General features: G+C 58.0%; 405 protein-coding genes and 22 pseudogenes (2 of these 427 cut by a window edge). 216 read left to right on the top strand and 211 right to left on the bottom strand.

The window, feature by feature from the left end; genetic code table 11:
- Together K5K95_RS21455 and K5K95_RS21450 are read right to left on the bottom strand one after the other, a co-directional pair.
- A protein-coding gene (locus K5K95_RS21455) for a succinylglutamate desuccinylase/aspartoacylase family protein (RefSeq protein WP_222585991.1) crosses the window boundary here: on the bottom strand, positions 1–166 show its 5' end (the start). It extends 947 nt beyond the left edge of the window; only the first 166 of its 1113 coding nucleotides appear in the window; its start codon is at positions 164–166; its stop codon lies beyond the left edge, outside the window.
- Between the two features lie 200 nt (positions 167–366).
- The gene (locus K5K95_RS21450) at positions 367–1146 is read right to left on the bottom strand and encodes an ABC transporter substrate-binding protein (protein ID WP_208667786.1); all 780 of its coding nucleotides are present in this window, start codon (positions 1144–1146) and stop codon (positions 367–369) included.
- 248 nt (positions 1147–1394) lie between these two features.
- Here K5K95_RS21450 and K5K95_RS21445 point away from each other — a divergent pair, with 248 nt between their 5' ends.
- On the top strand, positions 1395–2045 hold the full coding sequence (locus K5K95_RS21445; protein ID WP_222585990.1) for a type 1 glutamine amidotransferase: 651 nt from the start codon (positions 1395–1397) through the stop codon (positions 2043–2045).
- Here K5K95_RS21445 and K5K95_RS21440 read toward each other — a convergent pair whose 3' ends face one another.
- Positions 2046–2480 (bottom strand): rhodanese-like domain-containing protein, encoded by a 435-nt coding sequence (locus tag K5K95_RS21440; RefSeq protein ID WP_222585989.1) that lies wholly within the window; start codon positions 2478–2480, stop codon positions 2046–2048. It lies immediately after the preceding gene.
- 101 nt (positions 2481–2581) lie between these two features.
- On the opposite strand from K5K95_RS21440, the gene ftrA reads away from it, so the two are divergent.
- Positions 2582–3556 carry a transcriptional regulator FtrA gene (ftrA, locus tag K5K95_RS21435; protein WP_222585988.1) on the top strand — a complete coding sequence of 325 codons (975 nt, stop codon included), beginning with the start codon at positions 2582–2584 and terminating at the stop codon, positions 3554–3556.
- Between the two features lie 115 nt (positions 3557–3671).
- On the opposite strand, the gene cobF is transcribed toward ftrA, so the two are convergent.
- Together cobF and K5K95_RS21425 are read right to left on the bottom strand one after the other, a co-directional pair.
- The gene (cobF, locus tag K5K95_RS21430; RefSeq protein ID WP_222585987.1) at positions 3672–4427 is read right to left on the bottom strand and encodes a precorrin-6A synthase (deacetylating); all 756 of its coding nucleotides are present in this window, start codon (positions 4425–4427) and stop codon (positions 3672–3674) included.
- Positions 4427–4999, bottom strand: coding sequence for a histidine phosphatase family protein (locus K5K95_RS21425; RefSeq protein ID WP_222585986.1), 573 nt, complete (start codon positions 4997–4999; stop codon positions 4427–4429). The genes cobF and K5K95_RS21425 overlap by 1 nt, the downstream gene beginning before the upstream one ends.
- Before the next feature lie 341 nt (positions 5000–5340).
- Between K5K95_RS21425 and K5K95_RS21420 the strand changes: the two genes are divergently transcribed.
- From K5K95_RS21420 to K5K95_RS21370, 11 genes are all read left to right on the top strand, one after another.
- On the top strand, positions 5341–6195 hold the full coding sequence (locus K5K95_RS21420) for a MurR/RpiR family transcriptional regulator (RefSeq protein ID WP_222585985.1): 855 nt from the start codon (positions 5341–5343) through the stop codon (positions 6193–6195).
- A gap of 2 nt (positions 6196–6197) precedes the next feature.
- Positions 6198–6842, top strand: coding sequence for an isochorismatase family cysteine hydrolase (locus K5K95_RS21415; protein WP_222585984.1), 645 nt, complete (start codon positions 6198–6200; stop codon positions 6840–6842).
- Positions 6839–8170 (top strand): glutamine synthetase family protein, encoded by a 1332-nt coding sequence (locus K5K95_RS21410; protein ID WP_222585983.1) that lies wholly within the window; start codon positions 6839–6841, stop codon positions 8168–8170. The genes K5K95_RS21415 and K5K95_RS21410 overlap by 4 nt, the downstream gene beginning before the upstream one ends.
- On the top strand, positions 8154–8906 hold the full coding sequence (locus tag K5K95_RS21405; RefSeq protein WP_222585982.1) for an N-formylglutamate amidohydrolase: 753 nt from the start codon (positions 8154–8156) through the stop codon (positions 8904–8906). Before K5K95_RS21410 ends, K5K95_RS21405 begins: the two co-directional genes overlap by 17 nt.
- A gap of 57 nt (positions 8907–8963) precedes the next feature.
- Entirely contained in the window at positions 8964–10313 is a 1350-nt protein-coding gene (locus K5K95_RS21400) for an APC family permease (protein WP_222585981.1), read from the top strand.
- Positions 10314–10432: 119 nt separating this feature from the next.
- Entirely contained in the window at positions 10433–11449 is a 1017-nt protein-coding gene (locus K5K95_RS21395) for an arginine N-succinyltransferase (RefSeq protein WP_222585980.1), read from the top strand.
- A gap of 61 nt (positions 11450–11510) precedes the next feature.
- Positions 11511–12545 (top strand): arginine N-succinyltransferase, encoded by a 1035-nt coding sequence (astA, locus tag K5K95_RS21390; protein ID WP_222585979.1) that lies wholly within the window; start codon positions 11511–11513, stop codon positions 12543–12545.
- 363 nt (positions 12546–12908) lie between these two features.
- Complete coding sequence (locus tag K5K95_RS21385; protein WP_261398031.1) at positions 12909–13772, top strand: hypothetical protein; 864 nt, start codon at positions 12909–12911, stop codon at positions 13770–13772.
- Complete coding sequence (locus K5K95_RS21380; RefSeq protein ID WP_222585978.1) at positions 13769–14407, top strand: transposase; 639 nt, start codon at positions 13769–13771, stop codon at positions 14405–14407. Before K5K95_RS21385 ends, K5K95_RS21380 begins: the two co-directional genes overlap by 4 nt.
- Positions 14408–14444: 37 nt before the next feature.
- The gene (locus tag K5K95_RS21375) at positions 14445–14621 is read left to right on the top strand and encodes a hypothetical protein (protein WP_222585977.1); all 177 of its coding nucleotides are present in this window, start codon (positions 14445–14447) and stop codon (positions 14619–14621) included.
- Between the two features lie 208 nt (positions 14622–14829).
- Positions 14830–15699 carry an oxaloacetate decarboxylase gene (locus K5K95_RS21370; protein WP_222585976.1) on the top strand — a complete coding sequence of 290 codons (870 nt, stop codon included), beginning with the start codon at positions 14830–14832 and terminating at the stop codon, positions 15697–15699.
- A gap of 152 nt (positions 15700–15851) precedes the next feature.
- Here the strand turns inward: K5K95_RS21370 and K5K95_RS21365 are convergent, their stop codons facing one another.
- The 3 genes from K5K95_RS21365 to K5K95_RS21355 form a co-directional block, all read right to left on the bottom strand.
- Positions 15852–16154, bottom strand: coding sequence for a hypothetical protein (locus K5K95_RS21365; RefSeq protein ID WP_208667773.1), 303 nt, complete (start codon positions 16152–16154; stop codon positions 15852–15854).
- Between the two features lie 324 nt (positions 16155–16478).
- Positions 16479–17720 (bottom strand): M20/M25/M40 family metallo-hydrolase, encoded by a 1242-nt coding sequence (locus K5K95_RS21360; RefSeq protein WP_222585975.1) that lies wholly within the window; start codon positions 17718–17720, stop codon positions 16479–16481.
- A gap of 216 nt (positions 17721–17936) precedes the next feature.
- Positions 17937–19010 (bottom strand): diguanylate cyclase, encoded by a 1074-nt coding sequence (locus tag K5K95_RS21355; RefSeq protein ID WP_222585974.1) that lies wholly within the window; start codon positions 19008–19010, stop codon positions 17937–17939.
- Positions 19011–19190: 180 nt separating this feature from the next.
- On the opposite strand from K5K95_RS21355, the gene K5K95_RS21350 reads away from it, so the two are divergent.
- The 3 genes from K5K95_RS21350 to K5K95_RS21340 all read left to right on the top strand — a co-directional run bounded on the left by K5K95_RS21350 (position 19191) and on the right by K5K95_RS21340 (position 23136).
- Positions 19191–20645: a flavin-containing monooxygenase gene (locus K5K95_RS21350; RefSeq protein WP_222585973.1), complete on the top strand. Its 1455-nt coding sequence runs from the start codon at positions 19191–19193 to the stop codon at positions 20643–20645.
- A 22-nt stretch (positions 20646–20667) separates the two neighbouring features.
- Entirely contained in the window at positions 20668–21615 is a 948-nt protein-coding gene (locus K5K95_RS21345) for an alpha/beta fold hydrolase (protein ID WP_222585972.1), read from the top strand.
- 144 nt (positions 21616–21759) lie between these two features.
- A complete protein-coding gene (locus tag K5K95_RS21340) occupies positions 21760–23136 on the top strand; it encodes a VOC family protein (RefSeq protein ID WP_222585971.1) in 1377 nt (458 codons plus the stop codon).
- Positions 23137–23238: 102 nt separating this feature from the next.
- On the opposite strand, the gene K5K95_RS21335 is transcribed toward K5K95_RS21340, so the two are convergent.
- Positions 23239–23916, bottom strand: a complete 678-nt coding sequence (locus K5K95_RS21335) for a type 1 glutamine amidotransferase domain-containing protein (protein WP_222585970.1) — start codon at positions 23914–23916, stop codon at positions 23239–23241.
- 416 nt (positions 23917–24332) lie between these two features.
- On the opposite strand from K5K95_RS21335, the gene K5K95_RS21330 reads away from it, so the two are divergent.
- The 13 genes from K5K95_RS21330 to K5K95_RS21270 all read left to right on the top strand — a co-directional run bounded on the left by K5K95_RS21330 (position 24333) and on the right by K5K95_RS21270 (position 38048).
- On the top strand, positions 24333–24848 hold the full coding sequence (locus K5K95_RS21330; protein WP_007948242.1) for an Hcp family type VI secretion system effector: 516 nt from the start codon (positions 24333–24335) through the stop codon (positions 24846–24848).
- A gap of 134 nt (positions 24849–24982) precedes the next feature.
- On the top strand, positions 24983–27025 hold the full coding sequence (gene tssI / locus K5K95_RS21325) for a type VI secretion system tip protein TssI/VgrG (RefSeq protein WP_222585969.1): 2043 nt from the start codon (positions 24983–24985) through the stop codon (positions 27023–27025).
- Positions 27015–27758: a DUF4123 domain-containing protein gene (locus tag K5K95_RS21320; RefSeq protein ID WP_222585968.1), complete on the top strand. Its 744-nt coding sequence runs from the start codon at positions 27015–27017 to the stop codon at positions 27756–27758. Before tssI ends, K5K95_RS21320 begins: the two co-directional genes overlap by 11 nt.
- Positions 27755–32530: an RHS repeat-associated core domain-containing protein gene (locus K5K95_RS21315; protein ID WP_222585967.1), complete on the top strand. Its 4776-nt coding sequence runs from the start codon at positions 27755–27757 to the stop codon at positions 32528–32530. Before K5K95_RS21320 ends, K5K95_RS21315 begins: the two co-directional genes overlap by 4 nt.
- Positions 32531–32532: 2 nt before the next feature.
- Positions 32533–33174 (top strand): hypothetical protein, encoded by a 642-nt coding sequence (locus K5K95_RS21310; RefSeq protein WP_222585966.1) that lies wholly within the window; start codon positions 32533–32535, stop codon positions 33172–33174.
- Positions 33175–33331: 157 nt separating this feature from the next.
- The gene (locus tag K5K95_RS33660) at positions 33332–33754 is read left to right on the top strand and encodes an Imm50 family immunity protein (protein WP_222585965.1); all 423 of its coding nucleotides are present in this window, start codon (positions 33332–33334) and stop codon (positions 33752–33754) included.
- Between the two features lie 245 nt (positions 33755–33999).
- Positions 34000–34299: a hypothetical protein gene (locus tag K5K95_RS21300; protein ID WP_222585964.1), complete on the top strand. Its 300-nt coding sequence runs from the start codon at positions 34000–34002 to the stop codon at positions 34297–34299.
- Positions 34300–34681: 382 nt separating this feature from the next.
- Positions 34682–34972, top strand: a complete 291-nt coding sequence (locus tag K5K95_RS21295) for a hypothetical protein (protein WP_222585963.1) — start codon at positions 34682–34684, stop codon at positions 34970–34972.
- A gap of 234 nt (positions 34973–35206) precedes the next feature.
- Positions 35207–35710, top strand: a complete 504-nt coding sequence (locus tag K5K95_RS21290) for a DUF2247 family protein (RefSeq protein WP_222585962.1) — start codon at positions 35207–35209, stop codon at positions 35708–35710.
- A 56-nt stretch (positions 35711–35766) separates the two neighbouring features.
- Entirely contained in the window at positions 35767–36117 is a 351-nt protein-coding gene (locus tag K5K95_RS21285) for a hypothetical protein (RefSeq protein WP_222585961.1), read from the top strand.
- Between the two features lie 37 nt (positions 36118–36154).
- Positions 36155–36580, top strand: a complete 426-nt coding sequence (locus K5K95_RS21280; protein ID WP_222585960.1) for a hypothetical protein — start codon at positions 36155–36157, stop codon at positions 36578–36580.
- A gap of 121 nt (positions 36581–36701) precedes the next feature.
- Complete coding sequence (locus K5K95_RS33205) at positions 36702–37466, top strand: hypothetical protein (RefSeq protein WP_261398029.1); 765 nt, start codon at positions 36702–36704, stop codon at positions 37464–37466.
- 276 nt (positions 37467–37742) lie between these two features.
- On the top strand, positions 37743–38048 hold the full coding sequence (locus tag K5K95_RS21270) for a hypothetical protein (protein ID WP_222585959.1): 306 nt from the start codon (positions 37743–37745) through the stop codon (positions 38046–38048).
- Between the two features lie 85 nt (positions 38049–38133).
- Here the strand turns inward: K5K95_RS21270 and K5K95_RS21265 are convergent, their stop codons facing one another.
- From K5K95_RS21265 to K5K95_RS21230, 8 genes are all read right to left on the bottom strand, one after another.
- Positions 38134–38475, bottom strand: a complete 342-nt coding sequence (locus K5K95_RS21265; RefSeq protein WP_222585958.1) for a hypothetical protein — start codon at positions 38473–38475, stop codon at positions 38134–38136.
- A 69-nt stretch (positions 38476–38544) separates the two neighbouring features.
- Positions 38545–39123 (bottom strand): hypothetical protein, encoded by a 579-nt coding sequence (locus K5K95_RS21260; protein ID WP_222585957.1) that lies wholly within the window; start codon positions 39121–39123, stop codon positions 38545–38547.
- Between the two features lie 86 nt (positions 39124–39209).
- Positions 39210–39377: a hypothetical protein gene (locus tag K5K95_RS21255; protein ID WP_222585956.1), complete on the bottom strand. Its 168-nt coding sequence runs from the start codon at positions 39375–39377 to the stop codon at positions 39210–39212.
- 11 nt (positions 39378–39388) lie between these two features.
- Entirely contained in the window at positions 39389–39631 is a 243-nt protein-coding gene (locus tag K5K95_RS21250) for a hypothetical protein (protein WP_222585955.1), read from the bottom strand.
- A 62-nt stretch (positions 39632–39693) separates the two neighbouring features.
- Entirely contained in the window at positions 39694–40773 is a 1080-nt protein-coding gene (locus K5K95_RS21245; protein ID WP_222585954.1) for a lipocalin-like domain-containing protein, read from the bottom strand.
- Entirely contained in the window at positions 40763–43234 is a 2472-nt protein-coding gene (locus K5K95_RS21240) for an ABC transporter permease (RefSeq protein ID WP_222590385.1), read from the bottom strand. Before K5K95_RS21240 ends, K5K95_RS21245 begins: the two co-directional genes overlap by 11 nt.
- A 1-nt stretch (position 43235) precedes the next feature.
- Positions 43236–43904, bottom strand: a complete 669-nt coding sequence (locus K5K95_RS21235) for an ABC transporter ATP-binding protein (protein WP_222585953.1) — start codon at positions 43902–43904, stop codon at positions 43236–43238.
- 83 nt (positions 43905–43987) lie between these two features.
- Positions 43988–45685 (bottom strand): sulfatase-like hydrolase/transferase, encoded by a 1698-nt coding sequence (locus K5K95_RS21230; protein WP_222585952.1) that lies wholly within the window; start codon positions 45683–45685, stop codon positions 43988–43990.
- Positions 45686–46073: 388 nt separating this feature from the next.
- On the opposite strand from K5K95_RS21230, the pseudogene K5K95_RS21225 reads away from it, so the two are divergent.
- From K5K95_RS21225 to K5K95_RS21145, 17 genes and pseudogenes are all read left to right on the top strand, one after another.
- Positions 46074–46271: pseudogene (locus K5K95_RS21225) on the top strand (UDP-glucose 6-dehydrogenase); the annotation flags it as partial.
- An 80-nt stretch (positions 46272–46351) separates the two neighbouring features.
- Positions 46352–47410 (top strand): NAD-dependent epimerase, encoded by a 1059-nt coding sequence (locus tag K5K95_RS21220; RefSeq protein ID WP_222585950.1) that lies wholly within the window; start codon positions 46352–46354, stop codon positions 47408–47410.
- The gene (locus K5K95_RS21215; protein ID WP_222585949.1) at positions 47407–48153 is read left to right on the top strand and encodes a sugar transferase; all 747 of its coding nucleotides are present in this window, start codon (positions 47407–47409) and stop codon (positions 48151–48153) included. The genes K5K95_RS21220 and K5K95_RS21215 overlap by 4 nt, the downstream gene beginning before the upstream one ends.
- The gene (locus K5K95_RS21210; RefSeq protein ID WP_090182736.1) at positions 48154–48801 is read left to right on the top strand and encodes a CpsD/CapB family tyrosine-protein kinase; all 648 of its coding nucleotides are present in this window, start codon (positions 48154–48156) and stop codon (positions 48799–48801) included.
- A 21-nt stretch (positions 48802–48822) separates the two neighbouring features.
- Positions 48823–49851 carry a polysaccharide biosynthesis/export family protein gene (locus K5K95_RS21205; protein WP_222585948.1) on the top strand — a complete coding sequence of 343 codons (1029 nt, stop codon included), beginning with the start codon at positions 48823–48825 and terminating at the stop codon, positions 49849–49851.
- Positions 49852–49868: 17 nt separating this feature from the next.
- On the top strand, positions 49869–51461 hold the full coding sequence (locus tag K5K95_RS21200) for a GumC family protein (protein WP_222585947.1): 1593 nt from the start codon (positions 49869–49871) through the stop codon (positions 51459–51461).
- Positions 51458–52546 carry a glycosyltransferase family 4 protein gene (locus tag K5K95_RS21195; protein ID WP_222585946.1) on the top strand — a complete coding sequence of 363 codons (1089 nt, stop codon included), beginning with the start codon at positions 51458–51460 and terminating at the stop codon, positions 52544–52546. The genes K5K95_RS21200 and K5K95_RS21195 overlap by 4 nt, the downstream gene beginning before the upstream one ends.
- Positions 52543–53910 (top strand): O-antigen ligase family protein, encoded by a 1368-nt coding sequence (locus K5K95_RS21190; protein ID WP_222585945.1) that lies wholly within the window; start codon positions 52543–52545, stop codon positions 53908–53910. The genes K5K95_RS21195 and K5K95_RS21190 overlap by 4 nt, the downstream gene beginning before the upstream one ends.
- Positions 53907–54875 (top strand): glycosyltransferase family 2 protein, encoded by a 969-nt coding sequence (locus K5K95_RS21185; RefSeq protein ID WP_222585944.1) that lies wholly within the window; start codon positions 53907–53909, stop codon positions 54873–54875. The genes K5K95_RS21190 and K5K95_RS21185 overlap by 4 nt, the downstream gene beginning before the upstream one ends.
- Complete coding sequence (locus tag K5K95_RS21180; protein ID WP_222585943.1) at positions 54868–56004, top strand: glycosyltransferase; 1137 nt, start codon at positions 54868–54870, stop codon at positions 56002–56004. Before K5K95_RS21185 ends, K5K95_RS21180 begins: the two co-directional genes overlap by 8 nt.
- Before the next feature lie 12 nt (positions 56005–56016).
- Entirely contained in the window at positions 56017–57018 is a 1002-nt protein-coding gene (locus K5K95_RS21175; RefSeq protein WP_222585942.1) for a polysaccharide deacetylase family protein, read from the top strand.
- A complete protein-coding gene (locus tag K5K95_RS21170; RefSeq protein WP_222585941.1) occupies positions 57015–58319 on the top strand; it encodes a lipopolysaccharide biosynthesis protein in 1305 nt (434 codons plus the stop codon). Before K5K95_RS21175 ends, K5K95_RS21170 begins: the two co-directional genes overlap by 4 nt.
- On the top strand, positions 58316–60235 hold the full coding sequence (locus tag K5K95_RS21165) for a hypothetical protein (protein WP_222585940.1): 1920 nt from the start codon (positions 58316–58318) through the stop codon (positions 60233–60235). The genes K5K95_RS21170 and K5K95_RS21165 overlap by 4 nt, the downstream gene beginning before the upstream one ends.
- Positions 60236–60321: 86 nt before the next feature.
- Complete coding sequence (locus K5K95_RS21160) at positions 60322–61011, top strand: N-acetyltransferase (protein WP_222585939.1); 690 nt, start codon at positions 60322–60324, stop codon at positions 61009–61011.
- Between the two features lie 4 nt (positions 61012–61015).
- Positions 61016–62236, top strand: coding sequence for a GNAT family N-acetyltransferase (locus tag K5K95_RS21155; protein ID WP_222585938.1), 1221 nt, complete (start codon positions 61016–61018; stop codon positions 62234–62236).
- Entirely contained in the window at positions 62208–62999 is a 792-nt protein-coding gene (locus K5K95_RS21150; RefSeq protein ID WP_222585937.1) for a ChbG/HpnK family deacetylase, read from the top strand. The genes K5K95_RS21155 and K5K95_RS21150 overlap by 29 nt, the downstream gene beginning before the upstream one ends.
- A 115-nt stretch (positions 63000–63114) precedes the next feature.
- The gene (locus tag K5K95_RS21145; RefSeq protein ID WP_222585936.1) at positions 63115–63807 is read left to right on the top strand and encodes a GNAT family N-acetyltransferase; all 693 of its coding nucleotides are present in this window, start codon (positions 63115–63117) and stop codon (positions 63805–63807) included.
- 1668 nt (positions 63808–65475) lie between these two features.
- On the opposite strand, the gene K5K95_RS21140 is transcribed toward K5K95_RS21145, so the two are convergent.
- On the bottom strand, positions 65476–66285 hold the full coding sequence (locus K5K95_RS21140; protein WP_222585935.1) for a class I SAM-dependent methyltransferase: 810 nt from the start codon (positions 66283–66285) through the stop codon (positions 65476–65478).
- A gap of 181 nt (positions 66286–66466) precedes the next feature.
- Between K5K95_RS21140 and K5K95_RS21135 the strand changes: the two genes are divergently transcribed.
- A complete protein-coding gene (locus K5K95_RS21135; protein ID WP_222585934.1) occupies positions 66467–66853 on the top strand; it encodes a hypothetical protein in 387 nt (128 codons plus the stop codon).
- A 1-nt stretch (position 66854) separates the two neighbouring features.
- Here K5K95_RS21135 and K5K95_RS21130 read toward each other — a convergent pair whose 3' ends face one another.
- The 5 genes from K5K95_RS21130 to K5K95_RS21110 all read right to left on the bottom strand — a co-directional run bounded on the left by K5K95_RS21130 (position 66855) and on the right by K5K95_RS21110 (position 75316).
- A complete protein-coding gene (locus tag K5K95_RS21130; protein WP_222585933.1) occupies positions 66855–68282 on the bottom strand; it encodes a sigma-54-dependent transcriptional regulator in 1428 nt (475 codons plus the stop codon).
- Positions 68251–69744, bottom strand: coding sequence for a sensor histidine kinase (locus K5K95_RS21125; RefSeq protein WP_222585932.1), 1494 nt, complete (start codon positions 69742–69744; stop codon positions 68251–68253). The genes K5K95_RS21130 and K5K95_RS21125 overlap by 32 nt, the downstream gene beginning before the upstream one ends.
- Positions 69745–69846: 102 nt before the next feature.
- Positions 69847–70878: an SCO family protein gene (locus K5K95_RS21120; RefSeq protein ID WP_222585931.1), complete on the bottom strand. Its 1032-nt coding sequence runs from the start codon at positions 70876–70878 to the stop codon at positions 69847–69849.
- Complete coding sequence (locus K5K95_RS21115) at positions 70875–73682, bottom strand: multicopper oxidase domain-containing protein (RefSeq protein WP_222585930.1); 2808 nt, start codon at positions 73680–73682, stop codon at positions 70875–70877. Before K5K95_RS21115 ends, K5K95_RS21120 begins: the two co-directional genes overlap by 4 nt.
- A gap of 185 nt (positions 73683–73867) precedes the next feature.
- Positions 73868–75316 (bottom strand): ATP-binding protein, encoded by a 1449-nt coding sequence (locus tag K5K95_RS21110; RefSeq protein ID WP_222585929.1) that lies wholly within the window; start codon positions 75314–75316, stop codon positions 73868–73870.
- Positions 75317–75607: 291 nt separating this feature from the next.
- Here K5K95_RS21110 and K5K95_RS21105 point away from each other — a divergent pair, with 291 nt between their 5' ends.
- From K5K95_RS21105 to K5K95_RS21090, 4 genes are read left to right on the top strand one after another with little or no spacing between them, the layout of a single operon-like run.
- A complete protein-coding gene (locus K5K95_RS21105; protein WP_222585928.1) occupies positions 75608–76954 on the top strand; it encodes a hypothetical protein in 1347 nt (448 codons plus the stop codon).
- 35 nt (positions 76955–76989) lie between these two features.
- A complete protein-coding gene (locus tag K5K95_RS21100) occupies positions 76990–79233 on the top strand; it encodes an Ig-like domain-containing protein (RefSeq protein WP_222585927.1) in 2244 nt (747 codons plus the stop codon).
- A gap of 59 nt (positions 79234–79292) precedes the next feature.
- Positions 79293–79754: a curlin gene (locus K5K95_RS21095; protein ID WP_222585926.1), complete on the top strand. Its 462-nt coding sequence runs from the start codon at positions 79293–79295 to the stop codon at positions 79752–79754.
- Between the two features lie 27 nt (positions 79755–79781).
- The gene (locus tag K5K95_RS21090; protein WP_222585925.1) at positions 79782–81230 is read left to right on the top strand and encodes a curlin; all 1449 of its coding nucleotides are present in this window, start codon (positions 79782–79784) and stop codon (positions 81228–81230) included.
- A gap of 184 nt (positions 81231–81414) precedes the next feature.
- Here K5K95_RS21090 and K5K95_RS21085 read toward each other — a convergent pair whose 3' ends face one another.
- Positions 81415–81774, bottom strand: a complete 360-nt coding sequence (locus K5K95_RS21085; protein ID WP_222585924.1) for a DUF6124 family protein — start codon at positions 81772–81774, stop codon at positions 81415–81417.
- 1775 nt (positions 81775–83549) lie between these two features.
- Between K5K95_RS21085 and K5K95_RS21080 the strand changes: the two genes are divergently transcribed.
- Positions 83550–84653, top strand: coding sequence for an IS110 family transposase (locus K5K95_RS21080; RefSeq protein WP_222585923.1), 1104 nt, complete (start codon positions 83550–83552; stop codon positions 84651–84653).
- A 409-nt stretch (positions 84654–85062) separates the two neighbouring features.
- Here K5K95_RS21080 and K5K95_RS21075 read toward each other — a convergent pair whose 3' ends face one another.
- From K5K95_RS21075 to K5K95_RS20980, 20 genes are all read right to left on the bottom strand, one after another.
- Positions 85063–85929 (bottom strand): CsgG/HfaB family protein, encoded by an 867-nt coding sequence (locus K5K95_RS21075; RefSeq protein WP_222585922.1) that lies wholly within the window; start codon positions 85927–85929, stop codon positions 85063–85065.
- 31 nt (positions 85930–85960) lie between these two features.
- Positions 85961–86380, bottom strand: a complete 420-nt coding sequence (locus K5K95_RS21070) for a curli assembly protein CsgF (protein WP_222585921.1) — start codon at positions 86378–86380, stop codon at positions 85961–85963.
- Complete coding sequence (gene csgE / locus K5K95_RS21065; RefSeq protein ID WP_222585920.1) at positions 86377–86769, bottom strand: curli production assembly/transport protein CsgE; 393 nt, start codon at positions 86767–86769, stop codon at positions 86377–86379. Before csgE ends, K5K95_RS21070 begins: the two co-directional genes overlap by 4 nt.
- Entirely contained in the window at positions 86766–87305 is a 540-nt protein-coding gene (locus K5K95_RS21060) for a type II secretion system GspH family protein (RefSeq protein WP_222585919.1), read from the bottom strand. Before K5K95_RS21060 ends, csgE begins: the two co-directional genes overlap by 4 nt.
- Positions 87280–87654: a type II secretion system protein gene (locus tag K5K95_RS21055; protein WP_090182691.1), complete on the bottom strand. Its 375-nt coding sequence runs from the start codon at positions 87652–87654 to the stop codon at positions 87280–87282. The genes K5K95_RS21060 and K5K95_RS21055 overlap by 26 nt, the downstream gene beginning before the upstream one ends.
- Before the next feature lie 3 nt (positions 87655–87657).
- Positions 87658–88131, bottom strand: coding sequence for a type II secretion system protein (locus K5K95_RS21050; RefSeq protein ID WP_222585918.1), 474 nt, complete (start codon positions 88129–88131; stop codon positions 87658–87660).
- Between the two features lie 2 nt (positions 88132–88133).
- Complete coding sequence (locus K5K95_RS21045; protein ID WP_222585917.1) at positions 88134–89969, bottom strand: secretin N-terminal domain-containing protein; 1836 nt, start codon at positions 89967–89969, stop codon at positions 88134–88136.
- Positions 89966–90484: a hypothetical protein gene (locus tag K5K95_RS21040; protein ID WP_222585916.1), complete on the bottom strand. Its 519-nt coding sequence runs from the start codon at positions 90482–90484 to the stop codon at positions 89966–89968. Before K5K95_RS21040 ends, K5K95_RS21045 begins: the two co-directional genes overlap by 4 nt.
- Positions 90484–91032, bottom strand: coding sequence for a type II secretion system protein M (locus K5K95_RS21035; protein ID WP_222585915.1), 549 nt, complete (start codon positions 91030–91032; stop codon positions 90484–90486). The genes K5K95_RS21040 and K5K95_RS21035 overlap by 1 nt, the downstream gene beginning before the upstream one ends.
- On the bottom strand, positions 91019–91564 hold the full coding sequence (locus K5K95_RS21030; protein WP_222585914.1) for a PilN domain-containing protein: 546 nt from the start codon (positions 91562–91564) through the stop codon (positions 91019–91021). Before K5K95_RS21030 ends, K5K95_RS21035 begins: the two co-directional genes overlap by 14 nt.
- A gap of 1 nt (position 91565) precedes the next feature.
- Positions 91566–92369 carry a hypothetical protein gene (locus tag K5K95_RS21025; RefSeq protein ID WP_222585913.1) on the bottom strand — a complete coding sequence of 268 codons (804 nt, stop codon included), beginning with the start codon at positions 92367–92369 and terminating at the stop codon, positions 91566–91568.
- The gene (locus K5K95_RS21020; RefSeq protein WP_222585912.1) at positions 92350–94056 is read right to left on the bottom strand and encodes a GspE/PulE family protein; all 1707 of its coding nucleotides are present in this window, start codon (positions 94054–94056) and stop codon (positions 92350–92352) included. Before K5K95_RS21020 ends, K5K95_RS21025 begins: the two co-directional genes overlap by 20 nt.
- Positions 94057–94140: 84 nt before the next feature.
- Positions 94141–94674: a response regulator gene (locus K5K95_RS21015; RefSeq protein WP_222585911.1), complete on the bottom strand. Its 534-nt coding sequence runs from the start codon at positions 94672–94674 to the stop codon at positions 94141–94143.
- Between the two features lie 219 nt (positions 94675–94893).
- Complete coding sequence (locus K5K95_RS21010; protein WP_222585910.1) at positions 94894–95847, bottom strand: peptidylprolyl isomerase; 954 nt, start codon at positions 95845–95847, stop codon at positions 94894–94896.
- 14 nt (positions 95848–95861) lie between these two features.
- The gene (locus K5K95_RS21005) at positions 95862–97412 is read right to left on the bottom strand and encodes an ABC transporter substrate-binding protein (RefSeq protein ID WP_222585909.1); all 1551 of its coding nucleotides are present in this window, start codon (positions 97410–97412) and stop codon (positions 95862–95864) included.
- Positions 97413–97421: 9 nt separating this feature from the next.
- The gene (locus K5K95_RS21000) at positions 97422–98042 is read right to left on the bottom strand and encodes an SCO family protein (RefSeq protein ID WP_222585908.1); all 621 of its coding nucleotides are present in this window, start codon (positions 98040–98042) and stop codon (positions 97422–97424) included.
- The gene (locus tag K5K95_RS20995) at positions 98039–98695 is read right to left on the bottom strand and encodes an SCO family protein (protein ID WP_222585907.1); all 657 of its coding nucleotides are present in this window, start codon (positions 98693–98695) and stop codon (positions 98039–98041) included. The genes K5K95_RS21000 and K5K95_RS20995 overlap by 4 nt, the downstream gene beginning before the upstream one ends.
- 13 nt (positions 98696–98708) lie before the next feature.
- On the bottom strand, positions 98709–100661 hold the full coding sequence (locus K5K95_RS20990) for a cytochrome D1 domain-containing protein (RefSeq protein WP_222585906.1): 1953 nt from the start codon (positions 100659–100661) through the stop codon (positions 98709–98711).
- 71 nt (positions 100662–100732) lie between these two features.
- A complete protein-coding gene (gene mnxG / locus K5K95_RS20985; protein WP_222585905.1) occupies positions 100733–106549 on the bottom strand; it encodes a manganese-oxidizing multicopper oxidase MnxG in 5817 nt (1938 codons plus the stop codon).
- Between the two features lie 203 nt (positions 106550–106752).
- On the bottom strand, positions 106753–107361 hold the full coding sequence (locus K5K95_RS20980) for a lytic transglycosylase domain-containing protein (protein ID WP_222585904.1): 609 nt from the start codon (positions 107359–107361) through the stop codon (positions 106753–106755).
- Positions 107362–107556: 195 nt separating this feature from the next.
- Here K5K95_RS20980 and gspG point away from each other — a divergent pair, with 195 nt between their 5' ends.
- The 3 genes from gspG to K5K95_RS20965 all read left to right on the top strand — a co-directional run bounded on the left by gspG (position 107557) and on the right by K5K95_RS20965 (position 109997).
- A complete protein-coding gene (gene gspG, locus K5K95_RS20975) occupies positions 107557–107991 on the top strand; it encodes a type II secretion system major pseudopilin GspG (RefSeq protein ID WP_222585903.1) in 435 nt (144 codons plus the stop codon).
- A gap of 14 nt (positions 107992–108005) precedes the next feature.
- Positions 108006–109193 carry a type II secretion system F family protein gene (locus tag K5K95_RS20970; protein ID WP_222585902.1) on the top strand — a complete coding sequence of 396 codons (1188 nt, stop codon included), beginning with the start codon at positions 108006–108008 and terminating at the stop codon, positions 109191–109193.
- Between the two features lie 150 nt (positions 109194–109343).
- Positions 109344–109997: a hypothetical protein gene (locus K5K95_RS20965; RefSeq protein WP_222585901.1), complete on the top strand. Its 654-nt coding sequence runs from the start codon at positions 109344–109346 to the stop codon at positions 109995–109997.
- Positions 109998–110137: 140 nt separating this feature from the next.
- On the opposite strand, the gene K5K95_RS20960 is transcribed toward K5K95_RS20965, so the two are convergent.
- Entirely contained in the window at positions 110138–111034 is an 897-nt protein-coding gene (locus tag K5K95_RS20960) for a LysR family transcriptional regulator (RefSeq protein WP_222585900.1), read from the bottom strand.
- Positions 111035–111196: 162 nt separating this feature from the next.
- On the opposite strand from K5K95_RS20960, the gene K5K95_RS20955 reads away from it, so the two are divergent.
- A complete protein-coding gene (locus K5K95_RS20955) occupies positions 111197–112216 on the top strand; it encodes an alpha/beta hydrolase (protein WP_222585899.1) in 1020 nt (339 codons plus the stop codon).
- A gap of 67 nt (positions 112217–112283) precedes the next feature.
- A complete protein-coding gene (locus tag K5K95_RS20950) occupies positions 112284–113720 on the top strand; it encodes a mechanosensitive ion channel family protein (protein ID WP_222585898.1) in 1437 nt (478 codons plus the stop codon).
- 911 nt (positions 113721–114631) lie between these two features.
- Here the strand turns inward: K5K95_RS20950 and ycaC are convergent.
- From ycaC to K5K95_RS20915, 7 genes are all read right to left on the bottom strand, one after another.
- The gene (ycaC, locus tag K5K95_RS20945; protein ID WP_222585897.1) at positions 114632–115258 is read right to left on the bottom strand and encodes an isochorismate family cysteine hydrolase YcaC; all 627 of its coding nucleotides are present in this window, start codon (positions 115256–115258) and stop codon (positions 114632–114634) included.
- A gap of 70 nt (positions 115259–115328) precedes the next feature.
- The gene (locus K5K95_RS20940) at positions 115329–117167 is read right to left on the bottom strand and encodes an amidohydrolase (protein ID WP_222585896.1); all 1839 of its coding nucleotides are present in this window, start codon (positions 117165–117167) and stop codon (positions 115329–115331) included.
- Positions 117164–117757 (bottom strand): antibiotic biosynthesis monooxygenase, encoded by a 594-nt coding sequence (locus K5K95_RS20935; protein WP_222585895.1) that lies wholly within the window; start codon positions 117755–117757, stop codon positions 117164–117166. Before K5K95_RS20935 ends, K5K95_RS20940 begins: the two co-directional genes overlap by 4 nt.
- The gene (locus tag K5K95_RS20930; RefSeq protein WP_222585894.1) at positions 117750–118166 is read right to left on the bottom strand and encodes a DoxX family protein; all 417 of its coding nucleotides are present in this window, start codon (positions 118164–118166) and stop codon (positions 117750–117752) included. Before K5K95_RS20930 ends, K5K95_RS20935 begins: the two co-directional genes overlap by 8 nt.
- Before the next feature lie 273 nt (positions 118167–118439).
- Positions 118440–119816, bottom strand: a complete 1377-nt coding sequence (locus tag K5K95_RS20925) for a hypothetical protein (RefSeq protein ID WP_222585893.1) — start codon at positions 119814–119816, stop codon at positions 118440–118442.
- A gap of 1367 nt (positions 119817–121183) precedes the next feature.
- A complete protein-coding gene (locus tag K5K95_RS20920; protein WP_222585892.1) occupies positions 121184–122104 on the bottom strand; it encodes a LysR family transcriptional regulator in 921 nt (306 codons plus the stop codon).
- Between the two features lie 35 nt (positions 122105–122139).
- Positions 122140–123126 (bottom strand): MBL fold metallo-hydrolase, encoded by a 987-nt coding sequence (locus K5K95_RS20915; protein WP_222585891.1) that lies wholly within the window; start codon positions 123124–123126, stop codon positions 122140–122142.
- A gap of 206 nt (positions 123127–123332) precedes the next feature.
- On the opposite strand from K5K95_RS20915, the gene K5K95_RS20910 reads away from it, so the two are divergent.
- Positions 123333–123770 (top strand): helix-turn-helix domain-containing protein, encoded by a 438-nt coding sequence (locus tag K5K95_RS20910; protein ID WP_222585890.1) that lies wholly within the window; start codon positions 123333–123335, stop codon positions 123768–123770.
- Positions 123771–123828: 58 nt separating this feature from the next.
- On the opposite strand, the gene K5K95_RS20905 is transcribed toward K5K95_RS20910, so the two are convergent.
- The 3 genes from K5K95_RS20905 to K5K95_RS20895 form a co-directional block, all read right to left on the bottom strand.
- On the bottom strand, positions 123829–125271 hold the full coding sequence (locus K5K95_RS20905) for a catalase (RefSeq protein ID WP_222585889.1): 1443 nt from the start codon (positions 125269–125271) through the stop codon (positions 123829–123831).
- Positions 125272–125346: 75 nt separating this feature from the next.
- A complete protein-coding gene (locus tag K5K95_RS20900) occupies positions 125347–126171 on the bottom strand; it encodes an alpha/beta fold hydrolase (RefSeq protein ID WP_222585888.1) in 825 nt (274 codons plus the stop codon).
- A gap of 32 nt (positions 126172–126203) precedes the next feature.
- Positions 126204–126779, bottom strand: coding sequence for a flavodoxin family protein (locus tag K5K95_RS20895; RefSeq protein ID WP_090182636.1), 576 nt, complete (start codon positions 126777–126779; stop codon positions 126204–126206).
- Positions 126780–127123: 344 nt separating this feature from the next.
- Here K5K95_RS20895 and K5K95_RS20890 point away from each other — a divergent pair, with 344 nt between their 5' ends.
- The gene (locus K5K95_RS20890) at positions 127124–129961 is read left to right on the top strand and encodes an ATP-binding protein (RefSeq protein WP_222585887.1); all 2838 of its coding nucleotides are present in this window, start codon (positions 127124–127126) and stop codon (positions 129959–129961) included.
- Here K5K95_RS20890 and K5K95_RS20885 read toward each other — a convergent pair.
- Complete coding sequence (locus K5K95_RS20885) at positions 129926–131410, bottom strand: ATP-binding protein (protein ID WP_222585886.1); 1485 nt, start codon at positions 131408–131410, stop codon at positions 129926–129928. The genes K5K95_RS20890 and K5K95_RS20885 overlap by 36 nt on opposite strands.
- 184 nt (positions 131411–131594) lie before the next feature.
- Positions 131595–132545 carry a GlxA family transcriptional regulator gene (locus tag K5K95_RS20880; protein ID WP_222585885.1) on the bottom strand — a complete coding sequence of 317 codons (951 nt, stop codon included), beginning with the start codon at positions 132543–132545 and terminating at the stop codon, positions 131595–131597.
- A 346-nt stretch (positions 132546–132891) separates the two neighbouring features.
- Between K5K95_RS20880 and K5K95_RS20875 the strand changes: the two genes are divergently transcribed.
- Entirely contained in the window at positions 132892–133614 is a 723-nt protein-coding gene (locus tag K5K95_RS20875; protein ID WP_222585884.1) for a pirin family protein, read from the top strand.
- 71 nt (positions 133615–133685) lie between these two features.
- Here the strand turns inward: K5K95_RS20875 and K5K95_RS20870 are convergent, their stop codons facing one another.
- Complete coding sequence (locus K5K95_RS20870; RefSeq protein ID WP_222585883.1) at positions 133686–134561, bottom strand: LysR family transcriptional regulator; 876 nt, start codon at positions 134559–134561, stop codon at positions 133686–133688.
- Between the two features lie 113 nt (positions 134562–134674).
- Between K5K95_RS20870 and K5K95_RS20865 the strand changes: the two genes are divergently transcribed.
- Positions 134675–135892, top strand: a complete 1218-nt coding sequence (locus K5K95_RS20865; RefSeq protein ID WP_222585882.1) for a YbfB/YjiJ family MFS transporter — start codon at positions 134675–134677, stop codon at positions 135890–135892.
- 136 nt (positions 135893–136028) lie between these two features.
- Positions 136029–137027, top strand: coding sequence for an NAD(P)H-quinone oxidoreductase (locus K5K95_RS20860; RefSeq protein ID WP_222585881.1), 999 nt, complete (start codon positions 136029–136031; stop codon positions 137025–137027).
- Here K5K95_RS20860 and deoC read toward each other — a convergent pair whose 3' ends face one another.
- Positions 137028–137711 (bottom strand): deoxyribose-phosphate aldolase, encoded by a 684-nt coding sequence (gene deoC, locus K5K95_RS20855; RefSeq protein ID WP_222585880.1) that lies wholly within the window; start codon positions 137709–137711, stop codon positions 137028–137030. It abuts the gene before it with no gap.
- Positions 137712–137832: 121 nt separating this feature from the next.
- Between deoC and deoR the strand changes: the two genes are divergently transcribed.
- Entirely contained in the window at positions 137833–138603 is a 771-nt protein-coding gene (deoR, locus tag K5K95_RS20850) for a DNA-binding transcriptional repressor DeoR (RefSeq protein WP_222585879.1), read from the top strand.
- On the opposite strand, the gene K5K95_RS20845 is transcribed toward deoR, so the two are convergent.
- The 3 genes from K5K95_RS20845 to rbsK are packed head-to-tail and all read right to left on the bottom strand — an operon-like array spanning position 138596 to position 141953.
- The gene (locus K5K95_RS20845) at positions 138596–139654 is read right to left on the bottom strand and encodes an aldose 1-epimerase family protein (RefSeq protein WP_222585878.1); all 1059 of its coding nucleotides are present in this window, start codon (positions 139652–139654) and stop codon (positions 138596–138598) included. The genes deoR and K5K95_RS20845 overlap by 8 nt on opposite strands.
- Positions 139651–140982, bottom strand: a complete 1332-nt coding sequence (gene fucP / locus K5K95_RS20840) for an L-fucose:H+ symporter permease (protein ID WP_222585877.1) — start codon at positions 140980–140982, stop codon at positions 139651–139653. Before fucP ends, K5K95_RS20845 begins: the two co-directional genes overlap by 4 nt.
- A gap of 44 nt (positions 140983–141026) precedes the next feature.
- Entirely contained in the window at positions 141027–141953 is a 927-nt protein-coding gene (gene rbsK, locus K5K95_RS20835; protein WP_222585876.1) for a ribokinase, read from the bottom strand.
- 414 nt (positions 141954–142367) lie between these two features.
- Here rbsK and K5K95_RS20830 point away from each other — a divergent pair, with 414 nt between their 5' ends.
- Positions 142368–143321 (top strand): alpha/beta hydrolase, encoded by a 954-nt coding sequence (locus K5K95_RS20830; protein ID WP_222585875.1) that lies wholly within the window; start codon positions 142368–142370, stop codon positions 143319–143321.
- Here K5K95_RS20830 and K5K95_RS20825 read toward each other — a convergent pair.
- Positions 143293–145107: an ABC transporter ATP-binding protein gene (locus K5K95_RS20825; protein WP_222585874.1), complete on the bottom strand. Its 1815-nt coding sequence runs from the start codon at positions 145105–145107 to the stop codon at positions 143293–143295. The genes K5K95_RS20830 and K5K95_RS20825 overlap by 29 nt on opposite strands.
- 458 nt (positions 145108–145565) lie before the next feature.
- Positions 145566–146585, bottom strand: coding sequence for an AraC family transcriptional regulator (locus K5K95_RS20820; RefSeq protein ID WP_222585873.1), 1020 nt, complete (start codon positions 146583–146585; stop codon positions 145566–145568).
- Positions 146586–146751: 166 nt separating this feature from the next.
- Between K5K95_RS20820 and K5K95_RS20815 the strand changes: the two genes are divergently transcribed.
- The 6 genes from K5K95_RS20815 to K5K95_RS20790 all read left to right on the top strand — a co-directional run bounded on the left by K5K95_RS20815 (position 146752) and on the right by K5K95_RS20790 (position 151338).
- A complete protein-coding gene (locus tag K5K95_RS20815; RefSeq protein ID WP_222585872.1) occupies positions 146752–147603 on the top strand; it encodes a 3-hydroxybutyryl-CoA dehydrogenase in 852 nt (283 codons plus the stop codon).
- Positions 147590–148195, top strand: a complete 606-nt coding sequence (locus K5K95_RS20810; protein ID WP_222585871.1) for a TetR/AcrR family transcriptional regulator — start codon at positions 147590–147592, stop codon at positions 148193–148195. Before K5K95_RS20815 ends, K5K95_RS20810 begins: the two co-directional genes overlap by 14 nt.
- A gap of 330 nt (positions 148196–148525) precedes the next feature.
- Positions 148526–149317 (top strand): HipA family kinase, encoded by a 792-nt coding sequence (locus K5K95_RS20805; RefSeq protein WP_222585870.1) that lies wholly within the window; start codon positions 148526–148528, stop codon positions 149315–149317.
- 4 nt (positions 149318–149321) lie between these two features.
- Positions 149322–150206: a hypothetical protein gene (locus tag K5K95_RS20800; protein WP_222585869.1), complete on the top strand. Its 885-nt coding sequence runs from the start codon at positions 149322–149324 to the stop codon at positions 150204–150206.
- A gap of 168 nt (positions 150207–150374) precedes the next feature.
- Positions 150375–150788, top strand: a complete 414-nt coding sequence (locus K5K95_RS20795; protein ID WP_222585868.1) for a VOC family protein — start codon at positions 150375–150377, stop codon at positions 150786–150788.
- 121 nt (positions 150789–150909) lie between these two features.
- Positions 150910–151338, top strand: a complete 429-nt coding sequence (locus K5K95_RS20790) for a hypothetical protein (RefSeq protein ID WP_222585867.1) — start codon at positions 150910–150912, stop codon at positions 151336–151338.
- Between the two features lie 9 nt (positions 151339–151347).
- On the opposite strand, the gene K5K95_RS20785 is transcribed toward K5K95_RS20790, so the two are convergent.
- The 11 genes from K5K95_RS20785 to K5K95_RS20735 all read right to left on the bottom strand — a co-directional run bounded on the left by K5K95_RS20785 (position 151348) and on the right by K5K95_RS20735 (position 163381).
- Positions 151348–152574: an RtcB family protein gene (locus K5K95_RS20785; protein WP_222585866.1), complete on the bottom strand. Its 1227-nt coding sequence runs from the start codon at positions 152572–152574 to the stop codon at positions 151348–151350.
- Between the two features lie 51 nt (positions 152575–152625).
- Entirely contained in the window at positions 152626–155370 is a 2745-nt protein-coding gene (gene metC / locus K5K95_RS20780; RefSeq protein WP_222585865.1) for a cystathionine beta-lyase, read from the bottom strand.
- A 23-nt stretch (positions 155371–155393) separates the two neighbouring features.
- Positions 155394–156050, bottom strand: a complete 657-nt coding sequence (locus tag K5K95_RS20775; protein ID WP_222585864.1) for a glutathione S-transferase N-terminal domain-containing protein — start codon at positions 156048–156050, stop codon at positions 155394–155396.
- The gene (locus K5K95_RS20770; RefSeq protein WP_222585863.1) at positions 156047–156643 is read right to left on the bottom strand and encodes a cysteine dioxygenase; all 597 of its coding nucleotides are present in this window, start codon (positions 156641–156643) and stop codon (positions 156047–156049) included. Before K5K95_RS20770 ends, K5K95_RS20775 begins: the two co-directional genes overlap by 4 nt.
- A 17-nt stretch (positions 156644–156660) precedes the next feature.
- A complete protein-coding gene (locus K5K95_RS20765; protein ID WP_222585862.1) occupies positions 156661–157497 on the bottom strand; it encodes an amino acid ABC transporter ATP-binding protein in 837 nt (278 codons plus the stop codon).
- The gene (locus tag K5K95_RS20760; RefSeq protein WP_222585861.1) at positions 157484–158272 is read right to left on the bottom strand and encodes an amino acid ABC transporter permease; all 789 of its coding nucleotides are present in this window, start codon (positions 158270–158272) and stop codon (positions 157484–157486) included. Before K5K95_RS20760 ends, K5K95_RS20765 begins: the two co-directional genes overlap by 14 nt.
- A complete protein-coding gene (locus K5K95_RS20755) occupies positions 158262–158996 on the bottom strand; it encodes an amino acid ABC transporter permease (protein WP_222585860.1) in 735 nt (244 codons plus the stop codon). Before K5K95_RS20755 ends, K5K95_RS20760 begins: the two co-directional genes overlap by 11 nt.
- Entirely contained in the window at positions 158993–160204 is a 1212-nt protein-coding gene (locus K5K95_RS20750; RefSeq protein WP_222585859.1) for an aminotransferase class I/II-fold pyridoxal phosphate-dependent enzyme, read from the bottom strand. The genes K5K95_RS20755 and K5K95_RS20750 overlap by 4 nt, the downstream gene beginning before the upstream one ends.
- Entirely contained in the window at positions 160201–161625 is a 1425-nt protein-coding gene (locus tag K5K95_RS20745) for an FAD-binding oxidoreductase (protein ID WP_222585858.1), read from the bottom strand. Before K5K95_RS20745 ends, K5K95_RS20750 begins: the two co-directional genes overlap by 4 nt.
- Complete coding sequence (locus K5K95_RS20740; RefSeq protein WP_222585857.1) at positions 161622–162467, bottom strand: transporter substrate-binding domain-containing protein; 846 nt, start codon at positions 162465–162467, stop codon at positions 161622–161624. Before K5K95_RS20740 ends, K5K95_RS20745 begins: the two co-directional genes overlap by 4 nt.
- A 71-nt stretch (positions 162468–162538) precedes the next feature.
- The gene (locus K5K95_RS20735; RefSeq protein WP_222585856.1) at positions 162539–163381 is read right to left on the bottom strand and encodes a transporter substrate-binding domain-containing protein; all 843 of its coding nucleotides are present in this window, start codon (positions 163379–163381) and stop codon (positions 162539–162541) included.
- Positions 163382–163634: 253 nt separating this feature from the next.
- Here K5K95_RS20735 and K5K95_RS20730 point away from each other — a divergent pair, with 253 nt between their 5' ends.
- Positions 163635–164495 (top strand): LysR substrate-binding domain-containing protein, encoded by an 861-nt coding sequence (locus K5K95_RS20730; RefSeq protein ID WP_222585855.1) that lies wholly within the window; start codon positions 163635–163637, stop codon positions 164493–164495.
- A 226-nt stretch (positions 164496–164721) separates the two neighbouring features.
- Here the strand turns inward: K5K95_RS20730 and K5K95_RS20725 are convergent, their stop codons facing one another.
- From K5K95_RS20725 to K5K95_RS20695, 7 genes are all read right to left on the bottom strand, one after another.
- Complete coding sequence (locus K5K95_RS20725) at positions 164722–164937, bottom strand: molybdopterin-binding protein (RefSeq protein WP_027921432.1); 216 nt, start codon at positions 164935–164937, stop codon at positions 164722–164724.
- Between the two features lie 107 nt (positions 164938–165044).
- Positions 165045–165830 (bottom strand): ABC transporter ATP-binding protein, encoded by a 786-nt coding sequence (locus K5K95_RS20720; protein WP_222585854.1) that lies wholly within the window; start codon positions 165828–165830, stop codon positions 165045–165047.
- 6 nt (positions 165831–165836) lie between these two features.
- Positions 165837–167168: an ABC transporter substrate-binding protein gene (locus K5K95_RS20715; protein ID WP_222585853.1), complete on the bottom strand. Its 1332-nt coding sequence runs from the start codon at positions 167166–167168 to the stop codon at positions 165837–165839.
- Between the two features lie 52 nt (positions 167169–167220).
- On the bottom strand, positions 167221–168288 hold the full coding sequence (locus tag K5K95_RS20710) for a branched-chain amino acid ABC transporter permease (RefSeq protein WP_222585852.1): 1068 nt from the start codon (positions 168286–168288) through the stop codon (positions 167221–167223).
- 21 nt (positions 168289–168309) lie between these two features.
- Positions 168310–169191 (bottom strand): branched-chain amino acid ABC transporter permease, encoded by an 882-nt coding sequence (locus K5K95_RS20705; protein WP_222585851.1) that lies wholly within the window; start codon positions 169189–169191, stop codon positions 168310–168312.
- A gap of 2 nt (positions 169192–169193) precedes the next feature.
- The gene (locus tag K5K95_RS20700) at positions 169194–169994 is read right to left on the bottom strand and encodes an ABC transporter ATP-binding protein (protein WP_222585850.1); all 801 of its coding nucleotides are present in this window, start codon (positions 169992–169994) and stop codon (positions 169194–169196) included.
- Positions 169995–170003: 9 nt separating this feature from the next.
- On the bottom strand, positions 170004–171095 hold the full coding sequence (locus tag K5K95_RS20695) for an AMP-binding protein (RefSeq protein WP_222585849.1): 1092 nt from the start codon (positions 171093–171095) through the stop codon (positions 170004–170006).
- 284 nt (positions 171096–171379) lie between these two features.
- On the opposite strand from K5K95_RS20695, the gene K5K95_RS20690 reads away from it, so the two are divergent.
- Positions 171380–171541, top strand: coding sequence for a hypothetical protein (locus tag K5K95_RS20690; RefSeq protein WP_222585848.1), 162 nt, complete (start codon positions 171380–171382; stop codon positions 171539–171541).
- On the top strand, positions 171538–172185 hold the full coding sequence (locus tag K5K95_RS20685) for a helix-turn-helix domain-containing protein (RefSeq protein ID WP_261398027.1): 648 nt from the start codon (positions 171538–171540) through the stop codon (positions 172183–172185). Before K5K95_RS20690 ends, K5K95_RS20685 begins: the two co-directional genes overlap by 4 nt.
- A gap of 185 nt (positions 172186–172370) precedes the next feature.
- Here the strand turns inward: K5K95_RS20685 and K5K95_RS33200 are convergent, their stop codons facing one another.
- The 4 genes from K5K95_RS33200 to K5K95_RS20665 all read right to left on the bottom strand — a co-directional run bounded on the left by K5K95_RS33200 (position 172371) and on the right by K5K95_RS20665 (position 177902).
- Positions 172371–172880, bottom strand: a complete 510-nt coding sequence (locus K5K95_RS33200; protein WP_261398026.1) for a hypothetical protein — start codon at positions 172878–172880, stop codon at positions 172371–172373.
- A 301-nt stretch (positions 172881–173181) separates the two neighbouring features.
- Positions 173182–174627: a hypothetical protein gene (locus K5K95_RS20675; RefSeq protein WP_222585847.1), complete on the bottom strand. Its 1446-nt coding sequence runs from the start codon at positions 174625–174627 to the stop codon at positions 173182–173184.
- Positions 174628–174631: 4 nt separating this feature from the next.
- A complete protein-coding gene (locus K5K95_RS20670) occupies positions 174632–176593 on the bottom strand; it encodes a hypothetical protein (protein WP_222585846.1) in 1962 nt (653 codons plus the stop codon).
- Between the two features lie 97 nt (positions 176594–176690).
- Positions 176691–177902 (bottom strand): patatin-like phospholipase family protein, encoded by a 1212-nt coding sequence (locus K5K95_RS20665; RefSeq protein WP_222585845.1) that lies wholly within the window; start codon positions 177900–177902, stop codon positions 176691–176693.
- Between the two features lie 384 nt (positions 177903–178286).
- On the opposite strand from K5K95_RS20665, the gene K5K95_RS33195 reads away from it, so the two are divergent.
- The 4 genes from K5K95_RS33195 to K5K95_RS20650 all read left to right on the top strand — a co-directional run bounded on the left by K5K95_RS33195 (position 178287) and on the right by K5K95_RS20650 (position 181750).
- Entirely contained in the window at positions 178287–178493 is a 207-nt protein-coding gene (locus K5K95_RS33195) for a hypothetical protein (RefSeq protein WP_261398025.1), read from the top strand.
- 142 nt (positions 178494–178635) lie between these two features.
- Positions 178636–179340 carry a metallophosphoesterase gene (locus tag K5K95_RS20660; RefSeq protein ID WP_222585844.1) on the top strand — a complete coding sequence of 235 codons (705 nt, stop codon included), beginning with the start codon at positions 178636–178638 and terminating at the stop codon, positions 179338–179340.
- A 194-nt stretch (positions 179341–179534) separates the two neighbouring features.
- On the top strand, positions 179535–180725 hold the full coding sequence (locus K5K95_RS20655) for a serine hydrolase domain-containing protein (protein WP_222585843.1): 1191 nt from the start codon (positions 179535–179537) through the stop codon (positions 180723–180725).
- A gap of 140 nt (positions 180726–180865) precedes the next feature.
- Positions 180866–181750, top strand: a complete 885-nt coding sequence (locus K5K95_RS20650) for a transporter (RefSeq protein WP_222585842.1) — start codon at positions 180866–180868, stop codon at positions 181748–181750.
- 80 nt (positions 181751–181830) lie between these two features.
- Here the strand turns inward: K5K95_RS20650 and K5K95_RS20645 are convergent, their stop codons facing one another.
- Both K5K95_RS20645 and K5K95_RS20640 read right to left on the bottom strand, forming a co-directional pair.
- Complete coding sequence (locus K5K95_RS20645; protein ID WP_222585841.1) at positions 181831–182859, bottom strand: AraC family transcriptional regulator; 1029 nt, start codon at positions 182857–182859, stop codon at positions 181831–181833.
- A gap of 67 nt (positions 182860–182926) precedes the next feature.
- Positions 182927–183877 carry a LysR family transcriptional regulator gene (locus K5K95_RS20640; protein ID WP_222590383.1) on the bottom strand — a complete coding sequence of 317 codons (951 nt, stop codon included), beginning with the start codon at positions 183875–183877 and terminating at the stop codon, positions 182927–182929.
- A gap of 395 nt (positions 183878–184272) precedes the next feature.
- Here K5K95_RS20640 and K5K95_RS20635 point away from each other — a divergent pair, with 395 nt between their 5' ends.
- The 11 genes from K5K95_RS20635 to K5K95_RS20585 all read left to right on the top strand — a co-directional run bounded on the left by K5K95_RS20635 (position 184273) and on the right by K5K95_RS20585 (position 197490).
- Positions 184273–184602: a DUF485 domain-containing protein gene (locus tag K5K95_RS20635; protein WP_222585840.1), complete on the top strand. Its 330-nt coding sequence runs from the start codon at positions 184273–184275 to the stop codon at positions 184600–184602.
- On the top strand, positions 184599–186248 hold the full coding sequence (locus K5K95_RS20630; RefSeq protein ID WP_222585839.1) for a cation acetate symporter: 1650 nt from the start codon (positions 184599–184601) through the stop codon (positions 186246–186248). The genes K5K95_RS20635 and K5K95_RS20630 overlap by 4 nt, the downstream gene beginning before the upstream one ends.
- A gap of 184 nt (positions 186249–186432) precedes the next feature.
- Positions 186433–187683 (top strand): OprD family porin, encoded by a 1251-nt coding sequence (locus tag K5K95_RS20625; protein ID WP_222585838.1) that lies wholly within the window; start codon positions 186433–186435, stop codon positions 187681–187683.
- 351 nt (positions 187684–188034) lie between these two features.
- Positions 188035–189738, top strand: a complete 1704-nt coding sequence (locus K5K95_RS20620) for an AMP-binding protein (RefSeq protein ID WP_222585837.1) — start codon at positions 188035–188037, stop codon at positions 189736–189738.
- Positions 189739–189840: 102 nt separating this feature from the next.
- The gene (locus tag K5K95_RS20615) at positions 189841–191349 is read left to right on the top strand and encodes a CoA-acylating methylmalonate-semialdehyde dehydrogenase (protein ID WP_222585836.1); all 1509 of its coding nucleotides are present in this window, start codon (positions 189841–189843) and stop codon (positions 191347–191349) included.
- 109 nt (positions 191350–191458) lie between these two features.
- Positions 191459–192349, top strand: coding sequence for a 3-hydroxyisobutyrate dehydrogenase (gene mmsB, locus K5K95_RS20610; RefSeq protein WP_222585835.1), 891 nt, complete (start codon positions 191459–191461; stop codon positions 192347–192349).
- 2 nt (positions 192350–192351) lie between these two features.
- Positions 192352–193440 (top strand): enoyl-CoA hydratase/isomerase family protein, encoded by a 1089-nt coding sequence (locus K5K95_RS20605; protein ID WP_222585834.1) that lies wholly within the window; start codon positions 192352–192354, stop codon positions 193438–193440.
- Positions 193441–193457: 17 nt separating this feature from the next.
- Positions 193458–194609: an acyl-CoA dehydrogenase family protein gene (locus K5K95_RS20600; protein ID WP_222585833.1), complete on the top strand. Its 1152-nt coding sequence runs from the start codon at positions 193458–193460 to the stop codon at positions 194607–194609.
- Positions 194610–194672: 63 nt separating this feature from the next.
- Positions 194673–196301 (top strand): methyl-accepting chemotaxis protein, encoded by a 1629-nt coding sequence (locus tag K5K95_RS20595; RefSeq protein ID WP_222585832.1) that lies wholly within the window; start codon positions 194673–194675, stop codon positions 196299–196301.
- Between the two features lie 31 nt (positions 196302–196332).
- Positions 196333–196995, top strand: coding sequence for a TetR/AcrR family transcriptional regulator (locus K5K95_RS20590; protein ID WP_222585831.1), 663 nt, complete (start codon positions 196333–196335; stop codon positions 196993–196995).
- 210 nt (positions 196996–197205) lie between these two features.
- Entirely contained in the window at positions 197206–197490 is a 285-nt protein-coding gene (locus K5K95_RS20585) for a hypothetical protein (protein WP_222585830.1), read from the top strand.
- Positions 197491–197587: 97 nt separating this feature from the next.
- Here K5K95_RS20585 and K5K95_RS20580 read toward each other — a convergent pair whose 3' ends face one another.
- On the bottom strand, positions 197588–197806 hold the full coding sequence (locus tag K5K95_RS20580) for a hypothetical protein (protein ID WP_222585829.1): 219 nt from the start codon (positions 197804–197806) through the stop codon (positions 197588–197590).
- Between the two features lie 263 nt (positions 197807–198069).
- On the opposite strand from K5K95_RS20580, the gene K5K95_RS20575 reads away from it, so the two are divergent.
- Positions 198070–198783 carry an SOS response-associated peptidase family protein gene (locus K5K95_RS20575; protein ID WP_222585828.1) on the top strand — a complete coding sequence of 238 codons (714 nt, stop codon included), beginning with the start codon at positions 198070–198072 and terminating at the stop codon, positions 198781–198783.
- Between the two features lie 46 nt (positions 198784–198829).
- Here K5K95_RS20575 and K5K95_RS20570 read toward each other — a convergent pair whose 3' ends face one another.
- The 3 genes from K5K95_RS20570 to K5K95_RS20560 all read right to left on the bottom strand — a co-directional run bounded on the left by K5K95_RS20570 (position 198830) and on the right by K5K95_RS20560 (position 200713).
- Positions 198830–199030 (bottom strand): hypothetical protein, encoded by a 201-nt coding sequence (locus K5K95_RS20570; protein ID WP_222585827.1) that lies wholly within the window; start codon positions 199028–199030, stop codon positions 198830–198832.
- A gap of 104 nt (positions 199031–199134) precedes the next feature.
- Positions 199135–199614 (bottom strand): sn-glycerol-3-phosphate transporter, encoded by a 480-nt coding sequence (locus K5K95_RS20565; RefSeq protein ID WP_222585826.1) that lies wholly within the window; start codon positions 199612–199614, stop codon positions 199135–199137.
- Between the two features lie 166 nt (positions 199615–199780).
- Positions 199781–200713, bottom strand: coding sequence for a helix-turn-helix transcriptional regulator (locus K5K95_RS20560; protein WP_222585825.1), 933 nt, complete (start codon positions 200711–200713; stop codon positions 199781–199783).
- 584 nt (positions 200714–201297) lie between these two features.
- On the opposite strand from K5K95_RS20560, the gene K5K95_RS20555 reads away from it, so the two are divergent.
- The 4 genes from K5K95_RS20555 to K5K95_RS20540 all read left to right on the top strand — a co-directional run bounded on the left by K5K95_RS20555 (position 201298) and on the right by K5K95_RS20540 (position 205231).
- Positions 201298–202647 (top strand): MFS transporter, encoded by a 1350-nt coding sequence (locus tag K5K95_RS20555; protein ID WP_222585824.1) that lies wholly within the window; start codon positions 201298–201300, stop codon positions 202645–202647.
- Between the two features lie 97 nt (positions 202648–202744).
- Positions 202745–203437: a fumarylacetoacetate hydrolase family protein gene (locus K5K95_RS20550; protein ID WP_222585823.1), complete on the top strand. Its 693-nt coding sequence runs from the start codon at positions 202745–202747 to the stop codon at positions 203435–203437.
- Between the two features lie 45 nt (positions 203438–203482).
- Complete coding sequence (locus K5K95_RS20545) at positions 203483–204241, top strand: SDR family oxidoreductase (protein WP_222585822.1); 759 nt, start codon at positions 203483–203485, stop codon at positions 204239–204241.
- 33 nt (positions 204242–204274) lie between these two features.
- Positions 204275–205231, top strand: coding sequence for a 2-hydroxyacid dehydrogenase (locus K5K95_RS20540; RefSeq protein WP_222585821.1), 957 nt, complete (start codon positions 204275–204277; stop codon positions 205229–205231).
- A 1438-nt stretch (positions 205232–206669) separates the two neighbouring features.
- Here the strand turns inward: K5K95_RS20540 and K5K95_RS20535 are convergent.
- From K5K95_RS20535 to K5K95_RS20510, 6 genes are all read right to left on the bottom strand, one after another.
- Positions 206670–207050 carry a heme-binding protein gene (locus K5K95_RS20535; protein WP_222585820.1) on the bottom strand — a complete coding sequence of 127 codons (381 nt, stop codon included), beginning with the start codon at positions 207048–207050 and terminating at the stop codon, positions 206670–206672.
- Positions 207051–207117: 67 nt separating this feature from the next.
- Positions 207118–207900, bottom strand: coding sequence for an ABC transporter substrate-binding protein (locus K5K95_RS20530; RefSeq protein ID WP_222585819.1), 783 nt, complete (start codon positions 207898–207900; stop codon positions 207118–207120).
- Positions 207901–208058: 158 nt separating this feature from the next.
- Complete coding sequence (locus tag K5K95_RS20525; RefSeq protein ID WP_222585818.1) at positions 208059–208412, bottom strand: RidA family protein; 354 nt, start codon at positions 208410–208412, stop codon at positions 208059–208061.
- On the bottom strand, positions 208409–209809 hold the full coding sequence (locus K5K95_RS20520; RefSeq protein ID WP_222585817.1) for an FAD/NAD(P)-binding oxidoreductase: 1401 nt from the start codon (positions 209807–209809) through the stop codon (positions 208409–208411). Before K5K95_RS20520 ends, K5K95_RS20525 begins: the two co-directional genes overlap by 4 nt.
- On the bottom strand, positions 209802–210140 hold the full coding sequence (locus K5K95_RS20515; protein ID WP_222585816.1) for a (2Fe-2S)-binding protein: 339 nt from the start codon (positions 210138–210140) through the stop codon (positions 209802–209804). Before K5K95_RS20515 ends, K5K95_RS20520 begins: the two co-directional genes overlap by 8 nt.
- Entirely contained in the window at positions 210130–211254 is a 1125-nt protein-coding gene (locus K5K95_RS20510) for an NAD(P)/FAD-dependent oxidoreductase (protein WP_222585815.1), read from the bottom strand. The genes K5K95_RS20515 and K5K95_RS20510 overlap by 11 nt, the downstream gene beginning before the upstream one ends.
- A gap of 168 nt (positions 211255–211422) precedes the next feature.
- Between K5K95_RS20510 and K5K95_RS20505 the strand changes: the two genes are divergently transcribed.
- The 3 genes from K5K95_RS20505 to K5K95_RS20495 all read left to right on the top strand — a co-directional run bounded on the left by K5K95_RS20505 (position 211423) and on the right by K5K95_RS20495 (position 213679).
- Positions 211423–212328 (top strand): LysR substrate-binding domain-containing protein, encoded by a 906-nt coding sequence (locus tag K5K95_RS20505; RefSeq protein WP_222585814.1) that lies wholly within the window; start codon positions 211423–211425, stop codon positions 212326–212328.
- Between the two features lie 237 nt (positions 212329–212565).
- Positions 212566–213318, top strand: coding sequence for an SPOR domain-containing protein (locus tag K5K95_RS20500; protein ID WP_261398024.1), 753 nt, complete (start codon positions 212566–212568; stop codon positions 213316–213318).
- A gap of 70 nt (positions 213319–213388) precedes the next feature.
- Positions 213389–213679: a DUF6388 family protein gene (locus K5K95_RS20495; protein ID WP_222585812.1), complete on the top strand. Its 291-nt coding sequence runs from the start codon at positions 213389–213391 to the stop codon at positions 213677–213679.
- A gap of 104 nt (positions 213680–213783) precedes the next feature.
- On the opposite strand, the gene K5K95_RS20490 is transcribed toward K5K95_RS20495, so the two are convergent.
- A complete protein-coding gene (locus K5K95_RS20490) occupies positions 213784–214638 on the bottom strand; it encodes a helix-turn-helix transcriptional regulator (RefSeq protein ID WP_222585811.1) in 855 nt (284 codons plus the stop codon).
- 195 nt (positions 214639–214833) lie between these two features.
- Complete coding sequence (locus K5K95_RS20485) at positions 214834–215805, bottom strand: XdhC family protein (RefSeq protein ID WP_222585810.1); 972 nt, start codon at positions 215803–215805, stop codon at positions 214834–214836.
- Between the two features lie 90 nt (positions 215806–215895).
- Here K5K95_RS20485 and K5K95_RS20480 point away from each other — a divergent pair, with 90 nt between their 5' ends.
- Positions 215896–216681 (top strand): alpha/beta fold hydrolase, encoded by a 786-nt coding sequence (locus K5K95_RS20480; protein ID WP_222585809.1) that lies wholly within the window; start codon positions 215896–215898, stop codon positions 216679–216681.
- Here K5K95_RS20480 and K5K95_RS20475 read toward each other — a convergent pair.
- From K5K95_RS20475 to K5K95_RS20440, 8 genes are all read right to left on the bottom strand, one after another.
- Entirely contained in the window at positions 216674–218026 is a 1353-nt protein-coding gene (locus K5K95_RS20475) for an MFS transporter (protein ID WP_222585808.1), read from the bottom strand. The two genes, K5K95_RS20480 and K5K95_RS20475, sit on opposite strands and share 8 nt — an antisense overlap.
- 185 nt (positions 218027–218211) lie before the next feature.
- Positions 218212–219015 carry an enoyl-CoA hydratase/isomerase family protein gene (locus tag K5K95_RS20470; protein ID WP_222585807.1) on the bottom strand — a complete coding sequence of 268 codons (804 nt, stop codon included), beginning with the start codon at positions 219013–219015 and terminating at the stop codon, positions 218212–218214.
- Between the two features lie 19 nt (positions 219016–219034).
- A complete protein-coding gene (locus K5K95_RS20465; protein ID WP_222585806.1) occupies positions 219035–220573 on the bottom strand; it encodes an AMP-binding protein in 1539 nt (512 codons plus the stop codon).
- A gap of 5 nt (positions 220574–220578) precedes the next feature.
- Entirely contained in the window at positions 220579–221079 is a 501-nt protein-coding gene (locus K5K95_RS20460) for a (2Fe-2S)-binding protein (protein WP_008060977.1), read from the bottom strand.
- A gap of 2 nt (positions 221080–221081) precedes the next feature.
- On the bottom strand, positions 221082–221888 hold the full coding sequence (locus tag K5K95_RS20455; RefSeq protein WP_222585805.1) for an FAD binding domain-containing protein: 807 nt from the start codon (positions 221886–221888) through the stop codon (positions 221082–221084).
- Complete coding sequence (locus K5K95_RS20450; protein WP_222585804.1) at positions 221885–224884, bottom strand: xanthine dehydrogenase family protein molybdopterin-binding subunit; 3000 nt, start codon at positions 224882–224884, stop codon at positions 221885–221887. Before K5K95_RS20450 ends, K5K95_RS20455 begins: the two co-directional genes overlap by 4 nt.
- 163 nt (positions 224885–225047) lie before the next feature.
- Positions 225048–227261 carry a putative bifunctional diguanylate cyclase/phosphodiesterase gene (locus tag K5K95_RS20445; RefSeq protein WP_222585803.1) on the bottom strand — a complete coding sequence of 738 codons (2214 nt, stop codon included), beginning with the start codon at positions 227259–227261 and terminating at the stop codon, positions 225048–225050.
- A 297-nt stretch (positions 227262–227558) separates the two neighbouring features.
- A complete protein-coding gene (locus K5K95_RS20440; protein ID WP_222585802.1) occupies positions 227559–228482 on the bottom strand; it encodes a LysR family transcriptional regulator in 924 nt (307 codons plus the stop codon).
- Between the two features lie 203 nt (positions 228483–228685).
- On the opposite strand from K5K95_RS20440, the gene K5K95_RS20435 reads away from it, so the two are divergent.
- Positions 228686–229525 carry a pirin family protein gene (locus K5K95_RS20435; protein ID WP_222585801.1) on the top strand — a complete coding sequence of 280 codons (840 nt, stop codon included), beginning with the start codon at positions 228686–228688 and terminating at the stop codon, positions 229523–229525.
- Between the two features lie 74 nt (positions 229526–229599).
- Positions 229600–230676 (top strand): alkene reductase, encoded by a 1077-nt coding sequence (locus K5K95_RS20430; RefSeq protein WP_222585800.1) that lies wholly within the window; start codon positions 229600–229602, stop codon positions 230674–230676.
- Positions 230677–230701: 25 nt separating this feature from the next.
- Here K5K95_RS20430 and K5K95_RS20425 read toward each other — a convergent pair whose 3' ends face one another.
- Positions 230702–231565, bottom strand: a complete 864-nt coding sequence (locus K5K95_RS20425; RefSeq protein ID WP_222585799.1) for an aldo/keto reductase family oxidoreductase — start codon at positions 231563–231565, stop codon at positions 230702–230704.
- 100 nt (positions 231566–231665) lie between these two features.
- Between K5K95_RS20425 and K5K95_RS20420 the strand changes: the two genes are divergently transcribed.
- The gene (locus K5K95_RS20420) at positions 231666–232568 is read left to right on the top strand and encodes a LysR family transcriptional regulator (protein ID WP_222585798.1); all 903 of its coding nucleotides are present in this window, start codon (positions 231666–231668) and stop codon (positions 232566–232568) included.
- 40 nt (positions 232569–232608) lie between these two features.
- Here K5K95_RS20420 and K5K95_RS20415 read toward each other — a convergent pair whose 3' ends face one another.
- The 5 genes from K5K95_RS20415 to K5K95_RS20395 form a co-directional block, all read right to left on the bottom strand.
- Complete coding sequence (locus tag K5K95_RS20415; protein ID WP_222585797.1) at positions 232609–233508, bottom strand: LysR family transcriptional regulator; 900 nt, start codon at positions 233506–233508, stop codon at positions 232609–232611.
- Between the two features lie 75 nt (positions 233509–233583).
- The gene (locus tag K5K95_RS20410; RefSeq protein ID WP_261398022.1) at positions 233584–234717 is read right to left on the bottom strand and encodes an FAD binding domain-containing protein; all 1134 of its coding nucleotides are present in this window, start codon (positions 234715–234717) and stop codon (positions 233584–233586) included.
- Positions 234718–234795: 78 nt separating this feature from the next.
- Positions 234796–235908 carry an alkene reductase gene (locus tag K5K95_RS20405; RefSeq protein ID WP_222585795.1) on the bottom strand — a complete coding sequence of 371 codons (1113 nt, stop codon included), beginning with the start codon at positions 235906–235908 and terminating at the stop codon, positions 234796–234798.
- Between the two features lie 37 nt (positions 235909–235945).
- Positions 235946–236590: a DsbA family oxidoreductase gene (locus K5K95_RS20400; RefSeq protein ID WP_222585794.1), complete on the bottom strand. Its 645-nt coding sequence runs from the start codon at positions 236588–236590 to the stop codon at positions 235946–235948.
- A gap of 111 nt (positions 236591–236701) precedes the next feature.
- A complete protein-coding gene (locus tag K5K95_RS20395; protein ID WP_222585793.1) occupies positions 236702–237619 on the bottom strand; it encodes a LysR family transcriptional regulator in 918 nt (305 codons plus the stop codon).
- Positions 237620–237863: 244 nt separating this feature from the next.
- Here K5K95_RS20395 and K5K95_RS20390 point away from each other — a divergent pair, with 244 nt between their 5' ends.
- The 3 genes from K5K95_RS20390 to K5K95_RS20380 are packed head-to-tail and all read left to right on the top strand — an operon-like array spanning position 237864 to position 241851.
- Positions 237864–239138: a c-type cytochrome gene (locus K5K95_RS20390; RefSeq protein ID WP_222585792.1), complete on the top strand. Its 1275-nt coding sequence runs from the start codon at positions 237864–237866 to the stop codon at positions 239136–239138.
- A 50-nt stretch (positions 239139–239188) separates the two neighbouring features.
- Positions 239189–239599 (top strand): (2Fe-2S)-binding protein, encoded by a 411-nt coding sequence (locus tag K5K95_RS20385; protein WP_261398185.1) that lies wholly within the window; start codon positions 239189–239191, stop codon positions 239597–239599.
- On the top strand, positions 239596–241851 hold the full coding sequence (locus K5K95_RS20380) for a xanthine dehydrogenase family protein molybdopterin-binding subunit (protein WP_222585790.1): 2256 nt from the start codon (positions 239596–239598) through the stop codon (positions 241849–241851). Before K5K95_RS20385 ends, K5K95_RS20380 begins: the two co-directional genes overlap by 4 nt.
- Here K5K95_RS20380 and K5K95_RS20375 read toward each other — a convergent pair.
- Positions 241846–242745 carry an SDR family NAD(P)-dependent oxidoreductase gene (locus tag K5K95_RS20375; RefSeq protein WP_222585789.1) on the bottom strand — a complete coding sequence of 300 codons (900 nt, stop codon included), beginning with the start codon at positions 242743–242745 and terminating at the stop codon, positions 241846–241848. The two genes, K5K95_RS20380 and K5K95_RS20375, sit on opposite strands and share 6 nt — an antisense overlap.
- A 123-nt stretch (positions 242746–242868) precedes the next feature.
- Between K5K95_RS20375 and K5K95_RS20370 the strand changes: the two genes are divergently transcribed.
- A complete protein-coding gene (locus K5K95_RS20370; protein ID WP_222585788.1) occupies positions 242869–243342 on the top strand; it encodes a MarR family winged helix-turn-helix transcriptional regulator in 474 nt (157 codons plus the stop codon).
- Positions 243343–243563: 221 nt separating this feature from the next.
- Here the strand turns inward: K5K95_RS20370 and K5K95_RS20365 are convergent, their stop codons facing one another.
- The 9 genes from K5K95_RS20365 to K5K95_RS20325 all read right to left on the bottom strand — a co-directional run bounded on the left by K5K95_RS20365 (position 243564) and on the right by K5K95_RS20325 (position 252724).
- On the bottom strand, positions 243564–244904 hold the full coding sequence (locus K5K95_RS20365) for an OprD family porin (RefSeq protein WP_222585787.1): 1341 nt from the start codon (positions 244902–244904) through the stop codon (positions 243564–243566).
- A 111-nt stretch (positions 244905–245015) separates the two neighbouring features.
- Positions 245016–246671 (bottom strand): cation acetate symporter, encoded by a 1656-nt coding sequence (locus tag K5K95_RS20360; RefSeq protein ID WP_222585786.1) that lies wholly within the window; start codon positions 246669–246671, stop codon positions 245016–245018.
- Positions 246668–247030: a DUF485 domain-containing protein gene (locus K5K95_RS20355; RefSeq protein ID WP_222585785.1), complete on the bottom strand. Its 363-nt coding sequence runs from the start codon at positions 247028–247030 to the stop codon at positions 246668–246670. The genes K5K95_RS20360 and K5K95_RS20355 overlap by 4 nt, the downstream gene beginning before the upstream one ends.
- Positions 247031–247061: 31 nt before the next feature.
- The gene (locus K5K95_RS20350) at positions 247062–248282 is read right to left on the bottom strand and encodes an FAD binding domain-containing protein (protein ID WP_222585784.1); all 1221 of its coding nucleotides are present in this window, start codon (positions 248280–248282) and stop codon (positions 247062–247064) included.
- Positions 248279–248761, bottom strand: a complete 483-nt coding sequence (locus K5K95_RS20345; protein WP_222585783.1) for a VOC family protein — start codon at positions 248759–248761, stop codon at positions 248279–248281. The genes K5K95_RS20350 and K5K95_RS20345 overlap by 4 nt, the downstream gene beginning before the upstream one ends.
- Before the next feature lie 290 nt (positions 248762–249051).
- Positions 249052–249762 carry a TetR/AcrR family transcriptional regulator gene (locus tag K5K95_RS20340; protein WP_222585782.1) on the bottom strand — a complete coding sequence of 237 codons (711 nt, stop codon included), beginning with the start codon at positions 249760–249762 and terminating at the stop codon, positions 249052–249054.
- Positions 249763–249829: 67 nt separating this feature from the next.
- Positions 249830–250474 (bottom strand): DsbA family protein, encoded by a 645-nt coding sequence (locus tag K5K95_RS20335; protein WP_222585781.1) that lies wholly within the window; start codon positions 250472–250474, stop codon positions 249830–249832.
- Between the two features lie 86 nt (positions 250475–250560).
- Complete coding sequence (locus K5K95_RS20330) at positions 250561–251478, bottom strand: LysR family transcriptional regulator (RefSeq protein ID WP_222585780.1); 918 nt, start codon at positions 251476–251478, stop codon at positions 250561–250563.
- Between the two features lie 46 nt (positions 251479–251524).
- A complete protein-coding gene (locus tag K5K95_RS20325) occupies positions 251525–252724 on the bottom strand; it encodes an MFS transporter (protein WP_222590382.1) in 1200 nt (399 codons plus the stop codon).
- 296 nt (positions 252725–253020) lie between these two features.
- Between K5K95_RS20325 and K5K95_RS20320 the strand changes: the two genes are divergently transcribed.
- Positions 253021–253890, top strand: coding sequence for a GyrI-like domain-containing protein (locus tag K5K95_RS20320; protein WP_222585779.1), 870 nt, complete (start codon positions 253021–253023; stop codon positions 253888–253890).
- A gap of 643 nt (positions 253891–254533) precedes the next feature.
- Here the strand turns inward: K5K95_RS20320 and K5K95_RS20315 are convergent.
- Positions 254534–254638, bottom strand: a pseudogene (locus tag K5K95_RS20315) (AraC family transcriptional regulator); the annotation flags it as partial.
- A 1-nt stretch (position 254639) separates the two neighbouring features.
- Between K5K95_RS20315 and K5K95_RS20310 the strand changes: the two are divergent.
- Together K5K95_RS20310 and K5K95_RS20305 are read left to right on the top strand one after the other, a co-directional pair.
- Positions 254640–255077 (top strand): annotated as a pseudogene (locus K5K95_RS20310) (GTP-binding protein); the annotation flags it as partial.
- A gap of 301 nt (positions 255078–255378) precedes the next feature.
- Positions 255379–255828: a hypothetical protein gene (locus tag K5K95_RS20305; protein ID WP_222585778.1), complete on the top strand. Its 450-nt coding sequence runs from the start codon at positions 255379–255381 to the stop codon at positions 255826–255828.
- A gap of 385 nt (positions 255829–256213) precedes the next feature.
- Here the strand turns inward: K5K95_RS20305 and K5K95_RS20300 are convergent, their stop codons facing one another.
- The 3 genes from K5K95_RS20300 to gabT all read right to left on the bottom strand — a co-directional run bounded on the left by K5K95_RS20300 (position 256214) and on the right by gabT (position 258788).
- A complete protein-coding gene (locus K5K95_RS20300) occupies positions 256214–256702 on the bottom strand; it encodes an Lrp/AsnC family transcriptional regulator (RefSeq protein WP_090182530.1) in 489 nt (162 codons plus the stop codon).
- A gap of 45 nt (positions 256703–256747) precedes the next feature.
- Entirely contained in the window at positions 256748–257404 is a 657-nt protein-coding gene (locus K5K95_RS20295; RefSeq protein ID WP_222585777.1) for a 2-haloalkanoic acid dehalogenase, read from the bottom strand.
- A 91-nt stretch (positions 257405–257495) separates the two neighbouring features.
- Positions 257496–258788: a 4-aminobutyrate--2-oxoglutarate transaminase gene (gene gabT, locus K5K95_RS20290; protein WP_222585776.1), complete on the bottom strand. Its 1293-nt coding sequence runs from the start codon at positions 258786–258788 to the stop codon at positions 257496–257498.
- Between the two features lie 273 nt (positions 258789–259061).
- Between gabT and K5K95_RS20285 the strand changes: the two genes are divergently transcribed.
- Positions 259062–259988 carry a 2-hydroxyacid dehydrogenase gene (locus K5K95_RS20285; protein WP_222585775.1) on the top strand — a complete coding sequence of 309 codons (927 nt, stop codon included), beginning with the start codon at positions 259062–259064 and terminating at the stop codon, positions 259986–259988.
- Positions 259989–260143: 155 nt separating this feature from the next.
- Here K5K95_RS20285 and K5K95_RS20280 read toward each other — a convergent pair whose 3' ends face one another.
- On the bottom strand, positions 260144–261028 hold the full coding sequence (locus tag K5K95_RS20280; RefSeq protein ID WP_222585774.1) for a LysR family transcriptional regulator: 885 nt from the start codon (positions 261026–261028) through the stop codon (positions 260144–260146).
- A gap of 95 nt (positions 261029–261123) precedes the next feature.
- Between K5K95_RS20280 and K5K95_RS20275 the strand changes: the two genes are divergently transcribed.
- The 5 genes from K5K95_RS20275 (at position 261124) to K5K95_RS20255 (ending at position 266665) form a co-directional block, all read left to right on the top strand.
- A complete protein-coding gene (locus tag K5K95_RS20275) occupies positions 261124–262260 on the top strand; it encodes a DSD1 family PLP-dependent enzyme (protein WP_222585773.1) in 1137 nt (378 codons plus the stop codon).
- Complete coding sequence (locus K5K95_RS20270; RefSeq protein ID WP_222585772.1) at positions 262250–262669, top strand: RidA family protein; 420 nt, start codon at positions 262250–262252, stop codon at positions 262667–262669. Before K5K95_RS20275 ends, K5K95_RS20270 begins: the two co-directional genes overlap by 11 nt.
- Positions 262670–262810: 141 nt before the next feature.
- Complete coding sequence (locus K5K95_RS20265) at positions 262811–263995, top strand: NAD(P)/FAD-dependent oxidoreductase (protein WP_222585771.1); 1185 nt, start codon at positions 262811–262813, stop codon at positions 263993–263995.
- A 59-nt stretch (positions 263996–264054) separates the two neighbouring features.
- Entirely contained in the window at positions 264055–264912 is an 858-nt protein-coding gene (locus K5K95_RS20260) for a GNAT family N-acetyltransferase (RefSeq protein ID WP_222585770.1), read from the top strand.
- Positions 264913–265177: 265 nt separating this feature from the next.
- Entirely contained in the window at positions 265178–266665 is a 1488-nt protein-coding gene (locus tag K5K95_RS20255) for an aldehyde dehydrogenase family protein (RefSeq protein WP_222585769.1), read from the top strand.
- A 273-nt stretch (positions 266666–266938) separates the two neighbouring features.
- Here the strand turns inward: K5K95_RS20255 and K5K95_RS20250 are convergent, their stop codons facing one another.
- The 12 genes from K5K95_RS20250 to K5K95_RS20195 form a co-directional block, all read right to left on the bottom strand.
- Positions 266939–268018 carry a tartrate dehydrogenase gene (locus tag K5K95_RS20250; RefSeq protein WP_222585768.1) on the bottom strand — a complete coding sequence of 360 codons (1080 nt, stop codon included), beginning with the start codon at positions 268016–268018 and terminating at the stop codon, positions 266939–266941.
- Between the two features lie 41 nt (positions 268019–268059).
- Positions 268060–269517 carry an NAD-dependent succinate-semialdehyde dehydrogenase gene (locus K5K95_RS20245; RefSeq protein ID WP_222585767.1) on the bottom strand — a complete coding sequence of 486 codons (1458 nt, stop codon included), beginning with the start codon at positions 269515–269517 and terminating at the stop codon, positions 268060–268062.
- Positions 269518–269804: 287 nt separating this feature from the next.
- Positions 269805–270962 (bottom strand): acetylornithine deacetylase, encoded by a 1158-nt coding sequence (gene argE, locus K5K95_RS20240; protein ID WP_222585766.1) that lies wholly within the window; start codon positions 270960–270962, stop codon positions 269805–269807.
- A complete protein-coding gene (locus K5K95_RS20235; RefSeq protein ID WP_222585765.1) occupies positions 270959–272113 on the bottom strand; it encodes an NAD(P)/FAD-dependent oxidoreductase in 1155 nt (384 codons plus the stop codon). Before K5K95_RS20235 ends, argE begins: the two co-directional genes overlap by 4 nt.
- Positions 272110–273486 carry an NAD(P)/FAD-dependent oxidoreductase gene (locus K5K95_RS20230; protein WP_222585764.1) on the bottom strand — a complete coding sequence of 459 codons (1377 nt, stop codon included), beginning with the start codon at positions 273484–273486 and terminating at the stop codon, positions 272110–272112. The genes K5K95_RS20235 and K5K95_RS20230 overlap by 4 nt, the downstream gene beginning before the upstream one ends.
- Positions 273468–273776: a (2Fe-2S)-binding protein gene (locus K5K95_RS20225; RefSeq protein WP_222585763.1), complete on the bottom strand. Its 309-nt coding sequence runs from the start codon at positions 273774–273776 to the stop codon at positions 273468–273470. Before K5K95_RS20225 ends, K5K95_RS20230 begins: the two co-directional genes overlap by 19 nt.
- Positions 273773–275614: an ABC transporter ATP-binding protein gene (locus tag K5K95_RS20220; RefSeq protein ID WP_222585762.1), complete on the bottom strand. Its 1842-nt coding sequence runs from the start codon at positions 275612–275614 to the stop codon at positions 273773–273775. The genes K5K95_RS20225 and K5K95_RS20220 overlap by 4 nt, the downstream gene beginning before the upstream one ends.
- A 1-nt stretch (position 275615) precedes the next feature.
- Complete coding sequence (locus K5K95_RS20215; protein WP_222585761.1) at positions 275616–276491, bottom strand: ABC transporter permease; 876 nt, start codon at positions 276489–276491, stop codon at positions 275616–275618.
- Positions 276488–277444 (bottom strand): ABC transporter permease, encoded by a 957-nt coding sequence (locus K5K95_RS20210; RefSeq protein WP_222585760.1) that lies wholly within the window; start codon positions 277442–277444, stop codon positions 276488–276490. Before K5K95_RS20210 ends, K5K95_RS20215 begins: the two co-directional genes overlap by 4 nt.
- Before the next feature lie 45 nt (positions 277445–277489).
- Positions 277490–279127 (bottom strand): ABC transporter substrate-binding protein, encoded by a 1638-nt coding sequence (locus K5K95_RS20205; RefSeq protein ID WP_222585759.1) that lies wholly within the window; start codon positions 279125–279127, stop codon positions 277490–277492.
- 93 nt (positions 279128–279220) lie between these two features.
- The gene (locus K5K95_RS20200; RefSeq protein ID WP_222585758.1) at positions 279221–280495 is read right to left on the bottom strand and encodes an NAD(P)/FAD-dependent oxidoreductase; all 1275 of its coding nucleotides are present in this window, start codon (positions 280493–280495) and stop codon (positions 279221–279223) included.
- Between the two features lie 43 nt (positions 280496–280538).
- Positions 280539–281207: a haloacid dehalogenase type II gene (locus tag K5K95_RS20195; RefSeq protein ID WP_222585757.1), complete on the bottom strand. Its 669-nt coding sequence runs from the start codon at positions 281205–281207 to the stop codon at positions 280539–280541.
- Positions 281208–282206: 999 nt separating this feature from the next.
- On the opposite strand from K5K95_RS20195, the gene K5K95_RS20190 reads away from it, so the two are divergent.
- The 3 genes from K5K95_RS20190 (at position 282207) to K5K95_RS20180 (ending at position 284921) form a co-directional block, all read left to right on the top strand.
- Positions 282207–283064 carry a GNAT family N-acetyltransferase gene (locus K5K95_RS20190; protein WP_222585756.1) on the top strand — a complete coding sequence of 286 codons (858 nt, stop codon included), beginning with the start codon at positions 282207–282209 and terminating at the stop codon, positions 283062–283064.
- 61 nt (positions 283065–283125) lie between these two features.
- On the top strand, positions 283126–283833 hold the full coding sequence (locus K5K95_RS20185) for a cupin domain-containing protein (protein WP_222585755.1): 708 nt from the start codon (positions 283126–283128) through the stop codon (positions 283831–283833).
- Between the two features lie 710 nt (positions 283834–284543).
- Positions 284544–284921: a hypothetical protein gene (locus tag K5K95_RS20180; protein WP_222585754.1), complete on the top strand. Its 378-nt coding sequence runs from the start codon at positions 284544–284546 to the stop codon at positions 284919–284921.
- A 134-nt stretch (positions 284922–285055) separates the two neighbouring features.
- On the opposite strand, the pseudogene K5K95_RS33655 reads toward K5K95_RS20180, so the two are convergent.
- Positions 285056–285459, bottom strand: a pseudogene (locus K5K95_RS33655) (lysis protein).
- A 335-nt stretch (positions 285460–285794) separates the two neighbouring features.
- Between K5K95_RS33655 and K5K95_RS20175 the strand changes: the two are divergent.
- From K5K95_RS20175 to K5K95_RS20165, 3 genes and pseudogenes are all read left to right on the top strand, one after another.
- On the top strand, positions 285795–286457 hold the full coding sequence (locus tag K5K95_RS20175; RefSeq protein ID WP_222585753.1) for a class I SAM-dependent methyltransferase: 663 nt from the start codon (positions 285795–285797) through the stop codon (positions 286455–286457).
- Between the two features lie 3 nt (positions 286458–286460).
- The gene (locus K5K95_RS33650; RefSeq protein WP_222585752.1) at positions 286461–286844 is read left to right on the top strand and encodes a GtrA family protein; all 384 of its coding nucleotides are present in this window, start codon (positions 286461–286463) and stop codon (positions 286842–286844) included.
- A gap of 545 nt (positions 286845–287389) precedes the next feature.
- Positions 287390–287599: pseudogene (locus K5K95_RS20165) on the top strand (hypothetical protein).
- A gap of 68 nt (positions 287600–287667) precedes the next feature.
- Here the strand turns inward: K5K95_RS20165 and K5K95_RS33185 are convergent.
- Complete coding sequence (locus tag K5K95_RS33185) at positions 287668–288054, bottom strand: hypothetical protein (RefSeq protein ID WP_261398021.1); 387 nt, start codon at positions 288052–288054, stop codon at positions 287668–287670.
- Here K5K95_RS33185 and K5K95_RS33180 point away from each other — a divergent pair.
- A complete protein-coding gene (locus tag K5K95_RS33180) occupies positions 288049–288282 on the top strand; it encodes a hypothetical protein (RefSeq protein ID WP_261398019.1) in 234 nt (77 codons plus the stop codon). The genes K5K95_RS33185 and K5K95_RS33180 overlap by 6 nt on opposite strands.
- 446 nt (positions 288283–288728) lie before the next feature.
- Here K5K95_RS33180 and K5K95_RS33170 read toward each other — a convergent pair.
- Positions 288729–288899 (bottom strand): annotated as a pseudogene (locus K5K95_RS33170) (lysis protein); the annotation flags it as partial.
- Between the two features lie 220 nt (positions 288900–289119).
- Positions 289120–289482, bottom strand: a complete 363-nt coding sequence (locus K5K95_RS33165) for a hypothetical protein (protein ID WP_261398203.1) — start codon at positions 289480–289482, stop codon at positions 289120–289122.
- Between K5K95_RS33165 and K5K95_RS20150 the strand changes: the two are divergent.
- From K5K95_RS20150 to K5K95_RS20135, 4 genes and pseudogenes are all read left to right on the top strand, one after another.
- Positions 289406–290014: pseudogene (locus K5K95_RS20150) on the top strand (tyrosine-type recombinase/integrase); the annotation flags it as partial. The gene K5K95_RS33165 and the pseudogene K5K95_RS20150 sit on opposite strands and share 77 nt — an antisense overlap.
- Before the next feature lie 999 nt (positions 290015–291013).
- Positions 291014–292483: a tyrosine-type recombinase/integrase gene (locus K5K95_RS20145; protein ID WP_222585750.1), complete on the top strand. Its 1470-nt coding sequence runs from the start codon at positions 291014–291016 to the stop codon at positions 292481–292483.
- A gap of 89 nt (positions 292484–292572) precedes the next feature.
- A pseudogene (locus tag K5K95_RS20140) lies at positions 292573–292731 on the top strand (IS110 family transposase); the annotation flags it as partial.
- A 153-nt stretch (positions 292732–292884) separates the two neighbouring features.
- Positions 292885–293742 (top strand): toll/interleukin-1 receptor domain-containing protein, encoded by an 858-nt coding sequence (locus tag K5K95_RS20135; protein WP_222585749.1) that lies wholly within the window; start codon positions 292885–292887, stop codon positions 293740–293742.
- An 89-nt stretch (positions 293743–293831) separates the two neighbouring features.
- Here K5K95_RS20135 and K5K95_RS33405 read toward each other — a convergent pair whose 3' ends face one another.
- From K5K95_RS33405 to K5K95_RS20080, 11 genes and pseudogenes are all read right to left on the bottom strand, one after another.
- The gene (locus tag K5K95_RS33405; RefSeq protein WP_315903126.1) at positions 293832–294410 is read right to left on the bottom strand and encodes a pYEATS domain-containing protein; all 579 of its coding nucleotides are present in this window, start codon (positions 294408–294410) and stop codon (positions 293832–293834) included.
- Between the two features lie 132 nt (positions 294411–294542).
- Positions 294543–294743, bottom strand: a pseudogene (locus K5K95_RS33400) (DUF4062 domain-containing protein); the annotation flags it as partial.
- Between the two features lie 103 nt (positions 294744–294846).
- On the bottom strand, positions 294847–295641 hold the full coding sequence (locus K5K95_RS20120; protein ID WP_222585746.1) for a hypothetical protein: 795 nt from the start codon (positions 295639–295641) through the stop codon (positions 294847–294849).
- A gap of 48 nt (positions 295642–295689) precedes the next feature.
- Positions 295690–296865, bottom strand: a complete 1176-nt coding sequence (locus K5K95_RS20115) for a patatin-like phospholipase family protein (protein ID WP_222585745.1) — start codon at positions 296863–296865, stop codon at positions 295690–295692.
- Positions 296866–296972: 107 nt separating this feature from the next.
- Positions 296973–298943 (bottom strand): TRAFs-binding domain-containing protein, encoded by a 1971-nt coding sequence (locus K5K95_RS20110; protein WP_222585744.1) that lies wholly within the window; start codon positions 298941–298943, stop codon positions 296973–296975.
- A gap of 166 nt (positions 298944–299109) precedes the next feature.
- Entirely contained in the window at positions 299110–302163 is a 3054-nt protein-coding gene (locus K5K95_RS20105) for a toll/interleukin-1 receptor domain-containing protein (RefSeq protein ID WP_222585743.1), read from the bottom strand.
- A gap of 318 nt (positions 302164–302481) precedes the next feature.
- A complete protein-coding gene (locus tag K5K95_RS20100; protein WP_222585742.1) occupies positions 302482–303024 on the bottom strand; it encodes a 3'-5' exonuclease in 543 nt (180 codons plus the stop codon).
- Positions 303021–304184, bottom strand: coding sequence for a hypothetical protein (locus tag K5K95_RS20095; RefSeq protein ID WP_222585741.1), 1164 nt, complete (start codon positions 304182–304184; stop codon positions 303021–303023). The genes K5K95_RS20100 and K5K95_RS20095 overlap by 4 nt, the downstream gene beginning before the upstream one ends.
- Positions 304184–305080, bottom strand: coding sequence for an AAA family ATPase (locus K5K95_RS20090; protein WP_201019099.1), 897 nt, complete (start codon positions 305078–305080; stop codon positions 304184–304186). The genes K5K95_RS20095 and K5K95_RS20090 overlap by 1 nt, the downstream gene beginning before the upstream one ends.
- Entirely contained in the window at positions 305077–305568 is a 492-nt protein-coding gene (locus K5K95_RS20085; RefSeq protein WP_222585740.1) for a hypothetical protein, read from the bottom strand. The genes K5K95_RS20090 and K5K95_RS20085 overlap by 4 nt, the downstream gene beginning before the upstream one ends.
- A complete protein-coding gene (locus tag K5K95_RS20080; protein WP_222585739.1) occupies positions 305565–306515 on the bottom strand; it encodes a CBASS oligonucleotide cyclase in 951 nt (316 codons plus the stop codon). Before K5K95_RS20080 ends, K5K95_RS20085 begins: the two co-directional genes overlap by 4 nt.
- A gap of 168 nt (positions 306516–306683) precedes the next feature.
- On the opposite strand from K5K95_RS20080, the gene K5K95_RS20075 reads away from it, so the two are divergent.
- The 7 genes from K5K95_RS20075 to K5K95_RS20045 all read left to right on the top strand — a co-directional run bounded on the left by K5K95_RS20075 (position 306684) and on the right by K5K95_RS20045 (position 319241).
- Positions 306684–307586: a helix-turn-helix transcriptional regulator gene (locus K5K95_RS20075; protein ID WP_261398017.1), complete on the top strand. Its 903-nt coding sequence runs from the start codon at positions 306684–306686 to the stop codon at positions 307584–307586.
- Positions 307587–307679: 93 nt separating this feature from the next.
- Complete coding sequence (locus K5K95_RS20070; protein ID WP_222585737.1) at positions 307680–308057, top strand: hypothetical protein; 378 nt, start codon at positions 307680–307682, stop codon at positions 308055–308057.
- Between the two features lie 597 nt (positions 308058–308654).
- On the top strand, positions 308655–310283 hold the full coding sequence (locus tag K5K95_RS20065) for a hypothetical protein (RefSeq protein ID WP_222585736.1): 1629 nt from the start codon (positions 308655–308657) through the stop codon (positions 310281–310283).
- 287 nt (positions 310284–310570) lie between these two features.
- Complete coding sequence (locus K5K95_RS20060) at positions 310571–311434, top strand: hypothetical protein (RefSeq protein ID WP_222585735.1); 864 nt, start codon at positions 310571–310573, stop codon at positions 311432–311434.
- Between the two features lie 1873 nt (positions 311435–313307).
- Entirely contained in the window at positions 313308–315731 is a 2424-nt protein-coding gene (locus K5K95_RS20055; RefSeq protein ID WP_222585734.1) for a TerB N-terminal domain-containing protein, read from the top strand.
- Complete coding sequence (locus K5K95_RS20050) at positions 315728–317023, top strand: ATP-binding protein (RefSeq protein ID WP_043049582.1); 1296 nt, start codon at positions 315728–315730, stop codon at positions 317021–317023. Before K5K95_RS20055 ends, K5K95_RS20050 begins: the two co-directional genes overlap by 4 nt.
- Positions 316998–319241: a DEAD/DEAH box helicase gene (locus tag K5K95_RS20045; protein ID WP_222585733.1), complete on the top strand. Its 2244-nt coding sequence runs from the start codon at positions 316998–317000 to the stop codon at positions 319239–319241. The genes K5K95_RS20050 and K5K95_RS20045 overlap by 26 nt, the downstream gene beginning before the upstream one ends.
- Before the next feature lie 173 nt (positions 319242–319414).
- Here the strand turns inward: K5K95_RS20045 and K5K95_RS20040 are convergent, their stop codons facing one another.
- The 4 genes from K5K95_RS20040 to K5K95_RS20025 form a co-directional block, all read right to left on the bottom strand.
- Complete coding sequence (locus tag K5K95_RS20040; RefSeq protein WP_222585732.1) at positions 319415–320671, bottom strand: hypothetical protein; 1257 nt, start codon at positions 320669–320671, stop codon at positions 319415–319417.
- 498 nt (positions 320672–321169) lie between these two features.
- Positions 321170–324250, bottom strand: coding sequence for an ATP-binding protein (locus tag K5K95_RS20035; RefSeq protein ID WP_222585731.1), 3081 nt, complete (start codon positions 324248–324250; stop codon positions 321170–321172).
- Complete coding sequence (locus K5K95_RS20030; protein WP_222585730.1) at positions 324247–326061, bottom strand: trypsin-like serine peptidase; 1815 nt, start codon at positions 326059–326061, stop codon at positions 324247–324249. Before K5K95_RS20030 ends, K5K95_RS20035 begins: the two co-directional genes overlap by 4 nt.
- A 2-nt stretch (positions 326062–326063) precedes the next feature.
- Positions 326064–328865, bottom strand: a complete 2802-nt coding sequence (locus K5K95_RS20025) for a S8 family serine peptidase (protein ID WP_222585729.1) — start codon at positions 328863–328865, stop codon at positions 326064–326066.
- A 668-nt stretch (positions 328866–329533) separates the two neighbouring features.
- Between K5K95_RS20025 and K5K95_RS20020 the strand changes: the two genes are divergently transcribed.
- Positions 329534–330988, top strand: a complete 1455-nt coding sequence (locus K5K95_RS20020; RefSeq protein WP_222585728.1) for a tyrosine-type recombinase/integrase — start codon at positions 329534–329536, stop codon at positions 330986–330988.
- 157 nt (positions 330989–331145) lie between these two features.
- Here K5K95_RS20020 and K5K95_RS20015 read toward each other — a convergent pair whose 3' ends face one another.
- From K5K95_RS20015 to K5K95_RS20005, 3 genes are all read right to left on the bottom strand, one after another.
- A complete protein-coding gene (locus K5K95_RS20015) occupies positions 331146–331997 on the bottom strand; it encodes a helix-turn-helix domain-containing protein (RefSeq protein WP_261398016.1) in 852 nt (283 codons plus the stop codon).
- Between the two features lie 310 nt (positions 331998–332307).
- Positions 332308–333984, bottom strand: a complete 1677-nt coding sequence (locus K5K95_RS20010; RefSeq protein WP_222585726.1) for a carboxylesterase/lipase family protein — start codon at positions 333982–333984, stop codon at positions 332308–332310.
- Entirely contained in the window at positions 333957–335051 is a 1095-nt protein-coding gene (locus K5K95_RS20005; protein ID WP_222585725.1) for a polyamine ABC transporter substrate-binding protein, read from the bottom strand. The genes K5K95_RS20010 and K5K95_RS20005 overlap by 28 nt, the downstream gene beginning before the upstream one ends.
- Before the next feature lie 143 nt (positions 335052–335194).
- Between K5K95_RS20005 and K5K95_RS20000 the strand changes: the two genes are divergently transcribed.
- From K5K95_RS20000 to K5K95_RS19990, 4 genes and pseudogenes are all read left to right on the top strand, one after another.
- Positions 335195–335824, top strand: a complete 630-nt coding sequence (locus K5K95_RS20000; protein ID WP_261398184.1) for a TetR/AcrR family transcriptional regulator — start codon at positions 335195–335197, stop codon at positions 335822–335824.
- Positions 335825–336181: 357 nt separating this feature from the next.
- Positions 336182–336367: pseudogene (locus K5K95_RS33160) on the top strand (ISL3 family transposase); the annotation flags it as partial.
- 171 nt (positions 336368–336538) lie between these two features.
- Positions 336539–336718, top strand: a pseudogene (ggt, locus tag K5K95_RS33155) (gamma-glutamyltransferase); the annotation flags it as partial.
- A 281-nt stretch (positions 336719–336999) separates the two neighbouring features.
- Positions 337000–337177: pseudogene (locus tag K5K95_RS19990) on the top strand (IS3 family transposase); the annotation flags it as partial.
- 422 nt (positions 337178–337599) lie between these two features.
- On the opposite strand, the gene K5K95_RS19985 reads toward K5K95_RS19990, so the two are convergent.
- From K5K95_RS19985 to K5K95_RS19945, 9 genes are all read right to left on the bottom strand, one after another.
- Positions 337600–338694 carry a polyamine ABC transporter substrate-binding protein gene (locus K5K95_RS19985; protein WP_222585722.1) on the bottom strand — a complete coding sequence of 365 codons (1095 nt, stop codon included), beginning with the start codon at positions 338692–338694 and terminating at the stop codon, positions 337600–337602.
- Positions 338695–339037: 343 nt separating this feature from the next.
- Positions 339038–340627: a phytoene desaturase family protein gene (locus K5K95_RS19980; protein WP_222585721.1), complete on the bottom strand. Its 1590-nt coding sequence runs from the start codon at positions 340625–340627 to the stop codon at positions 339038–339040.
- 71 nt (positions 340628–340698) lie between these two features.
- Entirely contained in the window at positions 340699–342759 is a 2061-nt protein-coding gene (locus tag K5K95_RS19975; protein ID WP_222585720.1) for an FAD-dependent oxidoreductase, read from the bottom strand.
- A gap of 226 nt (positions 342760–342985) precedes the next feature.
- A complete protein-coding gene (locus tag K5K95_RS19970; RefSeq protein ID WP_222585719.1) occupies positions 342986–343858 on the bottom strand; it encodes an ABC transporter permease subunit in 873 nt (290 codons plus the stop codon).
- Positions 343855–344766, bottom strand: coding sequence for an ABC transporter permease subunit (locus K5K95_RS19965; RefSeq protein WP_222585718.1), 912 nt, complete (start codon positions 344764–344766; stop codon positions 343855–343857). The genes K5K95_RS19970 and K5K95_RS19965 overlap by 4 nt, the downstream gene beginning before the upstream one ends.
- On the bottom strand, positions 344763–345896 hold the full coding sequence (locus K5K95_RS19960; RefSeq protein WP_222585717.1) for an ABC transporter ATP-binding protein: 1134 nt from the start codon (positions 345894–345896) through the stop codon (positions 344763–344765). Before K5K95_RS19960 ends, K5K95_RS19965 begins: the two co-directional genes overlap by 4 nt.
- A 33-nt stretch (positions 345897–345929) precedes the next feature.
- Positions 345930–347030 carry a polyamine ABC transporter substrate-binding protein gene (locus K5K95_RS19955; protein WP_222585716.1) on the bottom strand — a complete coding sequence of 367 codons (1101 nt, stop codon included), beginning with the start codon at positions 347028–347030 and terminating at the stop codon, positions 345930–345932.
- Between the two features lie 78 nt (positions 347031–347108).
- Positions 347109–347468 (bottom strand): cupin domain-containing protein, encoded by a 360-nt coding sequence (locus K5K95_RS19950; protein WP_222585715.1) that lies wholly within the window; start codon positions 347466–347468, stop codon positions 347109–347111.
- A gap of 8 nt (positions 347469–347476) precedes the next feature.
- Entirely contained in the window at positions 347477–349537 is a 2061-nt protein-coding gene (locus K5K95_RS19945; RefSeq protein WP_222585714.1) for an FAD-dependent oxidoreductase, read from the bottom strand.
- A 392-nt stretch (positions 349538–349929) separates the two neighbouring features.
- Here K5K95_RS19945 and K5K95_RS19940 point away from each other — a divergent pair, with 392 nt between their 5' ends.
- The 12 genes from K5K95_RS19940 (at position 349930) to K5K95_RS19885 (ending at position 365396) form a co-directional block, all read left to right on the top strand.
- A complete protein-coding gene (locus K5K95_RS19940) occupies positions 349930–350478 on the top strand; it encodes a cupin domain-containing protein (RefSeq protein WP_222585713.1) in 549 nt (182 codons plus the stop codon).
- Positions 350479–350835: 357 nt separating this feature from the next.
- Positions 350836–351585: an electron transfer flavoprotein subunit beta/FixA family protein gene (locus tag K5K95_RS19935; protein ID WP_222585712.1), complete on the top strand. Its 750-nt coding sequence runs from the start codon at positions 350836–350838 to the stop codon at positions 351583–351585.
- 1 nt (position 351586) lies between these two features.
- Positions 351587–352516 carry an electron transfer flavoprotein subunit alpha/FixB family protein gene (locus K5K95_RS19930; RefSeq protein ID WP_222585711.1) on the top strand — a complete coding sequence of 310 codons (930 nt, stop codon included), beginning with the start codon at positions 351587–351589 and terminating at the stop codon, positions 352514–352516.
- Positions 352517–352610: 94 nt separating this feature from the next.
- Positions 352611–354260 carry an electron transfer flavoprotein-ubiquinone oxidoreductase gene (locus K5K95_RS19925; protein WP_222585710.1) on the top strand — a complete coding sequence of 550 codons (1650 nt, stop codon included), beginning with the start codon at positions 352611–352613 and terminating at the stop codon, positions 354258–354260.
- Positions 354261–354293: 33 nt separating this feature from the next.
- The gene (locus tag K5K95_RS19920; RefSeq protein WP_222585709.1) at positions 354294–355718 is read left to right on the top strand and encodes a gamma-aminobutyraldehyde dehydrogenase; all 1425 of its coding nucleotides are present in this window, start codon (positions 354294–354296) and stop codon (positions 355716–355718) included.
- Between the two features lie 124 nt (positions 355719–355842).
- Positions 355843–357264 (top strand): APC family permease, encoded by a 1422-nt coding sequence (locus K5K95_RS19915; protein ID WP_222585708.1) that lies wholly within the window; start codon positions 355843–355845, stop codon positions 357262–357264.
- Between the two features lie 69 nt (positions 357265–357333).
- Positions 357334–357675, top strand: coding sequence for a cupin domain-containing protein (locus K5K95_RS19910; protein ID WP_222585707.1), 342 nt, complete (start codon positions 357334–357336; stop codon positions 357673–357675).
- A 39-nt stretch (positions 357676–357714) separates the two neighbouring features.
- Positions 357715–359676: an FAD-dependent oxidoreductase gene (locus K5K95_RS19905; RefSeq protein WP_222585706.1), complete on the top strand. Its 1962-nt coding sequence runs from the start codon at positions 357715–357717 to the stop codon at positions 359674–359676.
- Positions 359677–360130: 454 nt separating this feature from the next.
- Positions 360131–360925 (top strand): PhzF family phenazine biosynthesis protein, encoded by a 795-nt coding sequence (locus tag K5K95_RS19900; RefSeq protein WP_222585705.1) that lies wholly within the window; start codon positions 360131–360133, stop codon positions 360923–360925.
- 400 nt (positions 360926–361325) lie between these two features.
- A complete protein-coding gene (locus tag K5K95_RS19895; RefSeq protein WP_222585704.1) occupies positions 361326–362729 on the top strand; it encodes an NAD(P)/FAD-dependent oxidoreductase in 1404 nt (467 codons plus the stop codon).
- Entirely contained in the window at positions 362716–363954 is a 1239-nt protein-coding gene (locus K5K95_RS19890) for an NAD(P)/FAD-dependent oxidoreductase (protein WP_222585703.1), read from the top strand. Before K5K95_RS19895 ends, K5K95_RS19890 begins: the two co-directional genes overlap by 14 nt.
- 26 nt (positions 363955–363980) lie before the next feature.
- Positions 363981–365396: a glycerol kinase gene (locus tag K5K95_RS19885; protein WP_222585702.1), complete on the top strand. Its 1416-nt coding sequence runs from the start codon at positions 363981–363983 to the stop codon at positions 365394–365396.
- Between the two features lie 79 nt (positions 365397–365475).
- Here the strand turns inward: K5K95_RS19885 and K5K95_RS19880 are convergent, their stop codons facing one another.
- Positions 365476–366255, bottom strand: coding sequence for a DeoR/GlpR family DNA-binding transcription regulator (locus K5K95_RS19880; RefSeq protein WP_222585701.1), 780 nt, complete (start codon positions 366253–366255; stop codon positions 365476–365478).
- Positions 366256–366690: 435 nt separating this feature from the next.
- Here K5K95_RS19880 and eutH point away from each other — a divergent pair, with 435 nt between their 5' ends.
- The 5 genes and pseudogenes from eutH (at position 366691) to K5K95_RS19855 (ending at position 371312) form a co-directional block, all read left to right on the top strand.
- Entirely contained in the window at positions 366691–367938 is a 1248-nt protein-coding gene (eutH, locus tag K5K95_RS19875; protein WP_222590381.1) for an ethanolamine utilization protein EutH, read from the top strand.
- A gap of 48 nt (positions 367939–367986) precedes the next feature.
- The gene (locus K5K95_RS19870; RefSeq protein WP_222585700.1) at positions 367987–368343 is read left to right on the top strand and encodes a DUF1937 family protein; all 357 of its coding nucleotides are present in this window, start codon (positions 367987–367989) and stop codon (positions 368341–368343) included.
- 179 nt (positions 368344–368522) lie between these two features.
- A pseudogene (locus K5K95_RS19865) lies at positions 368523–368825 on the top strand (phosphotransferase); the annotation flags it as partial.
- A pseudogene (locus K5K95_RS19860) lies at positions 368820–369654 on the top strand (LysR family transcriptional regulator); the annotation flags it as partial. The pseudogenes K5K95_RS19865 and K5K95_RS19860, both read left to right, overlap by 6 nt.
- Before the next feature lie 407 nt (positions 369655–370061).
- Positions 370062–371312, top strand: coding sequence for an OprD family porin (locus K5K95_RS19855; RefSeq protein WP_222585698.1), 1251 nt, complete (start codon positions 370062–370064; stop codon positions 371310–371312).
- A 4-nt stretch (positions 371313–371316) separates the two neighbouring features.
- Here the strand turns inward: K5K95_RS19855 and K5K95_RS19850 are convergent.
- From K5K95_RS19850 to K5K95_RS19830, 5 genes and pseudogenes are all read right to left on the bottom strand, one after another.
- A pseudogene (locus K5K95_RS19850) lies at positions 371317–371748 on the bottom strand (sugar phosphate isomerase/epimerase); the annotation flags it as partial.
- 22 nt (positions 371749–371770) lie between these two features.
- Positions 371771–372535 carry an IclR family transcriptional regulator gene (locus K5K95_RS19845; protein ID WP_222585697.1) on the bottom strand — a complete coding sequence of 255 codons (765 nt, stop codon included), beginning with the start codon at positions 372533–372535 and terminating at the stop codon, positions 371771–371773.
- 118 nt (positions 372536–372653) lie between these two features.
- On the bottom strand, positions 372654–373973 hold the full coding sequence (locus K5K95_RS19840; protein WP_261398015.1) for an MFS transporter: 1320 nt from the start codon (positions 373971–373973) through the stop codon (positions 372654–372656).
- Between the two features lie 77 nt (positions 373974–374050).
- The gene (locus K5K95_RS19835; protein WP_222585696.1) at positions 374051–375250 is read right to left on the bottom strand and encodes a CaiB/BaiF CoA transferase family protein; all 1200 of its coding nucleotides are present in this window, start codon (positions 375248–375250) and stop codon (positions 374051–374053) included.
- Entirely contained in the window at positions 375247–376188 is a 942-nt protein-coding gene (locus tag K5K95_RS19830; protein ID WP_222585695.1) for a hydroxymethylglutaryl-CoA lyase, read from the bottom strand. The genes K5K95_RS19835 and K5K95_RS19830 overlap by 4 nt, the downstream gene beginning before the upstream one ends.
- 330 nt (positions 376189–376518) lie before the next feature.
- Here K5K95_RS19830 and K5K95_RS19825 point away from each other — a divergent pair, with 330 nt between their 5' ends.
- Positions 376519–377445 (top strand): SMP-30/gluconolactonase/LRE family protein, encoded by a 927-nt coding sequence (locus K5K95_RS19825; RefSeq protein ID WP_222585694.1) that lies wholly within the window; start codon positions 376519–376521, stop codon positions 377443–377445.
- Positions 377446–377554: 109 nt separating this feature from the next.
- The gene (locus K5K95_RS19820; RefSeq protein ID WP_222585693.1) at positions 377555–378841 is read left to right on the top strand and encodes a CitMHS family transporter; all 1287 of its coding nucleotides are present in this window, start codon (positions 377555–377557) and stop codon (positions 378839–378841) included.
- On the opposite strand, the gene K5K95_RS19815 is transcribed toward K5K95_RS19820, so the two are convergent.
- The 4 genes from K5K95_RS19815 to K5K95_RS19800 are packed head-to-tail and all read right to left on the bottom strand — an operon-like array spanning position 378751 to position 382208.
- On the bottom strand, positions 378751–379524 hold the full coding sequence (locus K5K95_RS19815; RefSeq protein ID WP_222585692.1) for an ABC transporter ATP-binding protein: 774 nt from the start codon (positions 379522–379524) through the stop codon (positions 378751–378753). The two genes, K5K95_RS19820 and K5K95_RS19815, sit on opposite strands and share 91 nt — an antisense overlap.
- Positions 379521–380369 (bottom strand): ABC transporter ATP-binding protein, encoded by an 849-nt coding sequence (locus K5K95_RS19810; protein WP_222585691.1) that lies wholly within the window; start codon positions 380367–380369, stop codon positions 379521–379523. The genes K5K95_RS19815 and K5K95_RS19810 overlap by 4 nt, the downstream gene beginning before the upstream one ends.
- Positions 380359–381213: an ABC transporter permease gene (locus tag K5K95_RS19805; protein WP_222585690.1), complete on the bottom strand. Its 855-nt coding sequence runs from the start codon at positions 381211–381213 to the stop codon at positions 380359–380361. Before K5K95_RS19805 ends, K5K95_RS19810 begins: the two co-directional genes overlap by 11 nt.
- On the bottom strand, positions 381210–382208 hold the full coding sequence (locus K5K95_RS19800; protein ID WP_222590379.1) for an ABC transporter permease: 999 nt from the start codon (positions 382206–382208) through the stop codon (positions 381210–381212). The genes K5K95_RS19805 and K5K95_RS19800 overlap by 4 nt, the downstream gene beginning before the upstream one ends.
- Positions 382209–382303: 95 nt before the next feature.
- Here K5K95_RS19800 and K5K95_RS19795 point away from each other — a divergent pair, with 95 nt between their 5' ends.
- The 4 genes from K5K95_RS19795 (at position 382304) to folD (ending at position 385664) form a co-directional block, all read left to right on the top strand.
- Positions 382304–382633 (top strand): MFS transporter, encoded by a 330-nt coding sequence (locus K5K95_RS19795; RefSeq protein WP_315903111.1) that lies wholly within the window; start codon positions 382304–382306, stop codon positions 382631–382633.
- Between the two features lie 478 nt (positions 382634–383111).
- Positions 383112–383978 carry a formyltetrahydrofolate deformylase gene (purU, locus tag K5K95_RS19790; protein WP_222585688.1) on the top strand — a complete coding sequence of 289 codons (867 nt, stop codon included), beginning with the start codon at positions 383112–383114 and terminating at the stop codon, positions 383976–383978.
- Between the two features lie 126 nt (positions 383979–384104).
- Positions 384105–384713 carry a TetR/AcrR family transcriptional regulator gene (locus K5K95_RS19785; protein WP_261398014.1) on the top strand — a complete coding sequence of 203 codons (609 nt, stop codon included), beginning with the start codon at positions 384105–384107 and terminating at the stop codon, positions 384711–384713.
- Positions 384714–384782: 69 nt separating this feature from the next.
- Positions 384783–385664 carry a bifunctional methylenetetrahydrofolate dehydrogenase/methenyltetrahydrofolate cyclohydrolase FolD gene (gene folD / locus K5K95_RS19780; RefSeq protein WP_222585686.1) on the top strand — a complete coding sequence of 294 codons (882 nt, stop codon included), beginning with the start codon at positions 384783–384785 and terminating at the stop codon, positions 385662–385664.
- A 273-nt stretch (positions 385665–385937) separates the two neighbouring features.
- Here folD and istB read toward each other — a convergent pair whose 3' ends face one another.
- Both istB and istA read right to left on the bottom strand, forming a co-directional pair.
- Entirely contained in the window at positions 385938–386696 is a 759-nt protein-coding gene (gene istB / locus K5K95_RS19775; protein WP_261398013.1) for an IS21-like element helper ATPase IstB, read from the bottom strand.
- A 32-nt stretch (positions 386697–386728) separates the two neighbouring features.
- Positions 386729–388169 (bottom strand): annotated as a pseudogene (gene istA / locus K5K95_RS19770) (IS21 family transposase); the annotation flags it as partial.
- A gap of 97 nt (positions 388170–388266) precedes the next feature.
- Here istA and K5K95_RS19765 point away from each other — a divergent pair.
- Positions 388267–388467: pseudogene (locus K5K95_RS19765) on the top strand (ATP-binding cassette domain-containing protein); the annotation flags it as partial.
- On the opposite strand, the gene K5K95_RS33645 reads toward K5K95_RS19765, so the two are convergent.
- Positions 388423–388662, bottom strand: coding sequence for a hypothetical protein (locus K5K95_RS33645; protein ID WP_409999705.1), 240 nt, complete (start codon positions 388660–388662; stop codon positions 388423–388425). The pseudogene K5K95_RS19765 and the gene K5K95_RS33645 overlap by 45 nt on opposite strands.
- Before the next feature lie 52 nt (positions 388663–388714).
- A pseudogene (locus tag K5K95_RS19760) lies at positions 388715–388825 on the bottom strand (IS630 family transposase); the annotation flags it as partial.
- A 75-nt stretch (positions 388826–388900) separates the two neighbouring features.
- Here K5K95_RS19760 and K5K95_RS33150 point away from each other — a divergent pair.
- Positions 388901–388996 (top strand): annotated as a pseudogene (locus K5K95_RS33150) (AbrB/MazE/SpoVT family DNA-binding domain-containing protein); the annotation flags it as partial.
- A gap of 922 nt (positions 388997–389918) precedes the next feature.
- Here K5K95_RS33150 and K5K95_RS19755 read toward each other — a convergent pair.
- From K5K95_RS19755 to K5K95_RS19720, 9 genes are all read right to left on the bottom strand, one after another.
- On the bottom strand, positions 389919–390947 hold the full coding sequence (locus K5K95_RS19755; protein ID WP_222585684.1) for an ABC transporter substrate-binding protein: 1029 nt from the start codon (positions 390945–390947) through the stop codon (positions 389919–389921).
- Between the two features lie 294 nt (positions 390948–391241).
- Positions 391242–391442, bottom strand: coding sequence for a hypothetical protein (locus tag K5K95_RS33145; protein ID WP_261398012.1), 201 nt, complete (start codon positions 391440–391442; stop codon positions 391242–391244).
- 77 nt (positions 391443–391519) lie between these two features.
- Positions 391520–391807, bottom strand: coding sequence for an FAD-dependent oxidoreductase (locus K5K95_RS33140; RefSeq protein WP_261398011.1), 288 nt, complete (start codon positions 391805–391807; stop codon positions 391520–391522).
- Positions 391808–392256: 449 nt separating this feature from the next.
- Positions 392257–393789, bottom strand: a complete 1533-nt coding sequence (locus tag K5K95_RS19745) for a PucR family transcriptional regulator (RefSeq protein ID WP_261398009.1) — start codon at positions 393787–393789, stop codon at positions 392257–392259.
- Between the two features lie 87 nt (positions 393790–393876).
- On the bottom strand, positions 393877–395238 hold the full coding sequence (locus K5K95_RS19740; protein WP_222585683.1) for an MFS transporter: 1362 nt from the start codon (positions 395236–395238) through the stop codon (positions 393877–393879).
- Between the two features lie 43 nt (positions 395239–395281).
- The gene (locus tag K5K95_RS19735; RefSeq protein ID WP_222585682.1) at positions 395282–395629 is read right to left on the bottom strand and encodes a cupin domain-containing protein; all 348 of its coding nucleotides are present in this window, start codon (positions 395627–395629) and stop codon (positions 395282–395284) included.
- 19 nt (positions 395630–395648) lie between these two features.
- Positions 395649–397055: an NAD(P)/FAD-dependent oxidoreductase gene (locus K5K95_RS19730; protein WP_222585681.1), complete on the bottom strand. Its 1407-nt coding sequence runs from the start codon at positions 397053–397055 to the stop codon at positions 395649–395651.
- A 90-nt stretch (positions 397056–397145) separates the two neighbouring features.
- Complete coding sequence (locus K5K95_RS19725) at positions 397146–397592, bottom strand: FAD-binding oxidoreductase (RefSeq protein ID WP_315903110.1); 447 nt, start codon at positions 397590–397592, stop codon at positions 397146–397148.
- Positions 397593–397737: 145 nt separating this feature from the next.
- Complete coding sequence (locus K5K95_RS19720; protein ID WP_222585680.1) at positions 397738–400197, bottom strand: FAD-dependent oxidoreductase; 2460 nt, start codon at positions 400195–400197, stop codon at positions 397738–397740.
- Positions 400198–400332: 135 nt separating this feature from the next.
- On the opposite strand from K5K95_RS19720, the gene K5K95_RS19715 reads away from it, so the two are divergent.
- A complete protein-coding gene (locus K5K95_RS19715; RefSeq protein ID WP_261398202.1) occupies positions 400333–401025 on the top strand; it encodes a hypothetical protein in 693 nt (230 codons plus the stop codon).
- The gene (locus K5K95_RS33135) at positions 400914–401171 is read left to right on the top strand and encodes a PucR family transcriptional regulator (RefSeq protein WP_261398008.1); all 258 of its coding nucleotides are present in this window, start codon (positions 400914–400916) and stop codon (positions 401169–401171) included. Before K5K95_RS19715 ends, K5K95_RS33135 begins: the two co-directional genes overlap by 112 nt.
- On the opposite strand, the pseudogene K5K95_RS19710 reads toward K5K95_RS33135, so the two are convergent.
- Both K5K95_RS19710 and K5K95_RS19705 read right to left on the bottom strand, forming a co-directional pair.
- Positions 401161–401503, bottom strand: a pseudogene (locus tag K5K95_RS19710) (cupin domain-containing protein). The gene K5K95_RS33135 and the pseudogene K5K95_RS19710 sit on opposite strands and share 11 nt — an antisense overlap.
- A 15-nt stretch (positions 401504–401518) precedes the next feature.
- Complete coding sequence (locus K5K95_RS19705) at positions 401519–402904, bottom strand: NAD(P)/FAD-dependent oxidoreductase (protein WP_222585679.1); 1386 nt, start codon at positions 402902–402904, stop codon at positions 401519–401521.
- Between the two features lie 383 nt (positions 402905–403287).
- Between K5K95_RS19705 and K5K95_RS19700 the strand changes: the two genes are divergently transcribed.
- Complete coding sequence (locus tag K5K95_RS19700) at positions 403288–403836, top strand: helix-turn-helix domain-containing protein (RefSeq protein WP_222585678.1); 549 nt, start codon at positions 403288–403290, stop codon at positions 403834–403836.
- Positions 403837–404277: 441 nt separating this feature from the next.
- On the opposite strand, the pseudogene K5K95_RS33640 reads toward K5K95_RS19700, so the two are convergent.
- The 4 genes and pseudogenes from K5K95_RS33640 to K5K95_RS19685 form a co-directional block, all read right to left on the bottom strand.
- Positions 404278–404601 (bottom strand): annotated as a pseudogene (locus tag K5K95_RS33640) (hypothetical protein); the annotation flags it as partial.
- Between the two features lie 384 nt (positions 404602–404985).
- A pseudogene (locus K5K95_RS33635) lies at positions 404986–405378 on the bottom strand (hypothetical protein); the annotation flags it as partial.
- Positions 405379–405780: 402 nt separating this feature from the next.
- Positions 405781–406344, bottom strand: coding sequence for a carboxymuconolactone decarboxylase family protein (locus K5K95_RS19690; protein ID WP_222585676.1), 564 nt, complete (start codon positions 406342–406344; stop codon positions 405781–405783).
- Between the two features lie 10 nt (positions 406345–406354).
- Complete coding sequence (locus K5K95_RS19685; RefSeq protein ID WP_222585675.1) at positions 406355–407683, bottom strand: aspartate aminotransferase family protein; 1329 nt, start codon at positions 407681–407683, stop codon at positions 406355–406357.
- 229 nt (positions 407684–407912) lie between these two features.
- Between K5K95_RS19685 and K5K95_RS19680 the strand changes: the two genes are divergently transcribed.
- The 6 genes from K5K95_RS19680 to K5K95_RS19655 all read left to right on the top strand — a co-directional run bounded on the left by K5K95_RS19680 (position 407913) and on the right by K5K95_RS19655 (position 412880).
- Complete coding sequence (locus tag K5K95_RS19680; protein WP_222585674.1) at positions 407913–408818, top strand: MurR/RpiR family transcriptional regulator; 906 nt, start codon at positions 407913–407915, stop codon at positions 408816–408818.
- A 202-nt stretch (positions 408819–409020) separates the two neighbouring features.
- Positions 409021–409917 (top strand): transporter substrate-binding domain-containing protein, encoded by an 897-nt coding sequence (locus K5K95_RS19675; RefSeq protein WP_222585673.1) that lies wholly within the window; start codon positions 409021–409023, stop codon positions 409915–409917.
- A gap of 92 nt (positions 409918–410009) precedes the next feature.
- The gene (locus tag K5K95_RS19670) at positions 410010–410744 is read left to right on the top strand and encodes an amino acid ABC transporter permease (RefSeq protein ID WP_222585672.1); all 735 of its coding nucleotides are present in this window, start codon (positions 410010–410012) and stop codon (positions 410742–410744) included.
- 2 nt (positions 410745–410746) lie between these two features.
- Positions 410747–411442, top strand: a complete 696-nt coding sequence (locus K5K95_RS19665; RefSeq protein WP_222585671.1) for an amino acid ABC transporter permease — start codon at positions 410747–410749, stop codon at positions 411440–411442.
- Positions 411443–411452: 10 nt separating this feature from the next.
- The gene (locus K5K95_RS19660) at positions 411453–412181 is read left to right on the top strand and encodes an amino acid ABC transporter ATP-binding protein (protein ID WP_222585670.1); all 729 of its coding nucleotides are present in this window, start codon (positions 411453–411455) and stop codon (positions 412179–412181) included.
- Positions 412182–412424: 243 nt separating this feature from the next.
- Positions 412425–412880, top strand: coding sequence for a hypothetical protein (locus K5K95_RS19655; protein ID WP_222585669.1), 456 nt, complete (start codon positions 412425–412427; stop codon positions 412878–412880).
- Positions 412881–413118: 238 nt separating this feature from the next.
- Here the strand turns inward: K5K95_RS19655 and K5K95_RS19650 are convergent, their stop codons facing one another.
- The 5 genes from K5K95_RS19650 to K5K95_RS19630 all read right to left on the bottom strand — a co-directional run bounded on the left by K5K95_RS19650 (position 413119) and on the right by K5K95_RS19630 (position 417065).
- Positions 413119–413466 carry a cupin domain-containing protein gene (locus K5K95_RS19650; RefSeq protein ID WP_222585668.1) on the bottom strand — a complete coding sequence of 116 codons (348 nt, stop codon included), beginning with the start codon at positions 413464–413466 and terminating at the stop codon, positions 413119–413121.
- A gap of 99 nt (positions 413467–413565) precedes the next feature.
- Positions 413566–414852, bottom strand: a complete 1287-nt coding sequence (locus K5K95_RS19645; RefSeq protein WP_222585667.1) for an NAD(P)/FAD-dependent oxidoreductase — start codon at positions 414850–414852, stop codon at positions 413566–413568.
- Positions 414849–415592, bottom strand: a complete 744-nt coding sequence (locus K5K95_RS19640) for an amino acid ABC transporter ATP-binding protein (RefSeq protein WP_222585666.1) — start codon at positions 415590–415592, stop codon at positions 414849–414851. The genes K5K95_RS19645 and K5K95_RS19640 overlap by 4 nt, the downstream gene beginning before the upstream one ends.
- A complete protein-coding gene (locus K5K95_RS19635) occupies positions 415589–416257 on the bottom strand; it encodes an amino acid ABC transporter permease (protein WP_222585665.1) in 669 nt (222 codons plus the stop codon). Before K5K95_RS19635 ends, K5K95_RS19640 begins: the two co-directional genes overlap by 4 nt.
- Before the next feature lie 49 nt (positions 416258–416306).
- A complete protein-coding gene (locus K5K95_RS19630; RefSeq protein WP_222585664.1) occupies positions 416307–417065 on the bottom strand; it encodes an ABC transporter substrate-binding protein in 759 nt (252 codons plus the stop codon).
- A 167-nt stretch (positions 417066–417232) separates the two neighbouring features.
- Between K5K95_RS19630 and K5K95_RS19625 the strand changes: the two genes are divergently transcribed.
- Entirely contained in the window at positions 417233–418009 is a 777-nt protein-coding gene (locus K5K95_RS19625) for an IclR family transcriptional regulator (protein ID WP_222585663.1), read from the top strand.
- A gap of 324 nt (positions 418010–418333) precedes the next feature.
- Here the strand turns inward: K5K95_RS19625 and K5K95_RS33630 are convergent, their stop codons facing one another.
- Entirely contained in the window at positions 418334–418624 is a 291-nt protein-coding gene (locus K5K95_RS33630; RefSeq protein ID WP_409999732.1) for a hypothetical protein, read from the bottom strand.
- A gap of 16 nt (positions 418625–418640) precedes the next feature.
- On the opposite strand from K5K95_RS33630, the gene K5K95_RS33130 reads away from it, so the two are divergent.
- The 15 genes from K5K95_RS33130 (at position 418641) to K5K95_RS19550 (ending at position 429742) form a co-directional block, all read left to right on the top strand.
- Entirely contained in the window at positions 418641–418880 is a 240-nt protein-coding gene (locus K5K95_RS33130) for an SLC13 family permease (protein ID WP_261398006.1), read from the top strand.
- Positions 418871–419146 carry a hypothetical protein gene (locus K5K95_RS33125; RefSeq protein ID WP_261398005.1) on the top strand — a complete coding sequence of 92 codons (276 nt, stop codon included), beginning with the start codon at positions 418871–418873 and terminating at the stop codon, positions 419144–419146. The genes K5K95_RS33130 and K5K95_RS33125 overlap by 10 nt, the downstream gene beginning before the upstream one ends.
- A gap of 120 nt (positions 419147–419266) precedes the next feature.
- Complete coding sequence (locus K5K95_RS19610; protein WP_222585661.1) at positions 419267–419482, top strand: hypothetical protein; 216 nt, start codon at positions 419267–419269, stop codon at positions 419480–419482.
- Positions 419406–419750: a PhzF family phenazine biosynthesis protein gene (locus tag K5K95_RS33625; protein WP_222590376.1), complete on the top strand. Its 345-nt coding sequence runs from the start codon at positions 419406–419408 to the stop codon at positions 419748–419750. Before K5K95_RS19610 ends, K5K95_RS33625 begins: the two co-directional genes overlap by 77 nt.
- Positions 419751–420006: 256 nt before the next feature.
- Positions 420007–420756, top strand: a complete 750-nt coding sequence (locus K5K95_RS19600; RefSeq protein WP_222585660.1) for a hypothetical protein — start codon at positions 420007–420009, stop codon at positions 420754–420756.
- A gap of 115 nt (positions 420757–420871) precedes the next feature.
- Positions 420872–421102 (top strand): AlpA family phage regulatory protein, encoded by a 231-nt coding sequence (locus tag K5K95_RS19595; protein ID WP_222585659.1) that lies wholly within the window; start codon positions 420872–420874, stop codon positions 421100–421102.
- Positions 421103–421106: 4 nt separating this feature from the next.
- On the top strand, positions 421107–421949 hold the full coding sequence (locus K5K95_RS19590) for a ParA family protein (RefSeq protein ID WP_222590375.1): 843 nt from the start codon (positions 421107–421109) through the stop codon (positions 421947–421949).
- 158 nt (positions 421950–422107) lie between these two features.
- Positions 422108–422242: a hypothetical protein gene (locus K5K95_RS33120; protein WP_261398004.1), complete on the top strand. Its 135-nt coding sequence runs from the start codon at positions 422108–422110 to the stop codon at positions 422240–422242.
- Between the two features lie 14 nt (positions 422243–422256).
- Positions 422257–423843 (top strand): ParB family protein, encoded by a 1587-nt coding sequence (locus K5K95_RS19580; protein WP_222585657.1) that lies wholly within the window; start codon positions 422257–422259, stop codon positions 423841–423843.
- Positions 423840–424388, top strand: coding sequence for a DUF2857 domain-containing protein (locus tag K5K95_RS19575; protein WP_222585656.1), 549 nt, complete (start codon positions 423840–423842; stop codon positions 424386–424388). The genes K5K95_RS19580 and K5K95_RS19575 overlap by 4 nt, the downstream gene beginning before the upstream one ends.
- Entirely contained in the window at positions 424385–425575 is a 1191-nt protein-coding gene (locus K5K95_RS19570) for an STY4528 family pathogenicity island replication protein (RefSeq protein WP_222585655.1), read from the top strand. The genes K5K95_RS19575 and K5K95_RS19570 overlap by 4 nt, the downstream gene beginning before the upstream one ends.
- A gap of 237 nt (positions 425576–425812) precedes the next feature.
- Positions 425813–426568 (top strand): PFL_4669 family integrating conjugative element protein, encoded by a 756-nt coding sequence (locus K5K95_RS19565; protein WP_222585654.1) that lies wholly within the window; start codon positions 425813–425815, stop codon positions 426566–426568.
- On the top strand, positions 426565–427083 hold the full coding sequence (locus K5K95_RS19560; RefSeq protein ID WP_222585653.1) for a DUF3158 family protein: 519 nt from the start codon (positions 426565–426567) through the stop codon (positions 427081–427083). The genes K5K95_RS19565 and K5K95_RS19560 overlap by 4 nt, the downstream gene beginning before the upstream one ends.
- Entirely contained in the window at positions 427080–427550 is a 471-nt protein-coding gene (locus tag K5K95_RS19555; protein WP_222585652.1) for a single-stranded DNA-binding protein, read from the top strand. Before K5K95_RS19560 ends, K5K95_RS19555 begins: the two co-directional genes overlap by 4 nt.
- A gap of 224 nt (positions 427551–427774) precedes the next feature.
- A complete protein-coding gene (locus K5K95_RS19550) occupies positions 427775–429742 on the top strand; it encodes a DNA topoisomerase III (protein WP_222585651.1) in 1968 nt (655 codons plus the stop codon).
- A gap of 76 nt (positions 429743–429818) precedes the next feature.
- Here K5K95_RS19550 and K5K95_RS19545 read toward each other — a convergent pair whose 3' ends face one another.
- Positions 429819–430118, bottom strand: a complete 300-nt coding sequence (locus tag K5K95_RS19545) for a hypothetical protein (RefSeq protein ID WP_261398003.1) — start codon at positions 430116–430118, stop codon at positions 429819–429821.
- A gap of 298 nt (positions 430119–430416) precedes the next feature.
- Here K5K95_RS19545 and K5K95_RS19540 point away from each other — a divergent pair, with 298 nt between their 5' ends.
- The 11 genes from K5K95_RS19540 to radC all read left to right on the top strand — a co-directional run bounded on the left by K5K95_RS19540 (position 430417) and on the right by radC (position 440006).
- A complete protein-coding gene (locus K5K95_RS19540; protein WP_222585650.1) occupies positions 430417–431271 on the top strand; it encodes an ABC transporter substrate-binding protein in 855 nt (284 codons plus the stop codon).
- Positions 431272–431354: 83 nt separating this feature from the next.
- Positions 431355–432863: an amino acid ABC transporter permease/ATP-binding protein gene (locus tag K5K95_RS33390; RefSeq protein WP_222585649.1), complete on the top strand. Its 1509-nt coding sequence runs from the start codon at positions 431355–431357 to the stop codon at positions 432861–432863.
- A 17-nt stretch (positions 432864–432880) separates the two neighbouring features.
- Positions 432881–433546: a GntR family transcriptional regulator gene (locus tag K5K95_RS19530; protein WP_222585648.1), complete on the top strand. Its 666-nt coding sequence runs from the start codon at positions 432881–432883 to the stop codon at positions 433544–433546.
- A gap of 15 nt (positions 433547–433561) precedes the next feature.
- On the top strand, positions 433562–434413 hold the full coding sequence (locus tag K5K95_RS19525) for an urea carboxylase-associated family protein (RefSeq protein ID WP_222585647.1): 852 nt from the start codon (positions 433562–433564) through the stop codon (positions 434411–434413).
- An 86-nt stretch (positions 434414–434499) separates the two neighbouring features.
- Positions 434500–435252, top strand: coding sequence for a 5-oxoprolinase subunit PxpA (locus K5K95_RS19520; protein WP_222585646.1), 753 nt, complete (start codon positions 434500–434502; stop codon positions 435250–435252).
- Complete coding sequence (locus tag K5K95_RS19515; protein ID WP_222585645.1) at positions 435249–435953, top strand: 5-oxoprolinase subunit B family protein; 705 nt, start codon at positions 435249–435251, stop codon at positions 435951–435953. Before K5K95_RS19520 ends, K5K95_RS19515 begins: the two co-directional genes overlap by 4 nt.
- The gene (locus K5K95_RS19510) at positions 435950–436867 is read left to right on the top strand and encodes a biotin-dependent carboxyltransferase family protein (RefSeq protein WP_222585644.1); all 918 of its coding nucleotides are present in this window, start codon (positions 435950–435952) and stop codon (positions 436865–436867) included. Before K5K95_RS19515 ends, K5K95_RS19510 begins: the two co-directional genes overlap by 4 nt.
- 503 nt (positions 436868–437370) lie before the next feature.
- On the top strand, positions 437371–437598 hold the full coding sequence (locus K5K95_RS19505; RefSeq protein ID WP_261398001.1) for a hypothetical protein: 228 nt from the start codon (positions 437371–437373) through the stop codon (positions 437596–437598).
- 902 nt (positions 437599–438500) lie between these two features.
- Positions 438501–439082: an STY4534 family ICE replication protein gene (locus K5K95_RS19500; RefSeq protein WP_222585643.1), complete on the top strand. Its 582-nt coding sequence runs from the start codon at positions 438501–438503 to the stop codon at positions 439080–439082.
- Between the two features lie 71 nt (positions 439083–439153).
- Positions 439154–439411 (top strand): hypothetical protein, encoded by a 258-nt coding sequence (locus K5K95_RS19495; protein WP_222585642.1) that lies wholly within the window; start codon positions 439154–439156, stop codon positions 439409–439411.
- Positions 439412–439511: 100 nt separating this feature from the next.
- Positions 439512–440006 carry a RadC family protein gene (gene radC, locus K5K95_RS19490; RefSeq protein WP_222585641.1) on the top strand — a complete coding sequence of 165 codons (495 nt, stop codon included), beginning with the start codon at positions 439512–439514 and terminating at the stop codon, positions 440004–440006.
- A gap of 87 nt (positions 440007–440093) precedes the next feature.
- Here radC and K5K95_RS19485 read toward each other — a convergent pair whose 3' ends face one another.
- Positions 440094–441083: an alpha/beta hydrolase gene (locus K5K95_RS19485; protein WP_222585640.1), complete on the bottom strand. Its 990-nt coding sequence runs from the start codon at positions 441081–441083 to the stop codon at positions 440094–440096.
- 56 nt (positions 441084–441139) lie between these two features.
- On the bottom strand, positions 441140–442750 hold the full coding sequence (locus tag K5K95_RS19480) for an IclR family transcriptional regulator C-terminal domain-containing protein (RefSeq protein WP_222585639.1): 1611 nt from the start codon (positions 442748–442750) through the stop codon (positions 441140–441142).
- 185 nt (positions 442751–442935) lie between these two features.
- Here K5K95_RS19480 and K5K95_RS19475 point away from each other — a divergent pair, with 185 nt between their 5' ends.
- The 16 genes from K5K95_RS19475 (at position 442936) to K5K95_RS19400 (ending at position 457663) form a co-directional block, all read left to right on the top strand.
- On the top strand, positions 442936–443748 hold the full coding sequence (locus K5K95_RS19475; protein WP_222585638.1) for a ribonuclease activity regulator RraA: 813 nt from the start codon (positions 442936–442938) through the stop codon (positions 443746–443748).
- Entirely contained in the window at positions 443748–444212 is a 465-nt protein-coding gene (locus tag K5K95_RS19470) for a nuclear transport factor 2 family protein (protein WP_222585637.1), read from the top strand. The genes K5K95_RS19475 and K5K95_RS19470 overlap by 1 nt, the downstream gene beginning before the upstream one ends.
- Positions 444209–445615 (top strand): aldehyde dehydrogenase (NADP(+)), encoded by a 1407-nt coding sequence (locus K5K95_RS19465; RefSeq protein ID WP_222585636.1) that lies wholly within the window; start codon positions 444209–444211, stop codon positions 445613–445615. The genes K5K95_RS19470 and K5K95_RS19465 overlap by 4 nt, the downstream gene beginning before the upstream one ends.
- Before the next feature lie 12 nt (positions 445616–445627).
- Positions 445628–445921, top strand: a complete 294-nt coding sequence (locus tag K5K95_RS19460) for a Dabb family protein (protein WP_222585635.1) — start codon at positions 445628–445630, stop codon at positions 445919–445921.
- Between the two features lie 151 nt (positions 445922–446072).
- Positions 446073–447359 carry an MFS transporter gene (locus K5K95_RS19455; RefSeq protein WP_222585634.1) on the top strand — a complete coding sequence of 429 codons (1287 nt, stop codon included), beginning with the start codon at positions 446073–446075 and terminating at the stop codon, positions 447357–447359.
- Positions 447360–447401: 42 nt separating this feature from the next.
- Positions 447402–448211, top strand: a complete 810-nt coding sequence (locus tag K5K95_RS19450) for an NAD-dependent epimerase/dehydratase family protein (RefSeq protein WP_222585633.1) — start codon at positions 447402–447404, stop codon at positions 448209–448211.
- Positions 448208–449299 carry a mandelate racemase/muconate lactonizing enzyme family protein gene (locus K5K95_RS19445; RefSeq protein ID WP_222585632.1) on the top strand — a complete coding sequence of 364 codons (1092 nt, stop codon included), beginning with the start codon at positions 448208–448210 and terminating at the stop codon, positions 449297–449299. Before K5K95_RS19450 ends, K5K95_RS19445 begins: the two co-directional genes overlap by 4 nt.
- A 14-nt stretch (positions 449300–449313) precedes the next feature.
- Entirely contained in the window at positions 449314–450225 is a 912-nt protein-coding gene (locus K5K95_RS19440; RefSeq protein ID WP_222585631.1) for an aldose 1-epimerase, read from the top strand.
- Positions 450226–450320: 95 nt separating this feature from the next.
- Positions 450321–451589 carry an OprD family porin gene (locus K5K95_RS19435; protein ID WP_222585630.1) on the top strand — a complete coding sequence of 423 codons (1269 nt, stop codon included), beginning with the start codon at positions 450321–450323 and terminating at the stop codon, positions 451587–451589.
- Positions 451590–451745: 156 nt separating this feature from the next.
- Positions 451746–452288, top strand: coding sequence for a PilL N-terminal domain-containing protein (locus K5K95_RS19430; protein WP_222585629.1), 543 nt, complete (start codon positions 451746–451748; stop codon positions 452286–452288).
- A complete protein-coding gene (locus tag K5K95_RS19425; RefSeq protein ID WP_222585628.1) occupies positions 452285–452956 on the top strand; it encodes a chemotaxis protein in 672 nt (223 codons plus the stop codon). Before K5K95_RS19430 ends, K5K95_RS19425 begins: the two co-directional genes overlap by 4 nt.
- Positions 452957–452965: 9 nt before the next feature.
- On the top strand, positions 452966–453685 hold the full coding sequence (locus K5K95_RS19420) for a TIGR03759 family integrating conjugative element protein (protein ID WP_222585627.1): 720 nt from the start codon (positions 452966–452968) through the stop codon (positions 453683–453685).
- A complete protein-coding gene (locus K5K95_RS19415) occupies positions 453667–454215 on the top strand; it encodes a lytic transglycosylase (protein WP_222585626.1) in 549 nt (182 codons plus the stop codon). Before K5K95_RS19420 ends, K5K95_RS19415 begins: the two co-directional genes overlap by 19 nt.
- A complete protein-coding gene (locus tag K5K95_RS19410; protein ID WP_222585625.1) occupies positions 454212–454727 on the top strand; it encodes an integrating conjugative element protein in 516 nt (171 codons plus the stop codon). Before K5K95_RS19415 ends, K5K95_RS19410 begins: the two co-directional genes overlap by 4 nt.
- A 9-nt stretch (positions 454728–454736) precedes the next feature.
- Positions 454737–456842, top strand: a complete 2106-nt coding sequence (gene traD, locus K5K95_RS19405; RefSeq protein WP_222585624.1) for a type IV conjugative transfer system coupling protein TraD — start codon at positions 454737–454739, stop codon at positions 456840–456842.
- A gap of 89 nt (positions 456843–456931) precedes the next feature.
- A complete protein-coding gene (locus K5K95_RS19400; RefSeq protein WP_222585623.1) occupies positions 456932–457663 on the top strand; it encodes a TIGR03747 family integrating conjugative element membrane protein in 732 nt (243 codons plus the stop codon).
- 288 nt (positions 457664–457951) lie between these two features.
- On the opposite strand, the gene K5K95_RS19395 is transcribed toward K5K95_RS19400, so the two are convergent.
- A complete protein-coding gene (locus tag K5K95_RS19395) occupies positions 457952–458323 on the bottom strand; it encodes a histone-like nucleoid-structuring protein, MvaT/MvaU family (RefSeq protein WP_222585622.1) in 372 nt (123 codons plus the stop codon).
- Between the two features lie 307 nt (positions 458324–458630).
- Here K5K95_RS19395 and K5K95_RS19390 point away from each other — a divergent pair, with 307 nt between their 5' ends.
- The 3 genes in view from K5K95_RS19390 to K5K95_RS19380 are tightly spaced (at most 17 nt apart) and all read left to right on the top strand, a layout consistent with a single transcriptional unit that may run on beyond the window.
- On the top strand, positions 458631–458966 hold the full coding sequence (locus K5K95_RS19390; protein WP_222585621.1) for an RAQPRD family integrative conjugative element protein: 336 nt from the start codon (positions 458631–458633) through the stop codon (positions 458964–458966).
- Positions 458963–459202 (top strand): TIGR03758 family integrating conjugative element protein, encoded by a 240-nt coding sequence (locus K5K95_RS19385; protein WP_222585620.1) that lies wholly within the window; start codon positions 458963–458965, stop codon positions 459200–459202. The genes K5K95_RS19390 and K5K95_RS19385 overlap by 4 nt, the downstream gene beginning before the upstream one ends.
- A gap of 17 nt (positions 459203–459219) precedes the next feature.
- Positions 459220–459497, top strand: the 5' portion of a protein-coding gene (locus tag K5K95_RS19380; protein WP_222585619.1) for a TIGR03745 family integrating conjugative element membrane protein. The gene runs 94 nt beyond the window's last position; only the first 278 of its 372 coding nucleotides appear in the window; the start codon lies at positions 459220–459222; the stop codon falls past the right edge of the window.

Genomic DNA, 459497 nt, shown 5'->3' with positions numbered 1-459497 from the left:
TCAGGCGCTTTTTCAGCTCCCATGCGGTGCGCATGCCCGGCAGTTCATCGGCGTGCAGGCTGGCCTGGATGTAGACCTTGCGAGCGCCCGCGCCATAACGAAACACGCTGAGGGTGCGCTCGGTGCCCAGGTGGCTCCAGGGCAATGAATGGTCGATGCGTTGCATGAGGAACTCCAATATAAGGGGCACTGAGATCACCTGTGGGAGTGAGCCTGCTCGCGATAGCGGAGTATCAGACAATGAATGCTTGACTGATACTCCGCTATCGCGAGCAGGCTCACTCCCACAGGGATCTCATTTCAATAGTGAAAGCGAAAAAAAAATGGCAACCGCGTCAACGGTTGCCACTTTTTCAAACGGTGTGATTACTGGCCGTAAACGTCAAACGCGAAGTACTTGTCCTGCACTTGCTTGTACTTGCCGTTGGCGCGGATTTCGGTGATGGCGGTGTTGAATTTGTCCGCCAGTTCTTTATCACCTTTACGCACCGCAATACCGGCGCCGCCGCCGAAGTACTTGGCGTCTTCGTAGGTCGGGCCAACGAAGGCAAAGCCTTTACCGGCGTCGGTTTTCAGGAAACCGTCGTCCAGGTTGACCGAGTCGGCCAGCAACGCGTCAACGCGGCCAGAGACCATGTCCAGGTTGGCTTCCTGCTGCGAGCCATAACGCACCAGCTCGATGCCGGCCGGCACCAGCACTTCGGTGGCGAAACGGTCGTGGGTACTGGCACGCAGCACGCCGACTTTCTTGCCTTTGAGCTCGGTCAGCGGATCTTTGATGTCGGTGCCGGCCTTCATCACGAAGCGCGCCGGGGTGTGGTAGTACTTGATGGTGAAATCGACGTTCTTCTTGCGGTCGTCAGTGATGGTCATGGACGACAGGATCGCGTCGATTTTCTTCACTTTCAGTGCAGGGATCAGGCCGTCGAATTCTTGCTCGACCCAGGTGCACTTCACTTTCATCTGCTCACACAGCGCGTCGCCGATATCCACGTCGAAACCAGTGAGTTTGCCGTCAGGGGTTTTCATCGAGAATGGCGGGTAACCGGCTTCGATACCGATGCGGATCGGCTTGGCGTCTTCGGCCACAGCGGTCAGGGACAACATCGACAGTGCCAGGGCACCGAACATCACTAGCTTCTTCATTTATAACTCCTGTGTGCGGAGGCTTTTATTGGCAGCGTTCGATTAGCATCTTTCGGTCAGTGAAAACCGAAGTGGCCGGCAGTCTAGAGTGGCTTAACGCGAGCAAATTGTGTTTAAGCGACAAATACTTACAGAAAAACAGCGCCTGGATTCGTGTCACTTGAAGCCTGCGCCAAGGCGGTGCAAAGACTGTAGGACAAACCCTTGTTTCAGACAAAAGCCACATACAAAAACCACAGAGAGCGCTGATGCCCACCTTGAATCTGATCCAGCACCACCCCGCCGAAGGCCCCGGTGCCATTGCCGACTGGGCCAAGTCCCGGGACATCCTGCTCAAGGTATTCCGCGCCGACTTGGGGGAACTGCCGCCGACGAGTGCGGCGCCCGTGATTGTGCTGGGCGGGCCTTATGAATCCAACGCCGGGCCGGCATGGCTGGGGGCCGAGCGCCAGTGGCTGAGGGCGAGCCTGGATCAGGGCGCGGCGGTGTTCGCGATTTGCCTGGGGGCGCAATTACTGGCGCTGAGTCTGGGCGGGAACGTGCGGCGCATGGACCGCAGCGAGACTGGCTGGACGCCGGTGACGTTCATCGATGGCCAGGTGTTGAAGGTGCTGGAATGGCATGAAGATGCGATTGACCTGCCGCCCGACGCGCAATTGCTGGCCAGCAGCGATCAATGCGTGCAGCAGATGTATCGCGTGGGTCAGACCCGGGTGGGGTTGCAGTTTCACCCTGAGTGGAATGCCGAGTCGGTGGCGACGCTCAATGCGCATTTTGGCGATGAATCGCCGTTACCCCGGGAGTCACAGGACAACGCCGCCCATGCAGCCGTGTTCGAGTGGTTGCAGGCGACGCTGGATGGGTGGTGGGCGGCTTCGTCAGCGACTCGTCACGGTTGATCAGCACTCACACTTCACGGCTTCGGTGGCCGGGCGTTGCACCGCAACGCTCAACGCCAACCCTTCATCCAGCCACCCGGTCACTCCGCCGATCATCTCCTTGACCGGGTAACCCAACGCCGCCAGTTTCACCGCGGCCTTGTGGACACCGTTACAGTGTGGCCCGGCGCAATAGACCACAAACAAGGTGGATTTCGGGTAATCCGCCAAGCGCTCGGCGATCAGCAATCGCCCCGCAATGTTGATCGCGCCCGGCACATGCCCACGCTCGAACGCCAGCGGTCCGCGCACGTCCACCAGGACAAAATCCACCTCGCCGGCCTGCTGGCTCGCAAAGACGTCGGAACAATCGGTTTCAAAGGTCAGGCGGTTGCTGAAATGCATCAGGGCAATGGCCGAAGGGGCGGCGGGGATCTCGCGGACCAGGCTGGTCATGGGCTGTACTCCAAAGTCTCGGTGGGTGTGACAGGACTTTATCCGCCCGGCACTTGCCGCTACAGTGGCGCACAAGACACTCACCGGGAACTTTCCGCCAAATGCAGCCTGCCCCTGGATTGGTCGCGATTCTGGCCTACGACGGCCTCTGTACGTTCGAATTCGGTATCGCCGTGGAGATCTTTGGCCTGGCGCGACCGGAGTTCGATTTCCCTTGGTATGAACACCGTATCGTCGCCGTGGACCAGGGCCCGATGCGCGCCATGGGCGGCATTCAGGTGCTGGCCGATGGCGGCATGGAACTGCTCGAAGACGCCCGCACGATCATCATTCCCGGTTGGCGCGACCGCCAGGCAGCGGTGCCTGACCACGTGCTCGTGCCCCTGCGCCAGGCCCATGCACGCGGGGCGCGATTGCTGTCGATCTGCTCTGGCGTGTTTGTGCTGGCGGCGACCGGTTTGCTCGACGGCCACAGCGCCACCACGCATTGGCGTTACACCACGGAACTGGCCGAGCGCTTTCCCAACATTCTGGTGGACCCGGACGTGCTTTATGTCGATTCCGGTCAGCTGATCACCTCGGCCGGCAGCGCGGCGGGGATTGATGCGTGCCTGCACCTGGTTGCGCGGGATTTCGGCACGCAGGTGGCGAACTCGGTGGCGCGGCGCCTGGTGATGTCGCCGCAGCGTACCGGCGGTCAGGCGCAGTTCATTCCCACGCCGGTCAGCCCGACGCCGCGCAGCGATTTGTCACGCGTCATGCAATGGGCGCGCGAGCGCTTGCACGAACCGCTGGAAGTTCGCGAACTGGCCAGCGAGGCGGCGATGAGCGAACGCACCTTTCTGCGCCGGTTTACTGAAGCCACGGGCATGCCGCCCAAAGCGTGGCTGCAACATGAGCGGCTGGCACGGGCGCGGGAGTTGCTCGAGAGCACCGGGCAGAACACCGATCAGATTGCCGAGCAGTGTGGGTATCGGTCGGTGGAGAGTTTTCGGGTGGCGTTTCGCGGCGTGGTGGGCGTGCCGCCGTCGGTGTATCGGGAGCGGTTTGGGCGTGGGGGCAAGGCAATAATTTGAGGTGAATTCAAGGGCCTCATCGCGGGCAAGCCCGCTCCCACATGTTTTGTGAACACCGAATATCCCTGTGGGAGCGGGCTTGCCCGCGATGGGGCCCGACCAGACACCAACACCTTCAAGGCTTGCGCAACAGATAGGTATCCATAATCCAGCCATTGGCCAGCCGCGCTGCCTTGCGCACTCGTTCAATCTCATCCGCCACGTCCTTGAGCTTGCCGCTGATCAAGATTTCATCCGGCGTCCCCAGGTAAGCCCCCCAATATATCTCGCTCTCCTGATCGGCCACCTGATGGTAGGCATCCTGTGCATCGAGCATCACCACCAGGCTGTCGGCATCACTCACCTGCCCTGCCGCGAGCCGTCGGCCGGTGGTGATTTCAATCGATTGGCCAATGCGATTGAGCGGCACTTTGTGTTGCGCCGCCAACGCCTGAACGCTGGTGATGCCGGGGATCACTTCAAACTCGAACACGCAACGGCCCGAGGCCAGAATCGCCTGCAATATCCGAATCGTGCTGTCGTACAGCGCCGGATCGCCCCACACCAGAAAACCTGCGCACTGATCATCGGACAGTTGCTCATTGATCAGCCGTTCGAAGGTCATTTGCTTGGCAAGATTCAGCTCATCCACGCTGCTCGTGTAGTCCACCGCCCCGCGCTCGCGCTCCGGGCTGTGGGCTTCGACGAAACGGTAGTCGCGGTCAATGATGTAGCGCTCGCAGATCTCCCGGCGCAGGTCGATCAGCTTGTCTTTGGCCGGGCCCTTGTCCATCAGGAAAAACACGTCGACCAGGTTCAGCGCCTTCACGGCCTGCATCGTGATGTAGTCGGGGTTGCCGGCGCCGATGCCGATGACCAGCAGCTTTTTCATCAATTCACTCCTTCAGCGTCGGTGCCGAGCAAGCGCAATCGCCAGCGGCCGGTGAACCGCAACTCGACGGTCGACAACGGTTCAACGTCGATCAGGTTGAAGGCCGCCGCCTGCAGCACTTGCGTCAATGCCGCGCGAATGACAAAGGGATGGGTGATCGCAACGATATGCCCCGGTGTGGCCTCCAGGGATTGGAGCCACTGCGCCACACGCGCACCGAGTTGCGCCACCGACTCACCGCCATGCGGCGCCGAAGCCGGGTCAGCGAGCCAGGCTTCAAGTGCCTCGGGTTCGGTTTTTTGCAGATCGTCGATCCGTACACCTTTCCAGCGTCCGAAGTCGCAATCTCTCAGCGCCGGGACAATTTCAACGTTGTCGCCAAACAGCTCGGCCGTCTGCTGCGTCCGCAACTCCGGCGCACAGAGCAATCGCGGCGTTCCCTTGAACGGCCGACACCGCGTTTCCCTCGCCGATATCCACTCCGTTTCCAGGGGTTCGTTCGTAGGAAAGATCGCTAATTTTTGTGCGACGGTTCGAGCGTGGCACATCAGGGTCAAACGGGTCGCCTGCACGGATAATCACCCTGTCGATGTAACGAAGAACGGCTCGACGCCGTGGATATTTGTTCAATTGTGCCGCAAGACGTGCGATCCAGGGCGTTTCGTTTCGTCCGGCGCCGCACACTCGCCGCCTGAGCTGATCGTTGGATTTCGGCAATCTCTGACAACTTTAAGGGCGATGGACTACACACTCAGTCGTCTTCCGTGTAGCCCACGGCGCACGCGGTTTTCGCCCCATTTCGGGGCGTTAAAAAACCACGGGAAAATTCACTAGACATGTAGAGAGCGCTACATAAATACTGTTTTAGCAATTTATGAAACGAAACCGACACCTCATCCAGCAAGGAGCCCGGATGCCCTCTCTTAGAGACCTGATCACCGATCCTGGCCTGGATCTGACGCCATCGGAACGCAAGGTCATCCGTGCCTTGCTGGACCAGTATCCGCGTAATGGGCTGGGCCCGATGTCGCGCCTGGCCGAACATGCCGGTGTCAGCGATCCGACCATCGTGCGGCTGGTGAAAAAGCTCGGGTTCAGCGGTTATGCCAATTTCCAGGAGGCATTGCTCAGCGACATGGACCATCGCTTGCGGTCTCCCAGCGCACAGTTGCAGCCGCGCTCTCATCTGCAAAAAGGCGACGTCTGGAGCCAGTATCTGGCGGACAGCCATCGGGCGCTGGTGGAAACCCATGCGCTGACCCAGCCCGAAGATGTGCGGATTCTGCTGGAGTGGCTGCTCGACACCCGCCATCAAGTGCACTGCTTCGGCGGGCGTTTCAGCAGTTTCCTCGCCCAATACCTGCTCAACCATTTACGCCTGCTGCGCCCCGGCTGTTTCGCCCTGGAAGACAACGCGCAGTTGCCGGACCGACTGTTCGACGTGCAGCGTCAGGACGTGGTGCTGGTGTTCGACTATCGCCGCTACGAGTCTCAAGCGCTGCGGGTGGCGAGCGCCGCCAAGAATCGCTATGCGCGAGTGGTGCTGTTCACCGACATCTATGCTTCACCCTTGCGCGAGATGGCGGACCTGATCATCAGTGCGCCGGTGGAATCAGTGTCAGCGTTTGACACCTTCGTCCCGGCACTGGCTCAGGTCGAGGCGCTGATCGCCTGCCTGACCTTGCGCAGCCCGGACCTGGCCGATCGTCTGGAAGGCATCGACGCGCTGCGCAGCGAATTCGACACCCACTTGCTGGAGGAAAAATAAGGATGTTTACGCTCCCCCACCATTCACCCAGGGACTTGCCGTTCACTGCCGACCACACCGCACTGTTACTGGTGGACATGCAGCGGGCCTGGCTCGAGCCGCAGTTCGACCCGCACCTCAACGGGCCGGACGCTGAATATTTCCTGACGCGCACGCACATGCAGGTGGTGCCCAACCAACGCCGGCTGCTCAGCGCCTTTCGCTGCGCACGGCAAAACGTGCTGCACACGATCATCGAGAGCCTGACCGCCGATGGCCGCGATCGCTCACTCGACCACAAGCTCTCGGACATGCACTTGCCCAAGGGCAGTGAGCAAGCGCGCATCATCGAAGACCTGACACCGACCGAGAACGAAATCGTCCTGCCCAAGACCTCTTCCGGGGTCTTCAACTCCACCAACATCGACTACGTGCTGCGCAATCTCGAAACCCGGCACCTGATCATCGCCGGCATCGTCACCGACCAATGCGTGGACATGGCCGTGCGTGACGCCGCGGACCGCGGTTACCTGGTGACGCTGGTGGAAGATGCCTGCGCGACCTACACACCACAACGTCATCAAGCCTGCCTGAACGCAATCAAGGGTTACTGCTGGATCACCGACACCCAGACCGTGCTCGGGCGGTTGCAGGAGCTGCAACCATGAGCGAACGCCTGTCGCCGCTGCCGATGACCACCCTCGTCACCACCGACCTGATCGGCGTGACGCGCGGTCGCTCGTTTCCCACCGACGAACTTGAACACTACCGTGTGGCGGGCTGCGGCTGGGTGCCGGCCAACAGCGCCCTGACCCCGCAAGACATCATCGCCGCCACCAACCCGTGGGGCGCTTATGGCGACTTGCGGCTGATTCCCGATTTGAGCAGCCGCGTAACGGTCAACAATGGCCCGGATGCCAGGGCCCCGGCGCTGGATTTCATCCACGGCGACCTTCGCGAAACCGATGGGCGTCCGTGGGGCGCCTGCCCACGGACCGTGTTGCGCAATGAAGTGGAACGTTATCGCGCCGAGCTGGGCGTGCAGGTCAACGCCGCGTTCGAACATGAATTCAACCTGGACACTGGCGCGGCTGAACAACTGGCATTTTCCCTTGAGGCCCAGCGTCAAGGCGCCGAGTTTGGTGGCTGGCTGCTTAGTGCCTTGCGCGCAGGCGGCGTCGAACCGGAAATGTTCCTGCCCGAATACGGCAAGCATCAATACGAAATCACCTGCCGCCCGACCCTCGGCGTGGCCGCCGCCGACCGCGCGGTGAACGTGCGTGAAATCACCCGCGAAATCGCCCGACAGATGGGCCTGGGCGTGAGCTTCGCCCCCAAGACGTCAGAGCAGGCGGTGTGCAACGGCGTACACCTGCATGTCAGCCTGCTGGACCTGGACGGCCAACCGCTCTTGTACGACGCCGGCACCACCAACGGCCTGTCGACCCTCGGCCAGCACTGGGCCGCCGGCGTCCTGCATTATTTGCCGGCACTTTGCGCCTTTACCGCGCCGACGCCGGTGTCTTACCAGCGTTTGCAGCCGCATCACTGGAGCGCGTCGTACGCTTGCCTCGGCCAGCAGAACCGCGAAGCGGCGTTGCGGATTTGCCCGACCGTCAGCCTCGGCGGCAAATCGCCGGCGGCGCAATTCAACCTGGAATTTCGCGCAATGGACGCCACGGCTTCGCCGCACCTGGCGATGGCCGCGCTACTGATCGCCGGCCGCCTGGGCATCGAGCAGCGCCTGGCCCTGAATGCGATCACCGATGAAGTGCCCGACTCCCTCAACGAAGAACAACGCCACGCTCGCGGCATCGTCGCCCTGCCCGCGTCCCTTGCCCAGGCACTGGACTGCCTGCGCAACAGCGAGGCACTGATCGAAAACCTGCCGAACGCGTTACTGGACACCTGGTTCGCCCTAAAAACCCAGGAGCTGACGCTGACGGAACAGCTGTCGCCCGCCGAATGCTGTGAGCACTATGCGCGCCTCTACTGAATCCGCTGAACTCGGTCTGTTTACCGAGCCCGCCTACACCCTGCATCGGGAAGCCTCCGAGCACCCGCTGTTGCTGGTGTGCGAACACGCCAGTCGTTTCATCCCGTCCGGGTTAACGGACCTTGGCCTGAGTCATGAAGCCGCTCGCGAGCATATCGCCTGGGACATCGGCGCCCTGGCCCTGGCCGAGCGCTTGTCCGAAGCGCTGGGCGTCACCTTGCTGGCCGCCAATTACTCGAGACTGCTGATCGACCTGAACCGGCCACTCGGTGCCCCGGATAGCATTCCGGCGAAGAGCGAGATTTATCACATTCCAGGCAATCAAGATCTGGATGAAGCGACCCGCGAATATCGTCGCGAACGCCTGTTCAAACCGTTTCACGACCGCCTGCAAACGCTGATCGACCAGCGTCTGGCCCAAGGCCGGCCGGTTCGAATCGTGGGCATTCACAGCTTCACCCCGGTTTACCACGGCCAGCCGCGCACCTTGGAAGCCGGCGTGCTGTTTGGCGAAGCCACGGGCTACGCCCAACGATTGCTTGACGGACTGAGCCAGCATCCCTTGAAGGTGGCCGGTAATGAGCCGTACAAGATCAACCCGCTGGGCGACATGACCGTGCCGGTCCACGGCGATGCGAGAGGACTGGAAGCCGTGTTGATCGAGGTGCGCAACGACCTGCTGCGCACACCTGAAGCCATCGATCGCTGGGCCGATTACCTGCGGCCGTTGTTGTAAAGGAATAGCGTCAAACCCGCAGCGTGCAGCTGCGTTCATCCCAAGGAGAAGGGTCTTATGGAAATAGAAGAATTCGGCTACAAGCAAGAGTTGAAACGGAGCCTGACGCTGACCGACCTGGTGGTGTACGGGATGATCTTCATGATCCCCATCGCGCCGTTTGGCGTGTATGGCTACGTCAACGCCGAAGCACCGGGGATGGTGCCGCTGGCCTACCTCATCGGCATGCTGGCGATGCTGTTTACGGCGCTGAGTTACGGCAGCATGGCCCGGGCCTTTCCGGTCGCCGGCTCGGTGTATTCCTACGCGCAACGCGGCCTCAACCCGCATGTCGGGTTCATCGCCGGCTGGCTGATGTTGCTCGATTACCTGCTGATTCCGCCGCTGCTCTACGTTTACGCGGCCATGGCACTGAATCATCTTTACCCGGACATTCCCAAAGTCGGCTTCATTCTGGCCTTTCTGGTCAGTGCGACTTTCGTCAACCTGCGCGGCATCACCTTCACCGCGCGCCTGAACATCCTCTTTCTGCTCGCGCAACTCGTGGTGCTGGGGATTTTCCTGCTCTATGCCTGGAATGCCCTGCACAACGGCGGTGGCCACGGCCAGTTGACCCTGGCGCCGGTGTACAACCCCGAGACGTTCAACTTTGCCCTGCTGATGCAAGCCGTGTCGATTGCGGTGCTGTCGTTCCTCGGATTCGATGCGATCTCCACCCTCGCTGAAGAAATCAAGACTGACCCGGGCCGCAGCGTCGGCAAGGCTGCGTTGATCACGCTGTTCGTGATGGGTGTGATCTTTATCGTGCAGACCTGGATCGCCACGGACCTGGCCGCCGGCATGGGCTTCACCTCGGCGGACACCGCGTTCTATGAAATCGCCGAACTGGCTGCAGGCAGTTGGCTGGCGACCCTGACCGGCGTGGCCACGGCCCTGGCCTGGGGTGTGGCAGTGGCAATCACTTCGCAAGCGGCGGTTTCGCGCCTGCTGTTCGGTATGGCCCGGGACGGCAAGCTGCCGAAAGTACTGGCCAGGGTCCATCCCAAACACAACACCCCGTACCTGAGCATCTATCTGGTGGCGCTGTTGTCGCTGGTGATCTGCTACCTGTTCATCAACGCCGTGGACACCCTCACCTCGCTGGTGAACTTTGGCGCACTGAGCGGTTTCATGTTGCTGCACCTGACCGTCATCAATTATTACTGGCGTCGGCAAAAGTCCGGTCAGGTGATTCGCCACCTGATCTGCCCGGTCGTTGGCTTCATCATCGTCGCGGCCATCATGTACAACATGGGCGTCGATGCACAAAAACTCGGCTTGATCTGGATTGCCTTGGGTCTGGTGTACCTGTTTTTCCTGAACAAGCTCGGCGTCAACACAGCGTTGCCTGATCCGAGCAACGGCTGACAAGAAAAAGGGCGGCGTCTGACAAGAATTCAGGCGACCGCCGCTTTAACGCGTGGAAATTGACAGTGATAGTCAGGTTCGGTGCCAACCACCGAACCCTTTGATACAGGAGTGCGTCCATGCTGGTCTTACGCCCAGTCGAACTAACCGACCTGCCCCAGTTGCAGCAACTGGCGCGCGACAGCCTGGTCGGCGTCACGTCCCTGCCGGACGACACCGAACGCCTGCGCATGAGGATTCTCGATTCCTGCGCCTCGTTCGACAAAGACATTGCGGCACATGGCCCGGAGAACTATTTCTTCGTGCTCGAGGATCTGCAGGCCCAACGGCTGGTGGGCTGCTCGGAAATCCTGGCCACTGCCGGTTTCAGCGAGCCGTTCTACAGCCTGCGCAATCGCCACTTCACCAGCGCTTCCCGGGAATTGAACATCGAACATGGCGTGCCAGCGTTGTCGTTGTGTCACGACCTCAATGGCCACACCTTGCTGCGCGGCTTTCACATCGACGCCGCGCTGGTGCGAACCGCTTTTTCAGAGTTGCTGTCGCGGGCCCGACTGCTGTTCATTGCTGCCCATTCGCAGCGCTTTGCCGACACGGTGATCACCGAAATTGTCGGCTTCAGCACCGATGAAGGGCAGTCGCCGTTCTGGGATGCGGTGGGCAAGCACTTCTTTGACCTGCCTTATGCCGAGGCCGAACGGCTTTGCGGTCTGGAGAGCCGGACCTTTCTTGCCGAGTTGATGCCGCAATACCCGATCTACGTGCCAATGCTGCCGCAAGCAGCGCAGGCGTGCATTGGCCGCATCCACCCCGATGGACAGGAAGCCTTCGATATCCTTGAGCGCGAAGGCTTTGAAACCAACAGCTACATCGATCTTTTCGACGGTGGGCCGACCCTGTATGCGCGCGCCTCAAACATCCTTTCCATCGCCCAGAGCCAGACCGGCGTGGTGCAAACCGGCTCGAATGTTGATGCACGCGGCAGTTATCTGGTGAGCAACGATTCGCTGAAGGACTATCGGGCCATCGTCGCCGAGCTGGATGTCCAGGTCGGACAACCGGTGCAATTGAGCGCGCCGATGTGCGCCGCGCTGAACGTGACCGAGGGCAGCCCGATCCGGCTGATCGCCCTGTGAGCTTCACTCGCCCGCGAGACCAACGACAGCGCCCGAGCAGGCGCGAAGAAGGAGCTGCATCATGATCGTCCGCCCGGTTCGCGTCACCGACCTGCCCGCCTTGATGGATCTGGTGCAACAGGCCGGCCCCGGGTTCACCACCCTGCCGGCCAACGAGGAACGCCTGGCGCATCGGGTCCGCTGGGCACAACGGACCTTCGCCGAACAGGTCGAGCGTGCGGATGCCGATTATTTGTTCGTCCTTGAAGACGACGATCAGCAAGTGGTCGGTATCAGCGCCTTGGCCGGCGCTGTCGGCCTGCGTGAGCCCTGGTACAACTATCGGGTCGGGCTGACGGTCAGTTCGTCGCCGGACTTGGGTATCCAGCGGCAGATTCCGACGCTGTTCCTGAACAACGAAATGACCGGCCAATCGGAAATCTGCTCGCTGTTCCTGCGACACGATCAACGCCACGGCAGTAACGGCCGATTGCTGTCGCTGGCACGCTTGCTGTTTGTTGCCGAGTTCCCCCACCTGTTCGGTGACAAGCTCATCGCCGAACTGCGTGGCAGCGCCGATGAACATGGCTGCTCCCCGTTCTGGGACAGCCTGGGCCGGCATTTCTTCAAGATGGATTTCAGCCACGCCGATCATCTGTCGGGCCTGGGCAGCAAATCGTTCATCGCCGAACTGATGCCCCGCCAACCGCTCTACACCTGCCTGCTCACCGAACAGGCCCAGGCCGTCATTGGCAAGGCGCACCCCAACACCGAACCGGCGATGAAGATCCTCCGCGCCGAAGGGTTCGCCCACCAGGGGTACATCGACATCTTCGATGCCGGCCCGGTGATCGAAGCCCCGATCGCGAAAATCCGCACCGTACGCGACAGCCAGCCACTGCTGTTGACCATCGGTACGCCAGACGAGCAGGCGCCGGTGTGGCTGATCCACAATCGTCGCCTGGAAAACTGCCGCATCACCGCCGCCCAGGCCAGACGGGTGGGCAACAGCCTGATCGTGGACCGACTCACGGCCAAACGCCTGCAACTGCAACCCGGCGACTCGGTACGTGCCGTGCTGCTGCGCAAGCAACAGCAGCAGGCTGTTGCAGCGTGATTCAACCGGGTTTAAAAGCATGGTCCCGTCGCACGCCAACCTGATCGCTGGGCACTTCCATTAACCATCGAAGTGTTCTGCGTAACTTGTTACACCCTCCAAAAACATCCAATAACAACTCACAACATCAACTAACAACTAACGATTTGCCTTCAATCACTGCCATCACCATACTTAAAACACACAACAACTACACCCCACCGAGCCAACCATGCAACAGCCCACCAGCAACTGGCACAGCACGCCGATATTTCGCGCCGCAACTAATGTAATCAGCACACCAACACAAATGAATAGTGCGATCAATTGCTGGGGAGCGACACCACGCCTGAACATCGGTAACATTCATGAAATAGGAAATCATTGGCAACTACTGAAAGCGCCGCTGTCACCGAGCAACGCTACTTCCTGACACACTTCATCTTAAAATCAAGCAAAGCAGGCCACTTCATGATCGAGACACTTTTAGACAAAGGCCTATCGCCAAGCCAAATCATAAAAAGCCTTGAAGCCCTGGACATCACCAGACACATCGAAAGGCTCGCCAATCAGTTGAACAAAAACACTGCACACACTCAGGAAACCTCTAGAAGTGCAGAGATCATGAAGTCAACAAACATCCATACCAGAACACTGATATTGCACTGTAATGGCGATGGCAATATCGGCCTCAAGGCACCTGACAACGCCGGTGCCTCGGAACTGCTTTATACCGTTCCGGGAAACAGTATTCTTTTCGCTATCAATAATCAGTCATTCCCGGTTCAGCTTTATGAAATACAGGACGACAAGTTGACGCTGGGACAATGGATCATCGTCGACGCCGACAACCCGCTGTTCATCGACGGCACAAAGGTCCTGTTCGACAGCAATCCGACAGGCCATGGACATGAGGCGTTCATCGGCAGCATCAACCTGCCAGACCGAAGCGCAGACATAGGCGTGTTTGACCGCGCCTCATTGGACAAGATCGCCTGGTTCCCCCACGACGATAGCGCCGCACGCTATCTGGTAAGCCTTGAGTTGCTGGAGACTGCACAGGATCCAGAGGCACGTAAGGTGGCCGAAGAATTGATTTATCACTACCACCCCGCTGTTGCCTGGAAGGCCTTTCAGACCATTCAGCAAACGGACCAGCAGGCCGCACTGGATTACGTGCCTTTGCTGAGAAACCTGCAAAACAACCACCTGAACGTCTTGCTCGACCAACAGAGTGAAGCAGCATGAAACTCAATACGTTTATTGAGCGCATGACGTCTTACGATCCGGACCGAGACAAGCCCAAGATCATGGAAGACCTGCGCCAACTCGCGACTAACCGTACATTATTGAGTGAACACCTTTACACCGTTATTCAACAAGAAGGTTTCAGCACACGGAATAGCCTCTACAACGCTTATGCCTTTGTATTGCATTACAACGACCTGTTTACTGTTCGATTGGGGTTTTGGTCTCCGGTCTCATCGAAAGATGAAAGTGAAACGTTCATCTATGACCTGAACCACACCCACGACTTTGAAATTTATGCCGTGGGTTACAGCGGAGACGGGTATACGACTGTTACACGAGAAATCCTTGATGCCCCCATCAGAGTCGGAAGAAGACCACTTCTTGGCGAAGAAAGAGTACTCAAACTGGCGCCAGGGGAAATCCTGCACATGCGCCCACTGTACGACGTGCATAAGCAGCTTCCACCTAAAACGATGTCCGCATCGTTGAGTTTGCTTATTCATCCTCAACGGGCCGTTAAAACAGAAGAAGCCTGGTGCTTCGACGAGAACTATGTGCTGACTTATCCCGGCATTGCCATGCACGAAACAGCTTTCTATGAAGAAACGCTGTCCATGCTCGAACGCGGGTAATTAGACCTGCCTCTATAAATAGAAAAGGAACAACCGTATGAACAAGCCTATGACCCAATGGAACCAAACCCCTTTGATGCACGCTGCCACCAACGTGATCAATACACCGGTCAAGACCACTGCACTATCCCCGTGTGCCAGTTTCATGCCTCGCTATAACGTAGGCAATATCCACGAAATCAAGAAAATCTGGAGCGTGCCAGCACACGGCTAAAACCGCATTCGTTAAACGCTCCACCGAGGCTGCAGACTGACAAGGTCTGCGGCCTTTTTTGGCTTCGACGTTAAGGCGCTGATCAATTGACTCATGTCAGTGCAAAATTCGTCATCATCTTCACCTCCCCCGCGTGATAGCCTTTTGTTCCTTCGGCGTTGACACCTTTGCTCAAGCCTTTCCATTCCTTTGTATTGGTGGAACTCATATGTCCAGGCTCTCTCATCAAGATTTGCGCCGTAGCTTTCGCGAGCTGTTTGCGTCCAACGCTTGCTATCACACGGCGTCGGTCTTCGACCCGATGTCGGCCCGCATTGCTGCTGACCTGGGTTTTGAAGTGGGCATCCTGGGGGGATCGGTTGCGTCATTGCAGGTGCTGGGCGCCCCTGACTTCGCCTTGATCACCCTCAGCGAGTTCGCCGAACAGGCCACGCGCATTGGCCGTGTGGCGCAATTGCCAGTGATCGCCGACGCCGACCACGGCTACGGCAACGCACTCAACGTGATGCGCACCATCGTCGAGCTGGAACGCGCCGGCATCGCTGCGCTGACCATCGAAGACACCCTGCTGCCGGCACAATTCGGCCGCAAATCCACCGACCTGATCGGGGTCGCGGAAGGCGTCGGCAAGATTCGCGCAGCCCTGGAAGCGCGGGTCGATACAGAGATGGCAATCATTGCGCGCACCAATGCCGGGATACTGCCGGTGCAGGAAGTCATCAGCCGCACCCAGCAGTACCAGAAAGCCGGTGCCGACGGCATTTGCATGGTCGGCGTGCGTGACTTCGATCACCTCGAACAAATTGCCGAACACCTGAGCGTACCGCTGATGCTGGTCACTTACGGCAACCCGGCGCTGCGCGATGACAAACGCCTGGCTGAACTGGGCGTGCGGGTGACCATCGACGGTCACGGTGCGTACTTTGCGGCGATCAAGGCGACTTACGACAGCTTGCGCGAGCAGCGGCAGATCTTCACACAGGCGGCGGATTTGAGCGCCACCGAGCTGACTCATACTTATACGCAGCCCGAGGAATATATTCGTTGGGCGGAAGAGTTTATGAGTGTGAAGGAATAACTCGTTCAGCGCGTTTGAGTATATGAACCGAGCCGACGCCATCGCGAGCAGGCTCACTCCCACAGGGGATTTTTAGTGGACACAAAATTTGTGTACGCCTGCAATCCAATGTGGGAGTGAGCCTGCTCGCGATGGCGTCAGTTCAACCACCGTTAAACTGCAGTCTTGAACCCCTCCTCCCGCTGCAACGCCCGCGCCTGAATCACATCCAGAATCGCACAGCCCTCTCGCATCAACAGATGCACGGCGCTCGTCACTCGCGTCAAATCACAGTCGGAAATGCCTTTGAGACCCAGAGTCGACAAGGTGTCCGCCAGATCGCGAACCACGGTAAAGCGATGCGCGGCGCATGCAGCGAGGTCGCTGAGTTCTTTGTGGGTATTGATGAAGAGCACCGGGTTTTCGGCGTCGTAGGTGTCGATGGGGAGGTAGCGCGGCATGACTTGGTCGAGCATAAATGAAACTCCAGGTTAGAACTGCCACCTTTCGCGGCCAAGCGAGTAAAGGTGGCAGCCGTGTGCGGGTTGGCCGACCGGTACCTGAGACCCGGCACACCCGAAGGTGTCCCGCGCACAGCCGCCATGACGCGACGTGCTGTTGCGTTTCAGATATCGACCGGCCAAGGTCGTTCGCAGAGTTTTCCGCGAGCCCGAACTATAGGGGTCGATACCGAAACGCGGCAACAGGGTACGTTGTAGGAAACGTCTTGGAAAGTTGTGCGCCACAAGTCGATCGTTCCCACTCGGACGGTTCGACGTGGGAACGATCAACGGCGTGAATCAGTGCTTGGCCAATTCCATAATCATCCGCGACAACAGATAAATCCTAGGTGCCACGCTCTCGACCTCCGCGTACTCCTCGGGCGTATGGATATTGCCGCCCACAATTCCGAACCCATCCAGCGTCGGCGTGCCCACACCGGCCGAGAGACTGGCGTCCGCCGCCCCGCCGCTGCCTTCTTCGGTCAACTTGCGACCGATCTCACCGTAAATCCCTTGCGCCATTGCCATCAGTCGATCCGATTCCGCCGTCTGCGGCATCGGCGGCAGGCCACGTTGGAGCGTGGTCGTGACTTGCGTATCCGCAATCAGCTTGTCCTGGGACACCCGCGCCAGGTCTTTCTCGATCCGGTCAAACTCTTCCGGCACCGCCGCCCGCACGTCCGCCTTGGCCGTGGCCTGGTCCGGAATCACGTTTGTGCGGTCGCCGGCCTTGAGCACGGTGAAGTTGATGGTGGTTTTCTTCGCTTCGTCGCCCAGTTTGCCGAGTTGCAAAATCTGGTGAGCGGCTTCCATCGCCGCGTTGCGCCCCAGTTCCGGCGCGACACCGGCGTGAGCGGCCTTGCCTTTGACTTCGACCACGGCGGTGGCGCTGCCTTTGCGCCACACCACCAGGCCATCCGCCGGGCGGCCCGGTTCGAGGTTGAGGGTCACGTCGTGGGTCTTGGCGGTTTTCTTGATCAGGTCGGTGGCGATGTCCGAGCCGGTCTCTTCACTGGCGTCGAGCAGGAAAGTGATCTGCGCATAGTCCTTGAAGTCGAGATTCTTCAGAACTTTCAGCGCATAGATCCCGGCAACGATGCCGCCCTTGTCATCCATAACGCCCGGCCCATAGGCGCGGCCATCCTTGATGTGGAACGGGCGTTCGGCGGCCGAGCCTTCCTTGAACACGGTGTCCATGTGCGCCATCAGCAGGATTTTTGCCTTGCCGGTGCCTTTGAGCGTGGCGATAACATGGCTGCTCTTGTCCGGCGTGTTCGGCACGAGTTCGATGGTGGCACCGAGCTTTTTCAGCTCATCGATGGCGATGTCGCGCACTTGTGTCAGGCCGGGCTCATAGCCGGAACCGGAGTCGATGTTCACCAGCCGTTCCAGGAGTTTCAGGGCTTCAGCCTTGTATTGCTCGGAATCGGCGAGGACTTGTTTGTGCGGTTCAGCGAAGGCCGCAGGGGCTAAAACGCCGAGGGCGAGGGTCAGGCCAAGGCTAGTGGCCAGCAGAGAGCGAGGGAGCTTGAGCGTCATGAATCGGTCCTTGTTTCGTGTCGGGGGTCAAAAACACCCTACCTGACTACGGCGCAAGGCTCTAGACCGAATGCGACACCCATAGACCTGCCACGCCGCAATCCCCTTGTGGGAGTGAGCCTGCTCGCGATGACGGTGGGTCAGCTTGCATTGATATTGAATGAACTGCCGCCATCGCGAGCAGGCTCGCTCCCACAGGGGGATCTACGGTGAATATCAGACCGGGTCGAGCAGTTCGTGCTCGGACTGGCCGCCAATGCGGCAGATCACGCGGTTGCGGCCGGTGGTCTTGGCTTCGTAGAGCGCTTGATCGGCGTCTTTGAGCCACAGGGTAGCGTCGGTGTGGGCCGGGCTGAATGCTGCAAGACCAATGCTCAGGCTGACGTTGAGCGCCGGGGTCTGCTCGTAACCTAACGTGACGAAGCGATCACGCAAGGCATCCATGGCGGCCGCGGCGCTGTCGAGGGGCAAGTCCGGCAGTAAAACGCAGAATTCATCACCGCCATAACGCCCCGCCACGTCAGTTGCCCGCAGATTCTGCTTGAGCATTTTGCTCAGCTGACGCAACACAATGTCCCCGGCGACGTGGCCGTAGGTGTCATTGATGGCTTTGAAATGATCGATGTCGATCAGCGCAATCGCGCCGCCGTGTTGCTGACGCTGGCAACGCTGGAATTCAACTTCCAGCTGATCCTTCCAGGCCCCGTGGTTCAGCAGGCCGGTGAGGCTGTCGGTGCGGCTCAGGGCCAGCAGTTCACGTTTGTGCCGGCCGAGGGTGGTGGCCTGCCGAAAGCAGATCCAGCCCAGCGCCAGTGGGTACACGATCAGCAGAGGCAAACAGGCATAAAGCTGCAACGGACTGGTTTGCGCGATGAAGGCCGGTGTGAACACCAGCATGCCGACACCGATGCCGAGAATCTGCGCGACCGTTCCCACCAGCAGGAAACGCAATCCGCCAATGGCCACGTTATTCATGGCCATCATCGAAAGAGTCGCCGCGCTCGGCAACGGATTGAAATGCATCGCCGCGACCCAGAATCCGCCCAGGCAGGCGTCGATCAGGATGTTGCGATGTTCGGCGTGAAAGGGAACCTTCGCCCGACGCGCCCATTGATAGGCGACATGCGGCCAAAGCACGCCATTGAATACCATCAGCCCCCACACCCACGGCGCCGGATCGAGTGGATACATCGCCGCGCCGACGCACAACAACCCAAGCACCAGGCCCAGGGTTCGCGATGTGTAGAGCCTCCTGGCCAAAGAAAGCCCCTTTCCTCCCGTTTTTCCCATAAGGGCCTCTGCGCCTGAACGGAACCTGATAACACCGGGGTAGCAGGTGTGCTGGGAGTCTATCAGGGCAACGTTAAATAGCCATCACCGGTGGGCAACCCGGTTTATGCAGGTCGACCGGCCAATGTTTGGCTATACATGAAGAGAGGGTTCGGTCAGCAACCATTACCAAGGAGGCCCATGCAGACCTTTCAGGTGTTGATCATCGGCAGCGGTTTTGGCGGTCAGTGCGCGGCGATCAATTTGCTCAAGGCAGGCATCGACGATTTTCGCCTGCTGGAACGACGGGACTTTTTCGGAGGCACCTGGTGCCAGAACACCTACCCCGGCGCCGCCGTCGACGTGCCCTCGCCGCTCTATTCATTGTCCTTCGCCCCTTACCGCTGGACGCAAATGTTCGCCGAACAGGCTGAACTGCACCACTACACCGAGTACGTGGTGGACCGCTTCGGCCTGCGGGACAGGGTCGAGTTGCAAGCCAATGTCGAATCCATCGAATGGGACGCCAACCAGCAGCGCTGGGCAGTCCACACGGGCACCAAAGGCACTTTTTACGCGCAGTTCCTGATCAATGCCACGGGGCCTTTGAGCCAACCGGTCATCCCGCATTTCGAAGGCCAGGAACGTTTTCAAGGCAAGACCTTTCACACCAACAATTGGGATCACGCCTTCGACTATCGGCACAAACGCGTCGCCATCGTCGGCAGCGGCGCCAGTGCCGCTCAGGTCATCCCGACGATTGCTCCCGACGTCGAGCACCTGCATGTGTTCCAGCGCACGCCGCACTGGGTGCTGCCACGCGCCGACCGCACCTTCGGTCCCTTCCAGCGTTGGTTACTGGGCTTCAAACCGGCGTATAAGCTGCTGCGCTGGAGGCTCTACTGGCAGTTCGAAACCCGGGTGATTGCCTTCAAATACTCAAAACCGGCGATTCGCATGGTCCAGCAACATGCCTTGCGTTTCCTCAAGCGCCAGGTGCCCGACCCCGAATTGCGCCGCAAGTTGACCCCGGACTTCACCATCGGCTGCAAGCGCGTGATCATCTCAAGCACCCTGTACCCGGCGCTGGGACGCAGCAACGTGACGCTGCACAGCCGCGAGCAAGGCATCGCGTCCATCGACGAAACCGGCATCGTCACCCAGGACGGCCAGCACATCGATCTGGACCTGATCGTCTGGTCCACCGGGTACGACGCCACCGACGGGGTGATTTCCTACCCGGTCACCGGCAAGCACGGCACCCGGCTCAAAGACGTCTGGGCGCAGTATCCACGGGCGTACCTGGGCACCAGCCTGCCGGACTTTCCCAACCTGTTTATCGTCACCGGCCCCAACACCGGCATCGGCCACACCTCGGCACTGTTCATCATCGAATCGCAGATGAACTACATCCTCGACTGCATCCGCACGCTCAAAGAACGCGGTTTGCGCAGCATCGAAGTTCGCCCCGAGGCAGAACGTACCTACACTGAGATGATCCACCGGGAAATGGAACGCACCGTCTGGAAGTCCGGCGGCTGCCACAGTTGGTATCAAAGCAGGAGCGGTCACGTCGTTGCCATGTTTCCGGGGTTCAGTTTCAGCTATCACCGGTTGACGCGGGCACTGAAACCCGCCGACCACATTTTGTCCTGATCACTGCCAAGGAAAACGCCTGATGCTTGTTTTAGTTGTCGCGATCGCCGTTTTCGTAGCCTGGAGCTGGTTGAGCTACCCGGCCATCGGTTACTGGCTGTATGACTTGGACACCGCCCTGGAGGCCAAGCTGTATCGGCTGCACAAGATCGTTGTGCCGATCGCCGAAATGACCGTGTCGACCTGGCAAGGCGGGCCCTACGAAGCGTCCAGCAGCGTGCTGATGCTGCATGGCTTCAGCGCCGACAAGAACATCTGGCTACGTTTCGCCCGGCATTTTGTCGGCAACTATCGCGTGATCATCCCCGACATCGCCGGTCATGGCGAAACCGGCTTCAAGGCCGGGGGCGGCTACGACATCCCCCTGCAGGGCAAACGAATGATCCAGCTGCTGGATGTCTGCGGGGTCGATAAGGTCCATGTGATCGGCAACTCGATGGGCGGCTACATGGCGGCGTGGCTGGCGGCGACGTATCCGGAGCGGATTGCCTCGGTCGCGCTGATCGATCCGGCCGGCGTGACCGCCCCCGAAGCCAGCGACCTGGAGCGACACCTGGCCAAGGGACATAACCCGTTTCTGATTCATTCGCGGGAGGAATTCCGGCGTTTCTACGCCATGACCATGGCCGAACCACCGTGGGTGCCGGGCGTGGTGCTGGACGCGATTGCGCAGCGCTATGAACAGAGTCGCGAGGAGCTGGAGGAAATCTTCAACGATTTCCGTGCCAGCCCGCCGATGGAGCCCAAACTGCCCGACATCAAGTGCCCGGCCCTGTTGCTATGGGGCCACAAGGACCGCTTGATCGATGTCAGCAGCGTGGCCGTGTGGAGTAAAGGCATCGCTGATTTGCGAGTGGTCATCTGGGACCACAGCGGTCATATGCCAATGGTCGAACAGCCTTCCAATGCAGCGCGGCTGTACCGGGAGTTCCTCGGATCGCTGCGCTCGGAAAGCCGTTCTCACCTGTAACCACTGGCTCGGTAGCGGCTACACCGGACAGGTGGATGCAGTCCTTGGCAGAATGAAGTCCGTAAGATTCTTCGTTTGTCGGCGCCGCAGAAGGCTGCGATCTTTTCCCACATCCTTCACGTCACCGCGCCAGGAATTTTTTTCATGAGCCACCCAAGCTTCGTCAGCCCTGACCTGATCCGCCAACGCTTCTCCAAAGCGATGTCCGACATGTACCGCGAAGAAGTGCCGCTATACGGCGCGCTGATGGAATTGGTAGAGCAGACCAACCGCCACGTGCTGGACAGCGATCCGCAGATCGCCCGGCAATTGAACAGCACCGGCGAAATCGAGCGATTGGACCTTGAGCGACACGGCGCCATCCGCGTCGGCACCGCCGGTGAACTGGCCACCCTCGCCCGCCTGTTCGCGGTGATGGGCATGCAACCTGTCGGTTACTACGACCTGACCCCGGCCGGCGTACCGGTGCATTCCACCGCCTTCCGCGCCGTGCACGAAGCCGCGCTGCAAGTCAGCCCGTTCCGGGTGTTCACTTCGCTGCTGCGCCTGGAACTGATCGAAGACCCGGCGCTGCGGGCCTTCGCCCAGTCGGTGCTGGATAAACGGCAGATCTTCACCCCGACCGCGCTGGCACTGATCGAGCGCGCTGAAACCGAAGGTGGCCTTACCGAACAAGAGGCCCGGGATTTCGTCGAACAGGCGCTGGAAACCTTTCGCTGGCACCACAGCGCCACCGTCACCGCCGAGCAGTACCAGAAACTAAGCGCACAGCACCGCCTGATCGCCGACGTAGTGGCATTCAAAGGCCCGCACATCAATCACCTGACGCCGCGCACCCTGGACATCGACATCGTCCAGGCACAAATGCCCGCCCACGGCATCACGCCCAAAGCCGTGATCGAAGGCCCGCCCCGCCGTCAGTGCCCGATTCTGCTGCGCCAGACCAGCTTCAAGGCACTGGACGAACCGATTGCCTTCACCGATCAAGCCGAGACTCGCGGCAGCCACAGCGCACGTTTTGGTGAAATCGAACAACGGGGCGCGGCGCTCACCCCCAAAGGCCGGGCGCTGTACGACCGTCTACTCAACGCCGCCCGCGATGAATTGAACGACTTCCCCAACGAAGCCAATGCCGCCCGTTACAACGCGTTGATGACGCAGCATTTCGGCGAATTCCCTGACACCTACGACGGCATGCGCCAACAGGAACTGGCGTACTTCCGCTATTTCGTCACGGAAAAAGGCCTTGCAGCGGATGAGCTGAAATCCTTGACCCTGGACGATTTGCTCAGCGGCGGCTATTTGCGGGTGGAACCATTGGTGTATGAAGATTTTCTGCCGGTCAGTGCGGCGGGGATATTTCAGTCGAACCTGGGGGATGCCGCTCAGGTAAATTACGGCGTGCATTCGAACCGCCAGGCTTTTGAACAAGCCTTGGGACGGTCGACGATTGATGAATTGGGGTTGTATGCCGAGACGCAGCGGCGTTCGATTGAAGAGTGTTTTGCAGCGTTGAGCTAAACCTCAGTCGCACAAAAAAACGCAGCCTACGACACCTCCTACAGTTGAAAAGCGATCCCCTGTAGGAGCTGTCGAGTGAAACGAGGCTGCGATCTCTTGATCTTATTTCAATTTCGCCAACAACGCTTCGGCTGCGGCTTCAGACGACGCCGGATTCTGCCCGGTAATCAGCAAACCATCCGTGAGCACATAACTCGCCCAATCCGCGCCTTTGGAATACACACCGCCTTTCTCCTTGAGCATGTCCTCCACCAAAAACGGCACGACTTTAGTCAGTTGCACCGCCTCTTCCTCAGAGTTGGTAAACCCCGTCACACGCTTGCCTTTGACCAGCGGCTGGCCGTCGGCCCCCTTGACGTCACGCAACACACCGGGCGCATGACAAACGGCTGCAACCGGCTTGCCCGCCTTGATAAATGCCTCGATCAGCGCAATTGAATTCTTGTCGTTGGCCAGGTCCCACAACGGGCCATGACCGCCAGGGTAGAAAACCGCGTCGTAATCTTCAGCTCGCGCGCTGCTCAGCAGAGCGGTAGACGCCAATGCGGACTGAGCGGCGGAATCTTTGCGAAAACGATCGGTGGCCGCGGTTTGCGCGTCCGGCTCGTCGCTTTTCGGGTCCAGCGGCGGCTGGCCACCCTTGGGCGAGACCAGGGTCAACTGAGCGCCGGCATCCTTGAAAGCGAAGTACGGTGCGGCGAATTCTTCCAGCCAGAAGCCGGTTTTCTTACCCGTGTCACCCAATTGATCGTGGGACGTTAAAACCATCAGGATTTTCATGTCGTTCTCACTCCGTTTCAGGGTTGTTCGGACGCTCGGCGGCGCTGTGTTTATGGACCACTGTGCCAACCGATTCGTTGCACCGGATGTGCAGTGCCATCGAGTGATAGCGCAAAGCCTTGATGCGCAAGTTCTTGCGCACCCTTCCTTCAGAACGGTCCTACCTTGGCGCTAAACGCCCAGCCTGCCAAGCCTTTCAGCCAAGTGCGCAAGAAGTTGCGCAGTGGTGCGCAAGTTCTTGCGCACATTCCTTCGTGTTCTTGGCCCAACCTCGTTTCAACAGCCTAAAAACAAGATCAAGACCTTGATTTATATGGCTTTATCAATTTATGGCACGGACCTTGATAAGAGTCAGCCACCCACCGGGCGATACCGCCTCCCGGGCACCCTCACTTTATTCAGCAAGGAGCACATCCATGGCTACACCAGCGTACATGTCCGTCACTGGCGAAAAACAAGGTCTGATCACTGCCGGCGCATTCACCGCCGACTCGGTTGGCAACACCTACCAGGAAGGTCACGAAGACCAGGTCATGGTTCAGGCTTTCAGCCACGACGTGATCATCCCGCGTGACCCGCAGTCCGGCCAGCCAACCGGCCAGCGCGTACACAAGCCAGTCGTGATCACCAAAGTCTACGACAAGTCTTCGCCACTGCTGCAAGCCGCCCTGACTTCCGGCGAGCGCATGAGCGAGATCGTTATCCAGTGGTACCGCACTTCGGCTCAAGGTACCCAAGAGCACTACTACACCACCAAACTGGAAGACGCGATCATCGTCGCCATCAACAACAAAATGCACAACTGCCAGGATCCGTCGAACTCGCACTTCACACACCTGGAAGAAGTGCAATTCACCTACCGCAAAATCACCTGGACCCACGAAGTATCCGGTACTTCGGGTTCCGATGACTGGCGTCTGCCAGTCGCTTAATCGCGGCTGACCGCTTCACGCATCGGCCAGCTCTGCTGGTCGATGTTGTTTACGCCTTTCCAGAATTTTGCGTCTGCTGACCCCTTTTCCTGGGGCTTTTGGCGAACGCCGCTGCACTGCACGAGGAACAAGGGATGTTCGCGCCGGCCAATCAGACTCACTTTGCCCTGACTATTGAAGGTCTTTCCAGCGACTTTCAGGTCCTTTCCCTGCAAGGTCGGGAAGCCATCAGCCAGCCTTTTGTGTTTGAGGTGGAGCTGGTCAGTGAACAGCCGTCCCTGGACCTCGAAACCCTGCTGCACAAACCGGCCTTCCTGCAGCTCTCGCCTGACGGCAGCGGCATCCATGGCCAGATCTATCGCGCCGCCCAGGGTGATTCCGGCAAACGTCTGACCCGCTACGCGGTGACCCTGCGCCCGCAACTGTCCTACCTCGCGCATCGCATCAACCAACGCATCTTCCAGAACCTGACGGTGCCGAAAATCATCGGCATGGTCCTCGAAGAGCACGGCATCCAGAGCAATGCCTACGAATTCAAAGTCGGGGCGATTTATCCTGAGCGCATTTACTGCGTTCAGTACGATGAATCGGACCTGCAATTTGTCCAGCGCCTGTGCGAGGAAGAAGGTATCCACTACCACTTCCAGCACAGCGCCACGGCCCACAAGCTGGTGTTCGGCGATGACCAGACGGTGTTCCCGAAACTCGCCCCCGTGGCCTATCAGCAAGACTCCGGCATGGTCGCCACCGACCCGGTGATCAAGCGCTTCGACCTGCGCCTGGAAACCCGTACCAGTCGCACCACCCGCCGCGACTACGACTTCGAAAAACCGCGCCTGACGCTGGAAAGCGAAAACCGTGGCGACGCCCTGCCCGACCTCGAAGACTACGACTATCCCGGTCGCTTCATCGACCGCGAACGCGGCAAGCACCTGGCCAAACGCAGCCTGGAACGCCACCGCAGCGACTTCCAGCTCGCCGAAGGCAAAAGCGATCAGCCGTTGCTGGTCAGCGGCCACTTCCTGGCCCTGACCCAACACCCGAAAGCCAAATGGAACGACCTGTGGCTGCTCACCGAAGTCCTGCACGAAGGCAAACAGCCGCAAGTGCTGGAAGAATCGGTCACCAGCGACACCACCCGCCTCAAGGGCGATTTCCACCAGGGCTACCGCAACCGCTTTCAGGCGACCCCGTGGGACGTGCCGAACCGCCCGCCCCTGACGCAAAAAAAACCGCGCATCCTCGGCAGCCAAAGCGCCGTGGTCACCGGCCCCAAAGGTGAAGAGATCCACTGCGACCCATACGGCCGCGTCAAAGTGCAATTCCACTGGGACCGCGAAGGCCAGGCCGACGACAAGACCAGCTGCTGGCTGCGCGTCTCCTCCGCCTGGGCCGGCGCCCACTATGGCGGCATCGCCATCCCGCGGATCGGCATGGAAGTGCTCGTCACCTTCCTCGAAGGCGACCCCGACCAACCGCTGATCAGCGGCTGCCTGTACCACAAGGAAAACGTCGTTCCGTACCCGCTGCCGGCGAACAAGACCCGCAGCACCTTCAAAACCCTCAGTTCCAAGGGTGGCGGCGGCTTCAACGAACTGCGCATCGAAGACAAAAAGGGCCAGGAACAGATCTTCCTCCACGCCCAGCGCGACTGGGATGAAAACGTCGAGCACGACCAAAAAATCCGCGTCGGCAACGAACGCCACGACATCGTCGAGCAAAACAGCTACAGCGAATTCAAGGCCGAAGAACACCACACCGTCTACGCCGACCGCAAAGTCGAAGCCCGCGCCAACGACCACCTGACCGTAGGGGTCAACCAGCACATCAAGATCGGCACCGGCCAATTCATCGACGCCGGCCAAGAGATTCACTTGAGCAGCGGCATGAAAGTCGTGCTCGAAGCCGGCAGCGAACTGACCCTCAAGGGCGGCGGCAGCTTCATCAAGATCGACGCCAGCGGCGTGACCCTGAGCGGGCCGGTGATCAACATGAACTCCGGCGGTGGACCGGGAAGTGGGACGGGGGCGGCGCCGTTGCTGCCGGGGGTGTTGAAGCAGGCGGATGCGGACAGGGCTGGGGCGGTGTTGACGCCGGCTCAGGTTAATACGTTGAAGCGTAATGCGCCGTTTTGTGAAGAGTGTGAGAAATGTAAGGCAGGTGCTTGTGCGATCTGATCTGTTGACTCCGCAGGCGTGGCTTGCAGAACGGCCGTTGCAGGCCAATGAACATCTTTATTTGATCGTCAGCGCCGCCAGCGATGCCGAAGCGCTCAAGACGCTTTATCAAACTGAACCAACAACTCAGGCCACCCCGATCTGGGGTGGAACCCCCTACGCAGGCTGGCAACAGGTCATGCCCTACCTCGTCGAGTTGAAACACAACTCCGGTTTTCTGCAGTGGATTGCCGAGACGGACGCGCAGGACTGGGGTTGGCTGGCGGTTTCAACCAGCTCGCCCGACGTGGTGTTCGAACACCTTCGCAGCTTGACCCAAGTGCGCATGCCCGACCGCACGGAGGTGTTTTTTCGCTTCTGGGATGGGCGACATATTTATCCGATTCTGGAAGGATTGGGTGACGCGGCGGGTGAAGTGCTGTCGGTGTTTGATCGGTATCTGATTAACGGGAAACGGTTGGACGTTGGGCCGCGAGTGGTGCCGAAGGCGAAGGATTGGCCTTGGTGGGAGGTGCCGAAGGAGTTGCTTGATAGCCTGATGACGCAAAACCCGTCCACAGTGGTCGGCAACATGATGCAGTGGTTGAAGGAGGATCACGCCGAATTGTATTTCTCGTTCCCTGAATCCAACTTGCAGCAAAAAGTGGCGCGCTTTGTAAAACGCACCCCACTCACGGAAGAAAACTACACAGGGCTACTGAAAGCCCACTTGGAAAATGAGGTGACCGTATGAGCATTTTGATGGGTTCCATTGTCGGGAACCTCACGGCGAAACAACCCGACGCTCAGGTCATCATCAGTGATTTCAAGAAGTGTATCGCCGACTATCGCACGCATGCCGAAGCCTGGTACGGCGGTGCGCTCGATGCGGAACAACAGTTTCAGGTCGGTGACGAAGTCGGCACTCAAGACAAGGACAGCAAACAGCAAGTCGACCTTTACGCAAACTGCCCGGCTAACGGCAAACTGAAACTGGTTCATAGCTTCGAATCTGCGCGTTTTGTCCCTATCGGCAATACGCCGGTCCGATTGGCGCCCGTGGCAGATGGAAAACTGTTTGGCAAAAATGAAATCGGTCAGGCGATTACCACAACGATCGGTCCCAGCGGGATACTGGAAGTTGCGGGGCTCACACCAAACCAACAGTACAAAATCACCTTTTTCCCGAACCCGACTCCCGCACAAATCGACACCCTGTTCAATTCGTATCAGGGAGTGATCGGTGATCTGAGCGGCTGGCTACAAACCCAGTGGACCACGGATTTTCTGCCGCTCTGGCAGGCACATAACAGCGCGTCCATCCCCGGCCGCGTCTTGCAAGACCTGGAAGCGTCCTGGAAAGGCTTCCTGAAAGCGATCATGGGTCTGTGGGGGGATATTAAAAGTCTCTACAACTTGGTCGCGCATCCTCGAGAGAATTACGAAAAGCTGAAGAAATTCTTCACTGAGGAAGAAATCAAGCGCATCTACAACGCCTCGGCGGAGGCGATTCACACCGCCCTGCTGATTGCCAGTGACGAGCCTTTGATGTGGATCTACGTGGCCGCGATCATGGCCTGGGTCAAGATGCTCCCACCACAGACCTGCACGGAAGTGCTTTCCGAGCTGACCACTGAAGTTCTGTTGAACATTCTGGTCGGCGTTGTTTTGACGGGGGGGCTCGGCCTTGCAGTACGTGTAGGCACAAAGGCCCTCAAGGCAACCCAAAACAGTGGCAAGGTGTTGAAGCTGATCGAAGACTTCACCGGCATGCTGATGAAAGTCAGCAAGAAGAACGCCGAGGTCCACACCGACGCGGCCAAGCCGTTGCTGCTCAATGGCAATTCGGCGGTGAATCAGGCCCGCAAAGCCAGTGTCGAAATCGCCGCTCCCAAACCCGCCGTGACGGCAACAGCCCCCAAGAAAAAGCCGAAGATTACCGGTGGCAAAGTAGAAACAGACGCGCAGATCCATACACGCGGGAAAAAAGACAACACCACACGTATTGAGCAAAAAGAATCGGTGGACAACGCCCCCGCACAGTCGAAAAACCCCGCTGACGAACCCGCACAATGCACCAAAAAAACCTGTACCGACCGCGACCCAGTGTCGATGGTGACCGGCGAGGAATTGCTGACAATCACAGATGGTCAACTTGGCGGTCTGTTACCGCTGGAGTGGACGCGTCTATATCGCAGCAGCGCGGTTGAAATCGACAACCGCATTGGTTTTGGCTGGAGCCATCCACTGTCCCATCGTCTGCAACTGGACGATGAAGGCGTACTGTGGACCGACAACGAGAACCGTCAGACGCGCTTCCCGATTCCGACGGAACAACGCCCAGCCATCACCAACAGTCTGGCCGAAGCGGCGATTTATCTAGGCGATACGCCGGGCGAACTGATCCTGACTCAGTCTGGGCAGCAAACTCGTTTCTATCACTTCCGTGCCGGGCGTCTGATCACCATCAGCGATGCATACGACAACCAGTTGGTAATCAGCTACGACATGGTTGGCCGTATCCAGCGTATCGACAATGGTGCCGGACGTTCCCTGCTGCTGCGTTATGACGACCGTCGTATCGAAGCGGTCGATCATCAGCAGCAGCGCCCCGAGTACAACGAACGCGGAGAGCGGCAGGATCCATGGCTGACGGTACAGACCATGGTCACGTACCGTTACAACGGGCGCAACCAGCTCGTTGGTGCCACCAATGCTGCCGGTGAAAGTGAGCACTACCGCTACGACGACCAACACGTCATTCTCGAACGTCAACTGGCAGGTGGCGCCAGTTTCTTCTGGGAATGGGAGCGCACAGGCAAGTTCGCGCGCTGCGTCCGTCACTGGGCTAGCTTCTCGCAACTGGAAGCCCGTTACGTATGGGACGATAACGGCACGGTTACCATCCATAACGCCGATGGTAGCGAGCAAGTCTACGTGCATGACAAGAATGCACGATTGATCAGCGAGACAGCACCCGACGGTGCAGAAACGCAACGAGCTTATGACGATGACGGGCGCCTGATCGCTGAAAAAGATGCGCTCGGTGCCGTCACCGAGTACCAATACAACGACGCCGGGCGCCTGATTGCAGTTGTCCCTCCAGAAGATGAACCGACCCGTTACAACTACTTCGACGGCCAGCTCATCGATGTGCAACGCGGTAGAGCTCGATGGCAGTACGAACGCAACCGCCAAGGCGATATCACCCAACAAACCGATCCCCACGGCAACGAAACCCACTACAGCTACGACCGTCAGGGCCGACTGCTGGAAATCCGCCACCCCGATGGCAGCCGCCATCAATTAGGCTGGAACAACCTCGGTCAACTGTTGGAAGAGCGCTTGCCCGACGGTGGCCAACGCAAATACCGCTACGACGCATTGGGCCGACAGATCACCCGTCAGGAAGAAACCGGCGCGATCACCCACTTCCAATGGGATGCTGTCGACCGTATGACGCAAGTCACCCTGCCCGGCGGCGCTACTCGTGCTTTCACCTACAATCCGTACGGCCGTGTCACCGCCGAACGCGATGAACTCGGCCGCATCACCCGTTACGAGTATGCCGACGGCCTGCACCTGGTCAGCCGACGGATCAACCCGGACGGCAGCCAGTTGCGCTACCGCTACGACAATTCACGCTTGTTGTTGACCGAGATCGAAAACGAACGTGGCGAGCAGTATCACCTTGATTACTACGCCAACGGCCTGATCCAGCAGGAAACCGGATTCGACGGTCGTCGCACCGCTTATGAATACGACCTCAATGGCCGGTTACTGAAGAAAACCGAGTTCGGCGACGATAGCAGCGAACTGATTACTGCATACCAACGCGACGCTGCTGGCCGCTTGCTGGTAAAAACCCTGGCTGATGGGGAGAAAATTCACTATAGCTACGACGCCCTTGGTCGTCTGGTTAACGTGGACGATGGCAACTGGCCGCTCGCTTACGATTACGACTTGCAGGACCGCCTCGTCACCGAACATCAAGGCTGGGGCACCCTGCGCTACGAATACGACACGGTCGGTCAACTCAAACACTGCCGCCTGCCGGACGGCAGCAAACTCGATTACCACCATCAACGCGGCGGTCAACTAAGCAGCATCGACCTCAACGGTTCGCGCCTGACCACCCACCAGTTCAGCGCTGGTCAGGAACTACAGCGCCAACAAGGCCTGCTGCTGAGCCAATACCAATACGACGAACAAGGCCGATTACAGGCGCACACCGTCAGCCAAAAAGACCGCAACCTGTTCCGCCGTCGCTACGCCTACGACGCCAATGGCAACCTCGCAGGCATCGACGACAGCCGCAAAGGCAACCGCAGCTTCCACTACGATCCACTTGATCGCCTGATCAACGTTCGCGGCAGCACCCCGGAAAGCTTCGCCCACGATCCGGCCGGCAACTTGCTTGGCCAAGGCGATCAACCCGCCGCGAACCTGGCCAACGTCAAAGGCAACCGCCTGCTGATGCAGGGCGACCGCCATTACGACTACGACGCCTACGGCAACCTGACACGCGAACGTCGCGGCACCGGGCAAAAACTCGTCACCGAATACCGTTACGACTGCCAGCACCGCTTGATAGGCGCGACCCTCCCGGACGGCAGCGTCGCTAGCTACAAGTACGACGCCTTCGGCCGCCGCATTGAAAAAACCGTTGACGGCAGAACCACTGAATTCCTATGGCAAGATGAACGCTTACTCACAGAAAGCGCTGACAACCGCTATAGAACCTATATCTATGAATCGGACAGCTTCCGACCGCTGGCAATGTTGGATGGGGAAGGCCCCCTTAAAGCGACACCCTTCTACTATCAACTCGACCACCTCGGCACCCCGCAAGAACTCACCGACTACAGCGGCGAGATCATGTGGTCGGCGAAATACCGTGCTTATGGCAACCTCGCGGCACTCGACGTAGCTGAAATCGACAACCCGTTGCGTTTCCAGGGGCAGTATTTCGATGCCGAGACCGGCTTACACTACAACCGCCATCGCTACTACAATCCTAGAACTGGTCGGTTTCTGACGCAGGATCCGATCAAGCTTGCGGGCGGGTTGAACAACTACCAGTATGTGCCTAACCCGACAGGTTGGGTGGATCCGATAGGTTTAAGCTGCCTTGAAGATAAAAAAAATGGAATTAGTAAAAAGGCAGATGACACAAGTAATTCCAAGGTAGCAGACGATGACGTTGGACCACCTAAGGGTTATCAAAGTACTCTTACGAAAAAAGCAGCATTTAGACAGGCAAAAGAAATCGGAGGCATACCTCGTTCCCAGCAGCCATCAAGAACATTCAAGGAAAAGCTAACTGACCAAGAAGGCTATGTATTGGGTCGTGTTTTTGAATTTCAGCTAGGGAATGGCAAGACTGTAACAATACGGGATCACTCACTTGGCCATGTAAAAGGCAATGAGGGCCCTCACTTCAATACTGAGGTTACCGGAACAAAAGGAACAAAAGCGCCGCTTGCGGCTGGAGAAGATTCACATACCTACTTCAAAAAAGACTAACCATGAATTCGTTATATATTTGTGAACCAGGAATAAAATTATTGGAGCAGCCTGCGCACACTTCCGCTCCCGGCTTCACGACCATCTCGATACTTGACAAGTCTATTTCGGATATTTGGGCGACTTGGCAAGAACTTACAAAAACTTTAATCATTGATTGGCCTACAGCAGTCAAATGGCGAACGATAGGCCACTCACTTGAACAACACAAAGTTCAAGAATTACTCCTACGGAAAGAAATATCTAAAGACCTGACTTCAAATGACATAATTAAAAAAAATGAAAACACAAAAATATACTCATACGCACAACATATAAACCCAGGGGATGCCCTATTCAACCCCAACGAGCTAACACAGTACCGAAACACACTTTTACTTCTTATAAAATCAGCACCCAACTTAGATGAAATATGGAAAAAACTCAGCATTGCTGACAAGGGAGTAACATCCGACAATATATTTAGTTTTTTATGCAGCCAACGCGAGACGGTTATTGGACGATTCATAGAAAATGACATATATTCAGCCGCACAAATAATTTGTTCTATCAAATACAGCTCAAACATAGAGACTTTGTTGAACAATATGAACCTCCAAAAAATATCCGCAAGTGAGATACCTAAAGCCATTAAAAGTTTATAAATAAAAAAAGAGGACAAAAAAAAGGGGACGGATTTATTTTCACCACAGAAAATAAATCCGCCCCTTTTTTTTGCTGAGCACAGGAAACGGCCATGGCAACACCACCTTCCACCTTAGAAGCGTCGCCGGCCATTACACTTTTGAATGAGCAAAAAATATGTGGACATCTCTAATTTCCAACAAAAAGCAATGGACTTCTATTTTTGGGGATAAATACACGCCTAAAAGCCTCAATATCTCCTACGCGATCTTCAAGGACAACTCTATAACACTTAAATTATACGCTCCCATAGAGGAAAATAAACGCCCGAAAAAATGGCTAAACAACGGACACAACGAGTATGAATTTGAGTTATTATTCAACCAGGTATGCAATGTCAAAATTTCAAACTTTAGCTTTTATGGCCCCATACATATAGACATCACAAACAATGAAAACCAAAACGACATACATATAGAAATCAATAGCTATTGCAAACTTGCTTGTACAGCACAAAGAATTTCCGCGATAAATGTAAAAGCCTACCACAATGACAACTCAGCCCAATCATACAACTCAAGCATAGAATTTCAAAACTGAAAAAATAACGGATTCGCCCTCACAACATTTTTTGTATTTAAAAGAAATTGATCCCCTCCCTATTTGAGCCGAGAATTGCACTTGGAAATAAAACTACTGACATTGAAGAAAATCACCAGAAGAGTTCTTCCAGCGTTCTGGAACACGCTCTGGCCTAGACCCTAAAGCTGGCCAAGAGTACAAACCATCAGGTTCTATTACTTTAGAAACGGGACAATAACTCGACTGCTACCGGGAACAGCACCATGATTTTCAAATCAGGAGGTGAGGCTATCAAACCACATGAAGTAGGCTATAGAAGCCTTGGCTTTGGAGAAAACCCAGGGATTGAGACCACGAACTATGAATTAATGATAAACACAAAAGAACTGCCCGATACTTTTCTTAACAAAGCAGACTATTTTATTCAGCAATGCGAAGTCGATGATATACAACAAGGCGTTGCAGACATTGAAGACTTACAAAATTGGGGATACACGAATTTTGAATACTTAATCAAAAACAACCCACACCTGGCCAATACACTTTTAAAGGACTACCTATAGACTCATTATTTCCAAATTCAAAAAATCTAAAAATAGTAGTCAACAACATAAAAAGCACCACCATAAAAGACGGGCAAATTATGATATATGGAGAGACATTCCCCTTTGTCAAACCATAAAAAAAAGGGACAAAAAAAGGGTACGGATTTATTTTTTTCACCACAGAAAATAAATCCGTCCCTATTTTTACTTAAAAAGCACTAAACCAACTCACCGCTGAAGAGAAATACCAAATAGGCCGAGGACGCGGGAGAGATTACATAGAGACGGATGTACCTGAATCACAACTGGAGTGAGTTAAAAACCCAAGATACGGAATTTTAGAATTAACAATCAACGGAAACTTAAAACTAGAGAACCCAACGTTTACGAAGAGAAAACAATGCAAGACTCGAACAAAAAAATCATGATACCCGGAGAATCTGCTCTAGAAGCATTAGCAGAGATAGAATTCATCCTAATATCTCTACACAAAATGGGCAGCTATTATAGCGACAAACCTTTAGCAGACTACCAACGCGCGACAACCGAATTTATAGACAACGAAAAAATCACACAAAAGCTTGCCAAGGTGCGACGAATACTAAGCGAGGGATTCGATAATACGCTTGGTCCTGATGAAATGGACGATATAGAAAGACACATGGAAAACATTGAGTTCTGGAAACCCTAACCAGATCAACGAACCGAATTCGGAAACGCTCATCTGGCTCATGGGCGGGTCGGATCAAGTGTTCAGCACTTCAGTATTCCCGCTCAAGGGAAGGGACAATGAACGATAAACGCGGAGTCTTCGAATGGAATGTGAACTCGGAATTGAAATTAACACACCAGAGATTCATACCAGAGGGAAGAATAACTGGCACACCAAACCAAATCCCATCGAGAATGCCAAAGTAGGCTACGTATGAATGAATTATTGCTTGACGGCTCCTACGTATATGCACACGCACCCTGGTTAAACTGGAGCGAGCTTCTTTATGGGCTGGAGCACAGTTTTATAAACGAAAAGGGAGTATCTGAGTTTGCTTGCGAAGGTCTAACTGAAGAATCTTCACAAGAGGCCATTAGCCTTGCATCTTTATTACCGCAAGAAAGCTACTTGACACTTGATTTACTCCGCGAACTTGCTACCAAGGAACCCGCTACAGAAACAGACAAAGAAAAACCATGGATTTTTTTACTGCTTTCATTGTTATTTGACAATAAAAATAGCTACAGCGACCCATTAAAAATAGTGGAGCAGATATATTCAGACTTCAATTACCCCGAGGAAATTTCACCTCTAATTAGATACATGCCGGCATCAGAGGGCATCGAAGGATCTGAGGATCAGCTACTCAAGAACTGGGAAAACGTTTTATCAGACTATAATAGTTTTTTTAGTAGTCAAAACAGAAAGTCTTTGTAGAAATTGACTCCACCCCGTTTTCGGGAGTTGTAAAAAAATGAAAAAAAGCGGAAAAAATGGGACGGATTTATTTTCTTTCGTTGAAAATAAATCCGTCCCCTTTTCATATTTTGAAAATAAATCCGTCCCCTTTTTTTAAGGGCCATCCTGCCGAAAATGACGCATTTTCCGGAAAGGTAACTCCCGGAAAAATTGATGGCGTAGTAAATCCTGACGATCACAATTATGGAGGACATTCGGGAGACAGTCCCTATACTTCATGGACAAGATCACCTGATATCGCCAGGCAATTTGCGAAAGAGGATGGACTTATTCTGAGAGTTAAAATTGGCGCCCCAAAAGAAGGGGATAAGTGGTCATGGCAGTATTCGGAAGATCGTTGGGGGGGGAGCAAGAAGTTCTCTTGAAAGGACCCCGTAGCGGGGATATCGAGGTGTTTAAACCATGAATATATTAGATTTGTTACAGCAGAATTTTCATATCGCAGACGGCGGGATGAAATCGGCCAAACTGTTAAAAAAATCAACTGAAGAATGTTTCATTTTTAAAAACGATTACATCATAAAAAAAACTAGCGATGCGTATAAAAAAGAACTCACCACTCAAAAAGAAATTGCAAACACAACTTCATCGGTAATGCCGGGATTTGAAGAGCTTATAAATGCGCTTTCAAGTATGGAGCCTGACGCAATACTATCAATGCGTTTCATTGACAGTGCCAGTTGGGACGGTCGAATTTTTTATGACGAAGAAAATACATTTATTGGCGCAATAATTGGAAAAAAGAAAAATAAAAATTGGGAGACGCCCCCGAACTGGGACGGTTCAGAGGAAATGCTACGAACCTACAACGCACAAAAAGACAACTAAAAACCCTAATGAAACGGGACACCCATTAGCCGGTCTCCAGTCAAGGCTAAAGGGTTTCTTCTTTCGTTTAAGACCAGGAAATGGGACGGATTTATTTTCACACTTCCACACGGATCTACAGATGGACATTAAACATGTGCTATTCATCATTCTGGCTATTTTTTCTACGTCAGCAGCCGCCCAAGATATCAGGTTTGGATTTGTTAAAAAAAATCCGGACGGTAAAACTTATTTATATTCAACTCAGAAAATCAAAAGCGACGAAGGCATTTCAGTCCAATTCCCTGAAGCAGATGGAACCGCTGCTTGCTGCAAACCAACAAAGTCAAATGGCGAAAAACAGCAACAGGGCGATGTAACCGACCAACTGAACGAATCCGACATACACATCTACGAGCTCGACATTCAATACAAAGAACCTTTCATCGGCATAGCGATAGTTGGTAAAGACGCAAAGGAAAGCGAAACCTCAACCGTTGAAGTGAAGAGTCAAAGCACCGTGATTAGCACCTGCCTAAGCCAGGAAGGCGTCCATCTCTTCTCAAGAAAAAACGGAATTTTAAACGGTCACCTATATTTAAGCCTTGGATACGATCTGGAGCCGATGTCCATTTCTTGCGAAACGGAAAATCATGAATCCGTACCGACAGACGTCTCCAGCTACATCCAAAGCAGGGACAACTGCGACTCTCTACGCGGCAATATTCCAGAACCGGATCCCGCCGCCCGAGGGAATCTCGACCGAGTCATCAGCGATATCAATAAATACTGCAAGGGTACGGACCAGAAGCTGAAGCAGCTGAAAGAAAAATACTCAGGGAACGAGAGCGTTGAGAAGTTTCTCTCTACTTACCAAGAAAATATCGAAGCTGACATGAGTTTTTAAATTCACTCATCAAGGACGACAGTTGTGACATCTGAAAACATCACCCCACAGATATGGCTATCCGAAACCCCGCCGAGTTCGGGCGAGTCAGCGCCGCCAGCGATGCTGAAGGGCTGCATAGATGAAAGTGAATGCACAGGAATCGAGCTTTACAACAGGCGACTATCAAAGCTGATTAATGATGGCGGACCAGCCAATTTAGAAAATCTTTAACATAAAGACTTCCGAAAAAAGCGATCAAATAGACGGATTTTTTTTCATGACGGACGCCCACCGATGCCTTATCCCAAACTGAAACATGCAATTCAGCGCGCCGGCTTTACCATTACCGAATTCTCAGATCAGCGAGCATTTTTCGGCTGTTGGTCACTCACTGTTGAAGGTGATGGACATAGCTACTTGATCGTCAACGAAGGACGTGAGGGTTGGATGATGTTCTATCTTAAGGAAACGGGTGGGGAATTTATTGAACTCGATAAGAAAGAATCGACCGGGATGGACGATGCTGACAGGGCGATCCAATGTCTTATCTGGCTTTTCGGCTCCTGCCCACTTCAGGAGTGCAAGGTTCGAAATACTTAAAGAAAGGGGACGAATTTATTTTCACGACCGCTACGAGCCTCACACAAATGACAGCCCTTCCCTCCCACACATCCACGCGCCCGAATCAGCCCCCCCCAATTACCAAAAAACAAATTATCACCCCAACACAATAACCACCCCGATTATCGACTAACCGGTCAGCTTTTTGATCAATGGCTTTGTTGTACAGAAGGACAAGATCAAACGACAGGCACATACCGCGCCCCAAGAAGGTGTTCGCCCAGTGTAATGGCCTTGGCAATCCATGCACCGGTAAAGAGCCCTGCCACTGGGCGAACGAGAAATATTCTAATTGATGTTCTTGAAGTTGTCCGCACACACAACCATGAATTTTATCGATACCACTTTTATTAAATGTCGTTCCAAATATTATTCTGAAACTTTCTAAACCCACCAGTTCGACCATTAAAACTGATTGTTCTTATACAAAAAATCTGTACAAGAACAATCAAACTTATAGAGCTAATGCTCAACTTCAGTGTTTGCTGGTCACTTTCAGTGTATCGGTGTAGGTCACGATGACACTCTGGCCAACTTTCAGGTCTTTCAATTTCGCTTGTATTTCGGGTCTTACGACATCAACGGTTTTGGATTGGCCGGCCGGGTTTTGGAAGGTGACTTGGTGTTTCTTCACATCGATTTTGGTGATTTTAAGCTGGACTCGTACCTGGCGGTAAGCTTCACCGCCCGGGTTTTCGCTGCCGGGGGCGGCGCGGACTTCGCCGGCGCGTTCGACAGTGCCTGGCAGGCCTTTGTCGATATCGGTGTCGAGGGAAGCCGCTACGGAGCGGGTGACTTTGACGTTAACTTGATCGCCGACTTTCAGTTTGCCGAGATTTTTTGCCTTGTCGGTCAGTTGCACATGAACCTGATTACCTTCAGGTCCTTCCAGGACGACTTGGTGGGCGGCAGCGTCGACCGAGACTACTTTGGTGGTGACTTGGTCTGCCTCCACAACGGCAGACAGCGGGATCTCCGCGGCCATGGCGCTGAGGCTGGCGGCGGACAGTAAGGTTGCGAGGGTGATGGCTTTGGTCAGTGCGTGGAGTTTCATAGGCGATACATTCCCTGTGATGGATGGCAGCAGACGGCTCTGGCCCTTGGGTCAGTGCTGTCTGTGCAAATCAGCATAGACGCTGATCAGGGCGTGTTCGCAGTTTCTTGCGCGGTGGATTCGCCGCTTTCTGTGCCTTTGCCGCTGTCCTTGCGTCGGTTCGGGTCGGTGGGGCGCAGGGCGTCGTTGTCGCGTTCGACTTCGCCCGGTGGGCGTGGCTCGTCAGGGTTTTCGGTATCCGGTGTGGGGTTCATGGCGGGTCTCCTCAGGCGTCGGGATCGTCAACTTCTTGGGCGACGTTCACGGCGGGCGAGTCTTTGTGGGATTGTTCGGCCTTGGCCTTCAAGGCCTGCCACTGTTCGAGGTCGATGGCGCCCTGCCCCAGCAAATCATCCGCCACCCGCAGCAGTTCGCTGTAATGGGCGTCGGGGGATTGCTGCCAGTAGGCCTTGTCTTCGAACAGGCGCTGCCAGGTATCGAGGTCAGGGGGTTTGAGGTCGTCGCTCATGACGGGCTCCAGTGAACAGGCTTCTTAACGTAGGAGGCCGTCGCCCGAGCGAGAGTTCCGCCTCAATACCCGGTCATTTCAAGGTAGCCCGTGCCGCCGCTGAATTGCACCGGGCCTTCCCAATACGGAATGCGCAAATCCATCCAGGCATTAGGGTTGAGGGCCTTGATCGTGACATCGAAGTGTTTGCCGGGGATTTTGATCGACCAGCTTACCGGCATCGAACGCCCGGCGACGTTGGCGGTGTCTTGCGGGGTGAGGATGATGTCGTCGGCGTGCAGCAATTGCGTCTGGCCCTGGGCGTCGATCCAGGTACCGGTCAGGTAAGGCGCGCCGTCCTTTTGTCGCATGCGGTAGAGCATCACCTGTTCGCCGCTGTCCAGGTGCAGGGAAAACCAATCCCAACCGGTTTGATTGGCGGTCAGCGGCTGGCTGCTCCACTCGCGGTCGAGCCAGGCCGGGCCGCTGACTTGATAGGTCTTGCCGTCAATAACCAACGCGCCACTGGCCTGGAAAAACGGCTGGCTGTAGTAATACGACGCCTGCCCTTGTTCGGATTTCTGACTGAAACCCTTGTCCCCTTGAAGCACCAGCGGTCGTGTCGACGTGAGCCGCAATTGGTAGCTGAAATCCTTGTCCCGGGCACTGAGTTGCAGATCTGCCAAGGCATCGGAACCCTGACTGCTGAACCGCCAATCATCGATCCACGCATTGAAGGGCGCGACACTCACGCCCGCCTGACCGACGCCGCCACGGGCATAGCGTTCGGCCGCGTGATGGACCGTCGCCGAAGTCACCGCCGCATGCCCCAGCCAAATTGTCTGGTTGCCCCACCCCGACTGCTCCGCAACAGCCTTCAGCGCGCTGCGAAACAACGTCCATTGCACGCCGAACTCGCGGCCCTGCTCATCCTTGAGGTTGGCCGTGACGTACCACCATTCAATGCGAAAGCCGTCATGCGGCCCATGATCCGCCGGGAAGCTGAAGACCCGACCGGGCACCACGGGGGTGAATACCGAAGCCTCGCCACCGAGGCCGGCAAAACCTTTCTCGGCAGGCACCGGCTTATCACAGCCGCTCAACAACGCCAATGACAACGCCAATAACAATCCCAATAACGGCAAGCCGACCTTAATCCTCATGCGCAAAGGTCCTCAGCAGGTCCGCCGGTTGCGTGCGATACAACGTATACAGCGGCCAGGCCGACGCCAGCAATGTCGCGAGCAATGCCAGCCCCATCAACTGCAACAACTGCAGCGGAAACACCCGCAGTGGCAGTCGCCAGCCAAACGCCTGCACGTTGATCACCGCATTCAGACACCACGCCAGCGCGATGCCCAATGGCAACGCCAGCACCAGCGTCAACACCGCCAGCAGCCAGGTTTGCCCGAGGTTGAGCAGCATCAATTGCCGCCTTGTCACGCCAAGCGCCCACAATGGCGCGAGTTGTCCGAGGCGGCTCTGGCTTTGCGTCAGAAGACTGATGAACAGCGCCACGCCGGCAACGGCAAGGGTCAGGCTGTTGAGCGCAGCGGTGGCGGCGAAGGTGCGTTCGAACACTTGCGTGGACCACCCCTTGAGCCGCGCCTGATCGACGATGCGACTGTCGTCCAGGGCGAAGCGTGCTTGCAGCGTTTTCAGGAACCCGGGGATCAACGCCGGTTCGATGCGCAGGTTGAATCGATTGGGCGTGAGCTGCGGCCAGCCGCGCAGTAGGTGATCGACGTTCACCAGAATGTGGCCTTTGGGATTGCCGTAGTCGGCGTAGATCCCGACGATTCGTGGCGACCACGGCCCGCCCGATGTGGGAATGGTCAGGTGATCGCCCAGACGCACTTTCAAACGCCGGGCCAGTTGCTCGCTGAGCATCACGGCATCGTCCTTGGCCAGGCGATCCCACGGGTTGTCGCCCAAGGACTCCAGCAACGGCCAATGCTGGCGATAGGTCGGGTGATCGATCACCCCGAAGATATCCGCCGGCCAGCCCTGCAATTGGATCGACACCTGCCAGCTTGGCAATACGGCGGTCAGCGAAGGCTGCTGTTTGAGCCAGGTATTCAGCTCTCGAGACTGAGACGGGTTTGTCGGATTGATGTAGAGCTCGGCGGTCAGACGTTGTTCGAGCCAGTTGCTGAAGGTCTGGCGGAAGCCGGCGGTCATGCTGCCGGCACCAATGTTCGCCGCCAGCGCCAACAGCAACGCCATCAGGGCCAGGCTCAGCGCGGGTAATTGCTGGCGGCAATCGGCGACGAACCATTGACCGAGCACCGAGTGGCTGCGGCTCAACGCCAGGTTCAAGGCGGCATTGAGCACCACCGGCAAGGCCAGTGCCGCACCGATCAATAGCGCCGCCATCAGCACGAATCCGCTGGCCAGGCTGTCACCCCAGATCAAGGCGCCGAGTGCAATGACTGCGGCAATTGAGGCGACCCATCCCTGGCGCCGTAACCAGCGCGCGTGGGCCTGATGCCAGGCTTGCGGATTGGCCAGGGCCAGCAACGGCAGACGCGCCGCCCGCAACAGACTATTGGCCCCGGCCAGCAACGCACCGAGCAAACTCAAGCCGATGCCGCTGAACCACCACCAGGGACTGAGGCTCAACTGCCCCGCCACTTCGGCGCCGTACAAACCGCGCAGGCTGGCGGCGACATCCGGCAGCAACACGCTGGCCAGCAAGTAACCGCTGACGACGCCGGCCAGGCCGCCGATCAACGCCAGCGCCCCCAATTCGACGGCGAGGCCCGCGATCAACATGCGTGCGCTGACACCGCAGGCGCGCAGGGTTCTGAGCAGTCCTCGGCGTTGCTCCAGCGCCAGACCGATGGCCGCGTGAACGATGAACAAGCCGACCACGAAGGACAGAAACCCCAAGGCATCGAGGTTCAGGTGAAAGCTCTCGGTCAAGCGCGAAAGGTTGTTCTCTTCACCGCTGGTTTTGAGCTGCAACTGCCCCTTGTATCGATCGGGTAATGCCGCGTTGAAATCCTTCGGCAACAGCAGGCGTGAAAGTTGATCCGGCAGGCCCAGAATCTGCTGGGCGAAGCCGATGTCCACCAACAGCACGCCGGGCGCCATGTCGGTTTGCACATGCAGCGGCGGCACGGTCACACCGCTCTCGTTCTCGGGCTGATCGCCTTCGTGCAAGCCCAGCGCCTGCAAGGTTTGTGGGGAAATCCAGGTGCTGCCCGGCGGGCTGAAAAACGCGACGATCTGCTCGATCGCCAACGCCCGCCCCGCCACGGCAGAACCGGCCGGCAGCGACACCGGCTCGATACCCATGAGCTGCAATCGCTGATCTTCGTGGCCCTTGAGGATCAATCGGCCTTGCAGCACCGGCGACACCGGCCAACCTTCGCGACGCAAATCGACAAACAGCGCCTGAGGAAAAGTCCCGCCGCCCGGCGCACTGAGGCTGGCTTGCGGCTCGCCACCGATCAATTGACTGGCCCGGGCGTAACTTTCCCGCGCCTGGCTGTTCAGCGCCTGCACACCAGTCAGCAGACTGGTGGCGAGCCAGAGCCCGGTCAGCACACTGAAAAATTGCACCGGATGCTGTCGCCAATGGCTCAGCAGCGCCCGCAGCGTCTCGCCAAAAACGCGCACTTCAGCGCTCGTCCGCGCCAGCCAGGAGGCCATGGTGCAACACCACTTTTTCCGCCAGCCGCGCGGCAACGCGGGGGCTGTGAGTGACCATCAGCAACGTAGTCGGGCTGTCGTCGAGCAGTTCCAGCAACAACTTCAAGACTTCATCGCTAGTGGTTTCATCGAGACTGCCGGTGGGCTCATCGGCCAGCAGCAGTTTCGGCTGCGATGCCAGGGCGCGGCCCAACGCGACACGCTGTTGCTGCCCGCCGGACAATTGCTCGGGATAACGCCGCAGCAACTCGCCCAACCCCAGTCGCTGCACCAGGTGCGCCTGCCAGCGCGGATCATGCCGCCCCGCCAGACGCGCCTGAAACGCCAGGTTGTCCTCGACGCGCAGACTGCCGATCAGGTTGAACTGCTGGAACACCAGGCCGATTTCGGTTCGCCGCCAGTTCGCCAGTTGCCCTTCGTTCATCTGGTCCAGCCGATGTTCACCGCTGCGGATGCTACCCCGATCGACCTTGTCCAGCCCGGCGATCAAGTGCAGCAACGTGCTTTTGCCGCTGCCCGACTCGCCCATCAATGCCAGGCTGCTGCCGGGCTTCAGCGTGAGGTCGATGCCTTGCAGCACGGGCAATGGACCTTGCGCAGTGGCGTAGCTTTTGAAGACGCCTTGGACCGAAAGCATGGGGGAGGCTCGCTGAAGTCAGTGCGCCTAGGATAGCGGACGGCACTGGCACCGCGTTATCGTTCTTGTTAGCCGATCTAAGCTCACTCCCCCGCCGCCACACTCGTCGGCGCCTGCGAAGGCGTGACAATGCTGCCCAGATCAATATGCTTCCACTCAGGTTTGGCACCCAGCCGCGCATTGAACCGATAGTTGAAGGTGAACTCGTCTGCGGTCGGCACGCTCAACGGTTTGCCATAAACGGCCTCGACACCCGCCAGGTCATACCCCATCAACTGCAACAGCGTCGGGAAGATGTTGTAGTGGCTGGAGCGATCCTTGTTCGCGGCCAGCGACTTCTGCCAGTCGAGGGTGCGCAACTGATCGCCTTGAATCACCACCAACGGCACCAGTCCTTCCTCTTCCACCGGGTCACCGCCGCAATGGGTGTTCAACCCGGGATTACCTCGTTCATGCAGGTCCTGCCCATGATCGGAGGTGTAGATCAGCAACGCATTGCGCAGGTCCGCCTGGGCGAACACCCGTGAGAAAAACTCCCCGACGTTCCACAGCACGGTGTTCTTGTAGGCGTTGCGGTACAGCATCCAATCGTCCGGCTGGCCATTGAAACCATCGCGTTTGCCGGTGTCCGCCACCTCGACAAACTGCCCTCGCGGCAACGTCGGACGGTAGGCCATGAATGCATCCGGGTATTTGTCGTGCACCGGGAAATGCGCGCCGACCTTGTTGATCACCACCAGCTCCGGTTTGCCGTCATTGAGCAAGTCGATCAGCTTCGCCGCCGCCGCCATGTCGCGATCACGCACGCTGGTCTGGTCGAATTGCACGAACTCGTCGATGTCCTTTTTCTCGGCCTCGCTCATCAGGTTCTGCAGGTTGCCACCGGTGCGCTGGGCGTCGATGTATACGGTGCGAAGGCCAGCCTTCCTGGCGTACTGCCAGATCGACGGCTGTGTGGTGTTGATGCGCATGTAGTCGGCGCGCGTGCCGCCATAGCGCAACGTGACGTTGGTGTCGGCGCTGCAATTGGCAATCGAGGCGGCGTAACCGTAATTGAAGATCTCGACGCCGGGGCGCGGTTCCTTGAGATTACTGTGCACACCAAACGGGGCATTGATGTCCAGGTAGTTGCCGGAAATGCTCTCGTCGATGACCAGCACAATATCGTGATCCACCGCCTGTTCGTTGCGCGCCAGGCGCACCGGCTCACGCGGGCCAACGGTGTTGTGCAGGGCTTCATAGGTAAACAGATTCAGATACGCCAACGGCGTGTACATGATCGGCAAGCCTCGGGCGCCCTCGCCGGCCCGCACAAACAACACCGCACTGAGCAACAACACCCCAAGCACCGGCGCTGCAACCAGCATTGCGCCCGGCAGCGGCATCCGCCGACGCGGCTTGAGCCCGATGCCGAACAGCAGCAGCAAGCCGCCGACCACCCCGCTGATGAGCGCGTCGCGATACTGGTACGCCGCGTCCTGAATGAACCCGGCGGAATACACCAGCGACACGAAACTGCTGTAAGTCAGGTAATCGGCCGTGACCCGCGTATAGACGTCGAAAAAAACCGCCGAGACGAACATCACCAAGGCAAACAGGTGGCGAACCAGCGTCTGGCGGATGTAAGCGGTCATGAACAGCGCCACTGTCAGCACGACAAACATCGCACCAAACAGCACGACCGCGAAACCAACCCCCATTGCACTAAGGCGTTCCAGGTAATAGTCGTAATTCTTGAGCAAATAAAGAACTAACAGCAGTTCTTTTAAGTATCGAATCATAGTTTTTCCGGTGCTCGCGCCAGGTCGTTGGCCAATAGATTGTCAGCCATTTTTTGACACTAGCACCGGGCCATCAAAGCGCAAGAAATGTCGGACTTTTTCAAAAAGCGTCAAAAAAACGTTGACTCAAATCTGACACACTCGATTGGCTACAACCCGCGTGTTTCATGCCCTACGACCGTTTATCGCTTTCTTGGAAATGTAAAAAACCCGTCAAAACCGCGGCAAATCCAGCAGCGGCAAGCACTTGATGGCAAAACGCCCCAAAAATGGGCCTGTTATAGCAGCGCAACATGTCATTTTGCTGACACGTTTTCCCAATGCTGGGCTATACCCCTTTTGACAGTCTTATTTCCGATCTTTCCACCGTCTTACGAGGCACGCCAATATGGACGTGAGCGTATTTGGTACGGGCTACGTTGGCCCGATAAAAGCAGAGGCACTGGCCGATGTCGGACATCGTGTCCTGTGTGTCGATATCGATCCCGAAAAGATCCAGCCACTGCAACAAGCCCTGCCAAAGATCAGCGAACCAGGGCGGTCCGGCACGGTGGCAGAGAACAAAAAGGCTGATCGCACCCTGTACATCCCGGAACAGGTAGCGGCGGCCGGTTTGCACTACAGAGGCATCGGCCTTGGGCCCATCGCTCCCGAGGCACTGCGACCATGAAGATACTTGTCACCGGAGCTGCCGGTTTCATTGGTGCCCATTGCGTATTGCGACTGATGCGCGACGGCCACGATGTGTGCGGCCTCGACAATTTCAACGATTACTACGACCCACAACTCAAGCACGACCGTGTGTGGTGGGTGCGGGAGCAGGTCGGCCATTTCCAGCTCGCAACGGTTGACCTGGCCGACGGTCCGGCCATCGAAGCCCTGTTTGTCCGTGAAAAACCCGAAGTAGTGATTCACCTCGCGGCCCAGGCCGGGGTGCGTTACTCCCTGGAAAACCCTCGGGCTTACCTCGACAGCAATCTGAACGGTTTCCTCAACATTCTCGAAAGCTGCCGCAACCACCCGGTCAAGCACCTGATCTACGCCTCGTCCAGTTCGGTGTACGGCGCCAACCAACACACTCCTTATTCGGTGAAGGACGGCGTCAACCATCCGCTGTCGTTGTACGCCGCCACCAAGAAAGCCAATGAACTGATGGCCCACAGTTACAGCCACCTGTTTGGCGTTCCTTGCACCGGCCTGCGTTTTTTCACCGTGTATGGGCCCTGGGGCCGGCCGGACATGTCGCCCATCCAGTTCGCCCGGGCCATCGCCGAAGGCAAGCCTCTGAAGTTGTTCAACTACGGTGAGCATCAGCGCGACTTCACCTACATCGACGACATCATCGAGAGCATCGCTCGCCTGATCGATCGCCCACCGCACGCCAACGCCGAATGGGACCGCGAGCAACCGGACCCGGCCAGCAGCATGGCGCCGTGGCGCATCTTTAACATCGGCGGCCAACACCCGGTTGAGCTCAAGCATTACCTGGCGCTGCTGGAAAAACACCTTGGACAAGAAGCCCTCGTCGAGTTGCTACCCCTGCAACCGGGCGATGTGCTCAACACCTCTGCCGATGCCAGCGACCTGGCTCAGGCAACCGGATTTCAGCCTTGTATCGAGCTGGATGAAGGACTCGGGCGCTTTGTCGCCTGGTTCTGCGATTACTACTCACTGCCTGTCGCCCATGCGCCGCTTGCGGCTGATCTTCAGCGGAGGACTCTATGACTGGACTAGAAAAAGGTGTGCCGATCAACCAGATGCGCCGAGACAAGCGCCTGGACCCCGAGCACCGAATGCGCCTTGACTCCGCGATCCACATGCAGGGTCGCGGCTGGATGACCGGTCGCGATGGTGGTCGGCCCTGGACGCTGTCGCGCACCAACCGTGTTGTTGCCTGCATCGGCGCGTTGATGATTCTGCTGCTGCTCTCGCCTTTGCTGCTGGGCCTGGCACTGGCGATCAAGTTCAGCAGCCCGGGGCCGGTGATGTTCGTACAGAAACGCACCGGTTACCGCGGTCGCAAATTCGGCATGTACAAGTTTCGCACCATGGTGGCCAACGCCGAGGAGCTCAAGGAGTCGCTGCGTCACCTGAACAAACACGGTGCCGACGCCATCGACTTCAAGATCGACAAGGACCCGCGCATCACCGGTATCGGCGGCTTCCTGCGGCGCAGCAGCCTGGATGAGCTGCCCAACCTGATCAATGTAGTCATGGGCGACATGCGCCTGGTGGGCCCTCGGCCAACCTCGTTCAACGCCTATCGCTACAAGGACAATCACCTTGCACGCCTGAGCATCTACCCCGGCATGACCGGTCTTTGGCAGATCTCCGGGCGCAGCAATATCGACTTCGACCAGCGCGTTGAGTTGGACCTCAGCTATATCGCCGAGCAGAGCCTCTTGCTTGATCTGAAGATCCTGTTGAAAACCCCCTTTAAAGTATTTAGCGGCCACGGAGCGAGTTAAATGGACGGTTCATCAGCCAAAAGCCTAAGCATCGCAAACCCGAGCGAGTCCAATCTGACTTCGACCGTGCTCGATCAAGATCTGCGGATCCTATTCCTGACCTCCGCCAACCCCGGAGCAGGCACAACCACCAGCGCCCTGGCGCTGGCCACCCAGCTGGCGCAAATGAGCAGCGGCCAAGTGCTGTTGATCGACGCCAGCCAGTCGGCGACCAACCTCACGCAGCAACTTGGGTTAAGCAAGGAGCGCGGTTTTCGCGACCTGGTGTTCAACACCCAGAGTCCGCCGCTGCTGCAGGATTGCGTGCTGCAAGTTGCCAGCCTGCCGTTCCACCTGCTGCCTAACGGCAAATATGTGCGCGGCAACGAACACCTGACCGCCGAACGCCTGGGCCCTCTGCTCGATCAGCTCGGCAGCCAGTACCGCTTTGTGGTGATCGATGGCGACGCGGTGTATTCCGCCGCCGACACCCTGGTCATCAGCACTCAGGTGGACGGCGTGATCATGGTCGTTCGCGCAGAAGACACGCGCTGGGAAGTGGCTCAGGCGGCGGTCCAGCGCTTGACCCAGGCCGGGGCAAAACTGGTCGGCAGCGTGTTCAACCGACGCAAGTACTACATGCCCAAGTGGCTGTACAAAAACCTGTAAGCATCAGAAAAGGATGACGACATGAACGCCAAAATGCTTGTCCTGCTGTTGCTGCCGCTTGCAGGCTGCACCAGCAATACCGAAACCCAGCACATGCCGGTGAATATCCTCACGGCCTCACCGGCCAACGCCCAGGCCACCGACATGCCCAAGGTCGAACAGACCTTGCGGCCCCAGGATGTGCTGGACGTGATCTTCCACATCAGCACCAGCGGCTCGGATGCCTACCGCATCCAGTCCGGTGACCAGATCGGCCTGAATTTCACCGCCGCCAGCCAGCTCAACGGCAATCAACTGGTGCTGCCCGACGGCAGCATCGAACTGCCAGGCGCCAACACCTCGGTGAAAATCGCCGGGCTGACCTCCGAACAGGCGCGTGAGGAAATCCAGCGCGCCTATCAGCGCAAGCAGCTGTTCCAGCCTAATCGCAATCAGCTGTCCGTGCAGGTCATCAGCCCGCTGAGCAATGAGTCGAACCTCAAAAGCGCCCTCAACCACCCGGCTACCGGCATGAGCCGGGAGATCACCGTGGGCACTGACGGCTACGCCAGCTTCCCGGAAATCGGCTCGGTGCCGCTGCAAGGCATGACCGTCAATCAACTGGAAACCTTCCTCAATCAACGCTACGCGAATCTGCCAGGACGGATGACCGTCGACGTGATGCTCAAGTCCACCGCCGGCAACGAAATCTATGTGCTGGGTGAAGTCGGCCAACCGGGTTCCTACCCGATCCGCCGGCCGGTCTCGGTGCTTGAGGCGCTGACCCTGGCCCGTGGCAGCAACACCAAGGCGCGGCTCGATTCGGTGATGATCATGCGCCGCAATGGCAACCAGGTGCAGGCCGTGCGCTACGACGTCGAAAAAGCCCTGGCCGGTGATGCGTCGCAAATCGCCTACCTGCAACCCGACGACATGCTTTACGTGCCCAAGACCAAACTGGCCAGCGCCGGTGAGCTCGCGCGGCAATTGGCGGATGTGGTGTTGTTCCAGGGCGTGGGCTTTAGCTTCGGCTACCGCGTCGACAACAAAGACAGCAATAACAACAACTGACTCTCAGGTGACCTGACATGAATCCAAAGGAAAACTACCTGCACGAGTTCTTCAGGATCTTCTTCGCCAACAAGCAGTTGGTGAAGCGAGTCTTCCTGGTCTTTGCAGTGATCGCCCTGGTCTTGCCGCTGATGCTCAAGCAGAGCTTCGATATCACCGCCCAGGTGATCGTGCAGTCCAAAAAACTTTCGCAGGGGGACGCCACCACATCCCTCACTCAAGACAACGCCACCTTTATTCCGCCTTCGCTGGCGGACATGGAAACCGAGAGCAATATCCTGCGCTCGCCTGCGTTGATTCGACAGACCATCAGCGAGTTGCGCGACAAGGGCGAGTACACACCCGCCCCCAGCCTGCTCAATAAACTGGTGAGCCAGCCCTTCAAGCGCTACATCACCACCCCGCTTCGCGAATACGTGATCAACCCGGTGAAAACCGCGTTGGGCATGGAAACCGATCCGGTGCGTGACACGACGCTGGATGCGCTGACCCAGGAAGCCGTCGACAAGCTCAAGATCGAAACCCTGCCTGGCTCCAACGTGATCTCGATCATCTACAGCTTTGGCGATCCGCATCAGGGCACGCAGTTTGTCGCCGCCTTGCTGCAAAACTACCTGGCCAGTCGCCAGGAACTGCAATCGATCGACCTGCCGCAAGCCTTCTACGAAACCAAGAAGCATCAGTATCAGGTGCGTCTTGATGGCCTGGAAGGTACTCGGCTGGCATTGCTCGAAGGCGTCGGCTCGGCGGATCCGAAGGAAGAAATCACCTTTCGCCTCAACGCCATCAACACCGAAGAGCAAGCGCTCAACCTGTATCAGGACCGCCGGTTGCAGAGCCAGCGCTGGCTCGACTACCTGAAAAGCAGCCTGGCTGCGGCGAGCAATTCCAAACTCAACGACTACACCTTCCCCTACACCTTCACCACCACTGTGGACAACGTGGCATTCGAAGACCGCGAGATCAAACAGATGGGTGAGGCGCTGACCACTCAGGTCAGCCGCTACATGAACGATCTGGCGATCTTCCAGCCCGGCAGTGAACCGATGCTGCTGACCCGCGAGCAGATTTCCCGCACCCGCCAGCAGTTTTTGAAAGTGGTAAGCAACCGGATTCAGGAACGCACCAACGACCTGGCGATTGTCAGCTCGGTGATCGACCAGAAGACCGCGCGCATCGCCGAGTTCAAGAATCGCATTCACCAGTTGCAGGAAGCCCAGAGCAAGCTGCGCCAGATGGACACCGAGATCGATGCCTTGCACGCGGCATTCTCCACCTACGCCCAGCGCTTCGCCGAAAGCAGCACCGCTCGCTCGCTGGACAACGACTTGTCCAACGCACGGGTGCTCAGCCCACCGTATGAACCGACCGACGCGGCGTTTCCCAAACCGTTCCTGATCATTCCGTTCGGCCTGTTTACCGGTCTGCTGCTGGCCATTGCCCTGGTCTACGTGCGTGAGTTCTTCGATCATCGCTTCAAGCATCCTGCGCAAATCACCCACGAACTGGGCTTGCCGGTGCTGTTGGTGATCAACGATCAGGACGTGGAACCGGTCAATCCACATGGCAACTGGTCCGTGCCTAGCCTCGTGCATTGGGTGCGCAATTGAACGCGCCGCTCATCCCTTCCCTGCCGATCATTCATTTGCTCAGCAGCGGCGGCTTCTATGGGGCTGAGCGGATGCTGCTGGACCACTGCCTGGCGACACCGGGGCAGCATCAGGTGCTGTTTCTCGATGCGCCGCCGGAACTGATCGCGCGGTTTCGCCAGGCCGGGGTCGATTGCCAGGGTTGCGCAGGGCTTGGGGAGCTGCTGACGCATTTGCGCCAGCGCCGGGCCGAACAGCCGTTGATCAATACCCACAACTTCAAGGGCCTGTTGTTTGGCTGGGTCGGCGCAACGTTGTTGCGCCTGCCGCTGGTGATCACACAGCACGGTTTTACCCCGCGCAGTCGCAAACAGAAGTTTTACACCTGGCTGAGCCTGCAACTGTGCCGCACGGCGTCGGTGAATCGCGTGGTCTGCGTCGCCGAAAGCATCGCCGTGCTGTGCCGCCAGGCCAGTGTCCGCGCGGAAAAACTGCAGGTGATTCCCAATGGTCTGCCGGCGCCCACCGCTCCTCTGCCCCACAGCGTGACTCGCCAGCGTCGGCTGGCCGGTTACGTCGGACGGCTGAGCAGCGAAAAAGGCCCGGACCTGTTTCTCGATGCGCTGATTCCACTGTGTCAGCAACACCCGCAACTGGACGCCGTGATGCTTGGCGACGGCCCGGAACGGGAGAGTCTGCTGGCGCGAATCAACGCCGCCGGTTTGCAGGACCGCATCACCCTGCCGGGTTACCAGACGGACATGGCGGTGTGGTGGCGGCGACTCGATGCGCTGGTAATCAGCTCGCGCACCGAAGGCACGCCGATGATTCTGCTTGAGGCGATGCAGGTCGGCGTGCCGGTGGTGGCATTTGCCGTCGGCGGGATTCCCGACGTGCTGCAACATCGACACAACGGCCTGCTGGCGACACCTGCCGACAGCGCCGCCCTCGCCCATCAGGTTGACACCCTGCTGACGGAACCGGTACTGGCACGGACGCTGATTGACAACGCAAGACGTACGCAACTGGATCGCTATGACCTCAAGGCCCTGGCCGAACGCTGGTCGCAGCTTTATATCCGTACAGCACGGGAGGCACGCGCGTGATTTTTCCGCTCTCGATCGTCAGTTTGCTCGGCCTGGTCTGCCTCGCTTTGTTGGCCAGCCCTTATCCGTATCTGGCACCGGGGGCGGTGCTGGGCCTGGTGGGTGTCACGCTGTTTTACCGCAAACCCACCTGGGGTTTGCTCGGGATCGCCGCGCTGGTGCCGTTCGAAGGGTTCTTCAAGGACAGTTCGCTGTCGGGCACCAAGTTCCTCGGTGCGTCACTGGCCGTGATCCTGATGCTGCAACTGGCCATCCACCAGATTCCGTCCGAGCGTCTGCGCAGCAACCTGTGGCGCTACCTGGTCTGGTTCATGGTCTTGTACTTCCTGAGCCTGCTCAATACCGATGACCTGGGCATGTCGTTGGGGCATTTGCGTGAGCTGAGCGTCGGCCTGGTGCTGTTTGTGATCACCCTGCTGATCGGCCGCGAATTGAACCTGGACCTGTTTGCCAAGTTCGTCACCCTCAGTGTCACGATGACCTGTGTGCTGGCCATGTTCTCCAGCAAATATCAGGACCAGGGACGGGCCGCCGGCCTGCTCGAAGACCCGAACGCCTTTGCCATGCTGATCGCTTTCGCGGTACCGCTGGGCCTGTTGCTGGTGGTCCGCAGCCCGAATTTTTTGCACCGGTTGTTCTGGGGCGCGTGCTGCATCTTGCTGTTGGGCGGCATGACCAAGACCGAATCCCGTTCGGGCCTGGTGGTGCTGTTTCTCAGCCTGGTGATCGGTGCCTGGCACTACCGCACCGAGCTGACGCGTATTCGTCCGCGGCATCTGGGGTTCGCCATGCTTGGCGTGGTGCTGGTGATTCCGTTGGCCATTGCCGTGATGCCGGCCGGTTATGTCGCGCGCATTCAGTCATTGAGCATCTTGAGTGCCGGGGCCAAAAGCCAGGACGAATCCCTGGGCCGCCGCGCTTCGTACATCGTGGTCGGCAGCCAGATGATCCGCGAGAACCCGTTGCTCGGCACCGGCCCCGGGACCTTCCCGCTGCATTACGCCACCACCGGTTACGCCAAAGCTTTCTCCGCCAACCGCAAAGTCGGTGACTTGTACCGCCGCGCTCACAACACCTACCTGGAAATCTTCAGTGAACTGGGGATTCCGGCCGGCCTGTTGTTCGTCGGCATGCTCGCCCTCGGCTTGTACAACCTGATCCGCGCCCGTCGCCTCTGGATGCAGCGAAACAATCGCGAAGAGGCAGACATGATGACGCACCTGGCCATGAGTTTTCTGTCGTTGACGCTGTTCTTGATGTTCCTCAGCGCACCCAACCAAAAGTACGTGTGGATCATGCTTGCCCTGACCAGCGTGCTGCGTTTGAAAGCTGAAGAACGCCCATTTCCGGAGGCCAAGGCATGAGCCGCATCAGTATTGTCATTCCGATGTACAACGAAGCCCGGCACATCGCGCGGACCTTGCTGGCGGCGCAAAAAGCCGCGCATGCCGCCAGTCTCGAGTGCGAACTGATCGTGGTCGACAACGGCTCGCAAGATCAGGGCCCGCACATTGCCCGCCAGTTCGGCGCTCAGGTGCTGGTGCAGCCGGGGTTGCTGATCGGTGCCCTGCGTAATCGCGGGACCGCCGTTGCGACCGGCGAATGGCTGGCCTTCATCGACGCCGATGTAGAAATGCCAGAGGACTGGCTGACCCGTCTGATCGCACTCGAAGCCAGCGGCCAGGCCGACGTGTTTGGCCTGGACCTGCACACGCCAGCCCAGGCGCCCTGGTATGCCACCGCCTGGCAGCGACGCACCTTGCGCCCTTCCAACCATGCAACTCGCGTGGTGGACTGGTTGCCCAGCTCCAACTTGCTGATGCGTCGGCATTGGTTCGACAAGGTCAACGGGTTTGATGAAAGCCTGCGCACCGGCGAGGACAAGGACTTCACCTTGCGCCAGCATCACGCCGGCGCGCGGTTGCTGGCGATCAATGAATGCGTTGCCCTGCACTGGGGCTATGAAGCCAATTGGAATGAGTGGATGGGCAAGGAAATGTGGCGCCAGGGCAGCCACTTGCAACTGCTGCGCACCCATGGCGTGAGCCTGCGTTTACTGCGTTTCCCGCTGCTCTCGCTCAGTGCCTGGGTGCTGGACTTGCTGGCGCTCTCGGCCTTGCTCGACGGCTTCCCTCACCACGCCGCCGTCATGATCTCGCTGTCCACCCTGCCGGCGCTGGTCATGAGCCTGCGCCAGAGCCACGAGCACCGAAACCCGTTCTTGTCCCTGCAACTCTGGGGCCTGCACTGGGTACGCCTGCACATCGCCGGCGCGGCGTTCATTCTTAGCCTTTGTCAGTGGAATGCCAGGAGACCTGCCCGTGGCTGAATTCATTTTCTGGTTGTGCCTGTTACTTCCGGTGTATGCCTACCTGGGTTACCCACTGCTACTGACGCTCTTGTCGCCATTGTTTGAGGCGCGAAGTCACACGGTGCCGCTGCCGATGAACGTGAGCATCGTCATTGCCGCCCACAACGAGGCGCGGCACATCGAGCACAAGCTGCGCACCCTGCTCGCCCAGGACTATGAGCCCACGTCACTGCAAATCATTCTGGCCAGCGACGGCTCTACCGATGACACCGTGGCCTGCGCCCACAAGGTCGTCGACCCGCGCATCACCGTGCTCGACCTGCCCCGCCAGGGCAAGGCGGCGACTCTCAATGCCGGCGTGGCGTTGAGCACCGGGGATATCCTGGTGTTCACCGATGCCGACAACCAATGGTCGCGCGACACCCTGGGTCACCTGCTGGCGCCGCTGAGCGACCCGCAGGTCGGGGCCTGCGCCGGGCACATGGTGATCCCGGTCACCGGCGGTGGCCTGAGCATCGGCGACAGCCTCTATCGACACTACGAAGGCTGGCTGCGCCGTGTGGAAAACCGCACCGGCTGCATGGTCTCCGCCGACGGCGCCCTGCTCGCCTTGCGCCGCGAGTTGTTCCAGAACGTGCCAGCCGAGGTCAACGATGACTTCTTCATCAGTACCTGCGCGCCGGTGGCGTTCAAACGCATTGTCTATGTGCCCGAAGCGCAAGTGATCGACCACGGCGTCGACGAAGCGGACAAGCAATTTCGTCGTCGCCAGCGCGTCACCGTCGGAGGACTGCAAAGCCTGGCCCAACGCAGCGAGCTGCTCAATCCGCTGAAGCATGGCCTGTATTCGATCGCACTGATCAGCCACAAGTTGATTCGCCGACTGGCGCCGATCCTGTTGTTGCCGCTGTTACTGAGCAATTTCTGGCTCTGGGAAGACCACGGTTTCTATCGGTTGAGCCTGATCGCGCAACTGTTCGGTTACACCGTGGCCATTGCCGGCCTGCTCGATTCGCAACACCGTTTACCCAAACCCTTTCGCCTCGCCGCGTTCCTGCTGGTGACCCTTGTCGGCATGAGTATCGGCTTGTGGCAGTTCCTGCGTGGCCAGCGGTATGCCCAGTGGAATCCCGAGCAAAATCGTTGAAAGGACTGAGCCATGGCAATCAAACAACTCTTAAAAAGCACCAGTGGCTGGCTGTATCTCAACTCTTCGATAGGGCGCAATCAATTGCAGGGCGCCGGGGTGATTCTGATGTTGCACCGGGTGCTGGCCAGCGATGACGCCGCCGACCTGCCCCACCGCAATGAACTGTGCGTGGGGCCGAAGGCCTTCGAGCATTTGCTGGGGTGGCTGAAAAAGCATTTCGATTGCGTGTCGTTGATGGAGATCCTGCAACCCGGCAAGGTCAGATCAGATCGGCCGAAAATCACCCTGACTTTCGATGACGGCTGGCGCGACAACGCCGTGAACGCTTTCCCGCTGTTGCAGAAATATCAGGTGCCGGCGAGCATCTTTCTTTCCACCGATTTCATCGGCAGCCGCCAGCGGTTCTGGTGGGAAAGCATCGGCGAAACCCTGTGGGGCAGCCACGGCGAACGGGCGCGCAAACAATTGATCGATTGCCTGCAACAGATCGGTCGGCCGCTGCCCGTGCCCTTCGACGAGCTGGACGTGGAACGTCGCAGCCTGACTTTGCTGCACTTTCTGCAAAGCCTGAAAACCTTGAGCCCGCAAGACCTCAATCGTCTGACCGATGAGTGCCCTGACGAGTCATTGCCCCAGGCACTGGACTGGCATCAAGTGCGTTCGCTGGAAGCCTCCGGGCTGGTGCGGTTCGGCCCTCATGGCGCCAGTCATGCAATCCTCACCGGTCTTGACGATCAGCACTTGCATGAAGAGTTGAGCCGCAGCCGAGATGCCTTGCTCAACGGTTGCAACCGGCCGCTGCCGGTCTATTGCTACCCCAACGGCGACAACGATGCCCGCGTGCGCGAGCAGGTTGCTGAGCATGATTTCCCGTTCGCCCTGGGCACCGGCACCGGGATTTATCGGCGCAACTGCGACCCCTTGAACCTGCCACGGTTCGGCGTCAGCCAGCGGGCGGCGCGCAACCCTCAGCTGCTGTCCTGGCGCTTGTATCGCGGGGCACGCGCATGAGCCGCAGCCACTACTTGAAACACCTGGCCCTGAGCATGGGCACCAAACTGGCCATGATCGGTTTGCGCCTGATGCGCAACGTGTTGCTGGCGCGGATTCTCGGGCCCAGCGAACGCGGTCTGTTTGCCTTGCTCAGCACCCTGCCCGACCTGATCAGCGCCGCCACCAGCGGCGGCTTGAATTCGGCCGTGGGTTACCAGGCAGCCAAGCAACGGCCCATGGGTTTGCTGCTGAGTCAGGTGCTGGTGTTCGGTTGCTTGCTGGCGGGTCTTTTGACCTTGCTGGTGGTCGCCCTGGTGCGCGAGTTCGGCAGTGAACTGGACATCACCACGCAACTCGGTCTGCTGGCCTGGCTGTTGCTGCTGGCGGTGCCGCTGACCGTGCTCAAGAGCGGTTTGCTGACGCTGCACAACGCGTCGGGTGGCGTGGTCGCGTTCAACGCCTTGCGCCTGGTGGAATCGCTGGCGCCGCTGCTGCTGTTCCTGGCCTTGTTCTGGATGTGGAAAGACTCCGCGCTGGAAGCCGCGCTGATCAGTTGGTTGTCGGGGATCAGTCTTGTGGTGTTGGCCGGCTGGTTCTGGCTCAAACGCGATCAGCCGCTGAAATTGCAATGGGACCGCGCCAGCCAGAACGAACTGCTGCGCTACAGTGCCCGCAGCCATCCCGACCTGCTGTTCCAGCAAGTGATCCTGCGCTCTGATTACCTGTTCATCGGCGCCCTGCTCGGCAGCACCGCGCTCGGTCATTACGCCATGGCCAGCGCCGCCGCCGAATTGCTGCTGATCGTCCCGGAAGCCGTGACCACGCCGCTGATGAAACGCCTGCTGCAACAGGAAGAAGGCATCGACAAAGTCACGCCGCTGGCCCTGCGCCTGACCGCCACGGTGATGCTCGGCGCGTGCCTGACCATGGCGGTGATTGGTGAATGGCTGATCGTGACGTTGTTCGGCGTCGCCTACCAGCCTGCTTATCCAGCTTTGCTCGCGCTGCTGCCGGGCCTGCTGGGCTTGTGTTACGCGAGCATCCTGCGCCTGGACCTGCTGGGCAAAAACCGTCCCGGCACCATCTCGCTGTTGATGGGCCTGGGTGCCTTGCTGAACCTGGCGCTGAACCTGGTGATGATTCCGGCTTACGGCATCGTCGGCGCGGCAGCGGCTTCATCCATCGCTTATGTGGCGGTGACCCTGGCGCTGCTGGTGATGTACTGCCGCTTGAGCGGCGTGCCGGTCTGGCAAACCCTGATCATCCTGCCCAGCGATGTGACGCCGATGCTGCACATGCTGCAAAGGAAATCGGCATGAAGTATTTCGCGCTGCTGGTGGGCCTGGGCCTGTCGCTCGACGCCTGGAGCGCGTCCATGCGTTGGGGCGACATTCGCGATGGCAGCCTGTACCTGCAAACGGATCGCCCGGACACGCTGACGGTGCGCTGGACCCCGGCCTGGCAAGCGGATGCCAACGAAGAACGCCTGTACCTGCTCGATGGCAAAGGCAAGCTCGAGGGCGAACGGCTGATCGCCGCCAGCGAATCGCGCGGCACCCAGAGCTGGCCGTTGGCGCCCAGCGCTGCCAGCTACCAACTGGCAATTCCGGGCTACAGCTTCCGTCGCTACAAGGTCGAACACGACGAGCACACGGTGGCGCTGTTCGCCCCGGCCAAGGTGCATTTCAGCGCCGAAACCCGTGACGGCGACGAGTTGTTTTTCAAGGTCGCGCCGGGTGAACACGCGGTGCTGGCCGGCAAGTTCCACGGTGGCGTCAGCGCCTTGCAAGCGCAGCGGGTCGGTGACGGCAAGCAAGTCGCGCTGGCGTTGAAACCGTATCGGGCTTACTGGCAGTTCGACAAGGTCGAGTTGCCGGTCACCCGCGACGAACAAGTCTGGCGCCTGCGCCTGCAAGGCAGCGGCAAAGTGGCGTTCTGGCTCGACGGTACGGCCAACCTGTTTGCGCAGAATCCGCAGCAACTCAAGCCGCTGCGCGAGGACGACGGCCAGACCCGTTTGACCCTGACCAAACAAGTGCTGGGTCCGACCCCAAACCTGGGCATTGCCCTGCCCTACGTCTCGCCACCGGAATCGAGTTTTGCGCTGCTCGATGCGCTCAAGCCACAGGCGGGCACTTACTACAGCTTCGTCGACATTACGGCGAAGAACCCGCACTACGAAGACGCTTTCCGTCGGCTGTATCAAGACCGTTTCGGCATCACCCAGGACATTACCCTGTTGGCCGGTAGCGAACGCCAGGCTGACCTGCGTGCCGACACCATGAGCAACGCCGGCCTCGACGCCTGGCTCGCGGCGACACGTGCCCTTGGCGGCAAAGGCACGCATTACATCGGTTTTGCCGACGAGCCGAACCTCAACTACCCCGACTACGCCCACTATCAAAGCATCTTCAACAGCATGGCCCGGCAAGTGCGCAGCGATCCGGCCAATGCCAAGGCGGGCGTGCGCATCGCCATGCCCGCCAGTTCACGGTTGATCAACGGACCGTTTGCCGACAACGCCGCCGACAAGCGCGGCATCGACTGGGCCAAACGCCTGCTGGCCGAATCCGGCGACAACATCGATGCGCTGGCCTGGCACGAGTGGATGATTCGCGACTTGCTGGCGACCCGGGTCTACCGTGACAGCGTGCGCCGCGCCGCCGATCTGGTCGGCCTCGATGCCCAGGGCCGGCCGCGCAAAGCCTTGCTGCTGGACCAGACCAACATGTCCAGCGGTTCCAGCCTCAGTCCTTACGATCAGGAAACCCACTTCGCCTCGTTGTGGTGGGCCTCGGTGGTGATCAACTCGTCTCAGGATGGCTTGCTGGAAATGTTGGGCTGGTTCCAGGCCGCCGACGAACCGAACTACCCCAAAGGCATGTTGCGCGTACTCGGCAACGATCGTTTTGAACTCAAACCAGTGGGACTGGCCCAGCAATTCATCCAGCAGCATTGGCTACGCGACGTGATTCGCCTGGAGAACAGCGCTTTCGAGGTCGATGTGCTGGCCATGGCCGAGGACCTCAACCATAGCCTGCTGGGCGTCAATAAAGGCACGCGTTTGCAGCGTGTGGATTTGTCCGGGGTCAGCTGTCCGCTGGCCAAGGGTTCATTGCGCTATTTCGGCGCCGACAATCGCAGCCGCGACGCACCGTTCAACTGCCAGAACGGGCGCGTCAGTTTCGAACTGCCTGGACTGACCCTGTTCAGCCTCAGCTGGAGCGCCTCATGAATGCCCTCGAATTGAAAAGCGACGCCGGTCCTTGGCCGCGCCTCGCACCACTCCACTTTCGGCCCATGCCGTCAGGAGTCGAAGACATGAGTATGTTCAACAAGCTCAGCGAACACATTCGGCAAAAAGGCTTGCGCACCACCTTTAAAAAAGCCTGGAAACACTACGTATTTTCCCACGAGGAATTGTTGTGGATGGAGCGTGACCTGGTCAGTCCGGTGCCGCCGTACAAACTCAGGTCCTACCCACCGCTGCAAGTAGTCACTATCACGCCGGAGAACGCCGTGGCTTTCACTCGTTACTTCGGTGATCGCGTGGACACCATGGCCGAACTGGCCCGCGAAGGCTACACCGGGCACATGCACGTCGACGACAAGGGTGACGCGGTAGCGTTCATCTGGGGCGCTGCACGGGACTATTACGACAAGCACTATTACGGCTGCACGTTCCCGGTGAAAAAAGGTGAGTTCTTCGAATTCGGCGGTGAGCTGACCCGCGCGTATTGGGGCACCGCGCTGTCGATGGACCTGCAAACGGAATTGTGGAAAGCCATGCTGGCGCAGGGCTGCAACAAGGTCGTGGATGTCTGTGAGTTCCACAATGTCCCGGCCCTCAAACTGCACATACGCACCGGTTACAACGAACAGGGGCGGATCATGAACGTCTACGAGCTGTTTGGTCGCTGGCGCTTCTACCGCGAATCCCATTACAGCGGCTCACGTCTGGATGCCTTGCGCAAACCGGCCCGTGAACCTGCCACAGCATCGGCGACCTGACCCTATGGCAGCACGATTTGAATGGCGCACTTCGCTGTGCGCCCCTGACTTCCCGGCAACGGCGTATGAAACGTTGCGTCTGCGGGTGACGGACCACACGCCGTTCAATGCCTTGGCCTGGATGTGCGCATCCGAACAGGCATTGAGAGCCGGAGAAAGTCTGCACGTGCTGCTTGGCTGGCAAGGCCGTGAACTGGTCTTGTGCCTGCCCTTGGTGGCGTCCGTCGAACGCTTCGGCGGACTGCCCTTTCGCGTGCTGCATCACCTTGGCTATCCCCTCACCGACCGCCTGGCCTTACTTGCCAGAATGGACCGGGAGAATGTCCGCAAGGCATTGGTCGAGATTCGCCGAAAGCTCCCCCATGCCCTGCTGCAACTCAATGAGTTGTCGGAACCTGCCGGCGAAGAAAGTGCCCTGACCGAGTGGATGGCGCACTCCTCGACCGGTGAACGACGCCTCAGTTGCCGGGTGCCGGTGCACCTGATCAGCGACGCCGATCACCAGGAAGTGTCGGGCGACCCACGCTACAAGTTGCGCCGTGCGCGCAAACGCATCGCCGCCTGTGGGGCCCAGGTCCGGCGGATCACGCCGGACGCCACAACCATGGGTCCGCTGTTGCAGGCCATCAGTGAAGTCGAAGCAGTGAGTTGGAAAGGCGATGAAGGCGTCGGAATTTTTTCCGACGAACGCCACCGACGATGGATGGACCGAGCCTTCACCGCTCTGGCAGCACAAGGATTGGTTCGAGTGGTCGTGCTGGAACTGGACGGGCGTTGCATCAGCTATCGACTCGGGTTGCTGGAGCAAGGCCGGCTCTACGATTACAACCTGGCCTTCCTGCCGCAATACGCCGATCTGGGCAGCGGTCGGGTGCTGCTCGAAGAGTGGATTCGCTGGGGGCTGGATGAACACTGGCACTGGATCGACGCGTCGCGGGTGAGCCTGGAAAACTCCAGCCACCAGCTTCACGAACGCATGACCGGGCAACTGGAACACTGGCGCTGGAGCTTCTATTCATGGCGCCCCAGCGGTCTTGCACTGGGCCTGGCGCTGAGGCTTTGGCAGAGGCTCAAACCTTTATTGCAAAAATGGCGAGCCAAACGCGCCGCAGCGGCCGTGGCCGTGGCACCCGCACCGGCTCCCGTCGCCGCACCCGTCAAGGCGGCGCCCATCGAACTGAACAGGGAGGGCGGACATGCCTCGCCAAGTCATAGTCAACGCTGACGATTTCGGTCTCAGCGCCTGCGAAAACGCGGTGATCCTGGGGGCCTTCCAGGCCGGGCTGATCAGCTCCGCCACGGCCATGGCCAACATGCCGGCCTTTGAGGCCGCCTGCATCATGGCCCAGCATCCGTTACTGAAAAACCGCATCGGCCTGCATTTCAACCTGACATACGGACGCCCCTTGAGTCGGTCGATGCTGGGTCGTACCAACTTTTGCGATCGCAACGGCGTGTTCGATCTCAACCTCTCCCGCCACCGTCTGTGGCTGAGTCGCCGGGACCGTACCGCGGTGCTGGAGGAGTTGCAGGCCCAATGGCAACGTTGCGTGGACCACGGCGTTCGCCCGAGCCACATCGATTCTCATCAGCACGTGCACAACATCTGGCCCATCGGCGAAATCGTCGCCCGCTTCGCGGCCAGCCAGGGCGTACCCGTGCGCCTTGCGCGCAATCTCGGGCAAAACCTGAGCCTGCCCAAACGAGTGTTCAAGACCTTGCTCAATGGTCGGCTGCAGCATCTGGCGGGTGTGACCGCCGATTACGTGTGCACTCCGGTTGACCTGCGTAATGAGGCAATGCCCACCGACGGCGTGCTGGAAATCGTGGCCCATCCGACCCAGCTCGGGGCGGATTTCGGTGATGCCTACTTGCATCCAGAGGAGTCGCTGACGCAGGTGCTGGAGCGGCGACTTCACGGTGTTCCCCGGGTGTCTTATGGCGCTGTGAACAGCGTGTCAGCCACCGCGGAAGTTGCACTCGAATGAGTTACATACGTTGCAACATATTCAAGGCCGGCGCCTTGAGATGAGTTTGCAGCGTTTATCTATATCCATAAAAGGCGTTTCCACACACACCCTGGCTATGGCCAAGGAGAGTTTCATGAGCACCATCGAAAAGCTTCGCGAACGTATCAAACAAAAAGGCTTGAGCCGCACGTTCAACACGCTGTGGAAACGCTACGTGTTCTTCCACAGGGAGCTTTTGTGGATGGAGCGCGACTTGGTCAGTCCGGTGCCACCGCACAAATTACGTCCCTACTCGGGCCTGCGCATGGAGGTCATCACCCCGGAAAACGCCACGGCATTCGCCAAGCATTTTGGCGACCGCGTCGGCACCATGGCCGAGCTCGCCGCCGAAGGTTACACCGGGCACATGTACCTGGACGAAGGCGGCCACGCTGTCGGGTTTATCTGGGGCAGCGTGCGTGATTACCACGACCGCCACTATTACGGTTGCTGGTTCCCGGTCAAACCCGGTGAATTCTTCGAGTTCGGCGGCGAAATGACCCGTGCCTACTTCGGCACCAGCCTGTCGGTGGATGTTCAGATCGCCCTCTGGGACGCCATGCGCGCCCAGGGTTGCCACAAAGTGGTGGACGTCTGCGAAACCCATAACATCCCGGCGCTGAAATTGCACATTCGCATGGGCTACCACGAACAGGGCCGCGTCACCCACATCTACTCCCTGTTCGGTCGCTGGCGCTTCTACCGCGAAACCCGCTACGACGGCTCGCGCCTGGACCCGCTGCGCAAACCGGGCCGGCCAGTGGTGACCGGCGCGGCGAGCGCCTGACTGCTGGTTGAAACTTTGGGAGCGGGCTTGCTCGCGATGACGGTCGTACCTTCAGCATTGCGGTGAGTGATCAACCGCTATCGCCAGCAGGCTAGCTCCCACAAGGGATCTTCAGTGAGCACAGCATTTGTGTTCGACAAAGATCAACTGTGGGAGCGAGCCTGCTCGCGATGACGGTCGAACATTCAGCGTTGCGGTGACTGCTAAATCGCTATCGCCAGCAGGCTAGCTCCCATAAGGGATCTTCAGTGAACACAGCATTGGTGTTCAACGACGAACAAATGTGGGAGTGAGCCTGCTCGCGATGACGGTCGAACATTCAGCTTTGCGGTGACTGATCAACCACTATCGCCAGCAGGCTAGCTCCCACAAGGGATCTTCAGTGAACACAGCATTGGTGTTCAACGACGAACAAATGTGGGAGTGAGCCTGCTCGCGATGACTGGCGTACCTTCAGCATGGCAGTGACTGATCAATCGCTTTCGCGAGCAAGCCCGCTCCCACAAGGGATCTTCAGTGAACACAGCATTGGTGTTCAACGACCAACAAATGTGGGAGTGAGCCTGCTCGCGATGACGGTCGAACATTCAGCTTTGAGGTGACTGATCAACCACTATCGCCAGCAGGCTGGCTCCCACAAGGGATCTTCAGCGAACGCAGCATTTGTGTTCGAGGACGATCAACTGTGGGAGTGAGCCTGCTCGCGATGACGGTCGGGCATTCAGCTTTGAGGTGACTGATCAACCGCTATCGCCAGCAGGCTGGCTCCCACAAGGGATCTTCAGTGAACACAGCATTTGTGTTCGACAAAGATCAACTGTGGGAGTGAGCCTGCTCGCGATGACGGTCGGGCATTCAGCTTTGAGGTGACTGATCAACCACTATCGCCAGCAGGCTAGCTCCCACAAGGGAGCTTCAGTGAACGCAGCATTGGTGTTCGACAAAGATCAACTGTGGGAGCGGGCTTGCTCGCGAAAGCGGTGGCACATTCAGCATTGCAGTGACGGGTATATCTCTATCGCCAGCAGGCTAGCTCCCACAAGGGATCTTCAGTGAACACAGCATTGGTGTTCAACGACGAACAAATGTGGGAGTGAGCTTGCTCGCGATAGCGGTGGCACATTCAGCATTGCGGTGACTGATCAACCACTATCGCCAGCAGGCTAGCTCCCACAAGGGATCTCCAGCGAACACAGCATTGGTGTTCAACGACGAACAAATGTGGGAGTGAGCCTGCTCGCGATGACGGTCGGGCATTCAGCTTTGAGGTGACTGATCAACCACTATCGCCAGCAGGCTAGCTCCCACAAGGGATCTTCAGTGAACACAGCATTGGTGTTCAACGACGAACAAATGTGGGAGTGAGCCTGCTCGCGATGACGGACGAACATTCAGCTTTGCGGTGACTACTAAATCGCTATCGCCAGCAGGCTGGCTCCCACAAGGGATCTTCAGTGAACACAGCATTGGTGTTCAACGACGAACAAATGTGGGAGTGAGCCTGCTCGCGATGACGGGCGGGCATTCAGCTTTGAGGTGACTGATCAACCACTATCGCCAGCAGGCTGGCTCCCACAAGGGATCTTCAGTGAACACAGCATTTGTGTTCGACAAAGATTAACTGTGGGAGCGGGCTTGCTCGCGAAGGGGTCAGTTGGTGCAACACATTTACTCGCGCTTCACCGCCACCATCGTAAAGCACAATGGCAGCTGCGCTTTCTGCTGTTCATACCGGTCGTAGAGTTCCTCGCGGTTGGAATGCGGGTATTCCTTGAAGTGGCTGATTTGCAGCCCCGCTTCGATAGCGCCGGTGAGGATTGCGCCCAGGGTGTGAACGAACCAGTAGGAGGAAGCGGCCGGCTGGTCGACTTTGCCTTCGTAGACGATCGGCTGGTTCTGCACGAACGGTTCGCCACGAAAGTACGAGCTGTCCAGGCGATAGGGATCCTCTGACTCCGGGTCGAGCATTTCCAGGAACGGATGGGTTTCGTACACCACCAGCGTGCCGCCGGGCTTTAGGGTGCGCGCGACATGGCGAAAAAACTGCGCAATGTCCGGCATCCAGTTCAGCACGCCGATGGTGATCAATGCCCTGTCGAACCGGTCGTGAAGCTCAGTGGGCAGCTGATGAATGTCTGCCTCGATGAATTGCGGCTCATGGGGCGAGCGAGCCGCCAGTTCCCGCGCCTGAGCGAGAAACGCTTCAGACTGATCAATGCCCACCACACTGCGGGCGCCCAGGGCAAACAGCGAGATGCTTTCGCGCCCGTTGTTGCAACCCAGTTGCACCACAGCCTTGCCATCGACGCCCACCTGTTCCAGCACACCCGTCAACGTTGCATCCAGGCAGGAGAAGTCCCCCTGCCCCACAGCGATCAAAAGCGTCGGCCATTCGGGGGTGTCCTGGTGGTGTCGGGCGGAGTCGTTCCAGGCATCGCGGTTGCTGGCGATGGCTTTTTCGTTGATCGGCATGTCCATTTGCGCGCGTCCTCACTCGGGTCTTTATTGACCGGCAAGAGTCTAGGTCAGGCTTTCGAAAAAGCCCATTTGGCGTTTGTTGGGATGTTGTAACCCGGGCATCGCGAACGCGTGCCTGTACGGCAGGCTATAGTTAACTTCCTTGGGGATGTGCGGGACAACCGACTTCACAGGTGTTGCCATGAAAAAAACCGATCTGCCGCTGTTGATCGCCCTCAGCCTGACCGCCATCGCTGGCGCCCAGGCGGACGAGAGCCTGACACCCACCACCGACTACAGCAGTGAGTTCAATTATTACGGCGCCGACCAGCCCTTCGCTCACCCGGTGCCGCCGTCCATGAGCATCGTGCCGCCGGGGTCGTACATCCCGACGGCCCCTGGGAATTTCATTCCGATTGCCAGTCAGCACGACTTCCACGACTCCCGGTTACCGACCATCGCGGACGCCTCCGTCCGGGTCTTTGTCCGTTCCTACGATGCCGAACACGGCGTCTACGTGAACGAAGAAGTCCTCGACCCCTCGTGTCTGCTCGAGTGCCTCAGCCGCCAAGGGCCATTGATGCAGTGATTCACCATTGGCGTTTGTCCGGGCGCGCGAGGCCGAGTTTTTCGATCCGGTAGCGCAACATGTCGCGGCTCAGGCCCAGCAGGCGTGCCGACTTGGTGACGTTCCAGTCGGTCTTGTCGAGCATCTTGCGCACCATGTCGCGCTCGACTTCCGGCAGGTTCATCGACTCGTTGGCGCTGTACATCGGACGCGGCTCGTGGTGTTGGGGTTCTTGCAGCACGATCGGATCATCCACCAGGCTCAGGCAAACATTGAGCTGATGGGCCGCAATCGTATCGCTCTGCGCCAGCAGCACGGTTTGCTCCAGCATGTTGCGCAGCTCACGCACGTTGCCCGGCCAGCTGTAGCTGAGCAGCAGTTGTTCAGCCTGATCGCTGAAATGCAGGTTCGGCTTGCCATAGCGTTTGCCGTGGGTCGCCAGGAAATGTCGAGCCAGCAGCAGGATGTCCTCGCCACGGGCATATAGGCGCGGAACCTTGATTGAAATGATCCTCAGGCGAAAAAACAGGTCTCGCCGGAATTTGCCCTGTTGAACCATCTGTTCGAGATTGCAGTTGGTGGCGCTGATCACCCGCAGGTCGACCTTGCGCTCCTTGACCGAGCCGACCCGGCGAATGGTCCGGTCTTCCAGCAGCTTGAGCAATTTGGCTTGCAGCAGCAGGTCCATTTCGCCGACTTCGTCGAGAAACAGCGTGCCGCCGTCAGCCGCTTCGACCAGACCGACACGGCGGTCCTTGGCGTCGGTGAAAGCGCCCTTCTCGTGGCCGAACAGTTCCGACTCCACCAGATTGGAAGGAATCGAGGCGCAGTTGAACTCAATGAACGGGCCTTTGCTGCGCGGACCGTCGAAGTGCAGCGCCCGGGCCACCAGTTCCTTGCCCGTACCGGTTTCACCTTCCACCAGCACCGGCGGCAGGTCGGTGTTGGCCATGCGCCGTTCGGCGTCGAGCAGCTGCGCGATGGTGTTTTTCAAGTAGTGCATCGGCGCCGATTCACCGATCAACGCTTGCACGCCTGACTTCTGCGCCTCGCGCTCCTGATAGAACGACAGCGTGCGTTCCATGCGATCGGTGGCCAGGGCCTTGTCCAGCAGCAACTTGAGCTCCGGCAAGGCCACCGGTTTGGTCACGTAATGAAACGCGCCCTCTTTCATCGCCACCACGGCGTCTTCGACGTTGCCGTAGCCGGTCATCATGATCACTTTCAGATCCGGCGCGCTGACGCGCAGCTTCTGGATCAGGTCATGACCGCTCATGCCCGGCAGCGAGTTATCGGTCAATACCACGTCTGGAGCAAATGTGCCCAATTGCTCCAACGCCTCTTCAGCCGAGTGGCAAACCGTCACCTCGAAGTCTTTGCGCTCCAGGTAGGTCTGAATGTTCTCGGCCAGGAGTTCATCATCCTCGACCAGCAGTATGCTGTGCTCCATAGTCCCCTCCCGTTGCCACTTTAAAATTGAGACAGACGCGGGTTCCTTCCTGCTCCTGGCTGGTCAATTCAACCGAGCCTTCGAAGCGTTCCATTATTCGCTTGACGAGGGCCAGGCCAACGCCCAACCCTCCCTGTTTGGTTGTAAAAAACGGCTTGAAGACCATTTGCTGCTGCTGTTTGCTCATGCCTTTGCCGGTATCGCTCAACGTCATCTGCACCTGCCCAGGGTGAGGTTGTTCTATGTCGATACTGAGCACGCCGCCCTTGGGCATGGCCTCCAGGGCATTGGCGAACAGGCTATTGAGAATTTGCGTGAGCAGCACCTGTTGGCTGACGACCGGTGGGCAGGCTTGCGGCGTGAAGTGCACTTGCACGTTGGAACGTTTGATCAGCGCATCGAAAGCGCTCAGGGTGTCATCGATGGCCAGCACCAGGTCCACGGTTTCGTAGTCGTCGTTCATGGGCCGCAACGACACCAGCAACTCCCGCACCCAGCGCGACATGCGGTCGACCTGACTGATGATGTCGCCAATGTTCCTTTGCGCCCCATCACTGGCGATTTCCTGGGCCAGTTCAGCACTGGAGCGAATGTTCGCCAGCGGATTGCGCAAACTGTGTGCGACCGCCGAGGACATTTCCCCCAGGGCAACGAAAGTCTCGTTGGTGATCAATTGTTTCTGCTGGCTTTGCAGCAGCATCGATGCGCGCCGCACAATCCAGAACAACCCAAGGTAGATGAGCAGGCCACCCAACGCGGTCGCCAGCCAGATGGCTTTGAAACCGCGCTGGATACGTTCGACCAGGTCCGCCGGTTCCTTGTAGATCTCGACCATGGCTATCACTTTGCTCTTGTCAGCATTGAACATCGGAATGTAATTCTCGATGAACAGGTACTTGGGTTCGCGCAGCAGCATCTGTTCGGGACGCTCGTCGTCGATCTTGTGGTAGCTGGTGGACACGAGTTCCTTCATTTCAAAGGATTCGTCCAGTTCCTCGTCACCTTCGACGCGCATGCCGATCATTTTCGGGTTGGTCGACCAGACCACCGTGCGATCCAGCGCATACACCACCGCCAACAGCGTATCGGGCAGATTTTCGACATGATCGAGAAACTCTGTGCGGGCCGCCGCACGGGAACCCGGATTGACGTCGGGATAGGCGTTTTCATCGCGCGGATCGAGCATTTCACCCATGGTTCTTTCCGGGGTGATGCCGGCATGGCGAATTTCTCCATCACCGATGGCGTGGATGAACTGCGCAGTCAGCATGGAATCACGCTCGACGCTTTCATCGACGACAAACCGCGTGGAGACATAACCCAACCCCAACGCGACAGCCGCGATGATGAAAAAGCTGCCCAAGGAAAACCAGCGCAGCAGATTGAACTGTCCGTTGCGGCCCGGGGTGTCTGCTACCGGCACTTCCGGCGCCGCTGTATTTTGTGTTTCCTGGGTCTGCATGGCGTTGTCCTGGAGGTATGCATCACGCCTTTTCAGCCGTATCACCGATCAGTGTAGGTGGCATTGATCGCGCTGGACGGCTTCACTGATAGTATTTCGCCGCTATTGCGCCTGCGCCGCTTCCATTGGTTTCTGGCGCTCGGTTTCTTCCTGTAAAAATCCCATGATTGACTGCGCAGCGTTCTCATCCAGACGCAGGTTGGGCATCGGGATTTTGTCGAAACGTTCAAACAACTCCACCGCAATCGGGTCTTTTTCCGCCAGCATCTTGTCTGGCTCACGAATCCAGCGGCTGAGCCAGGCCGGGTCGCGTTGGCGCGTCACGCCGATCAGGTCAGGGCCGATGCTGCGCATGCCGATCCCCTGCCCGTCCATCGGGCCCAGGCTGTGGCACGACGCGCAGCGGGTACGGAACAGTTCTTCGCCATTGCTCGGTGGGCGGATTTCAGGCGCGTTGGCGTAACTTTCTTCAACGCTGGCTTTCTTCCAGTTCTGCAACGTGTTGGCCAACTGGTCCGCGAGGATCCACGGGTTCTCGAAAGGCGAGGCTTTCATCCAGCGGCCCGTGCTCTGGTTGCCGACGATCAGACTCAGGTTGTGGTCCTTGTTGCGTCCGTTGTCGACGCCTTCGATGAACAGCCCGAGTTTTTTGCGCAGGTCAGTGACGTCGGCAAATTCACCCGTCAGAAACTTCCAGCCGGGTCCGACCTTGAAGCGCTGGGCGTAAGCCTTGAGCACCTCGGGCGTGTCGCTGAGGGGATCAATGCTGATGGAATAGAAAAATATGTCCTGGCCGACCCGGTCCCCCAGCAACTTTTGCACCTGACGCAGGCGCGCGGTTTCCAGAGGGCAAGAGTCGCTGCACGAAGTGAAAATGAAATTGATCACCACCACTTTGTCCTTGATCAGGTCATCGAAGAAATGCACCTGCTGACCGTCCTGATCGGTCAGCAGGGTGTTGGGGAAATAGTCGCCGCCCCAGGGTGTCGCCGACTCCGTCGGCGACAAGGCTCCTTCATGGGCTGTGATCACCTGACTGGCCAGCAGACAGGTGATCAGCAGCAACATCAGGTGCAGGCCCAGGGCGCGGGAGCGCGGCGTGTGCACAGTCCTGTCGACGCGCTCCCGGTTCATGGCTTGACCACCACTTTAGGGCCAAGGCCATCGCCAGTGCGGAAGGTTGGCAGCGCGGCGGAGTTCACGTAGCGCACGCCATCCCAGCTCGGCAACGGTGTCGGCATCAACTGGAATTGCCCGGGTTTCTCAATGTCCCAGCGCAGCAGCATCGAGTTGTCCTCATGCTGGGTGTTGTGACAGTGCTCCATGTAGGTCCCGGCGAATTCGCGGAAGTTGATCGCCATCTCGACGTTGTCCAGGCCATCCTTTTCCGAGCCGATGCGATACACATCCTTACGCGCCCATTTTTCCCATTCCGGTGGCGCCTTGCCGCCGCGACTGAGAATGATCCCCTCCTCGAAGTGCACATGCACCGGATGGCTCCAGCCACTGCCGCCGAGCCTGATGTTCCACACCTCCAGGGTGCCGAACCCTGATGCTCCGGCATCGGTCGGACCGCTCGCCAAGTGGGTCGCCGCGTTCAAGCGCCGTGGGTCCATGTGGAAGCCGAAGCCGCCATCGGTCTTGACTGTCCACGGCGCCTCATCGGTGCCGTCGGAACGGCCGAAGGTGAAGGTGCGGTGACGAGCGTTGGCCAGCAGGGCCTTGTCCGCCGGGTTGTCACGATGGATCTTCAGCGGAATCATCACCAGGCCTTCGGCTTTACCCGGTTTGGCCGGTTCGTACGCCGCAGGGTCCATGGCCAGGTCCTGACCGGTGTAGGCCTTGACGTTGAGCTGCAAAACCTTGCCCACGCCCGGATCGCCCCTGTCCCACTGCGGACCTTTGCTGCCTTGCTTGATCACCGCCAGGTATTTTTCCGACAGCACATCACCCAGCGGGATCGGTTCTTTCGGGCCTTTGCCATCGTCGTGGGCCAGCAGATTGACCACGAAAAGTTTGTCGCCTGGCTTGATGCCGTTTTTCGCGAAGTTGACGATGATGTCGAAGCGCTCGGCGATGCCCTGGGTTGGCAGGATCGCGTTGTGGTTCTGTTTATCGCCATCGGCGTCGAGGTCCATGCTGCCGTCGAATGGCACGCTGTGTTCCATGATGTTGCCGTCGTTGGCAATCATGTGGAATGGCACGCGGCTATAGGAAACGCCGGAGTTTTTCGGCCCCTGGAACTCACCGCTGGTGCCCTTGACCTCACGCACGATCGCAAACTTGAAGTAACGCGAGACCGAACCATTGAGGATGCGGAACCGATAGCTGCGGGCGCGCACGTCCAGGGTCGGTTTCCATTGCCAGTTGACCAGCACCTGGTCACCGAGGAAGCCGTCGGTGTTGAACGGGTTGAACCACAACTGGCCGTTCTGATCCCAGGCCTTGTCGGCGAACACCAGGTTGACGTCGTAGTCGCGATTACCCCACGGCAAGGCGCTGCCGCTGGGGAAACGCAGGTTGACGCCGTCGTTCACCGATTCGTTGCCACGGTCCAGGGCGCTGTAGTAGTTCATCATCGCCGCGTTGCCCTTGTAGACGTTCTGCGCGGTGAAATCGAGCATGTGGTCGTGGAACCAGTGGGTGCTCATGGTTTCGCGCCAGTCGCCACGGATCTTGATCGTGCCGTGATCGCAGGTCTTGCGGCTCGGGCTCACGTCGTTGGTCCACAGGGTTTCACCCGGTGCGCAAGGGAACGCCGCGCGTGGATCATGAGCGTCGGTGTTGATGCTGTCGTAACCGGCCAGCTGGATCGGCCAGCGATAGTCGTAATACTGCCCCGGGAAGAAAAACGCGTTGGCATAGCCATCGCTTTCCGCCGGTGCGTGGCCGTTGTGTTCATGGGTGGTGATGGTGTGCAGACCAAAGCCCATGTTGGCCGACGGGTCGATCGGCAAGCCGTTGTAGTGACGCATCAGGACCGGCTGACCGTACCGCACCATCAGCAGTTTGGGCGGCAAGGTGCCGTCGAAGGTCCAGACCGAGTTGTGGTTCTGCACCGGCATGTTCGGGTGGAAACGCGCATCGACGCCCTTGGCGGTGCCATTCGTTGCCGGTACGCCCGCCACGTTGTGATAGAGGCCACCGGGGCCGAATTCGCCCACGGCATAACCGTGCATCTGATGGCTGTCACGCCAACCGCTGTTGAGCCTCGCCCCGGTTTGCACGGTTTTGTAGGCCACTTGCGGGTAGAACTCGTTCCAGCGCTGATGCGACCAGCCTTTTCCTGGTGGACGACCTTCCGCCGAAGAGCCGATACGGCGGTTAAGGAACACCTCGATCTGCGCTTGCCACGGGTTGCGGTCCACCACGTTCGAATACTGACTGGGGAACGGAGTCAGCCCCGGTTGCCGCATGAACGCATCCAGCGCTGCGCTCGGTGGCGCACTGCGCGCCGCATTGTTGGGGTCTTGTTGGGGCAATGGGCCCACGGCTGCCGGTGGAAAACCCAATGGCGCGGCCGGGGTGGTGGGGTCGAGTTTTTCCGGGCCGAATTCTTCGAACAGCACCAGTTGCTGAGTGAACGGCTGGGCACCGAACAACGGGCTCGGCTTGCCATTGGTGGGGTAATTGAAACTGGTCTGCACCGCCGGCGGCAGGACGTTTTCCTTGCGAGTTTCGTCCCGGGTGCCTTTGACGCCATTGGGCAAATCGAAGGAATCGACGTTGGCCTCCGGCATGGTCAATATGGCGTTCAGGGCGGCCGGTTCATCAGCCGGTTCGTCGTGGTAAGCCGAGGGGTCGGAAGGTTCTGGCTGTCGTTCATCATCGATGGGACTGGCGCGCAGAGTCGCTGTGCCCAGCGTCATTGTCAGTACGACGCTCAAGGGCGTCATCAGGCCGAACCATTTGAAGGGATACCGCGCTTTTCTGTCCATCACCAGCCGCCTCGAAGTCATGAAGGGGGTAGTGGTGGTTTTGCAAAGAGCTCGCCAAATTTGTAACCGGTTTATACGAAAGTATTAACACTCGATAAAACAATGGCTTATCAACATCAATTTGCCATGACCGGGAAAACGACTGGGGCCTGACACCCGCTAACGGGGAAAGTTCATACCCGTTTTCAGGGAATGCGCTTGAACGACAGACGGACCCGAGTGCCCTCGCCTTCGCGGCTATCGAGTTTCACCGCGCCCCCGAAACGCTCCATGATCCGCTTCACTAGGACCAGCCCGACACCCAGCCCGCCTTGCTTGGTGGTGAAGAAAGGGCGGAACGCCATGCTGCGCTGTTCTTCGTTCATGCCTTTGCCGGTGTCGCTCACCACCACGCCAATTCCCTTGGCATCGGTCGGTTCCAGCGTGATGGTCAGCGTACCGCCCCTGTCCATCGCTTCCACTGCGTTGGCCAGCAGGCTGTTGAGGATCTGCGTGAGCTGCACCTGCTGGCTCAGCACCATCGGCGTTTCCTTCGGTTCGAACACTACGTGGACCCCGGCCTTGGCAATCTGCTGCTCGAAAGCCATGAGGCTGTCATGCAAAGCCGCCACCAGATTCACCGGTTCGGGTTCATCATTAAGGGGTCGCAAGGACTGCAGCAATTCACGAACCCACTTCGACATGCGATCCACCTGACCGATGATGTCGTTGATGTTCTTGTGCGCCGGACCACTGTCGAACTCCAGGGCCAGCTCGGCGCTGGAGCGAATGGTCGCCAATGGGTTGCGCAGGCTGTGGGCGACCGCCGATGACATTTCCCCCAGGGCCACGAAGGTTTCGTTGGTGATCAATTGTTTTTGTTGGGTCGCCAGCAGGATCGCCGCCCGCCGCACGATCCAGTACAGCCCTGAATAAATCAGTCCACCCCCCAGTGCCGTGGCCAGCCAGATCAGCGCCAGGCCGCGCTCCATGCGCTCGATCAAGTCTTTGGGCTCCTTATAGATCTCGACCATTGCCGTGACGTTTTCATGGTCGGCATCGAACAGCGGTATGTAGTTTTCTATAAAGATGTAATCCGGGGGCGTTACGAACTTCTGCTCCATGCGCCCCTTGTCGACGTTGTGGTAACTGGCGGACACCGGCATCCTGGAAGCGAACGCCTGGTCGAGGTCTTCATCGGCATGGATCGTGGTGCCCATCAGTTCCGGATTGGTGGACCAGATCACCATGCGGTCAGGCGCATAAATGTTGGCCAGGATCACGTCCGGCAAGTGCTCGACATGATCGAGGAATTCGCCACGGGCGCTGGCTCGGGCCATGGGATCGACGTCGGTATAGTCCTTGTCTTTGCGCGGGTCCAGCAACTCGCCCATGGTCCGCACGTTGGGGATGGCAACGTGGCGCACCTCGGCCGAGGCAATCGCCTGGATGAACTGCGAGGTCAGCAACGCATCGCGCTGCACGCTCTCGGTGATCACGAAACGGGTGGACACCGCCCCCAGCGCCACGGCCACCGTACCGATTACGGCCATGCTGATCAGCGAGAACCAGCGCAGCAGATTGAACGGCTGCTTGCGCGAGCTCAGGCGGATATCGGCCTCTTCTTGCTGAAGGGGTCTGGTCTGGATATTCATGGACGTTGTTCCCCGAAACTCCCTATAGGTTTATAGCCCACTGGCCGGCATTTGCCCGACTTCGGGTTTTGTCCCCCCACCGATTCCCCGTCTGCCCCGTTGACCCCATCTACCCCCAATAGTGGGGACAGTCGCCCGCTCGCGCGCTTTGCACGATCGCGCCGATTGCACGCCGCACGCCTTCACTGCGGGCCTCTGCCGGTGGTTTTGAAAGATTGGTATGGAAGTTGCCGAAGCCCTCCCCAACTGACCCATCCCCACGGGGCAGGTACTCTGATAGAGGGAATACTCATGCACCCTTTACTGTCCAAAACGGCGGCCGCCCTGGTCGTCAGTGCGCTTGCCCAAGGTGTTACCCAGGCAGCGCTGTTCGCGGTCGATCCCGGCCCCTATCAACCCGCCATCGGCTCTTTCGCCGGCTGGTATCAGGACACCCATGGTCGAACCCTCGACCTGTGTTTGTCCAAGGCGGTCAGTTCGCGCGTGCCAAGTGCTCCCGGCGCCCCGACGTACATGTGCAACCTGCTGCCTGCGCCCGGCATATTCGATGACGCCCAGCCGTTGGTCTTTCCCACCAACTTCCCGGATGAAGCTTTCTGGTTCACCGCCGACGGTGCCATCGTCGATGCGGCCAGGGGCATCGACCTGACCTACGTCAGCGCTGTCGAAGCAGCTTTCAGCGGTGGCGACCCGGTGGAAGGTGATCAGATCAGCTTCGCCCGGATCCGCATCCGCGTCGATGTGCCCACGGCCGGGACTTACGTCATCACCCACCCTTACGGCGTCGAGGTCTTCAACGTCGACACCCCTGGGCGACGGGCGATCAACATGACCCGCGACATCGGTATCGGCTCGCCGAAAACCTACGACGGCGCCCTCAAGGGTGACGTCGGACCGTTCCTGCGCAGCGTCAACGGCCCTTACACCGAGACCAATCCGGTGACCGGTTCCGCCGAGCAATTCATCGGCGACCCGAACCTCTCGGAAGCCGTCACCGGCAGTCCGTTCAACACCAACTTCATCCGCATCGAAGGACCCAACGGAATCGACCTGACCACCACGGCATTTGCCATCTCCGGCAAGTTGTCCACGGTCGTGCGGCCGACACCGATGATCACCCAGCGCAGCACCTATTCGCGCAAGGCCGGCGACAGTGCGCCAGTGGCCCAGCAAGACGTGTTCGTCCTGGCGCCGCCGCCTCCGGGCACCGTCGCCCTGACCAGCAACAACCCGGCGCTGAACCTGACAGAACTCAACGGCACCGGCAGTTGGTACGCCCAGTCGTCGACGAACCCGAGCTTGCCAACCACCTTGCAACTGACCGCGGACAACCACATCGCCATCCCCACCAGTACACCCACCACCCTGTCGACGCCGTTATCGGATCTGGTGGTGATCCAGCGCGCCGAGTACAGCCTGAACTCCGGGCAACTCACGATCGAGGCCTCCACCAGCGATGAAACCTCGCCACCGGTACTCACCGCGACGTCCGGCAGCGGTGCCGCCATCGGTGCCCTCAGTGGCGACGGCGCCCTGAAAACCCTGGCGACCGGCATCTCGCCCATTCCACCGGCCAAGGTTCGCGTGACGTCCTCCAATGGCGGCACCGATACCGAAGAAGTGGTCATCCTGCCATGAACGCTCACATGCCCAGATCCTCATCAGGAGGCATCATGAACAACTGGCCACGCCTGGCGCTCAACGCCCTGGGACTGACTCTCTCGCTGTCCGGCAGCGCTTTTGCGCAACTCGCCGCCGTCGACCCCGGCCCTTACACCTTCGCCACCGGGAAATTCCCGATGTGGTATCAGGACAACAATCTGCTGTCGCTGGAACTGTGCCAGTCGCGCGCTACAAGTACGCGGGTGCCGGCCGCCACGCCACCGGCCTACATGTGCACACTGCTGCCGAACCCGGGCATTTTCGATGACACCCTGCCGATGGTGTTCCCGGACAACTGGCCAGACGAAAGCTTCTGGTTCCTGGCCGACGCCACCATTCCCAACAACGCCGCCGGCTACGGGATGGACGCCTACGTGGCCGGGGTCGAAGCGGCATTCGCCTCGGGCAACCCCGTCGATGGCGATCAGCAAAGCTTCGCGCGGATTCGCATCCGGGTGAACGTGCCCACCGCAGGGACTTACACCATTACCCACCCGTACGGCGTGGAAACGGTGAACGTCACCACCCCGGGCCGTCGTGCGATCAACATCACCAAAGATGTCGGCATCGGTGCGCCTGGCAATTTCACCGGAGCGCTTAACGGCGCCATCGGGCCATTCCTGCGCAGCGTCAACGGCCCTTACACCGAAGTGAACCCGGACACCGGCTCGGTAGAAACCTTTATTGGTGACCCGAACCTCACCGAAGCGGTCACCGGCAGCCCCAATAACACCAACTTCGTGCGCATCCAGGGACCGGCGGGGACCATCCAGACCAACCTCTTCACCGTGTCCGGCAAAGTCCTCGACAACCGTGCACAGACCCATGTGGAGGTCAACCGCGCCACTTACCGCCGCACCTCCTCGGGCACTGGCAGCAGCACCCGGATCGAAGTCTTCGGCAACGCGGACAACAGCTCGACCCTGTGCTTTCGCGAAACCCTCGCCCTGGTCCCCGGCCCACCGCCGACGCCCTGCCAGACCAACTTGGTCGGTGACAACAATGGCTTGTTCTTCGGCAATCACCTGATCACCGGCCCCGTGCCTTCGGTTGTGGTGGTAACCGCTACCAACCCGGCCGGCACCACCCGGCCGACGGCGGTGTCGAGCAAGCTCACCGACGTGGTGAAAATCCAGACCGCTCGCTACAACTGGAGCAATCACAGCCTGCTGATCGAGGCCACCTCCTCGGACGAAGTAGCAGTGCCGGACATGGTTGCGCAAGGTTACGGACGGCTGTCGAAATCCGGCACCCTGCAAAAAATCACCGTCGCCGACCTGACCCAGCCACCGGCCACCGTCACCGTCAAATCCGCTGCCGGCGGCAGTGATACCGAGCCAGTCGTGGTCGTCGGGACGGCACCGGACACCGGCGAAAACCAGGCGCCGCTCTCCGTCGCAGACTCCGGCAGCACCAGCTTCGGCGTGCCAATCACCCTCAACCTGCTGGCCAACGACAGTGACCCTGACGGCAACACGCCGTTGAGCATCACTGCCCTGACCCAACCGGCTGCCGGGCAAGGCACCGTGGCATTGAGCGGCACGACTGCGGTGGTCTATACCCCGCCCGCCGCGGTCAATGCGCCGCTGACAACCACCTTCACCTACAAGGCTCAAGACGCCAAAGGCCTGGCCTCGACCACACCGGCAACCGTGACCATCACCGTGGCGCCTAACCGGCCACCGGTGGCGGTCAACGACGCCGCTGCGACCCTGGGCGTGGCGATTCCGATCAACGTGCTGGCCAACGACACCGATCCGGAAGGCAACGTGCCGCTGAGCGTCGCCAGCCTGACTCAACCGGCAGCAGGTCGCGGCACCGTCAGCACTGACGGCACGGTGATCACCTATACGCCACCGGCCACGGTCACCACGGCCTTCACCACGACCTTCACCTACATCGCCCGGGACAGCTTTGGCGCCCTGTCGACACCGGCGACGGTCACGGTGCAAGTCTCGCCAAGGCCTGCTGCGGAAACCTTCACCGTGACCACCGCCACTGTGTCGGCCCGCTCCAACAACCGCTTCACCTGGGACTTTGCGGGCACCTCATCGGTGACCACCGGCAACACCATCACCGTGCAGGTCAGCACCCCGACCGGGCTGGCGACCCTGGGCACCACCACCGTGCCGGTGACCGGACGCTGGCGGTTGACGGTGAACAACACCACCACGGTGATCCCGTCAGCTAACCCGACAGCGACCATTCGCTCGTCCCAAGGCACCGTGCGCACCGTGACGGTCACCGCCAACTGAGCCCTCGCCCCACCCGCCGATTCGGTGGGTGGGGCTGGCCTCTTCCCAAGGACAACGCCATGAAAATGTCGACCGCCGCCTTGCTCTGCATGCTTCTGCTTTGCAGCAGTGCCGGCGTGCGCGCCGACGATTTGATGGACAACGACGACCTGGCACCCGCCGCCGATCTGGGCGAGTTGCCGCCACCGGTGGGTCAGCACGCGCTGATCGACCAGAACGGCCAGGCCAACGTGGCGCTGTTGCAGCAGAACGGTCAGTCGCTGCTCGGCACCATCGTCCAGTCGGGCAGCAATCAGGAAGCCTACATCCTGCAACAAGGTAGCGACCTGATGGCCATGATCACCCAGCAAGGCAGTGGCAACGCCGCCTCAATCACACAAAACGGCAGCCACAACCGCGCGCAGATTTCCCAGAACGGCAATAACAACGACGCCAGCATCGACCAGGCCGGTACGGGGCTTTCAAGCGCCGTGACGCAGTCAGGGAACGGCATGAGCGTTTCGGTCAAACAATATCGCTAAAGCACTGCACCACTTGGAGGATCCATCATGTTCAAACTGACGCCCCTCACCGCCGCCATACTGGTCATTGTCAGCGCCCAGGCAATGGCCGACGACAGCGTGTCCAACCAGTCCCAGGTCGGCAACGCCAACATCGCCGACGTGAAACAGACAGCGGCCCCGTACAGTACCGCCACGCAACAACAACTCGGCCAGGGCAACGATGCCGCAGCGTTACAAGACACCGCCACCGGCACCATCACCCAGGGTCAAATCGGCGACTACAATGCCGGCTACGCCGAGCAACTGTTCGAAGACGGCAGCACCATCACCCAACAACAGGCCGGCAGCTACAACACCAGCCATGCCAGCCAGTCGATTGGCATGGGTGGAAACGAGGCGCTGCAACAACAGCAAGGCAGCGGCAACTTCTCGTTCGTCTATCAGGACAGCCAGGAAGCCACCAAAGGCCAGACCTTCCAGTTCGGTGACAACAACGAAGCCAACATCGAACAGATTCAACTGGGCGTCGGCAACAACGCGATGATCATCCAGTACGGCACCGCCAACTACGCCACCGCCGAACAAATCGCCCACATGGGCGGCCAGATCAACCTCAACCAGGCCGGTGGAGGCAACTACGCCTATGGCGACCAGCGCGACGGCAACGGCGGCACGATTACCGTTAACCAGTTCGGCGACTACAACGCCACCGAAGTCTGGCAAGGCGCACAAACCGCCAGCGAAGCCACCGTCAATCAGTACGGGCACACCAACGAAACCGTGGTCGACCAGAGCTTCGGCCAGAACAACAACGCCCAGGTCCTGCAAGTCGGCGACGTCAACGCCATCTACGCCGACCAGTTCGACTCCGTCGGCTCGGTCCTCGCGCTGTACCAGCAAGGCACCGGCAACGTCCACTTCACCTACCAGAGCGGCGACAGCCACGTGCTCAACGCCACCTCCGTCGGCAGCGAAAACAAGGTCTACGCCAGTAACTGGAAAGGCCCGCAACTGGGCGGCCAATTCGGCAGCAACCAACGCGCGACCGTCACCCAGGCCGGCTACGGCAACGTCGCCAGTTTCAAACAAGACGGCGTCGGCCACATCATGACCACCAACCAGACCGGCAGCGGCAACAAAACCACGGTCAGCCAGGCAGACAACTACAACGAGCTGTACTTCGATCAGAACGGCAGCGACAACATCCTCATCGCCGACCAGCGCGGCACCACCAACCTGGCCCAAGGCACCAGCAACGGCTCAGGCAACACCACCGAGTTCGACCAGTCGGGCAGCGGCAACCAGGCATACACCACACAGCTGTATGGCAGCGACAACATGATCACCGTCAAACAGGCTGACACCATGAACGTGGCCTACGTGACCCAGGGCGGCACCGGCAACATTGCCAGTGTCGATCAGAGCGGCACGACCCAAATGGCGACGATTCAGCAGCTGGGTAGCGACAACCGGGCGACGGTGTTGCAGCAGTAATCGCAAGGCATAAAAGAACCGCGATCCGTGAAGGGGTCGCGGTTTTTTTGTGCCGATTGATCGTACCCATGCTCCGCGTGGGAATGCCGCCAGGGACGCTCCGCGTTCCGCTTTTGAATGTGACGCAGAGCGTCACGGGATGCATTCCCACGCAGAGCGTGGGAACGATCAGCCGGGGGGAGGGTTATGCCTGTGGATCAACCCTGTCCAGCGCCCGGTTCACTGCCAGCTCAGCCAGCATGATGACCTGCTGAATGCCCAGCATCGTGTTGCGATGCGGCCATTCCAACATCCCGGCGAAGTCGCTGGCCATGACACTCGCCGAAGCCAGGGATTCACAAGCGTTGGCCAACAGGGTTTCGGTGTCGATGTCCGGGGCGACCAGGTAGATGGTGCTGGGTTTGCGTGGCGGGATCGCGGCTTTCAGGGGGTTGAGATAGTGATCCAGCGCGCGGTCGGCGGCTTCGTTGAGTTTTTTCGGATCGAGAGGATCGTAGGGGGAAACGTCGTCGGGTTCAGGGGGATTTGGGGTGGATTTGAACATGGTGAATCTCCTTTGGAAAATGGCGCCACCAGCACCTGTCGCTAAACAAGTAAGGGTGGCGGCTGCATGCAGGTTAGCGAACCGGTCAAAGGCACCCGGTAGACCCGAAGGTCTCCCGCATACAGCCACCATAACGTCATTGCAAACGTCAAAAGTCTGCAAAAAAGTCTGGAGCACTGATGCACTTTGGATAGCCAGGGTCGCTAAACCCGGTCGCTGATATCAGCGACCCGGAAACGATAAAGACCAGGTCCAAAGCGCACAAGCCGGCGGATTCTGGCGCAGTCGTAGGCAACGGCGCAAGAATCTGTGGCTTTCAGGAAGTAACGTTAAACAGCATTAAACATACCCCCTAAAACCAGCACACATTACCTGTGGGAGCGAGCCTGCTCGCGATAGCGGAGTATCAGCCACCATCAATGCTGAATGACACACCGCCATCGCGAGCAAGCTCGCTCCCACAGTTGGATTGAGTACATCTTGGAGAGATTGGTCGGCTGTCAGGCCGCCATCGCTGGCAAGCCAGCTCCCACAGGGGAATGGGTGCATCTGGGAGAGATTGGTCGGCTGGCAGGCCGTCTTCGCTGGCGGGCCAGCTCCCACAGTTGGATTGGGTGCATCTGGGAGAGATTGGTCGGCTGGCAGGCCGTCTTCGCTGGCAGGCCAGCTCCCACAGTTGGGTCGGGTACATCTGGGAGAGTTTGGTTGGCTGTCAGGCCGTCTTCGCTGGCAGGCCAGCTCCCACAGTTGGATTGGGTACATCTGGGAGAGATTGGTCGGCTGTCAGGCCGTCTTCGCTGGCAGGCCAGCTCCCACAGTTGGATTGGGTGCATCTGGGAGAGATTGGTTGGCTGGCAGGCCGTCTTCGCTGGCAGGCCAGCTCCCACAGTTGGATTGGGTGCATCTGGGAGAGATTGGTTGGCTGGCAGGTCGTCATCGCTGGCAGGCCAGCTCCCACAGTTGGATTGGGTGCATCTGGGAGAGATTGGTTGGCTGGCAGGTCGTCATCGCTGCAGGGCCAGCTCCCACAGGGGTGCATCTGGGAGAGATTGGTCGGCTGGCAGGCCGTCTTCGCTGGCAGGCCAGCTCCCACAGTTGGATTGGGTGCATCTGGGAGAGATTGGTTGGCTGGCAGGCCGCCATCGCTGGCAGGCCAGCTCCCACAGGGGAATGAGTGTATATGGGAGAGATTGGTTGGCTGGCGGGCCGTCTTCGCTGGCAGGCCAGCTCCCACAGGGGAATGGGGTGCATTGATCGTTCCCACGCTCCGCGTGGTAATGCATCCCGTGACGCTCTGCGTCACATTCAAGAGCGGAACGCGGAGCGTCCCTGGCGGCATTCCCACGCAGAGCGTGGGAACGATCATAATGGACCGGTGTCTACCCCGCCCGCTCTTCACCACTCAACAGGCCGAGCGGTAGCTCGCCTGCAGCTCTTGATCTTGATCTGGCTTTTGATCTACCCGCCCCTTCGGCAGGCTGAGTGGAGGCGTTTATCTGGGGGGCAGGCGCGTAGCGCCGTGCGGCGAAGCCGCACACATCGAGAGGAGGTCGTCGCGAAGCAGACCGGAGGCGATGCCCCCAGATGAATGCCGGAACGAAGGAACACCGAGCCCCAGCGAGGGGCCGGACGCTCGGGGCGAGCCTTTTTTTGCTTACTTTTTTTTGGCGTTTGAAAAAAAAGTGAGTCGCCGTAATTGGATGGACTCGCCCGCGCCGAGGCGTCAATGCGCCACGGGGGCAGTCTAAAAAGCCACCGACAGCGAGGGCGAATCCATGAAAAAGCATACGACGGTTAAACAGTCCCTGTCTTCCACCGATCTATCGACCTGCACCACGGTGGCGGTCGATCTTGCCAAACAGGTATTCCAGATCGCGGGGGAAAATGCCCTTGGCCAGGTGCTTTACGAAGAACGAATCAAGTCGCGTGAAGCCTTTCATACCTTTCTGCGCCAACTCCCGCCAACCATAGTGGTGCTGATGGAAACAGGACCAGGCGCTCAAGCATGGGCGCGCCAGCTACAGGCTCAGGGCAGTCTGGCGCGGATTCTTCCAGCACAGCTTGTGGCCAAGCACCGCAGCGGCGCCAAAAATGATCGTAATGATGCCCAAGCCATATTGCGCGCCGGGCGCGACAGCAAAATTGCGGCAGTCCCCATCAAAAGCGCCACCGCACTGGCCATGCAGGCCTTGCACCGTGCCCGGCAAGGTTATGTCCGTCGGCGTACAGCCATGAGCAACCAGATGCGGGGCTTGCTAATGGAGCACGGCATCACCCTGGCCCAAGGTGATGCCGCCATCAATCAGACCCTGCCTAGGGTGCTGGAAGACGCGACACAACCCTTGCCCGACATGTTGCGCGAGCTGGTCGACGAGCTGCTGGGCGAATGGCGTCAGCTGGGCGAGCGGATCAACGTGCTGAGCGGTCGCCTGGAGAATGCCGCGAACGAGGATAAAACAGCCCGGCGACTGATGAGCGTACGCGGTATCGGCCCGATCATCGCCACCGCGCTTTTGGCCAAGCAAACCGACCCGGAACGCTTTGCCAATGCACGTCAGTTCGCCGCCTACTTTGGCATGGTGCCTGAGCAGAACAGCAGTGGGCAGAGGGTCCGCCTGGGCAGGATGAGCAAACGAGGCGACAGCTATGTGCGCAGCCTGATGGTGCAAGGCGCTCACGCGGTATTGAGGCATTTACGCCCGGATTCAGAGCAGCCCGACGATCGTCGGTTGCAACGTTGGCAGGAGCGACTGGGCCGCAAGGAAGCGGCGATACGCTTGGCGAATCGCAACTTTCGAATCGTTTGGGTGCTGCTACAAAATGACCAGACTTACCGCAGCCAACCGGCCGATGGCCGGCCAGCTGCGCCAAGTCATTGATCAAAAGCGTTCTGCCACCGGGGCGTCACGGCGCTCCAGCCCCTGCTAGAAAACATTGAACCCAGGTCAGACCGTCGCGGATCGATGCCTGCGCCCTTACCGGCCTTCGAGGCCTGCACGTAATCGGCATACCGCGAGCTCAACCAATGTTGGCCAGAAGCTCAAGACAGCGTCCTCGGACAGGCCTTATACATAAATGCAACCGGGTAGCAGTGTTTGAAAAGCAGGTAGTCAGTGTGGGCGAGTCCATACATAAGGGCGAAACCCTAAGCCGCCGTTACCGCAGCAACGGATATGTACACCCGAAAGAGACTGGTCGGCTATCAGGCCGCCATCGCGAGCAGGCTCACTCCCACAGTTGGACGGGGTACACCCGAAAGAGCATGGTCGGCCCGAAGGCCGCCACGGCTCACTCCTCCTCCCCCTCAGGCACAACCTTGTTCTGAGTCAAATACCGATCCAGCGTCGCATTGTTATCCGGCGAAGAACTATCCCCCGCCACCTGCCACAAACGCCGCTCAATCCCCTGCGCCAAAAGATGCCCCACCGCCGCCTCGATCGCCGACAAAACACACAACTGCGCCGGCTCGTTCGTCGTATACCCCACCTCAGCCTCAAGCAACTTCTTGAACTCGATAAACTTGAACACCCCGGCACTCCGGCCCACCGAATAAATCGTCTTGCTCGTCATCACATTCGCCAACACCTGCCCACTGCGAACATCCACCGCACGAAGATTCACCGACACCTGATCCACCCGATACTCCCGAGAAAGATCAATCCCCAAATACCGCGCCCCTTCCCCGCCACTGCGCACATTAGTGTCATACGCAATAATCCCGCCCTCCAGCATCAGATTCGCCGCCTGCAACGGCGGCAACTCACCCTGAATATTCACCGGCGTATTAGGCTTCTTCTGCGAAGCACGAATGATCTTGCGCTCGGTCAGCAGGTTCTGCAGCCCCTCCCGCTCCAGCACCACAAACCAGCCACTGGCCTGCAACGCATCCATCAACATGCTTGCCGCGCCCTGGGTCACGCTGGTCGAAAACGAACTGGCCGGGGTCGGTTTGTATTGCCCGGTCTGGTCCCGGAACCCATACACCACCGCCATCAACCGGCCCTTGGGACGTGGCATGTTCAGCAAATCGTAATAGGTCGACGCCCGAGGTGTCAGGGTCGGTGATTCGGTGTCCTGCTCGGCTGGCATCGTGTCACGCAGACTGCACCCTTGTAATGCCGCTAACATCAGCCCTAGCGCTATTATTTTTTTCATGTCCTTAACTCCCCATCGACCCGAATCCCCGTCAAGGGGCCAGGCCATTCACCTGGATTTCCGAAACTTCACCGCTCGCTCGGTCCGTGACTTCAATGGTCAGTGCACCCGAGTCGTCGACGACGTTGACAATAAAAGCGTCGGTGGACAGGCTCCCGGTATTGCCCGTGGAGATGTTGTCCAGCAGCTGCCCCAGCAACCGCGACTGCAACTGACTGGTGAAGCGCTCCAATGCCGACGTCCCGGCCGCCGTCGTGCGCTTCTTCAGGTCTGGATCGTCATAATCGTTTTGCGCCTGAGCGTTATTGAGCAGCCAGGTGCCGTTCAACGGGTTACCGCCAAACGAGGGGTTGACGGGGGTGTAGACCAGCTCCGTGGCCTGGACCAGAGCATGACTTGCGAGCCCCAGCAGCAAGCCAGCGGTGCACTGCAAGAACGGTTTCGTTTTCATAATTCGTCCCTCTCAAGGTCCGTCGTGTCCTGCAACAAGGTTTCCAGCTTGCGCTGCACAATCTGCCCGCGAACCCAGTCAGCGGCGTCATAGGCCTCGTCCTTGAGTTCCACGGTGTTCGGCGGCAGGAAGCGCCGATAAACCAGTCGTTGCTGATATTCCACGGTCACCAGGCTGCCCCAGCGCGCCGAAGGCCGTTCGCGCACCACCAGGTTGAAATCCATCGGGCTGGTGGCGCGCAGGCGTTCACTGAACGAGTAATAAAAGTCGTGGCCGATGTGCGAGATCGTGTCATCGACGATGAAGCCGAGCATCTCGTCCTCTTCACCGGCGCTGGCGAGCGTCGCCACACACGCCAGGACCATGGCCGCCAGCAACTGCCGGTTCATGGCGACAGCGCCTGGGGCAAGGTGGACTGGTTTTTCACCGGACCGGAAGTGCCGTCGAGGAAGGCTTTCTCGGCGACAAACTGCCAGTCCGTGTAGCTCGCCATGCCGGTGAAGTCCGACCACTGGCTGGGGAAATCCGTCTGCTTGAGCGGCAGGTCAGTGGACGGGCTGTTGAGTCCGGTGATACGTCCGTCGAAGCCGCGCATCAACGTCCATTCCCCGCCGCCGATCGGGTCCGGGTAGAGCTGGCGAATGTGATGTTTCGGGGTCGGAAAACGCTCGTCCTGCAACAGGTCTTCCAGCTCTTTGGGGTACTGCGCCAGCCCCGGCGAACTGCGGTAGTAGCTGCGCAATGCCTGGGCGTATTGAGTGCCGACCCACAGCAACTGACGTTCGCGATCCCGGCGCGCGGCGGTCGCCCACAACTCACCGGCACTGGCCAGGCCCATGCCCATCAACATGATCAGAAACAGCACGCCCAGGTAGGTGAACCCGGCCTCGCCAGACGGCTTACCACTCGGAGTAAAGGCTGCCATCACGCGCCCTCCCTGTGGCACCGCTTTTGATATCGGCCACCCCGCCCGCCACGCCGTCAGGTGGCGCGACCAGCACCCAGGTGTCCTTGCGTTCGGCAATCGGGTCCGTCGGCGGGTTGCGCAGGTAACGCTGCTCCACCAGTTGTTCCAGGGAATCGGGGTAGCGCCCGGTGTCGCCGTAGTAGTGATCCAGGGCTTCGCGCATGGCCGACAGGCTCTGGCGCAGCGTGGTTTCCTTGGAGGCCTCGAGGCTGTTGAAATAGCGCGGCAAGGCAATGGTCATCAAGGTTGCGATGATTGCCATGACCACCATCAGTTCCAGCAAGGTAAAACCCTTTTGCCGACGCATGATTCACCACTCCCGGTAGGCGATGCCGTTGAGACCCTTGCCGCGCGCATGGGAATAAACGTCGAAGACGTCTTCGCCATCACGCGGGTTTTCAGCCGTGCTGTCGTAGGAGCGCAAGCCCCAGCCACCGTTGTCGTCACGCTTGACCGGTGTCAGCGGGTCATGCGGCAAGCGCCGTAGAAAGTAGAACTTGGCGCCCTTGGCGCTGCGCACATCACGCACGCCTTCGACCAGCACTTTCAGGTTCGGCGGATAGCCGCTGCTTTCCAGCGACTTCTCGATGTAACCGGCGTCGAAAGCGCGTTTGTAGGCGTCGATGGCGTCGCGGATCTGGTACAGCGCCGTGCGCAATTCCTGCTCTTTGCCCCGGCGCACCACGGTCTCGGTCAGCGGCGCGGCCATGCCGGCCAGCAGGCCGATCAGGGCCAGCGTCACCACGACTTCAATCAGGGTAAAACCACGTTGCGAGGCGTTCATGATCAGCGTTTCTCAACGACGACAGTGGTCGTGGCCGAAGCCACTGGCCGATCGATGTGTTCATTCTGGATCGGTGTTTCCATCTGCCGGTCCGGCGCCTGGATGTGCATGCTGGTTTCAGTGCCGGTGGTGAACTCCATGTCCGACGGGCTCTGGTACGGCAGGTTGCGCACGACGCGCGGCGTGATCGACAGCACCAGTTCGGACTTGCCGACGGTGTCCTTGTTGCTGCCGAACAGACGGCCCAGGCCAGGGATGTCGCCAAGGCCCGGAATCTTGTTACCCGTGGCGCCGTGGTCGTTGCGCATCAGGCCGGCGAGGATCTGGGTTTCGCCGTCATGCAGGCGCAGCGTGGTCTGGGCGTTGCGGGTGTCGACCTGAACCGGAATCGTGCCCTGGCGGGTCGGTTCCAGCGGCGTGGCGTTACTGACTTCAAGGGCGATCTTGATCGCCACTTCGTTGTTCAGGTGCACGGTCGGCTGCACTTCCAGTTTAAGACCGACGTCCAGGTAGGTAACGCTTTCGGTGATGACCGGGCCCTGGGTCGAAGGCACCGAGGTGGCGCTGATGATCGGCACACGCTGACCGATGTGGATGCGCGCCTGCTCGCGGTTGCTGACGCGAATGACCGGGCTGGCCAGGGTGTTGATGTCGTTGTCCTGCGCGTTGATCTTGGCCTGGGGCGACGGCGAAATAGTGATCCGGCTGGAGTTGATGCCTTTGAGTTGATCGAGCAGCGTCACGGCCGAGCCGTCGCTGTTGACCACGCCGAAGGTGTTTGGCCATTGCAGCCCGAGGTCGAGAATCCGTTGCGTGGCGACTTCCATCACCTCCACTTCCAGAACCACTTCGGGGTTGGACTGGTCCTGTGATTGCAAGAGTTTTTCGGCCATGCGCACGGCGTCTTCGGTGTCGCGCATGGTCAATGTGTTGAGGCGCTCATCGACGAACACATCGCGGGTCTTGAGCATGGTTTTGATCATGTTCAACGCGGTGTTGGCGTCGATGCTGGTCAGGTAGAACGTGCGCATCACCAGCTCTTGATAGTCCTTGAGCTTTTGCGGCGAGTCGGGGTAGATCAGCAAGGTGTTTTCATTCACCACTTTCTGATGCAGCTGGTTCTGTTGCAGCAGCAGTTCCACAGCGTCTTCGATGCGCACGTCACGCACGAAGATGGTGGCTTTCATGTCCGGGCGCAGGTCCTTGTCGAAGATGAAATTCAAACCGGCAACCTGGGACAGCACTTCGAAAATGGTTTTGAGGTTGGCGTCGCGAAATTCCAGGGTCACCGGCCGGTCCAGGCGAGTGCGCAGTTGCGGATACGGAATCACGTTGCGGCTTTGCACCAGGCGGATATTGCCTTGCAACTCCAGGGCGCCGTCATTCTTGGGGTCCAGTTCGAGGATCTGTTTGACCTGGCGGTCGGCACCGTAGATGTCGCCGCGACGCAGGTCGCCCCGGGCCAGTTCGAGTTTGTCATCCAGGCTGCGCATGTGCTCCAGCTGGCGCAGGCCATCCTGGGCCCGGCGGTTGTTCGGCTCCAGGGTCAACACCCGGCCATAGGTCAGGCGGGCAGAGGCGAAATCACGTTGGGCGCGGTCCATTTCGGCCTGGGTCAACAACGCTGTCACCGCACGGGCACGGCCGCTGGTCAGGGCCAGGTGCAGTTCGGTGTCGCGAGGATTTTCCTTGAGCCCTTCCTGGATACGCGCCAGGCCGGCTTCGTATTGACCCGACTCCATCAGGTCTGTCCCTTCCTGCTTGGCAACCTGCGCCGAGCTGCACGCAGCCAGCCCTGCACACATGCAAAGGTTCATCAGCAAACGGGATCTGTTCATTGCGCGCTCCCCACAGACAATGTCTGGGACAAATGCAGAGGCAAATAGACAAAGCGGAGTTCCACATCGGAAATCCCCTCGATCCGCCAGGTGTCGTCGATCACATCCCCTTTGCGTACGACGTATATTTTTTCGCCGTTCTGCAAAAACACTTGCAGGTCGGCACGATCATCAAGCTTGCCAATGAACTGGAAAGGCATCGGCGGCGCACTGGGGACTTGCACCACCGGGGTCTGGTTAACGGGTTGTTCGTTGACGCTGGCCAGTGTCGGTGCCGCTTTCCAGCTGCGGGCGGCGAACAGATCGCCCGACGGGCTCAGGTCTTTGATCACGGTCGGTTTGTCACTGGCCGTAGTAGCCGGCAACGTGCCACGGGTTTTGCTTTTAGCCGGCGTTACGCTGGTAGCGACCACCGCATCGCCTTGCTCCGAGGGCATGAAGTAATCAGGCCCCCAGGTCAGCGCTGCCGATACGCCGAAGAACGCCACCCAACCCACTACGCGTTTGGTGTTCATCATGACCTCGACAGGTAAAGGGTCATGCGGATCCGCCCGGTCAGGTCGGTGTCGGCGATTTTTTTACGCTGGAACTCCACGTCCTCCAACACCACGGCCGGCAACTGGCCGAGCAAGGCGTGCAGGAAGCGCCGCAGTTGCGGGTAGCTGCCACGCACCGGCAGCAGAATCTGATAACGCGCCAGGTGGGTCTTGGGGTCGACGCCCAGCGAATATTCACCGCGGGCCAAGGTGATGTGTTCCTGGGCCGCCAGCGCGTAGATCTTGTCGATGGCTACAGTGGCTTGTGGCTGCGACGGTAACTTGCTGCGGAAGTCATCGAGCTGACGTTGCGGCACCACCGGAGCGGCGACGCTGCCGTCTTCGACCTTGGCCAGGTACTCGCCGGCTTCGCGGGTCTGCTGGGTAAGGGTTTGCAACGAACTCCAGTCAGGCATCAGGCCACCCAGGGCCCAGACCAGTGCCAGCAACAGCATCGCCAATCCGGCCACGCCGGGCACACCCAGGCCTTGCAGGTATTCGTGGACGATCAATCTAGAGATTCGCATCGCCGATCTCCCAGTTAGCTGACAGGTTGAATAGCACCGGTTGTTCAGGGGACTTCACAACAATTTCATGGCTGAGCAGCGACACATCCGACAGCTCATCGCTGGCTTCCAGGCGACGATGGAAGTCGAGCATCGCTTCCAGGTCACGCGCTTCGGCGCTGATGCGCACCTGACCTTTGCGGGCATCCGGGGTCAGGCTCAGCAAGGCAATGTTGTCGCGTGGCATGGCTTCGAGCATGGCGAACAGGCGTTCCCAGGGCCGGCGCAGTTGCTGCGAGACTTTGCGCATCTCCGCCAGGTTCTGCGCCTGCTCACGGGTTTCAGCCGGGGTCAGGGTGGAAGAGGCGCCGGTGTCGCCGGTCAGGACGCGTTGGGCGTGCTGCAAATGGCCTTGCTGTTGCGAGGCCTGTTCGGTGACATGCTGTTGCGCGATGAAGCAGCTCATCACCAACACCACGCCGCCGGCCAGCAGGCTCCAGCCCAATGGGCCCGAGCGGCGGCGTGGCTGGAAGTCGAGCGTCAGGGCGCGCATGTCAGGCCACCGCCCGGGACATGACGTACAAGCTATCGCGTACGCCAGTCCGGTCCTCTTCAAGGGTGCGCAGGTGCACACCGGGTACGTCAGGCTGCACATCGATGCGAGCTGGCGCGTGCAGGTAAATGTTCAGCGGCCGCTCGCTGGTGGAGGCTTGCAACTGGCTTTCACGGCCGATCAATGCGCTGAGTGCAGCGTCGCTGTCGTTGCTGCCGACCGAGCGCACCGAAGTCCAGCGCCCTTCCCTCGCCAGCAGCAACACACTGCGCACCGGCTCAGCCACCACGAACAGGAAGTCGCCGGCATCGAGGCTTTTATCGAAGTGATTGAATGCTGCCATCAGGTACGGTTGCACCGAGCGCAGACGCAGGCCGCGACCGCTGACCAGGCTGCGCAGGCGTGCCAGCAAGTCTTCGGGCAACGCGGTGGCGATCCGGTCGTAACCCGCAGGCTCAGCCGACAGGACCATGCTCCAGGGTTGCGTCGGTGCGCCGTAAAGGTCTTCGAAACACAGCTGGGCAAACCCGAGCAATTCGTCGGGGCTGCTGATCTGTTCGCTCCAGGGCACCAGGCAGAAGCGGCTGAAGTGACCGGAGATCACCACGCTCAATTCGGCACCGGCGGGGGCGTGTTCGCCCAGCAAGCGGTCGAGGGTTTCGAGGGCGACGGCCCAGGCATGGAAGCCTTCGTCGATAAAGCCGACGCTGCCCAGCCACAGGGTTTCACTGCCCTTGCGCTGACCGAGGCCGACACCACTGGCGCCGAGCACGGCGACATAACGATCACGAGACAAAAGTGACACGATTGATCTCCTCGAGCGTGGTCCGCCCCTCTGCAACCAGTTCCAGCGCCGACTCGCGCAGCAGGCGCAAGCCACGTTTGCAGGCGTGTGCCTTGATTTTCGAAATGGGTTGGCGCTCGACGATCATCTGCCGCAGCTCGTCGTCCAGGTGCAGCAGTTCGGCAATCGCGGTACGCCCGCGATAGCCAGTGCCGCGGCAATGGCCGCAGCCTTTGCCATGGACGAAGTGGAAATGGTCGACGTTTTGCGGGTCGAGGCCGGATTGGCGCAGCTCTTCATCGCTCGGATTGCTCGGCGCGCTGCAACTGCTGCAGACCAGCCGGATCAGCCGTTGGGCCAGCACGGCGTTGAGGGCCGAGACGAGGCTGTAGGGGTCGATTTCCATCTGGGTGAACCGGCCGATCACGTCGAACACGTTGTTGGCGTGAATGGTGGTGAACACCAGGTGCCCGGTCAGCGCCGACTGCACGGCGATCTGCGCCGTATCGGGGTCGCGGATTTCACCGACCATGATTTTGTCCGGGTCATGGCGCAGGATCGAGCGCAGGCCACGGGCGAAGGTCAGGCCTTTCTTTTCATTGACCGGAATTTGCAGGACGCCAGGCAGTTGATATTCCACCGGGTCTTCGATGGTGATGATCTTGTCCACGCCATGGTTGATCTCGGTGATCATCGCGTACAGCGTGGTGGTCTTGCCGCTGCCGGTCGGCCCGGTCACCAGCACCATGCCGTAGGGTTCGGCCGCAAGCCGGCGCAGCGCACGCAGGGTTTCTTCCTCAAAGCCCAGGGCCTGCAATTGCACGCCACTGACCTTGTCCGCCAGGTCCTGTTTGTCGAGGACCCGCAACACCGCGTCTTCGCCAAAAATACTCGGCATGATCGACACCCGAAAGTCGATCTGCCGGCCGCTGATGCCGATCTTGAAGCGGCCGTCCTGGGGCACGCGCTTTTCGCCGATATCGAGTTCGGCCATGACTTTGACCCGGGAAATCACCTGCTCGGCGAACTCGCTGCCCTGGATCTTGCTGATGTTGTTGAGCACGCCATCGATCCGGTACTTGATCACCAGGCCGCTGCCGGTGGTGCCCAGGTGGATGTCGCTGGCGTGCATTTTCAGCGCGTCGTAGAGGGTCGAGTTGACCAGTTTGACGACGACGCTGGCGTCTTCGCTGATGCTGGTCAGGGACAGGCTTTGCAGGGTATCGGTTTCGACGCTGGCGTCGGCCTGGGCGTTGAGCGATTCCACCGCGTGGAAGCTCTCTTCGTGACGAGCCAGGTAGGCTTTGAGGTCGTCGGCATGCACCAGATACAGCGGCGCACCGTGCAGGCAGTCATCGATCCAGGCCAGGCGCGTGGTGTCGAAGGGGTCGGCAAACACGCCGATGACGGCATCGTCGTGACGCAGCAGGATGAATTCGCGTTTGAGGCATTGGGCCAGGGTGACCCGGTCGAACACCGGGGTGGCCTTGAACAGCGTGTCGGTGTCGAGCACCGGATAATGCAGGGTTGCGCCCAGGCACTGGATGAAGGGCATGGGGGCCAGTTCGCACAACACCCCGAGGGCTTCCAGGACCCGTTCCCCGGAACTGGTCGCCCTGGCCCGGGCCTGGGCCAGTTGTTCACTGGTAAAACGGGACGGTACACATTCCAACAGCGCCGGTTCTACGGCAAGGGATAGACGGTCCATGGCTTGCTCTCCAACGCCGGGGGCTTTGAGCCCTGTCGACGCGGCGAGCAATTTCGGTGGAGGCCGGAACCGCTTGTCGCGCCACTACTCCCCGGTGAGCAATTGTTCGTCGTCTGGTGCCATGGAGGTCGATGTGCTTCGTCGACGATCTGCCAGCACCCAACTGCCGTCGTACAACTGCAGCGGGAAACTTTCGGTCCTGCTCTGGCGTCGTTCGACGAATCCTTCGGATTGGCTTGCGCCTGCCCGGCGTTCGCGCTGCATCCCTAAAAGGTCACAGACTGCTCGGGCCAATTCCGCCATCGGAAACGGTTTGAACAGGATATGGCTGACTCCCAGTTCCCGGGCCCGCTCACAGACTTCAGCGGTGGGGTGCCCGGTAATCAGCACAAAATGACACTTCCTGTTCTGGCGGACGGCATCGAGCACCTGAAAGCCTTCCATATCGGGCAAGCGGTAATCGAACACCATCACATCGGGTTCAAAACGTTCGGCTTCGCCAATCGCTTCGTAACCGCTGTGCGCTATCCGGACGTTCAGCGCTTGCGCCTGCAGGTAATCCTGGAGGTTTTGTGCAAGGAGCTGTTCGTCTTCAACAACCAGTACTTTGTTTAACAAGGTGGACTCCTTGAAACCGCAGGTCCGATATTCGTGCCTGGGAGTACGCGCCTTGATTAGGCTAACGCACACTTCATGCCAGGCTGAGCGCCGGTTTTCGACCGATACAACCTATTGATTTTCGTGGAAAAAACTTTTATCTCAGGAACTCCATCCCCCAAAGGCGGGGAAGCACTCGGAATTGCCCCTGAAGCTTTCCCCACATTTGGGGGGAAACCTTCAATCATCGTCAATCCGCTCGATTCGATTGCTCGATCGAAGCGTCGCCAACACCTGGAGACGAGCCTGAGCGTTTTGCTGTCGGGCGAGGTAAGCCCGAACCATCTCAAGTCCCTGAACTTCTGAGACATCGGCTGCCTCCTGGTGGTTCTGTAGGTAGATCAAATGCCAGCCTAACGGCGTACGCACCGGTGCGCTGACCTCGCCGGGGGCCAGGGCAAACGCTGCGGCGTCAAACGCCGGCATCATGCGTCCGCGAGGAAAATAGCCCAGATCTCCGCCGACCGCTGCCGTCGTATCTTCGGAACCGGTACGGGCCACGCTGGCGAAGTCTTCGCCCTGAGTGACTTTCACACGCATCTCCTCTAAGCGTAGCCGGGCGGCTTCAACTGTGGCGGCATCGGCCCCCTGAGGCACCTTGATCAAAATGTGCCGCGCCTGGACCTGTTCGGGGCGGCTCATTTCAGCGCGATGCTCCTCAAAGAAAGCACGGACCTGTTGTTCATCCGGCGCCGCCACCCGGACCAGATCGGCAAACACCTGCTGCGCGGCCAGCTCGCGGCGGGTGTACTCGGTAAAACCGGCCTCGTCGAAACCGGCATCGGCAAGACGGCGGGTGAACACCTCGGCACCGCCGATGGCCTGGCGAGTCTGGTCGATCTGGTTTTGCACCACCTCGTCACTGATCACCACCCCGCGCTTGAGCGCTTCCTGCCACAACAACTCCTTGTCGATCAGGGCGTCCAGGGCTTTCTGGCGCAATTGTTTGTACGCCTTGGGACTGCGAATGCTGGCCACTGCCCGCCCCTGGTCCTCCAGGAATTCGGCGAAATAGCGCTCCAGGCGGAACTCGGAAATTTCCTCGCCATTGACCCGTGCGGCAGCCGGACCGTTATTGCACAACGCTACGGGGACCCACATCGTGAGCAGGATCAACAAAGCCTTGAGTTTCATTGTCAGGCCTCCAGTCAGGGTGTCGCGGCAATGGGTTTATAAGGGGCCACCAGATAGAAGCGATGGTCGGGCAAATCGACGGTGACGATATGGGCACCGTTCAAGCCCAGCCGCCGCCCCGGTCCGAAGCTGATCAGCGGAGTCAGCCCGGTGTCGAAATCGTGCAAGCCTTCCAGGGCGTTGATCAGCTTCTCGCGGCTGGCGTCGCGGCCGGCCTGCTTCATACCTTCACTCAACAGCAGCATCGAACTGTAGGCGCCGACTTGCAGCACCGCGTGCTCACCGCCGAGCCCCTGGTGTTCGCGCAATTGCGTCAACGCCAGGCGTCCGGCCAGCGTCCAGTCACTGGGCACGAACGGATACGCCAGAAACACCCGCCGGGAAAAATCACTGGGCACCTGAAACAGATCGCCGGCGACCTGATTCGACGCTGCGAACAGGTACGGCACCTGACCCGCCGTCTGCAAGCGCTCGGCCAGTCGGCTGAAACCGCCGCTGCTGCCCAGGTAGAACACCGAGCGCGAGCCCAATGGCAGTTCGTCCTGCGCGGAGTTGTAGGGTTGCAGCCGCACTTGCTGCCACGCATGGTCTTGCAGGTATTGGCCGAGGGTCTGCGCCGCCAGGCGTTGGCTTGGCTCGTCCGGGTAAGTGATCAACGTCGGTCCCTGAAGCACGCGCAAACTGCTGGTGGCGTAGTCGGCCAGGGCGAACAGTTGCTCGCGCAAGCCTGGCAGCGGTTCGAAAATCTGCCGACTGGCCTGGGGCGAGCCCTGCAGCGACAGCGGCCCGATCAGTGGAACGCCGGCGCTTTCCAGGCGCTCGACCAGTTCCGTGTCGAGCGCCGGCGCCAGCGGCGCGATCAGGGCGAATACCTGTTCCTGCCCGATCAAGCGCTCCAGCGCCTGCTCGGCACTGGCACGATCGGGCCCGGGGTCGAGGATGGTCAGGCGCAATTGCCGGCCATGAATGCCCCCCGCCTCATTGATCCGCGCCACGCAGCCCCTGAGCACCGCCGCCACCGTGGCGCCCTCTTCACTCAACGGCCCCTGGCGCGGCAACAAGGTACCCAGGTGCAAACTGTCGGCGCTCAGGCCGGGATCAAGATCATCGGCCACACGCTTGAGATAGGCCGTGAGGTTGCGCTGATCATTCATCGACAGCACAAACCGCGGCATGGCCGGGTCCAGTCGATTGTTGGCCGAGTCGCGCCCCTCCTGGATCGCACGGGCCAACGTGCCCTCGGTGTAGGCCGGGTAATCGCGGCCATTGACCTGCTGCTGACCGTATCTGCTGGACAGACGCGACCAGCTGATGTCCGGTGGCCTGACCCCGCCCTCGGGACGTCCCTGGCCGTCGTCGCCGTGACAATTGGCGCACGGCAGGCTGGTGGCGGGCAGCAGCATATCCGCCGCACCGACCCTGGCCATGATCGGCTCACCGCTCGCCGACACCCCTTCGCGGTACAGCCGTTTACCGGCACTTTCGCTGGGGCTCAGCGACAACGCATGGGCGGCAAGGCTGATTCCGCCAAGGAGGAGCAGGCCGAGGACGAGGGACGTTTTCATGGCCCGGACTCAACGACCGGCCACGGGCATTGTCAGCAACTGCAAGCGCTGGGCAATGGCGGCAGCTGGCGCATCGGGACGGATCTTGCTCCAGCGTTTGTTGGCCACGTCACCCACGATCAACTGTGTTGAATGCTGCTCGGGGGTCGGCACGATCTGGCCGATGCGCCCCAGTACAAGGTCCATTTGTGCCTTGTCGCCGGTAAGAAAAAGCCAGTGAGGACCATCGACGCCCTGCTTCAAGGTGTAAGCCTTGAGCACCGCTGGCCTGTCCTGCAGCGGATCACTGGTAAGGGAAATAAAGGTGATGCCATCGGCCTTGTCGCCCAGCAACTCACGCACTTCCTTGAGTTTGCGGGTGATCAGCGGGCAGGCATCGGTGCAACTGGTGTAAATCACGTTCAGCAGCACCACGCGGTTTTGCAGCGCATCGCTGTAGAAGCGCAGGGTGTTGCCGTTCTGGTCCTGCAACGGGGTGTCGGTGAACCAGGTTTTCGCATCATGGGTGCCGGTCGCCGGTGGTGCAGCCGCGACAGCCGGCGCGGGTTCTGCGTGTTCTTCATGGGAAAAGGCCAGGAAGCTGATCACGCAAAAACACATGGTAAGGAAGATCAACGCGAGCGCTTTCATGGCTGTTGCTCCATGGCTATGGCGGTGTGCTTGGCGTGGGCGTTGCGCTGGCCGCTGAGTTTCTCGACTTGGCGGGTCAGCACAGCCGGATCGGTGAAGCCGTAATAGCGGGTCCAGTGGCGGCTGTTGCCGTCGCCGACGAGGATCAATGGCTGGTGGCTTTTGAAGTCACCGCTGAAGGTGCCGAGGCCCTTGAGGGTTTCGTTGATCGATTGCGCGCTGCCGGTCAGCCAGCTCCAGCCCGGGCCGTTCTGGAAGCTGCGTGCGTAATCGTTCAGGCGCTTGGCGTCATCGCGCTGCGGGTCGATGCTGATCGACACCAGTTGCACTTCACCGCCGACCCGCGCGCCAAGCTGTTTCTGCACTTTGCCCATGATCGAGGACACCACCGGGCACACCGTGGTGCAGCTGGTGTAGATGAAGCTCATGACCACGATCTTGTTGGTCACCAGGTCCTTTTCAAGACGCACCGCTTTACCGTTCTGGTCCACCAGTGCGACGTCGGCGAATTTGACCTGGGCGCTTTCCGACGTCGCGCTCTTGGCCGGCATGTCGTGCCCGGAATGCTCATCCGCCGAGTGCGCCAGGGCTTGACCGATACCGACGGCCAACAGGCAGAACGTCAGCAGCCCACGGTGTGCGAATCGCTTCATGTCGGTTTCCTCTTCAGTGGGCATCGCCGGGCAACACCCGAACGCTGGCAAAGGTCGTGTCATCGAAATTCGCGCCCAGGGACGCCGCACGCACGTGCAGGTACCAGGCGCCGTTCTGGTCGAGGTTCACCGGGGCTTCGTAAATGCCGTTGCCCACTTCCAGCGCGGCAACCTGCTGGGCCCGGGACGTCGGGGCGCGGAAATAGCGCACTTGAACGTCCTTGACCCCGATGCGCTGCACTTTCTGTTTGCCTTCGATGATGCGAAAGCGCACCACGTAGGGATTGCCGAGGGCCGCGGTGGACTTGTCGAGCATGAACTCCACTTTCGGCACGCCTGCGTGCTGTTGAAGGTTCTTGTCCGGCTCCACCAGCGCCGTGAAGCAATGGATAATGTTCGGCTGGTTGAGCAGGAACGCCACGTCAAAGCGCCCCGCTGCCGGCAGCTTGATCCGCGCGCTGTACAGCCCCGGCTCGACCTCGCGCAGGCTGCGGTCGATGACCATCGCCGCGCGCGCCACTTGCCCGCGATTGGGGTAACCGGACATCGGCGCGTTCATGCCTTCGGCGTAGAAATAGGTGGTGTTGTCCACCGGGTTGACCACGAACACCGCGTTGTCATCGCGCGACACTGCCAGGCTCGAAGCCAGTGGCAAATCACCGGCCAGCCGTGGCGCCTGAGGCCCGGCTTCAAAACCCTGGCTGATCGGCGTGCGACCGGCTCCGAGAGAGGACAGGTTGATCATCGTGACCTTGGCCGAGGCCAGGCCGCGCACATAGGCATACGCCTTGGTGAACACCACTTGGTAGGGTTCGGCGGACACGTCCAGTTCATGGATCAGCGAATCGGTGGCTGCATCGATCACCGCCACCTGGTTTTCCAGGGTGTTGAGGACGATGCCGAAACGCCCGTCGGCGCTGAAACCCATCGGGCCCAGGCCCTGCTTCATCTTGATCACCCGGCGCACGGCCAGGCTGCTGGTGTCGACCACGGTGACGGTGCCATCCTTGCCATCGGCGACATAAATCGCCTGGGACAGCGGCGAGTACGCCACCGACAGCGGGTGCGAACCGGTCTTGAGCTGCTTGCTCAGGGTCAGGCTGGCAATCTCGATAATGCTCAGTGTGCCGTCGTCGCGGTTACTGACGAAGGCGTAACGGCTGTCTTTGCTGAAGGCGATTTCATGGTGCCCGGCACCGGTGGCCAGGTGTTTAAGCGGCTTGAGGCTGCGCGCGTCGATCACCGTGACGCCGGATTCCTCGACGGTTTTGGCATTGTTGCCCACCCACAGCAGGCGCTCGTCCGGCTGCAAGGCCACGCGCACCGGGTTGCTGCCGGCGGCGACAGAGTCGAGCAACTTGAATTGTGCGCTGTCGATCACCGCGATTTCATTGGCCGTCGGCATGGAAACGAACACCCTTTTGTTGTCCTTCGGGGTGACCCAATCCATCGGTGGCTGCTTGATGTCGATGCGTGCCAGTGTGCTGGTGATGCCGCCTACCGAGACCGAGGGGTCAACCACCGAAACGCTGGCGTCGCGGTTCATCACTAGCAGGAAGTAGCTGTTGAGGTCGAGCATCGGCCGTGCACCGATGCTCGATTTGAGGAACACCCCGACCCGTGCCTTGCAGCTTTGTTCACGGCCCTGGGCCTGGTCGGCGGCGACGGTTTCCGGGTCGAGCCAGGCGCCGGGGTTCACCCCCGACAACGGCTGGCCCGAGGCACTGTCGGTGACCCGGAACTGCACATCGGCAAACTCGCCTTCACGCAACACGCCGTCTTTGGCCAGTGGCTTGACCTCGAGCGCCACCGACACACCGTCACGGGAGAGGTTCTGAGCGCTCCAGGTGTCCGGCAGGGCAACCTCGCTCAGCATGCTTGGCGGCGCGGTGCGCCAGACGCCGAAGCTGATGAGCGCCACCGCAACGACCAGTAAGCCAACGCTGGTTTTGATGGTCCTGTTCATACAAACCTCCCCTTACAGATCTGTGTCTGCCTTATCCCTTGTGGGAGCGGTGTCGGCTCCCATCCCTCGTCTTACGGCGCCGGCGCCGGTTCGGGCTCGTTGGTCACCCGCAACAATCCCCAAAGCCCTGCCGTGTTGCCGTACGCGCCGTAGTCGCGGAACAGGTAGTCGCCCGGTATGGCGTTGCTGCCGCCGGCGCTGGGATGCATGAAGCTGAAGTGCGCCGCGGGCAGGATGCTTTCGTGGGCGCCGACGTACATCGACATCGGGTTGTAGCCGAAGCGCACCGACCCCACGCCAGGGGTGGCCATTGGATAACCACCGGTATCGCTCTTCTCCGACTGGAACGGGTTCACCGACCAGACGTGACCATCGAGCTGGAAGGTCGAACCACGGCTGCCACCGGTCGGCATCAGGATGTGGGTGCGGAACGGTTGCCCCGGTTTCACATACAGCACCGGCGTTTGTGGATCGCCGCCCACCAGCGCGTTGCTGAAGGCCATGTGCGCGTTGGGAACATCGCCGTAACCATGGCCGTCGGCGTGGCCGAATGGCGCGTCCGGTGGCAGGCCGAAGCGGAACCACATCGGCTCGGTCTTGTAGTTGATGGCCATGCTCGAATTGTCCTGCGGATCCGTCGGCACACCGGCTTCCGAGGCAATGCCTTCCACCGGACGACCGTTGGCCCAGCGCATGTTCAGCGCTTTCTGCCAGACCATCGCAAAGTCGCGGTAGGTGGTTTGCCCGGGGGCGGTGACGGTCGCCGAGACTTTGCGCGCATCATCGACCCAGGTAGCGCCGATCGGCAGGATGCTCATCGCACCCCCGAGGCCTTTTTGCGGCTGCTTGATCACGTCCGCCGGGGTGAAATTCAACCCGCCGAACTCCACGGCCGTGGCGTTGATGTTGTCGACGCTGCGGCCCAGCTGCGAGATCGGTTTGCCTTCACGCTCCAGGTGCCCGGCGTAGTACTGATAGGTCCGGGTCGGGTATGCCCCGGTGTTACCCACCCGTGGCGGCACGGTCTGGATCGGGTTGGTGCCGACGTTGGTGCCGTCGGATTTGGTGATGTCGTACGCCAGCAATTGTGCATGCAGGCCCACGGTGCTGGACGGCCGCATCAGGTTGTTGCTGAAGGTGGTCGAGCCCTCGCCATCGTTGCGATCGCGCTTGACCATGCCCATCACCGTCGCGGTCTGGGTCAGGTCCGGCATCACGCTGGGCAGGCGGTTTTCCAGGGTGATGTTGATGCAGTCACCCGCCGTCGCGCGCAGCACCAGCGGTTCGACAGGCACACCGGGTTTGAGCTTGCCGGTGACCGGATCGAGGTCTGACTTGCGCACATACAGGATCGCGGTCGGGTCATGCAGCGGACCGCTTTGCCCACCGATGGTAAACGTCGTCCCGTCCTGGGGATCACTGACCGTGACCTGAGGAATATTCACGGCCCGCGAGTTGTACACCAGGGTGCCACCCGCTGCATTCAACGGCCCGCCGACGTGTTGGCCGATCCCGGCCGGGTCGGCCATGGACAGGTTCAACGGATTGCCGAGGATGTCATTGGCCAGCGCGGCAACCACTTCATAGTTGCGTTGCACCGTCGGCCGGGTGCCGATGCCATTCGGGTTGGCGCTGATCCGTGGGCAGACGCCGTCAAACGCCACGGTGTTGCGCACACCCGCCGGTTTCGGGTTATTCGGCAGCGCGAACAGGTCGCTGCGCTGCGCGGTGTAGTTGCGCATCACGCCCCAGATCCCGCTCCAGTAGCCTTCCAGCGAAGCGTCCATCGAGTAGAGATAATCGCCCGTGGTCGCCGCGGCACTGGACATCATCGAAACCGGCGCAATGAAGCCCATCTGCTCGGAGATCCCGATCATTTGCGAAGAGCGCCACCCGGAGTTGGAACTGTTGCCATAACCGGAACCGCTTTGCAGCCACTTCAAGCCATGCAGGGTCACGTTGTGCTCTTCTTCGTGACCGCCGGCATGCACCCGCAGCCGCACATTGTCACCGGTGTAGGTGCGCAGCATCGGGGTGAACGGGTCACCCGGTTCCGCGCCACCACGGTTGATGTGCGGCGGGAACAGCGTGGTGCCGCCGGTTGGGCCAGTGGCGGCGGTGATCAGGTTCGGCGCCAGGTTCATCGCCGGGATCGCGCGGTCGGTGCGGCTTTGCATGGCGTACGCCAGGTCACCGCCCAGGCCATCGGCCTGCATGCCACGCTTGCCGTCCGGGCCGACCTTGTTCGGGTCGTACACCCGCAGGGCCAGCGGTTCGTTGCGGTAATTGACCACGAACATGCCAGGGTCATCGATCGAGATGGCTTGTGGGCACGGCCGGCTTGGACAACCGGGCGTCAGTCCACCACGCGCCTCGACCACCTGCTCAAGCAGGGTCTCGGCTTCTCTGCGCACCGGCGGGTTGATCGCGTAGCGGAAGCTGTCCGCGGTGGCCGGGAAGGCTTGCGCGTTAGGCACGCCGTTAGGGCCGGCGCCGACGTACACCCCGGCTTCATAGGCGTGCTGGAAGTCGCTGTATTCGAGGAAGAACTCACGGAAGCTGTCGTTCTTGCCGTCACCGTCCAGGTCCCCGGTGGACACCACCGCTTGCCACGACGTCGGCCCGCCGTCCTGCCGTGCGCCGCTGTACAACGGCTCTCCCGTTTCGGCGTGGAACCAGGTCGAACCGGCCGGTTCAGCCAGCACGGTGGCGTACAGGCCAATCTGTTGGTGAGTCGATGGGCCGAGGTGGTCGTGGGTGAAAATGGTCCCAAGGCCGCGGTCGACGCCTTTGCTGTTCACTACCGGATCGACAAACCAGCGTTGCATCGCAGTGCGCGCGCCAAGCCAATCGGCGCGGCCAAACTGGCCGAAGTACGGGTGGTTCTTGGCTTTCGGACAGGCCGGCGTTCCGTCACGCGGATCGGTGCCCTGGCACTGGTTGAACTCGCGAATGGCGTGGATGCGTTCTTGCACGGCACCCGGGGAAAGCACGCCGTCTTCGTAGTTCCAGCCGTTGGCCGAACCGTCGGCGGCCGTCAGGTCCCATTTCGGCAGGTGGATGTGCTGACCGATCACGTCGGTCGGTGTGCGCACTTGATAGTCGTCCATTTCATAGACGGCTGGCACCAGGTTGGTTTGCTGGTACTGCACGCAGTCGAAGGTGTTCATGCGCATCACCAGCGGCTCTGGCGGACGCTGCTTGGTGATCACCGGCCAGGCGTCTTCCCACAGCGCCAGAATGCGCGCCTGCGGGAAGTGGTAACCGACCTTGTTGTAGACCGCGTCGAACTGGATGTTCGCGGCTTTGTAGATGCGCGGCCGGTCGGCGGTGAACGTCGATGAGCCGCTATAGGACATGCCGTCGATACGTTCTCCACTATTGAACTCGCCAGTGCCGGCACTGCTGGTCAGGCGTTTTTGCCGATCATCCATGCACGGTTCGTAATACGGCGCGCCTGCCATCGGCAACGCACCATTGGTGCGGAAGTTGCGCGCCACCACTTGGTTGCCCGGTAGCACGGCGAAGCTTGGGTGGTCCTTTTTAGCGTGGAACGCCATGGCCGCCTGTTCGACTTCGGTGCCTTCTTCAGGCACGTAAAGCGGCTTGGCGCGGGTCACTTCCTTGGAGAAATCCAGGGACGTGGTCACGGTGTGCGCCTGGCCACCGGAGGAAAAACCGTCCAGCGAATGACGCCCCAGGCCGCCGTCCCAACCACCGGATTGCGCCGGATCGAGGTTGGCCCACAAGGCATTACCACTGCTTTTCAGGGCCTGTGCCTTGGCGGCGTCGAGCATGTCCAGCGGAGGGGTTGGCGGGCGTTGGCCAACCGATGTTTCCATGCCGCCGATCCAGAACGGATAGCCCGGGTTTTTCAGGCTGCCGTCGGCATTGCGGTTGGCTTCGCTGCGGTCCACCAGCGCCAGGGAACCGATGGCCTGAGCGCCGCCGCTGCCGCCATGGTGTTCGCCGTCGTCACCCGCTTCATCGTCATCGCCACCGGCCACCAGCGCTTCGCCGATTTTCGGTACGATCGCGACTTTGCCTGGCATTGGCGCCATCGCTTTGCCCGGCAGCGGCACGACCGCAGGAATCGGCGTACCGGCGACGATTTCGCCATCGGGCAAGGCCCGGGCACCAGCGGCCGGTTTACCGCTGCGCAGGGCATAAGGTTCGCTGTGGAAACCGTCGGTGCCTTGTTGCGAGACTTCCAGCTTGGTGCCTTCCTCGAAGACATCGTGGACCCGCCACATGCTCCACATGCCCTGGGCAAAATGCGGATAGAAGTGGCAGTGGTAGATCGCATCGCCGGCAACGCGGTTGCGGTTGCCTGAACCGCCGTTGGCGATTTCATAGGTGTAGCCGGCACCCGGGCCGATGCCTTGGGCGTCGACATAGTCGGAATTGTCGTCGTTGGGATTGAACAGCCACTGATGGCCGTGCAGGTGGAAGATGTGCTGCTCGTGGCCGTTGTGGGTGTTGCGGAATTTGACGAAGTCACCGATGTAGCTGTGGTTGACGTTGGACGGCTCGGACGGATACAGCGCCATGGTCGCTTTGACCCCGACCTGATCGGCGTTGGGTACTTGCCCCGGGAGAATGCCTTCCAGACCAGCGTTGGCCGGCACGTCCACCAGCATCGCGACATCGCCCACGGTGTGCGAGCTGAGGAAGAACTCTTCATAGGCGCAGGACAAGCAATCGTGCATCGGCCCCACGCCCAAGCGGTTGGCGACGACCTCGGCGCCCATGCCGCCGGAGCCGTAGTTGATCATGAACGAATCGCGGGTCGGCTCCAGCACGTGGGCCATGACCGGGTCCGCCCAGTAAGCGGGGAATGCCTGGGTGGCAGCCGTTTCATCCTGGAACTGCGAAGCGAAATCACGGAACGGCTCCAGGCGGTTGGGGATCGCCGGGTTGCGTTTGCCGATGGCTTCCAGCGGATAGGTCGATGGCGGGAAGCTGCCATCGGCATTGCTGCCCATCACAATCGCGTCGCTCTCGCTGGAGATGATTTCATTGCCGTCGACCATGCTGATAATCGGCGTGCCGGCCTTGCCTTCACGGATCCACGGTTCGCGCTGCGGGTAGCGCGCCTGGTAATCGACGATCGGCTGACCGGCCGGCGTGCGCCCGACACTCGCCAGGCGCATCTCTTCTTCGGTGACGGTGTTACGGTAGGTGCGCCCGCCCTTGGGCACAACCACCACCTGGCCGAACAGGCCGTTGGCCACGTTGCCCGCATCGCCTTCGCCACCGAAGGTCGCGCCACGGCTGCTGGCCGCGAACGCGCCTTCGCGCTCGGCGTACAAGGTGTAGGAACGGGTGCCGCCGGGAGCGACCAATGCATTGGCGTTGCGCCCGGTGTACGAGGCAATGTCATCGATGCTGTTGACCGCTTGCATGCCGTTGACCTGGAAGCCGACATGCCGGTCAGTGACTTGCTCATCGACTTTAAAGTGGTCGACGTTGCCGACCTCGATTTCGCCCTCGACCCCGCCATCGGCGATTTCGTGGCCGCCAGGATTGGCCTGGTACGCCAGCAGGTTTTGCAGGTTGATAGTCAGGCAGTCACCGGCGGCCACCCGCAACACCAAAGGACGCGGACGCTTGTCGGGCCGCAGCGAGACTTTGCCCGGCACTGCCGCGCCGCCCTGGGCCAGGGACATATTGTGGTCGTCGACCACGTCACGCCGCAGGGCGAACATCATGCCGTTGGCGTTCTGCGCACCGAGGCGGTTGAACATCAACGGCTGGTCCAGCGCCACGATGTTGGCCACCAGATTACGCTCGCAGCGTGCGGCGGCTTCTGCCATCTCGATGCCAAATATCGGCGCTAGAAACAGCAGCAGGTTAAGCAGGTGATGAGCGTGGGGTATGCCGGTCATGATCACGGGCCTCGCTGTGGGTGCTCACAGGGAAAATCTCGACAAATCCCCTTGAGCAAACCGCATGCCATAAATAATTTGTTTGTATTTCAGCTACTTAGCGCAACGACTTGATAACTAGGGGGATATTCCCCATTTATTCCCCACTTTTCGGCCCGGTCCCTGTTGCCCCAACATTGGGGGAACGTCCCCAAGCCTGCCGATCACAACGGCGCGTCCACCGCCAGGCCTTGCAGGCGGCGGTATTGGCGCAGCACGCTGGGCACGTAACGCTGGGTTTCGGCGAACGGCGGGATCACCCCGCCACGGCTGAGCACCGCTTGCGGCCCGGCGTTGTAGGCCGCCACGGCGAGGGCGATGTCGTTGTCGAACAGGGTCATCAGGCGCTTGAGGTATTTGGCGCCGCCCTGGATGTTGGCTTTCGGGTCGTAGACATTCTTGACCCCCATTTCCCGGGCGGTCTCAGGCATCAACTGCATCAGCCCACCGGCGCCTTTGGGCGATGTCGCATCCGAGTTGTAGCGGGACTCTTCGCGGATCACCGCGTGCAGCAGCGCCGCCGGTAATTGATTGGCCGTGGCGGCCGCCGAAACCAGTTCGGCATAGGGCTGCCGGGCAATCATCTGGGGCTGCTGATCAAGGCTGACCAGCGCCTTTTCCGGCTCGTGAATGACCCGCTCATACGTGCGGCCGGGACGGTGAACGTTGGACAGCACGTAGCTGCCCTTGGCGTCCACGGAAACGAACACATCGGCCTGGACGACGCTGGTCAGCAGCAAGCAGCCGAGCAGTCCTGTGGTGAGTGTTTTCATTATTTTTCCTCCCCTGCCCGGCCCCGAAAAATGGGGGTAATGCCCCAATGGCCGGTAGTGAAACAGCCATACGCAAGCACTGTGCCGAAAGCGCAAAGCCCCGTAATACGGGGCTTTCACAAGGTTGGGTGGGGGTGAGCATGGCAATTGCATAGGCCTGCATGGCGACCCTTCTGCCGACTGTGTGAGGTCATCATGAATCAGCGTTTACGTTCCGCCCCGCGTACTCAAAGCGGGTTCACCCTGCTCGAACTGTTGGTGGTGCTGGTGGTGCTGGGGCTGTTGGCCGGCATCGTTGCGCCGAAGTATTTCGCCCAGCTGGGCCGCTCCGAAGTAAAGGTGGCCAAGGCGCAAATCGAAGGCCTGGGCAAAGCCCTGGATCTTTACCGCCTGGAGGTCGGCCATTACCCGTCGACCGAACAGGGTTTGCAGGCGCTGATCACCGCGCCCAGCGATGAAACCCATTGGACCGGTCCTTACTTGCAGAAAAAATTGCCGCTGGATCCGTGGGGCCGTAGCTACACCTACCGCTACCCCGGTGAAAACGGCGAATACGACTTGCTGTCCATGGGCAAGGACGGCCAACCCGGCGGCGAAGGCGAAAACGCCGAAATCACCAGCTGGCAGTGACGGGAGAGTCGACCATGCGCTTTCATCTCAAGGCCGTGGGCAAGGCCGGTGTGGTCTCGATGACCGTCGAGGCACCCGGCCACAGTGAAGCCCGGCGCATCGTCGAAGACCAGGGCTTGCGGGTGGTCAGCCTGCATGCCGAGCGACACTGGCGCGCGTTACGCTTGCAGAAGCGCGAGACCTTCAACCTGGTGTTGTTCAGCCAGGAATTGACCACGCTGCTCAACGCGGGCCTGCCGCTGATCGATGCGCTGGAAAGCCTGGCGGAAAAAGAAACCGCGCCACAGGCCCGCAAAACCTTGAGCGAACTGGTGCGCCTGCTTTATGAAGGCAAATCGTTCTCCCAGGCCTTGGCGCAGTTGTCGGCGGTGTTCCCGCCGTTGTATGTGGCGCTGGTGCAGTCCAGCGAGAAAACCGGCGCCGTGGGCGATGCCCTGGGCCGCTACGTCAGCTATCGCCAGCGCATGGACGAAGTTCGGCAAAAAATCATCAGCGCGTCGATCTACCCGCTGCTGTTGCTCGTGGTGGGCGGTGGCGTGGTGTTGTTTTTGATGGGCTACGTGGTGCCGCGCTTCAGCCTGGTGTTCGAAGGCCTGGGGTCGAACCTGCCGTGGCTGTCGCAAGTGCTGATGAGCAGCGGGATGTTCCTGCACGCGCATCAGGGTGAATTCTTCGGCGCCTTGCTGGCAATCATCGTCGCCCTCGCCTTCCTCCAGCGCCAACCGGCCTTTCGTCGTGGCGTGGACCGGGTGATCGAAAAACTCCCGGCGGTCCATCAGCGCATCTTCATGTACGAACTGGCACGTTTCTATCGCTCGCTGGGAATTTTGTTGCAGGGCGGCATCCCGCTCGTCACCGCCATGGGCATGGTCCGTGGCCTGCTCACCGTCGCCTCCCGCGCACGCCTGGACCAGGCCTGCGAGCGGGTACGCGAGGGGCAGTCACTGTCCACCGCGCTGGAACTCAATCACCTGGTGACCCCGGTGTCCCTGCGCCTGCTGCGTGCGGGCGAACAGTCCGGCAATCTCGGCCAGATGATGGAGCGCAGCGCCGACTTCTACGACGAGGAAATCAGCCGCTGGATCGAATGGTTCGTGCGCCTGTTCGAACCGTTGCTCATGACCTTCATCGGCCTGCTGATCGGAGTCATCGTGATCCTGATGTACATCCCGATTTTCGAGCTGGCCTCAAGTATTCACTGACCCTCTGGAACGGGGTTGAGTTGTACCGTTCATCGCTCATCCAAGGTGCAACTGAATTAATCGGCGAGCTGTGGTGTTCACCCTATGAATCGAGCAGCACGTTGCATTGTTCATCAACGTTCCAACCTGAATAAAAAGACGGAGAACGACATGCACATCAACAAGCTTTTACTTGCAGTAGCTATTGGCGCAGTTCTGTCGGCGTCTACGGTATTGATACCGGACAGTCTGTCCGGTGTGTCGAGTGTTCAGGCCAAGGAAGGTGGTAGTGGCGGCGGAGGCGGCGGTGGCTCCGGCGGTGGTGGGGGCGGCTCTGGCGGTGGCGGTGGCGGCTCTGGCGGCGGTGGCGGCGGATCCGGCGGAGGTGGTGGTGGTAATGGCGGTGGCGGTGGCAGTGGTGGAAGCGGTGGCGGCGGCAATGGCGGCGGTCACGGTGGAAGCGGCAGTGGCGGCAACAGTGGCAGCGGCGGCGGCAATAGCGGCAGCGGTCACAGCGGCAGCGACCATGGCTCAGGACACTCCGGCGACTCGGCCTCATCCGGGCGCAGCGGCTCTCACTCCGAAGCGGGTGACGATCACGGCGTTCATCGTGCCGGCGAAATGGGTGATGACCACGGCGTTCATCGCGCTGGGGAAGTCGGCGATGATCATGGTGTCCATCGTGCCGGTGAAATCGGCGATGACCACGGTGTTCATCGTGCCGGTGAAGTCAGTGATGACCACGGTGTTCATCGCGCCGGTGAAGTCGGTGATGACCATGGTGTCCATCGTGCCGGTGAACCAGGCGATGACAAAAGGACCTGATAACCACTGATCGAAAGATCACTACAAAACCCTGTGGGAGCGGGCTTGCTCGCGAAGGCGGTGCATCAGTCAATATTGATTTCGACTGACACTCCGCTATCGCGGGCAAGCCCGCTCCCACAGTGGAATTGTGTTCGGCTCTACAACCCGCCCGCAGCCTGATCCAGCCGCTCGCGTAAAAACTCGATCAGCGCCTGCACCGGGCGCGAACTCTGGCGATGCTGCGGGTACACCGCCGATAGCGTCAGTGGCGGCGGACGAAACTCGTCCAGCACCGGCACCAGCCGGCCATCCTTCAGTGCCGCGCCGACAATGAACGTCGGCAAGTAGGTAACCCCCATCCCGGCCACCGCCGCATCCCTGAGCAATTCGCCGTTGTTGACGCGCATCCTGCCGGTTACGTTGACCGTCAGCGGCTTGCCCTGTCCTTCGAAACGCCATTGCACCTGTCGACCGTGGCCGTAGGGCAGGCAGTCATGGCTGTGCAAGTCTTCCGGTTTGAGCGGCGTGCCGCGCTCGGCCAGGTAAGCCGGGCTCGCGCAATACACACGCTGGATCGCGGCGATGCGGCGTGCAATCAACGTCGAGTCTTCCAGGGTGCCGATGCGTAGCGCCAGGTCGTAACCCTCGCCAAGCAAATCCACCGGCCGGTCGCTCAAATCCACCTCCACGGTGACGTCGCGATAGCGCTGCAAAAACAACGGCAATAGACACCCCAGATGCGCCAGCGCAAACGACAACGGTGCGCTCACCCGAATGGTCCCGCGTGGCTCGGTGGTCTGCCCGGCGATGCCCTGCTCCACTTGCTCGACTTCGCCAAGCAGGCGCAAGGCCGACTCGTAATAACTCTGCCCCAGTGGCGTGACGTCCAGCCGCCGGGTGGAACGGTTGAGCAAGCGCACGCCCAACCGCTCTTCAAGTTGCATCAAGCGGCGGCTTACGAACTGCTTGGACAGCCCCAATTGATCCGCTGCCGAGGTGAAGCTGCCGGAGTCCATGACCTGGCAAAAAATACGCATATCTTCGAACGGGTTCATTGTCGCGCCCTGGTTGACAGTCAAACACTTTATAGCCGCTTTTTCCTTTTTCGGCACCCCATTAATCTGTGTCCACGGTGTTGCTGAGGCCTGAACGACAGAGCCGGCAGCAACCTGACCCTTAGGTACTCAACGTCGAAAAACTTAAAAAGGATTTACCCCATGAACATCGTCAAAAAAACCCTGGCCGCATCCCTCCTCGCCCTCTCCATCGGCAACGCTTTTGCCGCTGGCAGCCCGGGTGTCGAACACACCACCCAAGCCTTCCTCGAAGCCCTGGCGGCTGGCGGTGGCAAGCCGCTTGAACAGCTGAGCCCTGTCGATGCCCGTGCGGTTCTGACCGGCGCGCAAAACTCGGTGAAGGTTGATCTGTCGGGTGTGGACGTCAGCGACCGCGCTATCAAAGTCGATGGACAAACCATCAACCTGAAAATCGTGCGGCCGGCCAAAGTCAAAGGTGAATTGCCGGTGTTCATGTTCTTCCACGGTGGCGGTTGGGTGTTGGGCGACTACCCGACTCACCAGCGCCTGATCCACGACCTGGTGGTCGGCTCCGGCGCGGTCGCGGTGTATGTCGATTACACCCCGTCACCGGAAGCGCACTACCCGACCGCGATCAACCAAGCTTACGCTGCGACCCGTTGGGTGGCCGAGCACGGCAAGGACATCGGCGTCGACGGCAAGCGCCTGGCAGTGGCCGGTAACAGCGTCGGCGGCAACATGGCGGCGGTCGTGGCCTTGATGGCCAAGGAGCAGAAAACCCCGGCGCTGCGCTTCCAGCTGTTGATGTGGCCAGTGACCAACGCGCAGTTCGACAGCGGCTCGTACCAGCAATTTGCCGAGGGCCACTTCCTCACCAAAGGCATGATGAATTGGTTCTGGGACAACTACACCACCGACCAGGCCGAGCGTGCGCAGATCCATGCCTCGCCGTTGCAAGCCAGCGCCGAACAGCTCAAAGGCCTGCCCGCCGCACTGGTGCAAACCGCCGAGTTCGACGTGTTGCGTGACGAAGGCGAAGCCTATGCCCGCCACCTCGACGCCGCCGGCGTGCCGGTCACGGCGGTGCGCTACAACGGCATGATTCACGACTTCGGCCTGCTCAATCCGCTGAGCCAGATTCCGGAAGTGAAAGCGGCGGTGCGTCAGGCGGCCCTGGAGCTCAAGACTCATCTGAACTAAGCACTGCCAAAAAGCCTGCCCTCGTGCAGGCTTTTTCCCGTCTGCCTTTTGAAAACGGAGTTTCCCCATGTCCTTCGTCCTTGCTCATTTACTGTCCTGGAGCGCCCTGCTGCTGGTGATCGATGCGGTGCTCTGGCAACTCGCGCCGTTCAAGCATCGCGTCACCCGGGTCGGTGTGCGGCTGGCGCTGTTTGTGATGTTCAGCGCACTGGTGATCAACGCCGGCGTCAGCCCTTTACTGGCGCCGCAGTTTGCCGAGGACCGCGTGGTTCAACTGGGCGCCACGGCGCTGGGGATTCTCTGGTGGTTGTACGCGGCACGGGTGCTCACCGAAGTCATCGGCCTGGTGCTGATGCGCCGCATCGGCCACAGCGGTCGATTGCTGCAGGATGTCATCGGCGCACTGGTGTTTCTGGTGGCCATCGTGGCCGCGGCCGGTTATGTACTGGAACTGCCGGTCAAGGGGTTGCTGGCGACCTCCGGGGTAGTGGCCATCGTTGTCGGCCTGGCGTTGCAGAGCACCTTGAGCGACGTGTTTTCCGGGATCGTGCTCAACACCACCAAGCCGTATCAGGTCGATGACTGGATCAAGATCGATGGCGTCGAAGGCAAAGTGCTCGACATCGACTGGCGCGCGACTCACCTGCTGACCAGTGCCGGCAGCACGGCGGTGGTGCCGAACTCAGTGGCGGCCAAGGCGAAAATCGTCAACCTGAGTCGACCCACCAACATGCACGGCGTGTCGATCAGTATTCAGGTGCCCAACCACATTCGCCCGCGTCGAGTGTTGGATGCACTGGAGCGCACACTGCAGGGCAGCAGCAGCTTGCTGCTCAACCCTCCCCCGAAAGCGGTGCTCAAGGAAGCCGGCGAAACCATGTCCGAATACGTGGCCAGCGGCTTTATCACTGAGCTAGGGAAAAAGGGCGAAGTGCGCAACCAACTGTTCGACCTGGCCCATCGGCACCTGGAAGCGGCGGGTATTTCCCGGCAGCTCGATGGCGTGATTGAGCCGACGACTCGCGCGCGGGCGTTGCTTGATGAAGTGAAAATCTTCCGGTCCCTGAGCGAGGATGAGCGTGACCAAATGGCCCAGTCGATGGTCCCGCAGCAGTACGCCGCAGGCCAGGTGGTATTGGCATTGGGCGACGTGCCGGACAGTCTGATGGTGATCGCCACGGGCGTGGTCAGCGCCACCGTGCCGGACGGCACCGGGCAAACCGAAGCTGGGCGCATGGGGCCTAGTGAAGTGATGGGCGAACAAAGCATCCTTACCGATACGCCGTCGGAGGCGACCTTTACTACGTTGACGTCGTGCATCATTTACCGGATCGACAAGGCGCTGACTCGCCAGTGCATGGAGCAACGGGTTGAAGTGGGTCGGGCGCTGAACAAGTTGCAAGCGGTGCGTACGCAAAACAGTCGGTTGGCGTTGCTGGCCAAACCGGCGCCGATCAAGAAAAGCGGGTTTCTGAGTTGGCTGCAGAAACGTCAGCCTGTGTGATGGGTTAGACGGTCATGTTGGGTTGGGGTTGGGGTTGGGTACATATCCGTTTTTTTGGTAACGGCGGCTATTGGTTCCGCCCTGACGGCGGGTTACTTGGAAAAGCGCCAAGTAACCAAGCGCTTGCGCCCCTGACGTCCGGTGCCTCGCTGTGGCTCGGCATTCCCTCACTCCGGTCCTGCTCCGTGGGCCCGCCGCCATCGGCCATCCATGGCCGGGGGCGGCTAACCCGGCATCCATGCCGGGTTGCCCACTACGCAGAACCTGCGTTCGGCCTTCCGATATAGGGCAGATCAAGATCAAGATCAAAAGCGCAAGGCGAGCTAACGCTCGACCTGATGAGTGGTGAGAAGCAAAAGCGCTGCGCCGGCCTGCTCTGCTTTATGTGGGAGCGAGCCTGCTCGCGATGCTGTTGATCTTGATCGTTCCCACGCTCCGCGTGGGAATGCCGCCGGGGACGCTCTGCGTTCCGCTGTCGACACCAGGCTTGAGTCTTGCGCAAGAGTGACGCGGAGCGTCACGGGATGCATTCCCACGCGGAGCGTGGGAACGATCAGGGTCAGGATCAGGACGCGCAAGCGTTGAAGAACCAGGTCGGCCCGCAGGCCGCCTCGCTTTGCTTTGGCGGTGCACGCCCCCTCGAGAGGCCGAGCGCAGGTTCTGCGCAGTGGGCAACCCGGCAAGGATGCCGCGGTAGCCGCCCCCGGCCATGGATGGCCGATGGCGGCGGGCCCACGGAGCAGGACCGGAGCGAGGGCATGCCGAGCCTTGGCGAGGCACCGAACGTCAGGGGCAAAAGCGCTTGGTTACTTGGCGCTTCTCCAAGTGACCCGCCGTCAGGGCGGAACCAATAGCCACCGTTACCGCAGAAACGGATATGTCCCCACCCCAACCTTTTCAACCAGCGAAACTTACTTCGAAGTCAGCACCGAGTAGCTGTTCATCAGGTTGCGGTAGTTTGGAATACGCGGCGACAGCAGGTTCGCCAAACCTTCCATATCGTTGCGCCAGTCGCCTTGCAGCTCGCAAGCCACCGAGAACCAGTTCACCAGTTGCGCACCCGCAGCAGACATACGCGCCCAAGCGGCTTGCTGCACGGTTTCGTTGAACGTGCCCGAAGCGTCAGTCACCACAAACACCTCAAAGCCTTCGGCCAACGCCGACAGCGTCGGGAACGTCACACACACGTCAGTGACCACACCGGCGATGATCAGTTGCTTGCGGCCAGTGGCTTTCACGGCTTTGACGAAATCTTCGTTGTCCCAGGCGTTGATCTGGCCTGGACGCGGGATGTACGGCGCGTCCGGGAACAGCTCCTTGAGCTCAGGCACCATCGGACCGTTAGGGCCGTTTTCGAAGCTGGTGGTGAGGATAGTCGGCAGTTTGAAGAACTTGGCCAAGTCCCCGAGGGCCAGCACGTTGTTCTTGAATTCGTTCGGCGAGAAATCCTGGACCAGCGAGATCAGGCCGGTCTGGTGGTCGACCAACAGGACTACGGCATCGTCTTTGTTCAGGCGTTTGTACGGAACGTTGCTCATGTGAAACTCCTCGATGGATGGGTATTACGTGATGCGCCGATGCAGCCCATCGGCGCTTTTTTTCTAAAAGTCAGAACGCGAAGCACGAGCAGCCAAAGGCGCCCCAGAAACCCGCAAAATCACTGACCGGCGCGTTCGACAGGCGCGCTTTGTCATGGCTGTGGGCATGCACGCCGCACGGCCCGCTGCAATGGTGAACCTGCGCCTGCATCGGCGAGGTCGGCCGCCAGTGCCCCGGCACTTTCACCACCGGTGACCAGTCCGGCAGCACCGGCACGCTGGCCGGCCCGAGTTTTTCGAAATCACCGGCGGCGTACACCACCTTGCCGCCGACCACGGTCAACACCGATTCGATCCACTTGATCGCTTCTTCGTCGACGCTGAAAAAGTCCGCGCTCAGCGCAGCGACGTCCGCCAGTTGGCCGACCTTGATCTGGCCTTTCTTGCCCTGCTCGGAAGAGAACCAGGCGCTGCCGTGAGTGAACAGCTCCAGCGCGGTCTGCCGGGACAAGCCCTCGGCATGCAGCTCAAGTCCGCCCACGGTGCGGCCGCTGACCATCCAGTACAGCGAAGTCCATGGATTGTAGCTGGACACCCGGGTCGCATCGGTGCCGGCGCCGACCGGCACGCCTTCAGCCAGCATGCGCTTGATCGGCGGGGTCGCTTCAGCGGCCTTGGCGCCATAACGCTCGACGAAATACTCGCCCTGGAACGCCATCCGGTCCTGGATCGCAATACCGCCGCCCAGCGCCCTCACACGCTCGATGTTCTGTGGGGTGATGGTTTCAGCGTGGTCGAAGAACCACGGCAAACCGTTGAACGGAATGTCGCGATTGACCTTCTCGAACACGTCGAGCATGCGGCTGATGGATTCGTTGTAAGTAGCGTGCAAACGGAACGGCCAGCGTTGCTCCACCAGGTGGCGGACCACTGGTTCCAGCTCGTCTTCCATGGTTTGCGGCAGGTCCGGGCGCGGCTCGAGGAAGTCCTCGAAATCCGCCGCCGAAAACACCAGCATTTCCCCGGCGCCGTTGTGCCGCAGGAAATCGTCGCCCTGGTGCAGGGTCACGCTGCTGGTCCAGTTCTTGAAATCGGTCAGCTCTTCTTTCGGCTTCTGCGTGAACAGGTTGTAAGCGATGCGAATGGTCAGCTGCTGGTCCTTGGCCAACTGCTCGATCACCTGGTAATCGTCCGGATAATTCTGGAAACCACCCCCGGCATCGATCGCACTGGTCAGGCCCAGACGATTGAGCTCGCGCATGAATTGGCGGGTCGAGTTGACCTGATATTCCAGCGGCAGCTTCGGCCCCTTGGCCAGCGTCGAGTAAAGAATCATCGCGTTCGGACGTGCGACCAGCATGCCGGTCGGGTTGCCATTGGCATCCCGGACAATCTCGCCGCCCGGCGGGTTCGGCGTATCACGGGTGTAGCCGGCCACGCGCAAGGCAGCGCGGTTGAGCAAGGCGCGGTCGTAGAGGTGCAGGACGAACACCGGGGTGTCCGGCGCGGCCTGGTTGAGTTCTTCCAGGGTCGGCATGCGCTTTTCAGCGAACTGGAATTCGTTCCAGCCACCGACCACGCGTACCCATTGCGGCGTCGGCGTACGGTCAGCCTGATCCTTGAGCATGCGCAGGGCATCGACCAACGACGGCACGCCTTCCCAGCGCAATTCGAGGTTGTAGTTCAAACCGCCACGGATCAGGTGCAAGTGCGAGTCGTTGAGGCCAGGGATGACGCAGCGTCCCTTGAGGTCGATGACCTGCGTACCCGACCCGCGCAAGGCCATGGCCTGGGCATCGGTGCCAACCGCAACGAAGCGACCATCGCTGATAGCAACAGCGCTGGCGCGTGGGTTTTCACGGTCTACGGTATGAAATTGGCCATTGAATAAAATCAGATCGGCGTTCATCGCGTTTCCTTTGGCTGAGTGGAAGAAGACAGCCAAGGCGCGAACAAGCGTGTGGCCATTGGCATGAACAGGTACACCACCGAGACAACGATGGTCAGCGTGATCAGGAACGTCGCGACCACGTAATTGGACAGCAACGCGTTGAGTCGCAGCAGCGGGCCCCAGAGCAGCGGCACCAGCAACGTGTGCGGCAGAATCACCAGCAACGTGACCACGGCCTGCTTCCAGCGCGGAGGTGGCGACGACGCGGTATCGGCTTGCGGGGCGAACCAGAATTCCTTGACCGGATTGACTTCGGTCTGGTCGCCGTCGGCGAGCATCGGCGCGGCTTCGTTGACCAGCTCCAGGCGCTGTGGCGAATCGAGCCAGCGCTGCATCGCCTCGGTCGAGCAAAAGCGCAGCACGCAGGTGTACATGTCGAGCCCGGCGTTTTTACCGCGCATCACGTCTACACCCAAGTGCCCGTCCTGCTGCCCGGCAATGCTGACAATGTTGCGCAACCAGGCTTCGTAAGGCACTTCAAAACCAGCCTTGACCCGATGCTTGATGACCAGGGTCACGACTTCTTCGAAACGGTTGGATTCAGGCATAACGCAAAGCTCCGGCGAATCGGACATTGAGCGCCAGCCGTCCCGGCCCGGCGATGAAAAGACTGGTGAACAGAATCAGCAGCAACCAGCCGAACTGGCCTTCATCGAGGCTCCACTGTGGATGCACGACCAACAGGGCGATCAACAGGACACACAGAATCGGCAGGCACGCCAACCGCACCAACACCCCGACAATGATCAACAGCGGACACAACACCTCGGCAAAAATCGCCAGCATCAGCGTGACATTCGCACCGAGGTGGAAAGGGTCTTCGATGACCTGCAACTGCGCACTGTAGTTAAGCAGCTTGGGCAAACCGTGCACCCACAGCAGAAACAATCCGCCGCTGACCCGCAGAAAAAACAACCCGAAGTCCTGGGCTCGCTGATCCCATTGCGAAGTGTTCATGGGCTACCTGCACAAATGAAAACCACCGGCATCCAAGCGCCGGAACATCATTCGATAGTGCCGTTGCGGGGGCGGAAAAAATTGGATGTACGTGCTCTTTTTGGGGATTAGCCCGACAGCGAGATCCACCGTGGCCCCTTGTGAGTTCTTCATGGCAGGAAAGCATTTGTCAGGCACAAAAAAACGACCTCTTGTGAGGCCGTTTTTTCAGTAGATCAACTTCGGAGCCATGTCGATGCCTCTGTTCAAGAGGAGCACTTTTGAGATGTTTACTCACCCGCCGGAATTGAAAACGCTCAGCCTCAGCGGTTGCGATACCACCGGGGGCGATGCCCCGCGGGTATAGCTGAATGTCACCGTGACCGTTTGGCCGACATTGGCGCTGACAAGCGAAGTGGGTAGCAGAATTTCTCTGGGCTTGATGTCGCCAGCCCGAACCGGAGCGGTGGTTCGCGTCCCGGCGCCCGGCGTGCCAACCCACATTACTCTGACCAGATCCAAGGCTTCCATGTCGTAGTCCAACACGGCAGTCAGGCGATCCCTGGCCGCAACCAGGTCGAGGTTTATGTTATCGGGAGCCTCTTTGATGGTAAGCGGCAATGGAAGTGGGGACGTTACGTTGATCGTCCACGTGTTGGATTCCTCATTACCGCCATACAAAGCCACGGCCTTGAATACATGCCGCCGCACATCCAGCTCCGACACCAACACTTCCCAGCGACCGGAAATGGCCCTGGCTTTACCAAGGGAGACTTCCCCATCAAAGAGCTCCACCTCTTCGCCCGCCAATGCGGTCCCGGTTACCATTACGCGAGAATGAGCAGTGTCTCCCATGTCGGGAATAACGATATTGTCAGAGCCCTTCACCGATTCGATCACCGGGACTACCGGTGTGACCGGTCCATTCGTGCTGACGATGTAGTTGCGATGCGCAAACACTTGGGCAAGGGCCGGGTCCTCGCTACCCTGCAGGCCCGCCATAAACTCCAGAGTCAGCGTACTGCGATCCTTGAGCCCCTTCAGCAGGTCGGCGGGGTAGTCTTGTGCATAGAAGCCTTTGTCGAATTTCTGATCGACAACATTGCCCGGCGCACTCCAGTACAGCTTATCGAAAACGCTATCGTCGGCGTTGGTCCCTCTGAGACGCAACCAGAAGTATTGACCTTGGGTTTGCAGGGGCCATGCGTTGGTCCGCAGGGTGAATTGGGTCAGCGCACTTACATCCAGGACCAAACCCGTGCCAAACCCGGGTGCCTGCGTGATAAAGGGTCTGGGAAACTCGCTTAGCGCTATGGGCAGCACGTATAAAATCAACGGCTGCGAAGTCACAGGCGCAGAGTCACCTCGAATAACGGTATAGGTCAGCGTCACCGTCCTCCCCAAATTGAAGATCACCAGCGGTATACCGCCTATCCCGACCTCCAAGGGACGCAACTCACCCACCGGGAAGAACACCGACGTATACGAACCAGCCCCCGGAGCCCCTGCCCAAGTCACACTGACCCTGTCACCGGGCTCAATGTCGTACTCCATGACAATCCTGCAGCCATGCGTGAGCGCCAGTGGATTCAAGAGGTCCAGAGCCCGACTTTCACGAATGTACGGAGGTGGCAATTTTTCCGTGACTAGTTCCGTACCCTGACCATTCATTATTCGTTCCCTGTACGTGATTAAACCTGCCACCTGGAGCACGCCTATCACACACCGAATCGTGAACACCGGCTACTGTCAGAACTTACAGGTCAATAACAATTACGGACGAATGGTAAGGATTGACGGGGCTGCGCTTTTTCAACTGACAACGTTACCGCCCGTTCAAACAACCACATCCCGGCCAGCCCGCCCACAATACATCGGCGCACACGCCTCGCTCTTCACCACTCAACAGGCCGAGCGGTAGCTCGCCTGCAGCTCTTGATCTTGATCCACCCGTCCCTTCGGAACGCGGAGCGTCCCTGGCTGCATTCCCACGCGGAGCGTAGGGAACGATCAGTGGGGGTAGCTGGAAGAGACTGGTCGGCTGCCAGGCCGCCATCGCTAGCAGGCTAGCACCCACAATAAAAACCGAGGTACACCGCCTCGCTCTTCACCACTCAACAGGCCGAGCGGTAGCTCGCCTGCAGCTTTTGATCTTGATCCACCCGCCCCTTCGGAACGCGGAGCGTCCCTGGCTGCATTCCCACGCGGAGTGTAGGGAACGATCAGTGGGGTAGCTGGAAGAGACTGGTCGGCTGCCAGGCCGCCATCGCTAGCAGGCTAGCTCCCACAATAAAAAACCGAGGTACACCGCCTGCTCTTCACCACTCAACAGGCCGAGCGGTAGCTCGCCTACAGCTTTTGATCTTGATCCACCCGCCCCTTCGGAACGCGGAGCGTCCCTGGCTGCATTCCCACGCGGAGCGTAGGGAACGATCATTGGGTGGCAGGAAGAGATTGGTCGGCTGGCAGGCCGCCATCGCCGGCAGGCCAGCTCCCACAATGGACCGGTGTCTACCGCCGCTCCTCACCACTCAATAGGCCGAGCGGTAGCTCGCCTGCTTTTGATTTTGATCTACCCGCCCCTTCGGCAGGCTGAGTGGAGGCGTTCATCTGGGGGGCAGGCGCGTAGCGCCGTGCGGCGAAGCCGCACACATCGAGAGGAGGTCGTCGCGAAGCAGACCGGAGGCGATGCCCCCAGATGAATGCCGGAGCGAAGGAACACCGAGCCCTAGCGAGGGGCCGGACGTCGGGGCGAGCCTTTTTTTTGCTTACTTTTTTTGAGGCGTTTGTCAAAAAAAGTGAGTCGCCGTCAGGGCGAAACCCTAAGCCGCCGTTACCGCAGCAACGGATATGTACACCTGAAAGAGACTGGTCGGCTGTCAGGCCGCCATCGCGAGCAGGCTCACTCCCACAAGTTCGGTGTACACACGAAAGAGACTGGTCGGCCGTCAGGCCGCCATCGCGGGCAAGCCCGCTCCCACAGGGTTCGATGTACACCCGAAAGAGATTGGTCGGCCCAAAGGCCGCCACGTTCACGCTCAACCAGGAATACCCAAAGGCAGCGACATAAACTGACTAATGCGAGCCCGCAACCACCGCTCCGCCGGATCATTGTCATGCACCCCACTCCAAGCCATCGACAACTGCGCAGCCTCAATCGGAAACGGCGGATCCTCAGCCCTCAACGCACAGCCCTCAACCAACGCACACGCCGCATAATCCGGCACCGTCGCAATCATCTCAGTCCCGGCCAACAACGCACGCAACCCACTGAACTGCGGAACACCCAACACCACCCGCCGACAGCGCCCGATCTTCGCCAGATCAAGATCAATGTTGCCGCTCAAATCCCCCGAAAACGACACCATCGCATGCGGCCGCTCACAATACTCATCCAGCGTCAGCGGCCCCGGACGCTTGTCACCACGCAACACCTTGCACGGAATATCGCGCAAGGTCTTACGCTTGGCATTCGCCGGCAAATCCGTGGTGTAACTCACCCCCACCGAAATTTCCCCGGACGCCAACAACGCCGGCATCAACAGATAATTGGCCCGCCGCACCACCACGACAATCCCCGGCGCCTCCTCGCGCAGCTGCGTCAACAGCGGCGGAAACAAACCAAACTCGGCATCGTCCGACAACCCGATACGAAACACATCGCAGCTGGTCGTCGGATCGAACTCCTTGGCCCGGCTCACCGCCCCGGAAATCACATCCATCGCCGGTTGCAGCTCCTTGAGAATCGCCAGCGCCCGCGCCGTCGGCTCCATGGCGCGCCCATTGCGCAGCAACAACGGATCGTCGAACAGATCACGCAACCGTGCCAGCGCCGCACTCACTGCCGGCTGGCCCATGAACAGTTTTTCAGCCACTCGAGTGAGGTTCTTCTCGAACATCAACGCTTCGAAAATCACCAACAGGTTCATGTCGACGCGACGCAGATCGTTACGGTTCATAGGCACGGTTCCCTTGTTGTGTTCAGCCGGCGACTTTACTCGATCAACGGCACGTTCGCCGCACGTTTGTAAGGCCCGTATTCCACCGGCACCCATTGGAAATGCTTGCCCTGGGCGGCGATGTGGCCAATGCCGGGGAACGGCAAGTGCGCTGCCGTCACCCAGGTCTTGCTCGCCGCTGCTGCCGTAAATACGGTGGCGCGGCTCTTGATCGCCTGCTGGCTGTTGACGTCAAAACCGATCGACACTTCAGGGTGTTCGAACTGCACCGCGAGGTTATGCACCAGATCGCCCATGAACAGAATGCTCTGCCCCTGGGAAGTGAACCGGTAGGTGGTGCTGCCCGGCGTGTGCCCCGCTTCCAGCTCCGCATCGACTACACCCGGCACCGGCGACTGACCGGCATCGAACGTCTTGAAACGTCCCTCGGCCACATACGGTGCGGTTGAGTCCTGGGCGATTTTGAAATACGGCTTGGCGCCCTCGGGTGCCTTGGCAAGCGCCTGGGGATCGAGCCAGTAAGCGGCTTCCGCCTTCGCCGCAAAGACGGTGGCATTGGCGAACACGGGTTTGTGCTGGGCGTTGACCAGCCCGCAGACGTGGTCCAGGTGCAGGTGCGTCAACAAAATCGTATCGACTTGCGCAGGCTCATAACCGGCGGCTTTCATGTTGTCCGAGAGCATGCCGGCCGTGGCGCCAATGCATTGGCCCGCCCCCGTATCGACCAGGATCAATTGCTTGCCGGTGTTGATCAAAAAGGCGTTGAACGCGGTCTGCACGCCCGGTGTTTCAATCGAACGGCGAGCCAGCAGCGCGCGGATCTGGCTCTGGGTCAGGCCCTTGAGCAGTTTGGGCGACAGGTCGTTGTAGCCGTCGAACAGCGCCGTGACTTCGTAATCGCCCACCGCCAGGCGGAAATAGCCCGGCGCTTGTGTGCCGACCTGTGCAGGCGCCTGCGCCGCACACACTCCGGCTGTCATCGCCACCGCCAGCCCCAATGCACTTGCCAGAGAATGTTTCATACTTTCACCTTGATCGAGTCAAAAAAGCGGCCATGCAAACGCCGTACGATGAGGTCGATTGTGCACGGGACAGGCCCTTGGAAATTGCAGCAATGTGCTGAGTTAGCGCTGTTGCCCACCTCGTACACGGACGGAATTAACAACGTTTAACTCGCCTGCCAGCGCGTCGCGACCAAGAATGAAGCTCACCGACACGGACATCTGTCATGGCCCAATCTCAGCGAAACGTCGCCTGCGCGACTGCCACTCAAACGCGAAAGAAAACCACCGGCGGCCTGACCCCGTGGCGCGAAAGCCTGGTCAAGCAGCTGATCCTCGAGCGCCTCGACGAGACCATTGAAGTGACCGAGCTGGCTAGCGCCTGTGCCCTCTCACGCAGTCATTTCTCCCGCGCATTCAAGTGCAGCACCGGGCTCTCGCCCCAGGACTGGATTCGCCAGCAGCGTATTGCCCGCGCCAAGCAATTGATCCAGGACACCGAACTGACCCTGACGCAAATCAGCCTCGAATGCGGCTTCTGCGATCAGGCACATTTCTGTCACATCTTCACCCGCAGCGAAGGTATCACCCCGTTCGCCTGGCGTTGCCGTACGGTGCGCCCCCTTCCCCGCCGCCCCGCCTACGCCGCCGAACTTCACGCGTAATATTCGATGTCGCACGCTTCGTAGCAGCGGTCGAACGACAGCTGCTACGTGGGTTGCGTCAGCCCAGCGGAGAAAGCCGCTCCAACGCCTCAGCCACCCCGAACCCATACGCCGGATCAGCCTTGGTGCAGTTCTCGATATGGCGCTGGCGAATGGCCTGCGGCACGCCATTCATCGCCCGTGCGGTGTTGTCGAACAGCAACTGTTTGCGCACCGGGTCCAGCAACCGGAACAGGTTGCCTGGCTGCTCATAGTGGTCATTCTCAAGCCGATGGTCATAGTGCTGGGCAAAGCCTTCCACCGGTAGCGGCGGATCGGCCAGCTCCGGTGAGTCCTGCCATTCACCCACGCTGTTGGGGAAATAACTGGCGGTGCCACCCAGGTTGCCGTCGGTACGCATGGCGCCGTCGCGGTGATAGCTGTGGGACGGTGAGCGCGGTGCGTTGACCGGGATGTGATTGAAGTTGACCCCCAAGCGATAGCGCTGAGCGTCACCATAGGAAAACAACCGCGCCTGAAGCATGCGGTCCGGCGAAAAGCTCACGCCTGGTACCACGTTGGCCGGAGAGAAGGCGGCCTGTTCGATTTCGGCGAAGTGATTCTCGGCGTTCCGGTTGAGCTCCATGATGCCCACTTCGATCAGCGGGAAATCACCGTGTGGCCAGACCTTGGTCAGGTCGAATGGATTGTGCCGGTAGGTGTTGGCCTGCTCCTCCTCCATCACCTGAACGCACAATTTCCAGCGCGGGAAATTGCCCTGCTCGATGACTTCGTACAGGTCCCGCAGGTTGCTTTCGCGGTCCCTGCCGACCACCGCTTGCGCCTCTGCATCCGTGAGGTTTTGAATCTCTTGCTGACAAACAAAGTGAAACTTCACCCACACCCGTTTGTTGTCACGGTTGATCAGGCTGAACGTGTGGCTGCCGAAACCGTGCATGTTGCGGAAGCTGACGGGAATCCCGCGATCGCTCATGACGATGGTCACCTGGTGCAGCGCCTCCGGCAGCAAGCTCCAGAAATCCCAGTTGCTGGTGGCGTTGCGCAGGCCGGTGCGCGGGTCGCGCTTGACCACGTGGTTAAGGTCGGCGAAACGCAGCGGGTCACGGAAGAAAAACACCGGCGTGTTGTTGCCGACGATGTCCCAGTTGCCTTCGTCGGTATAGAACTTCACCGCGAAGCCACGGATATCGCGCTCGGCATCCGCCGCGCCGCGCTCGCCGGCCACCGAGGAAAAACGCACGAACAACGGCGTCTGCTTGCCCACGGCACTGAAAATACTGGCCTTGGTGTAGCGGCTGATGTCGTGGGTGACGGTGAACGTGCCGTAAGCGCCCGCGCCCTTGGCGTGCATGCGCCGCTCAGGGATGACTTCGCGGTCAAAGTGGGCTAGTTTTTCCAACAGCCAGATGTCTTGTAAAAGTGCCGGCCCACGAGGGCCGGCAGTCTGGATATTGAGGTTATTGACCACCGGTGCGCCGGTGGCATTCGTCAGCTTTTTCATGGACTCGATCTCGACAGTTAGCTGCTCTCACCAGCAGCGAAAACCGGCGCGGATTGAAATCCGCGCCGGGGTTCATCATCCCTTCAAGAACGCCAACAGCTCAGCGTTGAGCTGATCCTTGTGAGTGTCAGTCAAGCCATGGGGTGCACCGGGGTAGATCTTCAGCGTAGATCCTTTCACCAGTTTTGCCGACGCAATGCCCGCCGCCTCGATGGGCACCACCTGATCCGCGTCGCCATGCACTACCAGCGTCGGGATATCGAACTTCTTCAAGTCCTCGGTGAAGTCGGTTTCGGAGAACGCCTTGATGCAGTCATAAGCGTTCTTGTGACCGGCCATCATGCCTTGCATCCAGAACCAGTCGATCATGCCCTGGGAAGGCTTGGCGTCCGGTTTGTTGAAGCCGAAGAACGGTCCGCTGGCGAGGTCGATGTACAGCTGCGAACGGTCGGCCAGGGACGCCTGGCGAATGCCGTCGAACACTTCGATCGGCAAGCCGCCGGGGTTGGCTGCGGTTTTGAGCATCAACGGCGGCACCGAGGAAATCAGCCCGGCCTTGGCCACGCGGCCAGTGCCGTGGCGACCGATATAGCGCGCCACTTCGCCGCCGCCGGTGGAGAAGCCGAACAGCACGGCATCCTTGAGGTCGAGCAACTCGATCAACTGCGCCAGGTCATCGGCGTAGGTGTCCATATCGTTGCCAGTCCACGGCTGGCTGGAGCGGCCATGGCCACGGCGGTCGTGGGCGATGACCCGATAGCCTTTGGAGGCCAGGAAGATCATCTGCGATTCCCAGCTGTCGGCGTTCAGCGGCCAGCCGTGACTGAATACGATCGGCTGACCGGTGCCCCAGTCCTTGTAATAAATCTCGGTGCCGTCTCGGGTCGTGAATGTACTCATGCGATATCTCCTTTTCGAGTGTTGGGGGTGTTTCAAAGCGGTGAGTGGCCCATGCGTTCGGCGAGTCGCGCCACGCGCTCGCCCAGGTGCGCGGCGGTGCAGCGGTCTTCTGGCGGAGGCGCCAGCTCGGGGGACTGTTCGACATTCGACTGGGCCATGACCCCGAGCGAACTGCCGAGGCGATTGAGCTGTCCGTCGAACACGCCGGTGCTCGAACGTGCCGGCAGCACGTCGAGGCCGACCCAGATCATTGAATGCTGCGCGGCGAACACCGCCAGCTGCAGCAAGGTGTTGAGTTTGTCGCCGCACAGGCAGCCGGAGTTGGTGAACCCCGCCGCCAGCTTGTTGCGCCATGGCTGGGCCAGGTAAAACGCCGCCGTGGATTCCATGAAGCTCTTGAAGGACGCCGAAGCGCTGCCCATGTAGGTCGGGGCGCCGAAAATGATGGCGTCGGCACTGTGCAATCGATCCCAGTGCTGGTCCACGTCCTCGACCGGCACCAGCAGACTGGTGCTGCCCAGATGCCGCTCGACACCGAGGGCGACGGCCTCGGCCAAGACACGGGTGTGCCCGTAGCCACTGTGATAGACCACCACCACGTTGCTCATTGCAGCGTCCTCTCGAGGTATTAATCCCTTTGCAACACCGCTGCCCTATTGAGCGAGCAGGCTCGCTCCCACCAGACCAGTGGAAGTTGAAGCAACTGAGTTTTGGGCGTAGACCACACTGAGCACGAGTTAAACGTTGTTAATTTTCCTTGGCGCGCCAAAAGCCGTAACACGTACTTTGCTACCCTCCCCCCCAATGAACAGGTGCTTGAGAACGACACCCGGAACGCACCGGTCCAGACGAACACCCGACAGTCTTCCGGGCACCGCGTTGCGTTCACCTCAAAACCTGAGGAATATGCTCGAAAATCGCGTACCAGACGGTTGCAAGCAGGAGTGACACGTTGACCCTTTCCCCCGAACAGGCCATCCATTTCGGCCCCTACCGGGTCTATCCCGGACAACGTCTGGTGATGGAGGCCGACCAGCCTTTGCGCCTGGGTCGGCGTGCGCTCGACATTCTGTTGATCCTGCTGGAGCACGCGGGAAAAGTGGTCGCCAAGCAAGAATTGATCGCCAGGGTCTGGCCCAAAAGCGTGGTCGAAGACATCAACCTGCGGGTGCACATGGCGGCGCTGCGCAAAGCCCTTGGCGACGGCCAGGCCGGCCAGCGCTACATCATCACCATAGCCCAACGTGGCTACAGTTTTGTGGCGCCCTTTTCACTGCAACAGATCGGGCAACATCCCGAGGCCGAAGAACCTGCAACAAGCGGCCATAACCTGCCCATCCGGCACACGCGCATGATTGGTCGCCAGCCACTGGTCGACAACCTGATGCTGCAGCTGCCACGCCAGCGTTTCATCACCCTCGTCGGCCCGGGCGGGATCGGCAAGACCACCGTGGCCCTGCGGGTCGCGGAACAATTGATTGGCCGCTACCGGGACGGCATTCGCCTGCTGGACCTGGCGCCGATCAGCGATCCGTTGATGATCGGCACTCACCTGGCCACGATGCTGGGTTTGTCGCTGCATGACGCCGAACCCGCGAGCGGCCTCGCGACGTATCTGCGCGAACGGCAGATGCTGCTGGTGATCGATAACTGCGAGCACCTGATCGACGCCATCGCGCTGCTCTGCGAAAGCCTCCTGCGCGCAGCCCCACAGGTGCACATTCTGGCCACCAGCCGCGAGAGCCTGCGCGCCGAGGGCGAATACGTTCAGCGTCTTGACTCGCTGGATTGTCCGCCGCCCATCGCTGTGCTCGACCGTGCTCAGGCGCTGACGTTTTCGGCGCTGCAGCTGTTCGTCGAACGGGCCATGGCCAGCCAGGACAGCTTTGAATTGACCGAAGAAGAACTGCCGCTGGCGATTGAGATCTGTCGGCGCCTGGACGGCATTCCATTGGCCATCGAACTGGCGGCGGCGCAAGTGGGCCACTTTGGAGTCGACGGATTGCTGGCGCAATTACAAGACAGTTTCCGCGTGCTCACTCAGGGCTGTCAGTCGACGCTGGGCCGACACCAGACACTGCGTGCCACTCTCGACTGGAGTTTCCAGTTGCTCAGTGCCTGCGAGCAGACATGCCTGCGCCGCCTCGGGGTGTTCAGGGGTGGTTTCACGTTGCAGTCGGCAGCGGCGGTGATCGTCGGCGAACACATCGAGCCCGATGTGGTATTTGGCTCGATCACGCAACTGGTGGCCAAGTCGCTGTTGAATGTCGAGGTGGGCGACGAAGAAGTGTTTTATCGATTACTCGACACGACCCGCAGCTATGCCCTGGAAAAACTCGCCGAGGCCGCTGATCTGCCGGACACCCGTGAACGCCACGCCCAACGATGCCTGGCCTTGATGAATCAAGGCCGGGCAGACTGGGAACTGATTTCCACTAGCCTGTGGATCGAGCGTTACGCGCGCAGCCTGGAAGACATTCGCTCGGCACTCGACTGGGGCTTGAATGGCCAGGGGCCGCAAGCGCTGGCGATTCGTCTGGCGGCGACGTCCACGCCACTCTGGCAAGAACTGTCGCTGCTCAAGGAACACGGGGTCTATGTGCGCAAGGCGCTGGCCTTGCTCGACACGAACGCCGAGCCCTGCCCTCGTCTGAAAATGGACCTGAAGCTGGCGCTGGGCAGCTCCTGCTACCACACCCAGGGCGGCACCGCCGAAACCATCGAGGCGTTCGTCAGCGCCCGCACCCTGGCCAAAACCGCCAACGACGTGGCAGGCGAGCTCCGGGCGGTGTCGGGGCACATGGCGGTCAACCTCAGTTGCGGTCACTACCAAATGGCGCTGGAGCAGAGCCAGCAATTCGACCGACTGGGGGGCGATGACGACGCCGTCCTGTCACTCAGTACACACCGCTTACGCGTTCTGGCGCTGCACTTTTCCGGCAATCAGTCATTGGCGCGGGAGAACGCCGAACAGGTCATCCAGCGCATGGCCCAAAGCGGCCACCTCAACCGCTTCACCCACGGATTTGGCGTGCAATACGATCAGAGTGTGGCCGCCCTGACGATTCTGGCGCGCATCCTTTGGGTGCAAGGCCAGCCGGAACAAGCCTGGCGCACCGCCCGGCAGGCGCTGGACATCGCGAATCAGATCAACCACGGCACGTCGATCTGCTACACCCTGGCGCTGGCCGGGTGCCTGATTGCCCACTACAACGGCGAGCCTCAGACCGCTCGCGAGCTCTTGCGCCTGTTGCAAGAGCAGGCGCAAAGGCATTCGGTGCTGCTGTTTTATAACTGGGCACAGCATTACGCGCAGGTGATTGATCGCGAAGAAGCGCAGTTGCCCGCTCGACCGGGGGCGGGCTTGATCGGCGAAATCATGGTTACGCTCGACAGCGGCTTTGTCGATGAAACCTTGCTGCAGCGGGCCGATACCGGGGCGGCGGGATGGAGCACGGCGGAGATACTGCGCGCCAGGGCTGATGCGTTGATGGCGCAGGACAATCCGTCGGAGGGGGATCATCGCGAGCAGGCTCGTTCCCACACAGCCATTGCAGCCGAAGAGATGCTGGTTCGGGCATTGAATGTAGCCAGGCATCAGGGAGCCCTGGCCTGGGAACTGCGCAGCGCCACCTCACTGGCGCAACTCTGGCAGCGTCAGGGCTTGTACCAGCAGGCCCATGAGTTGCTGGCACCGGTCTACAACCGCTTCACCGAAGGTTTCGCGACGCCGGACTTGCACAAAGTCCGGTGCTTACTCGACGAGCTCCATGGGCAATGGCGCCCCTGAGGTCCTGCGCGCGCGGCTGATGTAGTGCGAGTAACGCCTCTCGAACAGACGCTGTTGGCCGCTCAGCTCAAGCTTCTCCAGCGCATAGCGGCGGGTGGTGTTAAGAAAGCGATAACGGCTGGTGCCGTTGACTTGATCCTTTGACAGTAACGATTTGGCCACCAGACGCTCCACCAGCGCCGCCAGTACTTCGGGTTTGAGCAGTGCGCAACTGCTCACGCCAATCGCCGCCTCAAGGGTGAAGGACATCTTGAACACCGACAGGCGCTGCAGCACGGTTTGCTCGCGTTCACCGAGTCGTTCATAGCTCCAGTCCAGCGCAGCCTTGAGGGTTTGATGCCGGGGCACGGCGGTGCGCCGGCCTTGGGTCAGCAGTTGAAAACAGTTGTCGAGCTGCGCTTGCAAGCCCACCAGCGCCAAGGCGTCGATCTGCCCCGCCGCCAGTTCGATCGCCAGCGGCAAACCATCGAGCCGCTGGCAAATTTCGCGCACAGCCTTGAGGTCTTGTTCGCGCAGGGCAAAACCTTGTTGACGGGCTCGGGCGCGACTGACGAACAACTGCACCGCCGAATACCCCATGGCTTCGGTGACGCTGTGCAAGGCCGACGCGGGCGGCACCACCAGAGAGGCCAGGCGCTGGACCGTTTCCCCCGCCGCCTGCAACGGTTCGCGACTGGTCACCAGAATCGACAGGCGAGGCGCCGAGATCAATAAATCCTCGACCAGGGTCCGGCAGCGTTCCTGCAAATGTTCGCAGTTATCGAGCACCAGCAATGTGTGTCGGTTTGCCAGCACGTCCAGCGTCGTGCCGACCTCCAGCTCAAGGGTCTGAATCAGATGATCGACCACCCGCGCCGGGTCATCGATCGCCGCGAAATCCACCAGCCACACGCCGTCTTCATAGTGCTGCAACAGCAGCTCGGCGACACGCAACGCCACCGTGGTCTTGCCGATGCCGCCGGGGCCGGTCAGGGTCATGAGGCGACGGACCGGCAATTGCCGGACCAGACTGCCGACGATCGAATCCCGACCGGTCACCGGCGTCAACCGGGCCGGCAAGTTGTGCTGGTGTTTTTGCACGTTCTCGAACAACACCAGCATGCCCGCGGGCACTTGTTCCACCGGGGCGATAAAGCTATAGCCGCGCTGGGGAATGTTGACGATGTAGCGCTGGCCATCCTGCCCGTCACCCAAGGCCCGACGCAGGGCCGCGATGTGCACACGCAGGTTGATTTCCTCGACCACGGAGGTCGGCCAGACCAGGGCAATCAATTCATCCTTGCTGACCACGTCGCCGGCACGCTCGACCAGCACCTGCAAAATGTCCAGGGCACGCCCGCCCATGCGCAGCGGGCGATCACCCTCCAGGATCAGCCGTTGCTGCAGGTGGAAGGCGTAGGGGCCGAATCGCAGCACCGCATCGCTGTTCAGATCTATGAGGCTGTTCATGTCCATTCACATGCTGCAACCTGGCTTGGCTCACCGTGCGACAACACCCATCGCATGCGCCCTCCAGGCTCCCGCACCTCCGTTGCAAAGCGTTGCCAAGTATCTTGGCAGGCCACAGTGACGGTTCAACTGCCACGGTAGGAGTGTCACAGCCATCGCGGTGCGCATGACGGACACAATCGCTCTAGCTGAACTGTTCGCGGTATTGGCTGGGAGTCAGGCCCAGCTTTTCACTGAACAGAAAACGCATGTGCCGCACACTGCCGAAGCCACTTTTAAAGGCCACGGTCTTGAGTGGCAGGTCGCTGGTTTCCAGCAGGTTGCGGGCGCTGTCGATGCGCGCACTTTGCAAAAACTCCATGGGCGTCATGTTCACTTCCCGGGCAAACGTGCGGGCAAAGTGCCGTTCGCTCATGTTCGCGAAGCTGGCCATGCGTTCGATGCTGAAGGCTTCATCGAGGTGTTCGAGCACATGGTTCTGCACGCGGGTGATCGGCGTTTCCTGCGGTGCGACGGCGGCCATCAACGGACTGAACTGCGCTTGTCCGCCCTGGCGTTTCATCACCACCAGCAACACCTTGGCCACGTCCTGGGCGACTTTCTTGCCGTGGTCTTCGGCGACAATCGCCAGCGCCAGGTCGATGCCGGCGGTCACGCCGCCAGAGGTGATGAGGTTACGGTCCTGCACGTAAATCTTGTCGGTCTCCACGGTTGCCTCGGGAAACCCCTTGATCAGGCGCTCCGTGTAATGCCAATGGGTGGTGACGCGATAGCCGTCCAGCAAACCGGCGTGCCCGAGCACGAACACGCCGGTGCAGATCGAGCCGTAGCGCCCTGCCCGTGCGACGGCGTCTTTGAGCCAGCACAGCAACGGCGGGTGCTTTTCGTTATAGGCACCCGGACCGCCGGGTACCAGCAACAAGTCATACGCCTGCGCCGCCTGATCGATGTGCAGATCGGCTTGCACGCTGACGCCGTTGGAGGCGCGCAACGCGCCCGGTTCAGTGCCAATGGTCGACAGCTCGTAGCGCTCGTGCGCCGGCAGATAACGATTGGCGATGGAAAACACTTCCATGGGGCCGGCCATGTCCAGCAGGAGGAAGTCGGGAAACAACACCATAGCCACGGTTTTCATGGGTTCAAAATCACTGAAGTCAAAAGAAAGTCTATCTGCCAACACCAAGCCCCTGTGGGAGCGGGCTTGCTCGCGAAAGCGGTGTATCAGTCCCCCAAAATGTTGAATGTGACACCGCATTCGCGAGCAAGCCCGCTCCCACAGGAGGTTTGTGTCAGGCCTCAAACAGTGCTGTGCATTATGGCCAAGTATGACGCCAGCGTCGGAGGAAATACTTGGCAGCCTGTAGACGACTGTCAACTCAAAAGAGACAGTATTTCAATTTCCATCTACTTATTGCACCAACCGATAAACATTAACCTTCTCCTCACTCGGACGAATCAACGTCCCAACAGGAGATTTCATCATGCTGACCCTTCGCAAAGCCTCGGATCGCGGCGCCGCCAATCACGGCTGGTTGAAGTCGTTCCATACCTTTTCCTTCGCCAACTATCGCAACCCCAAAGAACAGGGTTTTTCCGATCTGCTGGTGATCAATGACGACCGCGTGGCGGCCGGTAAAGGCTTCGGCCAGCACCCGCACCGCGACATGGAGATTTTCTCCTACGTGCTTGAAGGCGCGCTGGAACACAAGGACACCCTGGGCACCGGCTCGGTGATTCGTCCCGGTGACGTGCAGTTGATGAGCGCCGGCAGCGGCGTGGCGCACAGCGAATACAACCACTCGGCCACGCGGCCGGTGCACTTCCTGCAAATATGGATCGTGCCGGAAGTCAGCGGCGCCAAACCGCGTTATCAGCAAGAGCACTTCAGCACCCAGAAAAAACGCGGACGCCTGCAACTGATCATCTCCCCGGATGGGGACAAAGGTTCGCTGAAAGTGCGTCAGGATGCACGGGTGTATGCCGCGCTGATCGACGGTAAGGAAAGCACCACTCTGGAACTGGCCGCCGACCGCTACGCCTATGTGCACGTGGCCCGTGGCAGCGTTGAACTCAACGGCGTGCCGTTGCAGGAAGGCGATGGTGTGCGGGTTCGTCAGGAACAGGTGCTGACCCTGAACAACGGCGTGGATGCCGAAGTGCTGGTGTTCGATCTGCGGCCGCAAGAGCTGCCTGAAATGCCGTAAAGATCAAGAGATCGCAGCCTCGTTTCACTCGACAGCTCCTACAGGGGAACGGGGCTGCGGTCTTTTGACTATTATTCGCCGGTACCGGAAAACCCCGCGACAATTTCATCGATCACAGCGCGAACCCGGGCGGTATGCCGCAAGTCCGCATGGGTCACCAGCCAGACGTCATAGGGCACCGGTCGCGTGCGTTCCGGCCACAGCCTGACCAGCCCGTCCCTCTCCCCCATGTACACCGGAATTTCCCCCACCCCGAGCCCCGCCGCGATGGCCCGACGCACCAGCAGGCCGGAGCCCAGGCTCGACACGATCCGCCCGCGGCTCACCGGTTCCGATACCAGCGTCATCTCCTTGTTACTTGCCAGATACGGCTGGTAAGCCACCAGGTCATGTCCTTCAAACGCCGAACCCGGCTCAGGCACGCCGTGGCTGTCGACATACTCTTGCGAGGCGAACAGGCCCACCGGCCAACGGGCGATACGCCGGGCGATCAGGTCCGGGTTGTCCGGCCGGGCATTGCGCACCGCGATGTCGGCTTCGCGCTTGGCCAGGCTGATCATTTGCGTGGACGCGTCCAGTTGCACCCGCACATTCGGGTGTTTGTCGTGCAACCGGGCAATCGCCGGGATCAGGAAATCGATGGCCAGCGAATCGGTGGTGCTGACCCTCACCGTACCGGTGAGCCGATCGTCCAGGCCGAGGATCTGCCGTTCCAGCTCCAACGCCGAGACCTCCATTTTTTCCACGGCCTGCAAGGCTGCTTCGCCGACCGCCGTCAACGCGTAACCTTCGGAGGTGCGCAGGAACAGTGTTGCGCTCAAGGACTTTTCCAGCGCCGTGACTCGCCGCCCGACCGTGGCCTGATCGACCCCCAGCACCCGCGCCGCACCGCGCAACGTCGATTCGCGGCACACCGCCAGAAACACCCGTGCGTCATCCCAATTCATATGGCTTTTCTCACGATGCAAATTCGCATCACTGTAGCGCGAAATCGCTGCATTACTGCATCAATAATTCTCGATACGCTGGACGCCAGAGATAACCTCACAGGACTGCTCTCATGCACAGCACATCGACCACCCCGCGCAGCGCGATCTGGCTGCCGATCTTCGCCGGCCTCGCCGCCAGCCTGGTCAGTATTGGCCTGGCGCGGTTTGCCTACACGCCGTTGATTCCGTCGCTGATCCAGGCGCACTGGTTCTCCGCCAGCGACGTGGTGTACCTCGGCGCCGCCAACCTTATCGGCTACTTGATCGGCGCGCTGATCGGCCGGCCGCTGGCCAACCGCACCTCCAACACCACGGCCCTGCGCCTGATGATGCTGGCCGTGACCCTGGCATTTTTTGCCTGTGGTTTTCCCTTGTCGGTGAGCTGGTTCTTCGGCTGGCGCCTGCTATCCGGCGTGGCGGGCGGCGCGATCATGGTGTTGGTCGCTGCGACCGTATTGCCCCATGTGCCGGCATCGCGCCGGGGCTTGGCCAGCGGCGCGATCTTCCTCGGTATCGGCCTGGGCATTGCCGGCTCGGGGACGATTGTCCCGCCGTTGCTGGGCCTTGGATTGCAGCAAACCTGGTTTGGCCTGGGCATTCTGTCACTGGTCCTGACCGCCGCGAGTTGGTTCGCTTGGCCGAAAGCGGCGCATCCTCAGGCCGCAGAAGTGTCGATTGAAAAATCCACGACTCCGACCGATCCCGCCGTATATCTGTTGTTCGCCCAGTACGCCTTCATGGCCGCAGGGCTGGTGCCGGCGATGGTCTTCCTGGTGGATTACGTCGCCCGCGGGCTCAGTGCCGGGGCGCACGTGGGTGCACTGATGTGGGTGATGTACGGTCTTGGCGCAATCATCGGGCCGGTCAGTTACGGTTTTCTGGCCGATAAGCTCGGCGCCCGGTTGAGTATCCGGCTGGTGCTGGTGGTGCAGGCGATTGCCGTGGGCTTGCTGTCGATAGCGAGTTCTTTCACGGCGCTGGCTGTGCTGGCAGTGATCCTCGGTTCGTTCCCGCCAGGCATCGTGCCACTGGCGCTGGCCCGGGTGCATGAGCTGATCCCCAACCATCACCAGCAGCAGATTGCCTGGAGCCGCGCCACGGTGTCGTTCGCCACGTTCCAGGCGATAGCAGGCTTTGCCTATTCGGCGTTGTTCAATGCCAGCGGCGGGCATCATGCGCGGTTGTTCGTTGTGGCGGCGGGTGCCATTGTGGTTGCACTGATGCTGGAACAGGTAATGCGGTTGCTGAACAGATCCCCTGTGGGAGCGAGCTTGCTCGCGAAAACGTAGGCAGATCCAACATCAATGTGACTGACACACCGCTATCGCGAGCAAGCTCGCTCCCACAGGGATTGGTGGTTTGACTGAATCATTGGTTGGCTCATGCGATCTCATTTACAGACAACTTTCTCGACAGGACCCCAACATGACTTTGCCTCAAACCATGACCCTGATTGAAATCACCGAACCCGGCGGTCCCGACGTTCTGAAGCCGCGCCAGGAACCGGTTCCAAGCGCCGGCGCCGGTGAAGTGCTGATTCGCGTGCACGCCGCCGGGGTCAACCGTCCCGATGTGATTCAACGCGCCGGCAAGTACCCGATGAAACCCGGCATGAGCCCGATCCCGGGGCTGGAAGTGGCCGGTGAAGTGGTGGCCATCGGTGCGGGCGTCAGCGAATTCATTGTCGGCGACAAGGTCTGTGCGCTGACCAACGGCGGCGGTTACGCGCAGTATTGCGTCGCCCCGGCCAGCCAGACGTTGCCGATACCCGACGGCATGGATTGGGTCCACGCGGCCGCAGTCCCGGAAACCTATTTCACCGTGTGGGCCAACCTGTTCGACATGGGCGGCGCCAGCAAAGGCCAGCGCGCACTGATTCACGGCGGCACCAGCGGCATCGGCACCACCGCCCTGATGCTCTGCCGAGAATTCGGCGTCAAAGCCTTCGCCACCGCTGGCAGCGAGGAAAAATGCGCGGCAATCCGCCAGCTCGGTGCCGAAGCGATCAACTACCGTGATCAGGATTTCGTCCAGGTCATCCAGGAGAAAACCGCCGGTAAAGGCGTCAATGTCATCCTCGACATCATGGGCGGCTCGTACTTCAACCAGAACGTTGCGGCGCTGGGCATGGAAGGCCGGTTGGTGATGCTGGGCTTTCTCGGCGGTGCACGCGCCAACGACGTCGACTTGTTGGGGATCATGAGCAAGCGCGCGACGATCACCGGCTCCCTGCTGCGCTCGCGCACCCGCGAAGAAAAAGCCTCGATCGCCGAACAGTTGCGCGAGTACGTCTGGCCGGTACTGGCCGCCGGCCGTTGCCTGCCGATGATCGACAAGGTCTATGCCTACACCGACGCAGCGCAGGCCCATGCGCGGATGGAAGCCGGCGATCACATCGGCAAGATTGTGTTGAAAGTGGACTGATCAGTAACCGGCGCCTGCCGCTTGGGCGCCGCTGATGATCGCGATGCCCGAGCTGGTGCCCAGTCGCGTGGCGCCGGCTTCGATCATCGCCAGTGCGGTCGGGTAATCGCGTACGCCACCGGAGGCCTTGACGCCGATGTCAGGCCCGACGGTGCGGCGCATCAGCGCAACATCTTCCACGGTGGCGCCGCTACGGCTGAAACCGGTAGAGGTTTTGACGAAGGCGACGTTCAGCTCACGGCAAATGTCGCAGGCCTTGACCTTTTCGGCGTCGCTCAGCAGGCAGTTTTCCAGGATGACTTTCAACGGCACCTTGCCGCACGCCTGCAAGACTTGGGCAATGTCGTCTCGCACTTGATCGTACAAGCCGTCCTTCAGCCAGCCGATGTTCAACACCATATCGACCTCCCCTGCGCCGGCGGTGATGGCCCGCTCGGCTTCGAAAGCCTTGGTGTCACTCAGCCCGGCGCCCAGCGGGAAGCCAACCACCGCGCAGACTTTCACGGGCTGCCCTGCCAGGCATTGCGCGGCATGGGGCACTTGCCCCGAGTTCACGCACACTGAATAGAAACCATGTTCCGCTGCTTCGCGGCACAACGTGGCGATTTGCTCGCGGGAGGCATCCGGCGCCAGCAAGGTATGATCGATGTACTGCGCCAGCGCTTGGGGTTCGAGGTGTGCCATCGCGAAAACTCCTGTTTGTATATTCAAATGCCCCTGCGCCACAATCGAGGGTGATTCGCGCAAAAACGTTACAAAACTCACAAATAATGTTACTTAAATAACACCAACAATCAACCCCGGAATGCCTGTGGACAGTAAAAAAGCCGAGCGTCTCAAGCTGATTCAACAAGCCCTGCAAGACCAGAGCGCCATCCATTTGCGCGAGATGGCGGCATTGCTGGACGTGTCCGAGATGACCCTGCGCCGCGACCTCAGCAAGTACACCGACCACCTGCGGTTGCTCGGCGGCTACATCACCAAAATCCACGATGGCAACGAGCCCGGCGATTACCGCGTGGCCGAACAGGACACCCGCCATGTCGAGGAAAAACGCCGCATCGGCAAACTCGCCGCCGGGTTTATCCAGCCGGGCGACACAGTGTTCTTCGACTGCGGCACCACCACGCCTTTCGTGATCGATTTCATCCCCGACGAGCTGGAGTTCACCGCCGTGTGCAACTCCCTGAACGTGCTGCTCAAACTCGCGCAAAAACCCAACTGCCAGGTCGTGATGTGCGGCGGCACGTTTCACCGCAAGAACCAGGTGTTCGAGAACACCAGCGAAACCGGCATTCTCGACAGCGTGCGCCTGACCTGGGCCTTCGTTTCCGCTGCCGGCGTCAGCCAGGACTTCGGCGTGACCTGCTTCAACTTCAACGAAGTGGAGGTCAAGCAGAAAGTCCTGCGCCAGGCGCAACAGCGGCTGCTGCTGGCCGACCACAGCAAGTTCGACACCGTGCGCACCGCGCATTTCGCCAACCTTGAGGATTTCCAGTTCGTGGTCAGCGACAAGAAAATCCCCAGGGCCTACCGCGACGCCATTACCGCAAGCGGCGCGCAGTTGATCATCTGATCAGCGCTTGTTGCTCCGCCGCACTCAAGTAGCCGGTGGTGACGCGAAAATCCGCCGTCGCCCCCGCTGCCAGCGACCGCACATGGCCCTTGGCGGACTCCGCGCGATAGCCTTCCGGCTCGCAGGTGGACGGCAGCACGAACGCCGCCACTTGCTGATCGGGGTTGTGCAAGACCCAGCGCGCGGCATGCTCGAACTGCTCCGGTCGATAGCGCGTGTAGAACGCCGCGCCGTCGGGATGGCTCAGCAGGAAATGCGCGTGACCACTGTCATCCGCCCGGACATCGTCGAAGAAAAATACGATTTCGGGATCGTAGAGCTGCGGCTGATCCAGACGCTTGAATTGCTGCGGATCTTGCGCCAGCGCTTGCATGTAGTCGGTCCAGGCCGGCGTCGGTTTCACATGGGCCGGCACGCTGCTGCGCACGCGCACCCGCTCAAAACCCAGGGGCTCGATGAAGCGGGCGCCTTCGACATAGGCGTAGTTCATGTGCGCCATGTACATCAGGTCCATCGGTTTACCGGCAAGATTGGTCACTTGCATGGCGATGTCGAACAGCCCCGAATTGGCATGCAAAGTGACGCTCGGGCTGGCCAGGTATCGGTCACCGAAACCTTGCGCATATTCGTACTCGCCGCCCAATCGAAGATAGCCGCCAGCGCTGTCATCACCCACCTCCAGCCAGGCACGATCCATCGCCGCGCAAGGCATTTCGCCGTGCAGCGGATGATCGTCCTCGGGGCTCGGGCAACCGTTGCGCAGCAGGCCGCTGTGGAACATGAAGCAGCCGTAGGTGCCGATCACGGTCGGGCTGGGCCGAGGCTGGCTGAACAGGTTGCTCATGGTCAGGTCGCAACCGTCGAACACGGCGGACCAGATCATCTGGCCCTGATACGGCAGCACGACAAGACTGCCGCGACGGTTGGCCAATTCCACCGCCAGCACACCACTGGGATAGACCCAGGCGCTGACGGTGAACGCTTCGGATTCGAGCAAGGTCTTGCGCGCCTCACCGAACTGCGACGGATGCAGATTGATCCGCGTATTCATGAAGCCACCACCGCACCGACCGGCGCCCGTTCGCTGGCGGAGTGACGCAGGCAACGCACTGCGTACATCACGATCACGATGAAGCACAGCAACGGCACGCTGTAGGCCAATTGCATGTTGCCGCCGCTGTAGTCGGAGAGCAGGCCCTGGAAGATCGGGATCACCCCGCCACCGACGATGCTCATCACCAGCAGCGAACCGCCGACGCCGGTGTCTTCGCCCAGGCCATCAATGGTCAGGCCGTAAATGGTCGGCCAGCAAGGACCGAGGAACACGCTGACGCCCACCGCCGCATACACCGCCGTGATGTTCGGCACCAGAATCGTGTAAGCCAGCAACGCGATGCACAGCACGCCGTACACCGCCAGCACCTTGGCCGGGTGCAGTTTGCGCATCAGCACGTTGGCGATCAGCTTGCCGACGAAGTAGGCGGCGAAAGTGGTCAGCAAAAACCACGAGGCGCTGCGCTCGTTCATGCCGCCCAATTGCATGGCCAAGCGAATGGTGAAACTCCACACCCCGACCTGCGCCCCGACATACAGAAACTGCGCCAGCACGCCAAAGGTAAAGCGCTTGTTGGCCCACAGTCGCGACAGGCTCTGACCGAGGCTGGCGGTTTTCTTGCTGCTCGGTTGATTGCCCTTGCACTTTGGGAACCGGGTGACGGCGATCAGGATGAACATCAACACCAGCACCGCGATCATGTATTTGTACGGCAACAACGTGGACTGGATCATCTGCAGTTGCTGGACGGCGGCATCCGAAGCGCTCATTTGCGTGAGCTGCTCGCGGGTTGCGTCGGTGTCCTTGAACATCACAAAACTGCCGACATACACCCCGGCCATCGCGCCGAACGGGTGGAACGTCTGGGAAATATTCAGGCGACGAGTGCCGGTTTCACGCGGGCCCATCAGCGTCGAATAGGTGTTGCAGGCGGTTTCGAGAAACGACAGCCCCGCCGCAATCACAAACAGCGCCAGCAGGAACATGCCGTACTTGGCCGTCGACGCCGCCGGGAAAAACAGCAGGCAACCGAACATGTACAGCATCAATCCGATGAGGATGGTGGTCTTGTAGCTGAAACGGCGGACCACCAGCGCAGCCGGGATCGCCACGAAGAAATAGCCCAGGTAAAACGCCGATTGCACGAACGCTGTCTGGAAATCGCTGAGCAGAAAGGCCTTCTTGAAATGCGCGATGAGCACGTCGTTCATGCTCGCGGCGGCGGCCCACAGCGCGAAGATGCTGCACAGCAAAATGAAGGCGAACCAGGGCGTGCGGTTCAGGTAGAAACCATCGGACGTCTGTTGGAGCGGAGGCTTTGTCATTGTTGTTCTCCGGGGTGGGCGTTGAGGGGTGAATCAGCTCGGCGTCAGGCGTCGAACCGGCGCTGGAATTCAGCGAATGCGGTGGCGTCCGGGTAGGAGGTTTGAGTACCCAGACCTGTGACTGAGCAGGCGGAATACGCCACGGCCTGAGTCATGGCGGCGCGGATGTCGCGGTCGCGGCTCCAGTGATGAATGAAGCAACCGATAAAGGCGTCCCCCGCCCCGGTGGTGTCGCGTGCAGCGACCGACAGGCCGGGAATCTGAAACTCGCCCTGCTCGCCGACGTACAGCGCGCCTTGCTGGCCGAGGGTCACGATCACGTGGCGAATGCCGCTGGCGACCAATGTCAGTGCGGCTTTGTGGGCTGACTCAGGCGAGTCCACGACCTGACCGGTGATCAGCGCCAGTTCGGACTCGTTGGGCACCAGGAAATCCAGCTGCGCCAGGTGTTCGCGGCTCAGGCCTGACAAAGCCGGAGCCGGGTTGAGCAGCACCGGGATATTGTGCGTGCGGCCAAATTCGATGGCGTGGTAAACGGTCTCGACGTTGATTTCCAGTTGCAGAACGATCAGCGAACATTCGCGCAACGCCTGCGCGGCAGCGTCGATATCCGGCGGCGCGAGGTGCGCATTGGCGCCTTTGACGATGAGGATGCTGTTGTGCGAGTCGGCCTGGACGAAGATCGGCGCCACACCGCTGGAGACGCCGGGCACACGCTGCACATAACGGGTGTCGATGCCAAAACGCTGAAAGTTGGCCAAGGTGTTGTCGGCAAACATGTCATCACCGACCTTGGTCAACATCAGCACATCCGCCCCAAGCTTGGCCGCGGCCACCGCCTGATTGGCGCCCTTTCCACCACAACCGAGGGCAAACCCGGGCGCTTCAAGCGTTTCGCCCTGGGCCGGCATGCGGTCGATGTAGGTGATCAGATCCACCATGTTGCTGCCGATGACTGCGATCTTGCTCATTGCTATCCCACCTTGATCCGGCTTGCCAGGCTAATGCCGGCGTTGTTGTTTTGTTATTTAAATAACATTTTGTGTGATTATTCAATCTTTTTGTTGGGTGGGCCTTTGAAGCAAAGACGAATGGCTTTGCGCATGGCTTTAAAGAGGTGTGGGCAGAAATGGCCTCATCGCGAGCAGGCTCACTCCCACAGGGGATCGCATTCCAATGTGGGAGCTGTGCGGGTCGAACTAACGCTATCGCGGGCAAGCCCGCTCCCACATTGGAATGCTTACCCTGTGGGAGTGAGCCTGCTCGCGATGGAGCCCGATTAGTCACCGCCCAATCCGGCCATTCACACGACCGTCGAATTTATCCCACGCCCCGCCACGCATCTGTTAAAACCCGAGCTTTGATTCCCGTCCCCGGACCACCGCATGTTTTCGAACCTGATGAGTCGCATGAGCCGACGCTGGCTGCCAATCCTGTGCATGGCCGCGCTGATCCTTGGCTTGCCCGTGAGTTGCGGCGTGCTCAAGTACAAGGAGCGTGAGCTGCTGTTTCGTATCGAGCCGGGCATCGCTGGCTGGTATCACGGTTTGCCGCAGGACGTTCAGGAGTTCGACATCAAGCCTGCCAGCTTCAAGGCCGGGCAAAACCTGCATGCCTGGTGGTGGCCGGCCGCCCGTCGCGATGCGCCGTCGATTCTGTATTTGCACGGTGTGCGCTGGAACCTGACCGGCCAGGCGTTCCGCATCGAGCAGTTACGAGCGATGGGGTATTCGGTGCTGGCCATCGACTACCGTGGCTTTGGCCAGAGCAAGGGGGATCTGCCGTCGGAAGCCAGTGTCTACGAAGACGCCCGCGTCGCCTGGGAGCGCTTCAAGGCGATGCAACCGGACGCCAACAAGCGCCTGATCTATGGCCATTCCCTGGGCGGTGCGGTGGCGATCGACCTCGCGGCCGACCTGGCGGCGCAAGCGAAAAAAGACCACAGCGCGATACCGGTGCGCGGTTTGGTGATCGAGTCCACTTTCACCACACTCGGTGATGCCGTGGCCGCCGTGGCCGAGAACAATCTGCCCGTGACCTGGTTGCCGGTGCGCTGGCTGCTGTCGCAGAAATTCGATTCCATCGACAAGATCGTCGACATCGATATGCCGCTGCTGGTGGTCCATGGCCAGGCGGACACGTTCATGCCCTCGCGGTTCAGCCAGCAATTGTTCAATGCCGCTAGCGAACCCAAGCGTTTGTTGTTGGTGCCCGGTGGTACGCACAACAACAGCATGAGCCTGGGTGGAAGCCAGTATCGCCAGGCAATCGACAGTTTGATGAAGGCAAAACCGCAGCGAGTCGCCGGGCCTAGCGGTAACCCCGGGCTTGCAGGTTGAACAACTGCGCATAACGCCCACCCGCCGCAACCAGGCTTTCGTGGTCACCGCGTTCAAGAATCGTCCCCTGATCAAGCACAATGATGTGGTCCGCGTTGCGCACGCTGGAAAACCGGTGGGAAATCAGCAGCGTCATGCGACCTTCCGTGTGTTCGCTGAAATGCTCGAACACCGCCGCTTCCGCCGCCGGGTCGAGGGCCGAGGTCGGCTCATCCAGAATCAGGATGTCAGCGTTGCGGCGCATGTAGGCGCGGGACAAGGCGATCTTCTGCCACTGTCCGCCCGACAGTTCCTGCCCGCCGGCAAACCAGCGGCCCAGTTGCGTGGCGTAGCCTCGATCCAGACCTTCGATGAACGGCGCGGCCATGCCTTCGGCGGCGGCTTCTTTCCAGCGTTGTTCGTCATTGAACGCCAGCGTATCGCCGACACCAATGTTCTCGCCCACGGAAAACTGGTAGCGGATGTAATCCTGAAAAATCACCCCGATGCGCCGGCGTAACGCGTCCTCCTCCCAGGCCTGCAAATCGCTGCCGTCGAGCAAGATCCGGCCCTGATCGGGGCGGTACAGACGGGTCAGCAACTTGATCATCGTGGTCTTTCCCGAACCGTTCTCCCCGACCAGCGCCATGCTGCGACCCGGCACCAAGTGCAAGTCGATGCCTTCAAGAGCAGCGCGGCTGGCCCCCGGATAACGGAAACCGACATTCTCGAAACGCAACCCATCGCCGGGCACCGCGCCAACGGTCAGATGCCCGGCATCGGCGACCACCGGCTCGGCGAGGTATTCATAAAGACTCGACAGGTACAGGCCATCTTCGTAGAGACCACTGATGGCGCTCAAACTGCTGCTCACTGCGCTCTGACCCTGCTTGAACAGCACCAGGTACATGGTCATCTGCCCGAGGCTGATATTGCCGTGGACGGTATCGACCACCACCCAGGCATAGGCCAGGTAAAAGGCAGCGGTGCCGAGCAGGCCAAGGACAAACCCCCAGCCATCGCGGCGCAAGGTCAAGCGCCGGTCTTCGGCATACAGGCGGGCAAACGTCTCGCGGTAACGCTTCAACAACAGCGGCGCGAAGCCGAACAGTTTGACCTCTTTGATGTAGCCCTCATGGGAGAGCAGCGTCTCGATGTAATTCTGCTGCCGGCTCTCCGGCGCACGGCGCGTGAACAGCCGAAACGCGTCCCCGGAAAAATGCGCTTCGGCGAAAAACACCGGCAACGCGCCGACCACCAGCAACACCAGCGCCCACGGCGAAAAATGCACCAGCAACACGCCGAAGCTGATCAGTACGATCAGGTTCTGGATCAGCCCCAGCGACTTCATCACCAACGCCAAGGGCCGGGTCGATGCTTCGCGACGTACCCGCACCAACTTGTCGTAAAACTCGGAATTCTCGAACTGCACCAGCGATAACGTCTGGGCTTTCTCCAGAATCATCGTGTTGACCTTCTGCCCCAACTGCACACGCAGCAACGATTGCTGCACCGACAGCGCCCGTTGCGCCCCGGACAACAACGCCAGCACTCCCGCCTCAAACAACACATAACGCACCACCGGCCACAACGGCGCACTGCCCTGCTGCGCGTGCAATTGCATGGCGGTGACGACCGCATCGACGATGCGCTGGCCGAGCCACGCGGCCAGCGCCGGAAGGACACCGGCGATCAGGGTGGCCAGGACCAACCCCAGAAAAAGCCCGCGAGAAGTGCCCCAGACCAGGAGCAAGGCGCGCCGGGCCTGGTCGAGTAGTGAGGTGAAACGGGAAAGTGCCGCAGGCATGGATCGATGAACTCGGCAGAGGAAGGCCGCTGAACGCGACAGTGTCGACATGGTACTTCAGCTGGAAAATGCGCAGGTGGGAAACAACTGTAACGTTTGTTCGCTTGACTCATGGAGTTCCGGCCTGGCTCAGGAGCACGTGTTCCCCTGTAGGAGCTGTCGAGTGAAACGAGGCTGCGATCTTTTGATCTTGATCTGCTGCCCATTTCCCAGAGGCAGAACACAAGCATTGCATCGGTGGGGCAAAGCTACAGCAAGATCAAAAGATCGCAGCCTCGTTTCACTCGACAGCTCCTACAAGGAAACAGGTGTGCTTGAGCTCAATTTGGAATTCCTTACGGCAGCTGGTGACCAAAAAAATGGTTCGATTTTTGGGGATCGCAGCTGCGCCTTCGTATGAGGCATGAACAGTGAACCGCCGCGTAAATAGTGCGCGGCGGTAAATCACCTCAAATGAGTCAACCTGCCACTCCCCCCTGAAACCGCGCCCGATACCGCCCCGGACTCTCCCCCGTCCACTTCTTGAACGCCCGATGAAACGCACTCGGCTCCTGAAAGCCCAGCCGTTCAGCAATGTCACTGATACTCGCCCGGCTCTCGCGCAGTTGCTCAAACGCCACCCCGCGCCGTACCTCATCCTTGATCTCCTGATACGAACAGCCTTCGCGCTCCAGTTTGCGGCGGAAGGTGCTGGGGCTCAGGTGTTGTTCCAGGGCGAAGGCCTGCAAGGTCGGCCAATCGCTGTAGTGGCTGTTGCGCAGGCGCTGATGGACTTGTGACGCCAGGCCGTGCTGGTTGCGGAAACGGATCACCAGCCATTGCGGCGCCGTGCGCAGGAACACTTTCAGTGAGGCCAGGTCCTGGACGACCGGCAGGCGCAGGTAGTGGCTGGCGAATTCGATTTCGGTGCGCTCGGCGCCAAAGGTCAGGTTGGGGCCCCAGAGCAAGCGGTCATCGCTGAGGGACACACGCTCGTGGCGAAAATCGGCGCGGTCGATGGGGATGCGCCGTCCGCCGAGCCAGCACAGCAGGCTGATCATCAACACCAGGAAGGTTTCTTCGCCAAAACGGCTGACATCGTCGCTCTGCGCATGGCTTTCCAGGCTGATGATGGCGCGCTTGCCGCGCACGGTCAGGGTGCCGCGAAAGTCGCGCAGGAACAGCGCGAAGTTGGCCAGGCATTGGCGCATGGCTTTGTGCAGGTCGGGTTCCTGGATCAAGGCGCGGCAGATCAGCGCGAAGCTGCCGGGCGGCATGCCATGGGAGTCGAGGCGGAAGAATTCGTCGTTCAGGTCACGGATCTGAATCAGCCACAACGCGGCAAACGCGCTCGCCGGCACTCGCGCAGTCGGCTGCTCGATCAACGCCGGGTCGATGCCCGCCTCTTCCAGCGCAGCTCGCGAGCGCTGTGGATTGTCCCCTTGCCCATGGATCATCGCCTGCACGAAGTAGGCCGCCACCGAGTCCTTTTCCCGCATTTGAACGCTTCTCTCCCCATCGCCCGAATGGCAAAAAACACCAGTACCGTTGAACAGTTGCGGCATAGGACAACTGCCCCGCCGGTTCTAGACTCGCGGCCAATAGTACGCCTTCGGCCACCCAGTCGGCCAAGGTATCGCGGGGTTTGACCGGAAGGACGCAAAGATGAATCTGCAAAACATTGGTGTGATCGGTGCGGGCACCATGGGCAACGGCATTGCGCAAGTCTGCGCCCTGGCTGGCTTCAACGTGACCTTGATCGACATCGCCGAGAGCGCCTTGCAAAAGGCCCTGGCGACCGTCGGCAAAAACCTTGACCGGCAAGTGGCCAAGGAAACCCTGACCGAAGCGCAGAAGCTCGACGCCCTCGCCAGGATCCGCACCAGCACCGATTACAGCAGCCTGCAGAACGCGCAGATGGTAATTGAAGCCGCCACCGAGAACCTCGACCTGAAACTGCGCGTGCTGCAACAGATCGCCGCGCAGGTCAGCGCCGAGTGCGTGATCGCCTCCAACACCTCGTCGCTGTCCATCACGCAACTGGCCGCCAGCGTCAGCCAGCCTGAGCGCTTTATCGGCCTGCACTTCTTCAACCCGGTGCCGGTGATGGGCCTGATCGAAGTGATCCGTGGCCTGCAAACCAGCGACGCCACCCACGCGCTAGCGCTGGACATGGCCACCACCCTCGGCAAGACCGCGATCACCGCCGGCAACCGTCCGGGTTTCGTGGTCAACCGGATTCTGGTGCCGATGATCAACGAAGCGATTCTGGTGTTTCAGGAAGGTTTGGCCAGCGCTGAAGACATCGACGCCGGCATGCGCCTGGGTTGCAACCAGCCGATCGGCCCGCTGGCCTTGGCGGACCTGATCGGCCTGGACACCGTGCTGGCGATTCTCGAAGCCTTCTACGACGGCTTCAACGACAGCAAATACCGCCCGGCCCCGCTGCTCAAGGAAATGGTCGCCGCCGGCTACCTGGGACGCAAGACAGGACGTGGCTTCCATGCCTATGCCTGAGCGTTGCTCACGCTTCGCCGAGTACCGGGACAAGGTGCTGGAGTTGTTCGCCAGCAAGGGTTTCGGTCAGGTCGGCATGCGTGAACTGGCCACCTGCCTGGGGCTGTCCCCGGGCTCGTTGTATCACCATTACCCGAGCAAACAGCACTTGCTGCTCGACCTGATCGAAGAGTTCTATGAAGAACTGTTGTCGACCCTTGGGCGTATCGATCAAAAGGCCTCGGCCAAACGCGACAAACTGCCCAACCTGATCCGTGCGCATTTGAACCTGCACCGGGAAATGCCTTGGCATTTTCGTCTGGCGGAACGTGACAGCGGCTGCCTCAACGAAGAACAGCAGGCGCGCGTGCGGCTGTTGCGCGAGCAATACGAGCGCACGTTGCTGAAGATGCTTGGCGTCCGTTCGCGCCTCGGCGAACAGGGTTTGATGGCCACCGGGCACGCCATTGCCAACCTGCTCAACAGCGCGCCCGGCTGGCTGGCCCAGCATCCGCTGGAGGACGCGCAGCGTGATGAGCTGCTGGAAAACCTGGTGAGTGGCGCCGTTGAGCGCCTGCTGCGTCCATCCTGCGCCCCGCGGGCGGTAGCCTGAGGACCGGGTGTCACTTCAGTGGCAGCACATGCACTCCGGTTAGCCGCCGCATCACTGCCCGATTTCATATGCGCCCATATCGTCGTGGATGGTCAACCGAGTTGAAATTGTGACTTCAAGTGACCGTACATTGCCATTCGACTTAACCTGCTACATCCTCTATTTAAGCCTCAAAGCCGTGAGAGAACTCCATTCCCTGTCGCGACAACTGACGGACTTGCCCAAGACAATCCTCTCCTCCACTGCCGGCAAAAGCCGACCATCAGGGGATTTACTTAAAAATGAACGTCGCGGATCAACAGTCAGGCGACAAAGGAAGTGTAGAAAAGGATGTCGATCTCAAATCTGGAAGTCCTGGACATTCCGCTTGGACTTTTCCTACAGGGAGCCCCCGTCGATGATCCGGACATCAAGGGCCAGCACCCGCTGTTCTACGGGACAGTTACTGGACTTAAAGGATACAGACGCGATCTTCACGCCTACGTAAAATTCCTTCCGGCAGAGCGCTTGTTCGCAGAAACGATGAGCGCCACAATCGGGCGGTTTTTTGGCCTCCCAATTCCCCTCACCGCGCTAGTCATCGCAAGAGGCGAGTCACTCGGACGAGGACCCGGCAAGTGCATTGCCCTCGCCAGCATCGACACAAACGCTATTCCTGTCAGTCGTGCTATCAAATTCGACAAAGTCTCGCACCTCCTGAACAAATGGTCTCATCTTCACGCTGCAATCGTATTTGACGAGCTCGTCGCCAATACGGATAGGAATCTGCGGAACTTGCTTGTCGGAGCCGACGGTGCAATCTGGTTGATTGATCATGAAGAAGCTTTGGCTTCGCCCGTGTCCGAGGCCGGAAAAAACATCCAGAATCGCTTGCTGCAAATGGTCATCGGTGAGGTCACAGTTTTCGAGCGTCACCTGTCAGCCAAAAAGCTCAAGAACACCTCTGCCCCCATATACGACGCAGATTTCCAAAAATATGCTGCAGCTAGCCAGCCAGAGTATTGTCAGGTATCGATTGCGCAGGTTGACCGGGTGGTGGAATTCCTTGAGTCCCGAGTCCAACATATGGGCGTGCTATTGGATAGCGCGCTTGGTGTAAAACAAAACAGTTTGGCGATCTAACACGATGCTTCCAGATTTTTCCGACTTCCCAAGTTTTCCAGAGTATGAGGCCGATTGGGCTCCCATTTACCTTGAGCCCATCGTTCAATCGGGAGAACGCCTGACAATAGCGGTTGTTGCGAAATCGAGCACTGGCGTTGACGGTTGCCTGGCAATTAGTGACAAGGCATTAAAATGCCTGTACGGAGCATCTGCTGCAGGAATGCAGAAAATGATGGAATTGGCACTTAGCAGAGCGCTGGAGTTCGCAGAGGCTGGCTTTGAAGGTAGTTTTTCAGCAGGTATCCACGGGATATCTGTTGGGAAAACCCGAAAGGGTCTAGGTGTGAACATGAAGCATATTCTTCGGCAGGCATGCAGCCTCACATCAAGCCTCTCCTCAGTTCATTCCGACGCTATTGAAGAAGAAGATGCTGAAGACGATCCGATCGTTTACGAACAGAATCTTGGTCAGCTTCGCTCCGACATACAAGAGCGTGTCCTTGGAAAATTGCCTGGGCTGCGAGACCGTTTCAACCTTCCGCTTCACACTCAAGCGATGCAGGGGGCCCGAGGCAATCTATTTTTTTCCGGGAACAAAATGGTCGCTAGCCTGGCAAAAATAAAACCATCCAAACAGATCAGCCGGCATGTAGATGGCGCTAAAAGTCGCTTGTGGGATCTGCACTTTGTAAAACACAAAATGGCCGATGCACCCCAAAACAAATGCACCCTTTTCATCTGGACGCCAAAGTCACTTGACCGATTCGATCGAGCGCTAATCACCGAATATGAGCAAAGTCTTGAAGATCTTCAGCGCCAAAGCTTAGAGGATGGCATTGAGCCCCAAGTGTTTTTTGGAGCAGAGGAAGCCGCCGAAGCAATCATCGACTACGAGCGCGCCGCTTAATCAACAACCCCAAAATCACGACGCATCGATCAAGCAATAAGCCCCGTCCCTTCAATAGAAAAAACGTCTAAACAAACTCGGCACAATCCCGTCTCTAAGGCTTTGCTACTTGGAGTCAATTGATAGGCCAGAGGGAGTCTCCAGGTCCCTCGGTCAACGGGAGCAAACATGAAAATCAATCCCTACCTCATCTTCAACGGCGACTGCAAAGCCGCCTTCACGTTCTATGAGCAAGCCCTGCAAGGCCGGATCGAAATGATGATGACCTTCGGCGAAAGCCCGGCTCGCGAGCAGTTTCCTGCCGACCTGCATAATCTGATCATTCATACCCGCCTGGCAGTAGGTGATCAGGCGATCATGGGATCGGACACCACCCCGGATCGTCCGACGGATGATATGAGCGGTTGTTCGATTTCGTTGAATGTCGACAGCGTTGCCGAGGCCGAGCGTGTTTTTGGTGCGTTGTCGGAGGACGGCAAGGTGCAGATGCCGCTGGACAAGACCTTCTGGGCTGAGCGCTTCGGGATGCTGGTGGACCGGTTTGGTGTGTCGTGGATGGTGAATTGCGAAAAGGATCAGTGACGTTTCAAGACATTGAAAAAGCCCAACCTGAAAGGGTTGGGCTTTCTGGAAACTCCCGGACCGTCTGCTACCGTCAACAAGGCAGCCCGCGTTGCAGCGGACACTTCGGAGGAGTTTCACCATGCCTGCACATGACGCCCCTTGGTCCACCCGTCTCAAACTGTCCCTGTTGGCGGGTGGACTCACCGCCGCCCTGCTCGCACTGAGTGGTTGCGCCACTGTCGATGCGCAGACCACTGCGTATGTGGGCGTCGAGCATCCTGCGCCGACGCTGCCCAGCGAGGTCGTGGTGTTGCGCACCGAGCCGCTGCGTCCGCATGTCCGGTTAGGTGAAGTGCTGATCGATGCGAGTGTCGACCCTGCCCCGCCGATTACCAAAGTCGAAGAAAAACTGCGGGACGAGGCGGCCAAGCTCGGGGGCGATGCCGTGGTGGTGGTCTATGACCATATCCAGCCGGTGGGTGCCTATGTCAGCGGGCCGCTGTGGGCGCGCGATGTCGAAACCATCGAGGGGCGCAAGCTCAAGGGGATCGTGATCAAGTACCGCTAATGACTGCGTTCAGCCCTTCACACACACCACTTGCCGCAAGGTGTGCAGCACTTCCACGAGCTCGCGCTGGGCGTGCATGACGTGGTCGATGTCTTTGTAGGCCATCGGTATTTCATCGATGACGGCGGCGTCCTTGCGGCATTCGACGTGGGCAGTGGCGCGGATCTGGTCCTGGACGGTGAACAGGCTTTTCGCTTTGGTGCGGCTCATGACGCGGCCGGCACCGTGGCTGCAGGAGCAAAACGACTCTTCATTGCCGAGGCCGCGGACGATGAAGCTTTTGGCGCCCATTGATCCCGGGATGATCCCCAGCTCGCCCTTTTGCGCTGACACCGCGCCCTTGCGGGTGACCAGAATGTCCTGGCCGAAGTGCCGCTCTTTTTGCACGTAGTTGTGGTGGCAGTTCACCGCTTCCAGGGCAACGTCGAAGGGTTTGCTGATCACTTTGCGTGTTGCCTGAATCACCGCCTGCATCATCAATGCGCGGTTCTGTTTGGCGAAGTCCTGGGCCCAGTTCACGGCTTCGACGTAGTCATCAAAATGCCGGCTGCCTTCCTTGAAATAGGCCAGGTCGCGGTCCGGCAGGTTGGCGATGTGCTGACGCATGTCGGCCTGGGCCAGTTGAATGAACAGGTTGCCGATGGCGTTGCCGACCCCGCGTGAGCCGCTGTGCAGCATGAACCAGACCCGGTTGGTTTCGTCCAGGCACACTTCGATGAAGTGGTTGCCGCTGCCCAGTGTCCCCAGGTGAACACGGTTGTTGGTGCTGGCGAGTTTCGGGTATTTGTCGGTGATCGCCTTGAACCGTGAATGCAACGCCGTCCAAGCGTGATCAGCCTGTTTGGGAACGCTGTCCCAGGCGCCTTTGTCGCGGATGCCACGGCCCATCGTGCGGCCATGGGGCACGGCTTTTTCGATGGCGCAGCGCAAGCCATGCAGGTTGTCCGGCAAATCGGCAGCCGTCAGCGATGTGCGCGCAGCGATCATGCCGCAGCCGATGTCGACCCCGACGGCGGCCGGAATGATCGCGCCCACCGTAGGGATGACACTGCCGATGGTCGAGCCCTTGCCCAGGTGGACGTCGGGCATCACCGCCAGGTGCTTGAAGATGAACGGCATCTTCGCGGTGTTGATCAACTGCTGCCGGGCTTCGTGTTCCACCGGGACGCCTTCGGTCCAGAGCTTGATCGGTTTGCCGTTGGCGACTTCCAGCAGTTGATAGGTCGGGGCTTGCATGATTCGCTACTGTCTATTGGCCGGTGGAGCCTGAACGGCCCCTTGAAGTCCTCATAGTAACGCAGCGAATCCACGCTGAAGATCCTCAATCAGCGCCTCGACATCCTCAAGCCCGATATGCAACCGCAGCACCGGGTTCAAGGCGCGATCCACCGCACTGTTGCGGTCTGTGGTATCGGCGACGGTGATCAGGCTTTCGTAACCTCCCCAGGACGCGCCCAATCCAAACACCTGCAACGCATCGATGAAGCGCTCGACATTGGCCGGGGCAGACTCGCGCAATTCAAAGGACAGCAAACCATTGCTGCCCTTGAAGTCCCGCTGCCACAGCGCGTGCCCCGGATGATCGGGCAAGGCCGGATGGAACACCCGTTTCACCTGCGGTTGCGCTTGCAGCCAATGGGCGATTTCCAGGGCTTGGCGTTCATGCACGTCCAGGCGTGGCGCCAGTGTTCGGGCGCCGCGCAGCACCAGATAGGCATCGTCGGGGCTGACGGCCGTACCAAAAGTGTCGCTCATGGTCGCCAGCGGCTGCCAGACATCTTCCCGGGTGCAGACGCTGCCCATCACCACATCGCTGTGGCCACACAGGTATTTGGTCAACGCCATGATCGAGATGTCCGCGCCGAGGGCCAGCGGTCGATACAGGTAACCCGAACCCCAGGTGTTGTCGACGGCCAGCAGGATGCCACGCGGTTTGCACAGGGCTGCGATGGCCGGCAAGTCGCAGAGTTCATACAGCAAGGACCCCGGGACTTCGGTGTAGACCATTTTCGTATTGGCTTGCAGCTGCGCCGGCAGGTCGCTGCCGTCAGGGGCGAAATAGCTGACCTGAATGCCGAACGGCTGAAGAAAATCGCGGGCCAGGCGCCGTACAGGCGCGTAGACCGCGTCGGTGATCAACACATGATCGCCGGGCCGCAGGTACGCCAGGAACGTCTGCGCGACCGCCGCCAGCCCGGTGCCGAACAGGCGCGTGCGATAGCCTCCCTCCAGTTCGGTGACCAGGTCTTCGAGGGCGAATGCCGTCGGATTGCCCCGGGCGCCGTAGCTGAGCACTCGTTCGCTATCACGGCGAGCACGGGCGTCGCGCATTTGCGCCAGGTTGTCGAACAGCACCGTGCTTAAACGGGTGACCGGCACGTTGACCGCGCGACCACCGTTGCCCGGTTCGGTACGCGCCGAATGGACCAGGCGCGTGCGGATCCGCGCATCCTTGGCGATCTGGGGATGCAGCGGCTTGAGGCTGGCGATTTCGTCTTTGCTCATCTGCGCCAGCAAACCGATTTCCCACGCCAGATACTGGCGTGCCGCATCCTTGTTACCGGCGTGTCGATCATGGGTGAAGAACAGGAAATCGATGCACTGCTCATCGGCAGGCTTGGCCGGATTTTCCTGCACCGCGAAACCTGCGGCACGCCAGGCATCGAGTCCGCCTTCGAGCAACCGGACTGGCTGATTTTCCGGCAGATCCTGTGCCGCGAAAGCAGCCAGCAATGGATCATCGGCCAGCAACACCAAAGGTCGCTGCTCACCGGCCACTTCCTTCGCCAACAGCGAGCGGATCGACCAGCGCGACCCGGCAATATGGCCCTTGCGATAGGTCATGCTCGGGCGCAGGTCGATCAGCGCAACCGCGTCATCCTTCAGCGCATCGGCCAGCGCCCGTGCAGAGATCGTCGGCAACACGTTCGCAGCGCTGACCTCGACCGAAGGCAACGCCAGACCACTGCTCACGCCGCCCTCCAGCACATACGCTTCGTGCCCCAACTGCCGCAGCCAGCTGGCGACAATCGGCGCCCGCACGCCATCGCTGTCGATCAACACCAACCGTGCCCGGCGCACACCGACATACAGATCGGTGGACTGAATCAACTGTCCGCCCGGCGTGTGTTGTGCGCCCGGCAGACTGCCCGCGGCAAACTCTTCAGCGGTGCGCACATCGCACAAAAACAGGCTGCGACCGGCTTCCCCGGCCCATTGCTCGACCCGAGCCGCCGCAACGGTCTTCACACCGGTCCGAGCCGCCAGTTGCGCAGCCGCCAGGCGCTGGTCCGGCAACGGGCCAGAACTGACTTCGTCGGCATAGCGTCGAGTGCTGCCGTGCTCCAGCTGCAAATCGGCCAGATACCAGCCCTGAGTGCCGTTCTCCAAGGCGTAAACCGGGTTTTTCAACCCCAGATTGATCAGCGTCTGGGCCCCGATAATGCTGCGGGTGCGACCGGCGCAATTGACCACAATCGGCGTGGTGTCGTCCGGCACCAAGTCATGGATGCGATAACCCAGTTCGCCGTTCGGGCAGCAGACCGAACCGGGAATGGTCATCTTGCGGTATTCCTCGAACGGCCGACCGTCCAGCACCACCAAAGGCTCTCCCCGGGTTTGCCATTCGGCCAGTTGTTGTGCGGTGACATGCGGCGTGTGACTGGCCTCTTCGACCAATTCACCAAACGCCTTCGACGGCACATGCACGCCGGCAAACAGCTGCAACCCGGCGGCCTGCCAGCCATCGGCACCGCCCTCAAGCACGTGCACGCGGCCATACCCCAACGCGTGAAGACGCTGGGCAGAACGTGCGGCGATCTCACCACCGTCCTGGTCATAAATCACCAGCCGCACCTGAGGATTGGGCGCCAGACGCCGAACCTCCAGCTCCAGTCGGCTGTAGGGCAGGTTCACCCCGAAAAACAGATGGGCTTCGCCATATTGTCCGTGCTCACGCACATCAAACAGGGCGATTTCCTGCCCGTCGAACAGCCATTGCTGCAGTTGCCCTGGGGTTACGGTCTGGCTCATGGAAGTCCCGCTTGAAAAAAGAATTATTGAAGTGCCAGGGAGCGCTCGTTGGCCGCGACTTCCCGGCCCTTCGCGTAAGCACGCTGAACCGCCGGGCGCGCCTTGAGGCGCTCGCGCCAGGCATGGATCTGCGCAAAGTCGGCCAGGTCCTGGCCCTGACGCAGAGGCTGAATCCACGGAAAGATCGCCATGTCGGCGATCGAGTATTCGCCTGCCACATACGGCACCTCGGCCAAGCGCGTTTCCAGCACCCGGTAAAGACGCGTCGCCTCGGCATTGAGCAAGTCCAGGGCAAACGGAATCGGCGCCGGGGCCTTCTCCTTGAACAGCTGCAACTGGCTCAGGTACGGGGTGATATGCCCGACCTGCCAGAACAGCCACTCCTGGACTTTCTGCCGCTCGAGACTGCCGGCCGGCGGCAGAAAACGCCCCGCCTTGTCGGCCAGGTAATTGAGGATCGCGCCGGACTCGAACAGGCTCAGCGGTTCGCCCAAACCCGTCGGGGCATGGTCGACAATCGCCGGAATCCGTCCATTGGCACTGATGCGCTGGAACGCCGCCTGCTTCTGCTCGCCCTGACGAATGTTGACCGGCAGCACGCGGTACTCAAGCCCGAGCTCCTCGAGCAAGATGCCGATTTTCAAACCATTGCCGGTCGGCCAGTAATACAGATCGATCATGCGTAAGCCTTGATCGACGGGGCCATTTGCGAAGCGTTGTAATTGAGAATGCGCCCGTCGGCCTCGACGCCGTAACGACCGTTGAGCGACTCCAGCGGCAGACCGTAGAGATGGAAATGCAAGGTCGCTTGCTCGCCTTCGACGCGAATGCCATGCAGGTCTTCACCGAGAAACGAGATCGAGGTGCCGGGTTGCACGATCACTTGTTTTTCCAGGTGCAAGGTAGTGAAACCCGGCTCGCGACCTTCGTCGTCACGGCGGTAGACGTAATTGATTTCCTGGCCTTCGACGGCGCTGATGATTGCCCAGGTTTCATGGTTGTGCGGGATCGTGCTTTTACCCGGCAACAGCGAGTTCAGGTACAGCGTTGGCGTGTCGCCGTCGTCGTTGAGGCGGTAGCGAAATGCGGTGCTGCCCTGCCCAGGCACTGGCGCGGGGAACTCGTCGAAATTGAACAGATCACGGCGCTCGGCCAGGGCTTCGAGCAGGGCAACGATTTCGCCCAGCGCGGCGCGGTCGACGCCACGTTGATTGATGACTCGGATTTTCTTCAGGAAATCCTCGATGACAGCGGCACGGTTAACGTTACTCATGAACAGGCTCCTCGGGATTAAACGGACAGGCTGTAGCGACTCAGGTTGCTCAACAGGTACGGATCGTTGGCGATGGCGGGACGACGTCCCGGATCACCCAATGCATGGCGCAGGAATTCCTGGGTGCGCTCACTGCCCGGGTGCTGGAAAATCTGTGCGGCGCTGCCGTGCTCGACGATCACGCCGTTTTCGGTGAAGTAGACGATGTCGCTGATCTCTTCGGCGAAACGCATCTCGTGGGTGACCAGCACGCACGTCATGCCCTCTTCGGTCAGCTCGCGAATCACCGTCAGCACCTCGCCGACGGTTTCCGGGTCGAGGGCCGAGGTCACTTCATCGAACAGGATCAGCTCCGGGCGCATGGCCAGTGCACGGGCAATCGCCACCCGCTGCTGCTGCCCACCGGAGAGTTGCCCCGGATAGGCGTCGGCCTTGTGCTCCATGCGCACTTTGGCCAGCAAGGCGCGCGCTTCTTTTTCCGCATCGATCCGGCTGCGCCCCAAGACCTTGCGCGGCGCAATCACCAGGTTCTCCAGCACCGACAAATGCGGGAACAGGTTGTACTGCTGGAACACGAAGCCCACGCGCTTGCGCAACGCGATGCGCTGGGCTTCCTGGGCCAGGGTGTGAACCTGGGTGGTGCCGACGCGGATGGTGCCGCGCTGTGGCTGCAACAGGCCGGTGATGCAGCGCAGGATGGTTGATTTACCGGAGCCCGACGGGCCGATGATTGACACCGCCTGGCCGCGATGGACGTCGAGATCGATGCCCTTCAGCACCGGGTTGCTGGCGAACGAGAGGTGCAGGTCGCGCAGGCTGACCAGCGGCTCGGCGACGGTTTCAGTAGAAGGCATAACGTCGCTCCAGGTGTTGGGTGAGTCGGGAAATCGGGTAGCAATAAGCGAAGAACAGCACCAGCAGGCTCAGGTAAATCACCACGGTGAAACCGGTCATGTTCACGGTGTTGCTGGCGATTTGCGCGGTGTCGATCACGTCATGCACGCCCACCAGAGACGCCAGTGCAGTGCCCATGGTGATGACCGCGTAGAGGTTCATCCACGGCGGCAACATGCGCTTGAAGCACTGCGGCAGGATGATCGAGCGGAAGATCTGTCCGCGGGTAAACGCCAGCGAACGGGCGGCTTCCCATTGAGTGCTCGGGATCGAAGCAATGGCGCCCCGGAAGATTTCCGCGACGTTGGCGCTCGCCGGCAACGCCAGGCCAATCGTCACCTTGACCCAGTCCGGAAACGAGACATACGCGCTGCCGATATGGATCTCGAAAGGGAACACATAGGTGGTGAAGTAGATCAGCACCAGCCACGGTGCATTGCGGAAGATTTGCACCCAGAGCCGCGCCGGCAAGCGCAACAGCCGCAGTGGCGATAATGCCAACGCACCCACCAGCAATCCCAGCAGCGAACCCAGGCCGATGGCGACCAGGCTGATCAGAATGTTCTGGCCGAAGCCTGTGGCCAGGGCCGGCGACCATTGCCACAAGGCCTTGAGCACTGGACTTTGCGGGGCGTAATACACCAGCCAAAACACGACGCAAGCCAACACCAGCAATTTGCCGACATGCCGGCGCGGCCAGGCCAACGGCGCATCGACGGACGATTCAATGGCCATAGCCGGGCATCCTCAGGCGCGCTTCCAGGTAGCGCCCCACGCAATTGACGATAAAACTCAGCAGACCGAAAAAGCTCAGGATCAGGATCATCAGCTCCAGCACGTTATCGCTCTGGGTCCAGATCATGATCGCCGCGTAGGTGATATCGCCGACGGCAATGGCCGAGGCCACCGCCGTCATCTTCACCAGGTCGATCAGGTTGTTGATCAGCGATGGCAAGGCGAAGCGCAGGGCCAGCGGCAGTTGCACATTCCATAACAACTGACGGCTGCTGAACGCCAGCGAACTGGCCGCCTCAAGCGTCACCGTCGGCACCGCGTCAATCCCCGCACGCAAGGCTTCGGCATGAAATGCGCCCTTGTGCAGCGAAATCACGATCACCACCCAGGCGAACGGTGTCAGCGGATTGGCCGCGCCGACGGCCTGGGTCAGCAGCATGTTCAGCACCAGGAACGCGCAATACAGCTGCACCAGCGTCGGCGTGTTGCGGGTGACCTCGACAAATACCCGAGCCGGTTTTGCCAGCCAAGGATTGCCCGACGTCAGCATCGCCGCCAATCCGACACCGGCCAGCAGGCTGCCGACGATGGTGAACAGGCACAGCAACGCCGTGGTCAACGCGCCCTGCTCCAGGGTTCCGCGTTGGTAGGCATCCAGCAGAAAGCTGTAATTCAAGCCGAACCCGGCGGTCCAGTGGACGAACACTTGCAGCCAATGACTCATGCTTCGCCTCGCAACTGTGTGCAGGCCCGGGCAATGCGTCGCCCGGCTTCGGCGACGCTGTCGGTCGCCGTGGCGATGGACAGGCGAAACCACGGCGACAAACCATAAGCACTGCCCGCCACACCGGCCACGCCCTCTTCCAGCAAATACGCCACCACATCAGCGTCGCTGTTCAGGCATGCGCCGTCGGGACGATATCGCCCCAGCAAACCGGCGCAGCGCACAAACACAAAGAAACCGCCCTGGGGTTCGAGCACTTCAAGACCGTCGACATCGCGCAAGGCGCTGACCAGTAAATCCCGACGCAGCTGATAAGCCGCGACCTGTTCCGGCAAGAAATCCAGTCCACCCTCGAAGGCTGCCAACGCGGCGGCTTGGCCCACAGAAGAAGCCCCCGAGGTGGATTGCGATTGCACGACGGCCATGGCGTTGGTCAACTCCTGCGGCCCGGCACCAAAACCGATGCGCCACCCGGTCATGGCGTAAGTCTTCGACACACCGCCCACCAACAGGCAGCGCGGCTGCAGGTCCGGCGCGACATTGAGCAGGCTCTGCGGCGGCTGACCGTCAAAGCGAATGTGTTCGTAGAGCTCATCCAGCAGGATCATCACTTGAGGATGACGGCGCAGGACCTCGGCGATGTCCTGCAACTCGGCCGCGCTGTACACCGCGCCGCTGGGATTGCCGGGACCGTTGAGGATCAGCCAGCGCGTGCGCTCGCCAATGTGTTGCGCCAACTGTCCTGCGGTGAGCTTGCAGCCCTGCGCCAACCCGCATTCGATAAACACCGGCTCGCCACCGTTGAACCGCACGCTGTCCGGAAAGGATGGCCAGTACGGCGTCGGCACCAGCACTTGGTCGCCGTCGTCGAGGGTCGCAGCAAACGCGTTGAAGATGATCTGTTTGGCACCATTGGCAATCACGATGGAGGCCAGTGGATAGTCCAGCCGGTTTTCCTGCTGGAGCTTGCGTTGCACCGCCAGCCGTAAAGCCTTCACGCCGGGCGTCGGGGTGTATTTGGTGGCACCGGCAGCGATAGCAGCATAGGCGGCTTGCTTGATGTGTTCGGGGGTGTCGAAATCCGGCTCGCCGGTGGTCAGGTCGAGAATGTCGCGACCCGCCTCACGCAATTCGGTGGCCCGGGATTTGGCGGCGGCATTGGCCGACAGCGAGACGCGTTGCACGCGTTTTGAAAGGCTGATCGTCATGACTGAAGCACCTCCACGACCTTGCCTGGATTGAGCAGGTTTTTCGGGTCCAGCGCCTGCTTGATGCGCCGCATCAAGTCGAGCTCCACCGGACTTTTGTAGCGCTGCAGCATCCCCAGTTTGCGTTGGCCGATGCCGTGCTCGGCGCTGATCGAACCGCCATGGGCGTGGGCGCTGTCGTGGACCAGCAGACTGAGCGCGGCGTAATGAGCCATGTGCGCATCGGCCGTTGAATCCAGTGGATGAGCAACGTTGTAGTGCAGGTTTCCATCGCCCAGATGGCCGAAAGTGAAGTGGCGAACGCCCGGAAAATGCGCCTGCAACAGCGCATCGGTGTGGGCGACAAACGCCACGATCTGGGAAATCGGCACCGAGATGTCGTGCTTCATGTTGCGCCCGGCGCGCTTCTGCGCCTCGCTCATGTTTTCGCGCAGCAACCACAGCGCTTCGCTCTGCGCGAGGCTTTCGGCAATCAGTGCATTGGCCAGCAAACCGTTTTCGAACGCCTCGCCGAGGACGGCTTCAAAGGCTTCGCGAGCATGGCTTTCACTGTGGTTATCCGAAAGTTCCAGCAAGGCGAACCAGGGTTGGCTGACGCCGAGAAAAGGTTGGGGGCCCTCGGGAAATTGCTCACGCAACAACGCCAGGCAATCGGCGCTGAGCAATTCGAACGCCGTCAGGCTGGCACCAAAACCGGCGCGGGCATGGGAGAGGAACTGCACCGCCTGGACCAACGAGTCGAAGGCCAATAGCGCCGTGACCTGCGCCTTGGGCAGCGGGAACAGTTTCAGGGTCGCGGCGGTGATAATCCCGAGGGTGCCTTCGCTGCCGATAAACAGGTCGCGCAGGTCGTAACCGGTGTTGTCCTTGCGCAAACCGCGCAAGCCATTCCAGATTTCGCCCTCGGCGGTCACCACTTCCAGGCCCAGCGTCAGCTCGCGGGTATTGCCATAACGCAACACCGCCGTGCCGCCCGCGTTGGTGCCGAGATTGCCGCCGATGGTGCAACTGCCTTCGGCACCAAGGCTCAGCGGGAACAGGCGACCGGCCTCGCGGACGACGCCCTGAATCGTTTGCAGGATGCAGCCGGCCTCGACGGTCAGGGTGTCGTTGTCGGTGTCCACCGCACGCACTCGATTCAGACGATCGAGCAACAGCAGGACCGCACGGCCACTGGCGTCCGGGGTGGCGCCGCCCATCAAACCGGTGTTGCCGCCCTGCACCACCACCGGCGTATCGGCGGCCACACAGGCACGGACCACGGCGGCGACTTCCTCGGTATTGGCCGGGTGCACGGCAGCAACCACTTGCCCGACGTAACGGCCCTGTTTGTCGGTCAGGTATGGCGCCGCCTCCTCGCTGCTCTGCACATGGCGGGCGCCGAGCAGTTGCTGCAACACCTCGAACAACGGCCGACTCATGGTTGCGATGCCAGCGGCGCGGCGTTGCGGTATTGCTCGTGCAGATCACGCAAGGCCTGGGATGGTGCCATGCCGGTGCGCTCGCCGAGTTCGATCAGCCAGCCACTGCGGTGCCAGTCGCGCACGATGGCATCCAGTTTTGCCTGGGTATCGTGCTCGCCTTTGCGCACCCAGATCACCGAGTTGGACGGGATCAAATCCCCCGGCAGCGGGATCTCGTACCCGGCCCACTCGGCATCGCTCAACAACGCATGCATGGTCGGACTGACATGCACCGCTGCCACGCAACCGTTGCCGCGCAATGACAACAGCGATTCGGACTGACTGCGGAATGCCTTGATTTCGGCGCCGTAGGTTTCCTGCAAGGGCTTGATGAAATTACTGCCCTGGGACACGCACACCGGTTTGCCTTTGAGGTCGGCCCATTGGGTGATGCCGGCACCTTTGCGAATCAACGCCGCGCCGCCCACTTCCTCATAAGGCGTGGGCACGTAATCGAGAATTTCCGCGCGATCTTCGGTGAACTGCATGTTGGCGATCAGGATGTCGACTTTGCCTTGCTGCAAGAACTGCACGCGGTTGGGCGCCAGCACCGAGACGGTCTTGGCCTCGACACCCAGCGCCTTGGCCACGCCCTTGGCCAGTTCGACGTTGTAGCCCTGGTGTTCGCCGGTCTTCGGGTCGATGGTGCCGAACGGCGGACCGCTGAGAATCACCCCGACGCTGATGGCGTGGCGTTGCTCGATCTTGTCCAGCGTCGCGTCGGCCTGGGCGAGACTGGCGCCAAATGCGACAGCGCCTGCAAGGCACAGCGTGGTCATGGCTTTAAAGTGACGATTCATGCACGGTTACCTTGCACGACCGTCGCGCAAAACGACGGCCTGTTGGATAAGAGAAAGAGGAAGAAACGCGATCAGGCGCCGCTGCCCTGAAACTTCTTTTGCAGCTCGACCAGCGCCGGTGAAGCAGGCGTGATGTGGTTGCGGGTCTGGGCCTGGATCAACCAACCGCTGCGATGCAGCTCCTTGACGATCGGATCGAGCCTGGCCTGGGTGTCGCTTTCACCGGGGCGGGTCCAGATCACTGACGGTGCGGGATTGAGTTCCGGCGTGATCGCACGATAGCCCTGCCATTCGGCGGTATCGGCGAGCAACGGATTGATCAGCGTGGCGTCATGCACCGCCGCAACGCAGTTGTTACCGCGCAGGGCCAGCAAGGATTCCGAAGAGCTCTTGAACGCCTTGATCTCAGCGCCGAACTCGGTGAGCGGCTTGACGTAGCTGCTGCCCTGGGAGGTGCAGACCGGTTGGCCTTTGAGGTCTTCCCAGCGGGTGATCTTGCTGTCTTTGAGCACCGCTGCGGTGCCGCCGACGCGATAGAACGGCGTCGGAACGAAACCGAGGATCTCGCCACGTTCGGTGGTCCATTCCATGTTGGCAATCAGCAAATCGACTTTGCCCTGCTGCAGAAATTGCACGCGGTTGGCCGGCAGTACCGGCACCAGTTGCACCTCGGCGCCCAATTGCCGTCCCAGTTCCTGGGCGAGGTCGACGTTCAAACCGCGCGGCTTCTGGGTCGCAGGATCGATCCCGCCAAAGGGACCGCCGGACAGCATCACGCCGACCACCAACACATGGCGCTGCTCGATCTTGTCCAGCGTCGCATCCGCATGGGCGCCAGCACTGGCTGCCAATGAAATCAGGGCGCCCAACATCACGGGCAACAATCGTTTAACAGGCGTGCGCTTGAGCAACATGGGCTTCTCCTAATGGTTGATCGGAGTACCCCGACCTGATGTGAGGGCATCCTAGGTACAGCGTGGGTTGAACGGAAATTCAAATATCTAATATCGTTATAACTGGTGAGCTGACGACCTAAACTGAAGCCTCGAAAAACCCTTTATTTGCTGAACTTAAAGGGTCAAGCATCAAGACAGCCATCAGAAAAACATAAAGACTTGTGATGTTTATGTTTACACTCTTGATATAAAAACCGCCCTGGTAATAGCCATGCCGACGCTGCCCACACTAGATCTCGAATTGCTGCGCACCTTCATTGCCGTGGTGGATCACCACAGTTTTGCCGAGGCCGGCGCCCAACTGGCCCGCACGCAATCGTCGGTCACCCAACACATGCAACGCCTGGAACAGCTCGTCGGCGTGAGCCTGTTCGAAAAACGCGGGCGGCAAAAACAACTCACCGATGCCGGCTTGCAGTTGCTGCGTCATGCACGGCAAATGCTCTCGCTCAACGACGAGGCCCTGAACTCCCTGCGTGAAAGCAGCTTGAGCGGCGTGTTGCGCATCGGCTCGCCCCATGACATCGCCGACACCATCCTGCCGCCGATCCTCAGCCACATCGCTCGCTCGGCACCGCGCCTGCGCCTGGAGATTGATGTCGGCCGCAGTCCGTTCCTGATGGAAGACCTGCACCGGGGCAAGATCGACATGGTGATTTCCACCCGTGAAGACCCCAACCTCGAAGGCTTTGCCCTGCGCACCTCGCCGGTGTGGTGGATCTGTTCTGCGCAATACATTCACAACCCCGGCGAACCCTTGCCGTTGATTCTGGTGGACGAGCCGAGCATCTATCGCCGCTATGCGCTGGACGCCCTGGAACGCGCGAACATTCCCTGGCGCCAGGCCTACCTGGCCTCGAACCTGATCGGCATCAAGGCTGCGACACGTGCCGGGCTCGGCGTCACCGCCCGCAGCATGGAAATGCTCGGCCCGGACATGCGCGTATTGGGTGAAACAGACGGATTGCCACGGCTGCCGGACGTGACCTATCACTTGTGGATTCGCCCCAACACGGTGAACCCGCTGGTGCGTCGCGCCTATGAGTTGATCAGAAGCAGCCGGGGGCTCTGACCGAGTTAGCGCACGAGGGGTCGGCCAAGGCCGCCAGTACCGCTAAATCGAGATGCAGAACCTGTGGGAGCGTGGCTTGCCCGCGAAGAACGATGACGCGTAATACCTGAAAACCGCGGTGCATTCTTCGCGGGCAAGCCACGCTCCCACAGGATTCTCGTCGCTCAAAATTCTCGACACACCGGCATTGGCCGAGGCGACAGATATTGAATGTCGAACGGGTTATTCAGAGCTTGGCGATGGAGACCTCGGTGGATTTGACGAAGGCAATCACTTCACTGCCCACTTTCAATTCCAGGTCGCGCACCGAGCGCGTGGTGATCACCGAGGTGACAATGCCGGAAGCGGTTTGCACATCGATTTCGGACACCACTTCGCCTTGCACAATTTCCTTGATGACACCCTTGAACTGGTTACGGACGTTGATCGCTTTGATAGTCATGTCGAGGCTTCCTGTCTGGTGTAGGGCACATCCGCATGGATGCGCAGGCCCTCAAAGTGCACCACACGGACCAACAACAAAAGGAATATATAATTATCTATTTATTACTAAATAGAATATGCATTCCCTACCCCACCGCCCCCCAGATAATAATTCTGCAGCTGCTCACGACCGGCCAACTCGGCTGCCGAACCTTCATCCACCACGCGACCGTTCTCCAGCACAAAGGCGTACTGCGCATAATCCAGGGCGATGTTGATGTTTTGCTCGGCGACCAACAGGCTCAACCCTTGCTCACGGTTGAGCCGGGCGAGAATCTCGAAAATCTCCTCGACCACTTGGGGCGCCAACCCCATGGACGGTTCATCCAGCAGCAACAGGCGTGGCTCGGACATCAGCGCACGCCCAATGGCGATCATCTGCTGTTCGCCGCCGGAGGTGTAGCCGGCCAGACGCTTGCGCAGCAGGCGCAACCGGGGGAAATAACCGTAGATGCGCTCCAGACGCTGATTCAGCACTTTGCGCGACGGTCGCCCGACGAACCCGCCAATCAGCAGGTTCTGCTCCACGCTCAGGTGGGTGAAGCAATGCCGCCCCTCAAGCACCTGGGCCAGCCCCGCCAGCACCAGGCTGGCGGGATCGGCATCGGTGATCGCATGCCCCTGATAGACAATCCGGCCCTTGGTGACTTCACCGCGTTCGGCCCGTACCAGACTGGAAATCGCCTTGAGCGTGGTGCTCTTGCCCGCGCCATTGGCACCCAGCAAAGCCACCATCTGCCCGTGGCCGACCTGCAACGTGACGCCACGCAAGGCGAGAATCGATTGTTCGTAAAACACTTCGACCTGCTCCACGCTCAGCAACGGCGGGTCGGCCTGTAGGCTCTGGCTCATCGGACTTTATTGCTCCTGGCTGCAATTGCGCGCGGTGATGCCTTTTTCCTTGGCGTATTGCGCCGCAGAGGCTTCGATGATCGGCCGCAACAGGGCGCGGTCCGCCTGGACCCAATCGCTGATCAGGTTCCAGCGCTGGCCGTCCCACTGCTGGAAGCGCACGGCGCCGCCGCCTTCATGGTCGGCGCAAGACAGTTTCAACGGCTGCACCAGCCCTTTGGCGCCCAACGCCGCCAACCGCGCATCGTCCAGGTTCAAGTGCTCGAAGCCCCAGCGAACCTGCTCACCGGTCAACGGTTTGTCGCCGTATTTTTCCTGAGCCAGGCGCACCGCTTCCACGTTGAGAATGCCGTTCACCACACCGAGGTTGTAGTACACGGTGCCGAAGCGCTTCGGATCGGCCAGGTTGCCTTTGCCTGCGTCGACCACGCTCTGCTTGATGCCCTGCAATACAGGGAAATCGGTCCCCGATGGGTGCGTGGTAATGGAGATGAAGCCCTTCGCCGCAGCACCCGCCGGCACCACGTCTTCTTCCGAGTTGCTCCAGATATTGCCGATGATGTGATCCGCCGGGTAACCGACTTTTTGCGCCGACTTCAGCGCCACCGGGTTCATCACCCCCCAACCTCGCAGAATCACCCAGTCAGGCTTGAGGCGACGGATGTTCAGCCATTGCGATTGCTGCTCGTTGCCCGGGTGTGGCACTTCCAGCAGCGTGAGTTCGAACCCGGCGTTTTTCGCCAGTGTCTCGAGCACGCCGTTGGTTTCCTTGCCATACGGCGAGCCGTGGTACAGCACGGCGATTTTCTTGCCCTTGAGTTTGTCGGCCCCGCCTTCACGCTGACCGATGTAATTGATGATCGCCGAGACTTCCGAATACGGGTTGAGCTGCAACGGGAACACGTACGGGAAAACACTGCCGTCGGTGGAGTCGGTGCGACCATGGTTGATGGTGATCAGCGGCAACTTGTCCGCCGTCGAACGATCGAGCGTCGCGTAGGCGATGCCCACCGACAGCGGGTTGGTCGCGGCCGCTGGCGCACCATTGAGTCCGCCTTTGAGGCGTTCATAACATTCGACGCCCTTCTCGACCACGTACTCGGTTTCGCACTCGCTCCACGTCAGCTTGACCCCGTTCACCCCGCCCTTCGAGTTAACGTATTGCAGGTAATCGATAAACCCGCCGAAGAAGCCGGTGCCACCGGCGGCGTAAGGTCCGACCCGATAGCTCTGCAACGGAAAATACTGTTCGTTGGCAGCTTGAACGCCGGCACTGAGCCCGGCGGTGATAAAGGCCAGGCCCAGCGCCAGGCAACGCAGCGAAGTGCGGTGAGTCATGAAGGCAATTCCTCGTGAGGATCGATGATGGTTTTGTCAGGGATGAAAGAATTCAGTACCGCAGCGGCCAGACCCTGGCCCGTTGCCGAAAGCGCTGCCACAGCCGGGCCAGCCCCTCGGGTTCCTTGATCAGGAAGGCGATGATCAATGCGCCGAAGAGCATTTTCTGGATGTTTTCCAGTTGCCCGGAGTCGATCAGCCCGGCAGGCAAAAACCCGCAGACGTTGGCCAATAGAATCGGAAACAGCACGATGAATGCAGCGCCCAGAAAGTTGCCGAGCACACTGCCCAGGCCGCCGATAATGATGATGAACAACACCTGGAACGAACGACTGAGATCAAACCCGTGAGGCTCCACCGTGCCCAGGTAAGCGAACGCCCACAGCGAGCCGGCGATGCCGAGATAAAAACCGCTGATGGCAAACGCCAGCAGCTTGGCCTTGAACAGGCGGATGCCAATGACTGCGGCGGCGGTGTCCATGTCGCGCACCGCCATCCAGTTGCGGCCCAACTCGCTGCGCACCAGGTTTTTGCCCAACCAGAACAGCACAACGACCACCGCCAGGGTCAACAGATAACGGCCACGGGGCGAACTGAAATCCCATCCGGCGATCAACAGCGGTGGCGAGGTGATGACCCCGGAGGCGTTGTCGTTGGTAAACCAGCTGAACCGGGTGAGCACCCATTCCACGACGAATTGCGCGGCGAGGGTCGCCACCAACAGGTAAAAACCCTTGATCCGCAGGCTCGGCAGACCGAACAGCACCGCCACCAGCGCGGCGATCAGTCCGCCCAGGCCAAAGCTCACCAGCAACGGCAGACCGGGCACTCGCAGTTGCAGGTTGTAGGCCGCAAATGCGCCCACCGCCATGAACGCCGCCGACCCCAGTGACAGTTGCCCGGCGTAGCCAGTCAGCAAGTTCAGACCCAACCCCGCCAGGGACAACACCAGCAGCGGCACCAGAATCGCGCTGAACCAGTAATCGTTGCCGAGCAACGGCACCGCGATGAAGGCAAAACCCAGTAGCAGCCATAAACCCAGGCGGTCCTGGCGCAAGCGAAACGTGCGCCGTTCTGCTGCGTAACTGGTGCTCAGTTGACCCGCTTCTTGATAAAGCATGGAGGCATTCCTTGAAAAAAATCAGACCCGCTCGATCGCCCGTTCGCCGAACAAACCGGCAGGACGCACCAGCAAAAACAACAAGGCGAGGACGTAAGGCACCCAGTTTTCGATGCCGCTGCCGATGACCGGACCGAGATAGATCTCCGCGACTTTTTCCGCGGCGCCAATGATCAACCCACCGACAATCGCCCCACCGATCGAGGAGAAACCGCCGATGATCAGCACGGGCAACGCCTTGAGCACCACCAGCGACAACGAAAACTGCACCCCCAGCCGGGCGCCCCAGAGCAGCCCGGCCACCAGGCCGACAAAACCCGCCACCGCCCAGACCAGCGCCCAGATCCGTGGCAGGCGAATGCCCACGGCGAGGGATGCCAGCGGATCATCAGCCACCGCGCGCAAGGACAAACCGACCCGGGTTTTGTTGAACAGCAATGACAAGGCGATCACCAAAGTGGCGGCGGTGCCTGCGGCGAACAGGTCGAACTGCGAGAGCAACATGCCGCGTATTTCCAGCGGCTCATCGGCAATGCCTAATTCGAGGCCGTGGACCTGCGCGCCCCAGAGGAATTGCGCAAGGCCTTCGATCATGTAAGACAGGCCCAGCGTGGCCATGAACAGGATGATCGGCGGGCGATTGACCAAGGGCCGAAGCACCGTTTTCTCGATCAGCAAGGCCAGCACCACCAGGCTTGCCAGTGTCACGACAAACGCCCAGAAGAAGGGAAAGCCGCGCTCGAGCAGACTGACAAAGGTCAGCGCGGCGAACAGCACCATTGCACCCTGGGCGAAATTGAAAACGCCGGAGGCCTTGTAGATCAGCACAAACCCAATGGCCACCAGGGAGTACATGACGCCCGCCAGCAACCCGCCAATCAACACTTCAAAGAAAAATTCCATGCTCAGCGGGCCTCCGCGCGGGAACGTCGCGTCCCCAGGTAAGCCGCGATCACCTCCGGGTTGGCGCGAACCTGTTCGGGGGTGCCATCGCCGATTTTGCGGCCGTAATCGAGCACCACCACGTGGTCGCATAACCCCATCACCACGCCGATGTCATGTTCGATCAGCACGACGGTGGTGCCGAACTCACGGTTGATGTCGCGGATGAACTGGGTCATCTCGGTCTTTTCTTCAGCGTTCATTCCGGCCATGGGCTCGTCCAGCAGCAACAACGTCGGCTCTGCGGCCAAGGCCCGGGCCAGTTCGACACGCTTTTGCAATCCATAAGGCAGCTTGCCCACCAGCACATGGCGCCAGGGGTGGATGCGCAGGAATTCAATGATTGCTTCGGCGTGGCGGCGCTGCTCATCGTCCTCCCGAGGCGCGCGCCCCAGGCGCAGCATCTGCTCGACCCAACTGCTGCGGCGCTTGAGGTTGCGGCCAGTGAGCACGTTGTCGAGCACGCTCATGCCCTTGAACAGCGCGATGTTTTGAAACGTGCGGGCAATGCCGCGCTCGGCGGCCTGGTGCGGGCGCATGCGTCGCCGCGTCTGCCCGGCGTAACTGACACTGCCGCTCTGGGCCTGGTAGACGCCATTGATGACATTCAGCAGCGAGCTTTTGCCGGCGCCGTTGGGGCCGATCAGCGCGCAGATTTCCCCGGTCTTTACGGCGAAGCTGATGGAAGTGATGGCCTTGACGCCCTTGAACGACAGGGAGATGTCATCGAGCCGCAGCAGGACGGATTCAGTGTTTGCGCTCATGGGGGCTCGTCAGACGGAGTGGGAAATCAGGTGGGCAGGCGCCTGGGCGGGTTCGCGCAGGACCGATGGCTCCTGCCAACTGCCGGGGTGGATGCCCAAGGCGCCGAAGAACGCGGCACTCTCTTGGCTCAGCGCGGGCCCGACCAACAAAGGCACGCGCAGACGGCTCATGCCCAGCACATCGAGCAAGGGCCGGCGGATCAGCCAGTAACCGATCCAGCGACGAAAAAGTTGTGCATCCGGCGCCATCGCCCAGCGGTACAAACGATGGCTCAAGGTGCCTGGCAACGGCAGGCGTTCTCGGGCCCAGTGTTCAAGGCGGGCATAGGATTCGCGGGTCCCCAATACGAGAGTGGGACCAAGCTCGCGGCGGTCGGTGTCGCGTGTCGCCAAGGCTTCAGGGAAGTTCAGGCAGAACCCGGCACTCAGCCATGGCGCCAGCAGGTAACGCGCCTGACCGCTGGCAGCAAACACACGGGCCGCCAGCGCCTCTTCGCCAGCGCTCAGGTTCTCCCGCGCCACTAACTTGCGCGCACCTTCGAGCAACTGCCCATGACTCAACGGTCGGGACGAACCTTCTGAAGCACAATGGAAAACGAAAGCTGTGGCCGCCGGCTCAGCGACGGGCGCCGGGGCATCAGCGGTTATCCCCGTGAACAATTCGGCATAGGCGCTCAACCCGTGATCGTCGGCGGCATTCAGGCCGCGCCCGTCCAGGTACAACAAGACACGGGGCGGCTGATCGATATCGCGTATTTGCTGCACTGAATCCAGGGCTTCGGCCAATACAAAGGCGGGTTTGAGCCTGACCAACAGCGGTCGATTGTCGAGCTCAGGGTCCAGCAGTGTGACGCTCCCCCCCAACCACTGCGCGGCCAACGCCAGTAGCAGAGCCTCGGCCCGAGCCTGGCTGATAATCAGTAAGTCATCGCCGAGACTGAACCCTAGTTGCTGCAACGCAGCCGCGAGACGGCTCACATCAGTCGCCACTTCGCTCCAGCTGCGGGCCTGCCAGATACCCAGGCGCTTGTAACGCAAGGCTGTCTTCGTACCTCGGGTCCGGGCTTGTAGCAACAAGGCCTGGGGCAGTGTCTGGGTCATGGGGTTGTCCTTTGGAGGGCGGTCTGCAAACAGCCATTGCAGCCTCCGTGCCAGACAACAAAATACATATTTATCAATAAGTTAAGAACTACGACTGCTCCCCTTCCCTGTATTGCCTGAGCACAGCCTGCCGAATCCCTGTTGCTCCACCAACACTTGCGCCCAATTGCCGCTCTCTTAAGAACATAAATGAATTAACAAATACAAAATCAGTATTTATCGTTATAAAAATATCCGCGTACTCTCAGCTCATCCCGTCATTGATCACCACAGTGAAGTGCCCCATGAATCCGACTGACAACATCATCGACTTCGCCAGCTACCGTAAACGCAAACAGGCTCAGCAACGGGCACGGGCCATGTGGGACATGTACGCACGCAATGCCGGACTACAGGCTTTTCCATGGGTTCAGGCATGCCAATCGACCGAGACACGTCAAGCGTGAACGCCAATGGACCCTCGCGCTTTCTGGCGAGCGCCGACGAACCCGTGCTGGATTTGAACAGCCTCGAGCAACTGGAAGAAGACCCGATCTGCCAGCGGGTCGCGCAGAATCTGCAACGTCTGCGCGGCAAGCGTCATCTGTCCCTCGATGCCCTGGCCCGCCAGTGCGGCGTGAGCCGGGCGATGCTCGCGCAGATCGAATCCGGGCGCAGCGTTCCGTCGATCAAAGTGCTGTGCAAAATCGCCAAAGGCTTAAAGGTATCGGTGGCCGCGTTTCTGGAACATCGGGCCTTTGAAGGGGTGGCGGTGCTGTCGGCCAGTCAAAGCAAACGCCTGGTCAGTGCCAGCGGCGCGTTCATCAGTCGTGCGCTGTTTCCGTTCGATGTCGCACGCCAATCGGAGTTTTACGAACTGCGCTTGAGCCCGTTGGGCGAGGACGTCTCCGAGGGGCACGGGCCCGGCGTTCAGGAGAACCTGGTGGTGTCTCAAGGCGTGCTGGAAATCAGCGTCAACGACGAGCGCTATCTGCTCTCCACCGGCGACTCGATTCTGTTCTATGCGGACCAGCCCCACCGCTATCGCAACCCTGCCGACAGTGAAGCGGTGGCGTATCTGGTGGTGACTTACCCGGAGCGCCTGGACTGAATCACATGCCCCTGTGGGAGCGAGCCTGCTCGCGATGGCGGTGTGTCAGTCAACGAATATGTTGAATTTTAAGCCGCTATCGCGAGCAGGCTCGCTCCCACATTGGATCCTGGTGATTTACGAGAATGAATGAAAAAGCCCCCGTGGCCTGATGGCCGCGGGGGCTTTTTTTGTGCTGCGAAGGATCAGCAGGTGCAGCACATCAGTGGCATGCCATTGCAGCTCATCATCATCGGCATGCTGCAGTCGTTCATCATTTTCATCATCAGGTTGCAGCAGTTTTTCATCATGTCCATGTTCATGCCGGCCATCGGCATGATTTTGCACATCATGCAGTCGTCCATCAGGGTGCATTCCATCACGCACTTCATCGATGGCATCGGCATGCCCATCATCGGCATAGGCATCATCATGTTCATCATCGGCATGGCCATGCTCGCCGGGGACATGCACATCATGCTCATGTTGCCGCAGTGCATCATCATCGGCATGCCGCAGTTCATCATCATCTGCATCATTTCAGCGCTGTTCTTGAACATCGCCATGTCCATGCCGGCGGCCGGCATCATTTTGCACATCATGGCATCGTCCATCATTTCGCAACTCATGGTCGCCATCATCATCGGCATGCCCATCATTGGCATCATCGGCATGTTGGCGTTCATCGGCATTTGCATCTGCATGGCGTTCATCATGGTGTTGTTCCCCGAAGGATTGAATAGGTGGACGAAGCTGATGGACGAATTCTATGCATTGGCCCAAGCGCAACAAGATGGCAGCCAAGCAGCTGGAATGAATGCTCAAGCATCGTTAACGGGGACAGGCAGATCACCAACGTCTATCGCCACGACGATTCGGCTGTTGTGACAGACACCCGATCAGTCGGAGCGTGTTTTGTCCGGTTATGGATATGCGACCCAAGCCTATATAAATAACTGAAGGAAATAATCGTTCTAAACAGCGCTGTGTATTTTGCGCAGTCGCACTGAAACCGACTCAATACGGGATCGAAACCTCCACCCACAAATCATCGGCGCCATAACTCAGGCTGACCGGGTGATCGGGGTCTGTGGGTGAATCGTTGAAAGCCTTGATTTCGTTCGCGGGCGTCCCATCGCCGCTAACGACCCGCTGTCGGGTACGTTCTTGCAACGCACTCAACAGATCCGGATAGGGCATTTTCCAGTCTTTGCCTTTGGCAACATCCGCGGCCACCGGGATCATCGCCACCAGCCGGGGGTCGTGCATTTTTTCCAGTCCCGCCGCACGAGCGGTGGCGTTATGGCTGCAATGGTGACCGACCTTATAGAGCGTGACCCGGGCGAGAATCTCGTCTCGGGTCAGTGGCGCGGATTCTCCCGGCGCGCTCTCCTTGGGATACGTCTGGTCTCCCCAGGACAACCAGTTGCCCACCTGGGCATCTCCGGGAAACAGCAGGATTTGCCCGTCAGGCAATTCGAACGCCAGGACCAGACTCGTGTTGTTGGTGTCCGAATCCATCTTCAGGGCAAGGGTTTCCGCGCCGTCCAGCCATTCGTCTTCAATACAGCGCCATTGGTTTTCGTGGCTGAAATAGCGCTGTTCGACGCTGTCGGCTTTGTCATCGGTTGCGCGATGGGGGTAAGTCCCTTTTTGCGCGTCCAGAGCCGTGCGCTGATAAGGACGGGCGAACGGCGTATCGACATCGAGCGCAGCCACGCCTTTGAGCCGCAGTGTTCGCTCCTCCAGCGCCATCGCGTCGTCCAGGCTGGTCATGTAGACCTCTTTCCCCGCACCGCTGCTGGGCAGGTTCTTGCGCAGGCGCTCTTCAGAGCGCGGCGGTCCCATGACGTATGCCTTGAGCGTCTGGAGAGCGGCCGGTTGCACCACGTCACCGGGCTCCAGATACCGGGTCGCCTTCGAGCCCACCTTGTCCTTGAGCTTTTCGATTGTCGTGCGCTTGTCCTTGCTGGCCGGGTCGGCAAGCGGTTCGATAAAGGCAGACAGACCCTGTACCGTTTTAATCCGCGCATCTTCATTCAATGCGCTGACACTGTCACAGAGGCCGACGACGCCGGCCAATGCCACCTTGGCCTTGTTGAAACGGGCATGCAGCGCGACAGCCTGTGGATCGTTGAGGTCCTCGGTCCAGGCCAGCCAGAGTTCACCGATGTGAAAATCGTCACCCAAAAAACGTGCCTGTTCATAGAGAAAACCAGACAGGTGATCATGGTGCTCGTGGGTCACCACCACCAGGTCCAGCACGCCACCGGAGGTCTGGTGAACATCATCGACAATGCGCGCCATTCGCTCCTTGCCGTCCTTCTCCCCTTGCAGCACACCACAGTCGATCAACAGATGGCGCGTCACCCCGGCTTCCGTGTAGCGCAGCAAAAAGCAGTCACCCAGAATTCCCCGGTACATGCGGATCGTCACCTTGTCGTTTAGACCGGAATCCGTCATGGCGTCAGACTCCACGGTGGGTCATGGCGAAAGCGTTATCGTCCGGGCGCGGACGCCGGTAGGTCATGGCCAGGCCATCACTGCCGGCCTGGAGGAAGCGTCGCTGCGCGTCCAGACGCTCATCGTCATCGATGCGCTTGCGGATGACGTACCGCAGCGTGCCATCGCGCAGGTCGATAATCAGCGTCGCCCCGCCGCGGAAGGTGAAGTCATAGGGGCGGTGACCTCTTTCGCGCACCGGCTTCAAGTCTTCCTTGAGTTGCTCCTCGGCATCGAAGTAGCCGCGACGGCGCTGGGCAATTTCGACCACCAGTTGCCGCAGGTCCTGCCCGTCCGGACCCGCCCTGCGACACGTGCGGACCGAGTGCACTTCCACCGCCGGCTGAACCCCGTCCGCGCCGATGAACAACGCCCCTTGCTTCCTTGATTCGCCGGGATGGGCCATGAAGTAAATCCCCAGCACCTTCTCCCACTGCGCATCATGTGCCGACTCTGCCATGAGCCAGTTCCACACCACTTGGCGATTGTGCTCTGCCTGAAGAAAGGCTTTCTCCCGCACGTATTGCGGCGTGAGATCAAGCGCGCCGCCGGCCCAGCCGCGTTTCGGTTTTGCGGCGGCATGGAAGTCGAGCAAGTCATTGGCCGTCAGTGCCAGGTCTTCTGACTGCACACCCTTCACTGATTCCCAGAGCAGGCTGTCCGGTGCCAGTGATAAACACTTGTCCGGGAAAATGCCGCGCCGTCGAAACGCCTGAATGACGGCGAGGCGATAGTGCATCGGGTCATCCGGCACCAAGTCGTTATCGGCGGTGACGATCGCCCGCAGAAATTCACCAAAGTGCACATCCACCGGTGGCAGGTAGTCCAGTGCGCGGATGCACAAGCGCAGGACATGATCGGCAGACTTCACGGCTTCGCGGGTCAGGCGTGCAATCAGTTCCGTCGACAGGTTGGCGGTCGACGTCTTGTCATGCCCGGCCAGTCGAAATAGATCCTCCGTGCGTTGCTCGTAGATAGTGATAAAGGCGTCGAAAACAGCGGCAACCAGAATCGCACCGCGCTCATGCGGCTCGCTCAACTGCGCCAAGCGTGTCGGGTCTGGCAAGCCGTCCTGGCCTTTTTCGTCGATGGCGTCGCGCAAGGCCGCATAACGTCCCGACGCCTCGCCGAATTGCCGAGCCAGGCCGCTCAGCCAGGAACGCTCGCTCAAGTTGCCACGACGTGCCGCCAGCTGACTGGAGACCACTTCGGGCAAGGTGAAATGCATCAACAGCGCCACGATGTCGGCGAAGGCTTCATGAAACGCCAGGCTATCCACGTTGGTCGACTCGATGTAACGACGGTGCAAGCCATCGAGAATCGCATGGGTCGTTTCATGCGCGACGATATCGTGGGACAGCGCGGTAAAGATCCAGCCACCCGGCAAGTTCACCCCGGCGTTGGTCATCGAGGCCTTGAAGTAACCGAACAACAATGCCTTTTTCGCCGGGCTGTAATAGGCGTTGGCTTCGCGTAGCGCGTGGGGATAGATGCGTAACCTTCGGACATAGCTGTAAGACGTCGTTCGCTTTGTCACGGCATCTTCGACCGCTCTGGATGACCAGAACATCTTGCGTCCCAGCGCCCGCTCAAACAATTTGATGGTCTTCATCGCGACGGCAAAGACCATCTGCTGATGGAAACGCGGATCGCCCTCGGAAGGCGCGAGGCCGTCCTGGGCCAACAAATGTGGATCGTTCAAGTCCACCGGTTTATAGAACTGGCCGCTGGTAGGGTCGACATCAATGACTTCCAGGTACTCGTTCACCGGTCCCGGCAAGATGTCGGGCTCCCATCGTTGCTCCCAGGGTAATTCGATGGTGGCGTGGTTTATCTGCACCGTTTCCATTTGAGTCGAGGCTTGCGGATCGAAGGCATACACCCGCAGTTTGCGCATGGCCGGTGGAGAGTAGTCGGACGTGTCCATTCCAGATCTCCTTGTCTGACCAACGTTTGAAACACGTACGCCAGAGGCTGATTATTGCGTTAGCGCGGTCATTCGATATCGGCCTGAAAATGACGTTTCACAAAGCGCTCTCGGGATAGGGAAATCCAATCGGCGGCGGCAATTGCCCATTGAAATGCGCCCGGACGGCCGCATCGGCTACCGCATAACCCCAGTTGATCAGGCGTTTCTGGGTTTGCGTGTCCTTGGTCGCCAGATCAGTCGGCACCAGGGCCAGCTGGCGCGTGCTCTCAAGCGGGCAAGGCAGGCAATCGGCCAGTGCGTGAACGGCGATGTCCTGTTTGATATCCCAAAAGGCGCCGTAGCGCTCACGGGCTTCGAAGGCCTGGATAAGCAGACGTTTTCTAAGACTCAGCACCTGGTTGTCCATCACGTCGAGGCAGCGACTGCCGATGGACACCCAATTAACGGACACGTCGGGCTGCTCGGCAAAAGGCTTGCCGGCGTTACTGACGAACAGTGTCTTGAAGGATTTGTAGCAAGTCTCCAACCCGAGGTTATCGTAGACGCCGCCGTCGGCGAGGGCGACCGATGTGGTGTAGGGCGGATGACGCAGAAACTGCGTGCCGTCGTCAGGCGCAAAATCGCTGTCCTTGAACTCCAGCGTGGCTGGCGCGAGGATCGGCGGAAACGCCGCAGACGCCCCGACGGCCCGGGCGATCGAAAGCGCAGGATTCATGACCCTGCCCACCTTCCAGTCACCCATGTATGGTTTTGAAAATCGCCAGACCGCCCCTGACTGCAGGTTTGAGGCGTTGAAGATAAAGCGCACGCGGTCGGGTAAATCCTGCAGTTTCTTACCGTTATACAGCGCATCATCGAGCGCTTTGGCCACATGCGCGTTGACCTCGCCAGGCAGCGCGATGTCCTTGATGACTTGAAAAACGCCCTTGGCCGACATGCCCGCAAGCGTTACTGCGGCCAGACGGCGTATCGGACCGACCACCAATTCTGCAAAAGCCCCGTCGAATTCGACAGCGCTCAGGTTTTCCAGCGCGCTGAACTCCAGCGCCAGTTTCGCGGAGATGATCGAGCCGCCGGAAACACTCGAAATGCGCTCCAGCTTGCCGACACTTTCGCTGCCATTGGAGCCGAATCGCTCGAGCGGCTTATCCTGAAAAAAACCCAGTTGCCCCAGCCGCCAAAGAGTGCCGGTATGGAACAACATCGCCCGATACCCCCCGCCGGACAGTGCGAGCGCCGCGCTTTCGCGCAAAGGTTGGGGTTTATCCGGTTGAGGAAGATTCGAGACGGGTTCGACGGTGGGCATGACTGATCTCCAGAACCAATGACGGATCAAGATTCACTCGTAAGCCATGCCAGCAATGTTGCAGTGATATCAGAATGCAGGACAGCAGACCTGTCCACTTTCCCTGCATGAAGCGACTGGGAACGGCCGCCCACTGCCTGCGCGAGACTTGGTTATAAGGTCTAGTTGGCTCAAGGCACGCGGTCAAGTTCAGGGCGGCGGTTGTTGGCGATACCACTCGTCGGTAACAAAAATCTGACGCCTTGCGCACCCTCCTGTCTGGCTCACGGATTGCAATGGCCGGTCATGCCAGCCCCGCAACGACGTCTTTCTGACGCGGCGGTAAAACCCAACCTATGCTTAAGGACGCCAGCGATACGCTTGGTCAGTCACCGGAGATGTAACGTGTCAACTCTCAATGAAATCGCAGCGAACCACGCGAGAATGGCTATGGCAAAGGCACAAGAGTCGACCCGACTGAGTGAGCGACCACTTCACATCGTGGGCAGCGTTGAAATCCCGTCAATCAATGAAGACCCGCACGTTCCACTGCACCTGATTGCGTCAGTGCAGGAGAACAGTCTCGGACAAGCCAGCGGCTTTTCGCTCTGATAGCGCCTGTTCGTCGAGGAGCGGCGCCACCGTCCGGTGACCGCTCCCGCGAATAACCGATGCGCTCTACCGCGATTCGCGCCGACGCGGCCTAAACTCAATGGACTACCATCGCGCCGGTGAGCGGCGCACGGGGTATTCCATGCACGAATTGCCAGAGGTGCCGCGCGTAAAGCGCTTCGCCGCCAACACAGCCGGCCGGGACATCGCCGTCGGCGACATTCACGGCCATTTCACCCGATTGCAGGCAGCGCTGGAGGCGGCCCGGTTCAACCCGCTGGTCGATCGCTTGTTCAGTGTGGGCGATCTGATCGACCGCGGCCCCGAGTGCCTGGATGCACTCGATTGGCTGGACAAGCCATGGTTCCACCCCGTGTGTGGAAACCATGATGACTACGTGGTTCATTTCGATACGTGCGACGTCGACAGCTGGATCTTCAACGGCGGCTTATGGTTTACGAAGCTGTCGCAGGCGGAGCGCGAACAGTTCGCGGCGAAATTTGCCGGGCTGCCGATTGCGATCGAAGTCGAAACAGCACAAGGCCTGATCGGCATAGTGCACGCCGACTGCCCTTTCCCTTCATGGGAACAGCTGCGCGAGGAACTGCAATATCCCGAATCCGCACAGCGCCTGAGGCAGGTGCAGAACCGCATGATGTGGTCGCGAAGCCGTATCGATCTGCTGGAAAGTCATGGCGTTGAAGGCCTGCGTGCGTTGATCGTTGGGCACACGCCGCTGCAGCAACCCATCCGACTGGGCAACGTGATTCATATCGACACCGCAGGCTGGAAGCCGGGGGTTGGGTACTTCACGCTTTTGAATCTTGCAACGCTCGAAACCCTCTGAGCTGCGCGGCACTTAAATAAGTGCCTGTCGCCGACACCCTCTGCCGGCAACCGACAAACCCACGGATTTTATTTTCTTACTCTCCCCTTGGCCCGACGCTCATCCCTGGACGTCGGCCCAGTCAGTCTAACCACTGCCCTGCCATAGCCCCCAGCCGAGCGGACTATGGGTCGGGTTTCAGGAGAATAAAAATAATGAATCCGGGTTTCACATCATCAACCAACCACTTGCTCGAACTGGTCACGGCTGGACAGCACCGCGTCCCAGGCGTAGTCGCCGCCATCACCGGGCGCGACGGTTTGCTCTACGAGGGAGCCTCAGGGCTACGCATGTCCGGTCAACCAGGCGCAATGACGACCGACACTGTGTTCGCCATGTTCTCCACGACCAAAGCGATAACCGCCACGGCAGTGCTTCAGTTGGTCGAAGAAGGCCGACTCGATCTCGACGCGCCTGCCAAAGACTATGTGCCGATGATCGGCGAACTGCAGGTGCTCGACGGGTTTGATGCCGACGGCACGCCACGACTTCGCGCCCCCAAAAAACACATCACCACCCGAATGCTGCTGCTTCACACGGCCGGCTTCGGTTATGAATTTTTCAACGAAAACTACAACAGGCTGGTTCAGGAACATGGCCAGCCGAGCGTCATCAGCGGGTCGCTGGCCGCGCTGAAAACACCTTTGCTGTTTGAGCCTGGCGAACAGTGGGAATACGGTTCCAACATGGATTGGGCCGGGCTTGTGGTGGAGGCCATCACCGGCAAGCGTCTGGGTGAGGTCATGCGCGAGCGGATTTTCGAACCTCTGGGCATGACCGATACCGGCTTTACCCTGACCCCGTCGATGCTCGAGCGACGGGCCGGCATGCACCAGCGCGAAGAGAATGGATCGCTGACGGCAATCGAAGACTCCATCCTCCCGCAGGAACCCGAGGTGCACATGGGCGGCCATGGCCTGTTTTCGACGGTGAAGAATTATTGCCTGTTTATCCGTGCCTGGCTTAACGACGGACAGGGTGATCACGGACGGATCCTCAAGCCCGAGACGGTTCGTTACGCTGAAAAAAACGGTCTTGAAAACCTGAAGATCAAAGCCCTTCCCGGTGTAATTCCGAGCATCTCCAACACCGCGGAGTTTTTCCCGGGCATGCCCAAGTCTTGGGCGTTGAGTTTCATGGTCAACGATCACGACGCCCCCACCGGTCGCCCTGCCGGCTCTTTGGCGTGGGCAGGCCTGGCCAATCTTTACTATTGGATCGACCGCAAGAACGGCATCGGTGGTTTTTGGGCCACCCAGATATTGCCCTTCGCAGACCCTGTTTCGTCCAGCGCTTATCTGGATTTCGAAACGTCCGCCTACCGCTATCTGACCCACCGTCAGTAGCTGACCCGATTCAAGTCGCATGAGAGCCCGCCCGGGCTCCAGGCGATGGTGCAAGAACACCGTCCCCTCTCTGAAAACAACAAGAACAAAACAGGTGACTCATGTAGATCTCCACACGTACCCCTGCGCGCGCTCGATTCATGGCCGGCGGGTTTGACACGTCAACGATCGGTGCCGGCCTCGTCCTCGCCACTCTGGCGGGCAATGCCCAGGCCATTGATGTCGACGCCGGCGAATACGCTGCTGCGCTGCCCCCCGGCAGCAACATCGGCCTGCTTTACCTGCAACATGCGCAGCGCCGAGAGCTTTACAGCGATGGTCACAAAGTGGCAGTCAAAGCGGGGCTCGACTCGGATGTCGGCATCGTGCGCGTCGCGAATTACCAGCAACTGGGCGACTACACCATCAATACGCAGTTCCTGTTGCCATTCGGTCGACTGGAAGGAACGCGCGATAACGACTCGTTGGGACAAGCCAATGGCGTGGGTGATCTGATTCTGGCCTCCACCTTGTGGCTGGTGAATGATCCGGCGAAAAACCGTTACTGGGGCATTGCGCCCTACCTCATCGCGCCGACCGGCAACTATGACCGAAACGATCCGCTCAACCTGGGGGAAAACCGTTGGAGGATGATCGTGCAGACGGGCTATGTGACCGGTCTCACTGAAAAGCTGTCCCTGGACCTGACCGCCGATGTGACCGTTTATGGCAAAAATGACGACTACACCAGTCAAGGTCTGACATTGCGTCAAAAGCCGCAATGGCAGGCACAGACTTACCTGCGGTACGCCGTGACACCCAAGCTGTCGGTGCACGTCGGTGCGTCGCAACTGTGGGGCGGTGAAACGCGCCTGGACGGTCAGGATCAGCACGATGAACCCAACACCAGCAAGTACCGTGTCGGGGGATCGTACTGGATAACCCCTACCTTCCAGGCCTTGGTCAATTACGGCCAGGACGTCTCGGTCGACAACGGTTTCAAGGAAAACCAGCGGGTGAACCTTCGGCTGTTGTGGGTGTTCTGACCCGCAGCAAATAGCTGGAAACCTGAGCACCGGGAGTGGATTACGCGCCACTCTCGGTGCCCTTGTCCCGGGTCAAATCACTAGCGCAGTCGGCGCCGCAAGGTCTGTGAGGGCAACTCGCTGAAACGCTTGCGATAGCTCCCCGCAAACTCACCCAGGTTGAGATAACCCCATCGAAAGGCGATGGCCGAAACGGTGGTGCCGGATTCCGGATCCGTCGCCAGTAAATCGCGGTGCGCCCCCTGCAATCGCTGCTCGCGCAAAAAAGCTCCGGGCGTGATTCCGCGAAAACGCGAGAAGGCTCCACTCAAGGCCCGCACACTGGTCCCGACTGCACTGGCCACCTCCGCCATCGTCGGCAGGCTCGCGGCATTGGCACTCATGAACTCTTCGGCTGCCCTGACATAACGGGGTGCGATGCGGTTCATCGGGCTACTGAAATCAAGCCCTGCTTGCGCCGCTCGACTCGCCCACTCATGCAGCAAATGAACGCAAAGATTTTGCTCCAGGTGCGCGCCCATACGCCCCTCGGCCACGTGTTCGGGAGCCTCGGCCACACAACGGACCGTGTACTCCAGCAAACTCAGCCAGCTCGAACCCACGCCGCCGATGACGCACTTGTGTCGCCAGAACTGATCGTCGGGCACGAAGCCGAACCACTGCTGTGCCATCTGCTCAAGAACCCCATGAGGAATGGTCAGATTCAGCTGAAGATGATCCGCGTCGAGGTCGATCCGGTAATCGACACGACTGCAATCGGCAATGAAGGATTGACCCACTGCCGTGTCTTCAGTGACCGAACGCTGCCCCCAGTGCCGGGCATTGCCGCGGATGGTCGTGAGCAGCAGCGCATTGCCGGCTTGCGGCGAAAACTCATCGACGCTCACCGCCACGCCATAGGCAAAACGCGTCAGGGTCAACTCGCCAATCCTCGATGAATGCATGGTGGCGCGGGGCTTGATGACGCGCCCTGTGGGGGTCACGCGATAGGGCATGTAAACCCGATCCGACCAGTCGCGGATCTCATCCCATTCGGTTGAAAAACTTTTGTGGTGCTGGCGTATCGGCTGGCCGCTGACATCGATTAACAACGCATGATCGAGAAGCATGGGGACACCTGTTTTTATTTTTTTAGGGTCGGGTTAATGCGTTTCCGGGCCGGAACAGAGCGCAAGCTCAGGGCGTCGGCAGGTAAGCCATCACCTTCGACTCGCCCATCAGCAGCGGTTGATTGAGCTCCGCGCAAGCGCGCAGGTAATCGGCCACCAAGGTGATCCGCTTGAGCTTGCGCAGGTCCTCGCTGTAATACATCCAGAACTGGCGAGTGACCTCCACCTGATCCGGCAGCACTTCGCACAGGCGCGGGTCGGGACCTGCGAGGAAACAGGGCAGGATCGCCAGCGCCCGCCCTTCGAGCGCCGCGTGGTACTGGGAGACGACGCTGGTGCTGCGCAAGCGGCTGTGCGCGCCGGGCAGCAGGTCGTTCAGGTAGAGCAGTTTGAAGCTGAAGGCCAGGTCCTCGACATAGGTCACGAACGGGTGACCGGCCAAATTCTCACGATTGGCAATCGGCGGATGATCGGCCAGGTATTGCGGCGTCGCGTACAAACGCAGGCGGTAGTCGCACAGCCGCGAGCACACATACGGACCGCGCTCGGGCCGCTCCAGAGTGATGGCAATGTCCGCTTCGCGCCGTGACAGGTTGACGAAGTGCGGGACCGGCAGGATGTCCACGGAGATATGCGGGTAGTGAGTGATGAAGTGGCTCATTTGCGCAGTGACGAAGCAGGAACCGAAGGCTTCGGTACAGCCGATGCGCAGGTGCCCAGCGAGCCCTCCGGTGGTTCCAGACACCTGCTCGCAGGCTGCGAGCAACGTGCTTTCCAGAGATTCGGCATGGCCGACCAGGCGCTGCCCATCCACCGTCAGGACAAAACCCGAGGACCGCGATTTCTCGAACAACAAGGCCCCCAGACTTTGTTCGAGGGCTCGGATGCGCCGCGATACGGTCGTGTAATCCACTCCCAGGCGGCGGGCGGCACCGCTGGCGGTGCGGGCACGGGCGACTTCGAGAAAGAAGCGCATGTCGTCCCAATTCAGGTGAGTTTGCGATGTGCGTTTTTGCATATTCATCAGGCTTTTCTGCCCATACATATTGGAAATTTGCCAACATATACTCGCATTCAACCCAGCTTGACCAGCATCGTTTTCAAGCCAGAAAAGCCCCCGAAAATAATCCGGGCTGACGGGATAAGTGCACGGTTCAACAACGGTTTGCATGCCGTAGACACGTGGCTGCACGCCAACAAAATCACAGCTCGCCGAGGGTCCGCGCGACAGCCAGCAGAGCTCCGGCGCCACCCTTGGGCCATCCACTTTTTTCCCGCCTGCGCAGGATCACCCAGGCGGCAATGACTCCAGCACCAGCATTCAGGTGGCGTCCCTTTTCGGGTCGTCGCTCGGGTACCCGTACGCCCCTAAAAAGGCCGACAAACAAAAACAATTAAAAGCGGAGCCTCACCATGACGACCGACCATCCGAACCACGCCCTGACTTGCGACCAGGTCAGGGCCAATCCCAAGTTCCAGCGCCTCACTCGCCAGCGCGCACTGTTGGCCTGGTCGCTGAGTGGCGCGGTCCTGACCGTCTATTACAGCTACATCATGGTCGTGGCCTTCGCCCCTGCCTGGTTGCGTTTACCACTGTATGACGGCAGTCATCTGAGCCTCGGCATGCCGATCGGCGCGACGATTATCCTGCTGTCGTGGCTGTTGACCGCTTGGTATGTGCACACCGCCAACACCCGCTTCGACGCGCTCAGCGCGCAGATCCTCCAGGAGACTCGCGCATGAAACGCCTGACCGCCCTGCTCGCCCTTTGCCCTCTGCTGGCCAATGCCGACACCCTCACCGCAGAGAAGCAACCGCTCAACGTGCACGCCATCGGCATGTTCTTCGTCTTCGTCCTCGCGACGTTGCTGATCACCTGGTGGGCGTCACGCCGCACGCGCTCCGCTGCCGATTTCTACAGCGCCGGTGGCGGTATCACCGGTTTTCAGAATGGCCTGGCAATCGCCGGTGACTACATGTCGGCGGCCACGTTGCTCGGCCTTTCGAGCCTGGTGTTCACCAAGGGCTATGACGGCTTCATCTACATCATCGGCTTCTTCGTCGGCTGGCCCATCGTCACCTTCCTGATGGCTGAGCGCCTGCGCAACCTGGGCCGCTACACCTTCGCCGACATCGTCTCCTTGCGCCTGGATCAAACCCGCGTGCGCAGCTTCGCCGCCCTCGGCTCGCTGACGGTGGTGTGTTGTTACCTGGTGGTGCAAATGGTCGGTGCCGGCCAGTTGATCAAACTGCTGTTCGGCCTCGACTACCGCACGGCGGTGGTGGTGGTCGGTCTGCTGATGCTGGTCTATGTGATCTTCGGCGGCATGCTCGCCACCACCTGGGTGCAGATCACCAAGGCGGTTCTGCTGCTGGGCGGCGGCACAACCCTGATGCTGATGGCCCTGAGTCGCTTCGGCTTCAGCTTCGAGACACTGGCTGCCCAAGCGGTGGCGGTGCACGCCAGCGGTGTGCAGATCATGGGCCCGGGCACCTTGCTGGCCGACCCGATCAACGCCGTATCCCTATCCCTCGGACTGGTCTTTGGCATCGCCGGCCTGCCGCACATCCTGATGCGTTTCTTCACCGTTCCCAATGCCAAGGAGGCGCGTAAATCGGTGCTGTTCGCCACGGTGTTTATCGGGTTTTTCTTCCTGGTGGTTTGCATCCTGGGCTACACCGCCATCGTCATCGTCGGCACAGACCCGCAGTTCTTTGTCGACGGCAAGGTCGGCGGCGCCATGATCGGCGGCGGCAACATGGTGGCCATGCACCTGGCTAAAGCGGTGGGTGGCAACCTGTTTCTCGGATTCCTCTCCGCCGTGGCCTTCGCCACCATCCTTGCCGTGGTGTCCGGGCTGGCACTGGCCGGCGCCTCGGCTATTTCTCACGACCTTTATGCTTCGGTGCTGAAAAAGGGCAAGGCCGACGAGAAACAGGAAATGTGCGTGTCGCGCATCGCCACTGTCTGCCTGGGCATTGTCGCGATTTCCCTCGGCATTCTGTTCGAAGGCCAGAACATCGCGTTCCTGGTCGGCCTGACGTTCGGCATAGCCGCCTCTGCAAATTTCCCGGTGCTGATCATGGCCATGTACTGGGATGGCCTGACCACCCGAGGCGCCGTTTACGGCGGCCTGACCGGACTTATCAGCGCCCTGGGCCTGGTCGTCGGCTCGCCATCGGTGTGGGTCGGCGTATTGGGCCATACCCATGCGATTTTCCCTTACGACCAGCCGGCGCTGTTCTCCATGCCTTTGGCTTTCCTGGTCATCGTCGTCGCGTCCAAGCTGGACCGCAGCGAGCGCGCCAACCGAGAGCGCGCGGCTTATGCCGATCAGTTCGTCCGCGCCCAGACCGGCCTGGGCGCTGCCATGGCCAGCAGTCACTAGCGCTCCAGCTTCACGGGGTCTGTGCCCCGAGCGCGAGTTCGCCCCTTAGCACCGCGCTTTTTTACTCCCGCCCAGCGCCGCCCCGCGCTGGGCACGCTCAACAAGCCTTCCCTCCACTGGCTCCAGTCAGTGCGGGATCGGCTTGCTCGTAAAAACACTTACTCATAACAACAAGAGACAAGCGATGAAACCCAGCCTTTTCACACTGTTCCTGGCAGGCACCAGCCTGGCCACCCAAGCCCATGCGGACTTCCTCGCAGACAGCAAGGCCAGCCTGGAGCTGCGCAACTTCTACTTCAACCGGGATTATCGGCAGAGCAACGCCCCTCAATCGAAACAAGAGGAATGGGCCCAGGGTTTCCTGTTGCGCTATGAATCGGGCTTCACCGACGGTTTGATCGGTGTCGGTTTCGATGCCATCGGACTGGTCGGCGTCAAGCTCGACTCCAGCCCCGATCGCGCTGGTTCCGGCCTGCTCAAACGCCATCGCGACACGAGTAAAGGCGCGCAGGACGAGTACGGCGAACTGGGCCTGACCGCTAAAGTGCGAGCGTCAAAAAGCACGCTGAAACTCGGCACGTTGCTGCCCAAGCTACCGACCGTGCTGGCCAACGATTCACGTCTGCTGCCACAAACCTTCAAGGGCGGTCAGTTGACGTCGCTGGAACTTGAAGGCCTGACGGTGGATGCCGGACGACTGACGCAGGTCAATCAGCGCGACTCCTCGGATTACGAGGACATGGGCATCACCCGCACGGGCGCCAAAGGCATCATCACCCGTCACCTGGACAGCGACAGCTTCGATTTCGCCAGCCTGAACTACAAATGGACCAGCAACCTCGCCACCGGCTACAGCTACGGACACCTCGACAACTTCTACAGCCAGCACCTGGTCAACCTGACCTACGTATTGCCGGTGACCACGGGCCAGTCGTTGAAGACCGACCTGCGTTATGCCCGGTCCACGGACGACGGTGGCAGCAATGTCGATAACAACGCCATCGGTGCGATGTTCACCTACAGCCTCGGCGGCCACGCGTTCGGCCTGGGTTATCAAGGCATGAGCGGCGACACCGGCTACGCCTACATCAACGGTACCGATGCCTTCCTGGTGAACTTCGTGCAGATCGGCGACTTCGCCAGCAAGGACGAAAAGTCCTGGCAGGCACGCTACGACTACAACTTTGCAGCCATTGGCGTACCCGGCCTGACCTTCATGACGCGCTACCTCACGGGCGACAACATCGATCTGGGCGGCAACCGCCCGGAAGGCAAGGAATGGGAACGGGATACCGACATTGGCTATGTCGTGCAAAGCGGGCCGCTGAAAAATGTCGGGCTGAAGTGGCGCAATGCGACAGTGCGCTCGACCAATTTCGGCAGCGACCTTGATGAATACCGCCTGATCCTCAGCTACACCCTGCCGCTCTGGTAACCCCCCTGTAAAGCCGGGGCCGCTCGCATCACCTGACGGTGCGAGTGGCCCTCATCCAACGCGCCACCCCTATGATTTTTTTGCACAACGCACCGGTTTTTATGAGCATTTTTTATTGATTTTTGCATGCATATACTGGGCTCAAGCGCTTGGTCATGAACCGGGCCAGACCCAACAAAAACAAACAAGGGCATACACCGTGAAAACATCCCTGCTTGCCGCCGTCTCCCCGCTCTCTGGTACCTGCACGCGCCCCGTACGCGTTGCTCCCCGCAGCGAAGCCACCCTCGCCGCCTGAACCTCCCGTACCCGATACCGCGCCGATCGCCCCCGCGATCGATGGAGACTTTAATGAACAGCAACTGCCAACCCTTCCTCGCCGCTCGAGACTTCCTGCTGGCCCACCGTACCGATTACGCCACTGCCACGCGGGACTTCCGCTGGCCGCAGCTGAACGAGTTCAACTGGGCGCTGGATTACTTCGATGCGATGGCCGAAGGCAACCAGGCCAACGCCCTGTGGATCGTCGAAGAAGACGGCAGCGAACAGCGCTACAGCTTCGAGCAACTTGCCCGGCGCTCCAATCAGGTGGCCAACCACTTGCGCGCGCTTGGCGTGCGCCGTGGCGAACGCATCCTGCTGATGCTCGGCAACGACGTCGCCCTGTGGGAAACCATGCTGGCCGCGTTCAAGATCGGCGCCGTGGTCATTCCCGCCACCGCCCTGTTGACCCCGGATGACCTGAGCGACCGCATCGAGCGCGGCCAGGTTCGTCACCTCGTGGTCGGCGGCGCCCATGTCGACAAGTTCGTCGGCCTGGGTGAAGGCTGCAGCCGCATCTGCGTCGGTCCGGGCCCCGCCGACTGGATCCCGCACAGCGCCGCCAGCGAATACTCCGAGCAGTTCGAAGCCGAGGGTCGCACCTATGCCACTGACCCGATGCTGCTGTACTTCACCTCCGGCACCACCTCCAAACCGAAGATGGTGCTGCACAGCCACCAGAGCTACCCGGTCGGCCACCTGTCGACCATGTACTGGATCGGCCTGCAGCCGGGCGACCTGCATTTGAACATCTCGTCACCGGGCTGGGCCAAGCATGCGTGGAGCTGCCTCTTCGCACCGTGGAACGCCGGCGCCTGCATCTTCATCCACAATGTCGCGCGTTTCAGCGCCCCGGCCCTGCTTGGCGCACTGGAGCGCTACGGTGTCACCAGCCTGTGCGCCCCGCCCACCGTATGGCGCATGCTGATCCAGGAGGACCTGGCCAGTTACAAGGAGCGCTTGAACCTGCGCGAACTGGTGGGCGCCGGTGAACCGCTGAACCCGGAGATCATCGAGCAGATCCTGCATGCCTGGGACTTGCCGTTGCGTGACGGTTTTGGCCAGTCGGAAACTACCGCGCTGGTCGGCAACACGCCCGGCCAGTTGCTCAAACCCGGCTCCATGGGCCGCCCACTGCCGGGCTACCAAGTGACCATGCTTGACCCCGACGGAGTGCCGGGTAACGAAGGTGAAGTGGCCCTGCCACTGGACGTGCGTCCGCTTGGCCTGATGCTGTGCTACGAGGACAGCCCGGAAAAAACCGCCGAAGTGATGCGCGACGGCTTCTACCGCACCGGCGATACCGCGCAGATCGACGAGGATGGCTATATCACGTTCGTCGGCCGCGCCGACGATGTGTTCAAAGCCTCCGATTACCGCATCAGCCCCTTCGAGCTGGAAAGCGCACTGATCGAGCATCCGGCCGTGATGGAAGTGGCCGTGGTGCCAAGCCCGGACCCGCTGCGCCTGGCCGTGCCCAAGGCGTTTTTGATCCTGGCTCACGACGAACCCGGGAGCGCCGAACTGGCCAGCAGCATCCTCGCCTTCGCCCGCGAGCACCTGGCGCCTTACAAGCGGGTGCGCCGCATCGAGTTCGTCAGCGAACTGCCCAAGACCATCTCCGGAAAGATCCGCCGGGTTGAACTGCGGCAGATGGAAGTGCAGCGCCGGCAGAGTGATACGCGCGGCCCGCAAGAGCACTTCGAAGAAGACTTCCCTCAGCTCAAGGGCTGAACCCGGGCCGGTTCGCCGGCCCTTCTGAATTCACACGCGACCGCTCGGCCAAACAGGCCGAGGGGCCTCTCTCGACTCAAAGAAAGTAGACAGGACCCGAAAATGACCTCCTCCAGCATTCCTAGCGTCAAGCTTCTCATCAACGGCGAATTCGTCGAGTCACGCAGCACCCAGTGGCGCGACGTGGTCAACCCGGCCACTCAGGAAGTCCTGGCTCGCGTGCCCTTCGCTACCGCCGAGGAAATGGACGCCGCCGTGGCCAGTGCCAAGGAAGCCTTCAAGACCTGGCGCAAGACGCCGATTGGCGCCCGCTCGCGGATCTTCTTCAAGTACCAGCAGCTGATCCGCGAGAACATCAAGGAACTGGCCGCCCTGCTCACCGCCGAACAGGGCAAGACCCTGCCGGATGCCGAAGGTGATGTGTTCCGCGGCCTGGAAGTGGTCGAGCACGCGGCCTCCATCGGTAACCTGCAAATGGGTGAGCTGGCCAACAACGTCGCCAATGGCGTCGACACCTATACCTTGATGCAGCCGCTGGGCGTGTGCGCCGGCATCACCCCGTTCAACTTCCCGGCGATGATCCCGTTGTGGATGTTCCCGATGGCCATCGCCACCGGCAACACCTTCATCCTCAAGCCATCCGAGCAAGATCCGCTGGTAACCATGCGCCTGGTTGAACTGGCGCTGGAGGCCGGTGTACCCAAGGGCGTGCTCAACGTCATTCACGGCGGCGTCGACGCGGTGAACCTGATTTGCGATCACCCGGACATCAAAGCCGTGTCCTTCGTCGGTTCGACCAAGGTCGGCACCCATGTCTACAACCGCGCCACCCAGAACGGCAAACGCGCTCAGTGCATGATGGGCGCGAAGAACCACGCCATCGTCCTGCCTGATGCCAACAAGCAGCAGACATTGAACAACCTGCTGGGCGCTTCGTTCGGCGCCGCCGGCCAACGCTGCATGGCCCTGCCGGTGGTGATCCTGGTGGGTGAAGCGCAGACCTGGCTGCCGGACCTGATCGAGCGGACCAAAACCCTCAAGATCAATGGCGGCACCGAACCGGGCACCGACATCGGCCCGGTGATCTCCTGCGCGGCGCTGGATCGCGTCAACAGCCTGATCGCCAGCGGCATCGAAGAAGGCGCCACGCTCGTACTGGATGGCCGCAACCCAAGCGTGCCGGGTTACCAGGACGGCAACTTCGTCGGCCCGACGATCTTCTCCAACGTCACCGCAAAAATGTCCGTGTACCGCGAAGAGATCTTTGGCCCGGTGCTGTGCGTCATGCATGCCGAAAGCCTGAGCGAGGCCATCGAGATCATCAACGCCAACCCGAATGGCAACGGCACCGCCCTGTTCACCCGCTCCGGCGCTGCGGCCCGTCATTTCCAGGAAGAAATCGATGTCGGCCAAGTGGGTATCAACGTACCGATCCCGGTACCGGTTCCGCTGTTCTCCTTCTCCGGTTCGCGCGCTTCCAAGCTCGGTGACCTGGGCCCTTACGGCAAGCAAGTGGTGACCTTCTACACCCAGACCAAAACGGTCACCCAGCGCTGGTTCGACGAGGACGACACCGGCGGCTCGGTGAACACCACCATCACCCTGAAATGATCTCTGCCGGCCGGCGCCCAGCGTCGGCCGGCCGGAGTTGAACGGTGCATTCGCAGACATAACGGGTCGACGCGCAACAGCGCCTCCCCACTCGCAAAAGGTAGTCATCATGCATATCGGTTTTCTCGGCCTGGGTAACATGGGCGGCCCAATGGCGCGCAACCTGCTCAAGGCTGGCCACAGCCTGACCGTCTTCGATCCTTTCCCGCAGGCGGTCGCCGCCCTGGTCGAGGCCGGCGCCAGCGCCGCTGACTCGCCCGCCGCCGTGGCCAAGGCCGGGGTCGAGGTGATCGTCACCATGCTGCCAACCGCCGACCACGTGAAGCAGGTCTATCGCGGCAAGGACGGCTTGCTGGCCAACATCGGCCAAGGCGTACTGTTGATCGACAGTTCGACCATCGACCCGATCAGTGCCCGCGAAGTCGCAAAATTCGCCCTGGCCCAAGGCAACCTGATGCTCGACGCACCGGTCTCCGGCGGCACCGGCGGCGCGACGGCAGGCACCCTGACCTTTATGGTCGGCGGCCCGGTCAGTGTGTACGACCAGGCCCTGCCGGTTCTCTCGGCCATGGGCAGGAACATCGTGCACTGTGGCGGCGCGGGTAACGGCCAGGTGGCCAAGATCGCCAACAATATGCTGCTCGGCATCTCCATGGTCGGCGTCGCCGAATCCATGGCCTTGGGTGTGGCTTTGGGCATGGACGCCAAAGTGCTGGCCGGTGTCATCGGCACGTCCACCGGTCGCTGCTGGAGTTCGGAGATCAACAATCCGTTCCCGGGCGTACTGGAAAATGCCCCGGCCTCGCGTGGTTACACTGGCGGCTTCGGCACCGACCTGATGCTCAAGGACCTCGGCCTCGCCACCGAAGCCGCCAAACATGCGCGTCAGCCAGTGGTGCTCGGTGCTGCCGCCCAGCAGCTCTATCAGACCTTCAGCCTGCAAGGTAACGGCGGCCTGGACTTCTCCGCGATCATCAAACTGTTCCGTGGGGAAGCGTAAGCATGAGCGAGCAGCAAGCCCCGGTGCTGGCCAGTGTGCGTAATCGCATCGGCCACCTGACGCTGAATCGACCCGGCGCGCTGAACACTCTGGACCTGCCCATGGTGACACTGCTGTGCCGGCACTTGTGGGTGTGGGAACAGGACCCGGAGATTGTCGCCGTGACCCTTCGCGGCGCCGGGGAAAAAGCCTTCTGCGCTGGCGGCGACATCCGCATGCTGTACGACAGTCACAAGGCCGGGGACAACCTGCACGAGCTGTTCCTCGAGGAAGAGTACGCCCTTGACGAGTACCTGCATGGCTACTCCAAACCGGTGCTGGCGCTGCTGGACGGTTTCGTCCTCGGCGGCGGCATGGGCCTGGCGCAGGCTGCCTCGCTGAGGGTGATCACCGAGCGCACGCGGATGGGCATGCCGGAAGTCGGCATCGGCTTTTTCCCCGATGTCGGCGGCAGCTATTTCCTGCCGCGCCTTCCGGGTGAGCTGGGTCTCTATCTGGGGGTCACTGGCTGCCAGGTCCGTGCCGCCGATGCGCTCTATGCCAACCTGGCCGACTACTGCCTGCCCAGCGAGCGACTGGTCGAACTGGATGCCGCCCTGAATCATTTGAACTGGACCGGTGCGCCCGAGGAAGACTTGCAAGACCTGCTCGCCGGCCTGGCCACCGAGCGCATCGCGGGATCGGAACTCAAGGCTTATCGCCAGGTGATCGATGAGTATTTCTCCTTGCCTGATGTGCCGGCGATTCGCAATGCGCTGCAGCGCGAGCAGCGTCCGGAGTTGCGCGACTGGGCCGAACAGACGGTCGCGCTGCTCGATAGCCGCTCGCCGCTGGCAATGGCCACGACACTGGAGCTGTTGCGTCGCGGTCGATACCTGAGCCTGGCCGACTGTTTTGCCCTGGAGTTGCACCTGGACTACCAGTGGTTCGACAAGGGCGACCTGATGGAGGGCGTCCGCGCCCTGATCATCGACAAGGACAAGACCCCACGCTGGAACCCGCCAACCCTGGAGGAACTGGTACCGGCGCGGGTGCAGGCTTTCTTCAGAGAATTTCGCCCAGCCTCTGGCACTCCCCTTCGCACCGCCTGATCGGCAGGAGACTCGCAATGCACGATATCGAATTGACCGAAGAACAACGCATGATCCGCGACATGGCCCGTGACTTCGCCCGCAGCGAAGTCGGCCCGCACGCCCAGGCCTGGGAGAAAGCCGGCTGGATCGATGACGCCGTGGTGGCGCAGATGGGTGAACTGGGCCTGCTGGGCATGGTGGTGCCGGACACCTGGGGCGGCAGTTACACCGACTACGTCGCCTACGCCCTGGCCGTGGAAGAAATCTCGGCCGGCGACGGTGCGCTCGGCGCCTTGATGAGCATCCACAACTCAGTGGGCTGTGGCCCCTTGCTGAAATATGGCAGCCCATCCCAGCAAGACCGCTGGTTGCCGCTTCTGGCCAGCGGCCAGGCCATCGGCTGCTTCTGTCTGACCGAACCACAGGCCGGTACCGAAGCCCATAACCTGCGCACCCGCGCCGAGCTGCGCGACGGCCAGTGGGTGCTCAACGGGGCCAAGCAATTCGTCAGCAATGGCAAGCGTGCCAAGCTGGCCATCGTCTTCGCCGTGACTGATCCGGAGCTGGGCAAGAAGGGCCTGTCGGCCTTCCTGGTGCCGACCGACAATCCCGGATTCGTGGTCGATCGCAGCGAACACAAGATGGGGATCAAGGCGTCCGACACCTGCGCGGTGACCCTGAGCAACTGCACCATTCCCGAGGACCATCTGCTGGGTGAACGCGGCAAAGGCCTGGCCATTGCCCTGTCCAACCTCGAAGGCGGTCGCATCGGCATTGCCGCCCAGGCCCTGGGCATCGCCCGCGCCGCCTTCGAGGCCGCGCTGGGGTATGCCCGCGAACGCATCCAGTTCGGCAAGCCGATCATCGAACACCAGAGCGTGTCCAACCTGCTCGCCGATATGCACACCCGGCTCAACGCTACCCGCCTGCTGGTGCTGCATGCCGCACGCCTGAAAAGTGCCGGTCAATCGTGCCTGTCAGAAGCGTCGCAGGCCAAGCTGTTCGCCTCGGAAATGGCTGAGCGCGTGTGTTCCAGCGCGATGCAGATCCACGGAGGCTACGGCTATCTGGAGGACTACCCGGTGGAGCGCTACTACCGTGATGCGCGCATCACCCAGATCTACGAAGGCACCAGCGAAGTGCAGCGCCTGCTGATCGCCCGCGAGCTGACCCACTACGCGCTCTGAGCCCCTGGCCGGACGCACCCTGCGTCCGGCTGCTTGTTCTTTCGCCCCCTCCTGGAGTTGCCCATGCTCGGCCTGCGTAATATTCCCATCAGCCGCCGGCTGTGGTTGATCCTGCTGATGTCCATCCTGATGCTGCTGATTCTCGCCGGCCTGATGCTCAAGCAGAGCTATGACGATCTCTATGCCGCCAAGGCGCTGAAAACCCGCCACGTGGTCGAGACCGCCAGCGGCGTCCTGCGCCATTTCCAGGAGATGGAAGACCACGGTCTCAGCCGTGAGCAGGCGCAACAACAGGCCAGCGCGGTCATACGCGACCTGCGCTACGACCGCGAGGACTACTTCTGGATCGAAGACCTCGACACCCGCATGGTCATGCACCCCAACGCCAAGCTCCAGGGCAAGCGCATGGCGGGCACCCTCGACCCGGATGGCAAAGCCTTGTTCGACGAGATGGTTGCCGTGGCCGTACGCGACGGTTCAGGGCTGGTGCGCTACAGCTGGCCCAAACCGGGTTCTGACGCGCCGGTAGAAAAGGTGTCCTACGTCGAACTGTTCAAGCCTTGGGGCTGGATCGTCGGCTCGGGCATCTACATCGACGACGTGCATGTCGAGTTCCGCCGCCAACTGATACAGGCCTTCGTCATTCTGGTGATGATCGCCCTGCTGCTCAGCGCGCTGATCCTGTTGATTGCCCGCAGCATCGCCTCGCCACTGACGCAAGTGGTCAATGCCATGGAGAACATCGCCAGCGGCGACGCCGACCTGACCCGTAACCTGGACAGCCGCTGGCGCGACGAACTGACCGCCATGAGCGGCCACTTCAACGCGTTCACCAGCAAACTGCGCGGGGTGATCGGCCAGTCCATGCAGACCGCCGTCAGGCTGGACAAAGCCTCGCAATCGCTCGGCGAGATTGCCAGTGACAGCCAGCGCCACAGTCAGGCGCAGTCACAGCAGATGGAACTGGTGGCCGCCGCCATTCATGAGGTTTCCTACGCCGTGCAGGAAGTGGCGAAGAACGCCGAGCACGCCGCCAACGAAGTCCGCCAGGCCGATGAGCAGGCACGACAGGGCCAGCACAACATCGACAGCAGCCTGCGCCAGATCGATCAGTTGTCCGAAACCATCGGCCAGGCCGTCGAAGTGATTCAGAGCCTGGCCCAGGAAAGCACCCAGATCGGCAGCGTGCTGGAAGTGATCCGCGCCATCGCCGAGCAGACCAACTTGCTGGCGTTGAACGCTGCCATCGAGGCGGCGCGCGCTGGCGAGCAGGGTCGCGGTTTTGCCGTGGTGGCAGACGAAGTACGCCTGTTGGCGCAACGCACGCAGCAGTCCACCGCGCAAATCCAGGGCATGATCGAGCGCCTGCAGGGCAACTCGGAAGCGGCGGTCAATGTCATCAATGCCAGCAGCCAAGCCGCTCAACAAACCGTGGAACAAGCCCGCCAAACCGGTGAGAGCCTGCACCAGGTGATCGGTGCGTTGCGCAACCTCACCGAACTCAACGCCTCGATCGCCAGTGCCACCCTGGAGCAGTCGCACGTGGTCGAGGACATCAACCAGAACGTCACCCGCGCAGCCTCGCTGGCCCACGAGAATGCCCAGGCCGCAGACCGCTCCAACGAGGCCAGCCAACAGCTGGGCCAACTGGCAAGCCAGCTCAATAAGCTATTGGGGCAGTTTCGCGTATGAGGTGGATCAACAACGATGGAGGCCTGATGTCATGACCCTCGCCCAGCCAGTCACGTCCCGTTGCGCCAGACCGAATTGCGTTGCGCCGCAGGCCATCGACTCGCGCTACCTGGAAACCCGCCAGAAGGCGCTTGAGCTGTTCGCCAAGTGCGGTTTCAGCCGGGTCAGCATGCGCGACCTGGCCACTTATCTGGGGATTAATGCGGGCTCCATTTACAACCACATCGAAAGCAAGGAAGCCCTGCTGTTCGAACTGATCGAGGAGCTCTATGAACAGTTGCTACATGGCGCCAGCCTGGTGACTCGTCGCAAATCCACACCCGAGGTACGACTGCACGGCTTGTTTGAGGCGCACCTGTTGCTGCATGAACGAATGGGCGCGCATTTCCGTCTGGCTGAGTACGACCTGCATTGCCTGAGCAGCGAACAGCACGCCTCGATCCTGAGTCTGCGCCGACGCTACGAGGAGCATCTGGTGGAAACGATTGAGCAGCTCACCGGCAAACCGGCCAGCGCCACCCGACGTGCCACCCTGAGCGGGATCGTTTCGCTGCTCAACCAACTGCCGGCCTGGGTCGGGGAGCCCCAGGCAAGTGGCAGGGCACGTCGCAAGCTGCTGCATGAGATGGTGATGAGTACCCTTCAGGGCGCGTTGCAGGCGACTCATGCTGCAGGCGCTCGGCTGACGCGCTAAGAGGCCCGCAAGCCTATCGGCATCAACGAAACACGACCTGCCTAAGGCTGATCGCCGAACCACTCGCCTGTAAAAAAAATATCCGTCAGGTTTCGATGTGGTTTTTTTACGTCTACCTTTATCCGTCAGAACTCACCTCTGCACCAAAAGGCAAACAACTAACGACAAAAGTACATACGAATACATGCTCCCCCACTTAGAGGATCAGACATGCATCCATCCTTTCTGCAGCGCATCGACGAACTCTGCGCCCTGCTCGGCCCGTCCAGCGCAACCCGCATCGAATTCTTCCGGCGCTGTAACCGATTGAAGTCGCGCCGTGGTGTTCGCTATCAGGTGGTGACCAAGAAGCTCGGCATTTTCCATGTCGTCGAGCGATACACGGGCAAGACGTGGGCCTTGCGCTCCAGTTACCGGGAGGCCATGGAATTCGCCATCTACCTCGAGGAAAAGTCCAACCGTCGCAAGGGAGGCGTGCGGCGCATGGCGAGCTGATGCCGCATCTGTGAGACGCGGTCATCGCAGATCGTAAAACCCGTCTCTGAAAGACTACGGCCAGCCGTGAGCCTGCTTTTCTACGGGCGGCAGAAGTTCATGCGACTTTGAGCGCGATGGTCGATCGTCGCCCGTCAGCCATGAGCTGCAGATACGCTTGCCATTTTTTGAACGCTTGTTGTTGTCGGTTGGAGGCTTCCAGCCACCGAGCGCCACCGATGAGCTCGACCGGGATAGACATCATCTGCTCGGTCGCAGCATCAAGCTCATCAACGAGCTTGCGCCCGTTCGGCATTTCGGAAATTAGAGATCGCATAGGAACCTGGTTTTTTTTGGGCTACTACATCGACTTGCTAACTGTTTGATCGTGCGCAGGTCCCGACGAACGGCGACTTTATTGTTTATTTGCGTTGAGCGCGGCATGAAACACCGCCGCCCGCGCCCCGGGTGGCGTATTCGATGACCAGGGGAGTCCTTATTAAAACTCCCTCAACCACTTCCCTGATCTGATCTGATCCAACAAATAATGAAACCGCCGGCCACGGGTCTATCCTGAATACACAGCAGGAGGGTGCAATCATGTGCGGACGCCTTTCCCAGTACCGTGGCATTCATGACTTCGTCGCGGCCCTCAGCATCCCCAACGCCCTGCTCAATGATGCTGGCGATCAGCCTTTGGAGCTCTATAACGCGGCGCCCACCACGCAGCTCGCGCTCTTTCACCGCGATGGCGAATACCTGCGTGCCGACAAGGTGCGTTGGGGCTGGCGCCCACACTGGGCCAAGGACCGTGCCGCGCCGATCAACGCCAGGGTGGAAAAAGTCGCTCACGGTCCCTTCTTCAAAGACATCTGGCCGCACCGGGCGATTCTTGCGATCGACAACTGGTTTGAGTGGGTTTACGAAGGCGGCCCGAAAAAACAGCCCTATCTGATCCGTCACCACGACCGCACGCCCATTCTCTGTGCTGCGATCGGCCATTACCCCATCGGCGAGCATGAGCCCAGCGAGCATGACGGCTTTGTAATCATCACCGCCGACAGTGCCGGCGGCATGGTGGACATTCATGACCGGCGGCCGGTCGTGCTTGCACCAGAGCTGGCGCGGGAATGGCTGGATCCGGCCACGCCCAAGGAGCGGGCCGAACAGATGGTGCTGCTGGAGGGTGAGCCGGCTGAGGCGTTTGAATGGTTTCAGGTAGATCGCGCGGTGGGCAACGTTCGCAACCAAGGGCCGGAGCTTATTGTGCCAACCAGCAAGATCAGCGGCGGTCACTACAAGGGTAACGGTTAAGCCTGGCCCCTGCCGTGAAGAGCCCAGCGCGATGGCTGGGCTCAGTTTATCTTCTATGTTCCATCATCTTGTCCGCGAGAACGGTCGCCCTTTCGACCAATAGGTTCTGCCTGTCCTCGTGACTCGAATTCGGACCGCCGATAACCGGTGCAGTCAGGTTGCTTTCCGCAATCAATGCAGCACAAAAGTATTGATCCCAGACAGCTCTGTTTTCTGCAGCCTGAGTGCTCATTTGGACCGCTTGCATAGGCGCCTCCTGTTGATGAGGTTGCGCACCTATTTTACGCCCGAACTGCAAACACCCCACGACGCTGCGGACAGTCGGCAGGCATGCGCGCCGGCGCAGTTTCTTTAGAATCGCAGGCCCGCGGTGACCAGCGCCGCATTGAAACCGAGCAACACCAGCTCGGTGGTTACAGGCCCGTAATGAACCCCCAATGACGGAATGATCACGGGGGCAACGCCGAAGTGATTGAGCGGGATTTTGTCTTTGTATTTGCCGTGATAGCCCTCAACGGCACCGCCGGTCAATTTCATATACACCGGGTAGTCCGCGCTTTCGTAGCGCTTGCCGACGTAGGCGTAATAAGAGCGCTGGCTGAACGAGTTACGAAAGGTCGCCCCGCCAAACAACCAGCCGGAGGGCTCGTTGCGCTCCAGCCCGATCAAATCCTGATTGTTATTGTGGTCAGGGTCTGGCGAGTAGTGCCGGGTATAGACGCTGGTTTGCAGTTGCCAGAATCCCTGGTTTTTTTGAGACGCGTCGTCCTGAGCCAGTGCATGAGCAGACTGGGCCATCAGCAGAAAAGCGCAGATCCATGGTTTTTTCATCGATAGCCCCCTGAGAGGCAGTCGGGCTCACGCTGGAAGGCGTGCATTGAGTCGCAAACGTTAGTCTAGTCGGTGAAAAAGGAACACCCGAACCGCTCGACCCAGCCGCCATGAGCCCATCGAATTCGAACACAAGCCCTTCAGCGGCGATGCGAGTGCTGAACCGTCATGTGCTGGAGGGTGATTGTGGCGTGTCGGGATTGAGTTGCTGACGCCTGAATTGCCCTGGAGGCTGGCCGTGGATCTGGCGGAAGCGTCTTGAAAAATAGGCTTCGTCGGCGAAGCCGCACAACCTCGCCACCTCCCCCACCGGCCGCGTTCCATTGAGTAAATAATTGCGCGCCGCGTGCATCCGACGCTCGAGAACCAGTTCGGTGAACGTCTTGCCGATTTCCTTGCGCAACCAGTGCGTGAGGTACGTCGGCGACAGGTAGGTCGCAGCGGCGACCTTGATCAGGTTGAGATCGGGATCGGCGATGTTCTTGCGCAAATACTCCGACATCCTGCTCAGTGCGTCGCGCCGGCTGACTTCGGCGGCATTCTCTTCGGCCAGCCGTTTCAATGGCTCCGCGTACAAGGCGCAGACACTTCCAATCAATTGCAGCAGCAAGCCCTTGAGCATCTCACGGGTGCCGAACTGACGGTTTCCGTCGAGCACGCGCATCTGTTCGATCAGCCCACAGACCTTGCTGAAATCTTCATCGGCCAGAATGAAATCCAGATGCTCCTGAAAGCGGAACGGCGACAACTCCGGTGCCAGGAGAATCGAGACCTCTTCCAGATCCATCGGATCACACTGCAAGTGCGGCAGCAGAAAGGTCTGGGAAAAATTGATCACCATGAAGTTGCTGTCAGCCGGATGCGGAATCACGTGCACGCGATGCGGCAGGATGAAGGCCAGTGTATTGCGTGGAAACGGGCGCTCGACGTTGCCGATGTGCTGCACGGTATCGCCACCGAGATTGACCTGGATCTGGAAATACTCGTGGCGATGAGGACTCGTTTCGGCGTTCCGGCCTTTTTTGTCGCGGATGTAAAAGTCTGTCAATTCGCTACGTTGCTGCATGACGTAAGTGGGTACTCGATTCGATGACGACATCGCCTGAGGCTCCTCGACAGGTACATGGGCAGGTTGTCGTCGCGCCGCGGAACAGGCGGCGACGTCGCTGATTGTGTCGGCCGCCACGGTCGAATTCAATGCGTCATAGGATGACAGCAAAAATCAGAGAATTAATTGTATTCGTGTGTGCCACGTCGTCTGTCCAAAAAAATACGCCAGCACCAGATTAATTAACCAATAACAATCAATAACTTATAAAACATTTAAGACAGAACCGCGGAAATGAGCGGATTTGATTTTTCTTGGACACCTGCACTAATCGCTGTTTTCAGGAGAAAAAACGATCTAACGCCTCCGTTGATTTTGCGAAGTTGTACGACCACTCTGACAGCCAATGCAGCCCGACCCTTCCAAAAACAATCACAAGGTGCGCACGCAATGAACCTGTTTCTTTCCCACGCCAACCCTCCCCCGACCGAGCCTGTCCGAAGGCGTATCTGAGCGCCTGACAGCGTCTGTTCGCGCCTCTCATTCAAGTAGCGATGCTCTGCCCCGACACTGCGGGCATCGGTTTCGGCTGCGCGCGAACAACTGGATTCCTCTAACAATAAAAAGGTCTACTCATGTCGAACTCGCACACCTCCCCGTCCACCGCGCCGTCGGTGAGCGCCGACGCCCGGGACGCCCTGTTGCCTCAGCGCCTGCCGACACGTCGGCGCTGGTTCATGCTGTCGTTGCTGCTGATTGCGACCATCATCAACTACATCGACCGCGTAAATATCTCGATTGCCGCACCGTTCATGGCCAAGGATCTGGGGCTGGACAAGATCGAGATGGGCCTGATTTTTTCCGCGTTTGCCTGGACCTACGCACTCGCCCTGGTCCCCGCAGGGTTCATTGCCGATCGCTTCGGTTCCCGGGTCACCTACGGGGTGTCACTGATCAGTTGGTCGGCCGTCACCGTGTGCCAAGGCTTTGCCACAGGATTCGCATCATTGTTTGGGCTGCGCCTGGCAGTCGGTGCCATGGAAGCTCCAGCATTTCCTGCCAACAGCCGAGCGGTGACGGTGTGGTTCCCGGCCCGGGAACGGGGCCTGGCCAGCAGTATTTACGTGTGCGGCCAATATCTGGGCACCGCCCTGTTTACCGGTGCGCTGTTATGGCTGGCCACGACCTATGACTGGCGCCACGTTTTCTACAGCACCGGGATACTCGGCATTGTGTTCGGTGTGATCTGGCTCTACGTGTACCGCGATCCGCTGAGCTGCAAGAACGTCAGCGAGGAAGAGCTGAAGTACATCGAAGCCGGCGGTGGACTGGTCAAGAGCAGTCAGGAGCGCACCCGGTTCAACTGGCGGCAGATCGCCGAGCTGTTCAGCTATCGGCAGATCTGGGCGATTTGCATCGGCAAATTCGCCAGCACCTCGGCGCTGTACTTCTTCCTGACCTGGTTCCCGACGTACCTGATCGAAGAACGCAAGCTGACCATGATCAAGGCCGGGATCTTCGCGGTGCTGCCGTTCGTGGGGGCAACGGTCGGCATTCTGCTCGCAGGCATCATCTCCGACTTGCTGATACGCCGTGGTTACTCGATGTCCTTCGCTCGCAAGTTGCCCTTGGTGGTCGGCTCGATGCTGGGCATGTCGATTGTGCTGGTGAATTTCACTGACTCGAACGTGATCTGCATTGCCGTGCTGACCATTGCCTTCTTCGCCCAGGGAATCGCTTCCTCATCGTGGGCGGCCGTATCGGAAGTCGCGCCCAAGGAACTGATCGGCCTGACCGGCGGGGTCACCAGCCTGGCCGCCAACATCGGCGGGATCGTCACCCCGATCGTGATTGGCGGCATCGTCCACGCAACCGGCTCGTTTGCCTACGCCTTCTGGTTCATTGGTGGCGTGGCGCTGATGGGGACCTTGTCCTATTCGTTGCTGCTCGGTCGCTTGTACCGCATCGAACTCAAGGTGCGTTGAGCCAAGACACCGTTTTTCTCCAACACGAGGCGGCATTCGTCCAACTTCACAAAAGATTGCCGCCGTACGCTGACGCTTCTAACAGGACACCTGAAAAATGACCATGACCGAGTATGTGTTTACCCCGGATCTGCCCGTGACCTTGCCGGTTGCCGGCAGCCAGCAGCGCTTCCCCGTTGGCCGGGTATTTTGCGTCGGCCGCAACTACCCTTGGCCAGACACCCAAGGCCAATCCCGTCAGCCGCCAGTGTTCTTCATGAAACCGGCGAGCAACGTGGTGGAAGCGACGGGTGAAGTGACCTTCCCGCCGTTGACCGAAGAGTTTGCCCACGAAATCGAATTGGTCGTGGCCATTGGCGAGGGTGGCGCCAATATTCCTGAGAGTCAGGCGTTGGCCTATGTCTGGGGCTATGCCGCCGGTCTTGATCTGACCCGTCGCGATGTCCAGCGCTCGGCCAAAAGCAATGGTTTGCCGTGGGAAGGCGCCAAGGTATTCGACGGCGCCGCGCCAATGACCGCCATCGTGCCGGTGACTCGCGCGGGTCACCCTGACGGCGACTTGTGGCTGAACGTCAACGGCCAAGAGCGCCAGCGCGACAGCCTCGACAGTCAGATCTGGTCAGTCAGTGAAATCATCAGCCGCATCTCGCAATCAGTCGCGCTGCGGGCCGGCGACCTGATCATGACCGGCAGCCCGGCAGGCGTCGATGTGCTGCAGCCCGGCGACATCATCAACGCCGGGATCGACGGCATCGGCCAACTGGAAATGCGTGTCGGCCAGCGACCTTGAGCCCGGCACACACCCTCGTGAATTGTAAAAAAAGGAGATAACCACATGAACCGTCCTTTGAAAGTGGCGCTGGTCACCGGCGCCGGTAGCGGAATCGGCCGCGCCGTGGCCCTGGGCCTGATGGCCGACGGGTTCACCCTGGTACTGGCCGGACGCCGGCCAGAACCCCTGCAGGCATTGGTCGACCTGGCGAGCAGCGAGGGCCACGAAGCCTTGGCGGTCCCCACTGACGTGCGCGATCCGGCCAGTGTCGATGCGCTGTTTGCAACCATCAGCGAGGTCTACGGACGCCTCGACGTGGTGTTCAACAACGCCGGGGTCAACGCCCCTGCCGTGCCGCTGGATGAACTGACGTTCGAGCAGTGGCGAAACGTGATCGACACCAACCTCAACGGGGTTTTCCTCTGCGCCCGTGGTGCCTTCGCACTGATGCGCCGGCAACAGCCACAGGGCGGACGCATCATCAACAACGGCTCGATCTCGGCACACACCCCACGCCCGTTCAGCAGCGCCTACACCGCCAGCAAACACGCGGTGCTGGGACTGACCAAATCCCTGGCCCTGGACGGGCGCGAATTCAACATCGCCTGCAGCCAGATCGACATCGGCAACGCCTTGACCGAGATGTCGGTGCGCATGACCAAAGGTGTGCGCCAGGCCAACGGCAGCATCGCGGTAGAGCCGATGGTGGACGTTAAGCATGTGGCCGATGCCGTGCGCTACATCGCCGGTCTGCCGCTGGAGGCGAACGTCCTGAACATGACCGTCATGGCCAGTGCCATGCCGTTTGCCGGTCGCGGTTGAACCGGCCTTTTTATTCCGTTACGCGAGGTTTACATGAAACCAGAAGTCTTGCAGCTCAGCCCGATCCTGATCCCTGAAATCAACACGCGGCTCGATGAGTTGTTCACCGTCAGACGTTACTTCCAGCAGGCCGACAAGCAGGCTTATTTGCAGGAACACGGTGGCAACATTCGCGGGGTGATCACCGGCGGGCATACCGGGATCAGCCAGGCGCTGATGGCGCAGTTGCCGAAACTGCAAGTGGTGGCGGTCAATGGCGTCGGCACCGATGCGGTGGACCTGGCCTACGCCAGGGACCGTGGGATCCGCGTCACCGCGACCATCGGCGCGCTGACCGAAGATGTCGCCGACCTGGCCATCGGCTTGCTGATTGCCGTGTGTCGCGGGCTGTGCACCAGCGATCGTTACGTGCGTTCGGGCCAATGGCCCCACAGCGCGACACCATTGGCCCCCTTGCCTCTGGCGCGCCAGGTGTCAGGCATGCGTATCGGCATCGTCGGCATGGGCCGGGTCGGGCGTGCCGTGGCAACCCGCGCCGCTGCCTTCGGCTGCCCGATCAGTTACACCGATCTGCAGCCCATGAGCGATGTGAGCCACACGTTCTTCGCCGATCTGAAACAGTTGGCCAGCAACAGTGACGCGCTGATTCTCGCCGCCGCGGCCGACAAGGCTGAAGCCATTATCAATGCCGAGGTGCTGCAGGCGTTGGGCAAAGGTGGGTATCTGATCAACGTGGCCCGGGGCAAGCTCGTCAACGAGGCGGACCTGGTGTCTGCACTGGCGGCCGGCGAGATCGCAGGGGCAGCGCTTGATGTGTTTGTCGATGAACCGAACGTGCCGCAGGTGCTGTTTGGCAATGAGCAAGTGGTGCTGCAGCCCCATCGCGCGAGTGCGACGCTGCAGACTCGCACGCGGATGGGCGAGATGGTGGTGGCAAGTCTGGTGGACAGTTTTGCCGGGAAGATACCGCAGGGTTCCGTGACTGGCTGAAGGTTGGCTACCGAGGGCAATGCTGTTCACTTAAGAGAGTTTTGGGGTTGGGGTTGGGGTTGGGTTGGGTTGGGTTGGGTACATATCCGTTGCTGCGGTAACGGCGGCTATTGGTTCCGCTCTTACAGCGGGTCACTTGGAAAAGCCCCAAGTAACCAAGGGCTCTTGCCCCTGACGTTCGGTGCCTCGCCAAGGCTCGGCATGCCCTCGCTCCGGTCCTGCTCCGTGGGCCCGCCGCCATCGGCCATCCATGGCCGGGGGCGGCTACCGCGGCATCCCTGCCGCGGTGCCCACTGCGCAGAACCTGCGCTCGGCCTCACGAGGGGGCGTGCACCGCAAAAGCCAAAGCGAGGCGGCCTGCGGGCCGACCTGATTCTTCAACGCTTACGCGTCCTAATCGTTCCCATGCTCCGCGTGGGAATGTCGCCGGGGACGCTCTGCGTCCCGCTGTCGAGACCAGACTTGAGTCCTGCGCAAGGGTGACGCGGAGCGTCACGGGATGCATTCCCACGCGGAGCGTGGGAACGATCAACTGCTATAGCATCGCGAGCAGGCTCGCTCCCACATAAAGCACACCGGAGCACAGCTAACGAGGCGGCCTACCGGCCGACCTGATTCTTCAACGCTTACGCGTCCTGATCGTTCCCATGCTCCGCGTGGGAATGCCGCCGGGGACGCTCTGCGTTCCGCTGTCGACACCAGACTTGAGTCCTGCGCGATGGTGACGCGGAGCGTCACGGGATGCATTCCCACGCGAAGCGTGGGAATGATCAACTGCAATAGCATCGCGAGCAGGCTCGCTCCCACATAAAGCACACCGGAGCACAGCTAACGAGGCGGCCTACCGGCCGACCTGATTCTTCAACGCTTACGCGTCCTGATCGTTCCCATGCTCCGCGTGGGAATGCCGCCGGGGACGCTCTGCGTTCCGCTGTCGACACCAGACTTGAGTCCTGCGCGATGGTGACGCGGAGCGTCACGGGATGCATTCCCACGCGGAGCGTGGGAACGATCAAAGCAGATCGGCGCAGCGCTTTTGCTCCTCACCACTCATCAGGCCGAGCGTTAGCTCGCCTTTAGCTTTTGATCTTGATCTTGATCTGCCCCGTCGGGAGGCCGAACGCAGGTTCTGCGTAGTGGGCAACCCGGCAGGGATGCCGGGTTAGCCGCCCCCGGCCATGGATGGCCGATGGCGGCGGGCCCACGGAGCAGGACCGGAGTGAGGGAATGCCGAGCCACAGCGAGGCACCGGACGTCAGGGGCGCAAGCGCTTGGTTACTTGGCGCTTTTCCAAGTAACCCGCCGTCAGGGCGGAACCAATAGCCGCCGTGACCGCAGAAACGGATATGCCCCCAACCCCAACCCCAACCCCAAAACTTTCTTAATTGAACAGCATTAGCCCTTCGAGCGGACGTTGCGCTCCCTCCCTGCCTCGGCATCAGAAAAACAGTTCGACGCCACCCAACTTGAGCCATGGATTACTGCTGTCCAAAGCGCCACTGGCGCAAAACCAGATGGCAACGCCTCCCTCGAGCATGCCTTTAAGGTTCGGCGCACTGATGAAGGCGTGGCGCCCGCCATTGATCATGTCTTCGTAAACCTTGCTGTCGCGACGACCCAGCGCTGCGGTACGCGCTTTTTCCGTGGCGATGTAACCTGCAATCGGCGCCGTATTATCCAGACGCAGCAGACCCAGCGGATGACCGCCGTCATCGACGACGCAAATCGCCACGGGCCAGTTGCGTTGATGGGCCAGGTCTTTTGCCGTCGACAGCATTTGCGAAACGTTTTGCTCGCTCAGTAACGCCTTGGTTTGCATCTCGACTCCAATCAATGAAAAAAACGGCCGCATGCTCAAGCATGCGCGCCGATAGAACGCCCGGTCGTTACTCGCCGTAGATATCGAAGTCGAAATACTTCTGGCGGATCTTGTCGTAGGTGCCGTTGGCACGAATCGCCGCCAGGGCCTGATTGAAACGACCGGCCAGGGGATCGCTCTTGCGCACCGCAATACCGATGCCCGTGCCGAAGAATTGCTCTTCGGTAAAATTCGGACCGACGAACTCATAGTCCTTCCCTTCCGGGCGCTTCAACAGGCTTTCATCGATCACCACCGAACTGGCCATGGTAGCATCCAGGCGCCCACCCAGCAGGTCGAGGAAAATTTCATTCTGCGAGCCGTAGCGCACCACTTCGGCACCGGCCGGAGCGAATTTCTCGGTGACGTAGCGATCGAAATTGGTCGCGCGTTGCACGCCGATCCGCTTGCCTTTGAGCTGTGCCGGAATGTCGCTGATGCCACTGCCCTTCTTGAACACCAGGCGCGCCGGAATACGGTAATAGCGATTGCTGAAATCGACCGATTTCATCCGCTCCGGGGTCATGGACATCGACGAAATCACCGCATCGACTTTCTTCACCTTGAGTGCAGGTATCAACCCGTCGAACTCTTGTTCCTGCCACACGCACTGGACTTTCATCTCGGCGCACAGGGCCTGACCAATGTCGTAATCGAAACCCACAATCTGGTTGTCCGGGGTTTTCGAAGCGAACGGCGGGTAGGCCGCTTCGATGCCCAGGCGCAGAGGTTGCTCCGCCGCCTGTACGCCGACACCCAAGGCCAACAGTGAGACCAGCCCTACTTTCAAGACCATGCTTTTTACGTTCATTCATAGCTCCAGATGCGATGTTGTTTATGTCGGGCGCTCCGCAATCGAAGTCATCCGTTATGGCAGCAGCAATGTGAACTCACGGGAGTGGCGGCTCTGTCGGCCGTCTGCTCCTCGCTGCGCAACTCAAGCGAGCGCAGCGGTTACAACGGGATTGGTTAGACGGCGGCGGTGACGATCAACTCCAACAGGATTTGCGGGTCATCGAACATCACTTGAGCGGTAGCCCGCGCCGGCGTTTGCCCGGCGTCGACCCAGGCGCTCCAGGTTTCATTCATGCCGGCGAAATCGGCGGCCATGTCTTTCATCCAGATCTGCACGCTGAGCAGACGGCTCTTGTCACTGCCGGAGGCCTCCAATAGCTCGTCGACCCGTTGCAGCACCTGGCGCGTCTGGCCACGGATGTCCTGGCTGCAATCGGCGGCGACGATGCCGCTGAGCCAGGCCACGCCGTTATGTACGACGCTGCGGCTCAGACGTGGATTGCTTTCGATGCGTTGGATATGACTCATGGATGCTCCTGGGCAAAGGGTGTTTCGGTGGACAATTGGGCAAGCGTGATCGGTTTGAGTGGCGAGCGAATCCGGTAATACCCGACCTCTGCGGCGGGGACCTTGCGCCGCTCGGCAATGATTTCGGTAACGCTCAAACCGCACAGACGGCCCTGACATGGCCCCATGCCGCAGCGACCGAAAGCCTTGGTTTGATTGGGTCCCAAACAGCCGAGCGCGACGTGCTGGCGAATCGAACCGGCGCTGACGTCTTCACACCGGCAGACAATCACCTCGTCGGCGGGAATACGGTTTTGCTGTTGCGGGCGGTACAACGCATCGATCAGTGGCCGGGCAGCACGCTGGCGACGCAGGGCCTTTTGATAAGAGTCGGCGAATGGTTGCAATGATTGCCCACCGACTTTCCCCGAGCGTGCGGCAATCGCCAGCCCGGCCAGGCGACCTTCGAGCAACGCCACTTGCGCACCGCCAATGGCGCCACCGTCACCGGCGATATAAATGCCCGGCAGACTGGTTTCACCCTGGCTGTCGCGACGCGTGATCCAGCACAGTTGCTGTTCGCTCCAGTCATGTTCGAGGCGTAGCGACCAACTGATCTGGGTGTTGGGCACCACGCCTTGGTGCAGCAAAATCAGCGAGGCGGGAATCGTCCAGCGCCGACCGCCACTGTCGAAACTCAGGGCATTGGCGTGAGCCTGACCTTCGATACGCAAATCACGGGCATCGCGAACATGCCTGACCCCGGCGCGCTTCAATTCGATAAGCAGTTGCAAGCCCTTGAGCAAGTCACGCCAGCCGCGCAAGGCGCCCGGGACTTTGCGCCAGGCTCGCAGCAGGTCGCCCTGACCGCTGGTGTCCACCAGCGCTTCGATCGCAATGCCGGCCCGCAGGTACTGCACCGCCAGCAGGTACAACAAAGGGCCGCAGCCGGCCAATACCACCGGCCCGGCCGGCACCAGCGCGGCACTTTTGAGGAGGATCTGCCCGGCTCCGGCGGTCATGACACCAGGCAAGGTCCAGCCAGGGATGGGCATCGGTCGTTCGAACGCACCCGTGGCAATCAACAGATGATGCCCTTGCAGGACTTCAGCGCGGCCATCAATCAGGTAATGCACCTGACGCTGCGGCGTCACCTGCCAGATGGCCGCATTGGCCAGATACCGGGCCCCGCACTGGAGAAACTGTGCGACAAGCTCCGCGCCCGCCGTGTAGTCATCGCCGAGGACGCTGCGGCTGCGTGCATCGGCCTGCAGGATATTGCGATAGATTTGCCCACCGGGGCTGCCCTGCTCATCCAGCACTACAACCGAAAGCCCGTATCGGCTTGCCTCCAGCGCCGCGCTCATTCCCGCAGGGCCTGCGCCAATCACAATCAGGTCGACAATTTGATTATTCATCAGCGCCCGCCTCGACGTGGTCACCGGCCAGAAACTCGCGAGCGCCGCGCTGCCTGCGAACGCGCATGCCGGCTCTAACCGGCAGCAGGCACGCCTGACAGTTGGCTTGCCCGTCCACCTCGACCAGGCATTCGAAGCACACGCCCATCATGCAATAGGGCGCGCCCGGTCTGCCGCTGACGGCACTTTCGCGGGTGTGAGTGATGCCGCTGAGCAGCAATGCGCTGGCCAGTGAAACACCGGCCGGCACCGACAATGCCGCGCCTTCGAATTCGATCTGCAGGTTTTTTTGCGCAGGCACCAGGGCCCGGAACAAGCTGTCAGCCGGCATGGCGCACCTCCCGTTTGAGACTGAAACGCTGCAGGCTGAAAGACGCCACCGCCGGCTCGTCGAACTCGCCGCCAATCCACGGCGCCAGGCGCAAAGCGTGGATCGCCGCCAGGGTCACGCCGCTGTGGCAACTGACCACAAACGCCCCCGGGCAAGCCTGCGAGGCTTCATAGATCGGAAAACCGTCGGCACTCATCACCCGCAACGCGCCCCAGGCTCGTACCAGACGCACGTTGCCCAACTGAGGAAAACATTGCACGGCGCGCCGGGCGATGGTGCTCATCACCTCGCTGCTGGTGCCGTCGTCGAAACCCGTCGACTCATGGGAGTCACCCAACTGCACCGTGCCTTCGTCGGTCTGCCGAACATAGGTGGTGGGGTAATGCAGAAACGGTTTGAGTCGCTCGGTGACCAGGATTTGCCCACGATTAGGACTCACCGGCACGTCCATCCCCAACTGCGCGCCCAGCTCACGGTTGCCAAGGCCTGCTGCCAGTACGACCTGACCGGCGAACCAGCGCTGTTGGTCGGTGTGCAACTCGAAGCCCGAGGCTCGCTGGCCAATGGCGCTGACCCGCTGACCATTGATGATCGTGACCCCACGCATCCGGCAGGCGGCATACAGGGAGCGCAACAATTTCAATGGATTGACGTGACCGTCCATGGGCGAATAACAGCCCCCCACAACGGTCGGCCCCAGGCCAGGCAAGCGAGTTCGCAGTTGTGCAGCGTCCAGCAGCTCGAACGGATAATCACCGTCCATGGCTTCGCGCAGCCAGAGCAGTCGACGGCTTTCTTGCGCCATCTCCTTGTCACTCAAACACAGCTGGAAACCGCCCGGCTGGCGCAGATGGAGGTCGATGCCAGTGTCGGCCTGCAACGCGGCGGCGAATCGCGGCCACAGCGCCACCGATTCACGAGTCCATTGCGCGTAGGGACTCATTCCATAGCCCTTGCCCTGCACCCATAAAAGGCCGAAGTTGCCACGGGCAGCCCGTAAGGCGTCGTCTCCCTCATCCAGGACGCTGACCTGGCGACCGAGCATGGCCAGTCCATAGGCAATCGACAGCCCGACCAGACCACCTCCAACGATAACTACATCAGTTTTTTGCATGAGTTGCGCATTCGCTCTCTCGGCGCTGAAAACCTTCTTCAGCGCAGGCCATACCACTGGATATTCCCGATAGAGATGATCCTAGAGAGCTGACAACGGCTTGAAAAATGCTTTATTTTGGCAAGCCCATGTCTTTTTGGTATGGATTTACCTTCAAGGAATAGCGCCATGAACCTTCGTCAGCTGGAAGCCTTTCGCGCCGTGATTCTGGGCCAGACCGTGACCCGCGCCGCCGAGATGCTGTGCATCTCACAACCAGCGGCAACGCGACTGATCGCCAGCCTTGAGGAGGACATCGGCTTCAGCCTGTTCGACCGGATCAAAGGCCGGCTTCAGCCCACCCCCGAGGCCATGACGCTGTATCAGGAAGTGCAACGCTCGCTGCTCGGGGTCGAACGCATTGCCCGAACAGCGCAAGACATCCGCAGCTTGAAACGCGGCTCACTGCACATCGCCTGCGCACCGGCCATGGGCTTGTCCTTCATGCCGCGAGCCATCGCCGCATTCATGGCCGAACATGATCAAGTGCAGGTATCGCTGATTGTGCATTCATCGCGCGAAATCGTTGATCTGGTGGTCGGTCAGCGCTGTGATCTGGGCATCATTGTGCTGCCCAACACCTACCCCAGCCCCCGCGCGGAAAAACTGCTGGCAACCCGCATGCTGTGCGCATTGCCGGCCAATCATCGCTTACAGGCCAACAGCACGATCCGGCCCGAGGATCTGCAAGGCGAGGCGTTTATTTCCTATCCGCAATCCATCGGTTCACGCCAACACATCGACGCAATATTTGCCGCTCATGGGGTGGAGCGTGAACTGCGGCTGGAGACCCAGCTGTCGCTGCCCATGTGCGCCTTCGTCGAACAAGGCCTGGGAGTCGCGCTGGTCGACGCCATCAGCGCCGTTGAATACCGGGGCAGTGGCGTCGTGTTCAGAGCCTTCGAACCGGCGATCGAAATGGACTTCAGCATGCTGTTGCCGGTTCAAGGACCGGCGTCGAAACTGCAAATCAGTTTTCTCGAACACATGCAGCAGTTCATCGCTCGGGAGGTGCCGGCGGAATATCGGTTTTAATGGATCACTTTCATACCCATCTGATCCGGTTTTTTTTTGAACATCTGAGCCTTCTTCGCCAACCAGCAGTCTATAAAGTGCATTGCCGATGCTCTTTCTAATAATAAAAAGCAGCCAACTAGTTTTGGCGCTTGGTCGCACTGACGCGCCCAAGATTTAGACCATCCCCAGGATCAGCAAATAGAACCCTGTTTATCAGAAGAAAACGGGACAAATAACTATTCATTTGATTTGGAGATGGTCTCTGTGCGAAAGCTTGGTTTGGGTTTCCTGGTCACTGGCTTTTTGGGGCAACTATCAGTACTACTATGGACTTACCTACCTGCCGGCCAAACTTGTCAAAATAACGTCGATAATTCATACCTCCGGCAAGAAGTGACAAAAATCGAACAAGTACTTGATGACACCGCTCATAAAGTTGCGACGGAGCTCAGTACAACGCATTCCGACGAGCTTGCGTCCCTTGCGGAAAACGGATTCCACATACCCGATTCAATGGAGTCTGACGCCGTACAGTTTTTGGCCGACAAGCCAGATGAAACACCCGCTCTTGCGCTGCCCTCATTACCCACGCAGGCATACAATTGGACAATTATCCTCAGCGGTCTGATTTCTTTTGCCGGCTTGCTCCTGGCGCTCTTCGCCCGCAAAAAAACCTTTGATCCGCAATGGCACCTCTTTCGCACGGTGCCAGGCTCGCTCATCACGCTGGAACGACCGTGCTTGACGTGCGGCGGCTTCATTTCCAACATCAAAAAAGCAGCTTCAAGCACTCCTTCATCCGGCCTTTGGGTGGTCGAAATTGCATTGAACACACCCGGCCGCCAACGCGCCCTGAAAGCCATTCAGCAGATGCAGTTGCCGGTAGCGCGTAAAGAAAACAACTTTGTCGTCATCGGTCCGTATAAACAAAAACAGGACGCGGCTCGAGTCGTGAAGCAGTTGAGCGAAAGTCATGGCGTTCGCGGATGGATGATGGCAGGAAATTGACTTAGTCCGATGTAGCGCCGGGCCGACCTCGAACAACCCGCTACTTATTGCACGCCACACGAGAGCCTTCATGATCGCAAAAGAACTTAGAGCCGAACTCGCCCTGAAGAAATTCCTGGACGCCAACTTATGGCTCCAACTTGAACTCAGCGAGATGAACTACAGCCTCGCTGAAAGTTGCGGGCTGTCACCAGAAGAATATCGCTTGAAATTTTTGCAAGAACAATTTGAAGCAGAAGCGGACGCTCATGACTGCGACTGCTGGGACTTCATTCTGCAGTGGGTAGCCGACACTAAGGAAGAACTTGATTCGATGCGCGAAGAACGCATGAAAGAGATTTATGACTTTCTGGGCGATTAGCGAACTCTACAACTTTCGTAGTCTACACAAGCTGCCGGCTTTCAAGATGAAACACTGACTTTACCAACGGGAGGATTGCCCAATCCCCCCGCCCTCCTTTCGGTTCAAACCTTCGCATAACAATCCACTACACGCCGATACTGGCTGGGTGAAGCGCCGATGTGCTGACGGAAAAACCGTGTGAAATGACCTTGCTCGGAGAACCCGAGGTTCTCCGACAACAGACCCAACGTTCCGCTGCGCTCACGCTCCAGCCAGGTAAACGCCCGGCGCATGCGCGCGTCGTTAAGCAGCAGGGTTGGCGTCATGCCGGTATCTTTCTTGAACAGCGCAAAGAAGTGCGCGCGCGACAGACCACAAGCCCGCGCGGCGTTGTCGATCGGGTTCGGATCATCGAGGTGCTCAAGCAACCAGGCGGTACCACGGCGCACGCGCGCGTCCCGGAACTCACCCGAGTTCGGCGCACCCAGTTGCGACAAATGCCGCCAGCTGGAAAAGTCCTCGATCAGTTCGATCAGGAAGTCGAACAGGATGAATTCCATGCGCTCTTTCGGCACGATCCCGCAGCCATGCGCTTCGGCGACCAGGATGTCGGCCAAGGTGCGATTACGACTCGACAGCTCGATGCATGACTGGGCAAAAAAGTCCGGTCGACCGCTGAGCGCCAGCGACTGCTGGGCAGTGGCCAGCCAGGAGGGCTCTATGTAGAGCGCCAGGATAAGGGTGGCACCGGCACCCGGCTGCGGATCGTAGAAATGCGGTTCCCAGGCGTTGACCAGCACCGCCGTGCGATCGCTGAGCGGAACTCGCCGTCCGTTGACGTTGAAGTAAGTGTCTTCACCGGACACTTTGACCAGCACATGGCATTCGGAATGGGTATGGGTGACCAGCGAACGATCCATATTCAGCAAGGCGACCCGGCCAAACCTGCCGTGGAAAACCCGTTGGGCAATCGACATCAGATTCCTCCGCTCGCTTGAAGCGACAGCGATATTGTTACCGACCACAATGAAGGATCATCGCGGCCTCTATCTGTTTCCGGGCCCCGGCGATCACTCAATGTTTCAGCAACGTGTGGCTGGCCACTATCGCGCGCGAATGACCGAGCGTCTACCGCGACTTTCGCAGCCCCCACGTTCGTCGGAAAAACCGCCTTACAAGGCATGGCGTTCTTTGCCGTGATAAACGCGCAGGATATCGGCGACCACCGCCAGCGCGATTTCCGCCGGGGCCTTGCTGCCCAGATCGAGGCCGATGGGCATGTGTAAACGGGCGATCTGTTCATCCGTCAGACCACCGATGCGTTTGAGCCGCTCGGCGCGTTTGGCCGAGGTTGCCTGAGAGCCCATGGCGCCGATGTAAAACGCCGGGGTGTGAACCGCTTCCATCAGCGCCAGATCATCGATTCGCGGATCGTGAGTCAACGCCACCACCGCAGTCGCCGCGTGGCAACCTCCAGCGGCGATAAACATCGAGGGCAGCACACGCTGCATCTCCACGCCTTCAAGATTTAGATGCAGCGTCTCTTCCCGGGGGTCGCAGGCGATGACTTCGCAGCCGATGGCGCGGGCGAAACTGGCGCAGACTTCCGCGACCGGCGAGAGCCCAGCCAGAATCAGGCGTAACGCCGGGCCTACGCTGATGCGCACCCTTTCGTCGTCGACTTGCACCCGCTCGCTGCCGTGCCCTGTGTCCGGGTCCAGGCGTAACGCACCGCTGCTCAGCTCGATATGACGCTGCAGACGTCGCTGGCCGAGTAACGCCGCTTGCAGACTCTCCAGGTGTGCGATCCATTCGAGACTGGCAGCGCGGTGCTCGACCAGCACGATCAGCACGCCACCACAGGGCAATCGTAGACGGTGGCGTTGCTCGACGCTGTCGCCATAACTGACGATTTGCGCCGGTTCGCGTAATTCACCGCGCGTCAGGCTTTCGAGAAACTCCTCCTCGACGCAGCCACCGGACAGCGAGCCGACGTGTTCGCCCGCGCCATTGGTCACCAACATCGCACCCGGCGCACGCGGCGCCGAGCCATAGGTGGAGAGCACCGTGCACAGCCACTGGGCCTGCCCGGCGCGAGCCCATTGCAGTGCCTGGTCGATCACCTGAACATCGAGATGACGCATGTTTTGCATACCTCAAGCAAAGCGTGGTGCTGCAGGCGGGGTTACGTTTACGGTAACCTGCGAGCAACCTTGTTCAATCGTTGATTCGACATGTCGCCACAACAATTTTTGCAACTCGGGCCACTGCGCCTGGAATATCGCCAACTGCCTGCGGCTGACCCATCGCGACCGACGCTGGTGTTGCTGCACGAAGGCCTTGGCAGCGCCGAACAGTGGAAAGACTTCCCCCAGCGCCTGGCCCAAATGAGCGGTTGCGGCGTGGTCACTTACAGCCGTCAGGGTTATGGGCAATCGAGCCCGGTAACCCTGCCGCGTCCGCTGAACTACCTGAGCAGCGACGGCCCTCGCGAGCTGCGGCAATTGCTCGATGCCTTGCAACTGCCGCAGGTGGTCTTGCTCGGTCACAGTGACGGCGCCTCCATCGTCCTCGCCTATGCCGCCGCCAACGATCCACGCGTGTTGGGTAGCATTGCACTGGCGCCTCACGTGATTGTCGAGGCCGAGAGCCTCGATGGCATTCGCCATACCACTGAGGTTTGGCATCAGGGCCCCTTGCGCGAACGCCTGGCACGCCACCATGGGACAAACGTCGATGGCGCTTTTCACGGTTGGAGCGACAGTTGGTTGCACCCGGACTTTTCCCTGGATGATCTCGAAGCGCAGCTGGCACATATCGAAAAGCCGCTGCTGGTCATTCAGGGTCGCGAAGACCACTACGCCACGCCCGAGCAACTGGCGGTCATCCAGCGACAGGTGCCGGGACCGTGCCGCTGTGTGTTGCTGGATGACTGCCGGCACTTTCCCCAAACCGAAGCGACTGAGCGGACCTTGCAGCTGATCGGCGAATTCCTGGAGCAACTCCCCACCGTTATTTGAAGTTGCCTTGGGTTTCTGGAATCACCACGCTGCCGATCAGGTAGACCACCGACAGAACGGCGGCGAAAATCGCCAGTACCATGGGGATCTGCGCCGGACTGCTGCTGACCAGCGACACAAAGGTCGGCATGGTGCCGCCGAGGGCGAAACCGATGTTCCAGGACAACCCGGTGCCACTGGCTCGCAGCTCGGTGGCAAAGCGTTCGTTGAGGAAGATCAGAATCGGCGCGATGATCGCTCCGCCCATGAAGCCTATGCCCATGCAATACAGCGCAGTTCTGGTCAGCGAGCCCGGTTCGGCGACGCCAAGGAACATCATCGGCAGGCTCACCAGGTTGATCACACCCAGCAGCATGAAGGTCTTCTTGCGACCGATCAGGTCACTCAGGTAACCGAAGGCCAGTGCTCCGACAATGGTTGCCGTCGACCCGTACATGAGCATCTGCGAAGTCTGCGTGTGAGGCACTTTGGCGACCACGTTGAGCAATGTCGGCAGATAACCGCAGGCCAGGTAATACGTGGCCCCGCCTCCGAAGGTAATCAGCAGATTGACCATCATCACGGCGCGGTACTCGCGACCAAACAGACGCTTGAGTGGCGACACCACCACTATTGCCGGCCCCTTGGTTTTGCGGACTTGTTGCAGTTGCCGCCAGACCGGGCTTTCTTCCAGGTAACGAAACATCACCAGACCAAAAAACGTGCTGAGCAGGCCGCAGAAAAACATGAAGCGCCAGCCCCAGACGTCAAATTCCTCCCCGGTAAAGATCTCCGACAACACCAGATAAGTGACTGACGCCAACAGCGCGCCCATGCCGGCGCCAGCGCCACCGATCAACCCGGACATCAATCCGCGATAACGCGGCGAGATGGATTCGGTGCCGATGGTGTGAGTGGAGGCGACGATGCCGCCAACGAAAATGCCCTGAATCACCCGTAATACCAGGAACAGTATCGGGGCCAATATGCCGACCTGGTGAATGGTCGGCAACACGCCAAACAGTGCTGTGGAAATACCGACGCCGACCATCGACACCATCAGCGCACGCTTGCGACCGTGTTTATCGGCATACGCGCCGAAGATCGCCGAGCCCAGCGGACGCACCAGCAAGGCCACGGCGAATGACGCATAGACGGCGGCCAGCGACAGTGTCGGGGTGTCCGAGGGGAAGAACAGGCGGCCGATGATCGGCGCCACATAGAGCAGAATGAACAGGTCAAACAAATCCAGCGCCCAACCGAATGTCGAGGCAAATGCCGCGAGCAGGGCCTTGCCCGGTGGAATCTGTGGTGTATCGATAGCGGCGCTGGTGGGTGATGCAGTTATTGTTGTTGTCGTAGTCATGGTTGCCTCACACAAACGGTGAATCGAAACGTTCTGCAGCCCGGTGCGCGGGTTGCGAGTAATCAGCAGGTCAGCGGTGAAATCTTGATGTGCCCTTTTCAGTTGCATTGAAGGGGCGGCAGGCCCTGTTCCGTATGGGCGTACGCCGTTACCGACATACTCCCGGGCCTGCTCGCCGGTACGATTTACTCGCCGATAAACACGGCCGTACGCTTGCTGTGGAACGCTTCAACGCCTTCCTTGAAGTCCTTGGAACTACGCAGACGGCTGTAGCAGTGACCTTCCATTTCGATCGCGACAGTCAGCGGCGCATCTTCGTTGTCGTTGATCAGTTTTTTCGCCGTGCGCTGAGCCAGCGGCGAGAAACGACGCAGTTCATCGACCAATGCATCGACGGTGCTTTCCAGTTCGCTATCCGGCACGACTTCGGTTGCGATACCCCAGTCATAGGCCTGGTCGCCGGTGATGCGTTTGGCGCGCATCACCATGTGCTTGGTGCGGGTGATGCCGATGATTTTCTGCAAGCGTGCGGAGCCACCCGAGCCCGGGATCTGACCCAGGTTTTGCTCAGGCAAGGCATAGCGAGTGGTCTGCGAAGCAATGCGGAAATCGCAGGCCAGGGACAGTTCGAAACCGACGCCGAAGGTGTAACCACGGTTGGCAACGATCACCGGCTTTTCGCAACGTGCCGGTGCCGCGACATTCCAGGCCAGCTTCGAAACGTGCTCCGGCGAGGCTTCGAGAAAGCCCTTGATGTCGCCGCCGCTGGAGAAGTGTTCACCCACCGAGCGCAGCACGATGACGCGCACGCCTTTGTGTGCATCGAGGGCTTCGAAGACCAGGCGCAGTTCATCACGCTGCCCCATGGAAATGACGTTCAACGGTGCCCGGTTGAGGATGATGTCGGCGCGCTCGCGGGACACATCGACTTCAACCTGGAAGCCATCGAACTGAGTGTCGAGAAATTGCTGGATCGCTTGCTGTTGCATGAGAGTGTCCTCTGGATGATTAGCTGATGGCCTTCAAGGCCTGTTCCTGAAATTGGGCCAGCAGCACGCGCCGCAGCACCTTGCCCACTGGAGATTTGGGAATCTGGTCGATGAACTGGTAACGCCGTGGCCGCTTGAATTTGGCCAGGCCCGAAGCGATGCAATGGGCATCGAGGTCGCCTTCCGAAACGTCGGCGCGCAACTTGATGAACGCGGCAATGATCTTTCCCCACTGCTCGTCGGGCAGACCGACCACCACCACTTCTTCCACTGCCGGGTGCAGAGAGAGCATGTTTTCGATTTCTGCCGGGCTGACGTTTTCGCCACCGGTGATGATCAAGTCATCGACACGACCCGTGACGAACAGATCGCCCTCCAGATCGAAGTAGCCGATGTCACCAGTGAAATACCATCCGTCACGCAACGCCTTGGCGGTCGCTTCGGGGCGGTTCAGGTAGCCTTCGAACGCCTCGTCACTCGCCAGGTCGGCGATGATCTGGCCCTCCTCCAATGGGTTGACCTGCACGTCCGCCGATTCAGCATCGATCGGCACCACGCGCACGCGCTGGTTCATTGCGCTGCGCCCTGACGAACCGGGTTTGCGGCTGGCTTGCTGGTCGATGGTGAAGGTGTAAATCTCCGAGCTGCCGTAATGATTGACGAACAATTGCGGCTGGAACGCCTGTTCGACGCGACGCATCAAACCGTCGCTCATCGGCGCACCGGCAAAGCCGATTTTCTCCACACTGGCGACTCGCTCGCGGGCAAAGGCCGGGTGTTCGATGAGCATGTGGTAGAGCGTCGGCACCAGGTACAGGTTGCTGACCTTTTCCCGCTCGATGGCCTGCAGCGTGGCTTCCACGTCGAACTTCGGCACACAGACGAAATGCCCGTCGATCAACGCCATGGACAGCAAAGAACGCACGCCCATGGTGTGGTAAAGCGGCATGACACCCAGCGTGCACTCGCCCTGGCGATAAAGGTTTTGCGCTACGTGGGCAACCGCCGCCGCGCGTTCGCTACGGTGCCGACGGGGCACGCCCTTGGGCTTGCTGGTGGTTCCTGAGGTGTACAGCAGCAGTGAAAAGTCTTCGGCGTCGGCCTGCAAAATGATGCCGGAGGGGGTCTGCGAACACAGTTCCTCGAAACTCAGGTCGGTGTTGGCGGCACGCAGACCGGCGGCGATCCGTGGCAGCCTTGCGGCAGCGCTGCAACCGGCCACTGCGGTTACGGTAGCGTCGTCGTAAGCCACTGCACGGATTTGCGCATCTTCGATGCAGTAACCCAGCTCATCGGCAGTCGAACGCCAGTTCAACGGAGTCATGATGACGCCCGCAAATTGACAGGCCCAATGCAGGGTCGCCATCTGCCAGCGGTTTTGCATGGCGACCAGCAGTCGGTCACCGCGTTGCAGCCCGAGGCATTGCAAACCCCAAGCGGCGCTCTGGATATCGACGAACCATTCTTCATAGGTTTTCTTCAACGCACCGTCACTGACCGCCACGGCGTGCGGTCGGCGTTCAACGGCTGCGAGGAAGCTGCGTCCGAGATCGAACATTTTTGTTATACCCCTTTGTTCGTTTGGCGCTGGGCAGCGACTTCGAGCACGGCCTGGACGATGCCGGTGTAGCCCGTGCAGCGACATAGATGCCCCGAAAGCATGTCGCGTACCTGGGTCTCGTCCGGGTTGGGTACCCGTTCCAGGAAATCCACGCAGGACATGAGAATGCCCGCAGTGCAAAAGCCGCACTGCAAGGCGTGATGACGGCGAAAGGCTTGTTGCAGGTCGCTCAGGGTGTCGTCGTCGGCCAGGGACTCGACGGTCTCGATACGCCGCTCGTGCCCCTGTACCGCGAGCATCAGGCAAGAACGCATGGCGACCCCGTCCACCAGCACCGTGCAGGCGCCGCAGACACCGTGTTCGCATCCGACATGGACTCCGGTGGCACCGAGGTCGTGGCGCAGGAAGTCGCAGAGTTGGGTCCGCGGTTCAGCCAGCGCCTCGCGGGAGCGGCCATTGAGTTCCAGGCGAATCGGAAAGGTTTGGTCGGCAGTTACACGCATGTTCAGACTCCTTCGATCAGCTGATGACCCAGCTCGCGAATCAGTTGGCGGCGATAGGCAGCACTGGCATGCACGTCGTCTTGTGCATCGAGCGACCAGGCGGTTTGATTGAGCGCGTCCGGCAGCGCCGCACCACGTGGCAGGCTGCGACGTTGCGGACGGTCGGCGACCCCGCCGATGCCGAGTTCGACCTGGTCCAGGCCGATGGCCGCGGCCAGGGAGACAATTGCAAAGTCGCCGTGGCGCATGGCGATTTCGCGAAAGCGATAAGTGATGCCTTCGCGCTTGAGCGGAAAACGCACCTCGACGACCAGTTCATCCGCACGCTTGTCGGTGGTGAGAATGCCTTGGAAGAAGTCGACAGCCTTGACGATGCGCTTGCCCTTTTTCGACTCGAGAACGATCTCGCCGCCCAAGGTCACCAGGCACAGCGGCAACTCGGCGCTCGGGTCGGCATGAGCCACCGAACCGCAGACTGTGCCGCGATTACGCGTCTGGAAGTGACCGATCCAGGGCATCGCGAGGGCCAATAAAGGCACCTCGTCCATCAGGGTTGAACGCTCCAGCAACTGCGCCTGCCGTACCCCGGCACCGACTGCCAGGCAATCCTTGCGCAGTTCGATATAGGCCAGGTCAGCCACATGATTGATATCGATCAGCAACTTGGGTTGGGCCAGGCGCATGTTCAGCACCGCCATCAGCGATTGGCCACCGGCAATGATGCGAGCCTCTTGGCCGTACTCGGCGAGCAGCTCAACCACCTGACGACGGGTGTCAGCCCGAACGTAATCGAAAGCGGCCGGTTTCATTGCGCACCTCCCTTGCCAAACAGCGCGCCAAGCGAGGCACGCAGGCGTGCCCACCAGCCGGTGGAGATGGCCTGGCCACTGACCCGTTGCGACAGGCGAGTAAAGATTTGTCCGATGATCACTTTCGAGGCCCCTTGCAACATACGGCCGCCGACCGCGGCAACTTTGCCGCTGACCGCCACCTGGTATTGGTATTCCAGGCGTGTGTGGCCATTTTCCAGTTCGACGAAACGCACCTTGGCCTGGCCCTGGGCCGAGCCCATGGAGCTGCTGCCGGATCCGGACAGACGCAACGAATGCGGCGGGTCGAGATCACTCAGGGCGACCTTGGCCTCGAAGCGCGCACGGATCATGCCGACGCCGACGGTGACGTCTGCGCGGTAACGGTTTTCGCCTTCAAGCACGAGGTCGTGGCAACCGGGAATGATCGCCGCCAGCGTCTGCGGGTCGAGCAAGGTATCGAAAACCTGTTGCGGCGAAGCCGGAATCACCACCGAGTCGTTGGCCCGCAGTGCCGGTCCACCGGCTGCTGCCGCGTCCAGGCTTTCATCGGGCTCCATACCGGCGGGCCGTGGCGGCTCGTCGATGCCGATCAGCGTGCGTACTTTCGATGGCGTCAGTGGCAAACGGATGTCCGAGCGACCGAGGGCGTCGGCCACCGCGTTGGCGATGCACACCGGCGTGCTCATATTGTTGCCCTCGCCCACACCCTTGGCGCCCAGTGGGGTGAATGGCGATGGCGTTTCCATGTGCAGGATCACCGGCTCGATCACTTCCGGTGCGGTCGGCACCAGATAATCGGCGAAGGTCCCGGAGAGGAAGCTGCCATCCTCGCCATAGGCGAATTCTTCCATCAGCGCCGCGCCGAGGCCTTGGGTGAAGCCACCACGAATCTGGCCATCGACCAGCGCCGGGTTGAGCAGGCGACCGGCGTCATGGCAGGTGACATAACGATCGATGTGGATTTCGCCGGTCATGCGGTCGATTTCCAGACCACAGATGTCGAAGACAAAGCCGTAGCACAGCGAGCTATTGACCTGATCCTGATCGTCCGGTGCCACCAGTTGCGGCGGACTCCAGAAAGCGGTTTCGCGCAGGCCGCCGCTTTCACCTTCCGGCAGCAGACCCGGCGACCAGTGGGTTGCACCGGCAATCCGATGGAACGGCGCTACCGCCCCGCCGTTGACCACAAAAATCTTGCCGCCCGCGAAACGAATATCTTCGGGACTGGCCTGCAACTGCTCGGCGGCAATCGCGGCGAGGCGATCGCGGATCTTCAGCGCGGCCTTGTAGACGGCACCGGCCACAGCACCGGCGAAACGGCTGGAATAGTTGCCCGAGGCAATCGACCAAGCGTCCTTCTGGGTATCCAGTTCGACGTTGACCACGATGGACTCCAGCGCAACCCCAAGCACTTCGGCGACGACCTGAGCGACGGTGGTTTGATGGCCCTGCCCTTGCGGTGCCGAGGACACGTGCACACTGACGTCGCCCAACGGGCCAACGTTAATGGTTGCGGTTGCGACAGCGCCGTTTTTCGGACCGGCCTTGCGCCGCTCTTCGGGTGTCATCGCGGTGGTGATGTAACCCATGTTGGAAATCGAGGGTTCGATGACGGCGGCATAACCGATGCCATAGATTCGGCCTTCGGCACGCGCCTGATCACGGCGCTTGAGCAACTCGTCGAGACCGCCATCAGCGACTGCCAGGGCAATGCCTGCCTGGTAATTGCCGGAGTCGAGCAACGCACCGGCGGCCGCGCGATAAGGGAAGGCATCGGCCGGCACCAGGTTGCGGCGGATCACCTCCAACGGATCGAGCTTCAACTGCACGGCGATATGTTGCAGCAGCCGTTCCAAGGCGAAATACACCTGCGGTCCACCGAACCCACGGTTCAGGCCGGAAGGGGTTTTGTTGGTCAGCACCACGCGGTTGCGCACTTGCAAATTGCGGATCGCGTAGGCCCCCGTCAGGTTGCCGTGCATGCGGTAGAACGTTGCCGGTTCGGGCGCTCTCAGGTAGGCACCACAGTCGTCGATCTGGTCATAACGCAACGCGGTGATACGGCCATCGGCTTCTACCGCCGCTTCAATCTCGGTCACCCGGTTGGTCGCAGAAGAAGCCCCTTGAAGATGTTCCAGACGGTCCTCGACCCACTTCACCGGTGCGCCGACCTTGCGTGACGCCAGGCCCATCATCACCACGTAAGGGAACACGCCTTGCTTGATGCCAAAGCTGCCGCCGGAATCTTTCGGCGTGCGCAAACGCAAGCGGTTACCCGGCACATTCAGTGCCCGGGCCATGACCGTGTGCAACGCGTAGGGTCCCTGGAAGTTGGCCAGCACGTCATAAATGCCGGTCGCGCGCTCGTACTGAGCCAGCACCACATAGCATTCGATGGGTGTGCAGGAACTGCGCGGGAACTTCACTTTGAGCGACACCTTGTGCGGCGCCTGCTCGAACGCCTGCTCCGGCTCGCCATAACGAAAGTGCCGTTCGTTGACCACGTTGCTGCCGACTGCTTCGTGCAGGATCGGCGCCTCTTCGGCGGTGGCCAGTTCAGGATCGATGATCGGCGACAGCCGCTCGTATTCAACGCGCACACCTTCGATGGCGTCCTCGGCCAGATAGCGGCTCTCGGCGATCACCACAGCCACCGGTTCTCCGACATAACGAACCTTGTCGACGGCGACGCACCAGTGCTCCATCGGCTGACGTACACCTACCGGGAAAGGCAGCGCCCAGCGTTTGACGTCTTCGCCGACCAGCACGCCGTGCACGCCCTTCATCAGCAGCGCTTTGGAGAAGTCCACCGAGGTGATCCGCGCATGAGCGTGGGGTGAACGGATGATCGCCGCATGCAGCGTGCCCGGAGGGATCGCAGCGTCATCGGCGTAGCAGCCGAGGCCACGCAACAATGCGGCGTCCTCGACACGGGTCTGACGGGCGCCGATATGGCCGGCCTGGCTTTCGGTAGCAGGTTCTAAACTAGTCATTTTTTCGCGGCTCTTGTTGTGTTGCGGCGCGATAGCGTTAGAGCCGAGTGTGTGAGAAAGGCGCGGGGAGCGCCTTGCCTGGGGAGATGGAGTTCTGCGCGGGAGTCTGAAAATTTGCCTTTGCGTCTGATTTTTCAGGTCTGGGCCCCGGCAGAACCGCCGGTCAGTGATGGGATGCAGGTTGGCTCAGGAAAGCTTCGATTTCTGCATAGGGCACCGGTTTGGCAAAGTAATACCCCTGAAAAATATCGCAGTGACTGCTCTTCAGGAAATTCACTTGGGAAGCCGTTTCCACGCCTTCGGCGACCACCGTCAGGCTGAGGTGATGAGCCATTGAAATAATGCCTTGAGTGATCGCAGCATCGTGATTGCCAGCGACGATTTCCTGGATGAACGAGCGGTCAATCTTGATCTTGTCGATGGGCAAACGCTTGAGGTAGCTGAGGCTGGAAAAACCGGTGCCGAAATCATCAAGCGCAATGCGCACCCCCAACGCCTTGAGCCGGTGCAAGGTTTCAATCGCCTGCTCAGCGTTGTTCAACATCAGCGACTCGGTGATTTCCAGCTCTAACTGCTCACCACGCAGACCATGTTTCTCCAGGGCGGCCTGGACGCACTGGACGAAATTGCCACGCTGAAAATGCATCGGCGAAATATTCACGGCCATCGAGATGCCGGTGATGCCTTGATCACCTAGCTGACGCAGCTGCGCGCAGGCCGTATCGAGTACCCAAAGGCTCAACGGAATGATCTGACCACTGTCCTCTGCCACCGGTACAAACACCGCTGGCGAGATAAATCCTTTTTCCGGATGCTCCCAGCGCAGCAACGCTTCGATCCCGACCACCCCTAACGTTCGCGCGTCTATCTGCGGTTGATAATGCAACCTGAGCGACTGGGTTTCGATGGCCTTCTGCAGGTCATTGCGCAGGCTCGCGTGCTCGCAAACGCGCTGATTGAGATCGCTGGTGTACCACTGAAAGTTGTTGCGCCCTTGCTGCTTGGCTTTGTACATGGCCATGTCAGCCTGCTGGATCAGCTGCATCGGCTGCTCGATGTCACCGTCGCTCAGGGTGATGCCGATACTTGCACTCACGTGCAGGTCAATGCCCTGGATGCAGTAGGGTTTGGCAATGCTGGCCATCAAGCGCTCGGCCACCGGAACAACGTCCTCATCACAAAGCAGGTCCGGCAGCAGAACGATAAATTCGTCACCGCCCATGCGCACGATGGTATCGCCGGGACGAACCTGCTGGGTCATACGCTGCGCGACTTCAATCAGCACTTGATCGCCGAAGTAGTGTCCGATCGAATCGTTGATGGATTTGAATCCATCCAGATCAATGCAAATCACCGCCAGGCGACGCTTGCGCCGACGAGTGATGTGACAATCCAGCATAAGCCGGTCTTCAAGAGAGACACGGTTAAGCAAACCAGTCAGACGATCATGGCTGGCGTTGAAGCTCAATTGACGCTCGTAATGCTTCTGCTCGCTGATGTCCCGGGCAATGCCAAATACCCCGACGATCTCTCCGTTGACCATGATCGGCAGGTTGGAGATGTCCATGGTCAGCAGTTTTTCACTCTCGTCGAAAACCCGTGCCTCGAAGCGCTGCGGCGCCCCGGCGCGGGCTGCGGAAAAATGCTGACTGACCCGTTGCAGGTCCTCTTCGAGCACCAGATGAGAAAAGTGATGACCAATGAAATCGGCAGCGGTATGAGGTTTTAGCTTCAGGCCTGCCGGATTCACACTCTGGATGTTGCCCGCCAGATCGAGGGCGAACACCGGGTTGGGGTTGTAAGTGAACAATGAGCGAAATTGTTGTTCGCTTTTCTCCAGACGTTGGCCGTCACGCTCATGGCGGATCGCAATGACTGCCAGCTGGGCTGCGCAGGCCAGCCGTTGAATCTGCGTCTCGTCCGGCGCATGGGCGCGGCTCTGGTACAGGGCAAATGTACCCAACACGCTTCCTTGATGGGAGAGCAAAGGCAACGACCAGCAGGAACGCAGGTTATGCCCCAGCGCCAGATCGCGAAAACGCTCCCAGTTGGGGTCCCGGGCGATGTCTTCGGTGACCACCAGCTCGCGCCGGAACGCCGCGGTGCCACAGGTTCCTTCGTGTGGACCAATGACCATTCCATGAATCGCCTCGCTGTATTCGACCGGCAGACTGGGCGCCGCGCCGCTCAGCAAGCGTTTGCCCTCGGCATCAGTGAGCAGGATCGAGCAGAAGGTTTCCGGGGTTTGATCATCAAGCATCAGGCAGATGGCGCTGAGTATTTCGCCTAGATGATGATCGGTCGCGATCATACCGAGAATGTCACGTTGAGACTCGGGGAGCGTCTTGCTGTGAAAGCCCGTGTGACGAGTATTCATGGTGGTTCCTGAAGACTCTCAAGGTCGTCCGGTCTTCAGAGAGCCTGGAATAGTGGGAGGCCGATCACTGTCCACTAGTGCGTCGGTCGCGCACTGTATAGAGCACCGACCAGCGAAAAAAAGGCTCAGATCCAATATAAAAAACAGTATCAGATTGCCTGCGTTCGGCTGATTTTCTGGCCGCAGGCAGGCTTTCGGGAAAGGACAGATCAGTTGCACCCGGCGCGCAAACTCAAGTGCGTCGGGTTGCGTTGAATGGCAACGAAATCAGGCGTCCTGCAGAATCAGATCGGCGCCCTACTGCTCAGGTAAAATCCTTGCCGGGAATGCTTGCGCTTTTAGCTTCTCCATCACCAGTTCTATAAAGGCTGATACCGCCAACGGCAAATGTTGCCGACTGGGATAAAGCACATGCAGGCCGTATCCAGTGCGATGGTATTGCGGTAGCACAGGCACAAGGCGGCCAGCCTGAAGATCGGCATTAACTAGCGTGGGCGGCAGCAACGCAATGCCCAAGCCAGCCACCGCGGCCTTACGCAAGGCCTGAGCCGTGTTGCCATTGAAACGGCTGGTAATCTGCACGTCTTGCTCAACACCGTTTGGCCCTTTAAGACGCCATGTGGTGACGCAGCTAGGATGAGCGAAACTTACACAGTCGTGATTGACAAGATCCTCTAGCGTAGCGGGCACACCTCGGTTGCTGAGGTACTTGGGGCTGGCGACCAAACCTTCATTGCCTGCTCCAATGAGTTGGCGACCGACGTATCCAGAATCGCGCAAAGTGCCCCCTCGAAACGCGATGTCGATCCGGTCAGCGATCAAATCGGCGTGTGCATCACTGAGCACGAAGTCAAGCTGAACCCGTGGATGCAAGGCTAGAAAATCGGCCACCCATTCCATAGGGAAGAAGTCGAAGAAATCAGCCATCGCCGCAATGCGCACGATGCCACTCGGCTCCTGGTTGCCGGTCATTAATTGCTGCCCGGCATCGATCAGGCCTTCTACCGCGCCCGAGCATCGGTCATGAAAAACCTGACCTGAATGGGTAAGGGTGAGCTTGCGCGTGGAACGCTGCAGCAGCCGTGTGCCGAGCTGAGCCTCGAGTTGTTGAACGCGCCTGCTCAACGTGTTGGACGGCATTCCAAGCTGGCGCGCCGCTTCGGCAAAGCTGCCGTTGCGCACCACGTGTACAAACAAGGCGACGTCGTTCAGGTCAAGCATGTTAGCGCCACTACTTCGTTAAATGGATTAGTTCACTCCAATTATGCCATCTAATAAAGCAATTAGAAGACGCATATCCTTCAGGCATCACTGAAGCCAGCCCTCAGTCTGCTCGAACGATTACCCGCATCTGGCCCTGCCAAAGCGCTGCTCGATGGCATTGTCTGGAGGGCTCAGGCGCTCAAAACCACGGGAGAAAACATATGACCGCGACCGTCGCTGTTCTGCAACGCGCCATTGTCCATCGCACCAAAGGCAGTACTCATGGCCCTATAACGCGGCTCATGAGCCCGGGCGATCTGGGCGAGCTTTTAAAGCCTTTCATTTTTCTTGATATTTTCAGTTTGAACGCCAGTCGCGGTAAGTCCAGTTTCGGCATGCACCCACACTCAGGGATCGCGACGGTTACCTTCATGACCAAAGGTGAGGTCGCCTATGAAGACAGCACTGGCGCGACAGGTGTGTTGCTTGCCGGTGGTGTTGAGTGGATGCGCGCCGGCAACGGGGTTTGGCACGACGCTACGCTAGCCAACGAGTCCTCGATGCAGGGATTCCAGCTCTGGGTGGCACTACCGCCGTCGTTGGAAAACGCCCCCGCACTGAGTGTCTATCTTGCGCCCTCCCAAGTTCCGCAAGCAGGCCCGGCGCGTGTGCTCCTGGGCCGCTACGGTCATGCGCAGAGCCTGATTGAAACGCCGAGTGACATGAACTATCTCGCCGTGAATTTGAAAGACGGCGAACGCTGGCGGTATACCCCGCCGTCCGGACACACCGTGGCCTGGCTCGCGGTTAATGCAGGACGGCTGGACACCGGGAGCCTGATCAACACCGGCGAACTCGCCGTGTTCGAGGAGTCCGAGCAAGCCGTCGACTTCGTGGCACTAGGCGAATGCTCATTCGTGCTGGGCTCAGCGGTGAAGCATCCGCACGAACTGGTGATGGGTCACTACTCGGTGCACACAAGCAAGGTGGCTCTGGCGCAGGGCGAAACTGAAATACAGCGGATTGGCGCGCGCCTGCGACAGCAAGGACGACTTGACTAGGGCTCCCTCAACACTTCGCAAAGATCGTTACGACGATCACGACTCATGCAATCCAAAACCTACTGAGAAACATCATGACCACGAGCAATCTCGACCTGCTTTTGTCCCCTGCACAAACTGGCTCCCTCCCTCTGAAAAACCACATGGTCATGGCGCCTTTGACGCGAAGCCGCGCCGGTGAAGGTGATGCTCCGACGCCCACCGTGGTTGAGTATTACCGGCAACGTGCCGGTGCCGGCCTCATCATCACCGAGGGTTCTCAGGTTTCGGCACAAGGCAAAGGCTATATGAGAACGCCGGGCATTTTCACCTCCGAACAAATCGCAGGCTGGAGACAAGTCACCGACGCTGTTCATGCAGAAGATGGACGGATATTCCTGCAACTCTGGCATGTCGGACGGCTCTCACATCCATTGGTGCAGATCAACGGCACCCAGCCAGTAGCACCTTCAGCGATCAAGGCTGATGGCGAGATTTACACGTCTGAGGGACTCAAGTCTTACGAAATCCCACGGGCTCTGGATCTCGGTGAGATTCCCGATGTGGTCGCTGATTTTCGCCTGGCTGCTGAAAACGCGAAACGTGCAGGATTCGACGGTGTTGAGATCCACGGAGCAAACGGTTATCTGATCGACCAGTTCCTGCGCGATGGCACCAATACCCGAACCGATGCCTATGGTGGCGCTGTAGAACATCGCGCCCGGTTTCTCAAGGAGGTCGTCGAGTCGGTCATCGAGGTCTTCGGGGCCAGCCGCGTAGGTGTTCGCCTGTCGCCGATCTTCAATTATTTCTCCATGAGCGACAGCAATCCCCAAGCGACTTTCAACTACGCAGCGAAGATGCTCAGTCGCTATGGGTTGGCCTACCTTCATGTGGTGGAACTCGGTGCAGGGTCATTCGATTTCAGGGAACTGAAGCGTTGTTTCGGCGGCACCTATATCGCCAATGGGGGCTATGACGCTGAGCGCGCTGAAACGGCGCTCAGCTCAGGCGATGCGGATCTCGTGTCGTTTGGCACCGCGTTCCTGGCCAACCCGGATTTGGTCGAGCGATTCAAACACGGCAAGGCCCTGAACGAAGCCGACCCAACGACGTTCTACCAAGGTGAAGAGCGCGGTTATACGGACTATCCGACCCTGGCGGAACTCTGACAAACACGCTGAACTCGCCGCTCCTTTATCCCAGCACCTCCAACTCGGCCAGCACCTGCGGCGCAATGACCAACTCGCTCGCGGTGAGGTTTTCCCGCAGGTGGGCCACCGAAGACGTGCCCGGTATCAACAGGATATTGGGTGCACGTTGCAGCAGCCACGCCAGCGCCAAGCACAGAGGTGAAACGTCCATGCGTGTCGCTACGTTCGAGAGGACTTGCGACTGTAGAGGTGTGAAACCACCCAGAGGAAAGAACGGCACATAAGCAATGCCCTGCTGACTCAACTCGGAAATAAGCGTCTCGTCTTCACGGTGAGTCAGATTGTAGTGGTTCTGCACGCAGACAATGTCCGCGATCCCCTGCGCTTGCCTGACCTGCGATGCCGTGACATTGCTGACGCCCAAGTGGCGAATGAGGCCCTGGCGTTGTAATTCCGCAAGTGTGGTAAAGGCCTCCTCGATAGACCCTTCGACGGGCGACTGCTGGTTGCCCATAGCCCGAAGGTTCACCACATCCAGTACGTCGACACCAAGATTGCGCAGGTTGTCATGCACGGCCCGGGTCAATTCGGCGGGGCTCTGCGCCGGATTCCAAGAGCCATCAGCGCCGCGGAGTGCGCCGACCTTGGTCACGATCACCAGGTTTTCAGCATAAGGGTGTAAAGCTTCACGGATCAGTTGGTTGGTCACGTGAGGGCCGTAAAAATCGGCGGTATCAATGTGGTTTACACCCGATGCCAGCGCTTCACGCAGCACGGCAATGGCCGCTTTCGAGTCTTTGGGAGGCCCAAAAACGTGAGGTCCCGCCAATTGCATCGCACCATAGCCCATACGATTTACCGACCGGTCGCCCAATAAGTACGAACCTGCCTTGGCCACTTTGCTCATGTTGTCTACCTCTATCAGAGTATGTGTGGCGAACTATAGGCATTGACCACTTCACAGGTAATAGGGTGCAATCGGCACGGGTTGTACGGCTGAGAGAACAATGCAAACCAACATTCAAGACTTGCTCGCCTTTGTTGCCGTAGTGAATGCCGGAGGGTTTCGCGAAGGCGCCAGGACGAGTGGCAGATCCGCCTCAAGTCTGAGTGATGCCGTGCGCCGCCTGGAAGCGAGGCTAGGCGTACGGTTGCTCAACCGGACCACCCGCAGCGTGAGACCGACTGAGGCGGGCGCGAGATTGATGGAGCGCATCGTGCCCGCGTTGGGGGAAGTCGAATCTGCTCTTGATGTCGTCAACGACTTCCGCGGGCGCCCCTCCGGCACACTTAAGCTGAACGTGCCGGCAAGCGCCGCAAGGCTGGTGCTTCCGCCGATCATTACCCCCTTCCTGCAGACCTATCCCGACATTCGCCTGGAGGTCATGATCGAGGAGAGTTTTGTCGACATGCTTGCCGCGGGTTGTGACGCGGGTATCCGCTACGATGAACGCCTTGAGCAGGACATGATTGCGGTCCCCATCGGCCCACGATTCCAGCGTTTTGCCACGGCTGCATCGCCGGCTTACCTTGATGCCAGAGGTCGGCCGGAACACCCTCGGGATCTGTTGAAGCACGCCTGCCTGCGGGGCCGATTTCCCAGTGGCGCGATGCCGCTCTGGGAGTACGAACGTCATGGCGAAATCATTAACGTGGACCCGACCGGGCCGTTGATTGTCAGCTTGGGTGGCACTGTGGACCTGGCCGTTCAGGCTGCGATTGACGGGCTGGGGATTATCCAGCTGTTTGAGGACTGGCTTCAGCCCCATCTGGATAGCGGCGCACTGGAACCGGTGCTGGAACCCTGGTGGCAGAATTTTACCGGCCCGTTTCTCTATTACCCTGGCAGACGCTATCTGCCCTCGCCTCTTAGGGCATTTGTCGACTTTATCAATGCTCAGCGAACGTAGTACAGGTGCCGCGCGGTCTAGCCTGATGCACAGCACGTGCTCAAGGCGCGAGTATTTCCTGAAGAAACTCTATGAAAACATTGATGCGACTGGAGCCTCGGTGGTTGGGCAGATACAGCGCATTGATGCAGCTGCTTGCGCTGCCAGGGTTGACCTCGTATTGCTCCAACACCCGCGTCAACCGACCTGCACTGACGTCGTCACGCACCAGCCAATCGGCCAATAGCGTCACCCCGCCACCGGCCAAGGCGGCCTCGCGCAGAATGTCGGCGTTGTTGCTTTGCAGCCGTCCCTGCACATTCAAGCGGATGACGTCCTCATCGCCCTGGAATGTCCAGTTGTGGTGGCCCGTGCGGTAATCGAAACGCAAGCACTGGTGCTCCAGCAGGTCACGGGGGTGTCGGGGCAGACCGGTTCGCGTCAGGTATTCGGGACTTGCCACCACCCAACGCTGGAAATCCCCCAACCGCTTGCTGACGATGTCCTCACTGACGACCGATGAACCGAGACGCACCGATACGTCGATTTGTTCGCTGAGCAGGTCGCTGACTTCGTCGCTCAGCGAGAGGCTGATCTCCAGGCCGGGATGGCGCTCAAGCAACCGCCCCAGGTGCGGAGCGATGATACGTCGGCCGAATTCCACCGGGACGCTGACCCGCAAACGCCCTTGAGCTTCGCTGCCACGGTCGGCAACGACGGCATCGGCTTCGTCGATGGCCTCGAGGATCGCCACGGCTTTATCGAAATAGTGCTGCCCCGCCACCGTGACGCTCGTGTTGCGCGTGGTGCGGTTCAGCAGGCTGGCACCCAATTCACTTTCCAGCCCCGCGACCTGCCGCGTCACTGACGAAGTGGAGATGCCGAGCTTGCGCGCCGCCGATGAGTAACCTCCGCAGCGCACCGTTTCGACAAACATTTTCAGCGCCAGCAACTTGTCCATGAACGGATTCCGAGAGCGAAAGGTAAAGGTAGCGACTGTGCATGACCCGGCGATCGGAGTCTTGCATAGCTGTGCTCAATGGCCTGAATGATTAACGAGGCTTGCGATACCCATAATCCGATTGCCCATACTCACCCCCCAGTCGCCCATGCGATTGCCTTCTGCAAGTTGTTGTTTCTGCCAGACTAGCAGGGCTTTATCGATGTCGCCGACATCGTCGATTACCTGAGCCAGGGACAATGCGTTGCGAGCCGCCTTGGCCGTGCTTCCGGCGGTATGAGGGCGCGGCACAAAAGCGGCATCGCCGGTCAACAGCACACGGCCAAACACCATTTGCGGGACTTTGAGATCAAGGATCGCTTGCACGAAAATATCCTTGGTCTGGCGAATCACTTCTCGAAAAGCCGGGTTCGCCTGCCGCTCACCCATTTCCCGAATGTATGCATCCTGCCCAGGGGCCAAAGCTCCGGGTGGAATGGAGTGACTGCGTCGATGGCCATTACTGTCAGTGAGCACAGCGTCCAGTTCCGGCCCTTGCGCAGCTTTCAAGTACCACAGCCAATTGAACCGACGTTCGCCAGGATTAACGGAGCCATTCACGCCCGGCACCATGTATTCCAGCATCAACGATTCAGGGTCCTGTTGAAAAACAAAGTCCTCGTAAATCTGCGTTTTGGCGAAGTCTGGAAGTTGCTCTTCATCGACAAGCCCACGCCACACCACATACCCCGAATAGGCAGGTGCGACTCCAGGCAACACCACGCTTCGCACGGTTGAACCGGCGCCATCAGCGCCAATCAGCAGGTCGGCCTCGGCAGTGCTGCCATCGGCAAAAATCGCAGTCACTCGGTGCTCATTCTGAGTCAGATCCACCAGCGTCTTGCCACGGTGATAATGCTCAGCAGGAAATGCAGAAAATAATGAGCTGTACAGTGTGTTCCAGGACGTCTGGGTTTGCGGCATCAGTTCTTTATGCACCACGGTACCGGCTCGATCCAGATAGAGACGATCATGGGACCGCACGCCGAGCGCACCTGCCGGATGAATGTCCGCATAACGAAAATGCTGCAGGACATCCGCTTGCAGAACGATGCCTCCGCCACGGCTATCCATCGCCGCCGGGGATCGCTCGTAAATATCGACCTGCCAACCAATCGCGCGTAACGCCGTGGCGGCGAACAGCCCTCCCAGGGAACCACCGATGACCAAGGCCTTCGGAACGCCTGAACTCTTCATTACCTTTCTCCTCGTTGCGTGGTGATCCCCAAGCTCGGGTTTACCGTTGCGTTATGCCAACACCGGATAGTCGATGTAGCCCTTGGCGTCGCCGCCAAAAAAGCTGTTGCCGTCCGCCATGTTGAGTTCGTTGCGACCGCGCAAACGAGCCGGCAAGTCAGGGTTGGCAATGAACGGGCGACCAAAAGCGATGAGATCAGCACGCCCCTGTGCGATGGCCTGTTCCGCCGTTTCGCCGGAATAACCACCCGCCAGCATCAGAACACCGTGGAAGTCACTACGCAGTTGCTTGATGATCGCGTCCCAGCGCGGATCATTGCTTTCGTCGAGCACTGTGCCGACCATCATTGGTTCGACCAGGTGCAGATAAGCGAGATTCCAGTGATTGAGCCTTGACGCAATGTAGCCGAAGGTTTGTTCCGGGGTGTCATCGCCCATTCCCATGAAACGCCCCATCGGTGTCAGGCGAACAGCAACGCGTTCGGCACCTACTTCCGCGGTCACGGCTTCCACGACTTCAAGCAGCAGCCGCGCACGGTTTTCGATACTTCCACCGTAGCGATCACTGCGCTGATTGCTGGCGCTGTTGATGAATTGGTCGAGCAGGTAGCCATTGCCCGCGTGAATTTCCACTCCGTCCATACCGGCCAGAATCGCGTTGCGAGCAGCCTTGCGGAAGTCGGCAACAATCGCCTCGATGCCTGGAATGTCGAGTTCCTGAGGCACAGGTACGTCACCCCAGACGCCCTCGCCTTGTTCATTGAGGATGAAGGTCTTGCCCGGCACCGGCTGCGCGGTCGGCGCCACCGGCAAGCCGCCGTTGGGCTGGAACACCGGGTGCGACACGCGCCCCACATGCCAGAGCTGCAGGAAAATGCGTCCGCCTTCTGCGTGCACGGCCTCGCTGACAGCCTTCCAGCCCTGAACTTGCTCGTCGCTATGGATGCCGGGCGTCCAGGCGTAACCCTGGCCCTGCTGCGAAATCTGTGTGGCCTCGGTAATGATCAATGCGGCACTGGCACGCTGACGGTAGTACTCGACGTTCATCGGTGTCGGTACGTTGCCCGGTTGCCCTGCCCGCGAGCGAGTCAGAGGCGCCATGGCGACGCGGTGATTGAGGGTGAGTTGACCGAGTTTGATCGGGCTGAACAAATGATGAGTCATGATGATTTCCTGAATGGATAGGGATTGAACAAACGCCTTAGGCGGCTTCGCTTCGTTTCAGTATCTGGATCATTATTTCGATGGGCTGGGCGCCACTGATCACGTCATCTGCGATCTGGATACTCGGTACCGAGCGCACACCGGACGCCTTGGTTTGGGCTTCGAGCTTCAAGACTTCAGCCGTGCCTTCATCGGCCTTGAGAAAGTCGACAATGGCCACTCGGTCCTGCCCGTTTTCGGCAGCGATGTCGGCCAGTACCGTGAGGTCGCCGATATCCCGTCCCTCGCCGAAGTACGCCTTGAAAATGGCCTTGACCAGCGGCGATGCGTCTCGACCCGCCTGTTGCTCGCGCCATACCAACCGATGCGCGGCCAGGGTGTTGGGCGTTTTTTCGACTCGCTCGTAATCGAACTCAAGGCCGACCGCCTTACCGGCGTGGGTGACCTGTGCGTCCATGGCCTGGCTACGTGCCCAGCTGCCGAATTTGCCAGAGCGATAGGCTTTGCGATCCATGCCTCGAACGGGCATGTCCGGGTTCAACTGATAAGGCAGGAAGCTGATTGGGCGGTCCGTTGATAAACCCGAAGCGGCAAGCGCGCGTTCGAGATTTTCCTCACCGATCCAGCACCATGGGCAGATGAAGTCGTAAGTCACTTGAATTGTGGATGAGTGCAAATTCATGACGGTCTCCGTGGTTGAGTGTTTCACCCCCCCAAGGTAGGCGCCGGAGCGCCGTCAGAGAATCCGTCAGTTGCACAACGTAGCGTTTCGCAAAACGCAACGATGAGCCGATTACGCCTTCGGTTGGCTTTGCAACTGGAGTAATTCGCTGACGAACTCAATGAACGCATTGATCCGTTTCGAGCCACGGTGATTGGGCAGGTACAAGGCCGAGATCGCCGAACTTGCGCTGTTCGGATTGACGACAAAAGCGTCGAACAAGGGCGTGAGCAGACCACCGTCGATGTCGTCCTTGACCAGCCAATCGGGTAACAGCGCCACCCCGCACCCGGCCAGCACCACTTCGCGCAGGACCTCGTCATTGTTGCTCTTGAATTGCCCGTCGACGGGCACGCGCACCTCTTGGCCCTGCTCTGTAAATGTCCAGAACTGCTGCGACGCGCCATCGTTGAAGCACATGCACTCGTGTTGCATGAGGTCCATGGGCCGGCCGGGAAATCCTCGAGCTTCCAGGTATTCGGCGCTGGCGACTACTCGGCGTCGGACGCTGCCGATGCAGCGGCTGACCAGGGTTTCCATCGCCGCTGGCGACCCCATCCGGATCGACAGATCGATGCGTTCACCGAGCAAATCGACGATGTCGTCTGACAGCGTCATATCCAGCGCGAGCAGTGGATAGCGCGCTAAAAGCGCGCCGATGTGAGGGGCAATGAGACGGTGACCCAACGCCACGGGCACTGAGATACGCAACTGTCCAGCGGGCACGTCACCGCGGTCCGAAACTGACTCGTCCGCGTCAGCCATGGCGCTCAGAATATCCAGGCTTTTCAGGTAGTACACACCACCGGCATCCGTCAACGTGACTTGCCGGGTAGAGCGATTCAACAGCACGGCACCCAGGTCGCCCTCGAGCCTGTCGATCATTCTGGTCACTGAAGAGGGTGCCAGATTGAGTTGCCTGGCGGCAGATGCAAAGCCCTTGGAATCTACCGACTGGATGAACATTTTCAGTGCGAGCAGCTTGTCCATGAAACCCCTTCAGTGGCATCGATACGATCCTTGAAGGTCTATCTTTGAGCATGGGCGCACGCTACGCGAGTTAACGGTTGTTAATTCTGCCGCTGTTGCGCGTGGCGCAATGTAGCGTTGCGCCTTGATGGGGTACTCCATCACAACCGCCCTCTCTAAGCTCATGCCATGGAAAATCGCCGTACGCCAATCGCACGCGGCGGATTGAAAAATCTGTCGTTAATGCAGCTCGAGAGGTAAGGCGATGAAGCGCAAAACGATCATCGGTGCCGTTCTGGCGATCGGCGTCGTGGGGTTAGGGTTTGCGTTCTGGATGATGTGGAGGCCGGAAATTGCCACGGTCAGCCAGCCCCAGAATGCTGATCGCGAGACACTGGACAGAGGCCGCCGCGTCGTCGAAGCGGGAGACTGTGCGGTCTGCCACACAAGGCCAGGAGGCGCCTACATGGCCGGCGGTTTGCCGCTGGTAACGCCTTTCGGAACCCTCTTCACCACCAACATCACCCCGGATCCGGAATCCGGTATCGGAAAGTGGTCGCTGGACGCCTTTGAACGGGCCATGCGTGAAGGTATCGCGCGTGACGGCCATTTCCTTTATCCGGCGTTCCCCTACGTGCATTACCGGAAGATGAGCGATGCCGATATTGCCGACGCCTATGCCTACCTGATGAGCGTGGACCCGATCAAATACACCGCGCCGCAAAACCATATGGTCTTCCCCATGAACTTCCGTCCGCTAGTGTCCTTCTGGAACTTGCTGTTCCTGCATGGAGATCCGCTGGAGCCACTTCCCAACCGCTCAGCACAATGGAACCGCGGACGCTATCTGGTCGAGGGAGCAGGACACTGTTCGTCCTGCCATTCGCCCCTGAATCTGATTGGCGGGGAGAAAGGCAGCGAACTGTTCAACGGTGGTGTCGTCGACGGCTGGACAGCCCCCGCCCTGCGCGGAATGACCGAGGCACAACACCCCTGGAATGAAGCCCAGTTGGTCGCCTATCTGACGGGCGAGGTCGCCGAAGGACACGGCGCAGCGGCGGGCCCGATGTTGCCGGTCAGTCTGAGCATCGCGCAATTGCCGACGGAAGACGCCCATGCCATTGCGCAGTACATTCTTGACCTCAAGAAAACTTCATCGGATGCCCCATCGCCGCCCTGCACTTCCGGGGTCAAGCCCAGCGACAAGGCGCTTCTGGGTGCCTCGTTGTTCGAAGGTGCCTGCGCAAGTTGCCACAGTAAAGCGGCACCGATGCGCGTCATTGAATCGCGGCCGGCGCTGGCAAATACCTCGGCGGTGATGGCGGACTCGCCACGCAATTTGATCCAGACCATCCTGCAAGGGATCCCGATGTCCAGCACCGCTTCCAGCCACTACATGCCAGCCTTCGCCCATAACCTGGACGACACCGATGTGGCTGCACTTGCCGAGTACTTGCGCAATGAGAGCTGCGCAAACCGCCCCTGGACGGATCTCGACAAGACCATCAAAAGCATTCGGGCTCAGGAGCAGCAACCGTGATCACACTCGACATCAACGGCAAGACTCACGAACTGGACATCGCGGACGACATGCCCCTGCTGTATGCCTTGCGCAACCAGGTGGGGCTCAATGGCGCCAAATACGGCTGCGGTCTGGGTCAGTGCGGCGCCTGCACCGTGTTAGTGAACGACAAACCGGTGTTTTCCTGCCTGACGCCGTGCGGCGCGCTGGCGGGCAAATCGGTGCGCACCGTAGAAAGCCTGGGCAGCGCCGACCAACCGGGGCCGTTGCAAAAAGCCTTTATCGACGAACAAGCGGCCCAGTGTGGTTATTGCATCGCGGGAATGATCGTACGGGCACAGGCGCTGCTGGAGGCCAACCCTCATCCAGACGATGAAACAATCCGCCGCCACATGGCACCCAACTTGTGCCGCTGCGGCACCCATGTGCGGATCCTCGCGGCAATCAAGTCGGTTGTCGCCCAGGGAGGCAAGGTATGAAAAACCCCACGCAAAACGTCGATCTGAGCCGCCGTGCCTTCGTGATAAACGGGGCATTGGTGATGGGCTTCGCGATGCTTCCGGGGATACCCCGCGCCTTCGCTGACACCGAAGTGGACACCCTGGGTACGACAATCCTGGCCCCTGATCTGCCCGGCAGTCTGCGGGCAACGCCCTATCTGGACGCCTGGATCCGCATTGATGCGAAAGATGGCATCACCGTCTACACCGGCAAAGTGGAGCTGGGCACCGGCGTCAAAACTGCGCTCCTGCAGATCGCTGCCGAACGCCTGGAAGTGCCGCCTGGACTCATCCGATTTCTCACTGCCGACACCGCACTGACACCCAATGAAGGTTACACCGCCGGCAGCCATACGATCGTCGACAGCGGCACCGCGCTGTTCAACGCCGCAGCCCAGGTGCGTCAGTTGTTACTCGAGTCTGCGGCGCGGCAATGGCAACGCCCCATCGACAGCCTGACCACGCGGGATGCGGTGATCTACGATGCACAAGGCCGCAGCATGACCTACGCGCAAGCCGTGGTAGGCGTTCAACTGCATCGTTTTGCATCGGCCAAATCACCCTTCAAGCCAGCTAGCAGTTTCACCCTGATCGGCAAATCGCTGCCTCGACTGGACATCCCGGCCAAGGTCAGCGGCGGTGCGGCCTATGTGCAGGACATGCGCCTGCCCGATATGCTGCATGCCCGTGTGATACGCCCTCTCCGGCGCGGCAGTCAGCTTCTGGACATTGACGAGGCCGCCCTGAAGAAACTCCCTGGCGGGGTGAAACTGATCCGCAACGGCAGCTACCTCGCCGTGGTCGCCACCGATGAATGGCTGGCGATCAAAGCGATGCGCGAAGGCTACGCCACGGCCCGCTGGACAGAAGGTAACCCGCTACCTGATTCGACACACATCCATCAACTCCTCACCGAATTGCCGGCGCGGCGCTACCCGGTGAGCGCCAAGGGTGACCTCCCGCAACCGGTGCCGCGCGCCTACAAGGCCCGGGTGACCAAGCAATACCTGATGCACGGCTCCATCGGGCCCTCCTGCGCAGTGGCCTGGTTCAAGGATGGAACACTGACCGTCTGGACCCATACGCAAGGTGTCTATCCATTGCGCGCGGGCATCGCCGAGATGGTCGGCCTGCCGGTGGCTCAGGTGCGTTGCATCCATGCCGAAGGCTCCGGTTGCTATGGCCACAACGGCGCCGATGACGCCGCCGCCGATGCCGCGCTGATCGCCATGGCCATTCCCGGCAAGCCGATACGGGTGCAATGGATGCGCGAACAGGAAAATCTCTGGGAGCCCTACAGCTCGGCCATGCTTGCCGAAGTGGAAGCGGGAGTGGACGACAGCGGGCGTCTTCGCGACTGGAAATACGAACTCTGGAGTACGCCGCACAACGAACGTATCGTCAATGCCGGGCGCCTGTTGCCGGCGTGGCTGTTGGCCAATCCCTTCACCCCGGCACCTTCGGTGCCGATCGCTCAGCCCGAAGGTGACGGCGACCGTAATGCCGTGCCGTTGTATGAGATACCCAACCTGAAGGTCGATATGAACTTTGTGCTGACCATGCCATTCAGGACCTCGGCCATGCGTTCGCTCGGTGCCCATATCAACATCTTCGCCATCGAGAGCACCGTCGATGAACTGGCAGCCCGGGCCGCCGTGGACCCGGTGCAATTCCGCCTGAATCACTTGAGCGATCCGCGAGCACGGGCGGTGGTCGAGCGCGTGGCCGCGGAGTTTCGCTGGCCGCAAAAAGCAACGGGACCCGGCAGCGGAATCGGCTTCGCCTTCGCCCGCTACAAAAACATCATGGGTTACTGCGCGATTGCCGTGCAGTTGCATGTGCAACGCCAGACCGGACAGGTGACGATTGATCGCGTAGTCGCCGCCGTCGACGTGGGGCAAATTGTCAGCCCCGACGGGCTGCTCAATCAGATCCAGGGCGGCATCGTGCAATCCGCCAGCTGGACGCTCTATGAACGAATCCTCTATGACGCCAGTGGCATGCACAGCTTCGACTGGAGCGGCTACCCGATCATGCGTTTTCCGGAGTTGCCGCAACAGGCCGAGGTCCACATGATTGATCAGCCGGATCAGCCATTTCTCGGTGCCGCGGAAATCGTCCAGGGCCCCATGGCTGCGGCGCTGGGTAACGCCATCAACGATGCCACGGGTAAGCGCTTGCTGGATCTGCCCTTGGCGCGACGTGGTTGGCAGGATGTACTCGGGTCATGATCGATCCGGGCGGTGTCGAGGTTCTGTCCTGTAATGCTTGGCGAGCAGGGCTGACGTCGCGGCCCAAAGGGCTTGGCAGGTGGCGGCGTTATCGGCTGGAGGCGTCGGCCGTATCGGCTCTGCGTCCTTCACCGAAAAGTAGCCACCCGATGCCGGCGAAACGTCTGAATCGGTAGCCAGGCGCACGATGATGTCCGCGCCACGTTGCGGATCACCGATGCGCAACCAGTTGAGAGCCCTTGTCAGCCACGCAGAGAATCCCAGTTCGCGACCAAGCCCCGTAACGTTGAAACCTGGGTCCAGACAATGCACCGCAACGCCGGTGTCTTGAAGCTGACGCGCCAGTTCCTGCGAAAACATGATGTCCATCAGTTTGGTTTTCGAATAACTCTTCGAAGAGCCGAGGCGCGTGAATGGAGCGGTGTCGAAGAGATCTCGCTCCAGATCGAGCCCGCCGCTGCGTCTCGACGCCTGCGAAGCGACAGTGATGATCCGCGAGGAAGACGAGCGAACCAGCGTATCGCGCAAGATGTTTGTCAGCAGCCATGGGGCGAGGTAGTTCACCGCGAGCATCTCGGCGTGGCCATCCACGGTGACACGCTGCTCAAATGCGTGAAGGCCTGCGTTGTTGATCAACACGTCAATGCGCTCGTATTGCGAAGCGAGTTCCAAGCCGAGCGCAGCAACGGAATCAAGGCTACTGAAATCCGCGTAATGAACGTCGACACGCGCATCAGGTGCAGCCGCGTGAATGCGCTCGCGGGTTGCAGCAGCCTTTGTCTCGTCACGCGCAGTCAGAACGAGATGGGCACCGCGCCTGGCCAACTCGATGGCAGCAAGCTGACCAATCCCACTGGTAGCACCTGTAAGTACGATGGTGGCGTTGATATTCATTGTGGTGTTTTCACTATCCGCGAGGGCACTTAATGGACTAATGTCCACTATAATCTCAAATGCATATTTGTCCATGAACGAACCGCCGACGTTCTTTCGCTGGCAGAAACGGGAACAGACAGAATGGAAACACCAGAAAAAAAACCGCTCACTCAGACTGCCCACAATCGAGAGCTCCTGGTTCTCGCGCTGGGCGAACAGTTCAGTGCACTGCTGAGTGCCTCGCGTGCCCTGACGGTCGCGACATCAACCGAATTTCACCCAGAGTTGCCACCGGCGGCGTTTCATATCGCGCAGTGGCTAAACGCGTTCGGGCCGGCGAAGGTAAGTTGTGTCGCCGAAGCTGTCGCGATGGATCGCAGCGCGACGAGCAGGTTGACGGCAAGGCTCATCCACCTGGGACTGGTGGAGGCGCAACCGGATCCTTCGGATGGTCGAGGCACCCTTTTGAATTTGAGCCATAAAGGCCGAACCAGAATCCGCCAAGCCATTGTTCACAAGGGCGACGTTTTTCGGCAGCGTATCGACGACTGGAACGATGAGGATCTTGAACAGCTGACGCACTTGCTGCGTCGATTCAATGGGCTATCAGCGTGAGGGAGTAAAAAAAGGCGGTGAAGGATCACTTGCACCGCCCTACCCCAATCAAGGGAAATGTTGCTCTTCTATAAAACATGCCGTTGGAAGAGAACGACATGTACACGCAACACTCGCTAAAGTGCTGCCTGTCAGTTACAGCGGCCAGTCACACAAGACCGGACCATCGAATACATTTTTGATGCATGGATATCTGCTCTGAAGCGGAGTCGATCAAAAAACTAAAACAACGCCAGTTGGTAATTGATAATCACGCGGTTCTCGTCTTGCTGGCGGGCATTAGGAATATTGTTGCGCACCATTGCATTTTTCCACATCACGCCGACACCTTTTAAGGGGCCCGATTGCACGACATAGGCCAGCGTAATATCTCTTTCCCATTCACAGGAATTGCTGGAGGCAACAGTATTGATATCATCACCTTTGACATACACAACACCCGCTGTGGCTCCTGGCAAGCCCACTTTTGCAAAGTCATAAGAGTAACGAGCTTGCCATGACTTCTCACCGGCATGAACGAATTTCTGAACCTGCATCTCCGTGATGGTGTAGGTAGTTGGGCCGTCACCCTGGTTCAAATAGGGGAAGTCACTTTCACCATTGCTGACTTCATAGCCTGCACCAAAGGTGTGACCCTCAACGGCGTAGGTAAATAATCCACTCAACAGATTATTGTCGACCTTGCCTTTTAATGTAGTACCACCGTAATAACCCGTCGTAAAATACGCAGGGTCATGGCCGTTTGCGCCATCATCCTTGCTATTAAAGTATCGAAAGTCACTGGTCAGGACCCCAGGCCCGATTGCCCAGTTATGAATGAGACCAAGAAAATTTTGCTTATAAAAATCTTTCAGATTGCCGTAATAGTATTGCAAGGTTAAATCTTTAGTCAGTTTGTAATCGCCACCGGCGTAGATGAATTTATTACTGAAGCGGCCGGTGACGGGATTGTTCGCACCCGCGATGGACATGTTTTCATTGTTGCTGGAGTTTCGGCCCTTCACCTCATCAATTTGGCCTCCCACCAACGTCAGATCTTTGATATCTGTCGAAGTAACCTGGGTTCCTTGCCAGGTTTGCGGTAATAATCTTCCATCATTACTGAAGATCACCGGCAGTTTCGGGACCAAGGTTCCAAGCTTCAGCTCGGTCTTGGATATTTTTACTTTGCCGGTCAATCCCAGGTTGGAAAAATCGTCAACAGCATGGTTGCCGTCGCTTGGGAACACGATGCCACCGTAGTTTGCCCCTGTTGGGTTGCCATGCTTGCCAGTGCTGGAATCCAGCTTGACACCCAACATGCCCAACGCGTCAACACCGAAACCTACAGGCCCCGGGGTGTAACCCGAGATAAATTCGAGCTGAAAGGCTTGTCCCCACTCCGCTTGATAGCTCTGGTTAGCGGCTTTCTGAGCGGGTGTTGCCGAGTCTCGGTAATCGCTATTGATATAGAAGTTACGCAGTTTCAGCGCAGCTTTACTATCTTCGATAAAACCCGCCGCTTGGGCTTGCTGCGCCAATACACACAGGGCGGCTGCAACAGTCAAAGTACACTTCATCATTCCCACCTTATTATTGTTTTATAAACTATTCAGTGACTTTTCAGGCATAGGTATTCACATGGACTGCACTTTCATGCAGTCATTATTTAATGTGAACAGAAATAACCAGAATTAATCAGCCTTCAGTTGTGCCTTCCATGTTGCCGGCGTACCCAGCTCAGAATCGACCAGCTGATTTTCGAATCGATTGCGCTCACCGATGGCACTGACCGAGCGATCGGTAATAGAGAACCAAAAGATACCGACAAATGCCACGGCCATGGAAAACAAGGCCGGATATTCGTATGGGAACCAGGCTTGCGGATTATGGAGAATCTTGACCCAAACGGTTGGGCTGAGAATGCAAAGCGTAATGGCTGATACCAGCCCCAATGATCCGCCAATTACGGCGCCACGTGTCGTCAGGCCCTTCCAGTAGATCGACAATAACAGCACGGGGAAATTTGAACTTGCGGCGATGGAGAACGTTAAACTGACAATAAAGGCGATGTTCTGCTTTTCAAAAGCAATGGCCAATAGAATCGACAACACACCCAGCACGATGGTTGTCACGCGAGAGACGCGCATCTCTTCACGGTCGCTGGCGGTGCCCCGGCGCAAGGCATGTGCGTAGAGGTCATGTGAAACTGCAGACGAGCCTGCAAGGGTGAGCCCTGCCACTACCGCCAATATCGTCGAGAACGACACGGCACACATAAACCCCAAGAACACATTGCCGCCAACGTTGTGTGCGAGGTGAATCGCAACCATATTAACGCCGCCTAAGATGCCACCTGATGCATCGTGATAGTCGGGATTGCTGGCAACCAGGGCGATGGTGCCGAAGCCAATAATGACGATCAGGGCATAACCGATGCCGACCAGACCTGTGGCATAAAGGATACTTTGGCGCGCAGCCTTGACGTTACCGACAGTGAAAAACCGCATCAGGATGTGTGGAAGGCCTGCCGTGCCGAAGACTAATGCCAATCCTAGGGAAACTGCTGATACCGGGTCAGTAATCAGACCGCCTGGACTCATGATTGCACCATGGGAAGGATGCACCTGGGTCGCTTGAGTGAACAATTGGTTGAGACTGAATCCGAATTGGGACAGCACCATGAAAGCCATAAACACGCAACCGGTCAGCAGTAATACGGCCTTGATAATCTGAATCCAGGTGGTCGCTAACATCCCCCCAAAGAAAACATAAATCACCATTAACGTGCCCACTAGAAGCACCGCTGCGGTGTAATCGAAACCAAACAGCAACTCCACCAGTTTTCCGGCACCTACCAGTTGAGAAACCAGGTAAAGCAACACGATCACAATGGAACTGGAGGCCGAAAATGCTCGTATGGGTCGCTGTTTCAGCCGATAGGACAGTACGTCTGCCAGGGTATAGCGCCCCAGATTTCGCAATGGCTCTGCAATCAGAAACAGAATGATCGGCCAACTGGCAAGGAAGCCGATCGAGTAAATCAGACCATCAAATCCACTGGTGAAAACCAAGGCGGAGATACCCAGCAAAGATGCTGCGGACATATAGTCGCCCGCAATAGCCCACCCATTCTGAAAGCCCGTAATTTTTCCTCCGGCGGCATAGTGATCCGCGACGCTATTGTTTTTGCGTGCCGCCCACCGTGTGACGAACAGAGTAAAAATAACAAACGCCAAAAACAGGCCGATGGCAATAGGATTATGTTTTTGTACTGCGCCAGGGACATCGGCCGCGTATACCGTTACCGAAGCAAGCATGGCGGAGATTGCAATAAGTAGACGCTTCATTTGTTGAAGCTCCTGATAATTGTTTTTATTTTAGGGTCGTAGCAGGTGTTAGTGCGCCAGACATAGACAGCCACGAGGAGAGTCGTGAAAGCGAGCATTCCAAAACCGATTGGCACGCCCCACGTCATCGGCTGCCCTTCTGTGATAGGCGTACCCAGACGGGCAGGTATAAAGGCCAGGGAAAGAATAAAACCAAAATAGACGGTGAGCATAAGCGCCGTCATGCTCCACGAAAATAGTCGGCGTTGTTTTACCAAAGCTCGAAACTCTGGATTTACAAGAATCGGGTTTTGAATAGTGTCGTCAACCCGCTCAGCGGGCATGGTCGGGCCACCGTCTTGCGGATATGCATGTTCCATGGTGATCTCCTGCAAATGGCTTTTGGCTGAGTTAGAACTTCACGGGCACTGCAGTCTCACGCATCACGGCTTCCGGAGTCCGGTACAACTCCGCCATTTCGCGCTCTTCCGCGCTTTTCAGTTGCGCCTGCATATACGCGCCAAGATGCCTGGCATGTTGAACAATCGATGCACCGAAACGACAGCGTTGTTCGCTGTAGTCCGCTAATGCCTCTTCAACGGATGCATGTCGCTCCAGTGCCTCCACGATTGCCAAAGCGTCACCGGCGGCCTTGGTAACCCCCATCCCGCAATGAGGACGCGCCACAAATGCCGCGTCGCCGAGCAACGCGACACGTCCGAAATTCATCTTGGGAACTTCCAGATCGTAAATGGGCTGGAATAACGGCTGAGCAGCTTTCTTTACGACTTCGGCAAACTGCGGAGCCAGTAATGTCTCTGCGCATTTGTACATATTGTCGAGCACGTCACGGCGAATCAGCGCAGGAGGAATTCCACCTTCAAATTGTTTACCTCTTTCATCCCTCAGCAAATCCTTCAGTTCATCGTCGCCGCTGGTGCGATACCACACAAAGTTGTAACGGCGCTCGCCGACAAGAGTGCTGTTGGAATGCCCGGCAACTGGATACCCCAAGATCTGTTCATGCGGGGGCAAACAAAACGCGAATTTATCGAAAAGTGCGGAGTGGGCAGCATCGGACAAAGCACTTTCATCGACTAACCCGCGCCAGGCGATATAGCCGGCATATTGCAGGTGCACATCAGGTAAAAAATGTTGGCGAATCGTCGACCGAAACCCATCAGCCGCAATAATGACGTCTGCTTGATGAGTCGTCCCATCGGCCAATGTAACGCTGGCATGGGTTTCAGTACTTTCGACCGACACCACACTGCCACCGCAGCGATACAGTGAATCCGGGAATGCGCAGCGGAGCACTTGGTACATCTTCCCCCACGCGGTTAGCGTTTGTGGGAGTGCGTTCTCAAGTACGACATCGCCGTCCTGGGCCAAAGTGACGCGCGAAAGCACATCAATACCAACAGATGCGTCGAGGGGAATTCCTGCTGCGGCCATCGCTTCGAACAATTCAGGGTGTGTAACGATGCCCGCGCCTCGACCAGCGAGTTCATCCGGAACGCGTTCGAAGACCTCTACGTCCCAACCTTTGCGCAACAGCATGTTTGCTGCAAACAGGCCGCCCAGCGAGCCGCCGACGACAATGGCGCGAGGCTTGTTCAAGGAATTCATCATGGCTGCTCTCCCGCCGTTGCAGCGACATGGGAGGCGTAAGACCCCACCGCTTCAATCTCGGAGGCCGGGAAATTGAGTTCGATGGTGACACCCGACGGATCTTCGATGAACACCTGATGCAGGCCAAGACTCGGCACGGTGCGGTCGCGCCACGCAATCCCTTCGGCTTTGAAGACGTTCCAGAACCCGACCAGGCCGGTGACCAGAAAAGCAATGTGATCAACCGTTCCAGTGCCTGTCAGCGGGACTTCTTTATCGCCCAGGTATTTCTTCAGGCCTTCAGGATTGGAAGGATCAATCCCGATAATGTGGACCGTGCCGAAGTCCTTCTCATCTCCTCCCATGTACAACCAAACGCCAGGAAAATCGAATGGCGGCCGGTAGCCAGGCGTAAAACCGAGCACCCTTTCATAGAATCGAGTGGATTTTTCCAGGTCGAACGACCGGATCGAGTAATGAGCGAGCTTCACGACTTGCATGGTGCCTCCAACAGTTTTTTGTATTTATTTATCAGTTGATAAACAATACGACCTGAGGAAATTGAAGTAAATAGGTGAAGGCTCAAATTTTTGAGGGCAGGCTTGAGCCACGTCGTGGCGTCGCAAAAAGAGAAAAAGCTTCAGGCGTTAAGAAAGGGCTTTTCAGAGCGCAATGGCGCGCGTACGCCCCCCGTCACCCGCTCAGTTGAAAGCTGAAACAGGTGATGAGTGGTCGACAAAGAAGGGGGAAACAGTAGATCAGTAGGCAAGAAACAGGGAATCGAAACCGATCAATTCAGGCGAGGCGTCTTACCCAAATCGTTGTCGACTTGCTGCAATACGTGGGGACTGCCGTTAAGGAATGCATCGACCATTTGCTCGATCAGCGCATCAATGTCTTCAGTCACTGGAAGATCGTAAATCCATTTGCGCACACCGATATAGAAAATGCTGGCATGCAGACTCCAGATCAGTTCGAGCTCTTTTTCATTGATCGTTTCACCTGAGGCCGGTGCCAATCCATGAGCGTGGCGGATTTCTGCAATGACGGGAATGAAGACCCGCTCACGCAATTTAGCCAGATACCGATCATTGATACCTTCACGTGTCAGCCCGGCGAATACGAAGATACGAATCCACTCTCGGCGCAGAATCACACGAGCGTATGAGGTGTAGAAATGCACCAGGCGAGACTGGAGGGGTTCGCAGCGATCTTTGATAATCGCCTCCCACGAGGAATCCCACTGATAGACCTCGTCGTACACGCGGTCTATCAGCGCCTCTTTACTGGGAAAATATCGATAGAGTAACGGTTGGGTAATGTCCAGTTGTCGCGCCAGCTCACGGGTACTGCCCGAGAATCCGCACGTCGCAAAATGCTCAATGGCTTTCTGCACGATTTGCTTTTCCCTGACCTCAGGCGAAAGGCGTCGAGTCGTCGATTTGACGGGGTCTGCTGATTTCCCCGACTCGTTCTCGTCTCTATTTTTTGAGTCTTGCATAACGCCTCACTGAAGCTTCATTAAGGCATCATACAAAACAAAAGAACGCACTGGCTATGAACCACACCTATTTGGCCAGACGGCCTTCAATATCCTCCTTGAACAAGGCGGGTCGGCTTAAATAATGCCCCATGGCCAACACTTCCATTTGGCCATCGATCTCCAGCGCAAATGCTGGAAAGCCGCGTGCATTCAGAGCTTCAAGCATCTCGTTGCTGCGGTCGATGTGGTCCTGCAAGGAGTCTGCAGTGATCGCATCAAAAGTTGCCATAAACGCATCGGGTTCAAACCCAAGCTCACTGGCAATGTCGGCGATTACTCCTCGATCAGCGATAGCCCGCCCCTCTTGGTAGTAAGCAGTTTGCAGGCGCTTGAGCATTTCGATGCCACCACCTGACAGCTGTTGAGCGGTCAACATCGCTGCAATAGGTGGTGACGAGTCCAGCTGGACGTTTTCATGGTCCAGTACGCCTTGAACATAGGCATCTGCGAAGGTTTGTTTGCTGAATGCAGTAATCCGAGCTTCGTGAGGACGAACAAAATCGCGCCAATCACTCGACATCAACTTGCTGTTGTCCCCCGAAAGCATGCCGACACCATGGGCCTGAATTTCCAGACCAGGAATAGCGGCGGCCGCCGTAATCATCGGTGCCGCGCCATAGCACCAGCCACAGAACGGGTCGTAGACGTAATGCAGTGTCGCTGTGTTCATTCAAGTCTCCGGGATCTGCCTTGCCTACACGGGCAAAGGGCTTCGTTATGTGGAGGATCAAACGTTCGAAAACAGGAATGAGGAGATCAGCTCTGCGCCAAGCCTTCAGGCCCCATCAATTCGCTGATGAAATCGATAAACGCATTGACGCGTTTGGAGCCACGATGATTGGGAAGATAGAGCGCGGAAATGGCCGAACTTGCATCGTTCGGATTGATAACGAAAGACTCGAACAATGAAGTCAAATCACCGCTCCCGATATCGTCGTTGACGAGCCAGTCAGGTAAAAGAGCCACCCCACCACCCGCCAGCACAATCTCACGTAAAACCTCGGCATTGTTGCTTTTGAAGCGGCCCTCAATCGGTACTCGAGTCTCCTCACCTTCCTTCAGGAAAGTCCAAACCTGTTGCTTTGGGCCATAACTGAAACGCAGGCACTCGTGCTGCATGAGGTCCAAGGGATGTTCAGGGACACCATGTGCATTCAGGTACTCAGCACTGACGACCGCCCTGCGCCTGAAATGACCGACGGGACGACTGACGACACCATCCATTGCCGCCGCCGATCCCAATCGGATCGCCAGGTCGACGCGCTCACCCAGTAATTCAACGATGTCATCAGAGAGCGTCATGTCCAACACGAGTTGCGGGTATCGCTTCAAAAGCGAGGCGATGTGAGGGGCAATCAGGCGGCGTCCAAACGCCACGGGTACGGAAATACGAAGGTGACCTGCGGGGAGATCCCCACGGTCAGTGACCGAGGCATCCGCCTCGGCCACAGCATTGAGCACCTCCCGGGCTTTCAAATAATAGGCGGCCCCAGCGTCCGACAATGAGATTTGACGGGTGGAACGGTTGAGCAGGACAGCGCCCAACTCAGCCTCCAGCCCATCGATCATCCTGGTCACCGAAGACGTCGCCAGGCCTAGCTGTCGAGCGGCAGAAGAAAAGCCCTTCGAATCCACAGCCTGGACGAACATCTTCAATGCGAGCAGCTTGTCCATGACACCCCCTGACTCATCCGTTGTTCATCTTAATCATTGCGCCAATTCAGGTCCGACGAGAAACCACCGAGAAGACGATTAGAGTAACCAGTGACAATGCACTTCCCACCGCAGCAATCGCCAACCAGCCGGCATGTTCATAAAGCGAACTGGCCACCGAAGAACCGATCGCACCGCCAATAAAGATACTGATCATGTACAACGCATTCAGACGGCCTCTGTTGGCAGTGCCCAAGGCGTAGACGGCTCGCTGACCCAGCACCATGTTCATCTGCACTGCAAAATCCAGCGCTATCCCGGTGACTGCCAACCCGATCACACCGTAAAAGGGATTGATGAAGGCCGGGAGGAAACTCAATACACCCAGCACCATGGCCAGCTGCGACGCTCTTCGAGTATGGCCTGCATCAGCGAGTCGACCACTGATAGGTGCGGCAACTGCACCGATGGCGCCGACCAGAGAGAAAATCGCAATCTGACTTTGCGTGAGGCCGAACTCACGACTCAATATCAACGGCACAGCAGTCCAGAACAAACTGAACGCCGCAAACATCAGCCCTTGATAGAGCGCACGCTGACGCAGCACGGGCTCGCGGCAAAACAGTTGTCCCAGGGACATCAGCAATTGACCGTACGACGCTCGATGAGTCGGTTGCCATTTGGGCATGGTCATGCCAATCACGATGGAGATAACGAGCATCAAGGCGGCGGCCCCGATAAACACTGCGCGCCAGCCCAAATGATCGGCAACCAGACTCGACAGCGGCCGAGCAAGCAGAATGCCCAGCAGCAAGCCCCCCATAATTCCGCCAACCACCCGACCGCGAGACTCTTCCGGTGCCAGATGTGCCGCCAACGGAATAAGCATCTGCACGGAGACTGAACTGAAACCGATGAGTGCCGACACCACTAGAAATACACTCGGCTGCTTCGACAAACCGGCGGCGACCAGGCTGAAGATCGTAATCACGATTGTCGCGATCATCAGCCGACGGTTTTCTACCAGATCCGCCAAAGGCACCAGGAAAAACAAACCGAGCGCATAACCAATCTGAGTCAGCGAAACGATGAAACTCGCGCTTCCACTCGACATGCCGATATCCGGGGCAATCAAGCTAATGATCGGTTGCGCGTAATAGATGTTGGCCACGATGGCACCACAACAAAAGGCAAACAGAAGCACCAGCCCCTTTGTCATTGATGCTTTTTGTATCGTCGCTGCTGTATCACTTGTAGTAAGGCCCATGCCATAGACTCCTGAGGTTCGACAGCGGTGACTCTCCAGTGGAAGGTCAACCGCATTCATGTTTTTCAGGACAACAACATAGGCGGCAGTGCACCTCGGGAGAATATGGAGAGGACGCAACGTCGTGTTGCGTCTTGCGCAAGAGATACTTGGGGTCAGTCAATACGTATCAAACCCGCCTGTGCGCGCCCGGAAGAGAGCGCATTGGCCAACGTGCCTTGAGCAAGCGCGGCTAGGCGCGTTCGCGCCGCTATAGTCGATGCTATGAGCGATCGTACTTCCAGGAGCTTTTCCCAGTGTCTGACATGCCGAGCAATTTCGCTTACACAAAACGCTTCAACGCCGTACTCACCTACATTGACGCCAATCTCGAAGGTGACCTGTCGGTGAAGACGTTGAGCCATGTGGCGAACTTTTCGGCGTTTCACTTCCATCGACAGTTCACAGCATTCGTTGGAGTGCCTGTCTCACGTTATGTGCAACTGATGCGACTACGTCGCGCGGCACATCGCTTGGCCGCCCTCACTGATTACTCGGTACTGGACGCCGCACTCAGTGCCGGCTTTGAAAGTCCCGAGGCATTTTGCAGGGCGTTCAGGCGCGCGTTCGGTACGACGCCGAGTGCGTTCAGGAAGGAACCGAACTGGCAGGTCTGGAATGCGGTATTCGCAATCCCTCACTTTTCCAGGACTATCATCATGCAAGTAAGAATCGTAGATTTCCCTGAGGTCAAGGTAGCAGCGCTCGAGCACTGTGGACCACCCGGGTTCGTCAATGAGAGCGTGCGCAAGTTCATTGAGTGGCGTATGCAGAGCGGACAGTCACCGGTGGCATCGAGTCGCACCTTTGGCATCCCCTATAGCAATCCCGATACGACTCCTCCGAAAGAATTCCGCTTCGCAATCTGCGGCGAGATTCACGAAGCCGTGAAGCCAAATGAGCTCGGCGTGCACGAGATCGTCATTCCTGCCGGTCGCTGCGTCGTCGTGCGACACACGGGGTCACCGGATCACATCGGCGAAACGATCTATCCGATTTACCGCGATTGGCTTCCTGCCAGTGGAGAAGAACTTCGCGACCATCCCCTGTTCTTCGATTACCTGAGCGTCTATCCCGAGACACCGCAGGATCAATGGCAAACAGATGTGTATGTTCCGCTGCAATAGCGGCGCCAGCAGCTTTCGACCCTGAGCTGAGGTTGACCAGTCCCAGTTCAGGGCCGGTTGCCTCTGCGACTATCTGGAAGAGATCAAGGGCCTATGTTGAGCGGCTCTCATTACGATTATGTTGTTTTTTAACGCCACTCCCAGTCTTTCGCTCGTATTGATGATGAAAAAACCAGACGAGCAAAAGTAGGACTGCCAAACCGAAAACGAACAGCAGCAGCTCTATTGCGGGACCTTCGTGTGAAAACATTTTTCGTTCCTCATCCTGAAGTAGCGTGACCCGAAATCGGCCACTACGAAATTATTCGTAATAATTCAAACATTTTCAGGGTAGTCGCCAACGCTGGAGGTGACAACCCCAAATGCCTCAAAACCATTGATCTAGACACGTCACTCGTCGAAAAGCACTTCATGGGTTTCAAGGAGAAGCAGCTCGGCGTTCTACTCGAGGAGGGGGTAATGACCACTGTTAAATCACTGATAGACAGGCAGCTCGACGACATCACTTCGAAAATCGCTGGGTGAGCTAGCCGGAACTAGCGCTTGCCAACATCGGCCGAGCCTCTGCAGGTTGTACGTTTAACTGTCACGCAGCTGCTGATCGCCGATGCTTTTGGCTCGGGAAGATTGCGAGCGGCCGTGCTCAACTCCGGCGCAAGAGTGTATGAGGAGCCACACCAAAAGCTTTGCGAAAAGCATGGCTGTAATGGGAAAAATCGGAGAATCCAAAATCCAGTGCAGCTTGGGATTCGTGGGTGTATCAGGAGCGGGCGCCATTCCATCCGCAACGTCTGCTGGAGTTCCTGCAGCGGCCTTGGCAAAACGGGCGACTACTGCGTTGCAAAGGGTACTACTGGGTTGCCAGTCGGCACCTGGACATTGGCATGCTGGTGCAAAGTGGTGGGCAATTTCGTTGGGACTACGTCGGGCGCTGGTGGACATTCATCCCCCAATCGCAATGGCCCTTGGACGACTATCGCCGGCAAGGAGTCCTGGCCAAATGGGACGACATCACCGGGGATTGCCGACAGGAAATCGTCCTCATCGGCCAGGGTATCGACCTGGATATTTTGAAGCAGCAACTGGATGCCTGCCTGCTGACCCCGCAAGAGATCATGGAAGGTCCACAGACGTGGCCAACCTTGCCAGGCGCAACAGCCTTTGACCTCAAGGCATTGTCGCCCTGACCGCTCGGCAGCCTGATCAATGCACCCACTTTAACGAGGCCAGGCAAGCCTCGTTATGACCTTTAACTTCAGTTTCACGGACTGAGAGGCGCGGTATGTTGTTCTTCATCTGTGAACTGTAGAAGGCAAAAAGCCCAACTCAGAGTCAGGCTTTGCTCGCGGAAAAACCGCAAAGTACTGATATCCACAGTTGGCCCCCGGTCCTGCCAACTCCCCCTCGATGTAATATCATCTCGCCTGCATCCTGCGCCAACGAAGCGCCAACGGAGCCACACGCCGCTTTCAAGAAAAGGAGTTTTAATTGAAAAGACTATTTATCTTCGCTCTTACATCTGCACTGTCCCTTTGCGCTCAAGCCAACCAATGGCGACAATTCACATCCACTATGTACGTTCTCGACCCCGTGGAGAACCAACAAGTAGTTGCTATGGCAAGCCTGTTCGAAGGAGAAGAAATCGTCATGAACCTGGTGGATATGTCGGGTTCGTTTTGTAAAGAAGGCCAAAACAGTGCAGTTAGGCCAGCTGGCCCTTACAAGGTGAATGGCACGAACGTGAAGTTCGTCCAGGCCTGCATTAACGGAAAAAGAATCCTGTCGCCGGAAACCGTTAAAGGAAAAGCATTCTTGGCGAAGGCAATCACTGCCGGCCCAGCAACCGTAGAGATCGAGGGAAGCACTCTCCTTCATTTCTCTAGCGAAGATTTTCAGTCAGCCAAGAAGGCAATGGTTGATACAAATTCGGCACTCTGACCGACCGGAATACCTGGATGGCGCACAGCGGACTTAAGCTGCGGCGCCTTCTTCTCTCCCCAGTAAATGTTCAATCTGCCTCTCGGGCCGCCGGGTTATCCGGGCACAGCCCGAGCGGGACCACGAGGAAATCGTCTAGTCCGAAGCAATTCCGGACCTGAATATCAGCGAAATCACCGGGTAGTTTTGCGCCAGTTTTGCGCGGGTTTGCGCAGGCACAAAAAAGCCGATCTGACTGATCGGCTTAAATGTCTGATATTACTCAGATCGCCAGCATCAAGGTGGGCCAGCGGTCCTGCAGTCTCTCGAACAATGCGAACAGGAGCAGCCCGAGTGTCAGCATCAGGAACATCAGTGACGGCGGGTGGATCGAGAATGAAGTCTGTCAGTGACGCAGCAATTTGCGCAATGGCACGCCGTCCTTGAGCACCGGTGATTTGATGACGATGTAACTGAAGTACTTGGAAATGCCGATGTTCTTGTCCAGCAGGCTTTCGATGACTTCCTGGTAGTGCTGGATGCTGCGGGTCATGAAGCGCACCAGGTAATCGTAGCCACCGCTGATCAAATGGCATTCAAGCACTTCATCCACCTGGCGGATGTTGGACTCGAACTTGGCGAAATCTTCGCGCTTGTGGTCGCTCAAGGTGATCTCGGTGAAGACCGTGACCGAGTCAGTGATCTTCGCCAGGTTCAGGTGCGCCTTGTAGCTGGAAATATATCCCGCCGACTCCAGTCGCTTGACCCGTTGCAGGCAGGGACTGGCCGACAAACCCACGGCATCGGCCAGGCTGACGTTGGTCATGCGGCCGTCTTTTTGCAGCTCAACCAAAATGCTGATGTCGATCCGGTCCAGTTTCACTAAACCTTCCATTGCGTACCTCATGACTGCCGTTTGTAGGACAATCTTCTAGCAAAATCAGCGCCGTAAAGACAGCTGATGCTGAGCCACCAGATCCGCCATGCTGTTGATGCAGTAATCCGCCGCGCAAGGGGATGGCTTATTTTCACGTGCACGACTGATCAGGCATACATTGGCGGCCAACCGCCGACCGGCAGAGGGCCGCGTCACTTGCAGGATATCTCCGGCTTCAAGTCCGTTGGCTTTTAACCAATCCTGATCCTGCAATGGATCGCTGGCCAGTGAAATGAAATCGTCGGGCATAATCCCCAGCCGCTCACAGAGCAGCGCTCGATCTTCAACATCCCGATCGCCTTGCACCAGCAGGCGATAGAACTTGCGCAGGTACAGCATCGCCCCCGGCGCATCCTCGAACAGCGACCAATTGGCGACCGAACGGGCAAAGCTCATACCCTCCTCCCAGCTGGCTTTGAGCCCCCAGCATTCAGCCAACTGACGATGGGCGAAACACAGCAGACCACTAAAACCCAGCTCACCGAAGCGCGGATACAGTGCGCGCAACACCTCGCTGTATTCGGCCAGTACCTGTTCCTTGTCCGGGTGTCCGCCCCGGCTGTCGAGCAAGGGTTGCAATGCCGCCCAGACTCCCGAGTCGCGATCGACCAGAACCTCGTCGCAATGAATGAGCAGCGCTCGATATTCAGTCAGCCCCATGATGTGCAAAGCCTCCGATGATGCATTTCATCCATGCTCCATAAACGCGCACGGGCGATGCCTTGCGGCACCGCCTCGAGCGGGCACGAACTCATTTCAAGACGCGTGCCAATGCGGCTTCCAGAATCTGCAAGGCTTCGTCGACCTGTTCATCTGTTGTCACCAACGGCGCGAGGAAGCGCAGCACGTTGCGGTGGACACCGCATTTGATCACCAGTAAGCCGCCGGCCCGGGCTTCATCGATCAGCCGCTGATTCAAGTCGGCGTCTGGTGTGCGAGCCTCGTCATCCTTGATCAGCTCGAGCGCCAACATGAAACCGGTGCCGCGTACGTCGCCGATTTGCCAGTGACGAGCCTGCAAACGCAACAGCCCTTGGCGCAAACGCTCGGCCAGTACTTCGCTCCGGGCAAGCAATTGTTCTTGCTCGTAGGCTTCGATCACCGCCAGTGCCGCAGCGCAGGACAGCGCGTTACCGCCGTAGGTGCCGCCCAGGCCGCCTGGCAGCGGGGCGTCCATGATCGCTGCCTTGCCGACCACACCCGACAGCGGCAATCCACCCGCCAGACTCTTGGCGACCGTCACCAGATCCGGCTGGATCCCGGCATGCTGGAAACCGAACCATTTGCCGGTACGGCCGAAACCGGTCTGGATTTCATCGAGGATCAACACAATGCCGTGCTTTTCAGTCAGAGCACGCAGAGCCTGGAGAAACTCCGCCGGCGCCGCGAGGAAACCGCCATCGCCCTGCACCGGTTCGATAATGATGGCCGCGACCCGCTCCGGCGCCACCTGAGTGGCGAACAACTCGTCGAGAGCCTTGAGCGCCATGTCGCTGTCGACACCGCGATAGGCATTCGGGTACGGGGTGTGGAACACCTCCGGCGCGAACGGCCCGAAGTTCTGCTTGTAAGGCTGGCTCATGCCGGTCAGCGTAGTGCCAAGCAAGGTGCGACCGTGGAAGCCGCCGCGAAAGGCGATAACGGCCGAACGGTTGGTGTGGGCGCGGGCGATCTTGATCGCGTTTTCCACGGCTTCGGCGCCTGAGGTGAAGAACGCTGCTTTATACGCGTCCTGACCGCCTATCATTTCGCACAGGCGTTGAGCCAGGTCGAGGTAAGGCTTATAGGCAACCACCTGGAAACAGGCGTGGGAAACCTTTTGCAATTGTGCCTGCACGGCCGCAACCACTTTTGGGTGATTGTGGCCGATGTTTAGCACGCCAATACCGCCGACGAAGTCCAGGTAGCGCTTGCCGTCCACATCCCACAATTCGGCACCTTGGGCGCGATCGATCACCAATGGGTGAGCGGTAATCAGGCCACGTGGCACGAATTGATCGCGCTGACGGAGCAAATGAGGGGTTTCGTCGACTTTGCTATTCATGGCATATCCCATCGTGAGTCCGGCAACCGGGAGGTGGTTGCGATGGTGTTCAGGTTAAGCCTTGCGCGAAACGATCTACGCCGAACTTGGCCCCTGAGAAATTCGGATCAACTGTTTTCACCCTGCCAAACGGCAGATTCCTTCAGCAGGCCGAATCTGCCGGAGCATCGCCAATAAAACCTCGTGCAACCCGTTTAACCCGGTGCTTTCGACAGATCCTGCGCTGGTCTTGCGCGAGGATGGAGAGCACCTTCACCCTTTCAGGAAATGCCCATGGCCCTGCTTTACAAAGCTGACCCTGTACGCGGCGAGCAGTGGAAAGCGCTGTTCGCCGAGCACGCCCCGGATATCGAATGGCGCGCCTGGCCAGACATCGGCGACCCCACGGACATCGAGTATCTGGCCGCCTGGCAGGCGCCCGACGATTTTGAGGCGTTGCTGCCCAATCTTAAAGTGCTGTTCGCCCTGTCCGCCGGGGTCGATCAACTGGACCTCGCACGCTTGCCCATCAGTTTGCCGCTGGTGCGCCTACTGGATCCGGGCATCACCCGGGGCATGTGCGAGTACGCCTGTTTCGCTGTGTTGAGCCTGCATCGGGACATGCTCCGTTATCGCCAGCAACAAATGGCTCGCTGCTGGCAGGCGCACTTGCTGCAACCGGCGAACAAGCGTCGGATCGGGATCATGGGCCTCGGCACCCAGGCCCAGCAGATTCTGGCGGCGTTACGCCCCTTGGGGTTTGCATTGTCAGGTTGGGCCCGCAGTGTCCATCGGATTCCTGATGTGGATTGCTATGCCGGCAACGAGCAACTGCCTGCGTTCCTGAGCCAGTGCGACATTTTATTGTGCGTGCTGCCGCTGACCGAACAGACCCAGGGCATTCTCGATGACAAACTGTTTCGCCAACTGCCCCATGGCGCGGCGCTGATCAACATGGGCCGTGGCGGGCATCTGGTGGAAAGTGATCTGCTGGCGGCCCTGGACACCGGGCAACTCAGCGGCGCGGTCATCGACGTACTGCAGCAAGAGCCGGCACCGGCGGATCATCCATTCTGGCACCATCCAAAGATTCTGCTGACCCCGCACATCGCGGCCATGACCCAGCCGGAAAGTGCGTTCAGGGTGTTGCTGGAGAATATTCGGCGACATCAACGTGGAGAGCCGATGGAGGGTGAGATCGACCGCACGCTGGGTTACTGAATACAGCGCAAATCCACTGTGGGAGCAGGCATGCTCAAGTCCACGGTGGATCAGCGGCGTGGATCAAAGTCGCTCGGCAATTGCTCCGCCCACCTTCTGTGTTGAGCCCTTCCCGCCCACGTCCGGCGTGATTGGCACCTCGGCGATCACCCCGATCATGCTTTCAACGCAGCTTCCAGAAATGCCACTAACGCCTGTACACGCGGACTGCGAAGTTTGCGTGAGGGGACCAACAGGTTGATCGGAGCGCTGTCGAATTGCCAATCCGCCATCACCCGTATCAGGCTGCCGCTGGCAATAGCGTCACTTACGTCCCATTGCGAACGTAAAACCAACCCCAAGCCTTGCTCGGCCCAACGCCGAGCTACGCTTCCGTCGTTGCTCAACAACATGGGTTCGATGCGCAGCGTTTTCCGCTCCGATCCCTTACGCATATGCCACAGCGTGACATCTTCATCATTTTCACGAATGCAAATGTAACGATGCTCGGTGAGTTGGTCCGGCGACGACGGCACACCGTGATGCTCTAGATAGGCCGGACTGGCGCATAACCATCGGTTGTTTTGCGTGAGAGGCTTGGCGATCCACAGGCTGTCATTGAGGTGACCGATGTGAATCACAGCATCGCTGTCGTGACGATCTGGCCATGGCGTTTCGCGCAAATCCAGGTGCAGGCACAGTTGTGGGTGCAACTTGGCAAAACGAGCCAGCAGCGGCGCAATGCGTTGTCGACCATAGCCGAACGGCACCGCTAACCTGAGTGTGCCAACTAGCCGCTCGTCTTGCTGCTTGAAAGATTCCGGAAGCGCCTCCAACTGTTCCAGCAAGAGCGCGCTTTCTCGGGAAAATCGCTCGCCATCGGCGGTGAGACTCAGGCGTCGGGCATCGCGATTAGCCAGGGTCAGACCGAGCAGCGTCTCCAGCTTACGCAGACGCATGGACAACGCCGGTGGTGAGACATTCAGAATTCTGGCAGCAGCGCTTAAAGACTCGGAGCGCGCCAGCGTTACAGCCAGACGTAGGTCTTCGACGGAGATCATTCAATTTTACTTAATGATTGATGACTATCCATTGAACCATAACTTAATGACAGCTGAGTAGAGTGGCCCCTGTACCCAGCCACCCGAGTTCTGTCATGTCAGCCTCTATTGCCTCCCTCGATACCCCAGTCGCGATAGTCGATGTCTCGCGAATGCAGCGCAATATCCAACGCATGCAGCAACGCATGGACGCCCTGGGTGTGCGTTTGCGCCCGCACATCAAAACCAGCAAATGCCTCCCCGTGATCAAGGCACAGATAGCCGCTGGCGCAAGCGGTGTCACAGTTTCCACCCTGAAAGAAGCTGAGCATTGTTTCGCTGAAGGCATCAGCGACGTTTTTTATGCCGTTGCAATAGCGCCTGGCAAATTGGCCCAGGCACTGACACTCAGGCGCAAAGGCTGCAGGCTGAGCGTGCTCACCGACAGCGTCATCGGGGCTCAAGCCATCGTCTCCTTCGGACAGCAGAACGACGAACGATTCGAGGTCTGGATCGAAATAGATTGCGACGGCCATCGATCAGGCCTGACCGTTGAAGACAGCGCACTCATAGACGTCGCACGGGTCCTTTCCGAAGGGGGCATGCAATTGCGAGGCGTGATGACCCACGCCGGATCCAGCTACGAACTCGACAATCTTGAAGCGCTGCAGATTTTGGCCGAACAAGAACGCTTCCTCTGCGTCAGTGCCGCCGAAAGAATCCGCGAAGCCGGGCTGGTATGCCCGGAGGTCAGCATCGGCTCCACTCCCACGGCACTATCGGCACTGAGCCTGAAAGACGTCACCGAAGTACGCGCAGGCGTTTATGTGTTCTTCGACCTGGTGATGCACAACATCGGCGTCTGCCAGACAGACGAGTTGGCACTGAGCGTGCTGACCACCGTCATCGGCCACCAGCAAAATAAAGGCTGGGTCATCACCGATGCCGGCTGGATGGCCATGAGTCGTGATCGAGGCACGCAGCGCCAGCGACAGGACTTCGGTTACGGACAGGTGTGTACCGAAGCTGGCGACTGGATCGAGGGCGCGCTGGTCACTGGCGCCAACCAGGAACACGGCATCATCACTCTAGGAGCGGCCGAGAGCGCCAACATCGTAGCGCGCTTCCCCATCGGCAGCCGTCTGCGCATTCTGCCCAACCATGCATGTGCCACAGGCGCGCAATTCCCGGACTATCACGCCTGTGACGCCGAGGGCGTCGTGCACACATGGAGTCGCTTACATGGCTGGTAATCAAGCAGGTTCGATCGACTTAATCCAAACGGCTAACGCCGCAGCTCCGGGTGGACATTACTCCCAGGCGGTAGCGCACGAGGGTGTTTTATATGTGTCCGGGCAACTGCCGGTACGCGCGAATGGCGACCACAGTGTCGACCAACCGTTTGAAGTTCAAACATCAATAGCCCTCGACAACCTCGTGGCGATCCTCAGCAAAGCGGGCCGGAGCACGAGTGATCTCCTGAAGGTCACGGTCTATGTCGTAGGGATAGAACACTGGCCCACCTTTGATCGAATTTATGCCCGTTACCTGGGTGAACATCGGCCAGCACGCGCCGTGGTGCCTGTTCCGGTCTTGCATCATGGTTACTTGATCGAAATCGAAGCGCTGGCCCGCGGTGAACAAAAGGAAACCTGCCAATGACGGTTGCCAGGGCCGGTATTGCTCTCAGGCCGGGGCCGAAGTGATTGCCGCGGCGGCCGGCGTCAGTGTGCAACAGGTCGGTCGGCAACGGGGTCAGGCCCCGGTCAAACCCTTACCGATGACGATCATCGAGGAGCCATTATGAAACCGCAAAAAAGTGATGTTCTGATTATCGGCGGAGGCATCATGGGCTCGACGTCGGCGTTTTTCCTGCGCCGGCGTGGGCACTCAGTCACTCTGCTGGAGCGTGACCAGATCGGTCAGTACGCCAGTGGCGTGAACTTCGGCAACGTGCGACGCCAAGGGCGGTACCTCGGGCAGCTGGAACTGGCCAACCGTTCCTGGGCGCTGTGGAAACGACTGCCGGAGCTGATCGACGACGACCTAGAGTTCATCGCCAGCGGCCATATGCGTGTGTGTTATCGAGAAGATGAAATTGCAGAACTGGAGGCCTATGCGGCGGCCCCGGAGGCCCGTGAACTGGACTTGCAGGTGCTCACGGGCAAGGCTTTGCATGCACGCTTCCCGTTCCTCGGCCCGGAGGTCAAGGGCGGTTCCTACGCGCCTCACGATGGTCACGCCAACCCGCGTCTGGCAGCGCCGGCGTTTGCCCGGGCAGCCCGGCGCCTCGGCGCGCGGATCGAAGAGCGCACCGAGGTCGCCGAGGTGCAGAAGGTCGATGACGAATTCCATGTCACGACCACCGATGGTCAGCTGTTCGTCGCCCAGCAACTGTTGATCACCGCGGGCGCCTGGGCCGCCAAGCTGTCCGAACAATTCGGCGAACCGGTGCCGCTGGAACCCAATGGTCCGCAAATGTCGGTGACCGAGCCGGTGCCCTACGCCTTGCCGACGGTGATTGGCGTGTTTACCAAAATCAAGGAAGAGGTGATCTACTTCCGCCAGATCCCCCGCGGCAACATCATCATCGGCGGCGGCAACCGCTGCAAACCGGACATGCTCAACCGGCGAGCCTACTTCCAGCCGGAAAGCCTGCTCAACCAGATGCGGCAAATGCGCCGCCTTCTGCCAGGGGCCGAAAAGCTGAACATCATCCGGGTCTGGAGCGGCATCGAGAGCTATACGCCGGACTCCCTGCCGGTCATCGGCCCCAGCGGCACCGTCGACGGCTTGTTCTACGCCTTCGGCTTCTGCGGCCATGGCTTCCAGCTTGGCCCGGGCGTCGGCGACGTGATGGCCGAACTGATCAGCACCGGCAGTACCAGCACCTTGATCAGTCCATTCGATATCCGTCGGTTTACTAACCCATCCGCGATTGTGATGCCTTTATCTGCGAACCTCCTCAGCACAGGCAAACTTACATGAGCCGCACACCGCAACTCCCTGATCGCCCCGCTCAAGATCGCCATCTTCAAGGAGGCTCCATGCCTGCAACGTCAGATTCTGCCTATCTGTACCGCACTGTAACCGCGGCGGACATGCCCGCGGCACACGCCCTCTCCTTGCACCTGAAATGGCCTCACCGAGAAGAAGACTGGGCCATGGTACAGCGCACGTCCGAAGGCTTTGTCACGGAACATAATGGACAGTTGGTCGGCGTAGCATTCGCCTGCCATCAAGGCGCTTATTCCTCAATCGGCCTAGTGATCGTGAGTGATGAGCACCAAGGAAAGGGGATCGGACGTCGACTGATGAACCTGTGCCTGGAAGCCACTGCTCCACGCACGCCAATTCTCAATGCCACCGAGTCAGGCGCACCACTTTATGCAAGCATGGGATTCGTCGACTTCGCGCGAATCCAGCAGCATCAAGGCGTGCCGCAGGCACCTGCGCTGATCCCTTTGATCAAGGGCTCGTATTGTCGCGCGTTAGGCCCGGCCGATTACCCGAAGCTGATTGAATTGGCCAATGCTGGTAGCGGCCTGGACCGCACAACGGTACTTAACGATTTGCTCCCGATGGCCGAGTACATAGTCGGCATTGAGGTGGATGGAAAACTACAAGGTACTGCCCTGCTCCGTCGTTTTGGTCGTGGCCATATCATTGGTCCGGTTGTCGCGCAAAACCTGGAACAGGCCCAACACTTGATTACCCACCTTCTGCGTTTGATACCTGGTGCCTTTGTTCGCTTCGACATTCTGGCCGATTGCGGGTTGGCCGACCGGCTGGAGAGCCTGGGGTTGCAGTGCGTCGACAGAGCACCGCGAATGGTTCTCGGAGTCCCCCCGCAATCAAGCGGTGGAATCAAGCAGTTTGCGCTGGTTACACAAGCTATCGGCTAGCGATCACGACCACCAGCAAGGGGTTTATCGCACGCAATACCAACGTGAACGGCTCAGTTGCATTGATGCAACGTTAGCCAGGCAGATACAGCAGATTATCCCTTGCCGACTTGAATAACGGCATATGTTGCTTGGCCCGCTTTGTTAGCTTATTGAGGTAACGGGGCATAAGGATGTACTGGTCGCGATGGCGATGCTCTGGTGACTTTCTACCTCCCGGCCATGCTGTTCGCAGCGCCTATTACCGCTCCAAGGAGCTAGTTGGATGACAACACAATTTTCGAATAGCTACAGCGTTGATCCGGAAACATCTCACAAGTTTTATATCAACGGCCGTTGGTCTTCCCCTGCAATCCCGGCAAGTTTGCCGGTGGTCAATCCGGCAAGTGAAGAGGTCATTGCGCAGGTCGCGCGTGGGTCTGCCGAAGATGTTGATAGGGCAGTAGCTGCGGCACGTGCAGCGTTTGCTGGTTGGTCTTCTTCCTCGACAGAATCGCGTGCGCTTATCCTTGGAAAGATCTACGAACTTATCCTTGAACGCAAAGAGGCTCTTGCACAGGCCCTCTCTCTCGAAATGGGCGCTGCCATCGGATTCGCACGGGCGATGCAAGTGCCACTGGCGGCCGAACACGTTCGGGTCGCACGTGATCTCCTGTCCACCTATCGTTTCCAAACGGTTGAAGACGGCACCGCGATCCAACGCGAACCAATAGGCGTCTGCGGCCTCATCACCCCATGGAACTGGCCGCTTTATCAAATCACCGCGAAAGTCGCTCCGGCTATTGCTGCCGGATGCACAGTAGTTCTGAAACCAAGCGAACTGTCGCCTCTGAGCGCCCTTCTTTTTGCACAATTGGTGCATGACGCAGGCCTACCGCTCGGCGTCTTCAATCTGGTGAACGGAAGTGGTCCCGAGGTCGGCGCAGCCATGGCGGCGCATCCCGATATCGACATGATTTCCATAACCGGCTCAAACCGCGCAGGCGCTCTGGTTGCACAGGCGGCCGCCCATACGGTGAAACGCGTCACACAAGAGCTGGGAGGCAAGTCGCCGAATCTTCTGCTTCCCGATGCCGACTTCGCCAAAGCGGTCCCGCTGGGAGTGATGTCTGCGTTTCGCAACGTCGGACAGTCCTGCAGCGCCCCGACACGAATGATCGTCCCAAAGGACAGGCTGGCCGAGGTCGAATCTCTGGCTGCAGCAACCGTCAATGCAATCATCGTTGGTGACCCGCAGTCGGAAGATACGGTACTGGGTCCTATCGCCAACCGAGCCCAGTTCAATCGCGTGCAAGCAATGATCGAGGCTGGCCTTGATGAGGGCGCAAAACTTGTTTGCGGCGGACCAGGACGTGTACCGGGCCATGAAAAGGGCTTCTACGCCCGACCGACTGTTTTTTCCGAGGTGGATTCCGGAATGCGGATCGCCCAAGAAGAAATTTTTGGTCCAGTGCTGTGCATCATTCCCTATGAGACGGTCGATGAGGCGGTCACTATCGCAAACGATACGGTATATGGTCTGGGTGCCCATGTTCAGGCTCAGGACCTTGATCTTGCACGTACCGTTGCCTCTCGTATCCGAGCCGGACAAGTGCATCTGAATTACCCCGCGTGGAATCCAATGGCTCCGTTCGGCGGCTACAAGCGCTCTGGTAATGGTCGTGAGTATGGTGTCTACGGGTTTGAAGAGTACCTGGAAACCAAAGCAATCATCGGATTTGGCGAAGCGCCAGGTCTCCCTTCGCGCGCATAGAACACACTTGTCGCTGCCGGTATTGCGGCTCACAAACAATCCGGGTGTCAGGCCGTGAGGTTATTACCTCACGAGCCTGCATTTCAGTAGTTCCCGCCAGCTCCCGATTTCACTCACTTACAGAACTGCGTGAAACTCTGCGGCTCAGTATTTTGAGCGAAAAACGAGGCTCATATATTGGACGTGATAAAAAAGCCCGCAGTGTGGGCGGGCTAAAAGGGTGAAGCACCAGAAATGAAGAGGGCTTCCAAGCCGATCTGTTGTTGCCTCAGTTCAAAGCGCTGCAACGATTGCCATACCGACATCCTGGGTCGAGCCCTGCCCTCCTAGGTCGGGGGTAATCGGGCCCTCGGCGATAACCCGCTCGATGGCCTTGAGAATGCCGTCATGCGCCGCGCGATAACGCTCATCACCGTTGCCCAGGAAATCCAGCATCAACGCCCCGGACCAGATCATCGCAATCGGGTTGGCGATGTTCTGCCCGTATATGTCCGGCGCCGAGCCATGCACCGGCTCGAACAACGACGGAAAGCGCCGCTCGGGATCGAGGTTGGCCGACGGCGCGATACCGATGGTCCCGGCGCAGGCCGGCCCGAGATCGGAAAGAATGTCGCCGAACAGATTCGACGCCACCACCACATCAAAACGGTCCGGTTGCAGCACGAAACGCGCGCACAGAATGTCGATGTGCTGTTTGTCCCAGGTGATGTCCGGGTATTGTTCAGCCATCAATGCGGTGCGCTCATCCCAATACGGCATGCTGATCGAGATCCCGTTGGACTTGGTCGCCGCCGTCAGCCGCTTGCGGGGTCGGGTCTGTGCCAGGTCAAAGGCGTATTTGAGAATCCGGTCGACGCCACGGCGGGTGAACACCGATTCCTGCAGCACGAACTCATGGTCGGTGCCTTCGAACATTTTGCCGCCGACCGAGGAATATTCGCCCTCGGTGTTCTCGCGGATCACCACGAAATCGATGTCCCCCGGTTTGCGTCCGGCCAGTGGGCACGGCACGCCAGGAAACAGCCGCACCGGGCGAATGTTCACGTACTGGTCGAAGTCGCGGCGAAACTTCAGCAGCGAACCCCACAACGAAACGTGGTCCGGCACCTTGTCCGGCCAACCCACGGCACCGAAGTAGATCGCATCGAAACCCTTGAGCTGTTCAAACCAGTCATCGGGCATCATCTGCCCGTGCTCCAGGTAGTAATCGCAGTGTGCCCAGTCGAGCACTTCGATACTCAAATCCAGCTGCCATTTCTTCGCGGCCTGCTCCAGAACTCGCAACCCTTCCGGCAGCACTTCCTTGCCAATGCCATCGCCGGCAATCGCGGCGATTTTGAATGTCTTGCTCATCGATCATGCCTCGCAAAATGTCTGTGCCATCGTGGGTCGGGTTACAGCCCACCGATGTGGAAGGCTTTGACTTCCAGGTATTCGTCCAGGCCGTACTTGCTGCCTTCACGTCCCAGGCCTGACTGCTTGATGCCGCCGAACGGGGCGACTTCCATGGAAATGATCCCGGTGTTGAGCCCGACCATGCCGAACTCCAGCGCCTCACCGAAACGCCAGGAACGACGCAGGTCCTGGGTGAAGAAGTAGGCACCCAGGCCGTAAGGGGTTGCATTGGCTAGGGCGAGCGCTTCGGCTTCGTCGGTAAAGCGCATCAGCGGCGCCACCGGGCCGAAGGTTTCTTCGTTGGCCAACAGCATGCCGGCGTGGGTATCGCCCAGAACCGTGGGCTGCACAAACTGGCTGTCGCCTTCAGGAATACCGCCGCAGAGCAACCGCGCGCCCTGACTCAAGGCATCGTCGATGTGTCGCGCGACCTTGCTCACGGCAGCCGGGTTGATCAGCGGCCCGATGGTGACATCGGCGTCCAGACCATTGCCGACCTTGAGTTTGCCCACCTCCTCCACCAGACGTTGAGCGAAGCGCTCGTAGATGCCGTCCTGCACCAGAATCCGGTTGGCGCAGACACAGGTCTGGCCTGCGTTGCGAAACTTGCTGAGCATGATCCCGGCCACAGCCTGCTCAAGGTCAGCGTCGTCGAACACAATGAACGGCGCGTTGCCGCCCAGTTCCAGGCTCAATCGTTTGATGTGCTCGGCGCTCTGGCGCATCAGCAGCCGACCGACAGCGGTCGAGCCAGTAAAGGAGATTTTCCGTACCGCCGGGTTGCTGGTCAGCTCCTCGCCGATCCCGGCGGGCATGCCGGTCAACACATTGAACACCCCGGCCGGAATGCCGACACGCTCGGCCAATACCGCCAGGGCCAGGGCCGATAACGGCGTCAGGTCCGAGGGTTTGACGATGATTGGGCAGCCGGCCGCCAAGGCAGGTGCGCATTTGCGGGTGATCATCGCGTTGGGGAAGTTCCACGGGGTAATCGCGGCGCAAACTCCAACCGGTTGCTTAAGTGTCAGCAGTCGGCGGTCACTGCTGGGGGCCGGCATGGTTTCGCCGTAGACCCGCCGGGCCTCTTCGGCGAACCATTTGACGAAACCAGCACCGTAGCGGATTTCGCCTTTGGCCTCGTTCAGCGGTTTACCCTGTTCGCAGGTCATGATCAGCGCCAGGTCGTCGAGGTTGTCGATCATGGCTTGATACCAGCGCTCCAACAGCGCCGCACGTTCTGCTGCCGGTCGTGCGCGCCAGGCGGGCCAGGCTTTTTCGGCGGCTTCGATGGCACAACGGGTTTGCGCGCCTTGCATGGCCGGCACGCGAGCCAGCAACTGGCCGCTGGCCGGGTCGATGACGTCCAGGGTCGCGTCGTTGTCGGCGCCGATCCACTGCCCGTCCACATACGCGAGTTCTGCCAAAAGGCTGGGGTCTTTCAAACGATTCTTGAGCATGGTCGAGTCCTGATCCGAGACACGTTCCAGTCTAGGGTGGTGCTTCGGATGAGGATGCTGAAAGCGCCATTTGGGCGGTGTTGGATGCTGAAAATCGGGGTGGGACGGCAGGCTCTACCGAGGGGATATAAGGCCTGTCAGACAAACGCAAAACCCTGTGGGAGCGAGCTTGCTCGCGATAAGGGCCCGACATTCAACATTGATGTTGACTGATAGTCCGCAATCGCGAGCAAGCTCGTTCCCACACTTGACCTCTGTTTGCCCTAGAACCTATCAACACCACCGTCCTACAATTTCAGGGAACCGAGCAACCCTTCAAGAAACCGTTCCCCAGCCTCCATCTGGCTGATCTCGATAAACTCGTCCGGCTTGTGCGCCTGTTCAATCGACCCCGGCCCGCAAACCACCACTGGCACATCCAGACGTTGCTTGAACAACCCGCCTTCGGTACCAAACGAAACCTTGGATGTACCGGTATCCGGCGCGGCGAAGCTCTTCAGAAAGCGCACCGCTTCGACGCTCGGATGGGTGTCGAGGCCGGGGTAGACGTTCAGGGTTTCGATCTCGATGTCCGCAACACTGGACAGGCGCTTGGCCTCACGAACGATAACCTCTGCACGCTCTCGCATCTGTTCCAGAAACTGATCCAGATCGTCGGCCGGCAAGTTGCGCACTTCGAAATCCAGGGTGCACAGGTTCGGCACGATGTTCAGAGCTTTGCCGCCGACAATTTGCCCGACATGCACGGTGCTGTAGGGTACGTCGTAGTCCGCATCCTGGGCGCCCTGCTCTTGCAGTTGGAGCTGACTTTGGCGAAGTGCCGTGATGAAATCGCACGCCACGTGAATAGCATTGACCGAGCGCGGTGCCAGGGAAGAATGCGCTTCCAGGCCACGACAGTAGGTGCGGTAGGAGCCCTTGCCCTTGTGCCCGAGCACGAATTGCATGTTGGTCGGTTCACCGATCATGCACAGAAACGGCCGAACCGGTGCCAGGTGCAACACGTCCAGCAACCGACGCACGCCGACACAACCGATCTCTTCATCATGGGACAGCGCCAGTTGCAGCGGCCGGCTCAGGGAATGGTCAGCGGCGTCGAGCATCGCGTCGATGGCCAAGGCGATGAAGCCTTTCATGTCGCAACTGCCGCGACCGTAAATTTTGCCGTCCTGCACCGTCGCCTGAAACGCCGGAAAGGTCCACGCCTGCCCCGCCGCCGGCACCACGTCGGTATGCCCGGACAGCAGAATTCCTGGCAACTCTCGCGGGCCGGTGCTGGCGAACAGATTGGCTTTTCTGCCGGTCTCGTCCTTGACGATCAGCGACTCGATGCCCTTGGTCAGCAACAGGTCGCGCACGTAGTCGATCAGGGCCATGTTCGACTCCGACGACACGGTGTCGAAGGCCATCAAGCGTTTGAGGATATCCAGTACACGGGGTTTCATGAGGCCATGCTCCGTTGCTCGGCTGAAAGGGCGAATCGGCGAATGGAGAACGGCTCAATCGAAGTGCTGGTGCTGCCGGTGCTGATCAGTTCGGCCATCACATCGCCGACGCCCGGGCCGAGCTGGAAGCCGTGACCGCAGAAGCCGAACGCGTAGAACAAGCCGTCGACGGTGCCACTCGGGCCCATCACCGGCAGGGAATCCGGCAGGTAGCCTTCGATGCCACTCCAGACCCGGATGATGTTCAGGTTACCAACACCCGGCAGCAGGCGGCGCATTTGATTGACCTGGTTGAGGATGCTGCGCGGCTCCACGTAGGCCCGGCGATTGAGCATGTCCGGTTTACTGCGATATCCGCCACCGATGACAATGTTGCCGCGAGGGATCTGGCGGAAGTAAATCACTTCCTCGGGAATCTTGGTGTACACGCCGATCACTGTTGGCAAGGCGTAAGGCACCGGTTCGGTCACGGCCATTTGGGGGCCGTGGGTGTCCAGCGGCACCGGTTCGCCGAATTGCAGTGACAGCTTCTGCCCCCAGGCCCCGGCGGTGATCAAGAGTTGTGCGGCGCTGAACTGGCGACCGTCAGTGGTGGTGACGCTGAACTCGCCACCGACCTTTTGCACCTCGGCCACTTCAGTCTGCTCCTCGATCTGCGCGCCGAGACGCCGTGCCGCCCGGGCAAACGCAGGGGCTGCCAGACGTGGATTGGCGTGACCGTCGTGGGGCGCATAGGAGCCACCCTTCACATCCGGCCCGAGGAATGGAAAACGCCGATGCAACTCGGCACCGCGATAAATCCTCAGATCCAGTTGCGCCGCCTCAGGCGCTGCGGCATAGGCCTCCAGCTCGGCGATTTCATCTTCGCGATAACACACACGCATGTGGCCGCTGGCGATGAACTCAAGGTCGTCGTCGATCAGCTCCGGCAGTCGTTTCCACAGAGCCCAGGAACGGTTGGCCAATTCCAATTGGCCGAGATACCGTCCCTGACGCCGGACATTGCCGAAATTCACGCCGCTGGCGTACTGACCAATCTGGTCGCGCTCCAGCAGGATGACCGATTGCCCACGCCGGCGCAGGAAAAACGCTGCCGCCGAGCCCATCAGGCCACCGCCGACGATAACGACATCGGCTTTATGTACGGTCATGGCGACACCTCCTCGGTGAGCATCGAAAGGGGTTTGACCGGCGCCTGGCTGCGTTGGCGTCCAACCTGTTGCACGCTGACACCCGCCGCTGCAGCGATCACTTCCGCTCCGGCCTGGGAGCAATAACGGCCCTGGCAACGGCCCATGCCGACCCGACTGAATGCCTTGGCCCGATTGACTTCGCAGGCGCCCTTCTCGCTGACTGTGCGGCGCAGTTCACCAACACTGATCATCTCGCAACGGCAAACGATGGCGGTGTCCGGCAAGGCTTTGGCATGTTCGGCTGGCCAGGGAAACGCCTGGGCCAAACCGAGGCGGAACTGGTCCATCACCGCCAAGGCATGGCGTTGTTCATCGCGCAAACCGGCGTTCACCGGTTGGTGCAGGTCTTCCAGCAATGCCATGGCCACCAGGCGTCCGGCGTGTTCAGCGGCGTCCGCACCTCGAATCTTCGAACCGTCACCCGCGGCATACACACCGCTGACCGACGTCCGGCCTTCCTCATCAACCGCCAGCCACCATTGGCCTGACGCCTCGTCGAAGCGCATGCGACAACCGGCCAAGTCCGCCAGCTGGGTTTCCGGGCGCAAGTGATATCCCAGCGCTAGCGCATCACATTCGACATTCAATGTCTCGCCGCGAGCCGTTTGCACCCGCACGCCACTGACACCACTGGCCGCATCGCCCAGCACCTGTTGCGGCTTGATGCCGAGGTGCACCGGAATCTTCGCCCGATATAGCTGCGCTAACAGTTTCATCCCGGCGAGCAGTAATCCTGGACGCGCCAGCAGTTTCGACAAGGCACCGATACGTTTGCTCAGAGGTGACGTGTCGAGCACCGCCGCCACCTTCGCACCCGCCTTGACGTACTGACTGGCGACCAGATACAGCAACGGTCCGCTGCCCATGAACACCACGCTGCGGCCAATGGAAACAGCCTGGGACTTGAGCGCAATCTGCGCCCCGCCGAGGCTGTAGGTGCCCGCCAATTGCCACCCTTCAATCGGCATCAGGCGGTCGGTGGCACCGGTACAGAGGATCAGCGCATCGTAATCCACCGTCGAGTGTTTGCCCTGGCTGACGCAGCACAACTGCCTCGGTGTCAGGTTCCACACCAATGTGTCCGGGCGGTAGTCGATCCGTTCGCGCAGGTGATCAAAACTTTCGTGCAGGTCCCGAGCCTTGGCAGCTTCGGTGCCGTACAGCGTGGCGTAATCCCTGGTGAAACCTTCGGGCTGCCGACGATAGATCTGTCCACCATCGCGGCGATTCTCATCGATCAGGATCGGCTTGAAGCCCGCTGCCAACAAGGTCTCGGCACAGCGAATACCCGCCGGCCCGGCACCAACGATGACTATCCGTGCAGTGGCCATGTCGCCTCCGGTTGTGTGGTGACGATGTCCAGCCCTTCACGGACCTCATTGGAGCAAGCACGCAGACGCTCGCCACTGCGGGTCCAGACCCAGCAATCCTGGCAAGCGCCCATCAAACAGAAACCCGCGCGCCGGCCGGAATCGAACTCCGATTGGCGCAACGCGTTGCCCTGGGTCAGCAATGCCACCATCAGGGTGTCGCCCTGCAACGCCTCGATGGGTACACCGTCCACCTTCAAACTGATGGTTGGCCGGCCCTGCTCGGCCAGCCTCACAAAACGCCCCTTCATGCATAGGCTCCCTGAGTCATGGTGATCAAATCCAGCTGGGTTTTCAGCAACTCGGCGCTGTCATGATGGCAAAGGATTTCACTACCGCCATCAATGGTCCGGCGGTTCGGCGCCGTGCTATTGCACAAGCCATCGACCCGCACCGGACAGCGGCTGAGAAAGGTGCACAACTCCGGCACATTAGCCTTGGCGCCAATCGGCGGCAGCGTGCCGCAGGTTGTGTTGCAGGTTTCCAGCCAGCCTTGGCGCAGTTCCGGCACCGAATGGATCAACAGGTCTGTGTACGGATGGAAGGGTGCCTGGGCAAATGACTGGCGAGTGCCGGCCTGGACTTTGTGGCCGCTGTACATCACCACAATGTCATCGCATAGCGCCCGCACCGTGGAGATGTCGTGGCTGATGAACAGATAGGAAACCCCCAGCTCCTGACGCAGGTCGCGCAGCAGTTCAAGAATGGCTGCTCCGACCACGGTATCCAGCGCCGAGGTCACCTCGTCACAGAGGATCAGATCAGGTTTTGCCGCCAGCGCCCGGGCCAGGTTGACCCGTTGCTTTTGACCGCCAGACAGTTCATTCGGGCGCCGTTCGGCCAGGGTTCGGGGCAAGCGCACCAGGTCCAGCAACTCGCCGATACGCTCACGCAACGCCGCGCCCTTAAGGCCGAAATACATCTTCAGCGGCCGGCTCAGAATGGTGCTGACGCTGTGCATCGGGTTGAGCGCGGTGTCGGCGTTTTGAAAGACCATTTGGATGCGGCGGAACTGTTCGTCGGTGCGCTCGGACAGGCTGCCGCCCAGTGGCTGACCATCGAAAGTCAGCCCACCGAGGGCCGGTGTCAGCAACCCCGCCACTACCCGCGCCAGGGTCGATTTGCCGGACCCCGACTCACCGATCACGCCGATGGCCTGGCCCCGGCGCACAGTCAAGTCGATGTCTTCCAGCACGCGGATCGCCGGCATGCCGTGCATGTCCTTGTTGCCGTAACCGGCGGTCAGGCCCTTGATGGTCAGCAATGGCGTGTCTTGCGCCATATCGCAGGGCGGGCGAATCGTCGTATCCGGCCGCGCCGCCGCCAGCAGACTGCGGGTGTATTCATGGGCAGGGCCTTTGAGCAACGGCGCGGTAGCGCTTTGTTCGAAGATCTGGCCGCCGTTGAGCACGACGATCTGATCAGCCATCTGCGCCACCACCGCCAGGTCGTGGGAAACATAGACCGCCGTCGCCCCGCGCTCACGCACTACACGCTTGAAGGCTCGCAGCACATCGATCTGGGTAGTGACATCGAGGGCCGTGGTCGGTTCGTCGAGCACCACCAGCAACGGATCGCTGATCAACGCCATGGCCGCCATCACCCTTTGCAGTTGCCCGCCAGACACCTGGTGCGGGTAGCGTTGGCCGATATTGTCCGGGGCCGGCAGCGCCAGGTCGCGGAACAATTGGATGGCTTTGGCTTCAAGCTCCGCCCGAGTGCCCAGGCCATGTATCAGCGCGCCCTCCACCACTTGGTCGATCAACTTCTTCGCCGGGTTGAACGCTGCCGCCGCGCTTTGCGCGATGTACGACACCCGGTTTCCGCGCAGTCCCTGCAATTCTTTTTCACTGAGTGCAAGCATGTTGTGCTCGCCGACCTGCACCACGCCGCCGGACAACCTGCAGCCGCGTCTTGCATAGCCCAGCAACGCCAGGGCGATGGTGGTCTTGCCGGAGCCAGACTCGCCAATCAACGCCAGCACTTCACCTTTTTCCAGGGCGAAGCTCACGCCTTTGACGATTTCCGTTTCGCCACGCTCGCCACAGGCGACCACACGCAAGTCTTGGACTCGAATCAATTCACTCATTTCAATGACCTCCCGTACGGCGACTACGTCGGGACGACAGTCTGTCGATAAACAAATTCACACCGATGGTCAGGGTGCCGATGGCCAGCGCCGGAATCACGATGGCCGGCGCGCCCTGGTTGAGGCCGCCGATATTTTCCCGCACCAGCGAACCGAGGTCGGCATCTGGAGGCTGCACGCCGAGGCCAAGGAAACTCATGCCGCTGAGCAGCAACACGATGAAGCCAAAGCGCAGGCCAAGGTCGGTCAACACCGGATTGAGCATGTTGGGCAAAATTTCCACGCAAGCGATGTACAACCGACGCTCACCACGGGTACGGGCCACTTGCACGTATTCCAGCGCCTCGATGTTCACCGCCATGCTGCGCGCAATGCGAAACGCGCCGGGGGTGAAACTCAATACGGCAGTGCAAATCAGCAAGGTCACTGAGGAGCCGAAAGCCGAGACCATGATCAATGCCAGCATCTTGCTCGGGATCGAAATGAACGCATCCATCAAGCGACTGATCACTTCGTCCAGCCATTTGGGCGAAACCACAGACAGTAGCGCGCAACTAGTACCCAGGCCGCTGGCCAACACCGCCGCGATCAACGCCAGGCCAATGGTGAACCGTGCACCTACGAGGATGCGACTAAGCATGTCACGCCCAAGGTAATCAGTGCCGAACGGGTAAAGGGCGCTGATGCTGTCGAAGACATTATCGGAGACCACTTCGCCCACCGGGTGTGGTGCCAACCACGGGCCGAAGATCGCTACCAGCAACCAGATAACGCACATCGCAGCCCCGATCAGACCCAGCCAGCCCGGGCCATGAGCCCTCTTGCCAGCCGACAGGTCGGGGGTCGCAGGCGTCGATTTCACAATGAGATTGTTCATTGGTTTCTCAGCCTCGGGTTAGACAGAATCGCGCAAAGGTCGGCGAGTAGCACCAGCCCCAGGTATGCCGTACAAAACAGCATGGTGCAGGCCTGAACCAGCGCCATGTCACGGTTGGTCACGGCATCGACCATCAGGCTGGCGATGCCGGGATAGTTGAAGATCGTCTCGACAATCACCACCCCGCCCAGCAGGTACGACAGGCTCAGGGCGATCGCGTTGGCAATTGGCCCTATGGCATTGGGCAAGGCATGGCGCAGCACGATGCGCATCGGGCTGACGCCTTTGAGCCGAGCCATTTCCACGTAAGGGCTGTCGAGCTGGTCGATCACCGCAGCCCGGGTCATCCGGGCCATTTGCGCGACGATGACGCAGCACAGCGTCATCACCGGCAAGGCGTAAGTGCGCATGAATTGCCAGGGTGAGGTGATGTCGCTGGCATAGGACAACGCCGACAACCAGCCCAGGTTTACCGCAAAAATCAGCACCGCCAGGGTCGCCACCAGAAACTCCGGGACGGCGACCATGGCCAGGGTGAAAAAGCTCAGGAAGCTGTCTATGCGCCCACCGCGCGCCATCGCCGAGCCGATGCCCAGAATCAATGCCACCGGCACCGACACCAGCGCCGTAGCGGCCGCCAGCATCAGGGTGTTCGGCACGCGTCCGGCCATCAACTCGCTGACCGGCATGGCGTTGGACACCGATACCCCCATGTCACCGCTGAGCAGGTTCATCAACCAGTGCAGGTAACGCAGCACACCGGGCTGATCGAGCCCCAGTTTCAGGCGCAGCGCCGCCACCTGTTCCGGCGTGGCGAACTGTCCGAGGGATTGTTGCGCCGCGTCCCCCGGCAGGACCGCCGTGATCGCAAACACGACCATGGACACGATCAACAAAGTCACGATCGCGGCGCCCAGACGCCGGCCGATCAACCACAGTGTGTTGCTATTCATCGCCTACCCTCCTGCACTGTCCTTGACGTACCAACCGAGCATCCATCAAGCGTCCAGCCAGACCTGCTCAGCGAACATGTAGCCCATGAAGCCGCCCAGCGGGTTGCTGCCGTAGCCCTTGACGCGCTGGTCGACACCATCGATGTTGCTGATAAACACCGGTACGCCGATACCACAGTGGTCATGCACCAGGGTTTGCATGTCCGCGTACATCTTGCTGCGCTTGGCGTCGTCGGTTTCACCACGAGCGAGCATCAGCAACTGGTCGAACTGATCGTTCTGCCAGCCGGATTCGTTCCACGGCGCTTTCGACTGGAAGAACTGCGAGAACATCACGTCGGCGTTCGGCCGTGGGTTGATGTTGCCGAAGCTCAGCGGGTGCTTCATCCAGTGGTTGGACCAGTAGCCGTCACTCGGCAAGCGGTTGACGTCGAGCTTGAGCCCGGCCTGTTTCGCCGACTGTTGCAACAGCACCGCGATGTCCACCGAACCGGTGGCGGCCGGCGATGCCGCCACCGGCATGCTGATGCTTTCCATGCCGGCCTTCTTCAGCAGGAATTTGGCTTTTTCCGGGTCGTAGACGGTCTGCGGCAGATCGGCATTGTAGTAGCGCGAACCCGGGGCAATCGGATGGTCGTTACCCACGACCGCGAAGCCACGGAACACCGCGGATTTGATCTGCTCGCGGTCAATCAGGTACTTCATGGCCTGGGTGAATTCAGGGCTTTTGCCGGGCAACTGATCCTGACGGATGATCAAGTCAGTGTAGTTGCCCGACGGCGCATCGACGACCCGGTGCTTGGCGCTGGCCTTGATACGCACCGTCGAGCGCGGGTTGACTTCGTTGATGATCTGCACGTCGCCCGACAGCAACGCATTAATCCGCGAGGGTTCATCGCCAATGGCGATAAATTCGATTTCGTCCAGGTAAGGCAGACCTGGTTTCCAATAGTCGGCATTGCGCACAGCAAGCGAACGCACACCCGGTTTGAACTCCTTGGCCTTGAACGGCCCGGTGCCGATTCCCTGGTTGAAGTCGGTGGTGCCTTCGGGAACGATTAACAAATGTGAAACCGCGAGCATCGACGGCAGCTCGGCATTCGGACCACTCAGACGGATCTGTACTTCGTTGGTGCCCGTGGCCTTGATCTCGGCAAACTGCTCCGCCAGAGGCATGACCTTGGAACCCGTGATTGGGTCCTTGTGCCGCAATAGAGAAAACACCACGTCGGCGGCTGTCAGAGCCTTGCCATTGTGGAAGGTCACCTCTTTGCGCAAGGTGATCACCCAGAGCGTGGCGTCACTGGTTTCGATGCGCTCGGCCAACTCCAATTGCGGCACCATATGGCTGTCGAAACGGGTCAGGCCGTTGTAGAACATGAAATGGCGCGCGTAGTCGGTGGATGAGGAACCTTTGGCCGGGTCTAACGTATCGGCGGTGGAACTGGTCATGCCGGCGACTCGAATCCGCCCGCCCGGTTTGCCTTTTCCAGGGCTCGCGGCTTCGTCGGCAAACAGTTTGCCGGCGGCACCGAACAGGCTACCGGCGCCTGCGGCAGCCACCCCGGCTACCCCCAGCATTTGCAAGGCACTGCGGCGTGACATGCCGCGATTGAGGCCTTCGAATACTCTCAGGCTTTCTTGGCCGGAGATCAGTTTCGAGTCGATCTTGTTGTCAGTCATATCAGCTGTACCTGTCGATAATGAGAAGGCTCATGCTCGCGGTTGTCCGGAGCGTCTTGAAACGCAAACGACGGTGAAGCCACAACTTCAAATTCAATGTAAATAATCCTGGAACCGGTAATAAGCGCCCACCAGCGGCAGGAACCACGGCTTGCCGAAATGCCCGGGAATCGCCGGCCAGTCCAGTTCGCGCCAGGGGTTGGCCTCTACCTTGCCGTCCATGACCTCGGCCATGACCTGGCCCATGTGCACCGACATCTGCACCCCGTGACCGCTGTAGCCCATGGAGTGATAAACCCCACCGTGCTGACCGGCCCGAGGCAAACGGTCGGAAGTCATGTCGACCAGCCCGCCCCAGCAGTAATCGATTTTCACGTTGGCCAACTGCGGGAACATCTGCACCATCGCCGCTTGCAGCACCTTGCCGCTCTTGGCGTCGTTGACGCTGTCGGACATGGCAAACCGCGCACGACCGCCAAACAGCAGACGGTTGTCCGGGGTCAAGCGGAAATAGTTTCCGATCATGCGGCTGGTGACATAGGCACGATGACCGGGCAGCAATTGCTCGATCAACGACTGCGGCAGGACTTCTGTGACAATCACAAAACTGCCCACCGGCACGATCCGCCGCCGATACCAGCCCAGCCCGCCGTGCTGACAGGCGCCAGTGGCGAGCATCACTTGTCCGGCGTGCAGCGAACCTTTGCTTGTGTTGACCTGATATCCGCCAGCCCGGGCTTTCCAGTCCATTACCGAGGTGCCTTGATGAATGAGCGCACCATGTCGTGCCGCCGCTTCCGCCAGGCCGACACCGAAACGCCCGACGTGCATCTGCACACCGTTGCGTTGCAGCAAGCCGCCGTGGAACTGCGCCGAACGCACTTCAGTGCGGGTCTGTTCGGCGCTTAGCAACTCGACATCGGCATCGACTTCCCGGCGAATCAGTTCGCAGGTTCGTGCCAGTCCTTCGTAGTGCATCGGCTTGGCTGCCAGTTTCAGCTTGCCGTTACGAATCAGATCGCAGGCGATTTGCTCCTGATCTACCAGCGACACCACGCTCTGCACCGCACTTTCGTAAGCCTTGTAATAGGCCCGAGCCTTGTCGACACCGAGGCTGGCACTAAGACCGGCGAAGTCCTGGGCCACCCCGGTATTGCACTGGCCGCCGTTGCGTCCCGAGGCTTCACCGATCACCCGCCCAGCCTCCAGCACGACGACACTGGCGCCTTTCAAGGCCAACGCCCGAGCCGCCGCCAGGCCGGTGAAACCGCCGCCGACGATGGCCACGTCAACCTGCCCGGGCAACGCGCCGAGCTGGGCACCGGTGAACGCCGGTGCGGTGTCGAGCCAGTAGGATTCACTGCCCATGTCTAATCCGCCTATGCCAGGAAAAGTGCCATTACGTTACAACTCAAAGACCGACCAATGCCGCCAGCCCGCCGATGTCGGGGATTTGCTGGTAGCTGTAGAAGGCATTGGCAGGAACTTCATGACCACGGGCGACAAACGCCTTGTTCTTGATCTTCATGTCATGGGCCGGCATCAGGTCATAACGGAAGCTGGAGGACACATGCAAGATGTCTTCCGGGCCGCAGTTGAGGTTGTCGAGCATGTACTCAAAGGCGGCCAGACGTGGTTTGTAAGCCTGTGCCTGTTCGGCGGTGAAGACCTTATGGAATGGCGCGCCGAGCTTGTCGACGTTGGACATTATCTGGCTGTCGCTGGCGTTGGAGAAAATGACCAGGGGAATTTTGTCGGCGATTTTCGACAGACCTGCCGGCACATCAGGGTGCGGGCCCCAGGTGGGTACGGCGTCGTAATACAGCTGGCCTTCGTCGCGGTATTCGATACCCCAACGCTTGCAGGTCCGGGCCAGGGCGGTCTTGAGGATTTCGTCATAAGGCATCCAGTCACCCATGACCTGATCCAGGCGATAGGCCGAGAAATCCTTGACGAATTGGTCCATCTGCGCCGCAGGAACACGATCAGCGAAAATCTCGCGAGTCATCGTGCCCATGTGAAAATTGGTCAGTGTACCGTAGCAGTCGAACGTAATGAATTTGGGGCGAAGAAAGCTCATTGAGTGCGGTCCTGAAGTTCGTTTAGGTCATGGCGTGACTAGCATTCGCTTCATTCGAGAAGCTGTGATGCAACGCTGCAGCACACCGTCATTACAACACCGTGAATTCAGCAGATGGCGTTAAAAGCGACCTCTACTCAATACAAACCACCGTTTTAGCCACTCCCCTCAGCAGACTTTGCGGCGCGCTCCTACCTTGGGCAAACCCCGTATTTGTGCGCTTTTATGGACCTTTATAACCCTGTACCACCCGCACGTGCCGTCATTAACCGCAGAAACTGCGCCAGATGAAACGAAAACGGGCGCCCCCCTGAGGAAGCGCCCGTTTGCTGTGGTTTGGAGCCTGCCAGCCCTCTCCGGCTGGCCAGCCACCTGCGGGATCGCGATGTTATTGGAGGATGTCGATCAGCACCCTTTTGAAACGCAAATTGGCTTCGAATGCCAGGCCAACACGTCTTTATGTGGTCGGGTCGAACCCGTCGCTTCAAGCGGTGCGAGAGTCTCGGCATCCGCGTCGATCAGATCGGCCCAACGACGCATTCCCTGCGCCCGCTCCCGAGGTGGACGGCTAGCCAGATCACTGCAGTTGAACGCCTGCCAGTCATGGCTGACGGCCTCGTCCACCAAGGTCGGCTTCGGCAATCCGGCCTACACCTGGTCGTCCGCACCACCTCCAGTACAGGCTGAGCATCGCGGTATTGGCCGCCAATGAAATGAGCGCTGCGCACAGCGATTAGGCGAGGATCAAAACTGTCCATGGAGCGCTCCAGATATGAGCCGGCGAGTCGTTTACTCTGTCTCCATAGTAGAAAAAAAGCCCAGGCATTTGCTGCCGACCTTGCCATGCGATTAAGTAGTAAATGTGGTCTTGCGGCCTCTGCCTCGCGGAATCTGCCGAATGTACAACACCCTCTTGTCAGTCCTTCATGCAGATGGGATACAGGCACCACCGCGCTGGAAATCCGGCCGCTCGTAAACACTTTTTAACGGAGACTCGCCATGTCCGCCTCGCAACAATCCACTTATGGTTATCGCCCTATGACGGTTGCGGATCTACCGGCAGCCCACGCGTTGTCCGTGCAATTGAAGTGGCCCCATCGGCTGGAAGACTGGGCCATGCTGCTGCGGATCAGCGACGGCTTTGTGGCGCACGATGGCGAGCGCCTGATCGGCACCGCATTCGCATGCCCCCAGGGTGATTTCTCCACCATTGGGTTGGTGATCGTGAGCGACGCCTATCAAGGCAAGGGGATCGGACGCCAATTGATGGAACGGGCGCTTGATGCGTGCCAGCCACGCATCCCGGTTTTGAACGCAACCTTGGCCGGAGCACCGCTTTACGTGAGCCAGGGCTTCGTCGAGTTCGGTCGGATTCTGCAGCACCAAGGTCAGGCGCAAGTCCCGGCAATTACCCCATTGGCCGATGGTGAAAAATGTCGCCCACTGCATGACGCCGATAAGGCGCGCGTGCTGGAACTGGCTAACGCCGGTACCGGGCTGGAGCGCAGTACCGTGATCACCGACCTGCTCGAGGTCGTCGAGCATTCGGTGGGCATTGAGCGCGATGGTCAACTGCGCGCCTTCGCCATGTTGCGTCCCTACGGCCGGGGTCGCGTTATTGGCCCGGTGGTCTGCGAGAACCTTGAACAAGCTCAACATCTGATCGGCGAGTTACTGGCCCAAGTGCCGGACACCTTCGTGCGTATCGACATTCCGGCGGATTGTGGCTTGAGCGACTGGCTGGAAACCGCCGGCCTGAAACAGGTCGATACCGTGGCGCAAATGGCCCGTGGCACACCGCCGCAAGCCAGCAACGGCGTGCGCCAGTTTGCCCTGGTCACCCAAGCCATCGCCTGATCGCTTGCCGTGACAGACCACTTACCACCCAACACTTTTATTTGCATGGAGCGTCACCCGCATGCCCCAACCTACCGTTTTACTGTTAGCTCGAGCCGACGGCAGTCGCGTTGTCACACCTTTCAAATCACTGCCATTGAGTGCTGCCGATCCGTTGATTGACTGTCGTCAGGTTGCCTGGTCCGGGACCGACGGCGTGTCTGCCGGCATTGTGGCAATCGGTGATGTGCTTGATATCGATGACTTCCCACACACAGAAGTGATCGTGATCCATGCCGGTCACGTCGTGCTGAAAACCGAGGAGCAGACACTGCAATTGGGTGTCGGCGCAAGCGCAGTGATCGGTCGCGGGACCGCGCTACAGATTGAGGCACACGTCGGTACGCAATGGGCGTTTTGTACTATGACCACCGTAACTCCGACGCCCGGCCTGACCTTGCTGGATCCGCTGGCGATGCTGTCCCCTTCCGCCCCACCAGAACCGCAAATATTGATCGGCCCTACGCCGCAATGCCGTTCACGTAATGCCTTCGAGGATGCGGCAACCAATCTGCGCGTCGGGGTCTGGGACTCGACGCCTTACGAGCGCCACGGCCGAGCGCACAAGCTCAATGAACTGATGTACTTGATCGAAGGCAGCGTGACGCTACAGGGATCTGACGGATCAAGCGTTACAGTCAACGCCGGTGACAGCGTGTTCGTCGCGCAGGGCGCACCGTGCGCCTGGAAAAGCACAGGGTATGTGCGCAAGGTGTATGCAGTTAAATAGACACCAATGGTCAAAAAATGCCGGGACGGAAGATTCGTTGATGAAACAACGATCGAATTCGTGCTCTCGGTGGTCGATGACCTGATTGCTGAGATCAATATTTTGGTCTCAGCAAACGCCAGGAAAAATCCATCGTAACGTCGGCGGTCAAGGAATCTCCACCCAGTTTGCGTTGATTATTGACACCGATGCCGAATAGAACACAGAGCCAGTCTTGGGGTGGGGGTAAAAACACTTACTAATAAAAAAGGGGTCGCGAGATAAAATCTCGCGACCCCTTTGAATTATATGGTCGGGACGGAGTGATTCGAACACTCGACCCCTAGCACCCCATGCAAGCAGATGGGGCTACACACCGCTGAAACCATGACTCCTGAAGGGGCGCTCGCTGCAACGATGCCCAACAGTGCTTAACGTCGAGTGACTTCGTCACTTGAAAATCCCTCGACTCCTAGCATTTCTCTTCCTCCGGTGTTCTGCCCGACCGTCAAAAATCCTTCCATGCGGTGCTACGCGGACCTCTCCACGGAAGAATCGCTATACCAAACCTAAACCGCCTCCTTGAAACCCAACAAAACGACACTATATTGCCACCACGCGAGTTTCTGATCATTTGCCCCTCGTGTGTAATTCCAAGGGCAATGAGCGGCCCTAAAGGTCGCTAGATCGCGACCGATATATTGCATATAACATAGATAAGGACTCTCTCCATGGACGTTGGCGTTTACAAAATCACTGAAGTCACCAATGATTTCATAATCGAGAAGATCAAGGCGCACGAGAGCTTTGTGTTGGAATGCGGAGAATATGATCGCTACTCGAATACGTTGACGTGGCTTGAACAGTCGATTGAAAAGCAGGGTATGTCAGTGAGGATCTATATGCGGGCTCGTAAGATTTCGATGGGAAGTTTTGCTGGCTTTGCTGGCGCTAGCATCATTGGTGCTCCGGTGGCACTTGGCGCGGTTGCAATAGGTTTGGTCGCCGGAGTTGGCATCGCTGCTCACAACCTCGCGACACTGAACCCTGACTATGAAGTTGGAAAGCACCCTCTCGGCTCGACTCTGTACGTGGATTACAAGAAGTAAACACTTTAGGGGCCCTAGGACCATGCGAAGCGGGGCGAAATTTATTAGTTCGCCCATGCCCCCCCAATTTCGCAGAGTTAATAGTCAAACCTGCGAAATCGTGGCTGCTGTCATCAAGTATTGCATACCGCCGTTTAGCAGGAGGCCAAAGCGATCACGCCATGGTCCCCGGCACTGGTTATGGCAACAACTCGTTGAGCATGCGCTGGTCAAGTTGGGCACGCGTTCTTGCATGAACCACGCCGACGGCTTCGGTACCGGCTGGCACTGAACAGCCACCGGTTGAATCCTCGGCAAGGAGGATTGACAGGCGCAAATCAGAAGTGGCAAGGCGATCAGATAGGTGTTGCTGAGCTCTTTTTCATCGGAGAGCTACTTCTAGGGGTTTCATCGCTGACCTTCAAGCGACCCTCCTAGGCGGCGCGCTTGGGCGCGCCTGGTCACCCTCGCCGGCCTGCTTGGCAAGCACCTGACCATAACGCCAGTCTTGAAGGGTCCAGGCACCAGCGGCCGCCGCGCCAGCGATCGCTAGCAACATCAGGGCAACCCGGCATTAGATCGAGTATCTGACATAGCCCCCCTTGGCCGTGGCCAACAAGACCAGGCGTTCGGTGCAAACCTGGTCTTAACTTGCTCTACCGGAAACAATGAATCCCCGAAAAAGCACCCACTCCATTTCCCTCCCCCGGCGTGCTGCCGAACGAATTCCCTATACCTATCGCACATAAGCCTGACATGCGACCAGCGCGATCAGTCCCACACCGACATAAGCGCCTGCCTATGAAAACCGCTATGCGTCGTGCTATTTTTGTCGCCGCTCATTCTGCCCTGAAGGAATGACATCGTAAAAAAAATAATATACGTGAGAAGAACATGGATGACAGATCAGAGATTTTGAAAGATGAGTATCAGGCAAGGTTTGAAGGGAATGAAAAATATCGAGACTCGGTTTGGAAGCTTCTTTGTTCTGAAATATTTTCAAAATATATAAAACCTGAGCACTCAGTACTTGATCTTGGGGCCGGGTGGGGGGAGTTCACAAGAAACATTCAAGCCTCCAAGAAATACTCAATGGACCTTAATCCGGATTGCGGGGAAAGGGTTTCTGGATACTCCCAGTTCCTGCATCAAGACTGCTCAACCCCTTGGCCAATAGAGCCTGACTCGCTGGATGTAGTTTTCACAAGCAATTTCCTAGAGCATCTACCCGATAAAAACCTTATAGATAAAACTTTGAAAGAGGCTTACAAGTCACTAAAAAAAGGGGGACTAATTATTTGCGTAGGCCCAAATATTCAATACCTTCCCGGATTGTATTGGGATTACTGGGACCATTACACACCTATAACTGGCGCATCCATGGCTGAGGCTCTTACGCTTCAGCGATTCTCGATAACACGGCGTACAGATCGATTCCTACCATACACCATGTCCGGCGGCGCCAATCCACCTCTGGTAGCGGTTGCGGCCTATCTGAGAATGCCATTCTTTTGGAGATTTTTCGGAAAACAGTTTTTTGTCATAGGGCAAAAGTAAAAAATGAACGAAGTCGTCAAATTTGTAGTTGTCGGAGGAGTATCAGCTCTCCTAAATTGGTCGTCGAGATTTCTATTCTCAATATGGCTGAGCTATGAATTATCCATCGTGCTATCTTTTTTAATTGGCCTGACATCAGGCTTCTTACTCATGAAAATCTTTGTATTTCAAAAGAGCGAGAAGCCTTTTTTTCAGCAGGCTGCTTATTTCCTGGGGGTCAACATGCTAGCGCTAGCGCTTACATGGACCATCAGCGTATACCTAGCCAAAACCTTGTTTCCAGCCATAGGCTTTAGAAATGGGGCAGATGGGATGGCTCATCTTATAGGGATCTCAGCCCCAATAATGACAAGCTACTTCGGCCACAAATATCTAACATTCAAATAGCCGATTAACAATAAGTGCAGTACGTATCGGAATTGATGGAATATATGGCGCAGGCAAGTCGACGCTGGCCCGAGAGATCTCAGGGGCACTTGGGCCTCCTTGTATAAGCCTGAACTCCTTCGTTGAGAAAAAAATGGACGGGTATGTTGAGCACATTGACTACTCAAAGCTTAAAGCTACCTTAGCGAAACTTGAAGGCTATGTAGTGGAAGGTGTTTGCTTGCCTCAGGTGTTAGGGCGAATTCAGCTAGCACCTTCAGCAAGCATCTATATAAAATGAATGCAACATGGTGTCTGGTCAGATGAGGAACGGCTAGATATCAACGATCCAGTCGATGCCGTTCTGACTCGGGAAAGAGTGTTCACCAGTCGTATTTTGTGTGAGCCGGTAAGTAATCTTGGGTTGGCAGAAGAGGTCATTCGGTACCACGCTGAATTTCGTCCGCATGATCATGCTGATATAACCTATGCTGTGCCCTCCCGCTGGTAGTTCAATGCCAGGCCGACGATTCGGAAAGAAGATAAGCCTTCACGGAGGAATCGCAATGCCAAATTCAGACCTGCTCCCTTCCCTGCTCTTCAAGATCAACTAAAACCAGTTCGCTCTCGAAGCCGCCATCATGGAGCTCACGCTTTGGGTTGAGCAGCGTGGATGGCCCGAGGTCGGCGGCAACATCCGCAGCGCCCTACAAACGATCGACAAGAACGAAGAGTTCATTAAAATGACGCTCGCGATGCTGATGGCTCCGGAGTAACTTCCCGGTGTCGAAGCCTGGGATGCCGTATAAAAATCACGCAAGGCCTTTATAATCAAGGCCTTGAGCTACAAGAAGACCAGAAAAAGCAGCACTCTTTGCGACTCTTTATAATCCAATAAACATTGGCCAAAACGGATGCGTTTTGGGAAGAACGTCCACAGAAGAAATCCCACCTCAGGCGTCCTGCCGACCGAACACCAATCCAAAACTCTACTGATAGTCGCTTCACCCTCGCCCGACGCTTGCGCATCGATTACTGTATATCCAAACAGTACAGATAAGGCATGACCGTGGATCCCCTCGAAATCGAAGACACCAGCGACTGACTTGGCTGCCCAACTGAGCTTGAGCCCTGTCGTTCCTTCTTGCGCATAACCGAGAACGAGGTGCAGGAACTGACCCTGCAACTGCGCAAAGCCCGGGCAGACATATTTGGGTTGGTGCAAATGCACGCCGATGCCACCAAAAAATGCGCTGCGCTGCGTGCCGAGCTGGCGAAGGCCAAGGCTGACCTCGCGGATTCAAACCGCAAAGCCACCGATATCGAGACGAAAAGCAATTGGGAGTTGATGGCGAACAACAAGCTGATCAGCGAGTTGTGCGTAAAACTCAAAGAGTTGACTGGTACTGATCCGCTGGCCGGGAGAAAGTCGAATCAGCGGCTCACTTCGCGAACGTAAGCCTGGCATACAGCCAGTGCAATTAATCCTTGGTCTCCGTCGTTGGTGATACCGATAATTTGGCTGGTAATTTCTATGAACGCGACTAGGACTTACAAGAAACAATCAAACTTCGCTTCATAATCGAACTTCCATAAATGCCTGACTGATTTGCAGAGGCAACACTGCCCTGCTCTCCAGTTTGAGACAAGATGTCGTAGCCATGGCTGCCACAAATCTCTCCAGCTTTTTCAAAGCAGCTCCCCCAGCTAAAAGCTGGACCTGAGCAATTTATGGAGTAACCAACACTAACGTCCGGCATGTATGTTTTGAAAGCTGTTGTGCAGCCCGAGAGCGAGATGAGTGCAATGAGTCCTAACGATAGTGGCCGCATTACGATCCTTCAATGAAAGCCAGAGTTCCGCAGGATAGTAGAATTGAACGACTGGATCGCGCAACGCACCACTCTATTTCGTTGAGATGATTTCACTCACTCCTCTTGCGCAAGCTTGGCACGCCTGTAGAGCAATCAATCCCCGGTCACCTGTGTCGGTGATGGCGATAATTCGTTGAGCATGCGCTGGGTCAAGTCGGGCGCGCGCTCCTCCATGAACCACGCTGCTGGCGGCGGTACCAGAGCCTACGAGCAGCTTGTTCAGGTCTTCCGTTTTCTTTCTATCCCTTGCCAGGATGTGTACATCCGTCGATTTCGGAGCTGTGTGCAAAGCCTCCCAGTGGCAATGCTTGCAACCACGAGTAATCACAGAGCCGTCGAACTGCTCAATCTCGGAACTGCTTACCGAGCCATGCAACGGACACTCGAGATCAAAAAAGCGGACACGAGGCTGTCTGCAAAAATTAGAAATTCGCGCCACTCGTCACCTCCGGATACATCTCTTGCGTATGGTTCGGCAGACCGTGAAAGGCTGGGCTGGAGCTGGCACCAGTCGGCATAAGTACGTCCTGCAACCGCTCACCGTTCAGCCAGGTGGCCGCATTCGGAATGTAGCGCCCGCCGTCCTTGGTCCAGTCCTCGGAAATGCAGTGGCTGCTCAAGGCGGCGATCAGCGTCTGATGCAAAATGTCGTTCGGTCTCAGCTTCGCCCAAGCTTTGGCAGCGTCCTTGCGACCCTTTTTCTTCGGGTACCCGCTTTCATGGGAGGAGCAATCGATTCTGTTCTCCGAACTGCCAGCGCATCTGCAGATCATGGCGATGTTCAAGGTCAACACCGGCTGCCGAGAGCAGGAGGGGTGCAAGCTTCAGTGGGATTGGGAGATTGCGGTCCCGGAACTGGGAACCAGTGTGTTTCTGATCCCGGCCGGCTTTGGTGGCAGGAGCGAATGATCCGGCGCGAAGAGCCGGGACGAGCGCTTGGTGATATTGAACAGCGTGGCCAAGTCGATCATCGAAAAGCGGCGCGGGCAGCACAAGCATTTAGTCTTCCCTTTCGGGATGCCGGATGAGGATCGGAATCCGACCATGATTCACCAGATGAACGACTCGGCTTGGAAGCGAGCAAGGATCAGGGCGACCAATAAGTGGCTCGAAAAACTTCTTCGAGCACCGCACGAAGGGTTCACCAGGATCCGGGTTCACGACCTGAAGCACACCTTTGGCAGGAGGTTGCGTGCAGCAGGCGTTACAGAAGAGGATCGAATGGCATTGTTCGGGCACGAGAACGGCAGCATCACTAGTCACTACTCGGGCGCTGAGCTCGGGCATCTGATTGAAGCTGCGAACATGGTATTGTGAGTTAGCAGCGGATTTGGCACCGACCAGGACCTTGCAAGAGATTCCGAGCTGACCGTTAGAAGCCGCGGCCGACGGATCTTTCGAGGGTTCAGCGGCACTCAATCGGTGCCAACTACCTGCAAAATGGTTTGTCACCAAAACAGCCAGAAGTCGGGTGAATTTGCGGTCTGTTTGGCACTGCGGTTTGGGCCCAAAAACGTCGAATTTGGAGGTATAGGTCAGGCTCTCGGACGCGATGGTTTGATTCCAAATCGGCCCCTGGGTCTTGTGATCAAAGGGCTCGTCCGGCGACTTGAGACCTTCCACAGACCTGGCGATTGCCCAACCACCCTCCCCGCCTCCCCGCGCTCTGTTCCGTTTCCCTAGCGCACAATCGGAAGTCCGGCCTAAAGGTGCTTCCGTTTGTCTTCAAAGGCACGGCCCGCGTGACGTACAGCCTGTTTCGCGGATGTTGGATGGTGAGCTTTAAGAACGAAGAATCGGAACTGAGCTTCCAGGGTTTAGCGCTGCGGAGCCGGTGAGGAAAAACGCCCTAATCGCCCGGAAACAGGACTTTTGGCAAGGCTATCTGACGTGCGAAAAAGCTGAAAAAGGAAGAGAAATATCAAACAGGATTGGTGCCAAAGGCAGCGCGAAAAAGGGCCAAAAACGGCGTGAACTCACAGGTATCAGCAACCGATTCGCGGAGGCCGGTACTGACAGTCTTGAAGAGGAAAACGAGATGAAGTCCCGAAAAACTCCCCACCAATGAAAAAGCCCAACCTTTTCAGATTGGGCTAAGTCAATGAAAAATATGGTCGGGACGGAGTGATTCGAACACTCGACCCCTAGCACCCCATCTCCTTTTTCATACTTCTTGAAAGACTCCAAAATTTTACTCTGGATATTTCTAAGCTAGTATTTACTTGAGCTCCAGCGGTGTTCTGCTCTACGAGAGTCCAGTAACGTCCATCAAGAGCCGACGTTTTTGTGGGGGTAAAAGTAGGGGGAACCCATTTTATGGCCAAAATCACCATCAAAGAACTCGAGTCGCTGACCGCTGAAGATGCCGGCCGCATCCTCAGGGAAGATGGCAATCTCGCCGGTCGAATCTCCGTGCGTAAGGACGGTATATCAGTCAGTTTTTTCTATCGGTATCGCTGGGGCGACCAGAACAAAGAGTACGCCTGCGGAACCTGGCCGCGCAAATCCCTGACCGACGTCCGTAAGGCGCGTAACCAGGCCAGGGCGCTCATTGATGAGCAGATCAATCCCAACGAACAAAAAAAAACCGCCAAGGCACAAGCATACGCCGCGGCTAACGTAGAGGCCGAACAAGTAAAAACGACGAAGGTGCAAGCACTGACCGTCCAGGATCTGGTCAAGGCCTGGCTGTTGGATGGCGTCGCGCGTAAAGACGGCAATGCCGAGTTGCAACGATGCTTTAACAAGGACCTTTTGCCAGCACTCGGCAAGACCGGGGTGAGCAGCGTCTCCGAACAGGATGTTCGGGCGCTGATCCGCACCGTGGTCAACCGCGGCGCTCACCGGCAAGCCATTAGTTTCTTCGCCGACCTCACTCAGATGTTCAGCTGGGCCAGAAAACGTCAGCCCTGGCGAGCCCTGTTGGTCGAGGGTGATCCGACTGAGCTGGTCGACATCTCCCCCTTGATCCCTGCCAACTACGAAGCGGAAAGAAGCCGCATCCTTTCGCCGGCTGAGCTGCTGGAACTGCACAACCGCTTCCGGCAAATGACCGCCGATTACAACGCACTCCCCGCCGGGCAAAAATACGAGGGCATTCGGCCGTTAAAGAAAGAAACGCAACTCGCGCTCTGGATCAGCCTGGGTACCTTGTGCCGGATTGGCGAGTTGCTGCAGGCCGAATGGAAAAATGTCGATCTGGAGCGGCAGACGTGGTTCCTCCCCAGTGAAAACGTCAAAGGCACACGCGGCAAGAAACAAGACCACCATGTCTTCCTCTCGCCCTTTGCGCTGCATTTCTTTCAGGAACTCAAGACCCTGACCGGAGACTCCCAGTGGTGCTTTCCCAACAAACAGGATGATGGGCATGTGGACGTAAAGGTGGTGAGTAAACAGGTCGGCGATCGCCAGGCCCGCTTCAAAAACCGCAAAACCCTCTCAAGAAGGCGTCACGACGACACGCTGGTGCTTGCCGACGGCCAAAACGGCGACTGGACGCCGCATGACCTGCGCCGTACGGGCGCGACCATGATGCAGGCTTTGGGGGTCAGCCTGGACGTCATCGACCGCTGCCAAAACCATGTGCTGGCCGGCTCCCGGGTGAGACGCCACTACCTGCATCACGATTATGCCGAAGAGAAGAAGTGTGCATGGAACCTGTTGGGCGATCGACTCAGTGCAATACTGTCATCAACCTATGAGCACACACCGACCGAGTCGACGATGCTTTTCCCGAGTACGCAGCGACTGCCCCCCCCTGCCGCCTTCATAGGCCAACCTCTTTAATACCGCACCCTAATGAGATGGTCAGCCCAGTACGGGAGCCTTGGTAAATCTAAACTTACCGGGTTCTCACTGACTTGCGGAGACCTCTCATGGACATCTTGGACTTGCTCGGCCTGGATATTGGAAAAAGCACCTTTCATCTAATAGGGCACGACGCCAAAGGCAAGGAAGTACTGCGCAAGAAATTCAATCGCAGCCGCTTGCTTGATTTTGCCGCAAGGCTGAAGCCCTACACCATAGCGATGGATGTCAGTAACGATCTACAATACTCGCTTGTTGGCAGAGCACCGACTGTTCATTAACGTCTGTTGAATGCTCTTCAATAGACTATCGTGGTCTGCCCCCAGCCCTCGGCATTTCATGCTTGGATGAAAAAACAACCATTAAGGAAGACGTGAGCAATGAAGGTTTTTATCAGTTGGTCTGGAGAGCGCAGCCGAAAACTGGCCGAAGCGATACGGACATGGTTGCCAGCAGTACTTCAGACGGTCGAACCCTACTTCACACCGAGTGACATAGAAAAAGGAAACAGATGGTCCTCTGACATCGCCAAGGAACTTGATAGTTCAACGGTTGGAATCTTCTGTATTACCCGAGACAATTTGAACAGCCCATGGATCATGTTCGAGGCTGGAGCAATATCAAAGAAGGTTGAGCAGTCACTGGTATGCCCAATACTATTCGACCTTGAAAACTCAGATATCTCTGGACCACTCACACAGTTCCAGACAACCATTTTTTCAAGGATGGACATTAAGACACTAATTAAAACAATTAACTCTTCCAACACCTCCTCAAAGCTAAGCGACGAAGTATTAAGTGAAGTTTTTGACATGTGGTGGCCAAAACTTGAAGAAAAAGTTGCTCTGATCCTTGAAGAAACCAGCCATAGCATTAATCGGCCGTCTCGACCAGATCGTGACATACTCGAAGAAGTCCTGGAGCTCACAAGACTTCTATCAAGAAGTAAAGGAGTCGAGTCAAGCGCAGGCAACAACAAACAGCTTTATGAAGCTGTTTCTTATTTTTTAAGCAATTTCAATAATGTATTCAACCAAGACTGGGGGCATACTAAATCATGTCTTGGCGGCAACATCCCAGATTACTATATCGCACGCCACGCAAACTTTATCAATCCTGGCATAGAGGATGAATCCAACAATTGGTCATCTAGGGGAGCCCTTCTGGCAAGCTATCGACATCTCATTGACTTTATTAGTGACAATAAAATTGATATCGACGCATTTGGCTACTCGTAACAAACAAGGCTCCACTAAGTACCGGCACAACCCAGCGGCTACATATATTTATCCAAGTGTCGAACCGCTTCAGGCCTTGAAATGCACGATCACACGTTGTACACGCTGGCACCTCCTGTACGCTGCATTTCAAAGTCGATATAACGCTCAAGATCTACATACGTACCATCCTTGAAGGTAACTCGGCAAATGCAAAGAAATGTACCGAATGCGGATGTAGATATACCAATAAATCCATTCTGCTCAACAGCTGGAAAGACCTTATTCCCCCAATACGAACCCAGAAAAAATTCTGCGATCCGAACATCAGACAGATCCTCAGTTTTATGGCGAATAAGGTAGATGAAAACATCAAACGTCTGACCGGGAATCGACGATGGTTTGATGATATGGGTGAGAAATACCCCACGATGTTCCGCATAGAGCGCATTACGTTGTTCATTCCACTGCTCAGGTGTTTCGATAGAAGCGAATTGGAGGGACTCAAAACTAATACTAGGTGCAGGACTGGTGGCTCCCACTTTCTGAGTTGTTTGCAGGGCAATGTGTCGGCCAACATCCGCAGCGACTTTAGCCGCGAGGTGGTCATGAGTATCAAAAACCTGACATATGTGACGCCTCTGAAGCTCCCCTTTGAACGCCACCAGACGCGCCCGGCTCTCTCCCATGTCAATATATCCAGGACGCCAAGGGTGGTTTTCGTCAACAATATAGATGAACCTTGGGAGTGACACCTCTGAAGCTGCCTTGTACTCCATCTCGGAAATGGATAATTCAGCACCGTCGGGTACATAACCATACCGATGGGCGTAGACACCCACAAAAACATCACTTTCTTGCTGTACCAAGCGAATACATTCGTCGGCAGGTCGCTCCTACCGTGCGCCAAAGTTCTCCATCGAAACATCAATTGCGCCCAGTTGGCGAATAGCTGCCTGAACAGTCTTGCGGTGCTCCACCAAATCCGTGAATGTTGAGGACAAAAAGACTCGATGACTCATGGGCGATACTCCTCATTGAAGTCGATTCGGGAGCAAACAGGTTCGTGATGCAGAGCAAACACAGTAAGTTTACAGTTTATCTGTAAAAACACACTTACCCTAACTAAAAGTCAGGCACAGGTTGGTAAGTACCCAAGCGAACAGCCTTGCGCTTTTCTTTCGCCGAGTAACTACCCCGCGCCGAATAAGCGGGGGACTCGATTCCCCATACCACCCCCGCTGACGCAAGTTGCTTCATCAGGTGACGATCCAGTACCTCACTACCGACCAGCTCACGTCGCTCTGCCAGTCGGCGAGGAAGGCACCATCGATCCCAGAAGACCGTCTGCCCCTGCACGAGAAGCGCCTGCGTCTTTATGAACGCAGAATGGGTGCCATCGCAAATCCGGTAACTGATGAAGTTTACCGGTTGAAGACTCAGTCTCCTAAGATGCTCCTCCAAAGGATCAGCCGAGGCCAAAAGCCGCATGCTCTGCAAACTCCGGCCAATGGAGGCCTCAGGATCTTTGAACAATGGGTTTATGCGCCCTTGCCCCGTTACCGATTCAAGATCAGGAAGAACCTGTGAAACATCGGATAGCGGAAACCAATGCGAGTGCCTCGTTGCAATAAACCGTAGTTTCCCATCGTTTGACTTTTCAACGTGTTTAACTTCAATGCGCGCATCAAGGCCCGGAGGAAGAGCACCCCACGGTGAAAAAATTTGCCCAAGAACCCAAATCGTATCCCCCTTTCTCACCTGCTGTGTGGGTCCGGTTTTACGGCGACTGACATGAAATTTCGGGCGGGAAAAACCGGCGCCGAGGTCTTGTACACCTGCGAACCAGGGATGATTGGGATCATCAGGGAATCGCAATACGATTCGCCTAGGCACATAGTGAATAAAGTGTTGAGGCATACGTCCTGACCTCGTTACGCAAATTCCGACCGCGGGCAGCACAATGAATTACACGAAACCTTTCAAATGTGAGAGCGAGACACTCCGCGCCGCATAAGACACACCAACACGCTGGATATCCGGAATGTTCGCCACTGAGTCCAGTTTCGAAATGGTACCGGGGTTGACGTCTGTGAGACCTAGCCCATCCAGCCCGGACCGGGTCAACTCAGGGTTGTAACGCACATAGCTGAACAAATTCGGGCAGGTCGATTTGACGTTGTCTTTCACCATCATCATTTCGCCAAACTCTCGATCAATCGCCCCTCCGAAACGACACGCCCCCAGCGTCCGGCAAGCCATGTCCCACCCTGCACTGGCCGCGTTCATAAGTGCCCCCGGAAGGTTTTTGGCGTAATGAACCAGGTTCATGTCACTCACCTTCAAATCCTGCCAGGTTTCAGCGGCGCTGCCGGTGCCGACCGAAACGATCAACAATTTGTCGGCGCCCGTTTTCCAGTTAATCGCATAAGGTTCGGCAGTCACCATCTGAAACGCCAGGAAGGCCGGGTTGTTGTACGTCGTGATGCCTCCGTCAACGAAAACAAACTGGTACTCAGCGTCGGTATCCGGGGCAAAGGTTACAACTTCGGGCGGGAAATAAGTCGGAGCCGCGGTGCTGGCACGCAGCAACTGCCATAGCGGCAAACGCAGGTTGCAGTCTTTGCGCTGAAGCTGGTTGTATTTTCCACGAGGATTGTTGGACACCGGCCAGGGTGAGTCGGTGGTGTGGTTGCGCAGCACCATCATCAACAACGTGCGTAGCCCATGACTACCCAGCGTGGCGTTGGGCTCTTGCGGTGTCGACGAATGTTTCAGTGCCCGGTCCAGTTCCGCACGCAGTTTTGTCGCCAGGGGATCGGCCTTGTAGGTGTACTGCAGACGTTTAAAAACCGATGCGGGGTCGAACATGTCCTTGCCGCTGCCCACGTAAAACGCACGAATATCGTCCATGGACATCCCCGCAGAAATACACGCAGCGATAATTGCACCGGTACTGGTACCGCAAACAAAATCAAAGAAATCGGCAAGAACCAGCGTTGGCGCATTTTTAGCGATACGCAGATCGGCTTCGAGTTTGGCCAGGATCTCGACGCTCATCAGTCCGCGAATACCACCGCCGTCACAGGCAAGGATTTTTTTCGGTTCAGCAGATTCGATGCGGCTCACCAGTTGTTGGCTCATGGCGAATGCTCAGATATTGGGTTGGCGGCTCAGGGTGAATCAGTGAATTCCGGACATTGACAGGTGTAGCTCATATTTGCCGATACGCAGTCGATTCAATCGCCGCCCTACCAAAGCTTGCGTGTATCCAGCCAGGCTACTCGCCCCGTCCGGCGCTTCACTTCCTTGTACATATGCTCGGTGCCACCCGGTCCGTCGCCACCGCTGCCATTCCACAGGCAGATAAACCGCACCTTGTTTACCCCCCATGCAAGCGCACTGTATTGCAACCACAGGTTGCAACGCTCAAAAGGACTCATGGCTTCATCGGGGTTCGATTTGGGTGGCGAACCAAGTTCGGTTGGCATGATACGCAGCACCACATCTGGCTGGCTCTTGAGATCGAAATAGCGGGTACGCCACTGCTCACCACCCAAGGAGGGCAGTATGGAGCGTTCAATGAACTCGGGCTCGGGAAGTGGCAGCATCAGTTGCAGGCGCACGCCGAGCTTTTGACACGCTTCGAGGAACAACAGATCACCACCGCATGCACCTTGCGCCAACGCGAGGTCACCGGGGCCCGCACCGAAGCTCTTGAGCGCTGCGGCAATACTCTCGGCAGCAACGGCTTCCTTGTCTGCCGGAAAGCGAGGAACCGCACGATCAGGGGTGTCGATCATATGACCACTGAAGAGGAATACCTGGCGCGGTTCGAATGGGGGGGAGCTAATGGCTATTTCCTGATCGATGATATCGAGCGCGACGGCTGTTTCGGCGGGACGGAACTCAAGATCGCGCAACAGGCAAAGTGTCTGGCGGATGGAGTCCAGCGCGAACCAGTCATGATTCGTAGCGGCGGCAGTGGCTCGATACTCTTTCCTCACGTCCTCAAGCGTGCTCACCAATAAACACAACTCGGCATAGCTCGCTTGAGCCCAGTAATCCTTGCGGTTGCGCTCTCGTGCAGCGAAGCTCGACCAGCGCACGCCCCCGGTCAACAGATCAATCGCTGTGGCGCTGGTTTCCGCTCCGAGATGACGGCGCAGAACGCTCAAGGTCAGTGCATTGATACCGGAATAGTAGTGATCCGGGGCGTTGCTGAACGCTTTGTAGTACGGCTCGATGGCTTGAGTCAGCGCCGAGTCCTGCGACCGCGCGGCGCCTATCCATTCTGTCGGAATAGAGCCCCGAGAGCGCCAACGATTGATCCAGTTCTCCTTCTCTACACGCCCGGCAAGCGCCCGGATTTCCGGATCGTTTGGATAGTCCATGGTCAGATGGCGCATCGCCTCTCTCGCCTCAACCTTGCGATCAAGACGACCATAGCAAATCGCTTTTTTCTCACGCGCAAACTTGTTCGCCGGATCGAGAGCCAGTACGGCGTTAAATTGCTCCAACGCGAAATCGTAATGCCGAAGCTTGAGCAGTGCGTCCCCTGCCGCGCTTTTTGCCTCGATGCGCAACGCCACTGTCGGCGCTTCCTCGGCCAGCACGAGAATGTCACCCGCCAACCTTTTCTGCCGTGCTATTTCCAGCCGATTGGACCACTCCTTATAGGAAGCGCTGAACTCGTTGTGTTGTTCAAGCAGTAGCTTCTTCCAGTCAGGCTCGCACAAGTGCGGAAGCAAGCTATACACCGGACTCACCTTGCGCCCATGCCAAGCGTCAAGCGTCTCACGCACCATGTCAGTGAGACACTTGCGATCGAGAGCCAGCGTCGCTGGGTCAGGGGCGCCGTCCTTCAGGTTGTAACGCAATTTGCGATCAGTGTAGATATCAAACGGCTGGCTCTGTCTCGGTCCCTGGACAAGCACCACACCCCGCGCACGAAGCGCATGTCGCACACCGAGTTCATACCAGACATTGGGGTTGTCCAGCGTCAAGTCGGCGATAACGACATCCGCCATCAACAACTCCTGGAACATGTCGGTACGAATGTCCCCCGCCCGGAGCTCTTCATCAGCGCGGAACACTTCCAGACCGGCATCACGCAACGCCGGTTCGATGTACTCGGCGTATACGCGATTAAAGTCGATCATTTTCCCGTCATGCGCGGGTTTAGTACCAAAAGGCATGGCGACAAAGGCGTGGAGCTTCAAGCGCTTCTCCTTGAAATGGGAACTACATGGAACGTTTGCCTTGGGCAATAAGCACCGTTCTCATCAATATAGGGTAGAAATACGGATCAACAATTCCCTGACATCAACAACACCCTGGCCACGCTCTTCACTTGCTAGTGGATCTTTGATTACAGGTCCAGAAAGCTTAATGGGATCGCGGAGCAGGACTTCTTTGTGTCAGACGCAGTTCATCCACTCGCTCCAACAGGTGGTTACCGAAGGCGGGCAATCGATAGATGTTCCATTTTTCATCACCCTCACGGTTACTCACTGCCAGCAGTACCTGCTGACCAGCGCCCAGGGCATGAAATTCCGTGTAACCGGGTATCAGCGCTACTTCCGCCAGGGTCACGGCATCGTGTAAGGCGACACCTTCACTCGTTTGCACAAGAACGAGACCTTGGTAGCCAAGGTCGACAATCTGACTGGCACCCGGGCGTAAAGGCGCCTGCTGCAAAAGCGTATTGCCGTCGGTAGACATCCGCACCAAGCGATCATCGCGGGTTGTCATTAGCCAGCCTTGTGCCTGGAAAACCGCCGATTTTATTGCAAGGTCCCGAGTGGCCGGACTAACAGCCGGTTGCAATTGATGAGCGTCGATAATCGCCCATCGGCCGTCAGTGTTGAACACCAGCGTGTCGTGACCATCGGCCGAAAATACAAGACCGGATTGGCCGCGAAGACTGTGCCAAGGCGACTCACCCAGGCCCACGGAAAAATAGGCCGAGCTGCCTTCGATCTCCGTAGCGTTTTGGGCCTGCGGCGGCAGATAGGTCAACGAGTCCCCGTCCAGCGAACTTCGGGTCCACACCTCGCCAGTTGCTTCGTTGACTGAATGACTGCCGGCGGGCGCAGGCAGTACCCGCAATTGGTTGGATTTTATATTGATGCGAGTCAGCACATCGAACGACTCACCGTAGATGTCGCCATTCCAGGCATGGTCGAGGATGGGCGAGTGCCAAAAAATGCCGTGTTCGCGAAAACTCTGAGCCAGCATGCGACTCATTCCATCACGGTTCGATGGCGAGTGCTGATTGAACGATTCGCGGCTGAGAATCGCGTCAATCGTTATCTCATCAATCACCGGATTGAGTTCCTTCAAAACTTCACCGTGCTGATTTGATAGCTGATAAGTCTTGCCTCTAAAGGAGCGCACCCAATGCGCTTCGGGCACGATGTCACTACCTGCCGCGATCGCGCGTATGCCATCGGTCGTAGCGAAGAACATTGAAGTCTTCCCAGACGCCCCATATTTCCCTTTCAACGACTCTCCAAAAAAACGGCCTTGAGGCCAAACTTTCAGCACCTTTTCGTTGTGGACGGCATACCCTTCACCCTTGGGTGTCATGGCAGCACGCGAATAAGGCAGCTGCGCAACCCGCTCGAAACCGTCATCGGTGACCCTGACCCATTCACTGCCATTCGACTGTGTGAGGACCAATTGCCGCCACTCAGGCACATAATCGAACCAGGTTGCGGCACTGGGATAGATGCCCACGACATGACAGTCCTGCTGGTCGCGGCGATAGAGCCACAGCATGGCGGGCGACTCGGTTTGCACCAGCAACTGATCAGCAGCGATAGGGTCGGCCTGAAGGACTTTCCCCGACACGATATGACAGCGCCACAGGGGCTTGAGTTTTTCAGTCTCGAGCGTGATCACTGACGTGCCCGCTGTTGAAATGTCGATGACGCTCAACAAACCGTTTCGAGTTCCCAGGACAAAATCGCGATTCACATTGATGGGCAGACGACCCTGCAGTTGAGCATCTCGATAGCGCTCGATGGCCCGCCCCTGATCATTCAGGAAAACGTCGCCGGTGTGATCGTCCCAATCAGAGACGCTACGACCGCTAATAACTTTCCAGCCGCCACCGGGAAGCCGAAAGGCAACGGAATTGGATTCTCGACCGAACTCGACAATCAACTGCGCACCGACCCAGTACAGCTGAAAGTCCGTTCGTTGATTCAGTGGAATACTCGAAAAGTCACGCTCCTGAACGAGGTCCAGCGAGTCCTGGAGTTTCCCGCTATCCATATTGAAGGTAAACAGCTGATTCTTGATCAGCAGGTACAACTTGCGACCCTGCGTGTCGGCTTCGACGCTTTGTCCCTGCAGCGCCGTTTGCAGGTCCGTGGCGCTCATACCTTGTTGAAGGAAATGCTCGAGAACCGGTGCCATGTCGATGTAACTCAGCACACTCGAATCAGTATTATTGATCAGCGCGACACGTGCACCGTCTAACAGCACCAAAAACACGGAGCCTTGGGCCAGGCTCTGTAAATCGTACTTTGTCGTCACTTCGCTGAATGGCATGCTGACCCGCTTGTCCAGCAGTGTCCGGTAGATCAGTGCCAACTGTTCCGAGGACGGCGCCTGCCCCAGTCCTTGGCGTAACTTGATCGACGATTGCAGAAAGTCACTTCCGTCGTCGTAGTCAAAACGGCGAAAGCGTGCATCCGCAATGGACAGCAGCTCAACCGACTGACGTTCGATCCCGGCTCTCCTGGCTTGATCTTTCGAATAAAGACTCCAGGCAAGTAACATCAACCCAACAAAGACCACTAACGAGCTGGCTATCCACCAGTTTCGCTTACGGTTACGTTCGCGCCGTTTTAGCTGGTCGAAACCCACCCCCAATATGCCGGCGATGACCTTGAGCAATACGTCCCGACGACTAATGCCGGAGCACTCACGCATATCGACTGCGAGAGGCTCCTCACGCAGACTCACATCAAGTTCGTCGTCTTCACCCAACGGATGACGCAAGGCCGGACAAAAGTACTCGTCACTCGGCAACGCATGATTCGTGCTCTTTGGAGCGCTATCGATCATGACCGTGATGATCTTCTCGCCTCGTCGCGTACGCTTGAAATGCAGAACCTCTTCATTCACCCAATCGGACGCAGCCGATGTAGGTGAGCAAAGCACGATCAAGGCATCGGAACTGTCCAGTGCTTGCTTGAGCGCCTGCCGAAGACTGGGCGAACTTGACAACTCTCCATGGTCGATAAAGACAGGAAAAAGACGACGCAAATCCCCCTGTTGCTCCCGCACCAGCGCACGTATGTCTGAGGGCAGCTTCCATGTCTCAAGGGCGTTGTGTAACCATTTTGCGGCCTTGTCATTGTCGTGAGAGTAGCTGATGAATGCCCGATACTTTCGAACATTAGTGCGGGTGCTTCGTACCTCTTCCATGGCTTACTCAGATAGTTAATATTTGCAGCTAACACGTCACCGAAGCTGTACTCCCTACTGGCTGCCGCGAGAAAAAAACCAGTACTCCGTTGGCGACAAACAACAATCTTTCCGCTCGATACAGTGACTTGACGATGCTATAGCAGTACCTGGCCATGGTTCGAGAGCACATGCACGAGGCTGCCTCGATATTCCAAAGCAACGGCGGCCGCGAACATTAAAATCATGGATAGCACCACCTAAATCAAACGCAGGTGTTAACTATTGGGGCGTGTGGCTGCCCCGTGACTCTAAATAGTGGAACAGGCGTTACTCGTCTTACATCAGCTTACGGGTAAGACGAAAAAGCTCAGCTTGGTAAAGGGCATCGTGTAGTGCGTCATGATCGCCTTCTCGCTTGGGATTAAGTGCTTCTGCGATTCTACTGGAGCGAGTATCCGTCCATTTACATCCTGTCGCGCCCATATACATAGACTTAATATCCAGCGCAGCGAAACCAAAAGGGTTTTCGCCCAGATACCGATGGAAGTAATAGTTCACGAATGACCAATCAAACGGTGCGTTGAACCCCACAAAAACCGGTATTGAGTCTTCTCCTGTCATCTGCACCACCCATTCCTTGAAAGTTCGCATACCTTGCTCTGGATCAAGCCCCTCCTTCGCAAGGCGCTCAAGCGAAAGCCCTGTGACTTCCAACGCCTTCGGGTCGGCATTGAGCGTCGTCGGTTTCAACTCGCAGGCAAAGGTCTGGCTCGGATCGTCGACGCCGCAGGCTCCGATGGTCAACAGGCTGTATTCACCCGGGATCGGACCTGCGGTCTCAACGTCGATTGAAATGAAAACTTCGCGTTTGCTGCTCATGGGATAAGAGGCTCTGTGGGAACAAGGGGGGGACGCGTTTTAATGGCGTTCCAGTGGGTGCGGAACTCGCGTTTGCGATCCTCGCTACTGCCTGTGGTTTTCCAGTGATGTCCTGACAGTGAGTAGATATCAAACGGATGCTCGGTACCTAACTTGGCCAACACCATGGTTGGCAAACCTCGACCTAGCGCGTAACCCAGTTCCAGAAAACAGTTGGGGCGAAGCCCGGTTATGTCAGCGAGCACTACGCTGCTGCGATGAAGCTTGGTGAAAATCTCCTGATCGATGCGGGCGTAGTCATACGCCTGCTTGCCGTCGACGACTTCGAGTTTGTAACCGAGCTCGCCCTCCATGACGGGTTGCACCACGTTTTCAAAAAAGGCTTGTACATCCTCGTACTCGGGATGGGTGCTGTTGAGCAACCGGACGACAAAGGCCTTGGGCGGGATAAGCGCTTCCAGCAGTTCCAGAATGTCACGCGCACCGTCCTGGACCGATTTGCGCGCCGGCATTTCGATCCGATTCAGCCAGCTCTGCGAAGATGTGCTGCTGTCCGCATGAAAAAGGCGCCGGGCGTGGTTGCCTGAAGTGCCGAAATCGAACAGTCTCAGTGCCCCGGTATTCGGCGCCACCAGTTTGAGGTTTAGCGGAATGACCGGCTTTCCGGCATCGTGATAGAGATTGGCCAGGTACAAGACTCCCTCGCCGCCTCCCAGAGCGATCAGAATATCGCCGTGGCGAGCTTGGGTCTCCATCCGTTTGCTGTTCATGTTCCAGTGCGCCGCACTTTCGATCTGAACCAGAGAAGATCCTCTTAGCGCTTCCCAGAGTTCGATAAACTCGTCGGGGATCTGATCTTCGTTCTTGTGATGCTTAACCGCGACGATCAACGGGCTCGGGGCGTCGGAGGGCCTTAGGTGGATATTTTGGTGAATCGTTTCCCAGATGAGCCAATCAAAACAAATGGGTAAGCCGTCCGTTCGCTTCTTTTCCGCGTCGACCGGGATGACGAATGTCGCTCCCTTGCGCATCAACTCCTTGACCAGCGCCACCACCGTCTCGCGGGCACGAGTGACTTCAGTTACCGAAGCTATCGCGGGATCATCGACAATACTGCCCGCCAAATGAATGCGTCGACCAAACAATGATGATAGCGCCATTACTTGTCCTCCAAAATCGGGGACGGTCGCAACAAGCTTGCCGCTTCCTGAAGGAGCTCATACGTCAGCGGCTTATCGGGAAAAGCCTTAGCCAACGCTGCAGGGTACAGGCGAGTGCGAATGTCAGAAAATGTCCAGCCGGGCTGCTTGTCGCGGGGACCTGTCGCTGCCACAAGCCCTTCGATTTGTCGAGCATTGAGGCTAAGACCATCCAAATCCATCTTGAGCAGGGCCCGTCGCTCATCGTCATCAGGTCGCAGAAACTCTTCCACCACTGCTGCACGACGCTGTAAGGCCGCGTCCAGTACCGACAGGCGATTGGTGCACAGGAATACGACGATCCGACCGCCATGGTTACGTAGGTCATCGATACACTGAATCAGTGTATTGACCGCCACTTTGTCCTCGTGATGACTGTGCTCTTGAGAGCGAGAAGCGGCCAGTGAGTCCCCCTCATCGATCACCAGAATCGCCCTCCGGGTCTTACCCGCCGACGCAATGACCTCAGCAAACGCCTGGGTCACTAGGGTCCCCATTTCTCCAACCTTACCGCTGCCACGGACGCGATTGCTAAGCTTGAACAGCAACGAGTCTTCTGTACGTGACTCCCGGGCCAACCGATTGGCAATGCATTCAGCCGTCGCGGTTTTGCCAGTGCCGACGTCTCCGTGGAAAATGACTAGTGGGTATTGCTCAGCCACAAGGTTGCACAGGGCAAGCGCCGTGCGGTGATGTTTCTGGCTCCAAGTCGCCAGCTTATCGAGGTGCAATAACAAGCGCAGTTGTTCGTTGATTTTCTGATAACGCGCGTCGAATCCGAGCAGATTCTTTTCTCGAGCCTGCAGCGTGTCATCAGGCAGTGGTGTTTTACTGTCAAAAATATTGGGGTGGCTCATCGACTGAAGTCCTTTCTTTGCATGCCATAACCATTGCTAACGTAATCACGGCCGCTGTCAGAAGTCAGGGTTGAGTGACTGGTATCCGCGTTGGTGGGGGTCCATCCGATCATCAATCGGTCCCTCATCTTCTCTTTCGCTGCTGCATCGTAGGCCGCGGTATAGGAGAGCACGATGCGCAGGTATGGATTCGGTAGCCTTGGCCACATCGCACCTGGACGACTGGTGGTGAGCTCACCCGATTCAGTGTTCACCTTGAACTGAGTGGCCATGTACTCCACGTCGTTGCTGAACAGCGTCAAGTCGACCATCTTCAAATAGCCATTCTTGGCCAAAATCTCTACATCGTGTGCCCATTCCTTGGCCGTCTCTTCGGACACCGCACCGGTACTGCTGGCAATCATAATCAGATCAGCCTTGACCCGACGGACGACCACTTCCACGTCGGTGACGGAGTACGTCTCGGAGGAGGTATAAGTTTGGCTCATGCTGGCTCCTTGACTTTAAATCGTGGCCCAAATAACTCTTTCCAAAGGTCTAGGTCGTCCTCTGTTGATGCGAAATGGGCGGTTTCCCAGGCGTTAAGCGCCGCAGCCACAATTTCTTTGCGTTCGCCCTCGGAAATTCGGTTAGCGACGTTGTTGGTGTTGCACACCGGATCAAGGATCACTACAGGATCGCTAAAGATCGTGGTCACGGTACCGTTTTCCGGGAAGGTGATGACCTCCTTGAGTTCGGACTGAGCGATGTACTGCAGAAAGTCACGGAAGCGTTTTTCGATCGAACCTTCCTTGCCGTTGGTGGCAAGTACGTGAGCCATGATCAGTTCGATAACAAACGATTTTAAGGGCTTGAGTTCTATGCGATTGCGCCACTTTTTACCAAGCCGCACCAAGGTGCGAAAATCAGGGTCAATGTTCTTGCGATCACGCACGAACTTGATCTGGCAAGGTGCGCAAGTCTGTACCCGGGTTCCGTCATGGATATCGAACTGCCAGCCGTAATTGGCGTTTTTGGGATCTTCGATGACCGGGACGATGTCCACGCTCAACCCCGAACCGACAAAGGTCACGGTCGCCGCCTTACGCTGGATCTCGAAGTCTTCAACCGACTTGTTTGGGTACAAGGTGATCAATGCATCGAAGATGAGCTGATTCAGGCTCGACAGCGTTTCGTGATCGACATTACGACCAGAGATGTAAAACACAACGTCGACATCCACCGGATCTTCAGTGGTTTGACGCAGGATGGTGAACTTGGCGAATGACCCAGCCTTCACGACCTTCGTGATGGTGATTTTGTTCTGATCCTTAAGTTTTTTGCTCAACTCAGAGATCAGTCGATCAACTTGCTGGTGATACGCCGTGCGCTTCTCAGCGGGAAGGCGCAACACGTTACCGTCGTAATAACGTATTTCGGTGTTGTTCAAAGACATGGGGAATACCCGTCATAGAGAGTTAAAACCCTGACCATCCGCTGGTTTGGGTACCCGTGAATGGCGAGTGCCCGTGACGATTTGCGCTCCAGCAGCCGATCGCGTAGCTTTACTATACGAATATTTTTTATACGCGTCTAGTTTTTAGACTGAAGGGAAATGGCCACCATGACAAATGACGTTGAGACAACGCCCAACACTCCCCCCCGGGCTGGCGCGCGCTGGGGTCAGGAACGACGGCTCGAATTCATCGACTATCGATTGCACTGGGACGGCCACCTCAACCGAAGCGACCTGACCAGCTTTTTTGGCATTTCTGTCCCACAGTCTTCTCTGGATCTGGCCGAATACATCAAACGGGCACCCGGCAACCTGACGTACGACACGAGCACCAAAGTCTATCGAGCACCCTCTTCCTTTCAGGCGCTTTTTGCGTCCAGCTCACTTGAGCGTTACCTGGAGGATTTACTACGAGCGACCGTAAGCCCCGAAGGCTTACATGGCAGTTTTCTCGGATGGTATCCTCCCGTGGCCACTGTCCCTCGCCCTTGGCGGCGCCTGGATGTCACGGCGGTCATTGCCGTGGTCAAAGCCATCCGCCAGCACGAAGCTTTGACCATTCGATATCAGTCGTTTTCCTCAGCGACGCCCTCCGTACGAGTGGTGACCCCGCATGCACTAGTCAACAATGGTTTTCGTTGGCACATGCGTGCGTACTGTCATACCAATGATGATTTTCGAGACTTTTTGCTCTCGCGAGTGCTGGAAATCGAGAAAAGTAAAATCGACCAAGAACGCGCCAGCGCTGATCGTGCTTGGCACAATATGGTCCGCCTAGTACTCGCCCCACATCCTGAGCTGGAATCCGGGCATCGGAAGGTGATCGAACTCGACTTTGGCATGACCGAGGGCGAGTGCAGTTTTGAGTGCCGACAGGCGCTGTTGTTTTACGCCCTACAACAGCTAGGGCTGGACCAGCCCGATTCGGGCAAGTCCGCAAAGGCCCAGCAAATCATTTTGAACAACAGGGATGAACTCGCCGAATTCTTGCCCAAAACCAGCTACCGATAACGTGCTGAACATCAGGGACGATGTCACTGCTGGCAGATTTGCGCACAACTGTTTCTGAGCCTAGGCGCGGCGCATCAAGCAGAAGATGACCCAATGATCATCCCAATAGCAGCGCCACTCTACATGCTCTGGCTCATCGCGACCGGCAGCTATCGGCCGATTCTGTTGAAAAAGTCGGCCGTGTTTTCTAAAGCAGAAAAGTACGCGTCGGAGATTGAAATCCTGAATGTCCGCAGAGCCTTTCAGGCTGAGATTTCACGTAGAAGCGTGCTGAAGAGGCGCTTTCACCCATCCATCCTACGGCATTCTGAAAAAACCGACTTTTTCAACAGAATCGGCCATAAAGAGACATTCATTTTGCGTCGGGATGCCACTATTAAAACCCTTGAGCAAGCGCTACTAGCCCTACGCTATATGGATTTAACCAGTCTTGAAAAGCCGCTTTTGGCCGTTCACTCCCGGTCATGGTAACTAAGGGTACGGGTCAAATCCGGTGCAAATGACTGGTTAGATCTGGAGAAGTGAATCCAGCCAGCAGCGAGTTCAGCTAGTCTGCCCGCTCCGGTCACTCAAGGACGAATCCATGCCAGATAATATTGAAGCCAACGTACACACAGTGGACGCTCTCACGCTGCTCCTGCACAACCAGCACGCCCTAGTTGCGGCCATTGAAGAAGTCACCCGGGAAGCGCTCTCTACTTGATCATGAAGCTCTTCATCAGAATCAGTAGAGAGTTGCCTATTGCTGCCAGCGACCACAGGCAGAGATCGGCCCGTAATGCTCTCCTCGGCATCACTCCCGTAGCAGGGTGGCTCTCTTCAGGTCGGTTGCGGTGATGCTGTATCGCCCAGACGCATAAAGGCTTCAGTAGCAGTGTTCACTTGGGTAACAAGCGGCCATCATGGGGATAGCGAGAGAAGACGGGCGGATCATGGCGAATAGCCATTGCTGTCGACCCGGCATGAGGATATGTTTGTTTGCAATTTTCATAGGCGCGGCCTCCGAGTTTAGTATGCGAAGCACGTTGTCCAACGTAGATGCCAAGCTCGTCTCATAGAGATAATCAAATGAAAATACCTAAGCATATTGGCGGGATCGAGTTTTATAGGGCGCCTCGAAATTACGAAGACTATGTATACGATGTAGTTAAGAGCGGAGTATTCGAGGAGTTTGCGCCCAAGATATATACTGACAAAAAAGAAGTGACAAGCATCGTGAATTTAAAATTCGGCATTTATAACGAAATACTGGATGAATATTTACCTCGCATTGATCCGCATGAGTTTGTACCTTTTCTTGTTCAGCAATACGAAAGGTACGGTAAAATTTCAGATCTGCACAAACTCGGAAAACTTACGTCCGAGGAAGATGAATTTTGGGCCGCTTATGCAATGAACGCGCGGAGGGGCATGAAACATCTGTTGGAGCGATTATGCATCTCTGGTATGTCGAAGGAAGGGGTGCGCGAAAGTATTCAGGAGCAGTGGGATGCCATTGCTATGGTGTTTATCGCAGCCGAGGAGTTAGTTTCGCTCTATATGCGCAGTGATCACTACACTCATATGCTTGACGAAGTCACACTAACGCTTAGTCAAGAAAAAGACCCTTACTTTGATGTAAAAGAGGATTCGCTGACTAGGTTCGACCCTAGAGAAGGCTATCGAGATTCTCAAAATTGCATTCCGAGTCCAGATATATTGTTCGATATTCAAACTCACGATAAAATTATTGGTGACGGCTTTAAAGAAAAACTAGGTGTTACCTATCAGGATGCTATTGCCATATTAAGATCGACTATTGAAAATTGTAGTTATTGCGATGAGCCTGACGCTGTCGGACTTATTCATCGGCCCACGTGGGTTAATGAAATCAGTAGGGATTGTTCAATTTCTTCTGAACAAGCTGGTCTAATTTTAGATGGGTTTACACTCACCGCGAAAGATATGAGGAGTGAAGGGAGGCGGCTTATTCGGCCCAAACAGGAGTATCGAGCCTATAAGCGGGGGTTCTTCATGGATCCAAATAGTAGGAACGAATTGCTGTTTTTCTCCAGGCGTATGGCAGACGAATGCCTCAGCCTGTTGATATCCGGGGTGGCGTTTAAAAAACTCCCGCCCGAGTGGCGATCCGCGAAGCTTAATCTAGATCTTTCCGCGCTTTCACTAAAGGCCGGAAAGTGGTTCGAACAGGTTGTGAAAGATAACCTTAATAGTGTTGGTGTCGTTGGAGTGGCTTCACTTAAAATGATACGCTTAAAAAGCGGACAGCGGATAGAAGTCCCAAAAAATGTGGGCGAGATTGATTTCATAGGTTACTGCTTGCGTCAAAAAATGCTGATCGTCATTGAAGCAAAACAGGTCGGCATGGCTACCGAGTCTCGAATGTATCTTGATGACTACTCAAAATTTGTCGCTGATAAAAATAATTACAGTGAGAAATTTTCAAAAAAATGCTCTTGGGTCAGGGATAACTTGCCGCTTGTCGAAAAATATGTTCGAGAGAACTTTTCTCCAGAGGCTGAAATTCGCTCTATTGGCTATGCCATGATTACCCGCTACCCGATTTACGTTGCAAAAAAAATTAGCGATTTTACATGTATTTCGCTTCCGGAGTTCATGAGTTCATATAACGCGAGTGATAGGGTATGGGGATTTAGTAAAATTGATTTGGTCTGTGCGGAATCTGCGCGCCCATAAAAATTACGGAATGAAATGCTCCGAATCTCGCGAACTAGCCGTGGTATTGCCGCCTGTGTCGTCAGCCACTAAGCTTGACAACACTTCCACATAACCTGAAGCGATAACTGCTGGATAGATGTTTCGCAAGGACGTTTATAGCCTATTCATCAGCGGATAAGTAGCAGGCGCAAAGTACATTATTATTTTTTATAGCAGTATCGGTGGAAAAAATCCGCAAGCCCTACACTTAGCCTATGCGCCAGGGCTAAAATGCCCCATCATAAATATGACGGAATCGCTTACACATGTCATCAGGCATCTCTTTTTCAAAAATCGTAATCATCCAATCCCTGAATGCTGATGAAGTTAAAACGGGCAGCATTTTGTACGATTATGTTTCGTCGTTAGTAGAAGAACATCGGCACGATATTCCAGTCGAAATCATTGATTGCCAAAGCTCAGACGAATTCACTAAAGTAATTGATGATCTTATTGTCGATGCTCGCGATGATGTTTATCCAATTGTGCACATAGAATGCCATGGCCATCCACAGGACGGTTTAGATTTCAGCGACGGCAGCGATCTAAGCTGGGAGCAGGTGTCTGTAAAGACGGAACAATTGAACTTCGCTACCGACTTTAACCTATTACTGATATTTTCAGCCTGTTTTGGAGACTATTTCTCACATACCATGGGTATCACTAAACCAGCTCCATGCTGGTGCGCCATTGGTCCAAGCCTCACAGTAATGCCGGATGAGATACTTTATGGGTTGAGAGCTTTCTATAGTGAGTTTCTCACTAATTTGGATATTGGAGAAGCCGTTAAGAGATTAGAAGGTAGTGTACTTTTAAATGGTGAATGGATTTGTCGATTGACAGAAGAGATATTTATAGAGGTTTGCCATTTCTATCTAGCCAGCAGCTGCACGCTAGAGGCTGGCGCGCAGAGGATTGATGAGTATTTAAAAGGGAATCAATCCTTAATAGTCAGAGAAATTTTCGAAAAAAAGTTTAGGGAGAAGAATAGCCAAAAACTTTACGAATATTTCGATAGGTATTTTCTAGTTGGCGACAATAAAGCAAACAAGTCGCGATTTGGCTATTCGCTTGCACGTGTGGAGCGCCTAATAAATGAGTTTAAGGATTCTGGGAATTACTATTTATAAGGCGATGCGCCGGTTTGTTTTTTGATGGTAGTAAGATTTACTCCCTATGGTTGAAATTTTTTACTAGAGAATGTACCCACCTATAATGTAGGTTAAAAGTCCTTACCTAAGCGATCATTTCCCAAGCGCTTGAGTGTCCGTTTTGGGTCGATTCTGTTGAAAAAGTCGGCTTCGGTTTCCACGGCAGAAAAGTACGCGCCTGAGATTGAAATCTGTGTTTTGCGCAGAAGGTTCAGGACTCGGATTTCACGTAGCAGCGTGCAAAAGAGGTGTTTTCACCCATCAATATTCGAGCGTTTTGGGCAAACCGACTTTTTCAACAGAATCGGTCGTTTTCAGTTGGTCGCGGCAGGCTGAAAACGGCCGATTCTGTTGAAAAAGTCGGCCTTGGTTTGCGCATCAGAAAAGTACGCGTCCGAGATTGAAATCTTTACTTTTGGCAGAGGCTTCCGGACTCGGATTTCACGTAGCAGCGTGCAAAAAAGGCGTTTTCACCAGTCAATGATCAGGCAGTTTGGGCAGACCGACTTTTTCAACAGAATCGGCCAGGAGCTGCCATTCAATCTCGGGTTGCTAGCGGCTTGACAGCGAAATTTCGCAGTGGACGAGTACATACCTGACCCCATTCCCCCTAACACCACTATTATCCTCTCAACTACTCTAACTTTCCGTGAACATCAGGTAGGGTCTGCTGATCCCTTTGTCAGGAGGCCTCGGTCTGGTTTTCTCAAGATCGTGAACGATTTCACATGAATTCAAGGTATCACCGACGACATGGTGGCCATCGCACGTTGCCGAGCAATACGCAGCTATCGTCGCGGGGCGAACTGTCGTTGCTTATAGCGCCTCCTTTGATCGGCGCCTGCCCACCATCGCCACGGACTAACCGCTCCGGAGCTGACCACCGCCTGCGCAATGCTGCTGTATATGGATTGGTGAATGGGTAAAAGGGCTGGCAATGGCGCTGGATCAAGCTTATCGAGACCGCTATCGAATGCGGGGTGCTGGAGGTCGGCTCCCACTGCGCCCTGAGCAATACTCGAATGACCCTGGACGTGCTGTGCTACCTGCAACGTCGCACAAATGGATGTAAATCAACAACCTGGCCTGCCGGTAGATCATCATTAGATACTGCCAAAGCTAATTCATTTTTTCACATAGCTAAAATCAAGCATCTCATGTCTATTGAAAGTATCAGCCAGTACCAATAAGATGATTTTGTAACAACCAAATCAATACTAACATCAAGGAGAGATCTTATGGCGCTTAAACCAGGCCCAAAGCCAATTGCTAAGTCAACCGGCGAAGTTGATAAGCGTCGTCGTGACAATAAAGACACGCAGGGAAACAATCCCGACTTGAAACCTAGCAAGTCCTCAAAGAAATAGGTTGTCACTGGCAGAAGCTACTTTAATGGTAGCTTTTGTCATTGAGGCTTGTAGGGAATGAAGGCACAGTCGGTGATTTCGATTTATCTGACGATCATTACCCGCTCTATGAGCACTATAACAACATATCGGATACCATCATTGCGGCATAGCTTGAGAGTTTAATTCTCTTGGTTTTTTTAGATATCCTCCAAGCTTGCCGTGTATAGTTTTTTAACTCTACGGGTGACTGAACTTCCCTTGTTTCGCGAAGAAACTGAGTGACCGCTTTTGGCTGATAGATGCCCACAATGAATCGCAGTTATCAGCATTGGAGGGGGATGATCTGAGCGCTTCCTGCTGAAAAGCTACTTCTGATGATTATAGCTATTCGTGCGCAAGCAAAATTTTCCGATCAATAGCGTTCCTCACCCCATGGTTCTCGTAGGGCAATTATCGGATACTGCCATTGCGCCAGCACCCATCTTTCAAGGTTGAAACGACTCATGGCAAGGAAGAAGGCAAAAAACTCCACAAGTAATGGCATCCTGATCATTTTCGCTCTGGCCTTCGGCGCAGTCGCATCGATCCCGAAAAATGCTTGGATCGCCATTGGTGTTATTGCTTGCATTGCCGCGGTTTTTTGGCTGCTGGTTCGTCGCTCAAGGCGACAGGCCGAGCAATTGTCAGTGGCCGTTTCGGAGACGGAACATCTGCGAGAGCATCAACGGTCAGGCCTCACTTTCTCTATCCGTGAGGTTTCAGGGAGCCATATGGGCACAGAGGAAACCTCTGATTTTTACACTGTCCAACTCGGCTCAGCATCTTCAAAGTCCTTCAAAATTCCAAATGCGAGCACGCAAAAACCTGATGTTCGCTGGGTGCCAGCAGGTGAATCTGTCACCGTTTCCGGTTTTTCAATTCCCGGTGGCATGTTCTATATGGGCAGTGTGCTAGGTGGACGGCACGATGCCGAAGAACCCTCACTGATAAACCCCAAGCTCCGTATCGCAAAGACACACGTCGATCTAGAAGAACGGCTGATGTCCTATTGGCCCAGTTTTCACTCCATCACGTCAGAGGCTCGCCGTGGATACCTTCAATGGCTGGAGGGTGGTCGTCGTTACCCACTGGCAGACACCGGCTACGTCTTTTTGTATTTCTATGGTCTAGAGCGTCGAGCACTCGTTGACGCAGTGAGTGACCCGGGCGTCAAGGCTGAGCTTCCTTTGATCGTCGAAGAAGTCCAGCGCCTATTGAGTATCTACGGGGAAAATAGGTCGTTCAGGGGATATGCGGAAGGTTTTCTGGATTACCTGAGCAACACCAAGATCGATCCAGACCTTTACCTTGGCCCACCTCCCAACGTTGTCGCTTATAGCTACGAGATGCCACTGCCACTGCGCGTAGGTCTGGGGCAATTCGCCTCCAACAAGCGCCCCCTTGATGCCGATTGGGCACTAGCCTGGGCGCTAGCTGACCCCAACATCAGCAAACGCACGCCCGTGACCCGCTGTAAGGATGTCTTTTCGAGACTGTTCAAGCTTAAGTACACAAGCGCCCATCCTAAGGGTCTTAGCCTGGCGCAGAACAAGACCAAGCTTAAAACCAGCTATCGGCCGGCCTCCGCGGTCTTAATGGCGCCCACGCTTAGCTTGGGTGAACTTCCTGATGTCCTGGCCACGTCAGGCACACGAAAAAGCCTGCAGTTGCTGGTTGAGCTATGCACTACCGAGCTTGAACCCTACAGCCGATATTTGGGCCGCAACCCTGATAGCGCAGAAGCTCTCGAAGGTCTTTTGCAGCTTCCCGTCGCTCTCTGGCCGACGGCAGCCCGTGCAGAATTGGACGAGCTTCAATTCAGAATTGGCGACGACCTGATTGTCATGAGCTTTGGCGAACTCGCAGGCCGGTTCAAGAGCGCCGGCGCCCTGTCCCGCGACAAAGTACTTGCACTTGCCCGCGCACTGGAATCGCTTCACATCGGTATTGAACCCGACGTACTGGCTGGCAGTAAGACACCGAAGGCAGAGGATCAAATCGCGCTGTTCGTGACTCAACCAGAAGACGGGTCACTGCGAGCTTCTGCAGCTTACAATGCAGCTTCGGTGACGCTCGACCTTGCTAGTGCTGTGGCTTCTGCCGATGGTGATACCTCCACTGAGGAAGTTACGCTGCTTGCTCAACACATCGACTCCTGGAATCACCTGAGTGTGGCCCATCGCAAACGCCTTAAAGCACACCTGCGAATCCAGATCCAGCAACCACCAACGCTGGCCAGCCTGAAGAAAAAACTCGACCCACTAACGGTCGAAGCCAAACGCACGATTGCCAGCTTCCTGGCCCATCTGGCGCAAGCTGATGGCATCGTCAGCCCATTGGAAGTGAAACTTCTTGAGCGCGTTTACAAGGCCCTGCAGCTAGACAGTCAGTTGCTGTACAGCGATCTCCACGGTGCTGCATCTGGAGCAAGTATTGCCTCCGTAAAACCAAAAGCCGGCATTCCTCGTCCCGAGCCTGGTACCCCGATCACCGCCACTGCAAATCAAGGGTTCGTGCTTGATCACGAGCGCATTGCAGAACTGCAACGAGAAACCGCAGAGGTCTCCGCCCTCCTTGCCAAAGTCTTCACTGATGACCAGGTTGACGAACCGGAACAGTTGGTCGATGTGGCAGAATCAGTACAAGAATCGAGTGCAGACATTGATGGTCTCGATTTAGAACACTCTGCATTCCTTCGGTTGCTGATCTCACGCCCTGAGTGGAGCCGCTCCGAACTTGAAGCTGCCGCCAGCGACATGGAGCTGATGCTCGATGGTGCCCTGGAACAAATTAACGACATGGCTTTTGAACGTTTCGACATGCCCGTCACTGAGGGTGATGACCCTGTCGAGATCAATACAGACATTCTGGAAGAGTTAGCCCTATGAGCACTATCAGAGCCAAGGATCGCGATGCGGTCATCCAGTCGCTACGCGCAGGCGTCGTTCCTCGCGTGGGCCAACACCTGATTCAGGTTGGCCGGGTAGGCGAACTAGATGCACTGATCAAGGACGTCAATCGCCTGGTTGAAAGTGGATCGGCATTTCGAGTCGTCATTGGCGAGTACGGTGCGGGCAAGACGTTCTTTCTGAACCTGGTACGAGCCATTGCCATGGAGCGCAAGCTTGTCACCATGCATGCCGACTTGAACCCAGATCGCAGATTACATGCCACGGGTGGACAAGCACGTTCGCTTTACTCCGAGTTGGCTAAAAACATGTCGACGCGTACGAAGCCCGACGGTGGGGCTATGCAAGGCATTGTTGAGAAATTCATCTCTCAGGCCAAAACCGAAGCCAAGGCGGCGGGTACGGACAGCGAGACTGTTATTCGTGCTCACTTGGCCGAGCTGACCGAGATGGTCAACGGGTATGATTTTGCGGAGGTGATTGCCGCCTATTGCCGAGGTTTCGAAGAAGGCAACGAGCAGCTCAAGGCCGACGCCATTCGTTGGTTGCGTGGAGAGTTCACCACTAAGACTGATGCCCGAGCAGCCTTGGGCGTACGAACCATCATTGATGATGCCTCCGTCTACGATCAGCTCAAGCTCCTGTCGAGATTCGTCAGACTTGCAGGTTTTGGCGGTCTGATGATCTGCCTCGACGAACTGGTCAACCTCTACAAACTGGCCAATACCCAAGCTCGTAATGCCAATTACGAACAGATCCTCCGTATCCTCAACGACTCTCTGCAGGGATCGTCCGAAGGGCTTGGTTTCGTTTTAGGTGGCACGCCTGAGTTTTTGATGGACACTCGTCGGGGGCTATTCAGCTACCCTGCCCTGCAATCTCGATTGGCCGAGAACTCGTTTGCGAAATCAGGATTGGTGGATCTGTCGGGGCCGGTCATTCGCCTGACCAGCCTGACCCCGGAAGACTTCTACGTACTGCTTCAGAAACTTCGTCACGTTTACGCTGGCGGAGATGCTGAAAAGTACTTACTGCCTGACGAGGCGCTCCCACTGTTTATGGCGCATTGTAATCAGCGCTTGGGGGAAGCCTACTTCCGTACGCCGCGCACCACGATCACAGCGTTCATCAACCTGCTAGCCATCTTGGAGCAAAACCCAGGCGCCGATTGGCGGACGCTGCTTGGAGCTGTCGAGGTCGCCAGGGACTCAGGCGGCGAAGACGATACCAAAGTCGATGCGGACGATGAACTTGCCACCTTCACACTCTGAGTCATCGGGTTTCGATCAACTTGAGTCCCGAATCCAGCGATGGATTTGGGCGGAAGGCTGGACTTCTTTGCGCGACGCCCAGGAATGGGCGGTACCTGTGCTGGTGGATGCCGATCAGGATGTCATCATCGCCGCAGCAACAGCGGCAGGCAAAACCGAGGCTGCTTTTCTTCCCATCCTCACCAATCTGCTGAATCATGATGACCCACCCGGTTCGGTGCTGTATATCAGCCCGCTCAAGGCCCTGATCAACGACCAGTGGGACAGGTTAAGCCGTCTTTGTGAACAGCTTGAGATTCCCGTAGTGGCTTGGCACGGGGACATCTCCTCAAGCAAAAAACATCGTTTTTTGAAGTCCCCTGAGGGGGTGCTTCTGATCACTCCTGAATCCCTTGAAGCCCTGTTCGTCAACCGCGGTTCTAGTCTTGGCGGGGTGTTCCAGCACCTACGCTATATCGTCGTGGATGAGCTGCATGCGTTCATCGGTAGCGAACGAGGCAAGCAACTTCAGTCACTGATGCATCGGGTAGAACTTGTTGCCGGGCACCGTCTCCCTAGAGTCGGGCTCTCTGCCACCCTCGGCGACATGAAGATGGCGTCGGAGTTTTTGCGTCCGGGAAATGCCGATGGCGTTACCGTCATTGAATCAAAAAGCTCCAACCAGACTCTCCAGGTGCAAGTTCGTGGTTACATTCAGCCACCCATGAGCGAGCTCAAGAAGAAGCCCATAAAGCTTTCTGAGCAAGAGGAAAATGAAGACGAGACAGAGAACGAGGCAAGCCCAGACTTCGCGATCGCTGATCATCTTTACAAGGTGTTACGCGGCAGTAATAACCTAATTTTTCCAAACAGTCGGTCGCAGGTTGAATGGTACGCAGATCAACTGCGTCGGCGCTGCGAGAGAGACGGCGTACCTAACGAATTCTGGCCTCATCACGGTAGCCTTTCGAAGGACTTACGTGAGCAAGCTGAACATGCTCTCAAGGCAGGGACTCACGCGGCATCCGCGATTTGCACTACGACACTTGAGCTCGGCATAGACATCGGCAGCATCAAAACAGTTGTGCAGATTGGTGCCCCACCATCTGTGGCGAGTCTGCGACAACGTTTAGGGCGATCGGGAAGGCGCCCAGGAGAAAAAGCAACGTTGCGCGTTTATTGCAAGGAATCGCCACTAAAAGCTGGATCGAGCCTCTCGGATCAACTGCGCCAAGGCTTGGTTCAAACCATTGCCATGGTTCGACTGCTGGCCAAGGGGTGGTTTGAACCTCCCAGGGCTCAAGGCATTCACGCGTCCGCCTTCGTTCAACAATGTCTTTCAGTGATTGCCCAGTGCGGCGGTGCATCTGCTGCAGATCTCTGGAAAAGTTTGATTGCTGAGGGAGCATTTCCAAAAGTTGAAAAACCAGACTTTGTGAAGCTGCTCAAGGCGCTCGGAGAACATGAGCTCATTGTTCAGGACAGCTCAGGGTTGCTTCTTCCTGGGACGGTTGGAGAGCGATTGATCAACCACTATGAGTTCTACAGCGCATTCACCAGCGACGAAGAATTTCGCCTTGTATGCGATGGTAGGGCACTGGGATCTGTGCCGGTAAGCCGTCCACTGACCAAGGATCAGCGCATTATTTTCGGAGGCCGGAGGTGGCAGGTTCGTGATGTTGATCTCCAGGCCAAAGTCATCATCGTTTCAGCAGCACGCGGTGGCGCCCCTCCTCAGTTCGATGGTCTGGGTGCGATGGTGCATGACAACGTACGCCAAGAAATGCGAGCCGTCTTGGCAGACACACTCCCCTGCCCCTTTATTGATCAAGGGGCTCAAGAGCTTCTCGACGAGGCTCGAAAGACATTTGTTTCGCTGGGACTTGGTAAGCGCTACATAGTTGAGTCGGGCGGTAAGTGTTATCTGATGAGCTGGCTAGGTGATCATGCCAACGATGCACTGCGCTTGTTACTCAATCATGTCGGCCTTTCTTGTGATAACGCAGGCCTTGCCATTGAGGTTGACGCCGACATCGGTCGAACCCAAATGGCACTGAAGGAAGTCGGAAGCCTGGATGCTGCTGATCTAGATTCGATACTTTCGGAGGTGGAAAACATGCTGCGCGAAAAGTGGGATTGGGCACTGCCGCAATCCTTGCTGATGAAGTCGTTTGCTTCCATATCGCTCGATATCTCGACCGCAATTCTTTTTGCACAGAGTCATTCTCTGGAAAAATAAGTGGAAGAAACCGCACTGCATTGATCCGATGCAACGACACAAAAACACTGCGATGCTTCGCCGCTGGGCTGGTGATGAGTGATCACCACCGGCCCCGCTGTACTTAATCCTGGGCCTGTTTACACGTGTCGGGAATCACACGATAGTTAAGCCAGCGTCAGTCAAACCATCACTTACCGTTTTGCCAGCTGCAGTAAGCGACGCCGATCTTCCGCTAGAATTCTCTGCACATTATCCAGACTTCTTTGATCCGCTCGTTTATTGAAGGCTTCCTCCTGCAAGCTTTCAGAAAAAGCCGCCATCCGCTTGTGCCCGATCAACCCCGCCAGCCAGCCGGTCAACTCATTGTTAAAGAATGGATATGCACGATGTGAACCGAGATGAACCGCTACTGCGCGCAGCTCCGTCAGACAAATGACATCCGCGAGATCCTCATCAAAGGTGATCAATCGATCCAGGCAGAAATCTACACCCTTCAAGTCTTGAGGATTTGACAGCGACTCTATGATTCTGAGTATGTACAAATCCCAGGCGCAGTTGTTGATGATCCGCAGAGGTTCTTCCTTGTCCAGGACCGAGTTCAGTTTCTTCGAAAGCGTCGTTTTTTGGGTGTGAAAGAGAATATCGGCGCAAACAATCAGTTCGCGTAGCATGAAGATTTGCAACTCATCATGCATGAAGTTGAGCAACGCCTCCATCTTCGATTCCGGTGATGCCTTGGAGCTGCTTTCTAAAATCTTGGCCCGCAAAATCATGCACTCAGCAGCCGCAGCTTGCTGAGCTAAGGCGACGCCCAAACCGCCCTCCAAGCTACGCGAAAAGCCTTCAATCCAATCCTCGGCGAACGCCTCGGCTTGTTCTTGGTAAAAGCTGCGATACCGCTCCCCCCAACCACCACTCAGTGGGGCATTATCAAGCGACAGTGCGTGCACTGCGGCAATCGTTTCTTTGCAGAACTGGCGGGTTTCAGGTGACCACTTTTTCTGCGCCTCACACAGGTAGATGTAAGAATTCAATCTTGCGAGATCATCTACGGAAAACGTCCGATGCAGATCAGCACGCACTGCATCGAGTTCAGGAGAAATACGCTCCGCATATGACAGCTTTCGAATGTAGCTGGCCGCATTCGAATCCAGAAAAAGCGAGCCGCCCAATGTGTAGTTCACTTGCGTCTTGGACAAGGCAGAGGCTTTGTCCAGAATCCAGACGGACTTGCCGCGCAACATGGTCGAAACAAACCCTTTCTTGGAGAACTGCTCCCGTACCAAGCTAAACGGCCCACCCGATTCAGCTGCCGCATACATGATCCGCCAGTCACCGAGCAGCTCGATTTCCTCCTGAAAGCGTTCCAACGCATCCTTTGGGTTATTTGCAGAACAAACGTGATGCAATGCCCGTTGGACTTCATACTCAGCGTATTCCTTCACCATCAACCCACTCCTCCCTAGAAATTCCATTCGGACCATCACCATAAAGGCATATTGAAATCACTCCCCCTCCATGGAGAATCGCCTGCACTACTTTTCCACCATGGATAGCCGTCTCGTGTAACGCCTTCGCGGGTAAAAGTATCCAAACAATACCGTTGGGTGACTGCCTAAAAATTGCTGCTACAACTCGACCGTTGACGGCATCCTCAGACTGCCTTCAGCTGTTGACAACAGGCAGCAATCGGCCCAAATCGGTCTCTTAGTCGGAGCTAACAGTCCTGCCGGAGGCAGGTCTGTTAAACCGTAGAGGATAAAATGTGCGAGCAGCCGCATCTGAATGCCGAAACTGTGTGAACAAAAGAGCTAGAGCGCTACCAGCTCGGCGATTTTTCCGCAACCACCGCCATTGAATCTGAAAGCGCCAAATCGACACTCAAAGAATGATCATCGCACTGACAATAATTTATACAGAACTCACTTCACGTTTGCGCCTGCTCGCTAATACTCAAACCACCTTCCGCGACGGTTGGTTTCAAAGGACTCAATGCCCATCAACGCTTGGTCGTAAACCTCATAGAGCCTGCGAGCCTCGACGACAGCTATGTTGTTTTGGGTCGAATGGGCAATATGACTCAGAAGCGCATACAGCAAGCCACAGCGATCAGCGAAGTGAATCAGCGTTGCCGTCCAGCGATCTGAATCACGTCTAAGTGATTTCTCGAAGGAATCCCTCTTCAATTCGAGCGGCCATACCGAGACATAGCTTTCCGCCTCACTGACAAACGTTAGCAGTGCAAAATCAGCACCGCGTATAGCGCCGCGTATGTGTGGATACAGCTCCGGATAAAGCGGTCGAAAGGCCTTTCTGAACCCAGACCTACCCATGGAACGGCGGTGCAACTCCACATACCCAACCGATGATGCCTTGCGTTGGAAATTCGCTAGCTTCGGCTCTTCACCGCCCCGAATATCGGTCAACAGACGGTTCAGGTTTGGGTCATGGACCTTGAACTCCGACAATTCACCTTCCACACAACGTATGAAATCCGGAGTCAGGTCGCACAGAAGGCCGGTTGCTATAGGCGCAGGATAATCCACGGGACTTTCCGAAACCCGTCGTAAGGAAAGGAGCAACGCCTTGAGTTCGTCGTTACTGTGGGTGCGCTGTCGCGGTCGTTGCGTGCCTTTGTAACCGTGCAGGTGGATCTCCTTGTTACCGCACAGGGCCACCAACATACTCACCGCTGTTGCCACGTCGAGCCCGTTACTTTGGTCAGCTCGAATCGGGCGCTGCCACTCGATGAATTGAATAGCGGCCATGCGGTCACGGATCACGGTAAACAGTTCGTCACGATCTCCGGTGTACAAAGCCGCCAAAGCCACCCGCCAGATCGGGCTTTCGCAAAAGTCTACTGCATAGGCTCTCGACGCCCGGCCCACAGAAATCATCTGAAAAAAATCGTCGATCACATCATGGCGTTTCTTATTGATGACTCTTAGATTCGCCGCACTAAAGTTCGACGCGATGAAACTTGGTAAATCACTGGTCAGAGGTTCGGGCCGCTGCTCCGCTCCAACCGTTAACTCGCCGTAGTCGGTAGCGGGGATCGTCGTTCCCCCGCTCTTGAGGGTTTGGGAGATCTGCTCGCTCTGATAATCGACGCGAGCCTCCGAGGAAAGGCTGTTCAACTCCTCCTTATTGAGCTCGTACTTCACCTGCCTTTTCAACCACGCCCGCTGCTGCAGCGGCACGCTTTCCAACTCATCCCCCAGCGACGTCACCAACCGTGAGGGATTACTGAGCAGCTCAAAAAGATCCAGCTCCGACTCGGAAATGAACAAACGATGGTAATCCGCCTCAAGGTCTTGCTCGGCTTTGGTCAGGTAAGGATCAGCACCGGCCTTGTAATATACCAGGGCACGAAAGTGGATGACCTGCGCTACGGCGAGGTCGGCCGGTTCCATCAACCCCAGCATCACCTGACGCAAATCTCGTCGATGCCGAACCACATCGCTGCGTTCCGTTTCCTCCACCAACCACACCTGACGAGCCAACGTCCTGAACAGTTGATCCGCCCGTTCGCTATCCAATACCGCAAGCTCGCATGGCTCTGCCAGAACCTCTTCGATCAACTTGGCGTTGACCCGGCGCAAGATCAGGCCCATGTGCGCAAGTTTGCGTAAATCCGGATCGTCGGTACGCAGGCGGTTGAGGATGCGCTGATAGGTGAATCCGCGCACCAGCGTGTGAGTCACCCCTTTGAACTGCCCCCTATCGAGTAACTCGGTAGCTTCCTGCACAGCGTTCTCTTCGCTAAGGAAACGGGCCAGCAGCCGAATAAACAAGGGGCTGCTGCCCCATTGTTCAATCATCCTGCGGCACAGGTCTTCCTTCACATCAATCCCTGCAGCGAGCAATAGCTGATGAAGCATTGCGTAGGCCGAATCCGGACTTAAATCGTCGAGTGGGATGTGTTGGAATTTCCATTCCTGATGTTTGAGGTCATTGGGAAGTACTCGACCGCTGAGAATTGGCCGTAGACCGAACAGTGCACCCTCTTCCTGCGCGCTTCTTAGCCAATTGCGCAGACGCCGGTGTTCGTTAGCACCGCGCAACAACACCTCTTCGAAGGTATCCAGTACCAGCGCTATTGGCTCACGTATCGGCAGGTGCCCGACCAGTTCCTGGTGCCAGATCGACCACACACTGCTCGTGGAGTAGGCACTGCTTTCATAGCTCTCGAGACTATAGTGCTGGCCGACCACCTCGCGAGCCTGTTCACGAAACCTGGCCAAAGGCTCCGTCAGTGACGGCAGAAACAGTCCAAGCTGGCGACTGAATTCCAGCGTCATCAGGTCGGTATCGGCCTGGGCAAAGGCCGCCCGGTCAAAGTCGAACCAGACGACCGGGACTTTTTCATCCAGCAAACGACGGGCATACGCTGCCAGCAGCGCGGACTTTCCTGCACCACCGAGCCCGGTCAAATACAACGGCTCGGCCTCGCCCACGCCATCGGAGTTTTGGCCGTCGAGCAGGTAATTATGCAGCCGGTTGAGTTCATCCTCACGACCGAACAAGGCTGTAGGTAACGCTATGTTGAGCGAAGCTTTAAATTCACGCAGGGCAAATACCCTATTTACGTGGGTACTTGAAACACGCCCTTCAGGAAGGTGCTCCAAAAACTGTTGAGCGGTATACAGATAGCTCAAGTCATAGGTTGAAACCGCTTCGATATTGAAGGCTTTGCCACTGGCGAGTTTGATCAGGTAGGCCCCTAGCGTGTCCCCGGGCGCGGCCTTCGAGCGACGGGCGAGGTTGCGCAGTCGCTTGAGGTCGGATAGCTCGCGTAACGTCGCACGTCGGCTATCGGGCGTCAGTTGCCAACGAATACCTTGCTCCGAGGGCACCTCGTCGCAGATGCGGGCCAGAGCGCGCAAGATGTCCCGGGCGATCTCAGGCGTTTGCTGCAAGTCCACGATGGCTCTGGGATCGAAAGATCCGACCAATGCAAGGTTGGCCCGAACCTCAACCAAACGCTGGACAATGGGATCCTTTGCGCTATCGATAGAGGGGTTCATACAGACTCCAACGCAGGATAAACAAAATGCTGGATGTAATAGGACAGTCCCTTGAGGGTCGTCATAGACAGCAGGCTCGCACTCCTCTCGATAAGTCCCGCCAGGCGCCTAACCTCACCCTCAGTCAGCTCAAGGCGTTTGTCGATCGAGTACAGCTGAAGGTATTCGATGATGTCCTGCTGGCTGACCGGCTGAATTACTTCAATGCACAACTTGTCGGGCCGAGCTCCCTGCACGAAGCTTTTGGCGCCCAACAACAACACCCGCAACTTTGGAATATCAGCGACTTCTTGATAAAGCTGTTCCAGAAAATGCTGTAGAGGACCTTGGGCCAACGGATTCGCGTCCAGCTCATCAATCACCAACCAGAGCTGGCGGGTTTCCGTGACGGCGTTCACTTGCTTGGCAAACGCTGGAAACAAAATACCTTTGATCCAGGCATCGACAGCCGTATCGCTTTCCTCGGCCAAGGGCAAAGGTTCGTATACCGAGTCCCTTGGTCCGGAGCGACGGATAATCTCTTCGGCGAACGCCCTTGGCCCGCGCACCAACTCTGCCGCTTTGAACGCAACAATCGAATGCTCCGCATTGTTCTTCAGCACCGTGCGCAGTATTTCCAGGCTGAAGCTCTTACCGCTTTCCTTCTGCCCGACCACGGCAATTATTTGCCTTGTCCCCACCATGCAATCCTGTACAGCCTGTTGAAAACCTTTGCGACCGAGGATCGGCTCATTGCGATGTTCAGTACGCCAAACGGGATCTAATCCCAATACCCCCTCCAGCACGCCTGCGCTTCGGGCCGCAATACAAGCGGTCGGAATTGCACCATTTATCAATTCGCCGTTACTTTCGATACCGCATTGATGCAGCGCGACCGGCTTGAAATTCACGTCCAGCAGCAACCCGCCAGAAGAGCCCGGCATGGCATTGACGGTATGGCGTAAACGCGTCTGATGTTCAGCGGGCCACAGCGCAGTACCGTAGCCATAGGCGACACGCATCTGTTTGCCGCCCGGGTGTTGATACAACGTCATCTGCGATCCGGGTACTCTTATCTGGGGCTTGTGCAACCGGTCAAGCTGGTAGAACCCGCGGAAACGCCCCACCGTGCTACTCAAGCGAATGCCGGCGTAATCCAGGCACTGGTCGAACCCATCGGAAGATTGCGCAAGGAAATCAATCGACACCTGGTGCGGACTCTCTGTCTGGTGATAGGCACTGGAAGAGACCAGCCATTGCGGGGCAACCGAGACGTGCAATTGTTCATAAACAGCACCGACATGATCGAACTCGATCTTGATTTTTTCATCACTGCCCTCTAATGGAACGCCATCATCTCCTAGCAGCTGCTCGATGACATGCCACGCCGTCAGGATCGCCTGGGGCCCCACCAGAAATCCTGTACCGTAGCTGACCTCCCCCCGGCTGTTTTCGACCACCACTCGACACACCCGTCGCACCGCCTCCAATCCTGCACGGGTCATTGCGCGGGCGTCGAGAAAACCCAGCTCGGGCTCAATGACCTTGTGCAGTTTGATTTTCAGTCTCTCGGCATCCGGCTCATTCCTCGCTTTCAGACCGTCCACAGTCGTCAATTGCAAGCACAGTTCACCCAACCACTCTCCCTCTTTGGCTTCGACAAAAGCGGCGTAAAACGGGTTGCCGTCTTGACCAGACAAAGCCTTCAACACCATGAAGGAATCAGCATCATGAAGACTGGCGAGAATGTCGTAGATCGCACAAAAACCATCGTCGGACAGCACGACACTTTCAGCCAACAACACCAATTGCGGATCAATCAGTTCCGGCATTGTCACACCCAATTGAGCTTAGCGCGGCTGATCGGGTTGTCACCCGCCCCCACCGCGCCAATACCATGCGCATAGTTCTCACGCAGCCAACTACCGCCGAAATGCAGCCCCACAACACCTTGCGGCGAGTTGAAGTTGATTAGCGGCGAGCCCGAGCATCCGCCGAGGGTTGTAGCGTCATGAGTGAAAACACTGCTTTCATTGTCGCGAGGCAACGTGCCTACACCTTGCATGATGAGGCCCGGCGAAAGGTACTTGGTGCCGTAATCAGCACCAAACAGCTCGTTGAGCCGGGTCGCGATTTCTGCATCAATTGCACCTGTGGCCGTACGTGGTAATGCGCCCGGACGTCCGGGGTAACCGGCGAGGAATACCTGGCTGTTCACATCCGCCTTTGACGGGTCTTTCACCACGGTCATAGGTGTTGGCAGGCTCCGCTGGCCGTTGGAGCTCTCCACCTGCAACAACGCTGCATCGAGGCATGAAAAGTCAGCCATGTTGTCAGGAATCTGCTGCGAGCCCGCGCCAATCACCTCGGTGATGCGAAAGCGCGTCGCTGTCGTCAGCGAACTAGGTTCGTCGGCAAAATCGATGGTCACGTCATTGCTGAGCATGATCCAGTCTTTCGGGTTATTCCGTTGCGGAATCGGGGCGGCGAAGGCTTGTAGGACATGACGGTTGGTCAACAGAACGCCGTCGCCAATCAGGAAACCCGTGCCTACATGGATACCACCGACATCGATGCGACCGATGCGGGACAAGCGGTCTTGAAGGCTCTGATCGTTCCTCATCAGATACAGTGTGTCGGACCATGTGGCGGCTTCCGGATGATCGGAATCCACGTCGTTATTGCGTACCCGCAATGTTGGTCGGCCGGTCATACGGACCAGCGCCTCAAGCCCCACGGTTGTTGTCGAACCGGCTTTTGCACCTTTTACATAACCGTCGAGATCCTGCGCCACCGTCCCGACCAGCTTCTCGCGAGTTTCCCGAGAGATTCCCGATCGGGCGTCGAGCAAGCGGGTAAAACGGTCAAGCTGTTCGTGTTTACCGGTGCCCCGCAAGTAATCCCGTGCGAGTTCGGGACTAAAACCTTGTGCACTCTCCAAACCCAGGGCCTTCGTCGGCAAGGCAAGGCTTATGCGTTTGTCCTGGAACGACAGCGGCCCGGTACTCGGCAACCGTGCCAAGCTAGTTTGGCCAGCTACTTCGGCAAAACGCCGCAGGCGCGGATCAGTTGACAGCTGAATGTGCTCATTCAACTCGGCCGACGGCCGGGTCGAGAACCATTTCGACTCAGTGTTCAAACCTGACGCAGTACCTGTGGCGCGGGCCTGAGCCAACGCGATAGCGGCGATTTCCGTTTCGTACCTGGCGAAGCGCAGGGCCGGGTCAATGACTGCAAAACCGTATTCCTGATTGAGCAAGGTCTGAACGTCATGCACGGGACCACCCAGCGACTCGACATTCACAACGGGAATGTCACTCAACGCTAGCTTCAACAACCCATCAGCCGCCACCAACCCACGGCCATAGTTTTCGGCATCCCACACCTCTGGCTGGCGAGAGGTGGCGAGCAGTGCGGCCTTGAACAGTTGCTGAACGGTGACACCATGTTGCGTTGCATAGTCGATCACCTTGTCGCGACCATGATGGGCCAGCCATAGCGCGGCTACACCCGCAGTGAGCGCGGTGGCAAACGACGTTCCCTGCCCTGGCGCCACGACGTCCGTAGGCTCGGTCGAAGCGTGGCGTTGTGCTCGCCAGACCAGTTCGGCCGGTGCTGTGATATCGACAGCCTCCCCTCGGCAACTGCCAATCCAGGTGCCGTCTTCAACGTTCGAGCCACCAACGGCAATGACCTCGTCATAACGGGCCGGCCAGACCACGATGCGTGCGCAATTGCCGGCCGCAGCAATGACGATCAGGTTCGCGTTCACCGCTTCACGCACTGCCGCATGCAGAGCGCGGCTTGGCACACCACCGAGGCTCATGGAAATGACGTGGCAGCCGACCTGTGTCGCGTGGGCAATTGCCTTGGCCACGGGTGCAGCGTTGAAGATTTTGACGTTTTCGATGCAACGAATCGGCGCGATCTTTGCGGCGGGCGCAGCGCCGCACATCTGCGCGGTATCTCGGCCGGCAAGGACGCTGGCAGTCGCAGTGCCATGTCCGGGATTGCCCATTTTTGGAGAAAGTGGATCGGTGGGGTTCGGATCGTTATCGATAATGTCGTAGGCCCGGGTTTTGTCGAGCATTTCTTCACCGAGCTGCGCATGCTCGGTGATCCCGGTATCGGCTTGTGCAATGATGATGCCGGCGCCGCGGCTCAAGGCCCAGGCATCCACCACGCCCGCCGACTTCAAGGCCCAACGGCGATCCGGCGGCGGTGCTTTCTTGACGATACAGGTCGCCTCTAACCATTCGAGCGCCTCGGTGGCGGCTTCTTCACCCGGTTCGACCGGTTCGGTATAGAAACCCGTCCCGAGATCAGGCTCGGCGGATAGCAGATCCAGCGCATTGGCGAGGGCATAGCCAATGGAAAACAATTCGCGGGACGGCAGCGTACGTTCGACGCCCAAGCAACGCAGCACCAAAAATGATTCCAGCAGGGTATCGAGCGGCTGCAAATTCAGGTTCGTCGAACCCAGCAACGCCGTAATGCGACCCCGCTCGGCTTCGATATCAGGAGGGGTTTTGTACTCAAGGACAAACCGCAGTTCGTCTGGCGGGAAACCGTCGGTGGCCACCGCTAAGGTCTGTGGCTGGTTCAGAATCTTGCGCAATATGGCCAAGTAATCCATCACTTTCCCCTTCTATCCTTGGAAACAGCACTAAAAATCTACGCCATACTGACGCCGGCCGGGCGCTCAGCGCAATACCGATGTGCCGCTACCGTGTATTTCCACCTAACGGCCTATTGCGCGAGAACCGCTTTCCGAGATTTGTTTCACGCAGTACATCGATCAACGCCTAGATCGCCGTCGAGATTTTGAGCTCACGCTTAGTCAATACACCGATGATGTCGACGTTGGAACTTGTGTTGCGTAGCTATGCATATATTTGTGGAGAGTAAGCGAATAGCAAACTCATCTTTTAGTAACCGTCGGCAACTCAATTATCAAACTGAGGGCCAAAGCGCAGAGATAAATTCCGGCTTCGGTATCCGCTGAAGATTCCACCCAGAGCCAGTCGTTTTGTAGGGGTAAAAACGCCGAAAAATAAAAAGGGGTCGCGAGATAAAATCTCGCAACCCCTTGAGTTATATGGTCGGGACGGAGTGATTCGAACACTCGACCCCTAGCACCCCATCTCCTTTTTCATACTTCTTGAAAGCTTCCAAAATTTTACTCTGGACTTTTATAAGCTAGTATTTACTTGAGCTCCAGCGGTGTTCTGCTCCACGAGAGTCCAGTAACGTCCATCAAGAGCCGACGGTTTTGTGGGGGGAAAAGTAGGGGGAACTCATTTTATGGCCAAAATCACCATCAAAGAACTCGAGTCGCTGACCGCCGATGATGCCGGCAGAATCCTCAGGGAGGATGGCAATCTAGCCGGTCGAATCTCAGTCCGTAAGGACGGTGTGTCGGTCAGCTTTTTCTATCGCTATCGGTGGGGCGATCAGAACAAAGAGTACGCCTGCGGGTCCTGGCCGCGCAAATCCCTGACGGACATCCGTAAAGCACGCAACCAGGCACGTGCGCTCATCGATGAGCAGATCAATCCCAACGAGCAAAAGAAAACCGCCAAGGCACAGGCATACGCCGCTGCTAACGTAGAGGCTGAACAAGTAAAAACGACGAAGGCGCGAACGCTGACCGTCCAAGATCTGGCCAAGGCGTGGCTGTTGGATGGCGTGGCGCGCAAAGACGGCAATGCTGAATTGCAGCGCCGCTTTAACAAGGACCTATACCCGGCGCTCGGCCAAACAGCGGTGAGCAGTGTGTCCGAGCACGATGTTCGGACAATGATCCGGGCGGTCGTCAGCCGCGGTGCTCATCGGCAAGCGATCAGTTTCTTCGCCGACCTCACTCAGATGTTCGGCTGGGCCAGAAAACGCCAACCCTGGCGGGCCCTATTAGTCGAGGGCGATCCAACAGAACTGGTCGACATCACCCCATTAATCCCTGCCGACTACGAGGCAGAAAGAAGCCGGATCCTTTCGCAGGCTGAGCTGTTGGAACTGCACAACCGCTTCCAGCAAATGACCGCCGATTACAACGCCCTCCCCGCCGGTCAAAAGTACGAGGGCATTCGACCGTTAAAGAAAGAAACCCAACTCGCGCTCTGGATCAGCCTGGGTACGCTGTGCCGGATTGGCGAGTTACTGCAGGCCGAATGGAAAAATGTCGATCTGGACCTGCAGACGTGGTTCCTCCCCAGTGAAAACGTCAAAGGCACTCGCGGCAAGAAACAGGACCACCATGTCTTCCTCTCCCCCTTCGCCCTGCATTTCTTTCAGGAATTGAAGACCCTAACGGGACATTCCCAATGGTGCTTCCCGAACAAGCTGGATGATGGGCATGTGGACGTAAAAGTGGTGAGTAAACAGGTCGGCGATCGCCAGGCGCGGTTCAAAAACCGCAAGGCCCTCTCCAGACGGCGTCATGACGATACGCTGGTCCTTGCCAACGGCCAGAACGGTGACTGGACACCGCATGACCTGCGCCGAACGGGAGCGACCATGATGCAGGCCTTGAGTGTCAGCCTGGACGTCATCGATCGCTGTCAAAACCATGTGCTGGCCGGCTCTCGTGTAAGACGCCACTACCTGCACCACGACTATGCCGAAGAGAAGAAACGCGCTTGGGACCTGTTGGGCGATCGACTCAGCGTCGTGTTGTCCTCCACCTACGAGCATCCGCCAGCAGAATCGATGATGTCTTTTCCTGCTTTTACCGCGACTGGCTCTATACCGCCTTCTTAAGTCGGCATATTTAAAGTCCTGATAGTTAGGGGTTCGATCTTTTCGCGGCGTTGCCGCACAGGACGTCCTCAGACGGCCGCCAACTCCGGGCGCAGCTACTGGCACTCGGAATGCTGTAGTACCACTTGAGGGATTTCCTTAGGAACTGACTGCCCCCTCAACGACAGTTTCGAGTGAGCGTTGTGCGCGGGTACTCACCGAACAGTGCATGGTACGAGTCGGAGAAGCGTCCCAGATGCCAGAACGACCAGCGCATGGCGATTTCAGCAACAGTGACCTCCCAGGATGTGGATTGCATAAGATCCCGCCGCGCAGCGTTGAGACGACGCGTACGCAGCCACTGGGTGGGGGATAGTCCTGAGTAACGTTTGAAGATGTGCTGCAGCTGCCTGACACTCACATCGGCTGCATCGGCAAGCTCTAAGGCGCAGAGGTTGTCCTGAGGGCAATCGTTGACTCGCTCGATCACACGCTGGATTACCCGCTTGCCCTCACCGGCCCTCGCGTCCTTGGTCCCAACTTCCAGTCCTTGTTCCAGGATGAAGCAGCAATCTTCGAGGAGCTGCTCTACCAGATGTTGGTGGTTAATGCCGGTAGGGTTGCTGGCGGCATCGCTCAACATCTTACTTAACCAGTTGGTAAACAACCTGCAGTATTGGGAGCGCAAGGGCATCAGGATCAGATCATCAATGCCCAGCGACTCGCTCGACATCCTCGCCAAATCGCTGCGCCTGAACACCACGGAGAGTTCGCGGTAACTCTCGGGAGTTACCCAGATGTCGCTAGTTTTCTCATCGAGTAGATAGAGGGCTTCCTCGTTTATGTCGAAGCTAAACACCAGGGTATTATCGGGTGTGTGAAAAGCCTGCTCAACACGCAGGTTCATAACCTCTTCGAACACCTCCACGCTCTCTGCCTGGGCATGCACTGTCCGACCTCGGAAGGCACCAGGGGAAATTTGCGCATACTCCTGAGACCATCCTGGAATAGCCAGTTTTTGCTGATCCACGTCGCTAGTGTTTTCGATTCTGAAGCTGATTGGCTGTCGCATTGGTTGGACTGCAGGTGGCTAAGTCAGCTCGCCGTCGACGAGCCGCTCTGCCAAAGGAACGTATCCGTTATCGCGCCCATCTCTAGGGGGAGAGGGGCATTTGTGTTTGGAAGGTTTTGCTGACGTCGACCACGACTGTAGAGGAGCAGATATCATCTAAGCCGTACCTGCCCGCTCTTTTTGGTGCTTCCTCAATGGCTGTTGAGGGTTCTAGATCAGTTGCCGTGTCGGCTCGCCTTTACTTCGGACCAGCACAAGTCCCCGTCGCTCAATATGATGGGTAGATATTCTGGAACCACCATTCTCGTCGTTTTTTGTATGGGTCTGACTTGATGCTGGGTTTGGCGTCCAGGGCGAGTAATGAACGATGTTCGGTGTCGTAATCAGCCCAAGCGGAGTAGTCTGGATGGCCGGCTTCGGCGTAGCTGAAGATTAGGCCCTGCATCAGCCTTACCAGCGACTCACGCTCTTGGCAGTCGGTGTCAGTGGTTGGCAACCCAGCAAGGAGCTTCCCTACATAAGTGTCCAGCTTGTCAAAGAAGTACACCTGATCCGCAGCATGCTGTGCGCGACGACGAGGGTCGGTTTCACGATCAAATCTATAAACTTTCACTCGGTTGTTTCGAGCTAGCCCCTCGGCAGCCCATAGCGAAGGCATTACAAAAGCGCTGTCACCGAGCAGGTGCATTGCCCGCTGTCCGTCGTTTTCGTCAGGGAATGTCTCGCGGTAAAGGCTTTTGACCGACTCCGCCAAACCTGCCGGAATACCAATACTTTCGATGACTGAATCCATTCCCATCTGATCAATTCGCTCATCCCAGTTGAGCCACAACCCCATCTCATAGTTGGTGAAGCCGATGATGATGTCGATCCCTGTGACCTCGCCTTTGGCAGCAAAAGCGATAGGGTCGAGGAGTGAGCTTTTGGCATGGGATTTTGGCCAGAACAGCGAATCCATATGGAAAAGCATGTCCCTACTTTCGCTGAGCTGATGAACTTTCATCATCAAGTCTGCGGTAGTCATCTCACTTAGCTGCTGGAAGCTGTCGATGCCGCAATCGGCAAAGAATTCACGGGCCACATCTCCTGCTGACGCATTGGATAGTCCATACGTTAGATCGCCACTCAGTCCCGGCAGCCCTGCGTAACCACTCATCATCACCACGCGCCTGACCAGGCCGTTTAGATGCCCACCTGCCAGATGCCAGCTGATATCGATGCTGCCTGCGGATTCCCCCATGAGAGTAATGTTCTGCGGGTCACCGCCAAACTGCGCGATGTTACGGCGTATCCAGTGGAGAGCCTGGAGCTGATCGAGTAAGCCGTGAGAGTGTGAACCTGAATACTCCTCTCCACCAAGAACACTAACATCAAGGAAGCCGAACACTCCCAATCGGTAGTTGATGGAGACGAAAACCATGTCGCCGTTCTTTGCCATCTGATCGCCGTGATAACATTTCAACCGACTGCTTTCCAGCCAGTTGGCACCGCCGTGAATCCACACGACTACAGGCTTCTTGTGTGCCCCTAAAGACCGTGTCCATATGTTAAGAGTCAGGCAGTCTTCTCCGCCGACCCAGGGCTGCCCCTCAACCTGAGGCTCATCGGTGAACTCCGAATACTCGCCCTCGGTAGAGTCGAATAACTGCGCAGAAGCGGATCCAAAACTGGCAGCATCGCGAACGCCACTCCAACCGTCATGAGGCTGTGGGGGACGGAAGCGAAGAGCACCGACCGGGGATTTGGCGTAGGGAATACCGAAGAAAGTATGCAGGCCGGCGGCTCTATCGAAAGCACCGCGAATAGCCCCTTCCTCAGTCTGAACAACCGCGGTTTGAGTAGATGCAGAACACATTACGAAATCCTTAAGCGATGGAGCCTGATGCAGCCCCATCAACAAATAGAAGGGTTGAATGATCACAGGGAGTGCTTGAAACGGTTCCACGCTCGGGTCATATCACGTAGCTGTTTGGGGCTTGGGTCGATCTGCCAGAACATCTTCTTGCGGACATCCACAGGCGGGAAAATGGCCGGATTTTGGGTGACTTCTTCTGGAAGCAAGGCGAGGCTGGCTGGCACCGCAGTGGCATACCCAACAGTCGCAGTGAAATCCGCGCTTACCTTTGGCTCCAAGGTCTCGTTCAGGAAGCGATAGGCTGCGTCCAAATTAGGAGCGCCTTGGGGAATGACGAGGAATCCAAACCAGGCTAGAGCACCTTCCCGAGGGGCAACGTATTGGATCTTGTCGGTGATGCCGGCTTCTTGGGCCCGCGCGCGTGCAATCCCAACATCGCCTGACCAACCCAGCACGAGGCAGATATTGCCGTTTGCCAAGTCGTTAATGTATGTGCCCGACGCGATGTAGCGAAGGTTTGGAAGGATCGCTTTAAGAAGCTCGTTGGCCCTCTCCAAGTTCTCAGGTGTCGGCTGCTGCGGGTCAAGCCCGAGGTAGTTTAGGACGATGGGATACACATCCTCTGGACTGTCGAGCATTGCGACACCGCAAGATTTAAATCGGCTGACGATCTCTGGCTTGAACAGCAGGTCGAGCGAGTTGAATGGCGCATCAGACATTTTTGCCTCAAGCAGGGTCCGATTCATTCCGATGCCGGTGGTGCCCCAGTCGTAGATGAGCGCATGGCGATTGCCAGGATCTTTGCTCTCCACGAACTTCATCAGCTCAGGATCAAGATGCTTCCAGTTGGGAATCTTGCTGCGATCTAACTCAGTCAATGCGCCGGCCTTGATGAGTTGGCTCAGCGAGGTATTCGAGGGCGCTGCGACGTCGTATCCACTGTTTCCTGTGAGCAGCTTCACTTGAAGCGTCGACTCACTATCAAAGGTGTCGTACTGCACCTGGATACCGGTCTTGCCCTCGAAGTCTTTGATGGTGTGTGCACCGATCAGATCCGACCAGTTGTAGACCCGAACTTGCTGGGGAGCCGCGAAAGCAGCGCCGATAGACGCTGCGAGTGAAGCGGTGAAGCCAATAACCAAACCAAGCCTGCTCATGGCGGTAGTGCCCTCGTTTTTGTTTTGTGGGCAAAAAACTATTCCATTACAACTATATAGTCAACTACAAAAATAATGCCAGCTACACAGATTGGCTTGCAGTCGCTAGAATGCTTCGTCGTACCATGGAACTCGGAGTGAATATGCCCACTAGCCAGCCACAGACGCCATCGCTTCGCGAAAGGAAGAAGGAGAAATTTCGCCAGAACCTCATAAATACTGCGACCGAGTTGTTCCGCGAGGGGACGGTCACTAGCACACGGATGGAGGACATTGCGGCGAATGCTGAGGCAGCGGTGACAACGGTTTACAACTACTTCCCGAACAAGCACGCGCTGCTAATTGCCATCATTGAGAATCAAGTGTTTTTGGCGCAGGAAAGGGTGCATGAGGTGCTGAGCGATCTTCCGGCAGACCCTCAACAAGGCATTCTCGCTATGATTGCCGCAGACTACGGCGATGTAGACTCAGTCGAGGACAAGCGCTTCTGGCGCGAGCTTTTAGCGGTGATGGTGCTAGCGGTCGATGAACAGCCCGATATTGAGCATGCGCGGCGCCGCTTCCGGGCGTCATTGAAGAGGGCCATCGAGGTGTATATTGAAAGTGGGAAGCTCAAAAGTAGTCGTGACGCTGATGCCCTAGTCGACATCATCTATGCGATCTACGCGTTCCACTTTCGTAACCTGGTGTGCTCGCAGGACTCTCTCACTGCGGGCATTTTGCAGCTCGTTGAGCGAGACATCAGCCTGTTGTTTGTCGATTCGCTGACATGACCTTTTATCTGCGAATGGTCTAAATTTGGCCGGGCCACGGTCATCTCTGAGCGGCAGTTATTGCCAACAGCTACCGTCCACGGAAGGCAGCTACCGGCCCAGAGTGTGTAAAAACGCTCATAACCTGATCGTCTTGGGTCATTGACGTTCGTTGGCTGAGCGACAGCACGGTCAATGCTCCGAGTCGCATCGGTCGCGACCTGGAACACGAAACGCTGTTTTTTACAGCCTCTGGGATGGGCCAAAACCAGCCTTCTTTATGGTTCTTCACGGAATCCCGGGAAACACAGAAACAAGAACGCCGATTTGTTTGATGATGTTGGTGCGAACAAACACATCTAACAAACCGGCGTTCTTATGCGCGATATTAATACTTTCCTTCCGTTTTGGGAGGGCTTTTCTGTCGTCTCCATCAAGCCTGATGGTGACGCACTGCAGATCGATCTCATCCCCCAGGCCACCCGATTTCCTACCTGCAGCGGCTGTAACTCGCCCAGCACAACCACCCATGAATATTGCCGGCGGCTCATCCGTGACCTGCCCATTCTTGGGCGGCCGGTGCAGCTGAACCTTGAACTCAGACGAGTTGGCTGTGACGCTTGCGGCAAACGAATGGAGGCTATCAGTTGGGTTGATCGCTACTCTCGGATGACGCGCCGCTTGGCTGAAGCCGTCATCCAGACCTGCCGGCGGCTGCCTACCTGGCATGTGAAATACGGTACCAAGCCTCGTGCGGCCCTGATTGAACCAGCCATTTCACTCGCTGATAAAGGATTTACCCTTGAGCAAGGTGACGTTGACTTGCTGGTGACAGCCACCGACGACTTCAAGAAAAACATGAAGGACTCTGGGTCGATCTTCCTCTCAGGTGGAAAGCCGATGGAGGTTGGCCGGTATCGCGGATGTTGGATGGTGCCCTTTTAGAACGAAGAATCGGAACTGAGCCTCCAGGGTTTAGCGCCGCGGAGCGGGTGAGAAAAAGCACCCTAATTGCCCGGAAACAGGGCGTTTGGCAAGGCTATCTGACATGCGAAAACGCTGAGAAAGAAAGGGAAGTATCAGACTAGATTGGTGCCAAAGGCAGCGCGAAAAAGGGCCAAAAGCGGCGTGAACACACACCTGTGCCCCGTTCTGAATAAGACTTACACCTTCTGAACTATTTTCAGGAGGGTGCAATGGAATCAGGAAAAAGGCGTAGTCAGCGAGATTACACACTGACCTTTAAATTATTGGACGTCGACCAAATCGAAAAAGGTGAACTGAGTTATAGATAGGCTTAGGAGCACTACGGGATTCAAGGCAAAACGACCGTTCTGACGTGGCTACGCAAGCATGCATCGGCTGGATTGGAGCCCAGGCACATACATTGGCTCGCCGAGGGTGGGGTCTATGCCCGACAAAAACCGACCATTGGACGCCAAAGCAACGCATCAGTAACCAGCAAAAGCCCCCCTTAAAATTGATTACCAGTTCAACAGCCCTAGCATGATCGCGTTTGCATCTACCGTAGTGCGAATCGATCAAACCCGCGTCAACCTTTCGCCACTGAGGAAAATTTGGAACTCCGAGTCACTGATTTGGCTGACCGGACCAAAATTTACCGCTCTAAGAAATCTTGTATCGTCCGCCCAACGCGTCTTGCCGTCATCCATAGAATCCAATGAGATCTGCTGCGTTGACTCAATGATTATGCAACAGTGATCTAAAAACTCGGCGTCTATTACAGAACATGCTTATAGCGGTCTTCAATAGACGCCAGACACCAGCGAGCCAAATTACTGAGTGTTTTTCAGATTAGTCCAAGCACGGGTCATCCAACGAACCACGTTCTGAGGAAGTAAGGTGGAGACGTAGAGGTGGTCAATCACCTCTTTATTCGGATAAACCGCAGGATTCTCGAGTAGCTCCTTCAATACCAAAGGATCTGCGGCAGGGTTGGGATTGGCATAACCGATGTAATCACTAACCTTAGCTATGTTCCGGGGATCCAGCAGGAAATTGAGGAACACATGCGCTTCGTCTTTGTGCTTCGCGTCTGCCGGAATTGCCAATACGTCGATCCAGAGATTGCCACCCTCCTTTGGCACAACGTATTCAATTCGGGCGCCAATGTGAGCTTCTTCAGCGCGCTTCATGGCCTGGAAGCCGTCGCCAGAGTTTGCCATCGCGATACAGATATCGCCGTTGGCGAGGTCACTGATGAATTTTGAAGAGTGGAAGTAGGTGATGTAGGGGCGGATCTTCTTCATCAGATCCAACGCTTCTTCGTAATCCTTGATGTTGGCGCTGTTGGGGCTCTTGCCCATGAAGTGGAGCACTGCGCCAAACAGCTCATCCGGTGAGTCCATCACTGCGACGCCGCAGCGATGGAGCTTCTTGACGACCTCCGGATCGAACAGAGCCGCCCAGGAATCGATGTGGTCGACGCCCAGGGCCTGCTTGATCTTGTCCTTGTTATAAGCAATGCCGCTCGTGCCCCACATGTAAGGGATGGTGTATTGATTCCCCGGATCATTTTCCTCAAGGCGCTTGAGAATAGTGCTGTCGAGGTTCTTGTAGTTCGTAAGCTTGGAACGGTCCAGCTTCGCGTAAACGCCGGCCTTGATTTGCCGAGGCAGGAAATGGCTGCTTGGCACGACGATGTCGTAGCCGGTATTACCCGTCAGTAGTTTTGCCTCGAGGGTTTCGTTGGCCTCAAAGACATCGTAGACAGTCTTGATGCCGGTCTCCTTGCGGAAATCAGCCAGCGTCGTATCGCCGATGTAATCAGTCCAGTTGTAGATATTGACCTGACGCTCCTCGGCAAACGCGCATGTGCCGAGCGTGATCCCTACAGCCAGTAGTGCGTGCAGCGTCTGCTTCATGTTCATCTGCTTCCTCCGTTATTGTTGTTGCAGATCAAGTAATGCCGTCTGGGAGAGGCGCTATTCATCGCCTCGATTCCGTTCACCAACATCTCTATTGCGTGAACTCGCAGTGTCGTGCTGGCAACGCAACGCAAAAAACAGCCTTCTGTTACTCAAACTTGTTGAAGCTAATGCGATTTTGACCGGGGCTTGTTTTTATTGCCCGGTATGTTGCCCATCAAATACAGCGCAAGAGCGTTCTTGCCGAGTATTCGGGTAGGCCAATGAACGCCGGCGGGCAGTTTCAATATCGCATCAGCGTCAACCGGCTAACAACCATTGGCAGGCCCTGGCCGCACTACAAGTATCAGTTATCCTTTATGATGCGCTTTGCAGCATTGTACCCAGGCGCACCTGTAACGCCTCCTCCTGGATGGGCACCCGATCCGCATAGATACAAACCTGCTACGGGGGTCGAGTATTGAGCGGCATCAGGATGAGGACGAGAGCTGAATAACTGATCTGGCTCGAGTCTTCCATGACAGATGTCCCCGCGAGTCATGCCAAACATGCGTTCCAAGTCAAGAGGGGTCAGGCACTGATAGCCAACCAGAATCTCTCTTAGATTAGGAATGTAACGCGCAACATAATCGATGATATTTTCGGCCACTTCCTTCTTTATATCATCCCAATGTCTTCCTTCAGACAGGTCGTAAGGCATATATTTACACAGCAGACTCATTACATGATGACCAGCCGGGGCAAGCGTGTCGTCAATCGTACTCGGCATCAACGCTTCAACGATTGGGGGATTTGCAGGAATTCCGCTTCGAGCCGAATAATAGGCACGCTCCACATGCTCCTTTCCTTCTATGAAGTAGATCCCGCCCTTATGGTGCGATCCAATTCCCTTCGAGGGTATACATGCAAACTCCGGGATACCCTTCAATGCAAGGTTCATTCGCAAGGATGCTGATTCTTGGCGGAACACCTTGATATCTTCCGCAAACGAAGTCGGAAGATGCTGCTCTCCCAGTAAATTCAGGAACGTGCGCTTTGGGTCGGTGTTTGCAGCTACTATTTTTGCTGATATCTGCTCGCCCCCTTTGAGGCGCACTCCACGCACAGCGCCATTTTCAACGAGTATGTTCTCGACCTCGCTGTTTACACGTATCTCGACGCCTTTAGCGACAGCTGACTTTGCCATAGCCTGCGTTATCGAGCCCATCCCACCCTTGACTATTCCCCAAGCACCTCTGCGTCCGTTCAACTCACCAACCGCATGGTGCAACATCGGCATACAAGCACCCGGCTGATGCAGCGAAGCAAATGTTGCCGGCATACAATGCGTAGCCATGACTGACTGGATTTTTTTACTCTCGAACCAGCGATCGATCATGCTGCTGGGTGTCCCGAGAAATAGTTGCAGCATTCGATGCCGTGTTTCCGAGTCTGTTTTATAAAGGTCCAGCCCCAACTTCAGTCCACTAAAAAGATCCTGAATACCTCCACCGGCCAGCTTCGGCGGCTCTCGTAGCCATTGCCCCCGAACTATATCTCCAACTTTTTCAACAAGATGTTCGAACTGCTGGTAGGCAGAATAATCAGTCTCTGAAAACTTCGCGAACTGTCGCTTATTCTCTTCTTCGTCTGCTGTAAGTAATAGGTACTCGCCATTGATATCTGGATAGAACGAATTTTCCAGTGGCATTGTCTCGTAGCCATATGCCTCGAGCTGCAAGTCCGAAATCACTTCTGGTCGCAGAAGGCTGACCACATAGGATGCGATCGAGTTTCTATAACCCGGGAAAAACTCCTCGCTGACTGCCGCCCCGCCGACGATATGGCGCTGCTCTAAAACGCAGACGCGAAATCCCGCCTTGGCCAGATAGTTAGCTGTAACCAGCCCATTATGCCCGCCACCAATCACTACTACGTCATATGTCAAATCGTTCATTCTGTCCTCAGCCGTATTAGCGCATGCTGCCTATTGAAGAGGAAGCGTATGCTTCTGTATTCATCTTTAACTCAAGAGTGGACAATGACTCGTTCGCGACGGAAGGCAATTGCCTCTTCGCTTTCCTGCAGTTCACGCGCCGCCAGATGACCGCTGTAAACAGCACTGGCGATAATTCCCGGCGCATAACAGTCGCCTATTGCACGGACCGATTTGATTCCCGCAACGTCAAGCGCAGAACTGTCTTTGACCAGATCGAGGTACAGGCCTTCGTTCGGTAGGCGCTCGGTAACCAGCACCACGGCTGCACTTGCAATCTCATATTCCTGCCCTGTGTAGGTGCAGGCAGTCACGACACCGTTATCCGTCAGCTTGCACAGCGAACGGTTAGTGTTGATTTCAACCCCTAGCTCCATCAGGCGTACCTGCGTTCGCCTTTGCTCCCAGGTGAAATAGGACCAGGGAGAAACAACGGGGAACGGAGTTACAAGGCGAACCCGGCATCCCTTTTTCGCCAGCAACTCGCAGATAACGCTGCCCATGTAGTAAGTGTCGTCATCGAACACCACTACTTCGCCTTTAGGCAGATTGCCTCCCATGATGTCGTCGGGCGTGAAGACGGGGATGGTGCCAAGCCCCGGTACCGGCTGATGAAGGCTTCGACCCACACCATCGCCCCGCCAGGTCGCGCCGGTTGCCACCAGTACATGCTGGAAACCAAAGCCCAGAACGTCCTCGGTCGAAAGGTTGCTCTCTCGGTAAATGCCTACTTTCGTGGATTTCAGAAGCTGCTGCACACGGTAGTCTGCAACACGACGCCACTCCGCCAACCCCGGCAGGCCACCTTCTTTCAATACACGACCGCCCAACTCAGCCGAGGCCTCGGCCAGGGCAACGGAATAACCCCGCTCGCCCAACGCACGCGCCGCTTCGAGACCCGAAGGACCGGCACCGATGACCAGAACCGAATCATCGGACCGCTTCGGATTCATACGCTCCGGGTGCCAGCCTCGACGCCACTCCTCCCCCATGGTCGGGTTCTGCGTACAACGCAGCGGAACCATGTTCTGGTCGGACGAAACACAGATGTTGCAGCCGATGCACTCGCGGATATCCTCAAGGCGATTTTCCTTGATCTTGTTCGGCAGGAACGGATCGGCGATGGAGGGCCTGGCTGCACCGACGAGGTCCATGACGCCAGCCTTGATCAGGCGAACCATCGTGTCGGGAGAGGTGTACCGCCCTACCCCGACGACAGGCTTGCTGGTGACTCGCTTTACAAAGGAGATGTACGGCTCCTGGTAACCCTCCTGCGAGTAACGCGAGGGTGCCGAGTCGTGTTCCCAGTCACCAACGTTCACGTCCCAGAGATCGGGAAGCTCGGCCAGCATCTCGACGATTTCACGTCCTTCGGCGTCATGCCGAATGCCGTCGTTCCCCATGAGCTCTTCAACCGAAAAACGCAACGCGACCGCACAGGTGTCGCCCACGGCATCCTTGGTGTCTTCGAGCACTTCACGCAGCAGGCGAACACGATTTTCAAGGCTGCCACCGTAATGATCGGTACGGGTGTTGTAGCGAGGAAGCAGGAACTGCTGAAGGATCGAAAGGTTATGCGCCGCGTAGACGTAGATAATGTTGAAGCCAGCACGCTTGGCGCGCAGCGCGGCATTTCGATGCCAGGTTCTGAAGTCCTTGATGTCTCGAAGCGACATCCCCCGCGCCTGAATCGGCTCTTCCATAGCAATTGACCGGTGGGACGGCGCGATTGGCGGCATACGCGAGTCCTGGTTGCCAAAAGCCAAGCCCACATGCGCCAACTCGATCCCCGCCAAGGCTCCATGCGCCTGAACAGCCCGGGTCATGGCATGGACGGCAGGGATGTCGGCATCATCCCAAAGCCGGCCCTCGGCATAGGGTCCCACATCGGAGGTGGGGTGAATGTCAGTAATTTCCGTGCAGATCGTCCCCCAACCACCTTCCGCCTTCACGCCTCGCATAGCCGCAAGCATGTTTGGCCGGACGTGTCCCATGCCATTGCAATGAGGAACCTGGAAAAAACGGTTGGGAGCCGTGACAGGCCCGATTTTCACGGGCTCGAAGAGAATGGAATAGCGCGGATCTGTCGTCACAGGACGTACCTCAGGATGACCAGGAGCTCGGCGCTCCTTACGTTGTTATGGCCATCACTGTGAAACCAATCATGAAATTATGCAATATTTTTCATGAATTATTTTTTGTATTTTCACACACTTCACGACCAACAGCGCGACACCAGGCGGGACAGCTCGATCAACTGACAAGCGGTGCCGGTTTACACCTGCATCACCTGCACCGCCTCCCGCCGTGCTGTCGGGTTTACGCCGCCTGTAACTGCGGCAGTGGTGCTTTTGCCGAAACGTCCTCATGCATCAGTTGGACGGACCGCCGCCTGCGCTGCTCACCTCTACGGGTGAAATACCATGCGAAGAAAGTGAACAGCGATACAGATAACAGGATCAGGCTGGCCACCGCGTTGATCTCCGGCTTCACGCCAAGGCGTACGGCAGAGAACACTTCCATTGGCAGCGTGGTGGCGCCCGGACCGGACACGAAGCTGGCGAGTACCAGATCATCCAGCGACAGGGCAAAGGACATCATGCCGCCCGCCGCCAGCGATGGCGCGATCATCGGGATGGTGATCAGCAGGAACACTTTCCAGGGCCTGGCGCCCAGGTCCATGGCCGCTTCCTCGATGGAAAGGTCCAACTCACGCAGGCGCGCCGAAACCACGACCGCCACGTAGGACGAACAGAAGCTGGTGTGGGCAATCCAGATGGTCACGATGCCGCGCTCCTGCGGCCAGCCGATCAACTGGGCCATGGCGACGAACAACAGCAGCAGCGACAGACCGGTGATCACCTCGGGCATGACCAGCGGCGCCGTGACCATGCCGCCGAACAGCGTACGGCCACGGAAGCGTGGAATGCGGGTCAGCACGAAGGCGGCCAGGGTGCCCAAGGCAACAGCGGCAACCGCGGTATAGAGGGCGATCTCCAGCGAGCGGAACACCGACCCCACCAATTGTCGGTTGTCCAGCAGTCCGACATACCACTTCACCGACCAGCCGCCCCAGACAGTCACCAGCTTGGAGGCGTTGAACGAGTTGATGACCAGGATGACCATCGGCAGGTAGATGAATAGCAGACCCAACACCAGCATGATGCTGGAAAACGACCAACGCTTGTTCATACCTTGCCCTCCAGCTCTTTCGCCTGGTTTTTGTTGAACAGGATGATGGGCACGATCAGGATCGCCAGCATCACCACGGCGAGGGCGGAAGCCACCGGCCAGTCACGGTTGTTGAAGAACTCCTGCCACAGCACCTTGCCGATCATCAGCGTCTCGGGGCCGCCGAGCAGTTCCGGAATCACGAACTCGCCCACCACAGGAATGAACACCAGCATGCAGCCGGCGATGATGCCGTTCTTGGACAGCGGGACGGTGATCTTCCAGAAGCTGGTGAAGTTGCGCGCACCAAGGTCGGATGCAGCTTCCAGCAAACTCAAGTCGTGCTTCACCAGGTTGGCGTAGAGCGGCATGACCATGAACGGCAGATACGAATAAACGATGCCGATGTACACCGCCAGGTTCGTGTTGAGGATGACCAAAGGCTCCGGAATGATCCCCAGGAACATCAGCAAGCTATTGAGCAAACCGTTGTTGGAGAGGATACCCATCCAGGCGTACACGCGGATCAGGATCGCCGTCCAGGTCGGCATCATGATCAACAGCATCAGCACGGTCTGCATTTCCTTGTTGGCACGGGCGATGCCATAAGCCATTGGATAACCGATCAACAGGCACAGGACCGTGCTGATCGCCGCCATCTTCAGCGATCCCAGGTAGGCGTCGATATAGAGCGGGTCGCCCGTCAATATCAGATAGTTGCCCAAGTTCAGTAAGATCTGAAGGGACTGGTTGGCGTACTGGACCACTTCGATGTAAGGCGGAATGGCAACGTCGGCCGAAGCCAGGCTGATTTTCAGCACGATTGCGAAGGGCAGCAGGAAGAACAGGAACAGCCAGAAGAACGGCACACCGATCACGACGTGCCTCCCTCTTGGCCGTCGTGCCTCAATGAATTTAACGATGTTCATGATTGCAGTACCACGCCAGCATCATCGTACCAAGAGATATAAACTTGCTGACGCAATGTCGGTCGCTTCAGATGCCGCTCACTGTTTGGGATCTGTACCTGGATTTTCTTTCCCGACGCCACCCTTACAAAGTAATTGGTGTGCCCACCCAGGTACGCTACTTCATCAACACAACCGAGCGTCCAATTGAAGTCGGAATCAGGGCGTTCCAACGTCATAAGCATTTTTTCCGGACGAATTGCATAGGAAATTGACTTGCTTTGAGCGCGGGTACTGATGCCATGGCCAATGTATATGAGCTGCTGCAGCACGGGTGACGAGATCAAGGCACGATCTTCCAGATCCTCGACCAACTCGCCGTCAAAGACGTTAACGCTACCGATGAACTCGCATACGTGACGATTGATCGGGGTCTCGTAGATATCGACAGGACTCCCGACTTGCTCGATACGGCCGTTGTTCATGATGGCAATACGTTGAGCCATCGACATGGCTTCTTCCTGGTCATGGGTCACCATCACGCAGGTAACCCCCACTCGGCTGATGATCTCAACGAGCTCGAGCTGCATTTGCGTACGCAGTTTTTTGTCCAGCGCCCCCATCGGCTCATCGAGAAGAAGAAGCTTGGGACGCTTGGCCAACGAACGAGCCAGGGCAACGCGCTGGCGCTGCCCTCCCGATAGTTGATGAGGCTTGCGCTTTGCAAAGCTGGTCATCTGAACCAGCTTCAGCATTTCTTGCACGATTTTGCCGATTTCGACTTTCCCTTTCCCATCCTGCTTCAAGCCAAATGCAATATTCTGCTCGACTGTCATATGCGGAAATAACGCATAGGACTGGAACATCATATTGATAGGGCGATCATAGGGAGGGACATCTGCAATGGACTCTCCCTCCAAGAGAATCTGTCCCTCGGTGGGCCGTTCGAAACCCGCCAACATTCGCAGCAAGGTCGACTTCCCCGAACCGGATCCCCCAAGCAGAGCAAAGATCTCACCCCGCCGAATTTCCAGGTTGACATCATCAACCGCAACGACACCGTCGAACTTTTTCGACACCCCTTGAATCTTGAGAACAATCTCACTTCGTGATTGATCCATTGATTCAGAAACAACAGCAGCAACAGTCATCGAATTACTCCCGACATACCCGTGAACGACAGTTCAACTACCGCTTTTAATTTTATTCCAAGACCTGGTGATAAATCTTACTAGTTCAGGCGAACGTGACTTAATGACAACCAGGCGTCGAGCAACGTCTTCCGGCGGATAAATCACTGGATCATTGGAAATTTCTGGCAAAGTGAACTGCTTTGAACCTGGCACTGCGTTTGGGTAGTGAACGTAGTTTGTAATCGCCGCCATTACCTTCTGGTCGAGCACGAAATTAATGAATTTCTCGGCATTTTCCGGATTCTTTGAATCCGCAGGAATCGCCATCATGTCGACACTTAGCTTTGACCCTTCTTTCGGGACGGCGAAGTTAACATGAACGCCATTACCTGCCTCTTCAGCTCGCGAATTAATGAGTCCCGGGTCGCCGGAATAGCCAATGGCGAGGCAAATATTTCCATTGGCAAGATCGGAAACATACTTCGACGAGTTGAAATAGGTTACGTAGGGTTTTACCTTCTCCAGAAGGTCTGACGCCTCCTTGTAATCCTTCAGGTCAGTCGTATTGGGGTCCTTTCCGATGTACTGAAGTACAGCAGGAAAAATCTCGTCAGGCGATTCGAAAAAAGCCACGCCACATTTGGATAACTTTTTGATATTTTCAACATCAAAAACCGCAGACCAAGAGTCAATAGCGTCTATACCCAGAGTCTCCTTGACCTTTACCGGGTTGTAGATAATGCCATTCGAGGCCCAGAGGTAAGGAACCCCATAAACGTTACCAGGATCGCTGGACTCGATCAGCTTCAGCATTGCAGGGTCCAGGTTCGAGAGATTGGGAATCTTCTCCTTATCGAGCTTTCGATAAACGCCCGCCTTGACCTGCCGGGCTAGAAATTGAATTGACGGAACTACAAGATCATATCCTGTATTCCCCGAGAGGAGCTTGCCCTCCAGAGTTTCATTAGAATCAAAGACATCATAAACGACAGTGATGCCCGTTTCCTTTTGAAACTGCTCTTTCAAAGCAGGGTCAATGTAATCCCCCCAGTTATAGATATTTACAACATTACCAGAAGATTTTTCCTGTGCCTGAACTGCACTCAGACCAAACGCAAAAGCAAAAACTGAAAACGCCAGGATCTTATTCATTTCTGACTCCACACACATGAAGAAGAAAGTAAATACCCAAGCATATGAGCCGCTTACACGGCTCATATGTTAAATATTTTAGCTAATCACGAAGTACTTCCTGACCGTAACGATGTTCTCCCAGACTCCATCGAAGCCGGCTGGAATAACGAACGAGTCTCCTTGTGAATAATCCTCGGACTTTCCTTCGCTGTCGGTCAGCCGAACGACGCCTTCAAGCAAATGGCAATATTCGTTTTGCTCCGAGATAAATGCCTCCCGGAAACTCCCTGCCTCCCAAACACCAACAGAGTATCCAGATTCAGGATCGTAGTAATGAAGCCACGTTGTGGAGATGTATTCTCCCGAGAGAACGTTAGCGTGATTGACAGTCTCAATGGCCGGCTCCACAGCAGAGCGGCAGAAAGACACCACGTCTTCTACATGTTTCTTGTTCATTTTTTTACTCACGAGTGGACGATGATTCGTTCGCGACGGAAGGCAATTGCCTCTTCGCTTTCCTGCAGTTCACGCGCCGCTAGATGACCGCTGTAAACAGCACTGGCGATAATTCCTGGCGCATAACAGTCGCCAATTGCACGGACCGATTTGATTCCCGCAACGTCAAGCGCAGAACTGTCTTTGACCAGATCGAGGTACAGGCCTTCGTTCGGTAGGCGCTCGGTAACCAGCACCACGGCTGCACTTGCAATCTCATATTCCTGCCCTGTGTAGGTACAGGCAGTTACGACACCGTTATCCGTCAGCTTGCACAGCGAACGGTTAGTGTTGATTTCAACCCCTAGCTCCATCAGGCGTACCTGCGTTCGCCTTTGCTCCCAGGTGAAATAGGACCAGGGAGAAACAACGGAGAACGGAGTTACAAGGCGAACCCGGCATCCCTTTTTCGCCAGCAACTCGCAGATAACGCTGCCCATGTAGTAAGTGTCGTCATCGAACACCACTACCTCGCCTTTGGGCAGGTTGCCTCCCATGATGTCGTCGGGCGTGAAGACGGGGATGGTGCCAAGTCCCGGTACCGGCTGATGAAGGCTTCGACCCACACCATCGCCCCGCCAGGTCGCGCCGGTTGCCACCAGTACATGCTGGAAACCAAAGCCCAGAACGTCCTCGGTCGAAAGGTTGCTCTCTCGGTAAATGTCTACTTTCGTGGATTTCAGAAGCTGCTGCACACGGTAGTCTGCAACACGACGCCACTCCGCCAACCCCGGCAGGCCACCTTCTTTCAATACACGACCGCCCAACTCAGCCGAGGCCTCGGCCAGGGCAACGGAATAACCCCGCTCGCCCAACGCACGCGCCGCTTCGAGACCCGAAGGACCGGCACCGATGACCAGAACCGAATCATCGGACCGCTTCGGATTCATACGCTCCGGGTGCCAGCCTCGACGCCACTCCTCCCCCATGGTCGGGTTCTGCGTACAACGCAGCGGAACCATGTTCTGGTCGGACGAAACACAGATGTTGCAGCCGATGCACTCGCGGATATCCTCAAGGCGATTTTCCTTGATCTTGTTCGGCAGGAACGGATCGGCGATGGAGGGCCTGGCTGCACCGACGAGGTCCATGACGCCAGCCTTGATCAGGCGAACCATCGTGTCGGGAGAGGTGTACCGCCCTACCCCGACGACAGGCTTGCTGGTGACTCGCTTTACAAAGGAGATGTACGGCTCCTGGTAACCCTCCTGCGAGTAACGCGAGGGTGCCGAGTCGTGTTCCCAGTCACCAACGTTCACGTCCCAGAGATCGGGAAGCTCGGCCAGCATCTCGACGATTTCACGTCCTTCGGCGTCATGCCGGATGCCGTCGTCCCCCATGAGCTCTTCAACCGAAAAACGCAACGCGACCGCACAGGTGTCGCCCACGGCATCCTTGGTGTCTTCGAGCACTTCACGCAGCAGGCGAACACGATTTTCAAGGCTGCCACCGTAATGATCGGTACGGGTGTTGTAGCGAGGAAGCAGGAACTGCTGAAGGATCGAAAGGTTATGCGCCGCGTAGACGTAGATAATGTTGAAGCCAGCACGCTTGGCGCGCAGCGCGGCATTTCGATGCCAGGTTCTGAAGTCCTTGATGTCTCGAAGCGACATCCCCCGCGCCTGAATCGGCTCATCCAGAATAATTGACCGGTGGGATGGCGCGATTGGCGGCATACGCGAGTCCTGGTTGCCAAAAGCCAGGCCCAGATGCCCCAACTCGATCCCTGCCAAGGCTCCATGCGCCTGAACAGCCCGGGTCATGGCTTGGACAGCAGGAATGTCGGCATCATCCCAAAGCCGGCCCTCGGCATAGGGCCCTTGGTCAGAGGTGGGGTGAATATCAGTGTTCTCAGTACAGATCGTCCCCCAGCCACCTTCCGCTTTCACGCCCCGCATGGTAGCGAGCATATTTGGCCGGACGTGCCCCATGCCATTGCAATGAGGAACCTGGAAAAAACGGTTGGGAGCCGTGACGGGCCCGATTTTCACGGGCTCGAAGAGAATGGAATAGCGCGGATCTGTCGTCACAGGACGTACCTCTGGATGACCAGGAGCTTGGCGCTCCTTACGTTGTTATGGCCATCACTGTGAAACAGCATATGAAAATATGCAATATCTTTCATGAAGAAAATATACTTATTTCACAATCACTCAGACTGAGCCCGGCTACCTGGCGATTGGCGCCAGTGCGCACAGCCTGTGGTCAAGTGGCCTGTGCGGCCGTCAGGAGCTGCTCATCCCTGACTTTGTCAGAGCACCAATGTGAAACCCCCATGAACAAAATCTGAAGTTTTCACGACGTCCGGTATACTGCAGGCCGTCCCGACCAAAAACCGACATTGGTTATCATTTGCGGCAACACCCGCTACCCCCCCCCTTAAAACCTACTCGCCATCCGCGTGTACCCCTTGGAGCCAAGAATGAACGACCACGTTGCAGGCTTGAGAATCAAATACCTGCGCAAGAAAAAAGGTCTCAGTCTTCAGCAGGTAGCTGATCGAATTGGCAGATCGATTGGTTTTGTCTCTCAGATCGAACGAGGACTTTCCCGACCGAGCATTGAAGACATCGGGGCGATCGCTCAGCTTTTGGAAGTCGACTACTTGAGCTTTTTTACTTCCGAGCAGGAACTGCCTAAGCACCCTGTCCTGGTGAAACGCCGGGAGCGCTCGGCGCTTGATTATCGCGGGGGCATAAAGGACCAACTTCTGTCGCCCGATATTTCTGGCAAGTTTCATATGCTGCTGACAGAAATTGCCCCGGGCTCCAGATCAAGCGACGATCTGATGACGGATGCGGGAGAACAAGGCGGCCTGGTTCTGGATGGTGAACTGGAACTGACAATCAATGGAGAAACACTTCACCTGGTTGAGGGTGACAGCTTCCATTTCACGTCCAGCACCCCGCACAGCTACGTCAACAAGGGCCAAATACCAACCAAAATTGTTTGGGTATTTGCCCTCCGCTAACCCCATTTCATTCGCCTATTTGGGCACATCCACCGCTCTTCACTCCCCCCCTTCCAGCTCTGGACCCGAGTTTTTCACGCGGGCCCAGCCTCTCGCCGTCCGCGTAATCAACTGATTTATATCGTTTTTTTCAAATCGACGAGCTCACATTTCAAACCGCTTGCCTGGCGCCGTGAAAAAACGTATAAAATTTCACGAGTATCTCTCGTACCGTCAGCGCTCTTCCCTGCTCCTTCGAAAGGAAGCCCGCGCAGGCTCGGTTCGTGAGTTCCGTCACCCAAAAAGCGCGGCCATCGCTCCACGCAGATGGCTCCAAATACGCATTGCTGCACCTCAAGCAGGCTAGGTAATAACAAGATGAAAGTACTGGTAGCGATAAAACGGGTCGTTGATTACAACGTGAAGGTCCGCATGAAGGCTGACAACTCCGGTGTTGATCTCGCCAACGTCAAGATGTCGGTGAACCCCTTCTGCGAAATCGCCGTGGAAGAGGCCGTACGCTTGAAAGAGAAAGGCATTGCGAGCGAAATCGTCGTCGTCACCATTGGTCCGAACGCCGCCCAGGAGCAACTGCGTACTGCCCTGGCCCTGGGCGCTGACCGCGCTGTCCTGGTTGAGTCCGACGACGAGCTGAACGCTCTGGCCGTGGCCAAGCTGCTCAAGGCCGTGCTCGACAAGGAACAGCCGCAACTGGTCATCCTCGGCAAGCAAGCCATCGACAGCGACAACAACCAGACCGGCCAGATGCTGGGCGCCCTGAGCGGCTATGCACAGGGTACTTTCGCGTCCAGGGTCGAAGTGACGGGCGACAAGGTCAATGTGACTCGTGAGATCGATGGTGGCCTGCAAACCATCGTGCTGGACCTGCCCGCCATCGTTACCACAGACCTGCGCTTGAACGAGCCGCGTTACGCATCGCTGCCGAACATCATGAAAGCAAAGAAGAAGCCGCTGGACGTAGTCACTCCGGACGCCCTCGGCGTGTCCACCGCATCTACCGTCAAAATCCTGAAAGTTGAAGCGCCGACCACGCGCCAGGCCGGCATCAAGGTCAAGTCCGTGGCTGAGCTGGTTGAGAAACTGAAAAACGAAGCGAAGGTGATCTGAGATGGCAATCCTGGTAATCGCTGAACACAACGACGGCGTCTTGGGCGCTGCGACTCTGAATACCGTCACTGCCGCTCAGAAGATGGGTGACGACATCCACGTGCTGGTTGCAGGTTCCAATGTCGGCGCTGTCGCCGAAGCCGCTGCCAAGGTTGCTGGCGTGTCTCGGGTACTTGTTGCCGACAACACTGCTTATGCGCATCAGTTGCCGGAAAACGTTGCGCCGTTGATTGCCACCTTGGGCAAGGACTACAGCCACGTACTGGCCCCGGCTACGACCAACGGCAAGAACTACCTGCCGCGCGTAGCCGCACTGTTGAACGTCGACCAGCTCTCCGAAATCATCGCTGTTGTAAGCGCCGACACCTTCAAGCGTACGATCTACGCCGGCAACGCCATCGCCACCGTGCAGTCCTCGGCTGCCGTGAAAGTGATCACCGTGCGTGCCATCGGGTTCGACGCCGCCGCCGCTGAGGGCGGTAACGCCGTGGTTGAAGCGATCAATATCGTCACTGATGCAGGCAAATCCGCCTTCGTCGGCGAAGATCTGGCCAAGTCCGACCGCCCGGAACTGACCGCCGCCAAGATCGTCGTGTCCGGCGGTCGGGGCATGGGCAATGGCGACAACTTCAGCCTGCTCTATTCCCTGGCGGACAAGCTCGGTGCCGGCGTGGGTGCCTCCCGTGCTGCCGTCGATGCTGGCTTTGTACCGAACGATATGCAGGTCGGCCAGACCGGCAAGATTGTCGCGCCGCAGCTGTACATCGCCGTAGGTATCTCCGGCGCCATCCAACACCTTGCCGGCATGAAGGACTCCAAGATCATCGTCGCGATCAACAAAGACGAGGAAGCGCCGATTTTCCAGGTCGCGGACTACGGCCTGGTCGGTGATCTGTTCGAGCTCATTCCAGAGCTGGAGAAAGCCCTTTAAGGGATAGGTCGCCGCTCTCGAAACAACGGTTCCCGCTTTAGCCGGTTCTGCCGGCTTCTTTTTACACGCCACTCTTATAATAAGTACGAAGCACATGCGTGAATTTATGGAATATGACGTCGTCATCGTCGGTGCTGGCCCTGCCGGGCTTTCTGCCGCATGCCGACTGAAGCAGCAGGCCGCCGCAACGGGTCAAGAGATCAGCGTATGCGTAGTCGAGAAAGGTTCGGAGATCGGTGCCCACATCCTCTCCGGCGCCGTATTCGAACCTCGCGCCCTGAACGAACTCTTCCCTGACTGGAAAGACCTGGGCGCCCCGTTGAATACCCCTGTAGCCCGCGACGACATCTACCTGCTCCAAGGACCGGAAAACGCCAAGCGAATTCCCCATTTTTTCGTCCCGAAGACCCTGCACAACGAGGGAAATTACATCATTTCCCTGGGCAACCTCTGCCGCTGGCTGGCCCGGCAGGCGGAAGGCCTGGGTGTGGAGATCTATCCGGGTTTCGCCGCCCAGGAAGTGCTGTTCGACCAGGGCGGTGTTGTTTGCGGCATCGTTACCGGCGATCTCGGCGTCGACCGCGAAGGCAACCCGAAAGAAGGTTACTACACCCCCGGCATGGAGCTACGCGCCAAGTACACCCTGTTCGCCGAAGGTTGCCGTGGTCACCTCGGCAAGCAACTGATCAAGAAGTACAACCTGGATTGCGACGCCGACACCCAGCACTACGGCGTTGGCATCAAGGAAGTCTGGGACATCGATCCGAGCAAACACCAGCCCGGCCTGGTGATTCACACTGCCGGCTGGCCGCTGAACGACGAGAATCCAGGTGGCTCCTTCCTCTATCATCTGGAGAACAACCAGGTGATCGTCGGCCTGATTGTCGACCTGTCCTATAGCAACCCGTACCTGTCGCCGTTCGACGAGTTCCAGCGCTACAAGCACCATCCGGTCGTCAAGCAGTACCTGGAAGGCGGCAAGCGTGTGGCCTATGGCGCCCGCGCCATCTGCAAGGGTGGCCTGAACGCCCTGCCGAAGATGGTCTTCCCAGGCGGCGCGCTGATCGGTTGCGATCTGGGCACTCTGAACTTCGCCAAGATCAAGGGCAGCCACACCGCCATGAAGTCGGGCATGCTGGCTGCGCAAGCGACCGCTGAAGCGCTGGCTGCTGATCGCAAGGGTGACGAGCTCACCGGCTACGTCGATGCCTTCAAATCCAGTTGGCTGTTTGACGAACTGTTTCGCAGCCGCAACTTCGGCGCCGCCATTCACAAATTCGGCGCCTTGGTCGGCGGTGCCTTCAACTACATCGACCAGAATTGGTTCGGCGGCAAAATTCCCTTCACCTTGCGCGACAACAAGCCGGACTATGCCTGCCTGAAGCCAGCCGCCGAGTCCCCACGCATCGAGTATCCGAAGCCGGACTCAAAGATCAGCTTCGACAAACTCTCTTCGGTGTTCCTCTCCAGCACCAACCATGAAGAAGACCAACCGGTGCATCTGCGCCTGGCTGACGCAAGCATCCCGCTCGTCAAGAACCTGCCCCTCTACGACGAACCCGCGCAGCGCTACTGCCCGGCAGGTGTTTACGAAGTGCTGAACAACGATGACGGGAGCAAGCGCTTCCAGATCAACGCCCAAAACTGTGTGCACTGCAAAACCTGCGACATCAAGGACCCGGCCCAGAACATCACCTGGGTGGCCCCGGAAGGAACCGGCGGTCCCAACTACGCCAACATGTAATTCCCTGATCAAACAATAAATATGGGTACAACAATGCAAACCAAACTACTGATCGATGGAAACCTGATATCCGGTCTTGGTGCGTCCCAGGCGGTACTGAATCCGTCGACCGGCGAGGTCATCATCGAAATCCCCGAAGCTGACGCCAGCCAGGTCAATGCGGCCATCGACGCCGCCGAAGCGGCGTTTGAAGGCTGGTCTCGCCTCGCGCCCAAAGACCGTAGCGCAGCACTGCTGAAGATTGCCGATCTCATTGACCTACACGCTGAAGAGCTTGCCCGCCTTGAGTCGCTGAACTGCGGCAAGCCTTATCCCGCCGTGCTCAACGACGAACTGCCTGCCGTGGCTGACGTGTTCCGTTTCTTTGCGGGGGCCGCTCGATGCCTGAACGGTAGCGCCGCCGGCGAATACCTGCCGGGGTATACCTCGATGATTCGCCGCGATCCCATCGGCGTCATCGCGTCCATCGCACCCTGGAACTATCCGCTGATGATGGTCGCGTGGAAGATCGCACCTGCACTGGTCGCCGGTAACACGGTCGTCCTCAAGCCCTCGGAACAAACCCCCCTCACGGCACTGCGCCTGGCCGAACTCGTAAACACTGTCCTGCCTCAAGGTGCGCTCAACATTGTCTTCGGTCGCGGACCCTCGGTTGGGGCGCCGCTCGTGACTCACCCGAAAGTTCGAATGGTCTCGCTTACCGGCTCCGTCGCGACTGGCGCGAACATCATTTCGAGCACCAGTAGCGAGATCAAGCGCATGCACATGGAGCTGGGAGGCAAGGCACCCGTGCTGATTTTCGATGACGCCGATATCGATGCGGCAGTCGAAGGGATCAGGACTTTTGGGTTCTACAATGCGGGCCAGGACTGCACCGCCGCCACCCGCATCTATGCCCAGGAAGGCATTTACGAAAAGTTCGTGGAGAAACTGGGCGCAGCGGTAAGCACCCTCAAGTACGGTCTTCAGGATGAAGACGGTGTCGAACTGGGCCCGCTGATCACCTCCCAACATCGTGATCGGGTGAAAGCGTTGGTCGATCGCGCGATTGCTCAACCGCACATCCGAGTAGTCACTGGCGGCAAGCCGGTTGATGGCCCCGGCTACTTCTTCGAGCCGACGGTGCTTGCTGACGCGAAGCAAGACGATGAAATCGTACGGCGCGAAGTCTTTGGCCCCGTCGTGTCGGTAACCAAGTTCACCGACGAAGCCCAGGTACTGGCCTGGGCCAACGACTCCGACTACGGATTGGCATCCTCTGTCTGGACGCAGGACGTGGGCCGTGCGCATCGCCTTAGTGCTCGCCTTCAGTACGGATGCACCTGGGTCAACACCCACTTCATGCTGCTCAACGAAATGCCTCATGGCGGGCAAAAAATGTCGGGATATGGGAAAGATCTGTCCATGTACGGCCTGGAAGATTACACCTCCATCCGCCACGTAATGATCAAGCACTAACTTTTAGTGCCCTGCGGGCTGCACATGGAAGTGCAGACGCCGTTATCTGCATTGCCTCTAGCGTCAATGGATTTTATTTCCGGCTTACAGGCCGCTGACAATAATAATTAAGGTCCGAGACACAATGACGAAGTATCAAGACGCCAGCACGGCATTTGAATCCTATACATCAGAAACGTTCAAGGCTAATACCCAACCAGAGTCTCTGTTTCGAGTAACCCTGTTGGGCCTATCCGGCCAACAAGTTGTCCCCAGCGCAGCAATGGCTGCCGGATGCCTTCCTCTGTATGCAGGAAATGGCTCTTGGCTAGCGATGCTGCTCGCACTTGCCGCCGCCCTTTTCATGTCAATGGCAAGCAACGTGTTTGCCCGCAAGCATGTAGTGACGGGCTCTCTTATCTCGTACGTTGGCCTGTCTCTTGGGCGCATGCCACAACGCGTGGTAGCCGCGTCCTACCTCACTGGGTTCCTGATCGTCTGTGCTGCCCTTTCCGCATCGGTCGTGATGTTCAGCAGCAGCTTTCTGCACAGTGTCGGCGTACCGTTTGCCGCGTCGAACTGGTTCCAGGCAGCGTCGGCCATCACTCTCTCCGTCCTTGCCGGAGCGCTGACCTGGCGCGGGCTTGATGCCTCCATCTCCATCACGGCCTGGCTGTCTTTCCTCTCGGCTCCTCTCGTGTCGATCGTTGCGGTCACAGCCGCGATGGACACGGGCGTTGATCTGACGGCTCAGCTGACGCTCCAGGGTGTTTCGTGGCAAAGCCTTGCGCAAGGCACCATTGTAGGCCTGGCCTACTTCGTTGGCTGTGACGCCCTGGCGGCGCTGGCAGCGGAAACTGCTGAGCCGAAAAAGAACGTGCCAAAGCTGATTCGAAATGTCCTTTTGATCACAGGGTTCGCCTTTACTGGAATGCTGCTGCTGACCACTCACCTCATGAGTTCGCAAGCCGATGCGCTCAATGCGGGTCAGTCGCCGACCGCCATCATGGCCAACATTGCCGGCATGTCCTATCTGCAAAAGCCAATCGACCTTCTGCTTACCGGAGCCGCATTTGCCAGTCTTGTAGCGTTCATGAACTATGGGAGCCGAGTATTTGCCACCTCGGCCACCGAGAAGTTTCTTCCCTCGGTCTTTTCGAGTGTGCATCCCGAGTTTGGATCGCCCACGGCCGCGACGATTCTGATGGCTACTTCGGCCGCGATTATTCCGCTGGCACTTCAGGTTTTTGCAGGTGCACCACCGATCCTTTCGGCGAACTATCTTTCTACGCTGTTCTCTCTGTTCTGGATTATTCCATATGTCTTGCTCAGCATAGCTGCCATTAAAGAAATCATTAAATCCGGGGAGCAGAATTTAATAAATATCCCGGCAATTGCCATCGGCGGCCTGACGTTTGCCGTCATCCTGGCTTATTACTTCATGATCGAATCCGAGGGTGTATTTGCCTGGCTACCGTACATCATGATCATTATGACAGCAGTCGCCTATGGGGTTCTTGTTGCACTTGAACGCTCTCAGGCGAAGCACTGCCACCCAGCCCGTTAGTTCGCACTTGAGAACCCTATGCAACTTAGGTGCAATAAATAATGGAAACACCACCCAGAGGTCTGATCTATGTCCAACACCATTCACTTCAAGCGTGACGAGATGGTCTATTCGTCTTATGGCGGACAGCCCCTGAACAGGGCTGCCATTTGTCGCCTGGTAGGCACCGATGAAAGCCAGACGATGGGCGCCGGAATCGCTTATTTCGATGACATCTCGATCAACTGGACTGTGCTTTACGATGAACTGATCGTCGTCCTGGAAGGTGAGTTTGAACTCGTTCTCGGCGAAACCACAATAGCGGCAAAACCGGGTGATGTTATCTGGGTTCCAGAGAAGACGCCCCTCGCCTACTCGGGCAAAAAAGCCAGGGTCTTTTACGCGCTGTACCCAGTCAACTGGAGCAACTAAAAGCACGTCATTGTTAAACACGCTGATAGGACCTCTAAGATGCCTGCCTCAAATGATGCGTACCCACACCTGTTTTCACCTCTTCAAATACGTAACAAGCGTCTGAAGAACCGGATCATGTCTACCGGGCATGACACCTCAATGCCCACCGACAATCTGGTTAACGACCAGTTGGTCGCGTACCACAAGGCCCGAGTCGAAGGTGGCGCAGGGCTCATTATTCTGCAAGTTGCAGGTGTACACGAAAGTGCCCGGTACACTTCTCATGTGCTGATGGCCACCGATGACGACTGCATTGCCGGCTATCGTCGGATCGCCGATATCTGCCACGCGAATGGGACGGTGGTCTTTTCGCAGATATTCCACCCGGGACGCGAGATCATGGAGTCCAGCGATGGGCCCTTGGCCGTCGCCTACTCGGCCTCCGCCACGCCGAATGAACGCTTTCACGTCATGCCCCGAACGCTCGATCAGAAGATGATCGACGAGATCGTTGCTGGGTATGGTGAAGCCGCTCGCAGGCTGGAGGCTGCAGGCATCGATGGCGTGGAGATTGTCGCCAGCCACGGATACCTGCCGTCGCAGTTCTTGAACCCGCGCATCAATCGGCGCACGGACCAGTACAACGGTGACATCGCGGACAGACTGCGATTCATTGATGAAATCATCGAGGCGGTGCGGGCCCGGACGAGTGAAAACTTCGTGGTCGGTATGCGCATTTCGGCTGATGAACGCGATGCCGATGGCCTGACTGAAGAGGAGTCTCTTCAGGCCGCACAACGGCTCCAGGATCGTCTGGACTACGTGCATATCGTCGCCGGTACGTCAGCAACACTCGGCGGTGCGATTCATATCGTTCCGCCGATGGCGGTTGAAGCGGCATACCTGGCGAATGAAGCCGCCCGTTTCAAGTCGAAGCTGTCCATTGCGCTGTTCGTGACCGGGCGAATCAATGCGCCCCAGGAGGCCGAACTGATCCTTGCCCGGGGACAGGCGGATGTCTGCGGCATGACAAGGGCTCTGATCTGTGATCCCCAGATGCCAAACAAGACCTCCAGCGGGAAGGCCGACGACGTACGCGCCTGTATCGCTTGCAACCAGGCGTGCATCGGTCACTTCCACAAGGGTTTCCCGATCTCCTGCATCCAGCGCCCCGAGACCGGCCGTGAGCTGCGCTACGGCGTTGTCACTGCGGCCCAGGTAAAGAAGCAGGTGATGGTGATCGGTGGTGGCCCCGCCGGCATGAAGGCGGCTGCCACCGCGGCCCAGCGAGGCCATGACGTGTCCCTGTACGAAGCGACTTCGCAACTCGGCGGGCAGGTCCTCCTCGCTCAACTTCTTCCCCGGCGGAGCGAATTCGGCGGCGCAAGCACGAACCTCCAACGCGAACTTGAACTGGCCAACGTCAAGGTGTTCAAGAACACCCGCGTGACAGCAGAAATCATCAATGAGGCGAAACCTGACGCTGTCGTCCTCGCAACCGGCGCGAAGCCATACACCCCTTGCTACGAAGCGGGCGGGGATCTGCAAGTCGTCAACGCCTGGCAAATACTTCGCAACGAAGTGAAGGTGGGCCGGTCCGTTGTCGTCGTGGATTGGCGCTGCGATTGGATCGGTCCCGGCATAGCCGAAATTCTGACCAGGGCTGGCCACAACGTTCAGCTTGCCGTGAACGGACTCAACGTCGGTGAGATCCTGCCACTCTACGTCCGTGACAACATGGTCGGTGAAATGCACAAGTTGAAGATCCCGGTGACCACCTATGCCCGGCTTTACGGTTGCGATGACTCCACCGTCTATATGCAGCACACGGCGAGCGGCGAACCCATCATCTTCGAGAACATCGACACCCTGGTGCTCTGCACCGGGCACGAATCAATCGACGATCTGGCTGATCAGTTGGACGACAGCATTGCGATTCATCGAGCCGGCGACTGTCTTGCCCCTCGCAGTGCCGAGGAAGCCATCTACGAAGGAATGAAGGTCGGCTGGGCAATTTAGACCTGATTGTCCGATATCACCCTTTAGCCGCAGCGCCTTAGCCTGGCCTGCGGCTCTTTTTTGCGTTCATCGCGCTCTATGGTGTCTATGCCCGGGTGCTGGTGCAGGATGAACTCAAGGCCGGGACATTGGTGACGCTGTTAGATCCTATGGATACCGGCAGAAACTACTACCTGGCGTAGGCCAATCGATACCAGGATCAGCCGTCCTTGGTGACCTTTCACTGAGGAGTTGTTTGGCATGCCTTTTTCAGAGTGTTCTATCTGAAACGCCCAGGTGTCCATAGGGAACCGCCGGTTGAAGTGCGGCATATTCACTGGCCAGCATACCGCCCCCAGGATTGTTCCAAGGTCGCGGTACAGTATCCAACCGGCTACCGGGTACAGCATCGCCTCAACTGTTGACTAATCGCTCGCCACAAGCCGACCAACCCTCTGCAAACAAGGACCCAATCATGCGTATGTATCAAGTCGATGCCTTTACCGACCGGCTTTTTTCCGGAAACCCCGCTGCCGTTCTTGTGCTTGAAGACTGGCTGCCAGATGATCTGATGCTGGCGATCACCCAGGAGAACAACCTCGCCGAAACGGCCTTTGTCAAAGCCCGATCCGATGGGGAATGGGATTTGCGCTGGTTTGCTCCGGCGCATGAAGTCGATTTCTGCGGCCACGCTACCTTGGCGACCGCACATGTTCTATTGAGCAAGAACGAGAAGGCTCCATTGGTGTTTCACACTCGCGTCGGCGAGTTGCGGGTATCGAAAGAGGCCCGTGGATACAAGCTCGATATTCCCTGTCTTTCGCCAGAGGCGCTGGACGCCCTTCCAGGAAAAATCGCCGATATCTTCGAGCTGCCGCCTGCGCATATCTTCCGCAACTTCGAGAACCTATTTGTCGACCTCGGCAGTGCCGACGCAGTGCGCAGTTTCGTTCCCGACCTCATCGCGATCGCTCGTCTCGGTCCTGTCGGACTCGTTGTGACGGGACAAGAGTCGGAAGGCTCAAAAGCGCAGTTCGTCTCACGCTACTTCGCCCCCGGCGCAGGTATTCCCGAAGACCCTGTTACCGGGTCGATTCACGCCACTCTTGTGCCTTACTGGGCTGGCCGACTGGGTCGCAATTGTCTCCTGGCTTACCAGGCATCCATGCGAGGCGGCTGGCTCGACTGTGAACTGTCCGGGGATCGGGTGTTTCTGGTTGGAAATGCCGTGACGTTCATGGAGGCCACGATCTCCCTTCCCGAGAGGTAAGTGATTCCACTGATAGCGTTTGCTCAACACGCTGCCAGATCAGCGACACAAGCGCGCGTCAGTAACACTGGCGCGCCCTACTGTGTAGCGCGGTATCAAACCGAGGGATTTATGACTGAAACCACAAACAGCTGACCACTTACCGCTTCTGACCGAATCTACTCGGTCACTTCTGACTCGGGCAACTCCCGCCTGAAACTGTCACGCAATGGGCACACATCTGCCATCCAAGGCCGTTAAACACATCGGGTATTCCTGCCCGCCCTGCGCTGTTGCCCGAAAGAAGGCCCCATATTGACTGATCACTCGTCCTGATCCGGTCAATTCATCACTGATTCGGTCAGCGGCATAGGGGATGCACCTCCGTTGCCATGACTGATTTATCCGAACGGGCAATAACATGATGAAACCCTTAGCTGATCGCACCGATGTCTACGACGTTATCGTCGTCGGCGGCGGTGTCGTGGGATGCGCATTGGTGCGGCGATTCACTCTGGAAGGGGCTCGCGTGCTGCTGTTGGAAAAGAGCCCTGACATCCTGTCGGGGGCCAGCAAGGGCAACAGCGCGATCCTCCACACCGGCTTCGATGCGCCACGGGACAGCCTCGAACTACGCTGCATGCAGGATGGCTACCAGGAGTACCTGGACATTCACGCCAGGATGAACCTGCCGTTACTCAAATCGGGGGCCATGGTGGTCGCCTGGAGCGAGGAAGATCTGCAGAAGCTCGACGGCATCGTTGAGCAGGCTCATGACAATGGCGTCGCGGACGTCAGGATCATCGACCGCGAACGGGTTCGGGCCCTGGAACCTCACCTGGCCGCTCACGCGCTTGGGGCCGCCGAAGTGCCGGGCGAATTCCTGATCGATCCATGGTCTGCCCCCCTGGCCTATCTCCAACAGGCGCTGATGCATGGCGCGAACACGCAGTTCAACGCCGAGGTCACGAACGGCCAATTCGATGGCGGCGTATGGCGCCTGTTAACCTCTCGCGGGGTGTTCCTGACTCGGACGGTCATCAATTGCGCCGGGTTGTTCGGCGACCACCTGGAGCAGAAGCTCCTCGGCCAATCCAGTTTCTCGATTCACCCTCGCAAAGGGCAATTCGTGGTGTTCGACAAGGCCGCCTCGCGCTACCTGAAGAACATCGTGCTCCCCGTACCGAACGAACGCACCAAGGGCATCGTGCTCACCAGGACCGTGTACGGCAACCTGCTCGTCGGTCCAACCGCCGAAGAACAGGATGATCGCCTCCATGCCCGGCTCGACAGCGAAGTCCTCAGCCAACTGATTGCCGCGGCAGTCGAGCGTATCCCGGCGCTCGAAGGCATGCCGGTCACCGCAACCTATGCCGCCCTGCGTCCGGCATCGGAGAAAAAGGAGTACCGGGTACGCAAGGTCGAGGGCAAGAACTGGATTACCGTAGGCGGCATCCGCTCGACTGGCCTGACCGCCGCGCTGGGTATCGCCAAACATGTCTTCAGCCTTTACGACACCCGGCACTGCCCCCCGGCCAGTCAGCAGTGGCCATCGATGCCGAACCTGGCGGAACACTTGCCTCGGGACTATCAGCAGCCTGGGTATGGAGAGATCGTTTGCCATTGCGAAATGGTCACGCTTCGCGAAATCGATGCAGCGCTGCGCAGCCCTCTCCCTCCAGGCGACCTCGGTGGGCTCAAGCGTAGAACCCGCGCCTGCATGGGCCGCTGCCAGGGTTTCTATTGCGGGGCCCGCGTCGCAGAGCTGAGCGCCGGCCATCTCGCCATTCCTCTCGCTACAGGTGATTGCCATGAGTCCCACTGAGATCGAAAACGTCGACGTCGCCATTGTCGGAGGTGGCCCCTCTGGACTTTCGGCCGCCATCGAGCTGCGCAGGCTGGGTATCGACAAGGTGCTGGTCATCGAGCGCGAACCCGAGGCAGGCGGCATTCCTCGCCACTGCGGGCACCCGCCGTTCGGGTTCTGGGAATACGGCCGCGTCTACTCCGGTCCGGACTACGCCAAGCGCAATGTCGACGAAGCAAAAAAGGCCGGCGTCGACATACGCGTCCTGCATTCGGTGACCCGCCTGGGTGCCCATGGACAACTGGAGGTCGTGAGCCCGCAAGGTCCGCTGCGCATCCATGCCCGCCGGGTGCTCATCGCGACCGGTGCACGCGAGACGCCACGCTCGGCACGCCTGGTCGGAGGCGATCGCCCCCTTGGCATCATCAATACCGGGGCCTTCCAGTCCTACCTCTACCTCAAGCACCTCAAGCCGTTCGAGCGGCCATTGATTGTCGGCACTGAACTGGTCAGCCTCTCCTCCGTGCTGAGTTGCCGCAAAGCAGGCATCCAGCCCGTGGCGATGATTGAAGCCAATCAGCGTGCCACCGCGCGCTGGCCCCTCTCGCTGTTCCCCCGGCTCTGCGGCGTGCCCATGCACTTCGGCGCACAGCTCCAGGAAATCCACGGCACAGGCCGTGTAGAGGGAGCAAGCGTCAAGCTGGCGGATGGCAGTGTCAGGGAATTCGAGTGCGATGGCGTGCTGTTGACCGGACGTTTCGTGCCCGAGTCAAGCCTAGTCAGGCTGAGTGACCTCAAGCTGGACACCAGGAGCGGTGGCCCTGCCATTGACCAGTACGGGCGCTGTTCCGACCCGGCCTACTTCGCCGCCGGGAACCTTTTGCGCCCGATTGAAACCGCAGGCTGGTCATACCGCGAAGGTCGCAAGATCGCGACCCTGATGGCCCGTGATCTGCGCGACCCACTGCCGGCGCCTGGTCAGGAAATCGAGGTCGTCTGCAAGGGTCCGCTCAAGCTCTGCGTGCCTCAGCGCCTGAGCCTTGCGCCGGTCGAAGGCATGAAGAACCTGCAGATGCGCGTAAGCTGCGCCAGCCGTGGTCGTCTACTGATCAGCGCTGATGGCAAGGAACTCTGGTCGCGCAGTATCTCGGCGCTGCCGGAGCGCCGGATTCTCGTTCCCATTGCCGCGTTGAACGTTGCGCCAGGCGTGCGCCAGATTGAAGTCGACTTTGTCGGCGAGTAAGACAATAGCCGAGGAGACTAAAAGAAATGCGTATTGCCGCAATAGACCAAGGCACCACCAGCACCCGTGTCCTGGTCGTCAATCAGAATGGCTCGGCCGATATTCAGTTATCACTGAGGCATCAACAGCACCATCCTCACCCAGGCTGGGTGGAACATGACCCGATCGAGCTGCTCAACAACCTGCAGCGCTGCCTGGAGTCGACCGGCAAGGTCGATGCGATCGGCATCGCCAACCAGGGCGAAAGCTGCCTGGCCTGGGATGCCAGAACGGGCGAGCCTCTATCGCCAGTGATTGTTTGGCAGGACAACCGCACCGCGGCAGAAATCAACCGCCTGCGAGCCACTGGCGCCGAGGCCCTGACACTGTCCAGGGCGGGACTTGCGCTGGACCCGTACTTCTCCGCGAGCAAGCTGGCCTGGATCGTCCAGAACCTGCCCGCCGCCCAGAGTGCGCTCAAGGCCAAACGCCTGCGTCTGGGTACCACTGACGCGTACTTCCTGGACCGACTCACCGGGGTGTTCGCCACCGACGTGACGACCGCCTCGCGGACCTCCCTGATGAACCTGGCCACCGGACAATGGGACAGCGAACTGTGCGAGCTGTTTGGCGTACCGCTGGAAACCTTGCCGGAAATACGCGACACCGTCGGCTTCTTCGGCGAGATCGGGGTTACCCCTGTCACCGCGTCCATCGTCGACCAACAGGCGTCCCTGTATGGCCATGGCTGCCGGACCGATGGCGACGCCAAGATCACCTTCGGTACTGGCGCCTTTGCGCTGACCGTCACCGGAGACCAGATCATCCGGGCACCGGAGAAAGGCCTGCTGGCAACCATCGCCTGGCAGATTGCCGGCAAGCCCACCTATGCCATGGACGGTGGCGTCTACGATGCCAGCGCAGCCGTCGAATGGGCCGGGCGACTGGGCCTGTTCAGCGACTTTTCCGAACTCGCCGCATTCGAGCAAGCACCTGCCATTTCACGGCGCCTGACGTTCGTACCGGCGCTGTCGGGCCTGGCCTGCCCGCACTGGGATCGCAGTGCCGCCGCCCTGTGGGTCGGCATGAACGGTGGTACCACTCGCCAGGACATGTGCCAGGCGTTGCTGGAAGGCGTCGCGCTGCGCAGTGTCGAAGTCATCTCCGCCATGGACGCCTTCCTGAATGTGACCGACCAGCTGTCCATCGATGGAGGTCTCGCGCGCAGCCCGTATTTCGCCCAGTTCCTCGCCGATGCACTGCAGCGCTGCATCGTCACGCAGCGTTTCGACGAGTTGACGTCGTTCGGCTGTGCCGCCCTGGCCGCAAAGGGCCTGGGCATTGAGCTGACGCCTCCTCGCAACACCAGCACGAAGTTCCGTCCTCGCATCGACAGCGGACAAGCGCAGCAATGGCGCGAAACATTTTCCGACGCCGTGAAACGCTGCAGGGATTGGAGGTAAGTCCACAGGAAAGTTTGAAACTGGTAGCAGGGCAAGCCTTGCTGCCAGGTTTACTCTGCCCCGCCGTTCCAACGCCTTGTCACCATTCCTGCCGGCCAGCCAATGGGGCTTCGTGCACCTCGACATGAGCTTCGGCCAACGCCCTCGCCAACTCTCCTGCCGGCTTGCGATCGATGATCAGCCGATCGATGCGCTCCAGCGGAAAAACCTGGAACAAAGCACGCTTGCCCATCTTCGAGGAGTCCGCAATCACCGTCAGATACCGCATGCGGGCGATCATGGCCCGAGTGATCTCGGCCTCCTCGATCGAAAAGTCGAAAGCGCCATCAGCACTCAACGCCCCTATCGTCACGACCGCATGCTCGGCGTTGAAACGCGCGATCTGCTCCATGGCCAGAGCACCCGTATTCTGGGCCGAGTCCGGCCGGTATTCGCCCCCGATCATGAAAACCCGGTTACCACTGGCACCGATACTTTCGGCAATCATCAGCGAGTTGGTGATGACCGTGATCCGGCTGAGCTTGGCCAGCTCCCGGGCGAAGAACAAGGTGGTCGTACCGGTATCGATCAGGATGCTGTCGCCGGGCGAGTACAAGCCAGCGGCATAGCGGGCCACCGCGCGCTTCTCCATGGAGAACTCGTTCATCCGCGTCTGGAATGCGTTCTCATACTCACCTCTGGGGGGTAACGACGCGCCCCCATGGTACTTGGTAACTTGCCCCCCTTCAGACAAGGTAGTGAGGTCTCGGCGGATCGTCTCCTGAGATGTACCGAGGGTTCGAGCCAGCTCTTCGACCGAGATCCTTTCTCGCTGCCTCAACAGTTCCAGTATGTGTTGCTGTCGTTCATTGGGACGCATCGTTACTCCTCTGTCACGTCGTCATTGCCCCGTCACCGCGCACCTCTGTTACCTAGAAACACAGATGAGGCATGGGTAACGGTTCCGCTTCAGGACTGGATCGCTCAGTTCCGCCGGATGCGTTGGAATACACAAATGGCTCCCACTCCGTCACGTCCAGCGGCTAAGGCGTTTCGTCGAAGACTACGCCGTCGAATTGACCGAATCCAGCAAGTCGATTCCGCAAAACCACAGCAAAACAACGAATGGCATGCGATGTGGTTAGTAAACACTCAGAAACCTCAACATAAAAGGCTGTACTTGACCCCAGCCAAGGCCAGGTTTCACAGGAAAACTGCATGTGGTCTGCGACCAGATCGGTACCGAAACAACAACAAGTTCATGCGGGACGCCCTCAGGGCGGAGCCCGTCGGCACGGTGAGAGAAGGTGAAGCAATGGCTGAGTTTGGAAACTATGTGATCTACCTGATCATGATAGGCGCGATAGTTGGCGCCTTTGCGTCTGTCCTGAAGCCGCAAAGCGGTCTGGGAAAAGAGTTCGTGAATGGCATCCACTCGATCGGACCGGTGTTCCTGGCCCAGGCAGGGATCATGATCTCGATCCCCTTCCTCTCGAAGTTCATCGAGATGGCCCTCGGCCCCTACTTCAGCCTGATGGGCTCCGACGTCTCGATCGCAGCACTGTCGATCATCGCCGTGGACATGGGCGGCTACCAGCTGGCCGATGCAATCGCGGCCAACCGCGATGTATGGATCACCGCCATGATCGTTGGCTACACCTCAGGGGCAACGATCGTCTATTTGATTCCAGTCGGCCTCATGATGCTCGAGCACAAGGATCACAAGTACCTTGCCCTCGGCGCAATGGCCGGTTTGATCAGCATCCCCTTTGCCGTCCTGGCCGCGATGCTGATGATCACGAGCTTCAATATTCCTGTGCGCGAAATCGTGTCGACCAGCTCGCCCGCCCTGCATTACCTGACCCTGGACTTTGTCGCCTGCCTGAAACTGCTGGCGCCCCTGTTCGTCTTCTGTTTCGTCCTCGCAGCGGGGCTGCGATACCAGGCGAACCTGATGGTCACTGGCTTCCTGGTGTTCGGCAAGGCGATGGATGCCTTCATCAAGATCATCCTGGCCCTGGCGATCGTGGAGCATTTCACCGGTTTCTTCATGAAACACTTCGGCTTCTGGGGATTCGACCCCATGTTCGCCGACCAGAAGGAGCTGTTCCGGGCCATCGAGATTGCAGGTTACATCGGCATCATGCTGGCCGGCACCTTCCCCATCTGCTACCTGTTCCAGAAGTACTGCCGCAAACCGATGACCATACTGGGCCGGCACTTCGGCCTGTCGCCCTCGGGTGCCGCGGCCTTCGTGATGGTGTTCGCCAACATCATCGCCGTGTACCACGTGTTCAAGAATCTCAACGCCCGCGACAAAGTCCTGTGCGTCGCCCTGGGCGTCTGTGCCCAGGCCACCATCGGCGATCATCTGGCGTTCACTGCCAACTTCCAGCCCACGCTGATCATGCCCGTTCTGCTGGCCAAACTGTTTGGCGGCCTGCTGGCAGTGGGTATCGCGATCAAGTTCTCCGTTCCGGCTGCCCAGCGCTACGAGGCGGCGGAGCGCACTCAAGATGAAGAGCAGGACTGCGCAGACATGCCGGCTCCTCGCTCCGCGTAATTGCTAACCCACGAAGGCGATCGACTCGCCAAATTGAAAGAGGTAGAAATGCGTAAAATTTTCCTGGCCTGTCCTTACAGCCATACCGATGCCAAGGTGATCCACGAGCGCTTCCAGGCCTGCAACCAGGTGGCGGCCAAAATCGTAGAGTCGGGCAACGCTGTTTTCAGCCAAGTGACGATGTCGCACCCGATCAACCTTGCGTTTACAGGTAAGGACAACGCCGCAATCGGCAAACTCTGGGCCCCTGTCGATGCTGTGTTCATGGACGTCATGGAAGAACTCATCATCCTTGACCTGCCAGGTTGGGATATCAGCTCCGGCATCAAGCGCGAAATCGAGTTTTTCAAAGGCCGAGGCCAGAGAGTCAGCCTCTGGTCCGAAGTCGACCACGAGTTCCATTAATCCGAAGGGGGTCGTATGACCCCCTTCTCATTCCTGACCAAAAACAAGCCCGGCGCCCGGCAGGAGCGACGATCCGCCAAGGCTTGTGTTGTCAGGAATACTGATGATGATCTGCTTTTTTCATCAGGCGAGACGGACATAGATTGGCACGCTCAACTGCCTGCCCAATGGTAACGTCCATGTTCTCCCAAGAAGTGCCCGTTTCGCCCCCGACCACCCTGCTCACACGCTCCAGCCAACCAGCCCCTTCACTTAGTGCAGTCCAGGCCCAGGCCTTGCTGCGGGCGCACTATGGCCTTGAAGGCGCCCTGCAAACGCTCGGTAGCCAACAGGATCTCAATTACCGACTGGATACGCTGCAAGGGCGCTTCGTGTTCAAGGTCTGCCACGGCAGCTACGCCCGGGTCGAACTCGAAGCGCAACATGCGGCCCTGACCTTCCTGCGCGAACAAGGATTGCCGGTGCCGGCTGTGCATGCGGCACGCAAACTGGGCCGCGTATCCTAGGCGATCGGCATGGCGATCGCCCAATTGGAAGCGGAGCTGGACTTGCAACTGTTCGACCGGGCCACGCGCAAGGCCCTGCCGACGGCGGCGGCCCTCGCCCTCGAGCCCCAGGCACGGCAGGTCATCTGCCAGCTGAATGCGCTCGACGCCCAGGCCCTGCAACTGCACAAGGGACTGGAAAAGCGCTTGAGCATCGCCATGGCGCCAGAGCTGCAAACCGGCAACTGGAGCCAACCCCTGGAACGCCTGGCCCAGGAGTTCCCCAATCTGCAGATCGAACTGCGCTCGGCCTCGCAGACCGAAGCGGTACGCATGCTGCACGAAGGCAGCGTGCAGTTGGCTCTGGTCTTCGAACGGCCCGGCATCGATGAGCGCGAGTCTTTTCTCGAGGCGGGCAGCCAGTTGCTGGTAGCGATTGCCTCGCCCCGGCATCCCGTCGCGCAAGGAAACGGCGTTCCATTGAGCGAGGAACAACTTGCCAAGCAGCGCCAGATCATCGTGACCTCGGGAACCCCCACAGGTTCCGATCCACGTATCGTGCTGTCCCGACAGATCTGGCTGACCGACAGCTACCTGGCCACCCTGGATCTGGTCCAGTCCGGCCTGGGCCTACCTGCCCCAGCCATTGGTGCAACCTCTGATCGCCTCGGGCGCCTTGAGGGAAGTGCACTTCGACAACATGGCCAGCCGACTGCGGCTGTGGGTCGATGTCATCTGGATCAAGTTGGAGCCGCTGGGTCTGGGTGCCCAACGGTACCTGCAGATCATCCGCGAGGTGTTCGCCAACGAACCATCGAGGGCATAGGCCCAGTTCGAGCGCGCAGGCCCCGTAGCGTGGCAGAAACGAGCCATTCACGCGGACATTCGACGCCGTATGAAGACGCTCACGCGACATCTCTCATCTCGAAACAGAGAAATATCTCCAAAAAGAGATTTTTCTTCCTGCGCGATTGGGCTGGCCTTTAAAGGAAAAAAGCACAAAGACCGTCTTGATTTAGAGACTCCCATCATCCCTTGTTTTCTTCGATTTCGAAAATAAGCCATGGAAGTCAATCGATTACAGATCTGGCACGGTCTTCGCTATGTCGCCGACGCGGCTTAAGCCCGCATAGCCGACATAACAACAATCAAGGCTGCCCGAATGCGAATCCACCTCTGCGGACACCACGGCTGGTCCCGCTTCGCAAACGGTGCCGTGCCAGGAGATCACTAATGAGCCGTGCCGCTATTCTCGCCACACTGGGCTCCACCCTCGCGCTCTCGCCCCAGGCCTTCGCCGAGTTTCTTGCCAACAGCAAAGCCAGCGTCGAGCTGCGCAACTTCTACTTCAACCGCGACTTCCGCCAGGACAACGCCCCGCAATCCAAACAGGAAGAATGGGCACAGGGCTTCCTGCTGCGCTACGAATCCGGCTACACCGAAGGCACCATCGGCGTGGGGGTCGACGCCCTTGGCCTGCTCGGCGTGAAGCTCGACTCCAGCCCCGACCGCGCGGGCTCCGGCCTGCTACCGCGCGATCGGGAAAGGGTCAACGGCGCGCCGGACAACTACAGCGAGCTGGGCCTGACCGCCAAGTTGCGCGCCTCCAAAAGCGTGCTCAAGGTCGGCACCCTGCTGCCCAAGCTGCCCACCGTACTGGCCAACGATTCGCGCCTGCTGCCGCAGACCTTCGAAGGGGCGCACCTGAACTCCAGCGAGTTCGCCGGCCTGACTTTCGACGGCGGCCGCTTGCGCCAAGTGAGCCAGCGCGACTCCTCCAACCGCGAGGACATGACCGTCACCACCGGCAACGCGCGCGGCATTGTCGCCAGTGCTACCAGCGACCAGTTCGACTTCGCCGGCCTGAGCTACAAGTGGACACCGCAACTCACCACCGGCTACAGCTACGCCAAGCTCGACGGACTCTACGACCAGCACATCGTCAACCTCGTGCATGTGCTGCCGATCAGCCAAGGACAGTCGCTCAAGACCGATCTGCGGTATGCCCGCTCCGACGACGACGGCCACAGCAACGTCGACAACCGCGCCTTCGGCGCCCTGCTGACCTACACCCTGGGCGGGCACGGCTTCGGCGCCGGTTATCAATCGATGAGCGGCGACACCGGCTTCGCCTACATCGGCGGCGCCGATGCCTTCCTGGTCAACTTCGTCCAGATCGGCGATTTCGCCAACCGTGACGAGAAGTCCTGGCAGGCCCGCTACGACTACGATTTTGCTGCGCTCGGGATGCCCGGCCTGACCTTCATGACCCGCTACCTGTCCGGCGACAACATCGAGTTGGGCGCCGGCCGACCCGAAGGCAAGGAGTGGGAACGCGACACCGACATCGGCTACGTAGTACAGAGCGGACCGTTGAAGAACGTCGGTGTGAAGTGGCGCAACGCGACCGTGCGGTCCAGCCATTTCGGCAACGATCTGGATGAAAACCGCCTGATCCTCAGTTACGTGCTGCCACTCTGGTAATTCCTCAACACGACTGCGCGCGGCTCTGGCCGCGCGACACCTTGCGCCAAACCCCACGCACCAGCTCCTTCAACATCAACACCTCTGCCCAGCGATCCGTGATATCACGCCCATCAGCCCCTGTGATCGCATAAGGCGGCGGGTCGAGTTCGCAGGTGAAGAGACAGGCCGGCGGGTGTGTTCGGGCGCGCCAGCCAATCCTCGATCCCTAACGCCACCCGCTCAGGAATCGATCCAGCCAGGGTCGATGCTGGGCGAAGCGCGAGGGCACATGGACCCGTTCGCCGTTGGCGACCCGACCGTGCAAGCCCCAACTGTGGCGCAGGATGGTGAGGATCTGCTCGTCGTCTTCAGCAGAAGTCGACTCAGGCAATTCCCGGCCCACGACGTAGTGGCACAAGGCTGCCAACCGTTTGAGTTCGGGCATTTGCGCGAGGTTCTGGCCCGGCCTGACGGGCCTACAGACTGAGTCTTTCCAATGCCGCTCGCAGCTCTGCACTGTTGCCACCCAAAGCGCTGGTGGCGATCACCGCATTGCGAAGAAGGACAGCCGCCGCGTGCTCGATGCGGTCTTTCACCAACCGATCGGATGGCCCTGAAAGTGTGAGCGCGCCCTTCAATTCGCCGCCCATGGCAAACACCGGTACGGACACCGCCGTTGTATCCGGGTCACGCTCTCCGAAGGAACATGCCCAAAATCGTTCCCGAACCTCTGCCAGCGCTGGATCTGCGTGGCGCAGGAATGCCCTGAGGATTTTCCCGGAGGCCCCCGAGTGCAACGCAAAGCGTGCGCCTTCCAATACGGAAACCCGCACGGCACGCTTTGGCTCGACGCGGAAGAGCACCACGCGACTGCCGTTTTCAAGCACATAAAAGGAAGAGGTTTCGCCGCTCTCTTCAGTGATCGATTCCAGCAACGGGTGGATCACGTCACGCAACCGGAATGACGCCTGGTACAACTGGGAAAGGCGCAATGGCTCCGGACCGACCGAATAGTTGCCATCGCTCGAGCGGCGCACGAATCCGGCTTTTTCCAGCGAGGCAATCAGGCGCAGGATGGTGCTTTTATAGAGCCCGGTACGTCGCGCGATCTCCGCCAGGCTCAAGTATTCATGATCGATATTGAATGCACCGAGGATCGCAAACGCACGATCAACTGCCGCTACACCTCCTTCGGATTGGCTGGTTTGCTCCGCTGGATTCTTGTCTGGGTCACTCTTCATGGTTACTCGCAAGCTCTAGATAGTCGACGACCGAAAGGGACGTCCTTGTCCAACCGTCGCGTCAGACATTTTTCAGTCGCAGTAACATACCCTTTCAATCCCGACTGCCGCCACTGGATCAATCCTCGCGCAGAAAGAAACGCAACAACGTCACCATCCCCGCAGCGAAAAACATGATGCAGCCCATGACCATCAAGCCAGCCGTGAAAGAGCCGGTGTAATCCTTGAGAAAGCCCATCAGGTAGGGGCCGACGAACCCGCCGAAGGCACCGATCGAGTTGATCAACGCAATGCCTCCCGCCGCCGCCTGGCCACGAAGAAACTTGCCTGGCAGGGTGTAGAAAATAGTCTTGCCGGCAATCGTACCGACCAACGCCAGGGTGATGCCGATCAAAGCGGGAACCAGGGCATCCATCTGCAGGGCCACCACCAGCGCCAAGCCTGCCAGAAGCATGGCCAGGGTCAGGTTGAAAATGCCTTTGCCAGTGCGATCGACATGTTTCGCCCAGATCAACAAACCAATGGTTGCAAAGAAATACGGAATGGCTGCAACCCAACCAATCATGCTCACCTCTACGCCGTGAGCCTTGAGCATCTGCGGCAGCCAAATGCCGATGCCATAGGAGCCCAGCGTAAAGCTGAAGGTGATCGAACTGAGAATCCATACTCGAGGGTCTTTCAACGCCGCCTTGAAACCGTGGCTGTGCTGACCTTTGCTCTGTTCCTGCGCCAGCATGCCATTGAGCAATTCACGCTCGTCATCGGAAAGCCACTTGGCTTGTGCAGGTGTATTGGTCAGCACCTTCAGCGTGACCAGCCCGAGGATGCAGGCCGGAATCCCTTCGATCAGAAACATCCACTGCCAGCCCGCAAGCCCCAGAATGCCATGCATTTGCAGCAGCCAGACTGACAACGGGCCGCCAACCAGGAACGAAATGGGCGTGGCGACGGTAAACCATGCAAGCACGCGTGTTCGGTATTGAGCCGGAAACCACAGGGTCAGAAAAAATATGACGCCGGGAAAGAAACCCGCCTCGGCAATCCCGAGAATCAGCCTCACCACGTAAAAACTGTTGGGCCCGACCACCAACGCCGTTGCCGCGGCAGCCAGCCCCCAGGTGATCATGATCCGGGCCATCCAAAGCCTGGCGCCATACCGGTACATGGCGAGGTTACTGGGGACTTCGCACAAGCAATAGCCAAAAAACATGATGCCCGCGCCAAGACCGAACTGCGTTGCAGTCAGCCCCAGGTCTTCAGTCATCTGCAAGGCTGCATAACCGACGCTGGTGCGGTCCAGATAGTTGAAAAAGTACGCCAGTGCAAGCAGCGGAATCAGACGCCACGCGGCCTTGTGCAGTACGCGCGTCTGTTGCTCGCTCAGTGACTGCGAATCGATGCTACCGGCACGTTTGGGGGTTGCCGTGACAATCGCCATGACAGGTTCCTCGAATTATTTTTATAGGGCCGGCGGCGGGAATAACCACCAGCGATTGTGTTGCCTACCGGCTTTGATCAGCGAACGATGCCGCGCGCGCGCAGTTCGTCGATATCTGTCTCGGCATAGCCCATTTGCATGAGTAGCTCCTCGGAATGGCTTCCCAGGGCGGGCACGTTGAGACGCGCATCGAAACGCTGGCCATTCATTTCAAAGGGCAGCATCGGCACTTTCACCTCGTCGCCGTTATCCAGAGCCAGATGCGCCAGACCACCGGATTCATTCAGATGGACGTCCTCAAACAGGTCCTGGGGACGCTGGATGGGCGAGAAAGGCAGACCTGCCTGCTCACACATGTCCATGACAGACTGCTTGCTCAGTTGCGCAAGACGTTCTCTGACCACCGGCAGGATCGTCGAGCGTGCCTGGACACGCTGAGTGTTTTTGGCCAGCAAGGGATCTTGCCCAAACTGCTCGAAACCAAATGCCTGGCAAAAGCTCAGCCACTGGCTGTCGCTGACAACGCCCATGAACACTTGTTGATCATCACAGGTATCGAAAACGTCGTAGATGGCCCACGCCGAAAGCCGGCTGGGCATCGGTGCCGCGGGCTTGCCCGTGGTCGCCATTTGCATCATGTGCTGGCCGACCAGGAACGCCGAGTTCTCAAAGAGGCCGGTCTGCACGAACTGCCCTTCCCCGGTCGCCTTGCGCTGCCAGAGCGCAGCCAGGATCGAAATGGCGCTGAACATTCCGCCCATCACGTCATTGACCGAGGCGCCCGCCCGCAAGGGTCGCCCCTCAGGCCCGGTCATATACGCCAGGCCGGTCATCATCTGCACCACTTCATCCAGTGCGGTACGGTGCGCGTAAGGCCCCGGCAAAAAGCCCTTCATGGAGCTGTAAATGATATCGGGTTTGATGGCCTTGACCTGCTCGTATCCCAAGCCAAGCTTTTCCATCGCCCCAGGCCGAAAGTTCTCGGTGACTACGTCAGCGGTTTCTATCAGCTTGCGTACGGCGGCCATGCCTTCACTCGTCTTGATATCGACGGCGAAGCTTTTCTTGTTGCGGTTGTACGTCACCCAGTATCCGGCGCCTGAACCGGTCAGGCGACGCGTGTTATCACCCTCGGGGGTAGGCTCCACCTTTATGACTTCGGCACCCAGGTCGGCCAGGACCAGACCACAGGTCGGTCCCATGACCATATGCACGAACTCAATGACGCGCACACCGGCTAGCGGCAAGGTTTGCAGGTTAGCGTTACGGGCACTCATCGTGCACCCCCGGCATAGTGGAAGTTCTTGCCTACACCGGCATCGGGGATGAATCCGTACAGCGGCTCACCGGGCAACCCTTTCTTCAGCCATTCCCGCGCCGCCACAAGCTTGTCGATATCGACGCCGGTACGCAGCCCCATGGATTCGAGCAGGTAGACCAGGTCCTCGGTGACGATATTGCCCGATGCGCCTGGCGCGTATGGGCACCCGCCAATGCCACCCTGGGAGGCATCTATCGTCGTGACGCCCACTTCCAGCGCCGCCACTACGTTTGCCAGGCCTTGCCCTCGAGTGTTGTGGAAGTGCGCACTGCCGGCCATGCCCCCGATTTCCTGGCGCAATCTTGTGAACACACTGCGGACCTGCGTCGGATTGGCATAACCAACGGTATCGGCCAACCCCACCTCGTCAACGCCCAGGCGCGCCATGATCAGCGCCATGCGAATCACATCGTCTTCGCGTACCTCGCCCTGGATCGTGCAGCCAAACACCGTGGACAAGCCCGCTTCAATTTCCACATGGGTGTATCGCTCATTACGCAGGGCGACAATCGAGCCCACCTCTTCGTAGACCTGATCATGCGTCTTGCGGATGTTGGCGATCGAGTGCGGCTCACTGACCGAGATCGGCAACGTGATTTTCTGCACACCGGCAGCAAACGCTGCCTGTGCCCCTTTGAGATTGGGTACCAGGGCGGTGACGAACACTTCAGGTCGCTGACGCATATGTTCGACCAACTGCGCAGCGTCGGCCATTTGCGGCAAAAGCTTGGGCGATACGAAGGAGCCGATTTCGATTTCCCCCAGTCCCGCGTCTGCCAGAGCGGTCAGCCATTGAAGTTTCAATTCGGTCGGCATTGTCGCACTGACGCTTTGCAGCCCGTCTCGCGGACCTACCTCACTGATCAGAATGTCGATGTTTTTCTTATGGTTCATCGCCCGGTCTCCGGATGTATAAGTCAGATCGTTCTACCAGATAGAACTACGTTCTGTTTATAGAATGAGCCTGGTCTTTTCCGCTGTCAACGCACCGTCTATCCGGAATGCGAATAAACATGTCGTGCACACAGCGCAAACCGGATCGGCAATCGGGGAACAATGGTGCGGCGAATAACGATCGGATGGTTGACAGATACGCTAATAACATCGACATTTGTTCCGTCTGTAGGCATATCGTTCTATTAGACAGAACAACAACAATACCTAACGAAGCGCTCGCAACCGCAAAACCGGTGCGCGTTTCTTCGCCTGCCAGGAGACGACCCAGTGAGCCTGTATGCCCCCCCGCGCGATTTGACGGCGCGTTTATTCACCACCCTTCCCCGCGCATTCCACAAGGATGGCGACTCAGACTGGGTGCGGGCGAACAAACCCGGGCAAAGGGTCGAGAGCTTTCTGGAAGGTCCATCCTTCGATGTACATGGCAACCTTTACGTGACCGACATTCCCTATGGCCGAATCTTTCGTATTAATCCGCAGGGCACGTGGACGCTGGTGGTCGAATACGATGGCTGGCCCAACGGACTGAAGATCCATCGCGATGGCCGAATCTTCATCGCCGACTACAAACGCGGCATCCTGGTACTGGACCCACACAGTGGCGTGATCAGCCCGTTTCTCACTCATAACCGCAGCGAAGGATTCAAAGGGGTCAACGACCTGTTTTTCGACGCTGCCGGCAAACTCTACTTCACCGATCAAGGACAGACAGGCCAGCACGATCCCACTGGCCGGGTGTTCACCTACGATCTGGATAAAGAAATGCTGACCTGCCTGATCGACAACGGCCCCAGCCCGAACGGCCTGGTGATGGACCTCGCTCAGAATGCGCTATTTGTGGCCATGACCCGGGGCAACGCGGTCTGGCGGCTGCCGATCAAGCGCGATGGCAGTACCAGCAAGGTCGGAATTTTCACCGCCATGGCGGGCGGCGTCAGTGGCGCGGACGGTATGGCACTGGACACCGACGGCAACCTGTACGTATGCGACGCGGGCAATGGCTGCGTGTGGGTTTTCGATTCCCACGCCGTGCCGCTCTACCGCATTCGTGCCTGCACCCAGGGTCGCACGGTTACTAACCTGGCCTTTGGCGGCCAAGGCAATAAACAGCTGTTTATCACCGACTCATCCAGCAGCGCGATTCTGGTCGCCGATCTCGAGCACGCTGGCCAGCCCATGTACTCCCACAGCTGAATTCCCTAAAACGCAGACCTTGTGCGCAATGCGCACGGGGTTCGCTCGACCTGAAAAAAGCGGGCGCCACCTGCCCGCACCCGACAAAACCAATAAAAGGGGGCATCCCATGTTGATCTTTCTCAGCTATGCCATGATCACTTGCTTCATGTACTTGATCATGAGTAAGCGCCTGTCACCGCTGGTGGCATTGCTGCTCGTACCCATCGCATTTGGCTGCCTGGCGGGCTTCGCCCCGCAACTGGGCACCATGATGTTCGATGGCGTGAAGATGCTGGCACCCACCGGCATCATGTTGACGTTTGCGATCCTTTATTTCTGCATGATGACCGACGCGGGGTTGTTCAACCCGCTCATCAAGGTACTCCTGCGCCTGGTCCAGGGCGATCCGCGCAAGATCGTCGTCGGCACGGCCGTGCTCGGGCTATGCGTCGGGCTGGATGGCGATGGCGCTACCACCTACATCATCGCCACCGCCGCGCTGCTGCCACTGTACCGATTGACGGGCATCCGCTTGCAGGTGATGGCGACGGTGTTGCTGATGGCCATTGGCGTGATGAACATCCTGCCTTGGGCAGGGCCGTTTTCCCGTGCCGCCAGCGCCATGCATGTCGACATCACCGAATTGTTCGTGCAGATGATTCCGATCATGGTCGCCGGTGGGCTATGGGTCATTTTTGCCGCCTGGTGGCTGGGGCGCATGGAATATCGCCGCCTGGGGCGAGTCAGCGTGAGCGAGGACGAAGTGCTCAAAGGCTATGCTCATATTCGCCTGAATGATCCGCGCTTTCTGTTCAACCTCTCGCTCACCCTTACGCTGATCGCTTGCATGATGCTGAGTCTGATGCCATTGCCAATCCTGTTCATGATTGCCTTTGGCCTCGCATGCGTGGTCAATTTCCCGACGCTGAAACAACAAAAGGAAGTCATCGCCCGGCATGCGGACAACGTCATGGCCGTCACCTTGCTGATCTTCGCGGCGGGCATTTTCGTCGGCATCATGGGCGGCACCGGGATGATCAAGGCCATCTCGGAAAACCTGGTCTCCCTCCTGCCGCAGCAGTCGGGTCACTACATGTCGGTGATTACTGCACTGCTCAGCATGCCGTTTACCTACGTTCTGACCAATGATGCTTTCTATTTTGGCGTGCTGCCCATCCTGGCAGAAACGGCGGCTCACTATGGAATAGATCGACACGAGATGGCGATCGCTTCACTGATCGGTCAGCCCGTGCATTTGCTCAGCCCACTGGTTGCGTCCACGTATTTGCTGTGCGGACTGCTGGATATCGACTACGGCGACAATCAGCGCGTCTCACTGAAATGGACGGTCGGGACAGTACTGGTGATGTTGATCGCCGCCATTGGGGTTGGTGCGATTACGGTTCTTAACTGAGCACGATCGAGTCGCTGCTCGATACCGCCCTGCTTGATCAACAGCGCTATGTCACAGAGATGAGCAACCGTGTTCATATCGTGGCTGACCAGGATCATGGTCATGCCGGTGTCACGACGCAGCGTCTGGAGCAGGTTGAGGATCTCGGCCTGGACAGTCATGTCCAACGCCGAGGTTGGCTCGTCGAGCAACAGCAGTCTGGGGCGCAATTGCAATGCACGAACAATGGCGATGCGTTGCCGTTGGCCACCGGATAGCTGGTGCGGAAAACGCTCCAGAATTTCGCCCGGCAAGCCCACTTGTTCGAGTGACGCAACAAGACTGGCTTCATCGAACGGCAACCCATTGATCTGCCGAGGCTCGCGCAAGCTGCGGCGAATCCGGTGCAAGGGATGCAATGAGGCATAAGGGTCCTGAAACACCATTTGCACATCCCGACGCAGTGCACCAGTAAAGGCTCGCTGTGCCGTCAGGGAATGGCCGAACAACTGAACACGGCCCTGCCAATCGCGCTGCAAGCCCGCCAGCACCCTTAACAGGGTCGATTTGCCTGAACCGGAACCACCAATCAAGCCACAACACTCACCGGCCTCGATTTGTATCTGCTCGACTTGCAGCGCGGTGAAGTGGCTCAAGCCACGTTTGAAACTGACGGTCAACGAAGCGATGTCCACGATGCTCATTGCTGCTCCTCAAGCAGGCGCCTGTCCAGGGTTGGCAGTAAGCGCCCATAACTCAGCGCCGACGGCTGACAGTTCCATAACGTGTTCGTGTAACGGTGACTGGACGTGGCCAACTCCGTTGCCCGGCACTGATCGACAATGTTGCCTCGGTACATGACCAGCGCCCGGTCGCAGTATCTGGCAACCAAGGGCAAGTCATGACTGATCAACAGCAATCCCATGCCCCGCTTTTCCACCAGCCCCATGATCAACTCGAGCATTTGGTCGCGCAGGCTGCTGTCCAGCGCTGAAGTCGGTTCGTCGGCAATCAGCAAGCGCGGGTCGTTGATTAGCATGGCCGCCAACATGACCCGTTGCCCCATACCGCCGGACAGTTCATGTGGATAACGATCATAGAGGGCCGTGGGGTTCGGCAAACCTACGGCTTCGAGCATTTCCAGGACTTTCTCTCGGCGTTCGCGCCGTCCCAGCCGGGTGTGCAATACCAGCAACTCTTCCACCTGAGTACCCACTTTAAGCACCGGATTGAGCGAGTATTTCGGGTCCTGCAGCACCAGCGACAATGACGTGCCACGTAGGGACTGCCATTGCTTTTCACCCAACCCCAGCAGATCAGTGCGCCCCAACCGCAGTTGCTCGGCACCGACTCGACCGGGACGGGGCACCAGCCCCAACAGCGCGCGGGCGGTGAGTGACTTGCCCGAACCGGACTCCCCCACCAGGACGACCTTTTCAGTACCGACGGCGAAGTCGATGCCCTTGACGACTTCGACAAACCGAGCGCCAGCCACTGGAAACCCGACACGCAGGCCGCGTACATCCAGCAGAGTTTCATCACGTACCATGTCGGGGATCCAGAACATCGCGCAGGCCATCGCCCAGCAGATTGAAGGACAGGCTCGTCAGCAGGATGGCGATACCCGGTGCTGCTGCGCCCCACCACTGATCGAAGATGACACGGCCGCCATCGGCAACCATCGAGCCCCACTCTGCCGTGGGCGGCTCCACCCCCAAACCAAGAAAGCCCAACCCGGCGGCGGCCAGAATGATTCCGCCCAGGTTCAAGGTCACGCGCACAATCACCGACGGCAGGCACAACGGCAACACATGCCCAAGTAACAGGCGCGCGCCCCGTATCCCCTCCAGATGGGCAGCGGCGAGGTAGTCGCTGTTACGCAAAACACTCGTCTCGGCCCTGGCCTGGCGAGCGAACGCGGGCCACGCCGTGAGGGAAAGTGCCAATGCGCCATTGAGCAGGCCGGGGCCGAGAATGGCGACGAACGCCAACGCCAGCACCAGTTGCGGAAACGCCATGACCACATCGGTGAGGCGCATCAGGATGCGTTCCAGCCAACCGCCAAAGAAGCCCGCCGTGACACCGACCAGCACGCCGATTGGCAATGTCAGCAGCAAGACCAGTGACACCAGCAACAAGGTTGGACGGGTGCCGTAGAGCAAACGCGTGAAGAGGTCTCGACCAAAACCGTCGGTACCCAACCAATGTTGGGCCGAAGGTGGCAACAGGCGTTCCTGAATATTTTGCTGGTTCGGATCAAAGCCGCTCAACAGCGGCGCGAACACCGCCACCAACACCAGCACGACGATCAGCGATACACCCAGCGCCAAAGCAGGCGAGCTGCGCCACCAGCGCCGGACCAATACGCCGTCGAAGGCAACGGAAACACTCATGACACCTCCCGGATACGTGGATCGATAAGGCCTGCCAGCACATCAGCCAGGCCATTGACGACCACGAAACACAGTCCGATCAACAGAATCGCCGGTACATCGCCGGCGAACAACGCCGTGGTCAGATAGCGGCCAATGCCCGGCCAGGCAAATACGGTTTCAGTAAGAATCGATCCTTCGAGCAAACTGGCGTAGGACAGCGCAACCACCACTACCAACGTGCCGGCGACATTGGGCAAAACATGGCGCAACAACACCCGCCCGCGCCCGGCGCCCTTAGCCAATGCGGTCATCACATATTCCTTGCCCATCTCACCCAGCAACGCAGAGCACGTGAGCCGGCAAATACCGGCCATGGCATAAAAACCCAAGACCAACACCGGCAACACCAGGTGCGAAAACGCATTCGCCAACGCTCCCGACTCACCGGAGCGCCAGGTATCCCAGAGCACCCAGCCGCTGGACAATTCGATGCTGTAGAAATACCCATCATCCAGGCGTCCCGGACCTCCTGCCCACTGCAACTTTGCGTAGAACAGCAACAACATCAGCAAGCCAAGCCAGAACACCGGCACCGAATAACCAATCAGGGAAAACAATCGCACCAGAGTGTCGACCCAGCCACCTGGCCGCCACGCAGCCAGCAGCCCCAACGACAATCCCAGGCTGGCGCCCAGAATGATCGCCAGGGTCGCCAGTTCCAGCGTCGCGGGCAGTGCACGTTTCAAATCATCCAGCACAGGTTGGCTGGATGTATTCGAAACGCCCAGGTCGCCCTGTGTCAGCTGCTTGAGGTAGCGACCCAATCGCACCGGCCAGGGCTGATCGAGCCCCAGATCCGTACGCACCTGAGTCAGGGTTGATTCACTGGCGCGGTCGCCGGCGATGCGTAATGCCGGATCCACGGGTGACAAGGTGGTCAGCACAAAGGTGAAAAACAACAGGCCGACGAGCGTGACCAACAGCGTCAACAGTCCGCTACCGGCCACTCGTATCCCGCGAGAAGCTCCCGCCCTCACTTGATTTTGCTCACCTGATCGAAATACGGCAGCGAAACAGTGATGTTCTGCAGGACACCCTCTACCCCGGCATGGACCGCGACCTGGTTACGGCCTTGCAGGGCCACCACGAAGGGCGAGTTTTCATGATCGGACTGTCAGGCCTGGCATGGTCAGTAGGCGCTATGACAGCCTTCATCGTTGGTTATGTCGTAGTGGCCTGGACTGGCGACCACTCTATGTGGCGTTGGATGTTGTTCAGTGGCGCAGTAGTGGGTCTGATCGTGGTGATAATCCGCCGCGGCATCCCTGAGTCGCCCCGTTGGCTGGCCAGCAAAGGCCGCGTGAAAGAAGCAGAAGCGGTGATCAAGCTGGTATACGGTAAAACCGTGACCAACACTCAGGCGGCCACAGCCTACTGAGGCGGCAGTTTCATCTCGGAGAAAGGCGCCGAGAGGCATCCCCCCTGAAAGGCCCCCATAAAACCAGATAGCCGTCATACAAGCTTAACGGCAGCTACGCCCCCCCCGCAGATCCGTGTTGAGCAGTTGCCATCATCAGCGTTCCCCGCTCCCATTCTTGCCCCATCAGGCATACGGCGCGACCGCTACATCAAGATTGGCAGCTTGCCCAATGAACGGAAATACCCTATCGTTCATGAACAAATTCATGATATAGTTCACGAGCGTCCAGCATCCAGGCTCCCATCCCCTGAAAGCCCATGCGCCGTGGCGATGTGTGAGCCCTACCTGGATCTCAGCGGCAGGTTGGGTGGATTTGGCCATCCGAAGCTGATTGATACTGAGGCCGCTCCAGGTAATGAATTCATCACGGTCATAACATTGTCACATCGGCGGTTTTGACCACTAGGCAAATCACAAATCATATCGGGATGAGATTATGCAAACTACAGCCAACAATTACATTTTAAACGTAAGCTGTCCGGCTACGTCGGGGATAATCTCAGCGATTTCCTCTTTCCTGGCTGAGAGCGGTTTCTATATTAGTGAAATGGCACAGTATGACGACGAGCAAAATGGAAGGTTTTTCACACGCGCGTTGTTCCGCTGCAACGATGGAGCGGCTATCGATCTCAATTCTGTGCGAAACGATTTCGCTTCGATCGCCGAAAGATTCGATATGCACTGGTCTATTCATCCTGAGAATGACCCGATGCGGGTGCTTTTAATGGTGAGTAAATTCGACCACTGCCTCTCTGATCTATTATACCGACGCGCCAAAGGGGATCTCGAAATGGAGATGACTGCGGTTGTGTCCAATCATCTGGACTTACGCCCCATGGTAGAGCGCGAGGGAATCAGATTTGTTTACCTGCCAATAACAAAGGAAACAAAGGCGCAACAGGAGGCTGCATTAATGAAAATCGTGCAGGACACTGGCACGGAGCTGGTTGTACTAGCGCGCTACATGCAAATTCTCTCCGACAATCTGTGCAAGCAGCTGTCCGGACGCGCTATCAATATTCACCATTCCTTCCTTCCTGGCTTTAAAGGAGCGAAGCCGTACCATCAAGCATATGAACGCGGCGTGAAACTCATCGGCGCTACTGCACACTACGTCACCAGCGATTTGGACGAAGGTCCAATAATCGAGCAAGAGGTGCAACGCGTCGATCACGCATACGTTGCCGAGGCATTGGTCGCGGTTGGCCGTGACACCGAAACTCTCGCCCTCTCTCGAGCGGTGAAATGGCATATCGAACGCCGTGTATTCATGAACGGCAGTCGGACCATTATTTTCCGCTGACAACGGCTCGTATTTTCTTCAAGAGCTTGCCCATAAGCATTTAATTCATCAATCCGGCCTCCCGAAAATTAAGACTTGGAGGCTTAATTTGAGCGCAAATTTAAACATCGCGGATGAATGCGAGCCATGAACAATACCGTTCTTGAATCCTCGGCTTTTGCTGGAAACAAAAGGCGTAATATCGAATCCGGTAGCTCGCTTCTGTATAGTACTGCCACTACCTTATTCCTTTCAAAAGGGTTTCATGGGGTAAGCTTGCGGAAGCTTGGCGATCAGCTGGGCATCCACGCTGGTTCGCTTTATCACCATTTTGAGAGTAAGCAAGCGCTGCTTTTCGACCTACTCGAGGAACATGAGTACGCCCTGGCTGCGGCCCTTAAAGCTGTAAGAGGAGCAACTCCGAAGATTCAGCTTCTTGATTTCATCAAGCGATATTTAAGCTTCCTGTCTAGCCATTCGGAGAATTTCCAACTGGCGGTGCTTGAGCATAGAAATCTAACGCCTAACCAGCAGGTTGTTATCCGAGAATCTCGCGAGCGTTGGCAGCATTCGCTGAATTGCATATTGCAGCAGGGAAAGAACGTGGGTCTTTTTGCTTACGACGATCTACGGTGCACGAAGACCAGCATCATAGCAATGCTTAACCATTTGAGCACTTTGGAAATCTCCAGCACTGAAATTATTTGCCATGGGCAACGCCAGATCCTGCGAATGCTCAATCCAGCACCGGGCTAAAAATAGCGAAAAATGCTACCAAGAAATTAATCGTAAATATTTCTCTACCCGACTCCCTGAGAAAAAACAATGACAAAATCCGACCTGATTATCGATGGAAAAGCTTTCGCCGCTCGTCTACTTGAGACGGTTTCAGTGGAGGCATTCGAATTCCGTGACCAGCATGGACATGCTCCTGGGCTTGCTGTCATCTTGGTAGGACAGGACGCCGCCAGCCAAGTCTATGTGTCTACGAAAATGAAAAAAGCTGAGGAGGCGGGGATTAAATCCTACCCGTACTTCCTGGAGTCGACCAGCAGCGAGGAGGAGATTCTCTCGCTCATTTGCAAACTTAACAGCGACCCTTTAGTTCACGGCATCTTGGTTCAATTACCACTCCCTCCCGAAATTGATGAACGGTTGATCACGACCGCGATCGATCCTGCTAAGGATGTCGATGGTTTCCATCCCGTTAACGTGGGGATGCTTAGTCAAGGGCACCCTAAATTGGTCCCTTGTACACCTTTAGGATGCCTGCTGCTTCTGAAGGATCGCTTAGGAGATTTGGCGGGAAAGAAGGCGGTAATAGTGGGGAGGTCGAACATCGTAGGAAAGCCTATGGCGAGCCTGCTATTGAACGAAAACTGCACCGTGACCATCGTACACTCACGATCACGGAACCTGCGGTATGAATGTTCAAAAGCTGACATACTAGTAGTAGCTGTTGGGCGACCGCGCTTTATTTCCTCTTACTACATAAAGCCAGGCGCCGTGGTAATTGACGTCGGGATCAATCGTATTGATGACGACAGTGGCAAACAGCTCGTTGGAGATGTTGATTACGCCTCAGCTCTGAGTGTTGCCGGCGCGATAACACCTGTTCCAGGAGGAGTTGGCCCAATGACAGTAGCTTGCTTAATGAAAAACACGCTAATTGCAGCAAAGTCGCTTGCCGCAGCCATTGACAATTGATACCACCCGGCGAAGCCGACGATGTTTTACACCACTGCCGATAGTGAGGTCTTTTATGCCGCGCACAATTTCCAATGCTCAAGAAGCACTAGCATGGATGGATGTGTCGGCGCTGATTGAAAACTGACTCACCCTGCCGATTGAAAATTGACCCAGGGCGGATTGCTGATTTTGGCATCAGCAATTGTGGATAAGCTTAGCAGTCGTGTCCCGATGGAAGGGGCATTTAGCCCCACCGCATGTGGGCATGCGGCAGGGTATTTTCGGTGCAGATCAAAACAGCTCATCGTCCTCGGCACCATCATCGTCTTTGCGCTTTCGTTCACGTGATTTGATCTTGGTCTGGGCGACCAGGCTGCTGTGTTGCAGGCGGTAGGACTCGTTGCCCGTTTCGACGATGTGGCAGTGGTGTGTCAGCCGATCCAGCAACGCCGTGGTCATTTTGGCGTCGCCAAACACACTCGACCATTCCGAGAAGCTGAGGTTGGTGGTGATCACCACGCTGGTGTGTTCGTACAGCTTGGATAGCAGGTGAAATAACAGGGCGCCACCGCTCTGGCTGAAGGGCAAATACCCCAGCTCATCGAGTATCACCAGGTCTGTTCGTAGCAGCCCTTGAGCGATTCGGCCTGTCTTGCCGTCGTACTTTTCGCGCTCCACTAAATTGACCAGATCCACCGTGGAGTAGAAGCGCACGCGTTTGTGATGCGTCGTGATCCCGGAAACGGCCAAGGCGGTGGCGAGATGTGTTTTTCCTGTGCCAGGCCCGCCGATGAACACGACATTTTGTGCGGTATCGGTGAACTCGAGGTTGGACAGATCCTTGATCAGGCGGGCGTCTGCGCTGGAAGCGCTGAAGTCGAAGCCGGCCAAATCACGATGCATGGGCAGTTTGGCCATGTTCATCTGGTGGTTCACTGAGCGTACCGCCCGATCCGCATGTTCTTGTTGGAGAAGATGCTCAAGTAGCCATTTCGACGACGCTGTCGAGGCGTCTCCTTGAGACGCCAGTTCTTCCCAGGCGCTGGCCATGCCATGCAGGCGTAGTTCTTTGAGCCATCAGATCACGCATTGCGAGTCTCCTCATCGGTGGTACGGAGCCGGTCGTAGCGCGCCGTATTGGCGACAGGCGCTATCTTGAGTTGAAGGCTGGTTTCGGCGGACGGAGGGGCTGCTGTCGATGTCAGTCGAGCCAGGACATTCAGGATGTGATCAGCGCTCAAGCTGCCTGATTCCAGTACCAACTCCACCGCCACCAACACGGCATCGAGCCCGGCGATGGGGACTGCCGCCAGTACCTGCGTCATGACTCGATCACCGTTGCCGTGACGCCTCAGACCGCGTTTTAGCTGTTGCAACGGTTTCGGCAGATCGGCAAACGGAGCACCATTGCGCAGTGCGCCGGGCTTGCGTTCGATCAGCGGGATGTAATGCTGCCAGTCAAAACTGACCTGATCTCGATCAAACAGACGCTCGTGGCTGGCAATCGTCGTTTCATCGGCGATGACCACCACCCGCGTAGGATACAGACGGCTGCTAACCCACTGGCCGACCCGCTCACACGGCACCGAATAGCGATTTCGCGCCACGCTGATCAGGCAGGTGCTGGAGACTCGTACCGTGCGCTCGACGTAGCCATCAAAGGCGGTCGGCATGGGCATCATTTCCACCCGCTCCAGCTCCAGGACATCCGCCACCGTCAGCCCGTTGTACTGCGGGTGCAGCAGCTCGTCCCAGAGCGCACGACAGCGTTGGCCGAGCCAGGCATTCAGTTCCTCGAAAGTGTGGAACATGCAGTTTTGAGCATCGAGCCAGATGCGCCGTCGGCTGTCTTGGACGTTCTTTTCAACGATGCCTTTTTCCCAGCCGGAGGCCACGTTGCAGAAGTCAGGATCGAACAGGTAGTGCGCACACATCACGGCAAACCGGGCATTGACCGTACGGCCCTTACCCTTGTTGACCTTGTCGACAGCGGTCTTCATGTTGTCGTAGATGCCGCGACGCGGCACCCCACCTAACGCGCCAAACGAACGGGTATGGGCATCGAACAACATCTCGTGGCCCTGGCTGGGATACGCCACTAACCAAAACGCGCGACTGGCGCACAGCTTCATATGCGAGACCTGGATGCGTCGGAACAGGCCGCCGATCAGCAGACCTTCTTCGCTCCAGTCGAATTGAAAGGCCTCGCCGAGTGCAAAGGTCAACGGTACGAAGGCCCGTAAAGACTTGCCTTGCTCGCCGCGCCACGCACGGATGAAGGCGGTGAGCTGGCTGTAGCCGCCGTCGTAGCCCTCGGCCTTGATCTGTTCGAAGAGTGCTTTGGCACTTCTGCGGTTGTGCTTTGCCCGAAACGAATCGGCCTTGAGCGCCTGCTCCAGCGTCTCGTGAAATGGACTGAGTTTGTTGAAGGTTGCGCACCGCTGGTACGCTGGCTGGGTGGCTTCGGATGCTCTGACCCATTTTTCGAATGGTATTTCTCGACAGTCCGGTACGCTTTGCGACAGCGCTTCAGCTTGTTCATCGTCAATTGATGTTCAGTGGCGGGCTCTTGTCCCGCCCGAATTTTGAGCTCACATGATTTAGATGAAATGAGGTGAATATGACCACTGATAATAACCTTTCGTCCTCGATCACCATTGAGGGTGTGACAAAAAAATATGGTGAGTTCGTTGCTCTCGACAACGTTTCCCTAAATGTCCGCAGTGGAGAATTCCTTTCACTGCTCGGAGCGTCAGGATCCGGCAAGACCACTCTGCTAATGGCGCTCGCAGGATTTGTTCAGCCAGATACCGGGAGCGTTCGCTTCTACGTCCCACAAATCCATGGGAGCATGGCCCTTCACAATCCACTCAGCTAGAACTTTCCCAGCACCACCGGCGGACTGTATACCCACCGAGTTAAAGCCCGCAGCCACGAAATAATTGCGCAGCTCTGGTGCTTCGCCGAGATGATAGCGATCGTCCGGAGTAAAGCTCTCTGGGCCGTTGAAAAACACCTGAAGTCCGGTTTTCTCAAGCGCTGGAATGCGCCGAATTGCGTTCTCCAGATATCCGCGCCCGCTGACCGAGGCTTTGCTCCAAAGTACCCATGCGCAACCAACCTTGAAGAGTGATGACGTCGGCGGGTTGCAGTGCGAAAGGAGCAACTGGTCGAGGCATGCGTGGAACCGTCTGGAAGCGAGGGGCACACAGTATATCTTTATGCGTTAACAAGCGAACTAACCGCTCACGACACTAGTCCTATCAAAAAAGCCTCAAATCGCGGATCGAATAGACGAGCTCACTGAAGCCTGGGATAGCGGGCAGCCTGGTAACGCCGAGGAAAAATGAGCAGTCAGGCAAAAGGTTCAGCACTACTCTGTATCAGACCAATGTGCCCTTATTCCTGTCCTTTAAGTCACGAGCCTCAGTCACTTCTCAAACCATTCCCGACGGTTTACTGAACGCCTCAATGTAGTCCTTCGCGTTAGGCCAGCAATATCGACAATCCGATCTGGTTTTAGGGTGGTTCAAAGCAAAAATCTAGCCGCGACATACGTCGCGAAGAAGCGATTTCTCCTGCCATGCGTGTGAGTCTGACTGCGCTCCTCCGCCATATTCAACTTCTTAAAGCTCTTGAAGGTAGTAGATATGGACAAAAGCAATGGCAAAGCAACGAGTCGATAGCCCAAAAATCTGTTGAAAAAATGAAGCCCCGGAGGTTCGCGGCTCCAGGGCTTCTATTTGCGCCTCCATCCTTTAATGGCTCGACGAACGTGCCCAGGACATTACCAGCGTCGTTTTGATATTTCACTACGACTTGTGAGCGTGAATTCCATTTTGAATAACTTATCGTTTGATCACGTAATGGATCGTGCGGCATACCGGACGAACGACGCGCCTTTACCCCTTCTTTCTGCCGTCTGTAGTGTGAAGCATCACCATGACAAACCGACTTCGCTCGGACGAAGAGATCGATGGAACTCAACAGCTAATGAAAAAAAACCGCAACAGTCGTAACATGTTGCGGTGCGTTAAACCCTGCAAAGCACGCGAAAGAGATTTAAAGTATGAGCGAATACGTTTTCGCACTGCTTTACTCTTACTCCAAAATAGCATGAGTTTTATGCTCGCAGTGAATTTAGGATTCACCTCAATATTTTCTTTCCGCTAAGCCAGATCAAAGTACTTTATAATTTGTAAAAATTGTAATTCGGACGCAGTGATAGATCACCACCGCGTCTTGTACACTATCGGTAAGCAATGTCAGCGATTATCGAGCCGCCCAAGAGTTGAAACGTTGCTCCAGTTGCTCGCCATAATCCGCCCAGAAAGCGGCATTCACGTGAAGTTGTTGCGACAGATTCGCGTCTGCTGTTGGCAGAGAGTCCCGCCGTTCAGTAGGCAGTAATTTTAGGGCATAAATGTTAACCGGGCCGTAGCTAACTTTCTCGGAGAATGCTTTTTGCTGCTGAGATGCCAGCGTGAAATCAATGAATTTCTTGGCTTCAGCAACGTTTTTAGATCCCTTAGGAATCACCCAGGCATCCATGTCGTAAATCCCACCGTTCCAAACAATACGCAGGTTACTATCTTTTTGTACTGCGCTAATCCGACCATTCCAAGCGGAGCTCATGACAACATCACCTGCGGCCAGAAACTGCGGCGGTTGAGCACCTGCTTCCCACCATTGAATACTTGGTTTGATCTCATCAAGTTTACGAAATGCGCGATCTTGGCCTTCTTTGGTTGCTAACACGGTATACACATCAGCTGCAGGCACACCATCAGCCAACAGTGCAAACTCTAAGGTGTTGAGCGCTCCTTTTCTGAGGCCCCTCTTCCCTGGAAACTTTTTCAGATCCCAGAAGTCCGCCCAACCAGTAGGCGCTACTTTCAATTTATCCGCGTTATAGGCGAGCACTGTCGACCACACAAAGAAACCCACGCCACAGGTGTTCAAAGCCTCAGGCAGTAGCTGCTGAGCGACTGAAGGATTCGGGCTGAATTCCTCAAGCAAGCCCTCATCACAGGCGCGGCTCAAAACAGGCATTTCCATCTCCACCACATCCCATGTGACGGTACCTGTGTCTACCATTGCTTTGATCTTGGCCATCTCGCCATTGAACTCACCGGCAATAATCTTGGTTCCCACTTCATCGGTATATGGCTTATAGAACGCAACGGCCTGGGCCTCCTTGTTAGCTCCTCCATGGGACATAACAGTGATGTCTGCCATGGCATACTGGCCAAAAAATGGTGCTGAGGCTAATGCGAGGGTGAGCGCGAGCTTATTATTCATTATTTTCTCCGCAAATGAGGTTGGGCACCGGAGCCCAAGTCGCTGAATGCAAGTCGAGTGTGTGCACCCTTCGCAGTGTTGACCACCAGACGGAAAACAAAATTGGTGGTATGCGATTTATAAAATCGTATGAACGAGGGATCTACCTAGAGGGGTTAGGAATCAGACAACACTTGCTAAGAATTTGCTATTCCACGCCAGAGAGCCACGGGGGCATAAAGACATCTTGAGAATATTAAAATATGCCGGGTGCCACCCAGGCCTCCAAAGACCGGCAGGCTGTCGTAAGTGCGATCAATTGGGCCACACCAGGAGTGGGGTGGTTGGTTCATCGTTGAGTTCCGGATTGGTGCGGCGGAAATCGCGCTCGGTGTCTTTGCTAAAATTTGGATCGTTGGCATACCCCCCACCCACGCGGCTGGCGTAACTAATCATCCCGGTATTCTTGCCGAATGCTATACGGGCATCCTTAGTGATACGGTAGTAATTAACCATGAGCTGGGAGTCGGTAATTGCTTCTCCACTTGTCTAACCATTTTTTTGCAGTCGATCCGGGATAGGCGAAGTGGCAACTATCGTGCTTGTAACCGAAGAATTGTTCGGCGCAGTTCAGGGATTTGGGCAGCCCACGCATTGCGGGCAAGCACGAGGCGGTTGGCAGTGATCGAACCCTTAGGAGTCTTTAGGACTGCTGGAGCCGAGCGATCGAGGCTGTCCATCGAGGTGTTCTCGAAAATTTTAATGCCCTTTTCAAGCGCTACCCGGCGCAGACCGCGAACCAGTCTATCGGGTTGTACTGTGGCATTGCTGACTTCAAGTACGCCTTCAAGGGACTCAACGGTCACATGACTGAATGGCATTATTACAAAGTCATGGCCGATGCAGGAGAGGTGCTCCTCAGGAAGGTAGGCTTCACAGAAGAGTATCGACTGAGGCTATAGCTTTTTCAACGTCCAGGGTCGGCAGCGAAATCTAAAAGAATGCACAGTTGGCACCTCTTGAGGTGTATACGGAAATCATCGGGTACGATGATGTACGATTGCACCCGTACACGTATGTCGTGGATGTAAGGAGATATCACAGTGGCGACCGGGGAACATATGATGCTCCACGTTGACACCAAGCTGCGGAAGGCAAGCCCTATGGAGCCATATATGCTAAATGCGATTGTTGAAGCGTCCAAGACGCTGACGCCCGCACTAACACCGAAAGGGCTCGGATTGCCATTTGAAATATTGGTGCCGCCTAGCGTCTCTCAGGGGAATTCGGCCTGCTGATCGGTCATCCCTGCTCACCTACACACGATTGCCTAGGGCTGCGATTCTGCGGCTATGTCCATTGAACGCAACGCAATCCAAAACTCGACCACGCCTTCCGTGTCGTCCAACGATCGCCCGGTGATTTCCTCAATCCGGTGCACACGATAAATCAACGTCTGCTTGTGAACATTGAGAATCTGCGAGGACTTTTGCCACGAGCGATTCTGCTCCAGGAACACCCGCAAGGTATGGATGAGCTGACTTCCGTTTTGAACATCGTAGTCAACTAGACTGCCAATGACCCGACGATACATTCTGTTGGCTTGCTCGAGATCACCGGGCAGCCAGAACGCTTCGTCCAAGGCACTGCCGTATTCAACGATTTGCCGTGTCGGTGTCGAATGGGCAAGCGCTAGACGGGCCTCCCGTAGCGCCTCTTGCACCCTGAGCCCCGTTCCCAGCACAGCGCTTACTCCCATGCAACATCCCAAAGCCGCTTGTAGTGGTTGGCACGCGGCAGGATTTGTCAGCAAGATCACGAGCTCATCACCGGACTGCCGGACTAGCAACTTCAAGCTCTGCCTACTCAGCTCCAGCTGCCAGTTGTTTGGTGCCTCATGCTCTAATCGGGCAAGAACAAGATGGGCGGTTCCAGGTGGACAATCCAATTGCTCCAGCCGCTCGGATGCAGCTCGCTCGGTAAGCCTATTGTTCAGAAGATCATCCACGAGCTCAGAACCCAATCGAAGCATCCGCTCGTGCTCGCTCTGAAGGCGCTCCAGTTCGATCGCCAGAACTGAGGCAATGTGGTGGAGGATGCCGTAATCAAGCAGCTGACCACCCGTCGCAAGGATGGCGCACTGTGGCAGAGCTGGTAGCGCCATAACCAATGCTTCGCTTTCACCGGTATTACAGCGTGTTAGATCGTAGGTGAGTCGTACGCGGGAGCTGAGAACTTCGCGCCATTGCCCAGGCAGCGGCGCAAGTCCCTCTTCCCAAGGCCCTAAGGTGTGAGTGTCAAACAGGTACAGGTCTGCCATGACATCGGCTGAGAGCCTTAGCAAAAGACCATCCAGGCCGAGATGCCGTAGCCCGATCCTTGCGCTCTCATAAAGCCGTACAACAGCTCTTCGGCGCTGATCTTCGTTCTGTTGCCTTGCATCCAGAATGGCTTTCGTGACCGCAGAAAATGGCACGGAGTAATGAGTGATCAGTACTGGAAAACCTAACAGCGATGCTTGGTCACGCAGGCCCGAGATGTCTTCCGGGGCTTGCATGTTCTCACCGATCATCATGCCTGCCACTTTGGCTTCGGAGAGTCTAGTGACGTATGCACGTTGCTGCTCGGCATCAGGAGGTATACCAATGCCTGTGGTCATCAGCAGGTCACCCTCCCCGAACCACTCGCTTGGGTCAGACAGTTCGCATACGTGGGCCCATCGCAAGGTTCGCAGCGCACCTTCCGCGCCGGTCAGTAAGCGAGTGCGCAGCGATACGTTGTCGATGATGTCCTGGATACTGAAAGGCATGGTAATGGGCTGCCAAGCTGAGCCTGCAGAAACGCCCAGCGGCGTAGATGACATGTAGCCACCAACGCCGTTAGGTTCCGCCCCCACCCTATCAGTGACGCCCTGCGAACGTCGAGCCAGAAAAGTGCTTGGGGAATTCAATTATGTCGCCATGCTCAGCGACGCAGATTGTTGCAGGGATCGACCTTTGGTTTCCGGAGCCCAGGCCAAGCAAACGAAGAAGGCAAGCAGGGTTACACCGGCACCGATCATCAAAGTCGCTTGCAGACCGATCGACTCGATACTGATTGGAGTCAGGTAGGTACCGGCTGCAGCTCCTATGCGACTGATACCCACCGCTACGCCGACAGCTGTAGCGCGAACGGAGGTGGGAAACAGTTCGTTGGGGTAGATCCACTCCAGGATGCTTGGCCCACCCGATACGAAGGCGTAGAACGCGAAGGCGCCGATGATGAACCAGGGCGGGGCATCCGCCCAAAGACCTAGGACGAACAACGGGATCGCCATCAACGCGAACGGCACCAATACCATGGGACGACGACCCCATGTTTCCACGAGTTTCAGCGCTGGAATCACCCCGACTGCGAACAGTGTGGCGATCAACAGTTCGCCCAACGTCGACGCGTTTGTGCCTTTGATGCCGGCGGATATCAGGATCATTCCACCAAAGGTGTATAGCACGTACTGAGGGGTAATCTGAGCAAAATAAAGCACGCCACACATGATGGTGCGTTTGAGGTAGCCACCCGAAGAAATCATTTTCAGATCTGCGAGCATGGAGCGTGGTCGCCCTCCATCATTGAGCTGATCAATATCATATTGAGTGATCTTTACGGACTTGCCGTAGACCTTGCGAATGACCTCTTCCGCTTCATGCACACGACCCTTGCTGGCCAGCCAGCGTGGTGATTCGGGAATACCACGACGCATAATCACGACTATCAAGCCGACCACAGCACCGCTGAACAACATCCAGCGCCACAACGAGTGGTCGCCACTAAAGTTGACCACTAGGTAGCCCACCACGAACGCCGTCATCGCACCTACTGACCAAGCTAGGCCAGACAATCCGATCATGAAGCCGCGACGCTTCGAGGGTGTGAACTCAGTAAGCAACGAGGTCGCGATGGGATAGTCCGCACCGACCGCCAAGCCTATGACGAATCGCAACAAGATCAACTGCCAAGCATCAGTCACAAAAGCGCTCAGACCGCACGCGATGATGAGTACAGTCAAATCCAGCGCATACATGGTCTCGCGACCGATCCGGTCTGTGACCGCACCGAACACCGTCGCGCCAAAGAAGATACCCAGCAATGAAGCTGCACCAATGAGTCCGGTTTCAACAGGCGTAGCTGGAATGTCATTGGCAAAACCGATTAGGGCGATGCCGATCAGGCTGAGGATGTAGCCGTCCAAGAATGGGCCACCGCAGCAGGCAAGAAGTAATTTGCGGTGAAACTTGGAGACAGGAGAATTTTCGATTATATCGAATACGCTCATATAAAGACCTTTCTTATTAAACTTATGGAGGTGTCAAAGTCAGTCAGCCAACGATGAAGTAGTGCTTGGTGACCGTTTCCTCGATCTCCCAAACACCGGTTGTATTTGGCGCGAAGTACACGGCGTCCCCGGCCTGGAAGTGGATGGCCTGACCATCGTCAGGCGTGAAAATTCCTTTGCCGCTGATGAAATAGCTGTATTCAGCCTGAAGCACCTGACGCCGCCATGCACCGGGCGAGCATTCCCAGACACCCAGCGAAAAACGCGGGTCTTCAACTACCTCATCAATGGCGAGACGGGATTGGGAAATCAGATCACCGAGAGGCTGAGCAACTGGTGCATGCGCGGAAAATGGAGTATCTGCAGTAAGGCGTTTAACAATTGGGGTCATGCTGTTGGCTCCTGTATGGTCAGGCTTTATCTTCAAGTCCGGCTGGGGCAAGCCCGGCCAGCATGCGGTCAATAATGGAAGGTTGAGCGCCGCTCATTTCTGCGCGCTCTTTGCGGATGACGGCGTTTCGGACGAGGCTGCCACCCAGGTAACGGAATGGCTCCGGAGGAAAGGTTTTGCAGCGGCGGTTAACCAGTGGGCAAGTACTCCATTCATCCTTGATCCCGAGTGCAAGGCTTGCGAGGATGCGCCCACCGAGTCGACTGGGCCCGACTCCATTACCGCTCCAGCCAATGCCGTAATGGATGTTCTGGGTGCCGGCTAGAGCGCCGAACAACGGCAGGCTGTCGTAAGTACGATCGATTGGCCCTGACCAACCATTCGTAAGCTGAGTCGAAGCCAAGCCTGGATAGGTACGGCGGAAGTCAGTCTCGGTCAGCTCGATGCTGTCCTGGTGCTGGCTGAACGTGTCATCAATTCGCGAACCATAAGCTAAGGCACCTGTGCCCTTGCCAAATGCGATGCGACCATCACGAGTAGTGCGGTAGTAGTCGACCATCAACTGCGAGTCGGTGATCGATTGCTGCCCCGTCCAACCCATCTTTTCCAGCTTCGAAGGAATGGGTTCGGTAACCACGATTGAGCTGTTCACCGGTACGATCAGCTTTGCCAACTCGGGAATGGCCGCCGCCCAGGCATTGGTGGCCAGCACAACGTTATCCGCGCTGACAGAGCCCGAGTTGGAGGTCAGGCGCACCGTTCTGCCTGGTTCTATGCAAATGACCGGCGTCTGTTCGTAGATGCGGATCCCAGCTTCCATTGCAACTTGCCGCATGCCACGAACTAGCGCACCCGGCTGCACCGTGGCGTTGCTGCGCTCATAAACCCCGGCAAGGTGCACATCGGAGCCAGTCATTTTGGCAACAGCACCCGCCGACAACCGCTCGAAGGGCTCGACACCAAGGCGAGCGCAGGTCTCAAGCGTCCCATTCCAGCTATCAATATGAGCCGGCGTCGTCGCCGTCCAGAGCCAGCCTTTACGTGTGTAGTGCGCATCGATCTGATGCTTTTCGCAAAACTCGCCTAACTCAGTGATGGCGTGCTCGGCGGCGTTTGCCAGGAAGAGCGCCTGTTCCTTGGAACAGAAGTTCAGCAGCGAGCCAATCTTAGGCCACCAGGACATTACGAAGCCGCCATTACGACCGGACGCCCCGCCACCGCAAATATCCTGCTCCAATACAACGACATCGATGTTGGGATCGCGCTCTTTGAGCGTGAGAGCCGTCCACAGACCAACGAAACCGCCACCGACGATTGCAATGTCGGCAGAGTATTCGCCATTAAGGGGGGATGATGGTTGGAGATCTTCCTCCAGACTCTGTAGCCAGTAGCTACGTGTCAGAGGGCGAGAAGACGCCAGGCGCATGGGAGAACTCCACTGTGTTGTTTCGCACAGTTTCCCCTCGTCTACAACGGCCTCACCATTGAGCGTTATTAGGAAGATGATACGAGGCCTTCATAACATCAGACGAAACAGAATCTGGAGCACCAACAAGGCCAATGCGCAATAACCCCAGGCCAAATCGCAGTCGATTTTGTAGGTTCCTATGCGCGCCTTGATGATATCGACAGCCTCGTTGCCCATTTCCCAAAAAAGGCGAGCCTCATCCTCGGTCAATTTTTCACCTAGTGATTCAGCGCTTGTGGAGAACCCACCCAGAATCTGCCCCCCGTTACGCCCGCTAGCGCCCCACCCAATGCGAGCCGCCTCAAGCAGTATCACCCTATAGCCTCTTTCAGCCAAATGGAGAGCTGTAGAGACGCCGGAAAACCCACCACCAATAACGCAAACATCTGCGCGCTCTTGCCCCATAAGTTCAGGGTACGTGACGTGTCCGCCCAGTGTGGCTGCATAATAGGTGGAGGTATGTTCATCATTTTCAACTGGTGCCTTGAGCAACATGACGGCATTCCTGTTTTGATCATTAGCAGATAGCAAGGCGGGGCATTTCACCTGCTAACGCAGCAGATATAAGCACCTTTAAAATGCTTCTTGGATGCAGCTACGCACTTCCTGCCCAGGCCGTGCGCAGCAGCATCATTAGAAATTAGATACGAATACGCTCACTTTTTGGATCATAGAGCGGAGCAAGTGATGCAACAGCCTCGACCCGCTTATCATTGATTTCGATTTCAAAGTGACAGTTACGAAGCTGCTCACCCGTAATACCGACCTCCAACTCGATTACGCCGAGCCCGACGGAAGCGCCTAAGGTATGACCGAAAGCACCTGACCGCATGTAACCCACATAATTACCATTGCAAAGGATGGGTTCTTGCCCATGAAAAAGCGGTTCAGGGTCTTTGAGCAGGAATTGCACGAGACGCTTTTTCAGAGGACCTTCCTCGCGTTGTTTTACTAGTACATCACGACCAATGAATTCGTCCTTGTTGAAGTCAACAACAAAGCTGAGCCCCACCTCCAGCGGGGTGTCGGTGTTGTCGATATCTACTCCGAAATCGCGATAACCCTTTTCCAAGCGGAGGCTTTCCAAGGCCATGAGACCAGCATGTACTAGCGGCGTACCTTGAGCCTCCACGCCATTGAGCAATGTGTCATAAGCGCAGTGGCTATATTCGGTCGGAATGTAAAGCTCATACCCCAACTCTCCCATGTACGTAACCCGGACCAGCAGAATGCGGGCATAACCGAGTTCAACCTCACAACTTGCCCTGAAAGGCAACGTCTCAGTCGATAGATCTGCCCCGGTCACTTTTTGCAGTAAGTCACGAGACTTTGGACCCTGCAAGCTGAGTAACGTATAAGCAGAGGTCACGTCCGTAACCGTACAGATCTCTCCATTGGACGTGTGCTTCCGTAACCAGGAGAGAGTAATGCGCTGTAGCACATCGCCGGTAACTAGCATGTATTCCTGTTCGGAAAGTCTTGTAATCGTCAGATCAGAAACGATGCCGCCTTGGGAGTTCAACCATTGAGTGTAGATGTTTCGACCCACCGGAATCGAAACAGAGTTTGCACTGACACGATTAAGAACCTTTTCTGCGTCCGGTCCTTGAACGATGAATTTCCCCATGAACGATTTATCGAACAGTGCCACTGCATCGCGAGTGGCACGGTGTTCAGCTTCAGAATATTTGAACCACTTCTGCCGTCCAAAGCGATATTCAACTTCCGGCATTTCGCCGTCCTGGCTGAACCAATACGGCATTTCCCAACCACTCAGTGTTACAAAGTAAGCACCTCTAGCAGCGTAACGGTCGTGCAATGCCAAGCGGCGCACGCCCCTCGCACTCTTATGCTTGTAATTGGGCAATGAAGCGTGGCTGAACGTATAGCCAAGGGCGCTAGGAATGCGATCAGCAAGGAATGAACGCGTCGATTCATGTCGAGGCGTACGCGCGAGGGTGACGCCGGTCATGTCCTGAGAGGCGTTACCGAACACTATTTGCTCGGCCACCAAACGCCCCATGCCACCCGCAGATAGAATACCAAGTGAATTCAATCCACTTGCAACGTAGAGACCATCAACCTCAGGAGCCTCGCCCATCAGGAAGGACCCGTCGGGAGTAAAGCTTTCTGGCCCACAGAAGAATGTCCGAATTCCGGCGTCATTCATAACGGGGAATCGTTCGAACGCTTTTTCCAAGAACGGAGTCATCCGGTCCCAATCAGGCTGAAGGTGCAGAAAACTTGCATTGTCTGCGATCCCTTGCGGAGACCACACAGCTCCTTGCGGTTCGAAGAGGCCAAACAGCAACCCTCCGTTCTCCTCTCGAACATATGAATACGTATCAGGATCTTCCACCACAGGAAGATTAGGGTGAGCGCCCTCAATGTCCTCGGTAAGGAGGTAGTAGTGCTCTGCGGCTTGTAACGGGACAGAGACGCCGAGCTTCGCTCCAAGCTGACGTGACCACATGCCGGCAGCCAAAATTACCACCTCGGACGTAATGTCACCCAGATTGGTTTTTACCCCTGTCACGCGCTGGTTCGTCACGATGACGTCTTGAACCTGGACGTCCTCGAAAATGCGCACCCCTTGCATCCGAGCCCCCTTAGCCAAAGACATCGTCACGTCAACAGGGTTGGCGCGGCCATCTGAAGGGGTGTAGCTGCCAGAGACAAGTCCAGCCGTTTCGATCAGTGGAAACAGCTCTTTGATCTCATCTGGACCCAGCTCGAATTTATCAAGACCCTGGGAGCGCGCGAAATTAATCTCACGGCGCTGGACCTCTCTACGAGTTGCATTAGTAGCGATGTGCAGGTGACCAATACGCTTGAAGCCTGTAGACAATCCCGTCTCAGCCTCAAGGTTCTCGTAAAGCTTGCGTGTGTACTGCTGCGACCAGAGCAACGTTTCGCATGACATACCGGCAGAGGCGATTAGCCCTGCCGCATGCCATGTGGTCCCGGAGGTCAGTTGATCCCGCTCTAGAAGAACGATGTCGGTCCAACCTAGCTTGGCAAGGTGGTAGGCAATGCTGGTACCCATGGCGCCGCCGCCGATGATGACTGCACGGGCATGGGGAGGAAGAGAACGAGACATGTTGGGCACCTGTGAACAAAAAACAATTTGCGTTCATGAACATTAACCAAATAATGTTCACATGACAACGTTGATTGTTTGCTCACTCAGGCCATAATCATCCGATGCACCGATGGCACTTCCGATGCGCTAGTCATGGCCCTGCCGTCTTTGGACAATTGCTCGATACTCGCAACTGGAGGAGACCTGATCGATTACGGATTACTGCATCACCTTGTCGCCGTACTAGGGATCGAACTCGAACGCTTGCAGGTGGAGCATGAGCGTGTGCTCAGAGTCGGCTCAGAATTGATCGATGATCTGCTACAAGAACGCTTGACCGAGCGCTCTGCACAAGAGCGATTGGAACAGCTGAATTTCCCCCTTGATCAAGCGTGTCTTGTACTGGCGCGCCCTAAGACCGAGCTGGCGGCTCAATGGCCGTTACAGCTGCGCAGGGAAGGACTTGAGGTACTAATACGCAAGCAAGGGGGAGAGTTGATCTTGCTGCTGAAGGATCGCGCCGATGCACAGCTCTTGCAGCACCAGCTGCAATGCCCCCTAGGAGTGAGTAATGCTCTACTGAGAGGCCTGCGTACCGTAGAGGCACTGCGCGAGGCGCGATTGGCACTTGCGCACGGACCCAAGAGCGGCCGCTGGTTTTCTATGCCGAGGCGCAAGATGAGCAGTCATGACTGCCTAGCACGCTGGATGAGGCGCGCAGGCTACACCGACGCGTGCTTGGCGCACTCGCTGACTACGACCTTCAACAAGGCGGACAGCTCCAGCACACGTTACGGGTTTTCTTGGAGCAGAATCGGGCTTGGCAAAAGTCTGCCCAGCGCCTGAATGTGCACAAACAGACGCTGGTATATCGGATTCGACGTATTGAGGAGATTACAGGTCGGTCTCTGGACCTGACAGAAGATGTCGCAATCCTACGGATTGCATTCCGCTCCGCCGAAATTGCGGGAATTTCTGGAGTCAGCGAATGATGACAAAACTTTTACGCACGGTTTCAATGATCTCCCAAGTCCCCTCACAGTTCGCAGGGAAAAATACTGCATCGCCGGCACGAAGCTCGATAGGCTCCCCCCATCAGGGGTAAAAATACAATGGCCAGCGATGAAATGGCTGAATTCCTTCGAGAGAATTTTCCGCCGCCAGCGTCCTGGGGAACACCCCCCCCCCCCGCGAGCACGCTGTCCTCTCCCTCGACGGCATGAGTGGAGGTCGCCGCGACCTGCGCGCCAAGCGGCTCAACTACTGGAACGGAAGCCGGTAATTCCATAGTGGCCGGAGCACCAAACAACAAAGGTTGAGGCATCAGGTTCTCCTTATGTTAAAGGTTTTTGTCTTCGAGGCCCGCAGGTGCCAGCCCCGCGAGTTGACGATCAAGCCAAGCTGGGCTGCTGCCTTCAGCTTCTGCCGCTTCTTTGCGTTTAACCGCACTGCGCACCAAAAGCCCGCCTAGGTATCGGAATGGTTCAGGAGGGAAGCATTTAGGATTACGACCCACTAAACCACAGCTACTCCACTCGTCTTTACGGCCCAGCGCGAGACTGGCGAGTATTTTCCCGCCCAAACGGCTCGGCCCCACACCATTACCACTCCAACCGATTCCATAAACGATGTTTGGGGCATTCTTCAAATGACCAAACACTGGAAGGCTGTCGTACGTGCGATCGATCGGCCCACACCAAGTAAGGGTGATCGCCAAATCTTTGAGCTGCGGATAAGTGCGTCGGAAATCTTGCTCAGTATCGGCACTCAGCCGCGGGTTATCGTCATAACCAGCGTTAATCCGGCTGCCGTAGCTGATCATCCCCGTCCCTTTACCGAAGGCGATGCGACCATCCAAAGTCGTCCGGTAATAATCCACCATCAACTGCGAATCCGTGATGGCCTCTCCTCCGGTCCAGCCGATGTCCTTGAGGCGCTCAGGGATCGGGGCTGTTGCCACAATCGTACTGGTAACCGGCAATATCGTACTGCTCAGCTCAGGGATCCCAGCGGCCCAGGGGTTATGAGCCAAAACTACGCTTCGTGCAGTCAACGTCCCACCCGGCACGTTTAGAACTGCCGGCGCGGTCCGCTCAAGGCTGATCATTGCAGTGTTCTCGAAAATCTTTACCCCTTTTTCCAACGCAACCCGGCGCAATCCACGCACCAGCCGTGCCGGCTGCACGGTTGCATTGCTGATTTCGAGCACACCTTCCAAGTGCGCAGCTGATCCAGCACGCCTGGCGACTTCGGCATTGGATAATGGGCTAAAGACAGCCTCACCCAGCTTTTGGCACGTTTTTAATACATCGTTCCACGCACCGCGTTGGGCGTCAGTGGTCGCTGTCCACAGCCAGCCTGCACGACGAAAGTGGGCATCGATGCCGTGGGCCTGGCAAAAATGTTCGATCTCACCAATGGCGGCAACCGAAGCTCTAGCTAAGCGTACGGCTTCCTCTTTTCCACACTGCGCAGAAAGAGAGCTAATTTTTGGCCACCACGACATGACAAAGCCGCCATTTCGCCCTGAGGCACCACCGCCGCAAATATCACGTTCAATAATTGCGATTTGGCAACCAGGCTCCTGCTCTAGCAGCTGCAACGCAGTCCACAGCCCCACGAAACCACCCCCGACGATGGCCACATCGACAGAGAGATTGCCCTTCAATGAGGGTAGAGGCGTCAGCTCGGAACCGATTTCCTCCAACCACAAGGATCGTTTCATTGTTGTAATCCATGCTTGACCTGTAGGTGGTTCACAGTGGCCCTTCCCCACGCCGGCAACAATCGTCTGTTTGGAGCAAACTGATGAGCGAGCCTCATACAAAAATATGAGGCTCGTCACGAGCTACATTGGGATCACCGGCAACCCTTGGCTGGCCTCGACGAGGCTCGTTGGCCCGCTCTTAAAAGCGGGGCCAATGGAACCCCAGAGATGAAAAACGGCGTACTCCCCCGAGGCTAGAGGCGATCAACCTCCGTAAATGATCATCTCCACCATGAGATCTTAGGATTTTACTAAGGCATTCAGTAGCCAGGCACCTTGTGTCCAACCAGAGACCCGGCATAATTGCGCTACGTTTCTCTCAGAACCAGGGACAGCCCTGCATGACCACGCCTGACACAGCTTATTTGGCTAAGATAATCCGTGATTTACGCACCCGCAAGAATGTCACGGTCCGTCAGTTAGCGAGTAAGATTGACCGCTCAATCGGATTTATTTCCCAAATCGAGCGCGGACTTTCGCAACCCAGCGTGGAGGATCTCGACGCTATCAGCCGGGCCTTGAACGTTCCTTACAAATACTTCATGGACCCTGTCGCCTCACCTCAGCAACAGTGGATAACTCATCCTGACGAGCGACGGACGCTGACGTATGCACGAGGCGTAACCGATCAGGTGATATCTCCATCAATGTCCAACCAGCTGATCATGCTCGAGACCACACTGGATCCGGGATCGGATTTCGGCGACCGCAATATCATTGACAGTTCAGAACAGGGCGGCTATGTACTGGAAGGTGAGTTGACCCTTTGGGTCAATGAGGAAGAGATACGTATCGGCTCAGGGGACGGATTTCAGATTCCGGCTGGAATACCTTGTCGCTGCGCTAATAAAAGTGAGGTCGTTACACGAGTGCTTTGGGTTTATAACTGAGCACCAGATGACTGAGCCTCATGTTTTTGGGGCTCCAGTGCTGATCACATGTTGATAAATGGGCTACAGGAGCCCTCCGGAAGCCTCTTTTATCTCAAGATAATCATGGAGGCCCCAGTCAGGGGTTTTCTTCTGCTCCCAGACTGCTCGTATCCTCCAAACGGGGCCTAAAGACTCCAATCCGGATAGTTCATATATCCCCATGTCACGGACCTGGCTCAATCTATTTTGGCGTAAATCGGCAATGCACATGCGGCGCTCAGGTCTGCCTTATGTCTATGCACTGCGCCTCCCTTATTTTGAAGTCTTCACTGCATTCGGATTGATCATTACTACCAGAAAAACACCTGTACTTCAGCCGCTCCCTACCTACCTGAAAACTACGACATTCAAGGTCGGCTTGATAAGCTGCCCATCTTGAGTGGTTAATGGACAAGGGCTGATCGCGACCGCAGTGGCAAGAAGATCATCAATTGGAGTCTGGAACAGATCATCCCGAGGAAGTACTTCCAGAACCTTGATGAGTTCTTTGCTCAGGTGGCTGCGTGGAATGAATCCGGAGCCCTTGGCGATCTGAGTGACCTTGTTCCGGATAAGCGGAATATCACGAACACTTTCGTTGTAGGTCCGGCTTGCAAAAATGCCTACAAAACGGCATTCCTTCAGCACCTTACCTTTTGGAGTCGCAATCCGAATGGAAACCAAATCTGGATAAGCAGGTCTGTGCACCCGGCTCAAACTGTCTTCCTTGGCAAACGAAAGCAGCAGCGGCTCGCGCAGATAAGCTGCTACAAAAGGCTCAACCACTGCTTCGTCGAGTCCTAAACGGAGGCGCTTTGAAAGCCCCAGCAGCGATGATTGATCGTAAACCACGCGAGCACCTTCGTGATTTTCGGCCAATTTAAACTCTTCGTATCCGAGGAAGGTAAAACGATCCTCGAGCATCCAATCCAGAAACTCGGTTTCTTCGAGCGTCTGCTCTGAAGAGAGCGATTTGCTCTTACGAAGTTGATTCCGCAGATCAATAACCCGTTCACGCATCGCCTGATGGTCCTGAACCACCAGACGCACTTCGGCTAGAACATCTTCAAGCGCGTCCTGGAGAGCGGTCAGCTCGGCCGCAGTCGCACAACGGTCTAACTCGATGAACATCAGAGACTCACGACCGACTGCCTCTACCTGCTCAGCATCAGCAACCAGCTCCTGCAACCTGCTGTGTTCGTCGCGGCGCGTGCTCAGCACGCTGTTCTGCAGCACGTGAATGCTATATCCGCGACGAGTGATCTCTGTACGAACTGAGTCGACCAGGAAAGGACAATCCGCATGAAGAATGAGGGCTACGCTGTGAGTCGACTGCCAACCGTTCTTTTCGTAATCAGGATTGAAGACGACTACTTTAGGGGCGACCACGTGAAAATCCTGGAGCATGTTCCAAGAAAACAGCGTGCAACCGATCAGGTCCGCAAGACGTCGCTGATTCAGTTCCTCAATCGCAATCACGTTGAAAAATTGCTGAGCGAAAAGACTAATCTGCGCACGCATTTCGGGGGTAACCAGATCAGCAATTGCAGCATCGAATCGCGCTTGGGACTCGGACTTTTCAGATGTCTGGGGCAGCGTGAGAGAGAGCATGCCGGAACCTCATGGCTATAGACGTTCGCAAAAAAAGGTCATCAGTAGCCGCGGTTTAAAGCTGACTATGACAACCTCGAGGAAATCAGATCAGGCTTGCAGCCTGAGACGGCTTGAACCTGATCCTGACTAACGCCTGGGGTGAGTTCGACAAGTCGAAGCCCCTGCTCGCAAACGTCCATGACCGCAAGGTCGGTGATGATTCAGGGTAGATTTTGTTCATGTTGTACTACCTGCTTTACGGTGTTGCCGATCACGCTGAATAAAAAAGGGGTGCCGCGGTGACGTGAAACCGAAGCCCCCCATAAACCTTTAGGGCTCGATAAATGGGAGTGGGATGTCCGTATCTCGACGCACGGCAAAAACGTTCAATGTCATCGCAACCAGTGCGTAATAGCCAAATATCCCTACCAGCTCGACCACCGCCGGCTCACCGAATACATCGACTGCCTCGGCGTACAGCTGCTCGCTGACTCTGCGCGTCCGATATAGCTCTTCACCGACTCGATAGACGATGGCCTCGTCTCTGCGCTGGAACGCCGGACTACGTTGCTCACGCACAGCGTCTATCACTTGTTCAGCCAAGCCCGCCTTGCGCGCAATCGGCTCATGAATTTGCCACTCAGCCTGAGACTGCCACCAAGCCGCAGTCACTAGGATGGCCAACTCGCTAAGGCGTAACTCAAGCTTGGTGTGATACCTGCAAAAAGCCCCAAGACGCTGAGCATGGTTTGCCAAGGCCGGGCTATGAATCCAGGCTAGAAACGGCCCATCCAGATTACCGCGGGGCCCCGAAAGGATTTCCTTCAGGACCTCGCGCTGTGCGTCATCCATCTGTGATTCGTTCAAATCGGTGAGGCGAGACTGAATGTTCATAATGTTTTCCTCAGACCTCGGCTAACGTCTTGCGAACCGCTGTAACCAGCTTGCCGGTGAGTTCTTCCAGATGGAGGTCATTCAGAATGAATGGAGGCGCGAGAAGGATGTGGTCACCGCGTAGGCCATCAATGGTCCCGCCCATCGGGTAACACATCAGTCCCTCAGCCATCGCCGCTTTTTTAAGTCGTGCATGGAGCTTAAGAGCTGGATCAAAAGGCTCCTTAGTTGAACGGTCAGTTACGAATTCAATACCCTGAAACAGGCCGCGTCCGCGTATATCACCCACGTTCGGATGGGTGCCAAACACTTCGACTAGACGATCACGCAGACGCTCTCCCAGGTAGTTCACCTGCTGGAGCAGACCTTTGGATTCGATGATCTTCTGTACCGCCAGTGCGGCAGCGCAGGCCGTGGCGTGGCCAATGTATGTATGACCGTGCTGGAAGAAGCCGGAGCCTTGCGCGATTGCATCACGAATTCGCGCACTCACCAGTGTTGCCCCGATAGGCTGGTAGCCGGCACCCAGCCCTTTGGCGATGGTGATCAGGTCGGCGGTGACACCTTCTTGTTCAGCAGCGAAAAGAGTGCCGGTGCGGCCCATGCCGCACATAACTTCATCCAAAATCAGCAGCACACCATGGCGATCGCAGACCTCCCGCACACGTTTGAAGTAGCCTGGTACGGCTGTTACGGCACCCAGCGTCGCACCAACCACAGGCTCAGCAACAAACGCCATAACATTCTCGGCACCCAGCTCCTGAATTTGCGAGTCGAGTTCGGCAGCGAGTCGGACACCCAAAGCTTCCGGAGTTTCTCCTGGGCGCTGCTCGCGATAGGCATAGCATGGAGTTACATGCGTTACATCAATCAGCAACGGCTCGAACTGTTGACGACGCCATTCGTTGCCGCCAGTTGCGAGGGCACCCAACGTGTTGCCGTGATAGCTCTGACGGCGCGCGATTACATGTTTGCGCTGAGGCTGGCCAACTTCAACAAAGTATTGTCGAGCCAGCTTGAGCGCAGCCTCGACAGCTTCCGATCCACCTGAGACGAAGTAGACCGAATCGATACCCTCAGGTGCGCGAGCAACAAGAAAATCGGCGAGCTCTTCCATGACCTCGGTAGTGAAGAAGGATGTGTGCGCGTATGCGACCTTTGCCACCTGCGCGTTGATCGCCTGGGCCACCTCGGGGTCGCTATGCCCTAGACAGGACACCGCCGCACCACCACTGGCATCCAGATAGCGACGCCCTTGAGCATCGATCAGGTAGGGACCATCACCTTTGACGGCAGTTGGATATTGTTGTTTGAGACTGCGGTGAAATACGTGGCTCATGATGTCCTCCGGGTTTGTGCAAATCATAAATGCACAAAGCTATTGTGCAATGTTTTTTTGCATTTTATCCGACAAGCAGTTTTTATTTGCATCCGTTAATGCGTGAGGCTGCCTTTTATGCACGCCGTTTTGCACGGAAAAATTGCATTACGAGACCATGGGAGGTTTACTTGCTGGGATGCTTGGCGTTCGCGCCCAAAAGCCCCCCCCCACAAGATGGAAATCGACCATGACACGGTTGCAAGATGTGGTTCCCGAAACTCTCGCCGGTCTAAAGCAACTCCTTGAGTCGATTGAGCGCAGGGAGTCGGAGATCGTTCTAGGCGGGAGCTCAAGGCGTGTGCTGATGGCGTTGATCGAGTCGCCTCAGCGTGCAGCTGTGTCTTCGATAAGTGAGCTGGCAGCTCAGCTTGAAGTTAACGCTTCAACTCTTTCGCGCCTGGCTCAGCGTCTTGGCTATGGAGGCTTCAGCAAACTGCAAGATGTCTTTCGTAGGGAAATCACCGAAGGCAAAAGCTTCTATAGCGACCAAGCGAGTCGTTTGATGCTGACCTCTATTGACCACGACGCGATGAATCAGCTCACCCGACTTGGTCGCCAAGAAAGCGCCAACATCGCGAGCATGATCGAGCATGTTGATCCGCAGACTTTTTTGGAAACCGTTGAGTTGCTGAGCACTGCGCACCGCGTTCGAATACATGGCATGCGTCAATTCAATTCCCTCGCGCTTTTCATGGCATACGGGTTGGGCATGCTGAGGCCTGACGTTGCCGCCCTGGACTCAAGTCGCCAAGGGGTAGCCGATGCAATTGCGCAACTCGATGAGGGCGACGTTCTTGTCGTATCCAGCTGCTTCCCCTATACGCCTAGCGTAATCGCAACGGCCGAAGTCGCAGCACGGCACGGGATCAAGGTGGTTGCTCTGACCGACTCTGCAAGCTCACCCTTGGCCAAGGTCGCGATGCACCGATTTTACGTGCCCAACCACAGCCTTTTTTTCAGCAACAGCATGTGTGCATTCATGCTCTTGGCTCAGGGGCTATTGACCGCCGTTGCCGGACGACTGGGCGAAGAAGGCGTAGCCGCCCTGAAGTATCGAGAAACATTGATCACTGAGCTCAACTCTTCCCTGTAGCGAACTGCGCCCTCCGTCGGGCTTGCTACGTCGCCATTTGCGCCCCCATACGCTCGTCCGCAAAATGCAAATTTTCATTGCAAATATTCAATATGCATGATTACATGTGCATATGCAGATAGCCAATACAAAAAAAACCTGCATTTGCACCATTCTCTGCCTTCAACAGTACTGTCACCCAGAAAATAATAGGGATTGTCTTATGAAGCGCTTCTATAAAGTTATAGGTATCTTGACCCTCGGCGCTGCGCTCAATGTGCAGGCGGCAGAATCGTTGTCCGGAACCCTCGATAAAATCCAGAAATCCGGCACCATCGTGCTCGGGCATCGTGAATCATCAATGCCGTTCTCGTACTATGACGACCAGCAGAAACCCGTGGGTTACTCCATGGATCTTTGCATGGCAGTAGTTACGGCCATCAAGCAGAAGCTAGGTTTGGACAACCTGAGCGTCCGCTTCCAGCCAGTCAACTCATCCAACCGCATCGCGCTCGTGAAAAACGGCACGGTGGATCTTGAGTGCGGCTCGACGGCAAACTATCTGGAGAGACAGAAAGAGGTCGCCTTCTCCGACTCTACGTTCTGGGTCTCCAAGCGGTTAATCACCAAGGCCGACTCACCATACAAAACTATCGATGACCTCAAGGGTAAGCCTGTTGTTGTAACCCAAGGCACCGACACGGCCCTGCTGATCCGCAAGATTAATGAAGAGCGTAACCTGGACCTTCGAATCCAGGCAGGTAAAGATCACGCGGAATCACTGCTCATGGTCACCACGGGCCGCGCCGCAGCGTTTATGGAAGACGACATCCTAGTCTCAAGCCTTCGAGCGAAGGAGCGCGATCCTGCATCCTTGAAGTTGCTGAACGACTCTTTTGGCGGCGATCCCTATGCGCTGATGTTCCGCAAGGACGATCCGCAATTCAAAGCTCAAGTCGATGCCACGCTCGGTGAAATGATGAGCGATGGGCAGGCAACTAAACTGTATGAGAAATGGTTCCTGAGCCCTATCCCGCCTGCCGGCATCACCATAGGTTTCCCTATGCCCGGCCGCCTCAAGGAGCTGTTTGCTGCGCCTTCGGACAAGGCTTCCAGCTAATTGATCTCCTGATGCCGAGGAAACGGCATGCCCTCTGATTTATAGCCCACGCACGCTTCCCGGACGAAGCGTGGTGCGGCGTGGAGTTCCCGATGTCATTTAATTTCGACGTGTATCTCCAGCAATCGCCTGAGCCCGGGATGACTTACATTGGCCTGCTGGGCTCCGGCCTCGCTTGGACCGTGGCGTTGGCTCTCTCAGCGTGGATCATTGCGCTGGTGATGGGGACACTGGTCGGTGTTGCACGGACGCTTCCCTACCCTTGGCTGGTGCGCCTGGGAAATGGCTATGTCGAGCTGTTTCGAAACATTCCGTTGCTGGTGCAACTGTTCCTGTTTTATTTCGTTTTACCTGAGCTTCTACCGACTGACCTGGGAGACTGGATCAAATCGTTCGGCGCTCCATGGGGACCATTCTTCACTGCGATGATTGTCCTGGGTCTCTTTACCTCCGGACGTATCAGCGAACAGGTGCGGGCCGGTATCAACTCGTTGGCGAAGGGACAACGTGCTGCTGCACTTGCGATGGGTATGACCCTGACTCAAGCGTATCGCTATGTGCTGCTGCCTATGGCCGGACGCAGGATCATCCCACCACTGACCAGCGAGTTCATGACCATCTTCAAGAACTCTTCGGTTGCTTTGACCATCGGTGTTATTGAGCTGACCGCACAAGCCCAGCAGATGAATGAATTCACTTTCCGGACCTACGAAGCCTTCGGTGCAGCGACACTGATCTACGTCTTGGTAGCGCTGACAGTCAACCGACTGATGGCGATGATCGAACGTGCCAGCTACATCCCCGGTACGGCAACCCAGGAGCGCTAGTCATGCAAAACCTCGATTTCAGCGTCGTTCTCAACGCTCTGCCCTACCTCGCACAAGGCATGCTGTTTACCTTGCAAGTCACGGCGGTCGCGATGATCGGCGGCATCATCTTCGGGACGCTTTTGGCGCTTGCGCGCTTGAGCCAACTTGTCTGGTTGCGATCCTTGGCAGGCGCATACGTCAATCTGATGCGTTCGATCCCTCTAATCCTGGCGATATTCTGGATCTTCTTCCTGGTACCGGAAATTGTCGCTTGGCTGTTAGGATCTCCTGAACCAGTCCAAGTCGGCACCACAAAAACCGCGTTCATTGCCTTCACGATTTTTGAGGCCGCCTACTTTTGCGAAGTCATTCGTGCTGGTATCCAATCCGTTGCGAAAGGGCAAAGCGCGGCAGGACAGGCCGTCGGCTTCACTTACGTGCAGAACATGCGATACGTCATTTTGCCCCAGGCATTTCGAGCCATGATTCCTGTGCTGCTTACCCAAGTCATCATCCTTTTTCAGGACACTTCGCTGTTGTACGTCATTTCCGCAACTGATTTTCTTGGCGCCGCCTCTAAGGTTGCCCAGCGGGATAGTCGACTCGTTGAGTTCTACACCTTTGTAGCAATCGTATATTTCGTCATCTGTTTCACCCTGTCCAAAGTCGTGCGCCGTTACCAGTCACGACTCAACCGCAGCAGCGCTAACGCCTAGGAGTTGAATCGTGATCAAAATTGAGAATATCTCAAAACACTACGGCCCATTCCAGGTCCTGAAGAACTGCAGCACAGAAGTGAAAAAAGGCGAAGTGGTTGTTGTCTGCGGACCTTCTGGCTCGGGCAAATCAACGCTGATCAAATGCGTCAACGCACTGGAGCCTATCCAGTCGGGCAGCATTTCGGTGGACGGTACAAGCGTGACCGATGGGAAAATAAACCTGCCACGCCTTCGCTCAAGAGTCGGCATGGTGTTTCAGCATTTTGAGCTGTTCCCACATATGAGTATTACCGAAAACCTCGCCATCGCGCAGGTCAAAGTCCTGAAACGCTCTCGCGAAGAGGCAATGTGCAAAGCTCAGGGCCTGTTAAAGCGTGTCGGACTTCAAGCGCACGCACATAAGCACCCGGGTCAACTGTCTGGTGGGCAGCAACAGCGCGTTGCGATCGCACGAGCACTGGCGATGGATCCGATCTGCATGCTGTTTGATGAGCCGACCTCCGCGCTCGATCCGGAAATGGTCAATGAGGTTTTGGACGTTATGGTTGAACTGGCCGAAGAGGGAATGACGATGATGTGTGTTACCCACGAAATGGGTTTTGCACGCAAGGTCGCCAACCGCGTGATCTTCATGGACCAGGGCGAAATTATCGAAGACCGAAATTCCCAAGAGTTCTTCGATTCACCCGAGTCAGATCGGGCTCAACAATTCCTTTCAAAAATCCTTACTCATTGACTCCGTAACAGGCACTCGGAGCACTGAGTGCAGACGTTGCAATCCATGCCGCGACGCGATCGGTACCTTTTAAGGATCGTTGACCAACCAGATGCAATAGCTTCCAGAGCCGCTGGCTGCCAAATCGTTGTTTCACGGCTACAGGAGATGATGAAAGGCGAAAGCGGAAAAAACTCGTGGCTGTGCATCGGCGGTGGCCAAGCCATCGCTATGGCTTTTGAACACTGAATACGGAGTACAGTGGTGAGTTTATCTTTTCAAAGTAAGCTGCTTTTGGTCGTCGCGAGTGTTCTGCTGGGGGCATTCGCCGCGTCGGTCGGACTGAATAATTTTCGGCAAATGGAGCTCTTGAACAAAGAGGCAGTCGCTCAGTTATCCAAGACTGGGAAGTTAATGGCCGCCGGTATCAGTACTTGGCTCAACGGCCAAATCGATACGTTACAGGCGCTTTCTGAAACTATCGGCAGAGACGGGACCTCTGGTCCATCGGTATTGCAGAGCATTTCGCTGACTAGCTACTCAGAGCGCTACGCCTTCACTCAGTTCGGTTCCGCGGAAGGCGCAATGTATTCGATCCCGGCCGGCAACCGGCCGGCTGACTACGATCCCCGCAAACGCCCATGGTGCACCGCAGCTGCAGCGGCACGATCTCCAGTGGCGAGAGTATTACGCGACAGCCCCGAACGTTTGGCGAACTGACGCAGCGACAGCTTGTCGCACAATTACATCCGCCGATTTTTCCTGTCATGTCCGTACTGATCACTCAGTGTACTCCTGCTCAAAAGTTGAGTAGGCGTCGTTGTGAACTGCTTGTCGGTTTCCGGACGACGGCAACAAGTTCGGGTGCTGGCGGGAGACTGAAAGGCGCACTTCGACGTGTTCAATCTTGCACAGCAGAGGGTATGTGCGCCCGGATGTCTCCATGTGTGATCGACAATCACTCGAATATCAGATAAGTCTTGAGCACCGCTTCGCGGATATCCCAGGTACCGTGGGAGTTGGCCTCGAAAAAGAGTGCATCGCCTGGCTTGAACTGGATGGCTTCTCCATTATCCGGCGTGAACGTGCCCTCACCACTGACAATGTAGCTGTACTCGGCGCCTACCACTTGACGGCGGAATTGCCCTGGGCTGCACTCCCAGAAACCTGTCACTGCGTCGCAGCCTTCCAGGGGAATGTGTTCGGCTGTACGGGTCATCGCGATGGGCTCTCCAATAGGCTGCCCCACCGGAGTTTTGGGGGAAAATGTGCTTTGGTCATGCAAACGGATGCGGACAACGGACATGTTGGTCTCCTTGATGTTTTACGTCGAATAGGCGATGCGGGGATTTTGATCGACAGCGGCTGCCCCCGAGATGCTGAGTCAGTTGGGCGCCACTGGACGTCAGGTCAAAGCGTCGAGCAGACGGTACCAAGCGATACCCAGGCCGACATACAAACGCTGCAGGCCATGAAACGGAATCGGCTTGATGCCGGTAATCGGAAAAGGGAATTTCTGCCCGTTACCGAGAATGTTCATGGCTAAATGGCGACCCAGGCTGGTTGAAAGTGCAATACCGCGTCCGTTATAGCCAAGCAGCATACTCAAGCCCGGCTTTGGCTGATGGACATGAGGCAGGAAATCCTTTGTCAGTGCTACGCGACCGCTCCAGCGATATTCCAAAGGCACGCCTTCCAGTTGTGGAAAGACGCCTGTCAATGATCGCTCCAGATGAGCCCAGTCAGTATTCGACCTTGGCTCTGAAAATGGCCCACGACCACCAAACAGAACTCGACCTTGAGCATCTTGCTTAAAATAGGTCAGCAGCCGACGGGCGTCGGAGCAGACTTCGCCACCAGGTAATACCGTTTTCCTAAGCTTTTCGGGCAGAGGCCGGGTCGCGATAATGAAGCTGTTGGCGGCAAGGACCGTCTGCCGCAAACCTGGCCAGAGGTTGTCGGTGTATCCATTAGTCGCGAGTACCACATGCTGGGCTCGGACCTTGCAACCTTGGCCCGTCGTCAAATTCCAATAGCCGTCCCTGGACTCCAGCTTAACGACCGGGCTGTGACCATAAATTTCAGCACCGTGGTTGAGGGCGATGCGAGCCAGTCCACGGGCATAGTTCAATGGGTGCACGCTACCGGCACGTGGATCGACCCAGGCCCCCAAGTAATCATGACTGCCGATTCGCTTGGTCACGCTGGCTTTATCAAGCATTTCCACAGGCACGCCACGTCGTCGCCATTGCTCTGCCCGGCTCTCGATATTTCGCATTGCCGTAGCGGATACACCTGGTTGAATCCAACCTTTACGGGTGGCATCGCATTCAATACCGTAGCGATCGATCAGTTCGAACACTTCGTCAGCCGCATTGCCTACCACATCGATCAGGGCCTCGGCGAGCTCGCCCCCAAACATCCTTAGCAAATCGTCCGGATCGTGCTTAAGCCCCGGAATTACCTGGCCTCCATTGCGTCCCGACGCTCCCCAGCCAGGCTCGGCTGCGTCCAGAACGCACACATTCGCACCACCTGCCGCCAGGTGCAGGGCCGTTACCAGGCCGGTATAGCCGGCCCCGACGATAGCAACGTCTACCTGCTTGTTTTCACCAAGCCGCGGTGTCACCGGCCCGGTAGCGGCCGTGGATGCCCAGAGAGAAGGAGGTAATGCCAACGGCTGCCCGGTCATGCCGACACCTCATCGGTGTTGAGCAGACGGCGCAAAAAATCTTGAGTTCGTGCATGCTTGGGTGCACCCAGAACTTCCTGGGCAGGACCTTCTTCCACGATACGACCGCCATAAAGGAAGCAGACCTTATCAGCAACCTCCCGGGCAAATCCCATCTCATGAGTCACCACCACCATGGTCATGCCTTCGTCGGCCAGTTTGCGCATTACCGCCAGTACTTCACCCACCAATTCAGGGTCGAGCGCAGAGGTCGGTTCATCGAAAAGGATGGCCTTCGGGCGCATCGCCAATGCACGCGCGATCGCTACCCGTTGCTGCTGACCGCCCGAAAGCTCGTCCGGGAAGGCATCGATACGATGCGAAAGGCCAACCTTCTCCAATAGCTGGCGAGCGTGCTCGCGAGCTTCTTGAGGGTTTTCCTTTTTCACATAGATCGGGCCCTCCATCACGTTCTCAAGGGCGGTGCGATGAGGGAACAGATTGAAACGCTGGAAAACCATGGCAACCTGAGTACGGATCTCGTGGATGCTTTTGGCGTGACGATCAACGCGTTCGGAGGACACCAGGATGTCCCCGCCCTCATAAGTCTCCAGGCCATTGATGCACCGAAGAAGCGTGGATTTACCAGAGCCTGACGGACCGATCAGACAAACCACTTCACCGCTATTAACTTGCAGGTCGATACCTTCGAGCACGCAGGTGTTGCCGTAGCTCTTGCGCAGGGCTTTGATCTCTATCATGACGATTTCCTCATTCCAAGCCGCTTCTCAAGGCGGCGTAACGCGAAGGACAGCGGCAGGCTCAAAGTGAGGTAGAGCAGCGCTACCAGGGTATAGACCGTCATGTTTTCGAATGTGGATGAGGCGATCAGTTGACCTGCTCGGGTCATCTCCACAACGGTAATAGTGGACACCAGCGATGAGTCCTTGAGCATCATTACCAAGGTGTTGCCGTAGGGTGGCAAAGCGATACGGAATGCTTGCGGAAGGACAACACGGCGCATCACCATGTAACTGCGCATACCCAGCGATTCCGCGGCCTCGATTTGCCCTTGCTGAATAGCCTGTATGCCGGCCCTGAAGTTCTCTGCCTGGTAGGCCGAGTAGGCAATACCGAGACCGATAATGCCGGCCTGCATAGCTGTCAGTTGAATGCCGAATTCGGGTAGTACGAAATAGATGTAGAACAGTTGAACGATGATTGGAAGACCGCGGATCAAGTTGACCACGGTGATCGCGAACAACGAAATGGTGCGGACCTTGGACACCATCATCAAGGCCAAAACCAGGCCGATGACCGAACTGAGCAGGAAGGATGCAACCGTAACCTGCAAAGTGACCACCGCCCCGCTCAAGAGAATGGGAAGGAAGTCCAGAGCATTCTGGAGAAACATAGGATTATCCATGAGGCGAGTTCAACCAAGGCCTGGCGAGGTACCAGGCCAACAAAGGCGCTTAGTTAAGCTTCCACTTCTCGACAATGCGTGCGAGGGTGCCATCTGCCCTGATAGTGGCGATGCCCTTATTCACTTTGGTGAGCGCCTGCTCATCGCCCTTGCGCAGAATCAGGCATACCTCACCCTTGATCTGAGGCTGATAGGAGTCAACCAGCCGCACCTTCTGCAGGGTGCCTGAAGACATCTGGTACGCCAGGATGGGGCGGTCGGCGAAACCGGCCTTGATCCGCCCCAGGGACAGGTCGCGGGTCAGGTCCGCGATCGAGTCATAGCCACGTACTTCCTTGTAGATGCCGCGCTTATTGAGCGCATCGAGGAAAATGGTGCCGACCTGGGCACCCACCACCTCACCCTTGAAGTCATCCATGCCGGTGTACGGCGTATTGTCGTCAGCCCGCACTACCAAACCCTCGCCGTACTCGAAAACCGGATCGGAAAACTGCACGATTTTCTCGCGCTCCGGGGTACGCACCATCGCTGCTGAGATCATGTCAATTTTACTGGCTGTCAGGGACGGGATAAGCGAAGCGAAGGTGGTTTGCGCGATATCCACCTCGAAGCCAGCAGCCTTGGAGACGGCTTCGACGGTGTCGATCATCATGCCCTGGATATTGTTGCTTTTCACATCCAGGAAGGTGAAGGGTACTCCGGTGGCGGTGGCACCGACCTTGAACGTTTCCGCTTGAGCAACAAGCGAAGCAGTACAGCCAGCGAACAGAGCAATGGTACAGGCGAACACACGAAGACGAGGATACATGTCGAATACTCCAGTTTGACGCGGTTTGTTGTAGTTGTGCGTGATGGACAGCCTTCTCGTATCAAAAGTCGGCCTTGAATTAAATATATACGATTTACAACAATCGTAAAGCGGTTTATAAGTATCGCATATCGATATTAAAACCAATCAAGCCAGAGAGATGAGCCATGAGTGAGAACGAAAACAGCCTCTTCAATCAGTCTCTAGAGAAGGGGCTAGCAGTGCTGCGTGCATTCAACGCGCGCCAGCGGACAATGAATCTGGCGGAAATTGCCGAGGCCGCAGGCATCAACAAGAGCTCTGCACAGCGCATGATTTTCACCTTGGAGACGCTGGGGTACGTGTGCAAAAACCCTCAATCCAGGCGTTTCCAGCTCACTCCCCGCGTCATGGAAATTGGTTACAACTATCTGGCCGCAGATACGCTGGTAGACGTCGCCAATCCTTTTCTCGCCGAACTGGCTCAGCTCACGGGGGAATCCACGAACCTCACCGAACCGGTCGGCCTGGAAATGATCTATGTGGCTCGTTTCGTAGCCCCTAAGTTCATTCCGATCCACCTGCCTATCGGCAGTCGCATACCGATGTATTGCACCGCTTCTGGCAGGGCTTATCTAAGCACCTTAAGCGATGAGGGGCTTGGTGAGGTGCTGGCTGCCAGTGATCTGAAGCGGCATACGCAACACACCCTGACAAGGGTGGACGAGATTGTCAGCGCGATTCAGGCGGTCAGAGACAAAGGTTATGCCGTCAACCTTGAGGAGCTTTACCTCGGGGATATGACCATTGCGGCGCCTGTCATCAACAGCCACCATAAACCCGTGGCCTCGGTGCACGTGGTTGCGCCGACCAGCCGATGGACGTTAGAGGAGGCGCAACGACAGATAGCTCCAGCGGTCGTAAAGTGTGCCCACGCAATCAGCACCTCGATACGTTCTCTCTGATGATGAATTGCAATCGCCCTCCCCCCCCGACTGGTAGCCCTCTCCCTACCTGAAAATGAGGCCTCGGCCTGTTCGGCATCGCCCTGCAGGCGCTACGCTTGGTCGGCCCCTAGTGCAGTCGCCAGGTGAACCGACGTCTCGATCGCTTCGTGGTTCCCGGTACACGAATCGAGCGCTGCGTCGGCAAGGTCGGCGGGCTGAAAAGAGTAGCCGGAAGGGCGGGGTGGAAAAACAGGAAAGCTCGCCGATAAAATGGCACTGCGCTAAGGTGTGCAACTCGTTTAACCACGACGATCTCTGTAGCAAGTAAGCCCGCCCTGCCCTTTAGAGCGGGCTCCAATGGCCTATCGACCTGGCATTCGGACGACGATCTTCCCTATGTGATCGCCTGAGTCCATGTGCCTGTGTGCCTGTGTGCCTGTGTGCCTGTGTGCCTGTGTGCCTGTGTGCCTCCACGATCTCCTCGAAGTTAAACACATCGTCAATCACGGGAACTACCCGCCCTGCCTCAATATGAGGCCAGGCGTCGCGCAAAACGCCGGCGACAATGGCTTGTTTGGCCACCAGAGAACGGTCTCTCAACGAGGTGGTATGCAGTGATGCTCGCTTGCCCATCATCTTGCCCAGGTGGATGCCCCTGTCGATCCTGTTCATGCTGGCATTTGGCCTGGCTTGCCTGGTCAATTACCCAAGCCTGAAACAGCAGAAAGAGGTCATCGCTCGTCATGCCGACAACGTTATGGCGGTTACCCTGCTGATCTTCGGCGCGGGCATATTCGTCGGCATCATGAGTGGCACCGGGATGATCAAGGCAACTCGGACAACATCATCACGATCCTGCCGGCACAGGCTGGGCATTACATGTCGTTGATCACCGCCTTGCTAAGCGTGCCTTTCACTCATGTACTGACAAACGATGCGTTTTATTTTGGCGTGCTACCCGTTCTCGCCGCGACGGCGGCTCACTATGGAAGCGGCCCGAATGAAATGGCGATTGCTTCACTCGTCGGCCAACCTTCACCTCCTCAGCCCTCTGGTTGCATCAACCAGCGAGTCTCCCTGAAATGGACACTCGGGACAGTCCTGGTCATGCTGGTGGCCGCCATCGCGATTGGCGCTATTACCGTTGTCAACTGAGACTGCAAGCCCGCATTGAGCGCGGCTGGAACATCGGCGATGCACCTCGCATCTGGATTGCAGGTATCTCGATGAGCAGCAGGAATGAGTCTGTCGAGACCACTAACAGGCAAGCCACCTATGACCAAAGATCTAAGCATGCGAATGCATCAAGTCGATGCCTTCACCGCCGGCTTTTTTCCCGGAACCCAGCTGCCGTTCTCGTACTTGAAGACTGGCAGCCGGACGACCTGGTACCTGACTATTACACAGGACAACAATCTCGCCGAAACGGTTTTTTTTCAAAGCCCGGCCCGATGGGGAATGGGATCTGCGCCGGTTTGCTCCAGCGCATGAATTCGATTTTTGCGGCCACACCACCTTGGCGACCGCACACGACCTACTGATCAATAACGAGAAGGCTTCGTTGATATTTCTCACCGCGTCGATGAGTTGCGAGTATCGAACAAGCCGCATAGGTACCGCTCGACATTCCACAGCTTTTCGCGAGAAGTTCTGGACGTACTTCCTAGAGAGATCGTGTCTGCCCCCTTGTCTTGGGTCATCGACAACCGATTCACTGCTTGAACCTAACCCGAAATCGATTGTCTGCAAATTAGCCTAGCCACCTGTACTTCACTGACCGTGAAATCGATCCTCGGTATCTAGGCTCAGAAATGGAAAACAGATCGCGAGAACCTATCCATCCACCAAGGGATAGGGGTTGAACAAACAATCATGAAGATCATAGTGAGTGATAGGTAAATGGAATGACCTCACCGAGTGACAGAGTCGAGTAAAACAGCCGCTGCCATCAGCTAGGTTGATATACAGATGATTCGCGGGAGGCCTATCCATCAGGAATGGAGATCCATCCGTACATGTCCGTTTATATTTACAATCCGCAGACAAAAACCTTCTACCGCCCCATCGACGCAGCATTGCGGTGGTGCAACCTCATCCGTTATGAAGCACAAATAGTGCAAGCTGCATGGTCTTGTCCTGGGAAACTTGCGTCCCTATTCCCGCAATGGCCAGGCCTACACGCAACCACCGAAAAAATCTACGATGCGGTACGTAATAGAGAATTGCCTTATGGTTGCCTCGGTATTTCGGTTCCCATGGGGACTTACGTGGAACCCTATCAATTAACAATACGTCACTCAGATTTACGCCAATGGATGGAGATTTACTACCCCGATCAGAAACCTAGCTTCTTGTTTGAGTCAGGCAGAGACTCACATGAAAAAGTCAGTTTAGGGACGTTCCTGGCGCTACAGGCGGATAGAGATATCCTATTGCAGGAGCTCAACACGCTACGTCTTCACCATCAGGATATTTTGGTAGATCTTCAGGCGATAGGGGTTGAACGGGATGACCTCAAAGTGTTTGTCAAAACGCACGGACAACTCAGCGAGCGTAGCGAACTCACATACCAAAACATCATCGGTGTTTTGGTCAACCTACTCCTGGATCATTCTCCCGCTGGAAAGCCTCTTTCCGTATTTAAGAATCAAGCAGCAATCGTCGATGCCATTATCGCACGCTATAAAGATGTGCCAGGCATTAGCAAACGGACACTGGACGAAAAATTTGCTACAGCTAACCGCAGTCTCAAAAAAAGCAAATAATCCAAGAAATTGCGCTGCAATCCACCCGATTGCAGTGCAATGACTCGATCCCACTTCTAGTATTCAATTCGGGTCACTTCCCATAACGCGCCAATCGGCGCCAGGAGTGACCAGCATGTCTAGTCAACCTTCCCCCATCACTGAAGCTCCTCAACTACAAGTCGAACGTCACATCATGCGCCGTGACGAGGTAGAGCGAAAAACCGGCTTCAAGCGTGCGCACATCTACAACCTGATGAAAGTAGGTAAATTCCCTCAGGCTAAACGCATTGGATTGCGTGCTGTCGGCTGGGACTCGCGGGAGATCGAACGGTGGATCGTTGAACGCCTGGACCAGCAGGCCTGATGCCATGCGAGTTGTATCGGTGGTTTCTACCAAAGGTGGGGTGGGGAAAACCACAGTCGCTGCGAACCTCGGCGGTCTGCTGGCGGATGCTGGCCTACGCGTCCTGCTGCTCGATCTGGATAGCCAACCCACCCTCTCCAGCTATTACGCCTTGAACCACGAGGCCATCGCGGGTGCGTACGAACTCATTGCGCTCAACCAGACAGATCCCGCGCAGATAATTTCCACGACTGAGGTCGTCGGTCTCGACCTGATCCTCTCCAACGACGACCAAAGCCGACTGAGCACCTTGCTGCTGCACGTTCCTGACGGGCGATTACGGCTGCGCAACTTGCTCGACCATTTCCGTTCCAGTTATGACCTGCTTTTGATCGACACCCAAGGCGCACGTAGCGTGCTGCTGGAGATGGCCATCCTCGCCTCCGATCTCGCCCTTTCTCCCATCACGCCTGAAATGCTCGCCGCCCGCGAACTGCGGCGCGGCACCTTGAAGCTGCTCAGCGAACTCGAACCGTTCAGCTACCTGGGCATTCCACCACCATCCTTGCGACTGCTACTAAACCGGGTGAACGCCATTCGGGTGGATACCCGGATGATCATCCAAGGCCTGCGCGAGACCTTCGCTGGGGCTACCCACATCTTGGTCCTAAATACCGTAATTCCCGATCGAGTCGCGTATCTCAATGCTGCCTCCCTCGGCCTACCGGTCCACCGAATCGAAACGCGTCGGTCACGTGAACGAGGCTCGCACTCAGCGTTGGAAATCATGCAGGCGCTGGCCATCGAGTTGTTTCCGGAATGGCGCGAAGCGATCGCTACGGTCAGCAGGTGCGCGGAGGATCAATGAGACGAATCATCAAGCCACCATTTCTCGCCAAGTCATTTTTTTATCGACCTTGAGGCCAACAGCGTTTGGCAAGGAGTCTTTTGATGTTGGATCAACTGCCCATCATCGTCCAACCATCCATTCGACCACTACTCCCACCTTGCGAGGAGTACTGCACTGTGGTCTTTCACCTGCAGGGTGGGCGCTCGGTCACGGCGTGGTTCCTCGCAGAAATCTCCCGACATTTCGAAGGTTCGGGGACCGTCGAAATCGTCAAGTTCGAGGTCGGTGACCTTTTGCGCACCCGGCGTTAACTGAGGTTGTTCCGATGAAAAAGCTCAGTCAGGAGGAGATCACTGACAAGCTGCACCAGGACCACTTCCCTCGGGGCCCAGAACTGGAGCGGCTGTCCGATCCACTCATCGACACACCTATGCTGGTCACGCTGGAGCAGTTGCGGCCCTACGAACTCAACCCACGCTTCATCCGCAATCCGCTGTATGACGATATCAAGGCGTCCATCCGTGAACGCGGGCTGGATCAACCGCCGCCGATTACTCGCCGCCCGGGAGAAACCTATTTCATCATCCGCAACGGCGGTAATACGCGTTTGGCGATTCTCGGCGAGCTATGGCAGGAAACTCGCGACGAGCGCTTCTTCCGCATTCATTGCCTGTTCCGACCCTGGACCAATGAAATCACCACCCTACTCGGCCATCTAGCCGAAAGCGATCTACACGGCCAACTCACCTTCATCGAACGTGCATTGGCGGTAGCCAAACTCAAAACCATGCTCGAACCAGATGGAGCAGTACTCTCGCAACGTGAGCTGGCACGACGTCTTGCCGCTGGAGGCTATCCAATTTCACAGTCGCACATCAGCCGGATGCTCGACACCCTCGAACACCTACTGCCGGCCATTCCGCAAACCCTGTATGCCGGGCTGGGTAAACCCCAGATAGAACGCCTGATCGCTCTACGTAGTCAGGCAGAGCGAACCTGGAACCGTTATCCAACCGCCACCGTTGCGTTCACCGAGTTTTGGCTCGATACCCTGGGCTACTTCGATACTGACCCCGAGTCCTTCGATCTTGAGCAAATCCAGGATGAACTGCTCGAACGCATGAGCCGCTTGCTCGGATCGTCCTATCGTATGTTGGCCCTGGAGCTGAGCGATACCCATCGGGTCATCTCGACGCCTGGCGTTGTCGTCGCAGCCCCCTCAGAGAGCAGTCATCTGCCGAGCGTTGATGAAGCTGCGGCAGGATCGCCCTCCTCCGAGTCCCGTCCCCAATCAGCTGAGATCAGAACCCAGACCGAAACCGCTCGAGAGGAGCTGCTCACTCCACCCGAAACGAAAGTCATATCAGCAGTTTGCCCTGCGTCGCGAGTTCAGCAGATTCGCGAGCAGATCGATCGAGAGACATCCGCCGAAGCAGAATCGACCGTCGAAATGTGCACGATCGCCGACATCTGGATCATCGCACCAACACTGGATAGCCCCGAACAACTGCGTTTAGCCATTGCCGGACTGGCTCGGGAAATGGCGGCCTATGCCGGACATCCCGAGAGCATCATCGATCAGCAGCATGGCTTGGGCTTCGCCCTGAACATCGAGCGACTGGATCTTGCAGCGCCTCGCGCGACCGGCGTTCACCTGCTGCTCCTGGCCCTGTCGCGCGCTCAAGACGACGTGGACTGGGAAGATCGCAAGCAACTGCCCTCCGCCCTGTTCGGGCAACTGTTATTGGGGGTCTATCAACTCCCGCTGACCGATCGTCCCGCCATGGACGTAGGGCTGGAGCGACTGCCCGACGGTCTGTTAATCAAACTGTATCGCCTGATCCGCCTGGCCCGACGCCTGATCGACTTAACGCTTCCGCCTGAAGACGACTCACCGCAGGAGCTGCCATGAACCTCTCCTTCAATGTGCTCAACCAGGCCATGCTGACCCAGGTGCTGCATGAACTGCGCCTGGGTAATTTGCAACGCTGCAAGGCACTCGGACTGGGTGAGGACGACATCTACCTGTTGCAATCCTTACCGCCCACCACGCTGTCGCGTCTGGCCCATGCCTCCGTCCCCTGGGTTGAGGTCAAGATTGACTCGCCGGTGCTGCATCGGTTGATTGAGCAAGTCGAACGCGACGAACAGAACGAGCGCTTGATCAACCGGGCGCTCACGCTCGGCGCCAGCAGCACTATCATGTATCAGTGCTTCGGCCTGGCGCATTCGGAAACCGCCCTGCGTCGCCGCCTGCTTAAGATAGAAACCCGAAAAGGTCGTCCCCAAAATTTGAGCGAAGCGCAGGAACATGCGCTCTGGCAGCGATGGTGCCAGCTACGCGCTCAGGACGGTACCGAGGATCAGCTCGACGCCATGATGATGCTGGCCGAAGAACAGCAGATCAGCTTGACCATCGTTTGGCAGCAGATCGACCAGTACAGCAATGGAGCATGAACACCGCCCCTTCCAGTCGCTGGCAGCGTGTCCTGCAGCAATGTACCCAGCAGCTGAGTGAACGCTGGCCCCCACGCCCGACCACTGAACAACCCTCCAGCCAGGCTCTACAGGCTGGTTTTCTATTCAGTGGCCAATCACACGAAGTCGTACCGCGTCGGCTACTGTTAGATACTCGGCTGACGCCATTGGAACGGAATGCCTGGCAGGTGTTTCGACTTATGCTGCAAGGGCAAGGCATGGTCACGCCGCGCTATGAGGATTTGCAACCTTATCTGTCGAGCGTGCCCTATGGCGCGTCAGCCTCCCGTGAAACCATTGCTCGCGTGTTGACGATGCTCAGGCTCACCCGCTGGCTCAGCTTGGTGAGTCGTGGCCGCGATCAGCTCAGCGGGCGCCTACAAGGTTCTCTATACGTCCTGCACGATGAACCGTTAACCCCCGCCGAAGCTATGGAGCTGGATCAGGACTACCTGGAACTGGTCGGACATGCCCTCTGTCATGCGACCAAGGCTGTGCGCATTGTTGCTCAGCATGTTCTGGAAGAAATCCGCCAAGACACGGATATCGATCAGGGTCGACTACCGACGCGGCTCGACAGCTGGGGCGAACACTGGACGCAGCAAGGATTGGATCTCGCAACTGAGGACGCCTTACACGATTCCGAACTGGGTGGCGATCACCGCGTTCGGAATCGTGCAGGCCCTCGTCCGGAATCCGAACCAGGCTTGAACGCCATTGTTTCCGGCCCCGTTCAGAATCCGAACGCCGCCTGTACTGTACTAAAAGAAAGTACTTGTACTGTACCGCGCGCGACCCCAGCGGTGGATAACCTTCACTGGCCCGAGCCGCTGCACCTGAGTCCAAGCGAGCGTCAGGCCGTTGCCGTGGCGCTGAACAAGCTCAAACCAGCGGATCGTCAGGCGGTGCTCAACGAAGCGGGTGCACGCTGTACGGCAGGAGGTATTCGCAAGCCAGCGGCCTATCTGATGGGCCTGATACAGCGCGCACTGAAAGGCGACTTTCGTCCTTGGGCAGCTCAGACAAAGCCTTCACCCGTTGCAGAACCGCCCCCAACAGCACCGTCACGCCCGTCCCGAAAACAGGGCGAACCCGCTTCCGCCCTCGCCCAAGCGTGCCTGAATGAGCTACGCCAACTGAGCGGCAAACGCTCTGGACGTCAGTAGATTTGATGCCAGTGGCATCAAATCTACTGAGTTCTAATGTGAGATCGCAAAGGGCCGAATCTGCGCAAGCCGAGCGATACAGCCATCACCATCCCTGGAAATGATGCCACCGGCGTCACTCGCGAACGTCTCCGAAATTAACCCTCTCAAACCGAATAGACCGCATTCAGCTTTTTGGCTGTCCTTGACCTTTATCTGTCGCAACGTTCCCGTCCAAGCCTATGCGAGGACAACACCGTGGCCGATCACTATCAGCTCAACTTGGGCTCATTGCGCAGCAGCATCACCCTGACCCTGCACACCCACCACGCCGCCCGTATCTGGCAAGGTCGAACCGCACGTGAAGGCGTCCACTCGATCATGGGTATGGCCGGCTACATCAGCGTCACCAATCTGATCAAACAAACCGCGGCCCAGGACGACCCTTATGCCGATTGGGCTATCGTGCAGCTCGAAGAAAAACTGATGCAGGCCAAGGCTGGAATGCTGGAACTGACCCAGCAGCTGGATCGAATCAGGCAGGACCTGCCGACACAGATCGACATGAGCGACAACCTCAACATTCACCCCGTCACCTTGCCGTTGTACATCAGCAGCCAGCTGGGTTTTCTGGCGGTCTACCTGCTAACCGACTACGACACCCTCGTGCGCCGGACCCTATTGGCCCATCACACCGCCTTGATCGGTCGCAGGGACATGGAAGCCTGGATCGATGACGGTGCCCATCTGCTGCGTAGCTTGTTCGGCCAGGCGCAGCGTTATCGGCATGCCGGCGTCACACGTGATGACATGGCGGAGAACAACGCCCGTGCCATTGCGGCCATCGAGAAAATGGGTTTGCCCCCAATGGACATCCTTGAAGGGCATCGCCGCTCCCAGTTCGCGCCGCCAATCATTCGCCGTGGTGCTGTGGCAGTGGATGATGCTGACGTGTTGGCAGAGGAGATGGGAGAGCTATCTGCAACGGTGGATGAGCCTGAGGACGAAGCATGAATCCCCTGACTTCGGCTCAGCCGATGCCCTTCGAAGCATTGACACCGGATGCCTATCGGCAGCTCGAACACGCAGCCTCCCTAAAAGGCCTTTTAAAACCTTTTAAGGGTAAGGGGGAGTTGGAGCATCTGGCGCAAGTGGCGAGGGAAATCGAGGCGCAGTTATGCCACCTGATGGAGGCTGTGGTGCAGCAGGCCGGACAGCCCCCTTACTCACTGCTGGATATTCGATTGGTGCTGCAGAACACCAGCGCTGGCAGCACCTTTTTGCGTTGGCGCACCCGTGACTACGCCCGCATGGGGGTTTCGATCTGGGAACGCCAGGTGAGCAACAAAGTCCTGCCGCTGGCCGTACACGAGGGATTGCACTGTTTCGAATGCAACCGCATTGCACTGAACCTGCAGATGAGCGTGGTGCATTCGCTTTACCGCCAGGCCACCACCTGCGCGATCAAAATGGCCAGTGCCGAACGGTTATTGCGCCAACTCACAACCGCAGCGGAGGTATCACGATGAGTACTTTTTTTGTCGGCGAAGGCAATATCGGCAGTGCGCCAGAGTTCCAGGAATTTCCGTCAGGCAATGACGAACCACGACGTTTGCTACGGCTGAATGTGTACTTCGACAACCCCGTACCACGCGAGGGCAGCTATGAAGATCGAGGCGGCTATTGGGCGCCGGTTGAGCTATGGCACCGCGAGGCTGAACACTGGAGCACGCTGTACCAGAAAGGCATGCGCGTGTTGGTCGAAGGCCGCACCGTGCGCGATGAGTGGGAGGACAGCGAAGACAATGCGCGGGTGACCTTCAAGATCGAGGCCCGTCGCGTCGGCATCCTGCCTCACAGGGTGCACAGCGTGGTCATGCGGGAACGCTCCAGTGAAGCGGCGGCATCTGCAATACACGTCGGGCAACATACAGAGCAGACCAGCTCACCTGCGTCGAAACCCAAAAAACGCAGAGGGCAGCCATCTACGGACTGACAGACTTCAGGCATAAAAATTGCGCCTCTGCGCGAAGTTGATGGCCTGTTACTACTCGCTGCTCGTGAAGATCCACCCTGTCGTCCACGCTAAAACTGGGTAGTAGCCTCGGGCTTTAAGCCTGCCCTCTCCGACTAATATGAGGAACCTGGAATTCAGGTTTCTCGTATCTCGCAACGGCTGTTTCCAACAACGCTGCTCCGAACTCAATCCGGAGCAGTTCTATGCGCCTCTTCCTCTGTGAGAAACCTTCCCAAGGTCGAGACATCGCCAAAGTACTCGGAGCCACCCAGCGCGGTGATGGTTGCCTGATCGGCACCGACTCAACCGTCACCTGGTGTATCGGCCATCTGCTGGAGACGGCCCCACCCGAAGCCTATTGCACTCAGTACAAGAACTGGTCGTTGGATCATCTACCGATCATTCCCGCGCAGTGGCAGGTCGAGATCAAACCCAAGACTACGGCGCAGTTCAAAGTCATCAAGCGCCTGCTCAGTGAAGCCTCCACCGTCGTGATCGCGACCGACGCCGATCGCGAAGGTGAACTGATTGCCCGCGAGCTACTGGAACTCTGCAAGTATCGAGGTCCCGTTCAACGACTTTGGTTGTCCGCACTCAACGAGGCGTCGATTCGCAAGGCACTGTCCTCACTGAAGTCTGGTCAGGAGACCTTCCTGCTTTACCACTCAGCCCTCGCCCGCAGCCGTGCCGATTGGCTGATCGGCATGAACCTGAGTCGTTTGTTTACCCTTCTTGGTCGGCGGGCGGGCTACGACGGTGTATTGTCGGTTGGACGCGTCCAGACACCCACTTTATGTCTGGTAGTCGATCGGGATCGTGCGATTGCCAGCTTCGTCTCGGTGCCCTACTGGGACGTGGAGGTGCACCTGTCTTCAATGGGGCAACCATTCATCGCGTCGTGGTTACCACCCAGCTCAGGGCAGGACGAGGCAGGTCGTTGCCTGCAACGAGCGCTGGGCATTCAGGCGGCCCAAAAGATTTCTGGCGGTAAGACTGCCACAGTACTCTCGCTGCAGACTGAGCATTCCCACGAACCGCCACCCCTGCCCTTTGACCTGAGCACACTGCAAGAAGTCTGCTCGCGCAAGTTGGGGCTCGGAGTCCAGGAAGTCATGAACATCGCCCAGGCACTGTATGAAACCCACAAAGCCACCACCTACCCGCGCAGCGATTGCCGCTATTTGCCAGAGAGTATGTTCAACGAGGTACCCGCGGTATTCGATGCCCTGCTCAAAACGGATCCCGCCCTGCAGCCCGCATTGGGAAGACTCGATCGATCACTGCACTCCCGCGTGTGGAACGATGCCAAGGTCACCGCACACCACGCCATCATCCCCACCACCGAGCCGGCGAACCTTGTGCGGATGTCCGAACAAGAACGCCAAGTCTACGAACTGATCCGTAGCCACTACCTCGCGCAATTTCTTCCGCATCATGAGTTTGATCGAACCCAGGTGGAACTGGAGTGCAGCGGAGAGCGATTGACCGCTGTTGGCAAACAGATCCTGGTCCAGGGCTGGAAAGGCTTGCTCTGCGAAAATACCGAAGAGGATGAGCCCAGTCACAAGTCCCAAGTATTGCCCGTCTTGCAACAGGGCACGCAGTGCGCAGTGGACGACGTCGAACTCAAGTCCATGCGCACTGCCGCGCCCAAACCCCTCACCGAGGGCGATCTGATCAAGGCGATGAAAAATGTGGCCAAGCTGGTCAACGACCCACGCCTGAAACAGAAGCTTCGGGACACCACCGGTATCGGCACCGAAGCCACGCGAGCCGGTATCATCAAGGGGTTGATTGATCGCGGTTATTTGCTGAAGAAAAAACGCGCCTTGATGGCCTCCGCAGCGGCCCATACCCTGATCGAGGCAGTACCCGCTGCAATCGCAGATCCGGGCATGACCGCGATCTGGGAACAGGCCCTGGACGAAATCGAAGCGGGATGTCTGACTCTTGATGCGTTCGTCGCCAAGCAGGCGAACTGGATTGCGCAGTTAGTCGCACACTGCGGCCCCCTTACTTTAGCCATTCCTGTCGAGGCCGGCCCGACCTGTCCCATTTGCAACGCCTCAATGCTCAGGCGAAAGGGGAAATCAGCGCCGTTCTGGTCATGCTCCCACTACCCGGATTGCAAGGGTGCTGTACCGATCAGAAAAGATGCACGTCACCCATAATGCTCCATTGGAGATCAACATGAGTATTGGGGCTATGGACTGGTCAGAGCATCATCAACGGCAACCGATCCCTCTCTTAGTCGCTTAGAGGCTGTCCGATTTCACGGACCAAGGCGCTACCTGTCGAAATCCATATCTGCCCCAGTTCGTTGAACGCTTTAAGGTGAACAGGATTTTCGTTGAGCCAATGAACAAGGCTGTCGAAGTGCTCGGGGTTATCAGGGTAATCATGAATCTTGATGAACAGCTCCAGCGTTCGATCCCAGATCAGATGGGTAATTGCTTTATCTAGACCACCGGCTTGCATTCCCGTTGAGCAGGCATTTGCATTCGCACTGACCAGCGATGGATTACGTAGCATCTCGACCCAAAGCATGACGATCAGTCCATTGCCGCCCTCCATCAGCTACGAGCTATGCGGGTGCCGCGCGCCCTCGGTAACAGCTCTGGACCTCACCCGCGCAAAAATACCTTCTTGTGCTCCACGATGTGGCGTTCGGTAACAAATAGCGCCGCTTTAGTGCCCCCGCCTGCTCATGAAACGTGTTTCGCCTACAGAAAGCGTTCAAATAGACCTAAAATTCAATAGTTGGCACGATAAAGGCATATGTGTACCTATAAGATTGTTGAACAATCATCCTTACTCACTGCGTTCAGAAACCGAGGATACGAACATGCAAAAAGGTCTGACGAGCAAGAAAACCACGCGCAACTTGGCGTTGACGATCTCCCTGGCTTGCGTGGTGCCGCTACTGTCTGCGGCAGAGATCAAGGGCACGCTCAAACAGGGAGAGCTGTCAGTCGGTTCCGACCTGACCTATCCGCCCTACACCTATCTGGAGCAAAAGCAGCCAAGTGGCTTCGACCCCGAGTTCATGCAGTTGATGGGCAAACAATTGCAATTGGAGCCGCGTTTCCTCGACACCCGCTTTGCCAACCTGATCCTGGGCGTTAATGCCCAGCGCTTCGACGTGGTCGCCTCGGCGCTCTATGTCACCCCGGAACGCGCCAAGCAGGTGGATTTCATCAGCTACCTGAAGACCGGCTCCTCTTTGATGGTGCTCAGTGCCAGCAACTTCAGGCCACAGCGACCCGAAGACCTTTGCGGCAAGCGCGTGGGCTCGATCAAGGGCGCATCCTGGGTGCCCAAGCTCAACAAGGTTTCCGCCGAATACTGCCTGGCCTCGGGCAAGCCGGCGATCCAGTCTCGTGAATTCCCGACCTCGCCCGAAGCGGCACAGGCCTTGTTGGCCCAGGCTGTGGATGTGCAGATGGAAGATCCCGCAGTCGCCAAAATCACCGTAGAAAAACTGCAGGGCAAAACCGTTATCAGCTCCAACGAGTTGATCTATCCAGTCGTCATCGGGCTGGCGGTGCGCAAAGGCAACCAGGCGCTACTGGAAGAACTGACCACAGCGCTCGACCAGATCAAACAGAACGGCAGCTACGACGAGCTGCTCGCCCGCTACAACCTGGACGAACCGAATGCCGAAGAAATCAACGCGGCGTTGGGCACCACCACACCCTGAAACCCTGCGCCGGACGCATCCAGTAGCGGATTCATTGATTTTTTCCGCTCTGCGGAAAAATCACAGCAACGCGGAGTAAGTACATGCAATTCGATTGGTATTACACCTTGGGCCTATTGTGGAACGGCGACTTCTGGCGGGCCGTGGCAACCGTGGTCGAACTGAGCCTGGAAACCTGGCTGCTGGGTATCGTCTTCGGCTTTCTTCTGGCCTTGGCGCGACAGTCGCAGCGGCGTTTTCTGCGGGATGCGGCCGGCCTCTATATCTGGTTTTTCCGCAGTCTGCCGCTGCTGGTTCTGCTGATCTTCGTCTACAACCTGCCCCAGGTGTTTCCATCCACCAGTGCGCTGCTGTCCAATCCCTACTCGGCAGGCCTGATCGCCCTGGTGCTCAGTGAAGCGGCGTACATCGCCGAGATTCACCGCGGCGGCCTGCTGGCGGTGGCCAAGGGTCAACTGGAAGCAGGCAAGGCCCTGGGCATCGGCTATCGCGGCGTTCAGCGACTGATCGTGGTGCCCCAGGCGCTACGCGTAGCCCTGCCGACCCTGGCCAATGAATACATCACCATCGTCAAGCTCACATCGTTGGTCTCGGTGATTTCGCTGTCGGAAATCCTTCTGGTAGGCCAACAGCTCTATACCCAGAATTTCCTGGTCATGGAGACCATGTTCGCGGTGGCCTTCTACTACGTGTTTATTGTCACCGTGTTCAGCCGCCTATTGCGCCTGCTGGAGAACCACCTGGACGTAACCCGGCGCAAACCGAAGAACATCGCCCCCGCCGAACTCGGGCAAGTGGCGACCCGGCGTGCCGCCGGCCAGTCCGAGCCAGGCGAATTTGCTCTGCAGGCGCGGGGTGTGCGCAAGTCTTATGGCGAGCTGGAAGTACTCAAGGGCGTCGAGCTGAATGTGCGTTGGGGCGAGGTCGTGTCGATCATCGGCCCATCGGGCTCAGGCAAAACCACGCTGATTCGCACCATGAATGGCCTGGAAAGCCTGGATCATGGCGAAATCACCCTGCAAGGCCAACCATTCCTGCGTGGCACCAAAGCACCGGAGGGCGCCCTGGGTAACAAAGTGCATATGCAGGGCATCGTGCATGTCGGGATGGTCTTCCAGGGCTTCAATTTGTTCCCGCACAAGACCGCCCTGGAAAACGTCATGCTCGCACCGGTCTATCACACCCATGGCGGTGGCGAAGAGCTGCGCTTGTTGAGCTTGGCACTGCTACGCAAGGTCGGCATGCTCGAGCATGCCGGCAAATATCCGCACCAGCTTTCCGGCGGCCAGCAGCAGCGCGTGGCGATTGCCCGGGCGCTGGCGATGCGACCTTCAGTCATGCTGTTCGACGAGCCGACCTCGGCCCTCGACCCAGAGCTAGTCGGTGATGTACTGGCTGTAATCGAGGAACTGGCCCGCGAAGGCATGACCATGGTGATCGTCACCCACGAAATGAACTTCGCCTTCAAGCTCTCCGATCGGGTGGTGTTTATGGAGGGCGGCGAGATTATCCAGAACGCCGCGCCGCAAGAGATGCTGGAGCAGCGCAGCGAGCGCATGACCAAGTTCCTCAAAGACGTACAACTGGCGTGAGCCGAGGGGGCACAACGGTGAGTCAACCCAAGGAAAAAAGTCTGTCGCTGGTCGATCAGGTTGCCATCGAACTGCGCGAAGACATCATTGGCGGACGCCTGTTGCCAGGTATGCCGCTGGTAGAAAGCGAACTGGTCAACGCTTACAACGCCTCGCGCAATACTGTGCGCGAAGCGTTGCACCAGCTGGGTCGTGAAGGCCTGACCAGCTACGTGCGCAACAAAGGCGTGATGGTGCGCCGGCTGGGCATCGACGACGTGCGCGATATCTTCAAGGTCCGCCGCACCCTCGAATTGCAGGCGATCGCCGCGAGCAAGCCGCTGCGCGAATACCAGTCCGACCTGATGCTCGAAGCCATCGAGGCCGCGCAACTGGCCCAAGACCGTGAGAACTGGCAAGCCTTCGGCACCCACAGTTTGCGTTTTCACCAGCACATCGTCGGCCTGTTGCGCAGCCCGCTGTTCGACGAATTCTTCACCCACGTTGCGGCCCAGATGCGTCTGGTGTTTTCCAACGCTCCCAGCGAGGAAACCTTTCAGAAACCCTGGCTCGAACGCGACCGGCATATCCACGACCTACTGGGTGATGGCCGCAAGAAAGAAGCCGAGGAAGCCATGAGCAGCTACCTCAACGACTCCGAATTGGTGCTGCTGGACATTCTGAGCAACATCCCCAAACACTGAAAAGAGGATCCCCCCATGTACAAGGACTATCCAGCGGCCTATCAAGTCAGCAAAGGCGCCGCATTGCAGGTCGACAAAGCCTTCTATGACCGCGTGCGCGAGTCCAGGGATGGCCGCACCCTGATCGAGCAATTCGAAGTACCGATCCGCACCGGCCGCGCCTGGAAAGTGCCAGCGGGCCACGTGTTTCGCGTGACCACACCGGTCGGCCCACAGGTTGGAGACTTCAACGTGTGGAGCGCTAACGACCCGCGCGAACGCATGTGGGCGGCCCGTACTCGCCAGCTGCAAGGCGCCCACGTCACCACTTACGACCGCCTGTGGTCGAACCTTCCCTTCCTGAGGCCGATGGTCACCATCACCGACGACAGCCTGGCCGACTACGGCATCGACGAACACGGCGGTCGTCTGCACGACTTGCTGGGCACCCGTTGCGACCCTTACGTGAACAAGATGCTCACCGGCGAGGACTTCCACCACCACTGCCATTCAAACCTGACTCGTGCCGTGTTGCCCCATGGCCTGACCGAGTTCGACGTGCACGACGTACTGAACATCTTCCAGTGCACCGGCCTCAATCACGACGACATGTACTTCATGAAAGCCTGCCCGGCGAAACAGGGCGACTACCTGGAGTTCTTCGCCGAAATCGATCTGCTGTGTGCTCTCTCCACCTGCCCGGGCGGTGACCTGTCGCTGCCGATGTGGGGCCCCGACGCCGAGGATCCGCTGAAGGTCTGCCGCCCACTGGGCGTGGAAATCTACCGCCTCGACGAGTCGCTGTTGGACGGTTGGAAACAACCCGAGCGCGCGTCATACAACGGCAACCACGGCCTGCTGATTCCTAAAGCCGAGTGGGAAAAATAACGACAGGCTAAATCGACACCTGGGGCACCCACTCGCCCCGGGTGTCTCGCAGACTGGCCGCACAGCCAAGGCAGGAGTCAACGACCATGAACACACCACTACTAAACTGCGATATCGGCGAAAGATTCGGCGCCTGGACCACAGGCTGCGACGCCGACATCATGCCCTTTATCGATTGCGCCAACATCGCCTGCGGCTTCCACGCCTCCGACCCCAGCACCATGCGCAAGACCGTAACCCTGGCCCTGGCCCACGACGTGCGCATAGGTGCCCATCCCGCCTACCCGGACCTGGTCGGCTTTGGCCGCCGCTCCATGAGCTGTTCGCCGCAAGAAGTCGAAGATTTGATGCTCTACCAGATTGGTGCGCTGGAAGGTATTTGCCGCGCACTGGGCGGACGAGTGCAATACGTCAAACCTCACGGCGCGCTGTACAACGACATGATGCGCGATGCCAGAACACTGCGTGCGGTTTTCAAGGCCGCGGCCGCCTACGAGGGCGAGTTGCGGCTGATGCTGATGGCCCAACGCGATAACACCACGGCCTTGGCCCTGAGCGCCGAGTTCGGCGTACCGGTCTGGTTCGAAGCCTTCGCCGATCGTGCTTACGACCCGGCCGGGCACCTGGTATCACGCAGCCTGCCCGGCGCGGTTCACCACGACGCAAAAACCGTGATCGACCAGGCCCTGACCCTGGCCCGTGGCGAAGAGCTGATGGCCAATGACGGCAGCGCTCTGCATCTGCAGGCCGATACAATCTGCGTGCACGGTGACAACGACAGCTCGATCGCTGCCGTACAGCGCATTCGCCTGGCCCTCGGGGAGCTGCAAGAAGCATGAAGATCCGCATCGAAATCGTCGCTGTAGACTGCCTGATGGTGCGGTTGTTCGACACCATCGACGAAGCCCACATGCCCTGGCTGCTGGCGGCGTCCCGGCGTTTGCACGAATGCTTCGGCCAGGGCCTGATCGACCTGGTGCCCTCCTACACCACGCTGATGGTGCACTACGATCTGCGCCAGTTGCAGGTGAGCAAGGCCCGAGGGCTGATCGCCCAGGCCCTCGACAACCTGCAGCCCGATGCTGGCGGCAGTGGCCGCAGCCACAGCCTGCCAACCTGGTACGACCCCTGTGTGGGTCCCGAGCTGAAGTTGCTGGCACACCGCAGCGGGCTGTCCATCAATGAAGTCATCGAGCGCCACAGCGGCCACGAGTACCAGGTGTTTGCCCTCGGATTCGTACCCGGCTTCGCCTTTATGGGCCTGGTCGAGGAAATCCTCGCCAGCCCGCGCCTGAATACCCCGCGCAAACGTGTGGCGGCCGGCAGCGTCGGCATTGCCGAACGCCAGACCGCCGCTTACCCACAAGCCTCGCCCGGCGGCTGGAACCTGATAGGACGCACGCCGGTACGGCTGTTCGACCACGCGCTGGATGGTTACAGTCTGCTGCAACCGGGTGACCGGGTGCGCTTCGAAGCGGTCAGCCATGACGAGTTCATCCGTCTCGGCGGCGACGACACACCACTGGAGGCGCACCCATGAGTGGCTTGCTGGTAGAACGCAGCACCCCGTTAATCCTACTGCAAGACAGCGGCCGTTTTGGCATTCGCCAACTCGGCGTGACCCAGGGAGGCTCCACTGACTGGATCTCCATGTTCTGGGCCAACTGGCTGCTGGGCAACCCACTGGAGGCGGCGGTGATCGAAATCACCCTCGGCGGTCTCAGTCTGATTGCCCAGCAGGATGCCTGCCTGGCCCTGGCCGGTGCCGACCTCGGCGCCAGCCTCGACGGTCAGCCGCTGCAACCCTGGCGCAGTTTTCTCGTGCGCCGTGGCCAACGCCTCGTGTTCAGCCAGCCGGTCCAGGGCGCGCGCGCCTACCTGGCGGCCCCCGGTGGTTTCGATGCGACGCCTGTCATGGGCAGCAAGGCCACCGTCTGCCGTGAAGGCCTGGGCGGCCTCGATGGCTCGGGACGGGCGCTGACGGCGGGCGATCGGCTCGGCTGGTCCGCCCCACCCCCGGCACCACGGGAACTGGAGGCGACCCAGATCCCTGACCTAAGCTCGGCCAAGCCCCTGGAGACCGTGCTTGGCGCGCAGATCGCCGATTTCGCCGGGCAGAGCCTGTTCGATGCCTTCAATAGCCCCTGGCAAGTCGACTCGAGGGCCGATCGCATGGGTGTGCGCCTACTCGGCCCAGCCCTGCACTACCAAGGCACAGCGCTGATCTCAGAGGGCATTCCCCTGGGGGCTATCCAGGTGCCGCCGGACGGCCAGCCGATCATCCTGCTCAACGACCGCCAGACCATCGGCGGCTACCCACGCCTGGGCGCCTTAACCCCGCGCTCGCTGGCTCGCTTAGCGCAGTGCCTGCCGGGCGCCGAACTGCGTTTATCGCCTGTCGTCCAGGAGGTCGCGCACGGGCAACATCTACGCATGCTTGCTCAATGGCATTAACGCAAACGAAAACCGCCACGCCCGGTTTCAGGGCGTGGTCTCGGCGCAATGCGCCCTTCATCCGTAACGCGTCTGACCCGCCCGTTTACCCCCTGCCGTTATGCCCCCCTCCGCCATTTGGTGGTCAGTGGAAATGCAAATGCTTGGTCAACGGGAATGCTTCTGGCGGTCAAATGGCGTGCAATTTTGCACCCACGCACAACCTTTCCTCCGTTTGGCCCTATAAGACCGCTCATTCTCACTGGCGACTTGCGGGGCTCTGATTCCTGGAAGAATAGAAGTCACGTCGCGACATACAGCTATCTCAGTCAATATATAAACCTTAAAAGTCGATACCAAACCGTTAAGGATGTTCATGTCAATGGGTCTTTGCTCAACCATTCAAGTTGAACTGGAGAACTCATCACTTGGCACATAAACATCCAACCCAAGCCCAAATCGGGCGCATGATCGCGAAACACCGGACCTAGCGTAATCTGACCCAAGAAGAGGGGGCTGAGCGCATGGGGATCGGCAGTGAAGCCATATCGCTCCTGGAGCGGGGTGTGGTGGAGCTTTCCGTGGTCAAGCTGATGCAGTTAGCGGATATTTTCGACTGCAGGATGGATGAACTGCTGACGGAGTTGAGCAATCGTCTCAATGACCAGGGCCAGATGATCGCGGGTCTGCTGAGCGGTCTGAAAGAAAGCGCCCCTGCCTTTATCCTGGCTACTCATCTCGCCAACAAGTGAGCTTATGCACTCGCATTCGATATAGGGGCTGCCGAAGGGGGACGCCTTCTGCCTTGACGTCGTCCCACCCTCTCTGCTGTAGTGCCGCAGGATCATCGCCAACGGCGACCCAAGACCGACTCGCTCCGGGCAGCTCGGTCGAACTCTTAGAGTTCGGAGCCTTCTCTTTTGCGGGATGTCGTTCCCGTTTTGTGCTCGACCTGATCGTAGAGGCAGATGACCACTGTTGCCCTAGGGCAACAGTGGTCATCTGCTTCGGCGATCGTATTCAGTCCCGGAGCTCGCCGGGGAAACACTGGGCACCTTTTGTGCGCGGATGCGTGCCAGCATGTTCTGACCCAGGCCACGACAAGGGTCGGTTGGCGAATCATGGCGCAGTTAGACCAAGTTTTACGAGGAGCTTGTGACTGCATAAGACCGCCAAAGGTGGCTTTTCTGTTCCTCGCCTGGCACCCCGCCAGGCCCACTCTTCACTTTCTTCAGTCCAGTGACTACCACTGTATTCCGGCCATAAAAAATCGGGTTGCAGCGTCTTGACGCTCCCCTGTGACAGGCTTATACAAAGGGCGTGGTTCGCTGTCGTTGACGGCCCAGCCCAGGTAGCTTGAACCTTCAAGGCTACGCCACATTCGTGGTGGTTTACCCAAGTGCGATCAGCGTTCGGAGGCTCGCACGGTTACCGCTTCAGCGGTGATGAATGCCCACTACCGCAAGTTCGCGGATCACTACCGCGGATTTTCTTCTGCTTCACCGCTATTCCCCAGACACATCGTTCTGATCGTCATCGGCTTGCCGGTGACGAGTCGCTCATCGCTTGCCTTCACCTTACCCACCCTGACGGGGGCTCACTTCCCCGTCAGGGACTGTGCGTCACCGTTTTCCCTTGAAACAGGAGAACCACCATGGTCCACGCCAACCACTCCCAAGAAGCAACTACATACTTCAATCTGCACACTGTCGGTATCGGTTACCTCAACCGTGTTCGTGAAGTACAAGTCCGCCGCGGCCAGCCGTTCATGGCCTGCGATATCGCCGCCCTGCACGGTGCCACCGATGCGGTCGAGTACACCCGCTTTGACTGCAAAGTCGCTGGGGGTGAAGCTGAACGTTTGATTCGTCTCTATATGGACGCCGTCAACACCGAGAAAAAGGTCTTGCTGTCGTTCCGTATCGGCGATCTGTGGATCGATCCATTTCTCTACGAGAAAGGCGATAAACAAGGCCAACCGGGCGCCAGCCTGAAAGGTCGTTTGCTGTTCATCGACTGGATCAAGGTCAACGGCACGTTCGAGTACAAAGCGCCCGCCAGGCAGGAAGCAACAGCACCTGCTGAGCAAGCGCCGATCAATGAACCCTCTCCAACGTCGGTTGATGCCGAAGCTGAGGAGACCGAATACCCAACAGAGGCTCGGGTTGAACCTGAATCTCTACCCGCTCCACGCACGGCCCACCGTGATGCCACCCCTACCGTTCAGTCCGCCTGAACAAGCCACGATGTTCCTCATCAAGGCGCTCTCTCGAGCGCCTTTTCTGTAATCAGCACAGGAGAACCTACATGGAATCCTTCTGGCTTTGCGACGACTGCCTGTTCGCGGCTGCTTACGAGGACTACAGCACGTTATCGCTCTACTACACGACGGATGAAATCGGGAAGCGTATCGCCGGTATCCATCGTGGACTGGTTCGGTTATTGCCCTTCAGTGCCGACTTCGATCCCGAAACCGGCTGGGGAATCAAAGCCTTTTCCCCATTGCCCTGCGACGGTTGTGACTCACCCCTGCACGGTCAACGCCACCGATTCACTCGGCTGTAAACAGCGCGCAATCGGTTAATGCCCGCCACTCTCTATCCACCTCGGGGACACCACTCCCTTCGGGTGTGTACCCCTGATTGTTCCCTTCGGAGGTACCACCATGAGCACCCAACTCACACTGATTGAAACCTCGGATTTCGAGGCTGATCGTATCGTCCAAGAAAACCAGGTGATCGACGAAGCGCTGCATATTCTAGATCGCCGGCTGTTCACCCGTGGCCCTGACCTGACGTCGCCTGACGCTGTGGCCTCATACCTAAAACTGCACCTTGCGCAACAAGAGCATGAAGTCTTCGGTGTGATTTTTCTCGATGCCAAGCACCGGGTGCTGGCGTTCGAAGTGCTCTTTCACGGCAGCATTGATGGTGCCAGCGTTTACCCCCGCCAAGTCGTTAAGCGCTCCCTAGCGCATAACGCTGCGGCCGCCATTTTAGTTCACAACCACCCCTCAGGTTGTACAGAACCCAGCCAGGCGGATCGCGTCTTAACCGCACGGTTGAAAGAGACCTTGGCCTTGATCGAAGTGCGCGTACTGGATCACTTCATCGTAGGTGAAGGTCACCCTCTCTCCCTTGCCGAACATGGCTGGCTTTAACCCTTACAGGCGCCTTCGGGCGCCTTGTTCATTTTCGTGGTCCAGAGAGTCACTATGAACTGCCCTCTCTTGAGATCAGAGCTGATCTCAACCGAGATCTGTAACGTTTGGCGTCCCTTTAATGGAGTCATTTGCGTTCGCTAGAAACGTTGAAATTGACTGCGCCAATGCATCGTAAAAAGCCTCCACTGGCTCGACACCCTGCGCACGCAGACTGCCGTGCAGCAAGCCTTTGCCCAGGTAGAGGCTGACTGGAACATGGTCAGCCTCAAGTGCATCCCGGTAGGCGTAGCCTTCGTCACGCAGAATGTCGAACTCGGCGACACCAATGAAAGCCGGTGCGAGCCCTCTAAAATTGTTGGCCATCAACGGCATTGCCAATGCTTCGCTACGCATTTGAGCAACGGGGAGGTAGCGTTCGAAAGAACCTTCTAGCCCCGTAGTCGACAGCAACGGCGCGTCGGCATAGAGGGTGGCAGAAGGCTGGAAGGTTTCGGTGGTCAATACGGGATAAACCAAGGCCTGCCCCAAGGGCTGCGACTCCCCCTTGGCACGTAACGTCATGCACAGTCCCGCTGCCAATGTACCTCCGGCACTGTCGCCACAGACCACCAGTTGTTGGCGACTCAAATCATCCCCTAACTCACCGGCCCGCAAGGCATTCCAGACCGTCAGGCAGTCGTCCAGCGCCGCAGGATAGGGATGCTCGGGCGCCAAACGATAAGCCACTGCGACAATAACCAGGTTCAACCGTTTGGCCAGCGCATAAACGAACCAGTCGTGGGTATCCAGGTGGCCTAGATCCCAACCGCCGCCATGCAAATAAAGCAGTACCGGCCAGGCTTGTTTTGGGGCACCGCCCGAAGGCTTGTAAAGGCGAATAGGTAGATTGCCAAGCGTCGTGTCGGTGACCTGCAGGCCCTGAGGTTTGACCGGGGTGAAATGCCGACAGCCTCGTAGAAACGCCTCACGTCTGGCGTTGAGGCTGGCGTCGGCGGCCGCGAAGCCTTGGTTGACGCGCACAAACTCCTGCATCTCGAGTGACAAAGGATAACGCTCGCGTTGAGACACGCTCATAGGACGGATGGCCTGTGTAATGAGTGAGGGGGGGTGAGTCGTATTCGAGTGTTCTTTTAACCACGCCAGTCAGTGCACCTGGCCACCAAACCGGTCAGCTCTGGTCGAACACGAAAAAGACGCCCCGACGCAGGGGCGTTGCTCAGGGTTTCCATGGTCAGGTCGTGACGAGAACTGGTGATGTACAACATGTCTTTTTCCGGCCCAGCAAACGCCAGATCCGTGGGGCTTGGCACCGGCAAACCGATCGTCCGGTCGAGCCCGCCGTCTTCGCTGAAGCGCACCAGGCTCCAGCCATCGCGCAAGGTCGTCCACACGCCCCCCTGATCATCCAGCGCCAAGCCGCTCAAGCGTCCTGAGCCTTTGGGTAGAGACGCGAACCGTCGCACCGAGCTTGCCCCCGTCTGCATGATGAACAAGGTGCCGGAGTCAGGTCCCACGGCAAACAACGACTCACCGTTCGCATCCCAACAGAACGCGCTGATGCGCTCCTGAAATTGCCATGACGAACGCAACTCGCCTTGGGTATCCAGCTCACCAAGTGAGCAGCCACCTGCATTGCTCCGACAAGCCCAAAGCGCGCCAGAGGGATGACTGGCCAGGCCAAGCAGTTGCTTGCCGGGCCAGTTGACCAAAGGATGCTCTTGCCCTTGCTTATCGAGTAGTGACCAACCGTTGGCATGGGCGATCAGCAAGCCATCGCGATGCAGTTCCATGGCACAAATCGGGGCGTCAAGTCGGGCAAAAATTCGTTCACTCTGCGCATCGAGCACCCAGATTGCCGGGGCCAGGGTGTCCGCCCAATACAGTCTTTGGCTCGCTTCACACCAACGGGGAAAAGCGCCATTGAATGACCAGGCACCCTCCACCAGCTCGACTTCACTGTCGGCGATACGAACACTGGATTCACTCAGCTGCGCCCCTACCCGCCGCGCCGCATCGGCCAGTTCCGGGCCCAGCAATTCGAGGCGATCGAGGGTCAACCGGTAAGCCGGTCCGGCGACACTCAGTGCGCCGCGAACCCTGCCCGCGTTGTCACGAATGGCGGCAGCGACACAGCGCACCCCCAGCACTATTTCCTCATCGTCGATGGCATAACCGCGTGCCCGGGTGATCTTCAGTTCGGTGTGCAAGCGACGCCGGTCAATGATGGTCAGTGGGGTAAGCGCGGTGAGGGTCAGCCCCTTGAGAATTTCTTCGCGGCTGACTTCGTCCAGTGCCGCCAATATTGCCTTGCCCTGCCCCGTGCAATAGACCGGCTTGCTCTGACCCAATGCTGCGGCCGAACGCTGGGTGTGTGCCCCATCGCAACGCTCCAGCGACATGACCTGATTGCCATCGAGTACCGCAAGATAGGACGTTTCGCCGGTCAGGTCGCGTAACGAGCGCAACTCGAAACTGGCGGCGGCCACCAGATCCGGCATCAGGTAGGCGTTGCGCACCAGTTCCAAATAGCGGAACCCCAACCGATAAACCTTGCGTAGCGGATCGCGGCGAATCATGCCGCGCTCGATCAAGCTGGCAATGATCCGGTACAGCGTGGTGCGTGGCAGACCCAGTTGGGCGCCGAGATCGGCCTGGGACAAGCCATCAGGTTTTGAGCCAATGGCTTCAAGCACATCCATGGCTTTTTCGAGGGCGCCAGTGCCGTCAGAGGACGTAGTCATCAGAAATTCCCACTCGTTGGAACAAACCGGTCTGCGCAGAATAAACGTCGTTTTCCGCGAGTCAATTAAGTCTTAGCATCGAATTCAACCCGAGACAAAACACCGAAGATAAGTCCCAAATTGTGGGAATAAACATCCAGATGCGCGCTGCATTTGAGCGGCATGACTCAGCCAGGAGAACAAGAATGACGCAGATTCACCAATACGCTGACGCGTATGACAATTCCGCGAACCGCAAGGTAACGGTCAGCGATGAAGTGCTGACCATGCTCGCCGGCTGCAGCAGCGGCTCGCTGACCACCCAATTGTTCAAACTCGGTTTCCGCCAGCCGGCGCTGGTCGGCCTGCGCGCCCTGAGCAAAAACATCAAACCCTTCGCCGGGCGCGCCTATACCATGCGGTTCATCCCTGCACGGGAAGACATCGACACTTACGGCACCATGACCACCAAGCCTAATGGCGACAACCTGCAATGGCAGGGTGTAGAGCAGATTCAGCCCGGGGATGTGCTGGTCATCGACAGCCAAAATGATCCCCGCGCTGCCTCGGCCGGCAACATTCTGGTAACCCGCCTGCTGGCTCGCGGCGCCAAAGCGATCATCACCGACGGAGCCCTGCGCGACGGCAGCGAAATCGCCGCCCTGCCGCTACCCGCCTATGCCCGGGAAATCACCGCCACCACCCGTATCTCGTACCACCATGTGGCGGACTTGCAGGTGCCTATTGGCTGCGCAGGCGTCGCGGTGTACCCGGGCGATGTCATCGTCGGCGACGCGGACGGTATCACCGTGGTTCCCGCCCACCTCGCGGAGGAGCTGGCCGAGTACTGCTCGATCCAGGACGATCTGGAAAACTACCTCGCCATGCGCATCGCTTCTGGCGAGGCCTTATGGGGTGTTTATCCGCCAGGTCCGGAGGCCATTGCCGCTTACCATGCCTGGATCGCTGACGGTCGCAAACCGATTCCGAGCATCATCGCTCAGCAGGAGGGCAACTGATGTCAGCCCCCGCCGAACACCCATACGCCGCCCTGATCCGCCGCTACTTCGCTGCGTGCAATGCCGCCGATCACGACGAACTGGTGGCCTGCTTCACTCCGGACGCCGTGCATTACTTCCCCGCCGGCTTGCCGGAAATCCCTTGGCGCAGCGCCGAAACCATCGCCGCCAAGTGGGTCTGGTGTGTGGAGAATCTGGGCTCGCAGTGGACCATCGAAAAAATTCTGGTCAGCCACGACAGCCACGAAGCGGTGATCGAGTGGACCCACTGGAAAGGCAAGCTCGGCACGGCCTTGCGTGGGGATGAGTGGTACATCTTTGACCCGCACAGCGGACTGATCAAAGAGATCCGGGCGTACTACGCCTCGCCTGCAGACAAGGAAGTCGCCATCAATGAACTGGTGGACTTCGACTATCAAGCGCGGGGCTACCACCTCAACCCTCTCAATGGAGGCTTGAAATGAGCACATCAGAACTGATTCAGATCGACCAAGTGGTCGCGCAAGCCGCCGACACAGCGACATTCTGGGCACAATCCAGCCCTCAGGTTCGCGCGGCACTGCTCGAAGGCCTGGCCGCAGCACTGGAAGGCCATCAAACGCGATTGATTGCGCTGGCCGATGAGGAAACTCACTTGGGCACGGCACGCTTGACCGGTGAAGTGACCCGCACGGCTTTCCAGCTCCGCGGGTTCGCCACTGAAGTGTTGAATGGAGTGCCTTATGCCCGTGTTGATGATCAAGCGGTAGCAGGCACGCCTCCAGTCGGTCGGCCACGGCTGACCCGCGTATCCGAACCGCTGGGGCCGGTGGCGATGTTTTCCGCGAGCAATTTCCCCTTTGCCTTCTCGGTGCTCGGAGGTGATACCGCATCTGCATTAGCCGCAGGCTGCCCTGTGGTAATCAAAGCCCATTCCGGCCATCCACAACTGTCGCGTGCCGTGTATGAGATCGCGCTTGGCGTCCTCGCCGAACAAGGATTACCACAAGGCCTTCTAGGGCTGGTCGAAGGCGCTTCGCGGGCCGCCGGAGTTCGCTTGGTGGAACATCCGCAGATTGCTGCAGTGGCCTTTACCGGTTCCTTCCAGGGCGGCAGCGCACTGTGGAAAGCGACCAACGAGCGACCTCGGCCGATTCCATTCTTTGGTGAGCTGGGCTCGATCAACCCGCTGGTGGCCCTTCCGCAGATTCTCGAACGTGACGGTGAGCATCTGGCCAAAACGCTGGCTGGCTCAATCACCATGGGCTGCGGTCAGTTCTGCACCAGCCCGGGTGTGATCGTGTTGCTGGAGCACCCTGCCAGCGAGCGTTTCATCAAGCAACTGACAGACGCTTTGCAGCCTTTGCCAACGCATCCCATGCTGACGCCGAGCATGCGTCGCGGTTTCGATCACGGCATTGCCAGTCTGGAACAGGCCAGTGCCGCGCACTCACTGTTTACGCCTCACGCCAACGGCGAAGGCCCGGCACCACGACTGTTCGAAATAGCGGCGCAGGCATTTATCGAGAACGCCACACTACGCGAAGAAGTCTTCGGTCCCGCAGCCGTAGTGGTCAAAGTCGCCTCCATTGAGCAAGCAATCGAGGTGATCGAGGCGATTGGCGGAACATTGACAGTCACCCTGTGGGGTTTCGACAACCCCGACGAGCCGACCCGAAGCTTGTACCGCGCCGCCCGACGCATTGCCGGTCGGGTGTTGTTCAGCGGCGTGCCGACCGGTGTTGCTGTGACTCACGCACAACACCATGGCGGCCCATGGCCGGCGTCGACCCAACCGCAAACCACATCGGTCGGTTATGCCGCTCTGCAACGCTTTTTGCGGCCGCTGGCACTGCAAGACGCGCCGGCCTGGGCACTCGAAGAATAAGGAGCAAACAGCATGATGAAACACATTGTGATGTTCCGTCGTTTGCCCGACGTGAGCACCAACCTTGAACTCGAAGCCCGCCTGGTCCAGTGGATGCACGGCCTGGAAAAGGACATCGATTTCGTTCGCGACTGGAAAGTCTCGGCCAACGAACTGGACCGGCCAATTTGCTGGGACTACCTGCTCGAAGCCACGTTCGATGATGCCGAAGCGGTCCAGCGCTACCTGCCTCACCCTGCCCACATGGCGTTGGTGGCAGAGCTGAAAAAATACTTTGAATGGGCTGCCATCGATTACAGCGACTGACCTGTCAGCAGTCGCCAGAGCCCTCATCGGACTTCACCGAATGGAGGCTGATTCAAACGGGCGTTCTCAAAAAGAACGTCCGTCTAGCTGATCGAACGAACACTAAAAAAACAATAATCGGCATGCTCCAGATGCCGGCCGGAGATTCAACATGCACAAGAAAAAGAACTACCGCTGGACGATCCTGACGATGCTGTTCATCGCCATGATCATCAACTACGTGGACCGTGCTGCCCTGTCCATCGCCATGCCCTTCATCACCCAGGAATACCACCTCACGCCTTCCGAAAAAGGCATGATCTTCAGCAGCTTCTTCATCGGTTATGCGCTGTTCTGCTTCGTTGGCGGTTATCTGGCCGACCGCTACGGCCCAAAGCGCGTACTCACCTACGCCATGAGCGGCTGGTCGATCCTCTGCGGTTTGACCGCACTGGCCTTCAACTTCTGGTCGCTGCTGATTGTTCGCGCGCTGTTCGGTGTGGGTGAAGGCCCGGTATCCACCACGGCCAACAAAACCGTGAACAACTGGTTCCCGATCAAGGAACGGGCGCGCGCCATCGGTATCAACCAGGCGGGCGGCCCTCTGGGCGGTGCATTGGCTGGGCCGATTGTCGGTTTCCTAGCTCTTTGGCTGGGCTGGCGCGTGGCCTTTATCGTGATGGCCGTGATGGGCCTGATCTGGGCTGTCTGCTGGTTCCGTATGGCAACCTCAACGCCCCAGGAACACCCGAAAGTCAGCGCCGAAGAAATCGCCCTGATCAACGCCGCACGCGATGTCCCGGTCATGACCGCTGCAGAAGCGCCACGTACGCCGGTGCTGGAAATCATTTTGCAGCGCTCGGTACTGGTTACCGGCGTGTCGCTGTTTTGCTACAACTACATCCTGTACTTCTTTATGACCTGGTTCCCCAGCTATCTGATCGACGCCAAAGGCATCGATCTGAAGTCCATGAGTATCGTCACTGCGCTGCCCTGGCTGGTGGGCACCGTCGGCTTCCTGTGTGGTGGTGTGCTGATCGACTACATCTACAAGCGCACCGGCAAGCAGTTGTTCTCGCGCAAAGTCGTACTGGTGACCTGCCTGCTGATAGCAGCGTGCTGCATCGCACTGACCGGCCAGGTCGAAGACGTGACACAAAGCGTGGTGGTCATGACCGTCGCCATCGGCTTCCTGATGCTGACCGCCCCCGCCTATTGGTCGCTGATTCAGGACGCCGTGCCGGATCATCAAGTCGGTACCGCCGGCGGCTTCATGCATGGTCTGGCCAACCTGTCGGGGATCGTCGCACCAACCGCCACCGGGATCATCATCCAAACGTCCGGTACTTATGCCAGCGGCTTCGCCCTGGCTGGTGGACTGGGCATTCTCGGAGCGCTGATTGTGGCGATCTTCGTCGGCCAGCCAAAATCCTTGACCCCATCCCTTTCGCCGGCCTGAACCCTCGCTGAGCAATGCGCAAACACATTTGAGGAGCGAAACATGCAAACCATCCTGATTACCGGTGCCGCAGGCATTGTCGGCAAGGCACTGCGCCCCTTGTTGCGTGAGCACTACGCCCTGCGCCTGTTCGATCGCCTGCCGATCACCGACTTGGCGGAAAACGAAAGCGCCTTTTGCGGTGACCTGACCCGCACCGCAGACATCCTCGAAGCGGTAGAGGGTGTCGACGGCGTACTGCACCTGGCTTGCGCTCACGGCACCGACATCCATTTCGAGAGCACCCTCAAGCCCAACTACAACGCGACTATGCAATTGCTTGAGGCCGCGCAAAAGTCCGGTGTGAAACGGTTTATCTTCGCCAGTAGTCATCATGTGCTGGGGCAATATCGCACTGATGCCGCCGAGTCGTTCGACGATTTGCCCGTGGCACCGGACAGCTACTACGCGCTGAGCAAAGTGTTTGGCGAGGCGTCCTGCGCAACCTATGCCCAACGCTACGACATGGCGATCTGCGCGATTCGCATCGGTAACGCCGACCCTCTGGTCAGCGATGCCCGCCGGTTGCGCCTCTGGGTCAGTTCCCGTGACCTGGCGCAGTTGGTGTGCATCGGCATGGAGCACCCGCAGATTCGTTTCGAGGTGCTTTACGGGGTCTCCGAAAGCCCACAGCCACTTTTCAAAAACACCCGAGCCAGGGAACTGGGCTATCGCCCGCTGGACAATGCCAAGGACTTCATCGCTCCCGGCTACCTCGACTACGACGCCATGTGCGCGCAAAGCTCCGGCCGAGACCTCCTCGGTGGTGCCTATGCGGTCAGCCCACTGGCCAGCTGCCTGGAGTCCGCATGATTATTCGCAAGGTTGATACCTTCATTGTCGAAATCCCTTTTCACGACGGCGGCAAAGGCCAAGGCATCACGCCCACCACCTGGCGCACGCTGGAAAATGTGCTGGTGCGCATCGAGGATGATCAGGGGCATGTAGGCTGGGGTGAAGCATTTGGTTACTTCACTGCAGATGCCACCAAGGCCACCATTGATCGATTAATCGCACCAGTGCTGGAGGGCAGCACGGTCGAGGACATTGGCGCCTGGAACCTGAAGACTCAGCGTCAGCTGCATCTGTTCGGTCGTTACGGCGTGACGATGTTCGCCATTTCCGGGGTGGACATCGCGCTTTGGGATCTGGCGGCCCAGCGCCGTGGCGTGCCGCTGCATCGCCTGTTTACCGACAAGCTGCGCAACCATGTGCCAGCCTACGCGAGCCTGGTGCGCTACGCCGATGGCGAGGTCGCGCCGGACATCTGCCGCAAGGCACTGAACATGGGTTTCAAGGACATCAAGCTGCATGAAGTGACCCTGGGGGAAATCGCCCAATGTCGGGACGCCATCGGCTACGACGTGCCGCTGTCCACTGATGTGAATTGCAGTTGGTCAATTGCCGATACCCGCGCCTGGCTACCGAAGCTTGCAGATCTTCAGCTGGCCTGGCTGGAAGAGCCGATCTTCCCGCCGGAGGATTTCGTGACCTTGAACAGCTTGCGCGGCCAGGGGGTTTCGCTGTCTGCCGGTGAAAACTGGTGCAGCGCCTTCCAGTTCGAGCAGGCGCTCAAGGCTGGAGCGGTCGACTCGGTGCAGCCGAGCGTGACCAAAGTCGGCGGCATCAGTGAATGCTTGCGCATTGCCGAACTCGCACGGCAGTACAACACCCCGGTCTTGCCACACTGCCCTTACTTTGGCCCCGGCTTCCTCGCCACCTTGCACCTGGCGGTCGCTCAAGAACAGGTCGCACAGATCGAGTACCTGTTCGTCGAACCGGACGCCTGGTTGTACGACATCGAAGGCATGCGCAAAGGCCATTTGTTCGAGATTCCGCAAGGCGTTGGTCTGGGCCAGCAGATGGATCAAAACGTCTTCGATCGCTTCCGTCGCGCTTGAATCAGGAGCAGACAATGTCGACCCGCTTTCAGCAACTGACCCTGCAAAACGCCGAACTGAGCCTGCAATTGCTCCCCGAGCACGGCGGCCGAATCGGTCGCCTGCAAGTGCGCAAGCATGCCCTGGAAATTTTGCAGCCGATCGATGCCTCTCAGTCGCTGGACCCACTGATCTGGCCCAAGGGCGGCGCCTATCCGCTCATCCCCTACTCCAATCGAATTGCTAACGCGCAGTTGCGCTTCGAGGGTCGGGACTATGCGCTGCCCGCTCATCCGCAGGCTTTGCCGCACACCTTACATGGCATCAGCCATACCCAAGCCTGGCAAGTCGATAGCCAGTCGACGACCCAGGCTAGCCTGAGCCTGGACTACAGCGGCCCACACTGGCCATGGCCGATTCGGGCCGAGCAGCATTTCGAGCTGAACGGCGGCAGTTTGCGGATCCGGCTTGCACTGTTCAATAAAGGGGAAACACCGATGCCGGCCGGTTTAGGTCTGCACCCGTATTTCCTCGCTCACCCGCAACTGCAAGCCAGTTTGAGTTGCACTCGCCAATGGCAGATCACAGCGGATTACCTGAGCACCGGACAGCACCTGACAGGTGACGTGGCGATGCAATTCGACAGTCAGTCCTGGCAAACCGAGACCTGTGCCTATTACCTGTCGCAATGGGCGGGCAAGGTCGATCTCGACTATCCGCAGGGCCGCCTGCGCCTGACAGCCAGCCCTGAACTATCGCATCTGGTGGTGTTCGCTCCAGTAGGCTCGCCTTATCTGTGCATCGAGCCGGTTTCACACCTGGCGGATGGTTTCAACCTGCAACCGCTGCTTGGAGAACTGAGCGGCACCCAAGTCGTGGCGCCTGGAGAATGCTTCTCGGCCGACCTGTGTTTCGAATGGATCGAGCCCCCACAACGGCCCGGATAACCTCTCAGCCTGACCTTCAACCGTTAACTGACGCCTACCTGCCCGCCCGAGAATCTCGGGTGGTGAGTTCACTCATCTCTAAAAAGAACAAAAAAATGAAAATCAAACCCTCATCGCCTCACGCCATGACCCTCTGCATGACACTCTGCGCCATGCCATTGGCGGCCCATGCCGATTTCGTCAGCGACAGCAAAGCCACCGTGCTGATGCGCAATTTTTACTACAACCATGACCTTCGGGATTCAAAAGCTCCGGCTCAATCGAAGATCGAGGAGTGGGCGCAAGGCTTCATTCTCAAGGCTGAATCGGGTTACACCGAAGGCACGGTCGGATTGGGTCTGGACATGTATGCCGGTCTCGGGATCAAGCTCGACTCCTCGCCCGACCGCAGCGGCTCGGCCTTGCTCCCCGGTGCCTACAACCGCGCGGGCGGCCCGCGCAATGCCGATCCACGTTCCGTTGATGAGTATTCCGAGGCGACCGGTGCGCTAAAAATGAAAGTATCGAAAAGCGAACTGAAGGTCGGTGGCCTGTTCCCAAAAATCCCGCTGGTGTCTGCCGGTGACGCGCGCCTGCTACCACAGTTTTTCGAAGGCGCCATGCTCAGCGTTCGCGAGTTCGACCATGTCGATATCGATCTCGGCCAGATGCGCGCGGTCAACTATCGTGAATTCAGCGGCAGCCGCAAGATGCAAACCGGTAACTACCTGTCGGTAGAAAGCGACCGTTTCAACTACCTTGGGGGGACCTGGCGGATTGCGCCGAATGCCTCGGTTGGCGTGTGGGAAGGCGAACTGAAAGACGTTTATCGTCAGACGCTCTACACCACCACCCTCAACCAACCGGTAGGCGCCTGGAAGCTCGGCGCCGTGGTCAATTACCTTGCCTCCAGCGAAGCCGGCGAAGAACTCGCAGGCAAGCTCGACAGTCGCATGGCGTCGACCCTGCTGTCTGCCAATCTGGGCCCACAAACATTCCGTTTTGGTTTGCAGTACAACGCGGGCGATAGCGCCTTGCCATTTCTTCACGACACCGACCTCCCCGGTGTGGCCAACGCAGTCCAGGTGCTGCGTTTCGATCGCGCGCAAGAGCGCTCATGGCAAGCACGTTACGACTTTGACTTTGCAGGCGTCGGCTTGCCAGGCCTGGTGGCAATGGCACGTTATGTTCATGGCGATAACTTCAAGATTAACGGACAAGACGGTCAAGAATGGGAACGTAACATCGACCTCAGTTACACCATCCAGAGCGGCACCTTCAAAGACCTGTCGTTCAGATTGCGTAACGTCGAACTGGTCGGTGATGCGACAGGACGTCGCGATGAGAATCGCTTTATCGTTTCCTATGCACTGGCGCTGTTTTGATCCTTGATATGCCCCCAAGTCGATCATGAGATCAAATCATGGAGGATGAATCGAACGCTCTCTTCTAAAGCGATTAGCTATGACTCGGTTTTATCACTGAATCACTCCATCACCTCATGTCAAGTTCTGCACTGAATCTGACATGAGGTTTTTTCCATGGAGCGTTTTTTCACGCCTGCCTGCCTGCTGGGCTTGTTGAGCGCCTGCACCGCGCCAATCCCCACCTCATTGCCGATCAATCCAGAAATCGACAGCGGCTCCAATCGACCCTATCTCTGGAAGGGCAAAGCCGAAAGAAGCTCTCCGGGAGTGCTCCGCTATGGCCGCTATACGCTGGTCAGCACCGAGCCCACCACGGAACAACGCGATGTTCTCGCCCAAATCATCGACGTGAGTATCCCGTCCAACCTGAATCCTTCGGTACTGGAGGCAATGCACTTTGTGCTGCAGCGCTCGGGTTATTCACTCTGCCCTGCCGCCGATCCAGTCAAGGTACTTTTTACCCGGTCTCTGCCCGCAGCCCATTACCGGCTTGGCCCAATCTCTTTGCGCCGCGCGTTGCAAGTGCTGGCTGGCCCCGCCTGGCAACTCACGACCGACGAAGTCAGCCGTTCGGTCTGCTTCGAACAGCAGAAAATGGTTGCCGGGGTCGTGCAGGTCACACCCGTCTTGCCTCATCAGTCGGAGGCACGCCCGTGAAAGCCTCGACGTTTCAAACCGTCATTGTCGGACTTCTTTGCCTGGTAATTGCCGGCCTGAGTGGTGGTTTGTATAACCAGTATCAGCGCGTGGCCGAGCTACAGAGCACGAACACGCAATACCAACAAGCCCTGGACACCCTGCAACGTGATGCGAACGCACTCAAGGATGCACAGGAAAAACTGCAGTACGCGCTGAAAGACCTGAAGCAGGTGGTCGATTCCGGTGAGCAACAGACCAATACCCTCGATCCGATGCTGGATCAATGGGCACAAGAAATACAGGAACTGCACGACGGTCTGGCAGACCGCGCCACCGTGGCAGACCTGACAGCGCTACGCGCACGTTTTGAGTACGTCGAGCAGCAGTTCCTGGACCTCAAGACCCAGCCATCACCCCCACCACCAACGTCTTCCGCGACCAAGCCGAAACAGAAGGCTCGCCCCAAACCCGTCCCGCTCTCGCCACCGTTCTCAGTGTTGAGTGTCGAGTCCCGCGGGGATGAGCGTTTTCTGGCGGTTGCACCTCATGACAGTCGCTCGCTCACGGATGTCCGGCTGCTGCATAGCGGTGAGCAACTCGGCGCTTGGCGTCTGAAAGTGCTGGAGCTGAACTCAGCCATCTTCGCGGTGGCCGCTCAGCCAGACCAGACCGTGCAAGTCCCTTGAGCAGCAATCATGAACAGAGCGCCACTCCTCCTCGTCGTTTGTCTGGTTTCGCTGCTGACCACGGGTGTTGCGATGGGTAACCCCATCACCACACAGTCACGGATCCAGGACACACAGTCCGCTCCGCTGGAGAGCTCTCACTCTGAGCAGGCTGCGAGCTGGGGTCTGACGGAGCAGGAGTGGACGCGCTTTGAACAGATCCAAGCTGGCCCGCGCGGTTTCTGGAGCCCGAACCTCGATCCGTTGACCGCACTCGGAGTCGAAGCCCAGACCGACCAAGAGCGCCAGCGCTATGCCGAACTACAGGTAGCACTGGAAGCCAAGCGCGCCGAGCGCGAGTTGGCCTACCAAAACGCTTACACCGCGGCCTGGGCCAAGCTGTTTCCTGGGCTGCTGCCGATCCAGGGCATGGCATCCCCGTCCCCCGCCAGCTCAGCGGTCGCGCCGCGCCAAGCCCTGTTTGTGGAGGACCACTGCCCCGCGTGCACCGCCGAAGTGCAGCGTCTGCAAAGCAGTGACACGGCGTTCGATATCTACCTGGTGGGCAGCCAAGGCGAGGATGAACGCATCCGTAGCTGGGCTCGGCAAGCAGACATCGATCCGGCCAAGGTCCAACGCCGTCAGATCACCCTGAACCATGACCGGGGTCGCTGGTTCAGCCTGGGGGCTCCGGGGCCATTGCCTGCCACATTTCAACAGGTGAATGGACAATGGCAACGCCTCGACTGAGTGGTATTGCGCTCCTGCTGACGGTGCTTGCCGTCCAGGCTGACGAACTTCCGCCTCCTGCCTACCAACTGGCGGCGCATGACGCCGACATCCCTTCTACGGTGCTGTTCGCCATTGCCTTGCAGGAGAGTGGTATCCGCGTCCGTGGTCGATTGCTGCCCTGGCCTTGGACCTTGAACATCGCCGGAACCCCCTACCGCTTCGCCACTCACCAGGCCGCCTGTCACGCCTTGCTCCAGGCGCTCAATCAGTATGACGCCAAGCGGGTCGATGCTGGACTTGGGCAAACCAACCTGGGCTACCACGGAAAACGTTTTTCCAGCCCTTGCGAAGCCCTCGACCCCTACCGAAATCTTGCCGTGACCGCCGCGCTGTTGCAGGAGCATCACGATGCCACCGGTGATTGGGTCTTGGCTGCCGGGCGCTATCACCGTCCGGCAGGGGGCGCGCCGGCAGCACGCTACCGTGCTGGCTTTTCCCAGAGACTCGAACAGCTGCTGATTTCCTTTGAACTGGGCACACCACCATGAAACGAATCGCCATTGCCTGTTATTGCATCCTGCTCTTGGCACCTTTCGCCCAGCCGGAACTGACCGTTGCCGAGGATCAGCCTAGCAACTTCACCCGACCCCATTTTCAAGTTTCCAGGCCGCCCATAAACAACAAGATCCAACCTGATCGGGCCATGCATGCGGACCTGTCCACGTTTGCCGATGAAGCCTGGATACTGCCCATCCGCAGTTCTCACTTGAGCCCCGGCCAGATCACGTCTCGCTCCCTGAACATGCCGGGCTTGCGGCCATTTTTTCTGGTCGGTGAGGATCCCCAATCGCTGACTTGGCTGCGTCAACGCGCGGCTGAACTGCAGGAAATGGGTGCAGATGGCCTCGCCGTCGAGGTGACTGATAATGAAGCCCTGGCCCGGATTCGAGCAGCCGCTCCGGGCATCACCATTTTGCCGGTCAACGGCAACGACATCGCCACCCGCCTGCAGATCGAGCACTACCCCATCTTGATCACTGCCACCTCACTAGAACAGTAAGCCCAGGTCATGGCCGAGCATGCAATGGAGTCCAAGCTCCGGCCAGCGGTGGAGCTGTATACCGTAGCGATCTGCATCGCCGCCGCGGTGTTGTGTGTGTACTCGCCCTGGGCTGTGGCCCTGTCACCCGAGATCGGTCTGGTTGCCGCGCTGGCCTATGCCCTGTTCGGCCTGATCCGACTGCAACAAGCTTGGGAGGTACTGCGCTATCGGCGCAATATCCGCCGGCTGCCCCGCTACGAGCTGACCAGCCGACAGATTCCGGTCAGCCGCAAGCTTCTGTTCATGGGCCGAGGCTTTCGCTGGACCCGCCTGCACACCCAGCGCTTGGTCGAGGCCCAGGATCCGGCAGTCGCCCACTATGTCGACCAACCGACCCGTTACCGCCTGGCACGTGGACTCGAACGGCGCCTGGAACATGCACCGTTTCCACTCTCGTCACTGGCGCGTGTCACTGCCTGGGACAATGCTTGCAATCCGTTGCGCCCTTTGCCCCCGGTCGGTGGCTCGCCGCTGTTGCACGGGGTCGAGCCCGACGAAACGGAAGTCAGCCTGCCGCTGGGCGAACGGGTCGGGCATACCCTGGTGCTGGGCACCACCCGCGTCGGCAAGACACGACTCGCCGAGGTGTACATTACTCAGGACATCCACCGCATCGAACACGAGGTAGTGATCGTTTTCGATCCGAAGGGCGACGCTGACCTGCTCAAGCGGATGTACGTCGAAGCCAAACGGGCCGGTCGGGAAAAGGAATTTTATGTGTTCCATCTGGGCTGGCCAGAGATCTCCGCGCGTTACAACGCCGTGGGACGTTTCGGGCGCATCTCGGAAGTGGCGTCGCGCATTGCTGGACAGCTCAGTGGTGAAGGTAACTCTGCGGCCTTTCGTGAGTTCGCCTGGCGTTTCGTCAACATCATCGCCCGCGCCCTGATCGAGCTGGGCCGACGCCCGGATTACCTGCAGATCCAACGGCATGTGGTCAACATCGACGCCCTGTTCATCGAGTACGCCCAGCAGTTTTTCGCCAAGACTGACTCAAAAGCGTGGGAAGTGATCGTCCAGCTTGAAGGCAAGCTCACCGAGAAGAACATTCCCCGGCATATGATCGGGCGCGAAAAGCGGGTGGTGGCCATAGAACAGTACCTGGCGGTAAAGCGGGTATTTGATCCGGTAATGGACGGACTGCGTTCAGCGGTGCGGTATGACCGCACCTACTTCGACAAAATCGTCGCCTCGCTACTACCGCTGCTGGAGAAACTCACCACCGGCAAGACCGCCCAGTTACTGGCTCCCAACTACACCGATCTAGATGACCCACGGCCGATCTTCGACTGGATGCAGATCATCCGAAAACGCGGCATCGTCTACGTCGGTCTGGATGCGCTGACCGATGCCGAGGTCGCTGCCGCCGTGGGCAACTCCATGTTCGCCGATCTGGTCTCGGTCGCGGGCCATATCTACAAACATGGTATCGACCATGGTCTGCCTACATCGAGCAGGAGCACCGACAAGCTGCCGATCAACCTGCACGCTGACGAGTTCAATGAGCTGATGGGCGATGAATTCATCCCGCTGATCAACAAAGGCGGTGGCGCTGGCATCCAGGTGACAGCCTACACCCAGACCCTCAGTGATATCGAAGCGCGCATCGGCAACCGCGCCAAGGCCGGTCAGGTCATCGGCAACTTCAACACCCTGCAGATGCTCCGTGTACGCGAGACCGCCACCGCGGAGCTGCTTACTCAACAATTGCCCAAGGTAAACGTGTTGACCAAGACCCTGGTGTCGGGTGCCACCGACACCTCCGATCCCGAGGCCAACACGGACTTCACCTCATCCTCACAGGACCGCGTCAGTAGCACCAGCGTGCCGTTGATCGAGCCTGCACACATCGTCAGTTTGCCAAAAGGGCAAATGTTCTCCTTCCAGGTCGGTGGCCAGCTCTGGAAAGTCCGTATGCCTTTGCCTAAACCCTCCAACGACGATGCCATGCCCAAGGATTTGCAGGAACTCACTCAACGGATGCGGGCGACCTACAACGAGCAGGCAGGGCAATGGTGGAGCGCGAGTGGTGGCGGCCCAACAATTAACTTCGATTTAGATCAGGTGCGGTAGCCCTACTCTGACTAGGTTCCGATTAAGCAAACACACATTCTGAAGGCGTCAGGACGGCATCAACTCTGCGGCGCGCAATGGAGTGAATGATGGCGACTTCCACACAAAACACGCCGCCACAACCGATCCAACATCCAGGGCTAATTGTCTCAACGATTAGCCTGATGCTGCGCATCATTGGTTTGCTGGTCGCCTCATTGCTGTTTTCGATCCTCATCGAATTCGTCGGTCTGTTGCTCTTCTGGGGAGATCAAGGCTGGCTGCATAGTCAGGCCATGCTGACCAGCGAACTGGGCTGGCTCAGCGAGCACTTCAAATCGTCACTCATCCTCCAACAACCCGGGCAAACGATTGTCCAGTGGCTGGATTTCCTAAATCAGTGGCTGCTGGTCAAGACCGGCTTTGCGGATTTTGCCCTGCAGGCGCGGGTGTCGAGCCAGGGCAACGGCGTCTGGAGCTGGATCAACCAGCTCTACGTGAGCATTGAGAATTTCGTGCTGGCCGCGGTGTATGTGACCTTCACTTTCGTCGTGCGCCTGACCATACTGGTCCTGGCCACCCCCCTGTTTCTGCTGGCAATGTTTACTGGTTTTGTCGATGGACTGATGCGCCGAGACCTACGAAAATTTGGCGCTGGGCGAGAAAGCAGCTTTGTCTACCATCGTGCTAAACGAGCCGTGATACCACTACTGATCGTGCCCTGGGTCATTTACCTGTCTCTGCCCTTTTCGCTCGATCCCACGGCCGTATTTTTGCCTTGTGCGGTGACGCTCGGCATCACCACGGCCATCACGGCAACTACATTCAAGAAGTATCTCTGATTCGGAAAAAACCAAAGTTTCATTTACATATCCCGATGCTTGGATAGTTATCCCGCGACCGAAAACTGATACACCACACGAATGCAAATTAAGCTGCTAAAGGTCGTTCTCAAATCCCACTATGAGTTAGAGCATCAAGTGAAATGCAGACGTCCAAAATTTTGAGGAGTATTAAGGATCTAACCACCAATTAAACTGGCGCAGGACTGGGTCAAGACTTGCATTCAGGACTTATCATTCTCATCGAGAAAAAAGGGCCTTTACAGGCCCCTTGTCATCAACTCGATTTTACTGAGTACGCCACGAGTCAACAACGTCTGCGCCAAACTCGGCTTTCCATTCCTTCAGTCGACGATGATTTCCTCCCTTGGTTTCGATCACCTCTCCAGAGTTCGGATTTTTGTAGATCTTCACTTCGCGAGCCTTACGGACTGCCTTTACGGGGGCGGCTACAGGTGTCGAGGTCCGACGGCCAGCTTCTGGATCCAGGATGCCAATGATGTTCTTCAAGCTGAAGCCGTACTCGCCAAGCAGCGCACGTAGCTTGCTCTCAAATTCCATTTCTTTTTTCAGACCGGAATCACTTTTCATCGACTCGAGCTCTGCTAGCTGTTCGGCCAGTTGTTGCTCAAGCTTGCGAAATTCAGCCAAACGAGACATGTGAAACTTCCTTCAGGTTAGGGGAACGAGGAAACGAACATTCCCATACTAAGCGATGATCAGCTCTTCGTCACCCATGCAGCTTTCAAGCAGGAGTTAATCTACTCATACTGCATGAACGACGCATTATTAACGGGGAAGGATTGCTAAACTGGGCTCTCTTTTTCGCCCAATCGATAGCTGGCGTATGTGTGAGCAAACTTCTTCCGCACGGCTGCAAAAAAGCGATACATCCCATGTCACGTTTAATACTGAATAATTCAACCTCTAACTTGATGCTGGCTCCATATCCATGTGGAGCAGCATCATGTCGACTACCATTTTTCGCTGTTCTTTACTCCTTTCACTGGCCTGCGTTCATGGCAGTAGCTATGCGGCACCAGCTGATGAGCAGATACAGCTCAGCCTAATTCAGCAGCAACTCAATACTATCGAACGCCTTGCAACACGAGCGGAGACAGCCAGCACGTCAGAACTAGACGAGCGCTATCGTTTCGACTACCCACGCCTGTCTCAGGACATTCAGCGCATCCGCCAAGGTGTGCAGAACTATCTCTCTCCATCCCGTGCTCAACCCCGCGATCCCACTGAACTGGTCGGCGATTACCGCCTCGACACTCCGTCCACGGAGCCTTCGCCATGAGCATGACTGACGCCCAGACCTCAGCGTTCCAAAACGCCTCCGGTTTCTCGGTGCAGAGCAGCTCGACGCTATGGCTTTCCTTGGTTCTCGTCCTGGCTTTGCTTTGGTGTGCCTGGGTGATGTGGACGGCCTACCGGGGTTGGGCGACAGGCAGTGTGCGCTTTGGAGCCTTCGGCGGCAGTGCCACGCGCGTCTTGCTCGCCCTACTCGTCCTGATGTTCTTCACCCTGTCCTAATCCAGGAGATCACCGTCATGCTCAAGTGCCTTGCCCCTCTGAAAAACAACCTGCGTGATGGTGCGAGCCAGCGCTTGATTAGTCTGCTGTTGGTGCTCGGCCCAAGCCTGGCTTTTGCCGAACTCCCCACCATGGAAGCGCCTTCGCGCGGCGAAGGATCCGGGTTGATCGAGACGATCAAAAACTACGCCTACGACGGCGGCATTTTGCTCGGTCTGCTAATCGCCCTACTCGCTTTTCTCGGCGTAGCCTGGCATTCGCTGACGGTGTATGCCGATGTGCAGAACCAACGCAA

The organism is Pseudomonas sp. DR48, from assembly GCF_019823085.1.
Taxonomy (GTDB): Bacteria; Pseudomonadota; Gammaproteobacteria; order Pseudomonadales; family Pseudomonadaceae; genus Aquipseudomonas.
The sequence above is the reverse complement of the archived record's forward strand: the minus strand, read 5'-3'. Positions and strand labels throughout refer to the sequence as shown.

What these genes read in the sequence shown, in the direction of transcription:
- K5K95_RS20910 (WP_222585890.1), top strand. Translation starts at nt 123,333, where the DNA reads ATGGCCCAATCTCAGCGAAACGTCGCCTGCGCGACTGCCACTCAAACG.
- K5K95_RS19635 (WP_222585665.1), bottom strand. Translation starts at nt 416,257, where the DNA reads ATGGATAATCCTATGTTTCTCCAGAATGCTCTGGACTTCCTTCCCATT.
- K5K95_RS21005 (WP_222585909.1), bottom strand. Translation starts at nt 97,412, where the DNA reads ATGAAAACGTCCCTCGTCCTCGGCCTGCTCCTCCTTGGCGGAATCAGC.
- K5K95_RS21170 (WP_222585941.1), top strand. Translation starts at nt 57,015, where the DNA reads ATGAGCCGCAGCCACTACTTGAAACACCTGGCCCTGAGCATGGGCACC.
- K5K95_RS20435 (WP_222585801.1), top strand. Translation starts at nt 228,686, where the DNA reads ATGACCGCGACCGTCGCTGTTCTGCAACGCGCCATTGTCCATCGCACC.
- K5K95_RS20690 (WP_222585848.1), top strand. Translation starts at nt 171,380, where the DNA reads ATGAATCCGACTGACAACATCATCGACTTCGCCAGCTACCGTAAACGC.
- K5K95_RS20475 (WP_222585808.1), bottom strand. Translation starts at nt 218,026, where the DNA reads ATGACTACGACAACAACAATAACTGCATCACCCACCAGCGCCGCTATC.
- K5K95_RS19830 (WP_222585695.1), bottom strand. Translation starts at nt 376,188, where the DNA reads ATGAACCATAAGAAAAACATCGACATTCTGATCAGTGAGGTAGGTCCG.
- K5K95_RS19510 (WP_222585644.1), top strand. Translation starts at nt 435,950, where the DNA reads ATGAGTGGCTTGCTGGTAGAACGCAGCACCCCGTTAATCCTACTGCAA.
- K5K95_RS20100 (WP_222585742.1), bottom strand. Translation starts at nt 303,024, where the DNA reads ATGAGCAGCAAACGCGAAGTTTTCATTTCAATCGACGTTGAGACCGCA.
- K5K95_RS20340 (WP_222585782.1), bottom strand. Translation starts at nt 249,762, where the DNA reads ATGCAAGACTCAAAAAATAGAGACGAGAACGAGTCGGGGAAATCAGCA.
- K5K95_RS33130 (WP_261398006.1), top strand. Translation starts at nt 418,641, where the DNA reads ATGCCCCTGTCGATCCTGTTCATGCTGGCATTTGGCCTGGCTTGCCTG.
- K5K95_RS19970 (WP_222585719.1), bottom strand. Translation starts at nt 343,858, where the DNA reads ATGAACAAGCGTTGGTCGTTTTCCAGCATCATGCTGGTGTTGGGTCTG.
- K5K95_RS19600 (WP_222585660.1), top strand. Translation starts at nt 420,007, where the DNA reads ATGTCCGTTTATATTTACAATCCGCAGACAAAAACCTTCTACCGCCCC.
- gspG (WP_222585903.1), top strand. Translation starts at nt 107,557, where the DNA reads ATGAATCAGCGTTTACGTTCCGCCCCGCGTACTCAAAGCGGGTTCACC.
- K5K95_RS20105 (WP_222585743.1), bottom strand. Translation starts at nt 302,163, where the DNA reads ATGGAAGAGGTACGAAGCACCCGCACTAATGTTCGAAAGTATCGGGCA.
- K5K95_RS20725 (WP_027921432.1), bottom strand. Translation starts at nt 164,937, where the DNA reads ATGACTATCAAAGCGATCAACGTCCGTAACCAGTTCAAGGGTGTCATC.
- K5K95_RS19555 (WP_222585652.1), top strand. Translation starts at nt 427,080, where the DNA reads ATGAGTACTTTTTTTGTCGGCGAAGGCAATATCGGCAGTGCGCCAGAG.
- K5K95_RS20020 (WP_222585728.1), top strand. Translation starts at nt 329,534, where the DNA reads ATGGCCAAAATCACCATCAAAGAACTCGAGTCGCTGACCGCCGATGAT.
- K5K95_RS19420 (WP_222585627.1), top strand. Translation starts at nt 452,966, where the DNA reads ATGAACAGAGCGCCACTCCTCCTCGTCGTTTGTCTGGTTTCGCTGCTG.
- K5K95_RS19915 (WP_222585708.1), top strand. Translation starts at nt 355,843, where the DNA reads ATGACGAAGTATCAAGACGCCAGCACGGCATTTGAATCCTATACATCA.
- K5K95_RS21280 (WP_222585960.1), top strand. Translation starts at nt 36,155, where the DNA reads ATGAATATATTAGATTTGTTACAGCAGAATTTTCATATCGCAGACGGC.
- K5K95_RS21300 (WP_222585964.1), top strand. Translation starts at nt 34,000, where the DNA reads ATGATTTTCAAATCAGGAGGTGAGGCTATCAAACCACATGAAGTAGGC.
- K5K95_RS19810 (WP_222585691.1), bottom strand. Translation starts at nt 380,369, where the DNA reads ATGGTACGTGATGAAACTCTGCTGGATGTACGCGGCCTGCGTGTCGGG.
- K5K95_RS19675 (WP_222585673.1), top strand. Translation starts at nt 409,021, where the DNA reads ATGAAGCGCTTCTATAAAGTTATAGGTATCTTGACCCTCGGCGCTGCG.
- K5K95_RS19935 (WP_222585712.1), top strand. Translation starts at nt 350,836, where the DNA reads ATGAAAGTACTGGTAGCGATAAAACGGGTCGTTGATTACAACGTGAAG.
- K5K95_RS20645 (WP_222585841.1), bottom strand. Translation starts at nt 182,859, where the DNA reads ATGCTTCTCGATCATGCGTTGTTAATCGATGTCAGCGGCCAGCCGATA.
- K5K95_RS21250 (WP_222585955.1), bottom strand. Translation starts at nt 39,631, where the DNA reads ATGAGCGACGACCTCAAACCCCCTGACCTCGATACCTGGCAGCGCCTG.
- K5K95_RS33140 (WP_261398011.1), bottom strand. Translation starts at nt 391,807, where the DNA reads ATGCCATTCAGTCATGTGACCGTTGAGTCCCTTGAAGGCGTACTTGAA.
- K5K95_RS19705 (WP_222585679.1), bottom strand. Translation starts at nt 402,904, where the DNA reads ATGAAACGATCCTTGTGGTTGGAGGAAATCGGTTCCGAGCTGACGCCT.
- ycaC (WP_222585897.1), bottom strand. Translation starts at nt 115,258, where the DNA reads ATGAGCAACGTTCCGTACAAACGCCTGAACAAAGACGATGCCGTAGTC.
- K5K95_RS19680 (WP_222585674.1), top strand. Translation starts at nt 407,913, where the DNA reads ATGACACGGTTGCAAGATGTGGTTCCCGAAACTCTCGCCGGTCTAAAG.
- K5K95_RS19820 (WP_222585693.1), top strand. Translation starts at nt 377,555, where the DNA reads ATGTTGATCTTTCTCAGCTATGCCATGATCACTTGCTTCATGTACTTG.
- K5K95_RS20375 (WP_222585789.1), bottom strand. Translation starts at nt 242,745, where the DNA reads ATGAATATCAACGCCACCATCGTACTTACAGGTGCTACCAGTGGGATT.
- K5K95_RS19925 (WP_222585710.1), top strand. Translation starts at nt 352,611, where the DNA reads ATGCGTGAATTTATGGAATATGACGTCGTCATCGTCGGTGCTGGCCCT.
- K5K95_RS20995 (WP_222585907.1), bottom strand. Translation starts at nt 98,695, where the DNA reads ATGAAGCGATTCGCACACCGTGGGCTGCTGACGTTCTGCCTGTTGGCC.
- K5K95_RS19900 (WP_222585705.1), top strand. Translation starts at nt 360,131, where the DNA reads ATGCGTATGTATCAAGTCGATGCCTTTACCGACCGGCTTTTTTCCGGA.
- K5K95_RS19520 (WP_222585646.1), top strand. Translation starts at nt 434,500, where the DNA reads ATGAACACACCACTACTAAACTGCGATATCGGCGAAAGATTCGGCGCC.
- K5K95_RS33145 (WP_261398012.1), bottom strand. Translation starts at nt 391,442, where the DNA reads ATGGTTAATTACTACCGTATCACTAAGGATGCCCGTATAGCATTCGGC.
- K5K95_RS20960 (WP_222585900.1), bottom strand. Translation starts at nt 111,034, where the DNA reads ATGAACCCGTTCGAAGATATGCGTATTTTTTGCCAGGTCATGGACTCC.
- K5K95_RS20205 (WP_222585759.1), bottom strand. Translation starts at nt 279,127, where the DNA reads ATGACTGACAACAAGATCGACTCGAAACTGATCTCCGGCCAAGAAAGC.
- K5K95_RS33180 (WP_261398019.1), top strand. Translation starts at nt 288,049, where the DNA reads ATGCACGCCGATGCCACCAAAAAATGCGCTGCGCTGCGTGCCGAGCTG.
- K5K95_RS20500 (WP_261398024.1), top strand. Translation starts at nt 212,566, where the DNA reads ATGGTCTCTGTGCGAAAGCTTGGTTTGGGTTTCCTGGTCACTGGCTTT.
- K5K95_RS33205 (WP_261398029.1), top strand. Translation starts at nt 36,702, where the DNA reads ATGGACATTAAACATGTGCTATTCATCATTCTGGCTATTTTTTCTACG.
- K5K95_RS19480 (WP_222585639.1), bottom strand. Translation starts at nt 442,750, where the DNA reads ATGACTACGTCCTCTGACGGCACTGGCGCCCTCGAAAAAGCCATGGAT.
- K5K95_RS19720 (WP_222585680.1), bottom strand. Translation starts at nt 400,197, where the DNA reads ATGTCTCGTTCTCTTCCTCCCCATGCCCGTGCAGTCATCATCGGCGGC.
- K5K95_RS19495 (WP_222585642.1), top strand. Translation starts at nt 439,154, where the DNA reads ATGGAATCCTTCTGGCTTTGCGACGACTGCCTGTTCGCGGCTGCTTAC.
- K5K95_RS20900 (WP_222585888.1), bottom strand. Translation starts at nt 126,171, where the DNA reads ATGAGTACATTCACGACCCGAGACGGCACCGAGATTTATTACAAGGAC.
- K5K95_RS21340 (WP_222585971.1), top strand. Translation starts at nt 21,760, where the DNA reads ATGAGCCACCCAAGCTTCGTCAGCCCTGACCTGATCCGCCAACGCTTC.
- K5K95_RS19690 (WP_222585676.1), bottom strand. Translation starts at nt 406,344, where the DNA reads ATGAACATTCAGTCTCGCCTCACCGATTTGAACGAATCACAGATGGAT.
- K5K95_RS20485 (WP_222585810.1), bottom strand. Translation starts at nt 215,805, where the DNA reads ATGCGTCATCTCGATGTTCAGGTGATCGACCAGGCACTGCAATGGGCT.
- K5K95_RS20030 (WP_222585730.1), bottom strand. Translation starts at nt 326,061, where the DNA reads ATGCCGGAACTGATTGATCCGCAATTGGTGTTGTTGGCTGAAAGTGTC.
- K5K95_RS20335 (WP_222585781.1), bottom strand. Translation starts at nt 250,474, where the DNA reads ATGAACACAGCGACACTGCATTACGTCTACGACCCGTTCTGTGGCTGG.
- astA (WP_222585979.1), top strand. Translation starts at nt 11,511, where the DNA reads ATGATCGTCCGCCCGGTTCGCGTCACCGACCTGCCCGCCTTGATGGAT.
- K5K95_RS20175 (WP_222585753.1), top strand. Translation starts at nt 285,795, where the DNA reads ATGGATGACAGATCAGAGATTTTGAAAGATGAGTATCAGGCAAGGTTT.
- K5K95_RS21260 (WP_222585957.1), bottom strand. Translation starts at nt 39,123, where the DNA reads ATGAAACTCCACGCACTGACCAAAGCCATCACCCTCGCAACCTTACTG.
- K5K95_RS21355 (WP_222585974.1), bottom strand. Translation starts at nt 19,010, where the DNA reads ATGGGAAAAACGGGAGGAAAGGGGCTTTCTTTGGCCAGGAGGCTCTAC.
- K5K95_RS19740 (WP_222585683.1), bottom strand. Translation starts at nt 395,238, where the DNA reads ATGAGCGTATTCGATATAATCGAAAATTCTCCTGTCTCCAAGTTTCAC.
- K5K95_RS19400 (WP_222585623.1), top strand. Translation starts at nt 456,932, where the DNA reads ATGGCGACTTCCACACAAAACACGCCGCCACAACCGATCCAACATCCA.
- K5K95_RS20400 (WP_222585794.1), bottom strand. Translation starts at nt 236,590, where the DNA reads ATGAATTTGCACTCATCCACAATTCAAGTGACTTACGACTTCATCTGC.
- K5K95_RS20865 (WP_222585882.1), top strand. Translation starts at nt 134,675, where the DNA reads ATGCACAGCACATCGACCACCCCGCGCAGCGCGATCTGGCTGCCGATC.
- K5K95_RS20740 (WP_222585857.1), bottom strand. Translation starts at nt 162,467, where the DNA reads ATGAATCGTCACTTTAAAGCCATGACCACGCTGTGCCTTGCAGGCGCT.
- K5K95_RS20450 (WP_222585804.1), bottom strand. Translation starts at nt 224,884, where the DNA reads ATGACTAGTTTAGAACCTGCTACCGAAAGCCAGGCCGGCCATATCGGC.
- K5K95_RS21450 (WP_208667786.1), bottom strand. Translation starts at nt 1,146, where the DNA reads ATGAAGAAGCTAGTGATGTTCGGTGCCCTGGCACTGTCGATGTTGTCC.
- K5K95_RS20395 (WP_222585793.1), bottom strand. Translation starts at nt 237,619, where the DNA reads ATGGACAAGCTGCTCGCACTGAAAATGTTCATCCAGTCGGTAGATTCC.
- K5K95_RS21175 (WP_222585942.1), top strand. Translation starts at nt 56,017, where the DNA reads ATGGCAATCAAACAACTCTTAAAAAGCACCAGTGGCTGGCTGTATCTC.
- K5K95_RS19540 (WP_222585650.1), top strand. Translation starts at nt 430,417, where the DNA reads ATGCAAAAAGGTCTGACGAGCAAGAAAACCACGCGCAACTTGGCGTTG.
- K5K95_RS19590 (WP_222590375.1), top strand. Translation starts at nt 421,107, where the DNA reads ATGCGAGTTGTATCGGTGGTTTCTACCAAAGGTGGGGTGGGGAAAACC.
- K5K95_RS20275 (WP_222585773.1), top strand. Translation starts at nt 261,124, where the DNA reads ATGTCAGCCTCTATTGCCTCCCTCGATACCCCAGTCGCGATAGTCGAT.
- K5K95_RS19725 (WP_315903110.1), bottom strand. Translation starts at nt 397,592, where the DNA reads ATGTTGCTCAAGGCACCAGTTGAAAATGATGAACATACCTCCACCTAT.
- K5K95_RS21400 (WP_222585981.1), top strand. Translation starts at nt 8,964, where the DNA reads ATGGAAATAGAAGAATTCGGCTACAAGCAAGAGTTGAAACGGAGCCTG.
- K5K95_RS19515 (WP_222585645.1), top strand. Translation starts at nt 435,249, where the DNA reads ATGAAGATCCGCATCGAAATCGTCGCTGTAGACTGCCTGATGGTGCGG.
- K5K95_RS21085 (WP_222585924.1), bottom strand. Translation starts at nt 81,774, where the DNA reads ATGTTCAAATCCACCCCAAATCCCCCTGAACCCGACGACGTTTCCCCC.
- K5K95_RS20405 (WP_222585795.1), bottom strand. Translation starts at nt 235,908, where the DNA reads ATGACTCATCATTTGTTCAGCCCGATCAAACTCGGTCAACTCACCCTC.
- K5K95_RS19980 (WP_222585721.1), bottom strand. Translation starts at nt 340,627, where the DNA reads ATGAACGATTTGACATATGACGTAGTAGTGATTGGTGGCGGGCATAAT.
- K5K95_RS21245 (WP_222585954.1), bottom strand. Translation starts at nt 40,773, where the DNA reads ATGAGGATTAAGGTCGGCTTGCCGTTATTGGGATTGTTATTGGCGTTG.
- istB (WP_261398013.1), bottom strand. Translation starts at nt 386,696, where the DNA reads ATGGCCAGCGCCTGGGAAGAACTGGCGTCTCAAGGAGACGCCTCGACA.
- K5K95_RS33125 (WP_261398005.1), top strand. Translation starts at nt 418,871, where the DNA reads ATGTCGTTGATCACCGCCTTGCTAAGCGTGCCTTTCACTCATGTACTG.
- K5K95_RS20700 (WP_222585850.1), bottom strand. Translation starts at nt 169,994, where the DNA reads ATGAGCGCAAACACTGAATCCGTCCTGCTGCGGCTCGATGACATCTCC.
- K5K95_RS19685 (WP_222585675.1), bottom strand. Translation starts at nt 407,683, where the DNA reads ATGAGCCACGTATTTCACCGCAGTCTCAAACAACAATATCCAACTGCC.
- K5K95_RS21160 (WP_222585939.1), top strand. Translation starts at nt 60,322, where the DNA reads ATGAGTATGTTCAACAAGCTCAGCGAACACATTCGGCAAAAAGGCTTG.
- K5K95_RS21055 (WP_090182691.1), bottom strand. Translation starts at nt 87,654, where the DNA reads ATGCGTCGGCAAAAGGGTTTTACCTTGCTGGAACTGATGGTGGTCATG.
- K5K95_RS19450 (WP_222585633.1), top strand. Translation starts at nt 447,402, where the DNA reads ATGCAAACCATCCTGATTACCGGTGCCGCAGGCATTGTCGGCAAGGCA.
- K5K95_RS19670 (WP_222585672.1), top strand. Translation starts at nt 410,010, where the DNA reads ATGTCATTTAATTTCGACGTGTATCTCCAGCAATCGCCTGAGCCCGGG.
- K5K95_RS20180 (WP_222585754.1), top strand. Translation starts at nt 284,544, where the DNA reads ATGGACGTTGGCGTTTACAAAATCACTGAAGTCACCAATGATTTCATA.
- K5K95_RS19815 (WP_222585692.1), bottom strand. Translation starts at nt 379,524, where the DNA reads ATGAGCATCGTGGACATCGCTTCGTTGACCGTCAGTTTCAAACGTGGC.
- K5K95_RS19465 (WP_222585636.1), top strand. Translation starts at nt 444,209, where the DNA reads ATGAGCACATCAGAACTGATTCAGATCGACCAAGTGGTCGCGCAAGCC.
- K5K95_RS21070 (WP_222585921.1), bottom strand. Translation starts at nt 86,380, where the DNA reads ATGAAAACGAAACCGTTCTTGCAGTGCACCGCTGGCTTGCTGCTGGGG.
- K5K95_RS20330 (WP_222585780.1), bottom strand. Translation starts at nt 251,478, where the DNA reads ATGGACAAGCTGCTCGCATTGAAGATGTTCGTCCAGGCTGTGGATTCG.
- K5K95_RS20065 (WP_222585736.1), top strand. Translation starts at nt 308,655, where the DNA reads ATGAAAATACCTAAGCATATTGGCGGGATCGAGTTTTATAGGGCGCCT.
- K5K95_RS20235 (WP_222585765.1), bottom strand. Translation starts at nt 272,113, where the DNA reads ATGACCGTACATAAAGCCGATGTCGTTATCGTCGGCGGTGGCCTGATG.
- K5K95_RS20120 (WP_222585746.1), bottom strand. Translation starts at nt 295,641, where the DNA reads ATGCCTCAACACTTTATTCACTATGTGCCTAGGCGAATCGTATTGCGA.
- K5K95_RS19460 (WP_222585635.1), top strand. Translation starts at nt 445,628, where the DNA reads ATGATGAAACACATTGTGATGTTCCGTCGTTTGCCCGACGTGAGCACC.
- K5K95_RS21345 (WP_222585972.1), top strand. Translation starts at nt 20,668, where the DNA reads ATGCTTGTTTTAGTTGTCGCGATCGCCGTTTTCGTAGCCTGGAGCTGG.
- K5K95_RS19630 (WP_222585664.1), bottom strand. Translation starts at nt 417,065, where the DNA reads ATGTATCCTCGTCTTCGTGTGTTCGCCTGTACCATTGCTCTGTTCGCT.
- K5K95_RS20255 (WP_222585769.1), top strand. Translation starts at nt 265,178, where the DNA reads ATGACAACACAATTTTCGAATAGCTACAGCGTTGATCCGGAAACATCT.
- K5K95_RS20135 (WP_222585749.1), top strand. Translation starts at nt 292,885, where the DNA reads ATGAAGGTTTTTATCAGTTGGTCTGGAGAGCGCAGCCGAAAACTGGCC.
- K5K95_RS19940 (WP_222585713.1), top strand. Translation starts at nt 349,930, where the DNA reads ATGAACGACCACGTTGCAGGCTTGAGAATCAAATACCTGCGCAAGAAA.
- K5K95_RS20880 (WP_222585885.1), bottom strand. Translation starts at nt 132,545, where the DNA reads ATGAAAACCGTGGCTATGGTGTTGTTTCCCGACTTCCTCCTGCTGGAC.
- K5K95_RS21205 (WP_222585948.1), top strand. Translation starts at nt 48,823, where the DNA reads ATGAACGCCAAAATGCTTGTCCTGCTGTTGCTGCCGCTTGCAGGCTGC.
- K5K95_RS19595 (WP_222585659.1), top strand. Translation starts at nt 420,872, where the DNA reads ATGTCTAGTCAACCTTCCCCCATCACTGAAGCTCCTCAACTACAAGTC.
- K5K95_RS20555 (WP_222585824.1), top strand. Translation starts at nt 201,298, where the DNA reads ATGTCGAACTCGCACACCTCCCCGTCCACCGCGCCGTCGGTGAGCGCC.
- K5K95_RS19965 (WP_222585718.1), bottom strand. Translation starts at nt 344,766, where the DNA reads ATGAACATCGTTAAATTCATTGAGGCACGACGGCCAAGAGGGAGGCAC.
- K5K95_RS20300 (WP_090182530.1), bottom strand. Translation starts at nt 256,702, where the DNA reads ATGGAAGGTTTAGTGAAACTGGACCGGATCGACATCAGCATTTTGGTT.
- K5K95_RS19840 (WP_261398015.1), bottom strand. Translation starts at nt 373,973, where the DNA reads ATGGCGATTGTCACGGCAACCCCCAAACGTGCCGGTAGCATCGATTCG.
- K5K95_RS19845 (WP_222585697.1), bottom strand. Translation starts at nt 372,535, where the DNA reads ATGAAGAGTGACCCAGACAAGAATCCAGCGGAGCAAACCAGCCAATCC.
- K5K95_RS20280 (WP_222585774.1), bottom strand. Translation starts at nt 261,028, where the DNA reads ATGATCTCCGTCGAAGACCTACGTCTGGCTGTAACGCTGGCGCGCTCC.
- K5K95_RS20520 (WP_222585817.1), bottom strand. Translation starts at nt 209,809, where the DNA reads ATGAATAATCAAATTGTCGACCTGATTGTGATTGGCGCAGGCCCTGCG.
- K5K95_RS20790 (WP_222585867.1), top strand. Translation starts at nt 150,910, where the DNA reads ATGCCTGCACATGACGCCCCTTGGTCCACCCGTCTCAAACTGTCCCTG.
- K5K95_RS20440 (WP_222585802.1), bottom strand. Translation starts at nt 228,482, where the DNA reads ATGCTTGACCTGAACGACGTCGCCTTGTTTGTACACGTGGTGCGCAAC.
- K5K95_RS20615 (WP_222585836.1), top strand. Translation starts at nt 189,841, where the DNA reads ATGACCTCCTCCAGCATTCCTAGCGTCAAGCTTCTCATCAACGGCGAA.
- K5K95_RS19805 (WP_222585690.1), bottom strand. Translation starts at nt 381,213, where the DNA reads ATGAGTGTTTCCGTTGCCTTCGACGGCGTATTGGTCCGGCGCTGGTGG.
- K5K95_RS20490 (WP_222585811.1), bottom strand. Translation starts at nt 214,638, where the DNA reads ATGTCGATTGCCCAACGGGTTTTCCACGGCAGGTTTGGCCGGGTCGCC.
- K5K95_RS21090 (WP_222585925.1), top strand. Translation starts at nt 79,782, where the DNA reads ATGTTCAAACTGACGCCCCTCACCGCCGCCATACTGGTCATTGTCAGC.
- K5K95_RS20260 (WP_222585770.1), top strand. Translation starts at nt 264,055, where the DNA reads ATGCCTGCAACGTCAGATTCTGCCTATCTGTACCGCACTGTAACCGCG.
- K5K95_RS21415 (WP_222585984.1), top strand. Translation starts at nt 6,198, where the DNA reads ATGTTTACGCTCCCCCACCATTCACCCAGGGACTTGCCGTTCACTGCC.
- K5K95_RS21440 (WP_222585989.1), bottom strand. Translation starts at nt 2,480, where the DNA reads ATGACCAGCCTGGTCCGCGAGATCCCCGCCGCCCCTTCGGCCATTGCC.
- K5K95_RS21200 (WP_222585947.1), top strand. Translation starts at nt 49,869, where the DNA reads ATGAATCCAAAGGAAAACTACCTGCACGAGTTCTTCAGGATCTTCTTC.
- K5K95_RS20510 (WP_222585815.1), bottom strand. Translation starts at nt 211,254, where the DNA reads ATGCAAAAAACTGATGTAGTTATCGTTGGAGGTGGTCTGGTCGGGCTG.
- K5K95_RS21110 (WP_222585929.1), bottom strand. Translation starts at nt 75,316, where the DNA reads ATGAATATCCAGACCAGACCCCTTCAGCAAGAAGAGGCCGATATCCGC.
- K5K95_RS20215 (WP_222585761.1), bottom strand. Translation starts at nt 276,491, where the DNA reads ATGAACAATCTCATTGTGAAATCGACGCCTGCGACCCCCGACCTGTCG.
- K5K95_RS20465 (WP_222585806.1), bottom strand. Translation starts at nt 220,573, where the DNA reads ATGTTCGATCTCGGACGCAGCTTCCTCGCAGCCGTTGAACGCCGACCG.
- K5K95_RS20875 (WP_222585884.1), top strand. Translation starts at nt 132,892, where the DNA reads ATGCTGACCCTTCGCAAAGCCTCGGATCGCGGCGCCGCCAATCACGGC.
- K5K95_RS20665 (WP_222585845.1), bottom strand. Translation starts at nt 177,902, where the DNA reads ATGCCCACCGTCGAACCCGTCTCGAATCTTCCTCAACCGGATAAACCC.
- K5K95_RS20830 (WP_222585875.1), top strand. Translation starts at nt 142,368, where the DNA reads ATGTTTTCGAACCTGATGAGTCGCATGAGCCGACGCTGGCTGCCAATC.
- argE (WP_222585766.1), bottom strand. Translation starts at nt 270,962, where the DNA reads ATGAAACCCCGTGTACTGGATATCCTCAAACGCTTGATGGCCTTCGAC.
- K5K95_RS20585 (WP_222585830.1), top strand. Translation starts at nt 197,206, where the DNA reads ATGCATCCATCCTTTCTGCAGCGCATCGACGAACTCTGCGCCCTGCTC.
- K5K95_RS20355 (WP_222585785.1), bottom strand. Translation starts at nt 247,030, where the DNA reads ATGGAACATGCATATCCGCAAGACGGTGGCCCGACCATGCCCGCTGAG.
- K5K95_RS19745 (WP_261398009.1), bottom strand. Translation starts at nt 393,789, where the DNA reads ATGTCATCTACGCCGCTGGGCGTTTCTGCAGGCTCAGCTTGGCAGCCC.
- K5K95_RS20045 (WP_222585733.1), top strand. Translation starts at nt 316,998, where the DNA reads ATGAACTTGCCACCTTCACACTCTGAGTCATCGGGTTTCGATCAACTT.
- K5K95_RS20630 (WP_222585839.1), top strand. Translation starts at nt 184,599, where the DNA reads ATGAAACGCCTGACCGCCCTGCTCGCCCTTTGCCCTCTGCTGGCCAAT.
- K5K95_RS20885 (WP_222585886.1), bottom strand. Translation starts at nt 131,410, where the DNA reads ATGAACAGCCTCATAGATCTGAACAGCGATGCGGTGCTGCGATTCGGC.
- K5K95_RS20190 (WP_222585756.1), top strand. Translation starts at nt 282,207, where the DNA reads ATGTCCGCCTCGCAACAATCCACTTATGGTTATCGCCCTATGACGGTT.
- K5K95_RS21020 (WP_222585912.1), bottom strand. Translation starts at nt 94,056, where the DNA reads ATGGACCGTCTATCCCTTGCCGTAGAACCGGCGCTGTTGGAATGTGTA.
- K5K95_RS21365 (WP_208667773.1), bottom strand. Translation starts at nt 16,154, where the DNA reads ATGCTCGACCAAGTCATGCCGCGCTACCTCCCCATCGACACCTACGAC.
- K5K95_RS33405 (WP_315903126.1), bottom strand. Translation starts at nt 294,410, where the DNA reads ATGGGAGAGAGCCGGGCGCGTCTGGTGGCGTTCAAAGGGGAGCTTCAG.
- K5K95_RS20195 (WP_222585757.1), bottom strand. Translation starts at nt 281,207, where the DNA reads ATGAGCTTTCTTCGCCCCAAATTCATTACGTTCGACTGCTACGGTACA.
- deoR (WP_222585879.1), top strand. Translation starts at nt 137,833, where the DNA reads ATGCCTGTGGACAGTAAAAAAGCCGAGCGTCTCAAGCTGATTCAACAA.
- K5K95_RS20455 (WP_222585805.1), bottom strand. Translation starts at nt 221,888, where the DNA reads ATGAAACCGGCCGCTTTCGATTACGTTCGGGCTGACACCCGTCGTCAG.
- K5K95_RS19910 (WP_222585707.1), top strand. Translation starts at nt 357,334, where the DNA reads ATGTCCAACACCATTCACTTCAAGCGTGACGAGATGGTCTATTCGTCT.
- K5K95_RS20230 (WP_222585764.1), bottom strand. Translation starts at nt 273,486, where the DNA reads ATGGCCACTGCACGGATAGTCATCGTTGGTGCCGGGCCGGCGGGTATT.
- K5K95_RS21410 (WP_222585983.1), top strand. Translation starts at nt 6,839, where the DNA reads ATGAGCGAACGCCTGTCGCCGCTGCCGATGACCACCCTCGTCACCACC.
- K5K95_RS21235 (WP_222585953.1), bottom strand. Translation starts at nt 43,904, where the DNA reads ATGCTTTCGGTCCAAGGCGTCTTCAAAAGCTACGCCACTGCGCAAGGT.
- K5K95_RS21010 (WP_222585910.1), bottom strand. Translation starts at nt 95,847, where the DNA reads ATGAAACTCAAGGCTTTGTTGATCCTGCTCACGATGTGGGTCCCCGTA.
- K5K95_RS19525 (WP_222585647.1), top strand. Translation starts at nt 433,562, where the DNA reads ATGTACAAGGACTATCCAGCGGCCTATCAAGTCAGCAAAGGCGCCGCA.
- K5K95_RS20760 (WP_222585861.1), bottom strand. Translation starts at nt 158,272, where the DNA reads ATGGCCATTGAATCGTCCGTCGATGCGCCGTTGGCCTGGCCGCGCCGG.
- K5K95_RS21405 (WP_222585982.1), top strand. Translation starts at nt 8,154, where the DNA reads ATGCGCGCCTCTACTGAATCCGCTGAACTCGGTCTGTTTACCGAGCCC.
- K5K95_RS20715 (WP_222585853.1), bottom strand. Translation starts at nt 167,168, where the DNA reads ATGACTCACCGCACTTCGCTGCGTTGCCTGGCGCTGGGCCTGGCCTTT.
- K5K95_RS21155 (WP_222585938.1), top strand. Translation starts at nt 61,016, where the DNA reads ATGGCAGCACGATTTGAATGGCGCACTTCGCTGTGCGCCCCTGACTTC.
- K5K95_RS20225 (WP_222585763.1), bottom strand. Translation starts at nt 273,776, where the DNA reads ATGAAGGGGCGTTTTGTGAGGCTGGCCGAGCAGGGCCGGCCAACCATC.
- K5K95_RS21370 (WP_222585976.1), top strand. Translation starts at nt 14,830, where the DNA reads ATGTCCAGGCTCTCTCATCAAGATTTGCGCCGTAGCTTTCGCGAGCTG.
- K5K95_RS21050 (WP_222585918.1), bottom strand. Translation starts at nt 88,131, where the DNA reads ATGAACGCCTCGCAACGTGGTTTTACCCTGATTGAAGTCGTGGTGACG.
- K5K95_RS19985 (WP_222585722.1), bottom strand. Translation starts at nt 338,694, where the DNA reads ATGAACATGAAGCAGACGCTGCACGCACTACTGGCTGTAGGGATCACG.
- K5K95_RS20800 (WP_222585869.1), top strand. Translation starts at nt 149,322, where the DNA reads ATGCTTCCAGATTTTTCCGACTTCCCAAGTTTTCCAGAGTATGAGGCC.
- K5K95_RS21290 (WP_222585962.1), top strand. Translation starts at nt 35,207, where the DNA reads ATGAATGAATTATTGCTTGACGGCTCCTACGTATATGCACACGCACCC.
- K5K95_RS19415 (WP_222585626.1), top strand. Translation starts at nt 453,667, where the DNA reads ATGGCAACGCCTCGACTGAGTGGTATTGCGCTCCTGCTGACGGTGCTT.
- K5K95_RS33200 (WP_261398026.1), bottom strand. Translation starts at nt 172,880, where the DNA reads ATGATGAACGCCATGCAGATGCAAATGCCGATGAACGCCAACATGCCG.
- K5K95_RS19920 (WP_222585709.1), top strand. Translation starts at nt 354,294, where the DNA reads ATGCAAACCAAACTACTGATCGATGGAAACCTGATATCCGGTCTTGGT.
- K5K95_RS21310 (WP_222585966.1), top strand. Translation starts at nt 32,533, where the DNA reads ATGAATTCGTTATATATTTGTGAACCAGGAATAAAATTATTGGAGCAG.
- K5K95_RS19435 (WP_222585630.1), top strand. Translation starts at nt 450,321, where the DNA reads ATGAAAATCAAACCCTCATCGCCTCACGCCATGACCCTCTGCATGACA.
- K5K95_RS20385 (WP_261398185.1), top strand. Translation starts at nt 239,189, where the DNA reads ATGCCCCTGCTGTATGCCTTGCGCAACCAGGTGGGGCTCAATGGCGCC.
- K5K95_RS20600 (WP_222585833.1), top strand. Translation starts at nt 193,458, where the DNA reads ATGCACGATATCGAATTGACCGAAGAACAACGCATGATCCGCGACATG.
- K5K95_RS20350 (WP_222585784.1), bottom strand. Translation starts at nt 248,282, where the DNA reads ATGATGAATTCCTTGAACAAGCCTCGCGCCATTGTCGTCGGCGGCTCG.
- K5K95_RS20295 (WP_222585777.1), bottom strand. Translation starts at nt 257,404, where the DNA reads ATGGGGCTGACTGAATATCGAGCGCTGCTCATTCATTGCGACGAGGTT.
- K5K95_RS20095 (WP_222585741.1), bottom strand. Translation starts at nt 304,184, where the DNA reads ATGGCGCTATCATCATTGTTTGGTCGACGCATTCATTTGGCGGGCAGT.
- K5K95_RS21335 (WP_222585970.1), bottom strand. Translation starts at nt 23,916, where the DNA reads ATGAAAATCCTGATGGTTTTAACGTCCCACGATCAATTGGGTGACACG.
- K5K95_RS19735 (WP_222585682.1), bottom strand. Translation starts at nt 395,629, where the DNA reads ATGACCCCAATTGTTAAACGCCTTACTGCAGATACTCCATTTTCCGCG.
- K5K95_RS20820 (WP_222585873.1), bottom strand. Translation starts at nt 146,585, where the DNA reads ATGCGGGAAAAGGACTCGGTGGCGGCCTACTTCGTGCAGGCGATGATC.
- K5K95_RS20810 (WP_222585871.1), top strand. Translation starts at nt 147,590, where the DNA reads ATGCCTATGCCTGAGCGTTGCTCACGCTTCGCCGAGTACCGGGACAAG.
- K5K95_RS21045 (WP_222585917.1), bottom strand. Translation starts at nt 89,969, where the DNA reads ATGAACAGATCCCGTTTGCTGATGAACCTTTGCATGTGTGCAGGGCTG.
- ftrA (WP_222585988.1), top strand. Translation starts at nt 2,582, where the DNA reads ATGCAGCCTGCCCCTGGATTGGTCGCGATTCTGGCCTACGACGGCCTC.
- K5K95_RS20595 (WP_222585832.1), top strand. Translation starts at nt 194,673, where the DNA reads ATGCTCGGCCTGCGTAATATTCCCATCAGCCGCCGGCTGTGGTTGATC.
- K5K95_RS33650 (WP_222585752.1), top strand. Translation starts at nt 286,461, where the DNA reads ATGAACGAAGTCGTCAAATTTGTAGTTGTCGGAGGAGTATCAGCTCTC.
- deoC (WP_222585880.1), bottom strand. Translation starts at nt 137,711, where the DNA reads ATGGCACACCTCGAACCCCAAGCGCTGGCGCAGTACATCGATCATACC.
- K5K95_RS20770 (WP_222585863.1), bottom strand. Translation starts at nt 156,643, where the DNA reads ATGAGTAACGTTAACCGTGCCGCTGTCATCGAGGATTTCCTGAAGAAA.
- fucP (WP_222585877.1), bottom strand. Translation starts at nt 140,982, where the DNA reads ATGACAAAGCCTCCGCTCCAACAGACGTCCGATGGTTTCTACCTGAAC.
- K5K95_RS19575 (WP_222585656.1), top strand. Translation starts at nt 423,840, where the DNA reads ATGAACCTCTCCTTCAATGTGCTCAACCAGGCCATGCTGACCCAGGTG.
- K5K95_RS20360 (WP_222585786.1), bottom strand. Translation starts at nt 246,671, where the DNA reads ATGAAGCGTCTACTTATTGCAATCTCCGCCATGCTTGCTTCGGTAACG.
- K5K95_RS20345 (WP_222585783.1), bottom strand. Translation starts at nt 248,761, where the DNA reads ATGCAAGTCGTGAAGCTCGCTCATTACTCGATCCGGTCGTTCGACCTG.
- K5K95_RS20905 (WP_222585889.1), bottom strand. Translation starts at nt 125,271, where the DNA reads ATGAAAAAGCTGACGAATGCCACCGGCGCACCGGTGGTCAATAACCTC.
- K5K95_RS20285 (WP_222585775.1), top strand. Translation starts at nt 259,062, where the DNA reads ATGGCCCTGCTTTACAAAGCTGACCCTGTACGCGGCGAGCAGTGGAAA.
- K5K95_RS19895 (WP_222585704.1), top strand. Translation starts at nt 361,326, where the DNA reads ATGATGAAACCCTTAGCTGATCGCACCGATGTCTACGACGTTATCGTC.
- K5K95_RS19785 (WP_261398014.1), top strand. Translation starts at nt 384,105, where the DNA reads ATGAACAATACCGTTCTTGAATCCTCGGCTTTTGCTGGAAACAAAAGG.
- K5K95_RS33660 (WP_222585965.1), top strand. Translation starts at nt 33,332, where the DNA reads ATGTGGACATCTCTAATTTCCAACAAAAAGCAATGGACTTCTATTTTT.
- metC (WP_222585865.1), bottom strand. Translation starts at nt 155,370, where the DNA reads ATGAGCCAGACCGTAACCCCAGGGCAACTGCAGCAATGGCTGTTCGAC.
- K5K95_RS21130 (WP_222585933.1), bottom strand. Translation starts at nt 68,282, where the DNA reads ATGGAGCACAGCATACTGCTGGTCGAGGATGATGAACTCCTGGCCGAG.
- K5K95_RS20825 (WP_222585874.1), bottom strand. Translation starts at nt 145,107, where the DNA reads ATGCCTGCGGCACTTTCCCGTTTCACCTCACTACTCGACCAGGCCCGG.
- K5K95_RS21210 (WP_090182736.1), top strand. Translation starts at nt 48,154, where the DNA reads ATGGACGGTTCATCAGCCAAAAGCCTAAGCATCGCAAACCCGAGCGAG.
- K5K95_RS19550 (WP_222585651.1), top strand. Translation starts at nt 427,775, where the DNA reads ATGCGCCTCTTCCTCTGTGAGAAACCTTCCCAAGGTCGAGACATCGCC.
- traD (WP_222585624.1), top strand. Translation starts at nt 454,737, where the DNA reads ATGGCCGAGCATGCAATGGAGTCCAAGCTCCGGCCAGCGGTGGAGCTG.
- K5K95_RS19440 (WP_222585631.1), top strand. Translation starts at nt 449,314, where the DNA reads ATGTCGACCCGCTTTCAGCAACTGACCCTGCAAAACGCCGAACTGAGC.
- K5K95_RS19950 (WP_222585715.1), bottom strand. Translation starts at nt 347,468, where the DNA reads ATGAACAAGAAACATGTAGAAGACGTGGTGTCTTTCTGCCGCTCTGCT.
- K5K95_RS20655 (WP_222585843.1), top strand. Translation starts at nt 179,535, where the DNA reads ATGAATCCGGGTTTCACATCATCAACCAACCACTTGCTCGAACTGGTC.
- K5K95_RS21215 (WP_222585949.1), top strand. Translation starts at nt 47,407, where the DNA reads ATGACTGGACTAGAAAAAGGTGTGCCGATCAACCAGATGCGCCGAGAC.
- K5K95_RS20085 (WP_222585740.1), bottom strand. Translation starts at nt 305,568, where the DNA reads ATGAGCCAAACTTATACCTCCTCCGAGACGTACTCCGTCACCGACGTG.
- K5K95_RS20325 (WP_222590382.1), bottom strand. Translation starts at nt 252,724, where the DNA reads ATGGGCCTTACTACAAGTGATACAGCAGCGACGATACAAAAAGCATCA.
- K5K95_RS19960 (WP_222585717.1), bottom strand. Translation starts at nt 345,896, where the DNA reads ATGACTGTTGCTGCTGTTGTTTCTGAATCAATGGATCAATCACGAAGT.
- K5K95_RS20845 (WP_222585878.1), bottom strand. Translation starts at nt 139,654, where the DNA reads ATGAATACGCGGATCAATCTGCATCCGTCGCAGTTCGGTGAGGCGCGC.
- K5K95_RS21350 (WP_222585973.1), top strand. Translation starts at nt 19,191, where the DNA reads ATGCAGACCTTTCAGGTGTTGATCATCGGCAGCGGTTTTGGCGGTCAG.
- K5K95_RS20930 (WP_222585894.1), bottom strand. Translation starts at nt 118,166, where the DNA reads ATGAACACTTCGCAATGGGATCAGCGAGCCCAGGACTTCGGGTTGTTT.
- K5K95_RS20860 (WP_222585881.1), top strand. Translation starts at nt 136,029, where the DNA reads ATGACTTTGCCTCAAACCATGACCCTGATTGAAATCACCGAACCCGGC.
- K5K95_RS21315 (WP_222585967.1), top strand. Translation starts at nt 27,755, where the DNA reads ATGAGCATTTTGATGGGTTCCATTGTCGGGAACCTCACGGCGAAACAA.
- K5K95_RS20710 (WP_222585852.1), bottom strand. Translation starts at nt 168,288, where the DNA reads ATGCTTTATCAAGAAGCGGGTCAACTGAGCACCAGTTACGCAGCAGAA.
- K5K95_RS21080 (WP_222585923.1), top strand. Translation starts at nt 83,550, where the DNA reads ATGAAAAAGCATACGACGGTTAAACAGTCCCTGTCTTCCACCGATCTA.
- K5K95_RS21285 (WP_222585961.1), top strand. Translation starts at nt 35,767, where the DNA reads ATGGGACGGATTTATTTTCTTTCGTTGAAAATAAATCCGTCCCCTTTT.
- K5K95_RS20005 (WP_222585725.1), bottom strand. Translation starts at nt 335,051, where the DNA reads ATGAGCAGGCTTGGTTTGGTTATTGGCTTCACCGCTTCACTCGCAGCG.
- K5K95_RS20775 (WP_222585864.1), bottom strand. Translation starts at nt 156,050, where the DNA reads ATGATCGATCTGTATTACTGGCCGACCGGCAATGGTTTGAAAATCGGC.
- K5K95_RS20115 (WP_222585745.1), bottom strand. Translation starts at nt 296,865, where the DNA reads ATGAGCCAACAACTGGTGAGCCGCATCGAATCTGCTGAACCGAAAAAA.
- K5K95_RS20970 (WP_222585902.1), top strand. Translation starts at nt 108,006, where the DNA reads ATGCGCTTTCATCTCAAGGCCGTGGGCAAGGCCGGTGTGGTCTCGATG.
- K5K95_RS20025 (WP_222585729.1), bottom strand. Translation starts at nt 328,865, where the DNA reads ATGGATTACTTGGCCATATTGCGCAAGATTCTGAACCAGCCACAGACC.
- eutH (WP_222590381.1), top strand. Translation starts at nt 366,691, where the DNA reads ATGGCTGAGTTTGGAAACTATGTGATCTACCTGATCATGATAGGCGCG.
- K5K95_RS19795 (WP_315903111.1), top strand. Translation starts at nt 382,304, where the DNA reads ATGGACCGCGACCTGGTTACGGCCTTGCAGGGCCACCACGAAGGGCGA.
- K5K95_RS20580 (WP_222585829.1), bottom strand. Translation starts at nt 197,806, where the DNA reads ATGCGATCTCTAATTTCCGAAATGCCGAACGGGCGCAAGCTCGTTGAT.
- K5K95_RS20420 (WP_222585798.1), top strand. Translation starts at nt 231,666, where the DNA reads ATGCAAACCAACATTCAAGACTTGCTCGCCTTTGTTGCCGTAGTGAAT.
- K5K95_RS20925 (WP_222585893.1), bottom strand. Translation starts at nt 119,816, where the DNA reads ATGAATGGTCAGGGTACGGAACTAGTCACGGAAAAATTGCCACCTCCG.
- csgE (WP_222585920.1), bottom strand. Translation starts at nt 86,769, where the DNA reads ATGAACCGGCAGTTGCTGGCGGCCATGGTCCTGGCGTGTGTGGCGACG.
- K5K95_RS20805 (WP_222585870.1), top strand. Translation starts at nt 148,526, where the DNA reads ATGTCGATCTCAAATCTGGAAGTCCTGGACATTCCGCTTGGACTTTTC.
- K5K95_RS20380 (WP_222585790.1), top strand. Translation starts at nt 239,596, where the DNA reads ATGAAAAACCCCACGCAAAACGTCGATCTGAGCCGCCGTGCCTTCGTG.
- K5K95_RS20390 (WP_222585792.1), top strand. Translation starts at nt 237,864, where the DNA reads ATGAAGCGCAAAACGATCATCGGTGCCGTTCTGGCGATCGGCGTCGTG.
- K5K95_RS20750 (WP_222585859.1), bottom strand. Translation starts at nt 160,204, where the DNA reads ATGACGATCAGCCTTTCAAAACGCGTGCAACGCGTCTCGCTGTCGGCC.
- K5K95_RS20035 (WP_222585731.1), bottom strand. Translation starts at nt 324,250, where the DNA reads ATGAACCCCTCTATCGATAGCGCAAAGGATCCCATTGTCCAGCGTTTG.
- K5K95_RS20590 (WP_222585831.1), top strand. Translation starts at nt 196,333, where the DNA reads ATGACCCTCGCCCAGCCAGTCACGTCCCGTTGCGCCAGACCGAATTGC.
- K5K95_RS20670 (WP_222585846.1), bottom strand. Translation starts at nt 176,593, where the DNA reads ATGGACACGTCCGACTACTCTCCACCGGCCATGCGCAAACTGCGGGTG.
- K5K95_RS21165 (WP_222585940.1), top strand. Translation starts at nt 58,316, where the DNA reads ATGAAGTATTTCGCGCTGCTGGTGGGCCTGGGCCTGTCGCTCGACGCC.
- K5K95_RS20090 (WP_201019099.1), bottom strand. Translation starts at nt 305,080, where the DNA reads ATGAGCCACCCCAATATTTTTGACAGTAAAACACCACTGCCTGATGAC.
- K5K95_RS21035 (WP_222585915.1), bottom strand. Translation starts at nt 91,032, where the DNA reads ATGCGAATCTCTAGATTGATCGTCCACGAATACCTGCAAGGCCTGGGT.
- K5K95_RS19560 (WP_222585653.1), top strand. Translation starts at nt 426,565, where the DNA reads ATGAATCCCCTGACTTCGGCTCAGCCGATGCCCTTCGAAGCATTGACA.
- K5K95_RS20955 (WP_222585899.1), top strand. Translation starts at nt 111,197, where the DNA reads ATGAACATCGTCAAAAAAACCCTGGCCGCATCCCTCCTCGCCCTCTCC.
- K5K95_RS21265 (WP_222585958.1), bottom strand. Translation starts at nt 38,475, where the DNA reads ATGGTCGAACTGGTGGGTTTAGAAAGTTTCAGAATAATATTTGGAACG.
- K5K95_RS20425 (WP_222585799.1), bottom strand. Translation starts at nt 231,565, where the DNA reads ATGAGCAAAGTGGCCAAGGCAGGTTCGTACTTATTGGGCGACCGGTCG.
- K5K95_RS21270 (WP_222585959.1), top strand. Translation starts at nt 37,743, where the DNA reads ATGCCTTATCCCAAACTGAAACATGCAATTCAGCGCGCCGGCTTTACC.
- K5K95_RS20505 (WP_222585814.1), top strand. Translation starts at nt 211,423, where the DNA reads ATGAACCTTCGTCAGCTGGAAGCCTTTCGCGCCGTGATTCTGGGCCAG.
- K5K95_RS20470 (WP_222585807.1), bottom strand. Translation starts at nt 219,015, where the DNA reads ATGCAACAGCAAGCGATCCAGCAATTTCTCGACACTCAGTTCGATGGC.
- K5K95_RS19885 (WP_222585702.1), top strand. Translation starts at nt 363,981, where the DNA reads ATGCGTATTGCCGCAATAGACCAAGGCACCACCAGCACCCGTGTCCTG.
- K5K95_RS20660 (WP_222585844.1), top strand. Translation starts at nt 178,636, where the DNA reads ATGCACGAATTGCCAGAGGTGCCGCGCGTAAAGCGCTTCGCCGCCAAC.
- K5K95_RS20535 (WP_222585820.1), bottom strand. Translation starts at nt 207,050, where the DNA reads ATGCAAACCAAGGCGTTACTGAGCGAGCAAAACGTTTCGCAAATGCTG.
- K5K95_RS20550 (WP_222585823.1), top strand. Translation starts at nt 202,745, where the DNA reads ATGACCATGACCGAGTATGTGTTTACCCCGGATCTGCCCGTGACCTTG.
- K5K95_RS21135 (WP_222585934.1), top strand. Translation starts at nt 66,467, where the DNA reads ATGAAAAAAACCGATCTGCCGCTGTTGATCGCCCTCAGCCTGACCGCC.
- K5K95_RS19385 (WP_222585620.1), top strand. Translation starts at nt 458,963, where the DNA reads ATGAGCATGACTGACGCCCAGACCTCAGCGTTCCAAAACGCCTCCGGT.
- K5K95_RS33390 (WP_222585649.1), top strand. Translation starts at nt 431,355, where the DNA reads ATGCAATTCGATTGGTATTACACCTTGGGCCTATTGTGGAACGGCGAC.
- K5K95_RS20370 (WP_222585788.1), top strand. Translation starts at nt 242,869, where the DNA reads ATGGAAACACCAGAAAAAAAACCGCTCACTCAGACTGCCCACAATCGA.
- K5K95_RS20870 (WP_222585883.1), bottom strand. Translation starts at nt 134,561, where the DNA reads ATGAATTGGGATGACGCACGGGTGTTTCTGGCGGTGTGCCGCGAATCG.
- K5K95_RS20755 (WP_222585860.1), bottom strand. Translation starts at nt 158,996, where the DNA reads ATGAGTCATTGGCTGCAAGTGTTCGTCCACTGGACCGCCGGGTTCGGC.
- K5K95_RS20965 (WP_222585901.1), top strand. Translation starts at nt 109,344, where the DNA reads ATGCACATCAACAAGCTTTTACTTGCAGTAGCTATTGGCGCAGTTCTG.
- K5K95_RS21125 (WP_222585932.1), bottom strand. Translation starts at nt 69,744, where the DNA reads ATGCAGACCCAGGAAACACAAAATACAGCGGCGCCGGAAGTGCCGGTA.
- K5K95_RS20040 (WP_222585732.1), bottom strand. Translation starts at nt 320,671, where the DNA reads ATGGTGAAGGAATACGCTGAGTATGAAGTCCAACGGGCATTGCATCAC.
- K5K95_RS20720 (WP_222585854.1), bottom strand. Translation starts at nt 165,830, where the DNA reads ATGAGCCAGAGCCTACAGGCCGACCCGCCGTTGCTGAGCGTGGAGCAG.
- K5K95_RS19545 (WP_261398003.1), bottom strand. Translation starts at nt 430,118, where the DNA reads ATGCTTTGGGTCGAGATGCTACGTAATCCATCGCTGGTCAGTGCGAAT.
- K5K95_RS19625 (WP_222585663.1), top strand. Translation starts at nt 417,233, where the DNA reads ATGAGTGAGAACGAAAACAGCCTCTTCAATCAGTCTCTAGAGAAGGGG.
- K5K95_RS33630 (WP_409999732.1), bottom strand. Translation starts at nt 418,624, where the DNA reads ATGGGCAAGCGAGCATCACTGCATACCACCTCGTTGAGAGACCGTTCT.
- K5K95_RS20570 (WP_222585827.1), bottom strand. Translation starts at nt 199,030, where the DNA reads ATGCAAGCGGTCCAAATGAGCACTCAGGCTGCAGAAAACAGAGCTGTC.
- K5K95_RS19755 (WP_222585684.1), bottom strand. Translation starts at nt 390,947, where the DNA reads ATGAATAATAAGCTCGCGCTCACCCTCGCATTAGCCTCAGCACCATTT.
- gabT (WP_222585776.1), bottom strand. Translation starts at nt 258,788, where the DNA reads ATGAATAGCAAAGTCGACGAAACCCCTCATTTGCTCCGTCAGCGCGAT.
- K5K95_RS21230 (WP_222585952.1), bottom strand. Translation starts at nt 45,685, where the DNA reads ATGATTCGATACTTAAAAGAACTGCTGTTAGTTCTTTATTTGCTCAAG.
- K5K95_RS19955 (WP_222585716.1), bottom strand. Translation starts at nt 347,030, where the DNA reads ATGAATAAGATCCTGGCGTTTTCAGTTTTTGCTTTTGCGTTTGGTCTG.
- K5K95_RS20530 (WP_222585819.1), bottom strand. Translation starts at nt 207,900, where the DNA reads ATGAACGTAAAAAGCATGGTCTTGAAAGTAGGGCTGGTCTCACTGTTG.
- K5K95_RS19650 (WP_222585668.1), bottom strand. Translation starts at nt 413,466, where the DNA reads ATGTCCGTTGTCCGCATCCGTTTGCATGACCAAAGCACATTTTCCCCC.
- K5K95_RS21420 (WP_222585985.1), top strand. Translation starts at nt 5,341, where the DNA reads ATGCCCTCTCTTAGAGACCTGATCACCGATCCTGGCCTGGATCTGACG.
- K5K95_RS21185 (WP_222585944.1), top strand. Translation starts at nt 53,907, where the DNA reads ATGAGCCGCATCAGTATTGTCATTCCGATGTACAACGAAGCCCGGCAC.
- K5K95_RS20620 (WP_222585837.1), top strand. Translation starts at nt 188,035, where the DNA reads ATGAACAGCAACTGCCAACCCTTCCTCGCCGCTCGAGACTTCCTGCTG.
- K5K95_RS20815 (WP_222585872.1), top strand. Translation starts at nt 146,752, where the DNA reads ATGAATCTGCAAAACATTGGTGTGATCGGTGCGGGCACCATGGGCAAC.
- K5K95_RS20250 (WP_222585768.1), bottom strand. Translation starts at nt 268,018, where the DNA reads ATGAGCAAGACATTCAAAATCGCCGCGATTGCCGGCGATGGCATTGGC.
- K5K95_RS21150 (WP_222585937.1), top strand. Translation starts at nt 62,208, where the DNA reads ATGCCTCGCCAAGTCATAGTCAACGCTGACGATTTCGGTCTCAGCGCC.
- radC (WP_222585641.1), top strand. Translation starts at nt 439,512, where the DNA reads ATGAGCACCCAACTCACACTGATTGAAACCTCGGATTTCGAGGCTGAT.
- K5K95_RS19700 (WP_222585678.1), top strand. Translation starts at nt 403,288, where the DNA reads ATGACCACGCCTGACACAGCTTATTTGGCTAAGATAATCCGTGATTTA.
- K5K95_RS21120 (WP_222585931.1), bottom strand. Translation starts at nt 70,878, where the DNA reads ATGAACCGGGAGCGCGTCGACAGGACTGTGCACACGCCGCGCTCCCGC.
- K5K95_RS20895 (WP_090182636.1), bottom strand. Translation starts at nt 126,779, where the DNA reads ATGAGCAACGTGGTGGTGGTCTATCACAGTGGCTACGGGCACACCCGT.
- K5K95_RS19610 (WP_222585661.1), top strand. Translation starts at nt 419,267, where the DNA reads ATGACCAAAGATCTAAGCATGCGAATGCATCAAGTCGATGCCTTCACC.
- mmsB (WP_222585835.1), top strand. Translation starts at nt 191,459, where the DNA reads ATGCATATCGGTTTTCTCGGCCTGGGTAACATGGGCGGCCCAATGGCG.
- K5K95_RS21375 (WP_222585977.1), top strand. Translation starts at nt 14,445, where the DNA reads ATGAACAAGCCTATGACCCAATGGAACCAAACCCCTTTGATGCACGCT.
- K5K95_RS20795 (WP_222585868.1), top strand. Translation starts at nt 150,375, where the DNA reads ATGAAAATCAATCCCTACCTCATCTTCAACGGCGACTGCAAAGCCGCC.
- K5K95_RS19835 (WP_222585696.1), bottom strand. Translation starts at nt 375,250, where the DNA reads ATGAGTGCCCGTAACGCTAACCTGCAAACCTTGCCGCTAGCCGGTGTG.
- K5K95_RS19645 (WP_222585667.1), bottom strand. Translation starts at nt 414,852, where the DNA reads ATGACCGGGCAGCCGTTGGCATTACCTCCTTCTCTCTGGGCATCCACG.
- K5K95_RS20675 (WP_222585847.1), bottom strand. Translation starts at nt 174,627, where the DNA reads ATGACGGATTCCGGTCTAAACGACAAGGTGACGATCCGCATGTACCGG.
- K5K95_RS20460 (WP_008060977.1), bottom strand. Translation starts at nt 221,079, where the DNA reads ATGCGTGTAACTGCCGACCAAACCTTTCCGATTCGCCTGGAACTCAAT.
- K5K95_RS21100 (WP_222585927.1), top strand. Translation starts at nt 76,990, where the DNA reads ATGAACAACTGGCCACGCCTGGCGCTCAACGCCCTGGGACTGACTCTC.
- K5K95_RS20495 (WP_222585812.1), top strand. Translation starts at nt 213,389, where the DNA reads ATGATCGCAAAAGAACTTAGAGCCGAACTCGCCCTGAAGAAATTCCTG.
- K5K95_RS20415 (WP_222585797.1), bottom strand. Translation starts at nt 233,508, where the DNA reads ATGGACAAGTTGCTGGCGCTGAAAATGTTTGTCGAAACGGTGCGCTGC.
- K5K95_RS20055 (WP_222585734.1), top strand. Translation starts at nt 313,308, where the DNA reads ATGGCAAGGAAGAAGGCAAAAAACTCCACAAGTAATGGCATCCTGATC.
- K5K95_RS21095 (WP_222585926.1), top strand. Translation starts at nt 79,293, where the DNA reads ATGAAAATGTCGACCGCCGCCTTGCTCTGCATGCTTCTGCTTTGCAGC.
- K5K95_RS21395 (WP_222585980.1), top strand. Translation starts at nt 10,433, where the DNA reads ATGCTGGTCTTACGCCCAGTCGAACTAACCGACCTGCCCCAGTTGCAG.
- K5K95_RS20060 (WP_222585735.1), top strand. Translation starts at nt 310,571, where the DNA reads ATGTCATCAGGCATCTCTTTTTCAAAAATCGTAATCATCCAATCCCTG.
- K5K95_RS19395 (WP_222585622.1), bottom strand. Translation starts at nt 458,323, where the DNA reads ATGTCTCGTTTGGCTGAATTTCGCAAGCTTGAGCAACAACTGGCCGAA.
- K5K95_RS19445 (WP_222585632.1), top strand. Translation starts at nt 448,208, where the DNA reads ATGATTATTCGCAAGGTTGATACCTTCATTGTCGAAATCCCTTTTCAC.
- K5K95_RS19470 (WP_222585637.1), top strand. Translation starts at nt 443,748, where the DNA reads ATGTCAGCCCCCGCCGAACACCCATACGCCGCCCTGATCCGCCGCTAC.
- K5K95_RS21000 (WP_222585908.1), bottom strand. Translation starts at nt 98,042, where the DNA reads ATGAAAGCGCTCGCGTTGATCTTCCTTACCATGTGTTTTTGCGTGATC.
- K5K95_RS20545 (WP_222585822.1), top strand. Translation starts at nt 203,483, where the DNA reads ATGAACCGTCCTTTGAAAGTGGCGCTGGTCACCGGCGCCGGTAGCGGA.
- K5K95_RS20080 (WP_222585739.1), bottom strand. Translation starts at nt 306,515, where the DNA reads ATGTCTTTGAACAACACCGAAATACGTTATTACGACGGTAACGTGTTG.
- K5K95_RS20990 (WP_222585906.1), bottom strand. Translation starts at nt 100,661, where the DNA reads ATGAACAGGACCATCAAAACCAGCGTTGGCTTACTGGTCGTTGCGGTG.
- K5K95_RS19390 (WP_222585621.1), top strand. Translation starts at nt 458,631, where the DNA reads ATGTCGACTACCATTTTTCGCTGTTCTTTACTCCTTTCACTGGCCTGC.
- K5K95_RS19410 (WP_222585625.1), top strand. Translation starts at nt 454,212, where the DNA reads ATGAAACGAATCGCCATTGCCTGTTATTGCATCCTGCTCTTGGCACCT.
- folD (WP_222585686.1), top strand. Translation starts at nt 384,783, where the DNA reads ATGACAAAATCCGACCTGATTATCGATGGAAAAGCTTTCGCCGCTCGT.
- K5K95_RS21075 (WP_222585922.1), bottom strand. Translation starts at nt 85,929, where the DNA reads ATGAAAAAAATAATAGCGCTAGGGCTGATGTTAGCGGCATTACAAGGG.
- K5K95_RS20430 (WP_222585800.1), top strand. Translation starts at nt 229,600, where the DNA reads ATGACCACGAGCAATCTCGACCTGCTTTTGTCCCCTGCACAAACTGGC.
- K5K95_RS20730 (WP_222585855.1), top strand. Translation starts at nt 163,635, where the DNA reads ATGCCGACGCTGCCCACACTAGATCTCGAATTGCTGCGCACCTTCATT.
- rbsK (WP_222585876.1), bottom strand. Translation starts at nt 141,953, where the DNA reads ATGAGCAAGATCGCAGTCATCGGCAGCAACATGGTGGATCTGATCACC.
- K5K95_RS19730 (WP_222585681.1), bottom strand. Translation starts at nt 397,055, where the DNA reads ATGCGCCTGGCGTCTTCTCGCCCTCTGACACGTAGCTACTGGCTACAG.
- K5K95_RS21140 (WP_222585935.1), bottom strand. Translation starts at nt 66,285, where the DNA reads ATGGACATGCCGATCAACGAAAAAGCCATCGCCAGCAACCGCGATGCC.
- K5K95_RS19665 (WP_222585671.1), top strand. Translation starts at nt 410,747, where the DNA reads ATGCAAAACCTCGATTTCAGCGTCGTTCTCAACGCTCTGCCCTACCTC.
- K5K95_RS21220 (WP_222585950.1), top strand. Translation starts at nt 46,352, where the DNA reads ATGAAGATACTTGTCACCGGAGCTGCCGGTTTCATTGGTGCCCATTGC.
- K5K95_RS21360 (WP_222585975.1), bottom strand. Translation starts at nt 17,720, where the DNA reads ATGACGCTCAAGCTCCCTCGCTCTCTGCTGGCCACTAGCCTTGGCCTG.
- K5K95_RS19870 (WP_222585700.1), top strand. Translation starts at nt 367,987, where the DNA reads ATGCGTAAAATTTTCCTGGCCTGTCCTTACAGCCATACCGATGCCAAG.
- K5K95_RS20210 (WP_222585760.1), bottom strand. Translation starts at nt 277,444, where the DNA reads ATGAATAGCAACACACTGTGGTTGATCGGCCGGCGTCTGGGCGCCGCG.
- K5K95_RS20650 (WP_222585842.1), top strand. Translation starts at nt 180,866, where the DNA reads ATGGCCGGCGGGTTTGACACGTCAACGATCGGTGCCGGCCTCGTCCTC.
- cobF (WP_222585987.1), bottom strand. Translation starts at nt 4,427, where the DNA reads ATGAAAAAGCTGCTGGTCATCGGCATCGGCGCCGGCAACCCCGACTAC.
- K5K95_RS20765 (WP_222585862.1), bottom strand. Translation starts at nt 157,497, where the DNA reads ATGCCTTCTACTGAAACCGTCGCCGAGCCGCTGGTCAGCCTGCGCGAC.
- K5K95_RS20200 (WP_222585758.1), bottom strand. Translation starts at nt 280,495, where the DNA reads ATGGGCAGTGAATCCTACTGGCTCGACACCGCACCGGCGTTCACCGGT.
- K5K95_RS20745 (WP_222585858.1), bottom strand. Translation starts at nt 161,625, where the DNA reads ATGAGTCGGCCGTTGTTCGAGGTGTTGCAGCAACTGCTCGGCGCCCGC.
- K5K95_RS19880 (WP_222585701.1), bottom strand. Translation starts at nt 366,255, where the DNA reads ATGCGTCCCAATGAACGACAGCAACACATACTGGAACTGTTGAGGCAG.
- K5K95_RS20220 (WP_222585762.1), bottom strand. Translation starts at nt 275,614, where the DNA reads ATGAGTGAATTGATTCGAGTCCAAGACTTGCGTGTGGTCGCCTGTGGC.
- K5K95_RS20785 (WP_222585866.1), bottom strand. Translation starts at nt 152,574, where the DNA reads ATGCAAGCCCCGACCTATCAACTGCTGGAAGTCGCCAACGGCAAACCG.
- K5K95_RS20270 (WP_222585772.1), top strand. Translation starts at nt 262,250, where the DNA reads ATGGCTGGTAATCAAGCAGGTTCGATCGACTTAATCCAAACGGCTAAC.
- K5K95_RS20185 (WP_222585755.1), top strand. Translation starts at nt 283,126, where the DNA reads ATGCCCCAACCTACCGTTTTACTGTTAGCTCGAGCCGACGGCAGTCGC.
- purU (WP_222585688.1), top strand. Translation starts at nt 383,112, where the DNA reads ATGCAAACTACAGCCAACAATTACATTTTAAACGTAAGCTGTCCGGCT.
- K5K95_RS21295 (WP_222585963.1), top strand. Translation starts at nt 34,682, where the DNA reads ATGCAAGACTCGAACAAAAAAATCATGATACCCGGAGAATCTGCTCTA.
- K5K95_RS19715 (WP_261398202.1), top strand. Translation starts at nt 400,333, where the DNA reads ATGGCCCTGCCGTCTTTGGACAATTGCTCGATACTCGCAACTGGAGGA.
- K5K95_RS20695 (WP_222585849.1), bottom strand. Translation starts at nt 171,095, where the DNA reads ATGACCCAGACACTGCCCCAGGCCTTGTTGCTACAAGCCCGGACCCGA.
- K5K95_RS20000 (WP_261398184.1), top strand. Translation starts at nt 335,195, where the DNA reads ATGCCCACTAGCCAGCCACAGACGCCATCGCTTCGCGAAAGGAAGAAG.
- K5K95_RS20075 (WP_261398017.1), top strand. Translation starts at nt 306,684, where the DNA reads ATGACAAATGACGTTGAGACAACGCCCAACACTCCCCCCCGGGCTGGC.
- K5K95_RS19580 (WP_222585657.1), top strand. Translation starts at nt 422,257, where the DNA reads ATGAAAAAGCTCAGTCAGGAGGAGATCACTGACAAGCTGCACCAGGAC.
- K5K95_RS20640 (WP_222590383.1), bottom strand. Translation starts at nt 183,877, where the DNA reads ATGCAAAAACGCACATCGCAAACTCACCTGAATTGGGACGACATGCGC.
- K5K95_RS20525 (WP_222585818.1), bottom strand. Translation starts at nt 208,412, where the DNA reads ATGAGTCATATCCAACGCATCGAAAGCAATCCACGTCTGAGCCGCAGC.
- mnxG (WP_222585905.1), bottom strand. Translation starts at nt 106,549, where the DNA reads ATGACCGGCATACCCCACGCTCATCACCTGCTTAACCTGCTGCTGTTT.
- K5K95_RS20145 (WP_222585750.1), top strand. Translation starts at nt 291,014, where the DNA reads ATGGCCAAAATCACCATCAAAGAACTCGAGTCGCTGACCGCTGAAGAT.
- K5K95_RS20705 (WP_222585851.1), bottom strand. Translation starts at nt 169,191, where the DNA reads ATGGAATTTTTCTTTGAAGTGTTGATTGGCGGGTTGCTGGCGGGCGTC.
- K5K95_RS20625 (WP_222585838.1), top strand. Translation starts at nt 186,433, where the DNA reads ATGAAACCCAGCCTTTTCACACTGTTCCTGGCAGGCACCAGCCTGGCC.
- K5K95_RS19930 (WP_222585711.1), top strand. Translation starts at nt 351,587, where the DNA reads ATGGCAATCCTGGTAATCGCTGAACACAACGACGGCGTCTTGGGCGCT.
- K5K95_RS20050 (WP_043049582.1), top strand. Translation starts at nt 315,728, where the DNA reads ATGAGCACTATCAGAGCCAAGGATCGCGATGCGGTCATCCAGTCGCTA.
- K5K95_RS20575 (WP_222585828.1), top strand. Translation starts at nt 198,070, where the DNA reads ATGTGCGGACGCCTTTCCCAGTACCGTGGCATTCATGACTTCGTCGCG.
- K5K95_RS20635 (WP_222585840.1), top strand. Translation starts at nt 184,273, where the DNA reads ATGACGACCGACCATCCGAACCACGCCCTGACTTGCGACCAGGTCAGG.
- K5K95_RS20980 (WP_222585904.1), bottom strand. Translation starts at nt 107,361, where the DNA reads ATGAAAACACTCACCACAGGACTGCTCGGCTGCTTGCTGCTGACCAGC.
- K5K95_RS21380 (WP_222585978.1), top strand. Translation starts at nt 13,769, where the DNA reads ATGAAACTCAATACGTTTATTGAGCGCATGACGTCTTACGATCCGGAC.
- K5K95_RS20915 (WP_222585891.1), bottom strand. Translation starts at nt 123,126, where the DNA reads ATGAAACATTCTCTGGCAAGTGCATTGGGGCTGGCGGTGGCGATGACA.
- K5K95_RS20245 (WP_222585767.1), bottom strand. Translation starts at nt 269,517, where the DNA reads ATGCTCAAGAATCGTTTGAAAGACCCCAGCCTTTTGGCAGAACTCGCG.
- K5K95_RS20445 (WP_222585803.1), bottom strand. Translation starts at nt 227,261, where the DNA reads ATGAATACTCGTCACACGGGCTTTCACAGCAAGACGCTCCCCGAGTCT.
- K5K95_RS20560 (WP_222585825.1), bottom strand. Translation starts at nt 200,713, where the DNA reads ATGTCGTCATCGAATCGAGTACCCACTTACGTCATGCAGCAACGTAGC.
- K5K95_RS21030 (WP_222585914.1), bottom strand. Translation starts at nt 91,564, where the DNA reads ATGCGCGCCCTGACGCTCGACTTCCAGCCACGCCGCCGCTCGGGCCCA.
- K5K95_RS19500 (WP_222585643.1), top strand. Translation starts at nt 438,501, where the DNA reads ATGGTCCACGCCAACCACTCCCAAGAAGCAACTACATACTTCAATCTG.
- K5K95_RS21115 (WP_222585930.1), bottom strand. Translation starts at nt 73,682, where the DNA reads ATGGACAGAAAAGCGCGGTATCCCTTCAAATGGTTCGGCCTGATGACG.
- K5K95_RS20950 (WP_222585898.1), top strand. Translation starts at nt 112,284, where the DNA reads ATGTCCTTCGTCCTTGCTCATTTACTGTCCTGGAGCGCCCTGCTGCTG.
- K5K95_RS19890 (WP_222585703.1), top strand. Translation starts at nt 362,716, where the DNA reads ATGAGTCCCACTGAGATCGAAAACGTCGACGTCGCCATTGTCGGAGGT.
- K5K95_RS20565 (WP_222585826.1), bottom strand. Translation starts at nt 199,614, where the DNA reads ATGAAAAAACCATGGATCTGCGCTTTTCTGCTGATGGCCCAGTCTGCT.
- K5K95_RS19485 (WP_222585640.1), bottom strand. Translation starts at nt 441,083, where the DNA reads ATGAGCGTGTCTCAACGCGAGCGTTATCCTTTGTCACTCGAGATGCAG.
- K5K95_RS21105 (WP_222585928.1), top strand. Translation starts at nt 75,608, where the DNA reads ATGCACCCTTTACTGTCCAAAACGGCGGCCGCCCTGGTCGTCAGTGCG.
- K5K95_RS19430 (WP_222585629.1), top strand. Translation starts at nt 451,746, where the DNA reads ATGGAGCGTTTTTTCACGCCTGCCTGCCTGCTGGGCTTGTTGAGCGCC.
- K5K95_RS20920 (WP_222585892.1), bottom strand. Translation starts at nt 122,104, where the DNA reads ATGAACCGTAACGATCTGCGTCGCGTCGACATGAACCTGTTGGTGATT.
- K5K95_RS19475 (WP_222585638.1), top strand. Translation starts at nt 442,936, where the DNA reads ATGACGCAGATTCACCAATACGCTGACGCGTATGACAATTCCGCGAAC.
- K5K95_RS20480 (WP_222585809.1), top strand. Translation starts at nt 215,896, where the DNA reads ATGTCGCCACAACAATTTTTGCAACTCGGGCCACTGCGCCTGGAATAT.
- tssI (WP_222585969.1), top strand. Translation starts at nt 24,983, where the DNA reads ATGTTCGCGCCGGCCAATCAGACTCACTTTGCCCTGACTATTGAAGGT.
- K5K95_RS20365 (WP_222585787.1), bottom strand. Translation starts at nt 244,904, where the DNA reads ATGATGAAGTGTACTTTGACTGTTGCAGCCGCCCTGTGTGTATTGGCG.
- K5K95_RS19640 (WP_222585666.1), bottom strand. Translation starts at nt 415,592, where the DNA reads ATGATAGAGATCAAAGCCCTGCGCAAGAGCTACGGCAACACCTGCGTG.
- K5K95_RS20735 (WP_222585856.1), bottom strand. Translation starts at nt 163,381, where the DNA reads ATGTTGCTCAAGCGCACGCCTGTTAAACGATTGTTGCCCGTGATGTTG.
- K5K95_RS20940 (WP_222585896.1), bottom strand. Translation starts at nt 117,167, where the DNA reads ATGAACGCCGATCTGATTTTATTCAATGGCCAATTTCATACCGTAGAC.
- K5K95_RS19570 (WP_222585655.1), top strand. Translation starts at nt 424,385, where the DNA reads ATGAACACCGCCCCTTCCAGTCGCTGGCAGCGTGTCCTGCAGCAATGT.
- K5K95_RS21145 (WP_222585936.1), top strand. Translation starts at nt 63,115, where the DNA reads ATGAGCACCATCGAAAAGCTTCGCGAACGTATCAAACAAAAAGGCTTG.
- K5K95_RS19855 (WP_222585698.1), top strand. Translation starts at nt 370,062, where the DNA reads ATGAGCCGTGCCGCTATTCTCGCCACACTGGGCTCCACCCTCGCGCTC.
- K5K95_RS21040 (WP_222585916.1), bottom strand. Translation starts at nt 90,484, where the DNA reads ATGAACACCAAACGCGTAGTGGGTTGGGTGGCGTTCTTCGGCGTATCG.
- K5K95_RS20265 (WP_222585771.1), top strand. Translation starts at nt 262,811, where the DNA reads ATGAAACCGCAAAAAAGTGATGTTCTGATTATCGGCGGAGGCATCATG.
- K5K95_RS21330 (WP_007948242.1), top strand. Translation starts at nt 24,333, where the DNA reads ATGGCTACACCAGCGTACATGTCCGTCACTGGCGAAAAACAAGGTCTG.
- K5K95_RS20070 (WP_222585737.1), top strand. Translation starts at nt 307,680, where the DNA reads ATGATCATCCCAATAGCAGCGCCACTCTACATGCTCTGGCTCATCGCG.
- K5K95_RS19905 (WP_222585706.1), top strand. Translation starts at nt 357,715, where the DNA reads ATGCCTGCCTCAAATGATGCGTACCCACACCTGTTTTCACCTCTTCAA.
- K5K95_RS20515 (WP_222585816.1), bottom strand. Translation starts at nt 210,140, where the DNA reads ATGCCGGCTGACAGCTTGTTCCGGGCCCTGGTGCCTGCGCAAAAAAAC.
- K5K95_RS19505 (WP_261398001.1), top strand. Translation starts at nt 437,371, where the DNA reads ATGGGGATCGGCAGTGAAGCCATATCGCTCCTGGAGCGGGGTGTGGTG.
- K5K95_RS21060 (WP_222585919.1), bottom strand. Translation starts at nt 87,305, where the DNA reads ATGGCAGCCTTTACTCCGAGTGGTAAGCCGTCTGGCGAGGCCGGGTTC.
- K5K95_RS21255 (WP_222585956.1), bottom strand. Translation starts at nt 39,377, where the DNA reads ATGAACCCCACACCGGATACCGAAAACCCTGACGAGCCACGCCCACCG.
- K5K95_RS19455 (WP_222585634.1), top strand. Translation starts at nt 446,073, where the DNA reads ATGCACAAGAAAAAGAACTACCGCTGGACGATCCTGACGATGCTGTTC.
- K5K95_RS20540 (WP_222585821.1), top strand. Translation starts at nt 204,275, where the DNA reads ATGAAACCAGAAGTCTTGCAGCTCAGCCCGATCCTGATCCCTGAAATC.
- K5K95_RS20935 (WP_222585895.1), bottom strand. Translation starts at nt 117,757, where the DNA reads ATGCCTGAATCCAACCGTTTCGAAGAAGTCGTGACCCTGGTCATCAAG.
- K5K95_RS21445 (WP_222585990.1), top strand. Translation starts at nt 1,395, where the DNA reads ATGCCCACCTTGAATCTGATCCAGCACCACCCCGCCGAAGGCCCCGGT.
- K5K95_RS20605 (WP_222585834.1), top strand. Translation starts at nt 192,352, where the DNA reads ATGAGCGAGCAGCAAGCCCCGGTGCTGGCCAGTGTGCGTAATCGCATC.